We start from the raw sequence: 440,033 nt of genomic DNA, 5'->3' as shown, positions 1-440,033 counted from the left end.
GGCGACGCCGCGGCGCGGCTCGGGGACGAGCCGCTCGCCTCGCCCGACGACACGTGGACGCAGGACGGCGACGCGTGGACGACCACGGCGCCGGAGGCCGGCACGCTGCACGTCCTGCGGTGGACGCAGCCGGTCGAACTTACGCCGGGCGACGACGCGCGGCTGACGTTCCAGTCGCAGCTCTCGGCGATCGACGCCCGGGCGCACGTGCAGGTCAGCCTCGACGGCGAGACCTGGATGACGCTGGCGCTCGTCGGTGTCAGCGACGCCTGGCAGGACGTGGAGGTGGACCTGTCCGCGTTCCGCGGCCTCGTCGTTCACGTCCGGTTCGCGTTCGAAGGCGCGACGACGGCCACGGGGGCGACGACCGACGCGTGGAGTGTTCGGGAAGTGCGGATCCAGACCGGCACGGGACCCACGGCATCGGTTCGCCACGTCACCCTGCCGGTCAGGGGCGCGACGATGACGCTCCCAAGCAGGCGTTCGCCGGCGAGCGAGCACGTCACGAAGTAGGCCGTCGAAGCCGCCGCGGCCATCGGCGCGTCGGCGGCTTCAGGTCAGGCAGTGAGTCAGCACGTCGAGTTCCTGGATGTCGCGCTCGTGGGCGCCCATCGTCGCACTCGATGGAGACGACGCCGGCCTGTGCTGATGATTTGGTGCTGCAGGACCTTCAGGCCGGCTTCACGCCGATCGTGACCAGCAAGTACCCTTGGTTGTACGTACCGAGGGCCGCGTCGCTCTTGTCGGCCATCCATCTGGCCAGCTCGTTCCGCAGGGCGTGCCCCACGGGCAGGAAGTTCAGCGCGTGGTGCGCTCCGACCGAGAACTCGGGCAGCGGCTGCAAGCCCGCCGCGCGGAATTCATCACGTAGTGTGTGTACCGGCACTTCGATGCCGTAGATCCAGGTGCCGTCGGCCTCCTGCATGTCCTTGCCGATGCGGTACGCCAGCGAGGCCGCGTTCGGCACGAGCGACAACACGCGCCGGCGCGTCACACGCGCCTGGTCGGCGAGCATGGGATGCCGTTCGGGCTCGGTGAAGTGCTCGAGCAGGCCGGAGCTCCACACGGCGTCGAACGCGTTGCCGGCGAACGGCAGCGGCTGCATCGCGTCCGCCTGGATCACGTCGACATGGACGCCGAGATACTGCGCACAGCCGCGCGCGAACGCCAGGCTGTCGGCGCTGATGTCGAGCAGCGCGACCGATCGGCCCGCGAGCGCGAGCGCGAGCGAGATTTCGCCCGACCCGCTGCCGATCTCGAGCACGCGCTCTCCGGGTGCGGTCGCGTCGAGCACGGCTCGTCCCCACGACGAGAGCTCTCCGCGCTGAAGGCGGCCGAGCACGTCCTCGCGCAAACCTGGATACACGATGACGCGATGCCACTCGTCGCCGCTTAGACGCGAGTCGTGGTCACGCTGAGGCAACTGATCCACGGTGGTTGAAGCTTGGCGAGGCGTCCTGCTGGAGCCGTGCCGCCGTTGGCTGACGGTATGATAGCCCGTCGTCGATCCCGCCCCATGTTCGTCACCGACCGATTCGTCTACCTGCACCTGCCGAAGACCGGCGGCACGTTCGTGGCGTCGGTGCTTGCGCGCATTCACGCACGACGAGGCGACGCGGTCGAGACCATCTGGGTCGATCCGGCGCATCCGCCGGCGCTGCCGCCGATATCCCGGGGCCGGGCCGCGCGCATCATGCTCACCACGCGCAACCAGCACGGCACACGGCGCGATATTCCGCCGCTCTACGCCGACCGGCCCGTGCTCGCGACGATTCGCAATCCTTACGAGCGCTACGTGTCGCAATACGAGTTCGCCTGGTGGCGGCATCAGCCCGACATGTTCGGTCCGATCGACGATGTCCGCCGCCGCTATCCCAGCTTCCCCGCCCTGAGCTTCGAAGACTACCTCGACTTGGCGAACAGCGCGCTCTTGCCTTTCCGGGAATCCGTGGCGTCAGACGACTCTCCCGGGATGCACACGCAGCAGTTTCTCGAGTACTTCTTCCGCGACCCGCACTCGGCGTTCGCTCGTCTGCTCGCCGGGACGTTGTCGGCCGACGACGCCGCGCGAGAGCTGACGGGGCTGAGGCTGCTGAACCAGTGCCGCCTGAACGACGACCTCGCAGCCGCTCTCGATGAGATGGGATACGCCGCGGACGAAGTCGACACCGTACGGCGCGCCGCGCGAGTGTGGCCACCGGAAGGCGGGCGCGCGTTGGACGCACCGTGGGAGCGTTACTACTCCAAGGAAACGATGGCGATGGTCGCACGAAAGGAGCGGTGGCTGTTCGAGTGGATTCCGGAGTTCAGGACGCTGGCGCGCGCCCTGTCGAGCTGTGTCGAATGACGACGACACGCGAACCGGCCAGCACGCCAGGAGCGCCGGACGATCTCGAGCGCCGGCTGGCGCCGCTCATCGCGTGTCCCCTTCCGTTCCACCTCAATCGTGAATGGCAACCCTGCGCGGTGCTGGAGCAGGGCTCGGCGCCGCATCGGCTCATCGTCCTGTCACTGCCGAAGGCCGGCACGTACTATCTCGCCGAGTTGCTGCGCGCGTGGGGCTCGGCGCCGACGCATCTGCACGTGTCGCTCGGATCCACGTGGGACTACCGGCAGCGCACGCTCGACGAAATCCGGGCCGACAGCTTCCGTTACGAAGTCGCCGTGCCGCTCGAGCAGTCGCTGGCCCTTGTTCGCGAAGGCCAGTTCGCCGTCGGCCACATCGAGCACACGCCCGCCGTTGCCGACCTCCTGCGGCCGTTCCGGAAGATCTTCATCTACCGCGACCTGCGCGACGCGCTGATCTCGCAGATGCGATTCCTGGTGAACAACCCGTCCACGGCCGGGCGCATCGGCGCGTGGAAGGACCTGCCGGACGGCGCGGCCAGGATGGCGGGGTTCCTCGCCGACCCGAAGGAAACGGACTACATGTTCGGGCTGTTCCATCGAATGCGCCCCTGGATCGACCAGGACGACGTGTTCGCGCTCTCGTTCGAGGAGTTGCACGGCGACGTGTCCGATGGCGCGCGACAGGCCCGGCTCGGCGCGCTCCACGCGTTCGCCGGAGCCGCGCCTTCGGACGAGGCTCCCGCGGCCACGGCAGACCGGCTGCGCGGCTGCAAGGCCATCACCTGGTCCGGCGAACGCAGTGCTCGGCCACGTCACTGGAGCGACGAGGCGGAGCGGCTGTTCGTTTCCCTCGGGGGACATGAGTTGAACGCGAGCTATGGCTACCACGCCTCGCGGGAATGACGCTCCGGAGCACGGCCGCGTGCCCGACGCGGCGAGCGCCGAGCCGGTGCGAGACGCGGCGGAACCCGAGTCGCACGAAACGACCAGTCACCTGACCGCTACGATCGGTCACCAGCGCCGCGAGATCCAACGCCTCGCCGCCGAGCTTCAGGCGTCGGCTCACCTGCTCGATCAACGGACGCAGGACCTGTCTCTCTTGGGCGCCGAGGTCACGCGCCTCACGATGGACTTGCAGTGGAAGCCGCCGCACTCGCGCGAACGCGTGCTCCGATGGCTGCGGCACCTGATCCGGAGCGCGGGACGGCGGGTCCGCCAGTCGCTCGTGCCCGCCCTTCGCGTTCCGGTGCGTGCAACCCGAGGCGCCTACGCGTCGCTCGTGCCGGCGCGCGCCCGAGCAATGCTCGAGCAGGCGCTCTCGCGTCAACTCATGACGTGGCCCACCTACGCGTTCGATCGGTACAAGCGGACGCGCCAGGATCTCTACGGCACCGACGTCGGGTCGCTTCGCGTGCCCGTCACGCCTGGTCTCGTCTCCATCGTCCTGCCGGTGTACAACGGCGAGGCGACCGTCCACGAGACGATCGACAGTGTGCTCGCCCAGCGCTATGGCGCCTTCGAGCTCATCGTCGTCGACGACGGCTCGAGCGACGACACGCCCGCGATCGTGGAGGCGTACGCGCGCCGCGATCGTCGCATTCGCGTGGTGCGCCAGGACAACGCGCGGCTGCCGCGGGCGCTGTCCAGAGGATTCCGTCTCGCGACCGGGGAGTTCCTGACGTGGACCAGCGCCGACAATCGGCTGAAGCCGGCCTTTCTCGAGGAGATGGTCGCCTGCCTCGGCCGTCATCCCGAGTGGGACATGGCCTACGGCGACCTCGACCTGATCGGCGAGCACGGCCGGCTCCTCACGGGCACGACGATCTGGGATGGGTGCCAGCTCCCTCCTGGCAGCGGCCACGTGCACCTGCCGCACGTCCCGGCCGAGCTGAACGTCGTCGCCAACAACCACGTCGGCGCGACGTTTCTCTATCGGCGGCGCGTCCCCTATCTCGTCGGTGACTACAGCCCGCACCGGTTCATCACCGAGGACTACGACTACTGGATGCGGATCAATGCGCTGATGACGCTGCGTCATGCGGACGTGGACGAGCCGCTCACCGACTACCGCTTCCACGATCGCTCGTTGACGTCGCGGTGGCACGAGTTCGACATGTGGCGCCGGCGCGACCGGCTGATGGTCTTCGAAGACTTCCGGCGCGACTTCTATCTCGCGCCGATGCTCTGGATTCTGGACGGCGACGACGGCGCGCTGCGCCGCGCGCTCACGGCGGCCATCGCACGCGCCGGCCATCTGATCTACGACGAGACCTACGCGGTCGACGACCTGCCGCCGTTCGGCATCCCGATCGTGCATGCGTGCACGACGGCGGACCCGGCAGCCGCCGGGAATCCGCGGCCGTCACTTCCTCGATCCGCACACCGCGTCTTGCTCACGTCGGCTTCGGTCTTGCCGGATGTCGTGCCGGACGGCTGGACGTGCTGCATCGCGCTCGGCGCACCGAGCACGTTGCCGGACCTCCGCGACTATCGCGGCTGGATGGCGGCGAGCGACGTCGGCACGGTCTTCCAGGCGATCGATGCCCGCGTCAAGTCGGACTCGCTCGCAGAATGGGAACAGATCGCCGAGTCCGCTCCTCGCGGCGCACTCGACGCGTCCGTCGTGATTTGCACGGTCGAGCCGAGCGATCGTCTCCGCGAGTCGATCGCAGCCGTCGCCGCGCAGTCCTTCGATCACGCCCGCTACGAGGTCATCGTCGTCGCAAACACGCCTGCACCGCAGGCCGCGCTGCGCCAGACGATCGACGAGCTTCGCGCCGCCCACTTCTCCGCCCGCCCGGACCACCTGCGCTCCCTCGTGTGTCCCGTGCCCGGGCTTTCAGCCGCGCGGAACGCAGGGCTCGCCGCCGCCAGAGGCGACCTCGTCGTGTATCTCGACGACGACGCGGTGGCAGAGAACACGTGGCTGGCGGAACTGCAGGCGATCTTCGCCGCTCGCCCGCAGGTCGGCGTGGTCGGTGGACACATCCTGCTGCGAATCCCCACGCCGCGGCCGGCCGCGCTGCGCCCAGGCTGGGAGAAGTACTGGAGCCACTACGTCACCACCTTCACGGAGTACACGGAGGTCGAGGACTGGCGGCAGTTTCCCTGGGGCGCCAGTTGGGCGGCACGGCGTGAAGCGCTGCTGCGGATCGGGGGCTTTCGCAGACGATACGGACGCCGAGGCACGGACTACTGGGGGGGCGAGGAACTGGTGGCGGCGCTGCTCGTTCGCCGCCTGGGCTACGCGGTCGGCGTGCATCCGCGCGCGGTCGTCCACCATGCCGTGACGCCGGCGCGCATGTCGTTCGCGCACGTGCGGCGCACGATCGCCGCCGGCCTTCTGGTCGGGTATCACGCGCAGCGGGACCTGTATCTTCCGTGGAGGCCCGGCGGCCCACCGCGCGCGATCCCCGCCCTGCTCCTGAGCCATGTCGATCGGACGGTGGAACCGGGAGCGAGCCGCTGGCGAGATGCGCTCTATCGCAAGCTCGGCCAGCTCCGGCTCCTCGCGGCCGAGGCGTCGGATGTCGTCCGGCGCCTGCGGCGGCCTACCGTCGCTCGCCGATCATGAGCAGGAAGTCGCTCGCGATGAGCTCCGCATCGATCAGCGCGTCCTCCGCGAGCGCCACCAGATCGATCACCTGATCGGCCTCGCGGTCGTCGTCCACGAAGTTGTGCATGATGCCGTTGTAGAGCAGGTGCTGCAGCGTGCCGCCGAGCGGCCGGCGCGCCACCGACGCAAAGCGCTGATCGAAGAGCCGAACGATCTCTCCCGATCGGATCGCCGCCGAGAGCGATTGCGCCGTCACGGCCGCGGGATCCGGCCTGGCTTCGCTGAACTTCGTCGCGCCCCAGGGGAAGCGCCGCAATCGCTCAGGGACGCGCGTCAGGATCGCCCGCACCAACGACATCTGCGTGTCGGTCCACTGGAAGCGCGACGGGCCCGTGTAGCCTTCGATCACGAACACGCCGCCCGGGGCGAGCGCGGCGTACACCTGATCGAGCAACGCCTCGAGCGCCACGATCTGGTGGAGCTGGTGGCACACGAGCACCAGATCGTAGGCGCGGCGCGGGAGGCGCAGCGCGTTGAGATTCGCCGTGTCGAAGAGGCCGGCCGCGCCGCTGCGGAGGCGGTTGGCTTCGGCGCGTCGAATCGTCTCGGCGTCCGAGTCCACGCCGTCGACCCGCGCGGCGAACCGCTGTTCGAAGAGGAACGAGCTGCGAAGCCCCTCGCCGCACGCCAGCTCGAGCGTGCGATCGAGCGACCCGCCGCGGCGCGCCGCGACCCACGCCTCCCAGGGCAGGCCGTCGATGAGGCCGCGCTCGCGGTAGTGCCTGGCGACCGCCGGATGGTCCAGCCACGAGGCGCGGCTCACGGAGGGAGGTGCGGCGTCCGGCATCACCTGGTCTATTCTTTCGCGTGCGCACGCCCGCGCGCGACGATCGCGTCGCGCAGGCGCGAGGCCACTCGTGGCGTCACCGCGCGACACCACATGCCATGCCGGACATCTCGATCCTGATTCCGACCTACACCGCGGCGGATTTCATCGATCGCACGCTGCGGATCGCCCGCGGCCAGACGCATCCCCACGTGTCCATCCTCGTCTCCGTCGACGCCTGCGCGGACGGAACGCTCGACCGCGTCAGGGCACACGCTCGCGACGATGCGCGCATCGTCGTGTTCGCGCAGGAGCACCGGCTCGGCTGGGCCGCCAACGTCAACTTCCTGATCGACCAGGTCCGAACGCCGTACTTCTTCGTCTACTTCCACGACGATGTGATCGTGGCCGAGTACGCGGCGAGGCTCGTCGCCGCGCTCGAGGCAGCCCCGGACGCCGCGAGCGTCCACGCGGACGTACAGCACTTCGGCGCGTCCGACCAGCTCTCGCGAGGCCGCGAGTACGCGGGGCCGGCGCCGCGACGCCTGTTGTCGTTCATGCTGGCCCCCCATCGGGGGTCGCCGCTGCGAAGCCTCATCCGGCGCGATCGCGCCGGCCATCTTCGCCTGCCCGATCACGGCGCGCAGGGCTATCTCGCGAACGAGCCGTTCCTCCTCGACCTCATCGCCGCCGGACCGGCGCTCCACGTTCCCGCCCCGCTCTACTTCCGGCATCACTTCCGTCCTGGCGGCTTGACCGCGGCGTGGCGTCACATCGATGCCACATCGGCGATGACGGCGCTGCGCGCGCACGCCGCACGCGCGGTGACGACGCTCGAGCGCGTCGCGGGACCAGACGCCGCGCTCCGATCTCTCCTGCTCTCCGCGGCGTGGTTCTGGCTCGCTCCCCACGTCGAGGAACTGGAACGCCGCACAGGGCGCGCGACGATCGCCGGCCCGGCCGATCTGCACCCGGCGTTCGCACAGCTCGCGGATCCGGCCGCCTTCGAAGCCTGCGGCGCCGGGATCGCCGGCTGGTATGCGGAACGTTGGCATCGGTCAGGTGTCGGGCGGGCGTGTTGACGTGGAGGAGCGCGGGCGGCGCCCTTCGCGCACGCCAGACGCCATGCCGAAGGGCTCGGCCGTCAGCCGACCTCGCTCACCTTCACTGGCCGGCCGTCGCGGAGCGAACGCATCGCGGCGAGGGCGATGGCGACGGGTTTCCGCCCGTCGAGGCCGGTGACCGGTACCGGCGCGTCGCGCTGGATGGCGTCGACGAACGCGGCGATCTCGGCCGCGAAGCTCTCCGTGTACCGATCCATGAAGAAGTTCAGCGGCAGGTCCGTGCGCACGCTCGCGGCGTCGCTGATCGTCGCGGCGTTCGGGTAGTTGTTCGCCGTGCTGATCGCGCCTTTGCTGCCGAGCACCTCGACGCGCTGGTCGTAGCCGTAGCTCGCGCGGCGGCAGTTGTCGATGGTGCCGATCACGCCGTTCGAGAACGTCAGCGCGATCACCGCCGTGTCGACGTCGCCGGCCTCACCGATCGCCGGATCCACGGTGACGGCGGCCTTCGTGTAGACCTCCTCCACGTCGGCGCCGATGAGGAATCGCGCCATGTCGAAGTCGTGAATCGTCATGTCGAGGAACATGCCGCCCGACGTCCTGACGTACGACACCGGCGGCGGCGCCGGGTCGCGGCTGACGATGTGGAGGATTGCGGGCGTGCCGATCTCGCCGGTCTCGATCGCCTGCCGGACCCGCCGGTAGTTCGCGTCGAACCGCCGGTTGAACCCGACCTGGAGCTTCACCCCGGCCGAGGCGACGGCGGCGAGCACGCGATCGATCGCCGCGAGGTCCTGCGCAATCGGCTTCTCGCAGAAGACGTGCTTGCCGGCCTGCGCCGCGGCGATGCAGAGCGGCGCATGCGTGCTGGTCGACGAGCACACGAAGACCGCGTCGATGTCGCGATCGCCGAGCACGTCCTCGGCGCGGTCGGTCGCACGGGGAATCTGCAGCCGGCTGGCGAGCGCCTGAGCCGAGGCGAGATCGACGTCTGCGACCGCCGCGATGCGCGCGCCTGGCACGCGATACGCCACCGTCGAGGCGTGCACCTTGCCGATCCGCCCCGCCCCGATGACCCCGATCTTCACTGCCGTCGTCATGCGTCCTCACCTCCACACGATCGGATCGCGACCTGTCACGTCGTTGCTCACCGCTCAACCTGAGAGCGCTGGAATCCTCGTGCGTTGCGGTCCAGCTCGCGCCGAACGTCAGAGGCCAATCGTCCTCAGATACTGGCGATTGCGGCGCGCGCTCTCGGCCGGCGCGCCCATGCCGGGCAGCACGTCCTGTTCGACGACGATCCAGCCGCTGAAGGCGCGCCGACCCAGCCAGGCCTTCACTGCTGGGAAGTCGACGTTGCCCCGGCCGAGCTCGCAGAAGAGGCCGCGGCGCACGGCGGCGAAGTAGTCCCAGCCATCGCGCCGCGCCTGCCGGGCGATTTCCGGATCGCAGTCCTTGAAGTGCACGTGCCAGATTCGATCGCCGAGCCGATCGAGCCCGGCGTCCACCACGCCGGGATCGGTCCCGCCGCTGCCGTACAGGTAGTGGCCGGTGTCGAACACCAGCCCGAGGAGCGACGGATCGGTGCGCGCCATCAGCCGATCGACCTCGGCCGGCGTTTCCACGTAGCCGGCACAGTGGTGATGAAAGACGGTCCGCAGACCGGTCTCCGCCCTGACCGTGCGGGCGACGCGCTCGGCGCCGTCGGCGAAGACGGTCCACTCGGCGTCGCTCAGGCCCATGGCCTCGGTGACGCGGCCTGCGTTCGCCGTGCGGACCGGATCGCCGCCATTGTTGTCCGCAAGGACGACGACGGGCGACCACGCGCCCGGCCCGGTCTCCGCGACGCTCGCGAGCAGCATCGCATAGCGAAGCGCGTCGGCCACGCCCGCTTCGTGCTGCTCGCGGTGCTTCAGCGCGACCGGCACGAACGCCCCGACCATCGCGAGCCGCCGTTTCTCGAGCGCGTACCGGAGGGCGGAGGGCTCGGTGGGCATGAACCCCCAGTCGCCCAGCTCGGTGCCGACGTAGCCGGTGTCGGCCAGCTCGTCGAGCATCTGTTCGTATCCGTAGCGCTCGCCCTCGAGCCCCTCGAACTCGAGCGTGCCCCACGAACAGGGGGCGTTCGCGATCCGTGGCCGTGTCATAGGAAGTGCCGTTCCTTGCTGCGCATCGCCTCGTACGTCCGCCGCGCCTGCTGCACGGCGGCAATGCCGCTCACTTCGGCGACCGGCACGTCCCACCAGCTCTCGTAGTCGGGCACGCCCACCAGCCGATCGTTCTCGATCGTGATCACGGTCGTGCGGTCCGCGTCTCTGGCCGCCGCGAGCGCCGCGACGTACTCGTCGTACGTCCGGCATTCGATCACGTGGCAGCCGAGGCTCCGCGCGTTCATGGCGAAATCGATGGGGAGCGGCGCGACGTCAGCCGCGCCGTCGCCTGGCAGAACGCCGTCCTGCCTGCGCAGGAACCGCGTGCCGAACCCGCCCATGCCGAGCGATCGGCTCAGGCCGCCGATGCTCTTGAACCCGTGGTTGTCCCAGAGCACGACGATGAGCTTGATGCCTTCCTGGACGGCGGTCACCAGCTCCGACGAGAGCATCAGGTAGCTGCCGTCGCCCACGATCACGTACACGTCGCGTTCGGGCGCGGCCATCCTGGCGCCCAGGCCGCCGGCGATCTCGTAGCCCATGCAACTGTTGCCGTACTCGAGATGGAACTGCTTCGGGTGCGCGGCGCGCCAGAGCTTGTGCAGGTCCCCGGGCATGCTGCCGGCCGCGTTGAGCATGATCGCGTGCTCGCCCGCCGCGTCGTTCAAGGCACCGATGAGCTCGCCCTGGCTGGGCAGCGGCGCGTGGCGCACGTCGTAGAGGCGCTGCACTTCGCGATCCCACTCCTCGTGCAGGCGTTCGCAGGCGTCGCGATAGCTCCCGTCCACCGTGTAGCCGGCGAGCAGCGCCGCCAGCTCTTCGAGCGCGGCGCGCGCGTCGCCGACGAGCGCCACACCGTGGTGCTTGCCGGCGTCGAACTCGGTGACGTTGATGTTGATGAACCGGACGTCGGGGTGCTGCCAGATCGTCTTCGAACCGGTCGTGAAGTCGCTGTAGCGGGTGCCGATCCCGATCACCAGATCCGCCTCGCGGGCCACGCGGTTGGCCGCGAAGGTACCGGTGACGCCGATGGCGCCAAGGTTCAGCGGATGATCCCATCGCAGGCTCCCCTTGCCCGCCATCGTCTCGCCGACCGGGATGCCCGTGTCGCCGACGATGCGCGCGAGGAGGCCGGTCGCGTCCGAGTAGATCACCCCGCCGCCGGCGACGATCATCGGTCGCGCGCTCTGCCGGATCATGTCGGCCGCGCGCGCGATCAGATCGCGATCGGGCCGTGGCCGCCCCACGCGCCACACCCGCTTGCGGAAGAAGGCAGCCGGATAGTCGTACGCGTCCGTCTGCACGTCCTGCGGGAGCGCCAGCGTGACGGCGCCCGTTTCGGCCGGGCTCGTGAGCACGCGCAGCGCCTGAGGCAGCGCCGTGACCAACTGGTCGGGCCGGTTGATCCGATCCCAGTAACGGCTCACCGGCTTGAAGCAGTCGTTCGCCGATCCGTCCTGGCTGTGGGGCGACTCGATCTGCTGGAGCACGGGCGCGACGTTGCGGCGCGCGAAGATGTCGCCGGGCAGCAGCAGCACGGGCAGGCGGTTCACCGTCGCCGTCGCGGCGCCCGTGATCATGTTCGTCGCCCCTGGTCCGATCGACGAGAGGCACGCGAACGCCTGGAGGCGGTTCCGTACCTTCGCGAATGCCGTCGCGGCGTGCACCGCGCCTTGCTCGTTGCGCACCGGGTAGTAGGGGAACTCGGGATGTTCCAGGAGCGCCTGGCCGACGCCCGCCACGCAGCCATGGCCGAAGATGCCGAAGCATCCGGCGAAGAACGGCGCCTCGACGCCGTCGCGCTCGACGTGCTGCTGCGTCAGGAACCGCACGAGCGCCTGCGCCATCGTGAGTCGGATCGTCGTGCCGTCAGCCATGCCCTGCTCGCTTTCCATGAAATCGCGGCTCAGCGCCGGCCGACATCGTAGACCGGGACGCGCGGGTCGGCGGCGCGATACGTCGCCGTGACCCAGGCGTAATCGGGATCGTCGACGTTCGCGAGGCTCTGCGCCGAGCCGGCCAGCACGTTCAGGTAATACGCGGTGTAGCCCACGGGACAGGCCACCGGGTGGTACCCTTCCGGCACGATCACCACGTCGTCGCTTCTCACCGTCATCGTCGCGTCGATCGGCAGGCCGGCCTGCTGCAGCGGCGACGTCGCGTCCGTGTAGACGCGCTGGATGGCGAACCCCTCCGGGCGATCGATCTTGTAGTAGTAGATCTCGTCGAGATCCGCTTCGAGCAGCGTGCCGTCCGCCGCCGCGCGGTGCACGTCGTGCTTGTGTGGCGGGTAACTGGACCAGTTGCCGCCCGGCGTGTACACCTCGACCAGCACCAGCCGATCGCAGGGGAAGCCGGGCCAGATCAGCCGGTTGATGTGGCGCGTGGCCTGATCGCCGCCGCGGATCTCGACCACGACGTCGGCCGGCGTGACGAGCCGCGGGCCGTAGCGTTCTTCAGCCGGCACCCAGGCCACCGCGAACTCGCACGGGCTCGTCGCCGTCGCCGTGAAGGCGGTGCGGGGAGGCAAGTACAGCGCGTGCGGCAGCCCGGCGAACACGTGGGCCCGACCGCCGACGCCGGCCCACGCGCCTCGGTTGGACGCGATGTCGAGCATGCCGCCGAGCACGACGAGCACGAGCTCGTGCGGCCCGGTGTCGAACGTCCACCGCTCTCCGCTCGACAACCGCCGCGCCTGGAACGAGAACGTGTCCCAGCCGGCCACGGCCGGCGTCACCTCGACGATGATGTTCGGATCGCTCGCGCCGCCTGGCCGAACGACGAGATTCTCAGCCGTGTATTGCCGCAACGACGTAGTCCACGCGTCGCAGAAGATTGCGTGAAAGCGCGCTGGATGTAAAGCCCCTCGACGCCGATTCGAGCTATGCTCGGGCCCTCCCCTCTCGAGGAGACGACCATGCGCCCGCCTCTCTCGTTTCGACGGCTCGTGCGCAGGCTCCTGCGTGGAACGCTCGCCGCCGCGGCCATCGCGTCGCTGTCCGGTTGCGGGGACGGCAACTCGCCGACCTCACCCGGCGGTGGCAGCGCGACCATCACGGCCATCGTCGACGGCCAGGCGTGGGCGAGCGCGGCCGCCGCCCGCGCCGAAACGGACCAGGCCGGACGGCTCACGATCGTCGGCAGCCGGACGGCGGGCCTCGCCGGCGACACGCTCACGATCGTCGTCGGATACGTGACCGGGCCCGGCACGTACCCGCTCGGCGTGAATCACATCTCGACGTCCGGCGGTATCGCGACGTTCTCGCAGGGCACGACGTCCTGGAACACGCCGCTGAGCGGGGCGAGCGGCTCGATCACGATCTCGAGCCTCACGGCGGCGCGCGTCGCCGGAACGTTCCAGTTCACCGCGACGGCGACGGCACCGGCGACCGGCACGAAGACGATCAGCAGCGGGACGTTCGACGTGCCGTTCACGACCCCATTCACGGTGAGCCAGGAGCGCGGCGGCGCGGTCAGCGCGATGATCAACGGCTCCATCTGGAACGCCGCCACCGCCGCCGCGCTCGGCTCCGGTGGCACGTTCGGGTTCGCCGGGAGCAACCTGACCTACGACCTCACGCTCGGCGCGCAGGCGTTTCAGGCTGGCGTCACCTACGCGCTCGGCAACGGCACGGGCAAGGCGATGCTGACCGTGACGCTGCAGGCGCCGGGCGTCACCGGCGTGTGGGGCGGACACGCCACCGACGTCGGAACGGTCACGTTCACGAGCATCGACGGACGCCGGGCGACGGGCACGTTCGCCGGCGTGCTCTCGCCCCAAGGGCTGACGGGCGGCAGCACCATGTCGATCGCGAACGGCGTCTTCGACGTCCGAATCGTGCCGTAGCGCGGTCTCTCGCCCGGCCGCGCGGCCGCGCCGGCGCCTACGACCGCGGCGCCGCCTGACGGGCCGTGCCGGCTTCGGCGATCCGGCTCGCCAGGTCGCGCGCCAGGTACGGTGCGACCGAGTACTTGCCCGTGTCGACCGACGCGTACGTGCCGAACCACTTGATGCCCAGGTGATCGCGGCGGTGGAGCGTCGAACGCGGGTCGTCCAGCGTGCCGTGGCCCTGGGCGTACACCCAGCCCCCTTCGACCGCCAGCGACGTGGCCCGTTCGCGAATCTCACGCACGCCGGGCAGGATCCGGCCGAGCCCGTCGAAGACGTCCGACACGATCGCGCGCTGGCGATCGGCATCGATCTGCGGCGTGGGCGGAGGCACGATCCCGTCGCCGCTCGCGAGCAGGCCGGCCGGATACCACGACACGTAGAAGTCCCGGCCGGTGTAGTTCTTCACGTCGCCGTAGGGGCCGACGCAGACGATCGCGCTCGGCACGGTCACCGGGACGGCGGTACGAACGAACAGCGCGACCCGGTACCGGTGATGAACCGCGCGATCGACGCAGTCTCCGACGCGCCGATCGATCGCCGGACGTCCGTGCCAGAGCGCGTTGACGACGTGGCGGAACGGACCGAAGGCGACGCCGTTCGCGTGCACCCGCCATGGACCTTCGCGGTCACCCGTGACCGAGACGACGTCGGTGACTCGATGCTCCAGCGCCAGCGAGACGAGAGGGTCGGCGCCAAGCGCCGCCGCGAGCCGATCCGCCACCCATGCGGTGAATACCGATCGTTCGAGCACGCGGAATCCCGCCTCGACGATCGCGCCCTCCGCCAGCCGATCCAACTCACGCCCCGACAGGCGGACGACGCGCGAAGCGCGCGCGTCCGCAAGGTAAGCGGACGCGCCGGCGTGCGCTCGCACGATCGCCGCGGTGGACTCGTAGTGGCGTTCGGCGGCGTCGGCCCCGATCACGCTCTCGCGATGCACGAGGTAGAGGTCGTCCTCGCCCGTGGTCGCCGGCTCGAGATCGGCGCCGATGAGCTCCTGGACGAGCGGCTTGAACGCGAGGCCGCCTGGAATCAGCACGCGCGCGGTGTCGAGCGACGGCGCGGCGGCGTAGAGATATCCCAGATGGATCTTGCCTTCGTTCCAGCGGCTGGCACCCGAGAGCGGCGCGGCCGCTTCGTCGAACACCACCGCGGGCACGCCGCGGCGCGCCAGCCAAAGCGCCGTACAGGTGCCCATGATCCCGGCGCCCAGCACCGCCACCGGATCGTGCTGCGCCTTCACCGCGCCTCACGCCCGGTCATCTTCCGCTCGACATCGGTGAAGACGCATCGCCCAGACTGTCGGCGACCGCGGGACCGACTCAGTTTCCCGAGGCGGCCCCAGCGCCGGCCCAAGCGATTGCCCCGCTGATCTGGCGCTGGAACCGCGGGTCGCTCCACGTCGCGGCGAAGTGCCCGAGCGCGTTGTAGTACACGCGGCCTCTGCCGTACTCGCGCACCCAGGCGAGCGGATAGTCGCCGGTGGCGCCAACCGAGGCGGCGTCCAGGCTCAGCAGCGTCTGCACTCGCGGGCGTGGGTTCTCGCGGAACGTGTAGAACTCGTCGGTGATCGCGAACGACGCGCCCAGCCCGGCCGTCGCCGGATGCGTCGTGTTCTCGACGATGACGGTCGCCTGGCGGGTCCAGGGATGCTCCTTGAAGTACGCCCCGAGCATGTCGCCGTACTCGGGCCAGCCGTAAAGCGTATCGGTGGCGCTGTGCACGCCGATGAAGCCGCCGCCGCCGCGCACGAAGTCGAGCAGGGCCTGCTTCTGATCCGGCCGCAGCGCCAGATCGCCGCTCGTCAGCGCGAACATCAGCACGTCGTAGGTCGACAGCGTCGCCGCCTGCAGCACTTCCAGGTCCTCGGTCATCGTCACCGTGAACGCGCCCGTGGAGGCGACGAGGCCGGGCATCACGAGCCGCGCGGTGTCGATCGCCTCGTGCCGAAAGCCCGCGGTGGCGGTGAGCATCAGCACGCGCGGACGCCGCACGTCCTGCGCCGGCGTGGTCGGCGTCGTCGTCGAGGTCGAGCCGCAGGCGGCCGCGGCAGCGATGAGAAAGAGGGCGCGGACGACCCGTCGACGTCGTGCGTGGCAGCATCGCATGGGGAATTATCCCCCGCCGGACCCGCTGTCATCGGCGCGACCTGCCGTATGATGGGCGCTCCCCACACGCGGAGGGCGCATGGATCTCAGTCGACGGGAGCTGCTCATCCTGCCAGCCGCCGCGGCATTGTCGAGCGCGGCGCCGGCTGCGGTGCGCGCGCAGACCATCGCCACGGGCGCCGTGACGCCGTGGGCCCGAACGATCCGCCGGCTCGGCCAGCTCAACATGACCGAGCACGATCCGCTCGTGCTCGACGTCGAGGCGTGGGCCGACTACTGGGCGAGCCTGAAGGTGGACGCCGTGCTCGTCTCGGTCACGGGCATTCTCGCGTTCTACCAGACGAACGTCCCGTTCCATCGGAAGGGCAAGTACCTCGGCACGCGCGACTTCTTCGGCGACTGCTGCGCGGCGGCGAAGAAGCGCGGCATCCACGTGATCGCGCGCATGAGCCCGGACCTCAACTGGGAAGACGCGGTCGCGGCGCATCCCGAGTGGTTCCAGCGCAACGCCCAAGGCGCGGTCGTTCGCCACACGGAGGATCCCCGCCTCTTCCGCACGTGCATGTTCTCCACGTACATGACCGACTACATGGTCGCGATCATGAAGGAGATCAACGCGCGCTACGACGTCGACGGTCTCTTCACGAACGCCTGGCCGCCGCTCGGATCGCTCCCCACCTGCCGGTGCGACGTCTGCCGGACGCTGCCGCCGCCGGGCTCGCTCGCTTACTGGGAGGCGTTCAACGAGCGGACCGTCATGCTGTGGAAGCTGTACGACGGCATCGCGAAGGAGAAGCACCCGTCGAACTTCTACTTCGCGAACCTGGGCGGCGGCATCCGCTCCTCGGCCAACCTCGTCGAGCTCGGCAAGCTGTGCGAGTGGTTCCAATGCGACAACCAGGGACGGGGCGGCGACGATGCGCCGATTTGGGGCTGCGCGATGCAGGGGCGCGTCTGTCAGGCCGTGCAGTCCGGGAAGATGGCGACCAACGTGACGGGCGCCTGGTCCACCGGCAGCCCGCGCTGGCGCAACGTCCACAAGTCGCTTCCCGAAGCGCAGATGTGGATGAACGAGACGCTCGCGTCCGGGATGGTGCCGTATCACCACATCATCGGCGGCGAGACCGGCCTTGGCGAGGATCGCCGCGCGCTCGATCCGGCACGGCAGTACTTCAACTGGATGGCCCGGCACGACGAGCACTTCGTCAACACCCGCTCGGTCGCGTCAATCGGCGTCGTCATGGGGCAGCGCACGCACCTGTTCCATCAGCCGCCGCCCGGATCGACGATGGCGCAGCACATGAGCGGCCTCTACTACGCGCTGCTCGAGGGCCGCTTCCTCTTCGACTTCGTCCACGAGGACAAGCTGTCGGCGCCGGAGCTGGCGAAGTACTCGACGCTGATCCTGCCGAACGTCGCGGTGATCAGCGACGAGCAGTGCCGGCAGATCCGCGCGTTCGTCGATCGCGGCGGCTCGCTCCTCGCGACGTTCCAAACGAGCCTCTTCACCGAGCGGAACGAACGTCGAGCCGATTTCGGCCTCGCCGACGTCCTCGGCATTCGCAGAGCGGGCGACCTCGTCGGCACGACGGGCAACGCGTACATGGGCCGGATCGAGCGGCCGCACGCGCTCGTCGCGGGGTTCACCGGCACGTCGCTCGTGCCCGGCGCCGAGTACCGCATCCCGGTCGCCGTGACCGGATCGGCCGATCCACCGGTCCTCACCGTCGTGCCCGGCTACGTCGCGTATCCGCCCGAGCTGTCGTACCCGGATCCGGCGCGCACGACCGAGCCGGCCGTCGTGCTCCGCGAGAACGGACGCAGCCGCGCCGCCTACTTCCCGGGCGACGTGGAGCGGACGCTCTGGCGCACCGGCCACACGGACCTCACGCGGCTCGTGCAGAACGCCGTCCGATGGGTGTCGCACGATGACGCGCCCGCGACGATCGCGGGGCCGGGCGTGATCGAGACGTTCGTCTGGGAGACGCGGCCCGGTTTCAGCGTTCACGTGCTCAACTACACGAACCCGGCGATGCACAAAGGGACGATCCGCGAGTTCTTCCCCATCGGCGCGCAGGAAGTGCGCCTGCGGCTCTCGGCGGGCCGGCGCGTGACGCGCGTCGAGCTGCTCAAGGCCGAGATGGCCGTGCCGTTCCGGGCCGACGAGGCCTCGGTCACGTTCACGATCCCGCGGGTGGTGGATTACGAAGTCGCCGCCGTGCACGTGTCATGACGTCGCGTGCGGATCGGGACGCCGCGTGAGTACCGTGGCACGGATGTGTTCGGACAGGCCAGGGCGCGCGCGCACGTTGGGTCGTCGGATGCGTCGCGTGCCTGAAGGAGTCGAGAGATGAGACGTATCGCCATCGCCGTGGCCGCTGCGATCGCCGCGGCCGCGTCCCTGCGGGCCGGGTCGGCCCCTGACGGCCGCCAGTCGGCCGCGCCGGCGGTGAAGGCCAGTTGGCTCATGGACGGCGGCGATCCGCAGCGCACGTCATGGCAGCGGCACGAGACGATCATCAGCCCGGCCACCGTCCGCGACATGACGCTGCTCTGGACGCTGCAGACCGACAACGAGCCGCGGCAGATGCACAATCTCTTTCCGCCGCTGCTCGTGCCGGACGTGGCGACCGCCGGCGGGCCGCGAGACATCGGCGTGCTCGCCGGCGTCTCGGACAACATCTACGGCGTCGACCTCGCGACCGGCCGGCAGCTCTGGAAGCGCCGGTTCGACAGCACCTTCACGCCGCCGGCCAACGGCCAGGGCTACGGGCCGCTCTGCCCCGGCGGCCTGACCGCCACGCCGCTCGTCGTGCCGGCCGGACAGCCGGGCAAGTACCGGATCTACGCCATCTCCTGGGATGGCCGGCTCAGGCAGCTCGACGTCGCGACCGGCGAAGACCTCGCGCCCGCCGAACCCTTCCTGCCGCCGAACGGCAAGCCCTACGCGCTCAACATCCACGAGAACGTGCTCTACACGACGACGGCGCAGGGCTGCGGCGGCAACCCGAACCAGTTCTACTCGTACGACCTCGAGACGAAGAAGGTCGGCAGCTTCAATCCCGGCAGCGGCGGACTGTGGCCGAGGCTCGGTCCGTCGATCGGCAAGGACGGCCGCGTGTACGCGGGCAGCGGCGACGGCGACTACTACCCGGCCCAGCAGGTGTACGGCCAGGCGATCGTCGCGGCGAAACAGAATCCGCTGACGAAAGCCATGGAGCTCGCCGACTGGTACGCGCCATCGAACGCCTACTGGCTCCGCAAGCGCGATCTCGACATGAACGTCACCGGCCCGGTGTTCGACTACAAGGGCCGGGAGTACACGGTCCAGTCGAGCAAGGAGTGCCGTCTCTGGCTGCTCGACACGTCGGCGCTCGGCGGCGAAGACCATCGCACGCCGGTATATCGGACGCCCCTCGTCTGCAACGAGGAAGTGCAGTTCGCCTCGGCGGGCGTGTGGGGCGCGCTCGCCACGTGGGAGGAGCCGAACGGCACGCGCTGGATCCTGATGCCCTTCTGGGGACCGAAGCACTCGAAGTTCAGCGCGCCGATCGAGCATGGCGAGGTGGTGCACGGTGCGATCGCCGCGTTCCGGATGGAGACGGCCGGCACAGAGGTGCGGCTGGCGCCGGCCTGGCTGTCGCGCGACATGAACATGGCTGACCCCGCGCTCGTCGCCAACGGCGTCGTCTTCGGCTACGGCAGCGGCGAGGACGGCACGCAGGCGACCGCCGACATCGGGCTGGCCTACAACACGGCCGCCAATCGCATCGCCCGCTCGACGCACGCCGTCCTCTACGCGCTCGACGCGAAGACGGGCGAGACGCTGTGGTCGAGCGGCGACACGATCACGTCGTTCAACCACTTCACGAGCCTGTCGATGGCGAACGGCCGCGTGTACATCGGGACCTACGACGGGAAGTTGTACTGCTTCGGGATCAGGCCGTAACCGGCGCGCGCGGGTCGTCGCCGGCGCCATTGCCCGAGGCGCCGGCCGGCCCGACGTGCATGGGAGAACCGTTCGATGACGCGAATGCCGCTGACGCTGCCGTTGACCGCCGTCCTCACGCTCGCCTCCGCCATGGCCGTGCGCGGCCAGGGCGGCGAGTGGACGACGAGCCGGTTCGACGCGCAGCAGACCGCGTGGGTCCGGGCCGATGAGCGCCTCACGAAGGACGCCGTCACGAGCGGCAACTTCAAGTTCCTGTGGCGCGCCGAGCTCGACAACGAGACGCGCCAGCTCAACGCGCTCACGCCGCCGGTGATCCTCGACCGGCTGATCGGCTATCGCGGCTTCAAGGCGCTCGCGTTCGTCGGCGGCAGCGCCGACCGCGTGTTCGCGATCGACACCGACCTGAACCGGCCCTACTGGACGGCGCACCTCACCTACTCGGCCGCGACCGGCGGCCAGCCGCCGAGCACGTGGCTCTGCCCTGGCGGCCTGACGGCGACGCCGACGCGCCGCACGAACCTGGCGCCCTCGGCCTTCGGCCGGGGCGGGGGCGGCGGGCGCGGCGCGCGGAGCGGCAGCGCCGTCGGCGAGCCCGGACAGGGCGCGGCCGTGCTGGCGCAGCAGCGCGGGCGCGGCCCGGCCCCCGCCGCGCCGCCGCCGGCCGGGCCGGCGCGCGGCGCCCGCGCCGCCGTCCCGCCGGTGCCGTTCGGCGGCGTGGACCCCATCTACGCCGTCGGCAGCGACGGCCTGCTGCGCACGCTGCGCGCGAGCAACGGCAGCGAAGCCGCCGCGCCGATCCCGTTCCTGCCGCCGGACGTCCGTGCCTCCGCGCTGATCTGGATTGACGGCGTCGTCTACACGACGACCTCGCACGACTGCGGCGCCGTGCCGAACGCGATCTGGGCCCTCGACACGACGACGCCGGAACACAAGGTGACGAAGTGGGAGACGGGCGGCGCCGACTTCGTCGGCGGCGGCACGCCGGCGTTCGCCGCCGACGGCACGCTGTTCGTCACGCTCGGCGCCGAACCGGTGCGGCGCGCCACCGTGCTCTCCGCGTCCGCCGCGCCGGTCGCGCGCCATGCCCATGCCGTCGTCGCGCTCGACCGCGAGACGCTCACGGTGAAGAACTGGTTCTCGGTGCCGGGCCTCGAGCTCACGTCGCCGCCGATCGTTGTACGCCGCGGCAACCGCGACCTCGTCGCCGTCACGGCGAGCGACGGCAAGCTGTACCTGCTCGATGCCGCGGCGCTCGGCGGCGCCGACCATCGCACCGCCGTGGCCGTGAGCGACGCGTTCACCGCGCCCGGCGCCATGCCGGGACTGGCGACGTGGCAGGACGCCAGCACGCAGTGGATTCTCGCGACGTCGGGCGCGGCGCCTGCTGGCGGCGCCGCGTTCGCCGGCAACGGCGTCGCCGCGGCCGGCAGCGTCGTCGCCTTCAGGCTCGTCGAGAAGGGAGGCACGCTCGCCGTCGAACCGGCGTGGCGCTCGCGCAACGTCCCGGCGCCAACGCCGCCGACCGTCGTCAATGGCCTGGTGTTCGTGGCCGCGAGCGGCGAGCACCGGCCGGCTGGCGAGATGAGCGCGGCCGCGCGCGCGTCACGCTCGACGAACGGTGTGCTCTACGCGCTCGACGGTGCCAGCGGCAAGGAGCTCTGGAACAGCGGGCTCACGATCCGCTCGTTCGTGCGCGGCGGCATCGTCGCGGCCGCCGGCCAGGTGTACCTGGTGACGTACGACAACCGTCTCTACGCGTTCGGCGTGCCGATGGAGCACTGACGGCTACGGCGAGGACGGCGGGTTCGGCGGCAAGATGACGAAGACCAGCCGATCTTTCTTCGCCTCGATCTTCTTGAACGGCACGCCGGGGATGTTCTTGAGGTCGTCGATCGAGGTGAATCCCTTGCGCTTTTCGCGCTCGGCGATGAGCGCCGCCGCTTCCTTCCGCAGCAGCTCGAGCACGCTCTCGAGCTCGACGGCCGTGGCCAGGTTCATGTTCAGCGGCTTGTCGGCCTCGCCGAGGAAGTGGCGGCTGAGGTAATCGAGGATCGCGTTCAGATCCTCGTCGCTGGCCTTCGCCCCGCGCGAGACCATGTCGCCGATCGTCGTCTGCCAGCCGTCGCGCGTGAGCTTGATGGACGCCGCGATCGCCGGGTCGTGGCACACGCCGCACACCTTGACGACGGTCTCCTTGCCCGGCCCGTCCGGAAGCTGCGCGAGCACGGGCCGCGGGCCAACCAGCAGGAACGCCGCCACCAGCAAGCTCGATCCAGCCACCCGAACCCGGCGCTCACGCATTGGAGTCGATCCCATCGGCCACCGCACCGATCATGAACACCGCGGCGCGCCTGCGTCAAATGCCATCGTGCGAGGCGGCGGCCGATGTCGCGCGGCGAGTGCACGCCGGCTTCATCCCGCGTAGAATGCGCGGCCATGCCGTCATCACCGCACGCCAGTGGTCCGTCCCCGCCTGCCGTCCCGGAGAAGGAAACCGGCCGCATCGAGGCGTTCAGCGACGGCGTCTTCGCCATCGCGATCACGCTGCTCATCCTCGACATCCGGGTGCCACGGCCGCCGGCCGACGAGGCCGCCGCCTTCGATCTCGGCGGCGCGTTGCTCCACCTCTGGCCGTCGCTGCTCGCGTTCGTGATGAGCTTCGCGATCGTCCTCGTGATGTGGGTCAACCATCACCGCATCTTCACGGTCGTCCGGCGATCCGACGATGCGTTCCTGTTCTGGAACGGGCTCCTGCTGATGGCGGTCACGTTCGTGCCGTTCCCGACCGCGCTCCTCGCCGAGTACATGGGCGAGGGCACGCACGAGCAACTGCGGCTCGCCGCCATCGTCTACTCGGGGCACGGTCTGCTCAGCGCGCTGGCGTTCACCGGCGTGTGGCGCCACGCGATCCGGCGAGGCCGCCTGCTCACGCCCGGCCACATGGAGGCGGAGGTGCAGGCGATGTCGGCGCAGTACCGGTGGGGGCCGCTCGCCTATGCCACCGCGTTCGTCGTCTCGGTCGTCGCGCCGTGGGTCGGGATTCTGATCTGCTTCGGGATGGCCGCGGCCTTCTCCATCCGCGGGTTCATGTCGCGGCGTTGAGCGTCACGAGCGTCCGCCCGGACCGGCGCCGAGTGGCGCCCGTCGGTTTGCGGCTGCCGCCGCGCACGCCATGCTGCGGCCGCCGGTAGCGTCGCGGTTTGCAGGAGCACGGGATGAATCAGACGAAGTTCGAGCATGCGAGCCCGATTCTGCGCGTCGATGACATGGCGCGGAGCATCCGCTACTACGAGGAAGCTCTGGGCTTCACGAACGAGGAATGGAGCGGCGACGAGTTCGCCTGTGTGACACGCGACGGTGCGTCGATTTATCTGGCCCTCGGCGATCAAGGCCATCCGGGGACGTGGGTCTGGCTCGGAGTCGGGAACGTAGAGGCACTTCACCGTGAGTATCAGGCTCGCGGCGCGTTCATCGTCCAACCGCCTGAGCACTTCCCGTGGGCAGTCGAGATGCGAGTCACCGATCCTGATGGCCACGTGCTGCGATTTGGGTCAGACCCCAGCGACGGGACGGCAGACTCGAACTGAGGCGCCACGCGGCCGCTCGCGACCGTCTGGCGCCGAGGTATACTGATGTGCTCGCGCCCGCCGGTGCGCGACGAACGTCCAACCTCCCTGCGGAAGTGGCGGAACTGGCAGACGCACCAGCTTGAGGGGCTGGCGGTCGCAAGACCGTGAGAGTTCGAATCTCTCCTTCCGCACCAACCAAGACAAGAGCCAGGACACCCGAGCGATTTCGCGTTGTGGACGCGAAATTGCCGGCCGTCTGCCGACCAACGGGCTGACACGCCGACCGACGGGACGGCACCATTTCGGACGGATGATGACCTTCCCGAGTGGACTCCGCTCGGAGCGTCACCGTGGGACACGCGAGTCTGACGAACCGCGGCCCCTATCGATGTAGCAGCGTGGACGAGTCGGCTGCGCGCGGTGGACCAGAGTTCGCGCGCCGCGCGATCAGCGGAACAGCCGTGGGGCGAAGTCGGCGAGATACTGGCGCCAGACGAACCACGTGTGAGCGCCAGGCGTCTCGCGGTACATGGGCGTGAGCCCCACGCCTTTCATCCGCTGCAGCAACGCGCGCGAGTTCTCGAGCAGGAAGTCGTCCACGCCGACCGCCATGTAGACGAGACCAGGCGCTGCGGCACGGAGCGCTTCGAGCCGTGGGATGACGGCGTCATCGATGCGAGATGCGTGGCTGAAGATACCGATGTAGCGGAACGCGCCCGGATTGGCCGTCGAGATCGCCAACGTGTGCATGCCGCCCATCGAGAGGCCGGCGACCGCGCGATTGCCAGGCCCAGGCGCGACGCGGTAGCTGCGCTCCACGAACGGCACCACGTCCGTCATGAAGCTGTCCGGATACGTCCCGCCGAGCACCATGCCGCGCGTCGCGGCCGTCGCCGGCGCCGCGGCAGCAGGCGGAGCGGCGGCGGGCGGGCCGACCGCCGGCTGCGGACGAGGCGTCTGCCCTTCGACCGGGCCGGTCCCTGGAGCCATCCGCTCGGCGGCGTGGCCATTCGGCATCACGACGATCATCGGCAGCGCGCGACCGGCGGCGATCAGGTTGTCCATGATCTGCGCCGTCCGGCCGAGGCCGGTCCACTCGTTCTCGTCACCGCCGTAGCCGTGGAGCAGGTAGAGCACCGGGTACTGCGTCTGCGACGTCTCGTAGCCGGGCGGCGTGTACACCTGCATCCGCCGCCGGATCTTCAGCGTCGGCGACTCGTACCACACGCCCGCGAGGGTCCCATGGGGCACGTCGCGGTTCTGGTAGAGCGCGGATTCCGCACCCGGCACGAGGAGGATGTTCTCGACGCGAATGCCGTCGCGTGTGACGTTGCCGTTCTGCGGGTCGACGGCCGGCACGCCGTTCACCACGAAGCGATAGGACCAGAGCTCTGGCGTCAGCGGCCCGACGGTGACCGACCAGACGCCCTGCGCATCCTTGGTCATCGCCACGTTCGTGCCGCCAGGCCAGTTGCCCGCGAGGCGGACGTCCCCCGCGTCGGGAGCGTACAGGCGGAACGTGACGTGGTTGTCCGCCGAAACCTCGGCGGACGGCGCCGTGGTCTGGGCCAACGCCAGGCCCGCCGACAACAACGCGACGAGCGCGGCCGCTCGCCACTTGGACGACGTCATGATCATGCGGAGGCTCCTCATCGGTCGGTGGTCCGGGCGGATCATCGGCCGGCGGCCGCCCCACGTCCGCGCGCGCCGCTCCTCGGCGTGCCGAAGAAGACGAACGTGCCGCGATTCGTCGAGGTCAGCACGTCGACCGCGCCGTCCTTGTTGACATCGACCGCGCTGAGCGCCGAGCCGACGCCCGATCGGTTGTGAATCAGGTGCGGCACGAACTCCGCGCCGCCGGGGGCCTTCGGATTCCGCACGGTCTGGTACCAATAGAGCACTCCGGGCCCGTACGGATCGGGATCGTTGTAGCTCTCGTTGTGCGCGAACACGCGCTTGCCGACGATGAAATCGGGGATCCCGTCGCCGTTCATGTCGGCCGACGTCGACGCGTGGAGCTCGGAGAACGTGACGTTGCCCGCGTTCTTCGCCGAATAGTCGTCCATGATCATGTGCTGGACGAACGCGATCGCACCGGAAGCGTCCCGCTTCTGCTCGAACCACGCGAGGCCCCAGCCGTGCGCCTCGAGCGCGGCGACGACGTCCGTGAGACCGTCGCCGTTGACGTCGTAGACGCCCATTTCGCCGCCGCCCGGGCTGCCGCCGGCCCGCGGCCACCGGCCGAACGCGACCGGATGGTACGGCCACGGTCCCGTATCGCGTTGCGCCGGCTGCTCCCACCAGCCGTACGGCGAGACGATGTCGGCGCGCTTGTCGCCGTTGATGTCGCCGACACCGACCCCATGCTGCGCGACCACGGTGAAGCCGCCGCCCGAGACGGGATGGACGATCCAGGGCTTGGTCGCGTCGCTCGGATCGGGCGTCGCGTAGTTCACCATCCCGCCGCCGATGTAGACCGGATCCGGCCGGCCGTCGGCATCCACGTCCTTGAACACGACGGTCTCCGATGAGACCGACACGGCAGGAAACCGATCCCAGCGGCGGGGCTCGCCGCGCGGGTTCACGTACAGCACGAGCGGGCGGCTCTCGGTGACGAGCACGTCCGGCCAACCGTCGCCCGTGTAGTCGTACACGAAGTTGATCATCGCCGGCGTGTACTGATTGGACACGTTCGACGTCTGGCTCACGTAGATCTCGCGCGCCTGCTCGAAGCTCGGCCCGAGCCAGAAGAACGGCCCCGCGACGATGTCCATGACGCCGTCGTGGTTGACGTCGCCCGCCGACGCCGACCAGGCGTAGTACCAGTCGTTCAGCCGCTGCATGCGGAATCCAGCGCCGACCGCTTCCTTCGGCTCGGCGCGATTGCCGAGATCCTTCAGCTCGACGTCCTTGAACCGCACTTCGCCGCTGCCGCCGACGTAGAGCGCCACCGCCCCGTACCGCGCCGTCTCGTCGTCCACCCGGCCCGTGGTCACGCCGCCTTCGGGACCGTCGTTGAACCACACGCGCATGTTGTTCGCGTCGAGCAGGATCTCGAGGGGATTCCATTCGCCCGGCTTGTAGGTGTACGTCGGCCGCGTGTATGGGGCGTTCTCGGGAAGGCCGCCTCCGCCGACACCGCGTCCTCCGCCGGCGCGTCCGGCACCGCCCGGCGCGGCGCCCGCGCGGCCTGCAGTGGCCGGTCCTCCCGCATCCCCTCCGCCTCGAGCGCCAGCCGGCGGAGCCACGCCGCCTGGACCGCCGGCGCCACCGGCCCCGCCGAATCCGCCCGGACCGCCGGCACGGCCACCCGCGGCCGGAGCGGCGACGACGCGAACCATGCCGCCGGCTCTGCCGAGCGCTTCGCGCGTCAGCTCACGGCCGTCAGGGTCGACCGTGATCGCGAACGCGGCCGTTTCGGTCTTGCCGAAGGGCACGAACACGCCGCTCATCCCGCTCGCCGTCTGCTCGGCGCGGAGCATGACGCCGGCCGCGCAGTCCGTTGTGCAGCGTACGTTGGCGGCGAACTGAACGTCCTGCAGCTTCTTGTCGAGAACGAGCCACCCGCCCTCCGGCGAGGTCGGCGTGCCGACGATCTCGCCGTTGGCCGCTTTCCATGTCGCGTGCCCCACGGTGCGGAACGCCGTGAGGTTCGCCCCCGTGAACGTCCAGTCGGGAGCGAAGTTGCGATTGGCGATCACGAGCGAGGACGCGGCGCTCACGGTGATGGCGGCGATGAGTCCGACACGGAAATTCATGGGTACCTCAATGACGACGTCGCAGCGGCAGATCGAGATGCGCTGTCAGGCATTCATTGGGGAAAGAATCGTTGAAAACCGCACGCGACACAATGAACGCATTTCTATGCAGCGGCGGTGCATGTCCATGCAGCCGACCGCGGCGTCGATTGGCGCGCGTCCGAGCGCTCGTCCTCCAGCCGGATCGGCGCGCGTCGTCCTCGCACCGCGACGTTGCGGCAGACGGAGTGCCGCGTCGTGTCAGTCTCCGCGCAGCACCACCGCGGGATCCGTGCGGACGGCGTTCCTCGTGGGCAAGAGCACGGCGATGAGGCCGGTGATGGCCAGGCACACGGCCGCGATTGCGAGCGTTGCCGGATCGGTGGGCGACAGGCCGAACAGCAGGGACGTAGCGGAGCGCAGGACGAGGAGGCTGCCGCCGACGCCCAGGACGATGCCGATCACCATCAGGCGGCTCGCCTCGCCGAACACGAGCGCGAGGATGTCGACACGGCCGGCGCCGAGCGCCATGCGGACACCGATCTCGGAGCGGCGCCGCGCGATGATGTACGCCATCACGCCGTAGAGTCCCAGGGTCGCGAGCACGACGGCCAGCGCGCCGAACCCGCCTGACAGGCTCGCGACGAGCCGCTCGCGGGCCAGCGAGTCGGCGATCTGCACGTCGAGCGGCTTGAACTCGATCAGCGCCCGTGGATCGACCGATGCGACTTCGCGCTCGACGCCCGCCTGCGCGCTGCTCATCGCGCCGCGCGCCCGCAGCACGACGGTGAGCCGATCGGACATCGGCACGTCCTGCGCAACGGGAAGGAACGCGATGAGCCGCGTGCTCTCGCGGATCGCGCCGTACTTCGTGTTGCCGACGAGCCCGACGACGGTGAAGACCGGGTCCTGCTCGCCGGCCTGGGCTTCGTACTCGAAGCGGGCGCCGATCGGGTTCGCGTCGCCGAACACGGCGCGCGCGAAGGCCTGGTTGACGATGGCGACGTTCGGCGTGCCGGCGCGATCCTGCGCCGAGAAGTCGCGCCCGGCGACAATCGGCGTGCCCATCGTCTCGAAGTAGTGCGGGCTGACGCGGTTGAGCCACGCGAGCGCCGTCTTCGCCTTGTCCGATCCGACGTAGACCTCTTGGTTCCATCCGGCTGGCGAGAAGGGCGGATAGAGCACGATGGCGGCCGCCGCGACGTCGGGGAGGCGCCGAACCCGGTCTTCGATGTCGTTGAACAGGAGAGGCCGCCGCCCCTTGTCGGCCTCTGTCGTGACGGTGGCCGCGAGCACACCCTCCGTCACCATGCCGGTTTCGGCCGTCGTCAGATTCCGCAGGCTTCGGCCGAACAGCAGGGCGCCGGAGAGGAGCACGAACGACAGCGCGACCTGGAAGACCACGAGGCCTCGGCGAAACGTGTGGCGGTCGGCCAGCGACGTCGGGCCGCGGCCGCCGTGCATCACGCTCGCCGGGCTCACGAGCGTCGCCCGCAGGGCGGGCCCGAGGCCGAACAGCACGCACGTCCCGCCGGCGAGGGCGATCGTGAATCCCAACACGCGCCAGTCGAGATCGATCGGGAGGTAGAGGCCGCCCTCGGACCCGCTGAGGAACGCGACGAGCGCACGGCTCGAGGCGTGTGCGAACCAGGTGCCGATGAGAGCGCCGGCGACGGCGAGGATCAGGCTCTCGCACATCAATTGGCGGACGAGGCGGCCGCGAGAGGCGCCGAGCGCCTGGCGCAGCACGGCCTCGCGCTCGCGGGCGGCCGCGCGCGCGAGCAGCAGATTCGCCAGGTTCGCGCACGCAATGCACAGGACGAGCGCGGTCATGCCCAGCAGGATCCAGAGCGCGCCTTCGTACTGCTCGCGCAGCGACGACACGCCGGCCTGCGCCGACGCGGCGCCCAGGCGGTTCTCGAGATAGCGCGCCGCCACGTCGGGCCGGTACGTCTCGGGCACGGTTTCCGCGAAGACCGCCGGCGAGATCTCGTGGAGGTGACGCGCGGCGCGCTCCACCGTCCAGCCCGGCTCGAGCCGGCCCATCATCGTGAGCCACCAGGCCCACTTCAGGGAGAGGCGGCTCTCCCGGTCAGCGCCGGCGTCGGCGCAGAGCGGCACCGCGATGTCGAAGCGATAGGCGGGCTCGACGCCGTAGAATGCCGGCGGCGCGACCGCGAGCACGGGAAGCCGTCGTCCGTCGAGCGTCATCGTGCGGCCGATCACGCCAGGATCGGCGCCGAACTCCCGTCGCCAGAATCCATCGTTCAAGAGCACGCCCTCGCGCCCGCAGTCGCGCGGGTCGACGTCGGCCGGCCAGGCGCCGAGCTGGGGCCTCACGCCCAGGACCTCGAGGAAGTTCGGGCTCACGTACAGACCTTCCGCGTAGCGCACCTGGCCACCGCTGCTCAGGTTGAAGCGCCGCGTGCTGAACGCCAGCAGGCCCGAGAACGCCTGCTGGCGCCGCGAGATCTCCTGGTACTGGGCGAACGTGAACGACTCGTTGCGCCCCGTCGACCAGCCGGCGCCGTAGAACGAGCCCGAGCGCGTCACGACCGCCAGTTCCGCGGGCCGGGCGACCGGGAGCGGGCGCAGCCGAACCGCATTGAGCAACTGGAACATCGCCGAGTTGGCGCCGATTCCGAGCGCCAGCGACAGCAGGGCCACGATCGTGAAGCCGGGGCTGAGCCGAAGCTGCCGCAGGCCGTACCGCACGTCGCGCACGACGGACTCGATCGTCGGGATGCGGCGCTGGGCGCGCACCGCTTCCATGGCCTGCGTGATTCCGCCGGCGCGCAACCGAATCGCCCGCACGTCGCGCTCGGACGTCTGCCCGCGACGGCGGGCGTCCTCGGCCGCGAACTCGAGATGCTGCCGCAGCTCCTCTTCCAGCTCCCGATCCGGCCGGTCGGGCGACAGCACGCCCCAGAGCCGGCTGACCCACTCGCGCAGTGTGCCCATGGTGTCCATCCCCCAGGTGCTGCTCGCCGCTCAGCGTTCCGGCTCCAACAGGCTCCGCATGATGTCGGTCATGCGATGCCACTCGGCCTTCTCGGTGGCGAGCTGCCGGCGTCCGCTGGCGGTGATCTCGTAGAACCGTGCGCGCCGGTTGTTCTCGGTGACCGCCCAGCGCGCGCGCACGAGCCCGCGTTGCTGCAGCCGGACGAGACCCGGATAGAGCGAGCCCATGTTGAGACGAAGGGCGCCGGACGACACTTGCTCGAGCCGCGCGGCGATCGCGTACCCGTGAAGCGGCCCGAGCGTGGCCAACGTCTGCAGGACCATGAGATCGAGGGTCCCGTGCAGCACTTCCGTCTTGCTCCTCTCTTGCGGCGTCATCGCTCGTCCACCGCGCCGACTCTGCGAGCCACGAGTAAGGTCATGTCGTCCTCTTGATGTCCGTCTGCCATGAATCGCGTCACGTCCGACAACAGCCAGTCGGCGAGCGCATCGGCGGACGCCGTGCACCCGCGGCGGATGGCCGCAGCCAACCGCTCTTCTCCCCAGTCCGATCCGTTCGCGTCGCAAGCCTCCGTCACGCCGTCGGTGTAGGCAACCAGCACGCTTCCTGCGGCGAAGGGCGCGCTCCCCGTCTCGTACGTGCAGTTCGGCAGGAGCCCGAGCACGGGGCCGCCGCGATCGAGACGGAGGAGGCCTGCGCCGGCGGCCGGATCGAGCAGCAGCGGCGGGTGATGTCCGGCGTTCACGTACACGAGGTCGGCACCGGTCGACTCGTACACGGCGTAGAACAGGGTCGCGAATCGATCGCGCGGGCAGCTCTCGCGCAGCAGATGATTGAGCCGCGACATGAGCGCCCCGAGCTGCTCGGCGCCGCTCCGCTGACTGCGCACGAACGCCCTGAGCGTGGCCATCAGCAGCGCGGCGAACAGGCCCTTGCCCGCCACGTCGCCCAGGGTCAGCGCGACCGCCGTGTCCGACAGCCGAATGATGTCGTAGTAGTCGCCGCCGACGTGACGCGCCGGGCGATAGCGTCCGGCGACGTCGAGCCCGAGGCTCGCCGCCGGGGCGAGCGACGAGAAGAAATGGGTCTGGACCTCTCGAGCGAGCTCCAGCTCACGGCGCTGCCTCCGCTGCTCCTCGAGCAGGCCGCCGAGCAGCGATGCGCTTCGTTCCCATGCGATGCGCGCGCTCTTCAGGTATCGGCGCCCTCGCGCGGTGATGGCGTAGGTTTTGACCCTGCGGCCCTCGCACTCGGCGAACGTGGCGCTCAGCAGCCCTCGCTGCTTCTGCTGCAGGATCGCCGAGTACAGCGTGGGCAAATCGAACGTGGCATCCTCTGGTCCGACGACCCGCTCGAGCAGCGCCGCGATCCGATAGCCGTGCAGCGGCCCGGATCGCTCCAGCAGGTGCAGCACGAGGACGTCCAGCGCCTCGGCGACCCGGGGCTTCGTCCGCAGCCGCGCGGCTTCATTAGCCATCCGACTGCAGGCTACAGCACATTCCATTAGGAGATCAACTGAAGAGACGGCTGCCGTTCGCCACGAGGCGATCGCCGTGCCGCGCGCGCTCGGCGTCGACACCCCGGCACCGCGTTCGAGATCCATCGACGAGGGCGCCGACGGTACGTTCGATCTCGCCCTTGACGGGTGCGACGACGTGGCCCGCTGCCGTCGTCGACACGCGGATCGACGGCGACCTCCGCCCGTGCTCCTGGCGCGGCAGCCGTCCAGATGTGGACCAAGGCCACCGCACGCGTCCGCCGGGCGCCAAGTGGCACGACAACCCCGGTATCGGCGTCCGCTGGCCGCGCCGGTCGGCCGACGCGCCGACCGATCGCTGCAGTTTCCGCGCGCCCGTGGAGTATTCCGCGGGCGCCGGCGGCAGCTCGTCACCTGGGCCGCCGGACCGCTCAACGTCGACGCAGGCACGCCGCTTGCCTACTTCAAGGGCAGGACGTCGACATGCACGACACATCTGCTCGCCGCGCCATGGCCGGTCTCGAGTGCCTCCGCCTCACGGCCATCGGACGGCCGCTCCGCGTGCTGCGCTGCCGCAACTTGACGCCAGCGGGTTTCGACATCGAGACCGACGCCGCCGTGCTGCTGCAAATGCCGATGGCCTTCGAGTTCGTACACGGCGGGTCGTCCGTGATTCTCGGCGCTCGATGCGTGGGCTGCTTCGAGGCTGACGGCCCGCAGCTCGCGTACGTCAGCAGGTGGGTGTTCCTGGTCGAGAACGCCGAGTCAGAGGCGGCCATCGGCGAGCTGAACGCACGCGTTCACGGCGTCGCCACCGCGTCGTAGCCCGCCACGTCTCGTCCGTGGCTGGCGGCGATCCGCGCTCGCGGCCAGGGGCCGTCAGCCGTCGACACGACGTCGCGCTCGTGGCGCGCCGCGACAACGGCGGCCGCGCTCGGCCACGCGTGTGCGGTCAACCGTCGCGGACGCTGATCCAGCCGACAAGGGGATGATGGTCGGACCCGAAGCGATCGGCCAACGGCCGCACGCGGCCCTGCCATGACGCCGGCAAGCCAAAGAACACGAAGTCCAGTCGAGGTCCGCCGCGGAACATCGCGCCGCCAGCGGCAGGGTCGGTCTCGGGAAACCGCCGCTGCAGCTCGACGAACGCCGGCTCGCGAAACCCGCCGGCCCACGTGTTCAAGTCGGAGCCGACGACGGTGGGCGTGGCATCCTCGCCCAGCGCGTCGATCAGGTGCCGCGCCTGCCGTTCGCGCAGGCCGCTCGCGAAGATCCAGAGCCGATCGGGGCCTGCCGTCGCGTTCAGATGAGCGCTGACGAGACGCAGTCGCCACGGACGCGCATCAGCGTCGAATCCATGCACGACGGCGCTGATCGCGACGCGACGCTGACGCGCGTGCGGCAGCTCGACGCCGGCGAGCGCGTCGAACGGCAACGTCGACAGGATGGCGTTCCCCCGATCCTCGGCCGGCTTCTCGTCATCGCCGTTGCGCATCGACGGCACGTAGAACACGCCGAGCCCCAACGCGCGCGCCGTGCGGACGACGTCGAGCCGACGACCCGATGGCGGTCCAGGAGCGATGCGTCTCGGCACCGGCACGCCCGCCGGAAGATCGGCCGGAACGCCGGCCCCGCCGCGGAATGCCTCGTGAAGCAGCAGGACGAAGTCCGCCACCGGCTCACCGCCGGTCAACCGTCCTTCTCGCAGCCCGGCGACCAGCGCGGCAAGGTCGCCGCCACCCACGTGGACGTTCCAACTGACGATTGCCAGCCGGTCGATCGCGCGTCCGCCCGCGCTGGCGGCAGGCGCCTGGTACACGCTTGGACCAACGGTCGCGCACGCGGCCGCGAGTGCCGCACTCGCGCGTCCGGGTCGGGCCGTCTCGTGCCATTGCATCGATGCATCCGCAGGTCGTCCAGTCGCGTCGACGAGAGCGCGGCACACCGCGGCGCGAGGCGCGTGCCCGGCCTGGGCCGCGGGCGAGACGTGGGCGCACGCGGTCAGCCCAGCAAGAGCGACGACGAGCGGAAGGACTGGAGAGGCGGCCGAGCGGACGTGCATGCCTGCTGATCCAGCATAGCGTCCGGCGCCAAGGGCCGCCGGCGCGTCCGGCGGAGAAAGACCGCCGGGCGCGAGCCGCCCGGCGGTCGAGTGGATCGTCTGCGCGCGGCTACGGCTTGGCGGTGGACGCCGGCGCCGCAGGCTTGCCGAAGAACACGTACGTCCCGAACGTCGTCGCCACCGCGATGTCGGGCCGTCCGTCCTTGTTGAGATCGACGACGTCGAACGACGAGCCGATGCCCGACTTGTTGTGGACGAGCTCGGGCACGAAACGGGCGCCGCCGGGCGCTTTCGGATCGCGCACCGTCCGATAGATGTAGAGCACCGGCGCGCCGAACGGATCGGTGTGCGTCAGCGTGTTGTTGCCCGCCTCCGACCAGTACCGCTTGCCCGTGATCATGTCGGGGATCTTGTCGCCGTTCATGTCCACGAAGCGTGCCGCGTGCGATTCGGAGAACACCACGCCGCCGGCGTTCTCGGTCGCGAAGTTCTGCGCGATCGAGTGGCGCACGAACGTGCCGTCCTTCTTCTGCTCGAACCAGTTCATGCCCCAGTTGTGCGCCGAGCCGGCGACGACGTCGATCAGGCCGTCACCGTTGACGTCGTAGACGCCCATTTCGCCGCCGCCGCTCCCGAAGGTCGACGGGTCGCCCAGCTCCGCCTCGTGGAACGTCCACGGGCTGGCACCGATCCCCGCCGCCGGCTGCTCGTACCAGCCCGTCGGCACGACGATGTCGAGGCGGCCGTCGTGGTTGACGTCGCCGACGCCGAGGCCATGGCCGTTCACGGCCTGACCCGGGCTCGAGATCACGTGCGGCGTCCACACGGCGCTCGGGTTCACTGGATCGGGCTTGGCCCACGCGTAGCCGCCGGCCGCGCCCTGGCCGAACACGACTTCCGGCTTGCCGTCCTGGTCGAGATCCTTCATGAGGACGATCTCTGACGAGATCGTCGGCAGCACGCTGAACTTGTCCCAGCGGCGCGATTCGCCCTTCGGATTCACGTGGAGATCCATGTGGCGATTGCCGAGCGACGAGAGCACGTCGGGCCAGCCGTCGCCGGTGAAGTCGGCGGCCAGGTTCACCATGTCGGGCGCGAACTGGTTTTCGGGATTGAAGAGATTGCCGTCGCGATAGCGGCGGCGATCGGTGAAGCTGGGGCCGGCGTAGTAGAACGGCCCGGAGATGACGTCGAGGTTGCCGTCACGGTTGACGTCCGCCGTCGCCGCGCCCCAGCCGTAGTACATCGTCGTCAACCGCTGGATGGTGAAGCGCGGCGAGACCTGCTCCTTCGGCTCGACGACCGACAGCATGTCTTTCCACGCGAGGTCCTTGTAGTGCGCTTCGCCCGTGCCGCCGACGTAGAGGGCGATCGCACCGTAGCCGTACGCGTTCTTCTCGTCGACCGGCACCGTGCCGGTGTAGGTGGACACGACGCGCACCGGGCCCGTCTGGCTGCCGGCCGGCGGCCCGTCGGTCGCGATCGTGATGTAGGCCTCGTTCCAGTCACCGGCTTTCAGCGTGGGCCGGCCGCGCCCCGAACTGCCGACCTGGGTACCTCGCGCGGGTGCGGGAGGCGGTGCCGCAGGTGCGGGGGCTGCGCCGGGCGCGGGCGCCGCGCCACGGGCGGGCGCGGCACCTCCACGCGCGGCGCCGGCAGCACCGCCGCCGCGAGCCGGTGCGGCGAGCTGCTCACGGCCGGTCTCCTTACCGGTCGCATCGAGCGTCACCGCGTACGCGTTGGTGTCGTCGCCGCTGAGCGAGACGAACACGCCCGTCATGCCGCCGTCGGGCGTTTTGCGCGCGCGCAGCAGGACGCCGGACGTGCACTGGCCGATGCACTTGAAGTTCGTGTAGAGCTGCACGTCCTGAAAGTTCTTGTCCATGACGAGCCATCCGCCGTTCGTGCCGGGCTTGGCCCGGCCGATGAGCTCGCCGTTCTGCGCGCTCCAGTCGGCGCCGCCGACCACGTGCCAGCCGGCCAGCGTCGAGCCTTTGAACGAACCGTCGGGTTTGAAATTGGCGGGATCGGCGGCGCGGAGCCCCAGGGCCATCGCCACCAGAGCCGTCGTCGTAACCGCCAGCGAACGCAGGGGGCTTCTCATGACGTCCTCACTTCTTTGCCGGCACGCGTCGCGCCGGCGCGGGAAACAGATCTGCGGCACGTTAGCCCTTCCCCTCCGGGCAATCAAGTCCGGGCGCCGGCCGAATCAGGGCGCGCGGCGGTAGATCGTCTTCAGGTCGCCGGGCCGAGCGAAGAGCCGGTAGCCGAGCCAGCCGGCGGCGACCGGCACACCGACGACCGAGGCGCCGATGAGCACCCGTTCGTCCGAGCAGTCGCCGCCGCAGTCCTTGTAGCCGAGGTGGAGCGCCGCGACGAAGCCGGCGAACGCGCCGATGCCTGCGCCGGCAAGCGCGCCGATCTTCGAGCCGCGCGACGGTCCACGCGCGGCCACGACCGCGACGTCGTCGCGCAGGATTGTCCGTGCCGCGCCCTGGCCGCCGGGAACGAGGACGAGACCGGCTTGGTCTGCCGAGACGAACCGGCCGACAACGTCCTCGCCGGCCGTCAGCGTGACCCGCACCTCGTCGCCATGCTGGAGTCCCTGCACGTAATCCCAACCCGCCGGCCGCTGCGCGCGGTCCAGCTCCGCGACGGGCACGGCAGGGTTACGAAGCGCGCGTCGTGCCGCCAGCATCCGAGCCTCGGGCGACGGGCTGGCGCGCTCTGTTGCTGTCAGGGCCTGTGCCGCGGTCCAGACCGGCGCCGCGAAGAGCGAAGCCAACAGCAACGCGGCCTCCTTCGAGCCCTTCAGCCGACCCATGTCTTGGAGGCGCGTCAGCATGTCGTGACTTCGTCCGGCTGACCGTCGGGCGACGGCAAGCGCCACGTCTTCACCGCCGGCCGCATCTCCATCACCCAGAACCAACGATACCGCCGATCAGCAGGTGGGCGCCTCACGTTCGGCGTATCGAGGTCAGCACGCAACAAGGGCGCTTGGACGCGCTGTAGTCTGCCGCGAGGCAGACGTCTCGCCCCAAGTGCCCACGACATACCAGCCATTCCGGCACATCGCAGTTCCCGCCTTGGCTCGCTGGCCGCATTCGGCAACGACATCTCGAGTGGGCTGCGGCGACGTTCGGCGACGTCCGGCCGGTGGGCGCGGTCTCGCGTGATTCAGCGCCGCCGCGGCCCGCGGCCTTGGAGCGACGATCAGCGGTACGCGATCGCGAACAGCCGCCGGAACGGAAAGAGCACGCGGCCGTCAGCACGCGGCGGAAACTCGGGCGCGAGTCGTGCGCGATAGTCGCGCTCGAGCTTCCGGCGCGTCACCTCGTCCGGCAGGACGTCGAGCCACGGCCTGAGCCCGGTGCCGCGGTACCACTCGACGATCTCGTCGACCGACGCGAGCACGTGGACGTAGTCCGTGCACCAGATGTCGATGCGGCGCGCGTGCGGCGCGAGCACGTCGTAGTAGAAGTCGGCGAGTGCGAGTGCCACTGGCGGGGCGGCGTCGAGAAGCGGGAGCGCCAGGCGTCAGATCCGGCGAGCTCGCGCATGGCGCGGTGCGGCGCGGCGTCCTGGTTGGCCGGCACCTGCATGGCGAACGCTCCGCCGTCGGCCACGTATGACAGCAGCCGCGGGCACAGGTGCGCGTGATCGGGCACCCACTGCAGCGACGCGTTCGCGAACACCACGTCGAAGCGCTCGGCGGCGTCAGGCCGCCAGGCCGCGATGTCGGCCTGGATCCAGGCGGCGCCAGGCAGCTCATGGCTCGCCGCCGCCAGCATCTCTGCCGAGCTGTCCAGGCCCGTGACCGCGGCGGACGGCCATCGGCGCGCGAGCACGGCCGTGCTGTTCGCTGGCCCGCAGCCGAGATCGATGACGCGGCGCGGACTCGCCACCGTGATCGCGGCCGCGAGATCACGCGCCGGGCGCGTCCGCTCCTCGGCGAACTTCAAGTACTGCGCGCTGCTCCAGCTCGGCACGTGTGCCGCCAGATGTCAGCGGTACAGCAGGAACGGTGCGCGGCTCTCCGCGAAGGCCGCCGCCTCGCGGTCCCACTGCTCCAGGAGCGGTGCGAGCTGTCCGGCGTCGATCGCCAGCCGCACCTTGTCCGTGCCGGTGAGCCGATCGATCGACGGCCGCCAGGCGAAGTCCGCCGGATGCGCCTTGCGGATCTCGTCGATCAGCAGGAGCGAGGCGCGCACGGGCCGATACGCGCGCCGGTCCGTGATGACGTACCGGATCGCGGGAATCGTCTGCCCGGGGTACTTGCCCGCCGCGGGCTCGATCGACATCGTGATCGCCTCGAACCGGATTCCCGGCAGGTGCAGCTCGTTCATGCGGCGGACGATTCCCGGCGCGTCGAGCCAGGGCGCGCCCACCTGCTCGAACGGCCGCTCGGTGCCGCGCCCTTCCGCGACGTTGGTGCCCTCGAAGTACACGGCGCCTGGATAGTTCGTCACCGCCGCGAGCGACCGCAGGTTGGGCGACGGGTTCACCCACGGCAAGCCGGTCTCGTCCTGCCAGTCGGCACGCCGCCAGTTGGCCGCGCGGACGACGATGAGGTTGGCGCCGATGGCGTGGCGCTGGTTGAAGAGCGTGGCGAGCTCGCCCACCGTCATGCCGTGCCGCGCGGGAATCGGGTACATCCCGACGAACGACGCGAACGCCGGGTCGAGCTGCGCGCCCTCGACGATCTCGCCGCCGATCGGATTGGGCCGATCGAGCACGACGAACGGGATGCCCTTCTTCACCGCCGCCTGCATCGCCAGCGCCATCGTCGAGACGTACGTCCAGGTGCGGCCGCCGACCTCCTGCAGGTCGTAGACGAGCACGTCGACGTGCTCGAGCATCTTCGGCGTCGGGCCGCGATCGGCGCCGCCGTAGAGCGAGTAGATCGGCACGCCGGTCTTCTGGTCGACCTCGTCGGTGATCTTCGCGCCGGCCGGCGCCACGCCGCGGATGCCGTGCTCCGGCGCGAAGAGCGCGACGAGCTGAAGATCCTTGCGCGCCGCGATCAGGTCGATGTCGAGAGAGCGCGCGCGATCGATCGCCGAGTGGTTCGTGATCAAGCCGACGCGCTTGCCGCGCACGGCAGCGGGCAGATCGGCCAGGAACACCTCGATGCCCGGTTGCACGCCTTGCGCCGGCACCGCCGACGGAACGAGGCACGCCGCCACGAGCAGCACCGCGAGAATCGTCTTCATCGTCCTGTCTCCTGCATCACTCGGACGCGCGCGGCCTGGCGCCGTTCGCTGTCCTCGCGACCGAGCGCGGCCGCCGCGGCCCGCATCATAGCGGAACGGCGCATGCCGAACACCGTCGGCCTGCACCAGGCCTCCGCGAGGCCCGCGCACGATGAAGGCAGGCGATCGACGTGGCGCCGGACGGGGCCGCCCCGCGGTGGCGCGCAGACGACGCCCGTGATCACGCGCGTGGTGCCGAGCACCACGTGGGGCCGTCCGGCGACAGGACCCGCGCTCACCGAGTGTTGAAACACACTCTCACGGTTCATGGCGACGACCGTCACCGGCGGCCGTCGCTCCCGGGTAGAATCGGCGGACCATGACGATTGCTGTGCTTCGGCGGGTGCTGGCCTGTCTGTCGGTCGCCCTGTCTCTCTGCGGCTGCACCACCGTCGGCGCGCAGGGCGGCCACACCGCCGCGATCGGGGAGTTCGGCCTGGATCTGACGGCGCAGGATCCGTCCGTTGCGCCCGGCGACGACTTCTACCGCTACGCGAACGGCAAGTGGATCGACGCCAGCCAAGTGCCGCCCGATCGCACGCGATGGGGCGCGTTCGATCAACTGTCGGTGCGCGCCGAAGAACAGGTGCGCGCCATCATCGACGCGTTGCCGGCCGATGCCCCGGCCGGCTCGGCGCAGAGGAAAGTCGGCGATTACTACCGCGCCTACCTCGACGCGGCCGCGATCGACGCGGCCGGGCTGGCGCCGATCGCACCGACGCTCGCCGCGATCGACCGTGCCGCGACCCACGAGGCGCTCCTCGCGCTCCTGGGCGATCCTGGCCTCGATCTCGACGGCCCGGTCGCGTTCGGCATCGGCGTCGATCAAAAGAACCCCGATCGCTACGTCACCCTCGTCGGCCAAGGCGGCCTCGGCCTTCCAGACCGCGAGTACTACCTCAGGCCCGACGCCAGCTTCGCCGAGATCCGCGCGCAGTACCGCGCGCACGTCGCCCGGATGCTCGGCCTCGCCCACTCGCCGAATGCCGACGGCCAGGCCGACGCGATCCTGGCGCTCGAGACGCGCATCGCCGAGCTGCACTGGCCGATCGCCAAGCGCCGCGACCGCAGCCTGACGTACAACCTGCGGGATCGCGCGGCGCTCGACGCGCTCGCGCCGGCGTTCCCCTGGACGGCGCTCCTCGCGCCCGCCGGTCTCGACGATCGCCGCGAGTTCGTCGTCCTCGAGATCGACGCCGTGGCTGCGCTGGCGGCGATGTTCCGCGACGTCCCCGTCCCGACCTGGCAGAGCTATCTGCGCTACCACCTGCTCCACAATCGGGCCGCCGTCCTGCCGAAGCGCTTCGACGAGGAGAACTTCGCGTTTCACGGGCGCACGCTGAACGGCCAGCAGCAGTTGCGCGATCGCTGGAAGCGCGCCGTCACGGCGACGAGCGAGGCGCTCGGCGAAGCCGTCGGCGCGCTCTACGTCGCGCGCCATTTCCCGCCCGAGGCGAAGACCAAGATGCTCGCCCTCGTCGAGAACCTCCGCCGGGCGTACGGCGAGCGCATTCGGAACCTCTCCTGGATGTCGCCGGCGACGAAAACGGTCGCGCTCGAGAAGCTCGCCTCGTTCCGTCCGAAGATCGGCTATCCCGATCGATGGCGCGACTACGGCGCGCTCGACGTGCGCCCGGGCGACGCCTTCGGCAACCTCGTCCGCGCCGAGCGGTTCGACTGGCACCGGGTGCGCAGCCGGATCGACGCGCCGACCGATCGGGACGAATGGGCGATGACGCCCCACACCGTCAACGCCTACTACCGCTCGGTCTTCAACGAGATCGTGTTTCCCGCGGCGATCCTCCAGCCGCCGTTCTTCGATCCGTCCGCCGACGACGCGGTCAACTACGGCGGCATCGGCGGCGTCATCGGCCACGAGATGGGCCACGGCTTCGACGATCAGGGAGCGAAGTCGGACGCGAACGGCATCCTGCGCACGTGGTGGCAGCCCGAAGACGAGGTCGCCTTCCAGCAGCGCACGGGCGACCTGGCCGCGCAGTACGACGCCTACGAGCCGCTGGCCGGGCTGCGTGTGAACGGCCGGCTGACGCTCGGCGAGAACATCGGCGATCTCGGCGGGTTGTCCGTCGCCCGCGAGGCCTACCGCTTGTCGCTCGGCGGCCGCGAGGCACCGGTGCTGCGGACCCTCACGGGCGATCAGCGTTTCTTCCTCTCGTGGGCGCAGGTGTGGCGCGAGGTCATCCGCGACGAGCGGCTGCGCACGCAGGTCATGAGCGATCCGCACAGCCCGGCGCGCTACCGCGTGAACGGCGTGGTCCGCAACATGGACGCGTGGTACGCGGCCTTCGGCGCGACGCCGAGCCAGAAGCTGTTCCTGCCGCCCGAGGCGCGCGTGCGGATCTGGTGAGGCGGCCGTCGCGGCCATGCCTTTCCCGCGCCCGGACGGTTCCGACGTGCCGCCGGCAGCGTCGCCGCCTCGCCACACGGCCCTCGTCGCGGTGCTGGTCGCCGCGCTGGGCTACTTCGTCGACATCTACGACGTCCTCCTCTTCAGCGTCGTCAGAATCCGGAGCCTGAGCGCGATCGGCGTGCCGGCGGCGGACCTGCTGTCCACCGGCGTGCACCTGCTGAACATGCAGATGCTCGGGATGCTGATCGGCGGCGTCGCGTGGGGCGTGCTCGGCGATCGGCGCGGGCGGCTGTCGGTGCTCTTCGGATCGATCATCGTGTACTCGATCGCGAACCTGCTCAACGCGCTCGTCACATCGGTCGAACAGTACGCGGTGCTGCGGTTCATCGCGGGGATCGGCCTGGCGGGCGAGCTCGGAGCCGGCATCACGCTCGTGAGCGAGCTCGTGCCGCGTCACCAGCGAGGCTACGCCACCGGTGCCGTCGCCGGCATCGGCCTGTCTGGCGCCATCGCGGCCGTCGTGGTGGGCGACCTGTTCGACTGGCGCGCGGCGTACGCCGTGGGCGGCGTGATGGGCCTGCTGCTCCTCGTGCTCCGTCTCGGCGTCCGCGAGTCCGGCCTGTTCGAGGCGGTCACGAAGACCGCGCTCACCCGCGGGCGGTTCCTGCAGCTCTTCGCGACCCGCGAGCGCGCCACGCGCTATCTCGCCGTGATCGCCGTCGGCATTCCGATCTGGTACGTCGTCGCGATCCTGATCACGTTCTCCCCGGAGTTCGGACGCACGATGGGTATCGTGCCGGCGCCGACGTCGGCACGAGCGATCCTGTTCGCGTACATCGGCCTGTCGGTCGGCGACCTCGCGAGCGGCGCGCTGTCGCAGGTCGTCGCGAGCCGGAAGCGCGTGCTGCGGTGGTTTCTCTCGCTCACCACGCTCGGCGTCGCTGCGTACTTTCTGCCCTGGGACAAGTCGCCCGCGGTCTTCTACGCGCTCTGCGGCGCGCTCGGCGTCGCGACCGGATACTGGGCGGTGTTCGTGACCGTCGCGGCCGAGCAGTTCGGCACCAACCTCCGCGCGACGGCGACGACGACGGCGCCCAACTTCGTCCGCGGCGCGGTGGTGCCGATCACGTCAGGGTTCCAGGCGCTCGCGCCAACGCTGGGCCTTGCGGGCGCGGGCGCGCTCGTCGGCGCCGTCGTGCTCGCCGTGGCGTTCCTCGCCCTGGCTCGCCTGCCGGAAACCCACGGCCGCGACCTCGATTTCGTCGAGCATTGAGGCGGCCGTCCGGCCTCCGCACGTATCCCGCCGGGCTGCCGCGCAGGACGCCCCGCGATTCCCATGTCGGGCTCTCCGGTGCCACGGCCGGCAAGCCTCGTCTCCCTCCGGGGCGACCTCGTCATGGTTGCGGCCTGCCCCATCGGAGGGCCGCCTACGGCACGGCAGTTGCTCCGCGAAAGACCATACGAATGTCGGGGTCCACCATCGGCGTCGACCTGCAGCTCGTCGAGAAGGGTGTCCCCGACACGGTTTCCACTATCCCGTGAGCACCATCCTGATCGTCGACGACGAACCGGACACGCTCGTCGTGCTCGACTGGTTGCTGTGCGCCGAAGGGTTCGACGTGCAGACCGCCGCCGAGGGCGCGCAGGCCTGGGCGACGTTCCAGGATCGCCATCCCGATCTCGTGATCACGGACTACATGATGCCGCGCATGGATGGGCTCGAGCTCGCGCGGCGCATCCGCGCGTCCGCCGGCCCGCGCGTGCCGATCATCCTGGCCAGCGCGGCGGCGAAGCTGCCGCCGCCAGACGCCGGCGAGTACGACGTCGCGATCCGCAAGCCGATCGACTTCACGGCGCTCGTGGATGCGATCAAGCAGTTGCTCGCGTCGCCGCCGGCACGATAGCGTGTCGGTCGATGACCGACCGGCACGCGCCGCCCTGCCCTGACTGCGACGACCCGTTGACGTTCGCCTACGAAGACACGAGCGGTCAGGGCGCGCACAAGCGCGGCGATCACTTCAACACGACGCCCTACACACGGCATTACCTCTGTTTTCCGTGCGAGAAGGCGTGGAAGCAGCGGCTCGAGGGTCCGTTCACGCCAGATGTCGTCGCCGATCTCGCGTTCTTCTCGTGTCGCGAGGGCGGCTGCGGTGCCCGATTGCACGTGAGCGCGATATCGAACGACGAGGGCGCGATCGAGCTCACGTGCCCGCACGGCCACCGGCATGTCGTCCTGCGCGCGAACGGATCGAACGAGCTGACGGTGGCCGCCGTCCGCTGAGAACGCGTTTCGAACCTCGGCGAGCGCGGGCCCTGTCGCCGGACAGCCCGACGCGGGGCTCGGCCCACAGCGCGTGATCGCGCGCGTCGCCTGCGCGTCACGCGGGGCGGCCCCATCCGGCGCCAGCCCCGCCGCGGAAGTCTTGAAACGGACTCGAGGGCTCAGCGCAGCGCCGCTGCGATTTCTGTCGCCGCGAGCCGATTGCCGGCGATGTTCCAGTGCGTGTCCTGCGGCTTGTACAAGCGCGTGGTGCGGCCCGCCGCGGCAAAGGCCGGCAGCAGATCGATCACCTGGATCCCGTCAGCCCTGAGCCGATCCGAGAGCAGCCGATTCGGCTGCTCGAAGTCGAGGTCGCCCTCGGCGTGCCCGGACGCGCGCGCGACGTCGGCTCGCAGCCGCTCGTCGACCTGGACTTCGTCGGGAATCAGCGCGACCGCGAAGTCTGCCCCCGCACGCCGCGCGACGTCGCGCATGGCGCCGAGCTCTCCGGCGACGCGGCTGGCGGCTACCGGCAACACGCTGCCGCCGCGCACATAGAGCCACGACCGATCGACTTCGATCTCGAGAAATCGATCCGTCGGCAGGCTCGGCTCGTCGTCGTGATACTCGACAGCAGCGCCGCCTGCCGCCGCTGGCGCCGGCGGCACGCCGCCGCGCAGCCGCCACAACGCACGGACGAACGTGGCGGCGAACGAACGGTCGTACCAGCGACGGCCGGGCGTTTCGAAGTCGTTGCCGATGAACACGCACGTCAGCACCAGATCCGGCGCGTACGGCAGCGCCTCCCCGACGAGCATCGCCAGGTAGTCGGCAGGCTCGGTCGCCGGAATGCCGATGTTGATGACCTCGACCGACCCGCCGGCGTCCAGCTCGGTTTCGAGCCGCGTGAGGAAGTTGTCTCGGTGCGGCACGACGCCCAACGCGAACGAGTCGCCGATCGCGGCAATGCGCCGTCTCACGTTCGGAGGCCGCACGAGCGGATGCGCTCTGTCGTTGAAGCCGCCCGAGTTGAGGCGCGTGTCGAAGAACGGCGCGCCGGGACGGCCTCGATACCGTTCGTATCCGCTCGTGTAGAAGATGAAACTCGGCCGCACCGCGTTGAACACCCGCAGCGCGCCCTCGAGCACGAGGACGTTGACGAGCACGACCGCCGCCCATTTGAGGACCGCGCGCCGATGCGTGGTCACCGCGCGCAGCCCAAAGGCCAGCAGGCATCCGACGGCCGCGCAAGCGCCGGTCGCCTCGACCGACAGCCAGACGTGCAGCGGCGTCGCCATGCCGTAGATGAGAACCACCCACAGCAGCCACGCCGGCGACGTGAGCACGACCCACCGGCGGCGTCCGCGCGCGACGACGCGATCGAGGGCGGCGGCGAAGGCGAACCCCGCGACGAGGCAGATGGCCCAGCGTCGCGCCGTGACGGCGCCCGGCTCGAGCGCGTCACGCTGGCGCACGCTCTCGTCGGCGACGACGAACACGCGCGGGAAGTCGGGCGCGATGCCGTAGTAGTTCTGCACGCGCCCGCGCAGCTCGAAGGTGGCGCCGGGATCGCCCTGAAGCCGCACGCCGAGCGCGTTGCGGCCGGCACGTGCGGCCGTGACCGGCGCGAGCACCCTGCCGCCGATCGCCACGTAGAGCCGCTCGCCCGGCACGATCGCCACCGGCACGCCGTTCACATCGATCGTCGCCGTCGGCCGCCGCTCGCCGGACGAGCGGAGCGTCAGGCCGTACTCGACGTAGATGGGCTCCGCGCGATCGAGCGCGAAGTCGTGGATCGGATGCGCCGACGAGATCGCGACGCGCTCGTCGACCGGACGGAAGCGCTCGTTCGTCAGGAGCGCCGCCGGCAAGGCGAAGACGATGGCGGTGAGGAGCAGGCGCGCACGCGTCATGCAGGCGTCGCCCACGACTCTATACCGGCGGCCGAAGGCCATCGTGCTCTGGAGGCTCGACGGTCCGGCCGCAAGCGAGGACTCGACGCGTGCCACTGCAGGGCTCCAGCCCCGCGGACGAGCGCACACGCTGCGGCTAGCGTGCCGCGGCCGCCGACGCGGCGTCGCGATCCAGCCGCGCCTTGTCCACCTGGCCGGCGTAGACGGCCAGGCGCGCGCGTACGTGGATCGCGCCGCCCTTCGCCACCGTGGTGATCCGTTTGGGTTGGGACGGATCGTAGCCGTTGCGCGAGAAAGGATTCATCGCGAACAGCCCGTAGTCGCGCGCGTGCCAGTACGGCGGCGCGTTGATCGTCGACGGATGCGCGAAGATCGCGACGGTCACGTCGTGGCTGCCCGCCTGGTCCCGGACGGTGCCGCGGATCGCCACCCATCGGCTGGTCTTGCCCCAGACGTTCGCCGCCGTCTCCCGGCCTTCGGCGTCGATGTACCGGCCGGTGCCGCCCGCCTCCTTCAACGTGTCGTTCAGCCGCAGGCCGAATGCGCCTTCCTTCGTGTCGCCCATCGTCACGGCCACGTCGGGCGCGCGGAGCGTGATGTCGTGGTCCATCCAGAACACGTCGCGGGCGCCGCCGAAGGTCACGCGCTTCGTCTCCTCGAACACCAGGCCGCCGCCGTTGTCGCGCCACTCGAGCACCGCCGTGAGCGTGCTGCCCTCCACGCGCAGATCGCGATGGACGATGCGACGGCCGGTCGGCTCCGGATTCCAGAAGTTCGTGCCGTTCACCTCGTCGTACGTGAAGAACAGCGACTGATGGTGCGGGTGATCGTTCGATTCACCCGGCACGTCCTTCACCATCGGAAACTCGCGATTCACGCGCGCGCCGTTCGGGCCGAGCACGGGGTAGAACACCGGCTTGTCGGGAAACGCCGGCCCGTACCGATAGGTCGTGAACGGCTTGCCGTCGATGGCGATCGCCACCTGCTGGCGCGCGGCATCGGGTGAGATCTCGATCCCCGGCGGCGAGGACTGTGCCGCCACGGCGGCGATCCCGATCAGCGCGAACCCGGCGAACGGCGTCCAGCTCATCTCGTCGTCTCCACCGCGCGGTGGCATTGTCGCAAGTACTCGAGGCTCCGCCGCGCGATCGTTTCAGGATCGGGTGTGTAGTCGAAGACCTCGACCGAGATCCACCCGCGATAGTGCCGCTCGTCGAGCGCGCGGAGGATCGGCGCGAAGTCCTCGTCGCCGAATCCCGGCCCGCGCCGGTTGGGATCGTTCGCGTGAACGTGGCCGGCCCGTCCCGCGTGGCGTCGAATCAGCTCGGCGACCGGTACCGTCTCGCTCGCCATGGCCTTGACGTCGAGCTGCAGGACGAACTGCGGATGGTCCACGGCGTCGATCAAGTCGATCGCGTCCGCGCACGTGTTCACGAAGTTGGTCTCGTCGGGCGACAGCGGCTCCATGCAGATCCGCACGCCCAGATCGCCGATCGCCGGCATCGCGGCGCGAAACGTCTCCACCGCGTAGTCCATGGCCGCATCGTGCGACACGCCGGGAAGCCGCTGGCGTTGGGCCGGAGATCCGAAGACCATCACGGTCCCGCCAAGGTCGTGGCAGGCGTGCGCCAGATCGATCAGGTAAGCGCTCGTGCGAGCGCGCGCGTCGGGATCGGGTGACGTGAGGTGCAGTCCCTCCGTGCGCGCCAGCAGCCAGTGCAAGCCGACGACCTCGAGCCCGGCGTCCGAGGCGATCCGGCGTGCGGCGGCACGGGCGTCACGCGACCAGCCTCCGATCGCCGGCGCGAACGTGAACGGCGCCAGCTCGACACCGTCGTAGCCGAGGCCGGCGAGCGTCCGGCAGACGCGGCTGAACGGCCAGCCCTCGAACATCTCGTTGCAGGCCGCGAGCCTCACGTCACTCCACGACGAAGCGCACCTCGCGGCGCGCCGTCTCGTTCCCGTGCCGGACCGTGAACGTCAGAACGTGCGCGCCGGGCCGCAGCGACGACACGGGGACGTCCACCGCGAAGTCCATCGCCTGGTGCTGCGGGCCGGCCGGGACGATCCGCTCCTCGCGGTGATAGACGCGCGTATCCGTATCGTCGCGGATCTCCGTCGTCGCGTAGCCGGGCATGAACGTCCGCGCGGCGCTCTGGTACTCGTGCACGAACGCGCGCACGCGCTCGGTGCGCGAGAACTCGCGGCGCGTCGTCGGCACGAGCGGCGTGAGATCGACGAGCGGCGCCCCGGCAATCGCCCCGGCGTCGCCTCCCGCCTGGACGAACATGCCCGACAACGACACGAGCTGCCGGCCGAAGTCCGGCACGTCGACGTACGTGTAAGCGCTGCCGGTCCGCCCGGTCGCGGCGTCCTCGACGGCCGCGCGGATCTCGTAGCGCCCCGGCTTCAATTCCAGACGCGACGCCAGCTCGTACTCCACGAGGCCATCGCCGGTGCGCCTCGGCGTCACGGTCGCATCGCGGCGATCGAGGCCGAGCGTGTTGCCGTTGCTGTCGAGCGCGGTCGTGAGCAGGACGGCGTTCGCGCCCGAGCCAGCGTCCGGCGCCACGGCGATGCCGCTCTCGGCCGCGACGCGGTCCCGCCGCACGCGCACCAGCACGGCCACGACGCCGCCGCGCAGCCCCGGCCGCGCGACCGGCACGGCGCTCAGCGCCATCTGCAGATCGGTCTTCGGCCACAGGCCGGTGACGCTGGCGACCAGCGCCGGCGGCAGGCCCTCCGCCAGGCGCGCCGGCTTCGGCAGCGGGTGGCCGCCCGCGTAGTAGCCGCGCCGCGCCTGCAGCGTCACGTCCTTCCGGTTCACCTTCACCGTGATCCGCCGGAAGCGCCCGTCGGGCTTCACGGCGGCAGGCGGGAATCCCAGCACGTAGTACGCATCGCTCTCGCGGAACACTTCCGGCAGCACCGCCGATGGATCGTTGCGCGTGACCAGCCGGCCACCGGTCGGCGACGTGACGGCGAGCAGACCGGAGATCCGCCGCGCGTCCATGCCCGGCGGCGGCCGCGACACGATGCCGCGCGCCGAGGCCGGCGGCGCGAGCGTGTCGAGGCCGCGCGGGTCGATCACGTGGATCGTGAGATTGCCGGCTTCCGATGCACGGAGCGCCCGCCGCCGCGCCGCGTCGATCATCGACCCGCATCCGCCCTGTCCGCGCAGCGGCAGCCGCCGGCCGACGAACAGCAGGATCTTGCGCCGCCACCCGACGTCCTGGATCCCTTCGGCGGCCGACGCGATCGCCTCCATCGCGCACGCGCCGTTACCGCAGGGACAGAAGCCCGTGCCGGTGCGCTCGCCGCCCGGCACGTTGAACACCGGCTGCCGGATCACGTCCAACAGCCGCTGGCGGTCCGCCGTGAAGTTCTGCGGCACGCCCGGCATCGTCCAGGCGATCGCCGCCATGTCGCCGTGCCGCAGTTGCTGCACCGCCGCCTCGGCGATCCGCCGGCCCTCTACCGCATCGGCAGCGTCGATGAACGCGTCGAGCAGGATGACGACGAGCCGGCCCTCGCGCGGAAAGACGTTCGTGTGCACGTCCGGCGCGACGTCGTCCATCCAGGCGGCCGGCGGCAGCACGCGCCGCGGCAGATCGACCGGCGTGAACGCGACGATCGGCCGTGGCTGCCCCTCTTCGAGCACCGTGAAGTCGGCGGTCGTGAGATCGCGGACCGGCAGCCGATGACGGTCGAGGACCGAGACCTCGACGTCCACGAGATCGACCGCGCCGGTGAACACTTGCGCCGGGCCGGCCTGCGCGCGCGGCAGCGCCATCGTCGCGCCGATCGCCAGCGCCGCGGCGGCGAACGCGCGGAGCCGGATCATCGGGCCGCCCCGAACCGGCTGGCGAGAAACGGAATCCCGCGCCGGCCCCAGAACGAGTGTTCGCCGTCGAAGATCTCGTGGTCGAGCGCGGCGTCGGCCCCGAACACGCGGTAGACGTCGCGCACGCGCGCGACGCTCTCGGTGCTCGCGGCGATCGGAAAGATGTCGTCGCGCGTCCCCGATTCGACGAACAGCGGCCGCGGGGCGATGAGACCGGCGACGTCGTGCATCTCCGCCCAGTCGAGGATGCCGGGAACGTAGTTGTCAGCGCAGTGCACGAGGCTGCCGATGCTGTCGCGAAACGTGTTCAGGTATCCGCTCACCATCGCGGCCCCGAGCCGCGGCTCGAGCGCCGCCGAGAACAGCGTGACGGTGCCGCCGCCGGAGATCCCCATGCAGCCCACGCGGGACGCGTCCAGCTCTGGACGCTCGGCGATGAGGTCGAGCGTCCGCATCACGTCGCGCACGCGCCAGCCCAGGAGCGTCTGCCCCACGAGCAGCGCACCGCCGGCAGTCGGGTCGCAGGCCTTCTGCCCCAACCCGCGGCGCGCGTTGCGCTCGTCGCGCCGGGCGCCGAAGCCCATCGGCTCGATCGCCACCGCGGCCATCCCGGCCTCGACGACCTGGATCGCGAAATCGTGCTGATAGCCCGCCTTGTCGCTCCGATCCCGACCCGCCTCGTCGATGCCGACGATATCGTCGACGCCGCGGCCATGACCCGGCACGCAAATCATCGTCGCGAGCGGCCTCGGCCGGCCGACAGGCGCGAGCACGTAGGCGACGACGCTCACGCCAGGCGCCGAGTCGAACACGAGCTTCTCGCGGCGGTACCGCGGAAACTCGCGAACCTCGAGCGTCTCGGCACGCAACGGCACGGTGCCGGCCGGAATGCCCCCGAGCAGCTCGACGAGCTTCGTCCGGAGCGCCGCTTGCCACCGTTCGGCCTCCAGGCGTGTCGACGCCTGGAACCGCAACGCACGCGGCGCGGCCGCGAGCAGCCCTCGCGAATAGGCAACCGGATCGAACACCCGACCGGCGATCGCCGTCGCCGTCACACCCGTGAGCGGTCCGATGTAGCCATTCGTCGGGGACGGTGCGGCGGACGACGCCTGGGCGCCGGCCGGCTCGGCGATCGAGGGCAGTGCCGCGCCGGCAGCGAGCCCGGCGGCCACCCGCGCGAGATCCCGGCGGGACAGGTTGTCCATAGGGGCGATGCTCCGGTGAGCCGTCAGTATACGGGGTCGCACGGTTCCCGCACGCGAGCTCGCGGCTTTTTCGGTCCTACCAGGGCACCCCGGCTGAATCTCCCGCGAAGCGGCACTCGCGTTGCAGGGTCGGCCTCGCGTTGGAGGGGCGACCGAACGTGCAAACCGGAGCCGCAGCCGGGTGGCAGGCAGCACCGCCGATGCTCGTGGGCAGCCGGGTCGTGCTCCGCGAAGTACGCCCGGACGACCGGGCCGCCTTCGTCGAGCACCTGGCGACGCCCGAGGTCACGCGGTTCATCCCCGCGCCGCCTGCGGATCACGAAGGATTCGAGCGCTTCGCCCACTGGGCGGTGCGGCGGCGGTGCGAAGGGCTTGCGGTGTACTTCAGCGTCATCCCGGATGGGTATGACCGGGCCGCGGGCGTCATCTGCCTCCATACGCATGTGCCCGGCGATTCCCAATCGGGTTGGGACTGGGGCTTCGCGCTCGGGCCGGCGTGGTGGGGCACGGGGCTGTTCCAGCTCGCCGCGCGCCTGACCCTCGACTTCGCCTTCGCGACGATGGGGCTGCCGGCCGTGGATGCCTGGTCGCTCGTCAACAACGGCCGCGTCCACGGCGCCATGGCGAAGCTGGGCGCGGTCCCGGCCCTCGTGCGCGATACCCAAGGTCCGGACGGACGATTCGGCACTTACATCCGCTGGCGGATGGTCGCGTCCGAGGCCCGCGATCGGGCGACGTCACGGCCAGAGCCGGAGGCCGCCGCGCGACCGCTTGCGGCCGAGACGAAGGTCGACTCGTAGCCGGCGGGCCCACAGGCCCTGCAGCTCCGGACTTCTCTTTGGTCCGAAGCCGAGGCCCGTGGCGGAAGCGCGCCTGGCCGCCAGCACCGCGACGCCGCCGAACGCGCCACAACACGAGTCGCGAGGTCTTCGCCGTGCACACCGGGTAGGAACCAGCCCGTCGTCGTCGTAGACTACCCCCTGGATCATGGCCAGCCGCACGGCACCCGCTTTTCGGCTCGCCCGCGCGATCGCCTCCGGTGCCGCGCTCTCGGCGCTGGCCACGGGCGGAATCGCCGCGCGTCAGCAGCCGGACGATCTCGACAGGCTCCTCAGCACGGCCGCCGACTACGTCGAACGGTTCGACACCGCCTTCGCCAACGTCGTGGCCGAAGAGCGCTACGTGCAGACGCTCGGCAACAGCCGCGGCCTGCCCACTCGGCGCCGCGAGCTCGTCTCCGACTTCCTGATGGTCAAGCTGTCGAGCGGCGACGGCTGGCTGCCGTTCCGCGACGTCTACTCGGTGGACGGCCAGCGCGTGCGCGATCACGATCAGCGGCTCGTCCGCCTGCTGTCGGTGCCCGACCCGCTGGCCCTCTTCCAGGCGCAGGCGATCGTCGCGCAGAGCGCGAGCTACAACATCGGCGTGTCGCGGACGATGAACCTGCCGATCCTGGCGCTGCAGATTCTGCGCGGGGCGAACCACGCGCGCTTCGAGTTCTCCGGCGTGAAGGCGGAGCCGGTGGAGGAGACGCCGGTGTTTCGCATCGACTACAGGGAGCACGCGCACCCGACGATCATCACGGGCCCTGGCGGCCGCGACATGCCGATGTCGGGGCAGGTCTGGCTGCAAGCCGACGGCGTCGTCATGCGCACCGAGCTCTGGATCGACGACCCCGCATCCATTCGCGCGGTGATGACGACGCGCTACCGCCACGATTCGGAGTTCGGCGTGGCGATTCCGGTCGAGATGCGGGAGGAGTATCTCGAACGTGGCGGCCGGAAGACGTCCGGCCTCGCCACGTACGGGCGCTTCCGCCAGTTCGGCGTCGAGACGTCCGACGCCATGGGCGGCCTCAAGCGCTGATGCTCGACCTCGGCGCCGTGCGCGCGCAGTTTCCAGCCCTTCGCCGGCGCGACGCCGGCCGCGAGGCGGTGTTCTTCGACGGCCCCGCGGGCAGCCAGGTGCCGCGCACCGTGATCGACGCCGTGAGCCGTTATCTCGCCACGACGAACGCGAACCACGGCGGCGCCTTCGCCACCAGCCGCGAGAGCGACGCGATGCTCGCCGAGGCGCGCCGCGCGGCGGCGGACTTCGTGGGCGCGCCGGACCCCGACGGCTGTTGTTTCGGCGCCAACATGACGACGCTGACGTTCGCGCTGAGCCGCGCGCTCGCCCGCACCTGGACCGCCGGCGACAACATCGTCGTCACCCGGCTCGACCACGACGCGAACGTCACGCCGTGGACGCGCGCGGCCGAGGAGGCCGGCGTGGAGGTGCGACACGCGGCGATCCGCCCCGACTGCACGCTGGACGTCGGCGACCTCGCGTCGAAGCTGTCTTCGCGCACGCGGCTCGTGGCGGTGGGCGCCGCGTCGAACGCGGTCGGCACCGTCAATCCGATCGGCACGATCGCCGAGCTCGCGCACGCCGCCGGCGCACTGGTCTTCTGCGACGCCGTCCACTACGCGCCGCACCGGCGGATCGACGTCGCCGCGTGGGGCTGCGACCTGCTCGTGTGCTCGGCCTACAAGTTCTTCGGTCCGCACGTGGGGCTGATGTGGGGCCGGCGCGATCTGCTCGAGACGCTGCCGACGTACAAGGTACGGCCCGCGCCGGAGCTGATGCCGGGGCGATGGATGACCGGCACGCCGAACGCGGAAGGCATCGCCGGAACGCTCGCCGCGATCGACTACATCGCGAGCCTCGGCCGCGGCGAAGACGACGCCCGCACGCGCCCGGAGGCGCTCGACGCGGCGTTCGCCGCCATCGTCGCGCACGAACGCGCGCTCGGCGAGCGCCTCCAGCACGGCCTCGACGCGCTGCCGCAGATTCGATCGTGGGGCATCACCGACGTGGCCAGGTTCGACGAGCGCGTGCCGACGTTCGCGATCAGCCATCGCACGATGCGGCCCGGCGACGTGGCGCGGACGCTCGCCGAGGCCGGCGTCTACGTGTGGAGCGGCAACTTCTACGCGCTGCCGCTCACCGAGGTGCTCGGCGTCGAGCCCGACGGGCTCGTCCGCATCGGCCTGCTCCACTACAACACGGCCGACGAAGTGGACCACCTGCTGCGCGTGCTGCGCGATCTTCCGTGACGCGCGGCGCCGCGCTCGAAGCCGGCGTGCTCGATCGGCGGCGCATCCTCGAAACGGCCAGCCGGCTGGCGGGCACCGACGTGTCGGCGACGCCTCATGTCGCGGCGCTGGACGCCTTCGTGACATCGCTCAGAGACGACGCCCGGCTGCACGCGGCGGGCGAACGGCGAATCGCCGCGGAGCTCGTCCGCTGCGCGGTGGCTGGCTGGCGGTTCGTCCGGCCGCACGACGGCGAGGCGGATCGTGCGAGCTCGACCGCGAGCCCAATCCTCGTCACCGGCCTCCCGCGAAGCGGCACGACGCTTCTCCAGCACCTCATCGCGTGCAATCCCGAGGTGCGGGCCGTCCGTCGATGGGAGATGCTCCGGGCCGCCACGCCGCCGGAAGATGCCGCAGGGCGGGCGCGTCAGATTGCGGCCGTGCAGCAGGAGATCGACGCGGTTTACGCGCGGCTCCCGGCGCTGCGGTCGGCGCATTCGATGGCCGCGACCGATCCCGACGAGTGCAGCCTGCTGCTCGGACACACGTTCTCGGCGCCGTCCTGGTTCACGCGCTACCACGTGCCCTCGTACTTCGAGTGGCAGATGCACGCGGACCTCACGCCGGCCTACCGGCAGCTCGCCCGCACGCTCCAGGCGATCACTGGCGGCGACGCCCGGCCGCTCCTCCTCAAGGACCCGAGCCATTTCTGGCATCTCGAGACCGTCCTGGCGGTGTGGCCAGACGTGCGCGTGCTCCGTCTTCGGCGTGCGATGCCGGACACGATCGCGTCGTACGCCCGTCTGTGCCATCTGCTGAGATCGGGCGACAGCGACGCGGTCGATCCGCTCGCCGTGGGCCCCGAATGCGTCCGCATGGCGGGCGCGGCGCTTCGGCGAGCGAGCACGGCCGCGGTGCGGTTCGCGCCTGGCCACCTGATCGACGTGGACTACGACGATCTCGTCGCCGATCCGATCGGCGTTCTCCGGCGGCTGCACGCAACGCTGGCGCTGCCGTGGGCCGCCTCCGCCGAGCAGGCCGCACGGGCTTGGCTTTCCAGGCACCCCACGCCTGCCTACCGGCCCGCCTCTCTGGCCGCGTGCGGGCTGTCGGACGCCGACATCGCCACGATCGCCGGCGGATGACGCGCCGGGCCGGGGTATCCTAGGGCGCCCCGGCGCGATACACGACGCTTTGAGCCTCCGGACCGACCCTTCCCCGCCCTCCGCGCTGCCATTCGTCGAAGAGCTGGTGCGCACGCAGGGCGACATCGCGCGCTTCGACAACGCGCGCGGCCCCGTCCACTTCTTCAACCATCCCGATCACGTGCAGGCGGTGCTGCAGAACCCCGAGTTCATCCGGACGGCGCTCTTCCGGATGGTGCTGGGGAACGGTCTCTTGGCGAGCGACGGCGACGTGTGGCGGCGGCGCCGGCGGATCATCCAGCCGTCGTTCGGCGAGCACCGCGTCGCCAGCTACGGCGACGCGGTGGTGCGCCACACGCTGGCGCTCTTGGATCGGTGGGCGCGCGGGCCGATGCGTACGGGTGAGCCCTTCGACGTCGCGATCGAGATGCGGCGTCTCACGCTCGAGATCGTGGTGAGCGCGCTCTTCGGCGTGGACCTCGGCGAGGACGCCGCGCGCTTCGACGAGGCGTTCAGCCGCGTCATCGACGAGGTCAGCGCGATCGCGCGCGGCGCCTTCAACGTCGCGCCGCCCGTCTTCACGCCGCAGCGCCAGGCGGAGTTCCGGTCGGCGCTCGCCGCGCTGCACGCCTACGTCGATCGGCTGATCGCCGATCGACGACACGTCGAGTCGCGTCCCGCGGACTTGCTCACGGCCCTGATCGAGACGGCCGACGATGCGACCGGGCGGCCGCTCGACCACGCGGACATCCGGGACGAGATCCTCACCATGTTGATCGCCGGCCACGAGACGACCGCCGTGGCGCTCGCCTGGCTCTGGTGGGTGCTCACCCGGCATCCCGACGTCGAACGCCAGGTGATCGTGGAGCTCGACGAGCGGCTCGGCGCCCGCACGCCAACGGCCGCAGACATGCCGGCGCTCGACTACACACGCGGCGTGATCCAGGAAGTGCTGCGGCTCTATCCGCCGGTGACGTTCACGATGCGGCAGGCGGTTTCGCCGCAGCAGATCGCCGGCGTGCCGATCCCCCGCGGCGGTCTCGTGCTGCTCTGCGCCTGGACGACGCATCGGCACGCGGCGTTCTGGCCGGACCCGGACCGCTTCGACCCGGAGCGGTTCGTACGAGCGGCGTCGCGGCACCACTACGCGTACTTCCCGTTCGGCGGCGGACGCCACCTCTGCATCGGCCAGTCGTTCGCCCTGCTCGAGGCGCAGTTGATCCTCGCCATCGTCCTGCAGCGCGTGCGGATTCGGCCGGCCGGGGCGGTCGAGCCGGAGCCGGATCCGGCGATCACCCTGCGGCAGAAACACGGATTCCTCGTAACGGCCGTCGCGCGCGACGACTCGACGGCGGTGGGCTGATGCAGGCGCGAACGTTCGCGGACCTAGTCAGAGCCCGCGCCGACGAGCGCGGCGATGCGCGCGCCTTCGTCTTCCTCCCGGACGGCGAGCGCGAAGACGCCGCCAGCTTCGGGGCCATGGATGCCCGGGCCCGGCAGATCGCGGCAGCCCTGCACGGCCGCCGCGCGCGCGACGAGCGCGTCCTGCTCTTGTGCCCGCCGGGCCTGGACTTCGTCGCCGCGCTGTTCGGCTGCTTCTACGCGGGCGCGATCGCCGTGCCCGTGCCGGTACCGCGTGCGCCTCGCCACGTCGATCGGCTGCACGGCATCGCACGCGACGCGTCGCCGCGCTACGCGCTCTGCGTCACCTCCGTGCTGGATCGGTACCGCGCCGCGCTGGAAGCGGCGATGCCCGAGGTGACTTGGCTGCCGGTCGGGACGCTCGACGCGGATGGCGCCGCGTGGGTGCCGCCCTCGCTCGCCTCCGACGGTGTCGCGCTGCTGCAGTACACCTCGGGGTCGACGTCGCTGCCCAAGGGCGTGATGGTGACGCACGCCAGTCTCCTGGCCAACCTCCAGATGATGGAGCAGTTCATGCACCTGCCGGCAGCCAGCCCGCACGTGAGCTGGCTGCCGCCCTTTCACGACATGGGCCTCGTGGCCGGCGCTCTGCGCGGCGTGTACACCGGCAACCTGTCCGTGCTGATGCCGCCCGAAGCCTTCCTCATGAAGCCGGTGCGATGGCTGCGAGCGATCTCGCGCTATCGCGCCGCGGTGTCCGGAGGGCCCACGTTCGCGTACGACCTCTGCGCGGAGCGCGTGACGACCGAGCAGATGTCGGACCTCGACCTGAGCCATTGGCTGCGCGCGTACGTTGGAGCCGAGCCGGTGCGCGCGCGCACGCTCGAACGGTTCGCGACCTGCTTCGCGCCGGTAGGTTTCTCCCGCCAGGCGCTGCGCCCGTGCTACGGGCTGGCGGAGGCGACGCTCATGGCCGCGGGCTGCCGGCACGACGCCGCCGTCACCACCCGCGCATTCGACGCGGACGCGCTCGCGCACGGGTGCGTGCGCATCGCGGCCGGCGACGCGCCGGCCCGCACGCTCGTCGGCTGCGGCACGCCCTACGGCGACGGCCGCATCGCGATCGTCGATCCCGCCACCGCACAACCGTGCGGTCCCGATCGGGTGGGTGAAATCTGGGTCGCCGGCCCGCACGTCGCCGCGGGCTACTGGAGCCGTCCGCGCGAGTCCGGCGACACGTTCCGGGCATGCGCGGCCGGCGATGCCGGCGGCCACTTCCTGCGCACGGGCGATCTCGGGTTCGTGCACGACGGCGAGCTGTTCGTCGCGGGCCGCGTGAAGGACATCATCATCGTCTCGGGCCGCAACCATCATCCCGCCGACATCGAGCACACGGTCGAAGCGTGCGATCCGGCGATCCGGACGCACGGGTGCGCCGCCTTCCCGGTGGACGTCGACGACGTGGAGCGCGTGGTGATCGTGCTGGAGGTCGCGCGCAGTGCCGGGCGCGCCGGTACCGCCGCGCTCGAAGCCGTCGTCCGGCGCCGGGTCGCCGAGCACCACGACGTCCAGCCGCACCTCGTCCTGCCGATCAGGCCCGGCACGCTGCCGCGTACGTCGAGCGGCAAGATCCAGCGGCACGTCTGCCGCGATCAGTTCCTTTCGAGAACGCTGCAGACATGGACGACGGACTGAAGACCACCGACGTCATCGAGGCATGGCTCGTGCGGCACATCGCCGCCGCGCTCAGCATCGAGCCCGCGTCCCTCGACCGTACGCAGCCGCTGTTCTCGCTCGGGCTCGACTCGCTGGCGCTCTTCACGATCACTGGCGACCTGGCCGAGTGGCTGAATCGTGAGCTGCCGGCCATGCTCCTGTGGGACGCGCCGACCATCACGGACGCGGCGCGCGCGATCGCCCAAGAGACGTGCGGCCGCGACGATGTCGCGCCGGCTGCCATCGCCACGGGCGAGCAGCGCGAGGCGCCGCTGACCTACCAGCAGGCGCGCCTCTGGCGCCACGCGGAGCACGGCCCGATTGGCGACCGCAACGTCATCGTGCGCCGCTGGATCGTGACCGGCGATCTCGACGTCGCGGCCTTGGGTCGCGCGCTCCGCGATCTCATCGCCCGCCACGAGATCCTGCGAACGACGTTCCTCGATCGGCCCGGCGAGCCGGCGCAGGTCGTTCACGCGCCCGGCCGGCCCGACCTCGTGACGTACGACGTGCGTCCGGCGGCCGATCCGGCGGCAGACGCCGACCGCCTCATGCGCGAGGAACAGCAGCGGCCGATGCGCCTCGACAACGGGCCGCTCCTGCGCGCTGTCGTGATCCGGGTCGGCGAGCGCGACTGGCGCATCGTGCTCGCGCTGCACCATCTCGTCATCGACGCGTACGCCTTCCGGGTGTTCTACGAGGAGCTGGCCGAGTGCTACGCAGCGGCACTCGACGGGCGGGCCGCCGCGCTCCCGCCGCCGGCCGTGCAGGTCGGCGACGTCGCGCGGCTGCAGCGCGAGCAGCTTCGTCCTGGCGGACCGCGTGTCCGCGCGCTGCTCGACTGGTGGACGGCGCTGCTCGAACCGCCGCTGCCGCGCATGGTGCTGCCGTTCGAGCGGCGGCCCGATCTCGTCGAGCCCGATCCGCCGATCGACGCGTTCCGCTGGATCCTCGCCGATGACTCGCTGCTCCGCGCGCTCGCCCAGCGCGAGCAGACGACGCTGTTCTCGATCCATCTGGCGGCGCTGGCGGCGCTCGTGGCCGACGCCACCGGCGAGCCCGACGCCATCGTCGGCACCTACGTCTCGGAGCGCGGATCATCGGCGCTGTCGCGAGCCATCGGCTGCTACGTCAACCTGCTGCCGCTGCGCGTCCGCGTCGATCGGTCCGCCGCGTTCCTCGATCACTTGCGGGCGACGCACGGCGTCGTCCGGCTCGCTTCGGCCCATCAGGACATGCCGTTCGACGATCTCTCTGAAGCGCTGCAGGCTCGGGGACGCCCGGCGCCGGCGATCTCGGTCATCTACGAGCACTCGCGAAGCCTGCCGCGGGCGCTGGAGCTCAAGGACACGGCGATCGAGCTGGTTCGAGGCCGGGCGACCGCAGACGATGGCTGGGGTCTGTCGATCTCGACGCAGGATCTGCAGCCTCGCGTGATCGCGGTGATGAGCTTCGACGGCAAGAAGTACCGCCCGGCGGCGATCGCGGCGTTCATGGCCCGCTATCTCGCGCTGATCGAAGCCGCGGTCGCACGGCCCGACGCGGTCCTCGGCGATCTGCTCCGCCTCACCGAGGCGGACGCGTCTCTCCCAGGTAGCGCCTGAACCAGGCCGCGGCCTCGTCGGCGACGCGTTCGAGCGTCCCCGGCTCCTCGAAGAGGTGCGTCGCACCCGGCACGATGACGAGCGACACGACGCCCGCCATCTGCCGCCTGGCGTCCTTGTTCATCTCGATGACCGGCTCGTCGTCGCCACCGACGATGAGCAGCGTGGGCGCGCGCACGTGGGCCAGCGCGGCGCCGGCGAGGTCTGGCCTGCCGCCGCGGGACACGACCGCCGCGATGCGCTCGGGCCGCCGCGCGGCCGCGACCAGCGCCGCGCCGCCACCCGTGCTCGCGCCGAACAAGCCCACCGGCAGCGCGGCGTACTCGTGTTCGCCCGCCAGCCAGTCGCTGATCGCGACGACGCGCCGGGCCAGCCGGTCGATGTCGAATCGGAACTCGGCGGTGACGCGATCGATCCGCTCCTCGCCGGCCGTGAGCAGATCCGCGAGCAGCGTGGCGAAGCCGGCGTCCTCGAGCCGGCGCGCCACGAACCGGTTGCGCGAGCTGTGCCGGCTGCTGCCGCTCCCGTGCGCGAAGACGACGATGCCGGCCGGCGGGCCGGGCGGCATGCCGAGATCGGCGTCGAGGATCGCCTCGCCAGCGGCGAGCCTGATGGCCTTCGTCATGGTCGATCTCTACAGTCCCGACGGGTACGTTTCGGCCGCCTCGCCCGCCTCCCAGTGTGCAGTCCGCTCGAGCGGCTCGAGCGCGTGCGTCTCGTCGATGTGGATGACGTGGTCGAACTGCGCGGACAAGCGCGCGTGGAAGTAGTGGCTGCGCCGCTCCGTCTCCGGCCGATACAGCACGCCGATCGCGCGTTCGAGCTTCCGTACCTCGAGCGCCGAGGCCAGCTCCGGGTCGCCGGCGAACGACAGCAGGAACCGAGCGCGGTTCGTGTCGTGGAACACGCGCTCGACGCTGCCGGCGAGCGACGGCCGCACGCGGCGGCGACGCGCTGGTCCGTCCCAGTCCGCGGCGGCCGTGACGGTGCCGGCGTGGGTCGTGAAGCCCACGGATACGGCGTCGCGGCCGAAATGCTCTCGCACGAGCTGGCCGAGGTTCAGCTCGCCGCGCTCGCCCATCTCGGTCGCGCGGGCGTCGCCCAGGTGCGAGTTGTGCGCCCACACGACCACGCGCGAGGCGTGACCACCCGTCGACAGGTGCTGGATCAAGGCGAGCAACGTCTCGGTCATGTGACGGTCGCGCAGATTCCAGGACTCGACGTGGCCGCCCATCATCGTCCGGTAGTACGCCTCGGCGTTGCGCACGACGCGCGCGTTCTGCTCGGCGGCGAACAGATCGTCCGGACCGAGCCGGCCATCGAGGCGGGCGTACTCCGCCGCGCGCGCTCGCAGATCGAGGAGCTGCGACAGCACGTCGCGCTCGCACGACGGCTCGAGGCCCAGCCCGGCGCCGTGCGCGTACGCTTCGATCGCGTCGCCGAACCGGTCGAAGCAGGCGTAGCGCGAACGCGCCCGCGCCGCGGCCGCCGGGTCGATTGGCTCGAGGAACGCGATCACGGCGCGCATCGAGGCGTGCAGGCTGTAGAGATCGAGGCCGTAGAAGCCTGCGCGGCGCGCCGGCGGCAGGCTCTCGTTGCGCTGTCGCAGCCAGTCGAGGAAGGCGACGACGTCGGCGTTGCGCCACATCCAGGCAGCAAACCGCTCGAAGTCGCCGAGCGCGGCGGCCGCGCTCGCGTCGCCCCCATCGCCGCGCACGTAGCGGTTCACCCTGAACGCGTCGGGCCAGTCCGCCTCGACGGCGACGGCCGCGAACTGGTGCTCGGCGATCAGCCGCCGCGTCAGCAGCGCACGCTGCTCGTAGAACTCGTGCGTGCCATGCGTCGCTTCCCCGATCAGCACGACGCGCGCACGCGCCAACTCGGCGACGAGCGCGTCGTACTCGGCCGGCGCCCCTGTCAGCGGCTGCCCGCACTCGCGGACGAACGCGGGGAGATCTGCGGGCGACGCACGCCGCACCGGCCGTCCGGGAACAGCAGGCGCCGCGCCGACGAGCGCGCGCACTTCGTCGTCGGTCGTCTGCGAGAAGTCGCGATACCAGAGGCCGACCGCCCGAAGGTCGCGCGGCATCTCCGCGCAGACGACGGCCGTGACCAGCGAGGAGAGGCGACGGCACGTCTCGGGTGCGCCGACCGGTACGGCGACGACGATGGCGGCAGGCGTGAACGACTGCAGCGCCTTCACCGCTGCCTCCATCGTCGCGCCCGTGGCCAGGCCGTCGTCGACGACGATGAGCGTGCGGCCGGCGAGGTCGGGGCGCCGCCGATCGCCGCGATACAACCGATCGCGGCGCTCGAGCTCCAGCCGCTCGCGCACGGCGACCTGCTCGACGAGCGCGTCCGGCACGCCGGCCATATCGATCAACTGCCGATCGAGCACGCGAACGCCGCCCTCGGCGATCGCGCCCATCGCCAGCTCGGGCTGGCCCGGCACGCCGAGCTTGCGGACGAGGAACACGTCGAGCGGTGCGCCCAGCGCGCGTGCGACCTCGGCGGCGACGACGACGCCGCCGCGCGGCAGCCCGAGCACGAGGACATCGGACCGGTTCGCGTACTCGCGCAGGAACGTGGCCAGCTTGGCGCCGGCGTCGCGGCGATCGAGGAACATGGCGAGGTCTCCCTCCCATCTGGCCTGTCGGGCGGCGACGGGCTGAATCAGATGACCCGTCGTGTGGGCACCGATCTCGCTGGGCGTGACCGACGCGTCCAGCTCGCTTGAAGCAACGATCTTGCCGCGGCGGACGATCGGTGGCTTAGAGTGATCGAGAGCGTGATGATCACGTCATGGTCGTTCTCGCCCTGAACTGCGGTTCCTCGTCGCTGAAATTCTCGCTCTTCGACGTCGCCGGGCGCACGGACACCCTGCTCGCGGCCGGCGCCGCCGAGGATCTCGGCGGAAGCGGGACGACCACCTGGCTCGAGGATGGCCGCGGCAACGAGCTCGTGCGCCGATCGCGGCCGGTTGCGGATCACCGTGCCGCCGTCGAAGCTGCCGTGCGGGACCTCCGGGAGGCCAGGTTGCCGGCGCCGGCGGCGATCGGCCATCGCGTCGTGTTCGGCGGCGCGACGTACACCGGGCCGGCGCGCCTCGGTCGGGCGCTCGTGGCCACGCTCGAGACGCTCGTTCCCTTCGCGCCGCTGCACCTTCCCGCCGAGATCTCGGGCATCGCGGCCGCCAGCGCGCTCTTCCCTGCCCTCCCGCAAGTCGCCTGTTTCGACACGGCCTTCCATCACCGCATGCCCGAGCGGGCACGGCGGCTGGCGCTCCCGCGCACGCTGTGGGACCGCGGCATCCGCCGGTACGGGTTCCACGGTCTTTCGTATGAGTACGTGGTCGACACCATCGGCGCCGAGCGGCTCGGCCGCGCGGTCATTGCTCACCTGGGCCACGGCGCGAGTCTTGCGGCGGTCGCCGATGGCGTGTCGATCGACACGACGATGGGCCTGACGCCGACGGGCGGGATCATGATGAGCACGCGCTCGGGCGATCTCGATCCCGGCGTGCTGCTGCATCTCGCGACGGTGCACCGCTACGACGCGCCGGCGCTCGATGCGCTCGTGAACCGCGAGTCGGGGCTGGCCGGCGTGTCGGGTCTGGGCGGCGACATGAAGACGCTGCTCGACGAGCGCGCGACGCGCCCCGAGGCGGCGCTCGCCATCACGATGTTCTGCTACCACGTACGCAAGCAGATCGGCGCGTTCGCCGCTGCGCTCGGCGGGCTCGACACGCTCGTGTTCACGGCCGGCATCGGCGAACGATCGGCCGACGTCCGCCGGGAAGTCTGCGAGGGTCTCGAGCACCTCGGGGTTCGTCTCGACGCGCGGGCGAATGCCGCGTCGGCGGATCTCATCAGCCCGCCCGGCGGGCGGCCTGACGTCCGCGTCGTGCGTACGAACGAGAACCTGGTCGTCGCGCGGCAGACCTGCCGCGTGCTGGAGGAACGGGCATGACCCTGTCGGCTGACGAACGCGCGCGCCTCGATCGCTACTGGCGCGCGGCGAACTACCTCTCCGTCGGGCAGATCTACCTCCGCGACAACCCGCTCCTGAAAGAGCCGCTCCGGCTCGAGCACGTGAAGCCGCGCCTGCTCGGCCACTGGGGCACGACGCCGGGGCAGAACTTCGTGTACGTGCACCTGAACCGCGTCATCCGCGAGCGCGACCTGGACATGATCTACCTCTCCGGACCAGGGCATGGCGGGCCGGCGGTGGTCGCGAACACGTATCTCGAGGGGACCTACAGCGAGATCTATCCGGCCGTCTCACGCGACGACGCGGGCCTGAAGACGCTCTTCAGGCAGTTCTCGTTTCCCGGCGGCATTCCGAGCCACGCGGCGCCCGAGACGCCCGGGTCGATCCACGAAGGCGGCGAGCTGGGCTACTCGCTGAGCCACGCGTTCGGCGCCGTGTTCGACAACCCGAGCCTCATCGCCGCCTGCGTCGTCGGCGACGGCGAAGCCGAGACGGGCCCGCTCGCCACCGCGTGGCACGGCAACAAGTTCCTGAACCCGGCGCGCGACGGAGCCGTGCTGCCGATTCTCCATCTCAACGGCTACAAGATTGCCAACCCGACGATCTTCGCGCGCATCACGCGTGAGGAGCTCGACGCGCTGTTCCGCGGCTACGGCTACGTTCCCTACGTCGTCGAAGGCGAGGACCCCGAGCCGATGCACGAGGCGATGGCGGCGGCGCTCGACCGCGTGATGGACGAGATCGCGCGCATCCGGCACCGGGCGCGCGTCGAGGGCGATCGCAGCCGGCCACGCTGGCCGATGATCGTGCTGATCTCGCCGAAGGGCTGGACCGGCCCGCGCTTCGTCGACGGGCTCCAGGTCGAAGGGACCTGGCGATCGCACCAGGTGCCGGTCGCGCAGCCGGCCGATCATCCCGAGCACCTCGCCGTGCTCGACACGTGGATGCGGAGCTATCGGCCGGAAGAGCTGTTCGACGCCGGCGGCCGGCTCTTTCCCGATCTGCAGGCGCTCGCGCCGGCCGGCACGCGACGCATGGGTGCGAACCCTCACGCGAACGGCGGCCTGTTGCTCCGCGATCTCGCGCTGCCCGACTACCGGCGCTACGGCGTGAGCCTGCCAGCTCCCGGAGCGGCGACGGCGTCCGACACGGAGACGCTCGGCGGGTGGCTCCGCGACGTCGTCGCCGCCAACGCCGGCGCGCGCAACTTCAGGATCTTCGGTCCCGACGAGACCGCGTCCAACAAGCTCGGACGCGTGTTCGAGGTGACGGACCGCCAGTGGATGGCCGCGCGCGTGCCGGGCGACGATCACCTCGACGATGAAGGGCGCGTGATGGAGGTGCTGAGCGAGCACCAGTGCCAGGGCTGGCTGGAAGGCTACCTGCTGACGGGCCGCCACGGCCTGTTCAACTCGTACGAGGCGTTCATCCACATCGTCGACTCGATGTTCAACCAGCACGCGAAGTGGCTGCAGGTCACCCGCGAGCTGCCGTGGCGCGCGCCGATCGCCTCGCTCAACATCCTGCTGTCGTCGCACGTGTGGCGGCAGGATCACAACGGCTTCACCCATCAGGATCCCGGCTTCATCGATCTCGTCGTGAACAAGAAGGCCGAGATCATCCGGGTGTACCTGCCGCCCGACGCGAACTGCCTGCTCTCGGTGATGGATCACTGCCTCCGCAGCCGCCACTACGTGAACGTCGTCGTCGCCGGCAAGCATCCCGCGCCGCAGTGGCTGACCATGGCCGAGGCCGAAGCGCACTGCGCGGCGGGGATCGGCGCCTGGCACTGGGCCGGGAACGACGGCGAGCAGGCCCCCGACGTCGTGCTGGCGTGCGCCGGCGACGTGCCGACGCTCGAAACGCTCGCGGCCGCACAACTCTTGCGCGAGTGGCTTCCAGGCCTCAAGGTGCGCGTCGTGAACGTCGTCGACCTCATGCGGCTGCAGCCGCCGCGCGAACATCCCCACGGGCTGAGCGACGCCGAGTTCGACGCGTTGTTCACGACCGACCGGCCGATCGTCTTCGCGTATCACGGCTATCCGTGGCTCGTTCATCGGCTCGCGTACCGGCGCACCAACCACCAGAACCTGCACGTGCGCGGCTACAAGGAGGAAGGCACCATCACGACGCCGTTCGACATGACGGTGCTGAACGATCTCGACCGTTTCCACCTCGTGATGGACGTCTGCGATCGCGTGCCGATGCCCGCGGCCGACGCGGCCCGCGTGCGCGGCGCGATGCGCGCGAAGCGCGAGGCGCACCACGACTACATTCGCGCGCACGGCGAAGACATGCCCGAGATCCGCGACTGGCGGTGGTCGCCGTCGACCGCCGCTCCGGGCGGCGGACGGGCGCCGCAGGGTGAGTCCACGAGCGTCGCGTGGCGCGGGTCGCAGGAAGGGTCGCCGTAGCCGCGGAGCGCCGGAGAGCGGATCGACGGCATGCAGGAAGCGTCGCGGCGCACGCTGGGAGCCCTCGCAGGGCTCCTGCTGTTCGTGCTCGCGCTCGAGGTCCTTCGCCGCCAGCTCCACACCGCAACATGGACGTCGCTCCACGCGGACCTGCGCAGCATGCCGCGGTCGGCCGTGCTGCTGTCGCTGCTCTTCACCGCGTCGAACTACGCGGTGCTGACGAGCTACGACTTCCTCGCGCTGGCGTACGTCGGCCGGCGGCTGACCCGCTGGAAGGTGGCGCTCGCATCGTTCGTCGCCTACGCGATCGCCAACAACGTCGGCTTCGCGGTGCTCTCGGGCGCCTCCGTGCGCTATCGCTTCTACACGCGCTGGGGCATCACGGGCGAGGAGCTGTCGCGCATCGTCCTCGCGTACTCGGCCACCTTCTGGCTGGGCCTGCTCTTTCTCGGCGGGCTCAGCCTCGTCACGCGCCCCTGGCCCGACGATCTGCCGCACGCCGTGCGCACGCTCGCCGAGCCGGCCGGATGGCTGCTGCTCCTCGTCCCGATCGCGTACGTCGGTGCGGCCGCGGCCCGCGAGGCACCGATCGCCGTCGGGCAGTTCCGGGTGCCGCTGCCTCGGCTGCCGATCGCGATCGGCCAGCTCGCCGCCTCGGTGATCGATTGGACGCTCGCCGCCAGCGTGCTGCACGTCCTGCTGCCCGCCGGCTCGGTGCCGTTCGTGGTGACGACGTCCGCGTTCGTGAGCGCGCAGTTGATCGGGCTCGCCAGCCACGTGCCGGGCGGCCTTGGCGTGTTCGACGGCCTGATGGTGGTGCTGCTCGGGCCGTACGTGCCGTCCGATCGGCTCCTGCCCGCACTCGTCGTGTACCGGTTCGTCTACTACCTGCTGCCGCTCGGCGTCGCGCTCGTCGGCCTGGTCGCCGACGAAGTGCGGCAGCGCCGGTCGTCGCTGCCGCGGGCGCGCGCACTCTTCGGACGGCTCGAAGCCTGGCTCACGCCGAAGCTGCTCGCGACGTTCGTCTTCCTCGCCGGCGCCGTGCTGCTGTTCTCCGGCGCCACGCCCTCCGAGGCGGCGCGGCTTGCGCTGCTCACCCGGCTGCTGCCGCTCGGCGTCGTCGAGACGTCGCACTTTCTCGGCGGCGTCACCGGCATGGTGCTGATCCTGCTGTCGCAGCCGATTGCCCGTCGGCTCCACGCGGCCTACCGCCTCACGATCGCGAGCCTGGCGATCGGCATCGTCGTATCGATGCTCAAGGGGGTCGACGTCGAGGACGCGATCGTCCTCGGGGTGTTGCTCGCGCTGCTCGTGAGGTCGCGCGCGGACTTCGGCCGGCGTGCCGCGCTCTTCGCGACGCGCTTCTCCGCCGGCTGGATCGCGGCGGTGGCCGCGGCCTTCATCGCCTCGGTCTGGCTCGGGCTGTTCGCGTTCAAGCACGTCGAGTATTCGCACGCGCTGTGGTGGCAGTTCGCGTGGCCGGCGGACGCATCGCGCGCGCTGCGGGCGTCGGTCGGCGCCGGGATCGCCGTGCTGGTCTTCGCGGCGCTGCGCCTGGCCGCAACGGTGCCGCACGAGATCGCGCGTCCGGCGCCGTCGGATCTGGAGGACGCGGCGCGGATCATCGCCGCGGACACCGCCACGCATGCGTATCTCGTGTACCTCGGCGACAAGGGCGTCATCTTCAACCGCGCGCGCACCGGCTTCCTGATGTACGGCGCCCACGCACGCACCTGGGCGGCGATGGGCGATCCGATTGGACCGCCCGCGGCCGCGAGCGCGCTGATCCGCGAGTTCCTCGAGCGCTGTGACGACTACGGCTGCACGCCGGTGTTCTACGACGTCGGCCCGAGGTACCTCCATCGTTACGCCGACTTCGGGCTGACGTCCGTCCCTCTCGGCCACGAGGCGCGCGTCGACCTCGCGGCGTTCACGATGCAGGGCGGCCGGGCGCGCGGTCATCGGCTGGCGATCTCGCGCCTTGCGAGAGAGGGCGGGACGTTCCGTGTGGCGCCGCCCGGCGAGGTGGCGGCGCTGATGTCCCAACTTCGCGAAGTCTCCGACGCCTGGCTCGGCGCGAAGCACGCCGCGGAGAAGGGGTTTTCGCTCGGGGCGTTCGATCCGGCGTATCTCGCGCGGTTTCCGATCGCGATCGTCGAACGGCGAGGCCGGATCGAGGCGTTCGCCAACCTCTGGCCCGGAGCGGACGGCGTGGAGCTCGCGATCGATCTGATGCGCCGCCGGCCCGATGCGCCGAAGAACGTCATGGAGGCGCTCGTCGTGCACCTGCTGCGTTGGGCCCAAGCCAGCAACTACCGGTGGCTTGGCCTCGGCATGGCCCCGATGCCCGGCTTCGCGCCGTCCCCCGTGACGCCGCTGTGGACGCGGCTCGGCGGCGCCGTCTACCGGCACGGCGGCCGGCTCTACAACTTCCAGGGCCTGCGCGAGTTCAAGGAGAAGTTCCACCCGCAGTGGGAGCCGCGTTACTTCGTTTATCCAGGCGGGATACGTCTGCCACGGGCGCTCGCGGATGTCTCGTCGATCGTCGCCGGAGGCTATCGCATCAGACGCCGCGGCGACGAGCCTCCGCTCGCCGTCGAGCCGCACGGTGCAGAATGACCGCATGAATCGGGAGGCGAACCGCATGGCGGACACCGGATCCGGAGGGCTGACACGGCGCGAATGGCTGGCCCGCGGCGGACACGGCGCGGTGATCGCCGGCCTGCTCGGCAGGGTGCGGCCGCTCGACGCGCAGGCGCCCGCTCCGCTCGCGAGCGCGCCCGGCGGCGACGTCTACGCCGCGCTCGGCGTGCGGCCGATCATCAACGCGCGCGGCACCATCACGGTGCTCGGCGGCTCGCAAATGTCCGCCGACGTCCGGCGGGCGATGGACGCGGCGACCCGCGAGTACGTGCACATCGACGAGCTCGCCGAGGCCGTCGGCAGGCGGCTCGCCTCGCTGGCCGGCGCCGAGTGGGCGATCGTGACGTCGGGCTGCTCGGCGGCGCTCACGCTGGCGACGGCCGCCGCCGTCGCGGGCGCCGATCCGGACAAGCTCGCGCAGTTGCCGGATCTCAGCCGGATGAAGCAGGAGGTCATCGTGCCGGCCTCCTCGCGGTCCGCGTACGACGCGGCCGTCCGCGCGGTCGGCGTGCGCATCGTGGAGGTGCGGACGATGGCGGAGCTCACGTTCGCGCTCGGACCGCGCACCGCGATGGTCATGGTGCTCGCCGGCCCCGACGCCGACGATGGCCCGTTGCCGCTCGAGGCGATGTGCCGCGCGGCGCGCGACCACGGCGTGCCGGTGCTCGTGGACGCCGCCGCCGAGGAACTGCGCGTGCCGAACCCGCACCTCGCGCGTGGCGCCTCGCTCGTGGCCTACAGCGGCGGCAAGTGCCTCCGCGGTCCGCAGTGCGCCGGCCTGCTCCTCGGCGATGCCGGCCTCACGCGCGCCGCGTGGATGCACAGCGCGCCGCATCACGGGTTCGGCCGGGGCTTCAAGGTCGGCCGCGAGGAGATGATCGGCATGCTCGCCGCGGTGGAGGCCTGGGGGGCGCGGGATCACGCGCGCGAGCAGCAGCAGTGGCACGCGTGGCTCGCGCTCATCGCCGATCGGCTGAAGGACGTGCGCGGCGTGCACACGGAGATCCTGCAGCCCGGACCCGACGTGCTGTCGAACCGGACGCCCACGATGACGATCGCGTGGGACAGGGAGGCGATCCCGCTGTCGGGCGCCGACGTGGAGGACGCGCTCTACCACGGCACGCCGCGGATCGCGGTGAGCGGCGCCGGCAGCTTCCTGCCCTTCCCGCCGAACGCGGCGCCCAACATCACGATCGTGCCGTATCAGCTCCGCGAGGGCGACGCCGGCATCGTCGCCGACGCGCTGCACGCGTTCTTCGCGAGCCCGCCGGTGCGGCCGGCTGCACAGGCCGGCGGACCGCCGGCAGCCATCGCGGGAACGTGGCGCGTCACGATGACCTTCGCACGCGGCAGCGCGGAGCATCTCTTCGTCATCGAACAGCGCGGGACCGAGCTCGCCGGCCTGCACGTCGGCGAATTCGCCGAGCGCGAGCTCCGCGGCCAGGTCCGCGCGCAGGACGTGCTGATCTGGACGTGGTACACGGCGGACGGCCGGCGGCTGAACTTCGAGTTCAGGGGCGTCGCGGTCGGCGACGAGATGCGTGGCGACGTGTCGCTCGGCGAATACGGCCGCGCCACCTGGATCGCGAGGCGGTGACCTGCTCGCGCGAGGCGGCGCGCGGTCCGGTCAGAGCCAGCGAGCCTTGTAGAGCCGGGCGCCGGGCAGGCGGATCTGGCCGTCTGGCCGCTGGAAGTGCACGTGCTCGGCCCACCAATCCGTCCCTTCGGCCTGGATGTAGGCGACGCGGCCGGCGCGCACGTGCACCGAGTAGCTCTTGACGTTCACCATCGGCCCGAGGCTCTCGTGCGGGACGATCCCACGCGTCTCGCGGTCGAACAGGTAGCAGCCCGACTCCGTGCTGAAGAAGAGGTGCGGCGATCCCGGCAGCGGCACGAGGTCATGGCCTCCTCGCGTCGGCAGCGGCACCTCGTCGATGCGCGTGAGCGCCGTTGGCCCGCCGGCCACGCCGACGTCGTAGGCGCGCAGCACGTCGCCGCCCAGCGCCCAGAGCCGCCGGCCCGCGTCGTCCCATACGAGCCCGTGCGCCGATCGCAGCGCGTCGCTCGCCAGCTCCTGTCCGCTCGCGGCATCGAAGACGACGATGCGGTTGCCGCCTGGGGCGGTGGCCACCGACGCCGCCGCGGCGACGCGGCCGCCCGGCAGCCGCTCGATCGAGTGCGCGTTGACGACGGGCGCGTGGAACCGGGCGCGCCGCGTGGCGCGATCGACGAGCGCGATCGCGCCCGATGACGACGAGATCAGGATGGCGCGGCCGTCGTCGACCGGCTTGCAGTCGTCGGTCGTGCGAAAGGCGTCTTTCAACGCAGCCGGAATGGCGCTGTCGTCCGCGGCGCGCCACGACCAGACCTTGTCCGGCGGTTGCGACGAGCGGCCGATCCGCACGATGAACACCTCGTCCCAGCCGCAGAGCGCCAGCTCGGCCATGCCGTCGGTTTGCACCGCGGACGCAGACGTTGTCCGAACGAGCGGCGCACCGGCAGCGACGAGCATCGAGGCCAGCAGATCGCGTCGTGTCAGCACGTGTTCCTCCCGACTCATCACTCGCTCATCACGCCCGACCAACGACGCCCCACTCGCCGCTCATGGCCAGGCCATCGTTGGTATCAGCCTGCACCACAGGCATCAACTCTTCAATGCCCCCGCGGGATAATAAGCTCGCATGACGGCCGCCGCACGCCGAACCTGGATCGTGTGTCTGACCGTGGCCGTCGCGATCGTGCTCAGTGCGGGCCTGCTCGCCGGCGAGCGTTCGTCCGCCGCGGGCCAAGGCGGGCGCCGCCTTGCGGTCGACCTCGCCCCCGGCACGCTGCTCGTCGCCTCGCGCGGCCTTGGCGACCGCAACTTCTTCGAGACCGTCGTGGTCCTCATCGCTGCGACGAAGGATGGCACCGCGGGCCTCGTGCTCAACCGGCAGACGAAGGTGGCGATCGAGCGCATCCTGCCCGGGCTGCCGGTCGCGAAGCCGGCGCCCGGCCTCGTCTTCCTCGGCGGGCCGGTGGAGATGACGGCGGCGCGCGCGCTCGTGCGTTCCGTCACCGCGCGGCGAGATCTTCGGGTGCTCGACGGCGTGTACCTGCTCGACTCGCGCGAGAAGATCGCGGACGACCTCTCGGCCGGCGCGGGCCCGGATCGCTTCCGTCTCTACGTCGGCTTCGCCGGCTGGGGCGCCGGACAGCTCGAACGCGAGATCGCCGCCGGCGCCTGGCACCTGCTCGATGGCGACGCCAGCGCGATCTTCGACCCCGCGCCCGACACGCTGTGGCGCCGGCTCATCCGGCTCACCGAGGGCCTGGCGGCTTAGCCGGCAGGGCGGTGTCGCGGACGCGCCTTTCCAGGCCACCAGACGACCAAAGAGTCGCACCGACACCCAGAGAACAAATCGCGACATTTCCAGACTCCTCGCCGATAATTGGCCGTATGCGCACCATCTCCTTCACGCTCAACGGCAGGCCGACGGCGGTCACGACCGACGAGACGCGGCTGCTGCTCTGGGTCCTTCGCGACGACCTCAATCTCACCGGCACGAAGTACGGCTGCGGTCAGGCCACCTGCGGCTCGTGCGCCGTCGTCATCGACAAGGCGTCGGCGCGCGCGTGCGCGACGCGCATCGGCGACGTCGCCGGCAAGAGCGTCACGACGATCGAGGGGCTGGCGCAGAACGGCCGGCTGCATCCGGTGCAGCAGGCGTTCTTGGATCACGCCGGCTACCAGTGCGGCTTCTGCACGCCCGGCATGATCATGGACATCTACGCGAGCCTCGAGAAGAACCCGAGCGCCGCGCCAGAGCAGGTGATGCGGGAGGAGCTCGAGTCGCACCTCTGCCGGTGCGGCGCGCACCCGCGCATCCTCGACGCCGTGAAGAGCGCGTCGGCCGCGATGAAGGGAGGCGTGCGATGAACGCCATCGACCCGAACCTCGATCACGACATGGAAGTCCCGGACGGATGGGGCTTCATCCCGACGTTCGATCGCCGCGACTTCATCAAGCTGACGACCACCGGCCTGCTCGTGATGTTCAACCTGCGGCCGGCGGCGGCCTCGCCCGCCGCGCAGGGACGAGGGGGCGCCGCAGCGACGGACCTCAACGCGTTCCTCCACATCGGCGCGGACGGCCGGGTCACCTGCCTGGTCGGCAAGATCGAGATGGGCCAGGGCATCATGACGTCGCTGCCGCAGATGGCGGCCGACGAGCTCGACGTGCCGCTCTCGCAGGTCGACATCGTCATGGGCGACACGGATCTGTGTCCGTTCGACAACGGCACGTTCGGGTCGTTGAGCACGCGCCAGTTCGGGCCGGTGCTGCGGCGCGCGGCTGCCGAAGCGAAGGCGGTGCTCATCGAGATGGCGGCGGAACGGTGGCACGTCCCGGCGTCGGAGCTGAAGGTGGACGCCGGCACCGTCGTCCATCGCAGCGACCCCACGAAGCGCATCGGCTACGGGCAGCTCACCGAAGGCCGGCGCATCGAACGCAAGGTTTCGGTCCAGCCCACGCTCGAGCCGCCATCGGCCTTCGAGATCGTCGGCAAGACGACGCTGCGCCGTGATGGCCTGGACAAGGTCACCGGCAAGGCGAAGTACGCCGGAGACATCGTGCCGCCCGGCGCGCTGCACGCGCGAATCGTGCGTCCGCCGGCGCACGGCGCCACGCTGCAGTCGGTGGACACGTCGGCGGCCGAACGCGTCCCAGGCGTACGGGTGGTGCGCGACGGCAACATGGTGGCCGTGCTGCACGCGCATCGCGACGAGGCCGACAAGGCGCTGCGGCTCGTGAAGGCGACGTTTTCGCCGTCGCCGTCCACCGTGACCGACCAGACGATCTTCGAGCACATCGTCAAGGCGGCGCCGGCCGGCAACGTCACCGCGTCGAGCGGCGATCTGGCCGCCGGCCGCACGCTCGCGACGCAGGTCTTCGACGAGACGTACCGCAAGGGCTACGTGGCGCACGCGCCGATGGAGCCGCACGCGGCGGTTGCGGCGGTGGAGAACGGCAAGATCACCGTGTGGGCGAGCACCCAGACGCCCTTCCCGCTCAAGTCGCAGATCGCGAGCGCACTCGACGTCGCGCCCGACAAGGTCCGCGTGATCACCCCGTACGTCGGCGGCGGGTTCGGCGGCAAGAGCGCCGGCCAGCAGGCGATCGAAGCCGCCCGTCTCGCGGTGGCCGCCGGCGTGCCGGTGCGCGTGATGTGGAGCCGCGAGGAGGAGTTCTTCTTCGACACGTTCGACCCGGCGACCGTGCTCACGATCCGATCGGGTTTCGACGCGAACCACCGGATCACGTTCTGGGACTACACCGTGATCGGCGCCGGAAGCCGCGGCGCCGAGCATCTCTACGACGTCCCGCACCACCGCACGCTCGTCCGCGGCGGCTGGCAGGGCGCGACGCCCGGCATGAACCCGTTCGCCGTCGGCCCGTGGCGCGCGCCGGGCGCGAACGCCAACGCGTTCGGGCGCGAGTCGCAGATCGACGTCATGGCGGCGAAGGCCGGCAAGGATCCGGTCGAATTCCGCCTCAGGAACCTGACGGACGAACGTGCCCGCGGCGTGCTCCACGCCGCCGCGCAGGCGTTCGGCTGGACGCCGAAGGCCGCCCCGAGCGGCCGCGGCGTCGGCGTGGCAATCGGTGCAGATGCGGGCGCCTACGTGGCCAACATGGCGGAAGTGGAAGTAGACCGCACGACCGGCCGCGTCCAGGTCGTGCGCGTCGTGTGCGCGCAGGACAACGGCATCACGATCAATCCGGACGGCCTCGAGCAGCAGATCGTCGGCGGCATGATGCAGGGCCTCGGCTACGTCCTCACCGAGGAGGTCCACTTCAAGAACGGCGACGTCACCGACCGCAACTTCGGCACGTATCAGTTGCCGCGCTTCTCGTGGATGCCCAAGCTCCAGGCGGTGATCGTCAAGTCCGACCTGCCGGCGCAGGGCGGCGGCGAGCCATCGGTCGTCCCGATGGGCGCCGTCATCGCCAACGCCGTCTTCGACGCGATCGGCGTGCGCATGCGCCAGCTACCCATGACGCCCGCACGTGTGCTGGAGGCGCTGAAAGGCTCGGCCACCTGAGCGGCACGAGGGCAGCCCAGCCGCCAGCCGACTCGCGTGCGCCCAACGCGCCGAACGCACGCGAGGTGCAGCGCCTGTTACAGCATGCCGACGGGCTGAGCGTGCCTACCCGGAGCGCACGTCACGCCAAGTGACGTCGGCGATTCGTTCAGCCCGAGGTCGCACACTGCTGGACCACGTTCATGCGATTCGGGGCCCAGGGCCTCACAGTGCGTGAACGATCGCCGCGGAATCGACGATAGTCATCATCGTCCTTACAGCGCACGCCAGTTCGCGATGCTGCGAGCCGCGATGTCCCACTCCTCGTCCGGCGTGCTGTGGCCGTTCTCCACGAGGACGTCGCGCAGGTCGCTCGTGGCGCCGGCCGCGACGATGATCTCGCGCCACGGACAGTCTCCCTCGCCGAACGCCAGGTTCGGCCCGCGCGTCGCGCTCCAGTCGCGGCCGTGGAGGCTTCGCACCCGGCCGGGATGGGTCCGGATCCAGGCCGGCACGTCGATGCCGAACTCCACCGCCGGCGCGACGTCGATCTGCATGACGAAGTCCGAGGGCGTGCCGTCAGCGACGACGTCGATGGGGAGCTGCCCGTCGAGCAGCGTCCATTCGCGCTGATGGTTGTGGAATCCAGCGGCCAAGCCGGACGGCCGGAGCCGTTCGGCGACGTCCGCGAACCGCTCCGTCGCCTCCCGCCATCCTTCGATCGTCTCGATTTTCGGCACGCTCGCGACGACGGCGAACGGGCTGCCGAGGACGTGGTTGAGATCGATCGTCTTCCGCATCGCGTCGGGCGTGAACGCGCGCATGCCGTTGTGCGTGGAACTGCACGCGAGCCCCACGGCGTCGAGCCGCGCTCGGACCTCGCGCGCGAAGTCCAGCGTCCAGTCGAGGTACGTCGAGTAGAACTCGACGCTCTCATAGCCGAGCTCGGCGACGCGGGAGAGCGCGCCGAGCAGGTCGCGGTTGACGTCGGTGCGGACGGTCCACAGCTCCAGGCCGATGCGCGGTCGAGACATGCGCGTCTACCGTAGCACGAGGCGCGAACGCTCCGCGGCTGCTGTCCCGCGACGCGCACCGCGAAGTGCGACGTGCTGGAATGGCTGGTCTGTCGTGGAGCACTCGGTGCGAGACGTCTGCCTGACGGCAGAGTGCAGGGGCCGACGGGTCGCTACACCGAGCCGGCCTTGCCCAGCCGATCCAACGTGAACGCGCAGCGAGACAACCCCTCTTCCGCCGCAGCGCGGAGGATCACCTCCGCGTTCTCGTGAAGCGCCTGCGCGGCGTCGAGCGTCGCGAGCTCGCTCCGTGCGCGCGCAGGCCCGCGCGTCAGCTCGCCGAACAGCGTCATCGACGAGATGAGCTTGCGCACGTCGACGTCGGAGCCCATGAGCGCGTGCAGGGACATCCCTCGCCTCACCTGATCCGCGGCCGCGATGGTCGCCGCCAGCAGCCGCTCGCGCAGGAGCGGTTCCTCGAGGTAGGCGATTGCTTCGAGCACACCGCGCAGCCCGTAGCGCTCGGCCATCGGCGATGAGCCCAGTCCCGCCAGTTGCGGGAAGATGTACCAGATCCAGTGGCTGCGCTTGCCGTCTGCCCGAAGCTCGGCCAGCGCGGTCACGAAGCCGCCGATCGGGTCGTTCTGCGCGAGGATGAAGCGGTCGAGGTCGACGGCCACGTCGTCCACGACGGTACAACACGTCCGGTCGCTGACGTCGGCTCACGTCGGCCCAGAGAGAAGGGCGTCGTCCGCGCAAGCCGCGCTATCGGCGATCAGCGGACGTCGCCGCCACGTCAGATCAATAATCGGCGAGGAGCGTGTGCGTGGAAGATCGGGAGGACGAGGATTTCGCGGCGCTGTTCGCGGCGTCGGAGCGAACGAAGCGGTTCGAGACCGGACAGCCGGTCGAAGGCACGATCGTCGCGCTGGGTGCCGACGTGGCCTTCGTGGACGTCGGGGCCAAGAGCGAGGCGACGATCGCGCTGGCCGAGTTGAGGGACGAAGACGGCGCGCTCGAGGTCGCGGTCGGCGACCGCCTTCAGGCGACCATCATGTCCACGGCGGGCGGACTGACGCTGTCGCGCAAGCTGCAGCGGCGTGCCGCGACGGCGCGGCAGCTCGAGAGCGCGTTTCGTGCCGGCCTGCCGGTCGAGGGGAAGGTCGAGGGCCAGGTGAAAGGCGGCTACAACGTCACGATGGCACGCCAGCGCGCCTTCTGTCCTCAGTCGCAGATCGACATCCTCCGCGACACGGATCCCCAGACGCACGAGGGGCGCGTCTACGCCTTCAGGATCCTCGAGTACGCCGACGAGGGCCGGAAGTTCGTCGTCTCGCGCCGTGCACTCCTCGAGCAGGAGCAGCAGGCGCGCGCGGAGGACGTCCGCCGCGCGCTCGCGGTCGGCGCGGTCGTGACCGGGCGGGTGGTGTCGGTGCGCGACTTCGGCGCGTTCGTCGATCTCGGTGGCGGCGTACAGGCTCTGCTGCCCGTCTCGGAGATGGGATGGTCGCGCGTCGCGAATCCGGCGGCGGTGGCCGCTCAGGGGCAGGAGATCACGGCCGCGGTCCTGCGCATGGACGATGCGACGCGGCAGATCACGCTCAGCCTGAAGCCGCTGCTCGCGGATCCATGGTCGAGGGTGCCGGGCGCCTACGGCGTGGGACAAGTGCGCGAAGGCCGCGTCACACGCATCGCCGAGTTCGGCGCGTTCGTCGAACTGGAGCCCGGCATCGAGGGTCTCGCCCACGCGTCCACGTTTCCGCTCGCGGGCCGGGCCGGCGGCGGATGGTCGAAGTCCCTAGACGTCGGGATGACAGGCGCCTTCGAGGTCCTCGCGATCGATCTCGACAGGAAACGCATCAGCCTGTCGCCGGTGGACGACGCCTCTCCGCGGGCGCGCGCGGCCAGCACGGCGCACGAAGAACCCACGGACGCTGCGCCTGGGCCGGACGCTTCCCCTCAGCCGTTCGGGGACTCGCTCGCCGAGAAGCTCCGCGGCGCGCTGAAGAAGTGAACCTCGCGGCGCGTGCCGCGCGACCGGTCAGCGCAGCAACGTCCGCGCACCGTCCACGAACATCTGCACCGCGACCATGACGAGCAGCATCCCCATCAGCCGCTCCATCGCGACGAGGCCGCGCTCGCGCAGCACGCGATAGAAGAACGTGGACGAGAGCAGGATGATGCCGCTCACGGCCCAGGCGATCGTGACCGCCACGAAGAGCCACCAGGTGGCCAACGCGCCAGACTGCTCGAGCAGCAAGACGGTCGCGAGCGTCGACGGCCCGACGAGCAGCGGAATCGCGAGCGGCACGAGGAACGGCTCGCCCTCGAGCTGGTCGCCGATGAGCCCGCCTTCACGCGGAAAGACCATGCGCAGGGCGATCAGGAACAGCACGATGCCGCCCGCGATGCTGATCGTCTCCTGGCGGAGCTGCAAGTACTCGGCGATGTAGCGGCCCGTCGCCAGCATCGCGAGCAGCACGACGTAGGCCAGCAGGATCTCGCGCCGAAGCACCGGCGCCCGGCGCTCCGGCGGCACCTCGCGCAGCACCGAAAGGAACAGCGGCACGTTCCCGAGCGGGTCCATCACGAGCAGGAGCGTGACGATGGCGGACAGCATGGAGCATCGGGATATCGGATTGTCGGGCGATCGGGATATCGCATCGATCACCGGGGCATCGGACGACCGCATCGGATCATCAGCGTCTGGTATCCCGATGATCGATGCGATGTTTCGATGATCGATGATCCGATGCGATAGCCCGATGATCGATGATTTGATGTCCGCTATCTGAACAGCTTCGGCACCATGTCGGTGACGTTCTGGCGCCAGAGCGGCCAGACGTGCGCCATGTCGGGCACTTCCTCTTCGCTGAACTTCATGCCCTTGCCGCGCAACCACTCGCGGAACTGGCGGTTCTGCCCGATGAGCCCGTCGGCCGTGCCGCACGTGATCCACAGCATGCGGATGCGCGCGTTGTCCTTCGCGCTCAGGTTCGGGAACGCCTTGTCGAACACCGAGGGATCGAGCGGCGTGGGAGCGCCGCGGCCCGCGGCCGGTGCCGCCGCCGGCTGCGGCGCGGGCACCGAGGCGGCGGGAGGCAGCAGCAGGAGCGCCGAGCTGAACGCGCCGATCCAGGCGAAGCGATCGAGGTTGTTCAGGCCGACGTACAGCGACTCGGCACCGCCCATCGACAGCCCCGCGATCGCGCGATCCTCGCGACGCGTGCTCACGTTGTACGACCGGTCGACGACGGGCATCACCTCGTCGAGCAGGATCCGCGCGTAGCCCAGCACGTTCTGCGAACCGCGGCCGCCGGCCGGTCCGGTCGACGTGCCGTAGCCGAGCGGCGAGACGACAATCATCGGCACGGCGCGCTTGTCGGCAATCAGGTTGTCCAGGATGTTGGCCGCTCCTCCCCCACCCGCCAGCCATCGCTCGGCATCGTCGCCGAGCCCGTGCAGAAGATAGAGGACGGGATAGGGCTGCTTGCGCCGCGCGTCGTAGCCTGGCGGCGTGTAGACGAAGAAGTCGCGGTCGTCGTTCGCGACGACGGAGTGGAACGCCTGGCGCGTCACGGCGCCCCGAACGGCACCGGGCTTCGGTAGCCACGCCTTGTCGCCCGGCACGACGAACATGCTCTGGAAGCTGCCGAACGAGGTCTGCGCCTGGCGGTTCGCCGGGTCGTTGAGCGCAGCGCCGTCCACGTTGAACGAGTAGGTGTAGATGTCGGGCTCGAGCGCATCGGTCGTCGCCGTCCACACGCCGTCCGCGTTCTTCGCCATCTCGATCCGCTTGCCGGCGAGCGTCACGGCCACGGCCTGGGCGCTCGGCAGGCGCAGCCGGAACGTCACGCGCCGATCGGCGCCGACCTCCGGCGAGACGACGGGCCCGCCGCCCCGCCGGCCCTGCGCCGCCGCCGGTGGAGCTGCCGGCGTTGCCGGCGTGGGGGCTTGCGGCGCCGCGCGCAGCCAAATGGACGACGTCACGAGCGCGGCGAGCGACAACGCGACCAGACGCGAACGGCTCATGGGCACCTCGATGGGAAACACATTGTATCGGGGACGCGATGCCGCGACGGCACGGCGATCGGATCCCGACCTCAGGTCGTCGACGATCCGAGACGCTACGGCACCCAGATCTTGGGTCCGCTGCCTCCCGCCAGCGCCAGCGTGAGCTTGTTCAGGCGCCGGACGAATGCGGCCGGATCGTCGAGGTCGCCGCCTTCGGCGAGCAGCGCCTGGTCGAACAGGATCCGGCTCCAGTCGGCGAACACCACGTCGTCGCTCTCCTGCTTGAGCCGCTCGACGATCGGGTGATCCGGGTTGATCTCGAGAATCGGCATCGACGACGGCACGGGCTGGCCGGCCTCTCGCAACAGCCGTTCGAGATGCCGGCTGAGGCCGCGTTCGCTGGCGACCAGACAGGCGGGCGAATCGGTGAGCCGGTGCGTCAGCCGCACGCTCGAGACCTGCGCCTCGAGCGCCGCCTGCATGCGGGCGACGAGCGGCTTGAACTCGCTCTCCTTCATCTCGTCGGCGACCTTCGACGACGCTTCTCCGAGCGCGCTGACGTCGAGATCCCCGTCGGCGGCGGACTTCAGCGGCCTGCCGTCGAGCTCGGTCAACTGCGAGAGCATCCACTCGTCCACGCGGTCGGCGAGCAGCAGCACCTCGACGCCGTGTTTGCGGAACACTTCCAGATGCGGGCTCTGGCTCGCGGCGGCGAACGAGTCGGCCGTGACGTAGTAGATCGCGTCCTGTCCCGTTTTCATGCGGCCGACGTAGCCGGCGAACGAGACCGTCTGATCGGGCGTGCCGGCGTGCGTCGAGGCGAACCGCAGCAGCTTCGCGATCCGGTCCCGATTCGATCGGTCCTCGATGACGCCCTCCTTGAGCACCGTGCCGAACTCGGCCCAGAACGTCGCGTACTTCTCGGGTTGGCCGGCAGCGAGATCCTCGAGCAGACCGATCACGCGCTTGACCGACGCCGACCGGATCTGCGCGACGTCGGACGACTGCTGCAGGATCTCGCGCGAGACGTTCAGCGGCAGATCGCTGGAGTCGATGACGCCCCGCACGAAGCGCAGGTACGCCGGCAGCAGCTCGCCGGCGGCGTCCATGATGAAGACGCGGCGCACGTAGAGCTTCACGCCGTGCCGTTCGTCGCGGTTCCAGAGATCGAACGGCGCGCGGCGCGGCAGGTAGAACAACTGCGTGAACTCCTGCCGCCCCTCGACCTTCGCGTGCGTCCAGGCCAGCGGCGGCTCGAAGTCGTGGCTGACGTGCCGATAGAACTCCTCGTACTGCGAACCGGTGATCTCCGACTTCGGCCGCGTCCACAGCGCCGACGCCTGGTTCACCTGCTCGTCATCGTCGGTCACGACCATCGTGGTCTTCGACGAGTCCCAGTGCTCCTTCTTCATCAGCACCGGGAAGGTGATGTGATCGGAGTACTTCCGGAGAATCTCGCGCAGCTCGCCGCCCGAGAGCAGACCGTCCTCGCCCTCGCGGAGGTGCAAGGTCACGTCGGTGCCGCGCGACGGCTTCGTCACGGTTTCGACCGTGTACTCGCCTTCGCCGCGGCTCTCCCACCGCACGCCGTCGCCGGCCGGCGTGCCGGCGCGACGCGTCAGCAGCGTCACCCGGTCGGCCACGATGAAGGCCGAGTAGAAGCCGACACCGAACTGGCCGATGAGCTGCGCGTCCTTGGCCGCGTCGGCCGTCAGCCGGCTGAAGAACTCGCGCGTGCCCGACTTGGCGATCGTGCCGATGTGGTCGATCACTTCCTGCCGGGTCAGCCCGATGCCGTTGTCCGACACCGTGATGGTGCGCGCGGTCTTGTCGTACGCCACCCGGATCGCGAACTGGGCGTCGCCCTCGAGCAGCGCGCTGTCGCCGAGGCTTTCGAAACGCAGCTTGTCGCAGGCGTCCGACGCGTTCGAGACGAGCTCGCGCAGGAAGATCTCCTTGTTGCCGTACAAGGAGTGAATCATCAGGTGGAGCAGTTGCTTGACTTCGGCCTGGAAGCTCAGGGTGTCTTTGGCGATCGTGGACATACGGTGCGTCGCGTTGGCCTCGCGCTGAATGACGTCGGCTCGAGAAGACGGCCGACGCGTCCATCATTCTAGTAAAGGACGCGGCGCTGGACGGGCACGGCGCCCTCCGGCGGCCGGCCTCGGCCGCAATGCGCCGGTCCGTCGCCGCAGCCGCACGGACCTCCGGGACGCGATCCGCGCGCCGCCAACCACTCGCTGCCCTTCCACGTCGTAACTGTTGTTCTCGAGGAGGTCAGGCCATGCGTCCCATCGTGCATCTTCCGAGCGCCAGGCTGCTTGCGGCCGGCACGGCGCTCGTCTTCGTGCTGACCGGCGGGTTCCAGGCTGCGGCGTCGGCCCAGGCGGCGCGCTCGCCGCGAGCCGACCTGCGATCGCTCTTCGGCGGCGAGCCGGAGATCGGCGTCTCGATCCGCGACGTCACGCCGGCCGAGAGCGAGCGGGAGAAGCTCGCCAGGGTCGCCGGCGCTTACGTCGAAGACGTCAGGTCCGGCGGCCCCGCCGACAAAGCCGGCATCCGTTCCGGCGACGTCGTCGTCGCGTTCGACGGCGAGCGCGTGCGGAGCGCGCGGCAACTCGCGCGCGTGATCGAGGAGACGCCGGCGGGTCGCGAAGTCGACGCGACGATCTCGCGGGCTGGCCGGCAGGTCGCGCTGAAGGTTACGCCCGAGACCGGTGGGGTCTTCGTCGGCGGCGGCCGCGTCGTCGTGCCCGACGTCGAGATGCGCGGCGGCTGGCCGCAGGATCGTCCGTTCGGCGGCTTCGGGGCGAATGCCGGCCGACTCGGCGTAACGGTGCAGGAGCTGACCGATCAGCTCGGCGACTTCTTCGGCGCGCGTGCGGGCGTACTCGTCACGTCGGTCGCGACCGGCACGCCAGCCGAGGCCGCCGGCCTGAAGGCGGGCGACGTCATCACGCGGGTGAACGGCACGGCGATCAGCAGCGCGAGCGACCTGCGGCGGAGCATCGCCGGGGCGTCGAACGACGTCACGCTGACCATCGTCCGCGATCGCAAGGAGCAAACGTTGAAAGCGACGTTCACCACGCGGCGGCCTGGCGCCAGGACGACCATCTGAGAGGCGAGCGGCGAGACGACGTCGCTCCCGGCGCAGGTGTGATCACGCGTGAGCACAGCGGGACGGGTCCGGCGGCGCAGGCCGGTGCTAACATGAAGCCACGTCTCATCCCGGGAGGCTCCATGCCGCGCGCCCGACGCTTGTCGATGCTCGCCGCGTCCGCCGCACTGCTGCTCTCGTCCAGCACGACAGTGTCGGCGATCGGTCCGTCGCTGCTGATGTTCTACGGCGGCGACCTCTCGCACTCCGTCTTCTTCCGGCCCGGCAACCCGTCGTACAACCCGACCGGCTTCCTCTGGAATCCGGTCACCGGCGGCGCACGTTACGGCACGTGGCAGAACAGCACGATCCCACCGAACCTGGAAGGCCGGCCGTACGTGAGCTTCGCGGTGTTCTGGAAGTGGGTCGATGATCCGGCAACGCTCCTGCCGACGGACGCCAGCCAGCACGGCCGCGTGTACCTGCCCACGCCGTCAGCGGCTGCCGTCGTCGTGGTCACGGCGCCAAGGATGGTGAACGGCTCGGGCGGGCCGCCCGAGCCGTTGCCCGTCCCGGCATCGCTCCGGGACTTCCTCGCCGGCTGGGCGCTCTCGCCGGAGCAAACGGCGGTGCTCCGGAATCTGGCCGTGTTCTGAGCGACACACGCGCGCGAGATTGGACGCGCGCCCGTTCTACGTTCATGAGGCTTTCGGCAGCGTCGCGTCCGGTTGCGACTTCGAATCGGGAACGCTCGAGAGAGCGAGATCTCTCTCGAGAGCGGTGAAGCCATGAAGCCCTCGAGGGACTTCATGGCTTCCCTCGTTGAGGCTGTCTACTTCGGCGTCACACGGAAGAGTCCGCCGGGGTTCGCGTCTTCGGCCAGCCACAGCGCACCGTCCGGGCCGACCGCGACGTCGCGGATGCGATGGCCGACGTCCCAACGCTCTGCCGGCGTCGCACCGCCCTTGCCGTCGAAAACGATCCGGCTGAGCGTCTTGGTGGCCATGCCGCCGATGAGCGCGGAGCCGTTCCACTGCGAGAACATCGCACCCCGGTAGAAGGTGAGGTTGCCGGGAGCGATGACCGGCGTCCAGTAGATGACCGGCTTCGTCAGATCGGGCCGCGTGTCGGGGTGCGGGATCGGCGTGTCGTTGTAGTTGACCGCGTACGCAACGAGCGGCCAGCCGTAGTTCTTACCCGGCTCGATCAGGTTCAGCTCGTCGCCGCCCTTCGGGCCGTGTTCGAGCTCCCAGAGACGCCCGTCGGGCCCGAACGCCAGCCCGTACGGCGTGCGATGCCCCATCGTCCACGTCTCGGCCGGCGTGAGGTTCGGGCCGGGGAACGTGTAGCTGCGGACGACCGGTGCGGTCTTCGCGGCCTCCGTGTCGCGCGGCGGATCGATGACGCCGACGGTCGCTGTACCGGTCTTGCCCGCCATCGGGTTGCCGGGCGCGGGCTTGCCGTCGAGCGTCAACCGGAGAATCTTGCCGAGCGGCTGATTGGGATCCTGCGCGGGCGTGAAGCGCTGCCGCTCGCCGACGCTGAGGAACAGGTACTGGCCGTCGGGCGAGAAGGCGATCGCGGCGCCGAACTGGCCACCCCGGCCGCGCTCGCCGTCGCGCCAGATGACCTGCAGCCCATCGAGGCTCGCTCGGCCCTGGCCGGTTGAGAGCTGCGCGCGCGCCATCGCGAGGCTCGACCCGCCCTCACCGGGCTCCGAGTAGGTGAGGTAGATGCTGCGATCGGTCGCGTGCTTGGGCGACACGTACACGCCCAGCATCCCGCCCTGTCCTTGCCAGAGCACGGCCGGCACGTTGGCCACCTGGGTCTTTTCGCCCTGCTGCGTCACGAGCCAGAGCCCGCCGACCTTCTCCGTGACGAGCATGCGCCCATCCGGCAGAAAGGCGATGCGCCACGGCAGGCCGAACGTCGCGACCTGCGTCATGGTGAACGGCAGCGCCGGCTCGGGCGCCTTCGTGCCCGCGTTGATTTGGGCCCGTGCCGCAGACGACACCAGCATCAGCAAGAGCGCCGCACTCGATAGTGCCTTCATCGGTCCTCCAAGAGATGGGTCAGCAGAACAAAGGTATGCGATCCGGATGACCGGACGCCACCGGTACCTGCGCGCCCGCAGACGCCCGCCCCGCGGCCTCGCCGCCCCCAGGTAGCCGGGATCTCCTGGCGATCGCGCCGGCAGGTGATCGCGCCGGCGGTTGACATACATAGAAGCACAATGTATAAAAGCCCTACGCATGGAGCTGGGCAAAGACCTCGTCGCCGCCTCGGCCACGCCGCTCGTGCTCGCCATCCTCGCGGAAGGCGAGAGTTACGGCTACGCCATCATCAAACGCGTCGCCGAGCTCTCGGGCGGCCACCTCCAGTGGACCGACGGCATGCTCTATCCCGTGCTCCACCGGCTCGAACGACAGGGCCTGGTTGCGGCGAAATGGGGAGAGTCCGAGAGCGGACGCCGACGGAAGTACTACCGGATCACGAGAACGGGCAGGACCGAGCTCGCCGATCAGCAGAAGCAGTGGCAAGCCGTGGATCGGACGCTGCGCGGCATCTGGATGAAGACGGTGACGGCATGACGGCCTCCGCCTCGGCCGCGTCCCTCGAGTCTCAGATCGCGCACTGGCGGGAATACCTCCGGCGGCGGCGGGCCGTTCACGGCCCCGACGTCGAGGAGCTCGAAGGCCATCTGCGCGATCAGGTCTCGGCGCTCACCGGCGCCGGCCTGGCCGGCGACGAAGCGTTCCTCGTCGCCGTCAAGCGCATGGGCAACCTCGATGCGCTGTCTCGCGAGTTCGCGCGCGAGCACTCGGAGCGGCTCTGGAAGCAGCTCGTCATCGCGCCAGACGAGCAGGCCGGCACGACCACACGCGTCGAGGCGGCCGTCGTCCTGCTCCTGGCCGTCGTCGCGGCGCTCGCCATCAAGGTGCCGGCGCTCTTCGGCCGGGATCTCGCCGCCGATGCGAACGAGCTGTTCTACCTGCGCAACATCGGCCTGTTCGTGTTGCCGGTGCTCAGCGTCTACTTCGTCTGGAAGCGCGGGCTGTCGGCGGCCGGATGCGCGGGGCTGGCGCTCGCGTTCGGGGCTGCCGCCCTGTTCGCCAACGTCTACCCGCTGGCGGAGCGGAGCGATACGGGACAGCTCATCGTGCTCCATCTGCCGATCGCGTTGTGGCTCGTCATCGGCGTGGCGTACGTCGGCGGCCGCTGGTTTGCGGGCGGCGGGCGCATGGACTTCGTCAGGTTCTCCGGCGAGCTGTTCATTTACTACGTGCTCATCGCGCTCGGCGGCGGCGTGCTCACCGGCTTCACGCTGATGATGTTCGGCGCCATCGACATGAACGCCGAGTGGTTCGTGCAGCGCTGGCTGATTCCGTGCGGTGCGATGGGCGCGGTCATCGTCGCGTCTTGGCTGGTCGAGGCGAAGCAGAGCGTCATCGAGAACATGGCGCCCGTGCTGACGCGGCTGTTCACGCCGCTGTTCACGATCGTGCTGCTCGCGTTCATCGCCACGATGGCGTGGACCGGCCATCCCATCAACGTGAAACGGGAAGTGCTGATCGGCTTCGATCTCCTGCTCGTCGCGGTCGTCGGCCTCGTGCTGTACGCCGCCTCGGCGCGCGCGCCCGAGGCGCCGGCCAACTTCTTCGACAAGCTGCAACTGCTCCTCGTCGTGAGCGCGCTCACGGTCGATGTCGTCGCGCTCGCCGCCATCGCGGCCCGCATCTCCGAGTTCGGCTTCACGCCGAATCGCGTCGCGGCGCTCGGCGAGAACATCATCCTGCTCGTCAACCTTGCCGGATCCGCGTGGCTCTACGCACGGTTCGTGCTCGGGCGCGGCCAGTTCACGGCACTCGAGCGTTGGCAGATGGCCTATCTCCCCGTGTACTCGCTGTGGGCCGCGCTCGTCGTCATCGTGTTTCCGCCGGTGTTCGGGTACCGCTGACGCATCCGTCGTCGTGCCAGCGCCCGCGGCGCGCGCGTTGGCCTTGCAGATCCCGCAACGCCGTGTGCGCGGCACGCCTCGCAGTTTCGGCTGATCGAGCCGAGTCGCGGCCGTTTTCCGCACGTTTCTGACGTCCTCCGCGTGGCACGTCCTTCGCTCTTGGATGGTCTGCGATCTCGCTTGTCTTTGAGGTACGACGATGGCATCGTCGTCGTCGAGGTCGGGAAAGGGCGATGAGATGGACGCGATCGCGGTGTCCCCGGCGCTGGCCGATCGGCTCGGGCCCGAGGCCACGGCAGGACTGGCGCAGGCATTCGAAGCGCTCGAGGACCGGTGCGTCGTGATCGCTGAAGAGCGGGCGGTCGATCGATTCGAGCGACGCTTGATGGCCGAGACCTCTGCTCTACGCCTCGAGATGGTGCGAGGGCACGAGGCGCTGCGGCGAGAAATCAGCGAATCCCGCGCCGCGTTGCAGCAACAGATGACCACGCTCGGCGGGGAATTGCGGCTGGAGACGACGACGCTGGGTGGCGGGGTGCGGCAGGAGATCGCGACCCAGGGCAGCCACCTTCGATGGGAAATGGGCGAGCACGTTGGCGCGTTGCGGCAGGAGCTGAGCGTCCTTGGCAGCAGCCTGCGGCAGGAAATGAACGCCCTGGACGGCAGCCTGCGACAGGAGATGAGCACCCTCGCCAGCGACCTCCGCCAGGAAATGAGCGTCCTGGACGGCAGCCTGCGACAGGAGATGAGCGCTCTCGCCAGCGACCTCCGTCAGGAGATGGGCGTCCTGGATAGCAGCCTGAGGCAGGAGATCACGACGCAGGGCAGCGACCTTCGAGAGGAGATCGCGACCCTCGGCAGCGACCTGCGGAAAGAGATCACCGCTCAGGGCAGCGACCTTCGGGCAGAAATCGCGACTCTGGGAACCGACCTGCGGCAAGAGATTGCGAACCAGGGCAGCGATCTGCGAAAGGAGATCACGACGCAGGGCGGCGACCTGCGGAAAGAGATCGCGATGCTCGGCGGCGATTTGCGGCAAGAGATTGCGAACCAGGGCAGCGACCTTCGAAAGGAGATCGCCGTGCAGGGCAGCGATCTGCGGCAAGAGATCGGCGGTTTGCGTCAGGAGATGGCCCGGCAGCAGTTCGACTTGCTGAAATGGTCCTTCCTGTTCTGGATCGGACAGGTGGTGGCCATTGCGACGCTGCTACGGATGACCGGTCACTGATCGCGGCTAGTGCCCGGCGCCGGCGGCGCATCGGGATGCGCGGCACCGGTCAGCAACGCACATCCCAACGGATCTCCTGACTCTACGGCGCGCGGCGATCACGCGACTTCTCCCTCGACGCGGCTCTGAAGCATCCGTTCGCGCACGGCTGCGTGCCTGCGTGATGACGTCGTCCTCGACGCAGCGAGACATACGGCGGGCGTCGGGCGAGCGAGTCGTCCCCAGATCGGCGGACGAGATGTCGCAGCCAGGTTCATCAACCAGGCCGGGCGCGTCGCAAAATCTGCGTGCGAGCGAAGTTCCAAGCCCGCACGCGCGGCCGTCGCGCGCCGACTGAGAAGACTTTCGGACGCCCGTGGTGACGGCACAGGGCATCACCCCTGACCTGCGCTGTCACGCCCCGCCGATACCCTCGGCCTCATGGACGCGCGAGGATCCGTCGGGTGGTTCTGCGCACTGCTCGACGACGCGGACGACGTGTACTTCCGGTACACGCTCGTCCCCACGAGACGCTTCGCCTACATCAGCCCGTCTGTTGCAGCGCTCACCGGCAGCACGGCCGACCAGTTCTACCGCGATCCGGACTTCTGCCTGGCCTTGATTGAGGACGAGGATCGCCCCGTCCTCCGACGCATCCTGCGCTCCCGCCGAAGCCGTGTGTCGACAATCCGCATCCTGCGCCACGGGACGGCCATTCCCATCGCGGTACGCACGGTGGCGCTCACGCGGCGCGGAAAGGTCGTCGCGATCGAGGGTGTCGCGGCGCTGGCGGTCGTCGCGCGGCCGTCGAGCCTCGGCCGGGCGGAAGGAACGCCGCCGGCCGAGCCAATTCAACCGCGGCTGGCGGCGCTCATGTGCGAGGTTCACGAGTTGCTGCACCGGGCGATGCCGATGGTGGCGCCTGCCGCAGCGACCACGGCCTCCCCCGGCAATGCTGCGACGACGCTCCGCGCCGGTCCGCTCGCGCTCGATCTCGATCGGCTCATCGTCACCGAGTCTGGCCGAACCGTGCCGCTTCCGAGCCGCGAGCTCCTGTTGCTCCGCTATCTGCTCCAGCGTCCCGGCCGCGTCGTCACGCGCGCACAGGCCCTGGCGGACGTCTGGCACTACAGCTACACGGGCGACGACCGGACCGTGGACGTGCACATTTCGCGACTTCGCCGGCGGCTGCCGTCGCTGCGCCGGCGGCTCGTGGCGATTCGGAATGTCGGCTACCGTCTCGACATCGAGCTGGCGGCCGAGCCGCGGGTAGCCAACTCGTGAAGGGTTGCGTACGACGCGGCTCGTGCTGCCGACGCCGAGGTCGGCGGTCGCAGGTCCATGGCAATGGACGTCGCGACGCGCCGGCCCGATCGCCGGCACTCCAACGGCACCTGACCTACTGATTGCTGCTCGATGCGGATGCGACCAGCACGAAGAACGCGGCCGTGCCGAGCAGACCGCCGGCGAGGAACGCATGCCGCTTCTTGCTCCGCGTCTTCTTCTCCCAGCCCGTCTTGAGCCCGAGCTGGTAGTCGGGTCCCTTGCCGGCGCCGCGCTGCAACGCCTCGGGCGAGAGCGGCTCAGGACCAATCACGAAGTAGCCGATGCCCGTACCGATGAGGCCGGTCAGCACGCCAATGGCCAGCCCGGCGCCGAGCTTTCCGCCGGTGCGTTGCGCCTCGGCGAGCATCTCGCCGTCGACGAGACCGGCAGCCAGCGTGTCGTTCTGCGCGACAGGCTGAGGGTTGGGAGCCGTGGGCGGCGACACGGCCTGCGCGCTCACGATTCCGCTGGCCGACGCCGTGAAACAGATGAGCAGAGCAATGGTGGTGATACGTCGAACGAGAGACATAGCGGCCTCCTTGGTGGGCGAACGCCACTCTACGGATGGCCGATTGCCGCCAGATTGCTGCGAGTCGAACAGTTGGCAATGAGGTCGTCTCGCGGACACGCGAGAGGCCGTCGCCCGCGAGCGGCGTCGCGGAACGGCTCACCACGACCCCGCCTGATCCACGCCTGACGCACGGGACGGCATACGCGCGTGGAATCGCCCGGCGCTCTGGACCCGGCGAAGCTCGAGCGCATCTCGTCGAGAAGTCGCCCGATTCCCGTCATGACGCTCTCGCTGATGCTGAACCGTACGCGTACGGCAGGATGACGCAGGGCCGCGATACGGCGAGCGCATTCCAGTAGAATCGTTGCGACCCGCTTCCCCAGCGATCACCCGAATGCGCGAGGTTTCGATCATGACCATTCGGCCGCGAGTGCTCTGTACCGTGGTTCTCACGACGGCGGTCCTGCTGCTGTGCGGCTCTTCACCGGAGGCGCAGCCGGCCGGCCGTGGACGATGGGACGTGCTCGACGTCGTCGGGCAGCACGTCCCGCGCTTCGAGTCTGGGTTCATCGAGGTCGGCGCGCGTTTCTACCTCGTCGGCGGCCGCCAGGCGCCGCAACCGGTGGAGATCTTCGATCCCGCAACGCGGACGTGGAGCACCGGAGCCGTGTCTCCCGTGACGATGCATCACTTTCAGCCCGTGGTCTTCGACGGGAAGATCTACGTGCTCGGAGCGCTCACCGGATCGGGGCGCGGCGAGCCTCCGCTGCCCGACGTGTACGTCTACGATCCTGCGGCCGATCGATGGGCGAAAGGACCCGCCATTCCGGCCGATCGCCTCAGAGGCGGTGCTGGCGTGGCGGCGCACGACGGGCTGATCTACCTGGTGGCCGGACACCAGTTGGGCCACTCGAGCGGCCACGTTCCGTGGTTGGATACGTTCAATCCCCGGACGGGCGAGTGGCGCAGGCTCGCAGATGCTCCTCGCCCGCGGGATCATTTCCAAGCGGTCGTGCTCGACGGCAAGATGTACGCGATCGCGGGCCGACGAAGCGCCGCGGCATTCGGGCACGCGTTGGACCTCACGACTCCCGAAATCGACGTCTACGACTTCGCCTCGGGACGATGGAGCACGTTGCCGACTTCGGCCAATATCCCGACGCAGCGCGCGGGCGTCTCGACGGTCGTGCTCAACGGCACGATTGTCGTGATCGGCGGAGAGAGCGCGGCCGACTTCCGCATGCACGCCGAGGTCGAGGCCTTCAATCCCGTGACCACGCGATGGACGACGCTGGCGCCGCTCAATCACGGCCGCCACGGCACCGGGGCGATCGTGCATGACGGAAAGATCCACGTGGCGGCAGGATCCACGCGACAAGGCGCGGGCGACCGCGTCCAGGAAGTGTTCACGCCGGCGCCGTAGGAGACGCGGGCGGTGACGTCGCGTCGCATGGAGAAGCCGACCATCACGGTCCACGTCCTTGGTGCGCTGCGCGTGTACTGCGGGGGCGCAGCCGAGCTCCCCGTCGACGCTGCCACCGTACAGGCGGCGCTCGACGACCTCGAGCGGAACCGGCCGGCGCTGTACCGCAATCTCTGCGACGAGACGGGCAAGGTGCGCCGGCACTTGAACGTGTTCGTGAACGCCGAGAACGTGCGGGACCTCGACGGCCTCGCGACGGCGCTGAAGCCGGGGGACGTGCTCACGATTCTGCCGGCGGTCTCTGGAGGATGAATGGCGAGTCGGATCGTGTTGACGATTGGCACGAGAAAGGGCGCGTTCGTCGCCGAGTCGGCGGGCACGCGGGACCGCTTCGCGCTCCGCGGCCCCTTCGGTCCAGGCGTGCCGGTGTACGCGACGCTCACTGACACGCGCGGGACGCCCCGGCTGTACGCGTCGAGCTGCAGCCCCTTCTTCGGCATGAAGGTGCTGCGCTCGACGGACCTCGGCCAGAGCTTCCACGAGACGGCCTCCGCGCCCGCGTTTCCCAAAGACGACGGACGTGCGCTCGCGAACATCTGGTCGCTCGTGCCGGGGCCGGAGGACGGAGAGCTGTGGGCCGGCGTCGAGCCGGCCTCGCTGTTCAGGAGCGGCGACCACGGCGACTCGTGGGAGATGATGCCGGGCATCAGCACGCACGAGCACGCGCGCAAGTGGCAGCCCGGCGCCGGCGGCCTCTGCCTGCACACGATCGTGCGCGACGGCCCGCGCGTCCACCTCGGCATCTCCACGGGCGGCCACTATCTGAGCGAGGACGCCGGCGCGACGTTCGCGGCGTCGAATGCGGGCGTGGGCGCCGGCTTCCAGCCGGATCCCTATCCTGAGTTCGGCCAGTGCGTGCACAAAATCGCGCGGCACGACGCGGCGCCCGGGCGGCTCTACATGCAGAATCACGGCGGCTGGGCGGACTGGACCGGCCCCGGCGGTCCGCGCCCCGACATCGGCGTGCTGCGCAGCGACGACTACGGCCGCTCGTGGCGCTCGATCGCGAAGGGACTGCCCTCCGACTTCGGCTTCCCCATCGTCGTCCACCCGCACGACCCCGACACCGTGTACGTGGTGCCGCACGAGCCCATGACGCGCGCCTGCCCTGGCGGTGCGCCCGCCGTGTGGCGCAGCGAAGACGGTGGCGAGTCCTGGCGCCGCCTCTCCGAGGGGCTGCCCGCGTCCGACAGCTACTTCACCGTGCTGCGCGACGCGATGGACGCCGACTCGCTCCAGGCACCGGCACTGTACTTCGGCACGACGACGGGCCAGCTCTGGATCGGCCGCAACGGCGGCGACCGGTGGGAGTGCCTGTTCGATTCGCTGCCGGCGATCCACTGCGTGAAGGCCGCAGTGGTCTGAGCGGTCGTCTCGGACGCTCGCGCGGCTCGTCGGGCGAGCTCACGTCTCCGCGCACGAGCGACCTGCGGCCGACGACCTTCTCATCAATACGCCGCGCTGGGCTTCAACGTCGCGAACGAAACGGATGAGAATAGACGCGTTCCGGGACGCATGCAGCAGCCCTTGACGCTCGCCGACGTCGAGACGCGGCTTCGCGTCTCTATCGACCATCTCCTCGAGGGGGTGCAGGTCCTCACCCGCGGCTGGACGTACGCCTATCTGAACCAGACCGCCGCGCGCCACGCCCAGCGCACGCTGGACGATCTGCTGGGCCGCACGATCATGAGCTGCTATCCGGGCGTGGAGACGACGCCGATGTTCGGACGGCTGCAGGCGGTCATGGAGACGCGCCGGCCCGATCGGTTTCGCAACGAGTTCGTCTACCCGGACGGCACGCGCCGCTGGTTCGACCTCATCGTGGAGCCGGTGCCCGACGGCATCTGCGTGATCTCGCTCGACGTCACCGACGAGCTGCGCCTCGAGGAGGAGCTGCGGCACGCGCACAAGATGGAAGCGCTCGGCCAGCTCGCGGGCGGCGTCGCGCACGACTTCAACAACCAACTGATGGTGATCACGGGCCTCTGCGACCTGCTCCTCTCGGAGATGGATGCTGCGCACCCGCTCGCGCGCGACCTCACCGACATCCGGGACGCCGGCCGGCGCTCGGCGCAGCTCACGAAACATCTGCTGACGTTCAGCCGCCGGCAGATCCTCGACGTCGTCCCGCTCGACCTGAGCGAGGTCGCGGCGCGGACCGTGACGATGCTGGAGCGCCTGCTCGGCGAGCGCATTCACGTCGAGCTGATGCTCGAACCGTCGCCGGCGATTCTCGGCGACGCGATGCAGCTCGAGCACGTCATCACGAACCTTGCGGTCAACGCGCGCGATGCGATGCCCGGCGGCGGACGGCTGACGATCGGCACGAAGGACGTCACGCTGAGCGAAGAGGATGCGCGGCAGCACGCGCTGATGTCCGCCGGCCGCTACGCGGTGCTGAGCGTGGCCGACACCGGAGAAGGGATGACGGAGGAGACGAAGGCGCGGCTCTTCGAGCCGTTCTACACGACGAAGCCGGCCGGCAAGGGCACCGGTCTCGGCCTCTCGACCGTGTACGGCGTGACGCGGCAGATGGGCGGCTACATCTGGGTGTACAGCGAGCGCGGCCGCGGCACGACCTTCAAGCTGCACTTTCCGGCGGCCGATGGCTTCGCGCCCGTCGCATCGGACGAGGAGACGGCGCTCCCGGACCGGCCCGCGACGATCCTCGTCGTCGAAGACGAAGCCGGTCTGCGGGAGTTCGCGGTGCGCGCGCTGCGACGCTTCGGCTACACGGTGCACGAGGCCGCGTCGGCCGAGGACGCGTCGGCGGCGCTCGCGGGCGGCGGCATCGATCTCGTGCTCACCGACGTCGTCCTGCCCGACGGCACGGGCCCGGACGTCGTCGCGCGCGCGCCCGCCGGCGTGCGCGTGGTGTTCATGTCGGGCTACGCCGATCTCGACGACCGTCCGCGCGCCGCCACCGGCGATGCCCGCTTCCTCGAGAAACCGTTCACGATCCCGGCGTTGATGAAAGTGGTCAGGGAGATGCTGGACAACGCGGAGCGCTGAGGCGCCGATCCGGCTCGGCTGGATCACGCCGGGCGGCGGCCACGTCTGCCGCCCGGCCGGCTCGCGCCGGCGGCCGAGGCACGACCGCGCCTGCGACGGGTTGCGGCCGTGGCGCCGCGTGCCGATCTGCCCGCGGTGCGGACAAGGCTCACGCCGTCGGCACCGCCGCCGCCCCCGGCTCCGCGGAGAAGAACTCGGCCGGCTGAAACCCGAATGGGCCTGCGATCAACATCGTGGGCAACTGCTGCACCGTGTTGTTGTAGATCTCGACGGCTCCGTTGTAGTAGTTGCGCGCGAACGCGATCTGGTTTTCGGTGTCGGCGAGATCGGCCTGGAGCTGCGCGAAGCGCTCGTTCGCCTCGAGCTCGGGATACGCCTCCGCGACGGCGACGAGCGTACGGATCGCGTTGGCGAGATCCTCGCTCGCCCGCGCCGCCGCCCGAGGACCGGCCGCAACGCCCGCCGCCGTCCTCGCCTCGGTGACTTTCTGCAGCGTCTCGCGCTCGAATGACGCGTACCCCTTCACCGTCTCGACGAGATTCGGGATCAAAGCGGCTCGGCGCTGCAATTGAACGTCGATGGCGCTCCACGCTTCTCTGACGCGCTGCCGCGCCGAGACCAGCCGGTTGTACAGCAGCGCGACCGCAAGAAGGACGACGAGCGCGGTGGCGAGAATCAGCATCGGGGGGCTCGGCGTTGCGTCATCTGGCCGGCGACTCCATGATGGGCCGCCTCGCGGCGAGCCGATTGACGCCCAGTGTTCCGATCCAGGCAATCACCACATCGCCAATAGTCACCAACTCCCGCCTCCCCCACCGCCTCCGCCGCCGCCCGCCGAGCCTCCGCTGAAGCCGCTGCTGCCGCTGCCGCCAGGCGTGGACGAGATGCTGCTCGACAGCGACGACGAGAAGTTACCGAAGCTCGAGGAGAAGGTGCCAGGGTCGAACTGGGACGTCCCCGAGTACCACGACGTGGTGGCGCGCTGCAGGTCGACATCCCGGAACGCGCGTGCCCATCGATCCACGCAGCGGAAGGCGATCGCGTACGGCAGGTACTCGGTGAAGATGTGCGCGCGTTCGGCGAAAGCCTGCTGCGGCGCCTCGGCCGTTTTGATGTAGCGGAGGAAACCGAGCGTGCGGCGCGTCAGGTTCTGGCCGAGCGCGGTGCGCCGTGGCATCGCCCGCGACACCGCGCCGAGCAGCAGGCCGGCGACGACAACCGGGAGGCCGAGCAAGCCTGCACCCCACCAGCGGCCGAGCCAAACGGTCAGCGCGATGCCGCCGCCCGCGATCACCAGGCCGACGAACGTCCAGGCGGCGCGCACGGTGTTCGGGTTCTGCGGGAACCAACGGCGCTCGACCGCGTCCTTGTACAACGCGCTCCGCGCCCGGCGGAGATCGTCGTAGAACTTGTTCTTCAACGCGGAGAGCGTGGTCACGGATCCGCTCTCGAAGAGGCCGTCGAGCACGATGCGCTCGTACGGGAGCAGGTCCTTGCCGTCCGTCTTCAGCCGCTCGAGCTGCCAGTCCTTCCGGCTGAACCAGTGCGCCTTGTCGACTTCGGCGATCTTCAGATGGCCACGCACCGCGAGATCGACGATCGTCGCGGTGACGTCGAGCGTGTCGGCGCGCTCGTCGAGCAGCAGCCCCATCTGCGCCGGACGCAAGCCCTCAGGCGGCGTGAACTCGACGGCGATCGGCCGGCCGCCGAAAAGCGGAATCGGTTCCTCGGCGGGCGTTCCTTGCCCACCGGCCACGGCCGGCGCACGTTGCAGCGCGATGTACCGGCGATCGCGGCCGAGCCGCCACCACCCCACCGCGATGACGGCCGTCAGCATCGCGACCTCGGCGGTCGACCCCGCGATGAACACCGGCGTGCGGCCGAAGAACTCGAACACACTGCGCGGCATCTTCGACAGGTTCGGCACAGGCTCCCGCACGACGCCTTTGCGCAGGCCGACGACGACCGCCATCTCCTCCTGCTCGGCAAGCGGACGCGTCGCGGTGAAGACGGCCTCGCCCGGCGCGAACCGCGCGTCGCACCGGTCGGTCGATGAGCCGACGCCTTGGAAGCACTCGACACGCTGAATGCCGCTGTCGGGCGCCAGCACGCGGATCGTCGCGCGCTCGATCGTCACCGGCCAGCGCCCGGTGGCGTTCCAATAGTACTCGTCGTGGTCGGCGAAACCGTTGAGCACGCCGCCGAGCTGATACGCGATGCGGTACGTCTGCGGCCCCGAAACGGTCCGATCCGGATCGCCGATCCTGAAGCGCCGGGTGTCTCCCTCATCCAGCACCGCGACCTGGTGCCGCTCGCCTCGCGCGTCGAGCACCCCGACGAGGTCGATGTCGTAGTCGCGGTAGCGGCCGCGGTCGAAGATCTGGCGGCGGATGAGATCGCGGGCGATGCCGTGCTTCGACAAGCCGCGGAAATCGACGTCGATCGCCTCCGCAACGTTGATCCTTCCGTCGCGCTGGATGTCGTACTTGATGTCGAGCCGCTGGATCACCCAGCCCTCGTCGGCACGGAGCACGACACCGGCGGCGAGCAGGCCCGCGAGAACGGCGATCGCCCGCGTCCGCCGCAGGCGCGCGGCGAGGCGGAGAACACGAGACATCCGACTGCCGGCACGTCGATCGGCGCGCAGGATGGTGCCGCGGGCCGAGCCGAGTTCGACCGGATGCGCCGATGGTCCGACGTTCCGACGCGACGCGGCGATCATCCGACGATCCGATCCCCAGCCGCTTCGACGGCCTCCGCCCCGTGGACGATGCGATGTCCCGACGCCATGGCGATCTCCCGATAGCGGCAGAGCGCGTTCGCGAGACGCATCTGGCGCGGAGTGTCGCACGGAGGTTCGAAGAGCCGCGGGCACGCCACGAGGATGCTCGCGCACCGGGCGCGCGAGGACGCGACGTTGAGGCGGTTGGGGCTGAAGAGGAAATCCATTCCGCGGGGAGCATCCTCGGCGCGCGACGCGGCCATCGAGTAGATCACGACGGCAGCCTCCTGGCCCTGGAACCTGTCCACCGTGCCGATGCCGACCGGCGGCCGAATGCGATCCCGGAGGCACCGCACGTGGGCGTTGTACGGCGCGACGATGAGGATGTCGTTGGCAGTGAGGGGACGCCGCATCCCGAGCTCGGTGTACCAACCAACGTTGCCGTTCAGGAGCTCATCCACGATGCCGGCGACGACGTCGGCCTCCTCGGACGAGGCGTTGCGGCAGCCGTCGTGGTCGACCTCGATCACCCAGAGGCCGGCGCCGTCGAAGCGCCGGCTGCCGTCGATCCGCTGCCGCTCGAGCGTCGGCAGCGCCGCGAGCTTTCCCTCGTAGAAGACCTCCGAGGTGAACGCGGCAATCGCCGGCGCGAGCCGCCGCGTGATGGGCAAGAAGATGCCGCGATCGTCGGGGATCGTCTGGCGGCCGCCGAGCAGGTGATCGAGCGCGGAGACGTCGACCCCGTCCGGATGCGCACCGCGCTGCGGCTGCTGGAGCTGCCGCGGATCGCCGAGCAGCACCAGGTTGCCGCCGGCCTGCGCGACGCTGACGACCGTCGCGAGCGACATCTGCCCCGCCTCGTCGACCACCAGCACGTCGACCGTCCGCGCGAAGTCCTGGCGCGCCCACATCCAGGCCGTGCCGCCCAGCACGCCGGCTCCCTCGTCCCTGATCCAGTCGAGCGCCTCGTCGTTCGTCTTGAACTCGCGCACCTCGTCGTCGGTGCCGAACGACTCGTCGCCGATCTTGTGCGCGATGGCGAGCGACGTGTTGAGCCGCACGGCCTCGGCGGCGACGTCGCGAAGCAGCTTGCGGATCACCTTGTGGCTCGTCGCGACGACGCCGACGTTCTTGCGCTCGGCGAGCAGCGCCGCGATGACGCGCGCCGCCGTGAAGGTCTTGCCGGACCCGGGCGGCCCCTGGATCGCGAGCACGCTGTGATCGAGGTTGCGCACCGTGCGGATGGCGAAGTCGGTTGGCAGCTCGTCGGGCCGCGGCCGGAACGCGCCGAACCGCAGGCGCGGCGGCCGCGCCAGCAGCAGATCGTTGACGAGCGGATCGCCGTCGCGATCGTCGAGACCGTGCGCCGCGATGACGTTGGCGGCGCGGTACACCGACTGCTCCTGTTCGGGCGCGGTCACGACCGTGAGCGCGATGACCGAGGTGGGATGGACCTCGACCTGCGACATCGGCTTCTTGATGTCGATCGTGCCGGCGATGCGGTCGATCGCGTGAACCGTGCCGAACGGCTCGTCCTGCTTGAGCCTGAGCCGATCGCCGACGCTGAAGTCGCACTCCTGCGGCGGATACGCGTAGCGATCGATCCCGCTCCTGAGCCGGCCGCCGATCGGCGAGAACACACGCTGCCGGAACTCGAGCCCGGCCAGCGCCCACGGCTCGTCCTCCAGCTCGTCGTCCGGCTGCTCGCGCAGGCGGTGGTACTCGCCCCAGCCGACGCGCTCCTCGCGGCGGAACCAGTCGGCGAGGTGGGCGACGAGCCAGCGCGCGTGCTGCTCGGGCGTGCGCTCGTGCGCGGGCGGGAGCCCGTGGAGGAGCGCGGCGCGCAATGCGGCGGACCAGGCGTCGCGCGCCGCGATGTGCTCGGCCGGATCCCCGTTGCCCGGCACCGGCCTCGCGATGTCGGCGCCGGCGCGGATCGCGGCCGTGCGCAGCCGCTCGAGCCACTGGCGGAGCGCCCAGGTCGAACGGCAGTCGTCGCGGTTGTACGCTTCGACGATCGCCTTCGCATCCGCATCGATCGCCGCGGGATCGCCGGTCTCGATCGCGAACTCGACGGCGCGCCGCTCGGCGCCGGCACGATCGAGATCCATCTCTCGCACGAACTCGTAGCACGGCTCGAGCGCCTTGATCGAGTAGCGCTCCACGCCGGCGCGGACGGCCTGGCGGACCACGGCGTAGAGGTCGACGAACCGGCCGGCGCGCAGCAGCGCGTCGACGTCGGGCTCGCGCCAGGCATGACGTCCCATCAGGCGCCGGAACGCCGACGGCTCGTACGGCGCGTAGTGATAGACGTGTGCGCCGGCATGCTCGGCGATCGCGCGCGCGATCTCGGTCAGCACCGCATCGAACGCCGCGCGCTCTTCTTCGTCCGTGAACGCCCACCAGCTCTGGTACTGGAAGCGGCCGTCGGCGCCGACGCGGCCGAGGCCGAAGAGGTACTCGCGCGTCGACGGTTCCAGGAATCCAAGGTCCGACTGGTGGGCGCCGACCGCACGCGGCGCGAAAGGATCGCCCTCGAGATCGAGGAAGAGGTCGCCAGGGCTGGGTTCGGGCAGCAGCGCCAGACCGGCGCGCGGAACCGGAGGGAGCAACTCGTACGTGGGACGGCCGGACGTGCGCTGCTCGAGCTGCAGCCGGGCCTGCTCGCGCAGACGCGCGTAGGTGTCCTTTGCCCCTCGCCGCGGCGAGAACGGAATCGGCAGCGGCAGCCGGGCGAGGCTCGCCAGCGTCGCGACGTCGTGCGCCGCCAGTTCGATCCGGTGCGTACGGCCCAGACCGGCGACGAACGAGAGGTGATCCCGCGTTCGCCGTTGGGCGTCGCACTCGCTGCCCCACCGGCAGACGGTGCAATGCTCACGGACGTCAGGGCACACGGCATCGGACGAGCCGGAGTACGCGACATCGGACAGGCGCATTGCCGCACCCGATGATCCGGCGATCGGAGCCGCCGCGATTGCGGAGCTCGCCCACGGTCCAGTCGCTCCGTGTTCCTCGATTCCAATCTGCTCGAGCCGCCGCAGGAACTCGCGCTCGACCTGCCGATAGAAGGCCGCGAAGTCGGCGACGCGGTATCGCTCGACGGACGCCGGCGTGACGACCGCGAAGTACTCGGGCGTACCGTCCTGGAGCGCGGCGAGCAGCTCCGTGTAGACGCAGAGCTGGAGGATCGTGCCGCCGCGCGTCTCGCGCGCGAGCTTCGTGTCGTGTACTTCGTACGCCCACGATCCGAAGGCGCTCGTGCCCGCGGTGCGCACGAGCGCATCCGCGCAGCCGAACCGTCCCGCCCCACCGAGCGGGGCCTGGACGATGACGTCGACGCCGGCGCGCATCGCGGCGAGCAACCGCGCTTCGGCCTCGCCGCGCTCGAGGCCGTCGAGATCGGCAACCGACCGTCCCTCCCGCTGCAACATCGCGACGTACCGCCGCTCGTGATCGCGGCCGCGCAGGGCGAGCACGTCGGTCGCCGGATCGCGCCACCCCGGGGGCGTGCGGCGCCCCCGCGCCACGTCGGCATCGAGGGCCGTCTTGTGCGGGCAGACGAGGAAATTGGCGAGGTCGGTCGGCGACGTTCGCAGGCGGCCTGAGACGACGTACATGGACGCCTCATTATTGAACGAGAGCCCCCCGGTTCGGCGACCGCGTGCTCCGCATCTCGGCACCGGCGATCGCCGGCGCCGGAGGTCGTCTGAACGGTCGCGCTCGCTCCCCCGAACGTCCCACGGCGGCCCGTTCCGGTCGAGGATCCCGACGCTCCGGCTATCGTGCGCGCCGCCGGCGCAACGGCCCCACCGAGGAACGTCCTACGATCTTCATCGTTGACGTACGACAAACATCGTAGTACACCTTGGCCATGCCTTCGACCACGCCGACGCCGACCAATGCCGAGCTCGCCGTGCTCCGCGTGCTGTGGCAACGCGGGCCCAGCACGGTGCGCGAGGTGCACGACACGCTCGCGGACACCCGCTCGGTCGCCTACACCACCACCCTCAAGACGCTCCAGGTGATGACCGCGAAGGGGCTGACCGTTCGCGAGGAGCGGGGCCCTCAGCATCTCTACCGCGCGCGCCATCCGGAGAGCCGGATGCAGCGGCGCCTCGTGCGCGACCTGCTCGACCGCGCCTTCGGCGGCTCGACCGCCCAGCTCGTGCTGCAGGCGCTCGCCAGCCGCAAGGCGTCCCCGGAAGAACTGCAGGAGATCCGCCGTCTGATCGCCGCCGAAGAGGAGAAGCACCATGACTGACACGGTCGTCGCTGATCCCGTTACCTACGCGCTCGGTTACGCGCTCGTGCGCTTTCTCTGGCAAGGCGCGGTCATCGGCCTGGCGACCGCCGTGGCGCTGACGCTGGCGCGCCGCGGCTCCGCCTCCCTCCGCTACCTCATGGCTTGCGCCGGCCTTTTCGCAATGGCGGCTCTGCCGATCGTCACGTTCGCCCGGGCGTTGCCGTGGAGCGGCACCACGATCTCAGCGAACGCGGGCGTCCCGCGGGCCCTCTTCGCAACCCTGGTCGACGATGCCCCTCCCGTCGCAGGCAACCCGTTCGAGCTGTTCTCGATGCTCTCGGCTCTCGCCTGGTCGCCGGCCATCGTCATCGCCTGGAGCGCGGGGGTGCTGCTGCTGGCCGCGCGGCTGCTCGTGGGCTGGCGGACGGTCGCACACCTTCGGGCGGGAGCGCACGCCGTCGACGACGGCGATTGGATCGCGCGGACGACGGCGCGGGTGGCCGGGGCGCTCGGCGTCGAGCGTCGCGTCGCGGTCGTCCGGTCAGCGTCCGTGGACGTTCCGGCGGTCGTCGGCTGGATGCGGCCGCTCATCGTCGTGCCGATGAGCGCCATGGCGGGGCTCACGCCGGCGCAGCTCGAGGCGATCATCGCGCACGAGATCGCGCACATCCGCCGCTACGACCACGTCGTCAACGGCGTCCAGACGATCGTCGAGACGCTGCTCTTCTACCACCCGTCGGTCTGGTGGGTGTCGAGACAGATCCGGATCGAACGCGAGCACTGCTGCGACGACATCGCCCTGTCGCTCGGATCCACTCGCGTGGACTACGCACGTGCGCTGACGAGCCTCGAGGAGGCGCGAGTACCGCGGCCGCTTCTTGGGATCTCGGCGGCGGACGGGTCGCTCGTCGGACGCGTGCGCCGCGTGCTGGGCCAGTCGCCGCAGCCGGTCAGCCGCCCCCGCGTCGCGCTGCTGATCGCGTTGGCGGTGACGGCCGTGTCGGCGGCTATCGGGGCGAGCGGCGCGCAGATGCAGGCGCAGGGCCCGTCGGTCGTGATGGCGGCGCAGGTCGTTCCCGAGCCGCCGAGCGCGGCAGCGACGAACACTGCCCAGCAGGCCCTTGCATCAGCCGATGCGCAGATCGTCGCGCTCGAAGAGACCTATCGCCGCGCGCGTCTTGCGAACGACACGGCGACACTCACGCGACTGCTCGACCCGGCGTTCGTCGGCGTCGGCAGCCTGGACGACATCCCGCGGAACAAGGTCGAGTCGCTGGCGCAGTGGAGCGGCAGACGAGTCACCGCGCTCGCCACCACCTCGCGAGAACGGCAGATGGAAGACGGCGCCGCGATCGTGCGCGGCGTCGAGACGATGACGGTCGGCGGCGTGACCCAGCAGGTGCGGTACGCGCGCGTGTGGAAGGTGAGCCCGTCGGTCGGCTGGACCCTCGTCTCGAGTATCCAGGTGCCGGCTTCGGCCGGCACGGCGCGTCGAGCGGGGATGCCTCCGCCTCCTCCACCGCCTGCACCGTCGACCGGATTGGCCTCCGTCCGCGAGTCCATCACCATCACGGGCGAGCGGCCGGCCGGGACGGCGTCCGACCGGCCCGCGCCGCCTGGACCGGCGGTGCGCATCGGCGAACAGGGCGTCACGGCTCCGATGAAGATCAAAGACGTCAAGCCACAATACCCGTGGCTCGCCAGGGCCGCCGGCGTCCAAGGCATCGTGTTTCTCGAATCGATCATCGATACCGACGGGTCTGTCACGAACTTGAAGGTCATCCGGTCGAGCGGCTCGGACGAGCTCGACGGTGCCGCCATCGACGCCGTCTCGCAGTGGCGTTACACGCCGACACTGCTCAACGGCCAGCCGGTCTCGGTCATCTGCACCATGACCGTGAACTTCACGTTGAACTAGACAGCGGGCATCGGAACATCGGGATATCGGGATATCGGGACAGCGGGCATCGGGACAGCGGCTCATCGGGTCATCGATCATCGGAACATCGACTGAACGGTGGTCCGATCCGATGGCCGATGTCCCGATCGACCGATGGCCTATCGTCTAGGCCCGGTGAACAGCGCCTCGAGTCCTCGCCAGACCCACCGGATGAAGACGACGACGATCGCAAGCCAGACGATGACGATCGCGGCCGCGAGGAAAGGGTGCTGCGTGGCGAACCAGGTCACGCCGATCGCGAGCGTGTCTTCGCCCAGGCTGACGGCCGCGTTCGTGAACGGCTCGGGCGACAGCGTCACGCTCGTGCGCAGCGCTGCCTTGCCGCTGTGTGCGGCGAGCGCGATCACGGCCCCGAGCGCCGACGCGAGCAGTTGCTCGCCGGGCGAGAGCTGCGCCGTGGCGCCGTAGGCGAAGAGCGCGGCCGCCGGCACGCGCACGAACGTCTGCAGCGCGTTCCAGAACAGATCGACGATCGGGATCTTGTCGAAGACGAACTCGAACAGGAACAGCACCAGCGCGGCGCCGATCACCACGGGGTCCTCGACGAGCCCGAGCGCCGGCGGTAGATCGACGTACCCGTACCGCGCGAGCAGCCCGATCGTCGCGACCGTCGCGGAGAGATTCAGCCCCGCGGCAAAGCTCGTGGCGATCGCGAGAGCGACGAGGTTGGCCGAAGACATGGGCATCGGATCATCGGGTTATCGGATCATCGGGTCATCGGAACGGCACATCTGGTCATCGCGCAGCGATTCATCGGGCTATCGGGACGGATCATCGGATCATCGCGCAGCGGACCATCCGGCCATCTCACCAGCACATCGGGTCATCGGGATAACGATCATCGGACCATCGGCATGACACATTGGATCATCGGGGATGCTGCGTTGGATCACGGGATGCCGCATCGAGTATCCGGATCGTGCATCGCGTCATCGGAGCAAACACGTCGAGTCTCGGATGGTCGGGCGATGGAGTTCTCGCTGCCCGATGATCAGATGACCCGATGCGCTCCCGATGTGTCGATGACCGTATCCGATATCCCGATATCCGATATCCCGATATCCGATTCCCCGATATCTCGATGTCTGTTTCCGATGCCCCGATGCCCCTCACTCTGCCGTCTTCCAGTGCATGAGATCGAAGTCGACCGGGCTGACGCGCCCCTGCGCGATGTGCGCGGCAATCTGCTGCGCGTGGAAGCGGCCGTTCTCGATGAACCAGCGGTTCGTGCGGTACCCGCCGCAGACGGTGCCGGCCAGGTAGACGCCCGGCCGGTTCGATTCGAACGTGGCCTCGTCGAACGTCGGCGTGCGCCACCCGTCGTCGGCGAACGTGATGCCGATCTGCTCGAGGAAACCGAAGTCGGGATGGTAGCCGGTCATGGCCAGCACCCAGTCGTTTTCGATCTCCCGCGTACCGTCCGGCGTCGCCAGCACGAGGCTCCGCTCGCGGATCTCGGTGACGGACGTGCTGAAGAACGCGCGGATGCTCCCTTCCTTGATCCGGTTCTCGAGATCCGGCTTGATCCAGTACTTGATCGTGTCCGAGAGCGCCGGCGACCGCACGACGAGCGTCACGTCGGCGCCGCGGCGATAGCCGTCGAGGGCGGCCTTCGCGGCCGAGTTGCGCGCGCCGATCACCGCGACGCGTTGGCCGACGAACCGGTACGGCTCGCCGTAGTAGTGAAACACCTTGGGCAGCTCTTCGCCCGGCACGTTCAACAGGTTCGGCAGGTCGAAGAAGCCGATGGCGATGACGACAGCGCGGGCCGCGTGCTCGCCCGCCGTCGTGACGACGGTGAACGCGCCCCGCTCGCCGCGCACGTCGAGGACGCGCTCGTAGAGCCGGAGGTCGAGCCGTTCGCGGGCCGCCACCGACCGGTAGTATTCGAGCGCGTCCTCGCGCGACGGCTTGTACTGCGCGACCGGAAAGGGATGGCCGCCAATCTCGATCAGATCCGGCGTCGAAAAGAACTCCATCCGCGGCGGATAGCCGAGGATCGAATTCACGAGCGCGCCCTTGTCGATGACCCGGCACGTCAGGTGCTTCCGCTGAGCTTCGATCGCGCACGCCAGCCCGACCGGGCCGGCCCCGATGACGACAACGTCCTGCACGTGTCCGGTTGTATCACGCATGGGCATCGGGTTATCGAACATCGGGATATCGGGGCATCGGCATCGGGGCAGCGGGGCATCGCGCATCGGGACGTCGGACCACCGTGTGCCGGCGGTCGAATTGCGTGTTGCAGGTTTTGCGATCGGCGCTGGTGTGACGTTGGCGTTGCGGTGGACTGCGCCGTGGCACGAGACGTGCCCCCACTACGGCATGACACATTCCGAGCTGTGCCAACGGCACGAAGGCGTTTGCGGTGGCGACCGCGCGGCTCGGCATCTTGCTAGGCACCGGACCGCCGCTCAAGAACGCCGCCGCGCAGTTGACGAGTCCGTCGCTGCCAACCACCGCGCGGCCGGACTCGCGAGATTTCGACGTGAGTTCGTCGCGAAGCTAGGCGTCGTGATCGAAGAGGCCGACGAGTGCACATTCTGGCTCGAGTACATTCAGGACCTCCACACTCCGCGCGCGCTCCCTGGAATCGCGTCACTCATGGACGAGAGCCGACAGCTCGTCCGCATCTTCACCGCATCGCGCAACACCGCGAAGGCACGCTGTTGATGGCCGCTGGCCAGATGGCCGATGTCCCGATGCCCAACGTCCCGATGCTTTAGAATCTGCCCATGCTGACCGTCACCAAGGACCTGATGCTGCCGACGACGATCACGGGCTCGTGGCCGCGCCCGCGGTGGTTCGACGTGAGCATGTGGGGCAAGCCGCTCGACACGTGCATGATGGACGTGCACTACCGCGAGAAGTTCGGCGACGCGCTCACCGTCGTCATCGGCGACGAAGAGCGTGCCGGCCTCGACATCGTCACGCACGGCGACCTGCATTGCGACGATGACATGGCCGGGCGGTCGTGGCATCACTATCCGATTCAGCGCTGGGCAGGGTTCGAAGGCGATTACCTCCAGTCCGAGGAGACGCGATCGCCCTGGCTTCGGTATCCGCCGGGCACGCTGCTCAACGAGATCTACACGGGCTGGCGCTGGCCGCGCGTCGTCGACGAGATCCAGCACCGGCCGCTCGACTACCCGAAGATCTGGCGCATGGCGCAGGTCCGCGCCAGCCGGCCGGTGAAGTTCGGCACCTGCTGCTCGCAGGTGATGGGGCTGTTCCTCGACGTCCACACCGACAAGTACACGGACCATCGGCAGGTCATCTGGGACATGGCCGAAGCGATGAACAAGGAGCTGCTCGCGCTGCGCGACGCGGGCTGCCGGCTCATCCAGATCGAGGAGCCGACGCTGCACTTCTGGGCGAACACCTACGGCGCCGACAGCGACGAGGTGAAGTTCATGGTCGACGCCTACAACCGCGAGGTCCAGGGGCTCGACGACGTGGAGCTGTGGGTGCACACGTGCTGGGGCAACCCGAACATGCAGCGCGTGATCGAGAACGACAGCTACAAGGCGTCGTTCGACAAGTATCTCGGCGAGATGCGCGCGGACGTGTGGACCGTGGAGATGACGGACCGGAACTTCCGCGAGATCGAGCTGTTCGGGGCGATGAAGGGCCGGCTGCCGAAGAAGATCGCGGTCGGCGTCTGCAGCCACCGAACGCTGCAGGTGGATCGGCCGGAGGACATCGCCGCGCGCATCCGCAAGGCGCTCGAGCACATCGCCCCCGAGCAGCTCATCGTCTCGAGCGACTGCGGGTTCGGCCGCCAGGGCTGCAACCGCGACATCGCGTTCTTCAAGACGACGGCCATCGCCCAAGGGGCGAACATCGTCCGCCGCGAGCTGGGCCTGCCGGAGTCGCCGATTCCGGCGGCGAATCCGACGCTGCAGACGGACATCGTGCCCAAGAACGCCGACCGGTGAAACGGGATGACGGGAGCGGCCTCGCCCGACGTGCGCGACGGACGCCGCAGGAAGGTGATCATCTCCTGCGCGCTGACGGGCGGGATCCACACGCCGACGATGTCGCCGGCGCTTCCCTTCCATCCCGACGATCTGGCGCGCCAGGGCGTCGACGCGGCTGGAGCCGGCGCCGCGATCCTGCACGTGCACGCGCGCGATCCGCGCGACGGGCGACCGTCTCCCGACCCCGCGCACTTCCGCGCCTATCTCTCCCGCATCAAGGAACGCTCCGACGTGGTGATGAACGTCACGACGGGCGGCGGCCTGAACATGACGGTCGACGAGCGCCTGGCGGCTCCGGTGGCGCTGCGCCCGGAGATGTGCTCGCTCAACATGGGCAGCATCAACTTCGGCATCTTCCCGCTGGCCAACCGGTACAGCTCGTGGCGGTTCGACTGGGAGGAGCCGTACCTGCGCGCGACCGAAGACTTCGTGTTCAAGAACACGTTCCGCGACATCGCGAGGATCCTGACCGTGCTCGGCGACGAGCACGGGTGCCGCTTCGAACACGAGTGCTACGACGTCGGGCACCTCTACAACCTGGCGCACTTCGTCGAACGGCAGCGGGTGAAACCGCCCTTCTTCGTCCAGATGATCTTCGGCGTGCTGGGCGGCATCGCCCCTGACCCGGCCAACCTGATGTTCATGAAGGACACAGCCGACCGGTTGTTCGGCGCCGACTACCTCTGGTCCGTGCTGGCGGCCGGCCGCTTCCAGATGCCCTTCGCCACGCAGTCGGTGCTGCTGGGCGGATCGGTCCGCGTCGGGCTCGAGGACTCGCTGTACATCGCTCCCGGGAAACTGGCGGCGTCGAACGCGGAGCAGGTCGCGAAGATCCGGGGCATCGTGGAAGCGCTCGGGTACGAGATCGCGACGCCCGCCGACGTGCGCCGCTGGCTCGGCCTGAAAGGCGCCGACGCCGTCGCCTTCTGAGAGAACCTGCCCAGCCGTACACCGTCGCCGTCGTCGTGAATCGGTGACGGCTCAGCGCGTCTCGATCCATTTGACGCCTAGAACAGCTCCTGTCAGACGATGTCAGGCGATTCCGGCGCGATCGCAGCGTCCGTGTCTGAAGTAGTCAGACCGCGTGCTGAAGATTCGCCGGCCGGCGGGCGGACACTTGTGTGCAGCACGAGCGATGGCCGGCCCGCAGAACTCCTTCGATCGTCCGCACGTTTTCGCGCGAACGTCGAGCAACCGAACGTCGTCCCGGCCGGCCGCGTTCGTCGCCACCACCGCGTGGCTGCGGTCGAGGGTTTCCACGGCGCTGCCGGCACGCACGACCGCGGTGCCGTCTTGCCCGGCGCGCCGCACGCTGGCGAGCTTCGTGGCCATCGGCCCGGATGCTGAGCGCGCGCGTGGTCAGAGCGCGTGGTCAGAGGAAGACCACGGCGTCCTCCGCACGCAGCGCCGCCGCGCCATGCACACACTCCGTCTCCAGAGGTAGTCGCACATGAAGAGTCTCCCCATCTGTCTATTGCTCTGCGTCCTGTCCAGCGCCGTTGCACCGGCCCATCTGGCCGGCGCCTCACCGTCATCGGCGGCGTCGATGCAGCGGAAGACCTCGAAGCTGAAGGGCACGATCAAGAGCGTCGGCGCGGAATCCGCGGTGATCGTCCCGGCGGACAACAAGCAGACCGAGATCACGTTCCGTCTCACGTCGAGCACCGAGAAGACGGGATCGCTCTCGAGCGGCGACGCCGTCGAGGTCGAGTACTACTTCGAGCAGGGCCAACGGGTGGCGACCGCCCTGGCCGGCAAGGCGAGCGCACGATAGGACTGGCGGCCGGCGCAGCACCGTGCGCTCATGGAGCCGACGATTCGAGCATCCAGAGCTGGCCGGTCGATTCCGTGATGGGCAGCAGCAGCCGCGTGCTGGTCAGAGCGATGTCCATGTTCCGCGCGTCGCCCGAGATGGTTCGCTCGTCGCTCGTGAACGCGGTCACCGGGAAGGGATCGCCCGATGGCAGGCCCGCCGTGCCGTCGAAACGACGTCCCCAGAGGTTCCGGAAGCCGCCGTTGCGGTCCGACACGTAGTAGACCGTCCTGCCATCCGGCGACCAGCGAGGTTTGTCGTCGAAGCTGCCACCGGAGCTGATCGCTACCCAGGTGCCGCCGGACGCGGGCATGACGTACAACGACGACGTTCCCTGAGGGCGCCGATCCAGCGCCTGAAAGAGAATCCAGCGGTGATCGGGCGAGAAGTGCGCGTTGCGGAGCTCTCGCACGGGATCGGCGGCCAGCACCGTCACGGCGACCGCCTTGGCATCGGCCGAGAGGCGCGCGGCGCAGAGCTTGACGGGATCGCCGGCTTGCTGCTGGCACGCGCCGAGGATGGTACGGCCGTCCGCCGCCAGGTCGCTCGGCACGAAGTACTGCTGATCGTCGAGCGGCACGACGCGCACCGCCTTCGATGCCGGCGACACTTGGATCAGCTCCACCTTCGCCGAGCCGCCTTCCGGCGCGGTCCACCGCCGCGACAGGACCACGTGCCGATCGTCGGCAGACCACCTCGGCTTGCTGAACGTCCCTCCCGTCCCCTTGAAGAGCAACGTATCGGCGCCCTGGTCCAGCCGCCGCGTCCAGACTTCGTGCTGATCGCCCCGCACGATGCTGTAGGCGATCTCCTTCCCGTCGTTCGAAGCGTCCGCATTCAGCTCGCCGGGAACGCCGGACGTGAGCGGGGTGCCTCCGTCGAGCAGCCGGCCGACCGCCGGATCGAACCGGAACGCCCACATCCGAGATCGCGACGTGCGCGTGGTGAACATGAGGCGGCCGTCACGAGCCACGGCCATGTTCACGTCGGCGCCGACCCCGATGGTCACACGCTCGGGTCCGCCAGTCGCTTCGTTCGTCGCCGGGTCGATCGGGATCCGCCAGATGTTCGCGACCCCTCCGGTCGTGCCTTCGAGGTAGATGGCGTTGCCCGGCGGCGCCCATCGGAAGCGTCCGAACTCGACGCGCTGCCTGCGCAGCGCATCTTGGAACGCCTGCTGGTGGAGCGACATCACTGGCGTGCCCTCGAAGGGCGGTGCCGTCGCGAGCACGAATCCGACATCGTCGCGGCCCAGGATGGACAGCCGCCCGTCCGGATGCCATGCAGCGCCCACGGGTTCGACGAGCTTGGTGATGTCGGGCCGGGCGGGCCTCGGCGGCTGGCCATCGAGGCCCACGATGAAGAGGCTCACCGGCCCGACCGAAGGGCCGCCCGGCCGCGAGCTGAACAGGATGACGGCGCCGTCCGGCGACCACTGCGGCGCGTATCCGAACGTGGCGATCCGCCGCTCGGACGATCCGCCGACGTCGGTAACGTAGATCCCTCCGCCGTCCCGGCTCGAGCGATACGCGAGCTGCTTGCCGTCGGGTGACCACGAGGGCGTCGACTCGGCCCACGGAGTACTGGATGCCTGTACGAGGCTGCCGTCGTCGAGCCGCTTGATCCAGAGATCGGGATTCCCCGAGCGATCCGATACGAACACCACGGCCTGCCCGGTCGGCGACCAGGCCGGTTGCCTCGAGAACCCTGGATCGAACGTGATCTGCGTGAGCACGGGAGGCGACGCGGCGGCGCGCGAGGCAGTCGTGCGCGGGCCGAAGACGAGCAGGGCGAGGACGAGGCCGACGATCGCGAGCAGGCCGGCGGCCAATCCGTAGCGGCGGACCGGCGGCGGCGCCGACGCCGGAAGGCTCGCCGCGGCTGGCTCGCGCTGGTCCTCTACGACGTCTGGCGCGTCGGGTCGCGCTTCGGCGGCTGGTTCCGCCTGCAGCGCCTCGGACCACTCGCTGACGTCCGCCACGAACCGATAGCCCTCGTTCGGCAACGTGACGATGTAGCGGTGCTCGTCGGGCCGCTCGTCGAGCGCCTTCCGGACGCGAGAGATCTGCCGGAACAGGTTGTTCTCCTCGACGATCCGATCTCCCCACACCAGTTCCAGCAGCTCGTCCTTCGGCACGATCCGATCGCGGCGGGCGACGAGCACCAACAGCACGTCCAGCGTCTTCGACGTGACGGGCACGGGCTGGCCGTCGCGAAGCAGCCGGCGCTTCACCCGGTCGAGCACGAACGGGCCGAAGGCATAGCCGCGGGGTTCCGATGGGACGGCTGGAGGCACAGAGCGTCTTACGGACGTGCCGGCAGGAACATTTACAGAAGGCTCCCGCCTTCTCCGGAATACAGGGGGAGGCGTGTCAGAAGATGTCAAGGCGTTCCGGCGCGATCCGAGGCTGCGACGTCCCTTCAGGTCAGCCGGCGTGCTGAACGTGCAGTCATCCGCTCCCAGACAATCGGTCGAAGCGATGATGCCACCGAAGCGCCGGCAGCCGGCCAAGGCGGCGTTCGATGTCACGCCGATCGGCGCACGGTGCCCGAAGTGCGGCTCGCGACGGATTCAGTGGCTCGAGGACATGAGCACCGACTCGTCCATCGATTTCTACCGATGCCGGCGCTGCGACGAGCGCTGGTCGATCCGGCGTGACGGCAGCCAGAGCTGAGTGCCACGGCGATCCGCCTGACCGGCCGATCCAGGTCTCGCGAAACATCCTCGACCGCGCGACCACGTCACGCTCGACGCCACGCGCCACCGCCAGGCCTTTCCGAGACAGTCTCGCCGCCCTCGGCTCGGTGGCGGTCCAACGAGCATAGCCCAGATCGAGCGCCGGCCGGTACCGCTTCGCCAGGAAAGGATCCCGTGGAGGAAGACGCGCGAGTCCTCGAGCGTCTCGACCTAGCTGTGACGGTAGACGTCCCAGCCGAGGTACTGCTCGAACGCCTCGACGAGCACGCCGGCCGAATGCGAACCGTTCATGGCGGCGTGATGCTCGAAGCCGCGGCGGCAGATCACGCGCATGAGCTTCTGCAGATCCGGCACCTCGACCACGGCCCGGTTGCCGAACGTCTTCAGCTCGTCGTCGGTGAATCGACCCTCACCGACGTAGGCCATGATCCGGCCGTGGCGATCGTCGGTCGATATCCGTCCGAAGGTGACCGGGCCGCTCGGCGTCCGGCCGGCGAGCGCGCCGTACGTGTTGGCTTCGCCCAGGATGGACCCGAGGATCGGCGCCGTGCCGATCTCGATGTCCGGCAGGAATGCCTTCGCCCAGTTGCCGCAATGAAAGAAAACGCACTTGTTCGGGTCGTTCCCGTAGTTGTTGTTCCAGTCCACGAGCGCGCTCGGCCTGCCCGACGCCAGTTGCAGCGCGTACATCGCGACCGTGCCGGCCACGTCCACCTCGCACGCGCTCGGCATGAGCTTCTCGCTCATCATGCTCATGATCGTGCAGCAGTTCACGCCGTAGTTCTTCTGCAGGGAGCTCCAGCACTGGATGGCCGACGCGTCGAGGTCGAGCGCCGTCATCCAGTCGAGCACGACGATGCCGAACTTGGCCATGAGGACGAGGGAGGGATTGGGCACCCCGGGCGCGGCCGCGTAGCCCTGGATCTCCGCCAGCTTCTGGCGCACGCGCGGGTCGTCGTCGGCGATCCGGCGGGCGCCTTCGAGCACTTCGGAGAGGTCGAGCGTGCTGACGCTGACGCCGGTGGCCTCGAGCAGCTTCTCGCTGTAGCGGGTCGTGTTGAAGGCGTTGGGCCGGGCGCCGATCGCGCCGATCCGCGCACGTCGCAGGCCGCCGACGACGCGGCATACGCCGAGGAACTCGAGGAGCTCCCGCCGGAACTCGTCCGACGAGATGCCGACGGTGTGCGACGCGGTGAGGCTGTACGGTATGCCGTACTGCCGGAGGTTGTTGCAGACGGAGATCTTTCCGCAGAAGGCGTCGCGGCGGCGCGCCACGTGCAATTGCTGCAGATCGTCCGGATAGGCCTGGACGAGCACCGGAACGTCGAGCGCCGCGAGCTTCAGGGCATCCGCCACCCCTTTCTCGTCGCCGAAGTTCGGCAGGCAGACGAGCACGCCCTCGATGCGGCTGCGGTGGCGGCTGAAGAGATCGGCGCACGCCCTGGCGTGCTGCCAGGTCTCGACGGCGCCGAGCTTCGACGCCTGCTCGTCGAGCAGCACGGCGTCGACGTCGAGCGAGGCGAAGAGCGCGAGCAGGTCGCGGCGAGCCTCGCTCACGAGCTGGTCCGGAAAGAAGTCGCGGTTGCCGATGACGATGCCGAGCGTCGCGCGGGCCATGAGGCGTCCCCTACTTGCGGCCGAAGACGCCGAACGCGTCGGCGTTGGCGGGCGTCACGAGCTCGCAGTCGATCGACTGCTTCTCGGGCTGGCCGGTCGAACCGGTCGTGACGAGCTGATGCGCCTGCTCCACGGCGAGCCGCGCGATGAGCGCGGCCGGCTGGAGCACGGTCGCCTTGATCTTTCCAGCCTTGATCGACGCGATCGCGTCGGGGCTGCCGTCGAATCCGACCACGATCACGCGGCCGAGCCCGGCGGCCTCGAGGGCCGCCATCGCGCCGAGCGCCATCGTGTCGTTGCCGGCGATGACGCCCTTGAGCCCGCGGTTGCCCTGGATGAGCGTCTCCATCTTCTGGAACGCCTCGCGCTGGTCCCAGTTCGCGCTCTGCCGTCCAGCCAGCGTGAGCCCGGGGAACTTGTCGATGACGTCGTGGAAGCCGCGGCTCCGGATGCCGGCGTTCGTGTCGGACTCCTTTCCGACGAGCTCGACGTACGTGCCGGACTCGCCCATCAGCCGGACGAACTCTTCGGCGGCGAGCGTCGCGCCCTGATAGTTGTTGGAGACGATCTGCGCCGCCGCCACCCCCGTCGCGTTGATCTCGCGGTCGATCAGGATGCTCGGGATGTTGTGCTGCTTGGCCTTCGCGACGGCTGCGATCGAGGCGTCGGCGCCCGCGTTGTCGAGCACGATCGCCGAGACGCCGCGCGAGATCGCCACGTCGATGAGCTGATCCTGCTTGTTCGCGTCGTCGTCGTGCGAGTTGACGAGCACGTCGTAGCCGAGCTCACGCGCCCGGGCCGAGGCCGCGTCCGCCTCGGCCTTGAAGAAGGGGTTGTCGTGGGAGGGGGTGATGATCGCGATGCGTTTCGGTCCGGCGGACGTCCCACCGGGGCCGCCGTTCGCGGTGCAGGATGCCGTGAACATCAGCAAGGGGAGCGTGACGGCGAGCGCGTGTGCACTGTGTCTCATGACGTTGACCTCTTCTGGAATTGATCGAGGATCACGGCCAGCACGATCACCAGGCCCTTGATCACCATCTGCCAGAACTCCGACACGCCGAGCAGCACGAGGCCGTCGGCCAGGACCCCGATGACGAAGGCGCCGATGAGCGTGCCGGTAATCGTGCCGCGGCCGCCCATCAGCGACGTGCCGCCGAGCACGACGGCCGCGATCGCGTTCAGCTCGAACGTCTCGCCGGTCGCCGGATGCGACGCGCCGAGCTGGGCCGCGATGATCAACCCGACGAGCGCGGCCGTGAATCCGGAAATCACGTACACGCCGAGCTTGACTTGCGGCACGCGCACGCCGGCGAGCAGCGCGGCGCGCTCGTTGCCGCCGATCGCGTACACCTGCCGGCCGAACGGCGTCCGCACGGCGAGGACGGTGCCGGCCGCCGCGAGGATCGCCATGAGCCAGATGGGCACCGGCAGCCCGGCGACGATGCCGGTGCCGATGAGCGGGAAGCCCGTGTTGCCGAACGCCGCAACGCCCCCGAGGCTCGGAAACGTCGCGCCGCCCGACACGAGCATCGCGAGCCCTCGTGCGACGTACAACATGCCGAGCGTCGCGATGAACGGCGCGACGCGAAGACGCGCGACGAGCGCGCCGTTCACCGCGCCAAGCCCCATGCCGGCGGCGAGCGCGACCGCGACCACCAGCCAGGCGTGGAAGTAGACGGTCACGCCCGCGGTCTCGATCGTGAGCCCGCGGTTCAGCAGATAGCCGGCCACCATGCCGCACAGGCCCGCGATCGCGCCGACCGACAGGTCGATGCCGCCGCTGAGGATCACGAACGTCATGCCGATGGCGAGGATGGCGTTGATCGCAACGTGCTTGACGAGAATCGACAGGTTCCCGCTCGTCAGGAACTCCGGCGAGAGGGCGGAGAACACGACGACGAGCGCGATGAGGGCGACGAGGGCCCGCAGGCGAATCAGCAGGTCGGCGACGCGTCGCGCCGCGCGCGCCCGGCTAGACGACGGCATGCGCGCCTCCGTCGTCGCCAGGCATCGCCGAGGCGGCCGAGGCGAGCGCCTCGTCGGTGGCCGCCGCGGCCGCCACGTCGGCGGTGAGCCGGCCCCGCGCCATGACGAGGACCCGCGTGGCACCGGCGCGGACCTCGGCCAGGTCGGACGAGGCGAACACGATCGCGAGGCCGCCGGCGGCGAGCTGCCGCATCGACTCGAAGATCTCGGCCTTCGCGCCCACGTCGACACCGCGCGTCGGCTCGTCCATCAGCAGCACGCGCGGCCGGCTCATCGCAGCGCGCGCGATCACGACCTTCTGCTGGTTGCCGCCGCTCAGCGAGCCCATCGCCGCGGCGGGTCCGGCGGTCTTGATGCGCAGCGTGTCGATGAAGCGCGCGGCGGCGCTCCGCTCTCTGGCCGGCGAGAGGAAGCCGGCCGTTGACAACTGGTCGAGGCTGGACAACGTCATGTTCTGCTCGACCGACAGCGTCGCGACGAAGCCCGACGTCTTCCGGTCTTCCGGCACCATCGTCACGCCCGCCGCGACGCGCTCGCTGACCGAACGCGCATCCATCGACGTGTCGTTCAGCCGGATCTGTCCCGTGGCGTCCGCGTGCACGCCGAGCACGGCCTCGAACAGCTCGGTCCGGCCGGCGCCCATCAAGCCGTAGAGCCCGACGATTTCGCCGGCGGCGACGTCGAACGACACGCCCGCGACCGCGTTCCTGCCCGGCCGCGGCGGCACGCGCACGTCTCTCACCGACAGGAGCGCTTGCCCGGCCGGTTGCACCGGCCGCGCACCCGGCCCGGCCACGGCTCGGCCGGTCATGCGATCGACGAGCCATCTGACGTCGACCTCCTTCGCCGGAGCGTCGCCGACGACCTGGCCGTCGCGAAGCACGGTCACCGCATCGGCAATGCGCAGCAGCTCTTCGAGGCGGTGCGAGATGTAGACGATCGAGACGCCATGGGCGGCGAGATCGCGGATCACGCGAAACAGCACCGGGATCTCGGCGGCGGAGAGGGCCGAGGTCGGCTCGTCCATCATCAGCACACGGACGTCGCGGACGAGCGCGCGGGCGATCTCGACGATCTGCTGCTGCCCGAGCGGCAACGTGCCCAGTCGGGCACGAGGATCGATCGGGTGCGCCAGCGTCTCGAGCACCTGTCGCGTGGCCGCGATCTCGGCCCGCGTGTCGAGCGTCGCCCATCGGGTGCAGCGCTCGCGCCCGACGAACAGGTTCTCCGCCACCGTGAGATCCGGAAAGAGCTGCAGCTCCTGATGAATGATGCCGATGCCGCGATCGAGCGCGTCGCGCGCCGACGCGAAGCGCGTGACCACGCCATCCAGCCACAGTTCGCCCGACGTCGGCTGCTCCACGCCGGCAAGGATGTTGACGAGCGTGGACTTGCCGGCGCCGTTCTCGCCGATCAGGGCGCGCACGCGTCCCCGTTCGAGGCTGAGGCTGACTCGATCGAGCGCGGTCGTCCCTGGAAAGATCTTCGTGACGCTGCGCGCTTCGAGCACCGGCGGCGAAGCGGCCATCACCGGGCGCCTCCGGAAACGCGCAGCGCCACCGGCACGATCTCGATCGGCGCGTCATCGGACGCGGGCATCGCGCCGACGAATGCCACCTCGCGGCCCGCGAGATCGTCCACGTTCACCGCACCGAGCACTTCCGCGAGCACCCGCTGATTCAGCGCGTTGGCGACGCCGGCGAACTCGAGCTGGTTCACGAAATCCGTGAAGCGGACGAAGTCGAGCGCGTCGCGGAGCGCCGTCCCGCGCAGGACCGGCCCGATCTGAATCGCAGCCGTGCGTGCGTCCTGTGCCCACGCCAGTCGCAACCGCGCGAGGCCGATGCGCGACGTGCGGTCGATCTGTGCCACCGACGCGACCCCCTTCACGAAGACCGCGCGCCGCGCCTGGCCGCCCGCCGCGGCGGCGCCCGCCTGCCGCTGCACGAAGACCTGGAGATCGATCGCGGAACGCTCGGCGGACGGCAGCACGCGCGAGCTCCAGATTGACTTGACGTAGGCGTCGGCATCGAACGCCTGCGCCGGGATCGTCTGGATCGGCACGACCGTCCAGGGCCGCAGCAACGCGAGCACCGCGGCCACGAAAGCGACGGCGAGACCGATTCGAGCCGCCCGCTGCGCAACCGTGCGGCTCATGCCCTGGCCCGCCGGCGCGGCTTCGCCTCGACCGCGGTCCGCTGGAGCAGCCGCTCCGCCGTTCCTCGATCCGTGATGAGCACGTTGATCCAGCCGCCGGCCAGCGCGCCCCTGATCGCCGCGGTCTTCCGCTTGCCGCCTGCGATCCCGACGACGCGCCGCACCTGCTTGAGCTCGGTCAGCTCCATGCTGATGACGCGGTCGTTGAGCGGTGTCGGCACGGGCACGCCGGCCGCGTCGAAGAAGCGCAGGCAGATGTCGCCGACGGCGCCACGCGCGCTGAGCGACTTCAGCTCGTGCGGCGAGAACACGTTGCCGCTCGCGGCGAGCAGCTTCGACGGCTCGACGGCGCCGATGCCGACGAGCGCGAGCGTGACGGACTTGAAGAGCGCGGTCGCCTCCTGCACGTACCGGTCGCGAAGCATGACGCGCTTCGCCTCGGCCGACCCGACGGCGCCGGGCGCCGGAAGCAGTGTTGCCGTCCCCGAGACGAGATTCGCCAGCCGCCTGGTCAGATGCGTTGCGTGTACCTCCGCGCCGGGGTTTCCGATGCCGCCGAGGATCTGCACGACCCTGGCGCCGGCCGCGCGTGGATTGGGGTGCATCGCCTCGACCATCGCCAGCAGCGACGCGCTCCACGACGAGATGCCCACGACGTCCTTCGGCTTGAGCGTCGTCTCCAGATAGAAGGCGGCCGCGGCGCCGAGGTCGCGCGCGATCTGATCCTCGGCGTCGATCGCGTCCACGACGATCGCTTCGCGCAGCCCGAAAGCGGACTGCAGCTCATCCTCGAGCGCGGGGTGCAGCCCGGACGGCATGCTGAGCGTGACGCGGACGATGCCCTCTTTCTCGGCGCGCTGCAGCAGCCGCGACACGGTGGACTGGTGGACGTTCAGGCGCTCGGTGATCTCGGACTGCCGCAGGCCCGCGCCGTAGTAGAGGCGCGCGACCTTCGCGAGCAGGCGCAGTTCGTCGATGCGGGCCACCGTCACCCTCGTGTGCCGCCGCCGGCGCGGCTCCGCGCCCGCTCGACGGCGTCGACCCAGCCGGCGTACCGCGCCTCGCGCTCGCGCGTTCCCATGGCCGGCTCGAACCGATCGCGCTGGCGAGGCAGGCACGCCAGCGCATCGAGCGAGGGCCAGATCGCCTCGGCGAGCCCTGCCAGCCACGCAGCGCCGACCGCGGCCAGATCGGCCGACGCGTTCCGGACGACCGGGCAGCCGAGCACGTCGGCCTGCCACTGCATCAGCGCGTCGTTGCGGCTGGCGCCGCCGTCGGCCAGCAGCGCGATCGGCGCGAGCCCGGCGTCGGATCGCATCGCGTCGAAGACGTCGCGTACCTGGAAGGCGATGGATTCGAGCGTCGCCCGCGCGACGTGCGCCGCCGTGGTGCCGCGCGTGAGCCCAGCGATCAGGCCGCGCGCCCGATCGTCCCAGTACGGCGCCCCGAGGCCGGCGAACGCCGGCACGACGTACACGCCGCCGGCATCCTCGACGGTCGCAGCGAGATCGGCGACCGCTGATGCCGGATTCGGCAGGCCGAGAAACTGCCCGAGCCAGTCGATCGCGCCGCCCGTCATCGTGATGTTGCCCTCGAGCGCGTACGCCGTGCCGTCAGGGAGCGCCCAGGCAACGGTCGCCGACAGGCCGTGGCGCGACCGAACCGGCGCCGGCGTGACGGTCATCAACGACGTTCCGGTCCCGTACGTCGCTTTCACCAGGCCTGGCTCGAACGCTCCCTGGCCGAACAGCGCGGCGTGCGAATCGCCGATCAGGCTCGCAATCGGCAGCCCGTCCGGCAGGGACCGCATGCGTCGCGTGATGCCGAACCGGCCGCTCGACGGCCGCACGTCGGGCAGCGCCCGGCGCGGGATGCCGAACAGCGCGAGCAGGTCGTCGTCCCATTCGCCGCGCCGCACGTCGAGCAACTGCGTGCGCGAGGCGTTCGTCGCGTCGCACGCGTGCACGGTGCCGCCCGTCAGATTCCAGAGGACCCAACTGTCGATGGTGCCGGCGCACAGCTCGCCCGCCGCAGCGCGCGCGTGGCCGTTCGGGATGGCATCGAGCAGCCAGCGGATCTTCGACGCGGAGAACAGCGGGTCGATCGTCAGGCCGGTCTTCGCCTCGATCGCCTCCTGCAGACCGCGGCGTCGCAGCTCGTCGCAAAAGCCTGACGTCCGGCGACACTGCCAGACGATGCAAGGGCCGGCGGGCCGGCCGGTGTCGCGCGCCCAGACCAGCACGGACTCGCGCTGGTTGGCGACGCCGACGACATCGGGACGCGCCGGAGCATCGCCAAGACACGCCTCGATCGCGTCCTCGACGCTCTGCCAGATCGCCGCGCCGTCCTGCTCGACCCAGCCGGGCTGCGGAAACGAGATCGCCACCGGCCTCGACGCGCGCGCGACGACGCGCCCTTCGTCGTCGATCAGCAGGGCTTTCGTGTTCGTCGTGCCCTGGTCGATGGCGAGGACGTGCGCCGGCATCGGATCACGCCCTCACGCGCGCACGAGCGAGCGGGCCGCCTCGCGGATGCCGGCCGCGTCGAGCCCGAAATGCTGCAGGAGGAAAGCCGGCGAGCCGGTCGGCGCGAACACCCCTGGGACGCCGAGCATCCGCATGCGCGTCGGGTGCGACTCGACGACGACCTCCGCGACGGCGCTGCCAAGGCCACCGTGGACCGTGTGTTCTTCGACGGTCACGATCGGACCGCGCCGCGCCGCGTCCACGACGCGCTCGCGATCGATCGGCCGGATCGTCGACAGATTCAGGACCGCCGCGCTGATGCCTTCGCGATCCAGCAGCGCCGCGGCCTCGAGCGCCTCGGTCACGGTGACGCCGGCAGCGACGATCGTCAGATCCGTCCCGTCGCGAAGCAGGATCGATCGGCCGATCTCGAACGAATGGCGCTCGTCGCAGACCACCGGTACCGGCATCCGGCTGAGACGCAGGAACACCGGACCGTCGAACGCGGCCGCCGCCTGGACGGCAGCGGCGGTCTCGATCGGATCCGATGGCACGACGACCGTCATGTGGGCGATGGCTCGCGTCCAGGCGAGGTCTTCGATCGAATGATGCGTCGGACCGAGCTCGCCGTACGCCATGCCGCTCGAGAGGCCGCAGAGCTTCACGTTGTGCCGGCTGTAGGCGAGGTCGGCCTTGATCTGCTCGAGCGCCCGGCCGGTCAGGAAGCACGACGCGCCGCACGCGAACGGAATCCTGCCGGCGCTGGCCAGACCCGCGCTGACGCCCACGAGGTTCTGCTCGGCGATGCCGACGTTGATCAGGCGGTCGGGAAAGCGCGCTCTGAATGCCGTGAGGTTCGACGATCCGACGGAGTCGTTGCACACGGCGACGACCCGGCTGTCGCGCTCCGCCAACGCGACCAGCGTCTCGGCGAACGCGCGCCGGCAATCGTGGCGCGCCGTCACGGACGTCTCTCGGCCAGCTCGACCAAGGCCAGCGCGAGCTCTGCATCCGTGGGGACGCGATGATGCCACTCGGCGCGGTTCTCGATGAACGACACGCCGCGCCCCTTTCGCGTGCGCGCGATGACGGCGGTCGGCCGGCCGCGCTCGAGCGGTAGCCGCTCGAAGACGTCGATGAGGGCGGCGACGTCGTGGCCGTCGACCTCGGCGACCGCGAACCCGAAGGCGCGCCATCGATCGGCGAGCGGCTCCAGGCCGATCGTGCGCTCCGTGAAGTCCCCCTGCTGCAGGCCGTTCCGGTCGACGATGACGGTCAGCCGATCGAGCTCGAACTGAGCGGCGGCCATCGCGGCCTCCCAGTTGCTGCCCTCCTGCAGCTCGCCGTCGCCGGTGAGCACGAACGTCCTCCAGGTCTCACCGGCCAGCCGGGCGCCGAGGGCGGCGCCGACGGCGATTGGCAATCCGTGCCCGAGCGGTCCGGTGTTGGCTTCGACGCCCGGCACCTTGTTCCGGTCCGGGTGCCCGTTCAACCGGGAGAGCGGCTGCATGTAGGACGCGAGCCACTCGGCGGGAAAGAACGCGGCCTCGGCCAGCGTCGCGTAGAGCGCCGCCGACGCGTGCCCCTTGCTCAGGATGAACCGGTCGCGCGCCGGGTGCGACGGCTGAGCGGGATCGATGGACAGGACGCGGAAGTACAACGTGGCCAGGATGTCGGCCGCCGACAAGTCGCCGCCGGGATGGCCCATCTTGGCGGCGTGCACCATCTGCAGGCTCGTGGCCCTGATGCGCCGGGCCCGCTCGGCGATCGCGGCGGCCGTCGCGGGCCTCGTCATCGCGGCGCGGCCGCTCGCCGGCACGGCCGCGTGCCGTGTGGCTGCATAAACATGCAGCTCTTGTTTTCGATGCGCACGCGGACGATGCTAGCCAGACTCATGAGCCCGTGTCAACGTGGACTGCTCGCCGCTCTCCTCCTGCCGGTCGCCGCCGTCGCCTGTCTCGCCGCGGCCGGAGGTGACGCGGCCCAGGCCGGCGACACCCGTCTCCGCCCACGGACGATCGTCACGACCGACCCGGAACTGGACGACTCGAACTCCCTCGTCCGCTTCCTGCTCTACTCGTCGGAGGTCGAGACCGAAGGGCTCGTCTACGCGAGCAGCCAGTTCCACTGGCGCGGCGACGGCAAGGGCACGCGCTTCTCGGTGCCGAACCGCGAGTACTTCCGCGGTGGCCTGAAGCTGTGCCCCTGCACGTCCTGGCGATGGAAGCCGGGCGAGCGCTACATCGACGACGCCGTGGAGATCTACGCGACGGTCTACCCCAACCTGCGCGTCCACGATCCGCACTACCCGTCGCCGGAATACCTGCGGTCGCGCATCCGGGAAGGCAACGTCGAGTTCGAAGGCGACATCTCGAAGGACACGCCGGGCTCGGATCTGATCAAAGACGTGCTGCTCGACGACGAGCGCGGCCCGGTGTACCTCCTGGCATGGGGAGGCCAGAGCACGATTGCACGCGCGCTCGAGTCGATCGTGCTCCAGTACGAGGGCTCACCCGCGTGGCCGGCCGTTCGCGACAAAGTCTCCCGCAAGGCGATCATCCAGGCCTTCGGCGACCAGGACGGCACGAACGCCTCGTACATCAAAGCCAAATGGCCGAGCATCGAGTTCCGGCAGATGTCCACGGCGACCTGGGGTTACGGGGCGCGCGGCGTCGTGCGTCCGGAGTTCGCGCAGTACCTGAGCGCTGCCTGGACGCGCGAGCACGTGTCGAGCGTCGGACCGTTCGGCGCGTTCTACCGCGTGTGGCGCGACGGCAAGCAGATGGTGCCGGACGATGTGTTCGACTACTTCGGCCTCGATCTTCCCGTGGAGGAGTTGCGCGCGAAGGGCTATCAGGTGTGGACGCCGCCGCAGGAGAAGGGCGCGTGGATCTCCGAAGGCGACACGTCGACCTTCATGAACCTGGTCGACAACGGCCTGCGGGCGCACGAGGACGCCAGCTACGGCGGCTGGGGCGGACGGAACGCGCCCGACACGGACGCGAGCGGCGCCTCACCGCGCGACTACGCGGCGCGGTGGTTCGAGCTCGCGCAGCGCGACTTCGCCGCCCGGCTGAAATGGACCGTGACGCCGGCGTTCGCGGGCGCGAACCACGAACCCGTCGTGTCGGTGACGACCGGGCTGAGCGTCACGGCCGCGCCCGGCGCCACCGTGCGGCTCGTCGCAACCGCAAGCGACCCGGACAAGGACGCGCTCACGGTGTCGTGGTGGCAGTACACGGACGCGGATACCTATCCCGGCACGATCGCGTTCTCGAGCACGAATACGCTGACGACGTCCTTCCAGGTGCCGGCGAACGCCACGCCGGGCCAGACCATCCACGCGTTGATTCAAGTGACCGACGACGGCACGCCGGCGCTCACGAGCTTCCAGCGCGTGATCGTGACCGTCGGCGGGGCCTGACACTCGGCTCCGCCTCCGTCAACGTCTGGCCGGAAGCTTTGCGAGCTTGCGTTGCAGCGTCCGACGGTGCAGGCCGAGCATTCGCGCAGCTTCCGACACGTTGCCGCCGCACTCGGCCAGCACCCGGTTGATGTGCTCCCACTCCACGCGATCGAGCGACATGGGCTTCATGTCGTCGACGCGCGCGTCGACGGCCGGCTCGTCGAGGCGGAAGGCGGCGAGGATCTCGTCCACGTCCGCGGGCTTGGTCAAGTAGTGGTGCGCGCCAAGGCGCACGGCCTGGACCGCCGTCGCGACGCTGCCATAGCCGGTCAGCACCACGATGCGTGTGCCGGGATCGGCCGCCTTCAGCATCGGAATCAGCGACAAGCCGCTCTCGGCGCCGATCCGCAGGTCGAGCAGGACGAGCTCGGGGGGTTCTTCACGCGCCAGGCGTTCCGCCTCGCCGGCGGTCGATGCCGTACGGACGTCGAAGCCGCGCGCGGCCAACGCCCGCGCCAGCCGCTCCCGCAGCACGTCGTCGTCTTCGACCACGAGGAGCGAGGCGGATTCAAGCACGAGCGCCCGTCCTCGGCCCGATCACGTCGCGGGGCAGCTCGATTGTGGCCGTCGTGCCGCGCTCCGGTCTCGACGAGAGGATCAGTCGGCCGCCGAGCTGCTCGACGGAGGATCGCGTGACGAACAAGCCGAGGCCCGTGCCCTCGCCCGCCGGCTTGGTCGTGAAGAACGGCTCGCCGGCGCGTCCAAGCTGCTCGGGCGACATGCCGGTGCCGCGATCGATCACGGAAAGCCGAATCAGATCGCCGTCGGCCTTCACGTCGAGCCGAATGTGCTCGCGGTCGCCCGAGGCCTGCGCGGCGTTCCTCAGCAGATTGCCGACCGCGCGGGCGACGACGCGGAGCGGCCAGACGACGCGCACGTCGCCGGCGACGTCCACCATCACGCGCGCACGATCGGCGGCGTTCAGCCGGCCGGTCGCCGCCGCGATCACCTCCGACACGTTGACGGGCTGCGGCGCATCGCCCAGCACCTCACCGCTGCCGCCCGCCATCGAATCGAGGATGTCGCGGCAGCGGCTGGCCTCCAGGCGAATGAGGTTGGCATCGTGCTGCCATTCCGGTGTGCCGCCGCCGTCGACCACGCTCCGTTCGAGCTCGCCCGCCGCGACGACGATCGTCGCGAGCGGCGTGCTCAGCTCGTGGGCCGCGCCGGCCGCGAGCGTCGCCAGGCCGGCTACGCGTGTCGCGCGCGCCGTCTGATCGCGAAGCGCCGCCAGCGCCCGATCGCGGCGCTCGACCGCGATCGCCAGCCGAGCCACCAGGACGGCGACGATGAGCGCCGTGCCGGCGAACGCCACCCACATGCCCTGCATGTGCAGCCGGATCTCCGGGTGCATGGACTGCGCGGCGGCCAACTGCTCCGGCATCGCCACGAACAGCGCCGCGTACGTACCGACCGCCAGCGCCGTCACCGTCCACGTCCACACGGGACCGAGCACCAGCGCCGCGACGACGATCTGCACGAGATAGAAGATGCTCGCGGGATTCAGCACCCCACCGGATCGCCAGATCAGCCAGGACAGCAGCAGGACATCGGCGCAGATCAGCAGGCCTGCCATCGCCGGCAGCGACGGCGCAGGACGGGCCCGCACGCGCCACAGCAGCCAGCCGTTCGACGCCGCGCTCGCCAGCAGCAGCGCGACGGACGGTACGAGCGGCGCCGAGACCTCGAGCGCCCGATGGCCGGCCAGCATCGCGCCCGCGCCGGCGCCGAGCGTCGTCCACCGCACGGTCACGAGCCACGTCAGCGTGACCGGCGGCCTGCTTCCGTCACCCGCCACACCCGCGTCGTTCGCGCCCGCCACGTGTGCCATGCCGACTCTTGCCACAGAGCATACCGGCTTTGCCGCGGCGCCGCGGGCATGCGGCAATTTGCCGCACCACGTCGGCCGCGCGAGCGTGAAATGCTGATGCGGTTATGCGTCTCGTCCGTCCCCTTCTCGTCGCCATCATCCCCTTCCTCCTTTGCCTCGGCGCGGCGGCCACCGCGCGCGGCCAGGAAACGGTCAACTACGGCAGCATCAGTGGGCGCGTGCTCGACGCCTCCGAGGCGGGCATCGCCGGCGCGGACGTCCGCGTTCGCCAGCTCGACACGAACGTGACCTCGACGGCCGTCACGGACGACGTGGGCCGGTTCCGGTTTCCGTATTTGCGCGTCGGCCCCTACGAGATCGCGGTCCGCGCGCGTGGGTTCGCGACCGCGACGCGGCGGCTGGTCCTCAACGTGAGTGGGGCCTTCGACGTACCGTTCGTGCTCGCCGTGGGCGCCATCGAGGACGCCGTCACCGTCACGGCCGATGCGCCCATCATCGAGACGGCCCGCAGCCAGATCGCCGCCACCGTCCCGCGAACCGAGATCACGGCGATGCCGCTCAACGGGCGCAACTTCCTCGACCTGGCGCTGCTCGTGCCGGGCGTCGCACCGCCGAACGTCGGCGGCGGCACCCAGCTCTTCGCCGAGACGTCCGCGGTGCCGGGCGTGAGCCTGTCGGTCAGCGGCCAGCGGAATCTCTCGAACAGCTTCATCGTCGACGGGCTATCGGCCAACGACGATGCGGCCGCACTGAGCGGCATCTCGTTCGGCGTGGACGCGCTGGAGCAGGTGCAGGTGGTCACGTCGGGAGGGCAGGCCGAGCTCGGACGCGCGCTCGGCGGCTACGTCAACGTCGTCACGCGGAGCGGCACGAACGACCTGCGCGCCGAGATGTACACGTTCGTGCGCGACGACGGGCTGACCGCGAAGAACGCGCTCTCGGGCCGCACGCTGCCGATGCACCAGGACCAGGCCGGTGCGACGTTGGGCGGACCGATCGCCCGCAACCGCACGTTCTTCTTCGGCAACGTCGAGGTGCGCCGGCTCGATCAGTCCGGCATCGTGACGATCTCCGCCGCCGACGCCGCCGCCATCAACCGCCGGCTGGCGGACGTCGGATACGGTGGACCAGGAGCCGCGACCGGCGTGTACGCGAACCCGATCGACACGACGCACGGCGTGGCCAGGCTGGATCACCACTTCGCCGACGGCGATCACGTCTTCCTTCGCTACAGCCTCTACGATGCCGCCAGCCGGAATGCTCGCGGCGCCGGCGGCATCAACGCGCCGTCGGCGTCATCTGGCCTCGACAACCTCGACCAGACGATTGCCGCCGGCCACGTTCGATCCCTCTCGGACCGCACCGTGCTCGAAACGCGCGCCCAGTTCGCGCGCAGCGCACTGAGCGCCCCGCCGTCCGACCCGGTGGGACCGGCAGTGAGCATCGCCGGAATCGCCGCGTTCGGCACCTCCTCGGGAAGCCCGACCGGGAGGGTGTCGAACATGATCGAGGTCGTCACCAACCTCTCGCACCAGGCCGGCGCGCATGCGCTGCGCGTCGGGCTGGACCTGCTGCACAACGACGTCACGATCACGTATCCACGGGCGTTTCGCGGCAGCTACTCGTTCTCGTCGCTGGCCAACTTCCTGGCGGGCACCTACAACACGGCGGGATTCACACAGACGTTCGGGGAGACGACCGTTGCGCAGCGCAATCCGAACGTGGGCCTGTACGTGCAGGACGAGTGGCGCGTCCGCGACCGGCTGACGCTCAACGTGGGACTTCGCTACGACCTGCAGTTCCTCGAGACGATCCACGTCGACACCGACAACCTCTCGCCCAGGGTCGGCATCGTGTGGTCGCCGTCCGACTCCGGCCGGTCGGTCCTTCGCGCGAGCTACGGCCGCTTCTACGATCGGATCCCGCTGCGCGCGCTCGCGAACGCGCTGCTCTCGGCCGGCAACACCACGGATCTCACCGCGCTCCGGCAGATCAGCGTCAGCCTGTCGCCGGCGCAGGCTGGCGCGCCGTCGTTCCCGCGCGTGCTCGGCGACGTCGTGCCGACGACGACGCTGGTGAACTTGACGACGATGGACCGGCACATCCGGAACGCGCATGCCGACCAGGCGAGCGTCGAGTTCGAGCGGCAGATCGCCGCCCAGGGCAGCGTCAGCGTCGGCGTCGATTACGTGCGCGGCCGCGAGCTCATCATGCAGATCAACCAGAACGTGCCGGCCTGCACGGCATCGGGGAGCAACAACGGGTGCCGGCCGAATGCCGCCTATGCCAACAACAACCAGTACTCGTCGGCGGGCGCGTCGGACTACAAGGCGCTGCACGTCTCGATCGTCCAGCGGCCGGCCGGCTGGCTCAGCTACCGAGCCGCGTACACGCTGGCAAAGGCGATGAACAACGTCGGCGAGACGTTCTTCGCCTCGCCGATCGATCCGTTCGACCTGTCGAAGGACTGGGGGCGATCGGACAGCGACCGCCGACACACGCTCATGGTTCTTACGACCGCCGCCGTACCGGCGGCGGCGGCCTCGGGCCTCTGGCAGGCCGTCACGCGCGGGTTCCAGGTGAGCGGTGTCGTCCAAGCCTACTCGGCGCTGCCGTTCAACATCACGACCGGCGCCAACACGATCCAGGGCACTCCGGCGCGTCCCGTGGTCGACGGGCGCTTCATCGCGCGCAACGCCGGCACCGGCAGCCCGTTCTCCATGGTGAACATGCGCGTGAGCCGCGCGTTCACGTTCGGCCGGCGCACCACGATCGAAGGGCTGCTCGACATCTTCAACCTGCTCAACCAGCGCAACGACGTGGCACGCATCGGCGTCTTCGGCACGGGCTCCTATCCCTCGAGCCCGGCCGCGAATTTCGGCCAAGTGACCGTCGTGGGCGAACCTCGCTCGCTCCAAGTGGGCTTGCGGGTGCGGTATTGAGCATGTCCCATCGTTCACGGTCGTCTACCGGCGCCGGCATCGCGGCGGCCAGCATCGTCGTCGCGCTCGCGGCCTGTGCGCCGGCGCCGACGCCCGGTCGTTCCGATATCGTGCTCGGCACTCCGAACGCGTCCAACGCCGGCGCGTCGATTGCCGCGAACGGTGCGAGCGTCGTCGTCGTGTGGGCGGCGACGGCCGCCGGAAAGACGAACGCGTTCGCCGCCGCGAGCAGCGACGGCGGGACGACGTTCGCGACGCCGGTACGCGTGAACGACGTGAACGGCGACGTGCGCGTGAGCGGCGAACAGCCGCCGCGCGTCGCGTTCGCCGACGACACGATCGTCGTCGGATGGGCGTCGCGGGCCGATGGGCGAGCGCGCCTGCGGGCCGCGCGGTCCACCGACGGTGGCCGCACCTTCGGCCCGTCTGTGACGGTGCACGACGATGCGCTGTCAGGAGCGCGCGGGTGGCTGTCGCTGGCCGCCGGCACGCACGCCGTCCATGCGGTGTGGCTCGACGGGCGCAACGCGCACGAAGGCGCGGCGGCCGGCGGCGGCCATGCCGCGCACGCCGGCGGCTCGCGGCAGGATCTGTTTCACGCGCGTTGGCAGGATGGCGGCGAGCGCATCGAGACGCGCGTGGCGACGAACGTCTGTTTCTGCTGCAAGACGAGCGTCGCCGTCGCGCCGGACGGCGCGCTCTACGTGGCCTGGCGGCACGTCTATGACGGCAGCATCCGCGACATCGCGGTGGCGCGCTCGACAGACGGCGGCGGAACCTTCGGCGCGCCGGTGCGTGTCAGCCAGGATGGCTGGAAGATCGACGGCTGCCCGGAAGATGGTCCGTCGATCGGCGTCAGCGCCGACGGCGCCGTCCATATCGCCTGGCCGACGTTCGTTCACGACGCCGCCGGCGAGGAAGGGACGGGCCGCAAGGCGGTCTTCTACAGCGTCTCGACGGATCGGGGCGCGACCTTCGCCCCTCGCGTCCGAATCGACGCCGAACCTGGCGCCCGGCACGCTGCGCATCCGCAGATCGCCGTGGCGGGATCTCGCGTCGCGCTGGTCTGGGAAGCGCTCATCGACGACCGCCATGAGGTGCGGACCCGCGACATCGTGAAGCGCGAACGCGATGGGTGGGCTCCGGGCCCGCAGGCGCCGGTCACGCTAACGGAGGACGGCATCTATCCCGCGATCGCGGCGGTGGGAGATGGGTTCGTCGCGGCATGGGCCGCGAGCAGCGCCACCTCACCCGGCATCCACGCTCGTCGATTGCCCCCGCCAACCCGCTGACACGCGTCGCGAGCGACGCCGGCTCTGCAGCCGGCCGAGCGCGTGCGCTATCGGCGACGGCGAGGTGTCGCCGGTGTCCGCTTGGCGCGCCGCGTCTGGGCGGTGCCCGAAGTAACTGTCGTTCGGCGTCGTAGGTATCGCGAAGTTCGTCGCACGGATGTTCGGCGACCCGTGGCGACGGCGTTCCTCGGCTCAGCGTGCGACTCGCAGCGCCCACGCGGCCCTGAAGGCGGCGACGACCGCCCTCGCGAACTCGGGCGTGTTGAGGTGGGTGTCGACCTCGATCACCTCGATGTCCGGATCCAGAAGCTGCTTCAGCTCGTCGACGAAGGCGCGATCGGTGTCGGGCTCGTGGAGCGGTCCGCCCGCCGCACCCAGCGTCGAGAACCCACGCGTCGGCACGAGGAACTTGACGAGCGCGCGGTTCGGATACCGGTTCAGCCTCTCCGCGACGGTGCGCGCGACGAGCTTCATCTCGTCGGCGCTCGTGCGCACCTGCACTCTCGCGGAATCCTGAAGGAACATCTTCCGCTCCGCGAGCCGGCGCGACGTCCAGAGCGGGTCGTTGCCGTCCTTTCTGGAGATCGGCCCAGAGCTGAGGATGTCGAAGCCGCACGGCGCGAGCACGTACGGGATGCCCGCCGTGCCGGCGTTCTCCAGACGATCGGGCCCCGACGGGCGATTGCCGCCGAGGATGTACTCGCCGATGGCCGAGGGCACGAGATCGATCGCGCCGTCGAACAGGCGCTGCCCGACGAGGTGCTCGAAGGCCATGTCGCCGAGTCCTTGCGCATGGAACGACACCAGATCGAACTCGTGCTCGAGCTGCTCCCGCACGTAGTGCGCGCACTGCTCGGCGAACCCGTACTCGGTGATCGCCACGGCCGGTTTCGTCGCCTTGACGGGCCCTTCGTAGCTGTCCACCATGCCGCACACGGCGCCGGCCGCATTGCGCAGGATCGTCCGCAGCATCCCGTTCATGCCGACGGTGTCGACGACGCTGTGCATCACGGTGATGTCGTTGAGGCTGAAGAACTGCGCGTAGTAGTCGGCGTAGCGCGGCAGCGCCGCCGCGCTCGACACCAGCACTTTCGGCAGCCCGAAGGGCAGCGCCTTGAACGCCGGCAGCGAGATCAGCGTGCCGGTCATGCCGGCGACGGCGATGACGCCCTGCAGGCGTCCGGCGCGGTGGAGATCGTCGAGCCTCGCGGCCAGCCCGCGCGCCATCGCGGCCGTCACTTTGTCGCGTTCGCTCGAAAGCCCGGCCCTGATCTCGGCGCTCGTCGTGCCGCCCGCGATCGCCACGTCGTCGCACGTGATGTCGGCGCGCAGCGTCGGCGCGATACCGCCGGTCCCGATGCTGAAATCGACGACGACCGCCTCGTGCCCGCGTTGCTCGAGGTACGTTCGAATGAGCTGCAGCCCGACTTCTCGTTCGTCCAGCATTCCGCACACCGCAATCGCCACGCGTCACCTCGCCGTCGAACCGGTGGATAGCGTACAGCATGCGAGCCGGAGCATCGGTCGACCAGCGTCTGTACGGACGACGGCCGCGGGCCCATCCGGTGAGGAGGAGCTCGCGGCCGCATCGCGCGACGCCGCGCGCAGCTCACTTCGCAGGCTGCGAGACCTTCGCGGCGACGTCCTGCGCCATCTTCAGGTGATCTCGCAACGCCGGCAGCGTCTTCTGCGCCCACGCCTTGACCGCCGCATCGCTGCCCTGCTCGGCCTCGTGCTCGAACAGCCGGATGGCGTCCATGTGGGCCGCGACCTGACCCGACATGTACTCACGATCGAACGCGGCACCCGACAGGCCGCCCAGCTTCTCGGTGGCGCGGCTCTCCGCGGCACGGGCGGCCGGCGCCTCGAGGTTCTGCTGGGCGGCGACGCCCATGAGCGCGCTGTTGAGGCTGGCGTGATCCTGCGCCATGCGCGACGCGAATGCCTTGACGTCCGGATTCGACGCGCGCGTCATCGCGAGCTTGGCCTGGGCCACCTCGGCCGCACCCGCATCGGACGCTTTCGCGACGAACTCGGCGCTCGTCTGCGGCAGGCCGGCGGTCGCCTGCGTCGCGCGCGGCGGCTCTGCCGGCGCTGGCTGTGCTCCGCGCTGCTCGGCTGCGCCGACGGTGATAGCTGCGATGATCGCGCTGGCCGTGAGAAACGTGTGGCGTGCGAGTTTCATGTGTCCTCCATGCGTCCAATGCCGCCTGGGGAGTGGATGCGCGACATCAGTGCACAAGCCGTACCGCGCGGACGCTTATCGGCTCGCCGCCGCGAGGCACGCCACGACACAGTCCGCGGCCACGCAGACGCTCACGGTATCCATGTCTTACGTAGTCGAGTTGACCGCGGCGGTGACGAGGCCGCCTCTGCCGCTCGCCGCGTCTCGCCTTGGGCGCGTCGAGAGATACGCTCCTGGCGCGGTCGGCACCGCGGGAGCGGGAGATCGCGACTCGCGCGCCACTCGGGATGGAACGCTGGACGTTCCCGGCTGGCCGGGTTCGTCGATGCAGCCCGTTTGCGTGGCGGCTCGCGATTTCCACGCCGGAGGTGTGCTCGAGCGGTCCGGCGCTGCTATAGTGCCCGCACCACGTCCATCCGATGAGGCGCCCATGAGCCTGCACCGCCGAGACTTCCTGAAGCGCGGGTCGATCGTCCTGGCTACGCCGTTGTTCTCCGCCGCACCGGCGAGCGCCGCCCGCCAGGCCGACCCGCTCGCGCGGATCGGCATCGCGACCTGGAGCTTCCGGCACCTGCTCGCGGCGGGCCGCAGCCCGAACGCCCCGGCACCCGAACGCGCGGTGATGACGGCGATCGACGCGCCGAAGTTCGTGCGCGAGGAGCTCGGACTTCGCCAGCTCGAGATCATCATCAACCACCTGGACGAGCGGACGATTGCCTATGCCGAACGGGTCCGTTCCGCAGCCGACAAGGTGGGCGTCGCGTTCATCAACTTCCAGCTCGGCGGGCAGATGTCGGCGCCCGATCCGGCCGTGCGCGCGAAGTCGATCGCCGAGATCAAGGAGGGCATGCGGATCGCCGCGGCGCTCGGGGCGCCGACGGTGCGCGCCGACGTGGGCGGCCGGCAGGGCGAGCCGCTGGATCTGAAGATCACGGCCGAGTCCTATCGTGAGCTGGCCGACTTCGGCGCGACGATCGGCGTCATGCCGATGCCAGAGAACCACGGCGGCCATAGCAGCGATCCCGACACGCTCGTGTCGATCATGAAGGCGGTCGATCCGCGCGTCCGGGCCATCGTCGATTGGGGCAACTTCCGGGTCGAGAACCAGGCGCAGCGTCTCGAGTTCACGCGCAAGCTCCTCCCGCACGCTGGGCTGATTTCGGCCAAGGTCGATCGGTTCGACGCGGACTACGCGCCTGGCTACGACGTCGGCGAGCTGGTGCGCCTCGTGGAAGGCGGCGGCTACCGGGGCAAGTACTCGATCGAGATCACCAGCCCGCCGGCCGACATCGTGCGCGGCTCGCGGACTGCGACGGAGATCATCCAGACGAACCTCGCGAGCTAGACGACGCCGGCTGGCCGAGGTCCGCCGGCTGGAGGAATGGCTCCGGCCGCGCTCGCCGCCGCCGCTCGAAGAACTCCCGTTCGGCTCGTGGTCCGATGCAGGTGCGCTCGCCTGGGCGTTTCTCGCCGGGCGCCTTGCCGTACGGCGAGGCGTGCTCGATCTCCGCGTTCATCTCGGCGCCGATGACGACGACGAGCCCGGAGATGTAGAGCCAGAGCATCAGGACCATCACGCCGCCGATGGCCCCATACGTTTCGTTGTACGAGCCGAAGTTCACGACGTAGAACCGGAATCCCAGAGAGCCGACGAGCCAGAGCGCCGTGGCGAGCACCGAACCTGGCGTGAGGAACACCCAGTCCTGGTCGACGTCGGGTGCGAAGTAGTAGATGAGGCCGAACGCGAAGGCCACCAGCGCGAACACGATCGGCCACTGCAGGATCGTCCAGGTCCACTCGAAGGCGGTGCCCAGCCCGAACCGATCCGCCACGCTGCTGGCCAGCTCCGGCCCGGCGACGACCAGCGCAAAGGACAGGACGATGAAGGCCGCCACGCCGATGGTCAGCAGGATCGCCGTGAGGCGCTGTCTCCACCAGGGGCGTGCGTCCTCGACGTCGTAGGCGCGGTTGAGCGCGTCGATGAGGGCGACCATCGCGGCCGAGCTGCTCCAGAGCGCAGCCAGCGCGCCGAACGTCATGATGCCTCCCTGGTCGCTCTCGGCGAGCTTCAGCAACTGCTCGCGCACGATGGCGATCACGTCTGGCGGCGCGGCGCCGCCCATCATCGCGACGATCTGGTTGATCACGTCGGCGCTGGCGAAGAGGCCTGCCAGCGCGATCAGGAAGAGCAGCGCCGGAAACAGCGCCAGGAAGAAGTAGTACGCGAGCTGGGCCGCCAGGCCGAGCCCGTTGTCGGCCTGCGTTTCCCTCACCGTGCGCTTGAACAGCTCGCTCCAGCTCAGCGAGGTCTTGAAGTACGCGAGCACATCGCCCGAGTTGCAACCTTTCGGCCAAGCAGACAGGCGACGGCGGCGCAGCGCGGCACAATCGCGCGTCGCGCTCGCCGGCACCCGCACGCCCTGCATGGCCGCAGGGCGGTCATCTTCCGGATCGCGCGGGACAGCATGCGCTCCGGCGTTCGCCGGCCGCCTGTGATACGCTTCAAAGTGACCTCAGTGGGTTGCGCGGTCGTTCGGTCCTCCGCAACCACATCCCGCTGACCCAGCAGTGTCCTGGAGTCCCCATCGGGTGCTGCGGGGTCGCGCGCCGTGATGTTCATCGTCAACCCGAGTGTTGCCGAAGGCTGCGTGAGCCTTGCGCGCCGACTTCACCCACCACAGGTCCCATCACGTGCGGTGGCGGATTGCGCACGCCGAGGAAGGGAAACGATGAAGAAGATGGTGAACGTGGCAGGTGGAGTGCTCGTGGCCCTCGTGGCTGCGACGGCGATGGCAGGGCCGGTGAGCCCGATGGTGGCGACGCTGGAGGCGCGTGGGCAGGAAGCCCGCCGCACGTCGACGTTGCGCGGCACGATCAAGTCGGTCGACGATGCGACGGCAGTGATCGTGCCGGCCGAGAACAAGAAGACGGAGGTTCCGTTCAAGCTCACGCCGGGGACGGCCAAGACCGGTGCGTGCGGCGCCGGCGATACCGTGACGGTGAGCTACTACTTCGAACAGGGCCAGCGCGTCGCGACGGCGCTCGCCGGCAAGACCAGCAAGTAGTCAGCCCGCCCGGACTCTCGTCCGGGCGGATCCGACGTGTACCGGAGCGCCGGCTCCCTCTGGGCTGGCGCTCTAGCTTTTCATCGCCTTGAGCGCGGCCACGCTCGCCTTCGTCATCTCCATGTTCTGCTCGACGAAGAAGTTCTTCACGCCGCCGGTGCGCGCGGCCGCGAACGTCCCTGCCCAATCGAGCCCGCCCTGGCCCACCGCCGTCTGCGCGTAGCCGCCGCCGCGGCCGTTGACGACCGGCGTCCGGCCGGCCTTGATGTCGAGATCCTGCACGTGCATCGAGAAGAACCGGCCCGGGTGCTTCTTGAAGTACTCGGACGCGACCATCCCGACGCTGTAGGTCGACATCTGGAACTGGAAGCCGATGAGCTTCGGATCGGTCATCTGGATGACGTGATCGTAGACGAACGTGCCGTCGGGCAGCTTCACCAGGTCGAACGCCTCGTTGTGCGCGCCGGCGCGCATGCCGGCCCTGACGATCTGCTCGGCCATCTTGTGGAACTGATCGACGAGCTGCTTGGCCTCGTCGAGCGGATTCGGTCCACTGATCGGCTGCCCGGGAATCGCGCTCTTGATCGTCGGCACCATGATCTGCTCGAGGCCCATGTCCTTCGACCAGGCGATCGCCCGCTGCAGGTTGTCGCGGAGCTCAGTGAACATGAAGTGGCAACTGATCGCCTTGAGACCGTTGTCTTCGATCTGCTTGCGCACGGCCTTGGGATCGCTCATCAGGCTGTTGAACTCCTGATAGAACGTGCCACCCGGAAGGGAACCGCACAGTTCGATCTGATCGACGCCGATGCTCTTGAGCTGCTTGAGCAGGTCGACGAACTTGCCGTCGGCGATCAACTGCCGGTGCGGATACGTCTGACTCCCGATGGGCAAGCCGAGCGGGTTCGCGCCGACCCGCGCGCCGCCGGCGGCCAGCACGCCCGCCATCGCCGATCCGACCGCCGACTTCTCCAGGAACTCACGTCTCGAGATTGCAGCCATCCTTCTCTCCTCCGAATGGAGGATTGTAGTCCAGGATCCGCACCCCAGGGGGGCAACGGTCCGGCACGTCCCGCTCGAGACGGGGAGGAGCCGATTCGAACTACCGTCATGGCCGCCGCCGGCGACCGCCGAATGCCGATCTCGACACGGAAACCTCGCCGAACCGAACGACGGCGCGCTGCATGACCGGATGAGCGCCTCGTCGGCTATGCTGTTCCCCATTCAGATGACATTCGAGCCCTTCCGCAGCCCGGCGTTCGAGGTGACGGGGTCGAGCGGGATGGCCGATGGATCGATCCACGGACATCGGCAGGCCCGCGCATCGAGTTGCGCATGGGGGGAACGGCATCGGCGAGATTCGAATCCTCGCCGAGCAGCAGTTGGGGGACGCATGAGACGACGACTCGGGATCTTTGTTTTCGCACTGACGGCTGCGGCGGCAGGGGTGACGATGCCGCTGACGCTGCACGGGCAGATCGGCACGTTCGCTCCGGACTGGACGTTCACGGGCGCCGCGCTGACGGGCACGCGCCAGGTCGGCCAGGCGAACTGGACGGCAACGAACGGCGAGATCGTCGCGGTGCCGTCGTCGCCAGCGGGCGGATGGCTGCTCCTGCCGGGCGGCTTCCAGGACGTGCAAGTCGGCGGTGAGTTCAGGTGCAGCGGCGAGTGCAGGGTGGGCGTGATGCTCAGGTCAGAGACCGCGCCCGACGGCACGAAAGGGCTCTACGGCGTGCTCGCCGGCGGCGCGCGGGCCGCACAGGCGATCGTCGTCGGCGCCGACGGTGCGATCGGCGCGCCCGAGCCGCTCACCCGTCCGGCGCCCGGGCAGTACCGGCTCGCGCCGCCGGCGCCCCAGCCCGGTGCGGCCGGTGCACGCGCAGGCGGAGGTGGCGGCGGCCGCGGCGGCGCCGCACCAGCCCCGGCGATGCCGTTCACGTCGAAGTTCCCGCCGGCGCCCTCCGACGCGCTCAGGCCGAACGACTGGAACCAGTTCGAGCTGATCGTCGATGCCGACATCCTCCGCGTGGCCGTCAATTCCTACCGGCCCGCCGGCTACTTCGACGGCTCGAACGGCCTCGTCGTGGCGACCGACGGCAAGGGCGGCGGCTACGGCCCCGTGGCGCTCTACGTCGGCGGCACCGGCGAAGTCCGGTTCCGGCACCTGGCCCTGAAAGATCTGAACCGGCGGATCACGCCGGCGCCGAACGTGTCGGCCCGCTTCCGCGCGCAGCACATCGAGGACTTCTATTACGGCTGGTCGATGGCCGCCGGCGACTTCAATCACGACGGCGTGCTGGACGTGACGACCGGCAACCGCTACTACCTCGGACCGAAGTTCGAGGAGTCGCGCGAGCTGTACCTGGGCCAGCCGTACAACCCGGCGAAGGAGTACGGACCCGCCATGGTCAACTACGCCGCCGACTACACGGGCGACGGTTGGGACGACATCCTCGTTGTCGAATCGCGGCCGCCGGTGCTGTACGTCAACCCGCGCGGCGAGAGCCGCCGCTGGACGCGTTACGCGATTTCGCCAGCGGTGACCTCGGAGGCGATCGCCTTCAAGGACGTCGACGGCGACGGCAAAGCCAACCCGATCTTCGCCGGCGGCAACGTGGTGCAGTGGATCGCGCCCGACCCGGCGAATCCGACGGCGCCCTGGAAGGTTTACGTGGTGTCCACGCCTGGACCGCCAGGTGCCAGCATCCACGGCGTGGGCGGCGGCGACGTCAACGGCGACGGCCGGCTCGACATCGTCGTGCCGCACGGGTGGTACGAGCAGCCGGCGAGCGGCCCGACGACCGTGCCCTGGACGTTCCACCAGGAAGCCTTCGGCCGCGCCGGCAACGCCGGCGGCGAGTTCGAGATCTTCGACGTCAACGGCGACAAGCTGCCCGACATCGTGACGTCGCTCGCGGCGCACGGCTTCGGCCTCGCGTGGTACGAGCAGAAGAAGAGCGCGAGCGGCGGCGAGCGCACGTGGGTCGAGCACGTGATCATGGGAGACTTCGCCGCGAAGAACCCCGGCGGCGTCACCTTCACCGAGCTGCACGCGCTGACCGCGGCCGACATCGACGGCGACGGCATCAAAGACATCGTCACCGGCAAGCGCCGCTGGGCGCACGAGGAGAGCTACGTCGATCCCGATCCGATGGGGCCGGGCGTCGTCTACGTGTTCCGCACGATTCGCGATCCCAAGGCGCCGGGCGGCGCGCGCTTCCAGCCCGAGCTGATCCACAACCGCTCTGGCGTCGGATCGATGGTGCAGACGGCCGACCTCAACAAGGACGGCGCGCCCGACGTGATCGTGGGGACCAATACCGGCGGCTGGATCTTCTGGAATCAGCGGCCGGCCGCAAGAGGCCGATAGCCCGCTGGTCCGTTGGTGGTCGAGCCGGAGGCGTCAGCTCACCGGCTCGACCCCATCCATGCGTCCTGAAGGTTCACGTCTCGTGGTTCACCGGGCCGGGCGGATGTCGGGCGCGGCGGACGAAGCGCCGGCGGTCTTCTTCGTCGCCGTGCCGGCCATCTGCGCGGCGCCGTCTGCGAAGTCCAGGTAGGCGTCGACTTTGTCGTTTCCCGGCGTGAGCGTGATGACGGCGCCGACGGCTGTGCCCTGATAGTCGAAGGCATAGCGCAGCACGAGGCTCGGACCGGCTTTCGACAGATCGGTCACGGCCGACTTCCCCATCGCCGACGAGGCGACTTCGCCGACGACTTTGCCGTCGACGACCTTCAAGGTCACGTCGAAGGTCGCAGGCCCGTAGTTGCCGTTGGCCGAGACCGTCCACTCGCCCAGAAACGCCTCGACGTTGGTCGGCGTCGCGGGCACGGCCGCCGGTGCGCTCTGCGCGGCGACGTGACCCGCGCCGATACCGAAGACGAATGCCGCCATCAGCGCGAGCCGAATGCTGTTCACGATAGTCCTCACAAGACCTCCTGACCGTTCTGTGGCGCGCGCAAGGGACCCGGGCGGCCCGGCGCATGTCTGTTCGCGCAGCGGCCGGCGTCTGCGTCGCCACGACGCAGACCGGGCGTTCGAGCACAGCGAGAGTGTAGACGAGTCTCGGCGGCGGGAGGACGAACGTGGGACACGGACCCGGGGCTCCCAATCGGAAGCCCCGGGGTGAGTGGCTGCAGCCTGAGCGCCTAGCGCGCCGCGGGCGCGGCGGCCGGCTTCTTCCTCAGGTTCTCGAACACGTAGGTGCCGATGTTGACCGAGACGACGATGTCGTTCATGCCGTCTTTGTTCATGTCGGCGATGACCATGTGGGACCCGGCGCCCGAGCGGTTGTGCACGAGCTCGGGCACGAACTCCGCGCCGCCCGGTGCCTGCTTGTTCCGGACGAGCCGGTACGCGTAGATGACCGGTTCCCCCCACGGATCCGGATCCGTGTAGCCGAAGTGCGACATGTAGCGCTTGCCGGTCACGAGATCCGGCAGGCGGTCGCCGTCGACGTCGCCGCAGGCCGCGGCGTGCGGCTCGGTGAACGTCACGTCGCCGGCGTTCTTCGTGAGGAAGTTGTCCATGATGATGTGCTCGACGAACGAGATGTTGCGGTTCGCGTCGCGCTTCTGCTCCCACCACGCCAGGCCGAACCCGTGGCCTTCCATCGGGCCGAACGCGTCGAGCAGGCCGTCGCCGTTGACGTCGAACGTGCAGATCTCCGCGCCGCCGGCGCCGCCCTGCGAGGCGCCCCACCGGCCGAACGCCGTCGGATGGTGCGTCCACGGCCCTTCGGGCGTGCCCTTGGCGGGCTGTTCCCACCACCCGTAGGCGTTGAGGTAATCCGCGCGGCCGTCGCCGTTGACGTCGCCCACACCGAGCCCATGCCCGATGTTGACGCCCCACGGTCCCGGCTCCGAGATCGTGTGCGTCGTCCACATCGCGGTCGGGTTCGCCGGATCCCACTTGGCGGAATCGAACGTCGAGTACCGCAGCGTATTCATGCCGGCGTGGATCAGGTCGGGCCGGCCGTCGCCGTCGATGTCCTTGAAGAGCGTCTCTTCGTTGCCGACCGGCTGGATGGTGATGTAGTGCGGCCAGAGCCGCGACTGGTTCTGCGGGTTGACGTAGAGGTTGCCGATGCCGTTGCCGGCGTTGCCGCTCATCGACAGCACGTCGGGCCAACCGTCGCCGGTGAAGTCGTAGGCGAGGTTCACCATGGCCGGCTGCGGGTATTCGGCCGTCGGGTTGAACGAGTGCGGCGTGTAGACCTGCCGCTGGATCGCGAAGTTCGGGCCGAAGTAGGCGTAGGCGCCCGCGACGACGTCCTGATTGCCGTCCTTGTTGAAGTCGGCGACGGCCGCGCTCCAAGCGTAGTAGTGCGGGTCGAGACGGACGGCGCGCCAGTTCTGGCCCGTGCGATCGGGCCCCCACGCGCGCACGAGCGCGTCCTTGTACATGAAGTTCTTGAACCGCGCTTCGCCCGCGCCGCCGACGTAGAGGCCGATCTGGCCGAAGCCGTTCTTCTCGTTGTCGGGAATCGCGCGATTCGCGCCGCCGCCGCCACCGAGCGAGCCGCCGTTGAACTTCGGCGAGAGGGCGTTCTCGCTGACGAGCAGCTCGACCGTGTTGTAGTCGCCGGCGACGAACGCGCCGGTCGGTCGCTCGGCGAGGCTCTTCGGCAACCGCGCCGCGATCTCGGGCGCGAGCGCCGGCGCCGGCCCGGGCCCGCGTCCGCCGCCACCGCCGGCGCGTGCGCCTTGTCCCGCGCCGCCACCACCCGGGGCACCGCCGCCCGGCGCAGCCGCGCCACCCGCGCGCGCGCCCGCACCAGCGGCACCGCCGCCGCCACCACCACGGCCAGCCGCAGGCGTCGGGGCCGGCAGCGGCTCGCGGCCCACCTCCCGACCCTGCGCGTCGATCTTCACGAGGTAGGGCTGGAGATCGCCGTCGGTGAGGGACATGAGCACGCCCTTCATGCCGCCGTCGGGCGTCTTCTCGGCGCGCACGAGGTATCCTGCCTTGCAGCCGGCGACGCACTTGACCTCGGCGTACATCTGGAGGTCCTGCAGCGCCGCGCCGTTCACGAGCAGCCAGCCGCCGGTCGCATCTTTCGGCGTCCCGACGATCTCGCCGTTCTGCACTTTCCAGTCGGCCTGGCCGATCGGCGTGAACGCCGAGAGCGAGGTGCCGGTGAATCGATAGTCCGCCCGGAAGGTCGGCCCCGCGGCCTGCCCCGGAAGGATGGCCGCGACGGCCAGCGCGGCCGCTGCCGCCCACATCGCCCGCCGTCCGTGTCTCTGTCCGTACTTCGTTGCCATTCCGCTCTCCTTGGCAGCGGAGCCGGGCCGGTGCACCGGCCCCGCTGCTGCACACTCCGCTAGGCCAGCGCCGCCCGGCAGTACTGCAGGCACTTGGCGACTTCCTTCACCGCGTCCGATCCGGCTGGGACGTCGTACTCGAGCTCGATCGAGGCCGGGAACGTCCACTTGTTCTTTCTCACGAGCTGGAGGATCTCCTTGATCGGCGTCTCGCCGGTCCCCCACGCCAGGTTGAGCGCGCAGTGGCTGGGCGAGGTGCGATCCTTCAGGTGATAGCTCGCGATGCGGCCGTGGTACTTGTTCAGGAAGTCCATCGGCGTCCCGCCGCGGCTGCCGCCCGCGATGAAGTGGCCGAGGTCCACGTTCGCCATGTTGCCGGGCGAGATCGCGAACGCCTGGTCGAACGCGGTCATGCTCCCCTGCAGGTGCGTGTGGTAGGCGACGTAGATCTTCTTCTTCATCGCCCAGTCGCCGAGCCGCTTGAGCGTGGCGGCCGCGTTCGGGCCGCTCGGCAGCTCGAGCGTCACGTGATTGGCGCCGAGCGCTTCGGCCACCGCGAACGTGTACTCGAGATCCTCGTCGCTTCCCTGCCGCACGTCCTTGACGGCATAGATGCTGACGCCGGCGTCGTTGTACATCTTCCGCAGATCCTTGAAGATGCTCATCGACAGGCCCGAGCGCCACTTGCGTTCGGCTTCGGCCGCGGCGATCTGCTCGGGCGTCTGCTGCCCGCGGCCGCCGCCCCCACCGGCGCGTGCGCCCGCGGCCCCCCCTGCCGCGGGGCCGATAGCTGGGTCTTCACCCGGCTGAGCCGGCGCACAGCGCACGCCGTTCCACTCGGCGGTCAGCGTCGCCGGGTCCGGCCCTCCGCGGCCACGGCCGCCGGCGCCCGGCGCGCCGTCTCCGCGGCCACCCGCGTTGGGCGGCGTGAACCCGGTGCGTGCCATCGCGTACGCGTTGACGGGGCCTCCCATCAACTCGATCTGGCTGATCCCCGAGTCCACGACGTACTTCAGCGTGGCTTCCGCGCCCTGGTCGGGCAGGCTGCGGTAGCTGTACGTGATCGTGCCGATCCGCACGCCGTCGATCGTCGAATTGGGCTTCGCCTGCGCGAATGCCGACGCGGCCCATCCCAGGTCCGCCACGCCTGCCGCCGGCAGCGCGGCCAGTGCCAGCTTCGTGAACTCGCGCCGCGAGTACTGCGGTCTCTCTCGATGCTCCATCTCCGGCCTCCCTCGCCTCACCGTGATCCAACGAGTTGCTTCAGGATAGGTGCGAGGATACCCCTGATCCGGCCGGCGAACCCAGGTCCATCCTCATCGCCCTGCCTTCTTGTAGTTGTTGAAGAAGATGAACGTGCCGCTCGCCGCCGACACCACGATGTCGGGCGTGCCGTCCTTGTTCAGGTCGCCGGTGTCGGCATGCGATCCGATGCCCGCTCGGTTCGAGACGAGCTCGGGCACGAACTCCGCGCCGCCGGGCGCCTGCTTGTTGCGCACGACCTTGTAGACGTACAGCACCGGCATGCTGAAGTTGTCGGGATCGCCGTACTCGAAGTGCGAGTGGTGCCGCTTGCCGACGATGAAGTCCTTGATGCCGTCGCCGTTGATGTCGGCGAACGTGCTGCCGTGCGGCTGCGTGAACCACACGCCGCCCGCGTTCTTGTCGATGGCGGTATCGAAGATCATGTGCTCGACGAACGAGATCGCCCCGGTCGCGTTCCGCTTCTGTTCGTACCAGGCCGCGCCGAATCCGTGCGCCTCGAGGCCGGTCACCACGTCGTTCAAGCCGTCGCCGTTGACGTCGTAGACACCCATCTCCGCGCCGCCGGTCGCGTTGCGTCCCAGTTCCGCCGGGTGATACGTCCAGAGCTTCTGCGCGCTGCCCTTCGGCGGCTGCTCGAACCAGCCATACGGGTTCACCCAGTCCGCGCGGCCGTCCCCGTTGATGTCGCCCGCCCCGAGGCCGTGATTGAGGTTCGGGAACCCTGCGGACGTTCCGGCCCAGGGCCCGCGTTCCGAGATGGTGGTCGTGACCCAGACACCGGTCGGATTCGCCGGATCCGGCCTCGAGTACTGCAGGGTGTTCGCGCCGGTGTGCATGATCTCCGGCCTGCCGTCGCCGTCGAGATCTTCGAGCAGCGTCTCTTCGCCGCCCACCACGTGATCGGGCAGCGGCATGACCTCGAACTTGTCCCAGCGGCGGCTCTCGCCCTTGGGGTTGACGAACAGCGTCCCGAGGCCGTTGCCCGCGTTGCCGCTCATGTTCAACACGTCGGGCCAGCCGTCGCCGGTGAAGTCGTAGGCGAGCTGCACCATCGCCGGCAGCGCGTACTCGCTCGTCGGGTTGAACGACTCGGGAAGGTAGATCTGGTGCGCGCCGTTGAAGTCGGGCCCGAGGTAGTAGAACGGCCCGGCGACCACGTCGTTGTTGCCGTCGCGGTTGATGTCGGCGATGACGGCCGAGTAGGAGTAGTAGAACTCGCTCAGCCGCTGGACGCGGAAGTTCGAGGAGATCTTCTCCGCTTCGGTGGGCCGCACGTTGAAGTCCTGGTACGCGACGTCCTTGAAGCGCGCCGGCGCCGTGCCGCCGACGTAGAGCGCGATCGGCCCGTACTTGCCGACCTGATCGGTCAACTGTCCGGCTGCGCCGGCGGCCGCCGCGCCGTTCAGCCTCACGGTGTAGCCGTTGTAGGTGATGTTGATGTCGACCGCGTTCGCCTGATTGGGCAGATACGCCCCGCCCTGCCGAGCCAGCCGGGGCAAGCTCACGCCTGGCGGCAGCGTCACCGGTTCCGCCGCGCGTCCGGCCGGCATACCACCGCCCGTCGTCGCGCCAGCCTGCGGGCCGCCGCGGCCGCCGCCACGGCCGCCACCGCGCCCCGCGGGCGCCGGTAGCAGGTTACGGCCGGTCTCGGAGCCTTGCGCGTCGATCGTGACCGCGAACGACTTCAGCTCGCCGTTCTCGACCTGCAGCAGCACGCCGCGCATGCCGCCGTCCGGTGTCTTCTCGGCGCGCATGAGGATGCCGGCCTTGCAGCCCGCGTCACACGTGATGTTCGAGAACACGCCGACGTCCTGGAACGAACGCTTCAGCACGAGCCATCCGCCGGCCGGCGTCTTCGGTGTGCCGACGATCTCGCCGTTCTGTGCCTTCCAATCCGCCGCACCGAGCATCGTCCAGTCGGCGAGCGACGACCCCGTGAAGATCACGTCGGGCCGAAATGTCGGGCCGGTCGCGTAGGCGGTGACACCCATGACCAGGCTTGCGACGACAACGAACGACAAACGCTTCGACATCACGATGATGGCTCCCTCTTGACCGTTTCGACGAGCACCCGGAATCGGCGCCAGCCGATCGACGCCGACCGGTGAACGTCCGGCCAGGCGTGGGCTCGGGCCCCTGGCCGAGCGCTCGCGCGTTCCAGGCCGCGCCCGCTGGCGTTGAAGTTGTGAGTGAACTGCACAGCCCTCCCTACACCCGTCCGTTCTCCTGTCTCCAGTCGGCGGCCAGCGGGTTCAGTCGATCGGCGCCGAACTCGCCGTCGTACGCGACGAGGCGGTACTTCAGCGTCAGCGTCTGCCCGTTCGGAATCGCGTACTCGCCGTACGTCACGATGCTCGGCTGGATGTTGCCGGTGCTCGGCGGATTCCACCAGCGCGTTCTCGGATTCGACGCGTGGTTGATGACGGCGTAGCCGGCGGTCTTGCCGTCGAGGACGTGCGTGCGCGCATACCACGGCGCGTCGGGCCAGGACGTGCTGCCGTCGACCATCGACGGGTTGCCGAGATCCAGCTTGCCGTCGGGCGAGGCGTAGGACGACGACTGCGCGTCCGACCGGCCGCTCACGCAGAAACCTCCGAAGGACCACTCCGGCAGCACGACGTCGACGTTGTTCGGGGTGAAGCGATAGGTGAGGTCGAGCACGTAGGCGCTCGGCACGGCGTGCACGCCGGCCGTGAGCGTTTCGCGCATGAGCACCTGGTCGTGTACCGTCCAGTCGTTCTGGATCTCGAGCTGCGCGGCCGCCCGATCCGCCTTGACGAGCTCGATGCTGCGGTTCCTGATCACACGGCCGGCCATCAACGCGTAGCGTCCCCAGCCCCAGTAGTCGCCCACGAGCACGTTGCCGCGGGTTGGCTGGTTCTGTCGCGCCAGAACCTCCGGCGAGGGCGGCGGCGCGGCGGCACGTCCCCCGCCTGGCCCCTGCCCGGCGGCGCTCGCCAGGCCGTTACCACCGCCGCGGCGTCCGCCACCTGGACCGGGGCCGCCCTCGCCCCGGCTTCCCCCTCGTCCCGGCGGCCCGCCGCCCCGCGGTGCCGGCGCCGGAATCGGCTCGCGAAACTCCACGGTGTGCCACGCGAAGAAGACCCCGCGATAGTGGCGATGCCCGGCGCCGAATACCGTCAGGCGCTCGCCGGCCGGTGAGTTGAGCGGCGCGAAGCAGCAGACGCTGTTCGCGCTCATGTCCGTTTCGGCCGGCTTCGACGTCAGGTACTCGAACACGACGCGGCCGTCCGGCGTCTTGAGCGTCTTGCCGAGCGGTCCTGGAACGAGCGTGTAGGCGCCGGGCTGCGCCGGACGGCGCCCTTCGGCCGGCGTCACGGTGAATCCGCCGATCGCCGCGGCCGCCGTGGTCAACAGAAAATCTCGTCGCTGCATGTCTGCCTCGAACGACCGGCGCGCCGCGCCGCCGGCCGCCGGAAGAACGTGCGACACAGTCTGCGAGCAGCCGCCGAGGCCGTCTAGGCGGACGCGTGAATCGTCCTGAAAATTCCTGAATTCGGCCCGAGGCTCAGCGGTCGACGCCGTCGAGCACCCACAGGTGACCGGTGGCTTCGTACATCGGCAGGAACAGGTGGTTGGTGGAGATCACCATCCCGAGCTGACGGAGAAAGGTGGGCAGGATCCGCGGGCCGCGGTCGAACGACGTCACCCGGAAGACGCCACTTTCCGGCTCGCCGGTCTCCGGGTCGAAGCGGCGCCCCCAGACGTCCGGACGTCCGCCGCGATTCGACACGAAGTACAGCGTGCGGCCGTCCGGCGCCCACCGGGGCTTGTCGTCGTACGACTGGCCGTCGGTGAGGGGCGTCCAGCTCGCGCCGCTCCTGGCCGGCATCACGTAGACAGTCGACACGCTCCGATCGTTCAGCGGGATGGCCGCGAAGCTGATCCATCGCTGATCCGGTGAGAACCGGTGCTGCACGAGATCGGCGCGCGGATCGTAGGCGAGCTGGCGCGCCTCGCCGCCGTCGACCGGCATGACGCAGGTCCCCATCGCGGGTTGGGCCGGCAACCGGCAGCCGCCGAGCAGGGCGCGGCCATCCGCCTGCCAGTCGCCCGGCACCATCGTCGTATCCACGGGGACGTCGAGGAGCCGTTCTTCGCGGTTGTCGACCGCCAGGATGGAGATCACGCGCTCGGCACGGCTGCCGCCGCCGCTCCGGGTGCGTTGGTAGGCGACGCGTGTGCCGTCGGGCGACCAGCGCGGCAGCGAGTAGCGCCATTCGGTGGTCGCCGCGAGCAGCCGGGGATCCTCGGCAACCGACGATCGTTCCCACAGCTCGAAGCGATCGCTCCGCAGCGATCGATAGACGAGGCGCCGTCCATCAGCCGACGCGTCCATGTCCTGCTCGTCGGCCTGGCCGGGCGTCACGTCCTGGCCCGCGTCCACGATCCTCCCCGATGCCGCGTCGAACGCGTACGACCAGAAGCTCAGCCTCGGCGTGCTGACGCTGAACGCGAGCTGACGGCCGTCGGGCGACAGCGAGAGGCCGGCGTTCCTGCCCGGTCCGGTCGTCAACTGTTCCAGCGCGCCGGTCCAGGCCAGCGTGCGCGGGCGCACGGCAACGCGCCAGAGATTGCGCACGGCCTCGCTGCGCCCTTCGAGAAACAGAAACCGCCCCGTCGGCGCCCAGACGAACTGGAGAAGGCTCACGCCCGAGCTCGCCAACTGTTCCTGGACCGCGGCTGGGATGTCGGAGCGCGTGACCGGGGCGCCGCCGGGTCGAAACGTCGCGAGCGCCCAGGCGTTGGCTTGATCGCGTCCCAGGACCGAGAGCCGGCCGTCGGGATGCCAGGCCGCGTTCACGACTGTCAGGCGGCTGAGCGCCGGGCTGGCGACGCTCGCGAGCCCTGTTCCGTCCGGTCGGATCAGGCAAAGACGCGTCGCGCCGGCCGTTTCGGCGCCGGCCCGGGAAAAGAGGATGAGATCGCCGGATGGCGACCATCGCGGATGCGTGCCGAAGTCGGTCAAGCGCCGTTCGGCGCCGCCGTCGGCGGCGACGACGAAGAGGCCGCCGCCATCGCGTTCGGACCGGAACGCGATGAACCGGCCGTCAGGCGACCATGCAGGCTGCCAGTCGTTCGCCGCGGACGACGTGACGCGGACCGGCGGCGTCGCCTCGGCGACGGCCTGGATCCAGATGTCGGCGTTGCCGAGTCGATCGGACGCATACGCGATGCGCGTGCCGTCGGGAGACCACACCGGATCCTGCTGCAGGCCGCCTTCGTACGTCAGTTGCCTGAACGTGCGTTCCGCTGGCGGCGCGCCGCCGGAATCCCGCCAGACGAACCACCACCCGGCGGCCGCGCCCGCCACCAGTACCGTGGCCGCGACGGCAGCTCGCCAGCCGACGCGCCTGCGATCGATCGTTAACCCCGGCACTTGCGCCGGAACGGGCGGTGCGGCGGCCTGGTCTGAGACGATCGGCGATGACAGGTCGCGGCGAGGTGCGGCGACTGGCGCGCGGCACACCGCGGGGAGCTCCTCGAGCGTCGTGACCGATGCCACGAAGCGGTAGCCGACGCCCGGCACCGTCGCGATGTACTCGCGCTCTTCGGGCCGCTCGCCGAGGATCTTGCGGATGGTGCTGATGTGGCGGGCGAGGTTGTTCTCTTCGACGATGACCCCGGCCCAGACGCGGCGCATGAGGTCGTCTTTGCTCAGAAGCTCGCCCGGGCTCTCGACGAACGTCGACAGCAGGGCGGCGACGCGGGGAGTGAGGGCGACGGGCGTGCCATCGTGCCACAGGCGTCCGCGCAGCGTATCCAGCACGAACGGACCGAACGCGCGATATCGGTCGGGCTTCACGGCAGGACCTGGCAGCGCTGCCATCCTACTCCCCGGCCGAGTCGGGCGCAATCAGGAGGGTCGCGCCGCACGAAACACGGCCGGGCGAGGCATCGCCGCGCCGGAGCCGCGAATGCTGCGGGTGGAGACGGCGGGCCATCGCGTGGTGACGCACGAGGTCACGCGCCCGCATCGATGATCGCGCCGCGGCGGATACTGGCCGCTTCGCTCTCCGACACCCGGCAATCGAGGTGCCGCATCAGGCGCAGCAACAGATCCGTGTTGCGCTCGAGGTGAAGGAGCGTGGCCGTAATCTCCTTCTCCGCTTTCTGGTTGATCTCGAAGTCGAGCTCCGCGCGGGTTTCCGAGTGCCGGCCCTGCAGGTTCTGGCCCACCATGATCAGCGGCATGAGCAGGATCTGGATGACGTTGCTCATCAGGAGGTAGGCGACGAACGCCGGAAACGGATCGAACGCGTACCAGTTCAGACCGGGAAAGAGCGACGCGAGCATGTTGTAGCCGGTCCACACGAGGGTCCAGGTCGCGATGATGAGGAAGAAGCCCACCGACCCGATCTTGTCGGTGACGATCATCGCCACGCGATCGAGCACGCTCAAGCCTTGCTCGTGCACGACGTTGGCGTTGCGCGCGACCCGTTCGGAGACGAGCAGGTTCGTCTGGCGCAGGCGCGCGCCGACGCCGCGAATCACGTCCAGCGCGGCCTTCGGATGCGCAATCAGGAAGTCCTCGAAGACCTGCCGCCGCAGGCATCGGAGCGTGCTGTCATCGACCGTCGTGGCGTTGGCCGAGCGGGTGCCGCCGTCGATCACCGCCATTTCGCCGAAGAAGTCGCCTGGCCCCAGCTCCGACAGGGTGACGTCGTTGCCGTCGGCGTCGCGCACCCAGATCCGCACGCGCCCGGTCTCGATCACGTACAGCGCGTCGCCGGGTTCACGCACCAGGAACACGGTCTCACCTGCGCGGTACGCAACGGCGGCCATCAGCCCGGACATGTTCTCCAGGGCGTCCGGGGTCAGGTGCGCGAACAGCGGGACGGCGGCAAGGGTGCGGGAGTCGACGGCATCGGTCATGCCCGCCACTCTAGCAGCCGGACGCACGCCCGCGTCACGCCGTGAGCCGCGCGCGCGGATGCCGCGATCGACGCGGCCATCGGGCTCGTCGAGTCCCGACGAAGGTTGCGGAATCGCCGTCGAGAACTTGAGAGGGCGAGCGAATCCGCAACGCCGCGATGCCGATCAGCGCGTGGGACGGCTGTTCGCCGTGCCGACGATCTGCCATCCGTCCTCCGTTCCCCGGAGCAGATACACCTCGGCGAACTCCGTGATCGACGGAGCCGCGCCATCGCGCGGCTCCGTCTCCGTACGGATCGTGGCCCAGACCATCGCCAGCCGATCGTCGACTCGCGTGTCCATGCGCAGCACCGTGCGGTCGTAGCGCCGCACCGCGCTCGAGAGCACGCCGACGACGGTGCGCCACGTGGCTTCGAGATCCGACGTCAGCGCGGGCGCTGCGCCATTGCTCGGGCCCGTGAAGGCGTGCGCCGGCCTGATGGCGAACTGCACCGCGTCATCGGCCACCAGCTTGGCCGCGTCGTCAATACGCCGTTCGCTGATGGCGCGATTGAAGGCGACGACGACGCGTTCCACGCCGGCCGCCTCGTTCCCACCCCTGCCCTGGGCCGCGGCAACCACGGCGGCTGCCAGCACGCCCACACCGATCCAGAGACTGCGTGTCAGTCGTGACGACATGGCCTGCTCGTTGTCAGCGCGAGACCGACATGGTCAATCCGACGTACGCCCGCCGGCCGGCGGTCGGGTAGTAGCGCACGTCGCGCGCGTTCCCCACGTTCTCGGCGCCGGCGATCAGCTCCAACGACTGCGCGATGCGCTGCGAGACGCGCACGTCCCACGAGGCCAGCCGCGGCGCGTAGTCCTCGACGTGTCCGTCTCCGTCGGCGTCGGCGAACGCCCGCGTCCCGTTGATGCGGCCGAACACGCTGAGGCGCGGGCCGCGCTCGCCCACGTCCACCCGCACCCGCGCCTTGACGCTGTGCCGGGCACGTCCGGTCAACGGCTCGTCGGCTTCCAGATCGCGGGCGTCGAGATACGAGTAGCCCAGCGACCCACTCACCCGGCGCGAGGGGCGAAGCGTGACGTTCGTGTCGACACCGCTCGTGCCGGCGCGGCCGACGTTGGACGTGCGCAGCGTCGTCAGGCCGACAGACGGATCGAAGCCGAGGAACTCGTAGTCGATCAGGTCGTCGATGCGATGACGGAACACGGTGACGCCGAGGCTGACGCGGTCGGCGAGGGTGTCGACGTCGACGCCGGCGCTGAGGCTGCGCGACGTTTCCGATCGCAGGGTTTCGTTGCCGACGATGCGGTATCCGGCGGTGCGATTCGTGTAGAGGTAGTACAGATCCTTGAACGCCGGCGCCTTGAAGCCCTCGCCGTACGACACGCGCAGCCGGACGCCCTCGACGGGCGTCACCAGCATGGCCGCTTTCGGACTCCACGCCGATCCGAACGCGACGCTCCGGTCGTAGCGCAGTCCCGCCACGACGTTCACCCGTTCGTGCACGAACCACTGGTCCTGCACGAACCCGACCGCGCTGTCGAGGTGCCGGTCGTGCGGCTCGATGCGATCCGACGTCATGCCGATGCGCTCGTACTCGGCGCCGCCCGTGACCAGGTGTCGCGCGCCGATCGTCCGGTCGTACTGCAGCTCGATCTCGCCCAGCCGCTCGCGCGTCAGATCGGGTGTCACGGTGCTCGTCCGCCGATTGCGCTGGTCGTAGCTGTGCTCGTAGCGGCTCAGATGGCCGCGAACGGCGAGCGTGTCGCGCGCCGCTGGCCTCGTCCGGACTTCCACCACCGTTTGCCAACGGGTGTCTTCGACCAGGTCGTCGAAGAGCACGCCGCGGCTGGCGGTCACGTCGGCCGCCTCGTCGCCGTAGTACCGCGTCGCCACGGAAACCTCGGTCGCGCCGCGCTCGTACGCGACCTTGCCGCCCACCGCCCGTTTCGTGTACGCGCTGCCCGTGGTGCTCGGTTCTTCGGGCGTGAGATCGTAGCTGTCGCGCGAGACGCGGCTGGCCGATCCCGAGAGGTTCCATCTGCCCTGCCGCGTGCCCATCGACACCAGCGTCGTTCTGCCGTCGAGCGATTCGAACCGCTGCTCGGCCGAGAACGTCAATGGCTGCGACGCCCGGCGCGTGAGGATGTTGATGACGCCGCCGAGCGCGTCGGAGCCGTACAGCGCCGACGCCGCTCCCTTCACCACTTCGACCCGATCGATGTCGGCGACGAGCAGATTGGCGATGTCGATCGATCCGCCGACCTTGCCGAGCACTTCCTGCCCATCCACGAGCACCAGCACGCCGCGCGAGTCGATTCCCTGCAGTTGCACGCCGTCGCCCGCGAGCGTCGGCACCACCTCGATGCCGACCTCACGCGACAGCACGTCGGCGAGCGACCGCGCGCCGGTCGCCTCGATCGTGTCGCGTCCGATGACGGCCGTCTGCACTGGCACCGTGGATTCGGGCTGCTCGGTGCGCGTGGCGGTGACGACCACCTCTTCGTGGCGCCGCGGAATCGACGCCCCGCGATCGCCCTGCGCTCCGACCTTGGCGCGCACCTGTGCCAAGACCCACTCGGCGATCCGATCGTCCGGCAGAATCGGCTGGCCGGACCAGGCGACGGGCAGACCCTTCAGCAGATCGGGGATCTGGTTCGCCACGCGCCCGGCTCCCAGCAGGAGCGGCACCACGACGACACGGCCCTGCTGCGTGTGCGCCTCGACCGAGGCCCGCAATTCGGCCAGCGCCTTGTCCTTGACCGGCGCCGGCGCGTCGTCACGCAGCAGGCGGCTCTCGACGTGGCGGAACGGCACGCACGCGGCGATTTGGCGCGCCAGCGACTGCATGGCGTCGAGCCACTGCGACGCCTCGCGGTCTTCGTTGGGGCCGTGCGCGACGAGCACGAGCGTCTCGCTCGCCGGGTCCTTGCTGAGCGCCTGCGCCCGGTCCGCCAGAATCGCGCCGAGAATCGGGTCATCGTCGAGGGCCGACGCCACGCCGACGACGGGAACGTCGCCTTTGATCTGATGGAGTGTCATGTGATCAGCGTGCGGGTAGTCGTCACGCAGGCCGCCGATGAAGCGCACCTGCTCGGCGTGCGCGCTGTGCGACGAAACCAGCAGCGGCACGACGACAACGCGACGAACTCCGGCCTGAACCAGGCGGGCATAGGCCTCGCGCGCATCCCGGCCCTCTTCGCCCATCAGGAAGGTCACTTCAACCGGAAGCGTCGCGCGCAAGCGCGCCGCCAGTTGGTGAACTGGTGCATTCCACGCGCGATCGGCGCCATGCGCCACCAGCACGACGCCGACGTGATCCGGCATGCCGGCGCCGGTCTGAGCCCACCCGGGGGCGGAGGCGAACACGATGAGACCAGCCGCAACGGCGGCGTGGCGACAGGCGGAAATGAGTGGAAGGAAGACTCGCACGGAAGCGACCTTTCGAGGCGCGCTGCGGGGATAATCGGCCGGAATATCCGGCGGAAAGCCGACGCGTCTGAAAGGAGATATATTCGGTCGGAGTTCGAGCCGGTATGACGGTTGTCATATGCGGCGATGGCGAAGGTCTCGCGAACGGTCCTCGCGCGGCCGGACCAGGACCTCTCGACCACGCAGCGCTACATGCGCCTGAGCTCGACCGCGATCGATGTGGCGAGAACGTCGGCTTGCCAACCGTAGCTCGCAAGTGACTGAGTCAGCCCACCTTCGCCAAGGCTCCAGTGGGCAACCTTCGCCGTGAGGAGATCGAACAGCTTGGCGCGAGCGCCGGTCTCGTCGCCTTGCGTCATGAGCTGTTCGGTTTCCTGCTCAAGACCACCGGCGATCGGGATGGCGGGCTGCGAGGCGCCAGCGCCGATGATGAAGTTGATGTGCGCGGATTGGAAGGCTCGCGTGAGGTCCTTCTTGACGGCTTCCGCGTCGGTGTCCAGCTCGTGTGTCCGGGCCGTCGTGTGTGGAGGGTTCAGGCGGTCGGCGGAATCATTCAGTTCAGATTGGCGAGCGACCTGCGCGGAAGACGAGCTCAGAGGTGCACGCTATGCCGGCCGCTCCAATCCGGAGGAGAGGGCGAGTTCCCGATCGGGAATATTGATCCTCTTCCCGGTGAATCGAGCGTGCATATTCCCGTTCGGGAATTCATCTGGAAATCCACTGGGCGATCTGCCATGAATGTCCCGATCGGGAATGTGTCGTGACCATTGATGAGATCGCCATCGTCGTGCGGCACGTCCGCCTAGCGCAGGGCCTGCGCCAGGATCAGCTGGCTGCGGCTGCCGGTGTCGGTCTGCGCTTCCTGGTCGAACTGGAGCGCGGGAAGCCTACCGTGCGCCTCGACATTGGTGCTTGCCGTCCTGAGCGCGCTTGGCTGTCGTCTGGAGATCACGTCGCCGCCCGTACCGGCTGGACGTGACGTTTGATGCGGAGGCTATCCGTCTGGTGGGACGGCGTGGTCGTTGGCACGCTGCAGATGAACCAGCATGGTCAGATGCGGTTCACCTACGCGGCCGACTGGCTGGCTGACGCGTCGCGGCCTGCGATCTCGTTCTCGCTGCCCAAGCAGGAGCAGCCCTTCACGCAGCGCCAGTCCCGCCCGTTCTTCGCGGGCCTCCTACCGGAGGAGGCGCAGCGCGACGTGATCGCCGGAGCCCTCGGCATCTCCAAGGGCAACGACTTCGCGTTCCTCGAAGCGCTCGGAGGCGATGTCGCGGGCGCCCTGTCTCTCTGGCCCGAAGGCGAGGTGCCGCCAGCACCGGAACCGACGGGCACGCCGCGCCCACTCAGCGACGAGGAACTGGTCGACGTGCTGGACACGCTCCCGAAGCGCCCGCTGCTTGCCGGCCGCGAGGGGCTGCGGCTCTCCCTCGCTGGTGCTCAGACCAAGTTGCCCGTCGTGCTGGTCAACGACCGCGTGGCGCTACCCGCCCCGGGACAGCCGACGACGCACATTCTGAAGCCAGCCATCGAGCGGTTCCCGCACACCACGGAGAACGAGGCGCTGGCGATGACCCTGGCCGCAGCGGTAGGGTTGCCGACGCGCATGGCAAGAACTTCAGCCTGCTGTACCAGTCCGCCGGCGTGAGCCTTGCCCCGTTCTACGACCTCCTCTCGACTGTCGCCTACCCGGATCTGTCACCGAATCTCGCCATGAAGATCGCCAAGCGGGCGACGATTGAGGAGATCGGGCCTACCACGTGGACGGCGTTCGCGGAGGACATCGGCCTGGTGGCCTCATTCGTTCGTCGGCGAGTGAGGGAACTCTCCGACGCCGTGACGGCTCAGGTGCCTTCGACCGCCGACGGAACACCGCTGGCCGGCCTGGACGCGTCAGCCTTGAGGGCATACGCCGCGCTCATCGCTTCCCGGGCCGAACGGATCGCGAGGACGCTCACGACGTAGATGACCGATATCAACCTCTCCTCGTTCATCTGGTCTGTCGCCGACCTGCTCCGAGGCGACCACGAGCAGTCCGAGTACGGGCGCGTCATCCTGCCATTCACGGTGCTGAGACGACTGGACTGCGTGCTGGCGCCGACGAAGAAGGCCGTCATGGCAGGACTCGCGCTTCGGGAGAAGGCCGGCGTCAATCCCGAGCCGTTCCTACTGAAGAAGGCAGGACTGAAGTTCGTCAACACGTCGCGATCGATGCGGCGATCAGGTTGCTGGAGACAGGAACAGAAATGACGTCCGCCGCCGTGGAGAGATAGAGGAGGCGGCGGGACCGGAGGGCCCGAAGGCCCATCGTCATCGAAGAAAAGTGGTGGAGGCGGCGGGAGTCGAACCCGCGTCCGAAAGGCCTGTCGCCGCAGAACTCTACATGCGTAGCCGCTCTTGAAAGTTCGCGACCGGCAACAAAGAACGGCGAATGCGCCGGCCGCTAGCCCGGATGAGTCTCGTCCCGCGCGACGCCAGGCGCGTGCGGGGACCAGCCGACTAAATGGCGTTCGCTCTCAATCCGTCGGCTGAAAGAGGCGAACGTCGCGTACCTAGTTAGGCCGCGAGCGCAAGCTGCGTGTCCGCAGTTACGTTGGTTGCCCACCGGTTTAACGAGCGAGATGGACGAGCTCGGCATGCATCCCGCGGCCCCTTGCCCCCGTCGAAGCCTTTCGCCCCCGAAGAGATCAGACACCGCGACTACTCTTCGATTGTGACAGCTCCGGCCGGACACCGCAATGCCAGAACGCAACGTCGCCGCCGCGTCGGCATCGACCGCCATGCCGGCGCGTCACGCCGCCGTAGGCGCGACAGCACGCGGGTCACGACTCACCGCGGTTGTGGCGGCGCCTACCGGCCCAACCAACGATGCAGCATTCAGCGCGCGGTCACGACCGGGCTTCTCGCCGGCCCGAGCTGCGCCGGATAGGCGTGGTCGAAGACGCTCCACAGGAAATCGGTCGCGAGCCGAGCCCGGCTGTGGCAGTTCATGCAGCCCGTCTGCACGCTCTTCTGGTTGAACGTCTCCATCGTCACGTTCGCGAACGCCGAGAACGCGCCGAGACCAGGAAACGTGTTCGCCGGCGTCCCATCCAACGTCGCCGGAATCGGCGCGGCCTGGTTCCCTTCCAGCCGCGGCCACTGCGTGACGACGAGCTTGTAGTACTGGAACGGCGTGCCCGCGAGCCGGCGCTGGTACTCGAAGCTCGTCAGATCGGTCGGCGTCAGAATCGGCGCATCCCGGCTGCGCGTTACGTTGAACGGCCGCACGGGCTCCGGCGCGAGCGGCGTGAGCGCGAGCGGATTGGCGTCGGGCATCGGCGTCTGGCTGCCGTCGTGCAGCAGAAATGCGCCCGGCGAGTCGGGCCAGGCCGGCGGCACCGCGTCCTTCTGCTCGAACGACGACCAGATCCACTGCGGCCGGCTCGGTGTCTTCTGCGCGATGTGCACACCGATCAACCCCATCGTCTCGCGCGCGCACCCTTGGCCCGTCGCGCGCTTGACCGTCGCGGCGCGCGTATAGAGACGCTTCACCAATCCGGCGGGCAGCCCTTCGACGTTCACCCACGCGCTCTTGATGGCCACCGATCCGATGGGGAATTCGGTCACCGGCCGATCTGGTCTCGGGCGAGGGACTTCCGGCAGCGCGCTTCGAAGGTACAACCGGTGACGGACGATGTGATCGAAGGCGATCCGGTTGAAGGACGTGAGCGTCCGCACGTAGCGTCCGTTCTGCGCCACGAGCGGCCCGTCCAGCACGCCGCCGCCGGCCTGCCCGATGTCGTCGATGCCCGAGGCCGACCCGATCGTCATCGCATCGCCGGCGCCAGCCTCGCCGCACGGGTTGTACGTGGATCCCTCGTACTCGTTGAAGGGCGCCGGCGCCGATCCATCCGCGTGGAAGATCTCCCACAGCGGCTTGTAGGTGTCGAACACCCGCGGCCCGGGCGCCGTGACCGGCCGGTCGTCGGCTGGCAGCCCGCGCCGTCCGGCGGCAGCCGGCCAGACCAGCGCGGCGAACGCGCGCCAGGAGTAGTCGTCGAAGTAGTCGACGGCAATTCCGGCGAATCCGTCTGGAATGCACACGTCCGGAGGAATCTGCGCCGAGATGACCGCGGCCGGCCGCTCGGCACAGGCCGCCGCCGGCGGTTGCTGCCGCACGGCGCGCGGCTCGACGAGCATCGACAGCACCGCCAGGCCGGTCAGCCAGGCCGCCACGCCGGCGCGAATGGACACGACGCGGATTATAATCGCCGACATCCCCGCGGCGCCTGAAAGCACGGACCCTGAAAGGACCGATCATGACTGCGTGCTCGCGACGTGAGTTCGGCAAGGTCGTGCTGGCCGGCATCCCGCTGGCCGTCACCTCGGCGCGCCGGCTCGGCGCGGCCGGTGGCGTCGTGTTCGGCGCGACGACGTCCAGCTTCCGCGATCTGCCGCGCGTCACCGGCCGCGACAACGTCGAAGACGTGATTCGCGCGCTGAAAGCGGCGCGCGTCGCCGACGTCGAGCTCGGTTTGTCGACGATCGAACCCGCGCCGCCCAGCACGGCGCCCTTTCTCGGCGGCACACCGGCGTACCCGCGCCGTATCGTGCTCTCGGCGGAAGAGATCGCGTCGACCAACGCCGCCGCTCGTACGGCGTTGCGTGCCTGGCGGCTTTCGACGCCGACCGATCACTTCGAACGACTACGCGCGACGTTCGCGGGCGCCGGTCTCAGGATCCACGCGTGCGCGCTCGCGTTCGACGACTCGTTCACGGACGAAGAGTTGGACGCGACGCTGCGCCAGGTGAAGGCGCTCGGCGTGCGCGTGGTCGGGTCGCCGATGACCTTCGCAACGGCACGGCGCGTGGCGCCGGTCGCCGAGCACCATGGCGTCTCGGTCGCCATTCACAACGACGTCGAGGGAAGCGGGCGCATCGACACGATCGGCCTCGGCCCGGCGCTCGCGCTCTCGCCCGCGCTGACGCTGAAGCTCGACATCGGCAACGTCACCGCCGACGATGGAGACCCGGTTGCCGTCCTGCGCGCACATCTGCCGCGCGTCTCGTACGTGGTGGTAAGGGATCGCCGCCGGCATGGCGGCAGCAGCCAACCCTTCGGCGACGGCGACACACCGATCGCCGCCGTCCTCGACACGCTCGCAGCCGCCCCTTCGTCGCCGCCAGCGCTGGTCGACTACGACTTCCCGGGCCTGCGGCCGGCGGTGGACGAGGTGGCAGCGGCCGTCGGGTATTTGTCCGGCCTTCGCTCCTGATCGCGGAGGCCGCTCACGCGGTCTGATTTCCGCTCAAATGCGGCGGCCTGCCGTCGTGCGCGGTTGCCTCCACGCTGCGAAGGCGCGCCGCGCTCACAAACGACTGGCCGCACGCCGATGAACGAAACCAAGCGCATCGGTAACAGAAGCAGCGTCGACCTCAAAGCCGAGCGTCTCGAGCGTCATCCCCGGCCGCGCTCGAACACACAACCCACCACTGACAATCTCGCGCCACTGCGCCGCTCTCGGCGCGCAGGTCCTCGCTATCGAGGTTCCGTCCCGGGCTGATTCCGGCCGCTGCCGACCGGCGTCGTATGGCCGCGCCGCGAGGATCGATGGCCGTACCCGCCCTGGCTTGGCTGGGACGGAAGACCGGACGGCTGCGGACGATCGTCACGATCGTCGATCCCGTTGCCGCCGCTGTCCGTGCCGTCGCCGCGGTTCTCTTCGACAGCCGGCTGCTTCTTCGCGTCGTCGAGATCGGTTGGTGTGGCTCGGTGGCGCTCCGTCGGGATCTTCTGGGTGCGACGCTTCTCCATCGGCATGCTCCGACCAGAACGTGAGCAAGACCTGTACCCCATGAGCGATAATGTCCTGCTCCCGGGTTGCGTGCGGCAGTAGGTCGATGACGACAATTGATTCGTCCGCGGAGAACGGCACGCCAGCTCGGAGCGGCGACGCCCCCGCGACGCGCGCGCCTGAGGGCGCGGTGCCGCTGCGCCGCCGGCTGTTCCTGCTCACGGCCGCGGCAATCCTGCCGCTGGCCATCATGGCCGGGCTCGCGCTCTCGGCGCTCACGCGCTCACAGCGCCAGCAGGCCCAGCGTGCCGGCACTGAGATCGCCCGCGCCCTCGCCACCGCGGTGGACGGCGAGCTGATGCGCTCGGTATCGGTCCTCGAGGCACTCGGCACCTCTCCCCTACTCGAAGCCGGCGAGCTGCGCGGATTCCACGAGCTCGCACGGCGCGTCGCGGCAACGCGATCGCACTGGCAGAGCATCCTGCTGCAGGACGCGGCGGGACACGTGGTCCTCAGCACCCGGAGCGAGCTCGGCACCCGGGCGCCGGGCGTGTCGGAACCCGAAACGTTGGCGCTGGCAATCGCCACCGGCAAGCCACAGATCGGCTACCTGACCCGCGGGCCGGAAGGTGCGCTCGCCTTCCCTGTCAGCCTGCCGATCGTGCAGGAGGGCATCGTGCGCTACGTGCTCTCTGCGGTCCTGCTGCCATCGAGCATGCTGGACGTCATCGCGCGGCAGCGTCTGCCGAACGACTGGATCATCTCGGTGTTCGACGAACGGCTGCAGCGGGTGGCGCGGTCGCGGCAGCACGAAGCGTTTCTCGGCGCGGGTCCCGCTCCGACGCTCCGCGACCTCGTCGCCCGCTTCGATCACGAGGGATCGGGGCTCACCTCGACGCTCGAGGGCGAACAGGTCTACACCGCGTTCAGCCGTTCGCCGGTCACCGGGTGGACGGTCGCGATCGGCATGCCGCGGTCGGCGGCCGAAGCCGGCGCGTCCGCGTCGCTCGCGACGTACGGCACCGGCATCGTGCTCTCGATCGTGATCGGCGCCATCGTCGCGCTGCTGATCGCGCGGAGCGTCACGCGGCCGATCGCGCAGCTCCGGCGCGCCGCCGTCGCGCTCGGCCGGCGGGAGCCGTTCACCCCGCCGTCCACCGGCGTGCAGGAGCTGGACGAAGTCGCGGAGTCGCTGGCGAGCGCGGCGACGGAACGCGCGCAGGGCGATCGGCAGCGCGACGACCTGCTCGCGCGCGAGCAGCAGGCGCGCGAGATCGCGGAGGCCGCCAACCGCGCCAAGGACGAGTTCCTCGCGATGCTCGGCCACGAGCTCCGCAATCCGCTCGGCGCCATCTCGAACGCGAGCCGCCTGCTCGACGATCCGCGGGCGGCGCGGGAGACCTCGACTCGCGCCCGGGCGATCATCCGGCGGCAGGTCGATCATCTCGCGCGCATGACCGATGATCTGCTCGACGCGGCGCGGGCCATGACCGGCAAGATCATGTTGCAGCGCCAGCCGATCGACCTGGCCGCGGCGGCCGCCGACGTCGTCAGCTCCAGACAGTTCGCGCAGCACGTCGTCACCGTGCTGGAACCGGCGTGGGTGAATGCCGACGCGACCCGGTTGGCGCAGATGATCGAGAACCTGCTCAGCAACGCGGCGAAGTACACCCCCACTGACGGCACCATCACCGTGACGGTGAGCCGGGATGCCGACCGGGCGGTGCTCCGCGTGACCGACACGGGAGCAGGCATGCCATCGGATCTGGTCGACCGCGTCTTCGAGCCGTTCGTGCAAGGCGAGCGGAGCCTGGATCGCGCGCACGGGGGGCTCGGCATCGGTCTCACGCTCGTGCGCCGGCTCGCCGAGCTGCACGGCGGATCGGCGACGGCGGCCAGTGACGGGCCTGGCGCGGGCAGCACGTTCACCATCGACCTGCCGGCCATCGCCGCGTCTGGAGCCCGCGCGCCGGCGGCGGCACGCGGGACCTCGCCGCTCGAGCGCACCGTGCTCGTCGTCGAAGACAACGACGATGCGCGCGAGATGCTGGAGGATCTGCTGAGGCTCGACGGCCATCACGTGGTCGTCGCGCGCGACGGCGAGACGGCGCTGACGCGCCTGCACGAACAGCGGGTGGATCTCGCGTTGATCGATCTCGGGCTGCCGGGAATGACGGGCTATGACCTCGCGCGGCGCATCCGCGCCGCCGCGCCCGCAGGCCGATCGCGGCCGGTGCTCGTCGCGCTCACCGGCTATGGCCTGCCGTCCGATCGCGCCAGGTCTGCCGAGGCGGGCTTCGATCGACATCTCGTCAAGCCGGTCAGCCCCGAGGTGTTGACGGACCTGCTCAGGTCTGCAGGCTGACGCGCCGCCTCACGCCCCGTTGCCGTCAGCACGGACAACGCGCTCGTCATGGTGACGATTGCGTTGGGACCTGACGCGCGCGCGGCAAAGGCCGTGCGATACGGTCTGATCGGCGGTGTCGCGTTCAGCGATGGGCCGACGGGGTCAGGCTGGTGCTACTGTCCGCGCGCCGGCGGCACGGCGGCCGATCCGCGGCCGCCCGCTCCACGGCCGCGCTCCGGCGTCACGACGGGAGGCGCCGGCGGCGCGGCATCTTCCGGCACGGTGCCGCCGAGCTTGAACGCCCACAGGCTGTCGCCACGAGGGCTCGACATGAAGCTGTTCCCTCCCGCGACGATCGCGACGTACTGTTCGCCATCCACCTCGTAGGTCACGGCCGGCGCGTCCGCGCCTGCGCCCGTCTGGAACTGCCAGAGCACGTCTCCCGTGCGGATGTCGTACGCGCCCATCCGTCCATCGGGCTCGCCGTGGAAGAGCAGGCCGGTCGCGGTACTCAACAGGCCACTCCCGTTGCTGATCGGATACGTCGTGCGCTTCTGCCAGACGATGCGGTTGGTGGTGGGGTCGATCGCGGAGAGCGTGCCGGCACGCGGCACGCCGCCCGGCCGGAAGAAGCCGATCCCCTCACCGACGTTCTCCAGTCGCTGCGCCTGCTCGTTGAAGTCCTGCCGGCGCAGACCGTGCGCCGACGGCAGGATCGATCCGGCGACGTACACCAGACCGGTGAGCGGGCTGAACGACATCGGCGCCCAATTCGCGCCTCCCAGAGTGCCCGGCGCCATCACGACCGGCTGGTCCCAGTACGCACCGAAGATGCAGGCGCTCGCGTAGCCTGCCGGCACGCTGCCCGGTTCCGGACAGAGCGGCGTGACCGGATCGCCAACCGGAAACGGCTGGGTGCGCGCCGTCTTCATCCGCGGTTCCTGCGGCACGTCGCGTTCCTCGATCCCGACGAGCGGTTTGCCTGTTGCGCGATCGAGGATGTACAGCATGCCGGTCTTGCCGGTGTGAACGAGGATCTTGCGCGGCCCGCCCTGGTCGCGCACGTCAGCGAGCACCGGCGGCGTGGGGTTGTCGTAGTCCCAGATGTCGTGGTGCACCTCCTGGAAGTGCCACTTGTACGCGCCGGTCCTGACGTCGAGCGCGACGATCGACACCGTGAACAGGTTGTCGCCGCCGCGCTTCGTGCCGTCGTTGTCCGGTCCGGCGTTGCCGACGGCGATGTAGATCAGGCCGAGATCCGGATCGAGCGCCGGATGCGTCCACACCGGCCCGCCGCCGTACTTCCAGGAGTCGCCCTCCCAGGTTTCGTGTCCGAACGCGCCGGGGCCGGGCAGCGTGTAGAACTTCCAGACCTCTCGGCCGGTCGCCGCATCGTACGCACCGAACTGCCCGCGCACGCCGCTTTCGCCGCCGGCGATGCCCATGTAGACGAGGCCGTCGAAGTAGACGGGCGGCGCGGGCGTCGGTCCGCGCTCCGCCAGCGTCGTCGTCCAGGCGACGGTGCCGGTGCGCTGATCGAGCGCGACGAGCCGGCTGCCGGCTTGACCGGTGAACACCTTGCCGTCGCCGATCGCCACGCCGCGGTTGGTCTGTGCGCCGAACGTCGACTCGTATCTCCACCGTACGGCGCCGGTCGCGGCGTCGACCGCGACCACATCGCCGCTTCCCGACGCGACGTACATCACGCCATCGGCGACGACCGGTGCCGCCTGCATGGCGGCCGCGGCGCTGCCGCCTTCGAGGTGCAGCCGCCACGCTCCGCCGAGGCGACGAACGTTTTCGGGCGTGATGCCGGTCAGCGTCGAGAAGCGGCGGTTGCCGAGGTCGCCGCCGACGAGCGGGAAGTCGCGTCCCGGCGGCGCCTGCCCCGCGCGCTGACCGGCCAGCCGCACCGGCGGTGCGAGCGTCAAGAGCGCCGCCAGGACGCCGACGCTCATGAGGAGAGGCTGTCGGACGCCAGCAAGTCGAGGGCCTTGCATGTCGCCTCCTTCGGCGAACGCCGATGCGCCGCGACGCGACGCGTCAGAGCGTGGCCATCAGGACGTTGAAGATGTCGCGCGTCGCGTCGTGGCCGCGCGCTTCGATCGAGTAGAGTCCCGCGTAGCCGCTCTCGCGGATGAACCCGACGGCGGTCGCGACGTCCCAGTTCGCGCTCCGCTTGATGTGCATGCTGTCGTGGCTGCTCGGCAGCATCACGCGAAGCGCCGCGTGCAGTTCCTCCTGCGTCGCCGCACCGATCCCGCCGAGGTCGATGTTCCAGTGCGCGCCGGCGGCCTTGATGATCTCGTCGAGCAGCGTCCAAGCCGGCTGCGCGGGCGCAGGCGCGACGGCCGGCGCCGGCGGCATCGGCGCGGCGGAGGGGGCGGAAGGCGGCGCGCCGCCTCGTCCCGCGCCGCCACCGCGCGGCTCGAGCGAGACCCGCACGCCCCGCGAGGTGCCGTAGGCGACCATCGCACGCAGCGTGTCGACCGCGTACGAGCGATTCTCGGGCGACGGCTGTCCCTGGTTCACCATGACGCGCGGGCAGCCCAGCATCACGGCGCGATCGATCCAGACCTTCGTCAGATCGATGGCCTGGATCCTGGGCAGGAAGTTGTGATCGGGCGCCGAGATGTTCAGGCCGCCGAACTCCATCACCACCTGCGAGACTCGCGACCTCGCCTTGTCCACACGCGCCTTCACGTCGCGGTAGTACGACGGCTCGGTCGACGGGAAGTGGTAGTGCTGGAACTCGAGGTTGTGCACGCCGTAGGTGTCGGCGATCATCTCCGGCAGATCGAGCACCTCGAGCGTACGCTCCGGGCTCGGCGGCTGACCGGGCAGCTTCAGCAGCGCCATGAAGTTCAGCGTCATGATCGCGATGCGATCCTGCGCGGCACGGCGGGCGGCGGTGGAGGCCGCGGCGCGACGGGAGAGGCCGGCCGCGGCGACGGCCCCCACGAGGAACTCTCGACGCTGCATGACGCCTCCCGCAGACAGGGCAGATGAGACTGACGAGCGGCACCTTTATAGACCAGCGCGGAGCAAACCGCCAGCCGCGCCGGCGGCGGGGCGTGCGCGGGCCGGGGCTGGGCCGTCGAGGGCCGGTCGAGGCGACCCTGAGAAAGGCCGCCGCGGCGCCGGCCACGACGGCCGGAACCTACACCGCCGGTGCGATCGAATCGGTGCGATCTAATCCTTGACTCGTGGGGGCGATCGTGGACAATGGACCCGCCGCCGGAGCTCTCTGTCCCGCGGCCTGGATCGTCACCTCCACAGCCGAAAGTGCACGTTAGCCGGCGTCATTTGCCATGAGTCGCTCGTCCCTGTTCGGTCTCCAGCCCACCCGGGTGCCCGGCGGCCATGCAGAGGTCGCCAGTTGGTACACGCCCGGATGGTCGGACGCGTTCGGCGACCGGCTCCTCATGTTCGACAACACGACGGCCGGCGACCTGGAGCTGTTGCGATTCCGCAGCGGCTTCGATGCGCCCGCCTTCGAAACGGCCCTGCGCGACCGCGTCGAGGTGCTGCGGTCGCTGCATCACGAGCATCTTGCCGGCGCGCGGTCGGTGAGGCGGCTCGGCGACGACGACGGTCTGGCCCTCGTGTCGACGCACGTGATGGGCCGGCGGCTGTCGGAGATGCTCACCGAAGCCAGAGGTGCCGGCTTCGCGGCCGACTTGCTGGGCCAGCTCGCGCCGGCTCTCGCGGACCTGCACGCGCACGGGCCCGGGCTGGCGCATGGCACGCTCAGCGCCGGCCGTGTGCTCGTCACGCCGGCCGGACGGCTGGTGATCGCCGAGTGCGCGCTCGGCGGCGGTCTGTCGGCGCTCCAGTTCCCTGCCGAGCGTCTGCGCACGGAGTTCGGGCTGGCGGTCGGTGACGACGGCCGGCTGGATCAGCGGCTCGATCTCATGCAGCTCGGGTTGCTCGGATTGAGCCTGCTCGTCGGGCGGCCGGTCGCTGCAAACACGCCGGCCGCCGAGCTCGCCGCGCTGCTCGACGAGCAGTCGGCAATGCCGTGGGGCCCAGCCTATCCGCACCTGCGCTCCTGGCTCGACCGGGCGCTCCGGCTCGCCACCCCCTTCGAGACCGCCGCCGAAGCGGCCGAAGTCGTTCACTCCTGGCCCAGCGGCGAGCTGGCGGGCGGCTCTCGCCAGAAGCGCGTTCGGGCCGCTGACATCAAACCCCTCACGCTCATGTCTGCAGACGCGCCTCGTCCCACTGTCGTTCCGATCAACCCCGACGCGAACACCCAGCCGGACGATGCCGAGCCGCCGCCAGCGTCTCCGGATCCAGACGAGTTCGACTTCGGGAGCGTCGTCCCGGACCGCCGCGATCGCGATGCGCAGGCGTTCCCGCCAGAGCAGGTGGTCGCGACCGCGCCCGTCGCGCCTACGAGCCCGGCGCCGATCCGCACCGCGGCACCAGCGACGATCCCGGCCGCGCCGCCGGTGGCGCCTCGCGCGCGCCGGCAGCCGTTGCTCGCCGCCGTCGCCGTCGTCGAAGCGCTCGTGATCGTGGCGTTGAGCGCGCTGCTCGTGCGCGCCTGGCGGACACCGGCACCGCCGCAGACCGCCGAGACGCACGTGACGCCGGTCGTCCAGACGCCGGCGCCGCAGACGACGCCCGTCCCTGCGTCGCCCGCAGCATCCGCCGCGGTGACCGGCCCGGCCGCTGCGGCAACGACGGGGCGGCTCGAGATCACGTCCGACCCGTCGGGAGCACGCGTCGCGATCGATGGCAGCCCTCGGGGCACCACGCCGTTGACCCTGACGCTGCCGCCCGGCGAACACGGCATCGTCCTCACGTCAGGTCCCACGGTCACGCGACGCACCGTCAACGTGGCGTCAGGCTCGACGTCTACGTTGATGGTCTCGCTCGGCGCGCTCGGGTCGGCTGGCGGATGGGTGGCGTTCGACACGCCGCTGGATCTGCAGGTCTCGGAGGGAGGCAGCCTCCTCGGCACGACCAAGGCGAGCCGCCTGATGCTGCCGGCCGGCACGCACCGGCTCGAGCTCAGCAGCCCGCAGCTCGGCATCCAGGACACGCTGACCGTGGACGTCGAGGCCGGCAAGACGGTGTCGGCGCGCGTCCCGGTGCCGAACGGATCGCTGTCGTTGAACGCGCTGCCCTGGGCGAACGTCTGGCTCGACAATCAGCCGCTCGGCACGACGCCAGTGGCGAACGTGGCGGTGCCGGTCGGCCAGCACGACGTCATCTGGCGACATCCGCAGCTCGGCGAACGTCGCCAGGCCGTCGTCGTGCACGCGAGAACTCCCGTGAGAGTCGTGGTGGATCTCACGAAATGATCGCCGCATGGGGGCTGCTGATCTGGCTGGCGCTCGGCGCGGCGCCGCAGGAGCGTGCCGCATCCGGCGCGGACCTCACGGAGGCGAAGGCGCTGTACGCCGCGGGGTCGTATGAAGAAGCGCTCGCGAAGCTCTCGGCGATCGAGGATCTCGCCGCGGTCGACGAAGCCGATCAGTACCGCGCGTTGTGCCTGCTCGCGCTGGGCCGGACGACGGAGACCGAGCAGTCGCTCGAATCTCTCGTGAAGCGCCGCCCGCTCTTCAGGATGTCGGAAGCGGACGTCTCGCCGCGGCTCGTGACCATGTTCCACGCGGTGCGGAAGCGCGTGCTGCCCGAAACGGCGCGCACGACGTACGTCCGCGCGAAGCGCAGCTTCGATCAGAAGGACTTCGAGGCCGCCGCGGCGGACCTCAAGATCCTGCAGCGGCTGCTCACCGACGAGGACATGGATCAGGCCGCGAACGGCATGACGGACCTCGGGATGCTCGCCGACGGCTTCCTCAAGCTGGCCGAAGCCGAGCTCGCCACGAAGAAGCCGGCGCCGAGCGGCGCGTCGCCGCCGGCGGTCGCTGCCGCTGCGCCAACGCCGGCTCGGGCACCCGGCACGCCCGAGATCTACTCGATCGCGGACGCCGACGTGATCCCCGCCGTCGAGGTCAGCCGCCGTCTGCCGCCGTGGCGACCGCCGAACGCCGCGTTCGCGGCACGCGAACTGCGCGGCATCCTGCGGCTGACGATCAACGAGGGCGGCCAGGTGGAATCGGCGTCGCTCGCCGAGCCGATCGGCGGCGGCTACGATCCGCTGCTGTTGGACGCCGCGAAACAGTGGGTGTTCCGGCCTGCGACGAAGGCCGGCACGCCGGTCAGGTACTCAAAGGACGTCCCGATCATCCTCGCCCCGTCGCGTTGACGCGGCCGGCGCGTCGAGATCGCGCTCGCGAAGCCCGTTGCCCGGCCCGGTCCGGGCGCCTACCGTCGACGTCAGCATGAGATAGCTGTCGAACGAGATCGGCACGAGCATCGGCGCCGACCGGCCCACCGGCGTGGCGCGGCGCACACGCAGCACCGTCTCGGAATCGAGCGGCGCCGGCGTGGAGACGTGCAGGTCGATCTGCTCCAGCTCGACGACCTGCCGGAAGCGCCGATGGTCGCGCAACACGGCCGCGCCGACCTCCGACGTCACGGTGGCATGACCGACGACGCCCTTGGGCGGCACGAAGAAGCAGAGACCGTCGCCCGGGCTGACGCGCTGACCGTCAGAGCTCTCGCCGAGCCCGACCACCTGCCGCCCGGCCACCACGATCTTCAGGAACTCCTCGGACGTCATGCCGATGTCCGGGACCACGCCCGCAACCCAGTACCGCGGCGGCTTCACGCCGGCATCGACAGCCGGCTCGGCGCGGTCCGAGGCCGCGGCCTCGTGTCGATCCACTGAGCGGTCGAGCGCGTCGACGATCCGATTGAGCGGGACCCCAGCCTCGAGCACGGCCAGCACGTCAGCATGAGGTAGGGCGCCGCGCGCGACGAGGTCCGACAGCCGCAGCAGCGACTCGAGATCGATCACCGAGATCCCGTAGACGTCGGGACGCGCGCCAGGTGCCCGCTCGGCCGGAGGCGTCAACCGCACGAGCAACGGTGCCGCGATGTTCGCGAGCTCCCGGCCGGCCTCGAGCACGTGCTGCACCTCCACCGGCGTCGGCGATCCGCTCCAGGGAGACTGCACCACGACGGCGAGCTCGTGGGACGATGGGGATCGCCAGCGGCCCCATCGAAGCGCGCCCGACCGTCCGCTCGTGTCGGGGAACGTCACGTCGAACCCCAGCGCATGCCCCAGCCAACAGACGAGGTCCCGCAACACGCGCTCGTACTGTTCGCCGGGCACGTGCCGGGCTTGCGCGATCCACCCGCGCACCAGCTCGGCGTCACGTCCGTATTCCCGCAGAAATCGTCGCAGCCGCTCCGTGGCGCTGTCGAACGCCGGATCGTCGTCGAGCCGCCCGAGCAGCAGGAGCAACTGGCTGAGCGACAGAGTCATTCGCTGGCGGGAGCGGGCTGCGGCGCCCGCGCGAGCAGCAGCGGTCCGGCCGGGACGCGGCCGATGCTGTCGGCTCGCTCGAGCGTGACCTGCACGCCGGTCACCGGCCGAGGCAGCGACGCGGGGTTGCGGGTCACGAGCGATGCGCCGTTGGCATCCGGCACGAGCTGGCCCACGTGCACGGCGCCTTCGGGCGACGTCAACCAGACCTGATGGGTCGAGCCCGCGCCCGGAGACGCCAGCCCGAAGACGCTGACGGCGATTCCGCGGGACCGGCTCCAGATCACGTGGCCGGACGCGCCGGATGCCGCCTCGGTGCCGACGAGCGGGAATCGGAACAGGTCGGGTGCCGCGAGCACGTCACCGAGGAGCGTGGCGCGCTCCATCGCGCGAGCTGCGGCATCGCCCTGCCGCTGGAGCTCGGCGCGGGCCGCGGTCAACTGGGCGTCCATCGCGGCAGCCGTACGCTCGGCGTTGGCTGCGCGCTCCGCCGTCTCTCTCAGTTGTCGAACCAGTACGGTGCCGCCCCACGCGGCGATCGCAAGAACGAGCACGACGCCGCCGGCAGCGACGCGACGGCCGAAGAGACTGCGGACCGCATCGGCGGGCGGAGGCTCCGCGTGGGGCGATTCGGGCCGGGGGACTTCGCGCAAACGGAACGGCGCGACGGGCACGTCGATCGGCGGCAGTTCAGGCGGCGGTGCGGCCGGCTCGACGACCGCAGGCAGCGCCGCCTGAGGTCGAGGCACAGGCACGGGACCTCGCTGAACCTCGCGTTCCTCCTCGTGAATCTTCAGCACGCTGTCGAGCGGAAACGGCGCGGCGGGCGGCGCGAGCGCCTGGCCGCCCTGTACGAGGCCGAGCGCCGTGCGCACCTCGCGCGTGAGCGCGGAGACGTCGGCACGCAGGTCCGATTCGAGTGCGGCCAGCCGCGCCTCCGCGCGCTCGTAGCTCCGCAGGGACAGGTCGGCCGTGGCCCGGCAGGTTTCCGCGAGCGCGAGCGCCTGCGCCCGCACCTGCCGCAGCGGCTCCTCGTGCATGTCGCGCACGGCGGCCCACTCGTGCTGGATCGCGCGCTCGAATCCGCGCAGCCGGTCCAGCGCTTCGTGCTGGAGCCGGCTCTCGACGTCCCGAAACTCGCGCAGTCGCGCCTCGACGTCGGCGATGGCCTGGGCGTGACGCTGGTCGACGGCGGCCCACCGGTCCAGCAGCTCGGCACCACGCTCGGTGAGCAGCTTCAGCCTGGCCTCGAGCGGTTCCAACTGGAGCTGGGCCTGACGCCATTCGCGCAGCGCGGCGTTCATCTGGTCGATCTGGCCGTGAAGATCGATGGTGCCGGGCTCCACGCGCGCATGATACACAAAGCGGCCCGCCGCCGGTCTGGTGGTTTTACCTGCCGCCGGCACAAGTTACATGGACCCCTTACACGATGGCGGACCGGCCTGGCTGCGCCGTGTCCCTTCGAGGCGCGCCCTGTCTGGTACGCCGTTTGGTCTTCAACCCACCGTCGCACTCCCCAGGACTGTTCAGAACATGCTCCCCGGCTCGTGGTGTGTTCAAAAGGAGCAAGTCATGAAGCGGAACCTGTTTGGCGTGTTGGCCAGCGTGGCGATTGCCGGAACGCTCGTGGCCGCACAGGGGTCCCCCTCGTCCGGGTCGCCGTCAGCGCAGTCCCCGTCCTCGTCACCCTCTCAGCAGCCAGCGATGCCATCAGCGGCGGAGCGCGAGCAGAACGTGACGGTCACGGGCTGTCTCATCCAGGGCTCCAACCCTGATACGTTCCTGCTGGAGAACGCCAAGACGTCAAGTGGTGGCTCCATCTCATCGTCTGCCCGGCCGTCATCGGGATCGGCGAGCCAGCCTGGCGCGAGCTCGTCGAGCATGTCGTCGGTGGCGAGTGCGGGTCAGACGTACGTGATCGATGGAGCGACCTCGCTGAACCTGAAGACGCAGGTCAACCACCAGGTGACGATCATCGGAACCGTGGCATCGGCCGCGGGCAGCTCGATCGGATCGCCCAGCAGCTCCGGCGCCGGATACGGCAGCGCAGGGAGCAGCAGCGCGAATCCCGGGAGCAGCGCGGGCAGCATGAGCGCGCCGAGCTCGAGCAGCTCCAGCTCCGCGAGCGCGCATCACGACGAGAGCAAGCTCGCGCGCCTGACGGCGAAGAGCGTGACGAAGATCAGCGACACCTGCTCGTCGGCTGACTAGAACGGCTTCGAGGTGTGCGTGTTGGTGTGAGGTGAGTTCTGAGCGGCGGTTCGAGGCAATGCTTCGATACCCGCCGCTCAGAACGGCCGTACGATCGCACCGTTCCGAGCGGTCACGCCACGGCCGCCGACGAGCCAGACCTACTGCTTCTTCGCGACGACGGTCGGTTCGTAGAGCAGTTGGCGGACGCCCTTGAGAAGATCCTCGTAGCGGAGATCGACGAAGCGGATCACACCGCTGCCGTCGATAACGTAGACGGCTGGATAGCCGCCCACATTCCAGGTCGAGGCGATCGGCCCGCGGCCGTCGGGCCCCGGCGCGTCCCACCACGATCGATAGTTCAGCGACTCCGATGCCTTGGCTTGCCTCGCTGCGGCCGCCGTGGACCCCGTCTCCACGCCGAGCAGCGCGAACGGCCACTGCCTGTAGAGCTCGAGCATGAGGCGCTCGTACGGGAAAAGACTGCGACAGATCCCGCACCACTCGGCGGAGAAGACGAGCGCGACGATCCGGCCGCGGTAGTCGCTGAGCCTGAACTCCACGCCGTCGAGATCTTTGCCGGCGATGTCGGGCGCGGTCTTGCCGACCGTGAGCGAGCTGATCATGAACCGCGGACCGGCAACGAGCCTCGCATGCCCGGGGCGCGCCGCGGCCAGCGCGTCGAGCTTGCGCAGCACCCGCTGCTCCTGAGAGGCGCTGAGACGTCTAGTCTGGACGTATCGCGCGAACTGCCACAGCACGGTTTCGGCATGCGGCGCCCACTTCGCCGGATCGGTTTCGCCGGCCAGCATGGTGTCGAGCGCGACGAGGCTCTCGGCCACTTGCCGGTCGGTGAAGGCTTTGACGGTCATCGGGACGTCTCGCGGGACGTCGAACGAGAGCGCCGTTTGTGCGAGAGCCTGGGAACCAGCGAGGATCAGCAGTGCCGGAACCAGGAGGAGCGGGCGGAGAACGCGTTGAGCCAGTAGTGCCACGAACTTGCTTCCTTGCGGTCGAACGCTTGCCAACGTCATGACAATGATAAGACCCGTGGAAGCGGAGTGCAGCCCCAAAAGCACCGAGGCTGCACTTTTCTGGGAGGCGACGACCTACTGAGGGAACCGGCCGACGGCGACGAGCAGGTCGAGACGGGCTCGTCGAAGGGCATCTTCCGCGATGGCGGCCGTTGTCTCGGCGTCGCGGGCGGAACGCTGCGCGTCGATCACCTCGATGTTGGTGGTCGCGCCGACCTCGAAGGCGGCCGTGCTGATCCGCAGCACCTCGTTGGCCTGGTCGGCCGCCCGCCGTGCGCTTTCGAGCGCCCGCTCCTGGCTCGCGACGGCCTCCTCGGCCACGCGGATTTCCGCCCGGACCTCGATCTCGCGCGTCGTGCGCGCGAGCTGCGCGCGGTCGAGCGCGATGCGGCGCAGCGCCAGTTGGGCGCGAGGCGACGAGTCGAACACCGGCTGTGAGATCGAGAACGCGAGCCGCCACGTGCGCGCCGGCTGGAACAACCCCGCTGGAGCGACGAGCTGTGGCGTGAACGCCACCGAGGCCGTCGGCACCCAGACCTTCCAGGCGTCGCGGATCACGTGCTCGGCGGATTGGATGGCCGCGGTCTGCGCGCGCAGGTCGGGGCGCCTGGTCATCCACTCCTCCGCCGCGCCCGACGGCGGCGGTTCGAAGGCCGGCACGCCGGCCGCGTCGATCGGGCCGTCTTCAGCCAGCGCGACGCCGAGCGCCTCCTGCGCGCGCCGCAGGGCCAGGCGCGTGTTCTCGAGGCGGGATTCGTCGCCCGACACGGCTTGCGCCGCGCGCAACTGGTTGAGGCGGCTGCCGACGCCGCCGGCCAGGCGCTTCTCCGCGTAGTCGAGATGCGCGCGGGCGTTCTCGAGCGCGCGCTCGTCGACGTCGAGCTGCCGGCGCGCGGCGACGACGGCGAGGTAGGCCTGCGCGGCGGCGACGGCGACCTGCCGGCGCACGTCGGCCGCCGTCTCGGTCGCGACCGTGATCTCGTCGCGCGCCTGCGAGACCTGCGCCCAGGGCACGGCCGCCAGGAGCGGCATCGACGCGGTGGCACCGAAGGCGAACTGGTTCTGCGGCTGCGTGACGCCGCCGCTGAACCCGCGCGACCCGTCGAGCGTGGTGTTCGAGACGGACGCGCTGACGAGAGGACGCGTCGTGGCGCGAACCACCTGGAGGCGCGCGTCGGCCTCCGACACGGCCGTCGCCGCCGTCGCCACCGACGGGTTCCGTTCGATCGCGATCCGCACGGCCTCGTCGAACTCCACACGCCGAACCGCCGGCGGTGCCTGTGCGAAGGCCGTCGCGGCCCACGCGATCGCGAACATCGCGGACAACGTCAGCCGGCCGCTCCGCTTCGCTCGCCCGGCGAACCGGGCCCCACGGACCTCGAACGGCGGACCGTTCTTGCTACGCATGCGCGACTCCTGTGTCGGGCGCGTCGCCGCCGCGAACGGCACGGCCCGGCGCCACCGTCCGGATCAGCACGTAGAGCACGGGAATGAACACGATGGAGAGGAACGTGGACGCGAGCATGCCGCCGACCACGGTCGTGCCCACCGAGTTGCGGCCGGCCGATCCCGCGCCGCTCGCCAGCGCGAGCGGCAGCACGCCCAGGATGAACGCGAACGACGTCATCAGGATCGGCCGCAGCCGGATCCGCGCCGCCTCGACCGCGGCCTCGACGATGGACTGGCCCTGCTCGCGAAGCTGCTCGGCGAACTCGACGATCAGAATCGAGTTCTTCGCCGCGAGCCCGATGAGCATCACGAGGCCGACCTGGCAGAACACGTCGTTCGACAGCCCCCGCATCCATTGGGCGCCGAGCGCGCCGAACACGGCGAGCGGCACGCCGAGCAGGATGATGAACGGCAGCACCCAGCTCTCGTACTGCGCCGCGAGCACGAGGTAGACGACGAGCAGGCTGAGGCCGAAGATGTAGATCGCCTGCGCCCCGCCCTTGATCTCCTCGAGCGCCTGCCCCGCCCACTCGAAGCCGTAGCCGGCCGGCAGCGTCTCGGCGGCGAGCTGCTCCATGGCCGCGAGCGCCTCCCCCGAGCTGACGCCAGGAGCGGGCCCGCCGGTGATCTCCGTCGATCGGAACAGGTTGAAGTGGCTGACCACCGCGGGCGCCGTCGACTCCGTGAGCCGCACGACGGAGTCGAGCGCCACCATCTGGCCGTTCGCCGACCGCGCGTAGTACTGCCGCAGGTTCGACGGATCGGCTCGGAAGCGCTGGTCGGCCTGCACGTAGACGCGGTACGCGCGGTTGTTGAAGTCGAAGTCGTTGACGTACTGCGAGCCGAGCAGCACCTGGAGCGCGTCGGTGACCTCGCGGATCGGCACGTTGAGGCTGCGGATGCGATCGCGATCGATCTCGACGAGCAACTGCGGATCGTTCGCCGTGAAGCTGCTGAACATGTTCGTCAACTGCCGCGACTGCATGCCCTTCGCGATCATCTGGCCCGTCACGGCCGCGAGCGTGTTCGTGTCGCTCCCGGCCTGATCGAGCACCTCGAACTGGAAGCCGCCGAACGACGAGAGCCCCTGGATCGCCGGCGGCGCCGTCGGGATCACGAGCGCGCCCGGAATCGCGCCGAACAGCATGCCGCGCAGCCGGGCCAGCACGGCCCCGAGCGAGTGGTCGGCGCCGCGGCGCTCCTCGAAGTCCTTCAGCTTCACGAACATCAGGCCCTGGTTCGGGGCCGCGCCGCTGAAGCTGAACCCGCCGACCGAGAAGACGCTCGCGATCTCCGGCTGCTTGAGCAGAATGGCTTCCGCCTGCCGGGCGATGTTCGTCGTGTACTCCAGCGACGCCCCGGACGGCGCCTGCAGGATCGTGATGAAGTAGCCCTCGTCCTCGTCGGGCAAGAACGACGACGGCACGGCCCGGTAGACGAGCCACGTGGCGCCGAGCGCCAGCAGGAACAGCCCGAGCATCGCGGCCCGCGCCCCGACCAGCACGCGAATCAGGCGCACGTAGCCGGCCGTCGCGCCGTCGATCACGCGGTTGACGCCGGTGAAGAACCAGCCGTGCGTGTGGCTCTCCTTGTCGAGCAGCAGCGCCGACAGCGCCGGCGTGAACGTGACGGCGTTGAACACCGACAGCAGCACCGCGAACGCGATCGTCAGCGAGAACTGCTGGTACATCCGGCCGGTCGTGCCCGGAAAGAACGCGACCGGCACGAACACGGCGATCAGCACGAGGCCGATGACGATGACGGCCGAGAACACTTCCTGCATCGCGTCGATCGCGGCGCGGCGCGCGCTCTTGCCGTGCTCGCGCATGTGCCGCTCCACGTTCTCGATCACGACGATCGCGTCGTCGACGACGATGCCGGTCGCCAGGACGATGCCGAAGAGCGTCAGGGTGTTGATCGAGAAGTCGAAGAGCTTCACGAACGCGAACGTGCCGACGAGCGACACGGGGATCGTGATGGCGGGGATGATCGTGCTGCGCCAGTTCTGCAGGAACAGGAACATCACGAGGACGACGAGCACGATCGCCTCCGCGAGCGTCTCGAGCACCTCGCGGATCGACTCGCGGACGACCTGCACGTTGTCGAAGGCGACGACGGCCTGCAGGCCCGGCGGGAAGTTGCGCTGGAGCCGCGTCAGCTCCGCCTGGACGGCGTCGAAGACGGCAATCGCGTTCGCCGACGGCAGCGGCTGGATGCCGATGCCCGACGCCTCCAGCCCGCCGAAGCGCAGGCGCGACGAGTAGCTCTCGGCGCCCAGCTCGACCCGTCCCACGTCGCTCACGCGCACGAGCGCGCCGTCCTCCCCGGCCTTGACGACGATGCCCTCGAACTGCGGGATCTCGGAGAGCCGGCCCTGCGCGCGGACGCTGAGCTGGAACATCTGGTCGGACGAGGCCGGCGACTCGCCGATGCTGCCGGCCGCGACCTGCACGTTCTGCTCGCGAAGCGCCGCGACGACGTCGCTCGCCGTCAGCCGGCGGGCCGCGAGCTTCGCCGGATCCAACCACAGCCGCATCGCGAACTTGCGCTCGCCGAAGATGATGATGTTGCCGACGCCCGGAATGCGCTTGAGCGCATCCCGCACGTACACGTCGATGTAGTTGCTGATGAACAGCGAGTCGTAGCGGTTGTCGGGAGAGAAGAAGCCGACGGCCCCGAGGAACCCGGCCGACTGCTTCGTGACCGTCACGCCGTTCGTCCGTACCTCCGGGGGGAGCCGGCCGAGCGCCTGGTTGACGCGGTTCTGCACGTCGACGGCCGCGAGGTCGGGATTGCGGCCAATCTCGAACGTCACCGTGATGCTGCTGAACCCGGAGCTCGTGCTCGACGAGCGGATGTTCATCATGCCTTCGACGCCGTTGATCGCCTGCTCGAGCGGCGTCGTCACGGCCGTCTCGACCGCCTGCGCGTTCGCGCCGGTGTAGAACGACGAGACCGTGACGGTCGGCGGCGTCAGATCCGGGTAGCGCGCGATCGGCAGCGAGGGGATCGCGATCGCGCCGGCCAGGATGATCAGCAGCGAGCAGACCGTCGCGAGGATCGGACGGCGGACGAAGAAGGCCGAGAGCACTACTCGCCTCCCGTCTTCGCGCCCGCCGGACCGCCGGCCGCCGCAGGCGGCGGCGCGGCCGGCATCGCCGTGACCGGCGCGCCGTCGCCGATCTTCTGCGTGCCCGAGACGATCAGCCGATCGCCGGGCGCGAGCCCGGATCGCACGACGTACTCGCTGCCGACGACGTCGCCGAGCGAGACCGGGCGCTGGCGGGCGATGAGTCCGCTGCCGCTCGATTCGGCGACGAACACGAAGAACTGGCCGTTGATCCGCGTGACCGAGACGACCGGCACCGTGAGCCCCGGGTGCGTGTCGAAGATCACGGCGGCCTTCACGGTCTGGTCGGTGCGGAAGCGGCCGCCGCGCGCGTCGAGCGGCGTCTTGACCAGCACCGTCTGCGTCTCATCGTCGACGGTCGGCGAGACGAACGTCACGCGCTCGGTCGCGAGCACCTCGCCAGCGTCGCTGAGGATCCGAACCGGCAGGCCGATACGCAGGCGCGCGGCCTGCTGCACCGGCACGTTGATGTACACCTCGAGCGCGGAGTTGTCCTCGACCGTCGTGAGCGGCGTGGCCTTCGTCACGCGATCGCCCACGCGCACGGGGATGTCGCCGACGACACCGGCGGTCGGCGCGACGACGCGGTAGTAGGCCAGCTCCGCCTGCTGCTGGCGGATCTGATCCTGGATGGCCTCGAGCTGCGCCTCCGCGGTGCGCTGCTGCGTGACGGCCAGCTCGTACTCCTGCCGGCTCATCGCGCCGATGTCGAGCATCGCCTTGGCGCGCTCCGCTTGCTGGCGGGCGAACGACGCGTCCGCGTCGCGGGCGATCCGCATCGACTCGAGGCTGGCCACCGCCGCCTGCTGCACGTTCGCGTCGATCTCGAAGAGCGGCGTGCCGCTCGAGACGCGATCGCCCGCGGTGGCGAGGATCTTCGTGATGAAGCCCTCGGCCTGCGGCTGGATACGCGTGGAGCGGCGCGACTTCAGCACGCCGACGAAGAGACCGCTCTCCTCGATGGGCTTCTCGGCGAGCGCGACGACGCCAACCGGCATGCCGACACCGCCGCCTGCTGCGGCACCCGGCGGCGTACCCGCCTCCGGGCCGGAGGTGCACGAGGCCGCGATCGTACCGGCCGCAACGAGCAGCGCGGCCATCCAGACGGGCACGGCGCATCGGCCGAACGCCGGCAGCCAGGATCTCGATTGTGATGAAGGCATAGAGTCCACGACCAGACGAGCCAGGGGACAAGGCTCGCAAACCCTATACGTTATCAAACACGTTGGGTTCGGCCACTACACGACGGCGCGCACCGCGGCGGCGGGACTCTATAATCCGAGAGTGTCTCGCCAGTCGGTCGACGGCATGGTCGACGACGTCTACGTCGAGCTGCGGCGCGTCGCCGCGCGGTACATCAGGCGCGAACGCGCCGCCAGCGTGCAGGCGAGCGACCTCGTCCACGACGCGTACCTCCGCCTCGCGAAGGACGGCGGCACCCCCTGGACGGATCGCGCGCACTTCCTCGCCATCGCGGCGATCGCGATGCGACGGCTGCTCGTCGAACGCGCGCGAGCGCGCGGCGCGGCCAAGCGCGGCGGCCGCCGCGTCCAGGTGACGCTCGACGAGCGCCTGCTCGTCGGCGACGACCCGAGCCATGCCGTGGATCTCGTGGCGCTCGATCGCGCGCTCGCGGAGCTTGCCGCGCTCGATCCGGCGCAGGCGCGCATCGTCGAGCTGCGGTACTTCGGCGGCTTGTCGATCGAGGAAACGGCCGCCGCGCTCGCGATCTCGCCCGCGACCGTGAAGCGCCACTGGACGGTGGCGCGCGCCTGGTTGCTGCGCGCGCTCACGGCCGCCTCCTGAGATGGCCCGCCCGCTCGATCCCGCGACCTGGCAGCGCGTCACCGACGTCTTTCACGCCGCGCTCGAACATCCTGCCGATGAGCGCGCGGCGTTCCTGGACCGCGCCGCTGCCGGAGATGCACGCGTCCGTGACGAGGTGGAGGCACTGCTCTCGGCCCACGGTGCGGCGGGTGACTTCCTGGAGAAGCCGCCGGCGGAGGTCGCGGCGCTGGCTGGATCCACGGCGACCGAAGACTTGCCCGTCCCCGAACACATCGGGCCGTACGCGATCCGCGGAGTGCTGGGCCTGGGCGGCATGGGGGTCGTCTACCTCGCCACCGATACGCGGCTCGGCCGTACGGTCGCGCTCAAGACGGTCGCTCCGGCGCTGGCGCGCGACGACACGCGACGCGAGCGCCTTCGACGCGAAGCGCGCGCGGCCGCGTCGCTCGTGCATCCCGGCATCGCGACGGTCTTCGCGCTCGAGGAGATCGACGGGCAGGTGTACGTCGCGGCCGAGTACGTGCAGGGCGGCACCCTCCGCGAGGAGATCGCCCGCGGCGTCTTGCCGCTCGACCGCGCGCTCGACGCGATGATCGCCGTGTCGCGCGCGATCGCGGCCGCCCACGCGCGCGGCATCGTGCACCGCGATCTCAAGCCCGAGAACGTGATGCGCACGTCGGACGGCACGCTGAAGGTGCTGGACTTCGGCCTCGCCCACGATCCCGAGTGGCCGGCGCCGGGGCTCACCCTCGAGGGCCACCTCGTCGGCACGCCGGCCTACATGGCGCCGGAGCAGGCACGCGGGCAGCGCGCCGACGCGCGCGCCGACGTCTTCTCGCTCGGCGTGATGCTGTACGAGCTTCTCACCGGCACGAACCCGTTCGCCGCCGAGGACGCGGCGTCCACGCTCGCGCAGATCCTCGAGGTCGAGCCGCCGCCGTTGGCGACGCGCGTGCCGGCAGGAGCGCCACCCGAGACCGTGGCGATGCTCGAGCGCACGCTGCGGACGTGCCTGGCCAAGACGGCCAGCGATCGATTCCAGTCGGCGGCCGAGCTGGCGGGCGCGCTCGAGCAGATCCGCCGCCAGCCAGGGCTGGCGGCAAAGCCTCTCGACGTGTCCACCCATCCGTCGCCCGCGCGAGGACGCTGGTGGTGGCTGTTCCACCAGGTGACGGCAGCAACCGGATACCTCCTGCTGCTGCTCCCGCTGTGGGATCGGCGAACCGCGTTCGGCGACCCTCGAGCCGGCACGCTCGTCTTCGTCGCCGGCCTCGTCGCCGCCGTCGTCGCCAGCACGCTCCGGCTGCACCGCTGGTTCGCGATCCAGCTCGACCCTGCGGCCGGTCCCACGCCCGACGTGCGCGGAACGCGGTGGCTCCGCGCCGCCGATCTGACGTTCTCGGGTGCGCTCGCCGTCGAGGGCATCGGCGCCGTGCTCGCCGCGCCGGGTTGGGGCGTGCTGCTGCTCGGCGCCGCCGCGGCCGTGCTCGTCACCGCCGTCGTGATCGAACCGACGACGGCGCGGACGGCGTTCGGCCGGGAAGCGCCGGTGTGAGACGGACGAGCGCCGAGGTGCGCGCGGCACGGTTCAGCGCGCAAACCGCGTCCGCAACGCGACGAGCGCCATCGACATCGATTCACGGGCGGTCGACGCAACGATCGGCGCGAGCACGGTGCGCAACCCGAACGGCACGTCCCGGCTCAGGCTGATCGACTCGCACTCGGCGATGACGCCGCCGGGCACCGCCTCGTATCGCCAGTACGCGTTCAGCTTCCAGAGAAACCCCCGGTCTTCACCCGGGCCGAGCCGCCGCTCCTGCGGCGTGCCCGGCGCACGCAACTCGGCGATCGCGATGGCCCGGCTCTCGCTCGAGGCGCGCGTCGCGCCCAGGAGGCTGAACGTGACGTCGTGCTCGGTGTCGTAGACGACGGTGACGATCTTCTGGCGCCGCAGCCTCAGGAACACCCGCGCCGATCGGGGCCGTCGTTCGAGGATCGCCGATCGGAGGACGTCGTCCTGGATCACGGGCGGATCGGCGCGCTCGATCGACGCGATGAGATCCGGCACCGTGACGTTCGGCACGAGCACGGCGCCGCGCCAGTGGTGTACGAGCGCGTCCGGGACCTCGACCGGTCCATCGCCGTCCTCGGCGGTTTGCATGGCTCGCACGAGGATCTGCCCGGCGAGGACGTCGCGCCGATCGACCCGTCCGCCTGGCTCCGCGTCCATCACGAGGAACGACCCGGCGTGCGCGGTGTCCACGTGTCGCCGGTGCTCCGTCGCCGCCACGTATCGCTGCCATCCCGAGAGCGTCGCCGGGCCGGGGCCGGCCCCTGCGGCACGGAGCGAACTGGTTGGCGAGATGGCCAGCACGGCCAGCGCCAACACCACACGGACGGCTCGACGATTCACAGCGGAGCTCATGCCTGCGTAAGCGCGAAGCACGACCGAACCGGCTCGCAGCGCGGCGTGGGTCGCACGGTCGGACGATCGAATGAGCCGCCGGCGAATGAGCCGCCGACGCGCGTCCTCGCGCATACGTGGATGGAGGGCAACTGCCGATGGCCACCACGCCGCTGACTGCGTCCCAGTTCTCCAGGACCGAGCCCGCTCCTTCCGCCACGCGCGATCTCAGGAGCCTGACCGCCGCGTGGGAGAAGAAGGCGCTGATCTGGATGGCGCGCCGGATCCCGCGCGCGATCCACTCGGACCATCTCACCGCGCTGGCGCTCGTCGCGATGGCTGGGGCCGGAGCGTCGTACTGGTTGGCGAGCACGACGCCCGTAGGTCTCTGGCTCGCCTCGCTGTGCCTCGTCGTCAACTGGTTCGGCGACAGCCTCGACGGCACACTCGCCCGCGTGCGCGATCGTCAACGGCCGCGGTACGGCTTCTACGTGGATCACGTCGTGGACGAGTTCGGCGTCGCGTTCCTGCTCGGCGGGCTCGCGCTCTCTGGCTACATGAGCCCTCCGGTGGCCATCGCCCTGATGGTCGTGTACTTCATGCTGTGCATCGAGGTCTTCCTCGCCACGCACGTGCTCGGCCGGTTCCGGATGAGCTTTTTCAAAGTCGGACCGACCGAACTGCGGCTGCTGCTCATCGCAGGAAACGCCGTGGCTGTCTGGCATCCCACCGCGAACGTGCTCGGCTCCACGCTGCCCGTGTTCGACGTCGGCGGGGCGATTGGCGCGGCTGGCCTGCTCGTCACGCTGCTCTACTCTGCCGCGCGGAACACGCGCGCGTTGTATCGGCTCGAGCCGCTTCCCGGAGCTGAACGCTCGTGACGTCACGCCGGGGCGTGGCGTTCGTCGCGGTGGGCGCGCTGGGCTTCGCCGTGCAGATCGGGACGGTCTGGTCGTGCACGGTCCTGGCTGGCGTGCCGCATGCCGTCGCCACGGCGCTCGGCGTGGCGACGGCCATCGTCCACAAGTACGAATGGCACCGGCGCTGGACATGGCGCGATCGCACCGGCCGCTCGCCCGGCGCGGCGCCGTTCGTGCGCTTCGTCGTGGCGACGGGTGCGCTCTCGCTCGTCGGCAACGTCGCGATTGTCTCGCTGCTCGTGGCCAACCTGCCCATCGGCGTCGTGGCGGCCAACGCCGGCGCCGTCACGGCCTGCGCGTTCGCCAACTTCGTCGTCACCGATCGGCTCGTGTTCACACCGCGCTGACGATCGCGATCACGGGCCGTCGGCCTCAGCCCATTGCTATGATTGGTCGTTGTCTTCCCGGATCTCGCGCGTCGCGTCCTATCCGGCGGTGGCCTGCATTGCGGCCGCCGTCGTGCTGTCGCTCGTCGCGACCGCGTCGTCTCAGACGCCGGGAGCCTTCGTGCTCTACACGCCTGAGGCGCGCCATCAGCTCACCGTGCGCACGCTCGGCGGCGCGGAGTTCGTCTCGCTGGAGCAGCTCGCGTCGATCTTCAAGCTGCGCATCACGGAAGACACGCTCGTCGGCGGGCTCACGGTCCAGGGCAGCGGCCAGACCATCCTCCTGATCCCGGGGCAGTCGTTCGCCTCGATCGGACCCGGCAAAGTCGTCGCGCTGCCGGCGGCCCTCCAGCGCGATCGCAACACGTGGCTCGTGCCGATCGACTTCCTGCGGCTCGCGCTCGGACCTGCGCTCGGCCAACGCGTGGAGATCCGGCGGCCCGCCCGCACGGTCCTGTTCGGAGACGTGCGCCTGCCGCAAATCACCGCGCGCATCGACCGCGTGCCGCCCAACGCGCGCGTCACGCTCGAGCTGCAGTCGCCGGCGCCGCATCGCGTCACCCGCGAGGGCAACCGGCTGCTCGTGCGGTTCGACGCCGTGGACGTCGATCTCGCGCCGGTGCAAGGGGAAGCCGACGAGTTCGCGCCGGCCGTGCACGCCGACGGCACGACCGTCGTGGTCGATCTCGGTCCGTCCGCGGCCAACTATCGCGCGGACGACTCGGACCCGGCGCGCGTGACGATCGATCTGCTCGCGCCCGGGGCACCGCCGGCCGCGCCGCCGCCCGTGCCGGTCGCCCGCGCCGCTGCGCCCGACCCTGGCACGACCGGCCGTTCCACCGGCCTGGACACGATCGTGCTCGATCCCGGGCATGGCGGCGACGATGACGGCGTGCGTGGGCCGGGGGGCACGAAGGAAAAGGACTACGTCCTGCAGTTCGCGCGACGGCTCAAGGCGGCGATCGAAACGCGCATCGGGCTGCGGGTCGTGCTGACGCGCGATGCCGACGAGGCCGTGCCGCTGGATCGCCGGGCAGCCATCGCCAACAACGACAAAACGGATCTTCTGATCAGCCTGCACCTCAACGCCTCGGTGCGCCAGGAGACGCGCGGCGCGCAGGTGCTCGCGCTCAACGCGGCCGAGTACGCGAACCGCACCGGCACATCGGAAGTGAGCGAGCCGCCTGTCCCCGTGATTGGCGGAGGAACGCGCGCGATCGATCTCGTGCCGTGGGATCTCGCGCAGTTGCCGTTCGTCGATCGGTCCGTCGCGGTCGCCGCGACGCTGGCGCGCCAGCTCAAGGCGCATCAGGTGCCGCTCTTGAGCGACGACCCGGCGTATCTGCCGCTGCGTCCGCTCGTGTCGGCGAACATGCCCGCCGTCATGCTCGAGATGGGTTTCCTCTCCAACGGCGACGAGGAGGCGGCGTTGAATCGGGCCGACCGGCCCGGCGCGATCGTCGAGGCGGTGATCGCCACGGTGGAGGAACTTCGGCGGAGTGCGCCCCTTCCGCCGCCGCTGCCCGGGGCGCGGCCGTGACGGCAGTACGCCGCGGCGATCCGCCAGACGACGCGCGTGCCGGCACCGCCGCCGCGGAGAGCCAGAACGGTCAGGCTCGCGCCGTCGTGCGGATCTCGCGGACGCACCTGTGGGCGGCCGGCCTGGCCGGCGCGACGGTGCTCGCGCTCGGCGTCTGGCTCGTCACGGCCAAGCTGCCGGCCCTGCTCCATCGCTCGGCCGCCAGCGGCGCGCCTGCGGCCGAGGCGCCGGTCTCGAGCCACGACGGCCGGCGTATTCTCGCGACGCTGTACTACGTGGCCGACGACGGCTACGGCCTCGTGGCGACGCGGGGCACGGCGCTCTACGGTGCGACCCCCGAGGAACAGGCCAGACAGATCGTCGTCGCGCAGGTGCAGGCGCCGCCGAGCGGCCAACGGTCCGCCATTCCGGATGGCACGACCGTCCGCACCGTGTTCCTCACGCAGGACGGCCGCGCGTACGTGGATCTCGGCGGCGCGATCCGCACGGGCCACACCGGCGGATCGTTCGACGAAGCGCTGGCCGCCTACGCGATCGTCAACGCCCTCACGGTGAACCTGCCGAGCGTGACCGCCGTGCAGATCCTCATCGACGGCCAGCAGGTGGACACGCTGGCCGGCCACCTCGATCTGAGATACCCGCTGAGCAAGGCGCTCGAGTGGGTGCGGAAAGGACCATGAGCCCGATGCCCCGACTGGATGGCCGTCTTCCCGACATGGTGCGGCCGACGAAACTGACGACTGGCGTGTCGATTCACGCCGAAGGATCCGTGCTGATCGAGGTCGGCCTCACGCGCGTGCTGTGCACGGCGTCGACCGAGGAGCGCGTGCCCCCCTTTCTCCGGGGATCCGGCAAGGGCTGGGTCACGGCGGAGTACGGCATGCTGCCGCGCGCGACGTCCACTCGAACGACGCGCGAGGCGACGACGGGCAAGGTGGGCGGCCGCACGCAGGAGATCCAGCGGCTGATCGGCCGCTCGCTCCGCTCGGTCGTGAACCAGACCGAGCTCGGCGAGCGGACGATCTGGATCGACTGCGACGTGCTGCAGGCCGACGGCGGCACGCGCACGGCGTCGATCACGGGCGGCTTCGTCGCGCTCGTGCTCGCGCTCGAACGCCTGCGCGAGCAGGGGACGCTCGCCCGCGTGCCGGTGACTGACTACGTCGCGGCGACCAGCGTCGGCGTGGTCGACGGCACGCCGCTGCTCGATCTCGCCTACACCGAGGATTCGAAGGCCGAGGTGGACATGAACGTCATCAAGACCTCGGACGGCCGCTTCATCGAAGTGCAGGGCACGGCTGAGTCGAAGCCCTTCAGCCGCGCCGAACTCGACGCGCTGCTCGCCCTGGCCGACATGGGCATCCGCGCGTTGATCGAACAGCAGCGCGGCGCCGTCGGAAAGATCCTGAAGTACTGACCGTCGTTCTTCGGCCCGGCGTCAGTTGACGACGTAGTCCACGAAGCACGCCGCCGACGGTTCGAGGAACGGGTCGTGTTCGAAGTCGTAGCCGGCGCTCGACAGCGCGCGCGTCGCGCCCGCAGGCGCGGCGCCGGCGCCCCTCGCGCCGCCGAACAGGATGCCCAGGCCCGTGGTGCGCGTGCGCATCGCCCGCGGGTCGAGCACGGTCGCGATCGTGTCGCGCGCGTCCTGCAGGTGGCGCCGCGACGCGGTGTCGGTCACCCTCGGCAGCGCCGCGGCGATCTGCGCATCGAGCGCGCGCAGCTCGCCGCGCAGCATCGCGCGGATCTCGTCGACCGGCGGCGGGCCGATGTTCAGCCGGTTGTCGAACGTGTCGAGGTAGGCGCGCTGCACGTTGCGCCGGTAGATGTCGATCGGCTGCGCCGGGTTCTGCAGCTCGGACCAGAGGCCGTTGCGCAGATCGCTCAGGAACTGGAGCGGCGCGTACGCGCCCGGCGCGACGGTGGCCTGCTCGGCCATCCGGTCGAGGCGCGGTACTTGGAGCAGCGCGTTGAGCAGCGACGTCTGCGCCGTGCGAACGCGGGCGACCGTGCCGACCGGCTCGATCCGCGCGAGGATCTCGCGGCTGGTCAGGAAGGCGGGCGCGCGAAAGACGTTCTTCAGCAGAAACTGTAGCGCGTCGGCTTGCCGGGCGCGCGGCACGATGGTGTAGCGGGCGCCGGTCTGCCCCGGATAGACCTCGCGCGATTCCACCCCGCCGATCAGGTTCGCCACGTGGCCGACCTCGAGGCGCCACTGCGCGACGAGCCGCCCGTAAGTATCGCGCAGGTCGTCGTACGACTCGCCCGGCCGCGTCGTCGCCGGGATCAGCATGTCGGCGACGCGCTGCAGGTTCTTCAGGCCGAGCTCCGTGGCGTGCACCGGATCGGCGTCGCCGACCGATTCGCGCTGCTGGCCCGGATCGAACGGAAACGCGTCGAGCTCGGAGGTGCCGCCGGTCATGAATCGCAGGTACGGCGTCGTGTCCTGCTCGCGGGCCCACTGGTCGAGCGTCTTCCTCTCGTCGTCGGGCATCGACGCACCCGGCACCGGCTTGTAACCCCAGGCGATCGCCCACCGGTCGTACGGTCCGATCTTCGGGATCAGATCGTCGACGGCGATGCCGTCCTCCGGCTGCGCGACGTAGTTGAAGCGCGCGTAATCCATGATGCTGGGCGTGTGACCGTTCTCCTTCACCCAGTTCTTGTCGCGGACCTGCGCCAGCGAGTAGAGCGAGCTGGCCTTCATGTTGTGCCGCAGGCCGAGCGTGTGCCCCAGCTCGTGCGCGACGACGAACTCCACCAGCCGGCCCATCAGATCGTCGGGCAGCGGCAGCGACGTCGCGCGCGGGTCGAGCGGGCCGACCTGCGTGAAGTACCACATCGACGCGAGGTTCAGCACGTTGTGGTAGAGCTGGATGTCGGCTTCGAGGATCTCACCGCTGCGCGGATCGTGGATGTTCGGCCCCGACGCGTTCTCGATCGTCGACGGCAGCCAGCGGATCACCGAGTAGCGCACGTCCTCCGGATCCCAATCGGGGTCCTCCGTCTTCGACGGCGCCTCCTTCGCGACGACGGCGTGCTCGAAGCCCGCGGCCTCGAACGCCGGGTTCCAGTCCTCGATGGCCTTCTTGATCCACGGCACGAACCGCGCGGGCGTCGCCGGATCGACGTAGTAGACGATCGGCTTCACGGGCTCGGAGATCGCGGCCGTCGGGTCCTTCTTCTCAAGCCGGTAGCGCAACAGGAACTCGCGCTCCGCGACCTTGTTCTCTTCCCGTCCGAAGTCGAAGGTGCCCGTGGTGAAGTAGCCGATGCGCTGATCGAACAGCCGCGGCGTCATCGGCGTTTCCGGCAGCTTGACCATGCTGTGGAACAGCACGATCGTGCCGCTCGTGCCCGGCCCGCCGCGCCCGCCCCCGTCGGTGATGCCGGTGTAGGTCTGCGTGACCTGCACGTTGATGTTCTGCGGGAACGACACGACCTTCTCGATGTAGGTGCGGCTCGGATCCATGCCGCGTGCGCCGAGCGCCTGCCGCGGCGAGAACTCCATCAGCTCGGCGGTGAAGAGCGACGTGACGTCGATCACGAGGTTGCCGATCGGGCTGATCGCCGCGACGTTGAACGCGCGCAGGATCGCCGGGTTGTTCGCGTCGGCGACCGCCTGTGCGATCGGCTTCGCCGGATCGGCCACGACGTCGTAGTGCACGAGCTTGAGGAACACGCGGTTGCCGTGCTGTTCCCAGCGGACGACGTGGTCGTCGATGACCTGGCCGCCGTACCCCGCGCCGAGCGTCGTCTTCTTGATCTGCGTGACCCAGAGGAAGTCCTTGCCGAGCTCGCTCTTGGGAATCTCGTAGTAGACGGTGTCGCCCACGCGATGCACCTTGAAGATCCCGTCGTCGGTCCGCGCCTCGCTCGTGATGACCTGGTTGAAGGGACGCGGTCCGCCGCCGCGTCCTCCGCGGCCGCCTGGCGGCGTGGCTGGCGCTTGCGCGGACGAGTTGTCCTGGCCGGCCGGCGCCGGCTCGGCGGGCGCCGGTGACGGTGCCGGAGACGGATCCTGCACCGCGAAGATGGGATCGCTTGGCGTGACGACGCCCTGCGATCCGACGGTCGGGCCCTGCGCCGACGTGCCGACTACGAATGCTGCCGCCGAAACCGCGCCGAGCACCCAGCCCGGCATGGTGCGCTTCGCTGCCATGCCCCGCTCCCTGGAGAGACGAACCCGTAAAAAGTATACGGGATAGAATCGGCGCCGTGCTGCTCGTCGCCACCACCAATGCCGGCAAGATCAGGGAAATCCGTGAAGTTCTCGGCGACCTCCCGCTCGATCTCCGCACGCTCGAGGACATCCCGCCCATCCCGGCACCCGAGGAAACCGGCCGGACGTTCGCCGAAAACGCCGCGATCAAGGCCCTGGCGTATGCGGAAGCTTCGGGACTGCCCACCGTTGCGGAAGACTCAGGGCTCGTGGTCGACGCCCTGCTCGGACGCCCGGGCGTCGAGAGCGCGCGCTACCCGGGACGCGACTACCCTGAGCGGTTCGCCAACCTGTATCGCGAGCTGGCCCCACACCCGCGCCCGTGGATGGCGCGGTTCGTCTGCTCGCTCGCCTATGCCCAACCACGATCCGCCGCGTCGTCGGCGCGGATCGTCTTCACCGACGAGGCCACCGTGGAGGGCGAGATTGCGACTCGGCCGAGCGGAACGAACGGCTTCGGCTACGACCCCATCTTCTTCTATCCTCCCTACGGCCGCACGTTGGCCGACGTCGACGACGAGCAGAAGCTCACCGTTGCGCACCGCGGGAAGGCGTTCCGGGCGTTTCGGCGGTATCTGACGGGTACGACGGGTTCAAGGTAGGCACTGATACGACGGGCACGACGGGCGAGCGGAACGAGCTCGCGCGGGTCAGTTTTCTTGGTTCAGGTACGACGGGTGCGACCGGTACGACGGGCACGACGGGCGACAGGAACGAACTGGCGCGGGTCAGCTTTCTTGGTTCAGGTTACGACGGGTGCGACCGGTACGACGGGCACGACAGGCGATAGGAATGAGCGGGTGCTGGCCAGCTTCGTTCCGCATGGCGGCGAGACGTTTTCGAACGTCGAGTCGGATGGCCAACGTGATTCGTTCGCCACGATAACGGCACGCGCGGCTGCGGACACGCCGGTGCGCTACGAAGGCGCGTTCGATGACATCACCTCGTCGTGCGATCGACCCGGCCGGCCGGAGAGCACAGCGGATGCGGCGCTGGCTCGTCGGCCTGATGCTCGCGACAGGGCTGGGTATTGGCGCCGTGTTCTGGACGCTGGGCACGAGCGACCCGTCGTTCGACGGTGCGCCTGCCTGGTCGCCCGACGGCCGCCGCATCGTCTTCGCCGTGGAGCGCGGCGCGCAATCGGACGTGTGGATCATGAACGCGGACGGCAGCGGCCGGGCGCCGCTCCTCGAGACGTCGTCGCAGGAAACGTCGCCGGCCATCGCGCCCGACGGCAAGCGCATCGCGTTCGAGACCGACCTCGACGGCAACGTCGACATCGTCGTCATGAACCTGGACGGCAGCGGCATGCGGCGATTGACGTCGCATCCGGCCGGCGATCATGCGCCGGCCTGGTCGCCGGACGGCCGGATGCTCGCGTTCGTCTCGGAACGATCGGGAGGCGATGCCCGCGATGTGTACGTCATGAACGCTGACGGCAGCGGCGTGCGCCGTTTGACGGACGGGGGCCAGTACTGGGCGCCGCAATTCAGCCCGAACGGCACGGAGATCGCCGCGCAGGGCGGCCGGGACGTGTACCTCATCGCGGTCGCGACCGGTGCGCGGCGGCGGCTGACCTACGATCCGCAGAACGGCATGTCGCCGACTTGGTCGAACAGCGGCACGCGGCTCGCCTTCGCGAGCACCCGCCGGGCGCGGCTCGAGCTGTTCACGACGGACGTCGACGGCTCGAACCAAGACCTGCTGCTCTCGATGCCGGGCGGCAGCGCCATGGATCCCCGCTGGTCGCCGGACGGTACGCACATCGCCTTCGTCTACGTACCGCAAGTCGACAACGCGCCAAAGGGCGCGCCGCAACCATACGCCATCTACATGCTCGAGGTCGCGACGAAGAAGGTGACGCGGGTCAGTCGATGATTCATCGGGTGCGTCGGGTACGACTCGGTGGGTGTGGACATGCGCAAGGCTCCGAATCAGGTTACCTGTTCCCCGTGCCGGCGACTGTGGCCAACCGCCGCCGTCACAGCCGTTGCCATCGTGACTCTCGCGTTGCGCATCACTGGGACGGTTCCCTTAACCGCCGTCTTCGGCCAAGCACCTTCGGGCAGCGGCTACTCCGAACACTTCATCGAGTCGCGCGGCGTGAAGCTGCATTCCCTCGACTGGGGCGGCCAGGGCGAGCCGCTGGTGATTCTGACCGGCTTCGGCACGCCGGCCGATACCTTCGGCGATTTGGCCGTTGGCCTACGTGATCGCTTTCACGTTTACGCGCTGACACGTCGCGGCATGGCACCGTCGGCGGTGCCTGCCAGTGGATACGAACTCGAGATGCTGGTCGCCGATGTCATCGCGTTTCTCGATGCCAAGCAGCTTGCGCGAGTGCACCTTGTCGGGCACTCGATCGCGGGACTCGAGATGACGGAGATCGCATCGCGCTGGCCCGAGCGTGTCCGCTCACTCGTGTATCTGGACGCGATCGCAGATCCGGCCTCGGCACACGCCGTTCTTCAGAAGGATCCGCTCAACCAGACGCCGTCGACCGGCGCAGTCTGGGCTGAGATCAATCGCTGGTGGAGTGGCCACTCAGTGAACTTTCAAAGGGTCAAGTCACCCACGCTGGCGATCACTGCGCTCGAAGGGCGGCGTCCTGACATTCCACCGGATGCGAGCGCAGAACTTCGTAGCCGAGCCCAGGAGTACTGGCGAACGGCTATCGTTCCGTTGAAGGAGCGTTGGATCGCCACGTTTCAACAGCAAGTGCCGCAGGCGAAAATGGTCACCTTCGAAGGGGCTGATCACTACTTCTATCTGAGCAGAGGCGCAGAGACGCTCACGGAAATGAGGAGGTTCTACGACAGTGCACGGTGACAGTGCCTCCTAGGCGCCAGATTGCCGGATGTCGGAGCAAATCGGACGAGGGGGTTACTGGACCGCCTTCCCGATTGCATCCGCGGCGGCAACAGGAGAGATTCGTTCCTGCGCCAACATGAACGGTCCCTTCAGCATCTCGCCGAACGCGGCACGTTCTGCCGGAAACAGCTTGTCATGACGGGCCGAAGTGTGGCGCCTACCAGGCGTTGCCCAGTGCTTCCAACGCTGCCATGAGTCGAGGTCCATCAGTAAGCTCCGCAGTCGCGGGAAGCTGGCCCTGAGGTTGGACGGAATGCCATATCCAGCCTCGTCACAATCTCCCCGGTAGACTGCGTTCGCGGCGCCAATCCAGTTGTGAACAGTGGTCGCCATCGAAGCCGTCATGCTCACGTCGCACCCGAACCAACGAAGGTGACCCGCGTCAGTTCGTTCCTCTCGCCTGTCGTACCCGTCGTACCGGTCGTACCCGTCGTACCCGAACACACCACATCGCCTCTGGCGGCTTCCGGCATAAAGTTACGGGCGATGATCGCGGACTCTCCTTGCCCGAGCCGGCGCGATGTGCTCGCGGCCTTGCTGTTCGGTGCAGCTGGCGTGCGGCTCGATGCACGCGCCGGGACCACGCGAACGACGGATCTGACGGCGCTCGACGCGGTGGAGGCCGCGCGTCGCCTCGCGTCGGGCGCCGTCACGCCGCTCCAGCTCACCAATGCGTACCTCGAGCGCATCGCCGCGCGCGATCCGGTTCTCCACGCGTTCATCACCGTGACCGCCGACCGCGCGCGGCGCGACGCGCAGGCTCCGCTTCGAGGACCGCTGCGCGGTATTCCGATCGCGCACAAGGACTTGTTCGAGACGGCGGGCGTGCTGACGACCGGGGGCTCGCGCCTTTACCGCGCCCACGTTCCCGCGCGCGACGCCGCCATCGTCGCCGCCCTGGCGCGAACCGGCGCGGTGATGCTCGGCAAGACCAACACGCACGAGCTGGGCGGCGGCGTCACCACGCTCAACCCGTTCTACGGCACCACGCGTAACCCGGCGAATCCGCTGCGGATTCCCGGCGGCTCGAGCGGCGGATCCGCGGCTGCGGTCGCCGCGCACCTCGCCGCGGCCGCGACCGGCAGCGACACGGGCGGGAGCGTCAGGATCCCCGCGGCCTTGTGCGGCTGCGTCGGGTTCAAACCGAGCTATGGCCGGCTGAGCACGCAGGGCCTGCTCGGGGCGTGTCCGACATTCGACCACGTGGGCCTGCTGACCCGATCGGTAGCGGACGCGTCGTGGATCTTCCGCGCGGTCGTCGGCGGCGCAGCATCGCGCCCGGCGCCCCGCCGGCCGCGCATCGGCATCGCGCGGCGCTTCTTCTTCGAACGGCTGCAGCCCGACGTCGAATCCGCGATGACGCGCGTCGTCGAGCGGCTGCGCGAACGGGGCGCGCTGATGGTCGATCGCGATCTGCCGCTCGACGATCACACGATGGCGCGCGTGTTCGATCCGATCGTCGCGGAAGAGATCTGGTCGCGGTACGGATCGGCATGGAAAGTACGGCCGCAGGATTTCTCGCCCGCGTTCGCGGCGATCTTCGCGACGCCGCCGCCATCGCTCGTGGAGATCGCGCGCGCCCGGCGCGCGCGCGCCGTGTTTCAGGCCGCGGTGACCGACGTGTTCGACGAGGTGGACGTGATCCTGACGCCGACGGTGCCGATCACGGCGCCGCCAATCGCGGGCCCGATCGATGCCGCGCTGATCCTGCGCAACACGTGGCCGTTCAATGCCGCGCGCACGCCGGCGATCTCGATGCCGGCCGGCGCGGATCGCGACGGCTTGCCCATCGGCGTGCAGCTCGCCGCGGCCCCGGGCCGAGACGATGCGCTGCTCGCGGTTGCCGCGCTCCTCGACTAGAGCGTCTTCAATCCCTCGATTTCCCTGGCTGTCCGCCGTCCGCTCTCGATCGCGCCGTTCATGTAACCCTGCCAGCGGATGCTCGTGTGCTCGCCGCCGAACACCACGCGGCCGAACGGGCGCGACAGCCAGTCGCGCCAGGCTGGATCGAAGCCAGCGTCGAAGTACGCGTAGCCACCGCGCGACCAGGGATCGGTCTCCCAGGCGATCGCGAGCGACGCGAGCACACGCGACGGCCGGCCCAGCCAGGCGAGCTCGGCGGCGACGCCGTCAGGTCCGCGGCGCCGCAGAAGATCCTGCAGCGCGGCCGACGCGCCACCGCCAGCGAGCAGGCTGAGCACACCTTCCGGCCCGCGTTGCTGCTCGTTGCCGTCCCAGACCGCGCCGGTCGCCCGATCCGATCCGAAGGCCAGCGGCCGGCCCACGTGACGCCAGAACCGGCGGGCGAACTGCAGCAGCAGCCGCGTGGCCGCGCCGTACTTCAGATGCTCGAGCGCGTCGCGCTGCGGCTCGGGCAGCCCGGGCTCGAAGCGCACGTCGCGCAGCACGGACGCCGGCAGCGTGCTGACGAGATAGTCGGCGCGGCGCTCGACGACACCGTGCGCCGTCTCGACCGTCGTGACGACACCCGCCGCGTCCTGCCGCACGCGCCTGAGTGCGGCGTTCAGATCCGGCGGCGTGCGCAGACGACGCGCCAATTCGGTCGCGATTGCGTCGTTGCCGCCGGTGAGCCGCACCATCCGTTCGCTGCCCTGGGCGTTCGTCGCGAAGAAGTCGACGAGGGCGAGCAGCGACAGATCCTCCGGGTCGGCGAGGAAGAGGCCGCGCAGCGCGCGGAGCCGCTGCCGCATGCGCGCGTCCGCCCGCACCTGGTCGAGCCATGTCGAGACCGGCGTACGCGACAGACGCTGGACGATAGGGCTGTGCCAGCGCTGCTCCGTCAGCTCGTACGCCTCGATGTGGGGCCGCAGCAGACGGCCGAGCGCCTCGAAGAGATCGAGGTGCCGCTGGACGCCGACCCGGCCGCGCGCATCCGTGCCGTAGTAGCCGAACCCGCCGCGAAGGATCCGGCTCGTCCGGAGCCGCAGTTCCCGCGCGAGCTCGAGGACCGACGTCTGCGCGGACTCGATCAGATCCGCGCCGCCTTCGGCGTGCTGTCCCGCCGCGAGGCCACGGATCGTCCAGACGCGGCCACCGAGGCGATCGCGCGCTTCGACGATGCTCACCGTCGCGCCCGCGCGCTCGAGGTCGCGCGCAGCCACGAGCCCGGCGAGGCCGGCGCCTGCAACGAGCACGGTGGTGCCGGACAATGGACCGCGCGCAGAAGGCCGAGGCATCGCCACATGATGCCCTGGTTCCCGCGCCACGTCATCTCCGCCGGACGCCGCACGCTCCAATCAGATCGCGCGTTTGGGACGCAAGGCGCGCGGCCGCGCGAGCGCGTCGCGCCTCGCTATAATCCCCGCATGCCGTTCCGAGCGGCCGCCTCGCTTCTCGCCGTCTCGTGCCTCTTCGGCAGCGCGACGTTGCTGACCGCGCGACCGGCGGTACAGTCGAACCAGCAGCCGCCGGCGAGCGCGCCCTCGACGCAGTCGGCCGCCGACGAAGCGGGCGCCGCGCTGCTCGTGCGCATGTGCAACAAGTGCCACGACTCGGCCCGCATCGTCGAACGCCGGCGCACGAAGGGCGACTGGCAGGACATCATCTTGAAGATGATGGAGAAGGGCGCCGAAGGCGACGAGACGGAGTTCGAGACCGTCTTCACCTACCTGTGCCGCCGGCACGGCCTGATCCGCGTCAACGACGCCGGGACCGAGGAGATGATGACGACGATGGCGCTCACGCGGGCTGAAGCGGAGGCGATCGCCGCCTATCGCACGGCGCACGGCCCGTTCGCGGATTTCGCGGCGCTCGCGAAGGTTCCCGAGATCGACGCAGCGAAGCTCGAAAAGGCGAAGGACGGCCTCGTCTTCTGAATGGCGAAGTCGGTCCCGCGTCAGTTCAAGACGAACATGTAGAGCGAGCCGTTGCTCGTGAACAGCACGTGCTGCTTGCCGTCGAGCATGAACGTCTCGGGCGGGCTCTGCAGGCCGCCGATCTGCGAGTACCAGAGCCCCTTGCCCGTCGCCGCGTCCCACGCTTCCGCGTTCTGGCCGTTGCTCACGAACAGCACACCGCCGGCCGTGGTCAACAAGCCGGGACTTCCTCCCGTCATCTTCTTGCGCCACGCGATGTTCCCCGTCTTGTAGTCGATCGCGACGATGTAGGAGGGGAGCGACACGCCGCCGCCACCGCTCGTGCCGCCGAGGCCCATCGAGCCGCGCGGATCGGGCTCCATCAGGTAGCTGACCGACAGCGAGTTGTTCTCGTTGACGTAGAACAGGCCCGTGTCCGGTGAGAACGTCGGGGGCGGGTAGTTCAGCACGCTGCTGTTGACGAGCGTGCCGGCCACGAGCGCGTCCTTGTACGGGTTGCGCTTCGGCTGCCCTTTCGAATCGAGGCCCTGCGCCCACACGTTCGTCAGCCCGATCTTGCTCGTCACGAGGTGCTCGCCCGTCACGCGATCCAGCACGAAGAAGTAGCCGTTGCGGGTAGCGGTCATGATCAGCTTGCGCACTCGGCCGTTGAACGGCGCGTCCACGATGACGGGCGTCTGCGTCGAGTCCCAGTCGTGCGTGTCGTGCGGCGAGGTCTGGTACCACCACTGAATCTTGCCCGTGTCGACGTTCACGGCGAGCAGCGCCGACGTGAACAGGTTGTCGCCTTCGCCGCGCCCCTGCGTGTAGGCCGGCGTCGGGTTGCCGGTGCCGTAGTAGTAGAGGTTCAGCTCCGGATCGTACACGCCCGGGATCCAGGTGGCGCCGTTGCCATGCTTCGCGGCATCGAGGCTGGCCCATGTCTCGAGCCCGAAGTCGCCGGGCTGCTGCGGCGTCGAGTACCGGATCCACCGCATGGCGCCGGTCTTCGGATCGAGCGACTTCAGGAACGCGGGCGCGTCGAGGTCGTTGCCCGTGCCGACGAGCAGATGGCCCTTGATCGGCATCGGCGCGTTGGAGGTGAAGTACTGCTGGTCGAACGGCGCGACCTCGTGGCGCCACACTTCCTTGCCGTTGCGGGCGTCGAGCGCGACGACCCAATCGTCGTGCTGCGAGAAGTAGATGAGGTTGCCGAGCATGCCGGGCCCGCGCGTGCCGGTCGTCGTGCCACCGCGCGACTTCCAGTAGTTGTGCCAGAGCACCGCGCCGTCGCGTGCGTCCACGGCGAACACGTTGTTCGGCGAGGCGGCGTACAGCCGGCCGTCGACCATCAGGATGCCGCCGCCGATCCGCGCGGGCCCGCAACTGTTCGCTTCACCGGTGCCGAGCCCGCCGGCGACGATCGGATAGGTTGGACCGGCCGGACCGCCGCGGCCGCCGCCTCCGCCGCCGAATCCTGCCGGTGCCGCCGGCGGCGTACCGGTGGGGCCGCAGCCCTGGACGAGCGGCGTGATCCACTTCAGGCTGAGGTGCTTGACGTTGTCCTTCGTGACGAGCTTCAGCGCGCTGTAGCGCTTGCCCGTGAGGTCGCCCGAGTAGCTCGTCCACTCGTCGGAGAGCGGCTTGTAGATCCGGGCTTGATCGAGGCCGCCCACGTCGGGCGGCAACTGGCCGGTCTGCACGGTCTCCCCTGTCCAGCCTGGATCACCGGGCCCGAGCGGCGTCGGACCGCTGGGGGCGTAGTACGGAGTAGGGTTCTGTGCCTGCGCGGCGATGAGCGCCGACGCGGCGGCGAACGACAGCGTGAGGACGAGTCTCTTCATGATCGCGGCCTCTCTTGCGCTCTGTTCCCGGCGACTACTTGACCGACCAGAGATAGGCGGTGATGTCGTGCATGATCTTGCTCGTCGTGTCGTCGTGGGCGAGCTTCACGATCGCGTCGATGTGCCCCACCTTCGGATCCTTGGTCTCGACTTTCGGGATGCCGTCGGCGCGCGCCATGCTCCTGCGCGTGCCGTCGGGAAGCTGCAGCACGACGAGGAAGTCGTCTTCGCGGAGGAGCGTGCCGTCGAGCTTCGAGCCGTCGGCGAGCGTCACCGTGGCGGGCACGGGTCCGCCTCCGCCGCCGCGTCCACGTCCGAAGACGCTCATCGAACCGCTCACCCATCCGTTCTGCAGCGCGCGCGGGTCGGAGAATTTCGATCCGATACCGCGCAGGTTGCCGGTCACCGAGTGGCAGGCGGCGCAGCGTTGGGCGAAGGCGGCTTCGCCGCTCCTCGCATCGCCGACGAGCACGTTCAACGTCACGTCCGTGGGGTTTCGGCCCGGCGGGCTTCCCTGTCCGCCCATCGTCGCATGGACGCTGTGGATGTACTCGGCGACCGCCGCGATGTCGTCCTGCACGAGCGTGAGCGGCGGCGTGTGTGTCCTGGCGCGCGCGCCGATGAGCTCGCCGTGCTGGTCGCGGAGCGCGACGCCCGAGCGCAGCAGGTTCGGGTTCTTGCCGTCGGCGGTGCCGCGCAGGTCGGCGGCGTGACAGCTCGCGCAGTTGTTCTCGTAGAGCGCCTTGCCGCGGACGATCACGTCCTGCGTGGCGATCGGGCGGACGAACTGGGTGAAGCCGCCGCGCCGCGCGCCGGCCGGCGCGCCGACGCGGCCTCGACCAGCATCCGGAGGCGCCGGCGCCTGGCCTCGTCCCGCGTCGGGCGACGCGGGCGCCTGACCTCGTCCGGGAGCGGGTGCGGCAGGCTGGCCAGCCCCCTGGGCGAGGCCGTAGCCGGTCGTTGCCGCGATCGCGAGAACGACGGCGGTGGTCAGACGCGTCGCTGCTGTCATCTCGGGCCTCCGATTGTGTTTCTCGCACTTACGTCCGCACGGGCTTCGCCGTTTCCAGGGCCGGACGCGTCAGGGCAGCTCCTTGAGCCTGATGTTCCGGTATCGCACGGAGCGCTTCGTGAAGTCCGTCTCGCCGCCCTTCGAGCCGTCCACGCCGACCCAGTCCTTGCCTTGCACCCACTCGAGCCCGCCGTGCACCTGCAGAGCCAGAAAGCCGTCGGCGAGGCGCGGCATCGTGTCGGTCCAGTCCAGGAACTGCACACCGTTGATCCAGGTCGTGACGTGGGCCGGGTTGCCGACGATGCGCGCGCGGAACTCGTTCCATTGGCCGTGCCTCCAGAAGGACGGCCAGGCCGCGGGCAGGACAGGCATCGGCGCGTTGCCGGTGAGGAAGATCCGGTCGGGCGCATCGGTGAAGTTGAACGGCGCGACGTTGAAGCCCGGCTTCATGTTCTCGCCGTACACGCCGCCGAGCGCGCCCCACCGACGGTAGTCGATCATGATCTGGTAGGCCGTGCCGGTGTCGGTGCTGCGGAGATAGATGCCGCTGTCGATGCCGAAGTCGTTGCGCATCTCGAGCACGACCTCGAAGTCGCCGTACTTCCGGTCCGTGATGAACAGGCCGCCATTGCCGGGCACGTCCTGCGTGCCGAGGAGCACGCCGTCGCGTATCTGCCAGGCCCCACCGGTCTTGTTGCCGCTCACCGAGCTGTGACGTGACTTCGCGCTGACGCTCCAGCCGTTCATCGAGCGGCCGTCGAAGATCGTGACGAACCCGGTCTGCCCGGGCTGCACTTCGTCGGTCCTGCCTTTGTTCTGCTCGTCGTACGCGTGGCCCTGCCTGGGCGGTGCAGGCGTCTGGGCCGCCTGGGAGGCGAGGCCGGCGACGCCGGCGAACAGCGCCGCGCACGTGAGGCCGGCCTGAAGATCGCGCGTGATCATGAGACCCTCCAGGTGATGGGAGGCACGATCCTACGCCCGTCGGGGACGTCGTGTCGCCTGCTGATAGGATGGACGTTCCGGTCGGGGCGTAGCGCAGCCTGGTAGCGCACCTGCCTTGGGCGCAGGGGGTCGCTGGTTCGAATCCAGTCGCCCCGACCAATAGAACCGGCCTCATTTCGGTCGGCCATCTTCCGCGAAATCCTCGCGTGGGTTCAATGTGGGTCCACATCCGGCGCACGGGTCACCTGCGCCTCCCGGCCGAGGGTTCAGACGTTGAGGTTGCCCCTCCTTCGCCGACGCGATTCAGGCTGCCACCAGGTTTCGTTCGACCGACGGGCTCACGGCACGATCTCCCTGGTGATGCGAGCGCGCTCATCGAGAAACTGAACCTTTGCCGTGCCGTCCGGCGCTACGCTGAGCACGAGGCGTGGTCGCGATGAAGCATCGGACAGAACGATTGCAGCGTTTCCGTCGTGTGACCGACCGACGAAGGTCCGCTCGGAAGCGATACCCATCTTCGCCATCATCTCGCGCTCAATCTCCGCTCGTTCCGCAGGGCTCTGCGCCGCTTCTCGCTTGGCGCTGAGGTCGGCGACGGTGGCCAGCGAGGTGGCTGGCCTGTCGATAACCCGCAAGCCGGCTCGGTACTGGCTCCCGTGTTCGGAGTATTCCACCTGGACAGTCTGATCTTGGTTGTAGCGATCGAAAGTCAAACTACCGGCCGCTTCGGTGACGCCATCTTTCTTGCGTCCGGTGAAAACGAGCCCACCAACTTCACTACCTTCCTCGTTGAAGAAGATCATGCCGGCAGGTCGGTCTCGTCCCGCAGCGATGACCTTGCCATCGATCACCGTGTCGGCCTGGCGCGAACTGTTGGCCAACACCATGCGGATGCGCCCATCTGACTCGACGATATTCAGACGTTCGACGTCAACCTGTTCAAATGCGGCTCGAGTTACCTCTGCCGGACGACATGTGGCAACGCTGAGCGCGAAGAGTACACACGTGTTGCCAAGACTGAAGGCCTTGAAGAGACGCAGGTCACGGCGCAGGTTCTTGTGCACGGGAAAGAGCCCCCTTCCGAGAGAAACCGTAAATCGGAGACGAAATGCGGAGATGACCGGAATCGCATCGGCCACTTCTGACTGATGCTCAACTGCCGTCGTCGCCAAGCGCCTCAGCCAGCCGGACCGCTTGCCATATCTACGAGCCGAATTGGCTCTCGTTGCCCGGCAGGTGGCACTCCCGCTCGTCCGAACAGTTCCGGCGCTGGTCCAGAACGGCCTTGCGCTCCGGTCATAAGAGTAATATTGTTACCGTCACCATGACAAGGGTGACGCCACCGACCGTGGGTGAGTTCGAGCTTCTCGTTCTGCTCGCCGTACTCAAGCTGGCGGAGGACGCGTACCCCCTCGCGATCGCCGATGACATCGCGCAGACGACGGGCCGGAAGGCATCGCGGCCTGCCGTTCTCATCACACTGCAACGCCTTGAGGAAAAGGGACTGCTGACGTCGCGCTACGGCGATCCGACGCCCGTGCGCGGCGGCCGTTCGAAGCGCGTGTTCTCAGCCAAGCCGCTCGGGATCGCTGCCGCGAAACAGTCCCTCGGTCGGATCAAGGCCATGACGCGCGAGCTCGGTGCGTTGCTGGAGGCAAAGTGACGCCCACGCCGGCAAGACATAGGCGTTCAGAATTCGCTCCTCCTCATCGGGCCGGCGATAGTGAACCTGAACATGCTTCTTCAGGTATGCCTCGGCGAGCGCATCGACAGTGTCGGCGGGCAGAGCTTTCGCGGCGGCACGCTCGGCGACGGGATCGGTGCCTTCGCGGATCCGCGGTCGGTGCTTCTCGGCGGCCTCACGTGCTTTCGAGAGCGTGTGCTTCGGGAAGTCGCCGAACTCACCCAGAATCATGCGGCGACGCTTTCCCTGCGTTCGATAACGGAACGCCCACTGCTTCCGGCCGGAGGGCAGGATGGACAGCACGAGTCCGGAGACACGTCCATCAGGCACGTCGTAGCGATCAGCCTTGGGACGGCAGGCGCGCGCAGCGGCGTCGGTCAGCGGCTTGAGCTGCGGCATGTCTTCTCCATGGGCTCGGCTTCGCCAGGCGTACCGCGGCGCTTCCGACGTGGATGGCACCTGCGGCCTGAGCAGGGAGCCCCGGTGTGGCGGCGTCCGATGCCCGAACGTGGGTCCAATGCGGCGCCGATGCAAGCAGAATCCTGAAAACGGGTGACTGAATAGTTTCGACTGATTTGCTGAGTGATTTGGCCGAAATGAGACGTCAGGACGCGTCAGGCGATTGCAGGCGTAATCACCCTAAACCTGCCTTGGGCGCAGGGGGTCCCGAGTTCGAATCTCTGCGCCCCGACCACTACATAGATGGCTGGCGCAACGTTCCGGGCGCGTCGGCAAACCCGGTGAACGCATCCGCCACGATGCGTTCGATCCGCTGCACTTCGTCGTCCGTCAACCGCGCGAATTCGCCCTGTCGCGACTTCTTCGACAACGCTCCACCGTTCTGACGAATGAGCATGACCAGATTCTCGGCAACGCGATCGGGCATCTCCACGGTCTCCATCACGCGCTGAATAGCCTCGTCGTGCCGGCGCAGGTAGTCGATCTCGCGCGGCAGGTCCTCGTCCACCGTGCGTTGCACGCACGCGCACAGAAACTCGGCGGCCTCGGTGCAGTCGAAGTAGCGGTAGAAGTCCGCGGTGTCGTTCAGGCCCTCGACGTTCCGTTCGGGGGTCGGATGCCACTCGATGAACGGCATCAGCGGGCCGGAGTGCGCTGCAGTGTCCTCCGATAGTCATCGATCCGATCCAGCATCACCGACGAGACCGGGAACACCATTCCTGCCGGCGTGAAACGACGCTCGGCGAGCACGTGATGAATCAGACAGCGATGCAGGCGCCCGTTGCCGTCCTCGAACGGGTGCACGTACACGAACGCAAAGGCCGTCGAAGCTGCCTGCAACACCGGATCGAGCCCGTCGGCGCGCATGCGGTCATTGGCTTCGAGAAGGCCGACCATCAGGTCCGTGAGGTCGTTCGGACGTGCACCGATGAACTCGGGGAGCGGGTGACCGAAGTGATCGCGCTCGCCGAGGAAGACGCCTTCGGTGCGAAGCCCGAGACGAACGAAGCGCGTGTCCTCGATCAGCACGTTGTGCAGTCGGACGATCTCGTCGAGGATCAGCGCGTTCCTGCCGGCCTGCAGCACGGTGCGCCCCCAGCGTTCGAGGCGGTTGCGAGGCGGGCGCTCACCTTCGATCTGGAAGCTGGCCCGACTGTCGGCCAGGAGCAGGAAGCTGCCGGCACGTGCCACCAAATGTCCACCCGTGCGGCCCACCGTGTCGCTGGCGCGAGCGGCGAGATCGAGAGACAGGTATGTCGCCAGTGCTGGCGTGCGCCTGATGACCGGACTGAACCGGCCGACCACGCCCGTCGAACAGGTGCCGACGCCATTTGCGGTTGTTCGCGCTTCAGCGAACGATAGATCGCCTGGCTGACTGTCGGAAGAAGCCGTTCACGACGCCGATCCCGCCTCAGTGCTCGGCTTGAGAGTCGGCGGCCTGTACGCGGTCGGCATGCTGCTCCTGCGTTCGAGATGTCAGTGTCGCGTTCGTGGACGTTCGTCTCCCCAACGCCGGCGCCCGTTCGCATCTGCGGCGGACGATCCAAGGCTGCTTCAGAACGGACCCCGCCGCTGAGCGCTCAGGGTCCTCCGAGCCTAGCGTTCGCTCCCGCCGGCGTGCGCTCGGGTCGATGTGCAGCGCCCCCTCGGCGCTACTCCAGCCCCCGCGACCGCCTTGACCGCAACGGCATCCGCGTTGAGAAGCAGATAGACCGCGCACATCCACAGACTCCCGCCAACGCCCGTACCCAAGAGGAGCATCCGCGCAGGCTCGTCGAACAGCAGGGCAATCGCAGACACACAGGCGACCGCGATGCCCAGCACATAGTACGCGCGCAGCCGAAAGAGACTCGCGAGCGGCAGGAAGTGCAGACCGAGCACAATACCGATGAGCGGCCAGATGAAGTCCGGGCGGCCGAGGCTGACGCTGGCCGCGACGAGCGAGCCGGTTGCAACGAACTGGCCGGCGTTGACCAGAAGAAAGGCCCTGCGCATGGCACGCCGTGCTGAAGGGGTCTGCGTCCGGCGAAGCTCCGCGAGGTTGAAGCCAGTCGCCTTGATCCGAAGCTTGACGATCCCCTTCAGCAGGATCGCCAGCGTTCCAGCGACAATCACGGCGAATCCAATCGAGACCGGCGGATCCCGAATGGCCTGGGGCAGACCGCGCAGAACGCCGAGTATCAGCCAGAACGCGCCGGCCGTGGCCAGCACACCGATACCGGTCGAGAGTCCCCACACGAACTGCCGGTAGGTCACGCCTCATCTCGCAATCTGACGAGTCGCTCGAGCCTCCTGCGCTGCACGCACGTTCCAGCCGCGAGGTCATGAACGCTGCGCCGCCCGCCCGTCGCGACCGCAACCGCAAAGTAGACCAGCGCGGCGGCACCCCCAATCGCCAGGCCCGCGATCTGAATTGAGTTGAGAGCTCCGCCTGGATGGCCGAACGCGAACGCAGACGCGTGAACCAGTTCCCACGGAAGCAGTTTCACGCCGGTGCGAAGGATCGACGTTCCGATGCCGAGCCGCGCGCCGTGCGGCATGGTCACGCACAGCCCCAGCAACCACTTGCCCGCCGTGGCTCCCCCTGCCGATCGGTCGCTCGTCATGAAGTACATCCAGGTCGGGACGGAGAACGTCAGCACGGCGGCCAGCCACACGTGCTCGGCCGCCGCCTGCCGCAGGCCAAAAACTCGCTGTACGACTGCCCCTGTCGTGGCCAGCGCCGCGAAGAGCAGCATGATGTCCGTGAGATAGGCCAGCGTCCTACGCACGGACAGATGGATCGTCATGGCTACAGCCATCCCTTGTTGCGGGCCAAGCGAACGGCCTCGATCCGGTTTCGAGCACCGAGCTTGCTCAGCACCTCGGACAAGTAGTTGCGAACGGTGCCATCCGAGAGTCCGAGCGCCGAAGCGATCTCGGCTCCCGTCAACCCGTCCGCTGCCAGGCGAAGAACCTCGCGCTCACGATCTGTGAGCGGATCCGCTTCCTCCCATGCCGAGCTGGCCAGCTCAGGCGCAATGACGCGCCCGCCGTCGAACACGCGGCGGATCGCGCCGGCGAGTTCGGTGGACGGGGCATCCTTCAGCAGGTAGCCGGCCACGCGCGCGTCCAGGGCGCGCCGCAGGAATCCGGGGCGTGCGAACGTGGTCAACACGACGACACGCGTCGCGGCGCCCTGTCGCGCCAACTCCTTCGCCAGATCCAGTCCGCTCATCCCCGGCATCTCGATGTCGGTCAGCACGATGTCCGGCCGCAGGGCGAGCGCGGCCTCCAGCGCGGCCTGGCCATCGCGAACCTGTGCCACGACTTCGAAATCGGGCTCGATGGACAGAAGCGCGGCCAGCGCGCCCAGCACCATGCCCTGATCCTCGGCCACCAGGATGCGGATCACGTCAGCGCCTCCGGCACGCGCGCGACCGTGTGGATCGCCGGCAGCGTCACCTGGAGCCGTACGCCCGTCGAAGAGTCGTACTCGAACGTCCCGTCGCAGTCCGCCACCCGGGCCCGCATACTCCGGAAGCCAGTCCCCTCCCGAATCTCGCCCCCTCGCCCGTCGTCTGCAATCTCGAGCCGGACCGCGTCCGCATCCTGCCGCACACTGATGGTGCAGCGTCGCGCGCTGGCATGACGGATGATGTTGGTGGTCGCCTCTCGGACGATCCAGGCCAGCACACGCTCGTCGCTCACGCCAAGAGTGATGCTCGGAAGGTCTACGTCCAGCGCGATTCCGGCCGCGGTCAGCGCCGCCTCCGCTCCGGAAACCTGACGAGCGAGGCTCAGTGCTTGCGTCGGATAGACGGCCTCCCGGACCTGAGCGAGCGCCTCGCGCGAGATGCGCTGCACGTCGGTCAGTTCCGCAAGACAGCGGTCGGGATCGGCGCGTGCCAGCCTGGCCGCGAGGTCGGATTTCAACGCGATCACAGAGAGGGTATGGCCGAGCAAATCATGAAGATCGCGGCCGATCCGTTCACGCTCGGCAACGACCGCCATATGGCGTGCCTCGTCCTGCGCGGTCTTGAGCTTGCGGCCTACCTCGGTGAAGTACATCGCCAGTCCGCCGAACATCAGCGTGGCGCCCGTCGTCCACGCCCACGACGTCGTGGCGATCAACCCGGCCACCCGTTCAAGTGTGATGACGACCACGATGCCCGCAAGAATCACCACGCCGGCACGCGGGCGGTCAACGCGACATGTGAGCGTGCCGGCATACAAGAAGAAGACGCTTCCGCCAGGATTGAGCGGCATCAACCAGGCGCCGAGCGCGGTCATCCCACCGATCGGCACCCCGGCCATAAGGCCCGTCGTCCGATATCCCCAGAAATAGAGCGGCAGGAATGCCGCGATCGACAAGAGCGTCGGAACAACCGGCGAGGCACCGCCCGGATCAGCCGAGATCAGAAACGACAGTGGAGACGCGATGTAGACGAGCCACAAGTACTTCAGCTTCGGATGAGACTCGGACGGAAGCGGCCGAAGGTGCATCCCGTGCTCCGATCACCGCAACGACGTCTTGACGGCCGTGCCGCGCGCGAACGTCAGCCAGGGCCCATCGCCGTTCGCCACCGCGAACTGAAATCGGTACTCGACGTCCGATACAACCGTGATCTCGTGCCGGACCCTGAGTGCCGGCTGGCCGGCCGCGCTCTCGCAGATCCAGCGTGCACCATCGAAGACTCCGGTCGCCGCGGTCTCGATGCCACGGCTATTGAACGACCGGAAGGTGTACACGTGTCGGACCGGATCGTAGCCGAGGACCGACAGTTGAACCTGCACGCCGTTGAGCGACGATGAACGCGCTTCGACGACGACGAAGTGCTCGCCGTCGAACCACCGCCCATGGTCGACCGACGTGAACGCGGCAAACGGTGCACGCAGATCAGGTCGGATCTCACCGTCCGTTCGCCATTCACCGGTGAAATATCCGAGCCGCCGGCGTGCGGCGTCCGCGGAATCCTGCAGCCGGCCGCCGGCTGCGGCGACAGACGTCAGACCGACTGCTGCCGCGCCGACGAGCCACGCCGATAGCCGCATTCGCGTTCTCATGCTGTCGTCCTCCTGCCGTGCAAGCCGAACCTTGTCGGCTCCGGCGTCGAGGACGCCATGTTGTCGCGCGGCACACGTCGCCAACAGTGGGGATTGTCACGGACGGCGGGTGACAAGTGTCACGAGGTTCGGGGCAACTCCCCGCTGGATCGGCAGCGCAATCCGCGTCGTACGCGTGCCGCAGGGTCAACGCAGCGGGCTCGAGCCTGCAACGGATCTGGCAGGACCCCGTCGAGGAGTACGGCTACCCGTCCAGGCCGTCGACCGTTTCCAGAAGACGACGGGCGAAGTCCACCGTGGAGGCCTTGGGCTGACTCGTTCGATGCACTTCCAACGCCCACCGGGCTTCGTCGACCTGACGAACCTTGGCTCTCGTTTTCTCGAATGACGCCCGTGACGTCGCGAACGTCAGGTGCTGGACGTCCGCCCGGCCGTCCCGAACGGCGGCGGGAACCTGCCGGTGGCATCGGCACGGCGCCGCGTCAGAGGCCAGGCCGCAGTACGACCGCGTGAACGACACGACCGCGGCCCGTGCGTGCTGGAGCCGCTTGCGGAAGAGCTCGGGCGAGATCCCCAAGGCCTCTGCGGCTTCCGGACCGGACAGCTCCATGATCTCGCCGAGGACGTATGCCAACCGATGCGGCCGGTCGAGGCACTGCAGCATGGCGAGCGTGCAGCCGACCTTCACCTCTTCGATCAGCACGGACTGTTCGACATCTGAGCTGGTCACCTGGACGTCGAGATTGCTGGTCAAGTTGTCGGCAAATCGCTCGAAGCTCAGGTGCAGCCGTTCCACCGCGCTCTTCTTCACATCGAGGACGTAGTTGACGGCCACGCGGTAGGCCCAGGTGCGGAGTCGGCTGCGGAAGTCGAACTGCGACAGGCGCGTCACGAGCCGGACGAGAATCTCCTGCGTCGCATCCTCCGCATCCTCCTTGTTCCAGAGCATCCGCAGAGCAAGGCCGTAGACATCGGGCTGCAGCTCACGAAGCACGAGATCCAGGGCCCCCCTGTCTCCGTCAATGGCGAGCCGGGCGAGGTCTTCGAGAGCGGAACGGTCCGTCATGGTGTCCCCACCGGATTTGACGACATTCGCAGGGCATCTGTGAAACGGCCCGACGGTGACAGGACCGCTGCGTCTTTTCACACTTCGCGGAGCCCGGTCGTCCAAAGGTTCGACAAGGAGACTGGCAGATGAACAGACGACAAGCGATCACGACGGTCGGCGCCGTGGCGGCCGGTGTGCTCGGCGCGCGTCCGCCCGCTCGAGCGGAAGCGCGCGTTCAAGGAGGCGTCTCGGGGCAGACGCTGCACCTCAACCCGTCGACGGGCTCCGATACCAACACCGGAGCTGTGGAGAGGCCGCTGCGCTCGCTGGCCGAAGCCGCGCGCCGCGTGAACGAGAGCACGGGTGCCGGTCCCATGACGATCGTGCTCGCCGAAGGCGTGTACTCCGTCGCGGAACCGACGCTCCTCGAACCGTCGCGCCGAACGTTCAGCAGAAGGGACCGTCTGACGATTCGGGCAGAGGTCCTGCCCGACGATCCGTCCTGGCACATGGGCCGGATGCCGACGTTGATCCACACGATGCCCGTCCCGTCCACCTGGAACGGCCGGCCGGATCCGCTGGGTGGCGCCGCCAACGGCCTCCTGGTCGAGACCAGCCACGTCACGGTGCAGGGTCTCAAGATCCTCGGCCAGCCTGTCATGGAGACGCCGCAACCGGGCATGAAGAAGCGTCTCTATGCGATCGCGCGGTTCAATCGCTCGCTCGAAGATCTGGAGATCGCGCAGTGTCTGTTCGCGAGCGATGAGCTGATCGCTTCACTTCACGTCGGCGTGATCGCGCACGGCGACAGCGTCGTCGTCCGCAACTGCGTGTTCCGAGGCTACACGAAGGATGCGGTCGTGTACTGGACGCCAGGCAGCACCGGCCACGCGATGCGCCACTGTGTGTTCGATGGCATGTACAGTAGTACGGTCTGGACCGCGGGCATTGCCGGGGATTTCGACTATCGCAAGAACGTCGTCACCGGCGCCAACTACGTCTGGATCTACCAGAGCGGCGCGTCGGCCCAAGCCGATGCCGCCGGTGGGCGCGCCCAGCTCGGTGGCGGTACGCAGGAGCGGACGCCCTACGGGGTCATCGACAGCTACTTCGGCGGCAACAAGAAGCTGGCCGGTACCGGCACGGGCGCGCGCGTCGAGTTCGCCGACATCGATCCGTCGTTTCTACAGATGTCGGGCACGAGAATCGTCGACCAGCCGGTCGAACTCGAACGCGACTCGACGAAGCGCAACTACCTGCATCCGGCGGCCGGCTCGCCGGCGGCGACGATCGGCGCCGGCCTGTTCACGACATCGACGCCGTAGCCAACAAGGTCACAACAGGAGAGGGATTCATGACGAAGGGTCACGTTCGACACGCCGCCCGCGCGATGGCGATCATCGCCGGGCTCACCGTCACTGCGCTTCACGCTCAACAGAACACCGCGCCGGCACAGCCCGCGAAGATACAGGCGACGCTGGCTGCGGACATGACCACCCTGTCGGACAAGTTCACAGGGCTGGCTCGCGTGATGGCCGGCAAGTACGACTGGAAGCCCGGCCAGGGCGTCAGGTCCGTCACTGACGTCTTCAATCTGATCGTCAGCGAGAACCGGATGCTCAACAACGTCCTCACCGGCGCGGCAGGTCAGGGTCGTGGCGGCGGCATGAGCGGCAATACGCCCGTCACCGACCCGGCACAACTGCAGGCCGATCTGAAGAGCACCTACGACACGCTGCGACAGACGATCGCCGGGCTGTCGGACGCGGACTTGAACGCACCCGTCCGGCTGTTCGGCCGCGACACGACGAAGCTGGGTGCCAGCCTCATGCTGCTCTTCGATCAGCACGAGCACCTCGGCCAGTCGATTGCCTATGCGCGGTCCAACGCGGTGGTTCCGCCCTGGAGCAAGTAGGCACAGCGGGCAGCGGCGGCCTTGCGAAGACCGAGGCCGCCGCTGCTCACTGGTCCGTGCGACTCGATCACGGGGACGCGCTCGTCCTCTCTGTTCAACCATGCGGAGTGCTCAGCAGCACCGTGAACTTGGTCGAGCAAACGCCGCGAGCGTTTCGTGCGTCGCTACCGTGCCACCCGACAACAGGCGAGACTGGGCCTTCGGGCCGCGATCCAGGTCGTGCCCTTCGCATGGAGGAGCCGATGCCTGACATGGTGCAGGTTGTGTCGACGAGCATCGAGGCGATTGGCTACGACGCCGACTCGCAGGAGCTGTTCGTGCGATTCCTCTCCGGCAACACGTATCGCTACCACGGCGTGCCGCCCAGCGTGGCGGCCGCGTTCCTGGCCGCGCCCTCGAAGGGCAGCTACTTCAATCGAGAGATCAAGCCCGCCTACCCGTTCACCACAACCTAAGTGCAGCTCACGAACGCGCAGCCGTTCTCATCGTGCGACCGCTGCCGTCTGGCATCAGATGGCGGTGCAGCCAGCAATGCGGCCCCGCCTCAGCGAACAGGTGCGTCGCATTCGACTGTTCGTTCGGTTGCGCCGCGGAAACGCGACGACGCAGAGCGAACGACGCACGAATTCGATGCCCTCGGCCGAACGGCCGACTCAGTTGAGCAACGCCTTGACCGCGTCGATCCCCGCCTGCGCGCACGTCGCATCGTCTTCCTTCGACGCGCCGCTGACGCCGATGCCGCCGAGAATCTGTCCCTTGGCGTTCTTGATCGGAATCCCGCCGCCGAACTTGATGAGATTGGGCACGAGCTCGATGCCGGGCGTTTCGCCCTTGGAGACCTCACCGACTTCCGCGGTCGACTTCTCCATCGCCACCGCCGTGAACGCCTTCATCTGCGAGATCTTCTCCGCGACCAGCGGCGCGCCGTCTTGGCGCAGGTAGTACTTCAAGTTGCCGCCGTCGTCCACGATGGCGATGTGGACCTTGATGCCCATGGCGATGGCTTTCTTCTCGGCCGCCTCGGCCATCGCCTTCGCGGTCTTCAGCGTCAGGAACGGCTTCATCTCCTGCGCCGATACCGTTGCACACGCGAGCAGGACGGCCGCAGTGGCCGCGATCATCACGCCGTTCCATGTCTTCGACACGCGTTTCATCAGAGGAGCCTCCAGAAGGAGTTCAGCCGGACCGAGGATCTCCTCGACATGATATTCCCGCCGCGTGACGAGCCGCTGGGAGCCGCTCGACGTCTCCCGTTGCCCCGTGCCCTGCGGCGCCAGACATCTGCCCGCGCGCTGAGAGAGGCGGTCACGATGTCGAGCATCGCAGTGACCGCTGAAATGTGACGCGTCGAAGGGGGTGTGTCGTGATCCAGCGAACGATGGCGACCATCGCGCTCGACGACTGCTGAGATAGTGTCTAGTGACTCACCTGCGCCGTCCCGGTCAACACCGGCGACGAGGCTCGCCACACCCACGCGCGTCGCTGGGGCGTCACGTCGAGCGTGACCGCGAAGCCCGATGGAGGCGCTGGGCTGGTCAACCGCGCGATCATCCGTCCGGAGCCGTGCTCGTCAATCTCGATGGTCCCCAACGGGCTGCGTGCGCTGCCCGTACGCACCCAGAGATCGAAGCGTCGCCGGCGCGCGGCCTGATCCACGCGATCGACAGCGAGCCACATCCCCTGCGACGGGCTCCACCAGGCGAGACCCACCGCGTCGGTGCCGTTCGTGCTGAGAAGCCGAATCGCGACGCCGTCGGGCGCGCCGAGGATCGCTTCGAGCGCGTCCGGGCCGACCGACCGCCGCGGCGCGTCGCCCACGAGCTGCTGCCACCCGAGCGGCTGTTGATCGCTGGCGGCACCTCGCGCGGCCGCGCGGGAGGAGATCGCGACCACCACGACTGCGAGGACGACATGGATCACCATGCTCGCCAGGGCAGCGAGCGGTCGCCGGCTGCTGCGCACCATCAGCATGGGTTTCTCGATAGACACCGGATCCGAAGGCGACGTTCCCCGCCATGCCATCTCGATCCGTTCTCGGAGTCGCGAGACAACCGATGCTCGGCTCACGCGCCGCCCCCCCCCGATGGACAACCCGCGAGCCGAACGTGATGGCCCCACACCGGCATTCGATGCGTGCCGGTCACCGGCGGCCTCCGCGACCATTCGCCGACGCGCACGTTCGCGCAAGGCCCAACGGGCCTGCAGAGTGGCGCGCGAGTGGGTTTGCATTCAACGCCGGGGGGGACGATAATCCGCATCCAAGCAAAGCAGCGGGTTCGACCACACTCCCGGGGGAAGCCATGAATCGACGGAAGTTTCTCGCAGGCGCGGCGGGCATGGCGGCGCTCGGCGGCAGCGCATTTGGCCAAGGGGGCGCGCCGATCACTGCGCCGCCGCAGGGTCGAGGCGGCGCCGGCGGAGGGCGCGGCGGCGCGCCGGCCAACGTGCCCGCGGCCAAGCTCGCGCGCGTGGCGATCATGACGCTCGACTTCAGCAACATGCTGACGTTCCCGTGGACGACGACCCCGAACGAGAACCAGACGCTCGACGTGCTCGACCTGCCCCAGATGTACCGCGACGTCTACGGCATCAGCCACATCGAGTTCCAGCACGGCCACCTGGTGAACGGCGGCCAGACGCCGCCCGACGCGGCGTTCTTCCGCGACATGCGCGCTCGGCTCGACGCCGCCAAGGTCACGGCCTCGCAGGTCAACATCGAGATCGGCACGATACCGAACCTAGCGGGCGAGGCGCGCCAGACGTGGATGACGCTCGGCAAGCGATGGGTCGACGCGGCGCCGATCATCGGCTGCACCCGCCTGATGCTCAACCAGACCGGGCTCAACGAAGAGAACAAGGCGAACTGCATCTCGGTCTGGAAGGAGATCCAGGACTACGCGAGGCCGAAGGGGATCAAGATCTCGGCCGAGACGCGCGGCGCAGGCGGTGGACGCGGACGCGCCACCGGCCAGCCCGGCGAACAGCCGCAGGCGCCGACGCCGCCCCCCGATCCCCGCGTGACCGCGCGAACGGCGTTCACCCTGCTGGCCGACGTGATCAAGGCAGCGGGCGCCTACTCCAACGTGGACATCGGGAACGTCGGCGCGCCCGATCAGCAGACGCTGCACGAGGGCATCAAGGCGCTCTACCCGACGTCTTCAGGCAACATGCACATCAAGTCGAGCCCCAACTGGGACATCGGCGCGGCCGTGCGGTTCACCGAGTCGCTCGGCTATCGCGGGCTGTACTCGATCGAAGTCAACGGGCATCCTGCGGTGCGGCAGGTCTACGCCATCATCCTGGCCAACGTGAAGAACCCGCTCGCCTGAGCCGCCGCGATGCGCCGGCCGGACGGCAGGCCGCTCGATGAGGAGACACCATGAATCGACGTGAATTCCTGACAGGGACCGCGGCGGCGGCCGGCATGGGCGTGACGGGATTCGGCCAGGCGCCGGCACCGCCTCCAGCGGCCGGACGCCAGGGTGGGCGCGGCGGCGGCGGACGCGGCGGTCCGGCCAACGTGCCGGCGGAGAAGCTGGCCCGCGTCGAGATCATGACGCTGAACCACAGCAGCATCATCAAGCTGCCATGGCAGGACGCCACGCCACAGCGCACGCTCGACATCTTCGATCTGCCGCAGTACTACGTCGACGTGTACGGCGTCCGGAACGTCCAGTTCCAGAGCAACCACGTGGCGCAGAACTACGACGCCCCCGACATGTCGTACATCCGCGAGCTGAAGGCGAAGCTCGACGCGGCCGGCTGCAAGGCGCACCAGATCAACATCGAGATCGGGACGATGGCCCAGATCGGGCCGGACGGCAAGGCGGCGGCGCTCGCGGGCGAGGCGCGCGCCGCGTGGCTGGCGCGCGCGAAGAAGTGGGTGGACCTGTCGCCCGCGCTCGGCGTGACGATCCTCATGCACAACCAGGGCGCGCTCACCGACGACAGCAAGGCCGGCGTGACCGCGCTCTGGAAGGAGCTGCAGGACTACGCCACGCCCAAGGGCATCATGATCTCGGGCGAGACGCGTGGCAGCGGCATGCCGACGGCCGGCAATCGCGGCCAGGGTGCGCCGGCTCCGGCCCCGCCGGCGATGTCCGAGAAGGAACGCCTCCGATACGTGTGGGGCATCCTCTGGGAGTGCACCGTCGCGAGCGGCGGCTACACCAACCTCGATTTCGGCGGCGACACCCGCTTCCACGATCAGCAGGAGTTGCACGACGCGATCAAGGGCCTGCTCCCGCGCAACAGCGGCGGCATGCACACGCGCGTCAGCCCGACGTGGGACCTGGGCACGGCGATCAAGTACGCCGAGTCGATCGGCTACAAGGGCCGGTACACCATCGAGGTCAACGAGGATCCGGCCGTGCGGATCGTCTACAACACGGTCCTCACGAACCTGCCGTAGCGGCCGCGCCGCCCAGGCTCGGCGCGCTACCGGTCGGCGTGCTCGAGGACCCAGAGATTGCTGGCCGGTTCGGTGATCGGCAGAATCAGCCGGTCGCGCGTCACAGCGAACTCGATGCGCGAGATCTGCGAGGGCAGAATCCGCTCCGGTCCCGAGAAGTCCGTGACCCTGAACGGTTGGCCGGCGGGGCGGCCGGCCGCCGGATCGAAGCGACGCGCCCAGACGTTCAGCACGCCCTCGCGGCTCGAGATGAAGTAGATCGTCCTGCCGTCCGGCGACCAGCGCGGCTTGTCGTCGAACGACTGCCCATCGGTCACGGGAATCCACGCACCGCCGGTCACGCCGGTGACGAAGACCTGTGACGTTGGCGCGTCCACCACGCCCGCGGCGAGAAACGCGACCCACCGCTGATCGGGAGAGAGCCGCGGCACCCAGAGGTTCAGCCGCGGGTCGGTGGCGATCATCCGCATCGCCGAGCCGGACTCGCCGGCGGCGTCGACGCGGAGTCCACAGACGGACATCGGCTGATCCGCCGCGACGTGACACTCGCCGAGAATGGTGTGGCCGTCGGCGGACCAGTCGGTGGGCCTCATGTTCGCGCCGGGCGGCAGCGAGACCAGGCGCTCGCGTCCCTCCGCCGGCGAGAGCACCGAAATCGCGTCCGCCACCCGCGCATCGCGCTCCTGCAGCGTCCCGCGGTTGAAGGCCATGAGGCGCCCGTCCGGCGACCAGCGCGGCAGCGACGGGCGCCAGCCCGTCGAGGCGAGCAGCAGCCGCTCCTGCCGGCTCGCCGTATCGAGCTCCCAGACCTCGTTCCGTCCGGCGCGCGTCGCGCGGTAGGCGATCTTCGTCCCGTCCCGCGTCGCCTCCGCGTCGATCTCGCCGGCGTTGCCGGACGTCAGCACGTCGCCCTGACCCACGATCTGGCCGGTCCGGCCGTCGAAGTCGATCGCCCACAGCCGCGTGCGCGCCGACCCGATGCTGATCGCGAGCGATGTGCCGTCTGGCGCGATCGCCAGGTCGCGCTCTTCGCCGGCGCTCATCGTCAGACGTTCGGGAAGGTCGAGCCACGCCAGCGTGGCGGCGTTCACCGCGACGCGCCAGATGTTGGTGGCGGCCGCCGCTTCGCCTTCGAAGTAGAGGTGACGGCCGTCGGGACCCCAGACGAACCGGCTGAATGCCACTTCGCGCTGGAGCTTCTCCTGCGCCGGCGCGGGAATGTCCGACACGGTGGGCCTGCGGCCGGCCACGTCGGTCGTGACGAGCTCCCATCGGCCGTCGGCGGCCCGGCCCCAGAACGAGACACGGCGGCCATCCGGATGCCACGCGGCGGTCACCGAGTTGAGCCAGCCGACCTTCACCGTGCCCGCGTTCGTGAAGCGGGCCACGATGTCGACCGCGACCTCCCGCGGAATGCCGCCATCCGGCTCGACGACGAAGAACTTGCGAGGCCCGGTGCGAACGGTCGGACCCGAGAACAGGATCAGATCGCCGGCGCGAGACCACTGCGGGTGAAAGCCGAACGTCGCGACGCGCTCCTCGCGGGTCCCGTCCGCCGAGATCCGGAAGATGCCGCCGCCGTCCCGTTCCGATCGAAAGACGATCCAGCGACCATCCGGCGACCAGTCGGGCGTCGTATCCTGCGCCGAGTCCGTGGTGAGCTGCCGCGGGCCCGGCGCGTCGAGCGTCTGCACCCAGAGATCCGCGTTGCCGGACTTGTCGGACGTGAACGCGATCTGCCGGCCATCGGGCGACCAGGACGGCTCGCGTGGCGACCCTTCTTCGTAGGTCACCTGCCGAAGCACGCGCTCGGCTGACGACGCCTGCCGATCGAGTCCAGAGGTCCACCACAAGGCGCTCGCGCTGATCCCGGCGATCACCACGACGGCGGTCAGCATCGCGCCCACCCACACGGACCTGGATGCCGCGGCAACGGCGCCTTCGCCTCTCGGCGCGGCCGGCTCCCCGTGTCCTTCCTGCCTTTCCGGCCCGTCCTGCCCTTCCGGGCGCGGCCGCTGGGCCATCGCAGGGGGCGCCGCCTCGTCTTGGACGGCCGCTGGAGGCTCCGCCTCGAGCTCCTCGACGTCCGCAACGAACTCGTACCCCCGCCCGGGAATCGTGACGATGTAATCGTGGCTGTCGGAGCGCTGGCCCAGCGCTTTGCGCAGGAGGGACACCTGCCGCACCAGGTTCGCTTCGACGACCGTGGTATCGCGCCAGAGCACGGCGAAGAACTCCGCCTTCTCGATGACGCGGTTGGGGCGCCGGACCAGGAAAAGGAGCAGATCGAACGTCTTCGCCGTGAGCGGCACCGGCTCGCCGTCGCGCCAGAGCTGCCGGCGGCGGGCGTCGATCTGGCAGGATCCGACGCGGTAGAAGCGGGCTGGAGGCCTCGGCGTCATGACGGCCCGCGCCGCGGCCGAGAAATAGTTCGAAAAACTTCGAACATCCTCGGCCTGAGTGCGCCAGGGCGATGACGCCCATGCTACACCACGCATCGGGCGGTGCCATGGGCGTCGGCGGAAACGACGACCGCGCACGCCATTCATTTGGACCTCGATGTCGATCGACGGGACTGGGAGACAACGTATGAGGAACTGGCGCACGATGACGGTCGCGACCGCAGCAGCGTCTCTGCTGCTGGCGATGTCGGTCTTCACGGCGGGTCCGACCTTCAGGGCGGACTATCGGTTTACGGGCACGGCGCTGAGCGGGTTCAAGCCGATCGGCGCCGCGGACTGGACAATGCAGAACGGCGAGATCGTCGGCACGCCGAAAGAAGCGAGCGGCGGCTGGCTGCTGGTCGACGGCAAGGACTTCCAGGACACGCAGATCTACGCGAGCATGAAGTGCGCCGGCGGCTGCAGAGCCGGCATCCTCATGCGTGCCGAGAAGACCCCGGACGGCGGCATGAAGGGCGTGCTCATGTCGGTCACCGAGAACGACCTCGTGCCGTACCTCGTGAAGATCGATGCGAGCGGCAAGGAGATCGGCCGCGAGGCGCTGCCGGCGCCGGCCGGCCGCGGCGGTGGCGGCGGCCGTCAGGGTGCCGGCGCAGGTGCGGCGCCTGGCGGCGCGGCCGCAGCGGCGGGCGGCGGCCGCGCGGCGGGCGCCGGCGGCGGCGCGCCAGCCGGTGCAGGAGCGGCCGAGAGCGCGACGGCGCGCATGACGGCCCTGACCGCCCAGCTCGGCGGTGGCCGTGCGGTCAGCGCAGGGCCAGCGCCCCCGATGTCGCCCGAGCTGGCCGCCAAGTATCCGAAGGAGTCGCGGCTGGCCGATCGGCCCGCCGGTGCCTACGCCGCCGGCGGCTACAACGACGTCGAAGTGCTCTTGTCGGAGAACAGCGTGCAGCCGAAGTTCAACGGCGGCTCGCTCGGCGGCGGCGCCGGCCGCACGATTCCCGATGCCGACAAGGACGGCTTCGGGCAGATCGGCTTCTACGTCGGCGGCAGCGGCGAGGTTCGGATCAAGGACTTCATGTACAAGGACATCCTGAACCACACCTGGGCGCCGGTCGAGACCGGCAAGACCTTCAGGGAGATCCGCGTCGATCCGCACTACTACTCCTGGAGCGCCGCCGTCGCCGACTTCAACCACGACTCGGTGCCGGACATCGCCGCAGGCGCCTTCTACTACCTCGGGCCCGATTACAAGGTCGGCAAGCAGATCTACGCGCCCGTCTCGTTCAATCCGACGTCCGAATGGCCGATCCCGGCGATGGTGAACGTCGCCTACGACTTCACCGGCGACGGCTGGGCCGACGTGCTGCAGATGAGCGGCAACGCGGGCAACGGCACGGGCTGGCTGTTCGAGAATCCCAAGGGCCAGTCACGGCACTGGCGGAAGTACGCGACGATTCAGCCGGTCGGCAACGAAGAGACGCTCTTCAAGGACATCGACGGCGACAAGCGGCCCGACCTCATCCACGCGGGCATGAACCGCCTGCGCTACTCGACGTTCGATCCAGCCCGGTGGGATCCGAACAACCCGACGTCGCTGTGGGTGACGCGCGACGTGTCGGAGCCGGGACCGTGGGGCGTCAACATCGGTCACGGCCTGGGCGTCGCGGACATCAACGGCGACGGCCGCATGGACTTCCTGAACGCGTACGGATGGTGGGAGCAGCCGCCGACGGGCACGTCGGGCACCTGGACGCTGCATCCGACGCCCTTCGGCCGCTGGGGCGCCTCGCAGGGCGGCGCCGGCGGCGCGGAGATCTGCGGCTACGACGTCAACGGCGACGGGCTGATGGACGCCGTCGGGCCGATGGAAGGGCACGGGTTCGGCATCGCGTGGTGGGAGCAGAAGCGCGATGCCGCCAAGACCATCACCTTCGTCGAGCACATCGTCATGGACAACTTCCTGACGAAGAACGCCGGCAACGTCACGTTCACCGAGCCGCACGCCGCGGCGTGCGCGGACATGGACGGCGACCGGATCCCCGACCTCGTCACCGGCAAGCGGTACATGTCGCACTTCGGCTACTCCGATCCGGATCCGTGGAGCGAGCCGGTCCTGTACGTCTACCGGACGGTGCGGGACAAGGCGGCGCCGGGCGGCGCCCGCTTCGAGCCTGAGCTCGTCCACAACCGCTCAGGCGTCGGCTCGCACCTGGTGGTCGCCGACTTGAACGGCGACGGCATGAACGACATCATCACGTCGGCCAATCTCGGCACGTACGTGTTCCTGAACCTGCGGAAGCCGGGGACGAAGTAGTCCTGCCCGCGCGAAAGGCGGCCGATTCCCCGGCGTCCGGGGCGTCGGCCGCCGCGCCCGCCGTGTCGAAGCGCGAGAGGACGATCGCCCCGCAGGTTGCACGACCGACGCCCTGGTGCTAGAAGACTGTGTTCAAACGCACGCAGGCGATGGAGCCGGGTCGTGGCGAGGCGGTGATCGGTCCCGGCATGAGAGGAGCGCGGCATGCAACGGCGGGAGTTACTCAAGGGTGTGGCGGGGCTGGCGGTCGGCAGCGTGATGATGCCGCGGCGCGTGCGCGCGCAGAAGAGCACCAACCGGGCCAGGGTGGATCGCATCGCGATCATGAGCCTGGGCTTCGACAGGATCCTGAAGCGGCCGGATGCGGCGAGCTCGCCGGAGCGGACGCTCGACCTCATGGACATCGGCGAGCTCTATGCCGATCGTTGGGGCGTGCACAACGTCGAGCTGCAGCACGGCCACCTGCTCTCGACCGAGGACTCGTGGCTACGTGAGTTCAGGGCGAAGCTCGCGAAGAGCGGCTCGAAGGTCACGAACATCAACCTCGAGTTCGGCGCGCAGAACATGTCGGCCGCGGACCTGACGTCGCGGCTGCAGGCCGTCGACCTCACCAAGCGCTGGATCGACCACGCCGTCACGCTGGGCAGCCCGCGCGTGATGGTCAATCAAGGCGCGCCGACGCAGGAGAACAAGGCGATCGCCATCGCCGCGCTCAAGGCGATGGGCGACTACGGCCGGAGCAAGGGCGTGAAGGTCGGCATGGAGAACCGCGGCGCCTACCAGCCGGTGCCCGGTGCGGCGCCGGCCGCCGCCGGCCAGGGTGGCGCAGCCCCGTCCCCGTCGGCGACGCCGGTGCCGCAGGGGCCGCCAGCCTACCTGCTGCTCGTGGAGATCATCAAGGCGGCCGGCACGTACGCCAACTGCGACATGGGGAACTTCCCCGATCAGCAGATGCAGCACGCCGGCATGCGCGCGATGTTGCCGCTCACCGACGGCAACACGCACGTGAAGATCAACCCGCTGCGCTACGACTTGCCGGCGGGCCTCGCGCTCGCGCGCGAGCTCGGCTACACGGGGCTCTTTTCCATCGAGGCCAACACGCCGAATCCGAATTCGCCGCCGCAGCCCGGCAATCCGATGACGCAGGATCCGTACAAGAACCAGCAGATCATCTACGACGTGCTGGTGGAGCACATCTGAGCGGCAGGCACGCGGCGATCTGGCTGCCGTTGCGGCGAATCACCCAGTGCTGGCCACAAGGCCGGCAGCGATAGTAGTCGGCTGACGCGTCTGGGCTCGCGTCTTCGAGCCATTGAATGCTGGACGAGCCGCACGACGGGCACGTTGCGCCAATCGGCGCCTGGTCCCGTTCGCGCCGCCAGGACCGTGTTCGTGGCCTCCGTGTGCGGCTGGGGTCGCTACGGCGTTCCTCGAACGAATCGCAGACGAGCCTCGAGCCGCTCATGGGCACGTCCGCGTGCGGGCGGTGAAGGCGGCCGCGAGCCCGGCCGGCGTCGTGAACGGGCCGCTCACGGCGCTTCCGGCGAACGTCCCTTCGAGCGGCAGCCGCTCAGCCGACGTGAGGCTGAACGCATCGCCCGCGCGTCGGCCGATGAACGTCGCAGGAGCGGCGCTCGCATCCGCCGACACGGTCGCGGCAGCCACGGTCCCGTCCAACGCGGCGACCAGCCCGAGCGCGCCCGTCTGCTCGTCGGCGCCGCCGGCGGAGATGCCCTCCGTCGAGTACTCACCACAGAATGGGGTCACGGCGACGTGCGTGGACTCCAACGCCGAGAAGGCTCCTGCCGCACCGGCCGGATCCGTGAGCGTGCCGGCGAGCGTACCGCCCGTCGCGGTGCCGAGCAGCGTGAACCCGCCGCCCGAGACGTTGACGACGCGGCTCTGCTCGTCGAGGCGGCCGGCGAGCAGGAACGAGCCGGCGCTCGTGTACAGCGTGCCGGTGACGCGCGGCAACGTCTTGAACACGAGCGTCAGCGTCGCCACCTTGCCGGCGGTCAGCGCCGCGACGCCGGTGAACGTCCGGCTGCCGACGCTCTCCACGACGTCGACGACCGTGACGCCCGCGATGCCGTCGACGGAGACCGCCACGCCCGTGCTGCCGGACGACACGCCGGTGATGACGCCCGCGCTGTCCACTGAGACGATCGCGCCATCGGCCGACTGCCACGTCCCATTGGTCGTCACGAGCTCGGCGCCTCCGGCCTTCAATACGACGACGGCGCGGACCTGGAAGGTGTCGCCGACGGCGATGGTCAGCGACGGCGGGACGAGAACCGAAGCCACGGTGTCGGAAGTGGCCGTCGTCGTGTCGGTGGGGTCGGTCGGCGTCGCGGCATCGCTGCACGCGACGAGACCGACGAGACAGCCCAGGATCAGCAGGTGCCGCCGCGCCATGCGGCAACCGCACAGCAATGCGATTGCCAGAACGATCCTTGCAACGAGAGCGCCGCGACGACGACCTTTCGCGCGATGTCGTCCATGTCACGGTTTCACTGTCCCCTTCCGGCGTCGCCTGCGTGCGACACGGAGTACGCGAACGAGGACACGCGTCACAGCCATGTCACATCTCTCGAACATCTCCCGTGGTGCGCTCGTGCTGGCGGTGCTGATCGCCAGCGCGTGCGGGGACGCGGCGACCCCCTCCTCGCCGACCACGACGACCCGGCTTCCGCCGACCGTCACGGCGATCGCCCCCGCGTCGGGCAGCGTCGACGGCGGCATCGACGTCACCATCAGCGGCACGGGCTTCACCAACGTCCAGTCCGTGCTGTTCGGCACGACGCCAGCCACGACCTACGTGGTGAGCTTCGAGACCTCCATCACGGCGACGGCGCCCGGCGGGGCGGCACCGGGCGCGACGGACGTCGTGGTGGTCACCGAGGGCGGTTCGTCCGCGACGAGCGACGCCACGAAGTACACCTGGATTCCGAACCAGCTCGTCGATCTGACGTTGGCCGCCTCGTCCGTCACGGGCGGTGCGCCGATTCGCGGCACGGCGACGGTGACGCTGCCGGCCCCGTCCAACGGGATTCGACTGCCGATCGTTTGGAAGTCGACGCCCGCCGGTCTGTCGGCCGTGCGCGTTCCGGCGGCGGTCTACATCGCCAAGGGCGAGGTCACCGGCACCTTCCAGATCGACACGTTCTACGTGTCGACGCCGGAGTCGATCGAGATGTCACTCGAGCATTGGGGCGTCACGAAGACCGTGCGCTTCACGGTCGGTCCGTAACCGCGACAGCAACGAGCGTCCTGTCGCACGCCGCTCCGGGCGGTGAGCCGGCGTGTGGAATCACGGCATGTCCGCGACAGCGACGAGACGGTCGCCTCGCGAGACGACCAAAACCTGACGAGCACCGCACAGAACGCTCGCGCCGCGCCAGCACAGACGGTCGCGAGCCCGCTCGTGAGCACGAAGAGCAAAATCGGCACAGGGAGCGCCGGCGTGCACAACCAGGCCAGCTTCGGCCTAGCGGACCGACGTCTTGTCTTTCGTCGGGAAGTCAGCCGGCACTGGAATCGTCACGCTGCCGGACGCCGCCCATTCGGTCCCGCGCTGGAGCAGCGTGATGGAGTCGACGGAGCTCATCGAGGCGATCGGCTCCGTCTGCGTCGGACCGACGTGGCCCAGCGTGTCATGGAACACGCGTCCCTTGCCGTACGTCAGCGCCATGATCAGCGGCTCGTTCTCGCCGGTGCCGTTTGGCATCGTCGCCGGCGCGGTCGCGGTCACGAGCACCGTGAGGTTCCTGGCAGGGCCGCGGAGGTTGCTGTACAGCTCGTCCCTGGCGTGCAGCCACTCGCGAGGCAGCCCGTTGACGATGGGATGGTCGGGCGTCCGCACCGTCATCACGAAGTCGTGCGGGCTCGGATGCTGCGCCTCACCGGGCGTCTCGCGATCGAGCACCATCCGGCCGTCACGCCATCGGACCTTGGGTCCGGCCGCGGCCGTGCGGTTCGCGTAGCCTGGCGTGAACCCGCCCCAGCCGCCGACGCCGATCATCTCGTTGAACTCGGGCCACGCGGGGAAGGCGTTGTCTGCCGCGTGGGTCACGACGAGGCCGCCGCCGCTCGAGACGAAGTCGACGAGCGCACGTTTCGTCGCCGGCGCGAACTCGAAGCCTTCGTAGTCCAGCACCACCGCGCGGTACTTGCGGAAGTCCGGTGCGAAGCTCGACATGTCCTGTCCGGGCTCGGTGCCCTTCGGCGGGGTCGTCGCGACCGTCACGGCGAACCGCCGGCTCTCCTCCAGCTGCCGTTTGATGATGGCGCTGCTCACGCGCCAGTTGTGGAATTGATTGCTCTGGCCGGTGATGAGCAACACCTCGAGCGGCGCCTGCGCCGAGGCGCCGGCGGCGCCGGAGTAGGACAGGCAGGCCAGGGCGAGAACGCTCAGCGCGACAACGGTACGGCTCATGTGAGCTCCTGCGTCGATCGGATCCGCATCCTACTTCGATCTGACGATATCCGGCGCCCGCGTCAGGCAAGCCGCTCGAACGATAGGAGCGATGAGCGGGACATCGCCGCGCGCGTCCGCCTGCCGTTCGGCTACCCTTCCGACGTCCGCGTCTTCAACGTCGCGGTCGCTCCCTTTCGGCTCCAGGTGCGCTGAGCTTTCTTCAGCGACTCGAGCCTCGCCCAGTAGTCCTGGATGGCTTTGCGGCCGGCCGTCGTGAGCGACACGGTCGTCTGCGGATACTTGCCGGAGAATCCCTTGGCGATCGAGACGAACTTCGCCTCCTCGAGCCGGGCGAGATGCTGGGACAGGTTGCCGGACTGCAGGCCGGTCAACCGTTGCAGGAAGACGTAGTCGGCCGAGTCGCAGGCCGAGAGCGCGGTGAGCACGGCCATCCGTGCGGGTTCGTGGACGAGCTTGTCCACGGCGAGGAAGTCCTGGAACGCGGCGTCCGGCGCTTCAGGCACGCGCGGCCCCTCCTTCGGTGACCATGGCCGACAGCCGTGCGAACTGCCGGACGAGGGTCCGATGATCGCCGAACGCGCCGACCGCCATCGCGAGCCCAATGAGCGCCTGGTGCACGCCGCGCAGCCATGGCATGGCAGGCGTCCACGACTGTTCGACGAGCACGGCTCCAATCATGAGCAGCGAAGCGACGAACCAGTGGGATCCATCGTTGCCGCCGGACCACGCACGGTAGACACAGGCGATCAGCAGCAGCACGGTCATGACGCTGAGCCGCATGTCGGGCCACGCGCGAAGGATCCTGACCTGGACAATCAGCAGCACGACGAGGCCGAGAAACGCCGCGGCGCCTTTCGCCATGCGCACGGCCGGGTCCTGCCTGACGATGCCGAAGGTGCGGCGATAGTAGGCGCGGCCCAGGATGATGCCCACCAGGGCGACGGGCAGCGAGAGCAGGGTGACGGCCGGCAGATCCCGCGGGTCGATCCAGCCGGCGGCCTGCGCGACGCCGGATGCGAAGAAGACGACCCAGAACGGCAGAAAGGCCAGGCCCTGCATTCGTGGATAGGCGCGGACGAGACGAATGGCCTCGGCGCGCGGTTCGTCGGGGTTCACCATGCCGTGAGCCTACGGCAACAAGTAGCGCATGTCAAGATTTAGCTATTGACACACGCTAGATCCTGCTGCTGCGGATCGGAACCGACGAAACGGGCCGGGGCGCGGGGTCGGTAGGTCGAGCGCCGATGGGCGCCGTTCTATCCATGACCCGCGCAGCCGGCCCTGCTCGGGTCATGCTGGGTGGTCGGTCCGACGCGACGGTGCCGCTGGCCAGTCGCGTGCCGGCCCGCGCCGCTCGGGCCGGCTGACGCGACCGCGATCGCCGCGACTACTTCAGCGTCGACAGGAACTCGAGCAGGTCCGCGATCTGCTGCAGCGACAAGTTGCTCAGCAGCCCCTCCGGCATGGACGATACCTGCACGGGCCTCCGCGATGCGATCTCGCTCTTCGCGAGACGCTGCGACTCGGTGCCGACGGCGATCGTGACCTCGGTCGCCGTCTCGCCGGTGATGAGCCCCGACACCGAGCTGCCATTCTTCATCGTGAAGACCGTCGTGATGTACTCCGGTCCGATGGCGCCGTTCGGGTTCAGGATGTCGTCGAGCATGGCCTGCTTGCCGTACTTCTCGCCGATCTTCGACAGGTCGGGGCCGAGCGTTCGGCGCCCGTCGCCGAGGCTGTGACAGGCCGCGCAGGCGGCGTCCGTGTCGTACACCTTGCGCCCTTCGGCCGCGCGGCCGCCGTAGTTGAGGTCGAGCTGGAACGCGGTCGGAATGACGGTGCCGGGCATGGCCAGCACCTTCGCCGCCCGCGCACGGATCGCGACGTAGGCCGGATCGGTGGGCGCCGTCGGCGCGGCTCGCATCGCCACGGGCGACTGCCCCGCACCACGGCGGCCCGCGGCCGGCGGCGGCGCGGCGCTGTTCGTGATGCGACGCGCGACCGCCAGCAGCTCCGCCGGAATTCGGCCGGCTTCCGCGAGGTCGAGAATCGCGTTCAGGCCGGGCACCGATGTGCCCAAGAGCCGCAGCGCCTGCACGCGGACTTCGTTCGGGGCATCGCTCGACAGCAGCTCCTGCGCCCACGCCTCGACGCCCGGCTGCGCGAGGCCGCCGATAGCGCGGATCGCGGCCACGCGCACGGGCGTGGGCGCGTTGTCGGCGAGCGCCTGGAACTCGCGGAGGTACTGAACGTCCTTGGTGGTCGCGATGGAGTCGAGCGCGGCCGCGCGCGCCGCAGGCGTGGCGCCGCCCGACTTCGCGAGCGCGAGCAGGTCGGGCCGGTACTGCGGATCGGCAAGCGCATCGGCCACCCCGACGGCAGCCGCCTGCGCACCAGGCAGCGTGAGGGCTTTCCGCATCACGGCTGGAAGCGCGGCGCTCGTCCGCGACTCCATCCACTGGCTCATGAGCTGATGGCTGTAGAGGCCGAACGCGTGCTCGACCAGCGCCGGCGGCGTGGCCGGCGCCGTCATGAACGTCTCCATCACGCTGGCCGCCTCGGGCCACTCCATCCAGCCGACCGTATCGAGCGCGGCCTGCCGGGCCGCGACCGGCGACGTCGCGTCGTTCATCACCGCCAAGAGATCCGGGAGCGCGGTCTTCGGCCGGAGCCGCCAGACGATCTGGTTGAACGCCGCATCCGACATCGCCGCGCGCCGGCTCTCGAGCCGCGCGTAGAGCGCCTCCTCACGGCCTCGCGCCGCGATGCCGATGGCCTCGAGATACCAGCGGTCCTTTCCGTCGTGCTGACTGGAGAGCTGCGCAACCGCGTCGAGCCACGCCGGGGTGGGCTGCACCTGTGGCGGATAGCCGTACGCCGGAAGCATGCGCGACGAGTCCTGCAGCATCACCAGGATCTCGCGCCGCACCTGCGGCGAACGATCGGCGAGCAACGGCTTCGCGACGTCCAGGACGCTCGCGCCGGTCTCGCGCGCCACGCGCAGACCGAGGATCCGGAACCGCGGATCCGGATCGCGAAGCGCCTGCTGGATCGCCGCGTTGCCGGGCGCGCCGAGCGGCCCGAGCAGCCACAGCGCCCGTGCCTTCAGGATCGGATCCGTTCCCGACCACGCGGCCTGGAGCAGCGGCAGCGCGCCCTGTCCGCGCGCTTCGATGGCGGTGTAGGACAGGTACTTGATCGTGTCGTTCGGCGATCGCAGCGCCGCGGTGAGTCCTGCCGTCGAGTTCAGGTCGAGCTTCGGCACCTGCGGCCGGTGTCCGATCGGCGCCACGCGATAGACGCGGCCGCTCTTGCCTTCGGGATCCCCCATCTGATGGCCGCCGACACCCGGGTCGTACCAGTCCGCGACGTAGACGGATCCATCGGGCGCCACCGTCGCATCGCACGGCCGCGCCCACGTGTCGTCTCCCATGTTCACGAGATCGGCCTTCGTGCCCTTGAACCCCGCACCATCGTCGGTCAGCGGGTACATCTCGACGACGCGCCGGCCGGCCTCCGCGTGGAAGAACTGGCCACGGAACCGCTCCGGCAGGAGGGTGCCTTCGTAGAAGAACACGCCGCACGGCGAGCCGGCGCCGAGACGCTCGACCTGCGGCACGACGCCAGGCGCCTCCAGGTGCCAGTGCGTGCCGCCGTCCTCGAGGAACGTGCGGTGCCGCGGCCCTCGGTAGCCGTAGTTGCCGCCGGCCATGACGTAGTCGAGCCGCGTCCACGCGTTCCCGTCATCGTCGTTGTCGGTCTGGAACATGTTGCCGAACGAGTCGATGGCGAGCTCGTAGGGGTTGCGGAAGTTCTGCGCGATGACGTCGAGGCCGGTGCCGTCCTCGTTCATGCGGACAACGACGCCCTGGTAGTAACCGGCCCTGGTCTCCGCGCCGGTAATCTGGGAGACGAGACGTTTGCCGGATCGATCCGTCAGATCGAAGCCCGTGTTGCCCTGGTTGAAGTAGTAGCGGCCGTCCGGGCCGAAGACGATCGCGTGCACGCCGTGGTCGTGGTCCGCTCCGCCCCAGCCGGTGAGCAGCACGTCCTTCTTGACGATCCGATCCTCGGCGTCCTTGGTGTACACGATGATGTCCGGCGACTGCGAGACGACGACCTTGTCGCCGAACACGGCGATGCCGAGCGGCACGCGCAGCGACGGGCTCTGGTCGAAGACCTTGACCTTGTCCGCCTTGCCGTCGAGATCGGTGTCTTCCAGGATGATGATGCGGTCGCCTTCGGGGCGAAGGTCCGGGAGCTTGCGCGCCGCGCGCCGGTAGTTGACGCCTTCGAGCACCCAGACGCGGCCGCGTTCGTCCACGGCGAGGTTGGTCGGGTTCATGACCATCGGCTCGGCGGCGAAGAGCGTCGCCTCGAGCCCCGGCGCCGGCTTCAAGCCGGCCGCGGTCGCCTCCGGAGACTTCTGGCCGGAGAGCACCGCGCCGGCCGCAGTGGCTGCCAAGACCGAGAACAGAAGAACGGCACGCGCCCTCATGAGGCCCTCCCTCGAGCTGCAGTTACATTGAGCCGCCGCTGTCGGCTGCAAAGGAAGTGCCGCACGGTCATGACGAGGGCCTCACGAGCCGCGAAACCCGGGACGGAGACGCACGGGTTTTTGCGCGGGCGTCCGCTGTTTTTTCGGAGGGTCGAGACGATCGGAGCGGGAGCGCGAGATCGGCGGATGTGTTGGCGCGCTGACGGCGCAGGCGCCTCGCTGGTGCGCCGTCGACTTGCGCTCGAGATACGGCGACCGAGCCTCTTTCGCCCGCGAAGACGACGGCGGTGATCGACTAGCGCAGTTGCGCCACCATCCAACCCGCGAACGCGATCCATGGCGCCGTGCCGGAGATGAGCAGCCTCGCCGGCACCGACAACAACAGGACGAGACCGCCCCAGAGCGTGGCCGGGTGGATACGGCCGCGCGATCGGACGTCCCAGGCGATCAAGCTCACCCAGAACGACATGGTGACGGCGAACGGCACGAGCACCGGCATCGTGGCCAGGACGGGCCAGCGGGCAAAGCCCGCGGTGAGCAGGTTCATCGACGCGAGGAGCATCCATCGCTTGTGAGCCTGGAGATCGCGACGTTTCACGACCGCCAACGCGACGTACGCCGCGAAGAGCACCATGTCCATCATGGGGATCGCGAGAAACTGCAGCGGCGGTACCGGCACGCCGGTGAACCCGGTAGGCCGTGCGGCGGCGACGAGCGCGACATAGACTCCGACCAGCACCATCGCCGCGGCGAGCGCGACGCCCCAGACCCCCACGCGGCGGTGCAATGCCGTGCGGCCGGTCGCCACGAGCGACGGCTGCACGACGAGCAGCACGCACCAGATCGAGAACAGCGCCCCGTGCACGTAGAAGACCGGCTCGGACGGCGACGGCCACGCTGGAAACAGCGGGCGCAGGAAGAAGCTCCGCGCGAAGCCGACGAGGATGGCGACCAACATCGCGACGGTCATGCCGACGAAGAAACGGCGCTCGCTGGATCGGCTGGCGCGCGCCAGGCTCGCGGTAGCCATGGATGCCTCCTCGCTGTTGAGTAGGGCGCGACGGTATCACAGCCCGCGCATGGGCTGAAGTTCCCCGGCATCATGAGGGATACCACGCTCCCGGTCGCGGTGCGGTGATAGGCCTCGACTTCAGCGTGCCGGTATGATGTCTCTCGTGCGAGCCACCGAGGTCGATCGCAACAGGACAGCATGAACCGACGCCGATTCCTCACGAACGCGATGGCCGGTGTCGCGGCGGCCGCCACCGTCCGAGCCGATGGCGCGCAGGCGCCGATGGGCCCGCGCAGCGCCACGGCGAACCCCACCGGGCGCGGCGAAGGCCCCGCGCCCGTTCCTCTCGAGAAGCTCGCGCGCGTGGGCATCATGACGCTGAACCACGGTCCGATGCTCCGGCTGCCGTGGAACGCTACGCCCAGTCCGGCTCAGACGCTTGCGCTGTTCGATCTACCCCAGTACTACGTGGACCAGTACGGCGTGCGGAACATCGAGTTCCAGCACACGCATCTCGCGCAGGGGACGAGCGAGCCCGACGTCGCATTCTTCCGCGAGCTGAAATCGAGGATCGACGCGGCGGGCTCGCGCGCCAACCAGATCAACCTGGAGATCGGCGCCATCACGGAGCTCGGCGCGCCCGACGCGCGCGCGGCATGGATGGCGCACGCGAAGAAGTGGGTGGACGCGGCGCCCGTGCTCGGGGCGACGCGCCTGCTGCTGAATCAGAGCGGCTTGAACGATCAGAACATGGCGGTCGCGACCGCCGTGTGGAAGGAAATCCAGGACTACGCGCGGCCGAAGGGCATCAAGATCTCCGCGGAGAATCGCCCGTACAACAGCAAGGAGTACGGCCCGCCCGCGGATCTGCCGAATCGCTCGCGCTTCACGTGGGGCCTGCTCGAGGAGTGCGCGCGAGCCGCCGGCGGCTACACCAACGTCGATTTCGGCCGCACCGGCCGATTCCTCAGCCAGCGCGAGCTGCACGAGGCGATCGCCGGGATGTTCACGTCCAACGCCGGCAGCGTGCACGTCAAGACGAGCCCGTTGTGGGATCTCGGCACGGCCATCCGGTACACCGAGTCGCTCGGGTTCACGGGGCTGTACACCATCGAAGTGGACCTCGATCCCGCGGTGCGGATGGTCTACAACATCGTGCTCGCGAACATGGCCTGACGAGCTGGCGGCCGCAGGGGCCGGCGTGCCGCGGCGGACGAGGCGGCGGCACGAGAGACCACGCTCGAAGGGAGGTGCACGTGCTCTACCTGCTGATCAAGTGGCTCCACGTGCTGGCGGCCATCACGGCGCTCGGCACGAACATCACCTACGGACTCTGGATCGTGCGAGCCTCGCGCGATCCCGGCGTGCTGCCGTTCACGCTTCGCACCATCAAGGTGCTCGACGATCGGGTAGCGAACCCGGCCTACGGCGTGCTGCTCGTCACCGGCTTGGCGATGATGTGGGTCGCGGATCTTCCGTTCCACACGCCTTGGCTGGAGGGGTCGCTCGCACTGTACGCCGCGATGTTCCTGCTCGCCGTCTTCGGCTACACGCCGACGCTGAAGCGGCAGATCGCGGCGCTCGAACGCCACGGCATCGGCTCGTCTGAATATCGGGCGCTCGCCGCGCGCGGCCGCCTGCTGGGGGCACTCCTCGGCGTCATCGTCATCACCATCGTCTTGCTCATGGTGGTGAAGCCCGTGTTGTGGGGTGCGGCTTGAGCTCGAGCGATTCCCGCTCGTGATCCGCTGGCCTGAGGGCGCCGATCGGTGACAGCCGACCTGAGGCTCGCCGTCAGATGACCGCCCCGGCGCCACACCAAACGTGCTTCTCAGGTGTGCCGGAGCAACGCGTTCACCTCCGCACGTGACGCGCGGCGACCGGGAATGTAGGCGGCCAGCGCGGCGGCGCCAATCGTGAACGCCGTGACGCCACCGAACGTCGCCGGATCCGTCGCCGCCACGCCGTACAGCAGCGAGCGCAACGCGCGCGCGCCGAGCGCCGCGCCGAACATCCCCATCGCCACACCGAGACTTACGCGCCACGCCGTTCGCCTGAGCGCCGCGTGCAAGATCGCCGCGGCCGTCGCGCCGAGCGCGAGGCGAATCGCGAATTCGTGACGGCGGTGCGCGACGTCGAGCGCGACGACGCTGACGAGACCCGTCAACGCGAGGCCGAACGCCACCACGGCGAACAGGACGAACATCCACATCGACAAGCGCCATGGCGCCACCGCCCGCGCCACCACCGCGTCCATCGTCACGACGTCGTCGATGACGGCCGTCGGGTCGAGCGCGCGCGCCTGAGCCTGAATCGAGGGCAGCGCGCCGATCGGCGACGTTGCGGTGCGAACCACGATGGTCTGCGGCTGCCGGCCGACCTGCAGCGCGGGGTCGTAGATGTCGAGCTGCACTTCATCCAGACCGCGGTAGCGGACGTTCTTCACCACACCGACGACGGTGCGCCACGCGCGAGGCGGTTGCCCCGGCACGAAGCTGGACATCAGCACGCGCCGGCCGATCGGATCGCGGCCCGGCCAGAGCGCCTGAGCGGTCGCCTCGCTCACCAGCACCACGCGATCCGTGCCGGCGCGATCCGCATCCGTGAAGCCGCGGCCACGGATCATCGGAATCCGCATCGCCTCGAAGTAACCTGGCGTCGCGATCTGGTAGTTCAGCGTCGGATTGGCCGCTGCGGCGGCGTCGGTCTCTGGCTGGCCTTCCAGCCATACGCGAATCCCGTCGCCGATGGGTCCGAGTTGCAGCGGTCGCAGGTACACAACGCCGGCCGCCTCGACTCCCGGCACCTGAGCGATGCGCCCGATCAGCTCGTGGTACCACTCCGTCGGTGATCCCTGTATCGAACGCGGCTGCACGGTCATCGCCAGCACGTTCGCCGGCTGAAAGCCGAGATCGATGCGCCTGAGGTTCACGAAGCTCCTCACGACGAGGCCCGCGGCGACGAGGAGCGCCACGGACAACGCGACTTGCAGCACGAGTAGCACCGATCGGGCTCGGACGCTCTGCCGGCCAGTCGTCGATCGATCGCCGCCGCTGATGATTTCGGCCAGGCTGACGCGATACGACGTGCGCATCGGCAGGGCGGTCGTGGCCACGGCGACGACCGCAACGACCGCCAGCGTGAAGAGCGCGACGCCCGCATCTATCGAAATGCGTTCGACGCCGGGCACGTCATCGGGCGCCAAGGCGGCAATGGCTCTGGCGAGATAGCCGGCGGCGGCCAGGCCGATCGCCCCGCCCGCCGCTGAGAGCACGAAGACTTCGAGCACCCACAGGCGCCCGATGGCGACGCGCGTCGCGCCGATGGCGAGGCGAACGGCCTCTTCGCGCCGCCGCATCGCGGCGCGCGACAGCGTCAGGCCGGAGACGTTCGCGCAGGCGATCAGGAGCAGCACGGTGACGGCGGTCCACAACGCCCACAGCGTCGGCCGAACGGGACCGAAGACGTGCTCGACGAGCGGCGTCACGACCGCGCGATCGCCCCATGTCGGCCGGCCGGGCACGTCGCGCTGCAAGCGCATGTCGAGCGCGTCGACCAGGCGCGCGGCCTCAGCGGCCGTCACGCCGGACCGCACGCGGCCGACGAGATAGAAGACGCCGACGTTGTTGATCACGTTCTGGAGCGTCGTCGCACTCGATGCGGCGCCACCGCCGAGGATCGGCGTCACGGGCGTCCAGAACTCGGCGCCGCGCGGCACGTCGAAGCCTTCCGGCATGACACCCACGATCTCGACCGGCTGCCCGTCGAGTGACATCGTCCGGCCGACGATGTCGCGATCGCCGCCGAAGCGCCGGATCCAGGTGGCATGGCTCAGCACGAGCACGGCCGCCGCGTTGGGCAGGTCGTCCTCCGCGCGAAGGGTGCGGCCCAGCAACGGAACCGCGCCGAGCGTTTCGAAGAACCCGGCCGACACGCCACTGAAGAAGATCCGTACGGAATCGCCCGAGCCGCTGTCGTACACGGCGTTCCAGTTGTGCGAGCCCATGACGGCCGCCTGCAGGAACACCGATCGGTCGGCGGTCCACTCGCGGAGGTGCCGAAGGGTGAGCTCGATAACCGCCTTACCCGACGCGTTGTCGGTCTGCCACACCACCATCGTCTGATCCGGACGCGCGACCGAGAGCGGCCGCAGCAGCACGGACTTGACCGCGCTGAAGACGGCGCTGTTCGCGCCGATCGCCAGCGCGAGCGTCAACACGACCATCGCGACGTAACCTGGCGCGCGTCGCAACTGACGCAGGATCAGGCGAAGGTCGCGCAACAGGTGCATGCTCTGCCTCCGGGGATGAAACCCGAGCGCAATCCTAGCAAACGGGTCGACTGCAGCCTGCTGCGCCGTTCGCGGCTCACCGCTTCGTCTGAATCTCGGCGCGCAGGCGCTCCTCCCGCGCGCGCAGTTCGGGCGTGAGCTCCTTGCCGAAGTCGTCGGCTTCGAAGATCGGCCGGATCTCGACCTCGGCCCCGTCGTCGAAGGGCGCGCGCTTCAACCACGTCACGGCCTCGGCCATCGACGCGACGTCCCACAACCAGAAGCCGGCGACGAGCTCGTTCGTCGCGGCGAACGGGCCGTCGATGACGTCGCGCTTCGACCCTGAGAAACGAACGCGCTTGCCCTTCGAGGTCGGGTGCAACCCTTCGCCGGCCTTCATGATGCCGGCCTTGACGAGCTCCTCGTTGTACGCCCCCATGTCGCGGAGCAGCCGTTCGCTGGGCATCACGCCCGCTTCCGATTCCCTGCTCGCCTTGACGATCACCATCACGCGCATCGTGTGCCTCCCGTCCTGAACCGTCATCGTGACGTCGAATGCGCTGCGCCGAATCAACCACGTGACCGCGCAGCCAGTCGATCGCCAGAGGCCGGACTCGTCTGCGGATGCCGCCAACCGCCGGCCGATCGAACCCAGGCCGGAGCATGCCGTGGCCACGGCGTTCTAACGCCGCGGCCAGGCCGCCTCGGCCTGCCTGCAACCTGCCTTGTGGGGAACCACTCAATGATAGGAAACAACGGGGGGCGGAGGCGACTGCCGTGAGCAAGAGACACGCGGCAGATTCCGATCCGCTGTCGTGACGACCCGATGCTAGACTTCCGGTCCCAAGGAGGCTGTATGTCCAGGAGCAGGCCGGGACGTCTCGGGTGGTGGGTGGTCTTGTTGATCGTCGCCGGAACCGCGGCGCCCGCGTGGGCGCAACAGCCGGATCCGAACCGCAAGTACGGCATCGGATCGGAGGCCCGGCAGGGCATGTTGTTCCTGCTGTTCCTGGCGGACGTCCAACCGTATTCGGGCGTGGGCTTCGAGACGGTGTACAACCACCCGCTCGCGAAACTGGCGCGCGGCGCCTCGCGCTCGCCGATGGTGGACTTCCGCACGCTGCGACAGACCGCTGAGGACAACGCGACCTTGGTGAGCGTGGTCGGGCAGTTCGGCTACTCGCGCGTGAACGGCGCCAACATCACGACCATCATGGGCGGGCCCCGCGTGACCCGGCCCGTGAGCCCCAAGGCGAGCGTCTTCGGACAGGCCACGGCCGGCCTGGTCAGCAGCTACGGGTCGAGCGACTTCGGCCTGCAGCCTGGCGGCGGCGTCATCGTCGACACGGGCAAGTGGATCGTGTCCGCCCAGCTCGAGTTGCTCGTGACCTTCTTCGAGGGCGGCAGCGACACCAGCACGCGTATTAGCGCCGGCGTGGCGATTCCGTTCGGCCAGCGCTAGAAGTGCAGTGCGAACCGAGAGCTGAAGAGCGAACGAGACGAAACTGACGCCGGGCGCGCCGTCTCGAGCGACGACCGTGGACGTACGTCGCTCCGTTTCGGACGTTCGGCGTCGGACATCACGCCTCGTGCGCGCGGTCGGGCCGCGACACACCAGGGCGCGCCGTGCGGCTCAGCCCCCCCAGAGCATCCGGTACACGACCGCACCGGCGACGCCGCCGAGGATCGGGCCAAGGACCGGCACCCACGCGTAGCCCCAGTCCGACGATCCTTTGCCGGGGATGGGCAGCAGCGAGTGCGCGAGGCGCGGGCCGAGATCGCGGGCCGGGTTGATCGCGTAGCCCGTCGATCCGCCGAGCGACAGGCCGATGCCGAACACGATCACGCCGACGAGCAGCGGCGCCAGCGCGGTGTCGAACCCCAAGTTCGGGATCAGGTTCTTCGGCGTGAGCACGCTGAGCAGCCCGATGACGAGCGCCGCGGTCGCGATGGCCTCGCTGAGCAGGTTGGCGGCCGGCCGCCGGATGGCGGGACCGGTGGAGAACACGGCGAGCTTCGCGCCGGCATCCTCGGTCAGCGCCCAGTGCGGCAGATACGTCACCCACACCAGCACGCCGCCGATGAACGCGCCGATGGTCTGCGCGAGGACGTACGTGGGCACGTTCGCCCACTGGAACTTGCCGATTGCCGCGAGCGCGATCGTCACCGCGGGATTCAGGTGCGCGCCGCTCAGCGCGTTCACGGCATACACCGCGATCGTGACGCCGGCGGCCCAACCGGCCGCGATCACGATCCAGCCGCTGTTCTGTCCCTTGCTCTTCTGCAACACGACGTTGGCCACCACGCCGTCGCCGAAGACGACGAGCAGCATGGTACCGACGAGCTCCGCGAGGAATGGGGTCATGGCGACGGATTCTAATCCCGAACGCCCGAAGTTCGCTCGCCGGCCGCCGGCGCGACGGCATTCGGTGACGGCCGGCTAGCCCTTGACCAGCGCCTTCACCAGCTCACGGTTGAAGGCCGGGATGTCCGCCACGACCCGCCCCCACACCTGGTTCCCCTCGCGGAAGGCGGGTTCGTCCGTCCACACTCCGCCGACGTTCTCGAGGTCGTCCTTGATGCCGGTCGATCCGGTCACGCGCTGTCCCTCGGCGACGATGCCGGCGGAGACGGCGATCGAGCCGCCGTGGCAGATGATGCCGATCACCTTCCCGGCGCCGTGCATGTCCTTGACGAGCGTCTTGACGACGTCGTAGCGGCGCAGTTTGTCGGGCGCCCAGCCGCCGGGAAGGATCAGCGCGAAGAGCTCGCTCGATCTCAGATCGGCGATCTTCGCGTCGGGCACGATGACCAGCCCGTTCTTGCCGCGCACGGGCTCGAGCGTCAGCCCCGCGCTCAGCACCGTGGCGCCCTCCTCCTGCAGCCGCATCAGCGGGACGTAGTACTCCAGATCCTCGACTCCCTCGGCGACGAGGGTGGCGATGGTCGTGTTCTGCAATCGCACGGCGGCTCCTTTCCGATTCGTCGTCAGCGTCAGCTCGCCGGAGGCGAACCGTCCGTCTGCTGCCAGCACACCCCGGCCAGGCTGCGCGGATTCGCGCCCGCGTCGTGACGCGACCCTGCCGGCCCCCGCAGCGGTGCGGTGATATTATCTGCCGCCGTCATTGATGGAGCGCATATGAAGAAACTGATCAACGACCCGCAGAACGTGCTGCGGGAATCGCTGGAGGGGTTCGCCGCAGCCCACTCCGACATCCTCAAGGCTTCTTTCGATCCGACGTACGTCGTCCGCGTGGACGCGCCCGTCGCGGGCAAGGTCGGCGTCATTTCGGGCGGCGGCAGCGGTCACGAACCGCTGCACGGCGGATTCGTCGGCCGCGGGATGCTCGATGCCGCCTGTCCTGGCCAGGTCTTCACGTCGCCGAGCCCCGATCAGATGGAGGCGGCGACCGTCGCGGTCGACGGCGGCGCCGGCGTCCTCTACATCGTCAAGAACTACACCGGCGACGTCATGAACTTCGAGATGGCGGCGGAGCTGTGCCAGGCGCGTGGCATCCAGGTGGAGTCGGTCATCATCGATGACGACGTGGCGGTGCAAGACAGCCTGTACACGGCGGGCCGGCGCGGCGTGGGCGCGACGGTCGTCGCGGAGAAGATCTGCGGTGCGGCGGCCGCCCGCGGCTACGATCTCGCGCGGGTCGCGGCGCTCGGCCGTCAGGTGAACGCCAGCGGCCGATCCATGGGCATGGCCTTGACGTCCTGCACCGTGCCGGCCGCGGGCAAGCCGACGTTCGAGCTCGGCGAAGGCGACATCGAGATGGGCGTCGGCATCCACGGCGAACCTGGCCGCAGGCGCGTCCCGCACCGCCCGGCGAAGGAGCTCGTCGCGCACATGGCCGACGCGATCCTCGGCGACCTGGAGATTCGAGGCGGCGACCGCGTCATCGCCATGGTCAGCGGCATGGGCGGCACGCCGCTCATCGAGCTCTACCTCGTCTACGGGGAGCTGGCGCAGATTCTGCGCGCCCGGGACATCGAGGTCTCACGCCGGCTGGTCGGCAACTACATCACGAGCCTCGACATGGCCGGCTGCGCGCTCACGCTCGTGCAGGCCGACGACGCGCTGCTGTCGCTCTGGGACGATCCTGTGCTGACGCCGGCCCTGCGCTGGGGGAATTGAACATGGCCGTCAGCACTCAGGACGTGCTGCGCTGGCTCGCTGCGCTGCACCAGGTGTTCGCAGACAACCGCCAGTACCTCACCGATCTGGACTCAGCCGTCGGCGACGGCGACTTCGGCATCAGCCTGGACCGCGGCTTCACGGCCGTCCAGGCCGAGCTGACCGCGAACCCTCCCGCCGACATCCGCACGGCCTTTCAGAACGTGGCGACCGTCCTCATCAAGACGATGGGCGGCAGCTCGGGCCCGTTGCTGGGCACGTTCTTCTTGCGTGCCGGCGCGACGTGCGCCGGCAAGGCCGAGTTGGGGCCTGCCGACGTCGTCGCGCTCTTTCAGGCTGGCGTCGAAGGCCTCCAGCAGCGGGGCAAAGCCGCGCTCGGCGACAAGACGATGATGGACGCCTGGCTGCCGGCCGTGGATGCGATGCGCAGCGCCCTGGACGCTGGAGGCGGCCTGGCCGACGTGCTGGAACGGGGCGCGGCGGCGGCCGACGCAGGCATGCGCGCAACGGTCGACATGCAGGCGCGCAAAGGCCGCGGCAGCTATCTGGGAGAGCGCAGCATCGGGCATCAGGACGCTGGCGCGACGGCGACGGCGCTGCTGTTCAAGACGGCGGCGAACACCTGGCGCGCGTAGCCGATCTCTGCTCACGACGCGTCGCTCGCGCGCCGCGTCGTGTTGTCGTTTGCGACCTGCGGTGCTACATTTCGCAGTGATTCCGAGGTGACACATGAGAACACGTGGCTTTAGTCTGGTGGCCGCGGCGCTGGCCATGTCCGGCGTCGTCACAGTGGCCGCCCAGGGCCAGGCCCCTGCCGGCGGCGGTGCCCAGGCCCCAGCGACGGCCCCTGGCGGGATCGTCCTCACGCCAGCCGCGCAGAGGCTGCTTCCCAAGGCGATCAACGCGCCCGATATCAAGTACGAAGTCGTCCGCGACTTCATGAAGCTGCCGCCCAACGTGTTCATGGGCGAAGGCATCGGCGTCGCACGCAACTCGAAGGGGCGCATCTTCGTCAACACCTGCGCGCAGCAGACGCGCAATTTCGAGTTCGACCAGAACGGCAACTACGTGCGGGAGATCGGGAAAGACTCCTACGGCCACGTCTTCTGCCACGGCATCCGCGTCGATGCCCAGGACAACATCTGGGTGATCGACGAGGGCGCCAACATGCTCATCAAGTACAACCCCGAGGGGCGGGTGGTGATGACGATGGGGCGCCGGATCGGGTTCCCCTACAACGGGATGGAGCCCGCGGTGAAGGAGCTCAGCCCGGCGCCGCCCTATGTCTTCAATCGCCCGACGGACGTCGCGTTCGATGCGGCCGGCAACATCTTCGTCGCCGACGGCTACGTCAACTCGCGCATCGCCAAGTACGACAAGTACGGCAAGTTCATCAAGCAGGTCGGCACGCGCGGATCCGGGCCGGGTCAGTTCAACCTGCTGCACGCCATCGCCGTGGACGCGCAGGGCAACGTCTACGGCGGCAGCCGCAGCGACCAGCGGATCGTCGTGTTCGACAACGACCTGAACTACAAGACGACGTTCGATCACGTGGGCGCGCCGTGGTCGCTCTGCATCACGCCCGGTCCGGGCCACCAGTACCTCTACACGTCCAACTCCAACCCCGACTCGCAGGACACCGAGCTCCACAAGGCCAGCGGCCAGATCTTCAAGATGGAGCTCGACGGGACGGTGCTCGGCAAGTTCGGCGTGCCCGGCAAGGAGCAGGGGCAGTTCAGCACGGTCCACGGGATCGACTGCAGCGTGCCGAACGAGATTCTGACCACGGAAATCGTCGAATGGCGGATGCAGAAGTTCATCCTGCACCCCACCGCGGCTCAAGGGGGCAAGTAATGACATCCGCACGACTCGCAGCCACAGGCCTCGCGGCGACGCTAGCGTTCGCCGGCGCGCTCTTCTCGGACTCGCTGGTCTCGAGGGCGGTGTCCGCCCAGGCCCAGCCGCGCGAAATCGCGTTCGAGTCCGCCGGTGACTTCCTGAAGCTGCCGCCCGACGTCCACTTCGGCGAAGTGGCCGGCGTGGCCACCACGGCCGCGGGCAACATCTGGGTCTACTACCAGAGTGGAGGCCCGAACGCGATCGTGGGCGCGTCGCGCGTCTACATCGCCGGCGGCCCGCGCCTGCTCGAGTTCGATCGCACCGGGAAGTTCCTGCGCGAGGTCGGCACCGTCGAGAACGAGCGCCCCTACGCGTTCCTGTTCGCGCAGGGCGTCCGGGTGGATCCGCAGAACAACATCTGGATCGTGGACCGCGCCTCGAGGATGGTCGTGAAGTTCGATCAATCCGGCAAGGTCCTGCTGACGCTCGGCCGCAGGCTCGAGGCGATCGGTGAGCTCGGCAGCAGCGGCGTGTTCGGCCGCGCGTCCGGCCCTCCGGGATCCGGCGTGCCGGGCGACAACTTCAACCAGCCGCTGGACGTGGCCTGGGACGCGGCGGGCAACATCTTCATTCCCGACGGCTACGGGAACGCCCGCGTCGCGAAGTTCGACAAGAACGGGAAGTTCATCAAGTCGTGGGGCGCGACCGGTTCCGGCCCCGGCCAGTTCAACGTTCCCGCCTCCATCGCGGTCGATGCCCGGGGCATGGTCTACGTGGCGGACATGGGCAACAACCGCATCCAGGTGTTCGACAACGACGGCACGTACAAGACCGAGTTCAAGAACGTGGGCGCGCCGCGCGCCATCTGCATCTCGCCGGGCGCGCAGCCGTTCCTCTTCAGCTCCAACTCCAACCCGACCGAGGACCCGTTCCTCGACGGCGAGATCTACAAGATGCAGCTCGACGGCACGATCGTCGGCCGCTTCGGCAAGGCCGGCAAGCAGTTCAAGGAGTTCGGCATGGTCAACGCCATCGACTGCCGCGAACCGAACACCTTGTACGTCGCCGAGATGATGAACTGGCGCGTGCAGAAGCTCACCCTCAAGTAGAGGATCGCCGCACGTTGCCGCGCGAGACGCCGAGGGCCTGGAGTGCGCTCCAGGCCCTCGCCCTTTGACGCCGCCTCACAGCCTCGCCTTGGCATCGTGTTGTCGTTGACGGCGCACGGTGCTACATTTCGCACTATTCCGAGGTGCCCCATGAACACACGTCGCTCTAGCCTGGTGGCTGCGGCGTTGGCGCTCTCTGCCACCGCCGCCACCACCCTGTTCGCCCAGATACCGTTGGTTCGGACGCCGCCCGACCAACTGACGCCGCAGCAGTTGCAGCTCCGGCCCAAGGCCATCGATGCGCCCGACATCAAGTACGAGGTCGTGCGCGACTTCATGAAGATGGCGCCGAACGTGTACCTGGGCGAAGGCATCGGCGTCGCCCGCAATTCCAAGGGGCACATCTTCGTCAACACCTGCGCCCAGCAGACGAAGACCTTCGAGTTCGACCCGAAGGGCAACTACGTGCGCGAGATCGGGAAGGAGCTCTACGGCCACGTGTTCTGTCACGGCGTGCGCGTCGATGCCCAGGACAACATCTGGGTGATCGACGAGGGCGCCAACTCGATCATCAAGTTCAACCCGCAGGGGCGCGTGACGATGGTGCTGGGCCGCCGGGACGAGTGGCCGATGGGCGGGCTGGTGTCGTCGCTGGGCGCGCTCGATCCGGCCCCGCCCTACATCTACAATCGCCCGACCGACGTCGCGTTCGACGCGGCCGGCAACATCTTCGTCGCCGACGGCTACGTCAACTCGCGCATCGCCAAGTACGACAAGTACGGCAAGTTCATCAAGCAGGTCGGCACGCGCGGCTCGGGCCCCGGCCAGTTCACCCTGCTCCATGCCATTGCCGTCGACGCGCAGGGCAACGTGTACGGCGGCAGCCGCAGCGACCGGCGCATCGTGGTGTTCGACAACGATCTGAACTACAAGACGACGTTCGATCACGTCGGCGCGCCCTGGTCGTTGTGCATCAGCCCCGCCGGGTATCTCTACACCTCCAACTCCAACCCCGACAACCAGAACACGCCGATCCACGAGGTCACCGGTCAGATCTTCAAGATGCGGACCGACGGCACCGTGCTCGGCAAGTTCGGCATCCCGGGCAAGGAGCAGGGGCAGTTCGGCACGGTACACGGGCTCGACTGCAGCGCCGAGAACGAGATCCTGACCACCGAAATCACGCAGTGGCGCCTGCAGAAGTTCATCCTGTACCCCACCGCCGCTCAAGGGGGCAGGTAATGAAGTCCTCACGTATCGCAGTCACGCTGGCGCTGGCCGGCTCGTTGTTCGGCAGCCCGCTCTCCGCCCAGCAGAAGGAAATCTCGTTCGAGTCCGCGGGTGATTTCCTGAAGCTGCCGGACGACATCCACTTCGGCGAGGTGGCCGGCGTGGCCACCACTTCCACGGGCAACATCTGGGTCTACTACCGAGGGGGCGGCCCGAACGCCACCATCGGGGCCTCGCGCACGTACATCAACGGCGGCGCGCGCCTGCTGGAGTTCGACCGCTCCGGGAAGTTCCTGCGCGAGATCGGCACCGGCCCCACCGGGCGCCCCTACTCCTTCCTGTTCGCCCAGGGCGTCAGGGTCGACCCCCAGAACAATTTCTGGGTGGTGGACCGCGCGTCGAGGGTGGTCGCCAAGTTCGATCCGTCTGGCCGCGTCCTCATGACGCTGGGCCGCAGGCCAGAAGCGGTCGGCGAGGTCGGTAGCAGCGCTGGTGGCGGTGGCGGCCGTGGTGGCGGCGGTGGCGCCGCTCCCGGTGCCGGAGCTCCCGGTGCTGGGGCTCCAGGTGGCGGGGCTCCGGGTGCCGCCCGCGGCGGCGGCGGTGGCGGTCGCGGCGGCGGAACGCCCGGCGCTGGCACACCCGGAGACAACTTCAACCAGCCCACGGACGTGGCGTGGGACGCGGCCGGCAACATCTTCATCGCCGACGGCTACACCAACGCCCGCATCGCGAAGTTCGACAAGACGGGGCGGTTCGCCAAGTCCTGGGGCTCGACCGGTTCCGAACCCGGCCAGTTCAACATCCCCCACTCCATCGCCGTCGACGCGCAGGGCAACGTCTACGTCGCCGACATGGGCAACAAGCGCATCCAGGTGTTCGACAACGACGGCACGTTCAAGACGCAGTTCACGAACGTGGGCGCGCCGCGCGCCATCTGCATCTCGCCCGGCGCGCACCAGTACCTCTTCAGCTCCAACTCCAACCCGACCGAGGACCCGTTCCTCAACGGCGAGATCTACAAGATGGAGCTCGACGGCACGATCGTCGGCCGCTTCGGCAAGGCCGGCAAGCAGTTCAAGGAGTTCGGCATGGTCAACGCCATCGACTGCCGCGATCCGAACACCTTGTACGTCGCCGAGCTGATGAACTGGCGCGTGCAGAAGCTCACGCTCAAGTAGCCGTCGCCGATCCGAGCACCTCGCATCGCGAGGTCGCGACCCGAGGGCCTGGAGGCACCGCCTCCAGGCCCTTCTTCTTTCATCGCGACGGAGATACCATCTCAGCTTCGATGGCGACGGGGTCGCTCGTCCTCGTCTCGCTCCTGCTGCTGTCTCAGCCCTCGACGTCCGGCGTCGAGCGCCTGACGCTTCGCGTCGACGGCGCCGAGCCGCTGCGGTACGCGCTCTCGCTGCCGCCGAAAGGCGGCCCGCGCTCGGGGCGCCCGCTCGTGCTAGCGCTCCATCCCGGCGGACCTCGGTTTCCGTACTACGGCGCCGCGTTCGTCGAACAGGTCGTCGGTCCCGCCGTCGCTCCGCTCGATGCGGTCATCGTCGCGCCCGATTGCCCGGCCAACGCCTGGACCGACCCGGCGGCAGAACGTGCAGTGCTCGCACTCGTCGACCACGTGATGGGCGAGGTCGCGATCGATCGACGACGTGTGATCGTGGTGGGGTTCAGCATGGGCGCGCGAGGCGCGTGGTTCCTGTCGGCGCGCCACGCGGCGGTCGTCACGGGCGCGGTGATCGCCGCGGGCTCGCCGGGTGACCAGCCGATCGACACGCTCGCGCCGGTGCCGACCTACGTCGTCCACAGCCGCGACGACGAGGTGGTGCCGTTCGCGCCCACCGAGCGCGCCGTCCGCGACCTTCAGCGTCTGAAGCGGGAGATCCGCTTCGAGGCGCTCACGGGCCTGCGCCACTACGACACCGCGAAGTACATCGAGTCGATCGCCCGCGGCATCCGGTGGGTGCTCGGCCGCACGCGACGGTGACGGCAGCCGTCACCGGCCGAGCCAATACGTCATCTTCACGAGCACGACATCGTCTGCCGGCGCGGCGAAGAGCGTGCCCGCGTCGCGCCGGAAGGCGAAGCGGCCCGGACGGCTGGTGTCCTCGCGCTGCTGGGTCCAGACCAGGTAGATGGTCGACCCCGGACGGAACTCCCAGCGCAAGACGGCGTTCACTTTGAACGACTTGTAGTTGAAGTCGGGATCGCCGAAAGAGAACGGCAGGGCCGTCCCCGCGCCGTCGGGATCGGCCTCGTACTCGCGCGCGATCGGATCGAACGCCAGCGTCGAGGCACCCGTGCCGTACTCGAGGAAGTCGAACGTGCGCGGCCGCGCGAGCTCCTTGAACGGGCCGTACGCGCCGGCGGCGAGCAGCGGCTCCATGTAGAACTGGAGCGAGGCGCGCGGGCCGATGATGTAGCTCACCCGGGTGCCGACGCGGACTTGCGTCTGACGCAGGCGCGCGAACACGTCGCGGCGGCCGAACGTCGCCGCCGCCGCGGCATCCTCCGCGGTCTCGACGTACTGCGCAGCGGATCGCGACCGCACGAACGACGGGCCGATCGAGACCGTGAGCGACGGGCTGGGCTTGACGTTCGCGAACAGGTCCACGCTCTGGCCGCCGCCACCGAACTCGTCGTGCGACGTCTCGACCATGAGCCCCATGGAGACGGCCTTCCGCTCGTCGCTGAAGACGCGCCCGTTGACGAACCAGGCCTCCGGTCCGACGGCGAGCGCGCCGCCGCGGGTCAGCCGGTCGTCCAGCACGCGCGCGAACCGCGCGCCGCACCCACCGGTGCTCCAGTAGGTGACCCACTGGACGTCGCCGCAACTGAACCACAGGTTGCTGACGACGTCGCGGTTGAAGTTCCAGCCGCCGGCGCGCGCCACCCAGAACGAGCGCTCGCGCGCGAACCGGCCCGGCGTCGTGTCGCGCCACAACACCACGCCGTGGCCGCCGAAGCGATCGGCCACGTCCTGGAAGCCGAGATCGTTCGACTCGAACCCTGGGCTCACGCCCCAGAGCGACGCGTGAACGCGCCACGCGCCGTTGTTCCGCGTGAGGTTCACGCGGCCGGCGAACCCATCGAGCGACGTCCGCGTCGGGTCGAACGTCACGTGCGGGGCGTCCGGACGCTGGTAGTAGCGCTGCGGCGCCCGCTGCAGGCGCGCGATCGCCGCCTCGCTGCCGGAGACGTGGCTGCCCGACAGCTTGCCGTTGACGACCCAGTCGCGGCTGGCGTCCACGTACCAGAATCCGTCACCGCCGACGACGAACGCGTGCGCGGGCAGCGCATCGGCGAGGCGGGAATCGGAGAAACGGCGGACGACCGACGTGGCGAGCACGCCGGCGCCGCCGCGCGCGAAGTCGCGCTGCACGCGAGCGACCGCGTAGTTGGCCGCTGGCTCGACGTCGGTGCGCGCCGTGACGCCCGCCTCCATGACGCGCGCGCGCGACCGGCCGGTGACGGCTTCGACGAGGCCGATGCTCCAGCCGCCCGGCGTCTTGCCCGTGAGGCGGCCGGCGCCCAGGATGGTCGTGGCGCGCGGACGGTCCACGAAGTCCCCGTCGGCATCGCCGGTCGGCGCGCGGCCGATGCGCCGCGTGTAGAAGAGCCCCGGGTCGGCGGTGTTGAACCCGAACGACAGATCCGCGCCCCGGCGGCCGAAGTTGCCGAAGATCTCCGATCCCTCGATGAAGAAGCGGCGCTTCTCCTCGAAGAACGTCTCGAACGCCGTGAGGTTGACCACCGCAGGATCCACCTCGGCCTGGCCGAAGTCCGGGTTGACCGAGACGTCGAGCGTGAGGCCGCGCATCACGCTGGCCTTGAGATCGAAGCCGACGCGGCCGAATTGGCGCGAGCCGTCGTTGAAGGGATCGCCGGCGCGTTCGGGTTGCACGTACTCGGCGCTCGCCGCCGTGTAGGGCACGACCTCGACGTGCCGCGCCGGGCGGACGCGGTCGATGCCGGTGAGGTGCGCCATGCGCGACGCCTGGCCGTGCTCGTTCTTCGGCACGAGCTCGAGCCAGGCGGTCTCGTTCTTGCGGCGGATGAACCGCGCGGCGTTGACGCCCCACGTCTGATGATCGCCGGCCGCGAAGCGCAACTGCGAGAACGGGATCCTCAGCTCCGCCGTCCACCCCTCGTCGTCGATCGCCACCGACGAATGCCACACGGCGTCCCAGGATCGATCCTCTTCGCTGTCGTTGGACAGCGCGAAGTCGCGCTGCACGCCGGCGGCGCTCACGACGAACCCGGCGCCGGTGACGTGGTCGTGCCGCGGATCGAGCAGGATGCCGAACTGATCGGCGTCCGCCTCGTCGTCGCGCGCCGAGAGCCGTCGTCCGATCCCCGAGGGATCGCGGTCGTACATGCGCGCGCCGACGTACACGGCGGTGTCGTCGTAGACGATCCGCACCTCCGTCCGCTCGCTGGCCGGCTGCCCCTCGCTGGGATCGCGCTGGGTGAACGACGAGACCGGTGTGGCGGCCGCCCAGCAGTCGTCTGTGAGCCGGCCATCGAGCAGCGGCGGCCTCGACGCACGCGTGGCGCTGACGGCGATGCGCGGCGTGTGGCCCTGTGCCGCCACGGACGTCATGCGCACGGGCGCGACGACCGCCCAGGCGGCGGCCAGGCAGGTACACGCGCGGTTCGCTCGACGCGACACCGCGACAGTGTATGCGGCATCGCGCACCGGTTCCGGCCGGGGCCTGCGGCCACCGCTTCGCAACCCGCCGCCGCGGCGGCTCCTGCGCGAACGCGGAGGTAGCCGAAGACGCCGAGATGCCGAGATTGAACCGCCGTGTCGATTGGCGCAAAATGAACGATCTTCCAGGGGGAACGCCGATGACGCGAGGTCGCGCCGCTGCAGGTCTCTGCTTTGCTGCCTTGATCGCCGGAATGCCAGCGGCGCTGATCGCCGCGCAGGGAGCCGCGCCTGCTCCGGCCGCGCCGCCGTCAGCCGGCCGCGGTGCCTCGGCGCCTGCTCCGGTCGTGGTCTCGCCCGAAGTCCTGCCCGATCGGCGCGTCGTGTTCCGGCTGTACGCGCCGCAGGCGACCGACGTCGTGCTGCGTGGTCCGTCCGGCGCACCGCCGCAGATGACGAAGCAGGCGAACGGCGTGTGGGAGACGACGATCGGCCCGCTCGCGCCGGGTGTCTACCAGTACAGCTTCGGCGTGCACGGCGTTTCGGTCGTCGATCCGGCCAACATGGCGATCAACGAGACGACGGCCGGGCTCCGCAATACGGTGGTGGTCCCGGGCGGCGAGTGGACCGACATGAAGGACGTCCCGCACGGCGCGGTCGCCGAGGTGTTCTACCCGTCGGCCGTGCTGGGACGCACGCGCCGGCTGCACGTCTACACGCCGCCGGGCTACACCGCCGGCACGCAGCGGTACCCCGTCTTCTACCTGCTCCACGGATCCGGCGACAGCGATCAGTCCTGGAACGCGCTCGGGCGCGCCGGCGTCATCGTCGACAACCTCATCGCGGCGGGGCGCGCGCGGCCGATGATCGTCGTGATGCCCGACGGGCACACGCGCACGGGCGCGGAACGCGGCACGCCGCAGGCGCGCACGGAGTTCGTGCGCGAGTTCATGGCCGACATCCTCCCCTTCGTCGAGTCCCACTACCGCGTCCGCGCCGAGCGGAATGCGCGCGCGATCGCCGGCCTGTCCGATGGGCGGCGGCCACACGCTCAACATCGCGATCCCCAACCTGGAGAAGTTCGCGTACATCGGCGTGTTCAGCGCCGGCCTGTCGGGCGGCGGCGCGGGGCAGCCTTCGGCAGCCGAGACGTTCGACGCCGCCAATCGCGCCGTGCTCGACAACGCCTCGCTTCGAAAAGGCGTGAAGCTGCTCTGGTTCAGCACGGGCCGCGACGATTCGGCGATGGCGAACACGAAGAACGCGGTCGCGCTGCTCGAGAAGCACGGCTTCACGCCGGTGTTCAAGGAGAGCGCGGGCGGTCACACGTGGGAGAACTGGAGAGACTATCTCGTCATCTTCTCCAGCGAGATCTTCAAGGATTGACGCGGCCGATCGCGCCGCGTGGCGGTCCGGACGCCTGAAGTCCTCCGGTCACGACCGTCATGTGACGGCTGTCGCGCAGGCTCATCGAGAAAGCGCCGGCGGGTGAACCGCCGCCAGCGAGCTTCTCGCGTCCGCCCCCAACACAACAATAGCCCGACAGCATCCGCTTGTGGCAAGCCCCGTTCACGGCCGCAGAATGCACGGCCGTGAACTGGACGGGCGGCATTCGGCCCGCCCGGACATTACCCGCCACCGTGGCTCAACCGAAAGGAAGTGCGATGCGCGTGCTGCTGTCGACGATCGGGTCGCGAGGAGACGTTCAGCCCTTGGTCGCGTTGGCCCTGACGCTGAGGGTGCGGGGTCATCAGGTGCGCGTGTGCGTGCCGCCGGACTTCCGCGAGTGGATCGAAGGCTTCGGCCTCGACGTGAGGCCGATCGGCCCGCGCCTGCCGACGGCGATGGCCGCGGCCGAGGCGCCCGCGGGGCCGCCCTCGCGCGACCGGCGCCGCGAGATGGCGGAAGCCAGCGTCGCCACGCAGTTCGACACCATCGCCGCTGCCGCCGAGGGCTGCGACGCCATCGTCGCGGCCACGGCGCTGCAGATTGCCGCGCGATCGATCGCCGAGCGGATGGGCATCCGCTACGTGTTCGCCGCCTATACGCCGAACGTGCTGCCGTCGCCGCACCACGCGCCTCCGGTGCTGCCGCCCGTTCCCGGGGAGGCACCGCCGCCGGCAACGGCTGACACCCGCGAACTGTGGGCGCGCGACACCGAACGCTTCAACGATCTGTTCGGCCCCGCGCTCAACGCGCATCGGACCTCGATGGGTCTGTCGCCGGTGCACGACGTCCGCAGCTACATGTTCACGGACCGGCCGTGGCTTGCGGCCGATCCCGTGCTCGGCCCGTGGTCCGATCGCGAAGCTCAACCCGTGTTCCAGACTGGCGCCTGGATCCTGCCGGACGAACGCCCGCTTCCCCGCGACGTCGACGCGTTCCTCGACGCGGGCGAGCCACCGATCTACTTCGGCTTCGGCAGCGCCCGTCCGCCGCGAGATCTCGACCCGGTGACGATGCGTCTCGAGGCCGCTCGCGCCGTCGGGCGGCGAGCGATCGTCTCGCGTGGCTGGGCCGATCTCCCCTTCCTCGACAACCAGCCGGACTGCCTCGCCGTCGGCGACACGAACCTGCAGGCGCTTTTCCCGCGTGTCGCCGCCGTGGTCCATCACGGCGGCGCCGGCACCACGTGCCTCACGGCGCTGGCCGGCGCGCCGCACGTCGTCGTCCCGCAGGTGTACGACCAGCACTACTGGGCACGGCGCGTGGAGGAGCTCGGCATCGGCGCCGCGCACACGTCCGGAGAGCTCACCGTCGAGGCGCTGACGAGCGCCCTCGACCGCGCGCTCCAGCCTGCAGTCGCCTCGCACGCGCGATCCGTTGCCGCCGGCGTGCGGAGGGATGGCGTCCACGTCGCCGCGGAGGCGCTGGCCGCCTGACGCGGACGGCTGATGGTGCTCTATCATTCGTCCCGTGCTCTCGAGCAACGTGCTGTACGGCGTAGTCGTGGCCTTGGCGCTCGCGCAGGCCGGCATCCCGCGAGTGCTCGTCATCGCGCATCGCGGCGCGTCCGGATACCGGCCCGAGCACACGATCGAGAGCTACACGCTCGCGATCGACATGGGCGCCGAGGCGATCGAGCCGGACCTCGTGAGCACGAAGGACGGCATCCTCGTCGCGCGGCACGAGAACGAGATCGGATCGACGACGGACGCCGCCGCGAAGTTTCCCGATCGCCGAACGACGAAGACGATCGACGGCACGCAGGTGACCGGCTGGTTCGTCGAGGACTTCACGCTGGCCGAAGTCCGCACGCTGCGGGCGAACGAGCGGCTGCCGTTCCGGTCGCACGCCTACGACGGCCGGTTCCTCGTCCCGACGTTCGACGAGGTGCTCGACCTCGCCGCGCAGAAGAGCCGCGAGCTCGGGCGCGAGATCGCCGTCTACCCGGAAACCAAGCATCCGGCGTACTTCCGCGGCATCGGCCTGCCCCTCGAGGATCGGCTGCTCGACGCGCTCGCGCGCCGCGGCCTGACGGCCAAGACGTCGCCGGTGTTCGTCCAGTCGTTCGAGCCGTCGAGCCTGCAGTACCTGCGTCCGCGGACGCCGGTGCGGCTCGTCCAACTGCTCGACGAGCACGCCGACGCGTCGCCGGCGCGGCTCGAGGCGATCGCCGCCTGGGCCGACGTCGTCGGACTGCACAAGCGCCTCGTCGTGCCGGTCGCACCCGACGGGACGACGCGCGCGGCGACGACGGTCGTGCGCGACGCGCACGCCGCCGGCCTGCTGGTGCACGTGTGGACCATGCGGAGCGACGGCGACTTCCTGTCGCCGAGCTACGGCGGCGATCCGCGCCGCGAAGTGCGCCAGTTCGTCGAGCTGGGCGTGGACGGGTACTTCACCGATTTTCCAGACGTTCGATAGCGGGACCGGTCTCTCGGCGAGCCTCGTCCGCCGGTCACTGCGGCTGCCTGTCGATGTACGAGACGTAGGCGAACCGCCGCGAGTCCGGCGCCCAGGAGTTGACGTTGATCGTGCCCTGCCCGCCCGTGAGCGTGACGACCGTCACGGGCGACACGGTTCCCACGACGTCGCCCGGCATCGGGATCATCCGGATCCACACGGCCAGGTTGCGATCGTCGTGCGTCTTCGTGCCCGCGGGAAACGAGAGGAAGATCAGCGACGTGCCGTCGGGCGACGGGTGCGGAAACCAGTCCTCGAACTCGTCGTCGGTGACGCGCTCGGCGCGTTCGTCGTTCGGGCCCGCGCCGGTCGACGGCATCCGCCAGATGTTCCAGCCGCCGCCCCGCTGCGAGTTGAAGTAGATCCACTTCCCATCCGGCGAGTAGTCCGTCCCATCGTCATTCGCCGGATCCATCGTGAGGCGCTCTTCGGGCCCTCCCTCGAACGGCACGCGGTACACGTCGTACTGCTTCTTGTCGCGATTGGCGACGAACGACAGCCACTTCCCGTCGGGCGACCAGCCGTGGAAGTAGCTGGGCGGAGTGGTGACGACGGCGCGATGGTTGGTCGCGTCAGGGTGCGCGACGAAGATCTGGGAGCCGTTGACGCCGGGCGCCGTCGCCGAGATCGCGAGCCACTTGCCGTCGCGCGTGAAGTCGTGGTCGTTGTTCGCGCGCAGGCTCGGATCGAGCGGCAGCGGCTCGGGCGCGCGCGTGCCGTCCGCCAGAATCCGGTACAGGCGGCCGCCGGAGTTCGAGAGCAGGAACGCGCCGTCGCGCGACCAGTTGGGCGCTTCCCAGATGCCTTCGGCCTTGTACACCACCCGACTGATCTTCGTCGCGAGATCGAAGATGCGGATCTCGCTGGCGAACCGCGGCGGCTGCGCCGGCCGAGGCTGTCCCTGTGCCGCCTGACGCGCTATCGCCGGGCCCATCGACATCAACAGACCCACCGCGCCGATCGCCAGCGCCTTTCCGATCATGGTTCACCTCTCGGGAGGGCCCGATGGTAGCAGAATCGTGCGCCGGCGGCCTTCGCGCGACCGCCGCCGGCCAGGCCGCCGGAGCGCGGCGGGCCCGACGCATATAATTCCGCCGGAGCCCACCACGACGTTCACGCCAGGCACTCGCGTCGGCGCCTACGAGATCGAAGCCCTGGCGGGTGAAGGCGGCGCCGGGCAGGTGTTTCGCGCCCGCGATACGCGGCTGCGGCGGCCGGCGGCGATCAAAGTCCTTCGCGGCGACGTCGACCCCATGTCGCGCCAGCGGTTCGAGCGCGAAGCCGTCGCGGCCTCGGCCCTGAATCACCCCCACATCCTGACCGTGTACGAGGTCGGCGACATGGACGGGCATCCGTATCTCGCCACGGAGTTCGCCGACGGCGGCACGCTCGCCACGTGGATTCGCGCCGCCTCCCGCTCGAAACGCGAGATCCTCGAGCTGCTCTCGGGCGTCGCCGACGGCCTCGCGGCGGCGCACGACGCGGGCATCCTCCACCGCGACGTCAAACCGCAGAACATCCTCGTGACCCGGAGCGGATACGCCAAGCTCGCCGACTTCGGCCTCGCGGTGCTGACGGCCGATCCGCACGCCTCCGAGGAGTCGGTGACGACCACGCACCTGCGGACCGAGCCAGGGCTGATCGTCGGCACGATCGGCTACATGTCTCCGGAACAAGTCGGCGGACAGCGGCTCGACGCCCGCAGCGACATCTTCTCCTTCGGCATCGTGCTGTACGAGGCGCTCGCCGGTCATCGTCCCTTCCGAGCGCCCAGCACGGTCGCGGTGATGCACGCGATCGCGAGCGAGCCGGCGCCGGCATTGCCGGCCGACGTCCCCGCCGATCTCCGCGCCATCGTCGACAGGGCGCTCGAGAAGGATCCGGGCCGGCGGTATCAGACGATGCGCGACCTTGCGGCAGATCTGCGCCGTGCGATGCACCCGCGCGCGGACACGGGCGCCGCGGCGCCGGCGCCACGACGGTGGCGGCGCCACGCCGGCATCGCGGCCGTCGCCGTGGTGCTCCTCCCCCTTGTCGTCTGGGGCGTCGCGACGCGATGGCTGCCCGGCCGCCGCGGTGAGGCCATCGTGCAGTCGCTCGCGGTGCTGCCGCTCAAGCCGCTCCACGAGCAGCAGAGCGACGACCGGCAGCTCGGCCTCGGGCTCGCCGACACGATCATCATGCGGCTCGGACAGATCGAAGGCATCACGGTGCGGCCGACGAGCGCGGTGCGGCGATACGCGGCGCCCGACACGAACGCGCTCGATGCCGCCCGCGCCCTCACGGTCGACGCCGTGCTCGACGGCTCGATTCAGCGGTCGGCCGATCGGCTCCGCGTGAGCATGGCGCTCGTGCGCGTGAGCGACGGACGCACCCTGTGGACGCAGACGTTCGACACCGCGTTCGCCGACATCTTCGCGGTCGAGGACGAGATCGCCCGCGACGTCGTGGCTCAACTGCGACCGCGGCTGAACGAGGCCGATCGCCAGCGGCTGGCCAGGCACTTCACGGCCAGCCCGGAAGCCTACGAGTACTACCTGAAGGGCGTGGCGACGTTCAGCACCATCGGCTCCGCATCGGCCAACGTGGTCGGGAACGTTCAACCGGGCCTCGAGCTGCTCGAGCGCGCCGTGGCGATCGATCCGAGCTATGCCCTGGCCTACGCGCAGATCGCGCTGGGCTACGCCTGGCGCGCGGCGATCGAAGGAGACCGCGCAGCCGAGACCCGCGCCCGCGAAGCGTTGGCCCGGGCCGACGCGCTCGATCCGAACCTCGCCGAGTCTCACGTCGCGCGAGCCCGCCTGCTCAACAGCCCGTCAGGCGGCTACCAGCTCGTCGCCGCGTACAAGGCGCTGCGCGCGGCTCAGGCGCTCAACCCCAACGTCGGGCACTACGACATGGGGCAGCTTCTGAGCGAAGCGGGCCTCCCGGAAGCCGCCATCCGATTCCTTCGCCGTGCTCTCGAGATCGACCCCACGAACGAGGCCGCGCGGGCCGAGATCCCGAACGTGTACTGGATCAACGCGATGTACGACGAGGCCATCGCGGCCAACCGCGAGCTGACGAGGCCCGTGGCCTGGTCCTATCTCTACTACGCGGGCGCGGGCAGGCATGCCGACGCCCGGCGCCTCATCGACGAGGTGCTCGCGAGGGATCCGAACGATGCGGGCGCGAAGGGGGCTGAGGCGCTGCTGCTCGCCTGGGAAGGGCGCTACGCCGAAGCCCGGTCACGCCTCCCGGATCTCCCTCCGACGGAGCGGCAGGGACAGACGTACCATCACGCGACCTATCTTCGTGCGTGCGTCGCCGCGCTCGGCAAGGATGCCGACACCGCCGTCCGCTGGCTCCACGAAACCGTGGATACCGGGCTGAGGACCTATCCCGCCTTCGTGCGAGATCGCTGCTTCGATCGAATCCGCCAGACCGCGGCGTTCACGCGGTTCATGGCGGAGTTCAAGCCGGTCTGGAACACGTACGCACAGCAACTGCAGTAGAGCCTGTCGAGAGGCACGGCGCGCACGGGCGCGCGACGGCTTCGTGGTCGAAGCCATCGCGCGCGCCAGTGCCGCTTTGGAATCCGACGTCTCCGCGTCCTGCGCGTCGTTCCGCGACTCGTCCTATGCGGCTCGTCGTTCGCGACGCGCCCGCCACGGCGGATCAGTACATCGCGAACGCGTAGAGCGTGTCGCCCACGGCGACGAGCACGTGCTGCTTGCCGTCCACGAGGTACGTCTGCGCCGCGTTCGACGGGTTGCCGATGCGCGAGTGCCAGATCGGCTTGCCGTTGGTCGCGTCGAACGCCACGAAGTTGCCGCTGCCATCGCCTGAGAACAGCACGCGGCCGGCCGTGACGAGCAGTCCTCCGCCGCCGCCACCGGGGAACGCGTGGCGCCACGCGACCTTGCCGGTCTTCGGATCGAGGCCGACGAGGAAGTCACCCGCCGATCCCACCTGGCCCACCGCCTTGCCGCCCAGGCCCATCGAACCGCGGGGATCGGGCTCGGTGAGGTACAGCAGGTTGAAGCCGTTCTTCTCCTGCGAGTAGAGCAGGCCCGTGTCGGGCGAGTAGGCGGGCGGCGGCCAGTTGACGACGCCGCCTTCGACGGGCGAGACGAGCGAGCCGGGGATCGTCGCTTCCTTCGCAGGGTTCGGCTCCATCACGCCCGTGGGCCGCATCTCCTTCGCCCAGTTCGTGTAGGTGCCGAGCTTCTGCGTGACGAGATGCTGGCCGGTCACGCGATCGACCGTGTAGAAGTAGCCGTTGCGCGCGACGGTCGACGCGAGCTTCCGCGGCTTGCCGTCGATGACGCCGTCCCAGAGCACGGGCGTCTGCGCCGAGTCCCAGTCGTGCGTGTCGTGCGCCGACGTCTGGAAGTACCAGATCATCTTGCCCGTATCGACGTGGACGGCCATCAGGCAGCCGGTGAACAGGTTGTCGCCGGGGCGGCCCTGTCCGGTATAGCCGGGCGTCGGGTTGCCCGTCCCGAAGATGTAGTAGCGGGTCTCGGGATCGAACGAGCCCGGGATCCAGACCTGGCCACCGCCGTGACGCGCGGCGTCGAGATTCGGCCACGTGTCGAGACCCGGATCGCCCGCGCTCATCGGCACGGTGTAGAACTTCCACTGCAGCTTGCCGGTCTCCGGATCGAACGACTGCAGGAACCCCGGCATGTCGAGGTCGTTGCCGGTGCCGACGATCACGTGGTTGTCGATGACGTGCGGCGCGAACGTCGTGAAGTACTGCTCTTCGAAGTCGGACACCTCGACGTGCCAGCGCTCCTTGCCGGTCCGCGCGTCGACGGAGACGAGGTAGTTGTCCGGCGTCGTGAAGTACAGGTAGTCGTGCCAGAGCCCGGCGCCGCGCTGGCCGATGTGCGTGCCGCCGCGCGTCTTCCAGTAGTAGCGCCACAGCACTCGGCCGTCGCGCACGTCCATGGCCCAGGTGTTGTCGGGCGCCGTCACGTACATCACGTCGTCGTGGACGATGATGCTGCCCTTCACGGTGACGCCGCCGCCGGCCGCGAACTCGCCCGTGCCTTCGCCGCCGACGACGACGGGCGCCTGCGCGCCACCGCCGCCGCCGAATCCGCCGAAGCCGCCGCCGGCTGCGCCGCCCGGCGCGCCGCCGGTGATCCGCGCGGTCCACGCGAGCGTGAGGTTCTTCACGGTCTGCTGGTTGACCTGCGTGAGCGCGCTGTAGCGCTGGCCGGTGTAGTCACCCGAGTAGGTGAGCCACTGATCCGACAGCCGCTTGTAGATCTCCTTCGGATCGAGACCGCCTTGCGCACCGCTGGCCTGACCCGCCGGCGCGCCCTGTCCGAGGATCAGGACCGGCGCGGCCGCGAACGAGAGCGTGAGTACGAGTTTCTTCAAGGTCATTTGAGGGTCACCAGATACGCCGTTACGTCGTGGATGTCCTTGTCCGTGTAGGTCGGGAGCAGCTTGATGTGCGGCGCTTTCGGCTCCTTGATCTCGACCTTCGGCACGTCGCCGTTCCGGCGGAACGACCTCTCGATGCCGTCGGCGAGCCGCATCGACACGACGAAATCGTCGTAGCGGATGAGCGTGCCCTGGAACGTCTGGCCCGAGGCGAGCGTCACCGTTACGGTCGTCGGCGTGGGCGGCTTGACCTCGCCGCCGCCGCGACCGAAGCCGCCGCGGCCGCCGCCCGCCCCGCCCGCGACCCAGGCGGTCTGCAACTGCATCGGTTCCGGAATGCGCGAGGCGAGGCCGCGCAGATCGCCGGTCGCCGAGTGACACGAGCTGCACTTGGCCTGGAAGTAGGCCTGCCCGGCCTTCGGGTCGCCGACGACGATGTTCAGCTCCACCGGCTTCTCGGACGCCGGCGGATTCCCCTGCCCGCGCATCGTGGCCTGCACGCTGTGAAGGAAGCCGGCGAGCGCCTGGATGTCGGCGTCGGTGAGCTGGGCGAAGGGCGGCATGGCCGGCATGCCCGGGTTCGAGCGGCCGTTCTGCACGACCGGCTTGATGAGCTCGCCGTTCTGATCGTTGAAGACGAGCGCCGACCGCAGCAGGTTGACGCCGCCCATGTCGCCGCCGCGCAGATCGGCGCCGTGGCACAGCCGGCAATTCACGTCGTACAGCCCGCGCCCGCGCGCGATCACGTCAGCCGGAGGAAGCTGCCGCTGTTGCGCCGGAAAGGTGGCGGGCCCCTGCTGCCGCCCCCGGCCCTGCGCGCCGGCGGGTCCGGCCTGTCGGCCGGCGGCCGCGGCGCCGCCCGCGCCTTGCGGTGCCGGCGGCCCCTGGGCGGCGGGCGCCGCCGCGATGCTCATCGCCAGGAGACAGACTCCGGCGGTCAGACTGACGCTCGAACGCATAGGCACCTCGAAGGAGTGATCGGGACCAGAACAGACTACGCCAAGTCGCCACCGGACACTACTGATCGCGGCAGCAACGCGTTTACTCGCAGGCCGGTGCCGGCCGCCGAATCGCGCCAGATTCCGCATCGGGACGGGCACTGCTGCTCGACCCGGCCGTGCCAGCGCCACCCTGCCGCTGTTCTTCGCGAGCAACGCGATCTACCCGCTCTCGATCATGCCGGGATGGCTGCAGGCGATCGCCACGGTGAATCCGCTGAGCGACGAAGCGGACCTGCTGCGCGCGCTGATGGTGCCCGACGTGCCGAGCGCGTTCGGCGCGGCCGTCGACGTCGCCGTGCTCACGTCGGCGGCCGTCGGGCTCGTCGTCGTGGGATCGCGCGTGTACCCGCGCGTGGCACGCTAGCGGGAGCGCCAGGGCGACGCTCGCGCCGAGCCGTCGCGACCGGCGGCGTCGCGCTCACTCGAGCTCGACGCCGCCGAGGAACACGCGCCGCACGGCCAGCGCTTTGGTCAAGACGATCACGTCGGCCCGGCGGCCCGGCGACAGGCTCCCGACCTCGTCGTCGATGCCCACGCGCTCGGCGGGCGTGAGGCTGGCCATCCGCACGATCTCGGGCAGGCTCGCGGTCGTGACCTTCTTCATCTGCCGCACCATCGCGTCCATGCCGACGACCGTGCTGGCCAGCCCGCCGCCCGCCTCGAGGCCGACCTTGCCGTTGCTCCGGAAGGTCACGCCGCTCTTCAGCGGGCCGAATCGGTACTGGCCGCGCGGCATGTCGACCGCGCGGCTGGCGTCGGTGACGAGGCAGAGCCGCGCGGCGCCTTTCATCCGGTACGCGAACTCGAGCAGCTCGGGCGCCAGGTGCTGGCCGTCGGCGAGCACCTCGGTGCTCATCTCGGCGTTGGCCAGCACGAACTCGGCCATGCTCCCCTGCATCGGGTAGCCGAGCCGCTGGCGCACGCCCGGCACCGAGCTCATCGCGCACCAGAAGTGATCGACGTGTCGCACGCCCGCGGCGAACGCGCGGGCCATCTCGGCCCAGCTCGCATTCGAGTGGCCGCACGTGACGAGGTACCGCCGGCGGCGCGCGTCGCGGCAGAACCGCTCGGCGCCCGTGAGCTCGGCCGCGCACGTCGCGATGCGAACGATGCCGAGCGCGAAGTGCTTCTGGTATTCGCGCGGATCCGGATCGCGGCGGCCCGCCTTCGGATGGCAGCCGACCTTGTCGGCGGCGAAATACGGCCCGTAGAAGTGCACGCCGCCGACGCGCGCGCCGTCGGCCGGCGTCCACGCCTGCTTCACCGCCAGGCACGCCCGCAACATCGCGTCGATCTCCTGCGGCGTGCCGGTCGTGGTCGTCGGAAAGATCGTCGTCGTGCCGTGGCGCGCGTGGCAGCGGTTCGCCGTGACGACGGCCTCAGGGGTGCCGTCCATGTAGTCGGCGCCCGCGCCGCCGTGCACGTGGACGTCGACGAACCCCGGCGCGACGTAGCCGCCGCGCGCGTCCACGATCTCGGCGCGCTTCGGCACGTCGACCGCCTTGCGCCGTCCGACCTGGCGGATCCGCCCGTTGCTCGTCACCACCACGCCGTCGGGCAGGAGTCGATCGGAGAGGATGAGCGTGGCGTTGGTGAAGACGACCGGCATGGCGGAGACAGGATACCGCGCGCGTCGAGGCGATCAGATCACCTCAGCTTCGTTGTCCCTTGCGCCCCGTCATCTCGTCGATGCGGATGCGGTAGATCACCGCGGAAGCCGGCACGTCGGGCTCCGGCTTCTGCATGGCGGGAAACCACCAGTCCTCGCGCTGCTCGAACAGCGCGCGCGCGCGATGGCGCGCGGCCTCGTGCTGGGGTCGATCGGACAGCTCCTCGAACCGGCCGAACACCAGGACGGTCGTCCAGTTGAAGCGATCGGTGATCTCGCTGAGCTCGACGCAGACTTTCGGGTTCTCGCGCATCCACGCGATCTTCTGCCCTTCGGCGGCGATGCTGTAGAGACAGCCGCCTTCGGGATCGAAGTAGCAGAGGATCGGCACGAGGTAGGGTTGGCCGTCGCGCGCGCAGGCGAGCCGCGCGAGGCTCTTGCGGGCCAGCATCCGGCGGCACTCGACGTCGGACAGATCGCGAACGATCATCGCCTCAGCAGTGTAGCGCGAGGCGCGCCGGCGGAGAACGACGTCGCGCGAGGCACCGCACGGCGCCGGAACCCGACGCGAGCCGGCGACGGCCGCAGCGACCCAGCGCTCATTTCGCCCAGGCGATCAACGGGAGCTCGAGCGGCAACTCGGCGGCCGGGTGAAACGGCACGACGCGCGGCGTGAAGTCCCGCTCGGGGCGCGACGTGCGAACCGTGACGCTGTAATGCTGCGCCTCGTCGTCCGGCACGGCTCCCGCGACGCGCATCATCTCGCAGACGGCGCCGGGGGACTCGCCTGCCGGATCCGCGTACAGCTCCACCCGCACGTCGTCGGGCGCGATCGCGCCGAGGAAGATCGGCACCGACACGGTGAGCGCGCCGGCGTCCGTGTGGCTCGTCACCGGACCGAACCGGATGGCTGACCAGTGCTCGGCGAGGCGGCGCGCCCAGCGCGCCAGATCGATGCCGAGCCGCGTGCCGTCGGCCGTGCGTTCGGCGAGCTCGCGTGCGCCCGGCACGTAGGCGCCCGTCACGTACTCCTGCAGCATGCGCACGCTGCTGAACCGGGGCGTGAGCGTGGCCATGCTGGCACGCATCCGCGCGAGCCAGCGACGCGGCAGCCCGGCCGTGTCGCGATCGTAGAAACACGGCACGATGTCTGCCTCGAGCATCCGGTAGAGCGCGTCCGCATCGCGCCGATCCGCCTCCTCGTCGTTCGGTGCGGGACCAACGCCCACGGCCCATCCCACCTCCGGTGCGAAGGCTTCCGCCCACCAGCCGTCGAGCGACGAGAGATTCAAGCCGCCGTTGACCAGCACCTTCATGCCGCTCGTGCCGCACGCTTCCCACGGCCGCCGTGGCGTGTTCACCCAGACGTCGACGCCCTGGACGAGCTCCATCGCGAGCCGCATGTCGTAGTCCTCGAGGAAGACGACCGAGGCGCGCGCGGACGGCCTCGCGGCGAACCGCACCCACTGCTCCACGAGCGCCTTCGCCTGCACGTCCCGCGGATGCGCCTTGCCCGCGACGATCAACTGCACCGGCATGCCGGACCGCACGAGGAGCCGCAGCAGCCGATCGGGATCGTGCAGGAGCAGGTTGGGGCGCTTGTAGCTGGCGAACCGCCGGGCGAATCCGATCGTCAGCACGTCGGGCCGCAGCACGCGATCCGCGGCCTCGACGGCGGCGGCCGTCTCGTCGTGCCGCGCGAGCTTCCGCGCGAGACGCTCGCGCGCATAGCGCACGAGATCCTGACGCTCGGCGTTGCGCACCTTCCACAGATCCTCGTTGGGCATACGCGCCATGTCGGACGTGAGCGCCGACACGTCGCCCCGCCAGCGCGCCTTGCCCGAGGCCGACGTCCACAGCGCATCGGTCCACGGCGAATCCCACGACGGCATGTGCACGCCGTTGGTGATGTAGCCGATCGGCACTTCCGGCTCGGGTCGCCGCGGGAACAGGCCCGCGAACAGCCGGCGGCTCACCGCCCCGTGAAGGCGGCTCACCGCGTTGACCCACGCGCAGCCGCGCACGGCCAGCCACGCCATGTTGAACGGCTCGCGATCGTCGGCCGGATGCTGCCGCCCGAGCGACAGGACGTCGGCCCACGGCACGCCGAGCCGCCGCACGTACTGCTCAAAGTACAGCCGCTGCCGATCGAAGTCGGCGATCGAGAACGTGTCGAATCCCGCCGGCACCGCGGTATGCGTGGTGAAGACGTTGCCGGCGCGCGTCGCCCACAGCGCCTCGTGAAAACGGACGCCGTGCCGCTCCATGTAGCCACGCGCGCGCTCGACGACGACGAACGCGGCGTGGCCTTCGTTGAGATGGCAAATCTCCGGCAGCGCCCCGACCGCTTCGAGCAGCCGCCATCCGCCAATGCCCAGCACGATCTCCTGCATCAGGCGGATCTCGGGCCCGCCGCCGTACAGCGTCCCGGTCAACCCGCGATCCGGCGCGGCGTTGAGCGGATCGTTGCTGTCCAACAGGTACAGCATCGTCCGGCCGACGACGACCTGCCATGCGCGCAGCCGGAGCACGCGGCCGGGCAGGCTCAGCTCCACGCGGAGGCGCGCGCCGTCGGCGCCGATCACCGGCTGCACCGGCAGGCTCGCCGGATCGTTGAACGGATAGAGCTCGGTCTGGCTGCCGGCCGCATCGATGAGCTGCCTGAAGTAGCCCTGCTGCCAGAGGATGCCGACGCCGACGACCGGCAGGCCGAGATCGCTCGCCGTCTTCAGGAAGTCGCCGGCGAGCACGCCGAGCCCGCCGGCGTACAACGGCAGGGCCTCGTCGAGCCCGAACTCCATGCTGAAGTACGCGACGCGCGGCACCGACGCGGCGCCGGGCGGACGCCAGGGCGGCGCCGCGTGATAGCGCGCGTGCGATTCGTCGAGCGCCTCGAGCAACCCCAGGAACTCGTCGTCGTCGGCAAGGCGCTCGAGCCGCGCCTGCGAGACGTACTGGAGGAGCAGCCAGGGGTTGCGCGTCCGCTCCCACAAAACGCTGTCGAGTTGTTTCCAGAGCTCGTCACCGGCATGGTTCCAGGACCAGTGCAGGTCGAGCGCGTGCACGGCCAGACGCGCGAGCGGCTCCGGCAGCGGGCGGACCGCGGCGGGCGGGTACGCGGACACTTCACAATCCTACTGCGGGGAGTAGGAGGCTCACGGCTTGGGGCGCGTTGCGGCTCGGGGCTTACGGCTTGCGGGCTCACGGCACGCTCGTCGCGAATCGGGCCGACACCCATGATGGCTGCGGGACGCAGCCTTCATCAGATCGCGTGTCACCCGTGACGGATCTCACGGAGACCGATCTTAGACGGTGCGTACACCCATCTTGAACGCCCGCACAGCCATGTCGGGCGACGGGCGCACGCGACACGGGTCGCGCGCAGATCCAAGAGGGATCGCGGGCACACCCAAGACGGGTCGCGCGCGCACCCAAGACCGATCGCCGGCAGACCCGAGATGGATCGCACGCACACCCAAGACCGATCGCGGGCAGACCCGAGATGGATCGCACGCACACCCAAGACGGATCGCGGACACACTCGACATGGATCGCGTGATACCGACACGGATCGCGCGCATACCTAAGATCGATGGCGCGCATACCCAAGAGCGATCGCGAACACATCCAACACGGATCGCGCGCACACCCAAGATCGATCACGCGCACACCCAAGATGGATCGGGCGATCGGCGGCGGTGCGGCCCGCATCTCGCTGGCGCTCAGGGACTTGTCCTCGACCGGCCTCGGCGACGTTCACGCGAAGAAAAAGCGCACCACGGTGCCGGGATCACGAGATCACGTTCCAGATTCACGCCGCGACGAGAAGAAGGGCGCTGTTCAGCGCCCGAACAGGTCCGTTCGGGTTCCGAATCCGACTGCGCGGCCGGCGAGTTGGGCCGCGCGGTCCCCAGGATCGGGCTGTCAGCCAGCGAATGCGGACGGCAAAGGCCGCCGGCGTGGCGCTCGCGGGGCGGCGGGGACGAAGAGTCGCACCGGCGGTCGGCCCGCTGCCTCCTCTCAACAGGTGGCTCGACAGGTGAATCCCGTCGGCTGACGGCTCGAGGCGTACGGCGCAAGGCTCGAGCCGCACGGCTCAATGCCTGCGCCGTGCTAGATTGCCCGCATGAGACGCCATCGCTCGCTCCTGCTCGTCCTTCCCATCCTTCCCATCATCTCCATCGTCGGCGGTCTTGTCGGCGCCGCCGCGGCGACGATCCAGACGCCGGCCGGCGTGCAGTGGGTCGACGAGGCACAGGCGTCGAAGCTGCTCGCGAAGAATGCGGCGGTCCGCAAGCTCGGTGGCGGGCTGCAGTTCATCGAAGGACCGGTGTGGGTCGCCGAACCTGCCGGCGGGTACCTCGTGTTCAGCGACATCCCGGCGAACGAGCTGAAGCGCTGGGACGCGGCCGGCGGCGTCCGCACGTTCCGCGCGCCGAGCGGCAACACGAACGGCAACACGCTCGATCGCGAAGGCCGCCTGCTCCATGCCGAGCACAGCGGCCGCATCGCGCGCACGGAGAGGGACGGGCGGATCGTGACGGTGCTCGACGCCGTGGACGGCCGCAAGCTGAGCTCGCCCAACGACGTCGTCGTCAAGTCCGACGGCACGATCTGGTTCACGGATCCGACGTACGGCCTCGCGCCGCGCAAGCAGGAGACGGCGGGCAACTTCGTCTACCGGTTCGACCCGGCGACGTCGCGCGCGACGGCAGTCGTCAGGGACGCCGACCAGCCGAACGGGCTGGCGTTCTCGCCGAAGGAGGACGTCCTCTACGTCGCCGACTCCGGCAAGCCTCGGAGCATCCGCGCCTTCGCCGTGCGCCCTGACGGCACGCTCGATCAAGGCCGCGTGCTGGCGTCCATCACGCCGGGCAGTCCGGACGGCATCCGCTGCGATGAGCTGGGCAACGTCTGGACGAGCTCCGGCGACGGCGTGCAGGTCTTCTCACCGAACGGCGTCCTCATCGCGCGCGTGCTGCTGCCAGAAAGCGCGGCCAACCTCGCCTTCGGCGGCCCGGACGGGCGCACGCTCTTCATGACGGCGCGGACGTCGTTGTACGCGATCGACACGCTGGTGCGAGGCGCGGCACGGCCGAGGTAACGGGCGGTGCCGTCGCGGGCGCGCGACGTTCCCGCGGAACCGCTCGAGTCGCATGAGAGCGCGGCCCGCCACATCGGACGAACGCCTGAGAACGCTCATGCCCTCCGACGAGGGCAAGCTGACGCCGGCCGAGATCGCCGACGTCGTCAGCGACCTCAGCTCGCTGAACTGAACCTGACCGAGGGGATCGGCATCGGCATGGCGCGCCTGGATCCGGACGACTTCGACGATCGCGATTTGGCGCGCATCTTCATGACGCCGAAGCTCGGCGAAGCGCGGCGCGCCGAGGCAGCGCTCGCGGCCCGCGGCATCGACTTCGTCGTCGTCGCCGAGCCGTTCGGGCGCACGCTGTTCGGCCTGCCACGAACCGGCGCCTCCTTCTTCGTCGCGGCCGAGCAGGCGGATCTCTGCGCAGAGGTGCTCGCCGCCGCCGGTCTCAGCCGCGGCATCGTCGGGCCGGACACCGACCACGACGCCCCGCAGGGCTGACGTCTGCGGCGCCGCTGCCGCGCGCCGCCAGTCACCAGCCTTCGCCGCTCGGGCGCAGCCGCGCGACGATCATCGGCGCACGACCGTCATCCCGTCGGCAAGCGTGTCGGGCGGGTAGATGACGACGGTGTCGCCCTCGACGAGGCCATCCAGCACCTGCGCGTGATCGGCGTTGCGTTCGCCGATCTCGACGGTGCGTTCCCGCGCCACGCCGTCCTGCACGGCGAACACCGCCCACTCGGCGCCGCGGCGGAAGAGCGCGGCCGGAGGCACGCGCAGCACCGACTCGGATTGCCAGATGACGATGCGGACCTCGACGCGGTAGTTGTCGCCGATGAGCTTCGCCTGCTCGCTGCTCCGGTCGAAGTCGATGATCACGTTCACGCGCTGCTCCTCGACGCCGAGCGCCGACAGCTTCGTGAACCCCGACGGCTCGACGCGGTCGACGCGGCCGCCGAGCGTCCCCTGGCCGCCCCACTGATCGATGACGACTGCCGCACCGGGCCGCACTTTGATGGCATCCGCGGAGAGCAGGTCCGCCACGATCTCGAGACGGCCGACGTCGCCGATCTCCAGGATGGGCTCGCCGGCCGGAACGACGCTCTGGCTCTCGTGATGGCGCACGAGCACCGTGCCGCTGACAGGCGCGACCAGTACCCACTCGCGTGCGCTGCCACCCGGCGGCGGCACGGCCAGCCGCGCACGCGCCGCGTTCAGCTCCTGCTGCGCCTGCGCGACGGCGAACTCGGCGGCCTTCACGGCCTCCTCGGCGACGCGCAGCTCCGCTGCCTGCGCCTCGAGCACCTCGGACGCCAGCGCGCCGGCCGTGGCGAGCGCCAGGCTGCGGCGCACGCGATCGGCGAGCGGCACGACCGCTGCCTCGGCCCGCGCACGCTCCGCGGTCAGACGGGACACGGCTGCCTCGGCGGCGCGCACGGCTGCCTCCGCCTCGGCGCGCGTGCGCACGTCGAGCGGCACCGGCGCCGCCGCGCGCAGCACGGCGAGCGTGGTCTTCCCTCGCTCCACGCGATCGCCGGGACGCAGCGAGACGCGGAGCAGCTCGCCGGCCACCGGCGCGGTCAGCACGAAGCGATCGCGGACGCGCGTGCGGCCGTCCTCGTCGAGCGTGACGACGAGCGGCCCTTCGGTGGCCTGCGTCATCTCGACGGGAATCGCGCGCGGCCACATCGCCACGGCGAGCAGCCCGCCGACGAGCAACACGCCCAACCACACCCGTCCGTTCTTCAGCCAGCCGGCCATCGTCACTCCCGCAGCTTGAGGACGCCGATGAGATCGAGCCGGTCCAGCCGCCGCCGCACGAGCAACGCCGAGACGAGCGACGCCGCGATGACGGTCAGCGACGACCACGCGACGACCCTCGCGCTCAGCGTCACCGGAAACCGGTAAATCTCGCTCTCGAACGTCGAGACGAGCCAGGTGGTCAGCCCGTGGCCGATCAACGCGCCAGCCGGCAGGGCGGCCACGGTGAGGATCGCCAGCTCGCCGAGCAGGATCGCCGAGATCTCGGCACGGGTGAAGCCGAGCACGCGCAGGCTCGCCAGCTCGCGGCTGCGCTCGGACAGCGACACGCGCGCGGCGTTGTAGACGACGCCGAACGCGATCACGCACGCGAACCCGATGTTGAACGTGAGCATGACGCCCATGTTCTCGGCCATCGCCTTGCGGAAGTTGTCGAGCACGACGTGCTTCCAGGCCACGCCGGCCACGGCGGGCAGCGCCTTGAACGCGCCGGAGAGGTCGGCCTCCCTCGCAGTGTCGACGAGCATCGACGCGCCCGACAGCAGCGCGTCTTCGCCGATCAGCCGGTGCAGCTCGCCGATCTCCATGTAGGCGGAGATGCCGAAGATGTCGTCCACCAGACGCGCGACCGGCAGCTCGTAGGTCGGCTGCCGGCCCTCGAGCACCTCCACCGTCACGCGGTCGCCGGGCGTGACGTCGAGCACGCGCGCGAGCACCGCCGACAGCACCAGCCCGCCAGGCGCAGGCTCCACCACGTGCTCGTCCCGATCGAGCGGGCGCCGCAGGTCCGGCGCGGCCGGCAGACCGGTGATGGCGAGCGTTCGCACCCGCGGGCCGGATCGCAGGCGCGCCGGCACGATGCGCACCGGCTCGACGTCGAGGACGCCGGGCAGCCGCGTCAGCGCATGCACGGCCTCGGCCGACACCGGCTCGGTGAAGGTCACGGCCGTGTGCTGCCGCTCGGCCACGCTGAACTGCGTCGTCATCAGCGCGTCCATCGCGTCCGTCAAGCTGAACCCGACCTGCAGGATCGCGGCGGCGAATCCGATGCCGACGATCGTCGTCAGCGCGCGAGTGGGATGCCGCGTCAGGTTGCGCACGATCATGCGCATGGCCGTGCCGGCGCCGGCGAATCCCCAGAGGCGTTCGAGCTCGCTGTGACGGAACCGCGCCGGCTGCTCGGGCCGCATGGCCTCGGCTGGCGGGATGCGAACGGCCCGCCGCACGGCCGTGATGGCGCCGACGAGCGCCGAGGCGAGCGCGATGCCGACGGCGGTGAGCACGACGCTCGGCGAGAGCCCGAAGGCCAGCTCGGGGAACTTGAAGTAGAGGTTGTAGAGCCCGATCATCGCCGAGCCCATCCACGCGCCGAGCGCGACGCCGGCGGCCCCGCCGGCACCGGCGATCGCCATCGCCCACTTGAGGTAGTGCCAGGCCAGCTCGCGGTTCGTGAAGCCGAGCGCCTTGAGCGCCGCCAGCACCGGCCGCTGCAGCGACAGCGCGCGCGTGAGCGCGATGTCGAGGACGAACGCCGCGACGAGCAGGAACACGAACGGCACGAAGAACCCGAAGCTCCGCAGTTGGTTCAGCTCGTTCTCGAGCGCCCAGTTGGACATCTGCGTGGCGCGGAGCACCGCGCCGCGCGCCCCGTAGGGCTCGAGCAGCCGGTCGAGCCCGGCGACGACCTCCTGCGGCACGCTGTCCTTCGACAGCCTCAGCAGGACGTCGTTGAAGCTCGCTTCCATCTGGAATGCGGCGGCGAGCGCCTCTCGCGACATCCAGAACACGCCGAAGCGCCGCGCGTCGGGGACGATGTCGCCCGGCCTGATGCTGTAGACGTACTCCGGCGACAACGCGAGGCCGACGATCGTCAGCTCGCGCCGGCGGCCGTTGATCACGGCGCCGACCCGATCGCCGGGATGGAACCCGTGCGCGAGCACGAAAGCTTCGCTCGCGATCACCTCGTCGGCGTGCCCTGGCGAGATCCAGCGTCCGCCGCGCAGGTACAGCCGGTTGAGCGCGGGCTGCCCGGAGGTGGGGATCGAGATCAGACGGCCGGTCGCGGGCTCGTCGAGGCCCGGAACGTCGATGACGACGTCCGCGACGACGCGCGTCTCGATCTCCGTGACTCCCGGCAGCGCCTGCATCCGATCGCGCAGCCGATCCGGCGCGCGATGGACCGCGCCGAAGACGTCGGCGAACCGCTGCTCGGCGTAGTAGGAATCGCGCGTGCGCTCGAGCGACTCGAAGTTCGACAGGTACGCCACGTACATCGCAACGCCGGCCGCGACGACGAGGCCGATGGCGAGCGCCTGCCCCCACATCGCCCACAGATCGCGGAGCAGCTTGCGGTTGAGCGACGAGAGCCGCCAGCGCGCGCTCACCATGACAGATCGCTCGGCGCGCACTTGCGCGCGGGCCGCTCGACGGACGCGACGCGGCCGTCCGCCAGGCGGATCACCACGTCGGCCATGTTGGCGATCGACACGTTGTGCGTGATCAGCACCGTCGTCGTGCCGAGCTCGGCGTTGACGCGGGCAATGGCCTCCAGCACGACGATGCCGGTCGACAGGTCGAGCGCGCCGGTCGGCTCGTCGCAGAGCAGCGCGGCCGGACGCTTCGCGATGGCTCTGGCGATCGCCACCCGCTGCTGCTCACCGCCAGAGAGCTGCGCAGGAAAGTGATCGAGCCGGTTCTCCAGGTGCACGAGCGCGAGCGCCTCTTCCGGCCGCATCGGATGCGCGACGATCTCGGTGACGAGCGCCACGTTCTCGCGCGCGGTGAGGCTCGGGATGAGGTTGTAGAACTGGAACACGAAGCCGACGTGATCGCGGCGATACGCCGTCAGACGCGCTTCGTCGGCCGTCGTCAGATCCTGGCCCCGATAGCACACCGTGCCGGACGTGGCGGTGTCGAGCCCGCCGAGGATGTTGAGCAGCGTGGATTTGCCCGATCCGGAGGGGCCGAGCAGGACGACGAGCTGCCCCTCGTCGAGGCGGAGGTCGACGTCCCGGAGCGCCGGGACGTCGACCTCGCCCATCGTGTAGATCTTGGTGAGGTGACGGGTCTCGAAGACGGGAGTGGCGCCGGCCACCCCCTCAGCCTACTGCAAGACTTTCCCGACCCAGGCCGCGCCGCGCCGGATCAGCTCGGCCGTACCGGGAAACTGCAGCGCCTTCACGTCGTGGCCGAGGCTCGTGTTGAACACGCGGCCTTGGAGGTACTGCTGCGTGTGCGCCATCGTGAAGTCCTGGAAGTGGATGTTCGACGTCGAGACGACGAGCGTCACGCGCGTGCGGTTGCCCGCCGCGTGATCCCAGTACAGCTCATCATCGGTATCGAAGTCCTGCATGTCCTTCGTGATCGGATGGTTCGGATTGGCGATCTTCACTTTGAACGGGCCGCGCCGATCGTGCACGCTCTGCTGCGCGAGCCCGACGATGTTCAGGTACTCGGGCCAGTAGGGAAACGCGCCGTTCGCCCAGTGGATCGTGACGAGCCCCTTGCCCTGCCGCAGGAACTGCAGCAGGTTCGCTTCGGCCTTCTCTTCCTGCGGCAGCGGCTTGGCGTTCCGGAAGTCGAACACGGCGACGTCGTACGTGAGGAACGTGTCGCTGGCGATGAAGTTGGGATCGGCCTCGACGACGGCCGGCGCGAACTTCCCGCCGGCATCGAGAAGCCTCTTCAGCTCGGCGGACGTCTCCTTCCAGACGTGGCCGTTGAACGAGTTCTCGCCGGTGACGATGACGATCTTCTTGGGACCGGCGGGAGCCGCTGGCCCCTGTCCGCGCGCGGCACCGGCCGGAGCCTGCGCGGACAGCGTGAGCGGAACGCTCGCGCACACCAACAGCAGCGCCGCGCCGAGAATTCGGAATCGCATGAGTCTCGCCTCCAGATGACGTGAGGCGGCCAGTATACGTGGAAGCGGCGCGGGCTGCGCGCTCGTGTGTCCGGGCCCTGCCGCCGCCGGCCGGTGCCCCGGAATCGCCCAGATGGCCGGCCTGACCTCTCCTGTCACACCAGGCCGGGAGAATGACGGGGTGATGAGCCCCGAATCGCAAGATCGACGTCGTGCGGCCGCAGTCGTCGTGCTCGCCGAGTACCGGGCCCAGCGGATGGAGCGGCGGGCCGAGCGACGTCCCGTGGGGGTTGCGACGGAAGAGCTGACCGGCGCACCTCATACGCCAGGGTCGCGGCCGCCGCGCCTCACGCCGGTCGCGATCGCTCATCGCGAGCGCATGCTCCGCCATCTGGCTCGAACGAGCAGCTCTGGGAGCTGACCCGCACGCAGATCGCCCGGCATCGTTCGGCGACCGCGGCCTCGTCTCGAACGCAACATCTACCGGCCGAAGAGATCGCTTCGGGCCGGGCCACCGTTCCAGGCGCGCAAGTACTGCACGCCGTTGTTCACTCGCTGCGTCAGCGACATCAGCGTGTCCATCGTCTGCGCCGTGAACTGCGACGCGTGACAGCCGAGCGCCCTGCGCGCCACGGCCAGATCTTCGGCCGTGTACGGCACGCGCACGTTCAGGAAGCCATCGTCGACCGGCCTGAAGGGCGCGGGAAACCGCAGCGACGCCAGGAACTCCGGGTTCAGGCCGCTCTTCGGCAGCTCGGCGTAGTACAGATTCGGCGTCGCGGCGCCCGTCTGCACGATCTGCGTGACGAGGGCGCTGACGATCCGGTGATCGGCGTGACCGTACCCGCCGTCGGGCCCCCACGTCACGATGGCATCGGGTGCGAGGTCGCGGAGCGCCGTCTCGAGCTGGCCGGCGATCGTTGCGAGCGCCTGCGCCTGCGTGAGGCCGCCGTCCGGAAACCCGAGCAGCATCGGCCGATGCGCTCCCAGCGCCGACGCGGCGCACTCCGCCTCTTCGATGCGCACCTTGGCGAGCTCGTCGCCGGCCGGAATGCCCGCGTGCGGCATGACGCCCTTCTCGCCGTTCGTGACGATCACGAGGTGCACGGCCGTTCCGGCCTGCCGGCCGTAGTGCGCGAGCAGCGGGCCGGCCATCGTCTCGTCGTCTGGATGCGCGAAGACGGCCACGAGCGTCTGCGGACGGGAGGAGGCGGGCTGTTGCTGGGCGAGCGCGTTGAGACCAAGAGCTGTGGCGAGGCCGGCGGCGACAAGGACGGGCAGGTTCATGTGGGCTCCTGGAGCGTCGTCATGCGCTCCGCGCAGAAGAACCCGTCAGCCGTGCGGAAGTTTCAGCCGAGAGGCATGCCCCGACGGGGATCAGCTTCGATCACGAGGCGCATCGTGTGCTGACGACCCGGAGAGAGCTCGACGGGAAACGGCGCCACGTTGCACGTCTCGACGCAGACGAACTGCCGCCACTCCGCGTCGCCAAGGTCGGCCAGCCGTCGCGCCTTCTCGATCCACGGGTTCCAGACGACCGTCGTCCGCGAATCCGAGGCGCGGACACGAAGGTCACGGCCGAGCGCGTCGTCGACGATGTCGACGTCGCCGTGAGCGTCCAGGTAGATCCGATCCACCTCCGAGTCGAAGACGACGTCGCCAGGCTGCGGCTTGCGCCGGCCGGCATCGAGCGCATCGAGATACGTCAACCGATCGAGACCACGAACCCTGACCGCGTCAATCCGGCCCACGCGGTAGTAGGTGTGCAGCGCTTCCTCGAAGCGACACGGCGCCGCCCCCGTGTTGGTCACGGTGAGGTCCAGCGTGAAGATCGAGCCGAAGACCGCGCGTGCCACCAGCCGAAAATCAGCCGGCCACCGGCGCTTCGTCTCGGCCGTGCTCCCGGTGGCCATCGTCACCGTGACGCCGCCCGCGTCGCTGGCGATGTCTTCGAGCTGCCAGGCGCTCGTGCGAACGAAGCCGTGCGATGGCGCCGCCGCATCGGTCGCGTGCGCGCCGAACCAGGGGAAGCAGATCGGAATGCCCCCGCGAATTGCGCGCCCGTCTTCCCAACGGGCCTGTTCGCTCACGAAGAGCACCTCGCCGGAGGCCGCGGGCGCCCACGACGTCACCTGACCGCCATGCAGGTACATCTCGCCCGAGGCGACCGGCGAATCCACGACGACCCGGGGGAGGCCGCCGCGACCGGGCACGACCTTGGCGAAAGGGCTCGACGTCACGCGGTCACTCCAGAGATGCGCGCCGGAGCGGACGTTCAGTTCAGCACGAAGGTGAACACGGTGCCGCCCGATGCCGCCACGACGTATTGCAGGCCGTCGAGCTCGTACGTGATGGGCGCGTTCGTGATGGTGCCGATGCGCGAATGCCAGAGCGGCTCGCCGGTCGTCGCGTCGAGCGCCTCGAGCCCGCCGGATCCCGACGTGAAGACGAGATTGCCGGCGGTCGTGAGGATCCCGGACTGGCCACCGCTCTTCCATGCGTGCGTCCAGCGCGGCTTGCCGGTCCTGTAGTCGAGCGCGAGCAGCATCTGCTGCGACCAGCCGCCGCGATCGGTGCCGCCCCAGCCGGCCGGGTTGTCGCTCGGATCGTAGAGGTAGTAGACGCTGAAGGCTCGCGCTGCCGCGACGTAGAAGAGGCCGGTGATCGGATTGAACGCGGGAGACTGCCAGTTGGTGGCGCCGCCCTGGTTCGGCGTCACGAGCGTCCCGTCGATCTGCGGCATCTTCGCCGGGTCGGGAACGGGCTGTCCCTTGGCGTCGTAACCGGTGGACCAATTCGTCTTCACGAACTCGGTCGAGAGGATGGCCTGGCCGGTGGTGCGGTCGAGCAGGAAGAAGTGTCCGTTGCGGGCCGCCTGGGCGATGAGCTTGCGGGGCCGCCCGTCCACCGGCGCATCGAACACGACGGCCGTCTGCGTCGAATCCCAGTCGTGCGTGTCGTGCGGCGACGACTGGAAGTACCACGCCATCCTGCCGCTGTCGGCCTGGAGCGCGACGATCGATCCGGTGAAGAGATTCGACCCCGCGCGATTCGCGTGCGCGATCACCGGCTGCGGATTGCCCGTCGTCACGAAGATGAGGTTCAGATCGGGATCGTACGTCACCGGCTGCCACGTCATGCCGCCGCCGTGCTTCGCCGTCTCGATGTTGGGCCACGTGTCGGCGCCTGGATCGCCGGCGTTCTGCGGCACGGCGTACCACCGCCACTTCAGCTCGCCGCTGTCGGGATCGTGCGCCTGCAGATAGCCGGGGTTGTCCATGTCGTCGCCGCTCACGCCGACGATGACCTGGTTGCGGACGATGACCGGCGCCGCCGACGCGTAGTAGAAGCGGTTCATCTCGCAGATGACCCGATCCCACTTCTTCGCGCCCGTCCGCATGTCGATCGCGACGAGATGACAGTCGGGCGTCTCCATGTAGAGCGTCGTGCCGAGCGCGCCGAGCCCGCGATTGCCGAGGTGGTTCCCGCCCTGCGAGGGCCAGGCGTAGTGCCAGAGCGAACGGCCGGTGCGCGCGTCGACGGCGTAGGCATGGTCGGGCGTCGAGAAGTAGAGGACGCCGTCGATGAGCAGCGGCGTGGACTTGACCGGCGCGCCGCCGCCGGCCGGCAGCGCGTACAGCCAGGCCAGGCTCAACGCCTTGACGTTGCTCGTCGTCACCTTCGCGAGGGGGCTGAAGCGGCGGCCCGAGTAGTCGCCGTTGAACGTGGGCCAACTGTCGGAGGCGGGACGGAGAATCGCCGCCTGCGCGAGGCCGCCGTCCTGCGCCGCGGGTCTGGCGACGCCTGCCGCCACGCCGGCGCACGCCACGACGACGACGAGGCGGCGGAGGCTCCTCACTTCAGCGTCACCAGGTAGGCCACGAGATCGTGGACGTTCGCGTCGGTGATGCGATCGAGCAGATCGTGATGCGCCTGCAGCGGATCGTTCGTCACGACGCTGACGCCCGGGCCCTTGCGCGCGACGCGCACGAGCTGGCTCGCCTCGCGCCACGTGACGTAGAAATCGTCTTCCTGCACGAGCACGCCCGTGGCCGGCGCGCTGCCTGGCCGCGTGACCGTGACGGTCGTCTGGCCGCGCGCGGGCTGCCCGTCGCGCGCCGGGCGCGGCGTAGGAAACAGCATCCGCTGCTGGATGTCCACGGGCGTCCCGAGTCGCGACGCGAGGCCGGCGAGGTCGCCCGTCGGCGAGTGGCATCCCGCGCAGCCGCCGTTGCCATTGAAGTACGCGTGCCCCGCGCCGGCGCTGCCGGTCACGACGTTGGCCGGCACGAAGACGACCGAGCCGCGCAACGTGTCGTCGATGCGCTGACGGAGGAAGTGCATCAGATCGAGGACCTGCGACCCGGTCAGCGTCGCGCTCGAGCGGCCGCTCTGCATCGTATGACCCTGCTGGAAGAAGGGCCCGAGCGTGGTGCCGTACCGGTCCGCGAGGACGACGCCCGATCGGATCAGGCTCGGCGCCGCGACGGTGCCGCGCGCCGTCGATCCATGGCACGTGATGCACTCGGCGCCGTACAGCGCGCGCCCGCGGTCCGCGGCCGCCGGATCCACGTTCGGTCGATCGGGCGGCCCCGCGTTGGGCCGGGGCCCGGTGGGCACGGGCAGCTTCGGCACCTGCCCGGCGAGCACGGCGGTCGCCGCCATCGACAGCGCGACGACGAGAGCCGGGAGCAATCGCGCAGGTCGGGACATCGGCGTGCGGTCAGGCTAGCACGGGAGCTCGCTCCGTCAATGCGGCCGCGAGAAGAACCGCACGAGCAGCCAGATGTCGATCGCGATCACGGCGCCGAGCACCGCGAACGCCCGGTGGCCGGAAACGAGATCGAGCTGCTGGAGCAGCGTCGACACGCCGAACCCGACGATCCACGCGTCGAAGCTCATGCAGATGCGCCGAAACGTCTCGGACGACATCCGCGTGATGATCGCGGCGCCCACCGGCACGCCGAGCACGATGCTCGGGAGGATGAGCGGGATGAGCGAGAGGCTCTCGACGGAGTAGAGGCCCGCGATGAGATAGGCGACGCCGGTCATGGTCGACTCGGCGAGCCGCACGAAGCCCAGCGCGGCGCGGAACTCGCGCTTGGCCACGCCCTGGTTGTTGAGCAGAATCGCGAGCGGCGGGCCGGAGATCGTCGTCACGGCGTACAACACGCCGAGGCCGCCGCCGAACACGAGGCCGAGGCTCCCCTCGCGCCTGATGGGCCGGCGGATCCCGGCGGCCTGCGTGAGGATCAGCGGCAGCAGCACGACGAAGGTCCAGAACTTCAGCCAGCCCGGATTGACGGACGAGACGATCACGGTGCCGAGGGCCACGCCCGGCACGAGGCCGATCACGATCGGCGTGACCCGGCGCCACACGCCAGGCAGCGCGTCGCGGTTCACGAAGAGCACGTACGAGTTCAGCGCGATCTCGATGAGCACGAGCGCCGGGTTCAGGACGCGGTTGGTGAGGAACAGCAGCGCGACCGGAACGGTGATGGACGAGAAGCCGTAGCCGAGGGCGCCGTTGACGATCGCGGCGCCGAACGTCAGCAGCACGAGCGCGATGGACGTCGGTTCCAGGGTCATCGTGAAGCCGCTCAGCGTACTTCATCCGCCGGTCTGGCGGAACGGTGGCGCCGCGCGCACGCCGACGGCGCGAGCATGGGCATGGACGCGCGAACGGACGTCGCACGCCATCCTCGATCACCGCTGATCGTCGGGCGTCAGGGCCTCGTCAGCCACCCGTGCTGCCTGAGCCACTGCGACAGGAGCGGCGGCCAGCCGGCGAGCGTCGGGTCGCTCATCGCCAGGCCCACGCCGTGCGGACCGGGCTCGAAGACGTGCAGCTCGGCCGGAACGCCCGCCCTGCGCAGCGCGAGATAGAACAGCACGCTGTTCTCCGCCGGTACGGCGGCGTCGGCGTTCGTGTGGAACAGGAACGCCGGCGGCGTGTCCTTCGTCACCTGTCTGTCGTTCGACAGCAGATCGAGGAGCGCAGCCGGCGGCGATTCGCCGAGCAGATTGCGCATCGAGCCGGCGTGCACGTACGGACCGGACGAGGTGATCACCGGATAGGCGAGCACGAGGAAGTCCGGCCGGCTGCTGACGCGCTCGATCGGATCGGCCGACGCCGGATCGCCCGCGTCGAAGTGCGTGCCGGCCGTCGACGTGAGATGGCCGCCAGCCGAGAAGCCCATCATCCCGACGCGATCCGGCAGCACGTTGAGCTCCGCAGCGCGCGACCGCACCAGGCGGATCGCCCGCTGTGCGTCGCCGATCTCGACGGGATGACGATACGTCGGACCCAATCGGTACCTGAGCACGAACGCCGCCACGCCCTGCGCGTTGAGCCAGTTCGCGATCTGCCGCCCCTCGTGGTTCATCGCGAGCGCACCGTAGCCGCCGCCGGGCGCAACGACGACGGCGGTGCCGGCGCCGCGGCCTTGCGGCGCGTAGTACGTCAGCGTCGGCACGTCGGCCTCGTCCGTTCCCAGCGCGCCGGGCGCGCGTTGCTCCCACAGCCGAATCGTCACCGGCTCGACGGGCGAGCCAGCGCCACGCCCGCTGGCGGCGACCGGACCTCGCGGCGCCGGGTCGGACACCTGGGCGGCAACCAGTCCGGGGAGGCACAGCAGCGCAAACGTCAGGGTCGTGAGCGGTCGAGGCATCGGTGCGAGTCTAGATCCGATCTCGACAAGGTCGATGACAGACGCGGCGCGCCCATCTACGATAGGGGCCCGTCCAGGAGGAGTCGCCAATGGAACGACGTACGTTTCTGCGAGTGCTCGCGTCGGCTCCCGCGTGCGCGGTGGCGCGCGCCGTGCCGCTCCGCGCCGACCTGCCGAAGGCGAAGATCACGCGCGTGCGCCTCTACCGGCCGCCGAACCTGAACCCGCTCTTCAACCAGAGTGACATGTTCGTGGCGGTCGAGACCGACATCGGCATCACGGGCTACGGCGAGGGCGGATCGAAGGACACGCTCGAGCAGTGCGCCGGCACGCTCATCGGCAAGAACCCGTTCCAGATCGAAGCGATCTGGCAGGAGATGTACATCGCCTGGTTCTACCCGCCGGGCCGCGAGAAAGCGCACGCGATGGGCGCCATGGACCTCGCGCTGTGGGACATCAAAGGCAAGGCGCTGTCGCTGCCCGTGCACGAGCTGCTCGGCGGCCGGACGCGCAACCACTGCGACTGCTACGCCACGGTCAGCACCACCGTCACGGGCCAGACCACGCAGGGCGGCAAACCGCTGACGCTCACGGACCGCGCACGCTTGACGATGGAGGCCGGCTACCGCGCCTTTCGCATGGGCGCCGGTGACGTGCCGATCGGCTCGGTGTACGACACCCGCTCCATCGTCCGGCGCATCGCGCAGGAGTGCCGCGATGTGCGCGAAGGCGTGGGCCCGGACGGCAACTGGTGCATCGACTTCCACCAGCGCTTCGAGCTGAACGATGCGCTCCGGGCCTGCAAGGCGATCGAGGAGTACGAGCCGTTCTTCGTCGAGGATCCGGTGCGCGACGAGCACGCGCTCATGGACATCCCGAAGCTGCGGCAGATGACGTCGGTGCCGCTCACGCACGGCGAGGAGTGGGGCGTGCGCTGGGACTTCATCAAGCTCGTCGAGGCCCACGACATCGACTACATCCGCGCGACGCTGCCGAACGTCGGCGGCATCACCGAGATGATGAAGATCGCCGCCATCTGCGAGACGCACGGCGTCGGCATCGTCCCGCACTTCACGGGCCCGATCGCCACGGCCGCGCTCGTCAACTGCCTGTCGACGTTCTCCGGGGCGGTGATGCTCGAGTACAACTACGGCGGGCGCCCGATCGACTATCTGCCCGAGTGCCTCGACTTCCGGCAGGGCAAGGCCTACACGAACCAGCGGCCCGGCCTCGGCGTCACGCCAGACATGAGCAAGCTCACGCAGATTGGCGAGGTCACCGAGCCGGGCCGCCGCAACATCTTCACGAGGCCGGATGGATCGCTAGGGCATTGGTAATGCGGTCCGGGGTGCCGGGTCCGGGGTCCGGGGTTCGTTGCTTCGGTCCTTCGGTCCCGGGTCCCTAGTCCTACTTCTTCAGTGCGTAGGCGATCAGGCCCATCGGACCGGCCGCCGGTGCGGCGTTCGGGTTGCCGTTGCCGCTGCCCCGTCCGGCGGCGAGCAGCACGTACTGGCGGCCCTTCGACTCGTACGACGCGGGCACGCCCGGCGCGTTGCCGCCAAAGGTCCCGGTCCACAGCACCTTGCCGGTGTCCTGATCGTACGCGCGGAACTTGCCGTCGCCTCCCGCGTGGAAGACCAGGCCGCCCTTGGTGACGACCATGCCGTTGCGCGCCGCGAGCCCGCCGCTGTTCGTCGGCCCGCCGGCGGCGATCGTCGGCGCATGGTCGCCGTTCGGCACCTGCCAGATGATCTCGCCGGTGTTCAGGTCGTACGCGGTGAGCGTCGTGTACGGCGGCTTCGTCGCGGACGCGAGCACGCCGTACTCGCTCATGTACCGCGTGGGCGGCACCTCCACGTCGTCCGGGTACGGCGCGTTGCCGGCGTTGCCGCCGTTGCCCGGATAGACCGGGCCCGTCCCACGAGCCGGGACCGTCGGCCGCGGCGCGCCGCCGCTGGCGACCACCGGACCTGGCGGCAGCACCGGCGCCGGCCCGGCGCCGCGCGCCGCGCCACCGCCCGACGGGCTGGTGCTGCGCAGGTACACGATCACCGCCGCGATCTGCTCGGCCGTGAGGTCGACGGGCCGCATCAGCCCGCGGCCGCCCGTGATGATCGCACGAATCGCGTCGTCGGGCATCCGATCGGTCACGCCGACGAGCGACGGCGCGCCCGCGACGGCGCCCTGGAGATCGGCGCCGTGGCACACCTGGCAGGACTGCTGGAAGACCGCGGCGCCGGCCTGCGGCGTCGGACGCTCCGGCTCGTCTTCGCGCCCGCTGCGGCGCGTGCGCACGTCCTCGAGCTTCAGCAACGCGACCTGATTGACGCCGACGACGAACACGAGGCCGCGCGCCGGATTCGCCGCCGTCGTGCCGAAGTTCGAGCCCCCCTGGTTGCCGGGCATCGAGACGGACTCACGCCCGACCGATGGCGGGATGAACAGGCCGCCCTGCGGCCCGGTGCCGTTCTTCGCGGCTGCGACGCGCGCGCGCATCTTCTCGTACTCGTCCGGCTTCAGCAGCCACGGATTGACGTCGTCGACGGTGAACGACTGCCGCACGAACGGCGCGGGCTTCGAGGGGAACGGCTGCGTCGGATGCGAGTACTCGCCCGGCGCGTCGGTCTGCGGCACGGGACGCTCCTCGATCGGCCACAGCGGCTGGCCGGTGACGCGATCGAACACGTAGAGAAACCCCGTCTTGCCGGCGTGCGCCACCGCGTCGACGCGGCGGCCGTTGTGCCGCACGGTGACGAGCTGCGGCGCCGACACGTTGTCGAGATCCCAGAGATCGTGGTGGATGGTCTGGAAGTGCCAGAGGCGCTTGCCCGTGCGCGTGTCGAGCGCCAGGATGCAGTTGGCGAACAGGTTCGCGCCGTGCCGATCCCCGCCGTAGAAGTCGTAGGTCGCCGACCCGGTCGGCACGTACACGATGCCGCGCGCCTCGTCGATCGACATGTTGCCCCAGTTGTTCGCGGCGCCGACGTACTTCCACGCATCCTTCGGCCACGTCTCGTACCCGAACTCGCCGGGCTGCGGAATCGTGTGGAACTGCCAGACCTTCTGGCCGGTGACGACGTCGAACGCGCGGATGTCGCCGGGCGGCGACATGAACCCTTCGCCGGGCGTGGAGCCGAGGATCAACAGATTGCGCCAGACCTTGCCGGCGCTGTTGTTGTTCCAGCCCATGCGCTCGCCCCGCAGCAGCCCGTCCCGCAAATCGACCACGCCGTTCGTGCCGAACGTCAGAATCGACTTGCCGGTGCGGGCGTCAATCGCCTGGAGGAAGCTGTTGATGCCGAAGAGCAGGCGCCGGTCCTTGCCGTCCTCGCTCTGCCAGTAGTTGATGCCTCGTCCCGTCATGCCGGTGAGGCCGTCGTGGATCCAGATCTCCTTGCCGCTCGTCGCGTCGAGCGCGATGAGCGACCCATTTCGGCCCACCGTGTAAATCACGTCGTCGACGATGATGGGGTTGAAGCCGGGCGAGGCGTAGGGATAGACCCACGCGACATCGAGCTGGTTGACGTTCGACTTGTTGATCTGGTCGAGACCGGCGAACGCCGAGCTGTCGGGCCCGGCCAGATTGTCCCACCAGTACTTGCTGCTTCGGGCGGCGGCGAGCACGCCCACGGCCGACACGGCCGCGACACCTGACACGAGCGCGGCGGCGATGAATCGCCGCGACCTGAGTTCGAATGGCATGACGCTTCCTCTGTCTCAACGGATGGTGATGATCGTGATCGCGAGCTCGCCGATCTGCGCGTCCCGAAGCGCATCGACGTGGCGCGAACGACGCGCGACGTTCGGAGCGCTCTCGGCGGAGTCAGGCCGCACGAGGCCGGCGGGCTGGGCATGTCGCCGCACCAGCGGCCGGGCGAGGCTGGCCGCGCGGTGACGACCGGCGCCGGCCGAAAGACCGGCGCGCGCCGTCGGCCCGGCAGTCCTCGAAACCTCCCGCACGACTCCTCCCGGCGAGCCAGAGGGACGCACGAACGCGCATCCCGGCATGTTCGCGACCCGCCAATACTACTCGACCGGCACGGGACCTGCTTGCTCTAGGCTGGTGAGCGCCGCCTTCGCGTCTGCCGTGCGATCCCGGCCGCAGGCATCGGGGAGCAGCGTAAGCTCGTACCACGAACCGGCGTCGCCGCCGATCGGTCGGGCGACGCCGTGCAGGCCCACAGAGATCATGCGCTACACCGTGCTCGCCGCTGACTACGACGGCACTCTCGCGAGCCAGAGTGTCGTTGCGGAAGAAACCCTCGAGGCGCTTCGGAACTTGCGGGCGTCGGGACGAAAGCTCGTGATGGTCACCGGAAGGGAGCTGGCGGATCTCCAGAAGATCTTCCAGTCGCTCGACCTCTTCGACCGCGTCGTCGCGGAGAACGGCGCGGTGCTCTACTGCCCGGCGGACGGCACGACCGAAGTCCTCAGCGAGCCGCCGCCGCAGGCGTTCCTCGAGGCGCTGCGCGCGCGCGGCGTCTCGCCGCTGTCGGTCGGCCATGTGATTGCCGCGACGTTCGAGCCGCACGAGTCCACGGTCCTGCAGACGATTCGCGAGTTCGGCCTCGAGCACCAGGTGATCTTCAACAAGGGCGCCGTGATGGTGCTGCCGGCCGGCGTGAACAAGGCGACCGGCCTGAAGAAGGCGCTGGCCGAGCTGCACCTCTCGCCGCACAACGCGGTCGGAGTCGGCGACGCCGAGAACGACCACGCGTTCCTCACGGTCTGCGAGTGCGCGGTTGCGGTCGGCAACGCGCTGCCGACGTTGAAGGCCCGTGCGGACTGGGTCACGACGGCGCGCAACGGCGCGGGGGTGATCGAGCTCGTCCGCAGCCTCGTGCACTCGGACCTGCGCGAGCGCGTGCCGGAGATCGGCCGCCACCGGCTGCCGCTCGGACACACGTTCGCCGACGAACGGCTGACGGTCGGCGCCCAGGGAACGCGCTTGCTCGTGGCCGGGCCGTCGGGCGCCGGCAAGTCCACCATCGCCACGGCCTTCCTCGAGCAGCTCGTCCATCAGCGCTACCAGTTCTGCCTGGTCGATCCCGAAGGCGACTACACGGAGTTCCCGGACGCGATCGTCCTCGGCAATGCGGGCACGGCGCCGCGGCCCGAGGAGATCGCCGATGTGCTCCGCAAGCCGTCCTCGAACGTCATCGCCGTGCTGATTGGTCTGCCGAAGGACGAGCGGCCCGAGTTCCTGGCGAAACTGCTCGCCGCCCTCGAGCCCGTCCGCACCGAGACGGGGCGGCCGCACTGGCTCGTCATCGACGAGGTCCACCATTTCCTGCCGGCATCGGCGCACACGCCGGCCGAACGGGTGCCGTCGATGTACGAGAGCTCGATGATGATCACCGTCCATCCCGACCACGTCGCCCGCGAGGCGCTCGCGCTGGCCACGGTCGTTGTCGCGGCCGGCGCCAACCCGCTGGCCACGATCCGGGCGTTCGCCGATCGCGCGGGCGAGCACGTCCCGCCGGCGCCTCAGCCGCCGGCGCACGACGCTGCGGTCGCCTGGTTCCGAGGCGACCGCCAGGCGCCGGTGTCGTTCCGGCCCTGCGCGCCCCGCACGTCGCGCAGCCGCCACCAGCGCAAGTACGCCGAGGGCACGTTGGAACCGGATCGGAGCTTCTATTTCCGCGGCCCCGACCGCAAGCTCAGCCTTCGCGCGCAGAACTTCGAGCTGTTCCTTCAGCTCGCCGAAGGCGTGGACGACGAGACGTGGACGCACCACCTGGCGGCCGGCGACTACTCGACCTGGATCCGCCAAGCGATCAAAGACGAGTCGCTGGCCGACGAGGTGCACATGGTGGAACGGCGCGCGGCCGACCTCTCCCCACGCGACAGCCGGCTCATGATTGCCGAAGCGATCAACCGGCGCTACACCACGGCGGAATAACGAGAGAACGACGGGATCGGCTGGTCCGCGCCTTGCTAGCAATGCGAGGCAGGGGGAACCATGAAGATCGTCGGCATCCTGCTCGTAGTGCTCGGCATCGTCGGTCTCGTCTGGGGCGGCGTGCGTTGGACGACGCGCGATACGGTCGTCGATGCGGGGCCGCTGCAGATCACGAAGGACGAACACAAGGCCCTGCCGCTCTCACCCATCGCGAGCGGCATCATCCTCGCCGCCGGCGTCGCGCTCATCGTCGCGAACGGCAAACGTGTGACCTAGCGGAGGGCAAAGGGCAAAGGGCAGAGGGCAGAGGGCAGAGGGCAGAGGGCAGAGGGCAAAGGTAAAGGGGAAAAGGAAGGGCAAAGGGAAGAAGGGAAAAGGGGAAAAGGGATGCGCTGCCCTACCTCGTTCGGCCCATCCCTTCTCCTACGTCTTCCGCTCTCAGGCGGAGTGCGCGTCGGCGCGGAGTTCGGCTTCCGCCTGCAGCCAGTCGTTCAGCGCGTCGCCCTCCTCGCCGTTCCGAGAGAGATAGCGCAGATACGCGCGCTCAGCGATGCGCGCGTGGACGTCCTCGCCGTCGGCGCGTGAATCGGGCGTCATCTGGACGGCGGTGGCGACGTCTGCGGTCATCGCCTCGTCCGAGAGCGCGTCGGCGATGGGCGGCGGATCTGGATAGGTGCCGTTCGGAACGAGCGCGGCGGCCTCGGCGTTCGATTTCCCGAGCGAGGCCGGCAGTCGGCGGGAGGTGCGTTCGGCGATCGTGCTTTTCATGAGTGTACTCCGCGCCCGCATTGTTCAAAGCGTGTACCACGAGAGGCGCGGCCGGGTGTTCCGATCGGCTTCCGGGTGCTCTCTCTCGGGTCGACGCGTGCCCATCGGCTGAGAACGCCGTTACACCAACTGAACCCACCGCTGCTCAGGTGGCAACGAGCAGCGCGATCGACTGCGCCGCGTTCGCCAGCGCCCGCGAACGGCGGGTACCCGATGGCTGGCCTCTCGCGGGCGCTCCGGGGCGAGACGCCTGCCTTGCCGGAGACAGAGCCGGCAACCCCTTCCTGACGCCGACGGGTCCCGGCACGAACACCACCGCCGCGCATGCCGGGCGATCCGCAGAATCCGTGGCCGCGTCATTGAGTAGACGTTCTACGTCATGTACAGTAGACTCTCTACACAATGCCGCCGCGTTCCTCTCCCTCGTCCCGCGTCGATCTGCTGCAAGGCACCCTCGACCTGCTCATCCTCCGGACGCTCTCGAGCGGGCCGGCGCACGGGCTGGCAATCGCCAAGCACATCCAGCGCACCTCCGAGGACCTGCTCCAGGTCGAGACGGGATCGCTCTATCCCGCGCTCCACCGGCTCGAGGCCCGCGGCTGGATCGCGGCCGCGTGGGAACTGTCGGACAAGGGCAAGCGCGCGAGGTTCTACCGCCTGACGCCCCTTGGCCGCCGGCGGCTCTCGGCCGAGCGCTCGAAGTGGGAGGCGCTCGCGCGCGCGGTCACGCTGGTGCTGAATCCGGCCGACTGATCGAGTCCGGGCGCCGCTCGCGTCACGCGGATCCACGACGCGCGTCGCCGCCGGCGGGCCGCGCCGACTTACGCGTCCACGCAGGCGCATTCCGTCTAGGAGGCACGATGTCCTTCCTGCGCACCCTCGGATGGCTGACGCGCCGCTCGGCGAAGAACGCCGAACTGCGCGACGAGCTTCGGTTCCACCTCGAACAGGACGAAGACGATCTCCGCGAGCACGGCGCGCCCGGCGACGAGGCGAGGCGGACGGCGCGGCGGGGCCTGGGCAACCTGGCGCGCGTGGAGGAAGACACGCGCGCGGCGTGGGGCTGGGGCGGCCTCGAGCAGTTTGGCCGCGACGTCAAGTACGGGCTGCGGCAGATCCGCCGCCACGGCGCCCTCTCGGCCATCGCCATCGCCACGCTAGCGCTCGGCATCGGCGGCGTCGCGGCGATGTTCAGCGCGGTCGAAACGGTGCTGCTCCGGCCGCTGCCGTATGCCGACGCCGATCGCCTCGTGATGATCTGGCTCGACATGGCCAAGACCGACGTCACGACGAAGCACAACGCCACGCCGGCCGAGTGGCTCGAATGGCGGCGCCGGAACACGGTGTTCTCGGATCTGGCGACGAGCCAGCCAACCGACGGGGTGCTCTCAGGTGATGGCGGCCCGGAACAGGTGCCGGCCCGCAAGGTGAGCTGGACGTTCTGGAGCGTGCTGGGCACGTCGCCGATGATCGGCCGCGCATTCACCGAGGCGGAGGACCTCGAGAACGTTCGCGTCGCGGTCATCAGCCACGGGCTGTGGCAGCGCCGCTTCGGCGGGTCGCCCGACATCGTCGGCCGCACGATCGCGATCAATGACGAGCCCTATCAGGTGATCGGCGTGATGCCGCCGGGCTTCTACTTCCTGCCCGCGCGCGACATCGACCTCTGGATGCCGGCCTCGTTCCCGCCGTGGATGCGGACGAACTTCAGTTGGCACAACGCGCAGGTCGTCGCCCGGCTCGCGCCCGGCGTCACGCTCGAGCAGGCGCAACAATCCATGTCGGCGCTGAGCCTGGAGTTGACCGCCAAAGACGAGCGTGGGCCGCACTCGGTGACGATCGTCCCGCTGCGTGACGAGATTGCCGGCCGCACGCGGACGGCGCTCATCCTGCTGCTGTGCGCGTCGGCGGCGGTGCTGCTCATCGCGTGCGTCAACCTCGCGAACCTGCTGCTCTCGCGCGGCGCGACGCGCGGCCAGGAGGTGGCCGTGCGGACCGCGCTCGGCGCGAGCCGCGCGCGGCTCGTGGCGCAGTTGCTCACCGAGAGCCTGGTGCTGGCCGCGTGCGGCACGCTGGCCGGCCTCCTGCTGGCCCTGCCGGTGATGCGGTTTCTCGAACGGCTGATTCCCGAGGCGATGAGCCCGGCGCGGTTGGCGCTCAACTGGCGCGTGCTGGCCTTCGCCGCCTGCGCCGGCGGCGCCGCGGTGCTGGCGTTCGGCCTCGCGCCCGCGCTCGGCGCATCGCGGCGTCCGCCGCAGCTCGGCCTGCGGGATGGACGCCGCGCCATCGGCCCGCGGAGCCACTGGCTGCGCTACTCGCTCATCGTCGTCGAGACCGCGCTCGCCGTCGTCCTGCTGACGTGTGGCGGCCTGCTGCTGCAGACCTTCCAGCACCTGCGGCAGACCGACATCGGCTTCCAGAGCGAGCGGCTGCTGACGTTCGAGACGCCGCTCTTCCGCTACAAGGACTTCGATCGACGCGTGGCGTTCGTCGAGGCCGAGGTGGAGAAGGTGCGCACGATTCCCGGCGTGGTCGGCGCTGCCGCGATCAACCTGATCCCGTTCACGAACTTCGCCAGCGCCACGTTCTATCAGCTCGAGGGCCAGCCGCAGCACAGCGTGCCGACGCAGGTGGCGCTCGTCCGCAACGTCACGCGCGACTACTTCACGACGGTCGGCGCACGCATGGTCGAAGGCCGATTCTTCGAGACCACGGATCGCAGAGCGTCGATGCCCGTGGCCATCATCAACGAGCCGATGGCGCGCCGCCATTTCGGCGACCAATCTGCGCTGGGGCACCGGTTCAAGTTCGGGGAGCTTGGCGACGAAGGCTACCTCTACACCATCGTCGGCGTCGTGCGACAGATACCCGAGACCGGCGTGCTGGACGACGCGAAGCCGGTCGTCTATCGCGTGTTCGAGCAGTGCGACCAGATCGGCGATACGAAGGCGGCTCTCGTGGTTCGCACGGCCGTGGAGCCTGCCTCGATCGTGCCGGCGGTGCGTCAGGCGATCTGGTCGCTCGACAGCAACCAGCCCCTCGCGCGCATCCAGACGATGGAGGACATCATCGAGCGGCAACTGTCGACACCGTCGCAGAGCTCGGCGCTGCTCGGCGCGTTCGCGGTGCTGGCGCTGCTGCTCGCCTCGCTGGGCATCTACGGCGTGCTCTCGCATGCCGTCGCGCAGCGCACGAACGAGATCGGCGTGCGCATGGCGCTCGGCGCGACGTCGGGCCGGATCCTGCTCTTCTTCGGCTCGCGCGGTCTGATGTTGACGCTGGCCGGGCTTTCGATCGGCCTCGGGCTCGCCGCGATCGCGGCGCGGTGGATGACCACGCTGCTGTACGGCTTCGGACCGGACTACGCCGCGACGGCCGGCGTCGTGTCCGCCGTGCTCGTCACGGTGGCCGCGCTCGCGTGCTTGGTCCCCGCGCGGCGCGCCGCCCACATCAATCCGGTCGCGGCGCTGAGGAGCGACTGATCGGTCGATCCGCGCCACGAACGGCCGCCGGGGCGGCCGCGCTGCGATGGCGCGCGGTCAGGAACTGCCACCCGGCTGCGTGATGCCGCACGTCTTCATCTTGTTGAGCAGCGTCTTGTAGCTGACGCCGAGCAAGCGGGCGGCCTTGCGGCGGTTCCAGTGGAACTGGTCGAGCGCGCGCGTGATCGCGTCGCGCTCCGCGGAGATCGCGGCCGCGCGAGCCAGGTCGGGCAGCGAGCTGCTGTCTCCCGCGGCGGCCGCGGCCGGCGACGGGAACGGCAGGACCGCGCCGTCGCGCGGCGCCGGCATGGCGACGGGGGTGCTGCTCGGCGCGGAAACGCCACCCGCCGCGGCGGCAACGTCGCGCCCCGCCTGGACGGCGGCCGGCGGCAGCGGATCGGCGAGCGCCTGGCTCGACCGCTCGATCTCGGTCCGCACCAGCGTCTCGTCCTGCAGGATCACGAACCGCTTGATGACGTTCTCGAGCTCCCGCACGTTGCCTGGCCACGAGTACGACAGGAGGGCCGAGCGCAGACCCGCGGACATCCGGACGGCCGGGCGCCCGTAGCGCGTCGAGTACCGGCGGAGGAAGAACTCGATCAGCGCCGGAATCTCGTCCTGACGTTCCCGCAGCGGCGGCACGTGGATCTCGATGACCTGCAGCCGGTAGTACAGATCCTCGCGGAACGTGCCGGCCCTGATCATCGCCGTGAGGTCGCGGTTCGTCGCGCCGATCACGCGCGCGTCGACCTGCACGGTGCGATTGCTCCCGAGCTTCGTGAACTCGCCGTCCTGCAGCACGTGCAGCAGCTTGGCCTGCAGGCCGGCCGGCAGCTCGCCAATCTCGTCGAGCATGAGCGTACCGCCGCCGGCGAACTCGAACTTCCCGATCCGGGTGCCCTGGGCTCCGGTGAACGCGCCGCGCTCGTGGCCGACCAGCTCGCTTTCGAGCAGGTCCGCCGGCAGCGCGGCGCAATTGACCTTGACGAACGGTTTGTGACAACGGTCGGATCGGCGGTGCAGCTCGCGCGCGATCACTTCCTTGCCGACGCCGCTCTCGCCCGAGATCAGGACCGTGACGTCGCTGTTGGCGACGCGCTCGACCATCTTGAGCACCGCCTGCATCGCGGCGCCGGATCCCCAGCTCGGCTGCGAGCCGTCGGACGCCTCGACCTCGCTGGCGCTCAGCCGCGCCACCTCGGTCTCGAGCGCGATGCGGTCGAGCGCGCTGATGATCGCGTTCTCGATCGCCGCCTCGCCGAGATCGGGATCGTCGGGCTTGACGACGTAGTCGAAGGCGCCGCCGCGGACGGCATTGACGATCGTCGCCGGCACCTGCTGGCCGGAGAGCATGATGACCTGGACCTGCGGGTGCGCCGCCCGGATGGCGCGGAGCACCTCCAGCCCGTTCATCGCCGGCATGAGGACGTCGAGCAGCACCACCTGCGGCGCGCGCGACGTGGACAGCGCCTCCAGCAGCTCGTTTCCGGTGGCGTACGCGTGCGCGTCGTAGCCGCGCGAACGCAGCATCGCCGTCAGGTAGTCGCTGAACAGCGGGTCGTCATCGACGACCGCCACGCGCGGCGCGGTCACGCCCGCGCTCCTCGCCGGATTGTCATTCCGTGTACGGGTTGGCTGGTCGACTGCCAAAGCTGACCTCCATGGGCATCAACGACTGCGGCGGCGATGAGCAACGACAGGCCCAGACCGCCTTCCTCCAAGTCCGCGGGGCGCCGATCCTGCGCCCGGCGCATCACCGAACGATCGACCGGCAGCGCGGCGGGCGCCACCCACAGGTCGAGGTCACTCGCGTCGGCGGCGGGAGCCGCGGCGAGCGCCACCATTGCACCGCTCTTGCGGACAACGACCTCGACGAGCGCCGCGCCGGCCACGGCCAGTGCGGCCAGGTCGGACGTCCGCACGGAGAGGCCGGCGTACTCGGGAGTCGCGAGCCCGGCAATCCGCACCGTCTGCGACGACCGCGCGCCGATCTCCTCGAGCAGCTCGCCAATCGAGACGTCCTGGTTTCCCCGCGGCGCGTCCGACATCCAGTGCGACAGCTCCGACGCCTGCTGGCCAATGGCCGCGAGGCGGGCGGCCGCGCGCTGCATCTGCGCGACGACCCGCGGGCGCATGTTGTCTTCGATACGCCCGTCGCCCAGCATCCGCAGGTACCCCTGGATGACGCCCAGTGGGCTCCGGAGCTCGTGGGACATCAGCCGGAGCGTCGCTGGCAGATCGAGCACCATGCGAGGTCCGCTTCCTGCAAAGACCGTGACACCCGGTGGTTGGCCGTCACCCAATGTGCGCATGCCGCGGCCCGCCTGTTCCCCATCGACGCCAACGGCAGGCGCCGCCTGACCCTGCTGACCGGGTCCCGGTCTCGAAACGGCCGTCTCGTCGCTCACAACCCTCCGGCCGGCCGGCAGACGACGCGAGGGCCAACCCAACGGATGCGTTGGATTCGATTGGCGATCGACTGCATTTCTGACTCGCCCGCCGGATGAGACGCGCGGAGGCCGGCTACGGCCGGCGCCGAGCGTCAGGCGTGGGTGTGAGCAAATGATGACACAGAAACGGCAGGACGATACCGCCGGCCACGGCGGCTCGCGGCCGCAAGCCTCGAGTGGCTCTGACGAGGCTCAGGACGGTTGCATGTCAGGCTGAGCCATCGGCCGCGGAGTGCTGACGGCGCGGCCGCTGCGACCTTCGTCCACGGTGCCCTTCTCCAGGAGTTGCTTCATGCGACGGAGATCCTTGCGCAGCATCGCGGCCGGCCCCTGGCCGGCCAGCCACGCCAGCGACGCGCCGACCTTGCCTGCCGGCGGCTCGTATTGGAGCGTGATCGTGAGGGCGGTCGCTGCGGGCGAGAGGGCACGGAACCTCACCGACCCGGCGCTGACGACATCGGAACCGGGCAGCGACTTCCAGGCGAGCAACGTCGGACGGACTTCGTTGATCGTCTCCGCGTCCCACGCCAGCCGCACGCCCGCCGGTCCTCGTACGACCCAGTGCGACCGATCGTTGTCGAGGACGTCGACGTGCTCGACGTGCGAGAGCACGTGCGGGAGGTTTCTCAGGTCGCGCCAGAACTCGAAGAGCGGCTCGATCGGCTTCCTGATCACGATCCGCTCCCGAATCTTGACGCCGCCCGACCCGGACAGCGCGATTCTGGGCTCGTCGCTCGCGCCGCGGCCGATCAGGTAGTTCACGGGACACAGGCCCGTCGTGCCTCGCGTGATCAGGCCAGTGGCGAGCCAGCGCCACGGCTGCTTCGACGAGGACGTGCGGCGCGCGCACATGGCTGCCGCGGCCAGCCCTGCCGCAATGGACACGATGCGCTCAGTCCGTCCGACGTTTCTCCGCATTGCGAACCCCTCCTCGCCGCGATGCCCAGGCGACGATGCCCGGCGCGAGACGCTTCTGCTCGAATCGTGCCACTGGCCCGCAGTTCACGCCTATTCGATCGCCGCCGCGCGAACGCCGTGGCACATGTGTTGCGGCCGCCAGAAGGCAAGATGGACATTCCGATCATGGGTCCTTCCGCGGCGATGTACGGCAGCAGCCGAAGCGACGGGCGCCAGTCGGGCCGTCGCAAGGCTCGAAACGCCGGCGCCGCGGTGCTCATGAGATGGTCACGTTGACGTCGTCCGACCTGTAGCCATGGCTGGTCGCAAGAAGCCGCGCACCGCCGGCTCGCTCACCAGGCCCGCAGCGCGCGCGTCGCTCGTAGAGCTTCGCGAAGACGCCTCACGCTGCCATCGATGCGATCTCTGGAAACGAGGCACGCAGACCGTGTTCGGCGCCGGACCAACCGACGCGACGTGGATGCTCGTCGGCGAGCAGCCCGGCGATCAGGAGGATCTGCGTGGCGAACCGTTCGTCGGACCCGCGGGCCGCGTGTTGCGCGAGGCGCTCGCGGAGGCTGGCATCGCGCTCGAGGACGTCTACCTGACGAACGCCGTGAAGCACTTCAAGTGGCGCGCGCAGGGCAAACGGCGGATCCACGAGAAACCCAACCGCGAGGAGGTGCTGGCCTGCCGTGTGTGGCTCGAGGCGGAACTGGCCGCCGTGCGCCCGCGCGTGCTGGTGGCCCTGGGAGCGACCGCGGCCGCCGCACTCCTGGGGTCCGCGGTGCGCGTGCAGCGCGACCGCGCGACGCCGCAGGCGTCACCCCTCGCGCCGGTGGTGTCGCTCACGGTCCATCCCTCGTCGATCCTCAGGGCGCCGTCAACCGACGCGCGTCACGCGGCACGCTCGCAGTTCATCGACGACCTTCGCACGATCGCCGGCCTCCTGAAGCGCTGGCAGCGGACTGCGAAAACAGACAAGGGTGAGAAGACCGACACAGAGAACGACAAGAAGCACGAGCCTGGATGACGCTCGCTGCTCGGCGGCGAGGATGGCGGAAGCCGGGCTACGCCGGGTTGCTCTGGCTGGGCGGTTGCACGGATCGCAGCCGGCTCGCTCGACGCGACGGCGCGGCGAACCGTTCGCCGGCGTGCGGCTCTGCATCCACGTACCGCTTGCAGTAGGAGCCGTCGGGTTCGCGCTTGATGAAGCGCACGTCTTCGAGGGCGGCGAGGATGCTCTGGCAGACGTCGCTGTCGAGCCCGGCGATGCGCGAGGCTTCCGCGAGCGACAGCCGGGCATCGGGGACTTCGAGGAACAGGCCCTTCAACCGGCCCAGTGCGACCACGACCCTCGCTGTAGCTTCCATGTGTCGCCTCGCACTCCGAGCGCCGCGGTGTGCGGCGCTCCTGTTATTTCGCGTTCCCGACGAGGCCGCCCTCGCCTTGCGCGCAATGAGCAGCGGATGTCCGGGCCCTGCGAGGAGCAAGAGAAATGCCACGGGCGCTGGCCAAAGCGCCCAGAACTTCGTCGCTGGGATCGCACCGCGGGATGGTCGCGCGTTGCCACTCGTGACCCACGGATTGGCGTGCCGCTTGCCGTCGACCCTGCCCGACACGCACTGTCCATCGAGGCTCTGAATCCTGCTCTGGCTCGCTCTGGGTCCTGCTCTTGCACCGTGCCGCGGGCATGAGCCTCTCGCATTCGCTCCGCGCCGCCGCCCCACTCCGGCTCTGCCTGCTGACCGTGCTCGCGCTGCTCGCCGCGTCGCCCGCTCGGGCTCAGTCCTTCGGCCAGAACAAGGTGCAGTACGGGCACTTCGATTTCCAGGTCCTCGAGACGCCGCACTTCGACATCTACTTCTACACACGCGAGCGCGACGCCGCGCGTGAGGTCGCGCGCATGGCCGAGCGCTGGTACGGCCGCTTGTCGACCGTGCTGGGCGCACCGCTCATCGGCCGGCAGGTCGTCGTGCTCTACGCGTCGCATGCGGAGTTCGAGCAGACGAACGTGCTCGAGGGCATGATTCCCGAAGAGACTGGCGGCGTCACGGAGGGCCTGGCCCGGCGCATCGTGCTGCCGCTGGCGGCCAGCCTCGGCGAGTCCGACCACGTGCTCGGCCACGAGCTCGTGCATGCGTTCCAGTACTCGATCCTGGGCAACCGGGCGCAGGCCATGCCGCTGTGGTTCATGGAAGGCATGGCGGAGTACCTGTCGCTCGGCAACCGCTATCCCCAGACCGCGATGTGGCTGCGCGACGCGCTGATTCGCGAGGATCTGCCGACGCTCGAGAAGCTCGACGATCCGCGCTACTTCCCGTATCGCTTCGGGCACGCGTTCTGGAGCTACATCGGCGGGCGATGGGGCGATCGAATGATCGGCGAGATCCTCGCGGCGGTGAGCGGCGGCCGCGTGGTGAGCGGCGATCCGTTCGGGCCGCCCACGGGGGTCCAGGCCGCCGGAGGCGATCCGATCCGCGTCATCGAGCGATTGACCGGCCTCGAGCGCGATGCGCTCTCGACCGCCTGGCACGAGGCGATCGGCGCGCTCTACCGGCCCGCGCTCGCCGACGCCTCGTCGCGGCAAGCGGAAGGGGCGGTGACGTTCGCCGGCGAGGATCGCGGGTCGCTGCGGATCGGCCCGGCGCTCAGCCCGGACGGCTCACGCGTCGCGTTTCTCTCCGAGCGGGATCGGCTGTCGATCGAGCTTTTCGTCGCGAACGCCAGGACCGGACAGGTCGAACGGCCGCTGACCAAGACGGCTGCCGATCCGCACTTCGACAGCCTGCATTTCGTCGAGTCGTCGGGCGCGTGGTCGCCCGACGGCCGGCAGCTCGCCGTCGCCGCGGCCCAGGGCGGCCGGCCGGTGATCGCGATCCTCTCGGCCGACAACGGCGCACGCGACCGCGAGATCCCGTTCCCGGCCCTCGGGGCGGTGTTCCAGCCGAGCTGGTCGCCCGACGGCCGGAAGATCGCGTTCACGGCGCAGGCCGGCGGCGTGACCGATCTGTATCTCGTGGACCTGCAGACGAACGAGGTCCGCCAGCTCACGCACGATCTGTTCGCCGACCTGCAGCCCGCCTGGGCGCCGAACTCGCGCGATCTCGCGTTCGTGACGGATCGGTTCGGCGGCGATCTCGCGCGGCTGTCGTTCGATCGCTACACGCTCGCCCGGCTCGACACCGAGACCGGCGCGGTCAGCCAGATCGAGACCGGCGTCGACGGCAATGCCGTCAACCCGCAGTGGGCGTCCGATCGCGAGCTGTTCTTCATCTCGGACGCCACGGGCCGGCCGGACGTCTATCGCCGCGACCTGTCCGCGGCGCGAACGATCCTCGTCGCCACCGCACCGACCGGCATCTCGGGCATCACGGCCCTGAGCCCGGCGCTGTCGTATTCGCGCGCGAGCGGCACGCTGGCGTACTCGGTCTTCGGCGGCTCCGGATACGCCATCCAGGTGCTGCCGCACGCGCCGAGCGAGGCGCCGGTGGCGGCCGGCGCGGGTGATCTCGCTCGGTTGCCCGGCGCCGACCGCCCATCTCGAGTCGCCGCGCTGCTGCGCCAGCCGTCCGAGCACCTGCCGCCCGCGACCGTCGACTACCCGAGCCACCCGGCATCCGGCCGGCTCCAGTTGATGGACGTCGCGCAGTCGATCGGCGCGACGACGAGCACGGGCGCCTTCGGAACGTACGTGAGCGGCGGCGTCATGCTCTTCTTCAGCGACGTGCTCGGCAACCATCTCTTGTCGACCGGCATCAACGTCGCCGGCGACATCAAGGACACCGCCTTCCAAGCGTCGTACCTGAACCGCACGTCGCGCTGGAACTGGGGCCTCTTCGGCGAGCGCGTGCCGCTCATCAGCGGCTCGGTCACGAGCGGGTACATGTCGCTCGGCGGCCAACTGCTCTACGCCGAACAAGGCACGCTCCATCGTGAGATCTTCACGCAGGCAGGCGCGATGGTCGCGTATCCGTTCAGCCGGGCCACGCGCGTCGAGCTGGGCGCTTCGATGCGGCACGTGGGGTTCGACGACGAACTGCGGACGCAGTTCTACGACCCATCCACCGGCGACTTCCTCGGCGAGGACCGGACGGACCTCGGGGGCGACCCCGCCCTGACGTTCGCCGACGCGACCGTCGCGCTCGTCCGCGACACGGCCACGTTCGGCGCCGTGAGCCCGCTTCAAGGCGAGCGGTTCCGCTTCGACGTGTCGCCGACCTTCGGCGGCCTCCGGATGGTGGGCACGACGCTCGACTACCGCCGCTACGTGATGCCATTCCGGCCGCTGACGATCGCCGGACGGCTGATGCACATCGGCCGATACGGCATGAACGGCGAAGACCAGCGCCTGTTGCCGCTGTACCTCGGCTACAACACGCTCGTCCGCGGCTACGACTTCAACTCGTTCGGCATCAATGAGTGCACCGTGACCACGGACGGGTCCTGCCCGGAGATCGACCGCCTCATCGGCAGCCGCATCATCGTCGCGAACCTCGAGGCACGGGTGCCGATCGTGGGGCTGTTCACCGGACGCCTCGACTACGGCCCGGTGCCGGCCGAGATCTTCACCTTCTTCGACGCGGGCACCGCGTGGACGCGCGCGACGACGCCGACGTTTGCCGGCGGCGATCGGCCATGGGTGCGCAGCGTCGGGTTCGGCGCGCGCGTGAACCTGCTGGGCTTCGCGATCGGAGAGTTCAACGCCGCCCGCCCCATCGACCGCGCCGGCCGTGGGTGGGACTTCGTGTTCAATTTCCGGCCGGGGTTCTGAGCCGGCGCCGCGTCGGGCGGCGGCCGCTCAGTCAGAGCCGATGCGCGGCCACGCGGTGTCGGCCGGCGAACCTATCCCGAACGTCGCCATCACCGCATCGCCAAGAGGCCATCTCATGAGATGACCTCCGACGATCCGTCCTGCCTGTTGATCATGAACGTCGCGGTCTCTTCGAAGAACGTGCGGAGCTCCCGGTCCACGGCTGACGGGAACGCCGAGACGTCGAGCGCCCGGATCATCAACCGGATCCAGCGATTGCGCGCCGCGCGATCGATCGTGAACGGCACGTGCCGCGAGCGGAGGCGCGGGTGTCCGCGACGTTCGATGTACCGCGGCGGACCGCCGAATCGCCCGACCAGGAAGTCGCGAAGGCGCTCCTCGGCGCCGGGCAGGTCGTCGGCCGGATACATCGGGCCCAGCAGATCGTCGCCCGGTACCTGCGCGTAGAACGCGCGGACGAGGCGCGCGAAGCCGTCTTCGCCGATCGCGTCGAACACCGTCACGCGGCCGATCGTAGCCCCTTTGCCGGTGATCGCTCCAGCTCCCGGCATGGACTCTGCATTGTCTTCAGCGGAGGTACAGCGATGGAAACTCGAGCTCCCCACGTGGACGAAGTGCAGGAAGCATCCGAAGAGTCGTTTCCGGCGAGCGATCCGCCCTCGTACACGCCGATCTCGGCCTCGCATCCCGATGCGGTCGCGCCGCCGGAATGCTACGAGGCGCCGTTCGAACGCGCGCGTTGCCGCATCGCCCTCGTCGACCAGACTTCGCCAGACGTGCCGACGGTGACGGCCCACATGTTCTTCGTCGACGAAGAGCGCGGCCATCTGCGGCCGCTCATGCTGGCGTCCGGCGCACGAGCCGAGATCCGCGGCCGCACGACGAACGAGGCGCTCAACAAGGCAATCGCGATGCTCAGCCGGCACTTCGGGCCACGAACACTCTACGAACGTCGTTGTCTCGACGATGCGGCGCCGTTCACGGAAGGCGAGCCGCTCGTGATCGAGCGATGAGCGAGCGAGGACCAAAGGGGAGGAGTCGTCATGGCCAAGTACGGACGGAAAGCGCAACAGAAGGTCGAACGAGCGATGCACGAGCGAAAGCGAGGCACGCTACGAAGCGGCCGATCGGGCAAGAAGGTGACGAGCCGCAAGCAGGCGATTGCGATCGGCCTGTCGGAGGCACGCCGGGCAGGCGCCAAAGTCCCCAAGCGGCGCGCGAGCCGACGCCGGACGACGAGCCCGCGGCGGTGGACGCGGGCGCGCGCCTCTCACTGAGGGGCGCGTCAACCGCGGACCCCGCGCCTGCCCGTCCAGCGGTTCATCCCCACGCCGACGAGCGCGCATCCCGCCGCCAGCGAGAGACCGCCAACGACCGGCCACGCTCGTGACGGCGCGGCATCGGCGGCGACCTCTCCTGGCGCGCGCCCCCCGAAGAGCGTCGCCGACGACGCCGGCTGCGCGACGCCCCATACCATCAAGAGAAAGATCAAGGCGCCGGCCGCAATCGCGGCCAGCCCGGCGGCAATCAACCCGGAATGCATCTGAGTCTGTCGAATCGCCATGGCACGTGATGGTTCATGAGCCGTGCCATGGCCGACGCACGACAGCGATAGCGGACGGACCTCGGCAGTAGTTCGTGCTCGCTCGTCCAACACCTTCCTACGTGCTCAGCGGCCACACACCGGAGGGGCACGTCGTGTGGACGCACGCGCGCGCGGCGGCAGGAATCCTGCAAAGGGAGATTGCGAAACGAAAGAGAGATTGCGAAACGAAAGCAGGAGGTCGTCATGGACGCAATGCAGACGTCTCGCAAGAACCTCGGTGCGCCGGTGCACGGCGCGATGCACGCGGTGCGGTCGTGATGCCGCGCGTATGGCACGAGGCGGGCAGGATCGGCGTTCCGCGCTGGCCAGCCCAGGCAATACCGGACGAACCCGTGTCGCCCAAGTTGCCGGGCGAGCGTGCGATTGACGGACCTGATGGGTTCGAACCGAGCCTCCGCGGCTGTCGAATCCTGGTGGTCGACGACAACGAAGACGGCGCCGACAGCCTCGCGATGATGCTCGAGCTGATCGGCGGGACGACGTCGGTGGCGTACGACGGCGAAACGGCACTCGAGTTGCTCGAAACGTTCAAGCCGAATGTCGTCCTGCTCGATCTCAGCCTGCCGGGACTCAAGGGCGATGAGGTCGCGCGCCTGATTCGGCAACGTCAGCCCGAACGGCAGGTGCTGCTCGTCGCCGTCACGGGCTGGGGCCGCCGTGAAGATCGAATCCGCAGTCTCGAGTCGGGGTTCGACTATCACTTGGTGAAGCCCGTCGAGGTGCAGACGCTGCAAGCGCTCCTCTGGGGCGACCCGCGCGGGTGTCCCGAACAAACCTAACGACCGGCGCGCCGCCGCCGCAGAAGGTGAGCGCACGCGCTGAGCAACTGCTGCCGATCGACTGGCTTCTGCAGGTGAATCGCGAAGCCGGCGTCCAGCGCCCGCGTCGCATCGTCCGGCCCGGTCGATGCCGTCAGCGCAAGCGCGGGTGTCAGGCCGCCGCTGTCGGCGGGCAACGCACGCACTCGGCGGATCAGCTCGTAGCCGCTCTCGCCCGGCAGTCCGATGTCGCTCACGATGAGATCGGGCGGTTGGCGCAGCACGCTTTCGAGCGCCTCCTCGACCGAGGCGGCGAGGACGGTGTCGGCGCCGGCCTCGGCCAGCACGTGCCGCAGGAGCGTGCGTACGTCCGGCTCGTCGTCGACGACCAGGATCCTCGCTCCCTGGAGAGCGTCCGCTGGATCCTGGAGGCGTGCGGTGCGCGGCACGGGCAAGACGGCGAGCGGCGTGGCGGTCGTCACCATCGCCAGCGCGTCGAGCGCGTGCTTCTGGCGCCACGCGTTCCGCTGGATCGCGTCGAGCCCCTTCTTCGCGATCTCGGGCGCGGCGATGCCGTGGTCGAGCACCTGCGCCCAGCCGAGGATGGCGTTGAGCGGCGTACGAAGCTCGTGCGCCAGGCGGCCGAGCAACGCGGCGCGGCGGCCGTCGGCTTCGGCGACGGCCAGCATCGCCGCGCGGGCAGTCTCGCGATCGCGGGCGTGCCGCAGGGCCTGGCTCATCCTCGACGCGATGCCGTCGAGGAAGCGTCGCACGTCACCGTCGAACGGCCGCCGAGGGCTCAAGCCCATCACGAGACAGCCGTCGCCCTGCCCGTCATCCTCCTCGGAGCCAATGGTGCGCACGTAAGCCTGGCACGTTCCCACGCGGACCCCGGCACCGTCGACGGCTCGTGTGTCGAGATCCAGGACGACGCCGTCGGCGCGACGAAGCTCGTCGGCGCTCAGGGCCATCGACGCGCCGTCGGACGCGGCGAGGCCCGCCGGGGGTTGAATGCCCGCCACCGCGGCCAGACCGAGGGCGGAGGGGCTGGCGTCGCGCAGGTAGAACAGCGCGAACGGGATGTCGTTGGAGAACCCCGCAAGCACCTCCGCCGCGCGCTGGCACGCGGCGCTGGGCGTCTCGGCGGCAAGCGTGGCCTCGCACAGATGCTCGAGCAGTTGCAGCCGCCTGGCCATCACCACGACCGGCGTGACATCGGTGCCGAAGCCGAGCACGCCGCGCAGCGCCCCGCCTTCGTCGCGGATCGGCACGTAGGTGAACGTCAGGACGCGCTCGTCGGCGAGGCCGTCGGCCTGGCAGAGGACGTCGTGCTCCACCGTCCAGGAACCGCATGCGTCGGCGGCCCAGGCGGCGTCGAGGATCGGTTCCAGCGCGGGCCAGGCCGCCGGCCAGGCGGCCCGCCCGCGCTGCCCGAGCGCCGCGTGACGCGAGGCGGAGTCGAGCAGGGCGAGGTGCGCATCGTTGTGCAGCAGCACTCGCTCGCGTCCCCACCAGATCACAGCAGGCGTCCGAGCTTCGAGACACATCGACACGGCCTGGTGCAGGCAGACCGGCCACTCGGTGAAGGGCCCGAGCGGCGTGGCGCTCCAGTCCGTCCCGCGAATGCGCGCCGCTGTCCGACCACCTGTCCGAGATCCGAGGTCCACCATGGCCTACGCCGGCGCTCCCTGGCGGCAGTCGATCCAAAGGACGTGCCGCGCCGGCACGGTGCGTGGCGGGTGCCGGCCGTGGATGACGGCAAGGGCCGAGCGTTTCAGTGGAAGGTGGTGCCCGAGATCGCGGTCGTACGTCGCCGCGCAAGGGAACGCCAGGCGGGGTGATGCCCCGCCTGGCGTACGTGGCGGCTAACGCCGCTGGCGCGGCGACGCCGCCGCGCCGTTGCGCGCGTGCGTCCGAGCCGCGGGCCGGCGTTCCTCTTCTTCGTCGTCGGCTTCCATCGCTTCCGGATTGACGACCCGTTCCGCGATGTCGGTGAGCTTCTTGTCGGCGGCCTTCTCCTCCTGGAGACTGCGCTCGAGCAGGTCGACCACCGAGTCGAGACCGAGCAGCTTCGCGTGCGCGATCGCGGTGCCGTAGGCCGCGATCTCGTAGTGCTCGACGCGCTGTGCCGAGCCGATGATGGCCGCATCGCGCAGCATGTCGTCGCTGTAGTCTTCGCTCATGTGCTCGCTGCCTTCTTCGATGATCCCGCGCATCCCGGGACAGGGCTTCGCTTTGGCCGGCGCGCCGAGCGACTCGAAGGCCTCCTGAAGCCGCGTGACCTGTTCTTGCGTTTCCTCGAGGTGTGCCTGAAGCGCTTCGCTCAGCGTTTCGTCCGATGCGGCCTTGATCATCTTCGGAATCGCTTTCGTGAGGCGCTGCTCGGCGTCGTAGATGTCCTTGAGCTCTTCCATGAGCATGGTCTGCAGTGAGTCAATCTTGGGCATGGAGCCTCCGTATCGAACCAGGTGAACGTGTGACGGGGCCGTTGCTTCAAAGCACATGCCACGCCCGCGAACGACGATCGGTCTGTCGGCACGCTGCATCGCTCGTGCTCGACGACTCGCGCCGTGATGGTCTCGCCGCGACACAGCTTCGGCAACGCACCACTCACTGCTTCGAAACATCGTGTGATGCCGAGGCGATGCGCGTTCTGGCACACGCCTTGAACATCGGAGTGCACCGAGGGTGTCCATGCAACATCCAATCGTTTCCGCGTGGCTCGCGATGCTCGGCGTCGGCCTGATCGCCCTGTTCTCCCCTGCCGTCGTCGCAGGCGCTCTCGCGTTGACGGTGGTTGGCGTCGCTGCACTCTGGCATTTCGGGCGCTGCCGCCATGAGGGACGTCCGGGGCTGCTGCCACCTTCGACTCAACCGGACGGCACGCGCACGCCGGCACGGTGGTTCTGCGGCCAGTGCGGCAAGGTGTGGGACGCTGACTTCCGGCGCGAGAGCACGCCGGTGCAGCGATATGCCGGCTTCGATCAGTCCAAGCTGCCGGCGGCCGCGAAGCGCGCGGCCGCGCTCGAGCGTGAACGGCAGCACCTGGCGATGCGGCGGGCCGGCATCGCGGCCGGCAAGGCCACCACGGCCCGCACCGCAGCGCCGGCGCCCGTGTCCACGATCGTGTCGATCGAGCGGGGCCGGCGCACGGTCGTCTCGTCCTGAAATCCCGCTCCGATCTCGACTCGGCGTGCGCGAGCGCCAAGGCGCCGAGTCATGAATCAGATCCCACCCTGCTTCGCGGCCGTCACACCGCCACGTTCCGAGCCGGAGCAGTCCGGCCGTGCGTCGCCATGACGTCGAGCACGCGCGTCGGCTGGCCGAGATCGGTCCAGCCGGCGCCGTGGAGCCGTACGACGCCGAGGTGATCGACCTGCGGCGTCAGAACGTCTCGCGAGAAGTCCACCGGCCGGAGCGCGGCATACCATTGCTCGGCGAGCCTCCGCTCGTCGGCGACGCTCGGCTGCGTCGCCACGTGCGCGAACGGCCCGAAGAAGCCGGGCGCCGCGGCATCGAACAACGCGCGGAAGGCGCGCTGATGGCCGACGACGACGAACGTGTTCCAGAGACAGCCGGCGGCGAGCAGCCTGGCCGCTTCGGCATCCGACGGCTTCTCGATGAATCCCGCCACCGAACGCACGCGCCCGGCGTGGCGAGCGCCGAGCGGCATCGACAGCGGAGGCCCGGGTTCGATCCACCCGTAGTCGGTCTCGGCCCGGTCGGCGTGCGCGCCGATGAGGAACACGCGCGCGCGATCCGTCGCGGCCACGGCGTACGCGGCCGTCATCGCGCGATGGAACGCGACGGGATCCGCGTAGTGATGGTCTGACGGAAAGAACCCGACGATGAGATCGGGATCGCCCGCACCGGCGATCCGCGCGAGCGCGTAAGCAAATGCCGCGGCGGTTCCGCGATTCGCGGGCTGCACGATCAGCCGTGCGTCTCCGACGTCACACAGCTCTTCACGGTAGAACGGCTCGTGGTGCCGGGTGACGACACACAGTGTGTGTTCCGGTGCCACTAAGAGGGAGGCGCGTTCGAGCGTCGCCGAGAGCAGTGTCTTCGCGCCGAGCAGACGGCAGAATTGCTTCGGACGATCCTCGCCCGAGACGGCGCGCGTGAACGCGCGCAATCGGACGCCGTCGCCACCTGCCAGGATCACCGCCGCCTTACCTGGACGCCTCATGATGCGCCCTCCCGGGCGCCGGGCGCTCCAAGATTCGTACCTCTGACGGATCGAGAGATCCGATTGCCGACGCGCTCGAGGGCTCGCTCGATGGCCGCCGCCGGCGCGCTTGCGCGTCACGCCGCGGGGGACGTCGAGCGTCCGGTTCGTGTCCACGGCGCCCGCTCGGCTCGTTCGCGTCGCGGCTGGCTTGCCAGTCGCCGGCCGCGTCGTTGCCACTGCGCGGGCCCACTGCCTTGACTTGCTCGAGGTGCGGTATTACTTTCCTGCCTCCGAGGTACTTCTATGAGACGCAGACGTGGAACGTGGGCGGTTCTGGCAGCCGCACTCTCGACGATGACGGTCGCGGCGCAGCAGAACTACGTGTACGACACTCGATACGCGGCCACGTCGTTGGCCGGCTGGCACGTCCTGGGCGATGCCGCCTGGCGCGCGGAGAAGGGCGAGTACGTCGGCACGCCGAAGTCGCCCGCCGGCGGGTGGCTGATGCTCGATCGCGCGCTCCAAGACGTCGGCGTCTTCGGCCGCTTTCGCTGCACCGGCGGCTGCAAGACCGGTGTTCTCCTCCGAGCGGAGAAGACGGCCGACGGGATGAAGGGCATCTACGTCGCGCTCGCCGGCGAGGATGCCGGCGCGTACGCCGTCACGCTCGACGCCGCCGGAAAGGAGCTCTCGCGAAGCCGGCTCCGGACCGCCGGCGGTCAGATTCGCTTCGCGCCCCCGGCGCCGCCGACTCCGCCGGCGCCGACCGCGCCCCGCGCAGGCGGGGCCGGCCGGGCCAGCGCGCCGCCCAACCTGCCGTTGACGCCGCCGGTGGGCGGGTTGAGAGCCGAAGACTGGAACCTCGTGGAGATCGTGCTCGACGCGAGCATCATCCGGCCGTTCCTGAACGAGTCCTCCATCGGATCGGCCGCGGCTGAGGATGCCGTCGGCGCGTTCGGTCCGGTCGCGCTGTACGTCGGCGGCACCGGCGAGGTGCGCTACAAGGACGTGGCGACGTCGGACCTCGCGCTGAAGACGCTGCCGCTCGAGCGGGTCTCCGCGAACTTCCGCATGCAGCAGTTGCACGAGTTCTACTACAGTTGGGGCGGCGCGGTCGGCGACTTCAACCGCGACGGCGCCAACGACGTCGCTGCCGGTCCCTACTACCACCTCGGGCCGGATTTCACGAAGTTCCGCGAGATCTACCTGGCGCAGACCGTGAACCCGTCCACCGAGTACCCGAACGACTGCATGCAGAACTTCGCCGACGACGTGACGGGCGACGGGTGGACCGACGTGTTCTGCATGGGCGCGATCGGACAGGACCTCCACCTGTACGTCAACCCGCAGAACCAGGCCCGCCGCTGGACGAAGATCGACGTGGTGCCGCAGGTGCAGAAGGAAGTGTCGCTCTACAAGGACATCGACGGCGACGGCAAGGGCGAGTTCATCTACGGCGGCGGCGGCTTCCTGCGATACGCCGAGCCGGACCCGGCGAATCCGCTCGGCAAGTGGATCGTGCACGACATCTCCACGCAGGGCCCCTGGGGCGCCGGCCACGGTCTGGGCGTCGGCGACATCAGCGGCGACGGCAAGGTGGACGTGGTCGATCCGTACGGATGGTGGGAGCAGCCGGCGGGCGGCGCGGCCAGCGGCGTCTGGACTTACCACCCCGAGGCGTTCGGCAAGTGGACGGGCCACGCCTCACCGGGCGGCGGCGAGATCGGCGTCTACGACGTCAACGGCGACAAGCGCGCCGACGTGGTCGCCGTCCTCCAGGCGCACGGATGGGGGCTGAACTGGTACGAACAGAAGCGTGACGCCGCCGGGAAGATTTCCTTCGTGCCGCACGTGGTGATGGGCGATCTGTCGACGAAGAACGCCGGCGACGTCGCCATCTCCGAGATGCACGGCTCGACGGTCGCCGACGTCGATGGCGACAAGATCGAGGACTTCATCGTCGGCAAGCGCTTCTGGTCGCACCGCGACGACTACACCGACCCGGATCCGTACGGTCCGCCGGTGATCTACGTGTACCGCACCGTGCGGGATGCCAAGGCGCCAGGCGGTGCCAGGCTCGTTCCTGAGCTCGTCCACAACCGGTCTGGTGCGGGCAACGCCGTGACGGCTGCCGACGTGAACAAGGACGGGCTGACCGATCTGGTGTCGTCGACCGACCGCGGGTTGTTCGTCTTCTTCGGCAAACCACGCGGAACGGCGGCGGCCACACAGAAACCGTAGCGGGCAGCGGGCGCGGATCCGCGGGCTGACAGGACGAGACGTTCAGCCCGCGGGTCCGCTGCCGGCCGGCGACGCCGGTTCGAGCCTGATCGTCGTGACGGCCCCCGTGGTCACGGCCTGCTCGGAGAAGAGCATCGGCACGTACTCGCCGCGGGCCCACGGAGCCGCCAGGTCGGCATAGTGCGGCGATCGCGGGTCGCCCGACTGGCCGGGCGCGTTGATCCAGACGCTCCGGTCCCAGTCGCCGACGTCCATGACGAGGCGCACGGACGCGCCGAGCGTGACGCGGAAATCGGACGGCCGGTACGTTCCCTTCATCAAGGTCGATTCGCTGCCGCCGACCGCGAGTGGCCCCACGTCGAAGCGCGCGTCGTCCGGATCCAGCACCGACAGCGCGTGCTGCACGCGCCAGTGCTGGAGTCGTCCCCAGGCCCAGGCGGCGGCGTCCATGCCCATGAGCGCGCGGCAATCGCGATGAGCCTCCGCGAGCGTCGCGAGTAGCATCGCGGCGAAGCCGCTCGGCTCTGCGTCGAGACGCCCGGCCATACCGGCTTCGAGCACATCCAGCACGGCGCCGACGTCGCCGGCACCGAGCAGCGCTCGCGTGCGCGAGTCGGGCACGAGGCGCTCGAGCACGGCCGGCCGGAGACGCCGGGTCCACCACACCTCGAAGAGGGCCGCGGCCGGGCTGTCCGCCGTCAATCGATGGTCCCAACGATCGAGCAGGTCGAGCGCGGCGTGCGCATCCGGATCCGCCGGGCTCAGGGGAGCGACGAGCGCGCAGAGCCGTCTGGCCGGCAGCGAGACGACGTCGGTCTGGAGCGCGCACGAGGCCTCCACCGAGTGCCGGCGATCCGCCGACAGCACTTCGTCGATGCGATCGCGCCGTGACGGGTCGTCCCATTCGTACCCCATCGGCGCGGCATGTCGATCCCAGCTCGGCGGCAAGTTGAAAGCGTTGGCTGACGCGACGAAGCCGGCCGGTGGGTTCACGGCGGACGGCAGCAGGCCGGGATCGAGGAAGCCCTCCCATTCGTACCGCCCGTCGCCGGGAACCGGCAACAGCCCGTCCCACGACCGGCGCACCGGCGCGAGCCCTGCGGTGATCCACGCGATCGATCCGGTGCGATCCGCGTACACGTAGTTGACCGCCGGCGCCTTCCAGCGCCGAAGCGCCGTTCGAAATTCGTCGCACGTGCGGGCCCGCATGGCGAGCAGCGCCGCACCGTAGGGCGCCGTGCCGGGCTCGGTCCACACGGTTCGCAGGGCGTAGATCCGGCCGCGCGTCGGGTCTTCGTACACGACAGGTCCATGTCTCGTGAACGCGAGCGGCATCACGATCGGCGCCGCGCCCTTGATCTCGAACGTCTCCTCGACGAGCCGCAGCGGCTCCCACCCGCCGCCATACCGGTACGATCGCGCGCCGTCAGGACTCGCCTCGTAGACGTGGAGATCCTCCTGGTCCGGTCCGAGGAAGAGGGTCAGGCCGAACGCGGCGTCTTCGTTGTGGCCGATCGTGATGCCGGGAAAGTGCGGCTCGACCGCGCCGATGAGGTCGAGACCAGGCGCCGAAAGGTGGACGAGATGGCGCAGCGATGGCACCGCGTGCAGCCGATGCGGATCGCTCGCCAGCACCGGTCTGCCGGTCGTCGTCCTGTCGCCGTGCACGGCCCAGTTGTTCGAAGCGGGTGCGGCAGCGGCGAGGGAAACGTCTCCATCGGGCGTCACGGCCCGCCAGCGCCACGCGTCCGCCATGTCGGCGCCGAGGCGCGCGGCGCTGAAGGTCACCGGGGCCGTTGCCAGCCGATAGGCGTCGAGCACGTCGGGCGGCATCCCGGCAAGGTCAAGGCCAGGGGCCGGCTCCGGGACCACCGGTGGCTCCAGCGCGAGTCGCAGCCGATCGGCGGCCGCATCGGCCCGGGCCATCACGGCGGCACGCGTCGCTTCGGACAGCGCGTTCCGCAGCCATCCATGCGTGCGGATGCGGACGACGTCCGCCGCATTCCAGCGGGCGGGGCGCGTGCGCAGCCGAACGAACTCGAGGGGCAGCCGATCGGGGTGACGATCGACGACGTCGACGTACGCGTTGACGCCGGCGACGAACGCTTCGCAGATGCTCCGGGCGTCTCCGCCATAGGCGGCCCATTCCGCGTCCATGTCGCCGCGGTCGAGGAAGAGGCGCGCGGCGCGATCTTGAGCGAGATAGCCCGGTCCGAAATCCGCGGCCAGCAGGCCGAGGCCGCGCTTGCGCCAGAGATCGATCTGCCACAACCGGTCGCGCGCCGCGTTGAATCCCTGCGCGAAGAAGAGATCGGCCGTTCCTGATGCGCGGATGTGCGACACGCCCCAGCGGTCCACGAGGATGTCGACCGGCGCGGCGATCCCGCTCACCTCGATGTGCTCGCCGGCCACGGCGCGATCAGCGCGGCGAGGCCCGCGCCGGCCCCGCGTCCTTCGGCAACTGCGGCGCGCGGCCCGCGCGCCACTGACGAACGTAGCCGGCGAGCGTCGTGAACGACACGCCCGGGCGCGATCCGACGTACTCGATGAACCGCTCGAGGAAGAGCAAGCGGTGCCCGCGCCCGATCACCTGCGGGTGCATCGTGATGTTGAGGATGCCGCGGCCAACGCGTTCGTACAGATAGTCGAACTCCGCCGTCCAGATCTCCCAGCACATCGTCGGCGACCGCGCGGCGTTCAGAATGCCGGAGGGCGTGGCGACGAACTCGAACTGGATGAAGTCGTCGAGATGCCAGGCAACCGGGACCTCGACCAGATCGACGGGCGTGCCCCAGCGGAACTCCTCGCTCGTGGAGATCTCGTCGCCGACGCGGCACCAATAGGGCTCGAAGTCCGAGCCCATGAGGCTGCTCTCGTACTCGAACCCGTACTCGAGCAGCAGCGGCACGGTCGCCACGCTGTTGTCCCAGCCGGGCGACCGGTACCCCACGGGACGAATGCCGGCCACCCGCTGGAGCGCGTCGAGGCCGCGCTCGAGCACACGACGCTCCTCGTCGGGCGAGAGCGTCGCCGGGTTCTCGTGTACCCACCCGTGATGCCCGATCTCGTGGCCCATGGCCTGGATCGCCTTGACGGTGTCGGGGAACGCGAGCGCCGTGTGGCCGGGCACGAAGAAGGTCGTCGTGATCCCGCGGGACTCGAGCAGCGCGAGCACGCGCCGGAGGGCGATGGGACCGAACTCGCCCCTGGAGATCATGCCGGGCGACTTGCCGCCCGACGTGTTGATCCAGTTGCTCATGGCGTCGTAGTCGAACGTCAACGCGACGCGGACGTCTTTGGGCGTGGTCATCCGATCTCCAGTTCGATGCAGGCGAGCCGCTGCGGTTCCACGGTCGGCGCGAGCGGCCGGCCACGAACCTCTGTCAATGAGCGCGGCGTCGTTCGCCCACCGCGCGCCAGCTCAGAGATTCGCGACGACGGTGTCGAGCGCTGCCTTCGTGCCCTCGTGCCCGCGGACTTCGATCGAGTACAGCCCCTGATAGCCGAGCGTGACGGTGAATCGGATCGCGGTCGCCAGATCCCAGCGGGGGCTGGGTCGGACGTGCATGCTGCCGACGGTGATGGGGAGCAGCGTGCGAAGCGCGGCGTGCAGCTCGCCCTGGTCGGCCGCACCGACGCCGCCGAGGTCCACGTTGGCGCGCGCGCCGGAATCGCGCAGCAGCTCGGCCAGGAGCACCCAGTTCGGCACGGTCGTGAGGACGGGCAGCGGCGCGCCAGGCGCGGGAGGTGCGGCCGGCGACGGCGACGGCGTCTGCGCGGCCCCGCCCTGCGGTCCGGCACCGCCCGCGCGCCCGGCCTGGGCCGCGGGATTGACGACGCCGCGGTTGTTGCCGCTGGCGTTGCCGCGCGTCTCGACGCCGATCATCACGCCCTTCGACTTCCCGTACTCGACCATCGCCTTCAACGCGGCGATCCCGTCGTTCTTGTTCTCCTGCGTCGGCGCACCCTGGTTGATCATCACGCGCGGCGACCCGAGCAGCGCGGCGCGATCGATCCACTGCTTCGTCAGGTCGATCGCCTGCGCGCGAAGCACGGGGTTCGGCGAGGAGATCGTCATGGGCCCGAACTCGAGGTTGATGTTGCTGAAGCGCGATTGGACCTTCTCCGCTCGCGCGCGCAGCTCCCTGACGTACGCGTCCTCGACGGACTGGAAGTGCGTGTGCTGGATCTCGATGTTGTGGACCCCGTAGCGATCCGCGTACATCTGCGGGATGTCGAAGAGCGCGAGCGTGTCGGTCGGCTCCTCCCACTGCCCGGGGACGCGCAGCATGTTCTCGAAGTTCAGCGTCATGATGGCGATGCGCGCCAGCTTCGCGGGATCGGCGGTCGGACTCTGCGGGGTCATGGGCGGGCTCCTTCGCGGCGGATCATATCGTGGCGCGCCCGCCATCACGGCACGCGGCGGCCATCATCGCCAGGCGGCTTCGTGTGGCGGCCACGTCGCCCGTCATGCCGCCGGCGAGTGCCGGCCCTACCAGCGCCCGCCGAGCGCCATCGTGAGAAACCGCACGAGCGGCGCCACACGACCGCACGCCTCGACGTAGCGGTCGAGGAAGTCGTCCGCGCAGACGTCGCGCTGCGTGAACGGCACGAGCGCGTAGAAGTCCTTGAGGCGCAAGTACGCGATGAGCGGATGGGACGGGCTGAAGCCCGCCGGCGCGCGCGTGAGCGCGTCGCCTTCGATCTCGAGGCCCGAGGCGATGACCGCGCGCCAGCCCTTCGGGTTCTCGGCAATCGCGGTCCGGATGCTCGTGAGCGTCGCCATGTCGGGATGATAGATGCCGCCGCCTCCCAGGCTGTCGCCGGGCTCGAGGTGCAGGTAGAAGCCCGGCACCGACGGCCGCGCCTTGCGTTGCTCGTGCGCGAACGACGCCGCGACGTGCGTCTTGTAGGGCGATTTGTCCGCGGAGAAGCGGGTGTCGCGATGGATCCGGTACATCGAACCGCCCGTTCGCCGCGGATCGGCGACGAACGCCGGGCTGATCCGCGCGAGCCTCGGGACGAGGTCCGCAATGAACCGCAGCATGGGCGCCTCGACGTCCCGCGCGTACCGATCGCGGTTCGCCTGGAACCACTCGCGGGTGTTGCGAGCTTTCAGATCGCGGAGGAACGAGAAGAGCGCCGGCGTGAAGTAGGACATCAGGGCATCGGGTCATCGGAGCATCGGGCCATCGGGGTATCGGGTATCGGGCCGTTGGGGCCGCGAATCGGGCGAGCGCCGCATGGGGCTATCGACTGCGGATCACTACGTTGTTCGTGCGCGGCACGTCAGCGAGGGTCGTGAGCACGTCGGCGATGCCGGCGAGCCTGGCCGCGTCGCGCGATGGCGCCGTGCCCGCCTCGCGACGGAGCTCGCCCGCCAGCCTCGCGGCTGCCTGCCGCAGCGCTTCGTCCGGCCGGCGGCCGGTCGTCGCCGCGGACTCCAGCCGATCCAGCGTGGACGTCATCTCCTGCAACCGCGACGTCGACAGCCGGCCGCTCCTCCGGAGTTGATCGACATAGGCCCGCGCCACGACGGTCGTGCGCGGCCACTCGACGCGAGCCTGCTGCTGCGTGTTCAGCTCGTTCGTCTGCACGAGCGCCGCGGCGTCGATCTCGTGCCGGCTCAGGAAGTCGCTCGGCAGCAGCTCGAGGACGTCGAGGCCGCGGACCATCTCCGAGGCGTAGATCCGGCCGTTGTACCAGTACGCCGACCAGTGCCCGCCGACGACGACGCGCGTGGCATCGACGGGACCGCGATCGAAGTAGGCGATCTCGAACGGGTGCGCCGAGTCGGTGAAGTCGAACACGCTGACGCCGCCCTGGTACCAGCCCTGCACCATGATGTCGCGGCCGGGCACGGGGACGAGCGACCCGTTGTGCGCCACGCAGTTCTCGACGTCGGACTGCGGCGCCGGCAGCTTGTAGTAGCCCCCGAACCGCAGTGAACGGCCGACGATGTCGAACACCGCGTCGGCGCCCCAGGTGGGCCGATCCGTCAGCCGGCACCGCGGCTGCGTGCCGCCGCCCCACTCGTCGGTGAAGATCACCTTCGTGCCGTCGTTGTTGAACGTCGCGGAGTGCCAGTAGGCGAAGTTCGCGTCCGACACCTGATCGATCCGCACCGGATGGGCCGGGTCGGCGATGTCGAGCAGCACGCCGTTGCCGGCGCACGCGCCCGCCGCCAGTCCAATCGCGGGAAACGCCGTGATGTCGTGGCAGGCGGTCGTCGCCGACGTCGACTGCGTGCCGGCGCCGTGTGCGCCACCCGCCCACAGCCCGGCGATCGCTCCGGTCGCCGGATCGGAGAAGATCCTGGGCCGGTTGACGATGCGCGCGCGGTCCGGCGCGCGGAGCGGCACCTGAATCACGTCGATGCTGTACAGAGCGGTTTCGGCGTCCTCGTCGGGCTTGCCGCTCGAGCATCCCGCCAACTCGTCGCCCGAACGCACGGATGCCGCGCCGGATCCGTACACGTAGACGTTCTCCGGATCCTTCGGATCGACGATCAGCGTGTGGGTGTGGGATCCGCGGCACGTCTGCACGGCCGCGATCTGTCTCGGCGCGCGCACGTCGCTGATGTCGAAGATCCGGATGCCCCGAAAGCGCTCCGCGCTGACGGCGCCGGTGACGCCGCCCGTGCCGCAGTCCAGCCGCCCGCGTGTCTCTTCCACCGACATGAACAGCAGGCGCCCGTGCACCGAGACGTCCCCCTGCCCGCCGGGACAGACGACGGCCGCGCGCAGTTGAGGCCGCGCCGGGTCCTCGATGCTGTACGCCATGAACCCATTGAAGTTGCCGAGGAAGAGCGTCGATCCGAGGAACGCGAGATCGGAATTGGCGAAGGCGAGCGAGCTTCCACCGCGGCCACGCCCGCGGCCCGTCGGACCACCCGCGGCGTTGGGAGGTGCCGCTTCCCGCGCCCGGGCCGACGGCTCGATGAAACCTTCCGGCTTCGGAACGCTCGCGACGAGCTGCAGGTGGCGGGCCGCCACGCCCGCGTCACGGATGCCGGCGGCGAGGCCCACGCGCGCGTCCGGAACGACGCCGCCCTGCCCGGCCGCGATCGTCAGCGCGCCGGCCGCGACGAAGACGATCACCGCCACGTGCCACCGTGCGCGTCCGCCGCTCGCCCGCCGTTCGGTCCGTCGCGTCACGTCCTCGTCTCCTCGCCGCGCCTCAGCGGCGCGCCAGCATCGCGCGCAGGCGATCGATCTCCATGCGCTGATCGCCGTCCACGTCGGCGGCGAACGAGAACACGTCAGGCGCGGAGCCGCCGCCCGGCCGACCGAACAGCTCCTTCACCATCACGAGCGCGCCCAGGTGGTGCTTGATCATGAGCTCGAGGAACAGGCGCTCGAACTCGGCGCCGCGCGCCGCTGCCAGCCGGCCCATCTCCGCCGGCGTGAGCATCCCGGGCATGAGCGGCGGATCGGCGCCGTGGTGCGCGTGGGGATCGGACGCCGGCGCGCCGTTCGCGCGAAGCCACTCGTTCATCGTCCGGATCTCGTCGCGCTGCGACGTGTCGATCCTGGCGATCATCGACAGGAACGCGTCGTCGGCCGTGCGCGCCCGCGCCAGCGCCGTCATCTCGAGCGCCTGCGCATGGTGCGCGATCATCGTCTGCATGAACTGCACGTCGGCCGGGCTGGGCGCGATGGCAGCCGTCGCGGCGTCCGCCGACACCTGACGCGACGGCTCACCGGGCGCGCCGGGCTGGACGACCTGCGGCGCGGCGGCCAGACGGAGGGTCATCGCGACCGCCAACCCCGCCGCAGACGTCAGCGCGCGCATCAGGACACCCGCAGACGCGAAACCGGAATGCGCGAGCACGTTGGCATGGCTGCCTCGACCCTGGGGCACATTCTGCCCCAAGTCGCCTCGTTCCCGCCGCCCGACGGGCGAGGACCAACCGATGGCCGTCGCGATAACATCCGGGAACCTCGACGTGCCGGACGCGCTCAGCCAAGACGACCCACGCCACCCGATGGATCCCTCCACCCGCCGCGTGCTCCTTGGCCTTGTCGCCGTCGCCGCCGCGCTGCGGATCACGCTGGTCGTACGCTCGCCGACGACCTACGGCTACGTCTTCGATTTCTACCACCAGGCGATCCAGCGCGCCTACGCCATCGGATCGCTGCCCGCATCGACGGACTGCTGGGCGTGCTATCACCCGCCGCTGCTCACGTTGATCGGGTGGCCGGTGTACGCCCTGGCGAAGCGCTGGATGGATGGGCCGGGAGGCTTCGACGATCCCGCGCTTCGTGTGGTGGCGCTCATCGCGCTCGTTGCGGCGAGCGTCGCGACGTACTACTGCTACCGGATCTTCCGGTTCTTCCAACTCAGCGGACGCGAGCTCATCGTCGCCACGGCGCTCGTGCTCGCGCTGCCGTGCCTCTTCATCAGCGCCTACGGGATCGAAGCCGACATCGTGCTGACGGCCATCCTCATCGCGTTCCTCTACTACGCGCTCGTGTTCTTCGACCACGTGGACGGATCGAGCCGTTTCGAGGCGGTTCGGCTCGGAGCGCTCGCGGGTCTCGCCTGCGACACGAAGTACAGCGGGCTCGTCGCGCCCATCACCGTCATGGCGACCATGCTGCCGCACGTGGCGGTGACTCGCGATCGGCGGCGGCTCGTCTCACGCGCCGCACTGTTCCTGGCAGTCGCGCTGCTGGTGGGAGCCGGCCCGTACGTCCGCAACTACGTTCGGTACGGCGAGATCTTCAAGGCGAACGGCTCGGCCCAGCAGGGGTTCGCGCTCGAGGGACGGCCCACCTGGCGGCTCTATGACTTCGGATCGCTTCGGCTCCACGAGCTCTCGGATCTCGTCCACGGGAGGATTCCGCCGGGCCATCTGACGGACGTGAGCTTCTACCGGAGCGTCTGGACGACGCTCCACGCGATGGCGTGGGGCGACATGACGATGTTCAGCGATCCGAGCCGGCACGGCTTCTACCGCCAGCCCTATCCGCACAAGACACTGAACCCGTCGCTCGCACTGGCCGTCCTGCTGCTCGGACTCGTGCCTGGCGCGCTCGCCATCCCGGGCATGTTCCTCGTGCTGGCCCGGCGCGCCGCGTGGCCGCTCACCGCGCTGTGGTTCGCGACGTGGGCCGCGTACATCGCATGGTTCACCGCGCAGGAGACGTGGGCGCTGAAGACGAAGTACATCCTCTTCCTGCTGCCGGTCTACGTCGTCTATGCCGTGACGGGCTGGCGGTGGATCGCGCGCCACTCACGCCTGGCCGGTCAGGTCGTGTTCGCGCTGCTCGCGGCGCTGATCGTGCTCGCGCACGCGTACCTGCTCGACTTCGCCGTGAGCTGAGGACGGCCAGCCCGATGCTCACCGCCGGACGTACAGCCATTCGGGCCGCCAGAACGGCGACCGCCTGGACGTGAGCTCGGTGGCGGGCGCCCAGGCCGGCTCGATCCCGAGCCACTCGTCCATCGGCGTGCGCGAGTCGGTCTTCACCACCGACAGGAACCCGCCGCCCTCGAGCGCGCTGCGCAGTTCGGCCGCCAGCGAGGACTCCACGCCGGTCGTGCCGCCGCGCACCGTGTCACCGAGAACGACGGCATGTGCGAACGTCTTCTTGCCGGCCAGCGACGGAAGATAGCCATGAAACGGCACGAACACGGGCTCCGGCACCGCCGCGAGCCGCCGCACGAACTCCTGGCCCGCGGCGACGTCGGCGGCCGTGGGCACCAGCCGGCCGGGCGCGTAGATCACCATCGCGAGCTGCACGAGACAGGCGCCTTCGAGCGCGAGCAGCGACGCCATTCGCGCGCGCGGCGACGCGATCGTCGATGCACGGCGCGTGAGGTCGTGCTTCGCGAGCCCGAACAGGATGGCCGTCGCGACGTAGGCGGGCAGCACGACGTTCACGAAGCTCAACGAGTGCAACCGCGACGCCCAGGCCCCTCCGAAGAGGCCGGCGGCGGCGAACGCGTAGAAGAGACGATCGCGCGATCGCCACGCGCTCGCGAGATACGCCGCGGCGCCGAGGCACGCGAGCGGCAGCACGCCGAAGACGTCGTAGCGCCAGAAACCGACCAGCGCTTCGCGCGCGACCGGATGCTGCTTGGGCACGGCGTAGACGTAGTAGAGATACCAGCCGTCGAAGACGTGCTCGAACCAGATCGTGCTGCCGGCGACGATCACGACCACGGGCGCGACGAACGCCGCGAACACGCGCCAGCTCCGGAGCGCGCACCAGCAGGCCAACGGCACGGCGACGATCAGGCCGGTCTGCTTCGTGAGAAACGACAGCGAGATGAGCACGCCGGCGGAGAGCGCCGCCGCAAGCGAGGCGCGGCGCAGCAGGTACACGGCGAGCAGCGCCAGACACAGAAACAGCGCGTCGTTGCGCGCCAGATCGTACCAGCCCGACGTCCGGCCGTACATCGACGCCGCGAGCCCGGCCGAGAGCACGGCTGCATGCCGGTCGCCCGTGGCACGGCCGACGATCGCCCCGACCAGCACGAGCAGGCCAGCCGTCGAGGCGATCGAGATCAGCCGCAGCGGCAGAAACCCGACGCCCATCACCTTGCTCAGGAGCGCCGCGGCGTAGACGTAGCCCGGCGTGTACGTCAACGGGATGAACTCGATCGTCGGCCGGCCGTACAGCGGCCGGCCATCGAGGATCACGCGGACGTGATCGACCATCGCGCCCTCGAGCCATTCGAGCTCGAACGGATAGCGCACGCGCAGCGCAATCAGCACCGCCAGGAGCGCGAGATAGGCGAGGCCGCCTGCGAGGACCAGCAGGCGCGATACGGAGATCAGGCGCTGCCGTGCCGTGCCGAGCGCCGCGATCGGGCGCTCGCTGTCAGGAGTGATCATGCGGCGCGACGCTCGCGCCGGATTGTACGTCACCGGGCGTCGCAGCCGCGACGCCGGCCGCGTGTCAGGCGGCGCGCCCGCGCTTCGAGCGGATCTTGGCCATCGCGTTGGCCTCGATCTGCCGGACGCGCTCGCGGCTCAGGTCGAGCCGGCGGCCGATCTCGCCGAGCGTGTGCTCGTGGTCGGTGCCGAGACCGTAGCGCAGGCGCAGCACTTCCCGCTCGCGATCGTTCAGCGCGGACATGGCCTGCTCCACCTGCTCGGCAACCTCGCCGCTCATCGCGGAGTCCTCGGGCGACAGCACCGAGTGGTCGGGAATGATGTCGCCGAGCTCCGAGTCTTCGTCGCCGATCGGCGCGTGCAGCGACGACGGCGGGCGGGACGCCTCGAGGAGCAGGCGCACCTTCTCGATCGGCATCTTCATCTTCTCGGCCAGCTCCCACGGCTGCGGCTCGCGGCCGAGGTCCGCGCTGAGCGCGCGGCGCTCGCGATTGAGCTGGTTGAGCGACTCGGTGACGTGTACCGGAAGCCGAATCGTCCGCCCGTAGTCGGCGATCGCCCGGGTCATCGCCTGACGCACCCACCACGTCGCGTACGTCGAGAACTTGAACCCGCGCCGGTACTGAAACCGGTCGACGGCCTTCATCAGGCCCATGTTGCCTTCCTGAATCAGGTCGAGCATGGACAGCCCGCGGTTCGCGTGCTTGCGCGCCACCGAGACGACGAGCCGCAGGTTCGACTCGAGGAACTCGGCTTTCGTGTCGAGCAGCGTCTGCTGCCGCTGGCGCAGTGCGTGGGCAAGGGGCCGGAGCGCCGTTGACGGCAAGCCGGTTTCAGCTTCGACGGCCTTGAGCGCCCTCGTACGGTCCGGGCCGGCCGGCAGCCGCTCGGCGATCTCGGCGCGATGGCGGATCTCCTCGGCGCCGGCGACCAGCTCGTCGATCACCGACGGCCGAATCGGAAGGCTGCCGAGCAGAGCTGCCGCCTTCTGCGTCAGCCGCGCGATCGGATCCTGACGCTTCGCGCCGGCACGAGACGCGGGACGGCCAGGCTTCCGAGTGCCCGTCACACGCAGGGTGTCGATTCGGCGATGCAGCCGCTGGAGCTCGACGAAACGCTCGAGCATCGGGGAGATCCGGCGGCGCGTGAGCGGTGCGCCGTCGGGCAGCAACAGCAGATCTTCCGGACGAATGCGCCCTTCGCGCAGGTCCGCCGCGCGCTGCAGCAGCGAGGCACGCCCCCAGGGCAAGGCCGCCAGCACGTGCAGCAGGTCGAGACGGATGACTTCCATGCGCCGGCCGAGCTCCTGCTCCTGGTCTTTCGTCAGCAGGGGCCGGCGTCCGATCTGCTGGAGGTAGACGCGCACGAGGTCGGCGTCGGCCGCCGATACCGGCGTCGTCTCCTCGATCGCCGGCTCCTCGTCGGAGGCGTCGTCGTCGAAGTCGTGGCCGGCCTGCAGCTCACCGGCATCGTCCGGTGGCGCCGCGTGCTCGTCCAGCTCGTCGTCACCGTCGAACGGGTCGAGCGCGACCGCGGGCCGGGCTCGCCAGCCCAGCACCTGCGCGTTCGTGTCCGTGTCTTCCCAGGGCTGTTTCAGCGTCGCAGTTCGTTTCATGATGTCGTGCCTGAAGGTGGCAACCCCGTGCTTGTGCCCGTACGTTCTGACACCGGCGGGGCGTTCGGGGTTTCGGCCGTGCGAGATTCCGGTGCCAAAGCGGTGCCGCGTCGTCGCCCCACCACGTTCAGCGCTCCAGGACCCGCATAAGCCCCGCATAAGCATTGACGCCCGGCATGCGTCCCCGGCCGTGTCCGTTGCCGAGGGCGCGCCCGCGCCGGGATAATGCGGCATGCCAACCCGGGTGCTCTTCGTCTGCCTCGGCAACATCTGCCGGTCGCCTGCGGCAGAGGCGGCGTTCGCGCATGCCATCGAATTGGCCGGCCGCACGGCCGAATTCGAGATCGACTCGGCCGGCACCGGCCGGTGGCACGTCGGCGAGCCGGCCGACGAGCGCATGCGCCTGGCCGCCGCGCGGCGGGGCCTCGCCCTCGCGAGCGTCGCCCGTCAGATCGAGGCCGGCGACTTCGAGCGCTTCGACTACATCCTCGCGATGGACCAGCAGAACCTGCGCGTCCTCGCGGAGAGAGCTCCCGCTCGCCATCGCGCCCAGGTTCGCTTGTTCCGGGATTTCGATCCCGAGGACGCCGGCGCCGACGTGCCCGATCCCTATTACGGCGGACCTGACGGCTTCGACGAGGTGCTCGACATCGTCACGCGCACGAGCCGGGTACTGCTTGAGACGTTGGCCGGCCTGCCCGGGGTTCCGGACACTGGTCCAACTCGGGCCGAAACGGCAGCCGAATCGTCGCCCGAGACGGGCGCGCCTGACGCCGTGAGCCTCCCGGGCGGTGGCAGAGCGCGAGGCCCGCGCGGTCCCGGCTGATGAGGCTGCTCGGCGCGGCGCTGGCGGCCGCGCTCGCTCGCCATGCGGGCGGTCCGGTGACCATCACGCACCGGTCGCCGCTCTCCGGCGGTTCGATCAACCGTCTCGAACGGCTCGAAACGTCCGCCGGCAGCTTCGTGCTGAAGTCGCATCCCGAGCCGCCGCCGCGCTTCTTCCAGGCAGAGGCCGAAGGACTGCTGGCGCTGGCCGAGAGCGGCGCCTCTCTCCTCGTTCCACGCGTGATCGCCGTTGGCGACGAGGCGACGCCGTTCCTGCTGCTCGAGCACTTGCCGCCCGCCGAACGGGACCGCGACACAGACGTCCGCATCGGCCGCGGCCTCGCCGAGCTCCACCAGACCACGGCCGCTCGCTACGGCTTCGCCGCCGACAACTACTGCGGCAGCACGCTCCAGCCCAACGCGTGGAGGGACTCGTGGATCGACTTCTACCGAACCGCGCGCCTCGGCTATCAGGTACGACTGGCTCGCGATGCCGGCCTGCTGGATTCCGACACCGCGGCGCGCCTCGATCGCGTCGTCGCCCGCCTCGACGCGTGGTTGACCGAACCGGCCGAAGGCCCCTCGCTCGTCCACGGCGATCTCTGGGCCGGCAACCTGCACATCACGATCGGTGGGCAGCCGGCGCTGCTCGATCCGGCTGCCTACTTCGGCCATCGCGAAGCAGAGCTGGGGATGATGGGATGGTTCGGCGGGTTCTCCGCACGCGTCTACGACGCGTATGACGACGCCTTCCCGCTGGAGTCGGGCTGGCGCGAACGAAGCCCGCTCTACCGGCTGTATCACGTGCTCAACCACGTCAACCTGTTCGGCGGGAGCTATCTGAGCGACGCGCTGTCGATTGCCAGCCGCTTCTCGTAGGACGAGGCGGGATGCCGCCTACCTTCTCATCGCGAGGATGATCAACTTCCCGCTGCCCCACATGGCGAGGGCCAGCACGGTCGAAATCACGAACGTCGAATCGGGCATCGCCTTGACCTTCGCGAACCCAAAGGCAAGTTCCGCGCCGTGCGCTCTGCGCGACCTGCTTCATCGCGCTCGATGTTCAAGGGCCGTCCCGCCGGCAGTGACGCCAGCGTTTCCTACATGCACGACATGAAGAAACCTCACGGCGGCCTTGCTCGCACGTGCTCGTTGCAGGACTACCATTCGGCGATGGCCAGTTTCGACGACGCGGTGGACCAGCTCTATCAGGCGCCGTTGGCCGACTTCGTCGCCCGGCGGCGGGCCCTGGCTCAGCAGCAGCCGGCCAAGGCTTCTGTCGTCAACGGGCTGCAGAAACCGACGCTCTCGGCATGGACGGTGAACCGCTTGTTCTGGACGCGGCGGACGACGCTCGAACGGCTGACACGTGCAGCCGAGCGCGTGCGCGATGTGCAGCTCCGGCGGCTTTCTGGGAAACCGGCAGCGGATCTCGAGGCGGCCGAGCGCGCACATCGCGCGGCGATCGACCGTGCGGTCGCCGACGCGAGCGCCATCCTCGAAGAGAGCAACCAGCCGGCGTCGACCGCGACGCTGCAAGCCGTGCGCGAAACGCTCGAGACGGTGCCATGGACGACGCTCGACGGACGGCTGGTGCGGCCGATCAAGCCCACCGGACTCGAGGCGCTCTCGGCGCTCATGGCGGGTGGCCGTCTGCCACAGAGGTCGCCGGCCAAGGTGCTGCCGATGCGGCCAAGGACCTCACACGCGGACGCGGAGACGCCAGCAAGCGCGCGGGCGGCCCAGGCCAAGCGGCGGCACGAGATCGCGGCGCTCGAACGCCAGTGGCGTGAGGCCGGCCGGAAAGCCGCCCAGGCACTCGCGGCCGTGGAGAAGGCCAACCGTGCGGTGCGCCGCGCCGAAGACGACCGCGCCAGAGCCGAGGCCGTCCTCGAGCGCACGCGGACGACGCTCGAAGAGCAGCGGAAGCGCGCACGACAGGCTGAGCTCGTCGCCCAGGAAGCGGCGCGGACGCGCGATGCGCTGCAGGCCCAAGTCGCCGCGGCCAAGCAAGCGCTCGTCTGAGATCCTCAACGCGGCTCGACCGCCGACCGGCGGCGCGTCGTCCTCGCCCTCAGGATGTCGAGCAGCGCCACCGTCGCGGCGGCGACGACGGGGCCGAGGACGAGGCCCGGCGCGCCGAACACGAACAGCCCGCCGACGAGCGACAGGAACACCGCGAGCGCGTGCAGCTTCATCTCCTTGCCGACGAGCACGGGATAGAGCACGTTGTCGATCGTCCCGACCACGAGCACGCCCCAGCCGGCCAGAATCGCCGCCTTGAGCCATTCGTCCTGGAACGCGAGCACGACCGCCGCCGGCAGCCAGATCACGAACGCGCCGGCGGACGGAATCAGCGAGAGCAGCGCCATCGCGACGCCCCACAGAAGGGCGCCCTCGAGGCCGAGCACGGCGAACATGATCCCGCCGAGCGTGCCCTGCAAGAGCGACGTCAGGCCGTTGCCGTAGATCGTCGCGTGCGTCATGTTCCGGATCCGCGCGAGGAAGTAGTCCACCTCGCGATCCGACATCGGCAGGTAGCTGCGAACCGTGCCGAGCACTTGCGCCCGATCGCGGAACAGGAAGAAGAGCACGAACAGCGCCACGAGCCCCTGCACGGCGGCCCCGATGGCAGCCTGCAGCCATGCACCAGCCTGCTGCGGCACGCTCGCCGCGAGCGTGCCCTCGCCGTTCTGTTTGCCGCCCTGGCCGATCAAGGCGTCGTAGAAGCGCCCGCCGAACGGCACACGCGCCGCCTGGCTGCGGAGCGTGCCGCCCTCGAGCTGCTGCCGGATCTGGTCGAACCCTTCGCTCGCCTGCTCTCCCACGCGCCAGACCACGAATGCCGCGGGCAGGAACAGGATGAGCGTGACCAGCACGACGCTGATGCCGGCGGCGAGGTTCGGTGACGCGATGCGCCGGTGAATCCATTCGTGCAGCGGATGAGCGACAACGGCCAACGCGAAGGCCCACGTCAGCGCCGACAGGAATGGGCTGACGACGAGGAGCGACAGCGCCACGCCGATCACCGTCATGGTGAGCAGCGCGCCGAAGGTGAGCCGGTTCCGCGTCGCCGGTTTGTGGTGCGCCCGGGATACCGGGGCGCCGGAGGTGGTGGCCACGTGCCGGCACATCGCAAACGCAGTGCCAAGCCTGCGGGCGACCGGGCCGCTGCTGAACACGAATGGGGGCCGATCGCGGCTTCGCCTCGGAACGCTCAATCGATCGACACGGCCACCTTCCGCAGCTCGTCCGCCGTCTGTTCGGGGAGCGTGTCGGCCGTGAAGACGCCGGCGGCGATCTCGCTGCCCGCCAGGTGCTTGAGACGACCCGGCATCCGGTACGGCGGGTAGATCTCGAGGTGAACGTGCGCCTCCGGATGCGGCTCGCCGTCGGTGGGCGCCTGGTGGAACGCCATCACGTAAGGAAACGGCCGGTTCCACAAGCCATCGAACTTCAACAGCACGGTCTTGAGCGCCCGCGCGAGCTCGCGGCGCTCGCCGCGCGTGAGATCCGGCAGCGACGCCGCAGGGCGGCGCGGCGCAATCCAGACTTCGTACGCGTAGCGTGCACACACCGGAACGAACGCGACCGCCTCGTCGCTCACGTAAAGGATCCGGCGGCCGTCGTCGCACTCGCGGCGGATGTGATCGTCGAGCAACCCACGGTGGTGGACCGCATGGAAGCTCCGCTGCTCGGCCAGCTCTCTCGCGGGAACCGGCGGAACGAACGGGTACGCGTAGATCTGCCCGTGCGGGTGGTGCAGCGTCACACCAACCTCGACGCCCTTGTTCTCGAACGGCATCACGTACTGCACGCCCGGCACCGCGCCGAGCGCCGCCGTGCGATCGGCCCACACGTCGACGATGAGCTCGAGGTGCCAGAGCGGCAGCGTGCCGAGCGTCGCGTCGCGGTCCTGCGTGAAGACGACGACTTCACACACGCCGAAGCCCGGCGCGGTCGGTACGATGGTCTCCGGAGGCACGCCTGGATGGCGGGTGAGCGTGGCGAACAGATTCTCGAAGACGGCGACGTCATACGGCCCGGCCGGAAGCTCGGTCGGGTTTCGCGGATCCGTTGTCGGCGCCAGCGGATTGTATTCGGCAGGCGGAAGGAACGTCCGGTTCTGACGATGGGTGGCGTACGCCACCCATTCACCGCGAAGCGGATGCCAGCGCAGGTGCGATCCGCCGCCAGCGCCGGACGGCGCAGGCGCGGGCAGCTCGGGAATCGGATCGCGGCTGTAGAGCCACAGTGCGCGGCCGTCGGGCTTCCGAAGTTCGCGTCGAAACATCGATCGGCACGGTAGGCAGCAAGTCACGATCCACGAGGGAGGCGTGGCCCGCGCGCGCCGAGCGTCGAGGCACGCATGGCAGGCCGTGCCAGCCCTGTGCGTCGGGCGACCGACGTCAGGTTGGCTCGGAGCGTGCTGCTTCTCGCGCCGTGTTGCTCTTGGACTTGCGACGCCGGGCTGCGCTCGTGGACGCGTCGCGGCCGGCACGCTCGACGTCGCGCTCGCACGGGGACCGCGTTCCACGTTCCGCGCCGATTCACGACGCAGCGCTGCGGCTGGCGCGGCGTGTCAGGACACGCGGCGGCCGAGGCGCCTGACCTCGTCGTTCAGGCGCTGCTCGATCCAGCCTGCGGCATCGGTCGCGCGGAAGACGTGCTGCCAAGCCGACGCGCCGCCGCGCGTCCACATCGCGATCACCTGGAGCGACTCCGCGTCCCGCTTGAAGATCCACCAGTACTGTCCGCCGGTGGCGCCCGGCCAGAAGCACTCGCCGTAACCGTCGCGCACCGCATCGTCGAGCGCCCGCAACAGCGAGTCGGCGCCCGCCTGCGACGGGAACACCGCCACGGTCGTCTCCTCGCGACCCTCTGACAGGTGGACGACGAGCGTGTCGGGCGGCTCGATGGTCAGGTGCAGGGTCATCGTCGCGTGCCGGCGCGCCAGCCGCCGCCACTATGGCGCGCAGCGGCTGGGCGCCTTCGCTCTGCCGGCATCCGCGACGCGGGCGCCGAGGGTGGCGTGGCGTGCATCAGCTCGCGGCCGCCAGCCGTTCGACCGACGACTTCAGATCGGCGAGGTCGTTCGACAGCACGTCGCGCACCTTGCCGGCGATCGCCCATTCGACCGGCGCCAGCAGGCCAGGCGGCAGCCCTTCGTTGCGGAGCGCGAACTCCACGCTGACGCGGGTGCCCGTCGGGATCGGCTCGAACGTGAACACCGTATCGATCTTCACGCCGGCCTTCTGATGCGTGATCGTGTAGTGCCGGTTCTTCTCGAACGACGTCACTTCCATCTCCGCGTCGTCGAGCCTGCCGATCACCTCGCGCGATTCGCGCCAGCGCGTGTGCAGACCGAACGGCCCGGGCGTCAACACCTGCACGTTCTTGATGTTCGATACGTGCTCCGGACCACGCTGGATGTCGGTGAAGCGCTGGAACACCACGTCCACCGGCGCGCCGATCTCTTTGGAAACTTTCACGTTCGCCACGACGACGTCCTCCTGGCCTCCGTGCCGGGCTGGGTCGCCGGCCGGACGGCTGACGTCGAGTAAGGCAGGTTGAATGCCATCGGCACGCCGCGCGTCTGCTCACCCGGCGGCCGGCACGGCGGCGCCCGGCCCGACTTCGTCTGGGGAATTGCCGCCGCCGCGCGGGAATATCCCACGCCGGTGGTCCTCGCGGCGGTAGAACCAGGCCTTCTGGAGCTCGGCCGCCACGACGTACAGCATCGTGATCGCGGCGACCGTCAGGACGAGCGGCGCCGGGAGAGGCACGAAGCCGAAGGACGTGCTGTGGGGGAGGTATGGCAGGACGAGCGCCCCGACCATGAGCACCGCGGTGGACAGAAGGAGAAGGCGGCCGGGCCGGCTACGGAAGAACGGGCGCCGCGTCCGCATGACGAGCGCGACGGCGAGCTCGGTCAGCAGCGACTCGAGAAACCAGGTCGTCCGGAACGCCGCCGGCGTGGCCCGGAAGACGAACCACAGCAGCGCGAACGTGAGCGCATCGAAGATCGAGCTGAGGATCCCGAACTCGACCATGAAGCGGCCGATGAAGCGCATGTCCCAGCGCCGCGGCGCGTCGACGAGCTCCGGATCCACGCTGTCGCCGGCGATCCCGATCGCCGGCACGTCCGACAGGAAGTTGTTGAGCAGGATCTGCCCCGCCGTGAGCGGCAGGAACGGCAGCACGAGCGATGCCGCCGCCATGCTGATCATGTTGCCGAGGTTCGCGCTCGTGGTGATGAGCACGTACTTCAGCGTGTTGGCGAACGTGCGCCGGCCTTCCTCGATGCCACGGCGGATCACGTCGAGACCGCGCTCGAGCAGCACGAAGTCGGCGGCCTCGCGCGCGACGTCCACCGCCTGCTCGACCGACAGGCTGGTATCGGCCGCGTGCATGGCGGGCGCATCGTTGACGCCGTCGCCGAGGAACCCGACGACGTGTCCCATCTTCTTCAGCGAAAGGATGATCCGCTCCTTCTGGTTCGGATCCACTTCCACGAAGAGATCCGTGCGTTCGGCCTCGCGCCACAGCGCCTCGTCGTGCAGGTCGTCGAGCTCACGGCCGGTGAGCACGGCGTCGGCCGGCAGGCCGACGAGCGAGGCCACGTGCCGCGCGACCGCGCGGCTGTCGCCCGTGATCACCTTGACCGAGACGCCGAGCGTCTTCAGGTCGGTGAGCGCCTTCGCCACGCCGTCCTTCGGCCGATCCAGGAAAGTGAGGAAGCCCTCGAACACCATGTCCCGCTCGTCGTCCCGCCGATAGGACTCGCGCCGGTCGACGATGCGCGTGGCCACGCCGAGCACGCGGATCCCGCGCGTCGTCCAGTCGTCGCACTGGCGCTGCAATGAGGCGAGCTGCTCGTCGCCGAGCGCCGCGCCGTTTGCGTCACGGACGCACGCCTCGATCACCTGCGCGAAGGCCCCCTTGGTGACGAGCAGCGCCCCGGCGCCCTCGGCAACGATGACGGTCACGCGCTTGCGGACGAAATCGAAGGGCACCTCGCCGAGCTTCTCGAAGCCATCGGAATCGACCCGGTGCGCCGCGGTAATCGCATCGTCCAGCGGGCTGGCGATGCCGGTCTCCAGCGCGGCGTTCATCGCCGCGAGGTGCAGCACGCGATCGGAGGCACGGCCGATGGAATCGTACGCGCCGTCGAGCTGGACCACGCCTTCGGTCAGCGTGCCGGTCTTGTCCGTGCACAGCACGTCCATGCTGCCCAGGTTCTCGATGGCGTTGAGCCGCCGGACGAGCACGCCCTGCGCGGCCATCGTCGCGGCGCCGCGCGACAGGTTGACGCCGAGGATGGCGGGCAGCAACTCGGGGCTCAGCCCGACGGCGAGCGCGACGGCGAAGAGCAACGTCTCGATCGGCGGGCGGCCGGCGACGACGTGCGCGACGAAGACGAGCAGCACCATCACGAGCATCGCGCTCGTCAGCAGGTAGCCGAAGCGCCGGATGCCGCGATCGAACTCCGTGTCGGGAGGGCGGAGCGTCAGCCGGCGGGCGATGGCGCCGAACTCCGTCCGGGCGCCGGTGGCGACCACGAGACAGCGGGCCGTGCCGCTGCGGACGTTCGTGCCGAGGAACACGCAGTTGGTCCGCTCCGCGAGCGCCGTGTGCGCATCGAGCCGGCCGGGCCGCTTGGGCACGGGGAAGCTCTCGCCCGTGAGGACGGCTTCGCTCACGTAGAAGTCCGCCGCCTCGAGGATGACGGCGTCCGCCGGCACGAGGCTCCCGGCGGCGAGCAGGATGACGTCGCCCGGCACGATCTGCTGCGGCAGCAAGGTGACGGGACGACGATCGCGCACCACCGTCGCCTTCACTTGCAGGCGCGATTGCAGCGCCGCGGCCGCGGCGGCGGCGCTGTATTCGCGCGAGTAGCCGATGCCGACCGTGGCGAGCACGATCGTCAGCACGATGCCGGCATCGAACCACTCGCGCGTGACGAGCGAGGCGAGCGCCGCGAACACCAGGAGCAGCAGCAGCGGGCTCGCGCACTGGTGCGCGAGCACGCGGAGGCGGGTGAACGTTCGCCGGATTCGGAGCTCGTTGGGGCCGACCGCCTCGAGGCGATCCGCAGCCTCGGCGGCCGGCAGGCCGGCGTGGCCGGACTGGAAGCGGCCGAAGAGATCGGCGAGATCGAGCGACCAGTACGCCGCGGGACGCGGCCACGCGTCGACAGGCGCGCGCGCCGCGTCCTGCGTCACCTGGACTCTCCGGCTACAGCGCGACGGACTCGAGCCAGGCGACGCTGCGCGGAATGTGGGTCAGCGGGTCGGCACTCTCGTCTTCGAGATAGTAGAAGCGCGTCGCCGCCTTCATCGCGGCGCGCAGCACCGCAGACATGTCGAGCGCGCCGCTCCCGACCGGCACGTCGATGTCGGGCGTGCCCGTGCCGGTGCCGGCCACGACGGGCGTGCCCTTCTTCAAGTCCTTGAGGTGCAGGCTGGTCACCCTCGGGGCGTGCCGGCGGATGAGCGCGGCCGGATCGGCGCCACCGTAGAACGCGTGGAAGACGTCGATCTGGAACTCCACGAGCTTCTGATCGGTGTTGCGCGCCAGCGTGTCGAACAGCGTGCCTTCGTCGGCCGGCACGAACTCGTAACCGTGGCAGTGATAGGCGAAGCGGAGGCCCGACTGGCTGGCCGTTCGCGCGGCCCGCGTGAACAGATCGGCCGCGCGCAGGATCTGCTCGCGCGTGACGGCGTTCTCGTGCGGGATCCACGGGCAGACGACCCACGTTGCGCCCACCGCGCGCGCTTCGTTCAGCGCACCGGTGAGATCGTCGCGCAGCCGTTCGTACCCGAGATGCGCCGACTGGCACCGCAGGCCGGCCGTATCGAGCGCCTGCCGCAGTTCCGCAGCCGTCCTGCCCCACAGGCCAGCGCCCTCGACCTCGCGGAACCCCATGCGGCGGACGTTCGCGAGCGTGCCGGAGAGATCCTTCGGCAGATACGCGCGGAGGCTCCAGAGCTGCAGTCCGACCGGCGCGTTGAGCCGCGTCACGATCTCTTTCGTCTGCCACGCCAGCGCCGGCGTGGTGGCCGCGCCGAGCGCGGCAGCGGCAGTCGTGAGGAACTCGCGTCGGGTCGGCATGGGTACCTCGCCGGGGGAGTGTAGATCGAATGCGGCACGGCGTGCCGCCGGCCCTGGCCCGGCCGCGGATCGGACGCGCGCCAACCCGGGACGAACTCGAGCGACTCAGTCGCGGCGGCCCGTCGAGCGCCGGGCCGTGCCGACGCTAACGATGCCGTCGACACGTCGTTCCGCCCGCGTCGGGATGCCAAGGCTGCACGGGCGCAATGCGGCCGACGTCGCCGGCATGGCTCGGGCACGCCCGAAATCTTGCCTGATTCCGTCACGCGGGTCGCGACCCGCGGCCAGCGAGGCGTCCGGTGGCCCAAGCCCACGCGAAGTTGTGGCCGCCTATCGGGCCGAACGCGTCCAGCACCTCGCCGCAGAAGAACATCCCAGGACAGCGGCGGCTTTCCAGCGTTCGCGGATCCACCTCGTCGAGCGCGACGCCGCCGCCCGTGACTTCCGCTTTGCGATAGCCCTCGTCGCCGGTCCAGGGCAGCTCGTCGCGCACCAGCCTCGCGACGAGCGACGCACGTTGGTCGCGCCGCAGGCTGGCGGCGCGGGCATCGGGCGGCAACCCCGCGGCCGCGACCAGGTGCTCAGCCAAGCGTCGAGGCAGGCGCTCCGCCAGCACGTTGACGACGAAACCGCCGGATCCGACGAGCCGGTCGTGCCAGCCGGCCTCGTCGAGGCCGGTCCATCGGACGCGGATCGACGCGCGGTCGCCGGCCCGCACGCTGCGCACGGCCACGTGAGCCACGTCGAGCACCGCCGGGCCGCTGTAGCCGCGATGCGTGAAGAGGAATCCACCCCGCGTTCGCGCCGACTCGCGAGCCGATGCCGCCTCGATCGCGACCTCCAGCGACACGCCCGCGAGCCGCGCGTGGACCGCTGGATCCGCCACGAGCGGCGTCAGCGCGGGGTACGTCTCGTGGACGACGTGGCCGAGCGCGCCGGCGACGACCAGCCCCGTGCCGGTGCTTCCCGTCGACGGTACCGACAGCCCGCCGGTGGCGACGATCACCCGCCCCGCGTCGATCGAGCCGCGCGTCGTGTCGACGATCCACCCGCGTTCCGCACGGCGCAGGCCCGTGACCTCCGTCTCGAACTGAAGGCGCGCGCCGGACCGTTGCGCGAGCGCCACGAGCCCGTCGCGGACGTCGCTCGCCCGATTCGATGCGGGAAACCACTTTCCCGTTTCGGCGTCGCGCGCGAGCGGAAGCCCGACGTCCTCTTCGAAGAAGGCGCGCTGGCCCTTGATTGGCCACGACCGCAGCAGCCGCTGCACGAGCTGAGGCGGCGAGTCGGTGACGAAACGCTGCGGCTCGAGCGCGTCGGGCAGGACGTTGCAGCGTCCACCGCCGCTGATGAGGATCTTCCTCCCGCCGTCACGGGTGCGCTCGAGCACCAGCACCGGCTGACGGTCGCGCGCGGCGAAGATCGCGGCGACGAGGCCGGCCGCGCCGGCGCCGATCACGACCACGGGCGGCGGCGACGCGTTCGACGTGCTCACGCTGGCGATTGTCGCATCGCCGGCGCCGGGCGAGCGTGCGGTCGTTCAATCGATCGTGCCGCGCACGAGCGTCATCGGCCCGAAGAGCGGCGCGCCGAGACGCCCGGCGTCCACGCCAATGGTGCCGTCGAGCCGATAGCCGATCGGCTCGCGGGCGGCCGCGCGGCGGACGACGGCCGCGAGGTTGGGCAGGTCCGCGAAGCTGATCGCGAACTCGATCGGGATCACCGAATCGCCGCCGGCCGCGAGCGGCAGCCCCAGCGGAAAACCCGTCGTCGCCGCCCGCACGTCGTCGAGGAACAGCGTGCCGCTCAGCGACGACAGCGTGAAGCCGTACGGATTCGGATTGGTGATCCGCGTCCACAGTCGAATGGTCGCGCCGCCGAACACGCTCGATCTCGAGGGCGGCATGAGCCGCACTTCGACCGGCTGATCGCGGGCTTCCTCGATGCGCGGCGGCTGCACGATCGCGCCGAGCGGCCCCAAGGTCGCACATCCGGCGGCAAGCGCGGCGGCCAACAAGAGAAGCCGGAGACGTGTCATGACATCCTCCGCGTGGTCCTGCCGACGTGAGGTGCAAGAACGCCGCCGGTGCGTTTCTGTTGCCGACGCGTCGCGCAGGGCCGGCGCACGGAACGGCTCACGAGGAGCCGGGCCGATCGCGTAGCATGAGGCGAGGAGAGGCCATGACCGACCGCCATGAGCAGCTCGTGCGAGAACTGGCCAAGATGATGCGCGACGGCGCCGACGGCGCGGCGATCCACGGAATCCTGGCTCGCGTAGCTCCCGAAGATCGCGACGACGTGCTCAGGGAGGCGCAACGACAAGCCGGCCTCGAGCACGAGGGCGCGCTCGAAGACGACGTCAGCGACACGCGCGGCCCCGGCCCGGGATTCGACGACGAACCCGAGAAGGTCGATGACAAAGGCGGCGTCATCTCCTGACGCCACGCGAACGCAGACGCAGTGAGCGCGTCCGCGGCAGCGGCAGCGAAGCCCCCCGGATCAAAAGCGAGCGAAGCGAGCCCGCCCGACCGGCGCGGGGATCATGGGGTCTCCGCCAGTGAGCGCGTCGGGGGGCCCGCGGCAGCGAAGCCCCCCGGATCAAAAGCGAGCGAAGCGAGCCCGCCCGACCGGCGCGGGGATCATGGGGCCCCCGCGAGTGAGCGCGTCGGGGGGTCCGCGGGGGCAAAGCCCCCCGGATCAAAAGCGAGCGAAGCGAGCCCGCGACCGGCGCGGGGATCGTGGGGCCCCCGCCAGTGAGCGCGTCGGGGGGCCCGCGGGGGCGAAGCCCCCCGGATCAGAAGCGGCGAAGCGAGCCCGCGCGACCGGCGCGGGGATCGTGGGGCCCCCGCGAGTGAGCGCGTAGGGGGGTCCGCGGGGGCGAAGCCCCCCGGATCCAATTCAGAGAAACCGCGGATCGTCGGCGCTGGGCCCGTAGACGGAGGGGACCGTCCGGCCGAGCAGCCGCAGGTACACGGTCAACTGCCCGCGGTGGTGCGACAGGTGGCTGATCGTGTCGAGGAGCACGATGTGCCGCAGCTCCTCCATGACGATCTGTCCCATGGCGCGCAGCCGCCACGTGGTCGTCATCAGATGGTCGTCGTTCGTGGCCGCCAGCGCGCCGAGCGCCTTCTCGACGAGCGCGTCGTGCGTCGATGCCAGCGCGTCCGTCGGCGTCGGATGGTACTGTCCCTGCCCAGGTGGCGGCGTGAGATCGAGCTCGTCCTGCTCGAGCACGAGGTTGATCCACGACGGCATGGTCGCGACCGTTCCGGCCAGACGGCCGAGCGGCATGGACTTCTCGTGCGGACGCCAGTCGTCGCGTCCGACAGGCACCTGTTCCAACACGCGGCGTGTGCGGGGCGCCTCGCGCTCCACTGCCGCAATCAACAGCTCGGTCATTCGCATGGCGGCTCCTCTCGATCCACAAGCGTATGAAGGACGTCGCGATCGCGCAACGCGCGTCCGTGATCCACGGGGCCGACGCGCGCGGCGAGGCTGCCGCGCGCGCCGTACGGTCGCGGGCATCGCCTCGGGCTGCGGGAACGCGCGGCCATCGCAGCCGGCGCAGACCTGCTAGTCTGAGGCGCTATGGACAGCTTCGCCCAGAGCCCGTTCGCGGCGCTCACCATCATCGGCGCTCCCGCGATTCTGACCAACGCGTCGGCGCTGCTCTGCCTCGTGACCAGCAACCGGCTGGCCCGGATCGTCGATCGCACGCGGGTGCTCGCATCGGAGCTCGGCCGGATCGATCTCGCCAGCAGCATGGCGTCGACGTACGAGCAGCACCTCGGCAAGCTGAAGGTCCGCGCGCAACTGCTCATGCGCGCGCTGCGCCTCTTCACGATGTCGATCGGGTCGTTCGCGGCGGCGGCGCTGATCTCCGTCGTCGGCACGCTCCTGGCGGCGCGCGCGAACGACGTCATCTGGGAGAGCACGGCGGCGCTCAGCCTCGTGTCCGGCACGGCCGGCGTCGCCGGCCTCGTCTTCGGCAGCGGCATCGTCGTGCGCGAGACCCACTTGGCGGTCCAGTTCCTCGAACAGGAGATCGAGTTCCTGCAGGTGCGCGAGCGGCCGCACTGAGACGTCGATCAGCGGCCGGACGGCGCATCGATCCCATCAGCCCACCAAGCCCACCAGTTTCTACCGGCGTTTTCGGCGCATGTCGGCGCGACGCTTCGCCCTGATCGCCTGATCGTAGTCGTACGGAGCGTCGAGGCCGGGCCGATACCGCCAGCGCGGCCCTTCGTGCTCCTCGAGGAAGCGGCGTTCCGCGTCGCGGACCTGGCGGTTGACCTTCATCCAACGCATCAGAATGCCGGCCGCGGCTCCGAGCGCGGCGAGCAGGAAGAGCATGCGTGTCACGTCGGACTCCTCGCTGCGTGCTTGCGAGGCTCGTGCCGATAGGGCGCCTTCCTCAGGCGGTCACGCGTGAGGCCGCCCGGGCTGTGGCAGATTCGGCGATGTGAACGTTGGATACGGCTCGCCGTCAGAATCGTGCACGCCACGAGCGATCCGCTCGGCCGCGTCGCCACGCTGCCGCCGCAGCCGGCGCACGGCGTCTGAAGTCCGCGACACCTTCGTCCACAACGGCCTCGCCACTGGGAGCGACCGAGGGGATGACTTGCAGCAGCGTCTAGGCCGCGAAGCGAACGAAGGGCGCGCCGGCGTCGCGCTCGACGTGGAGGAGCATCGCCGCGTGGCAGCGTCGGCACCTGGCGCTCCGATCGGGCGAGCGCGGACCCGCGTCACACGACCGCGGCGTCGCAAGATCCGACGCCACCGCAACGGCCTGCCGCTCGACGATCAGGCGGTGGACGGTTTCGCGCCACCACGCGTTCGGATGCGACAGCATCTTCACCAGCTCCGAGGCCGACGCGTAGGAAGAACGACGCGCGGATTCGCCGTAGAGGTCGCCGACGGGACACTGCGACCAGCCAGCCGTTCTTCGACCGCGTCGTCGCACGCACGATGGGCCGCGCGTGACGGGACGCGGCGCACGCGGCAGCGATCGCGGCACGACGCCACGCGGCTGTGTCGATCGCCTGCAACCGGGCGCTGGAGATGCCCGCACGGGCGCGTGTAGAGTGTGCGCCATGCGCGCGGCGCGTCTCGTGCTGGTGCTGGCAACGCTCGTGGGGAGCGGATGTCGGGACGCGGTCGTGTACGACGAGCTCGCGTCGCGGATGGATCGCGCGCAGCAGCGCCCCGGGCCGGGCGCGTTCGAATTGATCCCGTCCGGTCCGGCGATTCGGGCGGCGAGTCCCAGCCGGCTGACGTTTCACGCGCGCGTGCGAGACCGGTCCTGGCTGCGGGTCGGCGTCCAGCCCGACGTCGTTGGCGACGACTCGCTCGCCGCGTCGATCGGCATCTCGGACGGGCGCGTGTTCCGCGAGATGACCGTGGTCTCGCTCCACCGCGAGCCCGCGGCCGCCACGCCGCTCTTCGTGGACCTCCGCCAGTACGCCGGCCTCACCGTCGACATCATCTTCAACGTGCGCGGCGGCGCTCCCGGTCGCAGTGCCGCGCTCTGGATCGCGCCCGCCCTGCTCCAGCGATGATCCGCGGCCCGCGAGCGCAGCCGCACGTGCTCCTCACGTCCCTCGTCGTCGCGGCCGCCGGCGTCTGCCTCGTCTACGCACCGCCGAGCGGCGGCTTCCACTACGACGACTATCACTTCGTCCGGCCGCCGATCGGCACCGAGCTCCATCGGATCTGGTTCGGTTCCTGGGACGTGACCGGCGCCGAGCGGGAGTTCTTCCGGCCCCTGACCGCGCTGCTGTTTCTCAGCCGGTTCTGGCTGTTCGGCGTCAACGCCACGCTGATGCACGGGGTCAGCCTCGCCGGACACGTGCTGTGCGCGGTGCTGGTCGCGTGTCTCGTGCATCGCGCCGGCGCATCGCGGCGTGCCGTGGTCATCGCCGCGCTGCTCTACTCGATCTATCCGGCACTTCCGATCTCGCAGACGAGTTGGCTGACCAACCAGATGCATCTCGCCGAGTCCCTGCTGGTGCTCGGCGGGTTGATCCTGTGGCAGGGCGTCGGAGGCCGGCGCCCGTGGCCGCTCGTTCCGATCGCCGTGCTCGCGTGCGCCGCGTTCCTCGTCAAGGAAGACGGCCTGATGTTGCTCGCCGTGATCGCGGTGCTCGCGGCCGCCGGCATCGGCGCGAGCGATCCGCTTCCGCGCGCCGTACGCAGGAGCGTGCCGGCGATCGCCGCAGCGCTCGCCGTGGCATTGGTCTGGCTCAGACAGGATCGACTGCAGGCGCTCGGCGGCTACGGCGTTCCCGATCTCGCGCAGGCCATCGCCAACTTCCAGCGAGGGATCGAGAGCGCCGTCCTGCTCTGGCCGACCCGCCGGCCATGGCAGGCCGTGGCCGCCTGCGGGGCGATCGTCGCGGTGACGACGATCGGCATCGACGCATGGCGCGCGCGTCGACAGACGACGGGCGCGCTGGCGATCGGCATCGCCGCCGCATTCGTGCCCGCGCTCGCATGGCTGTTCCAAGGCCGGCCCGGGTCGTATCCGCTGTTCAGCGCGCAGGCGCTCAGCGGAGCTCTGTGGCTCGCGACGCTGCTCGTCGGCGGCTGGGCCGCACGCCGGCTGAGGGACCGGACGCTCACGAGTCTCTTCGTGCTCGGCCTCACGGTCATCTTGTGCTTCAACCTGCCGTTCGTGCTCGTGACGAAACGGGAGCAGCTCCATCTCATCTCGATTGGCGCCGTGCTCTGGGGCGCCGCCGCACTGGACGCGACGCTGCGACGCCTGGACGCGCGATGGGTGACCGTCGCCGGACTGATCGTCCTCCTCGCCACGCCGCTGACGCTGCTCGCGCGATCGCAGACCAAGACGTTCGCTCCCTGTTCGGAGTCGGTGCGCCTCGGCGACGAGGCTGCGCTCGGCTCGTGGGTGGTCCCGGCAGAGATCAAACAGTACCTGCGCGACAAGACCGAGCAGTGCGCGTCCGGCGCCGCCATCCGGTCGCTGACCGATCTCGATCAGATCTGGTGGGGGACGTTCGACGCGACGGTTCCAGCCGGTGAAGACGCCTATCGCTGGACCGAGGATCGCGCCACGGCGCTCTTTCGGCGAGAGGCGCGACGTGTAACCCTCGAGCTTCGCGCCGTGAGAGCGGTCAGCGTGACGGCCGTCGTGGACGGCGCCGAAACGGTCCTCCCTCTGCAGATCGATGCCTGGACGTCGTTCACGTTCGATCTGACCGCCCGCGGCCCGCTGACGTGGCTGCGTGCCGCGCATCGCCTGGATCTGTTCATCGACGGATGGGTCGTGCCCGCCGACGACGATCCGGCGAGCACCGATCTGCGCCGGCACGGCGTGCAGCTCGGCTCCGTCCGCGTCGAGTGACTCAGGCTGCGCGAGGCAGCGCCTTCCGCGCGGACGGCCACACCGAGAGCGCCGCCACGCCGCAGAGCAAGCCCACGACGGCCAGCACCGACAGCCAGGGCCGGCGTGGATACACGAGCGCCACGCGGATGTCGCCGGATCCCGGCGAGATGAACGCGAGCTGGCCTCCACGCTCGTGGAGCGCGACGGCCGCCGTGCCGGCCCGTGCGGTCCACGCCGGGTAGTAGTTCGTGCGGACGACGACCTCGTCGCCGGCCTGGACGCCGTTGAGCTCCACCGTCGCGCCGTGCAGATCGAGATCGACGAGCCGGCCGGTGCCGTGCGGCACGACGACGGTCCGCAGATCGGGCTCGAGGAACTCGAAGTCGGTCCACCGGTCGTTGTGCCACCGCTCGGCGAAGAGCGGGCTCGCCGCGAGGTACGCGCGCGTGCGCGGCGTCCACACGAGCAGGTGCTTCACACCCCAGCGGCGCATCTCGGCGGTGAATGCTTCGATCGGCGTCCGGTCGATGGCGCGCCCCTGGTAGGTCCCCGCGCCGACGACCTGCCCGCGCCAGATGCTCCAGATCCAGCCGTCGTACATCTGGCTGTAGAACCGCTGGCCCGCCACCCCGGGCAGCATGCTCTCGAAGTGCGACACGAACGGCGTCTTGGGCGAGATGCTCACCGGATCGCTGTCCATGTCGCGATGCGGGCTGACCTCGACGAGCACGAGCGGACCGTCGAGCGACGCCAGTCGATCGATCAAGGCCGGATCGAACTCACGGATCGTGTCGACGTGCGGGATGGGCCGGTACACCGTCTGCGGGTAGATCGCGATCACCGCGGCGAGCGCGGTCGCGAGCGCGCGAGAGCCCGCGGACCTCAGCAGGAAGGCGGCGAGCGCCGGCGCGGCGAGCAACGGGAACATGTGCATGATTCGATCGAAGCCCGCGCCGAACTGGCCCGCGCTCAGCCGCAGCACCCCTTGCGTCAGCAGCGTCGCCCAGGCGAAGAACCCGGCCCGCGAGCGGGGCGAGCCGCAGGCGACGATCAGGATGGGCAGCATCCACACGTTCACGAGGCTGCGGTAGTCGTTGAGCCACCGGTGCGGCAGCGCAAGGATCTCGACGTTGTAGTAGAACTGCCGGAAGACGACCGGCCAGTCGATCGGCGCCCACGGATCGAACGCCACGTTGTTGAGGCTCACGTACTGTGGGTACCGCAGCGACTCCCAGTGCAGCGGCAGCGCGGCCGTCGCCGCGGCGGCGGCGGCCGCGATGAGGCGGAGGAGCGCCGCGCGATCACGGAAGTAGATCGCCTCGAGCGTGAGGTAGAGGCACGCGTACGCGAAGAAGCCGATGTGCGAGTACAGCCCGCCGGCGAGGCCGAGGATCATCACCGGTCCGCCCCAGCGGCGGCCGAGTCGTGCCGCGCGGCTGCCGACGAGCGCCAGCCCCGCCGAGAAGACGCCGGCCATCGAGTTGACGTCGCCGCTCTGCAGGAGCGTCCCCGAGTAGGCCGAGGCCGCGACGCACGCGATCCCGAATGCAAGCAGCGCGAGGCGTCGATCCTCGCGCGACAGGTCCCACCAGACGTAGAGCGGCAGGCTGAACAGCCAGATCACCTGCAGCAGATGGAACGCCACGCGAGCGCCGACGATCTGCATGGGCAGGAACAGGTGCGCGCCGAAGTTCTGCCCGAGATCCGCGGAGGTGGGGTATCCGCCGAGGAACGACCAGTTCCACCCCGCGGCCGTGCCCCGCTGCATCAGCTCGACGCCGATGACGGCTTCCTGGAACAAGACCGTCCAATCGTCGGCGAACGGGACGAGCCCCCAGGACGCGATCGGCAGCCGCGAGAAGAACATCACGCACAGGCTGGTGAACCCAACGACCGCGAAGACGCCAGGCAGCGGCCAGCGCCCCACGACCGGCGATCCCACGCGCGCCCGTTGCCGAATCGCGAGGATGGTCGCGGCGACGAGCGCCGCCGCGTACCATGGCCGCCGCCAGCCGTGCAGCGAGCCTTCGATGTACGCCCACTTCGACGTGAAGAGAAAGTTGCCCCAGGCCAGCAGGAGCGCAATCGCCAGCGCCGCGCGCGGTGCCCAACCGGGCAGGCGAAGGCGGCTCGTCGTCGCATCAGCCATCGCGCTGGATTGTAGTCTTCGCGCGCGTCTCGGGCGACGGTCGCGACATCCGGCAGACGTGCGATCGACGCGCTACGGTTCCAGCCCGGGAATACCCGGCGGCCGCGTGACCTTCGAGGCATCGTCCGGCGTGCACGGGCCGTCGCGCCGGTAGAGCGACTGCACGGGACGCGTGAAGCGACGGTACTCGACGAACGGCGGCGGCGGCGCCGGCTGCTTGGTGCCGGCCAACACGTAGTTCGCCGCCGCGAACAGCCGCGCTTCGTCCTCCGGGCGGGTCAGCTCGTAGATCGGGACGTCTCGGCCGAGCCCCGCCGTTCCGGGCGTGTGCCACCAGCGGACGCCGACGAGCGCCACGCCGCACGCGTGCGGGTCGCGTCCGATCGCTTCGAACGCCAAAACGTGATTCACGTCGCGGGTGACATACGGCCGGTAGTGATCGCCGAGGCTGAAGGCGAGCATGGCGATCAGCCATCCGCCGACGATCACGGGAAGCCGGCGAGCGACGCCGGCCCGATTCGCGACCCACCCGCCGGCGCCCAACCCCATGAGCAGCACCAGCAACGGCACCGCCGGCAGCATGAACCGGTATTCCTTGTGGCCGATGGCGTGGAACGGCAGGAGCACCGCGATCGCCACGAGCAGGAGCACCGGCGCGACGCGAGCGCCGCGCCAGACCAACCAGACCATCACGGGCAGCGCACCGCCGTAGTTGAGCACCGCCTCCTTCGCGAAGAACGTCACGGGCTCGCGCGCGAAGAACGCCGACGCGCGGTACCGAAGCTCCATCAGCAGGTAGCCGATCTGGCCCTGAAACGGCCGGCCCCACCAGCTCCACTCGATGACGCCGACGATGGCGGCGCCCACGACGAGGCCGAGCCCGAACGCAGGGCGCCGTGGTCCTCGCGCCGCGAGCGCGAGAGCGACCGTCGCAACGCCGATGGCCGGCGCGATCTGGATGCGCAGCCCGAGCGCCAACGCGAGGGCCATCCCGGCACAGAACACCTCGCGCCGGCTCGCGGACGGCCGCCCGAGGTAGAGCGCCGCAACGAGCGGGTAGCTGCTCACGGCGTCTGCCGTCGCCTTGGGCGCGAAGTACACCAGCTCGAACCAGGTGCCCATCATCATGGCCGCCAGCACCGCCGCGGGAACGCCGAAGAGCCGGCGGGTCCACGCGAACGCGACCCACACCGGCAGCAAGCTCAGCAGGCAGAACATCGTGGCCTGCAGCACCCGGTGCGTCGTCGCGGATCCGGGCAGGCGGTAGATCGGGCGAAGCAGGGTCGGCAGGATGGCGGTGCGCGACGCGGTGCGGAATTCCCACGGCACGATCCCGTAGCCATGCACCGCCTCGCTGGCGACTTCGCCGGCCTGGTAGATCTCGTCGGCGTGATGGATGCCTGGCCACGACAGCGCGAACGCCAGCCGGATCGCGAGGCAGGCGGCGAGCACGGCCACGAGCGCCCGTCTGCCGTCTCCGCCCGGCACGGGCGCCGATGCGATCGCCCCCCACAGCTTCCGGACCGCGATCATCGGCCCCGCCTCGGCGAGATCGGCAGCCACGCCAGGCGGCCGGATGACCCGCTATCGCTGAGCGCGCGCTCGTCGTGCACGCTGGGATGGTACAGCCACGCGCGCTCCTCGCCCGCGCGGTTCGTCGAGCGCCCGGCGGGCCGTCTTGCACGCCGAAGCGCGCGCCCGCCATAGAATCTCCTCACCCGCGCCCTCATGCCCGACATCGAACAATCACTGCGCCGGCTCACGCTCGCGCCGTACATCGTGAAGGCGATGGCCCTCATCGGCGTACGCCGCCGCGGCGGCAGCAACATGTTCCGCCATCAGCTCAGCACGATGGCGATTCTGCTCGACTACAAGATCCTCGACCCCGTGCTGCTCAAGGCGGCCGTCATCCACGACCTGTTCGAGGACGCACCCAACATGCCGGGGGTCACGCGCGAAGACATCGAGCGGCTCGATGCCGACGGCCCCGAGGTCTACGCGCTCGTCATGGAGGTCACGATCCGCACGGCCGACGGCGTGCGGGAGTCCAAGGCCGAGTACCTCACGAGGGTGATGGAGCGCGGCAGCCCGCGCGCCCGCGTGCTCAAGCTGGCCGATCGCATCAGCAACCTCACCGCGCTCGGGTTCGTGCACGACGTGGCGTTCGTCCGGAAGTACCTCCACGAGACGCGGATCTACGTGCTGCCGCACGCGCACGCGGTGAACCCCGACATGTTCCGCGAGCTGTCGGATCTCGTCCGGAACCGCGAGGAGGCCGTCTCCGGACGGGCCTAGCTCCACGGCGCCCCGGACGTGCTAGGATTTCGCCTCCCCCAGTCGCTCATGTGATCCGCTTCCTTCAGGAGGCCTGCCATGCGTGACGACGCCATCGCGGCATTCGAGAAGAGTCTGCGTGGAAGACTGATTCGCCCGGCCGATCCGGACTACGACGGCGCGCGCGCCGTGTACAACGCCATGATCGATCGGCGCCCGGCGCTCATCGCGAGGGCCGCGAACGTCGCCGACGTCATCGCGTCGGTGAACCTCGCGCGCGAGGAGGGGCTGCTGCTCGCCATCCGGGGCGGAGGGCACAACGGCCCGGGATTCGGCACGTGCGACGGCGGCCTCGTGATCGATCTGTCGATGCTGAAAGGCGTCCGCGTCGATCCGCAGAGCCGGACCGTGCGGGTCGACGCCGGCTGCACGTCGGGCGAGGTGGATCATGCGACGCACGCCTTCGGCCTCGCCGTGCCGTTCGGCATCGTCTCGAGCACCGGCGTGGCCGGCCTCACGCTCGGCGGCGGCACCGGCTACCTCACGCGGAAGCACGGCCTGACGATCGACAACCTGCTCGAAGCGGACGTCGTGCTCGCCGACGGCTCGTTCGTCACGGCCAGCGCCACGCAGCACCCGGACCTGTTCTGGGCGCTTCGCGGCGGCGGCGGCAACTTCGGCGTCGTCACGAGCTTTCTGTTCCAGGCCCATCCGGTGAGCACCGTGTACGGCGGTCCGATCTTCTGGGACGCCGCCGATGCACGCGCCGTGATGCGAGCCTATCGCGAGTTCCTGCCTGGAGCGCCCGAGGAGCTGGGCGTGTTCATCGGCTTGAAGACCGTGCCGCCGACCGATCCGTTTCCCAAGCCCCACTGGGGCAAGCGGGCCTGCGCGGTCATCGGCGCGTTCAACGGCACGCCGGCGGCCGGCGCGCGGGCGATGGAGCCGTTGCTCGACAGCGTGCCGGCGCCGCTGTTCAACTGGATGGGCCCGACGCCGTTCCCGGCGATGCAGTCGCTCTTCGACGGCTTCTTCCCGAAAGGGCTGCAGTGGTACTGGAAAGGCGACTTCGTCGCGTCGCTGCCCGACGAGGCGATCGACGTGCACATCGCGCAGGCCGCTCGCGCGCCGAGCGACTTCTCGCTGATGCACCTCTACCCGATCGACGGCGCCGTGCGTCGCGTCGCGAAGGACGCGACGGCGTGGCACGAGCGGCAGGCGACGTGGTCGATGGTGATCGCCGGGATCGACGCCGATCCCGGAAAGGCTGACCGCCTGCGGACCTGGGGGCGCGAGTACTGGAAGGCCGTCCACCCGTTCAACCGGGGCGGCGGGTACGTCAACTTCATGATGGACGACGAGTCGGCGGATCGGCTCGAGGCGACCTTCGGCGAGAACTACGTCCGGCTGGCCGCCGTGAAAGCCGTGTACGACCCGCACAACCTGTTTCGCGTGAACCAGAACATCACGCCGGCGCCGGCGAGCCAGAAAACGGCGTCCCGGCGTGCCGACACGCGCCGCGGCGACGCCGCGGCGGCGCCACCGCCCGAATAGCGCGGGGATTCGCCGCCCGCGACCGCTGCCGCCCGGCCTGCTCGACGTGCTGATGGCCGGATAGGTCGACGGCCGGCGCGGCGCGGTTGCGCTGGCGGCCGCCGGCGCCTGGCTGGCGGATTGGTAGATCGGTCCGGCCGGGGGGGGAGGTAGATAGGTAGACTGGGTGGGATGCGCCAACTCCCTCGGGTCCTGCCGATGCGGCCTGCGGCTGCCCGCGAGCCGTTCGACCATCCCGGCTGGGTGTTCGAGCCGAAGCTCGACGGCGTTCGCGCCATCGCGTACGTCGCGCACGGCGTGTGCGAGTTGGTTTCGCGCGAGGGCCGCGTCCTGCGCCGTTGGCCGGACCTCACGGCGGCGGTGGCCGGCCTGCCGGTCGACGACGCCATCCTCGACGGCGAGATCGCCTGCTTCGGAACGGATGGCCGCACCGACTTGAAGGCGCTGCTGCTCGGTCGTGACACGCCAGGCTTCGCGGCGTTCGACTTGATCTGGCTCGACGGCGAGGACTGGCGCCCGTATCCGCTGACCGAACGGAAGACGCGGCTCGCTGCGCTGCTGCAGCGCAGCGCCATTCGCTACGTGGATCACGTCCGAGGCTACGGCGTGGACTTCCATCGTGCCGCCTGCCGGCACGACCTGGAGGGCATCGTCGGGAAGTGGGCCGATGCCCGCTATGAGCCGGACGGCCGCGTGACGACCTGGGTGACGATCGGGAATCCGCAGTACACCGGGATGCCCGACCGCACGGCGTTCGTGGAGCGGAGCCTCAGCGGCCGTCCGAAGCCGGCGCGGGCCACGCTGCAGATCGAACCGCGGTCGATCGGCATTCCCCGCAAGCACGCCGTCAGCTTCGGCGGCTGAAGCCGAGATCCGGACAGCGCGAACGTCAGGCGGTCGAGCGTTGCGAACGCCGGCAGTCGATCGCAGCGCGCGTCGCCGACGATCACCGGCTCCCTCCGCGAGCTTCGATCGGTCGAAGCGACTTTCGGCTCACGACGGTCTTCGCATGGTGTCGCTCACCCAACCCAGCGGCGGCGCGTTCCGGTACTCGCGAAGCGGTGCGCCGCGTCCTGCGTGACGATCTCGCGGACACGTTCGAGAGCGTCGCGCCAGGTCGCTTGCGCAAACCGCGCTGCGTGGACGAGCGGGCGCGACGAGATCAGCGGCGGCGTGCAGCGTCGGTCGCTGAGTCACGCTGTTCGGCGGCGCGTGCGCCCGACGTCGGAACGGGAAGCCACCTCGGGACCCGCTCGCAGTACTCTTCATACGTCGAGCCGAAGCGCCGCCGCAGCTCAGGTTCCTCGACTCGAACCACGGCGACGTGAAAGTAGGCGAGCAGGAGCAGCGGCACGCCCACGTCCACGGCACGCAACGGGGCACAGAGCAAGCCCACGCCCAGCAACAGCACGATGCCTGCCAGGTAGATCGGATGCCTGATGTACCGAAATGGCCCATCCGTGACGGGCCTGCTCGCTCCGCGACGTTCGCCCCGCGCGAGCGCCGCGCTACCCCAGAAATGGAGAACCAAGCCGGCGAGGACGATGCCTCCGCCCAGCCAACCGATGGCATCCGTGCGCACCGTGACGACAGTCGCCCCGTCGGGCTTCTGGAGATACGCCCAGCCCGCGGCGGCTCCCAGCCAAATCACGGAGCGAAGCGCGGTGTTGATCCAGGACTGTGGGCTCACGCTATTCCCCACCGGCGAGAACGCGTCTCGTCGCCTGATTTTACGGCCTGTTTCGAGGGTGAGAGGCAACTCCTTCCCACCCCAGACGATTACGGCGTGTCACGCCGCGGCCGCTCAGGCTGCATCCGTCGTGTCCGCAGACGTTCTACACAGGCTTGGGGCGCGAACGGGAACTCGAAAACACGACCTTCAGGTCTATCGCGCGCACGAACAGGCCAAGGACCGTCTCATCGACATGAGCCGCGCGCCGCAGCGACACGAGCACGGGACAGCCGGTGCGTCGGCTCCATTTGGATGTTAGGCCTCGGAGTTCCCAAGCCCCGACCAACGGCGAACTGCGGCCTCGACAGTACTGAGTTGCTGCGAATTCAAGCTGCCGAGTGCTCGCAGCGATTTCGCATGCGGAATCGTGACGAGGTCCTGCACGTCGAACACGCCCGCCTTCAGGAACCCACGGACACGGCAGCCTCGAACTGAGTACCGCGCGCACTCGTCGTGTGGGGGACGAGCGTAGCGAGCGCCCGGTCCGCGTCGATGGCCTCAACGCTGATCACCAGAGCCGGCCGAACCTCGGCCGCCATGCCCAGATCGACGAGCCACACTTCACCCCGCCGCGGTCCCTTCACCGACCGTGCTCACGTGCGTCGAGATCTCGAAAGAGCCGATCCGCAGCCGCAGTCAGGTCCTCATCGGTCGGAAGATCGTGTGGCTCAGACCGGGCGCGGCGAAGCAGTTCCGCGAGCACTTCCTCGCGCTCCGCCGCCGGCAACGCCTCGAACCGATGGACCAACTCCTTCACAGCCTGAGTCATGACTTGAGGCTACTCCAAGACGATCTCGAATCACGCCTGCTGTTGTTTCCGAGGCCCAACTACTTGTTGTGGAGTAGACCGGCCACGCCTCCGGGCGTCCATTCACGAGGGCCGTCCTCGAGCAGGTGTGTCGCGAACGAGTGCCGGAACCTGTGTGGGCCGACACGCTTCGTGATGCTCGCCTTTCGTGCCGCATGGGACATTCACACCATCGGCATTCCTGGCCAGACAACCAAGGACAAGGACAACCGGCGCATTCCCTTCGATCCGAACGGCCGCCTCCGCGGCCGTCCTGAGTCGACGCGGAACACTTGGACCGAAACGCCACGAGACGAAGCGTGCGAAGCCTGGCGCCCGCGTCGATCGCACGAAGCTCCACGAGATCGATCTGCATGGGCACGATCGTCGGCACGAAGGCGCCTGCCCGTGGCCGACGGCGTCGATATCCGCGTCATCCAGTTGATGCTCCGACACGCCAGCGTTCAGCAGACACAGCGGCATCTGGACGTGACCGACGAGGAGCTGCGCAATGACCCGGAGGTCAACTGGAAGCGACGGACGCTCGAGGCGGTCGCGGGAGGTCAGAATGCGTGACGAAGTGTCACACCAGTGTCACACCTACATACGAACACTGGCGCGCCCGGCAGGACTCGAACCTGCGACCCCCGGCTTAGAAGGCCGGTGCTCTATCCGGCTGAGCTACGGGCGCACGGCGCCATTGTACGGGACGCCGTCGTGCCCCCATGCGACGTGGCGTCGCCCGCCCGCATGCGACGTGGCGTCGCCCGCCGACATGCGACGTGGCGCCGCCCGCTCCCATGCGACGTGCCGTTGCCCGCGCGCCACGGCGAGACGTGACCGCCGTCCGCGCGCCATACGGCGAAACGCGGCGTCGCCCAGTCCTCGCGCTCGGTGCTGCAGGTGAATCAGCGTCGCTGGCGGATGCGGCTGTGGGCGTCCGCGGCGAGCACCCGCGCCATCACGCTCGACACGACGGCGTCGCATCGCGCATGGCCGAACGTGAACGCGCTCGTCGCCGCGTCGCCCACGCGATCGGCGAGGGCCTCACGCAACTGGTGCCGTGCGCGAGAAAACCTCGTCCGCACCACCTCTTCGCTCACGCCGAGCACCTCGGCGGTCTCGGCCGTGTCGAGCCCTTGCACCTGCCGGAGCACGAACACTTCCCGGTAGCCATCGCCGAGCGCGTCCACGGCCGCCTCGATCAGCCGGCGCAGCTCGACGCTGAACGCATGTCGTTCGGGATCGGGCGTCGAGGTGACGGGCATGATCGTCCCCGCGGAGTCGTCGTCGAGCGACGTGTAGCGGCCGCGACGGCGCACGCGCGCGAGCGCGTCGTACACGGCGATCTTCGTGAGCCAGGTCGAGAACTTCGCGCGGCCGTCGAACTGCGCGAGGTGCGTGTAGGCGTTGACGTAGGCGGCCTGCATCACGTCCTCGGCCTCGCGCTCGTCGCGAAGAATGGCGCGCGCCGCGCGGTACACCTGCTCGTTGTGCCGGCGCATCAGCACTTCGAACAGCGCGACGTCGCCGCCGATCACCCTGGCGACGACGTCCTCGTCGGAGAGCGGGGTCGACGGATCGGAGAGGACGGCAGGCGCAGGCATCTCGGGCTCCTTCCCTACAGAGTCGGCACGAGGCAAAGCGTGACAACCGATCCCGGCTGTCACGTTCCGTCCGGCGAGATCTCGATTATGACGGAGGCTCACCACATGGATGCTCGACTCTCGGCTCGTTTCCGTGCCCTGCACATCGCGCTCGGCCTGACCGCCACGCTGGCGGGGCTGGACAAGTTCTTCAACCTGCTCGCCGACTGGGGCAGTTACGTGAGCCCCACGGCCGCGGCGCTCCTGCCGATCTCGATCCCGGCGTTCATGGCCGTGGTCGGCATCGTGGAAGTCGCGGTCGGCATCATGCTGCTCGGGCTCGCGCCGCGGATCGGCGCCTACGTCGCGAGCGCCTGGCTGCTCTTCGTGAGCGTCAACCTCGTCCTCGGCGGGCACTTCGACGTCGCGGTGCGCGACGTGGTCATCTCGATCAGCGCGCTGACGCTCGCGCGCGCCGTGGAGCTCGGCGCGTCGGCCACGTCGCTCGTGACCCACGGCCTCGCGCACACGCCGGCGAGACTGTCGCCGCGGTGAGCCGGGCCTGGCAGCCGAGGCGGTCCGGGACGCCGGACCGCCAGCGGGAGGCGCGCGCCATCGATGAATCGATGATCGCAGTCACGACTTCCCTGCCTGGCTGCCGTACTCCCAATCGTACGGCACGCCGGTCTCGCCCAGGACGAACGAGACGAGATCGGCGAAGCGGGACTCGGCACGGACGTCGTTCGCGAGGATGAGCACGCAGCGCTGGCGCCGTTCCACGCAGACGAGCGTGTTGGCGGTCTGCGCGTCGTGACCTCCCTTGAAGAACCCGGGGCCCTGCGGTCCATCGAACACGATCACGCCCAGCCCCGCCGCGAGATCGCGGCGGCGCTGCTCGATGGGCAGCTCCATGCCGAACGTCGGGAACTGGTGCGCGGTCGTGATCGCCACGCCGGGCTTCGTCAGTTCGGCCCGCGCTGCCGGCGACAGGCCGTCGCCGCGGACGAGCGCTGCCGCGAACTTCGACAGATCGTCGATGGTCGTGTCCATCGAGCCCGCGACGCGCACGTTGGATCGTTCATCGTGCTCGACCGCTTGGCCGTCGTCTCTCCAGCCATCGGCGAGGTTGGGCCGAAAGTCGGACCGCCACTGCAGGCTGGTGCGCGTCATGCCGAGCCGCGCGAAGATGCCGTCGGTGAGCGCCTTGACGTCCTCGCCGAGCCCCTTCGCCCGGCTCCCGTGCTCGATCACGAACTGCAGCAGACTGAAGCCCTCGCCGGAGTAGCTGAAGCGCGAGCCCGGATCGAAGTGAATCCGCAGCTTGCGGTCCGGCTCGACGAACCAGAAATTCTCGAAGCCGGTGGAATGGGTGAGCGCCATTCTCGCCGTGATCCGGCGCCAGCGATCGTCGCCCGCCAGGTCGCGATAGGGGCCGTACTTCGCGAGGTGCGCATCGCCGTCGCCGTACTCGGTGAGCGGCCGGTCGAGGTACGAAGCCAGGGGCGCGTCGAGACCGAGGACGCCGCGATCCACGAGCGTCAGCGTGGCGTACGCCATCACGGTCTTGGTCAACGACGCGCCGTACATCACGGTATCGGTCTGCAGCGGCTCGTTCTTCGCATTGCGAACGCCATGGGCCCACACGCCTGCGACCCGCCCCTCATCGATCACGGCCATGGCGATGCCGTTCGCGTGAGCCTCCGCCATCGCCGCGCGCATCCGCGCCTCGATCGCCTGAAGCGACGGCACGGGGTCAGGCGAGCCACACGCCGCGAAACATCCGAGCAGGGCCAAGACTCTCAGTCGCATCCCGCCTCCTCCGCGTCGTGTGCATCGTACTCCGCGACGACCTCGGGCACGCTGGTCATCACGGTCCGGCATCGTATCGAACGTGGAGGCCGATCGGCACGGAGCCGCGTCAGCGGCCACGTGCTCGCACCGCGTCCGCTGCGTCGACCTGCCGGGCCGTTCGGTGACGGACGAGTCTGATCCTCAACACCGCCACTGGCATCATCGACGACCGCAGCTCGCACTCCAACGAACGCCTCGCGCGATGGCGATGATGACGACGGGCAGGATCTCGCCGTCGCGGGTTGCCGCGTTGCCAACATTGCCCAGGCGCGGCCTCACTCCCGCGAGCGCACGGGGCGCTGGGCACGCGGCGACACGCTCTGGCTTCAGCAGGTGCGGCGGCCGGCACGTGGTTTGCTCAACCGCGATCACATGGACGTTCGTCGTGCCGTCGACAGCGCGCGAGCCGCCGGCCTGCACTACGCCACCGACAACGAACCAGGACTCGCGCGGGAACGGCGAGGCCAGCAGTTCGTCTACCGGCGGCCCGACGGACGGCTCGTGCGAGACGCCGCGACGCTCGAACGCATCCGCGGGCTCGTGGTCCCGCCCGCGTGGACCGGCGTCTGGATCGCCCTCGATCCGCAGGCGCACCTGCAGGCGACAGGCCGCGACGCCGCCGGACGAAAGCAGTATCGATATCACTCGTCGTGGACGGCCATCCGCGACTCGACCAAGTACGAGCGGCTGCTCGCATTCTCGCGTGCGCTGCCCGCGATCCGGCGCCGCATCGCGCGCGACATCCGCCGCACGCCGCTCTCGCGCGATCAGGTGCTCGCGACGGTCGTCAGCCTGCTGGAGCGCACCTCCATGCGAATCGGCAACGCGGAGTACGCGCGAGCCAACGGATCGCACGGCCTCACGACGCTGCGCGACGCGCACGTGCGCATCCGCGGCCGGCGGATGCGCTTCCGATTCCGCGCGAAGAGCGGGGTGCTCCAGACGATCGACGTCGAAGATGCGCGGCTCGCGGGCATCGTGCGCCGGTGTCAGGATCTGCCGGGCCAGACGCTGTTCCAGTACCTCGACGATCGGCACGCCATCCGGACGCTCTCGTCGTCGGATGTGAATGCGTACTTGCGGCACATCGCGGGCGACGGCTTCACGGCCAAGGACTTCCGGACGTGGACGGGGACGCTCGTTGCCGCCTCTGCTCTCGATGCGATCGGCGTGGCGCCGACCGCGGCCGCCGCCGCGCGCCACGTCGTGGCGGCCGTGGACAAGGTCGCGGGCGTGCTCGGCAACACGCGCGCCGTCTGTCGCAAGTGCTATGTCCACCCTGCCGTCTTCGACGCGTACGCGCGAGGCCTCACGATCGGCAGCGTCGCGGCCGTGGCCGCGAACGGCTCGGCCGGCAACCTGCACGCGGCCGAAGCGCGGCTCGTTGCCCTGCTCCGCCGCGCCGCGCGGTTGCCGTCGCTGAACGGCGCACGGAAGGCCGCACGGGCGGCCTGAAGACAGGCCGCCCGCACACGCGTAACGGCGGCGCGTCAGTCGCGTCTCCTGAGCGCGTCGACGATCGCCGCACCACCGCCACCAATCGCCGCGCCGATGAGCGCGCCCTTCTTGCCCCCGGCCAGAGCGCCGATGCCCGCGCCCGCGCCGGCCGAACCGCCGATCACGAGCGCCCGCTTCTGCCATGACGTCCGCTGAGGCGCCCGCACGGCCGTGCGGCGCTGCGAGATGGGGCGCGCGGAGGCGAGCTCGTGCGACGAGACGCGGCTCAGGCCTGACGGCGGATCGATGAGAGGTTCGGCCACGCGAACGGCGCGTGCCGCCGCAGCCGGCGCGCTCGCGGCGGCGTACACGGCAGGCGCGGCCGGCTCGGGCACGCACTCGAGCGCCACGCGCGGCGTACCGTCCGCAAGCGACTGCCGCACCTCGGCGCGATGCCCTGCGCCGCACGAGACCGCGACGTCCGCGGCGCGCGGCGTTGCAGAAAACGCGTGGCGCGACGACACGGAGACCCCACCCACGATTGCGGCCACGGCCGCGACAACGGCGAACGACAAACCCTGATTGATGCGTGTCATGACGAACCTCGGTGATCGGGAGGGACGCTTCACCGAGGATCAACGAGCGTGCCAGCGCTCGTACGAGGTCGCGACGCGATCGCGGGACGGCTGTCGCCGCCGGGCGGCACCGCCGGCGGATGCCGCGTCATCCGACGAGGACGGAAGATGGCGGCCGTGTCGAGCGGCGCGCGCACGGCGCCCGCTCTTGGCGGCGGCGCGCCGGTCTTTTCACTCCGAGCCGTCGCCGCGGCTCTCACTCGGAGCCGTCGCCGCGGCTCACGTCGACGTACCGGTACTCGGCGTCGCGCGTCACGTCCATCCGCCACGGCCGGCAACAGACCTCGCAGTCATGGACGAGCGTGCCCATCACGTCGGGCTCGAGATAGACGGTGACCCGCTCGCCGCAGTACGGACACTGGACGACGAACTCGGTCTCGTCAGGATCGAGCATCGGCACGGCGCGCCGGCTCCTGCTGCGTCAGACAGTGCAGCGTCCCCTGTCCCCAGACGAGATCCGACGCGTGGATCCCGACAACCTGCCGATCGGCGAACAGATCGGCGAGCGTCTGCAGCGCCACGCGATCGTTCGGATCGTTGAAGGTCGGCACCATCACGACGCCGTTGGCGACGTAGAAGTTCGCGTAGCTGGCCGGCAGGCGCTCGGTGTACATGAACATCGGCGCCGGATACGGCAGTTCGACGATGCGCAACGGGCCGACGAGCGGATCGCGGCCGGCGAGCTCGAGGCGGCGCAGGTTGTCGAGGGATCGGGCGTGATTGGGATCCGCGGCATCGCGCTCGACGGCGACCACCACCGTGTCGCGCGACACGAAGCGCGCCACGTCGTCGACGTGCCCGTGCGTGTCGTCGCCGAGGCAGCCCTCGCCGAGCCAGATCGTGCGCCGAATCCCGAGCCACTCGGCGAAGAGCCGCTCGTAGTCCTCGCGCGCGAGACCGGGATTGCGCACCTGGACGTCGCTCAGCAGCCACTCCTCGGTGACGAGCAGCAGGCCGTCGCCGTTCACCTCGATTCCGCCGCCTTCGAGCACGAGACGTTCGCCTCCGGATCGGCACGGCTCGACGCGCGGCAGGCCGGTGATCCGCTCGACCGCGGCGCCCACCTGCTGATCGAGCCGCCAGTTGTCGTACTTGGCCCAGCCGTTGAACGCCCAGTTCACGAGCACGACGTCGCCAGATGGCGTCAGCACGCCGGTCGGCGCGCTGTCGCGCAGCCACACGCGATCCGTCGGCACGACGTGCAGGCGGACGTGCGCGGGGTCGACCGCATGCGCGGCCAGACACGCGCGCGCATCGGCCGCGACGGCCTCCGCTGCGCAGAGGACCTCGACGATCTCGTGCCGTGAGAGCACGCGCACGATCTCGGTGTAGACCCAGGGAATGGCGGCCAGCTTGCCCGGCCAGTCGGGCTCGTGGTGCGGCCAGGCCACCCACGTGGCCCGGTGCGGTTCCCACTCCGCCGGCATGCGGAGCGGGGGAACGGGACGAGTCATGCGCCGAGGTATCTCCGGAGGATCGGTGCGTAGGCGTCGATGCGGCGATCGCGCAGGAAGGGCCAGTGGCGCCGCTGCCGCTCGGCGATCGCCGGATCGCAGGTCGCGATCAGCACCGCCTCGTCCTCGCCGGCCGACGCGACGATCCGTCCGGCCGGATCGGCCACGAACGAGTGGCCGAAGAACGTGATGCCGTCGGTGCCGGGCTCGCTCTCGTGTCCGACGCGGTTCGCCGCCGCGACGTAGACGCCGTTGGCGATGGCGTGCGATCGCTGGATGGTGCGCCAACTGTCGAGCTGCGCCGCCCCGGCCTCGTCCCTCTCCGCCGGATGCCAGCCGATCGCCGTCGGGTAGAAGAGCACGTCGGCGCCGAGCAGCGACGTGATGCGCGCGGCTTCCGGATACCACTGGTCCCAGCAGATCAGCACGCCGATCGTCGCGTAGCGTGTACGCCACACGCGGAACCCCGCGCCGGCGGCCTCGTCGGCCGGCGCGCCGGACGGCGGCGTATCGCCGGGCGTGAAGTAGAACTTCTCGTAGTAGAGCGGATCGTCCGGGATGTGCATCTTCCGGTACGTCCCGAGCAGCTGCCCGTCCGCATCGATCACGGCGGCCGAGTTGCGGTACACGCCCGCAGCCTCCCGTTCGAAGAGCGGCACGACGAGCACGATCGCCAGCTCCCGGGCGATCGCCTGCATCTTCGCGGTGGTGGGTCCAGGGATCGGCTCCGCGAGATCGAAGCGGTCTGTCTCTTCCGCCTTGCAGAAGTAGGGCGCGTTGAACAGCTCCTTGAGGCACACGACCTGCGCGCCCTGGGCCGCGGCCTGGCGGATCAGCCGCTCGGCGCGCGCCTCGTTGGCCGCGAGGTCGGCGGTGGCGTGATCCTGGATCACGCCGATCGTGAACGGCGGGCGCGCCATGGCTTCCCATTCTAGCGCGCGGGTCGCGATTGACCCCGGCGCCCGCGCGACGGACAATGTCGGCTCGTCCCACAGGAGCCGACCATGGATCGCGACGACAGCCGCAGAGTCGATCGACGTGATTTCTTCAAGACCGCCGGCGCAGGCCTCACTGCGGCCGGCGTGATGATGACGCCTCGAGAGCGCGCCCTCGCGCAGCGTTTCTCCGAACAGGCGCGGTTCGACCGCATGGCCGGCTGCACGTGGCCCATCCGCAGCCTGTTCAAGACGCGCGCGCAGGCTGGTCGCGGTGGGGCGGCGGGCGGTGCCGGCCGCGGCGGGGCGGCGGGAGCCGGGCGCGGCGCCGCAGGAGCCGCGGGCGCGCCGGCCGGAGGACGCGGCCGGGCCGCGGGTGCCGGCGCAGCGCCGCCGGCCGACTCGGCGAACCAGGCCGCCAACCCGATCCCGCCGATGCCGGCCAATCGCGATCAGACGCCGACCGCCGAGATGAAGCGGAAGTACGGCGAGATCACGATGCTCGACTTCCCGCAGTGGACGAAAGACAACTTCCCCGGCGTGACGAAGATGGACCTCTTCTCGGGCCTCTTCGGCGACGTCACCGACGACAGCCAGTTCATCACCGCGCAACAGGGCGGTGGCGGCGGCGCGGGCTTCGACCCGATGAGCCCGTCGGGGCGCAAGTGGCTCGACGAGCTCGCCAACGTCCTCGTGAAGACCGGCACGAAGGTGCAGCACGTCTCGAACAACGCGCCGTTCGCGCTGGCCGACTACGGTTCGCCCGAAGCCGACGCGCGCCGCAAGGCGGGCGTCGCGATGGCCAAGCGCTGGCTGGAAGGCTGCAAGGTGCTCGGCCCGGTGTCGATGCGGATGAACTCGCCGCAGGCCTTGGGGCCGTCCATCCGGCCCAACGCGATTCCCCGCGCCGGCGACGGCTACCCGCGCAACATCGACATCATCCCGCTGATGGAAGCGGCGATCGAGTCGTACAAGGAGATGGCCGACTTCGGAGGCAAGCTCGGCATCGCGGTGACGTTCGAGAACCACTGGGGACTGGCCGCCGACCCGATGAACCTGCGCATCATGGTCGACACGATCAACCACCCGTACTGCGCCGTCACGCCCGACTTCTGCAACTGGGAGCACGAGTACATGCTCTTCAACGGCCTCAAGGCTGTCCTGCCCTACACGATCTCGAACGTCCACGCGAAGTACTGGGATCGCTGGGGCGACAAGAACGACGTGCAGCGATCGGTGCGGATCATGCTCGCCGGCGGCTTCAAGGGAACGTTCGCGCTCGAGTACGAGGCGGGACCGATCGACAACGTGGCCGGCGCGAAGTACCTCTACAAGGAAGTCCTCGCCGCGCTCACGACCGCGGACGTGTAGAGCCCACTGGCGCTGACGCACTGACGGACGACGATTCCGGCGATCGTCACTCCGTCAGCGCGGCGACGACGTCTCGCGCCCCGGCCATGAAGGTGCAGCGTCCCGTCTCCGGCAGGATCGCCGCCGGAATCTCGGACCAGCTCTCGATGCTCCACATGTCGGGCGCGATCGCCTGGCCGGGTGGGACGGCGGCTGGGCCGTAGAGGTCGCGGAGCTGCCGCGCGATCCGCCGGCCGAAGGCGCAGTCGTCGCCGGTCGGCGGCCCGGCCGGCCAGAGAATGATCGAGAACGTCATGCCCCGGCCGCGCGTCGCTTCGCCGAGACGCACGATGTCCGCGGGCGTCCAGGCCGGGATGTTCCAGTCGTGGTCCAGCTCGAAACCGTCGAGCGGCCGCGCCCCGCTCGTCACCGCGGCGGCGTTGACATCGCCGATGAACGAGATCAGCGCATCGGCCGAGCGATACGGGTAGGCCTCCTGCAGAATCAGCCGGAGGCCGGGAAACGCCCGCTGCGCCAGCGACATCCACTCGGCGGTCTCGGCCACGACCTCCGCGTACGTCAGCGGCGACTCGCTGGTCGACGTCCAGGGCTCCTGCAGGAACACCACGCTCAACGGCGCGCCCAGGCGAATCAGGCGCCGAAACTGCGGCGCATCCTTCGCGAACAGCGCCGCGGCGTCCGTGACGCCATCGTTGATCACGCCGGCTTCGACCGTGAGCTGAAGCCGCTGCCTGCGCATCGCCCTGAAGCACGCGGTCAACTCGTCATCGCCGAGCGCGGCAATCCCGATCGTCGATCCGAAGTACAACGTGCGATTGCGGACGTCCGGCCACTCGTCACCCTGCAGGCACGCCTCCAGGAATCCCGATGGGTCGTTCTGGAACGTCGTCGGAACGACGTGCAGCGCGGGCGCGCCGCGACGAGGCAGGTCGATCACGAAGTGTCCCGTCGCGAGGCCGCTCACCGGCCGGCTGCCGGCGAACGCTCTGGCCCGCACGGTCGTGCTGCGAGCGATCAGGATCGGCACATCGAAGACGGCTGACGCGGCGGTGGGGATCGTGCCGTCGGTCGTCGCGCGGATCGTCGCGCCCGCCGTCGCGCTCGCCGAGAGCCAGAGGACGTTCGCATAGCGGCCCGAGACGTGATCGAACGCCGGCGCGGGCACGATTCGAGCGCCACCCTCCATCGCGGCCGACGCCAGCAGGATGGACCACACGCCGGCGAGGCGCCATCGCCGCCCGCTCATCGCCCGGGCGGCCCGTTCAGCAGGCTCATCACGCGCGCGTGCGCCACGACGACGTCGGGCGTCTCCTGGAGGGCGCGGTGATACTCGGCGACAAACGGCCCGTCGGCGTCGTGGAGCAGATGACGGACGCGCTCGAGGTACGTGTCCCCCTGGGCCGCGTCGAGCGGGGCGCTCTCGTCGGCGAGCCGCTCGTCGATCTGGACGATCGCCGTCGCGAGCGGGCTCAGCCATCGGAACCACAGATCCTCGAGCACGAGGCGCAGCGCCGCCTGTGCGCCTTCGATGCGGCCGTTCGCCCGCTCGTAGCGCTGGCGCTCGGCGTCGATCAGCGTCTTGTGCAGGGCGAGCAGGGCGTCACGCACGGCCCGGACGCGCGCCACGGCGAGCGCGCGCTCGATCAACACGGACTGGGGGAGGTCATCGGCCACGAACCATTATCGAACCGACGGGGCCATTCCGAGCTTTTCACGCGCGGGTATACTCGCGCGCGTGCGGTGCCCCGTGCGTCCGCTCGTGCTGCTGGCGCTGCTGGCCGTGGTGCACACGTGGCCGCTGTCGGTGGCGCCGGCGTCGCGATCGCTCAACCACCATGCGGACGCGCAACTGCTCGAGTGGACGTTGAGCTGGATTGCCCGCGCGATCGTGCAGCAGCCGGCGCATCTGTTCGACGGGAACATCTTCGCGCCGGAGCCGCACGTGCTCGCGCTGAGCGATCCGATGATCGTCCCGGGGTTGATGGGCGCGCCGGCCCGGTGGCTCGGCGCGTCGCCGGTGCTCACGTACAACCTCGTGCAGATCGCCGGGCTGACGCTCACGGCCTGGGCGGCGTGGTTCGTCGCCTGGCGGTGGACCGGCTCGAGTGGCGGGGCCCTCGTCTCCGGCGCGCTCGTGCCGTTCAACGTCCACGTGCTGGCGCGCGTCGCGCACGTGCAGGCGACGCACGCGTGGGGCCTGCCGCTCGCGCTGTACTTCGCGGATCAGTTGATCGAGCGGCCGACGTCGAGCGCCGCGATTCGGCTCGCCCTCGTGATCGCCGCGACGGCGGCGACGTCGCTCTACGGCCTCACGTTCGCGTGCGTGATCGTCGGCTTCACGGCGCTTGCCGGCAGCAGCCGATGGCGCCGCCTGCTCGCGATCGCAGCCGCAGGCCTCGCCGGCATCGTCCTGGCCCTGCCGGTGCTCTGGCCGTACGTCCAGCTCGGACGCGCCGGCGCGACGCGTCCCCTCGACGTCGTCGCCGCATTCTCGGCGAAGCCGGCCGCGTACGTGACCGGCAACAGCCGGTGGTACGTCTGGCTGACGGGATCGGCGGCCAGCGATGAGCTGCAGGTGCTGTTCGCAGGCGTGACCGCGCTCGCGCTGGCGGCCGTGGGCGTTTTCGCGTCGAGACGCGACGTGCGGGCGGGTGCCGGTTCCGAACCGATCGCGTCCGAAGCGCGGCGCACCGTGAGACGCCGGATCGTGACGCTGCTGCTCATCGGCAGCGCCGGAGTGCTGCTGTCGTTCGGCCCGGCGACGCCGATCTATCGCTGGCTGTACGACGTGGCGCTGCCGCTGCGCGGTCTGCGCGCCGTCTCGCGCTTCGCCATCCTGTACCTCATGGCCGTCGGGCTGCTCGCCGGCTTCGGCGTGGCGTGGCTGACACGCCTGGCCCGGCCGCGCTGGCTGCGCCTGTCGATCGCGCCGGTGGCGCTGGCGCTCGTCACGCTCGAGTCGTGGACCGGCCCCATCAAGACGGAGCCGTTCACCGGCGTGCCGCCGATCTACTCGGTGCTCGCGGATCGACCGGCGCCCGTGATGCTCGTCGAAGTCCCGTTCTTCCCCGCCGACGCCGTGTTCGAGAACGCCGAGTACGTGTTGAACGCCACCGCGCACTGGCGGCCGGTGATGAACGGCTACAGCGGCGCGACGCCGGCGTCCTATCGCCGCCGCGCGGAGGCGTTCTGGTACTTCCCGCGCGATTGGGCGATCGACGCCATGATCCAGGAAGGCGCCACGCACGTCATGGTGCACCTCGATCGGTTCGACGAACGAGACCGGCAGGACATCGCGCAGGCGCTTCCGAAGCGCGCGGACCTCCGGCTCGTCGCGTCAGACGCGCGGGGACACCGGCTGTACGAGATCGTCAGGCCGTGAGAGCAGAGGCCGAGGGCCCCGGCGTGCGAGAGCGTCGACGTGCGAAGGGGCGAGGAGTGGGGTGAGTGACGGGGATCGAACCCGCAACCACCGGAGCCACAGTCCGGTGCTCTACCATTGAGCTACACTCACCACGCGGGTGACCGAACGTTCAGTTTACGACACCCGCGACGCGTTCAACAACGCGTCGCGATGCGGCCGCCACCAGGCCGCTATGGCAGGCGCCTGAACGTCTGGCGGATCGCGGCCTGATTCTGCTGCGCATCCGCCGCCCAATCGCCGTGGCTCGAGAGATCGATCTCCTTCAGGAGCTCGTCCAGGGTCTTGCCGGCTTTCTTGCCTGCCGAGACCTTCGCCCACAAGTCCTTCAGGAACGCGCTCTGGCGGCGGAGCGTCTCCACGTCGCCGATCGCGCCATGTCCGGGGACGACGGTCTTCACGTTCCACTGCGCGATGTCGAGCAGCACGTCCGACCAGTGCGGCACGTCCGCATCGCGGTCGCCGACGTTGTTGCCGAACTTCCAGTTCACGACGAGATCGCCTGTGAAGACGATCGCCTCGGCGGGAAGGTAGCCGACGGCATCGCCGATCGTGTGCGCCGGGCCCACGCGCCTCATCTCCAGCCTTCGCGCTCCATCGTCGATCGCCATGAGCTCACCGAACGTGATCGATGGCGCCTGCAGGCGATAGGGCGCCAGGTTGTACTGCTGGTTCCGGCTCATGCTGGTCCACTCGCCCTGCCCCTTCGTCTTCAGCTCGTCCGCGCAGCCCTGCGAGCAGATGACGGTGACGCCCTGGTCGACGAGCAGGCTGTTCCCCTGCGTGTGGTCCCAGTGGTAATGCGTGTCGAACGCATACCGAATGGGCTTCGCCGTGGTCTTCTTGATCTCCGGCAGGGCCGCCTGGATGCCCCACGGCGTGTTGGCGTCGATGACGACGACGAAGTCCTTGAACTCGATCCAGCCGGTGTTCGCGGGCTGGCGGATGTCCTTGTCGCCCTGCCGCATCCAGACGCCGGGCGCGAGCTGGTGGACGGTGCCGACCTGCATCTCGACGCCGCGCAGGTGCGCGGCGGCGGCGAGGACGACGAGCGCGCCAAGGGCGATGAGCCTGTGCATGGCGCGGTTCTACGCCTGCCGGGGGTCACGAGTCAACTGCCCGGCGTCCGCGTGTCGGCGTGCCCGGCGTGGGCGACGCGGCGTTACGTCGTTACTGGAAGTTGAGCTGCGGCGGGCGAGCGGCGTCGCTGATCATGATGGCGACGAGCGCCGCGCTGACCCAGAGGGCGAGCTGCAGGAGGAACAGCGTGAGGGGGCCGACGCGATGGCGCCAGGGCTGCTGGAGGGCCACGACCCAGAGCCCGCTCGCGATGGCCCACCCCGTGACCCTCGCGACCTCGATCGACACCCAGCGGCTGAGCGTGTCGGGCACGAGCACGAGGACGGCCGTCATCACGAGCCACATGAGGACGTTGGCCGCGACGAACCGCCAGGCCGATCGCCGTCGAGTCATTTCGCCGCGAACCCCATGCAACACCGTATAATCGCCGCGTGCAACCGCCGGCCTCGCTCAAGGCCCTGGCCGATCCGATCTACGAGGCGTTCTACGGCCTCAGCGACCAGCCGTTCGCGATCACGACGGACCCGAAGTTCTTCTATCTGAGCACATCGCACCAGTTGGCGTTCAGCGAGCTCTTGAACGGGCTGCGCCGCCGCGAGGGCATGCTGCTGCTCACCGGCGAAACCGGCACGGGGAAGACGACGCTGTGCCGTGCGGTGCTGGAGTCGCTTGGACAGCGGACGTTCGGCGCGATGATCCTGAACCCGTACATGTCGGGCGCGGAGGTGTTCCGGCTCATCCTCCGCGACTTCGGTCTCGTCTCGCACGAGGAGCTGCGACGAGGCGTCCTCGCATCCGCCGACGTGTCGCAGTTGCTCGACACGCTCGAAGGCTTCCTCCGGTCGCTCGCGGCGCTCGATAGCCACGCGGTCATCGTGCTGGACGAAGCCCAGTCGGTCGCGCCGCAGGTGCTCGACCAGATTCGCATTCTCACCGCGCTCGAGCAGGACAACCGCCGGCTCGTGCAGGTCATCCTCTGCGGCCAGCCCGCGCTGCTCGAGACGCTCAAGAGCGAGCCGCTGCACGCGCTGAACGAGCGCATCACCCGGCGCGTGACGTTGAAGCCGCTGCAGCCGGGAGAGGTGCATGCCTACATCCAGCACCGGCTGGCGATCGCGGGCGGCTCGAAGGCGGTGAGCTTCGACGACACGGCGACGAAGATCATCGCGGAACTGTCGCACGGGCTGCCGCGGCGCATCAACGTGCTCTGCGATCGCGCGCTCCAGGAGGGCCGCGTCGAAGGCGCGGCGGTCATCACCGCGGATCTCGTGAAGCGCGGCGCGCGCGCCGTCGCCGGCGCGCACGAGCCGGTACACGTCAGCGTGCCGGAGACGTCGGCGCGACGGCCCGCGCGGGCCGAATCGGCCGAACGCGCCGCGCCGCCGGCTGTTGCGGCCCCGACGCCGACAGCCGCCAGCGTGCCGGCGCCGGCCGACGCCTCACCCGCAGCGTCCTCGGCCGCACCGACCCGGACACCGGACGCCGAGCCGGCCGCGGCACAGCCGCGTCCGGCCGCGACCACGCCTGGCGTGTTTCCGGCTGAGCTCGGCGACCAGCCTGGCCTCACCTTCGGCCAGGCGCCACCGCCACCGCGCGGGAAGGGCCGGCTCGTCGTCGGGGCCGTCGTGATCGCCGCGCTGGCGGCGCTGGCGGCCTACGGCTGGTACGCGTTCCGAGTGACGGAAGAGACCGCGCAGCCGCCGGCGCCGGCCGCACCGACGCTCGATCGAGGGACGCCCGCGGAGCCGAATCCTGTGCCGCCGCTCGACCAACCGGCCGCGCCCGTGCCCGGCACGGGTGGCGGCGCCGGTCAGAGCGGGAGCGGCGTGTCGGCCACGCCGCGCGCGCCGGCCGTTTCACCCGCTTCACCGACCACGCCGGCGACCCCGCCCGCCACTACGCCCGCGGTGCCCGCCTCAGGCGAGCTCCCAGGCAATCCCAACCAGGTCAACTGAGACGCCGCCGCGCTTCGGTCCGACGCTGACCTCCTCGGCGCCATCCGCCTTGGGCGTCACGACCAGGCGTTGCGTGCGCGCGAGCCAGCGATCGAAGCTCTTCGCCCATCGTGTGAAGGTCTTCAGCTCCATGGCGCCGGCCGGAAGCGGCAGGTAACTGCCTGGCCGCGGCGCCTCGTGGAGCAGATGATCGGGCATGACGCCCGTCGGCACAGCGGCATCCCAGTCGACGATGCGGCCGACGTTGTCCAACGGGAGCAGGAACGCGACCTGCCTCGATTCGTTGAACTTTCGTCTCGCGCCGCCGAAGTGGATGTGGGCCGCGCCGTAGAGCCTCGGGGTGTACACCCCGGTCTGGACGGTCACAGGAAGAAAGAACTGCGGAATCTCGGGCACGCCGAGCGGCCGAGCCGGCCCGGCCAGTGCCGCCTTCTCGTGTGTGGCCACCGCTCAAGATGCTAGTTCGAGCGGGTGGCCCCTGTCACGCGCGCGCCCGCTTCTTGGCCGGCGCGCGAGCGGCGGCTCTGGCCGGGGGCGCCTCGGCGATCTTCGCCGCGCGTTTCTTGTCCGAAGAGACGCGCTCGAGGCTCTCGCGCAACGCGTCCATGAGATTGACCACCTTCGGCGGGGTCTCGTCGGCGGGCGTGACGACCTCGCGGCCCTCCACCTTCGCGTCGATGATGCGCCGGAGCTCGTCCTGGTACTCGTCGCGATACTGCGTGAGATCGCCCTCGCTCTCGAAGCTGCCGATCACCTGCTTCGCGAGCTTCACTTCCTCGGGCTTGATCCGCGCCGGCACCGTCTTCAACTCGTCGATGGCCGACATCGACCGCACCTCGCTGGCGTGGCGCAGCGTGAGCATCACGAGCCCGTTCTCGCGCGGCTGGATCGCGACGAGGTACTCGCGCCCATAGAGCGCCAGCTTGCCGATCGCCGCCTTGCCCGCCATGCCTTCGCGGATGACGGCGAACGCCTCGGCCGCCACCTGCCCGTCCGGCGCGAGGTAGTACGGTCTCTCGACGTACACGGGATCGATCGTGGCGGCGTCGGCGAACTGCACGATGTTGATCACGCGCGTCGATTGCGGGCGGACCTTCGCGATGTCCTCGTCCTCGACCGTGACGTAGCGTCCCTTGTCGAACTCATAGCCCTTCACGAGATCCGTGTTCGGAACCTCTTTCTGGCACACCGGACACCACTTCTTCTGCTGAATGCGGCTCCCGCATTCCCGATGGAGCTGGTTGAAGCTGATGGTGGCCGCCGCGTCCGTGGCTGGGAACACACGGACGGGGATGTTGACCAGACTGATTTTCAGAAAGCCCTTCCACGTCGACCGTGCTGCCATGGGTGCTCCGGGGACATTATCGGCTGCGGCGTGCGGAAATGTATCCGTGCACGGAAGTGCACGCGCCGAGCACGCATCCGGCGTAGGCTGTCCGCATGCCCTCCCGCTGGCGCGCGGAACCGGCGGCCATCCGTCCGATGCTCGCCTCGCTCGCGGCGCCGCCCCTCGCGCAGCCCGGCCTCGTCTACGAGCCGAAGTACGACGGCATTCGCGCGCTCGTGGACGTGCGCCCGCCGGCGCGAAAGGGCGCCGATCCTGTGGTGGCGCTCTACTCGCGCAACGGCCGCGAGAAGCACGTCCAGTTCCCCGGCATCGTCCGCACGCTGGCCGCGATGGCACGGAGGCTTCCCGGTCCGGTACTGCTCGACGCGGAGATCGTCGCCGTCGACCGGACCGGCACGCCGCTCGGCTTCCAGCACATCCAGCAGCGGATTCACTTGACGTCGCCGGCCGAGATCGAACGCGCCGAACGTCTTCAGCCAACGGCGCTGATCGCGTTCGACCTGCTGCGCGACGGAGACGAAGACCTGCGATCCGATCCGCTGGCGGCCCGCCGGCTCCGGCTCCAGGCGAGGGTCCGGCCGGACGCGCGGCAGCGCCGCTGGGTGCGGCTGAGCGAGCTCGCGGCCGACGACGGCCACGCGCTCCTCGAGCGCGCCCGCCGCGACGGCTGGGAAGGCCTCATCGTCAAGGACGGCGACTCGATCTACCAGAGCGGCAAGCGCACGCCGGCCTGGCGCAAGCTCAAGCTGCTCGAGCAGCAGGAATTCGTCGTCGGCGGCTGGACCGAGCCGCGCGAGTCGCGGGCGCACTTCGGCGCGCTGCTGGTCGGCTACTACGACGATGCGCGCCTGCGCTGGGCGGGCAGCGTGGGCACGGGGTTCGATCAGGCCGAGCTCGTGCGCGTCGGCCGGCTGCTCCGCGATCGCGAGACTCGCGAGAGCCCGTTCGCCGATCGCGTCCGCACGGCGGAGCGCGCGCACTGGGTGCGTCCCGATCTCGTCGCCGAAGTCCGGTTCACGGAATGGACGTCGGACGGGCTGCTCCGGCAGCCGGTCTATCTCGGGATGCGCGAAGACAAAGAGGCGACGTCGGTGCGACGCGAACGAAGAAGGGCAAAGGGCAGAGGGCAAAGGGCAAAGGTAAAGGGGGAAGGGGAAAGGGAGGGGAAAGGGGAAAAGGCAAAGGGAAGCGGGCCACCGCGTCATCGGAACCGGCGCGAGGTCGGGACCGGCACAGGACCGGTGATCGATCAACTGACGGCGCTGGAGGCGTCAGGCAAAGACGGCGAGATCGCGCTGCCGAATGGCGACCTGCTCCGCGTCACGAACCTCCGCAAGGTGTTCTGGCCGAAGGCCGGCCTCACCAAGGGGGACCTGCTTCGTTACTACGCGGAGGTCGCGCCGATGCTGCTGCCGGCGGTCGACGATCGGCCGCTCGTGATGAGGCGGTTTCCGAACGGTGTCGACGGGCCGGCGTTCTATCAGCAACGCCATCCCGAAGACGTCCCGCAGGGCGTTCGGCGCGCGGTGCTGCCAGCCGGCGTCGATCCGATCACCGAAGAAGGGCCTCGCGATCGGTTGATCGGCGGGTCGCTCACGACGCTCCTCTACATGGCGCAAATCGCGGCGATCTCCCAGGACCCGTGGTTCTCCAGGGTCGCCGATCCGCTGCACATGGACTACGCCGCGATCGATCTCGACCCGGGCGACGGCGCGACGTTCGCGCGCGTGCTCGACGTCGCGCGCTGGGTCAAGGACGTCCTCGATCGCTTCCGTATTCCGGCCTGGCCGAAGACGTCGGGCGCGAGCGGGATGCACATCTACATCCCGCTGCCGGCCGCGACCACCTACGACACGGGCCAACTGCTGGGTCGCATGATCGCGACGATGGTGGCGGACGAACACCCGAAGGCCGCGACCGTCGTGCGCGCCGTGCGCAGCCGCCCGCACGGCACGGTCTACGTCGACTTCCTGCAGAACATCCTGGGCAAGACGCTCGCGACCGCCTACTCGGCCCGCGCGAGCGAGTACGCCGGCGTCTCGACGCCGCTCACCTGGAACGAGGTCGAGCGCGGCGTCGATCCGCGCGACTTCACGATCGAGACGGCGCCGGCCCGATTCCGCGCGGCCGGCGATCTCTGGACGGCCTTCCGCACGGCGAAACCGGTGGACCTCGCGGCGCTGACTAGTCGGTGACGGCCTTCACGGCCTCGGCCACGGCCCGCTTCCGGCGCTTCCACGCCGCACGCAGCTTCCGGCGGGTCGCGGCCGACACGCGGAATCCCTTCGGACGGCCGCCTCGTCTCGTCCGCGTCTTGACGAAGTCGACCGCCTCGCCGGCCGTCTCGCCGATTTCGCCGAGCATCGCGCTGGCCGACTGCAGCACGTGCTGCATCTCCTTGGCGAGCTCCGCGCGCTGCTGCTTCCACTGCTCGAACCGCACCGCAATGCGGCCGAGCGCCGCGCCGACGTTCTCGGCGGTCACCCCGAGCGAATCCCTCTTACGACGTGCTTTCTTGGCCATGTATGTCTCAGGTCCTCATGTCAATGGAAAGAACGGGCGCCTAGGCCGCACCGAGGCGCACCAGTTGCCCCGAGCGGCAGGAGCGGTACACGGCGTCCACGATCTCGAGCGCCGCGTAGCCGTCCTCGCCGGCGATGGCGGGACGCCGGCCGGTCCGGATCGCCTCCGCGAAGTCCAGGAACTGCCGTTCGAACGGCTCGAGCGAGATCGCCATCGGATCCGACGCGCCGGACGCCACGTTCTGCGCCAGCGGCGGCGGCTCGCCCTCGTCGTCTGCGACGTCCCACGCGGTGAGCCGATCGCCGGAGACGATGGCCGTGCCCTTCGTCCCGTGCAGCTCGAGCCGCTCCGTGTACCCCGGCGCGAAGGCCGTGGACGCCTGGATGACGCCGGTCGCCCCGGTCTCGAACCGGAGCAGCGCGTTGACCACGTCCTCCGATTCGATGCGATGGACGGCGCCGAGCTGCCACATCGCGGCGACCTCGCGCACCGGCCCGAAGAGCCAGCGCAGCATGTCCACCTGGTGGATGCCCTGGTTGATCAGCGCGCCGCCGCCTTCCCCTGCCCAGCTCCCCTTCACGGGCCGCGCGTAGTACGCGTCCGTGCGGTGCCATTTCACGTACGCATCGCCCTCGAGCAGCCGTCCCAGCCGGCCAGCGCGAATCGCGCTCGACAGGAACTGCATCGCATCGTCGAAGCGGTGCTGGCTGACGACGGCGAACGGCAGGTTGACGGACCGCGCGAGCTCGACCATCTCGCGCGCGACGTCGAGCGTGGTCGCGATCGGTTTCTGCACCTGCAGCGGCTTGCGAAACGCGACGCAGTCGCGCAGCACGTCGAGCCGCACGCCGGGCAGCGTGCAGAGATCGACGACGTCGACTTCAGGATGACGGCACACGGCGTGCGCGTCCTCCACGAGCTCCGTGTCGTGCGCCGTCGCGAACGCCCGCCCGGCCTGCTCGTTGATGTCGGTGCAGGCCCGCACCGTGAATCCGATGGCCCGATACGCGCGCGCGTGCAAGTTCGCGATCGCGCCGGTACCGATGATGCCCACTCTCAACGCTGGTTCTCCCTGATGGACGTCATGCCGTCGCCCGGCGCGTCCGGTCTGATGCTACCTGAGTTCCGCATCGGTCCACGGCCGGGCGCGGCCGGCCGTCGCGGCGCGCACACGCTCAATCGCGGCGGGATCGACCGCGGACGCCGTCAGGCCCCACGCTCGCCGGATGTACGTCAGCACGCTCGCGATCTGATCGTCGCCGAGCGTCGCGCCGAGCGGCGGCATGAGCCCGACGCTGCCCTCCTTGCCGTGCAGCAACACGCGCGCGAGCACCGGGACGTCGCCCGCGACGAGCGCCGAGTCGACGAGGCTCGGCGCGACACGGTCGAGCCCGCGACCGTTCGCCTGATGACAGCCCTGACAGACGGCCTCGTAGACGCGCTGGCCCTCGGCGAATCGCCGCGTTTCGTCGGCGGTGAGGGGCGCGACGGCCGCGCCCGACACGCCAGGCTTGCCCGGCCACGCGACGCGTTCGAGCACGCGCGCCGCACGCCGGCCCAATGCGCTGTCCGCGGAGGCCAGCGTCACCAGCACCGGCGGCGCGCCGAGCGTCATCGCCGGCCCTCCGGCACGGGCCGACGCGGCCGCCCCGCCCTCGCCGAGCACTTCGGGAAACGCGCGCGCACCGCCCGGGCCGCCGCGCCCGCCTGGGCACGTCGGGCACGGCGCCGCCGTCGCCGGTGCAGCCGCCGCCCGGCGCACGCTTCCCGGCGGGAGGGCGCCGGTCAACGCGATCTCGGTCCCCTCGAGCAGCGCCGCCCGCTGCCACTCGGCACGCGCGGCTGAGACGGTCTTCGTCCAAACCTCCTGCACCCGCGGCTCCTGCTTCGATCGGATCACGGTCGCGGCGATCATCGCGATCGCGGCGCGACGCTCCGGCGTCTCGACCGTGCCTTCGAGCAACCGATCGAGCACCGCGGTCTCGGCGCCGCGCATCCCGCTGAGCGCCGCGTCGACGACGATGGGATCGCCGGCGGCACGATCGAGGAGCGCGGCCAGCGCACGCTCGCGCAGTCCCGCCGGCAGCTCGCCCAGCGTGGCGGCGAGCTGCGCGCGCACGTTCCAGTCGCGCTCGTCGAGCCGCGCCAGGAGCGCCGCCTGCACCGTCGCGTCTCCGACGAACGCTTCCGCGAGACGAACGGCGGACGTGCGCACGTCGCGCGATCCGTCGGACAGCGCCCGAACGACGTCGGCCGGCGTCAGCGCGTCGAGTCCTTCCAGCGTCCAGAGCGCGTGCAGCCGCGTCCGCGCCGGTGCGGCGCTCGTGGCCAACGCGCGCAGCGCCGGCGCGACGCGGCGATCGCCGCGTTCCACCATCAGACGCTGGGCCGTGTCGCGCCACCAGCCGTTGAGATGCGACAGCGCGGCCACGAGCTGGGCGCCCGTGGCCCGGCCGAGCGCCGGCCGCGGGCCGGGCCGCGTGCTGTCGTGGACCACGCGGAAGATCCGGCCGAGCGACACCGGCTGTTCGACCTGGTGCGACACGATGTAGTCGCGCAGGTACTCGGTGATGTACGCCTTGTGCTGGATGATGCCGCGGTACATGTCGATCACGTACAGCGTGCCGTCGGGCGCGGACGACAGGTGGACGGGCCGAAAGCGCTCGTCGGTCGACGCGATGAACTCGGCGCCGTCGTACGCCTTGCGTGCGCTCAGCCCCCGCCCGTCGTCCTCGACGACGATCCGGCTCACGAGGTTGGCCGAGGGCTCGACGACGAAGACGTTGCCGTAGAGCTCGGCCGGAAGACGGTCGCCGCGATAGACGGTGGGCGCGGCGACGGCGGTGAAGCGGGCCAGCCGGCCGTCGTCACGGAGGATGCCGGCCTGGTAGCCGCGGTTCACGCCGGGCGTCGGACGCGCGGGCCAGACGATGTCGATCGCATCATCGGCGCCGCCGAGCGACTCGTAGCTGCCCCGCGTGCGCACGAGATCGGGGTTCCGCGCGTAGTACGGCGTCGGCACCACGTCGACGTGCAGCGCCGACTCGTTCGTGTTGCGATAGAGCCGGCCGGCGTCGTCCTGCGTCACGCCCCACTGCCCGCGCGGCAGCGTCGGCCGAACGTCGAAGGCGCCCTGTTTCAACCTCAGGACGATGTCGCCTTCGGACGTGTGAATCCAGTTGTCGAGCGTCCACGTGAGCGAGTTCAGGTTGTGCTCGACGACGGCGTCGCGCCGTCCGTAGCGGTCGGTGACGAGCAGCCGGCTGTCGGCCCTGAAGTCGCCGTTCTCGTCGCGCATCAGCCAGAGATACGGGGGCTCGCCCACCAGGACGCCGCGTTCGAGCACTTTGATCGCGCGCGGGAGCACCAGGCCATCGGCGAACACCGTCCGCCGATCCATCCGGCCGTCGGCATCGGCGTCCTCGAGGACGACGACACGACCCGTCGGCGCGTGCTCGTCGGAGGCGCGGATATCGGTCATGTATCCGGGCATCTCGACGACCCACAGCCGTCCGTCCGCGTCCCAGTCGATGGCGACCGGGTCCTGGACGAGCGGCTCGGCGGCAACGAGCTCCACGCGATATCCGACGGGCAAGGCGAAGGTTGCGATCTCGCCGGCCGGCGTGCGCACCGGCGGCGGCACCGTTTGTCGAGCCGACAACGTCACCGCCGCGGCGACGCACAAGACGGCCGCGGCCGGAATCCAGGACCTGGGCATGCGCAGAAAATAGTAGTCCGAAAAGCAGCGATATCATGCGTGGAGCCGTGATGCGCTGGACGAGCCGGGAGTGCCTGACGTGAGCGCCGTGATCGGGCGAGGCGTGCTCGATGGCTATCTCACGGCCGCGGACGTCGCCGCGCTGACGCGTGACGGCCTCGCGGCGCTGGATGTCGACGGACGCCGCGTGCTGATGATCGTGCCAGACGGCACGCGCACGATGCCGTTGCCCATGATGTTCGGCCTGCTGGAATCGGCGCTCGCGCCCCGCACCGCCGCTCTCGACGTCCTCGTCGCGCTCGGCACGCACGCACCGATGAGCGACGCGCAGCTCGGCGAGCTGATCGGCCGTCCGGTGGTGAACGGCCGGACCGGGCCGCATCGGATCTTCAATCACCAGTGGGACGACCCGTCGACGTTCCTCCAGATCGGCACGCTCCCGGCGCGCGAGGTCGAGCAGATCACCGGCGGCCGCCTGCGCGCGGACGTACCGGTGGCCCTCAACCGGCTCGTCGCGGAATACGACCATCTCATCGTCTGCGGCCCGGTGTTCCCGCACGAGGTCGTCGGGTTCTCGGGAGGGACGAAGTACCTCTTTCCTGGCATCGCGGCGCCGCCGATCATCCACTTCACGCACTGGCTCGGCGCGCTGATCACGAGCTACGACGTGATCGGCACCATCGACACGCCCGTGCGTGCGGTGATCGATCGGGCAGCGGCGCGGCTCGACACGCCGCTGTCGCTCGTGGCCCTGGTGGTGACGCACGAGGGCGTCGCGGGCGTCTTCTGCGGCGACGTGCACGAGGCGTGGCGCGAGGCGGCCCGTCTCTCCAGCCACCGGCACATCGTCTGGCTCGATCGGCCGGTCGATCGGGTGCTGGCGATGATGCCGCCGATGTACCAGGATCTGTGGACGGCCGCCAAGGGGATGTACAAGACGGAGCCGGCCGTTGCCGACGGCGGCGAAGTGGTGATCTACGCGCCGCACGTCGACGAGGTGAGCCACGTGCACGGCCGGCTGATCGAGGAGATCGGCTATCACTGCCGGGACTACTTCCTGGCGCAATGGGACCGGTTCGGCCGCTATCCGGGCGGCGTCCTCGCGCACTCGACGCACGTCAAAGGGTTGGGCGACTACGACGCGGCGACCGGCCGCGAGACGCCGCGCATCACCGTCACGCTCGCGACGGCGATTCCCGAGGCGCGGTGCGACCGCATCAACCTGGGCTACCTCGATCCGGCGACGGTCGTGCCCGACGAGTGGGCCGGCGACGACACGCTGGTCGTGCCGCGCGCGGGCGAGCTGCTGTTTCGGGTCGGCGCCCCCCCGCGCCTCTGAGGACGAGGATGAGCCAGCACATCGGCGTGGTGGGGCTCGGCGTCATGGGCGCCAACCTGGCCCGCAACATCGACGGCAAAGGGTTCGGGGTCGCGGGCTACGACGCGGACCCGGCGAAGACGAAGGCGTTTCTCGACGGCCCGGCGCGCGGCACCCGCATCGTCGGCGTCGGGTCGCCCGAAGAGCTCGCCCGCGTGCTCGAGCGCCCGCGGCGCATCCTGATCATGGTGCCGGCCGGCTCGGCCGTCGACGGCGTCATCGCGCGGCTCGCGCCGCACTGTGAGCCGGGCGACATCCTCATCGACGGCGGCAATTCCCTCTTCTCCGACACGGATCGGCGATCGGATGAGCTCGACGCCAAGCGGCTGCACTTCGTCGGCACCGGCGTGTCGGGCGGCGAAGAGGGCGCCTTGCACGGCCCGTCGATCATGCCGGGCGGATCCGAGGACGCGTGGCAGGCGCTGGCGCCGATCTTCCGCGCCATCGCCGCGAAGGCCGATGACGGCGACCCGTGCGTGGCCCACATGGGACCGCGCGGCGCGGGGCACTACGTGAAGATGGTGCACAACGGCATCGAGTACGGCGACATGCAGCTCATCGCCGAGGTGTACGACCTGCTCGGCCGCGGCGCCGGGATGCCGGCCGCGGACATCGGCGCGGTGTTCGCCGAGTGGAACGCGGGCGAGCTGCAGTCCTACCTCGTCGAGATCACGGCACGCGTGCTCGGCGTCACCGATCCGGACACGGGCCGGCCGATCGTGGACGTGATCCTCGACGAAGCCCAGCAGAAGGGCACCGGCAAGTGGATGAGCCAGAACGGCTTCGACGTCGGCGCGGCGATTCCGACCATCAACGCCGCCGTCGAGGCGCGCCTGATCTCGGCGCTGAAGTCCGAGCGCGTCGCGGCGAGCCGCGTGCTCGCCGGGCCGTCGTCCCGCCCGCGAATCGATCGCGCCGCGCTCGTCGCCGCGCTCCGCGATGCGCTGTACGCGAGCAAGATCGTCTCCTACGCCCAGGGCATGGCGATGCTGCGGCTCGCCTCCGTCGAGTACGGCTACGGCATCGATCCGGCCGCCGTCGCGCGGATCTGGCGCGCGGGCTGCATCATCCGCGCGACGCTGCTCGGCGACATCCGCGACGCATTCCGGCGAGACGCGGCGCTCGCGAACCTGATGCGCGACGACGCGTTCCGTGACGCCCTCGCGGTGCGCCAGGACGGCTGGCGCCACGCCGTCCAGACGGCGGTCGCGCTCGGCATCCCGGCGCCGGCGATGAGCGCCTCGCTCGCGTACTACGACGCGTACCGCAGCGAGCGGCTGCCCGCCAATCTGACGCAGGCACAGCGCGACTTCTTCGGCGCTCACACGTACCGCCGCCTCGATCGCGACGGCACCTTTCACACACAGTGGTCATGACGCCAGCGCTTCCCATTCCACCGGCCGGCACATTCGACTTCCTCGCGCTCGGCGCGCTCGTGCATCGCCTCGATCCGGGCCTGCTGCCGTTCCACAAGGCGCACCGGTGCACGATCCACGTGAGCGGCGGCGAGTTCAACACCGCCGCCAACCTCGCGGACTGCTTCAAGCTCCGCACGGCCGTCGCGAGCGCGATGGTCGAGTACCCCATCGGCGCGCTCGTGGCGGAACGCGTGCGCGCGATGGGCGTGACGCCCTTCTACAGGCACTTCGCGCACGACGGCGCCCGCGGCCCCAACATCGCGACGGTGTACAGCGATCTCGGCTACGGCGTGCGGCCGCCGGTCGTCTTCTACAATCGCGCGAACGAGGCCGCCGCGCGGCTGCAGCCGGGCGACTTCGACTGGGACGCGATCTTCGCGGAAGGCGTCCGCTGGTTCCACAGCGGCGGCATCTTCGCCGCGCTCTCGGACACGACGCCCGAGCTCATCATCGAGGGCATGACGGCCGCGCGGCGCCACGGCGCGATCGTGTCGTTCGATCTGAACTACCGCGAGAAGCTCTGGAACGCGAGCGGCGGCCCGGCGCGCGCGCGCGACGTGCTCGGCCGGATCGTCCAGCTCGTCGACGTGCTCGTCGGCAACGAGGAGGATCTGCAGAAGGGCCTCGGCGTGGCCGGCCCGGACGTGACGACGACGTCGAAGCTGGATCCGAGCGTCTTCTTCCACCTGATCGACGCGGTGATCGACCGGCACCCGCAGATCAAAGTGGTCGCGACGACCTTGCGCGACGTGCATTCGACGAACCGCCACCAGTGGGGCGCGGTGGCCTGGATTCAGGGCCGCCAGCACCGGTCGCCGACCTGCGATCTCGACGTGCACGATCGGGTGGGCGGCGGCGACGGGTTCGCCGCAGGCTTCTTCTATGGCCTGCTGACGGGCGAATCTCCGGAGGAGGCGGTGCGCCTCGGCTGGGCCCACGGCGCCCTGATCACGACGTTCCCGGGCGACACCACGATGGCGACGTTGGATCAGGTGCGGGCCTTCGCCAGAGGCGGCAGCGCGCGCATCCAGCGATAGCGCCGGGTCGGGCTACAGCGCCAGCGCCTTCCTGCAGTACTCCACGCACTTCGCCATCTCGAGCATCCGGAAGCCCGGCGCCACCGGATACTCGAATTCGATCGTCGCCTGGATGTGGCGCCACTTCCGGTCGCGGATGAGCTGCAGCGCGGCGACGATGGGCGTGTCGCCCTCGCCGAAGGGAACGTTCACCCCGTTGTCCTTCTTCCGATCCTTGACGTGGACGTGCGTGATGCGCGCGTGGTGCTCGGCGAGGAAGTCGAGCACGGGCGGCGTGTGCCCGCCGGCGACGTAGTGGCCGAGATCCAGGTTCGCCCCGTTGTACTTCGAGGAGCCGAAGGCCTCGGCCCACTGCGCCGGCCCGGTCTCGGCATGCCCGTGGTAGCCGACCATCAGCTCGTGCTTCTCGGCGAACTGCCCGAGGCGGTCCGCCTGCGCGACGTCGATCTCGCACGAGAGGGCGCGCGCGCCCAGCGTCTTCGCGAGCACGAAGCCGTAGTCGATCTCGTCGTCGGTGCGGGCGTAGATGCCGTCGAACTTGACGATCTCGATGGCGACGCCGGCCTGTTCGTACATCCGCCGGAACTCGCGCACGCGGCTCATCGGCAAGGCGAGCCGCGCCGTGCGGAGCTGGGCGGCTGCACGCCGTTGCTCGGCGATCTGCTCCGGCGAGGCATTACGGCCGCTCGCTGACGCGGCCTTGATGAGCGATGACGGGATGCCGAGGAACAGCTCCACGGGCTGCGATCGCAGCTCGACGGCGCTCACGCCGAGATGGAGGCAGCGCTCGAGCACCTCGCCGGCGCTCATGAAGTTGTTGCCGAAGTTGTAGGGAACGTTCAATCCGATCTGGACGCCCGACACCCTGGAATTCGGCTTGCGCTGTCCGGCCGCGGCGGCCGGCGCCGCCAGCCCGGCCGCGATCGGCCAGATGCCGGCCATTGCTCGACCGAATTCCCGTCTGCTGTATGCCATCAGGGCGCTCCCGTGCTGCACGAGTGAGAGGGACCACGTGCCGGCGACGCCATTCCCCACCGACGATCGGTGCGCCGCTCCGCGTGCCGGAGCGGAGCTCGACGAGAGCCTGGTCGGCCAAGGGTCAGGAGGGCCGCATCTTACCAGACTGGCCGCTACTCTGATGCAGTACGGTCCCGGTCACTCGGGCAGGCTGCCGGCGATGTCGTCGAGGCCGACGCCGAGCACCTTGCGAGCGATGATGTCCAACTCGGACGGCGGGCCTTGAAGGTGCAGCGTGCGGTGCCGGTGGGACATCGAGGCGCCGGGCCGCAGCGCGGCCGCCGGCGACGAGGACTCGATCTCGTAGAACGGGCCGAGCGGCGGCTGCCCTGGCCCGAGCGGGCCGTCGTTGTAGCTGTTGATGACGTCGCCACCGTACGGATCCTGCTGCAACGCCCACATCGAGTTGACGTAGCCGGCCGGAGCGTCGGGCAGCGAGAACTGGATCAGGGTCAGCAGCCGTCCGTCCGGATCGTAGCTGCCCGCCACGTTGCGCGCGCGTGGCCGCGGCACGCCGATCTTGCCGCGCGCCCGTCCGTCGCCGCGGAAAAGGATCGCCCGTTCGCCGATCTTCAGGCGTGAGGCCGGAGGCGCTCCGAAGTACTTGTCGTTGACCACGGGTCCGCGCTCCTCGACGGAACCCGGCTCGTACGGGATCACGACCGTGGTGCGCGGCGCCGGCCGGAGCATGCCGAGAATCCAGATCGACATGAGACCGGTCTCCTTCCGCCACGCTGCGCTGCCGGTGTTCGTGATCCGGTTGTCGGACTCGTACGCGACGACGCTCGTGCCTGGACCGGGCTCGACGCCGAGCGCCTCGACGAGCGCCGGGCGATCCAGCAGTCGCACCAGCCGATCGACGCGCACGTCGAATGACGTCCCCGCGTAGTTGCGCAGGGTCATCGTCTTCGTGAACGACACGTCACGCGGGCCTTGCGAGGCGACCGGCCACGCGCCCCAGTCGATCGCGGCCGGCACCTGCCAGTGCTCCGTATCGAAGGCGGCGCCGGGCGGGAAATACAGCGCGTACTGGCCGCCTTCGGGGCCGACCCAGAAGCGATCCTCGCCACCGACGACGCTCATGTGGGGCTGCGGCCGCCCGGCCTCGATGCCGGCGCGATGGACGTAGCCGAAGCTCGCACCGTCGGGCCCGGCCGCCGTGCTCGTCATCACGCGCCCCTGGTACTCGGGCGACACCGCCACCTGCGCGCGCCCATCCTCGCTCGCGAGCACGACGACCGCGCCATGGGCACGGATGAAGGCCAGGTCGTCGCCGAACGATCCAGCACGTGTCGCAGCCACGGACGCCTCCTCGGACCGCGGCGCCTCGCTGCGCCCGCAGCCCGCGCTCCCGATCGCGATCCCCACCAGAATGACGAGCGAGCCGAGCGATCTCTCAGTCACGTTGTTTGGCCTTTCCCTTTTCCCTTTTCCCTTTCCCCTTTCCCCTTCCTTTTCCCTTTCCCCTTCACCTTTGCCCTCTGCCCTTTGCCCTTTGCCCTTTCAAATCCCCGCTCCCGCGTCGAAGACGTCGCTTCTCGCCAGCGCCTGCGTGATCTGGCTGCCGGGCGGTACGCTGCGCGTGAGCCAGACGTTGCCGCCGATCGTCGAGCCTTTCCCGATCGTCACGCGTCCGAGGATCGTCGCCCCCGCGTAGATCACCACGTCGTCCTCGACCACGGGATGGCGCGGGACGCCCTTGACGAGCGCGCCGTGCGCGTCCACTTCGAAGCGCTTGGCGCCGAGGGTCACGGCTTGGTACAGCCGCACCCGCTCGCCGACGACCGCGGTTTCGCCGATGACCACGCCCGTGCCGTGGTCGATGAAGAAGCTGGCGCCGATCGTCGCGCCGGGATGGATGTCCACGGCGGTCTCCGAGTGCGCGATGTCCGAGATCATGCGGGCGATGAGCGGCGCGCCGAGCCGATCGAGCACGTGTGCGAGACGGTAGTGCACGACGGCCGTGACGCCCGGATAGCACAGCAGGATCTCGTCGATGTGCTTGGCCGCGGGGTCGCCGCGGTAGGCCGCCACGAGATCGCTTTCGAGCAGCGCCCGCACGACCGGCAGCTCGCCGGCGAACGCGCGCACGATGTCGCTGGCGCGCGCGTCGTGATCGGCGGCATCGGCGCCCGCGCGGCGCGCCGCGCCGCGCAGTTCGCGGCACACCTGATCGCGCAGCGCGGCGAGCGTCGTGTCGAGCGTCCGGCTCACGAACCGGTCCAGCCCGGCCTCCGTGAGATCCGCGTCGCCGAAGTGCATCGGAAAGAGCGCGGCGCGCAGCCCGTCGAGGACGTGGGTCACGGCCGCCCGCGAGGGCAGCGGCTCGTCGACGCCGCGCAGCTCGGGCGCGGCGCCCACGCCGGATCGTCCCGGACGCAGTGCGGCGACGAGGCGATCGATGTCCCAGGCCGGCCGATCGCGGCGCTCGCCGCCGGCCGGCGACGTCATATCGCGACCCCCGACGCGTCGAACATGCCCTCGAAGAGCACGGTGCTGAGATAGCGCTCGCCGGAGTCCGGCAGCACGACGACGATCGTCTTGTCGCGAAGCTCGGGACGTTTGGCCACACGCGCCGCCACCGCCACCGCCGCGCCGCACGAGATGCCCGAGAGGATGCCCTCCTCACGCGTCAGCCGCCGGGCGTACTCGATTGCCTCCTCGTTCGTGACCTGTTCGATCTCGTCCACGAGCGACATGTCGAGCACGTCGGGCACGAAGCCGGCGCCGATGCCCTGAATCTTGTGCGGCGACGGCTTGAGCGGTTCGCCGGCGCGCGCCTGCGTGAGCACCGGGCTGGCGGTCGGCTCGACGGCGATCGAGAGGATGGGCTTCCGCTTCGTGTGCTTGATGAAGCGCGACACGCCGGTGATCGTCCCGCCCGTCCCGATGCCCGACACGAACACGTCGACGGACCCGCCGGTGTCGTCCCAGATCTCCGGGCCGGTCGTCGACTCGTGCACGGCAGGGTTCGCGGGGTTCTTGAACTGCTGCAGCAGCACGTAGCGGTTCGGATCGGACGCGGCGATCTCCTCGGCCTTCGCGATGGCGCCGGCCATGCCCTTGGGACCCTCCGTCAGCACGAGCTTCGCGCCGTAGGCCACGAGCAGCTTCCGCCGCTCCACGCTCATCGTCTCCGGCATCGTGAGCGTGATGGGAATCCGGCGGGCCGCGGCGACGAACGCGAGCGCGATACCGGTATTGCCGCTCGTCGGCTCGATCAGTTCCTTGCCGGGGCCGAGCAGCCCGCGCAGCTCCGCGTCCCAGACCATGGCGGCGCCGATCCGGCACTTGACGGAGTAGGCGGGATTGCGCCCCTCGATCTTCGCCAGCACGGTGGCGGGCGCACCGTCGAGGACCCGGTGCAGTCGCACGAGCGGCGTGCGTCCGATCGAACGTGAGTTGTCTTCGTACCAGTTGGGCATGAGCGGCTCCGATCGCGGGCTGAAGACGCTATTGTAGCGGCGTGCGGACGCGCTGGGTGCTCGCGGGAGCGGCGGCGGCCCCGGCAGCGGCGCTGCTGGTGCTGGCCGCGGGCGCGAGGCTGTCGATCGCGATCGGTCCACTGGCCCTGACGGTGAACGACTACCGCAAGCCGCTTGCCGCCGGTGCAGTGGCCGCCGCGCTGCTGCTCGCGTACGGCTGGCCGATGCCGCGCTGGCGCCGATCGGCGATCGCGCTCCTCGCGGGTATCGGGCTCGCTGGCGCCGTCGCCTACGCGCGCGGCGCGGCACCCGTGATCACGAATGCCGACTTCGCCGTCGGCGAGCTCTACGTGCAACTGGCCACCGAGGGCCGACTGCTCGCCGGTCCCTACTCGCGCTACGGCTGGCACCACCCCGGGCCGGTGTACTTCTATCTCGCGGCACCGTTCTACGCGCTGGCCGGACGGCACGCGCTCGTGCTCTTCGCGATGGCGCTCGCGATCAACGTCGTGGCGGTCGCAGTCGTTTTCTGGACGATCGCGCGCGAGCCCGGCCAGCGGATGGCCGGCGTGCTCGTCACGCTGGCATGCGTCGGTCTCGCGTGGCGGGCGCCGGCGCTGATGGCCAGCCCCTGGACCGCGCACGTGCCGGTGCTGCTCAGCCTCGCCGTTCTCGCGATGGCGGCCGCGATCGCGAGCGGCCGAGTGCGGCTGTTGCCTGCCCTGGCGATCGCCGGCAGCGTCGTCACACACACTCACGTGGGATTCGTCCCTGTCGTCGTGGCGACCGCGGCGACGGCGCTCGCGATGCACGCCGTGCGATCGCGCGCACGCGATCGTTCCGTGCGGACGTGGCTCAATCGCGCCGCGTGGTGCGCGGCGCTGCTCTGGTTGCCGGTGACGAGCGACGCCGTGGCACACGACGGCGGCAACGCCCTGTCACTCTGGCGATTCTTCGTCAGCGACGCCGCGGTGCCGCACCCGTTTCGCGACGCCGTGCTGACCTGGGCGTACGGGCTGACGGGTCTCCTGAGGCCCGACTTCAGCCTGGCGTGGGGTGCGCATTTCGAACGCACCGGCCTCGCCTGGGCACTGCCGTGCGCCATCGGGCAGGTGCTGCTGCTCGGCGCAATCGCGATGCGCGGCGATCGATCGGGCCGGCCGTTCGAGACGTCCTTGGCGACCGTGGCGCTCGTCGCGTCGGTGACGAGCCTGTGGGCGGTCACGCGGATTCGCGGCGACGTCCTGGACCACGACGTCTTCAGGCTGGCCGCGCTCGGGGCGTTCAATCTCGGCGTGATCGCCGCCTGCGCGCTGCGCATCGTCGCCGAGCGCGTTCGAATGCCGGCCGTCCCGCGCGGCGCGTGGATCGCCGTCGTGCTGCTGACGCTCGGCGGCACGGCCCTCCTCGCGATGCGGCAGCTCGAGGAGCTGACAGGATTCGAGCGGCGCCATCCCAACGTCGCGATGACGAACGCCTACACCGCCATCCGCCGATACATCGACGCCGAGGGGATCGGCCGGCCGCTCATCCGGATTGGCGAGGATCGCTGGGGCGACGCAGCGGGTATCCTGCTGCGGCTGACCAAGGACGGCACGAGCGTCGCGGTCGAGGAGCGGTGGACGTGGATGTTCACCGACGCGTTCGGCCCGACCGGCGCCGAAGATGCCGTGATCAGCTTGGCCGATCTCGAGTTGCACCGAAGGCTGCGCGGCGAGCCGGGAACGACGGTGCTCTTCGAATCGCATCCGCTGTTCGTGGACGCAGTGAAGATCCGCTGACGCGCGGCCGTTCGCAGAAGAAGACGTTGCGCACGCGGCGAACGATGCGCCAGCCCTGCTGCGGCGCCGGCTCGTCGCCTGGCGCGAGCCGGACGACGACCGCGACGGCGCGATCGCCGGCCGTCATGGCGAAGGTCCCGAGCGCGCGTCCCTCACGGTGCAGGACCGGACAGTCGGCCGACCCGCCGCTGACGAACCGGCCGGTGCTCGCGAGATCGGGATCGATGCCCGCCGCCCAGACTTCCGCCACCGCGCGCGCCACGCGGTCTCCCGCCGAACCGGGCGGCGGCGCCACGCAGTTCTGCAGGTCCGTCGTCGTCGCCGGATCGAAGCTCGAGAACCCGCCGTGTAGGCACGCACCCGCGGCGGCGAGCTCGGCGAGCGCCACGTAGTCCGCGTAGTCCTCGGGGGTGGCCTCGTCCATGCGGATGGGCTCGCCGGCGATGGCGGGCAGAAGCGTCGCGGCGTGGCCGGGGAACCCCAATCGCGCGACGTCGATGAGCTGCATCGCGTGCCGCGGCCACTCGCCGTCTCGCGCCGTGTGGTGCGTCGTGAACTGCAGATAGCGGCCCGGCGCCGACGGCGGCTCGTTCTGCGCGGCGGCGGAGCGCGTCCACGGCGCGCCGGTCAGCCACCCGGCTGGGAAGCGCTCGGCGAGGCGGCCGTTCTTCCAGTCCTCGTTCACCAGCTCGCCGAGCGCGCCCTTGCCGCGCAGCGCGGCGGCTACCCGGCGCACGTGCGCGTCTTGCTCGTCCCGCGAGAGCCGCACCGCCGATCCGTCGATCTGATCGCACAGCGCCACGAGGTGGAGCACGAGACCGCGACGGTTGAGCCACTCGACGAGGCTTGCCAGCGTCTCGTCATAGCCCGGCGTTCGCCGCGGCGAGAAGTTCAGGTTGCCCCACATGGCGAAGACGCGCCAGGCATTCGCACCGAGCCCCAGCGTCCAGGAAGCGTAGCGGTCGAGCTTGTCCCACCGGCCGCCGACGACGTCGTGAAGCGCGGTGAATGCCGTCACGCCCCGGTACTTCCAGATCGATCCGTCCGGCTGCCGGAAGGCTCCGTCACGGACGTGAAGCGGCGCGGCGGCGACGTTCATCCTTCTTCCATCGTAGACGCGCGCGGTGTCGTGTGTTCGGCAGAGCGAACTGACATGACGAGACGAGGCGAGCGCGTCGGCGGGCGCGACAGCGCAGAGCGCAGCGCCGCTACTTCAAGCCCAACGTCTTGCCGGCAGAGAGCCGCGCGATCGATTCGCGAATGCGCCGCTCGCGCGTCTCGGGCCGCTTGGCGGTGTGGATCCACGCGACGAAATGGCGCCGGTGTGTCGGGGAGAGGGTCTGGAAGTGCTGCCACGCCCTCACGTTTCGCCTGAACGCGTTGGCGATGTAGCACGGCAGCGTCGGGACCGCAGGTTTGGGCGCGTAGCGGTTCGCCGAAGGCGCCGCCGCGAGGCCGGGCGCGGCGAGCAGGCCCTCCGTTTCGAGCTCGGTCCAACGCCGGCGGTTGATCTCGGACCAGTTGCTCGCCGGCCTGCGCGGCGTGATTTTGAGGACGTAGCGGTCAGCGTCCAGACGTCTGACGAGGCTGTCGATCCAACCGAAGCAGAGCGCCTCGCGAACGATCTCCTCGTAGGACATCGACTCGACGCCCGTGTGCTGTTTGTGCCGAACGAGCCAGATGCCGGGGCTCGACGCGTGGTTCTTCGCCAGCCACGCCCGCCACTGCTGCCGCGTTCGCACGTCGACCGTGATGAGAGCCGTCATCTCCGACACACCTCGGGTTTCGGCGGCGCGCGCAGCCGTCGTGGCATTGGGCGACACCGGGGCGCAATCCCGCGTCGGCAGTCGTCCTACCAGCGTCGCGCCGGAAGGGCGGCGATCCACGTCGCGATGTCGAGCACGACGGTCTCGCTGACGTGACCCGGCGTGTTGTATTCGGCCGGCACGCTCTTACCGGTCCCAGCCACGAACAGGTGGTTGAGACCGGCGTAGGATCGGAAGACCACGTCGGTGCGAGCCGCAAGCGCCGACTTCCACCGGGAGAACTCCTCCATCGTCACTTGGTAGTCCCGCTCTCCTTGGAGCAGGAGCATCGGTTGCGTCACCTGCACGGCGGCGACCGGCGGATCGTAGCCGCGCAGATCGAGCCAATACGACGCGGTGGCGCCGAAGATGCGTTCCGGCTTCGACACGTCTTCCGGACGCAAGGCGTCGACACGGGCCATCACCTGTTCGATCTCACTGATCTGGGCTCGTTCCTCCGCGCTGACGACGCCATCGACTTGGGCCAGATACCGCGCCTGCTCGACCACGGCCCGCGGCATCGGCCGGGCCGCGCCAGCCATCACGACGAACCCGGCAACTGGCGGTGCCACCGCGGCGATCCGGGGCACGAGCATTCCGCCGAGGCTGTGGCCGAGCACGACGATCCGATTCGGATCCACGCCCGGAGTGCTCCTGAGCAACTGAACCGCCGCGACCGCGTCGTCAATCGTTTCCTCCTTGACGGTGAGGCCGGGCAGGTCACGCATCAGGTCGACATGCACCCGCGTGCGTTTGTCGTACCGCAGCACGGCAATCCCCCGAGACGCGAGTCCAAGCGCCAGATCCTTGAACTGCTTGATTTGCCCGACCGTGGCATCCCGATCGCCAGGGCCTGATCCGTGCACGAGCACCACGGCTGGCACCGGGCCCGGGCCGGACGGCATCGTCAGCGTCGCTGGCAACGCCCATTGGCCCATGCCGACGGTGACGGCCGACTCCTTGTAGGCGCTGGGACTCGCATAGGCCGGGGGCGCATACGTCACGGCCTGCACCGCCGGGCGGACGGCCAGCCCTCCGACCAGGTTCGCCGGGTTCACGGTGACGTGCACGTCGAACGTCGCACGCTCGAACGCGCACGTGACGGCGACGACGGAGAGCACGCCGCGTGGCACGACTGCCGCGGAGATTTGCCGCTGGAACGGGCCTGCCTGCGCCGTAAGGCTGTTCCACGTCGCACGCAGCCGATCGACGGACATCGCGGCCTTCATCTGAGGCGTGAACGACTCGAAGGCGTCCGCGTACTGACCGCCAGCCAGCAGGGTGACGAACGCGCGGGCACGCGCCTCTGGACTCTCTGCCACTCCCTGCGCCTGCGAGGACTGCGGACCGGCAGCGAAGGCCACGACGCCCGTGACGAGGACACCCCGCACCAGAAACGCGATAGCTTGGCGAATCGACATCGGGGACGTTTTTCGTCGCAGCACGGATGGTTGCGGCCCGTCGAAGCTGCCGAGTGTAGCGTGACGGACCTGTCCACGACAGAATAGCCGTGATTCATGCGCGAGTATCTCGAGCAGCTCCTGATCGTGCTGGCCATCGGGTCGGGCATTGCCATTCTGGCCAAGCGCCTCAACGCGCCGTACAACGTGGCGCTCGTCGTCGTCGGCCTGCTGCTCGTCCTGATGGACGTCCTGCCGCGCACGACGATGGATCCGAACGTCGTGCTGCTGCTCTTCCTTCCGATCCTCGTCTTTCAAGGGGCGTTGTCGGCCGACGACGTCAACATGAAGCGGGCGGCGCGTCCGATTCTCGCGCTGGCCGTGCCCGGCGTCGCCATTTCGCTCCTGGCCACGGCGACCCTTGCGGCGTGGGAGATCGGCCTGCCCTTCGCGGTGGCGCTCCTGCTCGGCGCGGTGCTCGCCATCACCGACACGGTGAGCGTGCTGCTGGCGTTCCGCAGCGTTCGCGTGCCGCACAAGCTGGCGGCCATCATGGAGGGCGAGAGCCTCTTCAACGACGGCACGGCGCTCGTGCTCGTCACCGTCTGTGCCACCGTCGTCATGCAGGGGTACGCCGAGCCGGCGGCGATCGCCCGGATGCTGCTCGTCGCGATCGTCGCGGGCGTGCTGCTCGGTGCGGTGGGCGGGACGGTCGGCGCGTTCGTCCTTCGTCACGCCCCGGACGATCTGACCGCGATCCTGGCGTCGCTCGTCGCCGTCTTCGCGACATCACTGCTCACCGAGCACCTTCACGGTTCGGCGGTGATCGCCGTCGTCGTGGCCGGCGTGCTGGTGGGCCACGAGATGCGCCTGCACCTCGAGCCGTCGCGGGTCCTGGCGCTGCAGGGATTCTGGGAAGTGGCGGCCTTCGTCATCAACGTCTGGCTGTTCCTTCTCGTCGGTATTCAGTTGAGCGGCGACATGCTCGTCCGTGAAGCCTGGCCCATCCTGCTCGCCGTGGTGGCGCTGCACGCGGGCCGTGCCGTCGCCGTCTACGTCTGCTTCGGCACGCTGCATCTGTCCGGGCAGAGCGTGCCGTGGCGGTGGCAACACGTGATGGTGTTCGGCAACGTCAAGGGCGCGCTCTCGATGGCGGCGGTGCTGGCGTTGCCGCAGGACATCGTCTATCGCGATCGGCTCATCGCGATCGTGTTCGGCGTCACGCTGGTGACGCTCTTGACGCAGGCCTTGCCGTTCCGCCGGTTCCTGACGTGGCTGGGCGTCGCCGGAGAGGTCGAGTCGCGTCAGGTCGACGACGCGCGGGCGGTGCTGATCAGCGCCCGGCGCGCGCAGCTCGAGCTCGACCAACTGCTCGCCTCCGGGCTGATCTCCCGGCGCGACCATGCCGAACGTCGCGCGGCGTTCCAGCGCGACATCATCGAGGCCGAGCGCACGCTGCGTACCGCACGCCTGCACCCGCATCGTGACGTCGTGTTGCCCGCGGTGGTGATCGCGCAGAAGGCCGCCATCCTCGACGCCGCTCGGCGGGGTTTGATCACGGAACGCACCGCGAGCGAGCACGTCGCCTCGCTCGACGAGCGGTTTCTCGACGTGACCACGGGTGAACACTCGACGGAGGGCGAACGATGAAGATTCTCATGGTCGGCGCGGGCCGGGCCGGCCTCGAGGTCGCGGTCCAGTTGTCGCGCATGGGACACGCGGTCACCATCGTGGACACCGACGCGATGGTCGCCCGCCGCGCCTCCGAGCAGTTCGGGCTCGTGGCCATCGCCGGGGATGCCACGACGGCCGAGGTGCTCGACGATGCCGCGATCGGGCAGATGGACATCGTCGTCGCGATGCTGCGGCGCGACGCCGACAACCTCGCGGTCGCGCTCCTCGCCCGCTCCGCCGGCGTCGAACGGGTGATGGTGCGGATGCGGGACAACGCCTACCGGTCGATCTACGCGAAGGCCGGGATCGATCGCGTGCTGTCGGAGACCGATCTCATCACCGGCGCGATCGCGATGGCCGTCGAGCACGATGCCATCCGTCACGCGATGCTCATCGGCGACGGCACGGCCATCGCGTTCGAGCTGACGATTCCCGCCGGCAGCGTCGCGGCTGGCCGCAGCGTGATGGAGCTGGCGGCTCGGCCGGACTTCCCGAAGTCCGGCGTCTTCGCCGCGCTCTATCGTGAGGGTGGCGGCGTCGAAGCGCCGCGCGGATCGTCGGTCATCGACGCCGGCACGACCGTGTTGCTCGTCGCACAACGCGATGAAGTGAGCCATGCGATCACCGCCCTCACGGCTCCGGCCGCGGCGGAGGCGACCTCTCGGCGTTCGTAGCGTTCTTCGACAAGGACGTGAAGCGGTGACGAAGATCAGCGACCTCCATCGCCGATGGAGCAAGGACGCCGACTACGAGGACGCCTATGATGCGCTAGGGGAGAAGTTCGACCTCGCCCGTGCGTTGATCGAGGCCCGCACTGCGGCCGGTCTGTCGCAGGCGCAGTTGGCCAAGCGCATGAAGACCTCGCAGTCCTACATCGCGCGCATCGAAGGAGGACGGGTGCGTCCGTCAACGGACGCACTGGAGCGCTTCGCGCATGCGACGCACACGCGGCTGCGGATCGTGTTCGAGCCGCAGCCCGTTGGATGATTCCCTGTACGCGTTCGCGGCGTGAGCGACCAATCTTGCGTCGCTTCTGTCTCCGCCAGCCCGAGAAGACGAACACCGAGCGATGAGCGCCTTCAGTTCGTCCGGGCTCAACGTTCCGACACGCGTCCCGACGCGTGTCCGCCCCGAGAAGCTCGAGACGTCCGTGGTATATTCGTGTGGTATATCTCAAACGGAGCTGACAATGGAAACGGCCAAGGTCTTCTGGTCGGGACGATCGCAGGCCGTGAGGCTGCCGCGTGCCTTCCGCGTCGAAGCCGGCGAAGTCCGGATCCGACGACGTGGCCGGGCGATCGTGCTCGAACCGATTCCCGAATCATGGGAGTGGCTCGATGCCCTCGCAGGCGACGTCGACGAAGACTTCGCGTCGGCTGTCCGCGAACAGCCCGAGGGGACGGAGCGGCCCGGGCTCGGCACGGTGTTCCGCTAATGAGGTATCTCCTGGACGCGAACGCCATCATTGCCCTACTGAACGACACGACGTCGCCGATCGCCAGACGCGTTCGTCGCCACGCGCCCCGCGATTTCGGTGTGCCGGCGGTCGTCATGCACGAGCTGTACTACGGAGCGTTCAAGAGTCAACGGGTAGAACAGAATGTCGCCCGTGTGGACGCGCTGCAGTTCCCGGTGTTGGAGTTCGATGAGGAGGATGCCCGGCAGGCCGGGCAAGTCCGAGCACAGCTCGCGTCGAAGGGAACGCCGATTGGTCCGTACGACGTCTTGATTGCAGGCCAGGCCAAGGCTCGCGAGCTGACGCTCGTCACCCACAACACCAGCGAATTCCAGCGAGTGCCTGGTTTGAAAGTCGAGGACTGGAAGGGACCAGCGGCGGATCGGCGGCAGCGCAGGAACAATCCGTGACGAGATCGATGATCTCCACCGTGGGTAGCGCGACGACGCCGACGGCAAGGGAGCTCATGACACTCTGGCAGACGCTGAAGTTTCGCGGGCTGGGATCGGCGCCGGAGCTGGTTACGGCAGGTCGAAGGGCAGAGCGCGCGGCGTGAGCAGCCAATCTCGCGTGGCTGCCTCAGCGCGAGGCTTTCGTCCGCGTGGCCGCGTTCTTCGCAGGACGACCTCCGAACCGGCCGTTGGCCCTCGACGCGCGCGCTTTCGCCGCGGTGCGCTTTCCGCCCACCAGGGCGGCAACGCCAACGATGTCGACCGTCTTCTTTCCGCGGTTGGTGACGCGTGCCACCCGCACCCGCGCGTCTGGTCGACTGGCCGGATGGGCGTGCAGGTACGCCGTCAGCAGGGAGCGAATGGCGCGCTCTGCTTTCGCATCGGTATCGGCCGCCGCATACACAGGCAGTCCTGGCACGTAGGCGCTGACCGCTCCGCTCTCTTCGGTTTCCAGGACAATCGGATAGAGCATCGTCATTCGACACCTGCCTCACGCAGGATGCGATTCCCGAGCCGCCCTGCATCTTTCTCGGTGTGCACAGTGACCCACACTTCCTTGCCGCTCGTGGGGTGCTTCATCAGCAGATGGCTGCCTTTCCCTGACCGGACCTCCACGAAACCCGCGGCCTTCAGCTTTCGGATTACCTCGGCCCAGGTCACCTGACGATCGTGAACCTACCGCTAGGTTTCGTCAACGCCATGGCCGACGTGGCCGTGATCTTGATTTCGGACGTCTATCCGCTCAACGAAATCGCCATCTTTGCCTTCGAGCGCAGTCCTCGATCGAAGCTTGTGTGACCGAGTCGAACGCTAGGCGCGGATGGACGGCAGGAACGCTAGAATCGAGAAAGCCTGATGTCCATCGTTCCAGGAACGCGGCTCGGCCCCTATGAAATCCTCGCGCCCATCGGTGCCGGCGGCATGGGAGAGGTGTGGAAGGCACGCGACAGCCGGCTGAATCGCAGTGTCGCGATCAAGTGCCTGAAACCGGAAAGCGCCGACCGGTTCCAGAACGAAGCGCGCGCGATTGCCGCGCTCGGCCACCCCCACATCTGCCAGATCTTCGACGTCGGTCCAGACTACCTGGTACTCGAGTTCGTCGACGGCGCGCCGCTCCAGGGGCCGCTCTCGGCGGAGGCGGCCCGGCCCCTGGCCCTGCAGATTGCCGGCGCGCTCGAGGCCGCGCACAAACGCGGCATCCTGCACCGCGATTTGAAGCCGGCCAACGTGCTGGTCACCAACAGCGGCGCGAAGCTGCTCGATTTCGGCCTGGCGAAGATGACCGGGGAGTCCGATCTCGACGCGACGCAGACCGCGACAGGCATGGTGGTCGGCACGGCGGCGTACATGTCACCCGAGCAGGCCCGCGGCCGACCGGTCGACGCGCGCTCGGACTTCTTCAGCTTCGGAGCACTGCTCTATGAGGTGCTGAGTGGGCGCCGTGCGTTCGCCGGCGCCACCCTGCTGGACACCCTGAACGCCGTCGTCAGCAGTGATCCGCCGCCGATCGACTCGACGCTGTATCCCGTCGTCTGCAAGTGTCTGGCGAAGGACCCCGGCGAGCGCTATCAGAGTGCCGCGGAGTTGAAGGCGGCGCTCCTGACGCCCCCGGCGATGCGCGAGCGTCCGCCCGCGTCCATCGCGGTGCTGCCGTTCGTCAACATGAGCGACGATCCCGAGCAGGAGTACTTCAGCGACGGTCTCGCGGAAGACGTCATGAACAGTCTCGTGAAGGTGCCGGGATTGAAAGTGACGGCCCGCACGTCCGCGTTCGCGTTCAAGGGGCAGAATGCGGACGTTCGCAGGATCGCCGACGTTCTGGGCGTCACCAACATCCTGGAAGGGAGCGTGCGACGGTCGGGCAATCGGCTGCGCGTCACCGCCCAGTTGATTCACGCCGCCGACGGCATGCATCTGTGGTCGGAACGCTATGACCGCCACATGGAGGATCTCTTTGCCATCCAGGACGAGATCGCGGCGGCCATCGTTGGGGAGCTGAAGCTGCGGTTCGCGCCTGGCGACCGGCCGCGTCCCCAACTCAACCTGAAAGCGCACGAAGCCTATCTGCGCCACCGCCAGTTCCTCTGGGGATTCACGCCGGAGTCTCTGCGAAGGAGCCGGGAATGTCTGGAGCAAGCCATCGCGCTGGATCCCCGGTACGCGCTGGCGTACGTGGGGCTGGCGGATCATCATCTGTCCCAGTTCTGGTCCGGCGAGCCATCGGATGACGGTTTTGCACGCGCACACGATTTCGCGGTGCGTGCGCTGGAACTCGACCCTGAGTCGGCCCACGCACACGCGGTCATGGGAATCGTCGCGGGCTTGCATGAACGCAATTGGGAGGAGGCCAGGCGCAGGTTTCGCAGTGCGATGTCCACCGACGCTGTCCACTGGCACGTCCGGTCTTTGTACGCCTGCTTCCATCTGCAGCCTTTGGGTCTGCTCGGAGAAGCACGGCGGCAGATGCAGCGCGTCTTGCAGGACGATCCGCTTTGCCAGATTAGCTACCACGCGCTTGGCGTGGCCTTGGACGGCTTGGGCCTCGAGGCGGAGGCGGAGGCCGCGTGGAAACGCTCGGTCGAACTGGATCCGCAGTTCGCGATCGGCTGGATGCATCTGGCCATGCATCAATCGGCTTACGGCAAACACGCCGAAGCCTGCGAAAGCGCTGAGAAAGCCTACGCGTTGTTCCCCATCTCGCCATACGTGACCGGGACTCTGGCCGGCACGCTCGACGCGACGGGCGAAAAGGCGCGAGCCCGCGAGCTGCTCGCCTCTCAACCGCCGGCGGCCTCTCGAACAGCCGTCACCCAAGTTTGTTATCACCTGACGAGCGGGAGATTCGACGAGGCCGTCAGTTGGATCGCCAGGGCTGCCGAGACGAACTTCGCGCCAACCGCGAGCTTTCTCGTCCGTCCGTACGAAAGGTTTCTCTCGAAGTCGCACGCGTGGCCGGCGCTGCTCACCGAGCTCGGCCTGCAGCCGGCGGTGAGGGACTGAGCTCATCGCCACTTCGCGACACCTCGGAGGGTGAAAGACTGCCTTCAGCGGCTGCGCAGGTCCAGCGTTGATGACACCAAGAACACGCTCTGGCGAATCGCTACGCCCTGGACCGTACCGCCGGACGCCTTCCGAAACCGCGCTGAGCTAGTCACCGAACCACGCGAAGAACCAGCCGGGATCGTACCGGGCAAACGCAATGGTGGCGGCGTACGTGGCGACAGCAACGCTGGTCGCGAACAAGGGTCGGGCGCCGGCCGCCCTCATCGCTCGCCAGGACGAGCCAGCAACGACCAGGAGCGTGATGATCGAGGCCGGCACCCACGCGAACCCCAGCACGAGGAAGTAGTAGTGGATGGAGAAGCCAAGATCCTCGGGATCGGGATCGTAGGGGAATGGCCAGCGGCCGAGTGTCAGCCTCGCGCGCAGCACGAACAACCAGAACGCCACGAACCAAAGGGTTGGCGAGAACGCGAGCGCCAAGACCGCGACACGCCCCGCTCGAGGAAAGAGCCCCGCGGCCATACGGCTCATCATTGTCCAACCCACGTGACAGAGTCACCGCCAAAGTCAACCCTGATGGACAAGAACTCAGGCCGCCCGAGCAAGTCCGGTGTGGAACGCGAGGCCGGTCTTCAGCTGCGCGATCGTCTTCTCGTGGTTGGCGCGGCTGGCCATGAAGTACCAGAGTTGGGCGACGGTCGACGCCGTTCGGCTGCTCGAGACGCCCGCGGTGGCTTCACCGCGTGGAGACATCGTGGAGACGGCTGGGGGCCTCTCGGCAACCAATTGATTCCAGAAGGTTGGTGAGCCCGGAAGGAATCGTGCACGTTGGCGAGCCCGAAGGGCGGAGCCGCGTGCCTGAGGCCTTCCGGAGCGAAACCAGCGAACGAAGTGAATGGTGAGCCCGGAAGGAATCGAACCTTCAACCAACAGATTAAGAGTGCGCCTATGAATCAGGCTTAAGTATCGCGAAGTCTATCAGTTGCTGTTCGGACGGCAGGGCGGGGCAGTGGAGTGCCTGAACCGCGGTTTTGCTGATCATTCCCTGCCTGTCGGAACATCAGTCCCGCCAAAGTCCCGCCGGCTGGTCCGAGCCGGTTACACTTCCGCCACCATGCTGCCTACGGATTGTGGACGACCAGACCGGCCGACATCGTCAGGTCGGCTAGACACAGGAGCCCTCCCATGATGAATCGCGTCGCCATCGTTCTGATCGGCCTGTCGCTCGCACCCCACCTTTACGCTCAGACGCTTCCCCAGGCTGAGATCGATAAAGCGATCGCGCTTGGGCGCGCCGGACAAGTGCGAAAGGCGGGTTACCTGTGCACCGCGAAACGCACCTCCGGCCTCGGCGCGTTGGGTCTCGCTGGCTATGCTGTGCAAGGCGCCATGAACGCTGGCAGGGCCAGCTACGATATCCTGTTTCTCGGGGCGCGTGGCCGGATAGCCCTGGCAGCGTGGGATGCCGCACGCTCCGGCAAACCGTTCACCGCCACCGACGTCGATTCAGCATGGCTAACGCCGGACCTATCGGTGGTTGTAACACCTCGCCTGCCGGATGAGGACTCCGACCTCGCGCCAAATCTCCCGTCCGATGTGTCGAAGGTGATGTTTCGCTCGATCATCGGCAAGAAGGTGCTGCTCGAGCAGCGCGGCGAACCGAGCCTCGAAGCAAGGCAGTGGAAGAATGCCGCCGGAGCCGAGGTCAATTACAGCCGGGCAACGGTGACATTCGACGGGGCCCGTGCCGGCGATCTCTACGACGACAGCGGCATCAATCTCGTCGTCGTCACGGCAGATGGCGAGCGGCAGTGTGATGCCATCTCCATTCGGTCTGTACGCAACGCGGCGCGCCTGAAGTAGCACGGGGCCCCTTACGCCATGAAACTACTTCCCGCACTGCTCGCCGTCTCGCTCGCGTTGAGCGGTTGCAGCAAGAGTTCTCCGACTGGCCCCAGCCCGACGCCAACACCTTCGACGACGCGCGTCCTTGGCGTCGCCGGCAGTCTCACCTTCAGCGCCACAACCGTGGGCACGAAGGTGCAGCGAGAGTATCGCGTCACGAACTCAGGGAACGCGACGCTCACGATCTCCAACGTCATCGCGCCGAGTGGGTTCTACTCGACGCTGAGAACAGCGACGCTGGTTCCCGGCGAGACACAGACCGTGCACCTGGTCTTCGCGCCAGAGGCTGCCACGACCTACTCGGGCTCGCTCCGCATCATTGGTAATCAGACCAGCGGAGAAACATCGGTTCCGGTATTGGGCACCGGGATCGTGGGGTCGAATGTTCGCGCAGAGACGTTCACTGGAGAGATCAGTGGTGGCGATACTCGTTGCACCTCAGGACTGAGCTTCTCGTTCGACGTCGGCCCATGCAAGGTCTTCGAGTTCACCACCACTCAACCAGGTCGCGTCGACGCGCTGCTGATTTACAACGGGGACGACGCGTTGCTCAGCCTGGAAATCTACAACCCATCCACAGGCGATCAGGTCTCGCGCGGCGACCTTGTGTTCGATCCGTACCCTGGCAACGGCGAGTACCGCGAGATGAGCACGAACCTGGCGACGCCTGGACGGTACCAGTTCCGCGTCACGGTAATCAGCAGCTCGCGCGTGACGACCTTCAGGCTCATCACGACAAGGCCCAACTGACTCGGTGAGCCGGCGCACCCGGCGACCTGCGCGTAATGAGTGTCTACTTCAAGAACGGCGGCTGGCACTTCGACTTCTGGTTCCAGGGCGAGCGGCAGACCAGCAAGAAGAAACTGCGCACGAAGGACGAGGCTAGCCAGGCATGAAGGCCGCGCTTGAACTCGGACGCTGGACATTCCCGGCACCGCTCGGCTACTTGAACGCGCCGAAGTGGTCGAACACGAGCCTCGTGCACGACCCTGAGCGGGGCGCACTCGTGCGGCAGGCCTTCGAGGATCTCGCGACGGGCCATTACACCAAGCAGGAAGTGATTGCCCGTGCGACCGAAGCCGGCCTGCGCAGCCGGAAGGGACTGAAGCTGTCACCACAGAGCTTCGGCCAGATGATGCGGAACCCGATCTACGCCGGCAAAGTCGAGAGCCCGGACTACGGCGTGTCGACCAAGGGCAACTTCGATCCGCTCGTGGACGAGGCCACGTTCTACCGCGCCCAGGCCGTCCTCGACGGTCGGATCGTCGTCGCCGGTCCGCGTCAACGGAACCATCCGGACTTCCCGCTGCGCGGTTTCGTGCGGTGCGAGGCGTGCGGTCGGCCGCTCACCGGCAGTTGGTCGAGAGGGCGCAACGGCCACTACGCGTACTACCACTGCCAGAAGCAGTGTCGCGCCGTGAACGTCAGCAAGGCCGTGCTCGAAGGCGCGTTCGCCGACGAACTGGCGCTCCTGCAGCCGACGGCCGGCTACATGCGGATGGTCAAGGACCGCATCCTCTACGTGTGGGAACAGCAACGAGCCGAGGCGCACGAACGGACGGGGGAGCAGGAGCGTCGGGTGAAGGCCATCCAGCAGAAGCTCGATCGCCTGGACGAGGCGTTCCTCTACGCGGAGTCGATCGACGTCACCAGCTACGGCCGCCAGCGCGACAAGCTGCGCGAGGAGCTGACGCTCGCCCAGATCGACCACCACGCCGAGGCCGTGGACGAACTTGACGTACAGGGCATCCTGGCGTTCGCAGAACGCATTCTGCCGCGCGCCTCCGACCTCTGGGTCCAGGCGTCGCTCGACTACAGGAGCGGCTGCAACTGCTGTTCTTCCCTGAAGGCATCGCGTACGACGGGATTCGATTCAATCGAACCCGCCGTAACCGCACCACTTTTCAGCTACTTGGAGCCTGGCGAGGCCGTGGATGAAGTGAGTTGGTGAGCCCGGAAGGAATCGTGCACGTTGGCGAGCCCGAAGGGTGGAGCCGCGTGCCTGAGGCCTTCCGGAGCGAAACCAGCGAACGAAGTGAGTTGGTGAGCCCGGAAGGAATCGAACCTTCAACCAACAGATTAAGAGTCTGCTGCTCTGCCAATTGAGCTACGGGCCCACGAAGGGATCTGGCTGACCGACCGCCGCGCGTCGCACGCATGACGCGACATCGCGCCGAACCACATGCACAGCGGCGGATGGCGCGCCCGGCAGGATTCGAACCTGCGACCTTTGGCTCCGGAGGCCAACGCTCTATCCAGCTGAGCTACGGGCGCACGGGTGGGGTCGTCGCCACCGCGATCTTCACGACGCATGGCGCCTCCGGCCGGCCGTCGACGGCCGCCGCGCCAGTCGCACCGGAGAGCGAAAACTGGCGCGCCCGGAGGGATTTGAACCCCCGACCTACGGGTTCGAAGCCCGGCGCTCTATCCAGCTGAGCTACGGGCGCACAGCCAACGAATCTATCACACGGGATTGAATCACGTCAGCGCCGAGTTCCGAGAAGCAGAGCGCCGTCCCTCAGCTCCGCACCACGTCGCCCACGGCCGGAAGCGCGGTCTCGCGGTCGCGCGGCCCTCGCCGCGCCTTCCGCACCGCCGCGCCCACCGCGACCGAGGCGTCGAACACGGTCTTCACGGGCAACAGGCCGGCCAGCCGATGCTCGCCCACGGCCACGAACCCCGCCGAGGCCAGACACCCGCACTCGCTGCACTCGGGATCGCCACCGAACTGGCACGGCGTGATCATCTTCTGCATGTCAGCCGACACGCAGGTCGTCGTCTTCGCGAAGATGCACTCGCCCGGTGCCGCCGGCGGGTTGAGCAGCCCGCGCAGCACCTTGGCCCCCATGTCGCTGAGCTTCGGCTCGGCGCCCGCCAGCGCGGCGATGTCGGCCACGACGCGCCGGCGATCCTCGGCGGTGAGCCGCTCAGCCGACTGCTCGCCGCGCTGCGGCGTGTAGAGGCTGAACCAGATCCGCCGCACGTCCGGCAGCGCAGCCCAGAACTTCGTGAACTCCGCGAGATACCCGGGCCGGCTCTGCTGCCGGGTGACCGTGCAGTGGACCGTCACCTGCTGTCCGCGAATGTGCTTGAGGATGCGATCGTAGGTCGCCGGCGCGCGCCGCGCGTCGTGCTCCGGCTGCAGCCCGTCGACCGACACGCAGATCTGCAGCCGAGGGATCGACGCCCAGGCCTCCGGGATCGGCCGCACCGCGCTCGTCACGATCTGCGTGTGGATGCCGAGCGCGGCGATCTGCGGCAGCAGCACGTCGAGCTCGCGGAACCGCACGAGCGGCTCGCCGCCGACGATGGAGAGATGGAGCGGACGATGCTCGCGCACGAGCCGCAGCGTGCGATCGACGAGCTCCTGTCCCTTGAAGTCCGACAACTGCCGCAGGAGGACGTCGCCGCCGAGGTGCTGGTCGCCGTAGGCATAGCAGCCGGGACACCGCAGCGGACACTCTCGCGTGATCTCGATCGACAGGTTCGGCCGGTACCCGCGCACGATCAGGCCCCAGGCCGTGATCACGTGTCGCGCATTCATGCTTCGCTCCTCCCCGGCTCCGCCGGCGATCCGAGCGGGTTCACCGCGAAGCACAGCGACCGCACGATCCGGCCACCGATGACGTGTTCCTGGATGATCTGCTCGGCGTGCTGGGGGGTAACGTCACGATACCACGCGCCTTCGGGGTACACGACGGCGATTGGCCCCTGCGTGCAGATGCGCAGGCAGTGCACCTTCGTGCGGTACGCCGGGCCGCGGGAGCCCGCGATGTCGAGCTCCTTCATGCGGCGCTTGACGTACTCCCACGTCGCCTCGCCCGCCGCCGGATCGCAGCAGTCGGGTCCGGCGCAGACGAAGAGATGACGGGTCAGGCGGCCGACGCCGAAACTGGCGGCCGCGGCTTCTGGAGTCGTGCGTTCTTTGGGCATGGAGACATGAGGGACAATGTCTGTCGATTCTACCCTTCGACGCGCCGTGGCCCGTTACAAGCTCACGCTCGAGTACGCCGGCACTCGCTACAGCGGCTGGCAAATCCAGCGCAACGCCCGCACCGTCCAGGGCGAACTGCACGCGGCGCTCGCCGACGTCGTCCGCGGCCGGCGCGTGGAAACGTACGGCGCGGGCCGTACCGACGCTGGAGTCCACGCATCGGGCCAGGTCGCGCACGTCGATCTGCCCGTCGATCTGCCGGCCACGACGCTCGCATCGCGCGTCAACGAGCGGCTGCCGCACGACGTCCACGTGCTCGCCGCCGAACGCGTGCCGGCGCGATTCCACGCGCGCCACAGCGCGGTGGCGCGCAGCTACGTGTACCAGATCGCGCGCCGCCGCTCGGCGTTCGCCAAACCCTATGTCTGGTGGGTGAAGGACGATCTCGATGTCGCGGCGATGCGCACCGCCGCGTCGAGCTTCCTCGGCCTCGTGGACTTCCGGCACTTCACCGACGACGATCCGGAAGAGAAGTCGACGCGGGTGCTGCTCGAGCAGATCACGATCGGCACCGACGGCGCGCTCCTGCTGATCCGCGTGGTCGGCTCGCACTTTCTCTGGCGCATGGTGCGCCGGCTCACGGGGCTGCTGGCCGAGGTCGGCCGCGGAGGGCTCGCCGCCGACGACGTCCCGCGGCTCCTCACCACCGAATCCGACATCGTCGCGCGGTTGACCGCGCCCGCGTCGGGCCTCTTCCTCGAGCGCGTGTTCTACGAGCCGCCGCCAGCCGACTGGCCGCTCGTCTCCCCCGTGCTTCGGGTCTCCAGCGGGCCGGCGTGACGCGCCGCCAGCCCGCGGCCGTTGCCATCCCGCATCCCGCGCACCGCGATTACGAAACCCGCCGGCGGATGCCAGGAATGCTGGGGCCCAGCACCAGCACACGAACGCTGCCGCCGAAAACAGGCGTCACCAGCTCGGGCACGCCCCTTGCCACTTGCGTTGCCGTGCCCCCAGCTCCGGCTCGCTCCCCACGTCTCCGTTGTCGCATGTCGCAGATCGGCGGTTACTCGGGCCGGCCGGGCCGGCCGTGGACGCCGGTCTGGATTTGCGAGTACCCGTACCCGACGATGCGCCTGCACGGCCCGTCGGCTGAATGCGGCGACTGCCCGGTCTGGAAGGAGATCGAGCAGGAACGGCTGGAACGCCTGACGCGCGACAAGGCGTCCTGACTACTTGCCGCGCGCCGCGCGCGCGATCCCGAACTCGCCCAGCCACCACCGCGGCCGTTCCAGCGGCCGTCGTCTCAGGCCGAACGCCGCCACCGCGTGCTGCTCGATGTGCGCGATCGCATCGTCGAGGTCGTCGGTGATCTTCAGCAGGTTCAGATCGTCGGAGCTGATCGCCCCCTCCTCGCTCATCTCGCGCAGCAGGGCGAGAAACGGCTGCCAGTACGCGGCGCCGATCAGCACCACGGGGTACTCGCGGATCTTGCCGGTCTGGATGAGCGTCAGCGCCTCGCACAGCTCGTCGAGCGTGCCGAGGCCGCCGGGCAGCGCGATGAACGCGTACGAGTACTTGAAGAGCAGGACCTTCCTGACGAAGAAGTAGTGACAACTGATCCAGCGATCGAGGTACGCGTTCGGCACCTGCTCCATCGGCAGCTCGATGTTGCAGCCGATCGATCGGCCGCCGACGTCGCGCGCGCCGCGGTTGGCGGCTTCCATCAGGCCGGGGCCGCCGCCCGTCAGCACGGTGAAGCCCAGCAGGCTCACGCGGCGTCCCATCTCGCGGCCGATGGCGTAGTAGGGATGCGCCTCGCCGAACCGGGCCGATCCGAAGATCACGACGCACGGCCCGACGAAGTGCAGCACGCGGAAGCCGCGGATGAAGTCGCGGACGGACCGGAGCACGAGCAGTGCCTCGGTGAAGCGCGGGTTCGGACCGGCCAGCAGGACCCGATCCGCGTTGCTCGGCGGCACGGCCGCGGCCGTCGGCGTGCTTCCGGGCCCGCCCAGCTCCTTGCCGGCCTTGCCGGCGGGATTCGGCAGGGCCTCGGGCGCCGGCCGGTCGGTGTGATCGACCGGCTCCTCAGCCGGCACGACCGCCGGCCGCTGGGGATCGAGCGGGCTCATGGATACAGGAACTGGCGCCGCCAGCCGTCGCCCTCGCGCTCGAACAGCTCGCGATGATGGAGCCGCGCCGGGCGCGCGGACCAGAATTCCATCCGCTCGGGCACGACGACGAATCCCGACCAGTTCGGCGGACGCGGCACGGGCAGGCCGTCGAACCGTGCCGCCACCTCCGCCACGCGCGCGTCGAGCTCGTGCCGGGCGGCGAGCGGCTGGCTCTGCAGCGACGCCCACGCGCCGAGCTGGCTGTCGCGCGGCCGCGTTGCGAAGTACCGATCCGATTCCTCGGCCGGCACCGGCATCGCGGCGCCCTCGATGCGCACCTGCCGCTCGGTCAGCGGCCAGTGCACACAGAGCGCGACGGCCGGCGCCTGGTGCATGTCGGCGGCTTTCCGGCTGTCGAGGTTGGTGAAGAAGACGAAGCCGCGCACGTCGACGTACTGGATCAGCACCACGCGGCTCGACGGCCGCCCGTCGCGGCCGACCGTCGAGAGCGTCGCCGCCTTCGCATCCAGCGTGGACGAGGCGGCGGCTTCGGCGAACCAATGCTGGTACTGGGCGATCGGATCCGTCACGGACATCGAAGGTGCGCGCGCGCGCAGGACCCGCCTATTCTAGCGCGCCGGCCGAGCCCTATAATCCGGCCGCGCCGGCATTACCAACTTCTATGCGCGCTTCGCCGAGACCGCGGCGCGGTTCCCGTCGCGCGTCGCCGTGGAGTGGGCGGGCGCCGCGCGCACCGACACGACGACGTACGGCGCGCTCGTCGGCGCATCGGCGCGCATCGCCGGCTGGCTGCAGCACGCCGGTATCGCGCCGGGCGATCGCGTCGCCATCTTCGCCGACAACGACGCCCGCTGGATCGAGATCTACCTGGGCGTGCTGCGGCGGGCGGCGGTCGTCGTGCCGCTCGACACGGCCTACAGCGCGGAGCAGGTCCGCACGATCCTCGCCGACTGCGGCGCACGGGTCCTCTTCACGTCGGCGCGCCGGCTCGACACCGCGCGCGCGGCGGTCGCGTCCATGGGCGCCGGCGCGCCGCGGCTCGTCGCGTCGGGCGTCCAGGCCAGCGACGCGCCGGAATCCGCAGGCCTCGTGGATCTCGTACGCGACGACGAGATCGCCGCCGCGCCGCCGGCGGGCGATCCCGTCGAGGTCAGCGCCGACGAAGCCGCCGCCATCCTCTACACGTCCGGGACGACGGCCGATCCGAAGGGCGTCGTGCTCACGCACGGAAACCTCGACGGCGAGCGCGCCGGCGTGCTCGCCGTCGTGCCGGCCGACGAGCGCGACGTCGTGCTCGGCGTGCTGCCGCTGTTCCACGCGCTGGCGCAGATGGCGAACCTGCTCCTGCCGCTCACGATCGGCGCGCGCGTCGTGTTCCTCGAACAGGTCGGCTCCGCCACGCTCCTCGAGGCGCTCCAGGCGCGCGGGATCACGATCCTCGCGTGCGTGCCGCAGTTCTACTACCTCATCTACCAGCGCGTCCTCTCGACGTTCGACGCACACGGCGTCGTCGCGCGGCGGCTGCTGCGGCTGCTGATCCGGCTGAACACGACGGCTCGCGATCGGCTTGGATGGAATCTCGGGCCCGTCCTGTTCGCGCGCGTGCACGAGGCGCTGGGCCCGTCGATGCGCCTGCTGATCACCGGAGGGTCACGGTTCGATCCGGCGGTCGCGCGCGGCCTCTACGGGCTGGGCGTGACCGTCTACAACGGGTACGGCCTCACGGAAACGTCGGGCGCCGCCACCATCGTGCGCGTGGGCGACCGCTTCACGACGTCGGTCGGACCGCCGCTGCCTGGCGTCGAGGTGCGCATCGGCGCGCACGGGGACGCCGGCGACGGCGAGGTGATGATTCGAGGACCGATCGTGATGCGCGAGTACTGGCAGCGGCCCGACGCCACCGCCGAGGTGCTGCAGGACGGCTGGCTCCTCACCGGCGATCTCGGCACCATCGACGAGGCCGGCCGCGTCTCCATCACGGGACGCAAGAAGGACGTCATCGTCCTGAGCTCCGGCAAGAACATCTATCCCGAGGAGATCGAGGCGCACTATCGGCAGTCGAAGTTCGTCAGGGAGCTGTGCGTGCTCGGACGATCGCGTCCCGGCGAGCCGGCCTCCGAGCGGCTTCACGCGGTGGTGGTCCCGGACGAGCCGGCGATGCACGAGCGGGGCGTCGTGAACGTCCGCGAGCTGATCCGGTTCGAGCTCGAGGGACTCTCGGCGGCGCTGCCGGCGCACAAGCGCATCCTGAGCTACGACGTGGTGCTGCAACCGCTGCCGCGCACCAGCACCGGCAAGCTCCGCCGGAACGAGATCGAGCGGCAACTGCGTGAGCACGCCGCCGCGGCTTCGACGGAGCGGGCCGCGACGGGCGAGGAACACGCCTGGCTGACCGACGAGACGCGCCGGACGCTCGCCGGCGCGGTGGCGTCGACGCTCGGCCGGCACGACGTGCTGCCGGAAGCGAACCTCGAGCTCGACCTCGGGCTCGATTCGATGGAACGTGTCGAGCTGCTGACGAGCCTGGAGACGCGCGTGGGCCGCCGGGTCTCGCCGGAGATCCGGGCGCAGATCTTCACGGTCCGGCAGCTCGTCGAGGCGGTGCTCGCCGGCGGCGAGTCCGCCCCGCCAGCGGCTGCCTCCGATGCCACGGGCGCCGCGCGTCCGTGGGACGCCGTGCTGCGCGAGGCGCCGGACCCGGCCGTCGTCGCGGAGCTGCGGCGGCCGAAAGCGATCCGCGCGCTCGCGATCGCCGGGCTGCTGCGCGTGGCGCTGGCGGTCGCGCGGCTCGTGGTGCGCCTCGACGTGCGCGGCCAGTCGAATCTGCCGCGGCGCGGCGCCTACATCCTCTGTCCCAACCACCAGTCGTACCTGGATGGCTTCTTCATCGCCGCGATCGTGCCGTTCCGATCGTTCCGGCAGATCTTCTTCGTCGGCGCCACCGAGTACTTCGAGACGCCGCTCGCCGCCTGGGGCGCGCGCGCCATCAACATCGTGCCGGTCGATCCGGATGCGCAGCTCGTGAACGCGATGCGCGCCGCCGCGGCCGGGCTCGCGCTCGGCAAGGTGCTGATGCTGTTTCCCGAAGGCGAACGCAGCATCGACGGCGCGCTGAAGCCGTTCAGGAAGGGCGCGGCGATTCTCGCGGCGCACCTCGACGTGCCGATCGTGCCGGTGGCGGTCGACGGCTTCTTCGATCTGTGGCCGCGCGGCCGCCGGTTCCAGTGGCGCGCGCTGCTCCGGCGCCCGCGGATCTCGGTGCGCTTCGGCGAGCCGATGGCCGTTCGGCCCGGTGAGCACGCCGCCGGCACCGAAGAGCTCCAGCAGCGTGTGGCGGCCCTGCGGCCGGACGTGCGCCGGCCGCCTGCGCCTTCTGGGAGAGAATGACCGGCGGACGCTCGAACCGGAGGACTCGCATGCCGACTGGCAGCATGTTCGACTTCGTCAACCAGTACTTCGATCGCGCCGCCGCCACGACCGCGTACCCGCCGGGCCTGCTCGACAACATCAAGGCCTGCAAGAGCGTCTACCGCATCAGCTTCCCGTTCCGCCGCGCCGACGGCGGGCTCGAGACGATCAACGCCTGGCGCGTCGAGCACAGCCATCACAAGACGCCGACGAAGGGCGGCATCCGGTACGCCCCGTTCGTCGACGAGGAAGAAGTGAAGGCGCTCGCGGCGTTGATGACCTACAAGTGCGCGATCGTCGATCTCCCGTACGGCGGCGCCAAGGGCGCCGTGCAGATCGATCCCAAACGCTTCACGGCCGAGGAACTGGAGCGCATCACGCGGCGCTACACGCACGAGCTGATCAAGAAGAACTTCATCGGGCCGGGGACGGACGTGCCCGCGCCCGACTACGGCACGGGCGAGCGCGAGATGGCCTGGATCGTCGACACCTATCAGGCGCTCAACCCCGGCGCGCTCGACGGCCTCGCGTGCGTGACGGGCAAGCCGATCGCGGAAGGCGGCGTGCGCGGACGCCGCGAGGCGACCGGCCGCGGGCTCTTCTTCGCGCTCCGCGAAGCGTGCTCGGTCGCCGAAGACATGCGCGCGCTCGGCCTCACGCCCGGCATCGAGGGCAAGCGCGTCATCGTCCAGGGGCTCGGCAACGTCGGCCTGCACGCGGCGCGGTTCTGCCGCGAGGCCGGCGCCGTCATCGTCGCCATCGCCGAGTACGAGGGCGCGATCGTCAACGCCGCCGGGCTCGATCCCGATGCCGTGGCCGCGCACCGCCGCGAGACGACGTCCGTGCTCGGCTACCCCGGCGCCACGAACGTCACGCCGTCGGCCGCCGCGCTCGAGCTCGACTGCGACGTGCTGCTGCCGGCCGCGCTCGAGAACGTGCTCACGAAAGACAACGCGCCCCGCATCAAGGCGCGCATCGTCCTCGAAGGCGCCAACGGCCCGACGACGCCCGAAGCGGAAGCGATCTTCCGTGAGCGCGGCCTGCTCGTCGTGCCCGATGTGTACGCGAACGCCGGCGGGGTGACGGTGTCGTACTTCGAGTGGCTGAAGAACCTCTCGCACGTCCGGTTCGGACGGCTGCACAAGCGGCTCGAGGAAAACGACGAAGCCCGGTTCGTGCGCGCCGTCGAGCAGTTGACCGGCAAGACGCTGTCGGACGACGACCGGCGCCTCTTGATCCATGGCGCCGACGAAGCCGACATCGTCAACTCCGGCCTGGAGGAGACGATGATCGTGGCGTATCACGCCATCCGCGATGCGTGGAAGCAGGACCCGCGGCTCGGCGACCTGCGGGCCGCGGCGTTCAGGACCGCGATCGACAAGATCGCGCGGTCCTACATGGATCTGGGCGTCTTCCCGTAGGACGCCGGCGCTGACGCCGGCCGCGCTCGAGCCAGCGGTCAGCGCTCGTCGTCGCGATCCACGAGATGCCGGGCGGCCCGCTGGGCGCGGCGCCGGCGGCGTTCGAGCTCCGCGTAGATGTCACGCGGGACGAGGCGCATGCGCGCCGGCCGGACGCCCCGCTGCCGGGGAACGAGCGGCGTGCCGCGATCATCGATGAGGTCGAGCTGCCGGGCTGACGTGCCATCCACGCGGGTCATGAGGGCCTCCTGCTGGATTCACGATACCGACCCCGTGTGACAGCGGAGGTCATACGGGTACACTCTTGCCGCGCTATGCGTAACGCCGAGGTCATTCGGCAGTGGCAGGTGCTCCGCGAGATCGAAACGCGCCGCACCGGCGTCACCATCCACGAGCTGGCCGCGCTCGTTCGCGTGTCCACCCGCACCATCCGGCGCGACCTGCAGGCGCTGCAGGAAGCGGGGTTCTCGATCTACGACGAGGGCGAGGAGAACGAGACGAAGCGGTGGAAGCTCGGCGCGTCGCCGTTCCACGCGGTGCAGGAAGGCCTGTCGGTGGCCGACGTCGCCGCGCTGTACCTGAGCCGCGCCGTCGTCGAGAGCCTGCCGGGCTGGCCGCTCGCCGACGAACTGCGCCAGGCGTTCTCGAAAGTCGAACGCGCGTTGAATCCGAGGATGCGCGAGTTTCTCTCGACACTGCCACAGGTCCTGTCAGCAAAAGCCGGACCACGCGCCGGCCGGGCTTCGGACCAGACCATCGACGTCGCGCGGCGGCTGTTCGACGCCACGCGCGACCGCCGGATTGTCGAGATGCGGTATTTTTCCGCCACGAGCAACCGCGCCAAGTCGTATCGCGTCGAGCCCTACAGGCTGGCGCTGGCCCAGGGCGGCTTGTATCTGGTCGCATGGGTCCCGCAGTACGACGCGTTCCGTACGTTCGCCAGCGAGCGCATCGAGCGGCTGAGCGTCACCGAGGACACGTTCAAGCGGACGCGCGAGCTGCCGGCCGACCTCTTCGGCGCGTCGATGGGCGTGTTCTGGGCCGAACCGGTGTCCGTGGAGATCGAGTTCGAGCCCCGGTTGGCCGCGTTCGTTCGCGGGCGCGTCTGGCACGAGTCGCAGCAGCTCGAGGATCTGCCGGACGGCGCGCTGCGCATGAGGCTCGCGGTGTCGGACGACTGGGCGCTGCGGAGCTGGATTCTCGGATTCGGCGCCGGCGTGCGCGTGCGCCAGCCGCAGGCGCTGGCCTCGGCCATCGCGGGCGAACTGCGACGCGCGGCGGCGAATTATCCGGGGTGATCGATCGGCGCCGCCAACCTCGGGCGCGCCGTTGTCGTCCAACGCCATGATGGCCCGCCGCCGTTCGCCCATCCTTCGATCCGTCGTCTCGGCCGTGCTCGCCGGCGCAGCCGCCGTGCCCGTGACCGCGCGCGTGCCGTCCGAGGGCGCCCGCGCGAGGATCCCGGGGGTCATCGAGGCCATGCCGGTGGCCCTGCCGGCCGACACGATCCACATCGACGGCGTCCTGTCGGAACGCGGGTGGAACGCGGCCGTGCCGGTGAGCGACTTCGTCCAGCGCGAGCCGAGCGAAGGCGCCGCGCCGACCTACGTCACCGACGTGAAGGTGCTCTTCGACCGCACATCGCTCTACGTCGGCGTCCACGCGCAAGACCCCGATCCGCAGCGCCTCGTCGGCATCCTCACGCGGCGCGACGAGGCGTCCCCGTCCGACTGGGTGTCGGTGCTGGTCGACTCGTACCACGATCGGCGCACCGCCTACGAGTTCGGCGTCAACCCGACCGGCGTGAAGTTCGACGCCTACTGGTTCAACGATACGAACAGCGACCGCGGATGGGACGCCGTCTGGGACGTCGCGGTCAGCCGCGAGGCCGACGGCTGGCGCGCGGAGTTCCGGATCCCGTTCTCCCAGTTGCGCTTCAACGGCGATCCGGCGCGCGGCCTCGGGTTCGCGGTCGTGCGCCGCATGCCGAAGACGAACGAGACGGTCACCTGGCCGCTGCTCGCGAAGAGCGCGAGCGGGTACGTCTCGTCGTTCGGCGAGCTGCGCGGCGTCGCGATCTCCGACGAGCCGAAGCGGCTGGAACTGATGCCCTACGTCCTCGCGGAGACGACGACGGCCCCGGTGGCAGCCGACAACCCGCTCACCCGCTCGCCGGCCAGCACGGGCGCGCTCGGCGTGGACCTCAAGTACCGCATCACCAGCGGCCTCACGCTGACGGCGGCCGTGAACCCGGATTTCGGCCAGGTCGAAGCAGACCCGGCCGTGGTCAACCTGGGCGCGTTCGAGACCTACTTCGAGGAACGGCGCCCGTTCTTCGTCGAAGGCTCGGGCAATTTCTCGTTCAACAACGTGTTCTATTCGCGCCGGATCGGCCGGGCGCCCCAGCGGTCCGTGAGCGCGCCGGACGGCGGCTTCGCAGCGCAGCCGGCCAACTCGACGGTGCTCGGCGCCGCCAAGGTCACCGGCCGCGTCGGCAAGTTCGCCGTCGGGGCGATGCACGCGGTGACCGCGGCCGAGCGGGCCGAGATCGTGTCCGGCACGCCGTCCGTGCGCTCGACCTCCGCGGTCGAGCCGCTCAGCCAGTACACCGTCGCGCGCGTGAGCCGGGAGTTCGACGACAACTCGCGCGTGAGCGTGATGGCGACGAGCACGCTCCGCCAGCTCGACCAGGACCTGAGCTTCCTGCCCGACTCGGCCGTCGTCGGCGTGGTCGACGGCGACTGGCGGCTCGCCGACGGCCGGTACAGCCTCCAAGGCTACTGGTCCGGCAGCACCGTGCGCGGCTCGGCCGAGGCGATCGATCGGCTGCAGATCAGCAACGTCCACAGCTTTCAGCGCCCCGATGCCCGCACGCTGTCCTACGACCCGCTCCGCACGCAGCTCGACGGACAGAGCGCCGGCGTCTCGTTCAGCAAGATCAGCGGCCAGCGCACGCGGGGCAACGTCAACGCCGGGTTCCGGTCGCCCGGCTACGACGTCAACGATCTCGGCTTCCAGCGTCGCGCCGACGAGATCTGGAGCAATGCCTGGTTCCAGATCCGCAGCGACAAGCAGGGCAAGCACGTCCGCAACAAGAACATCAACTTCAACAACTGGTGGGCCTTCAACCACGACGGCGACCGCCGCGACCTCGGCGTCAACGTCAACTCGCACTGGGCGTACAACAGCGGCTGGGCCTGGGGCACCGGCGTCAACGTCTTCGCCGAGCGCTTCGAGGACCGGCTGACGCGCGGCGGGCCCGGCGGCTACATCCCGGGCGGCATGAGCCAGTGGGGCTATCTCGACACCGACAACCGCCGGCTCGCCACCGGCAACCTCTTCCTCTTCTGGGGCTACAACCGCCAGTCGTCGAAGCAGCGCGAGGTCACGTTCGGCGTGACGCTCCGGCCGAGCGCCGCGCTGTCGGTCAACCCGCGGGTCGAGTGGAGCCGGAACCAGGCCAACGCGCAGTGGGTCGAAGCGATCACCGACGATGGCGGCGCGACGCGCTACGTCTTCGGCCAGATCGACCAGACGAGCGTGGGCGTGAGCGTGCGCGCGAGCTACACGATCCGCCCGACGCTCACGTTGCAGGTCTACGCGCGGCCGTTCGTGTCGAGCGGCGCCTACTCGTCGTTCCGGGAGCTCGTCGACGGGCGGGCACCGACCGAAGCGGAGCGATACGCGCCCTTCGCCTACTCGGGCTCGCCGGACTTCAACTACCTCTCGTTCCGGACGACCAACGTGCTGCGCTGGGAATACCGCCCGGGCTCCACGCTGTTCGTCGTGTGGCAGCAGGGGCGCGAGACGGTCCTCGACGATGGGGCGTTCCGGTTCGGCCGGAACTTCGGCGAGACATTCGACGCGCCCTCCACGAACGTCTTCCTGATCAAGCTCAGCCGGTGGATCAATTTCTGACGCGGGCGAGGGTCGGGAACCTCTCCGCGGCGTAAGCCGCCGGGCCCGCATCGCCGGCCGTCCAGCGCCGCCGGGTGTTCGCTCACGCGTGCCCGGCCGGCCTCGAACCTGCTATCGTGTGAGCGGCCCTCCACGCGAAAGTGGCGGAACTGGCAGACGCGCCGGACTTAGGATCCGGTGGCCGGAAGGCCGTGGGGGTTCGACTCCCCCCTTTCGCATTCCTTGCCCCTGGAGATTGCGCGTCTGGCCTGTCGGAATTCGAGCGCCTGTTTCGTGATTTGATGGATTCGGGCATTGCCGAGCTGAGCGACTGATGAAGACAGAGTTCACCGAGGTCTCCGAAACCCGCAAGCATCTTTCGTTCGAGATCGAACCCGGCGTCGTGAGCGCGGAGATCGATCGCGTGGCGCGCGCGTACAGCCGATCGGCGCGGGTGCCGGGGTTCCGGCCCGGCAAGGTGCCGGCCGGCGTCGTCAAACAGCGGTACAAGGACCAGATTCTCCACGACGTCGCCCACGATCTGATTCCGCGCGTGCTGGGCGAGGCGCTGCGGGAGCGCGGCCTCTCACCCGTCGCCTCGCCGGACATCAAGGACGTGGTGCTCGAGGAGGGCCAGCCGCTCACCTTCGTCGCGGACTTCGAGACGCTGCCGCCGATCGATCCGGGCGAGTACGCCGGGATCTCGCTCAGCAAGCCGCCGGCGGTGCTGGAAGTCGGCGCCGTCGATCACGCGCTCGAGCACCTGCAGGAGCGGCACGCGCGCTGGGAGCCGGTCGAGGATCGCGCGGCCGCCGCCGGCGACACGCTGCTCGTGGACCTCACGCGGACGCGGCGCGCGCGGCGCATCGCGCTCGCCGGCGAAGCGGCGCCGGCGCCCGGCGAGCAGGACGGCGAGCCGGAGCCGATGACGAACGTCACGGTCGAGCTGGGCCACACCGCCAACCCGCCCGGCTTCGACGAGCCGCTCCTCGGCGTCGTGGCGGGCGATACGCGCGAGTTCACCGTCACCTACCCCGCCGACCACGACCCGGCCGACCTCGCGGGCGCGACCGTCGACTACCACGTGACGGTCAAAGGGATCCGGCGGAAGCACGTGCTGCCGCTCGACGACGGCTTCGCGAAGGAAGTGAGCGACCTCGCGACGCTCGAGGAGCTGCGCACGCGCGTGCGCGAGGACCTGCAGCGCGGCGCCGAGCAGGAGGCCGAGCACACCATGCGCCACCAGCTCCTGCAGGAGCTGGGGAGCCGCCTGACGATCGTGCCGGACGTGCTCGTCGAGCAGGAGATCGATCGCCGGCTCGAGGACTTCGTGCGGCGGCTGATGGAACAGGGCATCGATCCGATGTCGGCGAACGTCGACTGGCGCGACTTCCGGGACCGGCAGCGGGAGACCGCGTCGGCCACGGTGCGCAGCACGCTCGTGCTGGACGAGATCGCGCGCCGCGAAGGCATCGAGGCGACCGGCGAGGACGTCGCGGCGGAGATCGAGCGCTACGCCGAGCGCGCGGGGCACACGCCGACGGCCGTGCGGGCGCGGCTCGAGAAGGACGGCGCGCTGGATCGGATCCGGGCCGGCATCCAGCGCGAGAAGACCATGACCTGGCTGATCGAGCGGGCGCAGGTCGTCACCGGGTGACGGCCGCCGCGGGCAGGGTCACCCCTGGCCCCATCGTGCCGATATACGGAAGGACTATGACGGACTACCGATCGCAACTCATCCCCATGGTCGTCGAGCAGACGAACCGGGGCGAGCGCGCGTACGACATCTTCTCGCGGCTGCTCAAGGACAGCATCATCTTCATCGGCACGCCGATCGACGACGCGGTGGCCAATCTGGTGATCGCGCAGATGCTCTTCCTCGAGGCGGAGGACCCCGAGCGCGACATCACGCTCTACGTCAACTCACCGGGCGGATCGATCACGGCGGGGCTGGCGATCTACGACACCATGCAGTTCATCAAGCCGGACGTCGCGACGTACTGCATCGGCCAGGCGGCGTCGATGGCCGCGGTGCTGCTCACGGCCGGCGCCAAGGGCAAGCGGTACGCGCTGCCGAACTCCCGGATCCTGATTCATCAGCCGTGGCTGTCGGGCCTGGCGGGCCAGGCGACCGACATCGACATCCATGCGAAGGAAATCCTGCGCATGCGCGAGCGCCTCAACGAAATCCTGTCGCACCACACCGGCCAGCCGCTCTCCCGCATCCAGGAGGACACCGATCGCGACTACATCATGGGGGCGGGTCAGGCGAAGGAATACGGTATCATTGACGATATCTTGAGTCGTCGCGCATAGCGCGGCCGTCCGGCTACAGGCGGCTGCGGACGATACCGATAACCAGAGGCGCGGGCAGGGCGATGACCACGAAGAAGACCGGCGACAACGAAGTCCTTCGTTGTTCCTTCTGCAACAAGGACCAGAACGACGTCCGCAAGCTGATTGCGGGCCCGACGGTCTTCATCTGCGACGAGTGCGTCGAGGTCTGCAACGACATCATCGCCGACGACAACAAGTTCGATCGCGGCACGCGCACGTCGCTGCCGATGCCGGTCGAGATCAAGAAGTTCCTCGACGAGTACGTCATCGGCCAGGAGACGACCAAGAAGAAGCTGGCCGTCGCCGTCTACAACCACTACAAGCGGCTCGAGATCCAGAAGCAGTCGCGCGGCCGGCACGACGTCGAGCTGATCAAGTCGAACATCCTGCTGATCGGGCCGACCGGCACGGGCAAGACGCTGCTCGCGCAGACGCTCGCCCGGCTGCTGTCGGTGCCGTTCACGATCGTCGACGCGACGACGCTGACCGAGGCGGGCTACGTCGGCGAGGACGTCGAGAACATCATCCTCAAGCTGCTGCAGGCGGCCGGCGGCGACATCGAGAAGGCCCAGCAGGGCATCATCTACATCGACGAGGTCGACAAGATCTGCCGCAAGGACGAGAACCCGTCCATCACGCGCGACGTCTCGGGCGAGGGCGTGCAGCAGGCGCTCCTGAAGATCCTCGAGGGCACGGTCGCCAACGTGCCGCCGCAGGGCGGCCGCAAGCACCCGCACCAGGAGTTCTTCCAGGTCGACACGACCAACATCCTCTTCATCTGCGGCGGCGCGTTCGTCGGGCTCGACAAGCAGATCGCGCGCCGGCTCGGCAAGAAGACGATGGGCTACAAGGCGGACGTGAAGGCCGCCGTGAGGGACGCGTCGGCGCTGCTCGAGCAGATCGAGCCCGAGGATCTGATCAAGTACGGGCTCATTCCGGAGTTCGTGGGCCGGCTGCCGGTCGTCGGCACGCTCCACGAGCTCGACCGCGCGGCGCTCATGCAGATCCTCACGCAGCCGCGCAACGCCATCACCCGCCAGTACCAGCGGCTGTTCGAGTACGAGAACGTCAAGCTGCGCTTCACCGACGACGCCCTCGAGGCGATCGCCGAGGCGGCGCTCCGCCGGAAGATCGGCGCGCGCGGCCTGCGGATGATCATCGAGGACATCATGCTCGACCTGATGTACACGCTGCCCGGCCAGAAGAAGATTCGGGAGTGCGTCATCACGCGCGAGGTGGTAGAGTCGAAAGAGAAGCCCATCACCGTCATCGAGAAGGCGGGATAGGCCAGCGCGCCCGTCGGCGTGCCTGCGTGCCGCTGATCCGATCGCGTCTGCCGGCGCCGCGCCGGCCGCACCGGCCGCATCAGCCCGATAGCTCGTCCATGGATCAATACGAAACGCTCCCCATCGTTCCGCTGCGGGACGTCGTGGTGTTCCCGCACATGATGATGCCGTTCGTCATCGGACGGCCGTCGTCGACGCGCGCGCTCGAGCACGCGCTGGCCACCGACAAGAAGATCTTCCTCGCCGCGCAGCACGACGCCGCCATCGACGATCCGCAGCCCGCCGACATCTACACGATGGGCTGCGTGGCGAACATCGTCCAGTCGCTGAAGCTGCCCGACGGCAACATCAAGGTGCTCGTCGAGGGCGTCGAGCGCGCCCGCGCCGTCGAGTGGAAGGAAGACAAGGGCTTCTTCCGCGTCACGGTGAAGCTCATCCCGAAGAAGGCCGAGCCGCAGGCCGACGCCGAGGGCGTCATGAGCCGCGTCGTCGGGCTGTTCGAGCAGTACATCAAGCTCTCCAACAGCCTGCAGTACGACGCGATGGTGGCGGCCGTCCGGGTCGACGACCCGTCGCGCCTCGCCGACACGATCGCCGCGCACCTGCAGGTGGGCGTCGAGGAGAAGCAGAACCTGCTCGAGATCGTCGCGCCGATCGAGCGCCTGTCGCGGATCATCACGGTGCTCGAAACCGAGGTGGACAAGCTCCAGGTGGACCGCCGGATCCAGTCTCGCGTCAAGAAGCAGATGGAGAAGGCGCAGAAGGAGTACTACCTCAACGAGAAGATGAAGGCGATCCAGCGCGAGCTGGGCCGCAAGGACGAGAAGGGCAGCGAGGTCGAGGACCTCAAGAAGAAGATCGAGCAGGCGCGCATGCCCAAGGAGGTCGCGCGCAAGGCGATGGACGAGCTGAAGCGGCTCGAGGCCATGCCGCCGATGTCGGCCGAGGCCACCGTCTCGCGCAACTACCTCGACTGGCTCGTGGCCGTGCCGTGGCAGAAGAAGAGCAAGGAGAGCCGCGACCTCCAGCTCGCCGAGAAGATCCTCAACGAGGACCACTTCGGGCTCGAGAAGATCAAGGAGCGCATCCTCGAGTTCCTCGCGGTGCGCACGCTCGTCAAGAAGCCGAAGGCGACGATCCTCACGCTCGCCGGCCCCCCGGGCGTGGGCAAGACGTCGCTCGCCAAGTCGATCGCCCGCGCGATGAACCGCAAGTTCGTGCGCCTGTCGCTCGGCGGCGTCCGCGACGAAGCCGAGATCCGCGGCCACCGCCGGACGTACATCGGCGCGTTTCCCGGCCAGATCATCCAGATGATGAAGAAGGCCGGCACGATGAACCCGGTCTTCCTGCTCGACGAGGTCGACAAGATGTCGATGGACTTCCGCGGCGACCCGTCCGCGGCGCTCCTCGAGGTGCTCGACCCCGAGCAGAACCATTCGTTCCTCGACCACTACCTCGACGTCGAGTACGACCTCTCCAACGTCATGTTCGTCTGCACGGCCAACGTGCTCCACACGATCCCGCAGGCGCTGCGCGATCGCATGGAGGTCCTGCAGCTCGCCGGCTACACGGAGTTCGAGAAGGTCGAGATCTCGCGCCGGTTCCTCGCGCCGAAGGCGATCGAGGGCGCGGGGCTGACCGAGAAGAACCTGACCTTCACCGACGACGCGTTCCGGACGATCATCCAGCGCTACACCCGTGAAGCCGGCGTGCGCAACCTCGAGCGCGAGATCTCGTCGATCTGCCGCAAGGTCGCCCGCAAGGTCGTCGTCGAGGGCGCCGACTTCCGCGAGGAGATCGCCGCCGCCAAGGTCACCGAGTACCTGGGCGTGCCGCGCTTCCGGCCGTCGGTGGCCGAAGAGAAGAACGAGATCGGCATCGCCACCGGGCTCGCCTGGACCGAGGTCGGCGGCGAGATCCTCGTGACCGAGGCCACGCTGATGCCCGGGCGCGGACGGCTGACGCTCACCGGCAAGCTCGGCGACGTGATGCAGGAATCCGCGCAGGCCGCGATGAGCTGGGTCCGGTCGAAGACCGCCGAGCTCGGCATCCCGAACGACTTCAACCGCCGGACGGACGTGCACGTGCACATCCCCGAGGGCGCGATCCCGAAGGACGGGCCGTCGGCCGGCATCACGCTCGCGACCGCCCTCGTCTCCACGCTCACGCGCGTCCCGACGCGGCGCGACGTCGCGATGACCGGCGAGATCACCCTGCGCGGCAAGGTCCTCCCGATCGGCGGCGTCAAGGAGAAGATCCTCGCGGCCCACCGCGCGGGCCTGATGAACCTGATCGTGCCCAAGGACAACGAGAAAGACCTGGCCGACGTGCCGAAAGACGTCCTCGACGCGATGAGCGTGAACCTCGTCGAGACGATGGACGAGGTGCTGAAGATCGCGCTCGCCGGCCCGCTGCCCGCCGTCCCCCCGCCCGCACCCGAAGAGGGCCTCGGCTCGGACCTCGGCATCCGACACTGATCCTTACGGTTTAGGACTGACGGCTCACGGGAAAGTGAACGCCGAGCTCCTGCGAGCTCGGCGTTTTCGTTTGTCGTCGCCGCGGTCCTCCTCAGCATCCACACAGAGCCACAGGGCCGGGCGGCCCGTTCACACCCTGGCGCATGTCACAAATCGGCTTCCCCGGACGTCTATGAGCATGTGAAAGCCCACGATGATGTGCTGCCGGCGTCGGTTACCGGCAGTACGCCGGCCGATCTCGAGTCGCTGTTTCTAGCGCATTACGAGTCGGTCCTACGTCTGGTCGCGCGCGTCATTCGGGACCGCGCCCGGGCGGAAGAGCTTGCCGTGGATGTGTTCCTCAAGTGGGCCCACCGCCGATCCCCAGGCTCTGAGATCGGGCCAGGCTGGCTGTATCGGGTGGCCGCGCGGCTCGCGATCGACGAGTTGCGCCGCTCTATGCGCGGGTCACGGTACGACCGCATGATCGCGGCGCTGTCCCGCCGTCCTCGGACGCCAGAGGAAGTTCACACCACGGCCGAAGCTCAGCAGGCGGTGAGGACAGTGCTCGCAGCGCTCCGGCGTCGAGATGCGGAGATGCTCGTCTTGCGGAGCCATGGGTTGGCTTACGGCGAAATGGCGTTGGCGCTGAACATCAATCCCGCGTCGATCGGCACGCTGCTCGGGCGAGCTCAGCGGGCCTTTCGCGCGGAGTGCGTGAGGCGATATGGCGACAGATGAGAATCCACTGAACCGTTGGATCGACGTGAAGCTCGGTGTATTGGATGCGGAGGCATGGGCTCACGTGCACAGCACGGCGCCGGAGCACCTGACACGACTCCGGTCGAAGCTGGCTGACTGGCGACGACGCCGAGGTCGGCGCGCTGTACTCGGCACGGCGCTGGCTTTGGTCGCGTTGTCGGTCCTCTCAACCGGCACCGCGCGTGTGTTCGCCACTCGCTGCGTGGAGGCCTGTGTCAGTGCGGCGACGCGCCTGACCGGGGCCCTCACACAGCCCGCCCAAGGTATCGCTACGGGCAGCGTCGCACCCGATTTCACCGCGTTGGATCAGGCGGGGCGTGTCCTGCAGTTGGGCAGTCTTCGAGGGCAGGTGGTCCTGCTCAACTTCTGGGCAACGTGGTGCGTGCCGTGCCGCCAGGAGATTCCCTGGTTCGCAGAGTTTCAGCAGCGCTACAGCGCCCGAGGCTTCACCGTTGTGGGCCTCTCGCTCGACGAGGATGGCTGGGCCGCCGTGCGACCGTTCGCCGAAACACACCGGATTGACTATCGGCTCGGCGTCGCCGACCAGAGCACCGTGTCGTCCTATGGCGTGCAGGTCCTGCCAACGACCGTCCTGATTGGTCGCGATGGCCGGATCGCCATGTATGGCGTCGGGGTCCCCGAGAGATCCCTATACGAGCGAGCCATCGTCGGACTACTCGACTGAGGCGCGGCGTCAGCGGCGAAGGCGATCGGCCAGCCGATAGCACACGCCGCAGACGGCGGTCGCCGCCGCCGTGACGGAGAACGTCACGGAACCGCCGGCGTGCTCGAGCAGCACGCCGCCGACGAGCGGCCCGAGGCCGAACCCCATCGCGCTCAGTCCCGCGGCGCCGTAGTAGCTGCCCTTGAGGTGCGAGGGCGCGATCCGATCCACGTGCAGTTGCAGCGTCGGGAACAGGATGGCCTCGCCGACGCTGAGCACCCACGTGGCCACGATCCAGGGCACGACGCCGCGCACGGGCAGGAGCGCATACGCGATGAACCCTGCCACGAAGAGCGCGAGGCCGACGTGGATCCGCGCCTCGACGCGATACGGGCTGAGCAGCCGAAGCAGCGGAAACTGGAACAGGACGATCGTGATGGTGTTCGTCATGAGCAGCGCCGTCACGAGCCGCGCGCCGACCGCGCCGTCGTGCCCGCTGACGTACTGAATCAGCGTCGACTCGAGCTGCGCGTACGCGGCCATCGTCAGGAACATCGCGAGCACGAGGAGCTGGAACGGCCGGTCGCCGCGCAGCACGCGCGCGGCCGCGCGGAACGTCCGGCTCTCGCGTGCTCCAGGCGCGGCGGCCGCGTGAGCCGGCACGGCGACGGCCGCGACGACGGCAGCGAACGTGGCGTGCGTCGCCGCGGTCACCCAGAACGTCGTCTGCCTGGCCGTGAGCCCGAAGACGATGCCCAGCAGCGGACCGATGGCGCCGCCGAGGTTGATGGCGAAGTAGCGCAGGTGGAACGCGAGATCACGCTGCGCGCGATCCGCGAGGCAGTCGGCGATGATCGCCTTGCCCGGCGCTTCGAGCGCCGCGCGGGAGAGGCCGACCAGCAACGCGCCCGCGGCGATCGCCGCGACGTCTGCGCCGGTCGCGAGCAACCCGTATCCGGCAGCGGCCAGGCCGCAGCCGGCGAGCATCAAGCGCACCGGTCCGAACTGGTCGCCGAGGTTGCCGGCCCAGAGCCCCGCGAGCGCGCTGACGAGGAAGGCGCCGCCGAGCAGCGCGCCGATCCCGGACGGGCTCATCCCGAAGTCGCGGCTCAGGATGATCGCGAGAAAGGGCCAGGCCATGAAGAACGCCGTCCGCATGACGAACATGCCGCCGATGACGACCCACACCACCGGCGGCCAGCGACAGTGCAGGGACACGAAGGTGACGGCGCGACGCATGACGATCCCTCTCCTTCCGCAAAAGAAAAGGGCCATCATCCGAACTGGATGATGGCCCTCGAAATCAGGTCCGTGATGTTGGGCTCAGATCATCCAGTGCTCGCGGTCGGATCGTCGCGGCGAGTCAGCGCGCACGAATGCACGGCCTGCGGCGTACCGGCGCCTGCGAGACGCCGGGAGGCACGCCAGAAGGACACGCGCGAAGTGATCGAGAGGACGGACATCGAGTCGGCAATCATACGGCGGGCGTCCAGGTCGTTGTCAAATCCGGCCGCCTCCGCGGGCGCTCGCGCGGCGGTCCGGCGGCCGCGCCTCGGTGATGGCTCGACGTCACGAGCGCCGGGCATTCCGGAGTGAATGGCGTAAGATCCCGCCCCATGACAGGGGGATCGATGCCCGCCCGCGGTCCGTCCGATCGCGTCCACCTGGAGCTCATCGCGAGTGCACGCCGGCACTGGTCCAGCCTTGCCGTGGCGGACTCGACCGGCCAGCGGCTGACCTACGGCCGCATGCTCGTCGTCGGCTTCGCGCTGGCCCGTGCGCTGGCACGTCTCACCGCGGGACAGACCAACGTGGCCACGCTGCTGCCAGCCTCGGTCGGCGCGGCGGTCGCCAACCTCGCCTTGCTCTTGGCCGGCAAGGTGCCAGTGAACTTGAACTTCACGGCCGGGCCGGACGCGCTGGAGACGTGCATCCGACAAGCGGACATCCGCACGATCCTCACCTCGCGGCGCTTCCTCGAGAAGGCCGGGCTGCCCGCGCATCCGTCGATGGTCTACCTCGAGGACGTGCGCGAAAGGATCGGGCTGTCCGACAAGCTCGCGGCGCTCGCGCAAGCCCGCCTGGCGCCGCTCGGCTGGCTGCGGCGCCGCCTGTCGGGTCCGCCCTCGGCCTCGTCGCCGCTCTTCACGATCATGTTCTCCAGCGGCAGCACCGGCGTGCCGAAGGGCGTGATGCTGAGCCACGCCAACGTCCTCGCGAACGTCGACTCGCTCTCGACGATCTTCCCGATGACGACGCGCGACGTCTTCGTCGGCATCCTGCCGCTCTTCCACTCGTTCGGCTTCACCGGCACGTTCTGGTTCCCGCTCCTCCAGGGCGCCGGTGTCGTCTACCACCCGAACCCCGTGGACGCGAAGACGATCGGCGAGCTCGCCGAGACGTACAAGGCGACGATGCTGATCAGCACGCCGACGTTCTGCGGCACGTACCTGCGCCGGTGTACGCCGGAGCAGTTCGCGACGCTCCGGCACGCCATCGTCGGCGCCGAGAAGCTGCGGGAGCCGCTCGCGACGGAGTTCCGCGAGAAGTTCGGCATCGGCCTGCTCGAAGGCTACGGCATGACGGAGATGTCGCCGGTCGTGGCCGTCAACCTGCCCGACGAAGACACGCCGGCCGGCCGCCGCGTGCGGACCCGGCCGGGTTCGGTCGGCAGGCCGATTCCAGGCGTGGACGCGAAGGTCGTCGACCGCGAGACCGGCGAGGATCTGCCCGTCGGCCGCGAAGGCCTCCTGCTCGTGCGCGGCGCCAGCCTGATGATGGGGTATCTCGGCGAGCCCGATCGCACTGCCGAGGTGCTTCGCGACGGGTGGTACGCCACGGGAGACATCGGCCGGCTCGACGAGGACGGCTTCCTCTTCATCACCGATCGCGTCTCGCGGTTCAGCAAGATCGGCGGCGAGATGGTGCCGCACGTGAGCGTCGAGGATGCGATCAACCGCATCCTCGGCGACGCATCGGCGGTCGTCACCGCCGTTCCGGACGCGACGCGTGGCGAACGGCTCGTGGCGTTCTACGCCAAGCCGGACGTCCCGCCCGACGTGCTGTGGCATCGGCTCGCCGAGACGGACCTGCCGAAGCTCTGGGTTCCCAAACGGGAGAACCTGGTCCCGATCGACGCGATCCCCACGCTGGGCACCGGCAAGGCCGACCTCCGGCGGATCAAACAGCTCGCGATGGCGCGAGGCTAGGACGGGAACCGGCTCGGCGCGGCCCTCGCCGCATCATTCAGGCGGCGAGACGGCGGCCATGCCGTAGCAGAGCGCGACGGTCGAGAGGAACATCGACGGAATCAGCGAGAAGTAGATCAGCGAGAGCACGAGCAGCATCGCGCCGCCGATCGCGAACGTGCGCGCGAGCGCGCGCATCAGCGGCCCGTCGTCGCCGGCCCGCTTCGCGACGACGAGGCCCGCGGCGCCCATCGTCGCGAGCTGCAGCGCGAACATCAGGCCGAAGCCGTTCATGAAGTCCATCAGCGAGCGCATCGATCCGCCCGGCAGCGCGTAGCGGTAGTTGGTGGCCAGGTCCAGGATCTGCCGTTCGGTGTCGTTGGCCGGCGCGGCGGGGCCCGCGACGTGGCCGGCGAGGTGCGCGACCGCCGACACGATCGCGGCCCAGCAGGCGAACTTGAAGAGGAAGAGCTGGCGCGGCGGCACTAGCGTGCCGCTCCCGCCGCCGCGCGGCGCGGCAACACGTCATCGCGCGTGGCTGCGTGCCAGGCGAACACGGCCGCGACGGTCGCGACCTGCTTCAGATCGTCGGGCTGCAGGCGATCGTAGACGTCCATGCTGGAGTGGTGCGTGCGCGAGTTGTACTCGTAGCGCTCCTGGACGAACTGGAACGCCGGCAGCCCGAGCACGTCGAACGACACGTGGTCGGTCTGGCTGACCCCGCGCGGGCTGATCATCGTCACGCCGAGATCCATCAGCGGCGCCGCCCAGGCCTGGAAGATCGGCTGCACGGCCGCGTTGCCCTGTGTCCACACGCCGCGGATCGGCCCCGTGCCGTTGTCGAGGTTGAAGTACGCGGCGAGCCGCGCGGCGTCGGGCGCCGGACGATCCGCCGTGCCGAAGTGCGCCGCGGCGTACGCCCGCGATCCCACGAGGCCCAGCTCCTCGCCGCCCCAGAGACCGATGCGCACGGTGCGGCGCGGCACGAGCCCGGTGGCCTTCAGGATCCGCAGCACTTCCATCATCGCGGCGACGCCGGCCGCGTTGTCGGTGGCGCCCGTGGCGCCGTGCCACGAGTCGAAGTGCGCGCCGAGCAGCACGACCTCGCTCGCGCGGTCGCTGCCGGGGATCTCGCCGACGATGTTGAAGCTGGAGGGACGGGTGGCCTCGTCGAACCGCGCGCTCACGTTCAGCTCGACGCGGACCGGCACGCCGTGCTCGAGCAGCCGCACCATGCGGTTGTAGTGCTCGACCGCGAGCGTGACCTGCGGCAGGCCGACCCTGCCGTTCACGAGACCCACGGCCTCGTCCTGCAGCAAGACGGTGCCGCCGTCGGGACGCTGCTGCAGCCAGGACAGGTCGCTGCCGCCGGCCGACAGGTCGCTCGTGGGCCCTCGATCGAACAGCGCGATCGCGCCCTCGTCTCGGTAGAACTGCACCAGGTCGAGCCTCACGGGCCCGCTCGATCCGCCAGGCCGGTAGCCGCGAGGCACGGGCGGCGACATCGCTTCCTGCTCCCACTTGCCGTCATGGTCGGCGTAGCGCAGCACGGTGCCGTCGCCGTGTTCGAGCATCCGCACCGGCCGCGCGGGCTGCAGCAGCACGATCTTGCCGCGCAGCGCGCCGCGATACTTCGCCAGGTCGGCATCGCTCTCGATGATGGGACGGACGACGTCGGCGGTGACGGTGCCGCGCGTGGCCGGCGACCACGCCTTGGGCATGCCGACGATCGGCATCACGCGCGGCGCGGTCATCGTCGCGTGGAAGCCGAGGAGCGACCATCCCGGCGGCGACGGGAAGCGCTCCTTCGCGACCGCTGCCACGCCCCAGGAGCGCAGGCGATCCATCACCCAGTCGGCCGCCTCCTCGAACTCGGGCGATCCGTCGAGCCGTGGACCGTACCGATCCGTCAGCCAGAACGCCGTGTCCATCACCTGCGATCGCTCGAGCCCCTCGGCCCTGATGCGTGCGATCGCGGGGACGTCGACGGGCTCGGCGGCCTGGCGCGATTCGGGACGCGCGGCGGATCCGGCGACGACCCCGGCGACGAACAGGAAGACGAACATCCGGCGCATGGCACATCCACTCATGAGCAGACGGCAGCCGGCCGCGAGCGGCGCCTACCGTCGCCGGTAGAATACCGCCATGCAGACGCGACCGTTCGGGCGGCTCGGCTGGCCCGTCTCCGAAGTCGGCTACGGGCTCTGGGGCATGGGCGGCTGGTCGGGATCGGACGATGCCGCGTCGGTGGCGGCGCTCGAGGGAGCGATCGCCCTCGGGTGCACGTTCTTCGACACCGCGCTCGCCTACGGCGACGGCCGCAGCGAGCGCCTGCTGGGCCAGGTCCTGCGCGGCCACCGCGGCGCACCACTCGTCGTGGCGACGAAGGTGCCGCCGATGAACCGCAAGTGGCCCGGCGAGGCGAGCGATCCCGTGGGCGCCGTGTTCCCGCCCGATCACATCCGCCGATCGACCGAGACCAGCCTCGAGAACCTCGGCCTCTCGACGATCGACGTGCAGCAACTGCACGTCTGGGACGACAGTTGGGCCGCCGACGAGGGCTGGCAGCGCGCGGTCGACGACCTCAAGCGCGAAGGGCTGATCCGCGCGTTCGGGATCAGCCTCAACCGGTGGCAGCCGGCGAACGGCCTCCGGGCGATCGAGACGGGCCTCGTCGACGCGGTGCAGGTCGTCTACAACGTGTTCGACCAGAATCCCGAGGACGAGCTGTTCCCGCTGTGCCGCGAGCGCGGCGTCGCGATCGTCGCGCGCGTGCCGTTCGACGAGGGCAGCCTGACCGGCACGCTCACGCGCGAGAGCCGGTGGCCGGCGGGCGACTGGCGGAACCTGTACTTCACGCCGGCGAACCTGGCCGAGACGCTCGACCGGGTCGACGCGCTCGCGCCGGACGTGCCGGCCGGAATGTCGTTGCCGGAGCTGGCGCTGCGGTTCATCCTGGCCAACCCCGACGTCGGCACCGTCATCCCCGGCATGCGCCGGCCGCGCCACGTGGAGGCCAACATGGCCGTGTCGGACGGCCGGCCGCTGCCGGCGGCGGTCATGTCCAGGCTGCGCCGGCATCGCTGGGTCAGGACGCACGTCATCCCGTAGCGGTCCGGCCTCGGCTATACTTGGGGTTTGGGTTCGCCACTCAGGAGTTCGCTGTGAAGACCGGCATTCATCCGAAGTACGACGAAGTCGAGGCGCGGTGCGCCTGCGGGAACACCTTCAGGACGCGTTCGACGAAGGGCGAGCTGCACCTGGAAATCTGCAACATGTGCCACCCCTTCTTCACGGGCCGGCAGAAGCTGATCGACACCGAGGGCCGGGTCGAGCGCTTCACGAAGCGGTTCGGCACGCAGTCGGCCGAGACGCGCCGGACCGCCGACAAGGCGGCCAAGGCCGCGAAGGCCACCAAGGCCGGAGCGAAGAAGACCCAAGCCAACGCGTGAGCCGGCTCACCGGGTGTCGCGCTCGACACCCGGCCGCTCGGCCCGCTCGTCCGCTCAGATCTGCAGTCGACCTCCGAGCTTGCGTTCCAGCCGCCTGAGCCGGTGCTCGGTCTCGCGCCGGAGCGTACCTGACGCGCGCTGCCGGAGCGTCTCGGCGTAGCGGCGGGCGGCCTCGGGATCCTTCCGGCGATGCTCGTGATGGATCGCCAGGGCCTCGGCCGCGCGGCGATCGAGCGGCGACACCGCGTGTCCGTACCGCGGCGACATGTCGAGCACCTGCTGCCACGCCTCGGCGGATTCCTCGAAGCGCGCCTCGCGCCTGAACATCTCCGCCAGCGCCGCCAACGCCGCGCGCCTCACCTCATCGTCCATCGCCTCGGCGGCGCGCTCATAGGCCGTGCGCGCGCGCGCATCCTCGCCCGCGCGTTCGTAGATTCGCCCGAGCGCGAGCTGTTCACCTGGCTCACGGCATGCGTCCGGCCCCTCGTGCGCGAGCCACAGCGCGTGAGAGAGCATGACGGCGAGCGACACGAGGTCGTCGCGGTTGTGATCGAGGACGCCCGCGATCGCGGCGGCCTCGCCGGTGCGCAGGAAGTGGAAGTAGCGCGCCGGGATCTCGAAGCCCGGCACGTCGCCGGCGCGGTGCACGCCGAGCACCGCCCGCTCGAGCGCCGACAGGCTGCACCCGCCGTCGCCCACCTGCGACTCGCGGCGGCTCCACAGGCGCCGCGCCGCCGGCAGCATGTCGAAGTGCGCCAGGTCGTCGAGCGGGCTCGACTGCCGATGGAACGCCCACCGGGTTTCCATGAACGGGACGTCGAACGTGCGCCCGTTGTACGTCACGAGCAGCGACGCATCGCCGACGAGGGCGGCGAGCGCGGCGAGCATGGCCGGCTCCCCCGCCGGCGCCGCGAGCAGGAACTGGCGGACGCGGAACCCCTCGTCCTCGAACCAGGCGCATCCCACGAGGAACGCGAGCGTGCCGGCGCCCCCGCTGAGCCCCGTGGTCTCGATGTCGAAGAAGACCACCTTGCGCCACCAGCCGCCGGCCTCGGCCATGCGTCGATCCAGCAGGTGCAGCGGCCATGCGGGCAGCGGCACGCAGGCCTCGAGACGCCGGCGCCCGTGCGAGCGATCCGCCTCGATCAGCCGGTCCATCACGACGCACGCGCCCCGATCGTCGAGCGCCGCCCCGCCGAGCGCCGACTCGAGCCCGGCCATCGGCGACGAGCCGTCCGGCTCCGGCACGTACGTCAGCTCGCGCGGCGTGGATGCCGGCCGGGCGGGCGCGATCTGCTGCTTGACGATGTCGCGCAGCCGATGAATCAGGTCGGGGCGCATCGCAGTCAGGCGGCGCGCCGGGCCTCCGCCAGCATCTGCAGCAGGTGCGTGGCGACCACCTTGGCGAGCGGACCGGTCGCGCCTTCGGGACCGACGCAGGACGGGCACCCCGACTCGCACGGGCAGCCCTCGATCAGCTCGCGGGTTCTCGCGATGAGCGCCGCGTGCATCCCGAACAGCGACGCGCTGAAGCCGATGCCGCCGGGGTAGTTGTCGTACAGGAATATCGTCGGGTTCGGCGACAGCTCCGGCGTCTCGCCCGCGCGCGAGGCGCCGCCGACCCGCGACGCGCCGGCCACGCTGACGCCGTCGATCGACACGCCGAGATCGTGCACGTCGCACATGAGGAGCAGCGGCGCGACGTTGTGCATGGCGTAGGCCAGGCCGAGCACGCCGTCGCGCCGATCCGCCGCGCTGAACGGCAGCGTCGCCATCACGCGCTGCGGCACCGTCAGCCAGTACGACGTCGTGTGCATCTGCTGTTCCGGCAGATCGAGCTCGCCCGAGCCGACGTTCTCGTTCGTGTAGAACTTGATCTTCTTGAATCCCACCACGCGGGAGGCGACGTGCACCTCGCCGTGCGCATGGACCGCCGCCGGGCCGGGCGCCTCCAGCGCCTCCGCGGAGGGCGAGGCCTCGGCACCGCCCGATGCGACGAACGTATCGAGGACCGTGACCTTCGTGTACGTGATCGCGTCGGTGTAGTAGTCGCACTCCACCTGCCGCACGAAGGCCTTGCGCCCTTCGACGTCGAGCCGCTCGACCTGGTACTGCCGCCCTTCCACGAGGTAGATGGCCTTCTCGTGCAGCGTGGACGGCCCGCTCGTGAAGTCCGTCTCGCCGATCACGCGCTCGTCGCCCGTGACGTCGACGACCACGAAGTTGTCGGAGGTCACCGACCGCAGGCTCACGGCGTCGGCGGGATAGGAGTCCTGCGTCCACTGCCATTCACCGCCGGCCTCGTGCACGAACCCTTCCTCGCCGAGCACCGACAGGATCTCCTGCACGTTCAGCGCGCCGAACGCGTCGCCGGTCCGGAACGGCAGCTCGAAGGCGGCGCACTTCACGTGGTCGAGCAGGATGTGAAGGTTGTCGGGGTCGATCAGCGCGTGCTCGGGCGACGCGCCGAAGAAGAACTCCGGGTTCCTGGCGATGAACTGATCGAGCGGCGCGCTCGACGCGACGAGCACGGCCGCCGATCGGCCGCTGCGCCGGCCGGCGCGGCCCGCGCGCTGCCAGGTCGCCGCGATCGTGCCGGGATAGCCCGCCATGATCGCGACGTCGAGCGCGCCGATGTCGATGCCCAGCTCGAGCGCGTTGGTCGACACGACGCACCGCACGTCGCCGCTGCGCAGCCCGCGCTCGATCTCCCGGCGCCGCAACGGCAGGTAGCCGCCCCGGTACCCGCGGATGACGTCGGCGCTGCCCGGCGGCCCCTGGAACGCGTCCTTCAGGTACGTCGTGAGGATCTCGGTCGACAGCCGGCTCTGCGCGAAGACGATCACCTGCAGGCCGCGCTTCAGGAACTCGATCGCGGCCCGCCGCGTTTCCGCCAGGTACGACCGCCGGATGCCGAGCTGGCGGTTGACGACCGGCGGGTTGACGAAGAGGAAGAACTTCTCGCCGCGGGGCGCGCCGCTGCGATCGACCAGGGCGAACTCGCGGCCGATCAACCGCTCGGCCAGCTCGCGCGGGTTGGCGATCGTCGCCGACGAGCAGATGAACACCGGCCGCGACCCGTAGTGCGCCGCGACCCGCAGCAGGCGGCGCACGACGTTCGCCAGGTGGCTGCCGAACACGCCGCGGTACGCGTGCAGCTCGTCGATGACGACGAACCTCAGGTTCTCGAAGAGCTTCGCCCACCGCGGGTGATGCGGCAGGATCCCCGAGTGCAGCATGTCCGGATTGCTCAGCACGACGTGCGCGCTCGTGCGGATCGCCCGGCGCGCGTCCTGCGGCGTGTCGCCGTCGTACGTGAACACGCCGATCTCGGCGCCCTCGTCCTGCCCGACGAGCTCGGCCATCTGGTGCAGCTCGGCGAGCTGGTCCTGCGCGAGCGCTTTCGTCGGAAACAGGTACAGCGCGCGCGACGCCGGGTCGGTCAGCACGGCGTTGAGCACGGGCGCGTTGTAGCAGAGCGTCTTGCCCGAGGCGGTCGGCGTGACGATGACGACGTCGCGGCCGGCGAGGGCGTGGTCGAGGGCGGCCGCCTGGTGCGTGTAGAGCTGGTCGATGCCGCGCGCCGCCAGCGCGCGCTGCAGCCGCTCGTCGATCCGCTCGGGAAACGGCGCGTACTCCGCAGGCGCCGCCGGCAGCCGCCGCACGACGGTCACGTGCGGATCGTCGCCGCCGGAACCGCGAACGGCCGCGGGCCGATCGGGACGGGCGAGGTCGCCGGGCCGCCCCGCGGCCTCGTACTCGGCCAGCCACTGCGACAGCGCCGCCGCGAGCGAATGGTCTTTGTCGCCGGTCAGCGCGGGAAGACTCGACAAGGCGGCCGCATCGTACCAGCGCCGGTCGCGGGCGATCAAGAGGCGAAGACATCGGGACATTGGGACATCGGCCCGCGTCGACATCGAGACGCCGAAAGATCGCGATGTCGAACCATCGGACGACCACCGTGGCACCGGAACGAGAGGACTCGAGGTCGATGGTCGATGACCGGATGTCCCGATGCGATATCCCGATAGCCCGATGTTCCGATGTAGCGCTGTCCCGATGTCCGATATCCCGATGCGATGCCCCGATGTTCAGATGTTCAGATGTTGGACCGGCTCTGGCCGCCGTCGACGTTGAGGCACGCGCCGGTGATCCAGCTCGCCCGCGGCGACGAGAGGAACGCGACGACATCGCCGATCTCCTCGGCGCGTCCGAATCGCCCGGACGGAATCTCGCGCCGGACGAACTCGGCCATGCCGGCGGGATCCTCCTGCTGGCGCTTCCACCACGTGCCGCCCTCGAACGCGATCGATCCCGGCGCCACGCTGTTGACGCGGATCTGGTCGGGCGCGAGCTGCAGCGCCATGGCTTTGGCCAGGCTGATCTCGGCGGCCTTCACGACGTTGTACGTGAGGCGGCCGCCCGACTCGCGTCCCCAGATCGACGCGATCATGACGATCGCGCCGCCGCCGGCCGCGTGCATGTGCGGCACGACCAGCCGCGACATCCGGATCGCCGGGTACAGCGTCTGATCGAACGCCGCCGTCCATTCCTCGTCGGTCGTCGCCACGATGTCGGCGCCGCCAGCCTTGCCGACGTTGTTGACGAGGATGTCGATCCGGCCGAAGCGCTCGAGCGTCTGCGACACGACCAGCTCGGCACCCGCCGCCGTCGACACGTCGGCCGGCACGCCGAGCAGCCGGTCGCCCGCGCCGGGGCCACCGGAATAGCGGACGGTGCGAACGGCCGCCTCGAGCGTCGCGGCGCCCCGCGCGCACAGCGTCACGCGCGCGCCTTCGGCCGCCAGCGCCCGCGCCGCCGCGAGCCCGAGGCCCCGGCTCGAGCCGGTGACGATGGCGACTTTGTCGGTCAGTTCGAGGTCCATGTGGCCCGCCTGCGGATCGAGGAGTACAACACGTCGTTGAAGGCGACCGGCGCCTCGAGATTCGACAGATGGCCGGCGGCCGGGAGCACGACGAGGCGCGCGCCCTGAATCGCGCCGCGCATCGCGTCGGCCTCTGCCGGCGGCACGACCGCGTCCTCCGCGCCCGCGACGATGGTCGTCGGGCAACTGATCGACGCGAGCAGCTCGGTGGAGTCCGGCCGATCGCGCATCGCGCGCATCGCGGCCTGCAGGCCGCGCCCCTCGTTCGCGCGAATCATCTGCTCGACGGCGTCGCCGAGATCCGGCTGCTCGCGCCGCGTCGTCTCGCCGAGCAGCCGCGGCAGGAGCGCGACGGCGAGACCGGGCGCGCCCTCGGTCTCGACGAGCTGGATCAGCCGATCGCGGCCGGCGCGGGCCTCTGCGGTGTCGGCCGACGCCCGCGTGTTCGCGAGCACGAGGCCGGCGACCCGGTTCGGCGCCCGCCGCCAGAGCGCCAGCGCGACGTACCCCCCCATCGACGAGCCGGCGATGACCGCCCGCGGCACGTCGAGATGGCTCATCAGCTCGAGCACGTCGCGGGCGTACGTGTCCATCGTGATGTCGGGACTCTCGCCGCCGACGAACGGCTCGGTGCCTCGGAAGCCGCGCAGGTCCGGCGCGATCGCCCGAACGCGCGGCGGCAGCCGGCTCAACTGCGGCAGCCACTGCTCGGCGTTGAGCGGGAACGCGTGGAGCAGGATGATGGGCGCGCCGCTGCCGGCCTCGACGTACCGCACGGACCGGGCCAGCAGGTTCGCGACCTTGATGTGCACGCCACCATTGTAGTGAGATGACGACCATGCGCCGTGCCGTTCCGCTGCTGCTCCTGCTCGTCGCCGTGCTCGCCGGATGCCGCCTGAAGGAAGAGGACGCCGCGCTCCCGGCCCCGCCGGACGTGTCGGCGCCGCCGGCCGACGCGATCCGTACGCCGTCGGGGCTCGCATCGAAGGTGCTGCAGGTCGGGATGAGCAACGTCCGCCCGTCGCTGCGCTCGACGGTGCGCGTGCACTACACCGGCTGGACGACCGACGGCCGGATGTTCGACAGCTCGGTCGCGCGCGGCGAGCCGATCGAGTTTCCCGTCACCGGCGTCATCCCGGGCTGGACCGAAGGCCTCCAGTTGATGGTGGTCGGCGAGAAGCGGCGCTTCTGGATTCCCGGCGCGCTCGCCTACGACACGCCCGCCGCCCCGCCCGACGCGCCAAAGGGCATGCTCGTCTTCGACGTCGAGCTGATTGCGGTCAGGTAGGGCTTGCGGCTTACAAGGTCGATGACAAAGGCGGCGTCATCTCCTGACGCCACGCGAACGCAGACGCAGTGAGCGCGTCCGCGGCAGCGGAGCCCCCGGGATCGGATCAAGGAGCGAGCGAAGCGAGCCCGCGCGAACGGCGCGGGGATCATGGGCCCCCGCGAGTGAGCGCGTAGGGGGATCCGCGGGGGCAAAGCCCCCCGGATCGACGTAAGTCTCGCCTACGGCTCCTTGATCGCGCCGAGCGCCTTCATCAGCGGCGCGGCGGCGGGCGGAGCGGCGATGTCGCTCTGCACGATCTCCTTGTTGGAGATGTCCCTCCCGTACAGCTCGCGGTTCTCGCCGTCGTCGTCGCGCAGCGTGGAGCCCTGCAGCGAGATGCCGGCATACGCGCCCTTTGCGCGCGACCAGGCGAGGATCTCCGCCGTGATCGTGGCATCGGTCTGCGCGGATGCCTGACGGCCCACGGGCCCGGCGGCGACGGCCGAGTCCACGCCGACGGTGAACTGGTTCGAGAGCAGGCGATCGATCCCGCGATCGCGCATCACCGCCATGATGACGTCCGTGCCAGAGACGCCGATCTGCAGTCCGATGCTGCCGCCCTCGACGCGAACGGCCGCCGGCGCGCTCCACCCTCCGCCCTTGCGGCAGGCGATGTAGCCCCGGCCGTACTGGCCGCCGAAGCCCAGGGCCGCCTTCTTCACGCTCGGGATGATCACCAGACACTGCGCTTTCGAGAGCAGCGCGGCCGGAATGCCCTTGTCGCTCGTCGCCGTCATCTCGGTGAGGACGGCCGCGGCGTCTTTCAGCCGCTCGTCGTTCGCCCACGCCGGCGCAGCCACCGCTGCGGCCATCACGACGGCTGACGCGATCCTTCGTAGTGCGGTCATGTCTCTGCCCTTCCCAGCGGCCAGACTGGGGCCGCCCCGATTCACACCCAGCGCCGGACGCGCCGGCAGTACGCCTCGTATTGCAATCCGAACACCGAGCCGAGATAGCGCTCCTCACGGCGGATCACGAAGACGACGAGCACCGCGACGACCGCGGGGAGCACGACGAGCGGCCACGCCTGGTTCAACAGCACGGCGAGGCCGACATAGGCGCCTGTCAGGCCAACGTACATCGGATTGCGGGAGAACCGGAAGGGGCCGTGCGTGACGAGCGTCCGGGCCGGCTTGATCGGCACGATGGCCGTTCGGGCGCTCAGGAACGTCCCCATCGCCCAGCCGGCGAGCGCCAGCCCGGCCGCGGCGATCGCCACGCCGAGCCCCTCCTGGACGCCCGACGCCCCACCACCGTCGATCGCGAACGGCAACCGCTGCGCCAGTATCCACGCGGCGACCCAGCCCGCCAGGAACACGAATGGCGGCGGCACGGCGATGCGCGGCCCCTGGAGCCGTGGCGGCATGTTTGCGTATTGTGAACCAGGACCGCCGTTCCGGCTGGAACTGTTTCATAGACTGAAGACGTGAGCACGCGATCCCTCACGGCGCATCGCCCCGTCGGAACCGCCGAGGCCGAGCACGCCGACGCGATGGACGACCTCCGGTCGTTCGTCACGATCAGCCGCAATCACCCCGACGACGTGCGGGAGCGGCAGGTGTACGCGCGGCTGGACGGCCACGTGTCGATCCTGCTCTTCGGCGACGGCATCACCGCGGAGATCGCGCCGGGCGCGCACCACCTTCGCGTGCACAACACCCTGTTCTGGAAGAACATCCGCTTCACCGTCGAACCTGGCGAGCACCTCGAGTTCATCGTCGCCAACACCGCGCGCTGGTGGACGTGGGGCGTCGCCGGCGTGCTGGGCGCGGCGCCGCTGTTCCTCGAGGTCGAGCGGCGGAGCGTCAGGTAGGCGGAGCTCGAGGCGCACGGCGTGAGGTCATGGGCCGAGTCGCCTTCCCCCTTGACCTCCGAGGGGTGATGGCCGCACACTTCTCTCGATGGTTGAGAGGAAGCGGCCCAAGACCGACCTGTTGCAGGGGACGCTCGATCTCCTGATCCTGAAGATCCTCGCGCTCGGCCCGAATCATGGCTGGGGCATCGCGAATCGCATCAAGCAGATCTCGCTGGAGAGCCTCCAGGCGAGCGATGGCTCGCTCTATCCCGCGCTCCACCGCCTCGAACTGCGGGGCGATGTGAGGTCCGAGATGGTGCCCTCGGAGAACAACCGCCGCGCGAGAGTCTATCGGCTCACGCCGGCCGGACGGCGCCGGCTCGAGCAGGAAAAGACGAGCTGGGAACAGTTCGCGCTGTCCATTCGGCGAATCCTCGCCGCTGAGTAGCCAATGCTGAACCGGCTCCTCGCGTACGTGCGTGGCGTCCGGCATCGACGGACGATCGACGCCGAGGCGCGAGAGGAGCTGGAGTTCCATCTCGCGGCACAGGTTGAGGCGAACCTCGCGCTAGGAATCGCTCGGGCAGAGGCGGAACGTCGAGCGCGCCGGGATCTTGGAGGGCTGAGCTCCACCGCGGACGCGGTCCAGCACGTCAGGACCACGCCGTTCGACGCACTCATCCGCGATGTCCGCTACGCGTGTCGCTGCGTCCGCCGCGAACGTGGATTCACGACCACGGTTGTCCTGACCGTCGCCCTGGGCATCGGCGCGTCGACGGCGACCGTCAGCGTCGTTCACGCCGTTCTGCTGCGGCCACTGCCGTACCCCACGTCCGAGCGCCTGTTCGCCGTGATCGAGCGCGCCGCCAACGATCCCCCGGCGTCGTCGGGATTTGCGAGCGTCGATACCTATGAGCTGCTACAGCAGGACCAGGACGCGGTCGACGGCGTCGTCGCGTATGGCACGCCGCTCCGCACGCTGCGGCTGAATCGCGATGTCGTGCGGCTGCGAACTGCGACCGTGTCGTCGAGCGTGTTTCCGATGCTCGGCGTTCGGCCACTCAGAGGCCGATTCTTCTCGAACGAGGAGGACACGCCCGGCGCCGCCCCCGTGGTCGTCATCAGCGAGGCTCTCTGGCGAGACCGTCTCTCGGCGGAGGACGGAGCCATCGGCCGATCGCTGCTGCTCGACGGTGTGGCGTTCACCATCGTCGGGATCGCGCCGGCAACGTTCACCTTCCCCGATCCGGAGGTGGCGCTCTGGACGTCGCATGCAAGGCATATCAGCCAGTTGAAACGGTGGAACGACTCCGTGCTGGTGCGCTTAGGACCCGGGATCGCGCCCGCGACCATATCCGCCCGGGTTACCGACCTTCTTCACCAGCGACAGGCGCCATCGGGCCCAGGTGCGCGGCCGGCAGACGCTCACCGTGTTCAGCTCGTTCCGCTGTTGGACAGCCTCACGGCACCGGTCCGGCAGGGTGTAATCCTGCTCGTGGTCGCGGGCGTCGCCGTCCTGATCGTGGCCGGTGCGAACATCTTGAACCTGTTCGTGGTGCGCGGACTCGGGCGCCGGCGTGAACTGGCAATGCGCGTCGCGCTGGGCGCCGCGAAATCACGGATTGCGGCCGGCCTGCTCGCCCACAGTCTGCTCATCGGCGCGGCAGGCGGAGCCTTGGGGCTGGCGCTCGCACTGGCGATCCTGCGGCTGTTGGTCTGGCTCGCTCCCAGCGGCTTTCCGCGCGTCGAGAACGTCTCCATCACGCCGGCGGTGCTGGCATTCGTTGGCGTCAGCACGCTCGTGCTGGCGGTGCTCAGCGGGATGGTGACGTTGTGGCGCCCCCTCGAGACGGAGTTGATATTGCCGCTCCGAGAATCTCCGGTCTCGATGGGATCGAGCTCGTCCGGTGTCCGCGGCACGACGCGTGCGCTGGTGACCGGACAGATCGCATTGTCCTGCGCATTGCTGATCGTGTCAGGACTGGTCGTACGGAGCTTCCTCGAGCTCACGGCGGTGGATCCGGGATACCGTCCCGCTGGCGTCCTGACCGCGCAGGTCAGCTTTCCACCAGGGACGCCGAGTGCTCGCCAGAGGGCGCTCGCGCAGGAGCTCGTCCAGCGCCTCTCCCAAGTGCCAGCGGCGCACGGCGTTGGGCTGACCAATGCGCTGCCGCTCGAAAAGGTGCGAACGGTCTTCGTGCTCGATCCGCCCGCGGAATCGCCAATGGCCGTGAGTGGACGGCTTCAGCCCGACTTCCGGGTGGTCACGCCAGGGTACTTCGGCGCCGTCGGAATGCGTCTGCTCCAAGGGCGGTTCTTCAGCGATGCCGACGACCTGAACCGCCCGCTGGCTGCTGTGGTGAACGAAAGCTTCGCACGCCGGTTCTTGCCGGACACGAAGTGGATTGGCGCCGCGATCGTGCCCGGCCCTGACCGGCCCTCATGGACCGTCGTCGGCGTCGTCCAGGACGTCCACTACACCGGGCTCGATCAGGCCGCTCGACCTACCTTGTACGCCTCGATGTGGCAGCGGGATCAGGTCGCCTTCTTCAATCGCTTCGATGTCGTGATTCGGGCGGACGTGATCCCGGCAGCGTTTGCTCCGGCACTCCGAGCACTCGTCCGGGAGGTGGATCCCGAACTGGCGATCTATCAGGTCACGACGATGGCCGAGCAGCTCCAGGAGTCGGTGGCACGCCCTCGGCTCTACTCCTGGGTGGTGACGGTATTCGCGATGGTGGCCGTTGTCGTGGCTGCGATTGGCCTCTACGGCGCGCTCGCGTACGCCGTCTCGCTGCGAGCGCGCGAGCTTGCCGTCCGCATGGCGCTCGGTGCCTCCACAACGGCGATTCTCAGGATGCTCAGTCGGGAGGCTGCCGTGAATGCTCTTCTCGCGATTTCGATCGGATGTGCTTTGGGGTACGGTGCCGCTCGGTTGCTTCGAGGACAGCTCTTCGGCATCGAGGCGTTCGACGTGGCCACATTCGTGCTCGTGAGCCTCATCGTGGCCATCGCCTGTCTGGTGGCGTCGGCCACGCCCATCGCCCGCGCGATTCGAGTCCAGCCCGCGCGCTTGCTCCGGGGTGAGTAACCCGTTGGGTCTTGCGGCGCAAGCCGCAAGCCGTACGCCCTTCAGAACGCCATGTTCAGCCCGACGTCCACCTTGCGAGGATTCGCGACGCTCGTCGGCTGCATGAAGAACGGCGACGTCATGATGCCGCTGTGCCCGATCAGGTTCGCGTGGTTCGTGAGGTTGTTGACCGCGACGTACACGCTCGTGCGGTATCGCGGCGGCGCGCCGCCCTCGCCCGCGGCGGCGCGCACCGGCAGCGTGTAGGTGAACCGGCCGTTCACCGTCCACTGCTTCGCCGTGCGCAGCGACCAGAGGCCGACGCCGTCCGGCCGATCGTTCAGCAGACCGTCGCCGTTGTCGTCGGATCCCGTCCTCAGCGTGTAGGGGTACCCGTCCACCGCGTTGATCAACAGATTGACGGACAAGTTCTTCACCTGGGTGCTCGTGATGCCGACGCTCACGCGATACGGCGTGTCGCCAGGTCCAGGCCCCCACTCGGTGTCGAGCGTCCCGCTGGCCGGCACGTCGAACGGCCCTATCGCGTTGCGGCGCGCCCGGATGAAGGCGTAGCTGCCGTTCATCGCGACGCGCCGCCAGTTGAAGCCGGCCCGGTTCGTCGCCGGCGACGGCGTGGCCAGGCTGTAGTTGGCGTTCACGTACACCTCGTGACGCCGGAGCTCGGCATCCGTGACCGTCAGGATGATGTTCCCCGCCGAAGGGTCCACGCGCGCGCCGCCGACGACGGGATTGAGATTCAGCCCGCGCGGGAACTGGCCCTGGTTGTAGTAGTTGTAGAGGACGTTGACGCCGAACCTCGGCGAGAACCGCTGATCCACGCCGACGCTGTAGCGATAGTTCCTGTTCAGCTTGTAGTCGCCGAGCCGGTACGTGGTCGAAACGGGCGACGCGTCGGCAGGCCCGGGATCCGGGTAGGCGGGATCGCGGATGATCACGTCGCGCTGGTGCTGAGGATCGGATCGCACGGTCTGCCACCAGATCTCCGGATCGAGCCAGCCGTGGAAGATCCCCGCGCTCGCGCGGATCGTGGTCGCCCCCTTCGCGAACGGCGCCCACGTCACGCCGACGCGCGGCTCGAACGCGGCCCGATCGCCGACGCGCGTCTGGTAGCTGTAGCGGACGCCTGGGCTGAGCGTCAGCCCCTTGCGCACGCGGATGTCGTCCTGCACGTAGACGCCGATCCGCGCGTGGAAGAAGCTGAGCAGCGGGTCGCCGATGCTCCGCGTGTAGAGGAACGGCGTGCCGGCCGCGTACGCCTCCAGGCTGTCGAAGTAGTACGTGCCGAGGTAGTTGTTGTTCAGCGTCGCGCGATACCAGTCGCCGTAGATCTGCACGCCCGTGCGCCACGAGTGGATGCCTCTGACGTAGTCCACGTCGGACGCGACGTTCAGGTTCCTGCCGTCCACGCGGCCCGCGCGCTGTGCGCCGCCGCTCGTGAACGCGTCCTGGACGACGATGGTCGGCGCCTCGAGGCTGGAGTCGATGCCGAAGCTCGGCCACGAGAACGACAGCCGCGAGTTGAGGAACGTCCGGCGGCCGATCGGCCCGGCCTGCAGGGCGCGGAACGTGTAGCTGTGGTTGTACCTGGAGAAGGCCCGCTCCGGCAGGTCGTAGGCGCCGATGCCCTGGTTGCGCTGCTCGTTCTGGTTCTGCGAGTAGGCGAACTTCAGCGTCTGGTCGCGCGTGAGCGCGTAGTCCACCGTCGCGCTGATGGTGAGCGCCTCGAACGGCTGGCGCGTCTTCAGCACGTCGAAGCTCTTGCCCGTCGGCAGGGCGACGTTGAGGTTCGGCGTCGAGTAGTTGCTCTGGCCGCCGATGTTCAGCGAGAAGCCGGCCTTCTGGTCCACGATCGTGCCGGCGAGGTTGATGCCGAAGCCGCGCATCTGCTCCGGCCCCTTGCTCGCCGTGAACGGGCTCTTCGCGCTCATCGAGTCGTCGCGGAACGAGACGTTCACCTGGCCGCGGATCGGGCCGACGCCAGGCTGGGTGATGACGTCCACGAACGTCGAGCCGGGCTGCTCGGTCTCGGCCGCGAACTGATCGCGCGTCACGTGGATCGACTTGATCTGCGCCTTCGGCGGCAACTGCTGCCCCTCGAAGCTGTCCACCCGGATGATCGCGTCCGTTCCGGCGAGCTCGGCGATCTGCCTCGCCATCTCGGCCGGGTCGTCCGACAGCGCCTGGATCTGCTCGTCGGTGACGGTCAGCCCGAACGCCCGCGAGGCACGGTCCGCGCCCTGCGACTGGCCGTCCATGCCGACCGTGACGGACTCCGACATGTTCTTCAGCGCGAGCACGACGACCTGCTTGTTGTCGCCGCGATTGACCTTGAAGTCTCGGAGCAGCCCGATCTCGAAGCCGGGGAACTCGGCACGCGCGGCATAGCGGCCGGGGGCGAGGTTCTCGAAGACGGCCGTGCCGCGGTCGGTCGTGGTCACGGGCGCGATGCGCGCCGCCTTCGTGGCCTCGTCGAGACCGGCGAGCGTGACCGAAGCGCCCGGAATGACGCCGCCGGTGGGATCGGCGACCGTCAGCGTCAGCCGGCCGCGTGGAGCCGGGGCCTGTGCGCCGGCGAACGCCGGCGAGAGACACAGGAGGAGTACGAAGATCCGAACAAGGCTCACGCCGGGAAAATGCACAAATCCTCCGCATCGCAACGCAGGGCGGCCATCGGCTCTCCCGCCCCGCGGGATGCCGATCGACGACGCTCGGTGAGGACGCATGGGCCACGCGCAAGTGAACGCGCGGGCCGCGTCGTCCTGACGAACACCGATTGCGACGAAGAGTTTCAGAAGGGAACCGCCCGCACGCGGGGTCGCGCCGGTTGACGTCGCTCGGGCCGCCACCGAACAATTGGGCGGCTCGACGCGCCGCCGCTGCACGCCGGCGGTGTCCGATGCGACCGGGAACGCTCACATGCCTCGCGCCAGCCGGCTCGTTCCGGCGCTCTACGTTCTTGGCCTCGTCGTGGTCGTCGCCGCGACGCCGCCGCGGCTGGTCGGCGACGGCGGCGAGTATCTGGGCATGGCCGCGGAGCTCGCGGCGGGATCGATGCCGCGGGCCGGCGCGACGTCGCACTTCTGGATGTACTCGGCCCTCGCCGTGCCGGGCCTGTGGATCGCGCAGGCGCTCGGCGTCAACGCGCTCTACGCGTTCGCGTCGCTGAACGTGGCGCTCGTGGGGCTGGCGGCCTGGATCGCCGCGCGCCGGCTGCACTGGGCGAGCGTGCTGCTGCTCTTCGTCAGCCCGATCCTCTGGTGGATCGACAAGGCGCACACCGAGCCGTTCACGTTCGCGCTGCTCGCGATCACCTGTCTCCTGCGGTGGACCGGCCATGGTGGGCGCTCGTGGCCGCGGCGCTCGCCGCCACGCAGAACCCGCCGCTCGCGCTCGTGGTCCCGATCGTGGCCGCGGCGGCGCTCGCATGGCGGCCGTCGTTGTCACGCGACGCGCGTCTCGTCGCCGCCCTGCCCTTCGCGTTCGCGCTGGCCGCGCTCCATCCGGCGTACTACCTGGTTCGCCTCGGGCGGCTGACGAACCTGTCGGGCAACGTCGGGTGGCACTGGCCGATGCCTCGGGAGTTCTCGACCGTCCTCTTCGATCCCAACCTCGGGCTGGCGCCGGCGTTTCCGGCGCTCGCGCTCGTCGCGGCCGCGGCGCTCGTCGTCCTCCTCCTGCGCCATCCCGCCAAGCTGTGGGCACCGGACGTGCTCGTGGCGTGCGGCGCCTTCGTCGTGTTCTCCTGGAGCCTCACGCAGGTCGCCAACGTGAACCACGGCGGGACGCCCGGCATGAGCCGGTACGGGATCTGGTTCGTCCCGCTGGCGATCCCGCTCCTCGCCGCGCTCGAGCGGGCCTCGCCCAGGAGCCCGCGGTGGATCGCGCCGATCGCGATCGCCTCCGCCTGCTGGTGCGCGGTGGTCTATCGGCCCGCCCTTCCGGAAGCCGGCGCCACGCCGACGCGGCTCGCGATGTGGCTGTGGACGCGACATCCCGCGTTGACGACGCCGCTGCCCGAAGTGTTCACCGAGCGGCTGCTCGGCGCGGAGGACGACTGGCTGCCGATTTCGACGCCGGGCTGCGAGAAGATCCTCATCGTCGGCCGCGGCCCCCGTCTCGGTCTCTGGCCCGTGTGGTGCGCGCCGGCCGAGCCGCCGGCTGCGTGCGTCGATGTCGGCCGGCTGTGCTACGCCAATCGGCGCGCGGACGGAGGCTACGACTTCGTCGTGTGGCGAAGCGCCGGAGGCGAGGTCTTCCGCCTGCGCCGCGAGCTCGTCTGGCAGCCGCGCGCGTTGCCGCACGTGCGGTCGCTCGTGGAGCGGCTGGGCGCGACCGGCCTCTCGCCCACGGAGGTCGGCACGCCCGGCGCGGCCGTGGCGGCCGCCGGCGGCATCGCGCGCGCGTTCCTCCTGCAGTCGCGCGGCATCGCGCTGCTGTACGTCGACGGGATCGACGCCTCCTCGCGCGTCACCTTTCCGCCGAACCGCCGCGTGACCGGGTTCGTCGTCGATCCCGAGGACGGACACGCGCTGCAGACGTTCGACGTGGGCGCCGGCGACTCGACGCCGCTGCGGCTGCCCTCGTCTCCGAGCCCCGTGCTCGTCGTGCTCACGGACCGGTGAGCCGCTTCGGACGCGCGGTCGTTCTCAGATCAGCGTGACGGACGTTCGAAGACGCCGCCGGCCGGGGTTCAGCGCACGCCCTGGCTCGCGCGGCGGGCCGCGTCCTGACGATCAGGGCCCGTCACCGCAGGCCGAAGGCGAAGACCGCGTGGTAGGCGGAGATCGCGACGTACTGCTTGCCGTCGACCTCGTAGCTGATCGGGCCGGACGAGATCTGGCCGCTCGTCAGCGCCTTCCAGAGCACGGCGCCGGTGCGCGCGTCGAGCGCCATGAAGTAGCCTTCGCGGCTGCCCGAGAACAGCACGTCGCTCGCCGTCGTCAGGATGCCGGCGTCGGTGACGTCGTGCATCACGAACGCCCACTTCTCTTTCCCGGTGCGAGGATCGAGCGCGAGGATCTCGCCGTGGCCGGCCTGCTCGGTCCAGGTGTTGATCGTCGGCCGCCGGATGTTGGGCATCTTCGTCGACGGCGATCCGCCGGTGTACCCGCGGCCCGGGACGAACTCCACCGGCACCGACGAGGCGAGCGCCGACGCCTCCTTCCACGCGCCGACGTAGAAGAGCCCGGTGCGCGGGCTCCACGACGGCGAGAACCAGTTGGTGCCGCCCTGCGCGTTCGGGTACGTCAGGACGCCTTCGGCCGAGACCCTGGTGTTGATGAGACGGATGGGCCGGCCGTTCTCGTCGAGCCCCGCGGCCCAGTTCTGCCGCACGAACGGCGCCCCGCGCACGAAGCGGCCGGTGACGCGATCGAGCACGTAGAAGAAGCCGTTGCGGTTGGCCCAGAGCATCAGCTTGCGCGGCGCGCCGTCCCACGTCATGTCCACGAGCACGGGCACCTGCGCCGAGTCCCAGTCCATGCCGTCGTTCGGCGTGAACTGGAAATGCCACTTCAGCTCGCCGGTGTCGGGATCGAGCGCGAGCGCCGAGCAGGTGTAGAGGTTGTCGCCTTTGCGGACGTCGGGATTCCAGTCGGGTCCGGGATTGCCCACGCCCCAGTACGTGAGGTTGAGATCGGGATCGTACGTGCCGGTCACCCAGAGCGAGCCCGCGCCGTGCTCCCAGGTGTCGCCCGGCCACGTCTCGTGCCCCGGCTCACCCGGACCCGGGATCGTGTTGAAGCGCCAGGCTTCCTTGCCGGTCTTCGCGTCGAACGCCGCGACGAAGCCGATGATGCCCTGCTCGCCGCCGGCCGTCCCGACGATGACCTTGTCCTTGACGACGAGCGGCGCCATGGCGATGGCGTAGCCGTCCGCGGCGGTCGCGATCTTCGTGTTCCAGAGGAGGCGGCCGTTCTTCGCGTCGACCGCCACGAGATGCGCATCGATCGTGCCCATGAACAGCGTGTTGCCGAGGATCGCCAGGCCGCGGTTGATGCGGCCGCAGCACACGCGCGCGTCGGGCGCGACCTGGTACTGGTAGATCCAGAACACGCGCCCGGTCTTGGCGTCGAGCGCGATGATGTCGTTCGGCGGCTGCGTCACGTACATCACGCCGTCGACGACGAGCGGCGAGGACTCGAGCTTCTCGGTGGAGTCGGCCTGGAAGACCCACTTCATCTCGAGGTCCTTGGCGTTGGCCGGCGTGATCTGCGTGAGCGAGCTGTGCCGCCAGCCGTCGAGGGTGCCCGAGTAGGTCATCCAGTTCTGCGGCTCGCGCCGCGCGTTCCTCAGCCGATCCCAGCCCACTTGCGCGTCGAGGGCCGCGCCGGCCAGGGCCAGCACGCCGAGCAGGATCACCAGTGTCCGTCGCCTCATCGCGCCGCTCCTCGTCCGCGTCCCTGCGCGGCCGGCGGCGGCGTCAGGGTCACCAGATACGCAATCAGATCCGACCGCTCCTCGGCCGACAGCGAGTCCTTGTAGGACGGCATCGGCGAGCCGAGGATCGCGTACTCCTTCAGGTCCGGCTTCCAGAGCGACACGAGCCGTTCGCGGCTGTCCATGATCTGCACGCTCCAGGTGTCCTCGTTCAGCCGGCGGCCGGTGACGACCTCGCCGGTCTTCGTCACCGCGCGGATCGTCCGGTTGCCCGGCTTCGCGGTCGAGCTCGGATCCAGGAGCGTGTCCTGGAACATCGCGGCCGAGAACGAGGCGCCGGCGGTGGTCAGGTCCGGGCCGAGATACGCCCCCTGCTGGTTCACCCGATGGCACGACAGGCACTGGGCCTTGCCCTCGAAGATCGCGCGGCCGCGTCCCGCATCGCCGAGCACGACGCGCCGCGCGCCGTAGTCCTTCATGACGTGCAGGTACGCGATCAGCGCGAAGAGCTCGTTGTTGCTGAGGTTGTTGGCCGGCATCGCCGTGCCGGGCACGCCCTTCGAGATGACGGTCATCAAGTCGAGGTCGGTGAGCTCGCGCTTGTACTGGCCGGTCTTCAGGTTGACGGCAGGGATGGCATCGCCGTCGGGCCCGTGACAGGTGGTACACAACGATCCGTAGATCCGCGCCCCGGTGTCGAGCTTGGCGGGATCCACCGTTTGCGGCGCGGCGCCGGTGCCGCGGCCGGTGACCGCCGCGAGGCCGACCAGCAGGGCCGCGAGGCCCGGCAGCCCATGTCTTGTCATGCCGTCACTTTACATCGTCGTCCGCCGACGGGGCGGGCTCATGCGGGCTTGCGGCTCAGAGCTTACGGGTGCGGCGCGGGTGGCGCCGGACGGGGCCGCCCCTCGTGGCGCGCAGGCGACGCCCGCGATCACGCGCATCGTGCCGAGCACCACGTGGAGCTGTCCGGCGACAGGCCCCGCGCTCGCCGACCGTCAGCGCGCGCGGCGTCGCACGATCGTGACCAGCTCGTTGCCGCTCATGGCGGTCTTGCCGATCGTCATGCCGACGATTTCGAACCCGTCGGCGCCGGCCGCCTGCAGCTCCTTCTGCATGGTCGACGTCTTGGTCGTGGCCAGCAGCTTGTACTGGTACGCGGGCATGCCCCGACGATCGACGTTGCGCTCGAGGATGCACGTGACTTCCTTGCCGCCGAACATCGACTCGAAGACCGTCTGGCCGCGATACTCGAACCCGAGCTCGGCCGCCTGCTGCAGCTCCTTCTGCATCGTGGACGTCTTGTTCGTCGCGAGCAGCCGGTACTCGTAGCGATCGTGCGGCGCGGCGGCGCGGCTCATGATCGCGACGACTTCCTTGCCGCCGATCCCGGTCTCGCCGCCCATCACGGCTTCGAAGCGGAAGCCCGCCTGCGCCGCGTCGTTCATCTCCTTCTCCAGCGTGGACGTCTTCGACGTGGAGAGCACGCGGTAGTCGATCCCTTCCGAACGCTGCGCGGCCAGCGAGCCGACGCTGGCGATCGCGAACAGCCCGGCCAGAACGAGGGCGTGACGATGGGAGCGGCGAGCGAACATGGGAAATGTGGACACGGGTCCTCCGTGTGGCGAACGGTAATGCGAACACCGCGCGCAGCGCAAGAATCCTCGACGACGCCGTACGCCGTGAGCCGTGAGCGCCGTAGCACAATCGTGCTACCGCACGCTCCATGGCCAAGGAAGTCACGCTGCGTCAGGCCGGCGGTTCGGTGAGCGCGACGCTGCCCAAGGACATGGCCGACCGGTTGCGGCTCGAGGCCGGGGACCGGGTGCTGGCCGTCGAGACCAACCGAGGCATTCTGCTCACCCCGTACGACCCGGACGCTGAACGCGCCATGCGCATCGCGGCCAGCGCCGCGAAGACGTAGCGCAACGCGCTGCGCGAGCTGGCCAGATAGCGGATGGCGAAACACGGCCGCGAGCCCGAATGGCTCAAGGTTCGCTGATCGCCCACGCCGCCCCGCATCCTCGATGGCGCCGTATGCGTCAAGCCATAAGCCGCAAGCCGCACGCCCTCCGCGCGCGCCAGTCTCAGGCCGCCGCGCTCATCGTCGTGAGCGAGCAGGGCGCCAGCGCTTCACGAGCCGGGACGCGAGAATGCGCCGATCGTGCGTGAGCACGGGGAGCGCGTGCGCGCGGGCCGTCGCGACGATCAGCCGGTCGGCCGGATCCCGCTGGAACGGGGCGGGCAGCGCCGCGACACCAGCCGCGATGGCGGGCGTGATCGGCATCAGGCGCACCGAGCGCGGATGCGCCGCAGCGGCCAGCCAGTCCGCGAGCGGCACATCGAGGCCGAGGCGCCCGGCGGCGACGAGCATGCCGACTTCCCACAGGCTGATGTCGCACAGGCAGGGGCGCTCGGTTCGCGGGAGCCCGTCCAGCGCGGCGATGGCCGCAGTGCCCAGTCGTCTGTCCTGATCCACCCACCAAATCCACGCGTGCGTGTCGAGCAGCACGCTCATCGGATGGCATCGATCTCATCGTCCGGGACGACCGGCGCGAACGGGTCGCCGTGCCACCGCGCTTTGCCGCGCAGACGCTCCCACGGCCGCTCCTCGACGGCCCCGGCGGGCACGAGGGCGGCGACGACGCGCCCGCGTTTGGTGATGGTGATCGGCTCGCCCCGTTCGTGTACCTGATCGATGAGCGCGAGACAGCGGGCCTTGAACTCGGCGGCAGGGACCGACATGTGACCAGTCTAGGTGACCAGTCATCGGCCGGCAAGCATCTGCCGCCGGGCTGTCCGGCGACAGGGCCCGCGCTCGCCGGCGCTCGAAACGCACCGGGAGGGTCTCGCGACAGCCGCGGTCGCGCCGTCACACCGTCGTGTCGTCGGGCCGAGTGAAGCGATAGACCAGCAGGGCCGATCCGAGCCGGACCTCGTCGCCGCTGACGAGCGGCACGGCGCCCTGCACCCGCGTCACGCCGCGCCAGGTGCCGTGCGTGCTCTCGAGGTCTCGCACCGTGGCGTCGAGCCCCCGCACGTCGATCTGCGCGTGCCGGCGCGACACGGACGGCAACAGCAACTGCACGTCCACGTCGTCTGCCCGACCGACGACCGTCGATCCCTCCGGCAGCAGGAACGCGCGGCCGTCCCACAGGAGCGCGTGCTGGGTGATGCCCGCGTGTCGTGGGCTCTCCGAGCACTCCGTGACCTCGGCCGCGAACCGGTAGCCGTGCTTCGGAACGGTGACGACGCATTCGCCGGCATCGGCGAGGGCGCGTCGCAGCAGATGGATCTGCTGAGCGATGTTGCCCTCCTCGACCTCGCGCCCCGGCCAGACCACGGCGAGCATCTCGTCCTTCGTGATGACGCGTGCGCGATGCCGCACGAGCATCACGAGCAGGTCGAGGGCCCGCGGCGTGAGCGCAATCGGCATCCCGGCACGCTCGAGGAGGCGCTGGTCGGGGACCAGACGAAACTGTCCGAACCGGTAGCTCGTCACCGGTTGTCCGTGTGTTCGCTGGCCGGCCTGTTCGACCAGTGCTGGAACACGCGAAGGTAGTGCGCGTCGGGCCGCCGGCGCCGCTCCACGAGCAGCCGGCCGTCGGGATGGACGTCGTAATCGGCATCCTCGAGGGGGAACAACCGGCGCGGCGCGCCGTCCGGGCCGCCGTCCCGGCCGGTCATCGCGATGACGGACAGCACGCCGCCAGCCTCGAAGAAGAGCTCGCGTCCGTCCTGCGACCACCTCGGGAGGCTGCCCCCACCCGTCGAGATCTGCCACGGCGCGGGGCGCGGGTGAGGAAACGTGTCCACGTAGACCTCGAACGTGCCGGACTCGTTCGAGGTGAAGGCCAGCGCGCTCCCGCCCGGGCGGAGCACGACGCTGCGCACGTCCGCGCCCATGCGAATCAGCCGGTACGGTCTGTCGACGTCGCCCTGGCGCACGAAGATGCCGTTGAGCTTCCCTGTCGGATCGCCGGCCCACCACACGAGCTCGCCGTGCACGCTCCATCCCGCGGGGCGCGCGGAGGCAAGGACCTCGACGAGCGGGACGCGGGTGCGCCCGTCGAGGCTCTGCTCCTGGACGGCGCCGCTGCCGCCGGGCCCGAGGGATGCTCGAAACGCCACGCGGTCCTGCCCGGGATGCCACACCGGCAGCGACGCGCCGACCTCGGTGGCCACGCGGCGCGACGCGCCGCTCTGCAAGTCCAGGAGCCAGATGGCCGCCGTATCGATCCCCGGCGCGGCGCGCTCGACGAGGAGCCGCCGCCCGTCGGGCGACAGCGCCATCGTGCGGTACGGCGCTACCTCACCGACGGTCGCGAGTGCCTGGCCCGATCGGTTCACCCACGTCAGCTCGCGCGCCTCGCGCCGCACGGACTCGGCGCCGGCGACCTCACCGCCGGCCGTGAGAAAGGGCGCACCGAGGTTGCCTCCCAGGCCGGTCTCCACCGGCACGAGCTCCGCGTCCCCGCGCAGGGTCCACGTCTCGGCGTCGATCGGCTGCGCGACGATCCTGTTGTCTTGGACGTAGAAGAGATGTCCGTCGGCGTATGCGCCCGCTTTGGCGGATTGCACGATCGTGACGCTCGCACCCGACAGGCTCGGCGAGGTCACCCGGATCTCGCTCGCCGCCAGCCGCGAGCGCTGGGCCCAGTAGAGGAATCGCCTTCCCTCCAGCGCCATCGGATACTTCACGCCGAGGTCGTCCGGCTGACGCCGGAGCACCACGGACGGTGTGCCGCCCTTCGCCGCGATCTGCCAGATATCGCCTTGGGCCTCGGGCGCGAAGAGGATCGTCTCGTTGTCGAGCCACGTCGTGCCTCGCCCGTCGGGCGCGTCGGCCAGCGTGACGGGCACCGGCGAGGCGAGCGAAGACCGCACGAGCTCGTGATCGCGGAAGTAGGCGAGCGATCGACCGTCAGGCGACCAGGACGGATAGGTGACGAACTCGGGTCCGGCGCCGTCGATCAACTGCCACGGGCGGGCCCCGCCGATCTCGCGGATCCAGATCTTCGTCTCGACCGCGCTGCCCGCGAGCGGCTGCGTCACCACGGCCACCCGGCGGCCGTCCCTGGACCACGAGCTCTGGCCTGGAAGGAATCGCTCGCCGTCCGGCAGCGCCACGTCGTCCATGTAGAACTCCACGCGCGGCGCCGGCCCAGGGGCTCGAACCCACCAGGCTGCCGCCGCGATCGCGAAGGCCGCCATGGCTACGCCAACGGACGCTCGACCGGTGATCCCTTGGCGTCGCTGCGCCTGCGGAAGGGCCGTGAGCATGACCGGATCGCGTGCCCACCGCAGCGCCTCGGCGAGATCGGCCGCGGCCTGCCAGCGTTCGTCGGGATCCTTCCGGAGGCATCGCTCGACGATCCTGATCACCCACGGCGGCAGCGCCGGCCGAATCTCCGCCAGCGGCTGCGGCGAGCATCGAACGACGCCGCCCAGGATCTCGGACGAAGACGCGCCGGGGAAGGCGCGCCGGGCGGTCAGCATTTCGTAGAGCACGGCACCAACGGCGAACAGATCCGAGCGCTGGTCCGCACGCCCGTCGATCTGTTCCGGCGCCATGTACGCAGGCGTGCCCATGAACGCCTGAGGCACGGTCGCGGCCTGCGAATCGGGGACCACGTCGGCCGCGAGGAGTTGGGCGACGCCGAAGTCCAGCAGCTTCACGCCGTCGGGGGTCAGCATCACGTTGGACGGCTTGACGTCCCGGTGGACCACGCCGTGCCGGTGGGCGAAGGCGAGCGCGTCGCAGAGGCCCGCCGCGATCTCGAGCGCTTCGTGGAGCGGAATGCCCTGGCCGGCCGACCGGTCGAGGCGCGTCGCCAGCGTCTGGCCGTGCACCAGCTCCATCACGAAGTAGGGCCGGTCGTCCTCGACCCCCGCGTCGAGGAGCGTGCAGACCCGGGGATGGCTCAGCCGGGCCGCGATCGCCATCTCGCGCTGGAATCTCGACCGCGCGGCCGGATCGGCGAGCCGACCCGGCGCGGCCAGTTTGATCGCGACCTCCCGATCGAGCCGGGTGTCGCGCGCGCGGCAGACCACGCCCATGCCGCCGGCACCGAGCGGTGACAGGATCTCGTACGGGCCCAGGCGAGTCCCGGTCTCGATGTCCATTTCCGAGGCAGCGAGGATACACCCTGAGGCCGGACCAGACGGCCCCGAACATCAACCGTCATTGATAGGTCTTTGACCGCACGCGAAGGACGGGGACGCATGGCGCGAACTACGCTCCGCCGGCCCGCGCCTCCCCGGACGTCGCGTCCGCTACGTGGGAAATCGAGGATGAGCCGTGTCGGGGCCCCTTAGCACGACCTGGTCAGCGATCCGCAACGCGCTCTTGACGCTGGTCGTGTGTGCGGCGCCGGCCTGGGCTCAGAACGGCGCAATCGCCGGCACGGTCACGCGTGCGCTCGATGGCTCGCCGGTCGCGCTCGCGCCGGTCCGGGTGTACAGCTCGTCGGGCGCCCTGGTTCAAAACACACAGGCGGGCGCGGACGGCACCTACAGCGTCTCACTCGGTGCGGGCTCCTACTTCGTTCGGACGGCCGCGTACGGCATAGGGCTGAATCTCGTCGATGAGGTCTACGACAACATCCCCTGCGGGCCCGCCTGCTCGGTGACGGCGGGCACGCCGGTGAGCGTCACGGCAGGGGTCACGCACGGCGGCATCGACTTCGCCCTGGACGCCGGCGCCAGCATCTCGGGCACGGTGGTCGACGCCGCCACCAGCAGCCCTCTCGGTGCCGTCCCCGTCAGAATCGTCACGCCCGCCGGCACGACCGTCACGACCGTCAACACCAACGGCAGCGGGGCATACGCCGCCGTCGGACTCCGCGCCGGCTCGTACTACGCCCGCACCGCCGTGACGTCGTCTCAGAACTACCAGGACGAGCTGTACAACAACGTCGACTGCCCGTTCACCTGCTCGCTGGCGAGCGGCACCGCCATCGCCGTCGGCTCGGCCGCGGCCGTCACGGGGATCGATTTCAGCCTGGCCGGCGGCGGCACGTTGAGCGGAACCGTGCGGGCTGCGGCCACGAGCTCGCCGATCTCGGGGATCAGCGTCCGCATCTACGACGCCACCGGCGCGCAAGTGAAATCCGCGTCGAGCAACGGCGCCGGCGTCTTCACGGTGCTCGGCCTGCCGTCGGGCACCTACTACGCGGCGACCGTCGTCACGGCGGCCCAGCTCTACGTCAACGAGCTGTACAACGAGATCGCCTGCTTTCCGTCCTGCACGGTGACGACGGGGACGCCCATCGCGGTCACGACGGGCGCGATCACCAGCAACGTCGACTTCACGCTCTCGTCCTCCGGCAGCATCACGGGAACCATCACGGACGCGGTGACCGCAACGCCCATCAGCGGCGTGCCCGTTCAGATCTACACCTCCGACAATGCCTTCGTTGCAGCCGTCTCCAGCAATGCGTCCGGCGTGTTCACCGCGTCGGGCTTACCCGAGGGCACCTACTTCGCCCGGGCGCTACCGGGCAGCTCGCTGAACTACCTCAGCGAGCTCTACGACGAGCTGCCCTGCCCGGCCAACTGCTCTTTGCAGGGCGCGACGCCGATCGCGGTCACGGCCGGTGCGGCGACCACCGGGGTCAACTTCACGTTGACGCCCGGCGGGAGCATTACCGGCCAGGTGACGGACGGCGTCACCCACGCGCCGCTGGCCAACGTGTTCGTCGGCGTCTACACGACGGCGGGCCAGTCCGCGGGAAGCGCGACGACGAACAGCGGCGGGGTGTTCACGGTGCTGGGCCTCGCCAGCGGCTCGTACGTGGCGCGCACCAATGTTTCGGCGTCGCTCAACTACATCGACGAGGCTTACGACGGCATCTCGTGCCCGTCACACGAAGTGTGCGACCTGTCGACCTTCACGCCGATTCCGGTGACCGCTGGAGCCGTCACGAGCGGCATCGACTTCGCCTTGTCGGCTGGCGGCACCATCGCGGGGACGGTGACGAGCGCGAACGGCGGCGCGCCGCTCGCCGGCGTGGAGATGTCCGTCATCTCCGCCAGTACACAGGCCACGTACTCCGCCATCACGAACGGTGCCGGCAGTTGGAGCGTCATCCAGCTTCCGGTGGGGACGTACTTCGCGACGGCGTCAGTGCCTCCGGGCATGAACTACATCGGCGAGCTGTACGACGACAAGCCGTGCGTCCCCTGCGACCCGAAGACCGGCACGCCGATCCAGATCGCCGGGCCGGGCGTGACGATGTCGGGCGTCAACTTCGCGCTCGGCACCGGCGGCACGATCACCGGCACCGTGACGGCGACGGGCACCGGCAGCGGCATCAGCGGTGTGACTGTTCAGGCGTACGCCGCCGACGGCACACACGTGCGATGGGCCTCGACCGACGGCACGGGCGCCTACGTGCTGTCCGGTTTGCCGACCGGGTCCTTCTACATCCGGACCGCGGCCTCCTACCAGAACTTCGTGGACGAGGTCTTCGACAACGTCACGTGCGTGCCGTGCTCGGTCACGAGCGGCGCGCCCGTGAGCGTCACGGCCGGGGGCACGACCTCCGGGATCGACTTCTCGCTCGCCCAGGGCGGTCAGATCTCGGGCGTCGTCACGGACGCGGTCAGCCACGCGCCGCTTTCATCCGTTGAAGTGGACGTGTTCAGCGCGGATGGCACGTTTCTCGAGGATCAGTACACCTACACCGGCAGCAACGGGACGTTCACGATCCGCGGCCTGGCGACGGGCGTCTACTTCGTCAGCGCGTTCTGCGACGGCTGCTCGAGCTCCGTCTACTACGTGCCCGAGCTCTACGCTGACAAGAGCTTCCCTGAACCCCTCGAGTTTCCAACGCCGCCGGTTGGCGACGCGGTTCCGCCGCTCCTCAACGTGACCGCGGGCGATCCCGTCAACGTGGTCGCCGGCGCCATCACCTCGGGCGTCGACTTCGCGCTCGGCCGCGGCGGCCGCGTGACCGGCACCGTCACGGATGCGAGCACCGGCTCACCGATCTCGGCCGTGCTGGTCAAGGTGTATCGCACGGACGGCGGGTTCGTGTCGTCGGGCTATACCGACAACTTCGGCAACTACGAAGTCCTCGGCGTGCCGACCGGCTCGTACGTCGTCCGGGCCGGCGCGATCGGATCGCTGAACTACGTGCCCGAGCTGTACGACGGCCTGGCGTGCGCCGCGTGCGACGTCACGACCGGCACGCCCGTGAACGTCACCACCGGCGCCACCACGGCCGGCATCGACTTCAGCCTCGCGCCGAACCTCGTGCAGAACGGCTCGTTCGGCGCCGGCACAACCGGCTGGAAGCTGTACGGCGCGCCGAACGACAGCTACATGACGTGGAACACGACCGGCGGGTCGTTCAACTTGCGCCGCACGCCGCAGCCGGCCGGCACGCCGGTCAGCCAGGCGCTGCTGTTCCAGGACACCGGCATCGCCGTCCCGACCGACACGCCGGTGGTCGCGCAGTTCGATCTGGCCAACACGGCCAGCAAGGTCATGGTCATGCGCGTGCTGCTCGTCGGCAACTCGGCCAACTTCGGCCTCGACTTCGCCGCCTGCACGTTCGCGCTGCCCAACGACGGCGTCTTTCGCACCTATCAGATGAAGGCCCACGCGACGACGGCCTGGCCGAACGCCGCCGTGTACTTCTACGCCGGGCAGATCGATCCGAACGGCGGCGACTACTACTACAAGGTCGACAACGTGTCGCTGGCCCTGGCGCCCGGCCAGTCGATCGAACGCACCGAGTGCGTCGACCCGCTCGCGCCCGCCGCGGCCGGCGGCGCCGACAGCGCGAACCTGCTCGTCAACGGCGACTTCTCGGCCGGGATGGCCAACTGGGGCGAGGACGGCGCGATCGTCCGCCGCGATCCGATGGTGGGCGGCGTCTACGAGGCCTATCGCACGGCCGTGTTCCGTCCGCCCGTCGTGCTGCAGAAGACCAATCCGGCGCTGCAGCCCGGCGGCATGCTGCCGGCCGGGCAGCGGCTGACGTTGACGCTGCGGCTGGGCAACACGCT

Annotated in this window: 359 protein-coding genes, 8 tRNA genes, 1 other RNA gene and 8 pseudogenes; 169 read left to right on the top strand and 207 right to left on the bottom strand. The window is 69.7% G+C overall.

Annotated features, from left to right (window positions below):
- Positions 1-513, top strand: a 513-nt coding sequence (locus IT184_13150; protein MCC7009749.1) for a hypothetical protein, incomplete at its 5' end; no start/stop codon positions are given.
- 157 nt (positions 514-670) lie between these two features.
- Here the strand turns inward: IT184_13150 and IT184_13145 are convergent.
- Complete coding sequence (locus IT184_13145) at positions 671-1,432, bottom strand: class I SAM-dependent methyltransferase (GenBank protein MCC7009748.1); 762 nt, start codon at positions 1,430-1,432, stop codon at positions 671-673.
- An 84-nt stretch (positions 1,433-1,516) separates the two neighbouring features.
- Here IT184_13145 and IT184_13140 point away from each other — a divergent pair, with 84 nt between their 5' ends.
- The 3 genes from IT184_13140 to IT184_13130 are packed head-to-tail and all read left to right on the top strand — an operon-like array spanning position 1,517 to position 5,923.
- A complete protein-coding gene (locus IT184_13140; GenBank protein ID MCC7009747.1) occupies positions 1,517-2,347 on the top strand; it encodes a hypothetical protein in 831 nt (276 codons plus the stop codon).
- Positions 2,344-3,252, top strand: a complete 909-nt coding sequence (locus IT184_13135; protein MCC7009746.1) for a hypothetical protein — start codon at positions 2,344-2,346, stop codon at positions 3,250-3,252. Before IT184_13140 ends, IT184_13135 begins: the two co-directional genes overlap by 4 nt.
- 19 nt (positions 3,253-3,271) lie before the next feature.
- Positions 3,272-5,923, top strand: a complete 2,652-nt coding sequence (locus tag IT184_13130) for a glycosyltransferase (GenBank protein ID MCC7009745.1) — start codon at positions 3,272-3,274, stop codon at positions 5,921-5,923.
- On the opposite strand, the gene IT184_13125 is transcribed toward IT184_13130, so the two are convergent.
- The gene (locus IT184_13125) at positions 5,901-6,728 is read right to left on the bottom strand and encodes a class I SAM-dependent methyltransferase (protein ID MCC7009744.1); all 828 of its coding nucleotides are present in this window, start codon (positions 6,726-6,728) and stop codon (positions 5,901-5,903) included. The two genes, IT184_13130 and IT184_13125, sit on opposite strands and share 23 nt — an antisense overlap.
- A 122-nt stretch (positions 6,729-6,850) precedes the next feature.
- Here IT184_13125 and IT184_13120 point away from each other — a divergent pair, with 122 nt between their 5' ends.
- Positions 6,851-7,813 carry a glycosyltransferase gene (locus IT184_13120; GenBank protein MCC7009743.1) on the top strand — a complete coding sequence of 321 codons (963 nt, stop codon included), beginning with the start codon at positions 6,851-6,853 and terminating at the stop codon, positions 7,811-7,813.
- 62 nt (positions 7,814-7,875) lie between these two features.
- On the opposite strand, the gene iolG is transcribed toward IT184_13120, so the two are convergent.
- From iolG to iolB, 4 genes are all read right to left on the bottom strand, one after another.
- Positions 7,876-8,892, bottom strand: a complete 1,017-nt coding sequence (iolG, locus tag IT184_13115; protein MCC7009742.1) for an inositol 2-dehydrogenase — start codon at positions 8,890-8,892, stop codon at positions 7,876-7,878.
- Positions 8,893-9,000: 108 nt separating this feature from the next.
- A complete protein-coding gene (locus IT184_13110; protein MCC7009741.1) occupies positions 9,001-9,939 on the bottom strand; it encodes a TIM barrel protein in 939 nt (312 codons plus the stop codon).
- A complete protein-coding gene (gene iolD / locus IT184_13105; protein ID MCC7009740.1) occupies positions 9,936-11,819 on the bottom strand; it encodes a 3D-(3,5/4)-trihydroxycyclohexane-1,2-dione acylhydrolase (decyclizing) in 1,884 nt (627 codons plus the stop codon). The genes IT184_13110 and iolD overlap by 4 nt, the downstream gene beginning before the upstream one ends.
- A gap of 29 nt (positions 11,820-11,848) precedes the next feature.
- Entirely contained in the window at positions 11,849-12,751 is a 903-nt protein-coding gene (iolB, locus tag IT184_13100) for a 5-deoxy-glucuronate isomerase (protein ID MCC7009739.1), read from the bottom strand.
- 108 nt (positions 12,752-12,859) lie between these two features.
- Between iolB and IT184_13095 the strand changes: the two genes are divergently transcribed.
- Positions 12,860-13,789: a hypothetical protein gene (locus tag IT184_13095; protein ID MCC7009738.1), complete on the top strand. Its 930-nt coding sequence runs from the start codon at positions 12,860-12,862 to the stop codon at positions 13,787-13,789.
- A 37-nt stretch (positions 13,790-13,826) separates the two neighbouring features.
- On the opposite strand, the gene IT184_13090 is transcribed toward IT184_13095, so the two are convergent.
- Together IT184_13090 and IT184_13085 are read right to left on the bottom strand one after the other, a co-directional pair.
- Positions 13,827-15,077, bottom strand: a complete 1,251-nt coding sequence (locus tag IT184_13090; GenBank protein ID MCC7009737.1) for an FAD-binding oxidoreductase — start codon at positions 15,075-15,077, stop codon at positions 13,827-13,829.
- A gap of 79 nt (positions 15,078-15,156) precedes the next feature.
- Positions 15,157-15,942 carry a ThuA domain-containing protein gene (locus tag IT184_13085; protein ID MCC7009736.1) on the bottom strand — a complete coding sequence of 262 codons (786 nt, stop codon included), beginning with the start codon at positions 15,940-15,942 and terminating at the stop codon, positions 15,157-15,159.
- Between the two features lie 79 nt (positions 15,943-16,021).
- Here IT184_13085 and IT184_13080 point away from each other — a divergent pair, with 79 nt between their 5' ends.
- From IT184_13080 to IT184_13070, 3 genes are all read left to right on the top strand, one after another.
- Entirely contained in the window at positions 16,022-18,175 is a 2,154-nt protein-coding gene (locus IT184_13080) for a beta-galactosidase trimerization domain-containing protein (GenBank protein MCC7009735.1), read from the top strand.
- Between the two features lie 117 nt (positions 18,176-18,292).
- Positions 18,293-19,891: a PQQ-binding-like beta-propeller repeat protein gene (locus IT184_13075; GenBank protein ID MCC7009734.1), complete on the top strand. Its 1,599-nt coding sequence runs from the start codon at positions 18,293-18,295 to the stop codon at positions 19,889-19,891.
- Between the two features lie 75 nt (positions 19,892-19,966).
- Positions 19,967-21,676 (top strand): PQQ-binding-like beta-propeller repeat protein, encoded by a 1,710-nt coding sequence (locus IT184_13070; GenBank protein ID MCC7009733.1) that lies wholly within the window; start codon positions 19,967-19,969, stop codon positions 21,674-21,676.
- A gap of 3 nt (positions 21,677-21,679) precedes the next feature.
- Here IT184_13070 and IT184_13065 read toward each other — a convergent pair whose 3' ends face one another.
- Positions 21,680-22,195 (bottom strand): helix-hairpin-helix domain-containing protein, encoded by a 516-nt coding sequence (locus IT184_13065; protein ID MCC7009732.1) that lies wholly within the window; start codon positions 22,193-22,195, stop codon positions 21,680-21,682.
- A gap of 135 nt (positions 22,196-22,330) precedes the next feature.
- On the opposite strand from IT184_13065, the gene IT184_13060 reads away from it, so the two are divergent.
- From IT184_13060 to IT184_13050, 3 genes are all read left to right on the top strand, one after another.
- The gene (locus IT184_13060) at positions 22,331-22,996 is read left to right on the top strand and encodes a DUF1211 domain-containing protein (GenBank protein MCC7009731.1); all 666 of its coding nucleotides are present in this window, start codon (positions 22,331-22,333) and stop codon (positions 22,994-22,996) included.
- A 113-nt stretch (positions 22,997-23,109) separates the two neighbouring features.
- On the top strand, positions 23,110-23,481 hold the full coding sequence (locus tag IT184_13055; GenBank protein MCC7009730.1) for a VOC family protein: 372 nt from the start codon (positions 23,110-23,112) through the stop codon (positions 23,479-23,481).
- Between the two features lie 89 nt (positions 23,482-23,570).
- A tRNA-Leu gene (locus IT184_13050) sits at positions 23,571-23,657 on the top strand.
- Between the two features lie 253 nt (positions 23,658-23,910).
- On the opposite strand, the gene IT184_13045 is transcribed toward IT184_13050, so the two are convergent.
- From IT184_13045 to IT184_13025, 5 genes are all read right to left on the bottom strand, one after another.
- Complete coding sequence (locus IT184_13045) at positions 23,911-25,101, bottom strand: esterase (GenBank protein MCC7009729.1); 1,191 nt, start codon at positions 25,099-25,101, stop codon at positions 23,911-23,913.
- A gap of 35 nt (positions 25,102-25,136) precedes the next feature.
- Positions 25,137-27,221, bottom strand: coding sequence for a VCBS repeat-containing protein (locus IT184_13040; GenBank protein MCC7009728.1), 2,085 nt, complete (start codon positions 27,219-27,221; stop codon positions 25,137-25,139).
- 240 nt (positions 27,222-27,461) lie between these two features.
- Entirely contained in the window at positions 27,462-30,161 is a 2,700-nt protein-coding gene (locus IT184_13035; GenBank protein MCC7009727.1) for an ABC transporter permease, read from the bottom strand.
- A 30-nt stretch (positions 30,162-30,191) separates the two neighbouring features.
- On the bottom strand, positions 30,192-30,539 hold the full coding sequence (locus tag IT184_13030; protein ID MCC7009726.1) for a PadR family transcriptional regulator: 348 nt from the start codon (positions 30,537-30,539) through the stop codon (positions 30,192-30,194).
- Positions 30,536-31,639: a SpoIIE family protein phosphatase gene (locus tag IT184_13025; GenBank protein ID MCC7009725.1), complete on the bottom strand. Its 1,104-nt coding sequence runs from the start codon at positions 31,637-31,639 to the stop codon at positions 30,536-30,538. Before IT184_13025 ends, IT184_13030 begins: the two co-directional genes overlap by 4 nt.
- Before the next feature lie 483 nt (positions 31,640-32,122).
- Here IT184_13025 and IT184_13020 point away from each other — a divergent pair, with 483 nt between their 5' ends.
- Positions 32,123-32,464, top strand: coding sequence for a hypothetical protein (locus IT184_13020; GenBank protein MCC7009724.1), 342 nt, complete (start codon positions 32,123-32,125; stop codon positions 32,462-32,464).
- Positions 32,465-32,591: 127 nt separating this feature from the next.
- Here the strand turns inward: IT184_13020 and IT184_13015 are convergent, their stop codons facing one another.
- The 5 genes and pseudogenes from IT184_13015 to IT184_12995 form a co-directional block, all read right to left on the bottom strand.
- Positions 32,592-33,458: a hypothetical protein gene (locus IT184_13015; protein MCC7009723.1), complete on the bottom strand. Its 867-nt coding sequence runs from the start codon at positions 33,456-33,458 to the stop codon at positions 32,592-32,594.
- A 352-nt stretch (positions 33,459-33,810) separates the two neighbouring features.
- Positions 33,811-35,805, bottom strand: a complete 1,995-nt coding sequence (locus IT184_13010; protein MCC7009722.1) for a VCBS repeat-containing protein — start codon at positions 35,803-35,805, stop codon at positions 33,811-33,813.
- A 105-nt stretch (positions 35,806-35,910) separates the two neighbouring features.
- Positions 35,911-36,546 (bottom strand): hypothetical protein, encoded by a 636-nt coding sequence (locus IT184_13005; protein MCC7009721.1) that lies wholly within the window; start codon positions 36,544-36,546, stop codon positions 35,911-35,913.
- A gap of 368 nt (positions 36,547-36,914) precedes the next feature.
- Positions 36,915-37,690: pseudogene (gene tam, locus IT184_13000) on the bottom strand (trans-aconitate 2-methyltransferase).
- Between the two features lie 15 nt (positions 37,691-37,705).
- Positions 37,706-38,914 (bottom strand): DUF1343 domain-containing protein, encoded by a 1,209-nt coding sequence (locus tag IT184_12995; GenBank protein MCC7009720.1) that lies wholly within the window; start codon positions 38,912-38,914, stop codon positions 37,706-37,708.
- Between the two features lie 358 nt (positions 38,915-39,272).
- Between IT184_12995 and IT184_12990 the strand changes: the two genes are divergently transcribed.
- The 4 genes from IT184_12990 (at position 39,273) to IT184_12975 (ending at position 43,608) form a co-directional block, all read left to right on the top strand.
- A complete protein-coding gene (locus IT184_12990; protein MCC7009719.1) occupies positions 39,273-41,321 on the top strand; it encodes a M13 family metallopeptidase in 2,049 nt (682 codons plus the stop codon).
- Between the two features lie 16 nt (positions 41,322-41,337).
- Positions 41,338-42,597, top strand: coding sequence for an MFS transporter (locus tag IT184_12985; GenBank protein MCC7009718.1), 1,260 nt, complete (start codon positions 41,338-41,340; stop codon positions 42,595-42,597).
- Positions 42,598-42,862: 265 nt separating this feature from the next.
- A complete protein-coding gene (locus IT184_12980; protein MCC7009717.1) occupies positions 42,863-43,228 on the top strand; it encodes a response regulator in 366 nt (121 codons plus the stop codon).
- A gap of 11 nt (positions 43,229-43,239) precedes the next feature.
- Complete coding sequence (locus IT184_12975; GenBank protein ID MCC7009716.1) at positions 43,240-43,608, top strand: hypothetical protein; 369 nt, start codon at positions 43,240-43,242, stop codon at positions 43,606-43,608.
- Positions 43,609-43,769: 161 nt separating this feature from the next.
- On the opposite strand, the gene IT184_12970 is transcribed toward IT184_12975, so the two are convergent.
- The 5 genes from IT184_12970 to IT184_12950 are packed head-to-tail and all read right to left on the bottom strand — an operon-like array spanning position 43,770 to position 50,549.
- Complete coding sequence (locus IT184_12970) at positions 43,770-45,596, bottom strand: hypothetical protein (protein MCC7009715.1); 1,827 nt, start codon at positions 45,594-45,596, stop codon at positions 43,770-43,772.
- A 40-nt stretch (positions 45,597-45,636) separates the two neighbouring features.
- Positions 45,637-46,590, bottom strand: a complete 954-nt coding sequence (locus tag IT184_12965) for a PmoA family protein (GenBank protein MCC7009714.1) — start codon at positions 46,588-46,590, stop codon at positions 45,637-45,639.
- Positions 46,587-47,417, bottom strand: coding sequence for a sugar phosphate isomerase/epimerase (locus IT184_12960; protein MCC7009713.1), 831 nt, complete (start codon positions 47,415-47,417; stop codon positions 46,587-46,589). The genes IT184_12965 and IT184_12960 overlap by 4 nt, the downstream gene beginning before the upstream one ends.
- Before the next feature lies 1 nt (position 47,418).
- Positions 47,419-49,344 (bottom strand): VWA domain-containing protein, encoded by a 1,926-nt coding sequence (locus tag IT184_12955; GenBank protein ID MCC7009712.1) that lies wholly within the window; start codon positions 49,342-49,344, stop codon positions 47,419-47,421.
- The gene (locus IT184_12950; GenBank protein ID MCC7009711.1) at positions 49,341-50,549 is read right to left on the bottom strand and encodes an acetylxylan esterase; all 1,209 of its coding nucleotides are present in this window, start codon (positions 50,547-50,549) and stop codon (positions 49,341-49,343) included. Before IT184_12950 ends, IT184_12955 begins: the two co-directional genes overlap by 4 nt.
- Positions 50,550-50,707: 158 nt before the next feature.
- Here IT184_12950 and IT184_12945 point away from each other — a divergent pair, with 158 nt between their 5' ends.
- The 7 genes from IT184_12945 (at position 50,708) to IT184_12915 (ending at position 59,453) form a co-directional block, all read left to right on the top strand.
- Positions 50,708-51,349, top strand: coding sequence for a GNAT family N-acetyltransferase (locus tag IT184_12945; GenBank protein ID MCC7009710.1), 642 nt, complete (start codon positions 50,708-50,710; stop codon positions 51,347-51,349).
- 187 nt (positions 51,350-51,536) lie between these two features.
- Complete coding sequence (locus tag IT184_12940) at positions 51,537-52,415, top strand: hypothetical protein (protein MCC7009709.1); 879 nt, start codon at positions 51,537-51,539, stop codon at positions 52,413-52,415.
- Positions 52,415-53,647, top strand: a complete 1,233-nt coding sequence (locus IT184_12935; GenBank protein ID MCC7009708.1) for a cysteine desulfurase-like protein — start codon at positions 52,415-52,417, stop codon at positions 53,645-53,647. The genes IT184_12940 and IT184_12935 overlap by 1 nt, the downstream gene beginning before the upstream one ends.
- A complete protein-coding gene (locus tag IT184_12930; protein ID MCC7009707.1) occupies positions 53,644-54,771 on the top strand; it encodes a sulfotransferase in 1,128 nt (375 codons plus the stop codon). Before IT184_12935 ends, IT184_12930 begins: the two co-directional genes overlap by 4 nt.
- Positions 54,772-54,820: 49 nt before the next feature.
- Complete coding sequence (locus IT184_12925) at positions 54,821-56,134, top strand: cytochrome P450 (GenBank protein ID MCC7009706.1); 1,314 nt, start codon at positions 54,821-54,823, stop codon at positions 56,132-56,134.
- Complete coding sequence (locus tag IT184_12920) at positions 56,134-57,828, top strand: fatty acyl-AMP ligase (GenBank protein MCC7009705.1); 1,695 nt, start codon at positions 56,134-56,136, stop codon at positions 57,826-57,828. The genes IT184_12925 and IT184_12920 overlap by 1 nt, the downstream gene beginning before the upstream one ends.
- A complete protein-coding gene (locus IT184_12915; protein MCC7009704.1) occupies positions 57,813-59,453 on the top strand; it encodes a hypothetical protein in 1,641 nt (546 codons plus the stop codon). The genes IT184_12920 and IT184_12915 overlap by 16 nt, the downstream gene beginning before the upstream one ends.
- Here the strand turns inward: IT184_12915 and IT184_12910 are convergent.
- Both IT184_12910 and IT184_12905 read right to left on the bottom strand, forming a co-directional pair.
- A complete protein-coding gene (locus IT184_12910) occupies positions 59,416-60,078 on the bottom strand; it encodes an alpha/beta fold hydrolase (protein ID MCC7009703.1) in 663 nt (220 codons plus the stop codon). The two genes, IT184_12915 and IT184_12910, sit on opposite strands and share 38 nt — an antisense overlap.
- A gap of 9 nt (positions 60,079-60,087) precedes the next feature.
- Positions 60,088-62,079 (bottom strand): erythromycin esterase family protein, encoded by a 1,992-nt coding sequence (locus IT184_12905; protein ID MCC7009702.1) that lies wholly within the window; start codon positions 62,077-62,079, stop codon positions 60,088-60,090.
- 176 nt (positions 62,080-62,255) lie between these two features.
- On the opposite strand from IT184_12905, the gene IT184_12900 reads away from it, so the two are divergent.
- The 4 genes from IT184_12900 to IT184_12885 are packed head-to-tail and all read left to right on the top strand — an operon-like array spanning position 62,256 to position 70,097.
- Complete coding sequence (locus IT184_12900; protein MCC7009701.1) at positions 62,256-63,422, top strand: acetate/propionate family kinase; 1,167 nt, start codon at positions 62,256-62,258, stop codon at positions 63,420-63,422.
- A complete protein-coding gene (locus tag IT184_12895) occupies positions 63,419-65,857 on the top strand; it encodes a phosphoketolase family protein (protein ID MCC7009700.1) in 2,439 nt (812 codons plus the stop codon). The genes IT184_12900 and IT184_12895 overlap by 4 nt, the downstream gene beginning before the upstream one ends.
- Positions 65,858-65,887: 30 nt before the next feature.
- Positions 65,888-68,476 carry a bifunctional lysylphosphatidylglycerol flippase/synthetase MprF gene (gene mprF, locus IT184_12890; GenBank protein MCC7009699.1) on the top strand — a complete coding sequence of 863 codons (2,589 nt, stop codon included), beginning with the start codon at positions 65,888-65,890 and terminating at the stop codon, positions 68,474-68,476.
- 4 nt (positions 68,477-68,480) lie between these two features.
- Positions 68,481-70,097, top strand: coding sequence for a hypothetical protein (locus IT184_12885; protein ID MCC7009698.1), 1,617 nt, complete (start codon positions 68,481-68,483; stop codon positions 70,095-70,097).
- Between the two features lie 30 nt (positions 70,098-70,127).
- On the opposite strand, the gene IT184_12880 is transcribed toward IT184_12885, so the two are convergent.
- The gene (locus tag IT184_12880) at positions 70,128-71,042 is read right to left on the bottom strand and encodes a hypothetical protein (protein MCC7009697.1); all 915 of its coding nucleotides are present in this window, start codon (positions 71,040-71,042) and stop codon (positions 70,128-70,130) included.
- A gap of 139 nt (positions 71,043-71,181) precedes the next feature.
- Between IT184_12880 and IT184_12875 the strand changes: the two genes are divergently transcribed.
- The 3 genes from IT184_12875 (at position 71,182) to IT184_12865 (ending at position 74,584) form a co-directional block, all read left to right on the top strand.
- Positions 71,182-71,823 (top strand): YqgE/AlgH family protein, encoded by a 642-nt coding sequence (locus IT184_12875; GenBank protein MCC7009696.1) that lies wholly within the window; start codon positions 71,182-71,184, stop codon positions 71,821-71,823.
- A 116-nt stretch (positions 71,824-71,939) separates the two neighbouring features.
- The gene (locus IT184_12870) at positions 71,940-72,419 is read left to right on the top strand and encodes a (2Fe-2S)-binding protein (protein MCC7009695.1); all 480 of its coding nucleotides are present in this window, start codon (positions 71,940-71,942) and stop codon (positions 72,417-72,419) included.
- Positions 72,416-74,584, top strand: a complete 2,169-nt coding sequence (locus IT184_12865; GenBank protein MCC7009694.1) for a xanthine dehydrogenase family protein molybdopterin-binding subunit — start codon at positions 72,416-72,418, stop codon at positions 74,582-74,584. The genes IT184_12870 and IT184_12865 overlap by 4 nt, the downstream gene beginning before the upstream one ends.
- 254 nt (positions 74,585-74,838) lie before the next feature.
- On the opposite strand, the gene IT184_12860 is transcribed toward IT184_12865, so the two are convergent.
- On the bottom strand, positions 74,839-75,597 hold the full coding sequence (locus IT184_12860; GenBank protein MCC7009693.1) for a sugar phosphate isomerase/epimerase: 759 nt from the start codon (positions 75,595-75,597) through the stop codon (positions 74,839-74,841).
- 152 nt (positions 75,598-75,749) lie between these two features.
- The gene (locus IT184_12855; GenBank protein ID MCC7009692.1) at positions 75,750-76,265 is read right to left on the bottom strand and encodes a DUF1810 family protein; all 516 of its coding nucleotides are present in this window, start codon (positions 76,263-76,265) and stop codon (positions 75,750-75,752) included.
- A gap of 137 nt (positions 76,266-76,402) precedes the next feature.
- Between IT184_12855 and IT184_12850 the strand changes: the two genes are divergently transcribed.
- The gene (locus IT184_12850) at positions 76,403-77,590 is read left to right on the top strand and encodes a S1 RNA-binding domain-containing protein (protein ID MCC7009691.1); all 1,188 of its coding nucleotides are present in this window, start codon (positions 76,403-76,405) and stop codon (positions 77,588-77,590) included.
- 27 nt (positions 77,591-77,617) lie between these two features.
- Here the strand turns inward: IT184_12850 and IT184_12845 are convergent, their stop codons facing one another.
- The 3 genes from IT184_12845 to htpG all read right to left on the bottom strand — a co-directional run bounded on the left by IT184_12845 (position 77,618) and on the right by htpG (position 81,635).
- Entirely contained in the window at positions 77,618-78,196 is a 579-nt protein-coding gene (locus IT184_12845; protein ID MCC7009690.1) for an NAAT family transporter, read from the bottom strand.
- Positions 78,197-78,363: 167 nt separating this feature from the next.
- Complete coding sequence (locus IT184_12840; protein ID MCC7009689.1) at positions 78,364-79,608, bottom strand: alpha/beta fold hydrolase; 1,245 nt, start codon at positions 79,606-79,608, stop codon at positions 78,364-78,366.
- 95 nt (positions 79,609-79,703) lie between these two features.
- The gene (gene htpG / locus IT184_12835) at positions 79,704-81,635 is read right to left on the bottom strand and encodes a molecular chaperone HtpG (protein MCC7009688.1); all 1,932 of its coding nucleotides are present in this window, start codon (positions 81,633-81,635) and stop codon (positions 79,704-79,706) included.
- Between the two features lie 239 nt (positions 81,636-81,874).
- Here htpG and IT184_12830 point away from each other — a divergent pair, with 239 nt between their 5' ends.
- Both IT184_12830 and IT184_12825 read left to right on the top strand, forming a co-directional pair.
- Positions 81,875-82,708 (top strand): PDZ domain-containing protein, encoded by an 834-nt coding sequence (locus IT184_12830; protein ID MCC7009687.1) that lies wholly within the window; start codon positions 81,875-81,877, stop codon positions 82,706-82,708.
- Positions 82,709-82,830: 122 nt separating this feature from the next.
- Positions 82,831-83,343 carry a hypothetical protein gene (locus IT184_12825; GenBank protein ID MCC7009686.1) on the top strand — a complete coding sequence of 171 codons (513 nt, stop codon included), beginning with the start codon at positions 82,831-82,833 and terminating at the stop codon, positions 83,341-83,343.
- Positions 83,344-83,519: 176 nt separating this feature from the next.
- Here the strand turns inward: IT184_12825 and IT184_12820 are convergent, their stop codons facing one another.
- Positions 83,520-84,740, bottom strand: a complete 1,221-nt coding sequence (locus tag IT184_12820) for a PQQ-dependent sugar dehydrogenase (GenBank protein MCC7009685.1) — start codon at positions 84,738-84,740, stop codon at positions 83,520-83,522.
- Between the two features lie 199 nt (positions 84,741-84,939).
- On the opposite strand from IT184_12820, the gene IT184_12815 reads away from it, so the two are divergent.
- The 4 genes from IT184_12815 to IT184_12800 all read left to right on the top strand — a co-directional run bounded on the left by IT184_12815 (position 84,940) and on the right by IT184_12800 (position 89,136).
- Positions 84,940-85,278, top strand: coding sequence for a helix-turn-helix transcriptional regulator (locus IT184_12815; protein ID MCC7009684.1), 339 nt, complete (start codon positions 84,940-84,942; stop codon positions 85,276-85,278).
- Positions 85,275-86,645: a hypothetical protein gene (locus IT184_12810; GenBank protein MCC7009683.1), complete on the top strand. Its 1,371-nt coding sequence runs from the start codon at positions 85,275-85,277 to the stop codon at positions 86,643-86,645. Before IT184_12815 ends, IT184_12810 begins: the two co-directional genes overlap by 4 nt.
- A 238-nt stretch (positions 86,646-86,883) precedes the next feature.
- On the top strand, positions 86,884-87,873 hold the full coding sequence (locus tag IT184_12805; protein MCC7009682.1) for an apolipoprotein A1/A4/E family protein: 990 nt from the start codon (positions 86,884-86,886) through the stop codon (positions 87,871-87,873).
- 420 nt (positions 87,874-88,293) lie between these two features.
- Positions 88,294-89,136 (top strand): response regulator transcription factor, encoded by an 843-nt coding sequence (locus tag IT184_12800; GenBank protein ID MCC7009681.1) that lies wholly within the window; start codon positions 88,294-88,296, stop codon positions 89,134-89,136.
- A 115-nt stretch (positions 89,137-89,251) separates the two neighbouring features.
- Here IT184_12800 and IT184_12795 read toward each other — a convergent pair whose 3' ends face one another.
- Positions 89,252-89,707: a hypothetical protein gene (locus IT184_12795; protein MCC7009680.1), complete on the bottom strand. Its 456-nt coding sequence runs from the start codon at positions 89,705-89,707 to the stop codon at positions 89,252-89,254.
- Between the two features lie 394 nt (positions 89,708-90,101).
- Between IT184_12795 and IT184_12790 the strand changes: the two genes are divergently transcribed.
- From IT184_12790 to IT184_12775, 4 genes are all read left to right on the top strand, one after another.
- Positions 90,102-91,112 (top strand): kelch repeat-containing protein, encoded by a 1,011-nt coding sequence (locus IT184_12790; GenBank protein MCC7009679.1) that lies wholly within the window; start codon positions 90,102-90,104, stop codon positions 91,110-91,112.
- A gap of 27 nt (positions 91,113-91,139) precedes the next feature.
- On the top strand, positions 91,140-91,424 hold the full coding sequence (locus tag IT184_12785; GenBank protein ID MCC7009678.1) for a MoaD/ThiS family protein: 285 nt from the start codon (positions 91,140-91,142) through the stop codon (positions 91,422-91,424).
- The gene (locus IT184_12780) at positions 91,425-92,537 is read left to right on the top strand and encodes an exo-alpha-sialidase (protein MCC7009677.1); all 1,113 of its coding nucleotides are present in this window, start codon (positions 91,425-91,427) and stop codon (positions 92,535-92,537) included.
- A gap of 150 nt (positions 92,538-92,687) precedes the next feature.
- Entirely contained in the window at positions 92,688-94,184 is a 1,497-nt protein-coding gene (locus IT184_12775) for a response regulator (protein ID MCC7009676.1), read from the top strand.
- A 148-nt stretch (positions 94,185-94,332) separates the two neighbouring features.
- Here IT184_12775 and IT184_12770 read toward each other — a convergent pair whose 3' ends face one another.
- The 3 genes from IT184_12770 to IT184_12760 form a co-directional block, all read right to left on the bottom strand.
- The gene (locus IT184_12770) at positions 94,333-94,866 is read right to left on the bottom strand and encodes a LemA family protein (protein ID MCC7009675.1); all 534 of its coding nucleotides are present in this window, start codon (positions 94,864-94,866) and stop codon (positions 94,333-94,335) included.
- Positions 94,867-94,977: 111 nt separating this feature from the next.
- A complete protein-coding gene (locus tag IT184_12765; protein ID MCC7009674.1) occupies positions 94,978-96,801 on the bottom strand; it encodes a DUF2207 domain-containing protein in 1,824 nt (607 codons plus the stop codon).
- Between the two features lie 101 nt (positions 96,802-96,902).
- Positions 96,903-100,523 (bottom strand): TM0106 family RecB-like putative nuclease, encoded by a 3,621-nt coding sequence (locus IT184_12760; protein MCC7009673.1) that lies wholly within the window; start codon positions 100,521-100,523, stop codon positions 96,903-96,905.
- A gap of 254 nt (positions 100,524-100,777) precedes the next feature.
- On the opposite strand from IT184_12760, the gene IT184_12755 reads away from it, so the two are divergent.
- On the top strand, positions 100,778-101,167 hold the full coding sequence (locus IT184_12755) for a BlaI/MecI/CopY family transcriptional regulator (protein MCC7009672.1): 390 nt from the start codon (positions 100,778-100,780) through the stop codon (positions 101,165-101,167).
- Positions 101,160-103,067, top strand: a complete 1,908-nt coding sequence (locus IT184_12750; protein ID MCC7009671.1) for a TonB family protein — start codon at positions 101,160-101,162, stop codon at positions 103,065-103,067. The genes IT184_12755 and IT184_12750 overlap by 8 nt, the downstream gene beginning before the upstream one ends.
- Before the next feature lie 140 nt (positions 103,068-103,207).
- On the opposite strand, the gene IT184_12745 is transcribed toward IT184_12750, so the two are convergent.
- Both IT184_12745 and IT184_12740 read right to left on the bottom strand, forming a co-directional pair.
- The gene (locus tag IT184_12745) at positions 103,208-103,795 is read right to left on the bottom strand and encodes a DUF4126 domain-containing protein (protein ID MCC7009670.1); all 588 of its coding nucleotides are present in this window, start codon (positions 103,793-103,795) and stop codon (positions 103,208-103,210) included.
- Positions 103,796-104,218: 423 nt separating this feature from the next.
- The gene (locus IT184_12740; GenBank protein ID MCC7009669.1) at positions 104,219-105,223 is read right to left on the bottom strand and encodes a YpdA family putative bacillithiol disulfide reductase; all 1,005 of its coding nucleotides are present in this window, start codon (positions 105,221-105,223) and stop codon (positions 104,219-104,221) included.
- Positions 105,224-105,242: 19 nt separating this feature from the next.
- Between IT184_12740 and IT184_12735 the strand changes: the two genes are divergently transcribed.
- The 4 genes from IT184_12735 to IT184_12720 all read left to right on the top strand — a co-directional run bounded on the left by IT184_12735 (position 105,243) and on the right by IT184_12720 (position 108,863).
- On the top strand, positions 105,243-105,782 hold the full coding sequence (locus tag IT184_12735) for a four helix bundle protein (protein MCC7009668.1): 540 nt from the start codon (positions 105,243-105,245) through the stop codon (positions 105,780-105,782).
- A 62-nt stretch (positions 105,783-105,844) separates the two neighbouring features.
- Positions 105,845-107,047 carry a cobalamin-independent methionine synthase II family protein gene (locus tag IT184_12730; GenBank protein MCC7009667.1) on the top strand — a complete coding sequence of 401 codons (1,203 nt, stop codon included), beginning with the start codon at positions 105,845-105,847 and terminating at the stop codon, positions 107,045-107,047.
- Positions 107,048-107,053: 6 nt separating this feature from the next.
- Positions 107,054-108,019, top strand: a complete 966-nt coding sequence (locus IT184_12725) for a 3-keto-5-aminohexanoate cleavage protein (protein MCC7009666.1) — start codon at positions 107,054-107,056, stop codon at positions 108,017-108,019.
- Between the two features lie 520 nt (positions 108,020-108,539).
- Complete coding sequence (locus tag IT184_12720) at positions 108,540-108,863, top strand: hypothetical protein (GenBank protein MCC7009665.1); 324 nt, start codon at positions 108,540-108,542, stop codon at positions 108,861-108,863.
- 28 nt (positions 108,864-108,891) lie between these two features.
- Here the strand turns inward: IT184_12720 and IT184_12715 are convergent, their stop codons facing one another.
- Positions 108,892-111,198: a PD40 domain-containing protein gene (locus tag IT184_12715; GenBank protein MCC7009664.1), complete on the bottom strand. Its 2,307-nt coding sequence runs from the start codon at positions 111,196-111,198 to the stop codon at positions 108,892-108,894.
- A 184-nt stretch (positions 111,199-111,382) separates the two neighbouring features.
- Here IT184_12715 and IT184_12710 point away from each other — a divergent pair, with 184 nt between their 5' ends.
- Positions 111,383-111,577, top strand: coding sequence for a hypothetical protein (locus IT184_12710; GenBank protein ID MCC7009663.1), 195 nt, complete (start codon positions 111,383-111,385; stop codon positions 111,575-111,577).
- Positions 111,578-111,810: 233 nt separating this feature from the next.
- Here IT184_12710 and IT184_12705 read toward each other — a convergent pair whose 3' ends face one another.
- The 9 genes from IT184_12705 to IT184_12665 are packed head-to-tail and all read right to left on the bottom strand — an operon-like array spanning position 111,811 to position 121,620.
- Positions 111,811-113,217, bottom strand: coding sequence for an L-fucose/L-arabinose isomerase family protein (locus tag IT184_12705; protein MCC7009662.1), 1,407 nt, complete (start codon positions 113,215-113,217; stop codon positions 111,811-111,813).
- A 10-nt stretch (positions 113,218-113,227) separates the two neighbouring features.
- Entirely contained in the window at positions 113,228-114,187 is a 960-nt protein-coding gene (locus IT184_12700; protein MCC7009661.1) for a D-ribose ABC transporter substrate-binding protein, read from the bottom strand.
- Positions 114,184-115,203, bottom strand: coding sequence for an ABC transporter permease (locus IT184_12695; protein ID MCC7009660.1), 1,020 nt, complete (start codon positions 115,201-115,203; stop codon positions 114,184-114,186). The genes IT184_12700 and IT184_12695 overlap by 4 nt, the downstream gene beginning before the upstream one ends.
- Entirely contained in the window at positions 115,190-116,731 is a 1,542-nt protein-coding gene (locus tag IT184_12690; protein ID MCC7009659.1) for a sugar ABC transporter ATP-binding protein, read from the bottom strand. The genes IT184_12695 and IT184_12690 overlap by 14 nt, the downstream gene beginning before the upstream one ends.
- Positions 116,731-117,360 carry a DUF2291 family protein gene (locus IT184_12685; protein ID MCC7009658.1) on the bottom strand — a complete coding sequence of 210 codons (630 nt, stop codon included), beginning with the start codon at positions 117,358-117,360 and terminating at the stop codon, positions 116,731-116,733. Before IT184_12685 ends, IT184_12690 begins: the two co-directional genes overlap by 1 nt.
- Entirely contained in the window at positions 117,357-118,346 is a 990-nt protein-coding gene (locus IT184_12680; protein MCC7009657.1) for a sugar-binding transcriptional regulator, read from the bottom strand. Before IT184_12680 ends, IT184_12685 begins: the two co-directional genes overlap by 4 nt.
- A 2-nt stretch (positions 118,347-118,348) precedes the next feature.
- The gene (glpK, locus tag IT184_12675) at positions 118,349-119,845 is read right to left on the bottom strand and encodes a glycerol kinase GlpK (GenBank protein MCC7009656.1); all 1,497 of its coding nucleotides are present in this window, start codon (positions 119,843-119,845) and stop codon (positions 118,349-118,351) included.
- 12 nt (positions 119,846-119,857) lie between these two features.
- Positions 119,858-120,790 (bottom strand): transketolase family protein, encoded by a 933-nt coding sequence (locus IT184_12670; protein ID MCC7009655.1) that lies wholly within the window; start codon positions 120,788-120,790, stop codon positions 119,858-119,860.
- Complete coding sequence (locus IT184_12665; GenBank protein ID MCC7009654.1) at positions 120,787-121,620, bottom strand: transketolase; 834 nt, start codon at positions 121,618-121,620, stop codon at positions 120,787-120,789. The genes IT184_12670 and IT184_12665 overlap by 4 nt, the downstream gene beginning before the upstream one ends.
- A gap of 99 nt (positions 121,621-121,719) precedes the next feature.
- On the opposite strand from IT184_12665, the gene IT184_12660 reads away from it, so the two are divergent.
- Positions 121,720-123,249, top strand: coding sequence for a DUF1593 domain-containing protein (locus IT184_12660; protein ID MCC7009653.1), 1,530 nt, complete (start codon positions 121,720-121,722; stop codon positions 123,247-123,249).
- Positions 123,250-123,267: 18 nt separating this feature from the next.
- On the opposite strand, the gene IT184_12655 is transcribed toward IT184_12660, so the two are convergent.
- Positions 123,268-123,807, bottom strand: a complete 540-nt coding sequence (locus IT184_12655) for a response regulator (protein ID MCC7009652.1) — start codon at positions 123,805-123,807, stop codon at positions 123,268-123,270.
- Positions 123,800-125,122, bottom strand: a complete 1,323-nt coding sequence (locus IT184_12650) for a HAMP domain-containing histidine kinase (GenBank protein MCC7009651.1) — start codon at positions 125,120-125,122, stop codon at positions 123,800-123,802. Before IT184_12650 ends, IT184_12655 begins: the two co-directional genes overlap by 8 nt.
- Positions 125,123-125,226: 104 nt before the next feature.
- Here IT184_12650 and IT184_12645 point away from each other — a divergent pair, with 104 nt between their 5' ends.
- Together IT184_12645 and IT184_12640 are read left to right on the top strand one after the other, a co-directional pair.
- Complete coding sequence (locus IT184_12645) at positions 125,227-128,064, top strand: TonB-dependent receptor (GenBank protein ID MCC7009650.1); 2,838 nt, start codon at positions 125,227-125,229, stop codon at positions 128,062-128,064.
- 2 nt (positions 128,065-128,066) lie between these two features.
- Positions 128,067-129,356, top strand: coding sequence for an exo-alpha-sialidase (locus IT184_12640; GenBank protein ID MCC7009649.1), 1,290 nt, complete (start codon positions 128,067-128,069; stop codon positions 129,354-129,356).
- Between the two features lie 192 nt (positions 129,357-129,548).
- Here the strand turns inward: IT184_12640 and IT184_12635 are convergent, their stop codons facing one another.
- Both IT184_12635 and IT184_12630 read right to left on the bottom strand, forming a co-directional pair.
- Positions 129,549-130,823: a Tm-1-like ATP-binding domain-containing protein gene (locus IT184_12635; GenBank protein ID MCC7009648.1), complete on the bottom strand. Its 1,275-nt coding sequence runs from the start codon at positions 130,821-130,823 to the stop codon at positions 129,549-129,551.
- A gap of 142 nt (positions 130,824-130,965) precedes the next feature.
- Positions 130,966-131,541 carry a DUF4142 domain-containing protein gene (locus IT184_12630; GenBank protein MCC7009647.1) on the bottom strand — a complete coding sequence of 192 codons (576 nt, stop codon included), beginning with the start codon at positions 131,539-131,541 and terminating at the stop codon, positions 130,966-130,968.
- A gap of 430 nt (positions 131,542-131,971) precedes the next feature.
- Between IT184_12630 and IT184_12625 the strand changes: the two genes are divergently transcribed.
- A complete protein-coding gene (locus IT184_12625) occupies positions 131,972-132,886 on the top strand; it encodes a sugar phosphate isomerase/epimerase (protein ID MCC7009646.1) in 915 nt (304 codons plus the stop codon).
- On the opposite strand, the gene IT184_12620 is transcribed toward IT184_12625, so the two are convergent.
- Positions 132,861-133,967, bottom strand: coding sequence for a YihY/virulence factor BrkB family protein (locus tag IT184_12620; GenBank protein ID MCC7009645.1), 1,107 nt, complete (start codon positions 133,965-133,967; stop codon positions 132,861-132,863). The two genes, IT184_12625 and IT184_12620, sit on opposite strands and share 26 nt — an antisense overlap.
- A gap of 303 nt (positions 133,968-134,270) precedes the next feature.
- Between IT184_12620 and IT184_12615 the strand changes: the two genes are divergently transcribed.
- Positions 134,271-134,606, top strand: coding sequence for a hypothetical protein (locus tag IT184_12615; protein ID MCC7009644.1), 336 nt, complete (start codon positions 134,271-134,273; stop codon positions 134,604-134,606).
- A 72-nt stretch (positions 134,607-134,678) separates the two neighbouring features.
- Here the strand turns inward: IT184_12615 and IT184_12610 are convergent, their stop codons facing one another.
- A complete protein-coding gene (locus IT184_12610) occupies positions 134,679-135,608 on the bottom strand; it encodes a sugar phosphate isomerase/epimerase (protein MCC7009643.1) in 930 nt (309 codons plus the stop codon).
- Positions 135,609-135,999: 391 nt separating this feature from the next.
- Here IT184_12610 and IT184_12605 point away from each other — a divergent pair, with 391 nt between their 5' ends.
- Positions 136,000-137,979 carry a VCBS repeat-containing protein gene (locus tag IT184_12605; GenBank protein ID MCC7009642.1) on the top strand — a complete coding sequence of 660 codons (1,980 nt, stop codon included), beginning with the start codon at positions 136,000-136,002 and terminating at the stop codon, positions 137,977-137,979.
- Positions 137,980-138,066: 87 nt separating this feature from the next.
- Here IT184_12605 and IT184_12600 read toward each other — a convergent pair whose 3' ends face one another.
- The 9 genes and pseudogenes from IT184_12600 to IT184_12560 form a co-directional block, all read right to left on the bottom strand.
- Positions 138,067-138,528 (bottom strand): hypothetical protein, encoded by a 462-nt coding sequence (locus IT184_12600; protein ID MCC7009641.1) that lies wholly within the window; start codon positions 138,526-138,528, stop codon positions 138,067-138,069.
- A 230-nt stretch (positions 138,529-138,758) separates the two neighbouring features.
- Positions 138,759-140,876, bottom strand: a complete 2,118-nt coding sequence (locus tag IT184_12595; GenBank protein ID MCC7009640.1) for a VCBS repeat-containing protein — start codon at positions 140,874-140,876, stop codon at positions 138,759-138,761.
- A 947-nt stretch (positions 140,877-141,823) separates the two neighbouring features.
- Positions 141,824-141,979 (bottom strand): annotated as a pseudogene (locus IT184_12590) (sugar phosphate isomerase/epimerase).
- Between the two features lie 213 nt (positions 141,980-142,192).
- Positions 142,193-144,175: a VCBS repeat-containing protein gene (locus tag IT184_12585; GenBank protein MCC7009639.1), complete on the bottom strand. Its 1,983-nt coding sequence runs from the start codon at positions 144,173-144,175 to the stop codon at positions 142,193-142,195.
- Positions 144,176-144,350: 175 nt separating this feature from the next.
- Positions 144,351-145,538, bottom strand: coding sequence for a PmoA family protein (locus tag IT184_12580; protein MCC7009638.1), 1,188 nt, complete (start codon positions 145,536-145,538; stop codon positions 144,351-144,353).
- A gap of 133 nt (positions 145,539-145,671) precedes the next feature.
- The gene (locus IT184_12575) at positions 145,672-147,969 is read right to left on the bottom strand and encodes a PD40 domain-containing protein (GenBank protein ID MCC7009637.1); all 2,298 of its coding nucleotides are present in this window, start codon (positions 147,967-147,969) and stop codon (positions 145,672-145,674) included.
- 158 nt (positions 147,970-148,127) lie between these two features.
- Positions 148,128-149,039: a cyclic nucleotide-binding domain-containing protein gene (locus IT184_12570; GenBank protein ID MCC7009636.1), complete on the bottom strand. Its 912-nt coding sequence runs from the start codon at positions 149,037-149,039 to the stop codon at positions 148,128-148,130.
- Between the two features lie 165 nt (positions 149,040-149,204).
- On the bottom strand, positions 149,205-149,717 hold the full coding sequence (locus IT184_12565; protein ID MCC7009635.1) for a hypothetical protein: 513 nt from the start codon (positions 149,715-149,717) through the stop codon (positions 149,205-149,207).
- Positions 149,718-149,730: 13 nt separating this feature from the next.
- Entirely contained in the window at positions 149,731-152,412 is a 2,682-nt protein-coding gene (locus tag IT184_12560; protein ID MCC7009634.1) for a TonB-dependent receptor, read from the bottom strand.
- Between the two features lie 353 nt (positions 152,413-152,765).
- Between IT184_12560 and IT184_12555 the strand changes: the two genes are divergently transcribed.
- The 4 genes and pseudogenes from IT184_12555 (at position 152,766) to IT184_12540 (ending at position 154,680) form a co-directional block, all read left to right on the top strand.
- Entirely contained in the window at positions 152,766-153,239 is a 474-nt protein-coding gene (locus IT184_12555; protein MCC7009633.1) for a hypothetical protein, read from the top strand.
- Positions 153,236-153,461, top strand: a pseudogene (locus IT184_12550) (helix-turn-helix transcriptional regulator). Before IT184_12555 ends, IT184_12550 begins: the two are co-directional and overlap by 4 nt.
- Positions 153,458-154,440 (top strand): annotated as a pseudogene (locus IT184_12545) (HipA N-terminal domain-containing protein). Before IT184_12550 ends, IT184_12545 begins: the two co-directional pseudogenes overlap by 4 nt.
- A pseudogene (locus IT184_12540) lies at positions 154,441-154,680 on the top strand (type I restriction-modification system subunit M N-terminal domain-containing protein).
- 119 nt (positions 154,681-154,799) lie between these two features.
- Here IT184_12540 and ssrA read toward each other — a convergent pair.
- Both ssrA and IT184_12530 read right to left on the bottom strand, forming a co-directional pair.
- Positions 154,800-155,155: a transfer-messenger RNA gene (ssrA, locus tag IT184_12535) on the bottom strand.
- A 197-nt stretch (positions 155,156-155,352) separates the two neighbouring features.
- A complete protein-coding gene (locus IT184_12530) occupies positions 155,353-156,711 on the bottom strand; it encodes a hypothetical protein (protein ID MCC7009632.1) in 1,359 nt (452 codons plus the stop codon).
- Positions 156,712-156,776: 65 nt separating this feature from the next.
- On the opposite strand from IT184_12530, the gene IT184_12525 reads away from it, so the two are divergent.
- Positions 156,777-157,733: a hypothetical protein gene (locus tag IT184_12525; protein ID MCC7009631.1), complete on the top strand. Its 957-nt coding sequence runs from the start codon at positions 156,777-156,779 to the stop codon at positions 157,731-157,733.
- A 263-nt stretch (positions 157,734-157,996) separates the two neighbouring features.
- On the opposite strand, the gene IT184_12520 is transcribed toward IT184_12525, so the two are convergent.
- Positions 157,997-158,272: a hypothetical protein gene (locus IT184_12520; protein ID MCC7009630.1), complete on the bottom strand. Its 276-nt coding sequence runs from the start codon at positions 158,270-158,272 to the stop codon at positions 157,997-157,999.
- 86 nt (positions 158,273-158,358) lie between these two features.
- On the opposite strand from IT184_12520, the gene IT184_12515 reads away from it, so the two are divergent.
- The gene (locus tag IT184_12515; protein ID MCC7009629.1) at positions 158,359-160,617 is read left to right on the top strand and encodes a response regulator; all 2,259 of its coding nucleotides are present in this window, start codon (positions 158,359-158,361) and stop codon (positions 160,615-160,617) included.
- Positions 160,618-160,772: 155 nt separating this feature from the next.
- On the opposite strand, the gene IT184_12510 is transcribed toward IT184_12515, so the two are convergent.
- Positions 160,773-162,557 (bottom strand): PQQ-binding-like beta-propeller repeat protein, encoded by a 1,785-nt coding sequence (locus IT184_12510; protein ID MCC7009628.1) that lies wholly within the window; start codon positions 162,555-162,557, stop codon positions 160,773-160,775.
- Positions 162,558-162,642: 85 nt separating this feature from the next.
- Positions 162,643-163,581, bottom strand: coding sequence for a hypothetical protein (locus IT184_12505; GenBank protein MCC7009627.1), 939 nt, complete (start codon positions 163,579-163,581; stop codon positions 162,643-162,645).
- Positions 163,582-163,910: 329 nt separating this feature from the next.
- On the opposite strand from IT184_12505, the gene IT184_12500 reads away from it, so the two are divergent.
- Together IT184_12500 and IT184_12495 are read left to right on the top strand one after the other, a co-directional pair.
- Positions 163,911-165,911 (top strand): PEGA domain-containing protein, encoded by a 2,001-nt coding sequence (locus IT184_12500; GenBank protein MCC7009626.1) that lies wholly within the window; start codon positions 163,911-163,913, stop codon positions 165,909-165,911.
- Complete coding sequence (locus tag IT184_12495; GenBank protein MCC7009625.1) at positions 165,908-166,822, top strand: hypothetical protein; 915 nt, start codon at positions 165,908-165,910, stop codon at positions 166,820-166,822. Before IT184_12500 ends, IT184_12495 begins: the two co-directional genes overlap by 4 nt.
- Here IT184_12495 and IT184_12490 read toward each other — a convergent pair.
- The gene (locus tag IT184_12490; protein ID MCC7009624.1) at positions 166,784-167,947 is read right to left on the bottom strand and encodes a hypothetical protein; all 1,164 of its coding nucleotides are present in this window, start codon (positions 167,945-167,947) and stop codon (positions 166,784-166,786) included. The two genes, IT184_12495 and IT184_12490, sit on opposite strands and share 39 nt — an antisense overlap.
- Positions 167,944-169,293, bottom strand: coding sequence for a hypothetical protein (locus IT184_12485; protein MCC7009623.1), 1,350 nt, complete (start codon positions 169,291-169,293; stop codon positions 167,944-167,946). Before IT184_12485 ends, IT184_12490 begins: the two co-directional genes overlap by 4 nt.
- Before the next feature lie 358 nt (positions 169,294-169,651).
- Between IT184_12485 and IT184_12480 the strand changes: the two genes are divergently transcribed.
- A complete protein-coding gene (locus IT184_12480) occupies positions 169,652-170,158 on the top strand; it encodes a hypothetical protein (GenBank protein ID MCC7009622.1) in 507 nt (168 codons plus the stop codon).
- A 140-nt stretch (positions 170,159-170,298) separates the two neighbouring features.
- Here IT184_12480 and IT184_12475 read toward each other — a convergent pair whose 3' ends face one another.
- The 4 genes from IT184_12475 to IT184_12460 form a co-directional block, all read right to left on the bottom strand.
- Positions 170,299-171,009 (bottom strand): TlpA family protein disulfide reductase, encoded by a 711-nt coding sequence (locus IT184_12475; GenBank protein MCC7009621.1) that lies wholly within the window; start codon positions 171,007-171,009, stop codon positions 170,299-170,301.
- Between the two features lie 237 nt (positions 171,010-171,246).
- The gene (locus tag IT184_12470; protein MCC7009620.1) at positions 171,247-172,578 is read right to left on the bottom strand and encodes a TolC family protein; all 1,332 of its coding nucleotides are present in this window, start codon (positions 172,576-172,578) and stop codon (positions 171,247-171,249) included.
- On the bottom strand, positions 172,571-175,711 hold the full coding sequence (locus IT184_12465) for a multidrug efflux RND transporter permease subunit (GenBank protein MCC7009619.1): 3,141 nt from the start codon (positions 175,709-175,711) through the stop codon (positions 172,571-172,573). Before IT184_12465 ends, IT184_12470 begins: the two co-directional genes overlap by 8 nt.
- Complete coding sequence (locus IT184_12460) at positions 175,711-176,862, bottom strand: efflux RND transporter periplasmic adaptor subunit (GenBank protein ID MCC7009618.1); 1,152 nt, start codon at positions 176,860-176,862, stop codon at positions 175,711-175,713. Before IT184_12460 ends, IT184_12465 begins: the two co-directional genes overlap by 1 nt.
- Positions 176,863-177,058: 196 nt before the next feature.
- On the opposite strand from IT184_12460, the gene IT184_12455 reads away from it, so the two are divergent.
- The gene (locus IT184_12455; protein MCC7009617.1) at positions 177,059-177,556 is read left to right on the top strand and encodes a sigma-70 family RNA polymerase sigma factor; all 498 of its coding nucleotides are present in this window, start codon (positions 177,059-177,061) and stop codon (positions 177,554-177,556) included.
- 1 nt (position 177,557) lies between these two features.
- The gene (locus IT184_12450) at positions 177,558-179,093 is read left to right on the top strand and encodes a serine/threonine protein kinase (protein ID MCC7009616.1); all 1,536 of its coding nucleotides are present in this window, start codon (positions 177,558-177,560) and stop codon (positions 179,091-179,093) included.
- Positions 179,094-179,126: 33 nt separating this feature from the next.
- On the opposite strand, the gene IT184_12445 is transcribed toward IT184_12450, so the two are convergent.
- Positions 179,127-179,951: a hypothetical protein gene (locus IT184_12445; protein ID MCC7009615.1), complete on the bottom strand. Its 825-nt coding sequence runs from the start codon at positions 179,949-179,951 to the stop codon at positions 179,127-179,129.
- A 149-nt stretch (positions 179,952-180,100) separates the two neighbouring features.
- On the opposite strand from IT184_12445, the gene IT184_12440 reads away from it, so the two are divergent.
- The 5 genes from IT184_12440 to rph are packed head-to-tail and all read left to right on the top strand — an operon-like array spanning position 180,101 to position 184,205.
- The gene (locus IT184_12440) at positions 180,101-180,823 is read left to right on the top strand and encodes a CDP-alcohol phosphatidyltransferase family protein (protein ID MCC7009614.1); all 723 of its coding nucleotides are present in this window, start codon (positions 180,101-180,103) and stop codon (positions 180,821-180,823) included.
- Positions 180,820-181,209 carry a GtrA family protein gene (locus tag IT184_12435; GenBank protein ID MCC7009613.1) on the top strand — a complete coding sequence of 130 codons (390 nt, stop codon included), beginning with the start codon at positions 180,820-180,822 and terminating at the stop codon, positions 181,207-181,209. The genes IT184_12440 and IT184_12435 overlap by 4 nt, the downstream gene beginning before the upstream one ends.
- Positions 181,210-181,258: 49 nt before the next feature.
- Entirely contained in the window at positions 181,259-182,788 is a 1,530-nt protein-coding gene (locus IT184_12430; GenBank protein ID MCC7009612.1) for an N-acetylmuramoyl-L-alanine amidase, read from the top strand.
- A complete protein-coding gene (locus IT184_12425; protein MCC7009611.1) occupies positions 182,785-183,468 on the top strand; it encodes a GerMN domain-containing protein in 684 nt (227 codons plus the stop codon). The genes IT184_12430 and IT184_12425 overlap by 4 nt, the downstream gene beginning before the upstream one ends.
- Positions 183,469-183,473: 5 nt before the next feature.
- Complete coding sequence (gene rph / locus IT184_12420) at positions 183,474-184,205, top strand: ribonuclease PH (GenBank protein MCC7009610.1); 732 nt, start codon at positions 183,474-183,476, stop codon at positions 184,203-184,205.
- Between the two features lie 21 nt (positions 184,206-184,226).
- Here the strand turns inward: rph and IT184_12415 are convergent, their stop codons facing one another.
- Entirely contained in the window at positions 184,227-186,950 is a 2,724-nt protein-coding gene (locus IT184_12415) for a zinc-dependent metalloprotease (GenBank protein ID MCC7009609.1), read from the bottom strand.
- A gap of 47 nt (positions 186,951-186,997) precedes the next feature.
- On the opposite strand from IT184_12415, the gene IT184_12410 reads away from it, so the two are divergent.
- The 3 genes from IT184_12410 to IT184_12400 all read left to right on the top strand — a co-directional run bounded on the left by IT184_12410 (position 186,998) and on the right by IT184_12400 (position 189,839).
- Entirely contained in the window at positions 186,998-187,612 is a 615-nt protein-coding gene (locus IT184_12410; protein ID MCC7009608.1) for a non-canonical purine NTP pyrophosphatase, read from the top strand.
- A 331-nt stretch (positions 187,613-187,943) separates the two neighbouring features.
- Positions 187,944-188,888 carry a PD40 domain-containing protein gene (locus IT184_12405; protein MCC7009607.1) on the top strand — a complete coding sequence of 315 codons (945 nt, stop codon included), beginning with the start codon at positions 187,944-187,946 and terminating at the stop codon, positions 188,886-188,888.
- A 120-nt stretch (positions 188,889-189,008) separates the two neighbouring features.
- Positions 189,009-189,839: an alpha/beta hydrolase gene (locus IT184_12400; GenBank protein ID MCC7009606.1), complete on the top strand. Its 831-nt coding sequence runs from the start codon at positions 189,009-189,011 to the stop codon at positions 189,837-189,839.
- 54 nt (positions 189,840-189,893) lie between these two features.
- On the opposite strand, the gene IT184_12395 is transcribed toward IT184_12400, so the two are convergent.
- Complete coding sequence (locus tag IT184_12395; protein ID MCC7009605.1) at positions 189,894-190,232, bottom strand: hypothetical protein; 339 nt, start codon at positions 190,230-190,232, stop codon at positions 189,894-189,896.
- Positions 190,233-190,436: 204 nt separating this feature from the next.
- Here IT184_12395 and IT184_12390 point away from each other — a divergent pair, with 204 nt between their 5' ends.
- Positions 190,437-191,741, top strand: a complete 1,305-nt coding sequence (locus tag IT184_12390) for an amidase (GenBank protein MCC7009604.1) — start codon at positions 190,437-190,439, stop codon at positions 191,739-191,741.
- On the opposite strand, the gene IT184_12385 is transcribed toward IT184_12390, so the two are convergent.
- The gene (locus IT184_12385; GenBank protein ID MCC7009603.1) at positions 191,738-193,078 is read right to left on the bottom strand and encodes an FAD-dependent oxidoreductase; all 1,341 of its coding nucleotides are present in this window, start codon (positions 193,076-193,078) and stop codon (positions 191,738-191,740) included. The genes IT184_12390 and IT184_12385 overlap by 4 nt on opposite strands.
- 129 nt (positions 193,079-193,207) lie before the next feature.
- Between IT184_12385 and IT184_12380 the strand changes: the two genes are divergently transcribed.
- On the top strand, positions 193,208-193,717 hold the full coding sequence (locus IT184_12380) for a helix-hairpin-helix domain-containing protein (GenBank protein MCC7009602.1): 510 nt from the start codon (positions 193,208-193,210) through the stop codon (positions 193,715-193,717).
- A 20-nt stretch (positions 193,718-193,737) separates the two neighbouring features.
- On the opposite strand, the gene IT184_12375 is transcribed toward IT184_12380, so the two are convergent.
- The 3 genes from IT184_12375 to IT184_12365 form a co-directional block, all read right to left on the bottom strand.
- Entirely contained in the window at positions 193,738-195,540 is a 1,803-nt protein-coding gene (locus tag IT184_12375; protein ID MCC7009601.1) for a PQQ-binding-like beta-propeller repeat protein, read from the bottom strand.
- Between the two features lie 34 nt (positions 195,541-195,574).
- Positions 195,575-196,552 (bottom strand): c-type cytochrome, encoded by a 978-nt coding sequence (locus IT184_12370; protein MCC7009600.1) that lies wholly within the window; start codon positions 196,550-196,552, stop codon positions 195,575-195,577.
- 69 nt (positions 196,553-196,621) lie between these two features.
- Positions 196,622-197,494: a DUF1080 domain-containing protein gene (locus IT184_12365; protein MCC7009599.1), complete on the bottom strand. Its 873-nt coding sequence runs from the start codon at positions 197,492-197,494 to the stop codon at positions 196,622-196,624.
- A gap of 82 nt (positions 197,495-197,576) precedes the next feature.
- On the opposite strand from IT184_12365, the gene IT184_12360 reads away from it, so the two are divergent.
- Positions 197,577-197,653: transfer RNA gene (locus IT184_12360), tRNA-Pro, on the top strand.
- Positions 197,654-197,832: 179 nt separating this feature from the next.
- Here IT184_12360 and IT184_12355 read toward each other — a convergent pair.
- Complete coding sequence (locus IT184_12355) at positions 197,833-198,666, bottom strand: hypothetical protein (protein ID MCC7009598.1); 834 nt, start codon at positions 198,664-198,666, stop codon at positions 197,833-197,835.
- A 161-nt stretch (positions 198,667-198,827) separates the two neighbouring features.
- Here IT184_12355 and IT184_12350 point away from each other — a divergent pair, with 161 nt between their 5' ends.
- On the top strand, positions 198,828-199,157 hold the full coding sequence (locus tag IT184_12350; protein ID MCC7009597.1) for a PadR family transcriptional regulator: 330 nt from the start codon (positions 198,828-198,830) through the stop codon (positions 199,155-199,157).
- On the opposite strand, the gene IT184_12345 is transcribed toward IT184_12350, so the two are convergent.
- The 8 genes and pseudogenes from IT184_12345 to IT184_12310 all read right to left on the bottom strand — a co-directional run bounded on the left by IT184_12345 (position 199,062) and on the right by IT184_12310 (position 205,854).
- The gene (locus IT184_12345) at positions 199,062-199,577 is read right to left on the bottom strand and encodes a DUF4102 domain-containing protein (protein MCC7009596.1); all 516 of its coding nucleotides are present in this window, start codon (positions 199,575-199,577) and stop codon (positions 199,062-199,064) included. The two genes, IT184_12350 and IT184_12345, sit on opposite strands and share 96 nt — an antisense overlap.
- Positions 199,578-199,872: 295 nt before the next feature.
- Positions 199,873-200,942, bottom strand: a pseudogene (locus IT184_12340) (Fic family protein).
- Between the two features lie 291 nt (positions 200,943-201,233).
- Complete coding sequence (locus IT184_12335) at positions 201,234-201,893, bottom strand: hypothetical protein (GenBank protein MCC7009595.1); 660 nt, start codon at positions 201,891-201,893, stop codon at positions 201,234-201,236.
- Positions 201,890-202,426 (bottom strand): RDD family protein, encoded by a 537-nt coding sequence (locus IT184_12330; protein MCC7009594.1) that lies wholly within the window; start codon positions 202,424-202,426, stop codon positions 201,890-201,892. The genes IT184_12335 and IT184_12330 overlap by 4 nt, the downstream gene beginning before the upstream one ends.
- Positions 202,427-202,428: 2 nt before the next feature.
- The gene (locus tag IT184_12325) at positions 202,429-203,031 is read right to left on the bottom strand and encodes a response regulator transcription factor (GenBank protein MCC7009593.1); all 603 of its coding nucleotides are present in this window, start codon (positions 203,029-203,031) and stop codon (positions 202,429-202,431) included.
- Positions 203,028-204,122: a sensor histidine kinase gene (locus IT184_12320; protein ID MCC7009592.1), complete on the bottom strand. Its 1,095-nt coding sequence runs from the start codon at positions 204,120-204,122 to the stop codon at positions 203,028-203,030. Before IT184_12320 ends, IT184_12325 begins: the two co-directional genes overlap by 4 nt.
- Positions 204,123-204,134: 12 nt before the next feature.
- Complete coding sequence (locus tag IT184_12315) at positions 204,135-204,683, bottom strand: hypothetical protein (protein MCC7009591.1); 549 nt, start codon at positions 204,681-204,683, stop codon at positions 204,135-204,137.
- Between the two features lie 244 nt (positions 204,684-204,927).
- Positions 204,928-205,854, bottom strand: a complete 927-nt coding sequence (locus tag IT184_12310; GenBank protein MCC7009590.1) for a sigma-70 family RNA polymerase sigma factor — start codon at positions 205,852-205,854, stop codon at positions 204,928-204,930.
- A gap of 23 nt (positions 205,855-205,877) precedes the next feature.
- On the opposite strand from IT184_12310, the gene IT184_12305 reads away from it, so the two are divergent.
- The 3 genes from IT184_12305 (at position 205,878) to IT184_12295 (ending at position 208,101) form a co-directional block, all read left to right on the top strand.
- Positions 205,878-207,056 carry a hypothetical protein gene (locus IT184_12305; GenBank protein ID MCC7009589.1) on the top strand — a complete coding sequence of 393 codons (1,179 nt, stop codon included), beginning with the start codon at positions 205,878-205,880 and terminating at the stop codon, positions 207,054-207,056.
- 29 nt (positions 207,057-207,085) lie between these two features.
- A complete protein-coding gene (locus IT184_12300; protein ID MCC7009588.1) occupies positions 207,086-207,646 on the top strand; it encodes a DinB family protein in 561 nt (186 codons plus the stop codon).
- Between the two features lie 242 nt (positions 207,647-207,888).
- Positions 207,889-208,101: a KTSC domain-containing protein gene (locus tag IT184_12295; protein ID MCC7009587.1), complete on the top strand. Its 213-nt coding sequence runs from the start codon at positions 207,889-207,891 to the stop codon at positions 208,099-208,101.
- A 198-nt stretch (positions 208,102-208,299) separates the two neighbouring features.
- Here the strand turns inward: IT184_12295 and IT184_12290 are convergent, their stop codons facing one another.
- On the bottom strand, positions 208,300-208,800 hold the full coding sequence (locus IT184_12290; protein ID MCC7009586.1) for a heme-binding protein: 501 nt from the start codon (positions 208,798-208,800) through the stop codon (positions 208,300-208,302).
- 262 nt (positions 208,801-209,062) lie between these two features.
- Positions 209,063-209,635, bottom strand: a complete 573-nt coding sequence (locus tag IT184_12285) for a hypothetical protein (protein ID MCC7009585.1) — start codon at positions 209,633-209,635, stop codon at positions 209,063-209,065.
- Positions 209,636-209,946: 311 nt separating this feature from the next.
- On the opposite strand from IT184_12285, the gene IT184_12280 reads away from it, so the two are divergent.
- Both IT184_12280 and IT184_12275 read left to right on the top strand, forming a co-directional pair.
- Complete coding sequence (locus IT184_12280) at positions 209,947-210,975, top strand: hypothetical protein (protein ID MCC7009584.1); 1,029 nt, start codon at positions 209,947-209,949, stop codon at positions 210,973-210,975.
- 50 nt (positions 210,976-211,025) lie between these two features.
- Complete coding sequence (locus IT184_12275; protein MCC7009583.1) at positions 211,026-212,057, top strand: twin-arginine translocation signal domain-containing protein; 1,032 nt, start codon at positions 211,026-211,028, stop codon at positions 212,055-212,057.
- Positions 212,058-212,083: 26 nt separating this feature from the next.
- Here the strand turns inward: IT184_12275 and IT184_12270 are convergent, their stop codons facing one another.
- Positions 212,084-214,459: a PD40 domain-containing protein gene (locus tag IT184_12270; protein ID MCC7009582.1), complete on the bottom strand. Its 2,376-nt coding sequence runs from the start codon at positions 214,457-214,459 to the stop codon at positions 212,084-212,086.
- 187 nt (positions 214,460-214,646) lie between these two features.
- Between IT184_12270 and IT184_12265 the strand changes: the two genes are divergently transcribed.
- Both IT184_12265 and IT184_12260 read left to right on the top strand, forming a co-directional pair.
- Positions 214,647-216,773, top strand: a complete 2,127-nt coding sequence (locus IT184_12265; protein MCC7009581.1) for a VCBS repeat-containing protein — start codon at positions 214,647-214,649, stop codon at positions 216,771-216,773.
- A 204-nt stretch (positions 216,774-216,977) separates the two neighbouring features.
- Complete coding sequence (locus tag IT184_12260; GenBank protein MCC7009580.1) at positions 216,978-217,973, top strand: TIM barrel protein; 996 nt, start codon at positions 216,978-216,980, stop codon at positions 217,971-217,973.
- A gap of 261 nt (positions 217,974-218,234) precedes the next feature.
- Here the strand turns inward: IT184_12260 and IT184_12255 are convergent, their stop codons facing one another.
- Positions 218,235-219,188, bottom strand: coding sequence for a hypothetical protein (locus IT184_12255; GenBank protein MCC7009579.1), 954 nt, complete (start codon positions 219,186-219,188; stop codon positions 218,235-218,237).
- Between the two features lie 163 nt (positions 219,189-219,351).
- Here IT184_12255 and IT184_12250 point away from each other — a divergent pair, with 163 nt between their 5' ends.
- A complete protein-coding gene (locus IT184_12250; GenBank protein MCC7009578.1) occupies positions 219,352-220,023 on the top strand; it encodes an IPT/TIG domain-containing protein in 672 nt (223 codons plus the stop codon).
- A 237-nt stretch (positions 220,024-220,260) separates the two neighbouring features.
- On the opposite strand, the gene IT184_12245 is transcribed toward IT184_12250, so the two are convergent.
- The 5 genes from IT184_12245 to IT184_12225 form a co-directional block, all read right to left on the bottom strand.
- Positions 220,261-221,208 (bottom strand): ThuA domain-containing protein, encoded by a 948-nt coding sequence (locus tag IT184_12245; protein ID MCC7009577.1) that lies wholly within the window; start codon positions 221,206-221,208, stop codon positions 220,261-220,263.
- Between the two features lie 131 nt (positions 221,209-221,339).
- Positions 221,340-221,642, bottom strand: a complete 303-nt coding sequence (locus tag IT184_12240) for a transcriptional regulator (protein ID MCC7009576.1) — start codon at positions 221,640-221,642, stop codon at positions 221,340-221,342.
- Positions 221,643-221,706: 64 nt separating this feature from the next.
- On the bottom strand, positions 221,707-222,330 hold the full coding sequence (locus IT184_12235) for a hypothetical protein (protein ID MCC7009575.1): 624 nt from the start codon (positions 222,328-222,330) through the stop codon (positions 221,707-221,709).
- Between the two features lie 268 nt (positions 222,331-222,598).
- Positions 222,599-225,709, bottom strand: coding sequence for a c-type cytochrome (locus tag IT184_12230; protein ID MCC7009574.1), 3,111 nt, complete (start codon positions 225,707-225,709; stop codon positions 222,599-222,601).
- Positions 225,710-226,004: 295 nt separating this feature from the next.
- Complete coding sequence (locus tag IT184_12225) at positions 226,005-226,739, bottom strand: hypothetical protein (protein ID MCC7009573.1); 735 nt, start codon at positions 226,737-226,739, stop codon at positions 226,005-226,007.
- Positions 226,740-226,919: 180 nt separating this feature from the next.
- Between IT184_12225 and IT184_12220 the strand changes: the two genes are divergently transcribed.
- Complete coding sequence (locus tag IT184_12220; protein MCC7009572.1) at positions 226,920-227,897, top strand: hypothetical protein; 978 nt, start codon at positions 226,920-226,922, stop codon at positions 227,895-227,897.
- Between the two features lie 80 nt (positions 227,898-227,977).
- Complete coding sequence (locus IT184_12215) at positions 227,978-228,442, top strand: DUF2269 family protein (GenBank protein ID MCC7009571.1); 465 nt, start codon at positions 227,978-227,980, stop codon at positions 228,440-228,442.
- A gap of 110 nt (positions 228,443-228,552) precedes the next feature.
- Here the strand turns inward: IT184_12215 and IT184_12210 are convergent, their stop codons facing one another.
- Entirely contained in the window at positions 228,553-231,012 is a 2,460-nt protein-coding gene (locus tag IT184_12210; GenBank protein ID MCC7009570.1) for an ABC transporter permease, read from the bottom strand.
- A gap of 76 nt (positions 231,013-231,088) precedes the next feature.
- Positions 231,089-231,508: a YciI family protein gene (locus IT184_12205; GenBank protein MCC7009569.1), complete on the bottom strand. Its 420-nt coding sequence runs from the start codon at positions 231,506-231,508 to the stop codon at positions 231,089-231,091.
- A gap of 339 nt (positions 231,509-231,847) precedes the next feature.
- Between IT184_12205 and IT184_12200 the strand changes: the two genes are divergently transcribed.
- A complete protein-coding gene (locus IT184_12200; GenBank protein ID MCC7009568.1) occupies positions 231,848-232,453 on the top strand; it encodes a hypothetical protein in 606 nt (201 codons plus the stop codon).
- 171 nt (positions 232,454-232,624) lie between these two features.
- Here IT184_12200 and IT184_12195 read toward each other — a convergent pair whose 3' ends face one another.
- Together IT184_12195 and IT184_12190 are read right to left on the bottom strand one after the other, a co-directional pair.
- Positions 232,625-233,356, bottom strand: coding sequence for an aquaporin family protein (locus IT184_12195; protein ID MCC7009567.1), 732 nt, complete (start codon positions 233,354-233,356; stop codon positions 232,625-232,627).
- 75 nt (positions 233,357-233,431) lie between these two features.
- The gene (locus IT184_12190) at positions 233,432-233,956 is read right to left on the bottom strand and encodes a type 1 glutamine amidotransferase (protein MCC7009566.1); all 525 of its coding nucleotides are present in this window, start codon (positions 233,954-233,956) and stop codon (positions 233,432-233,434) included.
- Positions 233,957-234,130: 174 nt separating this feature from the next.
- On the opposite strand from IT184_12190, the gene dhaK reads away from it, so the two are divergent.
- The 7 genes from dhaK (at position 234,131) to IT184_12155 (ending at position 241,300) form a co-directional block, all read left to right on the top strand.
- Positions 234,131-235,132 carry a dihydroxyacetone kinase subunit DhaK gene (gene dhaK / locus IT184_12185; GenBank protein ID MCC7009565.1) on the top strand — a complete coding sequence of 334 codons (1,002 nt, stop codon included), beginning with the start codon at positions 234,131-234,133 and terminating at the stop codon, positions 235,130-235,132.
- Positions 235,133-235,134: 2 nt separating this feature from the next.
- The gene (gene dhaL, locus IT184_12180) at positions 235,135-235,767 is read left to right on the top strand and encodes a dihydroxyacetone kinase subunit L (protein MCC7009564.1); all 633 of its coding nucleotides are present in this window, start codon (positions 235,135-235,137) and stop codon (positions 235,765-235,767) included.
- Between the two features lie 136 nt (positions 235,768-235,903).
- On the top strand, positions 235,904-236,986 hold the full coding sequence (locus IT184_12175; GenBank protein MCC7009563.1) for a 6-bladed beta-propeller: 1,083 nt from the start codon (positions 235,904-235,906) through the stop codon (positions 236,984-236,986).
- Complete coding sequence (locus tag IT184_12170; GenBank protein MCC7009562.1) at positions 236,986-238,080, top strand: 6-bladed beta-propeller; 1,095 nt, start codon at positions 236,986-236,988, stop codon at positions 238,078-238,080. The genes IT184_12175 and IT184_12170 overlap by 1 nt, the downstream gene beginning before the upstream one ends.
- A gap of 150 nt (positions 238,081-238,230) precedes the next feature.
- On the top strand, positions 238,231-239,322 hold the full coding sequence (locus tag IT184_12165) for a 6-bladed beta-propeller (protein ID MCC7009561.1): 1,092 nt from the start codon (positions 238,231-238,233) through the stop codon (positions 239,320-239,322).
- Positions 239,322-240,488 (top strand): 6-bladed beta-propeller, encoded by a 1,167-nt coding sequence (locus IT184_12160; protein ID MCC7009560.1) that lies wholly within the window; start codon positions 239,322-239,324, stop codon positions 240,486-240,488. Before IT184_12165 ends, IT184_12160 begins: the two co-directional genes overlap by 1 nt.
- A gap of 110 nt (positions 240,489-240,598) precedes the next feature.
- On the top strand, positions 240,599-241,300 hold the full coding sequence (locus tag IT184_12155; GenBank protein MCC7009559.1) for an alpha/beta fold hydrolase: 702 nt from the start codon (positions 240,599-240,601) through the stop codon (positions 241,298-241,300).
- 9 nt (positions 241,301-241,309) lie between these two features.
- On the opposite strand, the gene IT184_12150 is transcribed toward IT184_12155, so the two are convergent.
- Positions 241,310-243,985, bottom strand: coding sequence for a carbohydrate binding family 9 domain-containing protein (locus IT184_12150; protein MCC7009558.1), 2,676 nt, complete (start codon positions 243,983-243,985; stop codon positions 241,310-241,312).
- Positions 243,986-244,218: 233 nt separating this feature from the next.
- On the opposite strand from IT184_12150, the gene IT184_12145 reads away from it, so the two are divergent.
- From IT184_12145 to IT184_12135, 3 genes are all read left to right on the top strand, one after another.
- Complete coding sequence (locus IT184_12145) at positions 244,219-245,388, top strand: hypothetical protein (GenBank protein ID MCC7009557.1); 1,170 nt, start codon at positions 244,219-244,221, stop codon at positions 245,386-245,388.
- Between the two features lie 240 nt (positions 245,389-245,628).
- Positions 245,629-246,846, top strand: a complete 1,218-nt coding sequence (locus tag IT184_12140; GenBank protein MCC7009556.1) for a glycosyltransferase family 1 protein — start codon at positions 245,629-245,631, stop codon at positions 246,844-246,846.
- 25 nt (positions 246,847-246,871) lie between these two features.
- On the top strand, positions 246,872-247,831 hold the full coding sequence (locus IT184_12135; GenBank protein MCC7009555.1) for a glycerophosphodiester phosphodiesterase: 960 nt from the start codon (positions 246,872-246,874) through the stop codon (positions 247,829-247,831).
- Between the two features lie 34 nt (positions 247,832-247,865).
- On the opposite strand, the gene IT184_12130 is transcribed toward IT184_12135, so the two are convergent.
- A complete protein-coding gene (locus IT184_12130; GenBank protein ID MCC7009554.1) occupies positions 247,866-248,852 on the bottom strand; it encodes a PD40 domain-containing protein in 987 nt (328 codons plus the stop codon).
- A gap of 37 nt (positions 248,853-248,889) precedes the next feature.
- Between IT184_12130 and IT184_12125 the strand changes: the two genes are divergently transcribed.
- On the top strand, positions 248,890-251,364 hold the full coding sequence (locus IT184_12125) for a protein kinase (protein ID MCC7009553.1): 2,475 nt from the start codon (positions 248,890-248,892) through the stop codon (positions 251,362-251,364).
- A gap of 163 nt (positions 251,365-251,527) precedes the next feature.
- Here IT184_12125 and IT184_12120 read toward each other — a convergent pair whose 3' ends face one another.
- Positions 251,528-253,249, bottom strand: coding sequence for an acido-empty-quinoprotein group A (locus IT184_12120; GenBank protein MCC7009552.1), 1,722 nt, complete (start codon positions 253,247-253,249; stop codon positions 251,528-251,530).
- The gene (locus tag IT184_12115; protein ID MCC7009551.1) at positions 253,246-254,208 is read right to left on the bottom strand and encodes a c-type cytochrome; all 963 of its coding nucleotides are present in this window, start codon (positions 254,206-254,208) and stop codon (positions 253,246-253,248) included. The genes IT184_12120 and IT184_12115 overlap by 4 nt, the downstream gene beginning before the upstream one ends.
- Before the next feature lie 61 nt (positions 254,209-254,269).
- Here IT184_12115 and IT184_12110 point away from each other — a divergent pair, with 61 nt between their 5' ends.
- The gene (locus IT184_12110) at positions 254,270-254,614 is read left to right on the top strand and encodes an ABC transporter permease (GenBank protein MCC7009550.1); all 345 of its coding nucleotides are present in this window, start codon (positions 254,270-254,272) and stop codon (positions 254,612-254,614) included.
- A 54-nt stretch (positions 254,615-254,668) separates the two neighbouring features.
- Here IT184_12110 and IT184_12105 read toward each other — a convergent pair whose 3' ends face one another.
- The 3 genes from IT184_12105 to glgP all read right to left on the bottom strand — a co-directional run bounded on the left by IT184_12105 (position 254,669) and on the right by glgP (position 258,984).
- Positions 254,669-255,859, bottom strand: a complete 1,191-nt coding sequence (locus IT184_12105; GenBank protein MCC7009549.1) for an amidohydrolase family protein — start codon at positions 255,857-255,859, stop codon at positions 254,669-254,671.
- A 43-nt stretch (positions 255,860-255,902) separates the two neighbouring features.
- The gene (locus IT184_12100) at positions 255,903-256,349 is read right to left on the bottom strand and encodes a pyridoxamine 5'-phosphate oxidase family protein (GenBank protein ID MCC7009548.1); all 447 of its coding nucleotides are present in this window, start codon (positions 256,347-256,349) and stop codon (positions 255,903-255,905) included.
- A gap of 109 nt (positions 256,350-256,458) precedes the next feature.
- Positions 256,459-258,984, bottom strand: coding sequence for an alpha-glucan family phosphorylase (glgP, locus tag IT184_12095; protein MCC7009547.1), 2,526 nt, complete (start codon positions 258,982-258,984; stop codon positions 256,459-256,461).
- Positions 258,985-259,985: 1,001 nt separating this feature from the next.
- Between glgP and IT184_12090 the strand changes: the two genes are divergently transcribed.
- Positions 259,986-260,963, top strand: a complete 978-nt coding sequence (locus tag IT184_12090) for an SMP-30/gluconolactonase/LRE family protein (protein ID MCC7009546.1) — start codon at positions 259,986-259,988, stop codon at positions 260,961-260,963.
- Positions 260,964-261,161: 198 nt separating this feature from the next.
- Positions 261,162-261,452 carry a hypothetical protein gene (locus IT184_12085; protein MCC7009545.1) on the top strand — a complete coding sequence of 97 codons (291 nt, stop codon included), beginning with the start codon at positions 261,162-261,164 and terminating at the stop codon, positions 261,450-261,452.
- A gap of 69 nt (positions 261,453-261,521) precedes the next feature.
- Here the strand turns inward: IT184_12085 and IT184_12080 are convergent, their stop codons facing one another.
- The 9 genes from IT184_12080 to IT184_12040 all read right to left on the bottom strand — a co-directional run bounded on the left by IT184_12080 (position 261,522) and on the right by IT184_12040 (position 273,242).
- Complete coding sequence (locus tag IT184_12080) at positions 261,522-262,712, bottom strand: HlyD family efflux transporter periplasmic adaptor subunit (protein ID MCC7009544.1); 1,191 nt, start codon at positions 262,710-262,712, stop codon at positions 261,522-261,524.
- 2 nt (positions 262,713-262,714) lie between these two features.
- Positions 262,715-265,099 (bottom strand): ABC transporter permease, encoded by a 2,385-nt coding sequence (locus IT184_12075; protein ID MCC7009543.1) that lies wholly within the window; start codon positions 265,097-265,099, stop codon positions 262,715-262,717.
- Entirely contained in the window at positions 265,093-265,752 is a 660-nt protein-coding gene (locus IT184_12070) for an ABC transporter ATP-binding protein (GenBank protein MCC7009542.1), read from the bottom strand. The genes IT184_12075 and IT184_12070 overlap by 7 nt, the downstream gene beginning before the upstream one ends.
- A 63-nt stretch (positions 265,753-265,815) precedes the next feature.
- The gene (locus IT184_12065) at positions 265,816-266,592 is read right to left on the bottom strand and encodes a ThuA domain-containing protein (protein MCC7009541.1); all 777 of its coding nucleotides are present in this window, start codon (positions 266,590-266,592) and stop codon (positions 265,816-265,818) included.
- A 459-nt stretch (positions 266,593-267,051) separates the two neighbouring features.
- Positions 267,052-267,858 carry a PIG-L family deacetylase gene (locus IT184_12060; GenBank protein ID MCC7009540.1) on the bottom strand — a complete coding sequence of 269 codons (807 nt, stop codon included), beginning with the start codon at positions 267,856-267,858 and terminating at the stop codon, positions 267,052-267,054.
- 62 nt (positions 267,859-267,920) lie between these two features.
- A complete protein-coding gene (locus IT184_12055) occupies positions 267,921-268,811 on the bottom strand; it encodes a D-hexose-6-phosphate mutarotase (GenBank protein ID MCC7009539.1) in 891 nt (296 codons plus the stop codon).
- A 35-nt stretch (positions 268,812-268,846) separates the two neighbouring features.
- Positions 268,847-270,787, bottom strand: a complete 1,941-nt coding sequence (locus IT184_12050) for an acido-empty-quinoprotein group A (GenBank protein ID MCC7009538.1) — start codon at positions 270,785-270,787, stop codon at positions 268,847-268,849.
- Positions 270,788-271,320: 533 nt separating this feature from the next.
- Entirely contained in the window at positions 271,321-272,160 is an 840-nt protein-coding gene (locus tag IT184_12045; protein MCC7009537.1) for a sulfite exporter TauE/SafE family protein, read from the bottom strand.
- 137 nt (positions 272,161-272,297) lie between these two features.
- Entirely contained in the window at positions 272,298-273,242 is a 945-nt protein-coding gene (locus tag IT184_12040; protein ID MCC7009536.1) for an alpha/beta hydrolase, read from the bottom strand.
- Positions 273,243-273,331: 89 nt separating this feature from the next.
- Between IT184_12040 and IT184_12035 the strand changes: the two genes are divergently transcribed.
- A complete protein-coding gene (locus IT184_12035; GenBank protein MCC7009535.1) occupies positions 273,332-274,579 on the top strand; it encodes a mandelate racemase/muconate lactonizing enzyme family protein in 1,248 nt (415 codons plus the stop codon).
- Positions 274,580-274,649: 70 nt separating this feature from the next.
- Here IT184_12035 and IT184_12030 read toward each other — a convergent pair whose 3' ends face one another.
- Entirely contained in the window at positions 274,650-276,944 is a 2,295-nt protein-coding gene (locus IT184_12030; protein ID MCC7009534.1) for a PQQ-binding-like beta-propeller repeat protein, read from the bottom strand.
- A gap of 487 nt (positions 276,945-277,431) precedes the next feature.
- Here IT184_12030 and IT184_12025 point away from each other — a divergent pair, with 487 nt between their 5' ends.
- Complete coding sequence (locus tag IT184_12025; protein MCC7009533.1) at positions 277,432-279,144, top strand: HAD-IIB family hydrolase; 1,713 nt, start codon at positions 277,432-277,434, stop codon at positions 279,142-279,144.
- Positions 279,145-279,204: 60 nt separating this feature from the next.
- Positions 279,205-279,420: a DUF3185 domain-containing protein gene (locus IT184_12020; GenBank protein MCC7009532.1), complete on the top strand. Its 216-nt coding sequence runs from the start codon at positions 279,205-279,207 to the stop codon at positions 279,418-279,420.
- A gap of 162 nt (positions 279,421-279,582) precedes the next feature.
- Here the strand turns inward: IT184_12020 and IT184_12015 are convergent, their stop codons facing one another.
- Positions 279,583-279,912, bottom strand: coding sequence for a DUF2934 domain-containing protein (locus IT184_12015; protein ID MCC7009531.1), 330 nt, complete (start codon positions 279,910-279,912; stop codon positions 279,583-279,585).
- Positions 279,913-280,314: 402 nt separating this feature from the next.
- Between IT184_12015 and IT184_12010 the strand changes: the two genes are divergently transcribed.
- Together IT184_12010 and IT184_12005 are read left to right on the top strand one after the other, a co-directional pair.
- Positions 280,315-280,665, top strand: coding sequence for a PadR family transcriptional regulator (locus IT184_12010; GenBank protein MCC7009530.1), 351 nt, complete (start codon positions 280,315-280,317; stop codon positions 280,663-280,665).
- Positions 280,666-280,772: 107 nt separating this feature from the next.
- Entirely contained in the window at positions 280,773-283,394 is a 2,622-nt protein-coding gene (locus IT184_12005) for an ABC transporter permease (GenBank protein ID MCC7009529.1), read from the top strand.
- 57 nt (positions 283,395-283,451) lie between these two features.
- Here IT184_12005 and IT184_12000 read toward each other — a convergent pair whose 3' ends face one another.
- The 3 genes from IT184_12000 to IT184_11990 form a co-directional block, all read right to left on the bottom strand.
- Positions 283,452-284,987, bottom strand: coding sequence for a sigma-54-dependent Fis family transcriptional regulator (locus IT184_12000; GenBank protein ID MCC7009528.1), 1,536 nt, complete (start codon positions 284,985-284,987; stop codon positions 283,452-283,454).
- Positions 284,984-285,643, bottom strand: coding sequence for a hypothetical protein (locus tag IT184_11995; GenBank protein MCC7009527.1), 660 nt, complete (start codon positions 285,641-285,643; stop codon positions 284,984-284,986). The genes IT184_12000 and IT184_11995 overlap by 4 nt, the downstream gene beginning before the upstream one ends.
- 393 nt (positions 285,644-286,036) lie before the next feature.
- The gene (locus tag IT184_11990; protein ID MCC7009526.1) at positions 286,037-286,729 is read right to left on the bottom strand and encodes an SRPBCC family protein; all 693 of its coding nucleotides are present in this window, start codon (positions 286,727-286,729) and stop codon (positions 286,037-286,039) included.
- 328 nt (positions 286,730-287,057) lie between these two features.
- On the opposite strand from IT184_11990, the gene IT184_11985 reads away from it, so the two are divergent.
- Positions 287,058-287,774 carry a UdgX family uracil-DNA binding protein gene (locus tag IT184_11985; protein ID MCC7009525.1) on the top strand — a complete coding sequence of 239 codons (717 nt, stop codon included), beginning with the start codon at positions 287,058-287,060 and terminating at the stop codon, positions 287,772-287,774.
- A 37-nt stretch (positions 287,775-287,811) separates the two neighbouring features.
- On the opposite strand, the gene IT184_11980 is transcribed toward IT184_11985, so the two are convergent.
- Positions 287,812-288,114 carry a hypothetical protein gene (locus tag IT184_11980; GenBank protein ID MCC7009524.1) on the bottom strand — a complete coding sequence of 101 codons (303 nt, stop codon included), beginning with the start codon at positions 288,112-288,114 and terminating at the stop codon, positions 287,812-287,814.
- Between the two features lie 320 nt (positions 288,115-288,434).
- Between IT184_11980 and IT184_11975 the strand changes: the two genes are divergently transcribed.
- The gene (locus IT184_11975; protein ID MCC7009523.1) at positions 288,435-291,515 is read left to right on the top strand and encodes a PD40 domain-containing protein; all 3,081 of its coding nucleotides are present in this window, start codon (positions 288,435-288,437) and stop codon (positions 291,513-291,515) included.
- Positions 291,516-291,628: 113 nt separating this feature from the next.
- Here the strand turns inward: IT184_11975 and IT184_11970 are convergent, their stop codons facing one another.
- Positions 291,629-292,066, bottom strand: coding sequence for a globin (locus tag IT184_11970; protein MCC7009522.1), 438 nt, complete (start codon positions 292,064-292,066; stop codon positions 291,629-291,631).
- Between the two features lie 33 nt (positions 292,067-292,099).
- On the opposite strand from IT184_11970, the gene IT184_11965 reads away from it, so the two are divergent.
- Together IT184_11965 and IT184_11960 are read left to right on the top strand one after the other, a co-directional pair.
- Positions 292,100-292,528 (top strand): hypothetical protein, encoded by a 429-nt coding sequence (locus tag IT184_11965; GenBank protein ID MCC7009521.1) that lies wholly within the window; start codon positions 292,100-292,102, stop codon positions 292,526-292,528.
- A 30-nt stretch (positions 292,529-292,558) separates the two neighbouring features.
- Positions 292,559-292,792: a hypothetical protein gene (locus tag IT184_11960; protein ID MCC7009520.1), complete on the top strand. Its 234-nt coding sequence runs from the start codon at positions 292,559-292,561 to the stop codon at positions 292,790-292,792.
- A gap of 8 nt (positions 292,793-292,800) precedes the next feature.
- Here the strand turns inward: IT184_11960 and IT184_11955 are convergent, their stop codons facing one another.
- Positions 292,801-293,058, bottom strand: coding sequence for a hypothetical protein (locus tag IT184_11955; protein MCC7009519.1), 258 nt, complete (start codon positions 293,056-293,058; stop codon positions 292,801-292,803).
- A gap of 155 nt (positions 293,059-293,213) precedes the next feature.
- On the opposite strand from IT184_11955, the gene IT184_11950 reads away from it, so the two are divergent.
- On the top strand, positions 293,214-293,900 hold the full coding sequence (locus IT184_11950; GenBank protein MCC7009518.1) for a response regulator: 687 nt from the start codon (positions 293,214-293,216) through the stop codon (positions 293,898-293,900).
- Here IT184_11950 and IT184_11945 read toward each other — a convergent pair.
- Positions 293,897-295,399 (bottom strand): response regulator, encoded by a 1,503-nt coding sequence (locus IT184_11945; GenBank protein ID MCC7009517.1) that lies wholly within the window; start codon positions 295,397-295,399, stop codon positions 293,897-293,899. The genes IT184_11950 and IT184_11945 overlap by 4 nt on opposite strands.
- 345 nt (positions 295,400-295,744) lie before the next feature.
- Entirely contained in the window at positions 295,745-296,326 is a 582-nt protein-coding gene (locus IT184_11940) for a ferritin-like domain-containing protein (GenBank protein MCC7009516.1), read from the bottom strand.
- Positions 296,327-296,573: 247 nt separating this feature from the next.
- On the opposite strand from IT184_11940, the gene IT184_11935 reads away from it, so the two are divergent.
- A complete protein-coding gene (locus IT184_11935; protein ID MCC7009515.1) occupies positions 296,574-297,047 on the top strand; it encodes a hypothetical protein in 474 nt (157 codons plus the stop codon).
- Positions 297,048-297,129: 82 nt separating this feature from the next.
- Here the strand turns inward: IT184_11935 and IT184_11930 are convergent, their stop codons facing one another.
- Complete coding sequence (locus IT184_11930) at positions 297,130-298,068, bottom strand: NTP transferase domain-containing protein (protein MCC7009514.1); 939 nt, start codon at positions 298,066-298,068, stop codon at positions 297,130-297,132.
- 285 nt (positions 298,069-298,353) lie between these two features.
- On the opposite strand from IT184_11930, the gene IT184_11925 reads away from it, so the two are divergent.
- A complete protein-coding gene (locus IT184_11925; protein MCC7009513.1) occupies positions 298,354-300,291 on the top strand; it encodes a VCBS repeat-containing protein in 1,938 nt (645 codons plus the stop codon).
- A gap of 42 nt (positions 300,292-300,333) precedes the next feature.
- On the opposite strand, the gene IT184_11920 is transcribed toward IT184_11925, so the two are convergent.
- The 6 genes from IT184_11920 to IT184_11895 all read right to left on the bottom strand — a co-directional run bounded on the left by IT184_11920 (position 300,334) and on the right by IT184_11895 (position 308,085).
- Complete coding sequence (locus IT184_11920; protein ID MCC7009512.1) at positions 300,334-302,703, bottom strand: penicillin acylase family protein; 2,370 nt, start codon at positions 302,701-302,703, stop codon at positions 300,334-300,336.
- Between the two features lie 7 nt (positions 302,704-302,710).
- Positions 302,711-303,601: a polysaccharide deacetylase gene (locus IT184_11915; GenBank protein MCC7009511.1), complete on the bottom strand. Its 891-nt coding sequence runs from the start codon at positions 303,599-303,601 to the stop codon at positions 302,711-302,713.
- 111 nt (positions 303,602-303,712) lie between these two features.
- Positions 303,713-304,657: a TIM barrel protein gene (locus IT184_11910; protein ID MCC7009510.1), complete on the bottom strand. Its 945-nt coding sequence runs from the start codon at positions 304,655-304,657 to the stop codon at positions 303,713-303,715.
- 126 nt (positions 304,658-304,783) lie between these two features.
- Positions 304,784-305,452: a DUF2461 domain-containing protein gene (locus IT184_11905; GenBank protein MCC7009509.1), complete on the bottom strand. Its 669-nt coding sequence runs from the start codon at positions 305,450-305,452 to the stop codon at positions 304,784-304,786.
- Positions 305,453-305,540: 88 nt separating this feature from the next.
- A complete protein-coding gene (locus IT184_11900; protein MCC7009508.1) occupies positions 305,541-307,448 on the bottom strand; it encodes a hypothetical protein in 1,908 nt (635 codons plus the stop codon).
- Between the two features lie 22 nt (positions 307,449-307,470).
- Positions 307,471-308,085 carry a DUF305 domain-containing protein gene (locus tag IT184_11895; protein ID MCC7009507.1) on the bottom strand — a complete coding sequence of 205 codons (615 nt, stop codon included), beginning with the start codon at positions 308,083-308,085 and terminating at the stop codon, positions 307,471-307,473.
- A gap of 121 nt (positions 308,086-308,206) precedes the next feature.
- On the opposite strand from IT184_11895, the gene IT184_11890 reads away from it, so the two are divergent.
- Positions 308,207-309,619 (top strand): hypothetical protein, encoded by a 1,413-nt coding sequence (locus IT184_11890; GenBank protein MCC7009506.1) that lies wholly within the window; start codon positions 308,207-308,209, stop codon positions 309,617-309,619.
- A gap of 18 nt (positions 309,620-309,637) precedes the next feature.
- On the opposite strand, the gene IT184_11885 is transcribed toward IT184_11890, so the two are convergent.
- On the bottom strand, positions 309,638-311,137 hold the full coding sequence (locus IT184_11885; protein ID MCC7009505.1) for a glycosyltransferase family 39 protein: 1,500 nt from the start codon (positions 311,135-311,137) through the stop codon (positions 309,638-309,640).
- 64 nt (positions 311,138-311,201) lie between these two features.
- The gene (locus IT184_11880; protein ID MCC7009504.1) at positions 311,202-312,752 is read right to left on the bottom strand and encodes a sigma-70 family RNA polymerase sigma factor; all 1,551 of its coding nucleotides are present in this window, start codon (positions 312,750-312,752) and stop codon (positions 311,202-311,204) included.
- Between the two features lie 232 nt (positions 312,753-312,984).
- Between IT184_11880 and IT184_11875 the strand changes: the two genes are divergently transcribed.
- From IT184_11875 to IT184_11865, 3 genes are all read left to right on the top strand, one after another.
- On the top strand, positions 312,985-313,578 hold the full coding sequence (locus IT184_11875; protein ID MCC7009503.1) for a low molecular weight phosphotyrosine protein phosphatase: 594 nt from the start codon (positions 312,985-312,987) through the stop codon (positions 313,576-313,578).
- Entirely contained in the window at positions 313,578-314,456 is an 879-nt protein-coding gene (locus tag IT184_11870) for a fructosamine kinase family protein (protein MCC7009502.1), read from the top strand. The genes IT184_11875 and IT184_11870 overlap by 1 nt, the downstream gene beginning before the upstream one ends.
- 234 nt (positions 314,457-314,690) lie before the next feature.
- On the top strand, positions 314,691-315,602 hold the full coding sequence (locus IT184_11865) for a hypothetical protein (GenBank protein MCC7009501.1): 912 nt from the start codon (positions 314,691-314,693) through the stop codon (positions 315,600-315,602).
- A gap of 5 nt (positions 315,603-315,607) precedes the next feature.
- Here the strand turns inward: IT184_11865 and IT184_11860 are convergent, their stop codons facing one another.
- The 8 genes from IT184_11860 to IT184_11825 form a co-directional block, all read right to left on the bottom strand.
- On the bottom strand, positions 315,608-316,699 hold the full coding sequence (locus IT184_11860; GenBank protein MCC7009500.1) for an AI-2E family transporter: 1,092 nt from the start codon (positions 316,697-316,699) through the stop codon (positions 315,608-315,610).
- 95 nt (positions 316,700-316,794) lie between these two features.
- Positions 316,795-317,871, bottom strand: coding sequence for a galactose-1-phosphate uridylyltransferase (galT, locus tag IT184_11855; GenBank protein ID MCC7009499.1), 1,077 nt, complete (start codon positions 317,869-317,871; stop codon positions 316,795-316,797).
- A 288-nt stretch (positions 317,872-318,159) separates the two neighbouring features.
- Complete coding sequence (locus IT184_11850) at positions 318,160-318,513, bottom strand: hypothetical protein (GenBank protein ID MCC7009498.1); 354 nt, start codon at positions 318,511-318,513, stop codon at positions 318,160-318,162.
- A gap of 106 nt (positions 318,514-318,619) precedes the next feature.
- Positions 318,620-319,069 carry an SRPBCC family protein gene (locus tag IT184_11845; protein ID MCC7009497.1) on the bottom strand — a complete coding sequence of 150 codons (450 nt, stop codon included), beginning with the start codon at positions 319,067-319,069 and terminating at the stop codon, positions 318,620-318,622.
- Between the two features lie 108 nt (positions 319,070-319,177).
- Positions 319,178-321,802: a magnesium-translocating P-type ATPase gene (gene mgtA / locus IT184_11840; protein MCC7009496.1), complete on the bottom strand. Its 2,625-nt coding sequence runs from the start codon at positions 321,800-321,802 to the stop codon at positions 319,178-319,180.
- Between the two features lie 13 nt (positions 321,803-321,815).
- Positions 321,816-322,691 (bottom strand): sugar phosphate isomerase/epimerase, encoded by an 876-nt coding sequence (locus IT184_11835; GenBank protein MCC7009495.1) that lies wholly within the window; start codon positions 322,689-322,691, stop codon positions 321,816-321,818.
- A 262-nt stretch (positions 322,692-322,953) separates the two neighbouring features.
- Positions 322,954-324,156, bottom strand: a complete 1,203-nt coding sequence (locus IT184_11830) for an aminoacetone oxidase family FAD-binding enzyme (GenBank protein MCC7009494.1) — start codon at positions 324,154-324,156, stop codon at positions 322,954-322,956.
- A gap of 75 nt (positions 324,157-324,231) precedes the next feature.
- The gene (locus IT184_11825) at positions 324,232-324,729 is read right to left on the bottom strand and encodes an LEA type 2 family protein (GenBank protein ID MCC7009493.1); all 498 of its coding nucleotides are present in this window, start codon (positions 324,727-324,729) and stop codon (positions 324,232-324,234) included.
- A 143-nt stretch (positions 324,730-324,872) separates the two neighbouring features.
- Between IT184_11825 and IT184_11820 the strand changes: the two genes are divergently transcribed.
- A complete protein-coding gene (locus tag IT184_11820) occupies positions 324,873-325,130 on the top strand; it encodes a hypothetical protein (protein MCC7009492.1) in 258 nt (85 codons plus the stop codon).
- A 459-nt stretch (positions 325,131-325,589) separates the two neighbouring features.
- Here IT184_11820 and IT184_11815 read toward each other — a convergent pair whose 3' ends face one another.
- Positions 325,590-326,096 carry a damage-inducible protein DinB gene (locus IT184_11815; GenBank protein MCC7009491.1) on the bottom strand — a complete coding sequence of 169 codons (507 nt, stop codon included), beginning with the start codon at positions 326,094-326,096 and terminating at the stop codon, positions 325,590-325,592.
- Positions 326,097-326,279: 183 nt separating this feature from the next.
- Between IT184_11815 and IT184_11810 the strand changes: the two genes are divergently transcribed.
- On the top strand, positions 326,280-326,771 hold the full coding sequence (locus IT184_11810; protein MCC7009490.1) for a DUF2721 domain-containing protein: 492 nt from the start codon (positions 326,280-326,282) through the stop codon (positions 326,769-326,771).
- A 60-nt stretch (positions 326,772-326,831) separates the two neighbouring features.
- Here IT184_11810 and IT184_11805 read toward each other — a convergent pair whose 3' ends face one another.
- The gene (locus IT184_11805; GenBank protein MCC7009489.1) at positions 326,832-327,053 is read right to left on the bottom strand and encodes a hypothetical protein; all 222 of its coding nucleotides are present in this window, start codon (positions 327,051-327,053) and stop codon (positions 326,832-326,834) included.
- 731 nt (positions 327,054-327,784) lie between these two features.
- On the opposite strand from IT184_11805, the gene IT184_11800 reads away from it, so the two are divergent.
- Together IT184_11800 and IT184_11795 are read left to right on the top strand one after the other, a co-directional pair.
- Positions 327,785-328,249 (top strand): hypothetical protein, encoded by a 465-nt coding sequence (locus IT184_11800; protein ID MCC7009488.1) that lies wholly within the window; start codon positions 327,785-327,787, stop codon positions 328,247-328,249.
- On the top strand, positions 328,246-330,054 hold the full coding sequence (locus IT184_11795) for a hypothetical protein (GenBank protein MCC7009487.1): 1,809 nt from the start codon (positions 328,246-328,248) through the stop codon (positions 330,052-330,054). The genes IT184_11800 and IT184_11795 overlap by 4 nt, the downstream gene beginning before the upstream one ends.
- Before the next feature lies 1 nt (position 330,055).
- Here the strand turns inward: IT184_11795 and IT184_11790 are convergent, their stop codons facing one another.
- Both IT184_11790 and IT184_11785 read right to left on the bottom strand, forming a co-directional pair.
- Positions 330,056-332,185 carry a hypothetical protein gene (locus IT184_11790; protein MCC7009486.1) on the bottom strand — a complete coding sequence of 710 codons (2,130 nt, stop codon included), beginning with the start codon at positions 332,183-332,185 and terminating at the stop codon, positions 330,056-330,058.
- A 72-nt stretch (positions 332,186-332,257) separates the two neighbouring features.
- Positions 332,258-333,718 (bottom strand): hypothetical protein, encoded by a 1,461-nt coding sequence (locus IT184_11785; GenBank protein MCC7009485.1) that lies wholly within the window; start codon positions 333,716-333,718, stop codon positions 332,258-332,260.
- Positions 333,719-333,913: 195 nt separating this feature from the next.
- On the opposite strand from IT184_11785, the gene IT184_11780 reads away from it, so the two are divergent.
- The 3 genes from IT184_11780 to IT184_11770 all read left to right on the top strand — a co-directional run bounded on the left by IT184_11780 (position 333,914) and on the right by IT184_11770 (position 336,877).
- Positions 333,914-334,480, top strand: a complete 567-nt coding sequence (locus IT184_11780) for a bifunctional (p)ppGpp synthetase/guanosine-3',5'-bis(diphosphate) 3'-pyrophosphohydrolase (GenBank protein ID MCC7009484.1) — start codon at positions 333,914-333,916, stop codon at positions 334,478-334,480.
- A gap of 78 nt (positions 334,481-334,558) precedes the next feature.
- On the top strand, positions 334,559-336,013 hold the full coding sequence (locus IT184_11775; GenBank protein MCC7009483.1) for an FAD-binding oxidoreductase: 1,455 nt from the start codon (positions 334,559-334,561) through the stop codon (positions 336,011-336,013).
- 171 nt (positions 336,014-336,184) lie between these two features.
- Complete coding sequence (locus tag IT184_11770; protein ID MCC7009482.1) at positions 336,185-336,877, top strand: hypothetical protein; 693 nt, start codon at positions 336,185-336,187, stop codon at positions 336,875-336,877.
- Between the two features lie 298 nt (positions 336,878-337,175).
- On the opposite strand, the gene IT184_11765 is transcribed toward IT184_11770, so the two are convergent.
- From IT184_11765 to IT184_11755, 3 genes and pseudogenes are all read right to left on the bottom strand, one after another.
- Positions 337,176-337,703: an isoprenylcysteine carboxylmethyltransferase family protein gene (locus IT184_11765; GenBank protein MCC7009481.1), complete on the bottom strand. Its 528-nt coding sequence runs from the start codon at positions 337,701-337,703 to the stop codon at positions 337,176-337,178.
- A gap of 297 nt (positions 337,704-338,000) precedes the next feature.
- Positions 338,001-338,329 (bottom strand): annotated as a pseudogene (locus IT184_11760) (type II toxin-antitoxin system PemK/MazF family toxin).
- Positions 338,330-338,573: 244 nt separating this feature from the next.
- Positions 338,574-338,708, bottom strand: a pseudogene (locus tag IT184_11755) (tyrosine-type recombinase/integrase).
- Between the two features lie 232 nt (positions 338,709-338,940).
- Here IT184_11755 and IT184_11750 point away from each other — a divergent pair.
- Positions 338,941-339,108, top strand: coding sequence for a hypothetical protein (locus IT184_11750; protein ID MCC7009480.1), 168 nt, complete (start codon positions 338,941-338,943; stop codon positions 339,106-339,108).
- A gap of 38 nt (positions 339,109-339,146) precedes the next feature.
- Here IT184_11750 and IT184_11745 read toward each other — a convergent pair.
- A tRNA-Arg gene (locus IT184_11745) sits at positions 339,147-339,223 on the bottom strand.
- 217 nt (positions 339,224-339,440) lie between these two features.
- A complete protein-coding gene (locus IT184_11740; GenBank protein ID MCC7009479.1) occupies positions 339,441-340,139 on the bottom strand; it encodes an RNA polymerase sigma factor in 699 nt (232 codons plus the stop codon).
- 87 nt (positions 340,140-340,226) lie between these two features.
- Between IT184_11740 and IT184_11735 the strand changes: the two genes are divergently transcribed.
- Positions 340,227-340,673 (top strand): hypothetical protein, encoded by a 447-nt coding sequence (locus tag IT184_11735; protein MCC7009478.1) that lies wholly within the window; start codon positions 340,227-340,229, stop codon positions 340,671-340,673.
- A gap of 81 nt (positions 340,674-340,754) precedes the next feature.
- Here the strand turns inward: IT184_11735 and IT184_11730 are convergent, their stop codons facing one another.
- Positions 340,755-341,927, bottom strand: a complete 1,173-nt coding sequence (locus IT184_11730) for a beta-lactamase family protein (protein MCC7009477.1) — start codon at positions 341,925-341,927, stop codon at positions 340,755-340,757.
- Positions 341,928-342,341: 414 nt separating this feature from the next.
- Between IT184_11730 and IT184_11725 the strand changes: the two genes are divergently transcribed.
- Positions 342,342-343,424 carry a DNA topoisomerase IB gene (locus tag IT184_11725; protein MCC7009476.1) on the top strand — a complete coding sequence of 361 codons (1,083 nt, stop codon included), beginning with the start codon at positions 342,342-342,344 and terminating at the stop codon, positions 343,422-343,424.
- Positions 343,425-343,459: 35 nt separating this feature from the next.
- Here IT184_11725 and IT184_11720 read toward each other — a convergent pair whose 3' ends face one another.
- From IT184_11720 to IT184_11705, 4 genes are all read right to left on the bottom strand, one after another.
- A complete protein-coding gene (locus IT184_11720) occupies positions 343,460-344,002 on the bottom strand; it encodes a hypothetical protein (GenBank protein MCC7009475.1) in 543 nt (180 codons plus the stop codon).
- Between the two features lie 235 nt (positions 344,003-344,237).
- Entirely contained in the window at positions 344,238-344,435 is a 198-nt protein-coding gene (locus tag IT184_11715; protein MCC7009474.1) for a CPXCG motif-containing cysteine-rich protein, read from the bottom strand.
- On the bottom strand, positions 344,422-345,495 hold the full coding sequence (locus IT184_11710; GenBank protein ID MCC7009473.1) for an agmatine deiminase family protein: 1,074 nt from the start codon (positions 345,493-345,495) through the stop codon (positions 344,422-344,424). The genes IT184_11715 and IT184_11710 overlap by 14 nt, the downstream gene beginning before the upstream one ends.
- Positions 345,492-346,415 carry a carbon-nitrogen hydrolase gene (locus IT184_11705; protein MCC7009472.1) on the bottom strand — a complete coding sequence of 308 codons (924 nt, stop codon included), beginning with the start codon at positions 346,413-346,415 and terminating at the stop codon, positions 345,492-345,494. The genes IT184_11710 and IT184_11705 overlap by 4 nt, the downstream gene beginning before the upstream one ends.
- Positions 346,416-346,643: 228 nt before the next feature.
- Between IT184_11705 and IT184_11700 the strand changes: the two genes are divergently transcribed.
- Entirely contained in the window at positions 346,644-347,801 is a 1,158-nt protein-coding gene (locus IT184_11700; protein ID MCC7009471.1) for a TIM barrel protein, read from the top strand.
- A gap of 46 nt (positions 347,802-347,847) precedes the next feature.
- Here the strand turns inward: IT184_11700 and IT184_11695 are convergent, their stop codons facing one another.
- Entirely contained in the window at positions 347,848-349,047 is a 1,200-nt protein-coding gene (locus IT184_11695) for a chitobiase/beta-hexosaminidase C-terminal domain-containing protein (protein MCC7009470.1), read from the bottom strand.
- Entirely contained in the window at positions 349,044-349,475 is a 432-nt protein-coding gene (locus tag IT184_11690) for a hypothetical protein (protein ID MCC7009469.1), read from the bottom strand. The genes IT184_11695 and IT184_11690 overlap by 4 nt, the downstream gene beginning before the upstream one ends.
- Positions 349,476-349,536: 61 nt before the next feature.
- Between IT184_11690 and IT184_11685 the strand changes: the two genes are divergently transcribed.
- The gene (locus IT184_11685) at positions 349,537-351,183 is read left to right on the top strand and encodes a hypothetical protein (protein ID MCC7009468.1); all 1,647 of its coding nucleotides are present in this window, start codon (positions 349,537-349,539) and stop codon (positions 351,181-351,183) included.
- A gap of 57 nt (positions 351,184-351,240) precedes the next feature.
- On the opposite strand, the gene IT184_11680 is transcribed toward IT184_11685, so the two are convergent.
- The 3 genes from IT184_11680 to IT184_11670 all read right to left on the bottom strand — a co-directional run bounded on the left by IT184_11680 (position 351,241) and on the right by IT184_11670 (position 352,695).
- Positions 351,241-351,315: transfer RNA gene (locus IT184_11680), tRNA-His, on the bottom strand.
- Positions 351,316-351,395: 80 nt separating this feature from the next.
- The gene (locus IT184_11675; protein ID MCC7009467.1) at positions 351,396-352,301 is read right to left on the bottom strand and encodes an MBL fold metallo-hydrolase; all 906 of its coding nucleotides are present in this window, start codon (positions 352,299-352,301) and stop codon (positions 351,396-351,398) included.
- A gap of 91 nt (positions 352,302-352,392) precedes the next feature.
- Entirely contained in the window at positions 352,393-352,695 is a 303-nt protein-coding gene (locus IT184_11670) for a hypothetical protein (protein MCC7009466.1), read from the bottom strand.
- Between the two features lie 38 nt (positions 352,696-352,733).
- On the opposite strand from IT184_11670, the gene IT184_11665 reads away from it, so the two are divergent.
- On the top strand, positions 352,734-354,257 hold the full coding sequence (locus tag IT184_11665) for an AAA family ATPase (protein ID MCC7009465.1): 1,524 nt from the start codon (positions 352,734-352,736) through the stop codon (positions 354,255-354,257).
- Here the strand turns inward: IT184_11665 and IT184_11660 are convergent.
- Positions 354,219-354,704, bottom strand: coding sequence for a hypothetical protein (locus IT184_11660; protein ID MCC7009464.1), 486 nt, complete (start codon positions 354,702-354,704; stop codon positions 354,219-354,221). The two genes, IT184_11665 and IT184_11660, sit on opposite strands and share 39 nt — an antisense overlap.
- 34 nt (positions 354,705-354,738) lie before the next feature.
- Positions 354,739-355,602, bottom strand: a complete 864-nt coding sequence (locus tag IT184_11655; GenBank protein ID MCC7009463.1) for a Ku protein — start codon at positions 355,600-355,602, stop codon at positions 354,739-354,741.
- 95 nt (positions 355,603-355,697) lie between these two features.
- On the opposite strand from IT184_11655, the gene ligD reads away from it, so the two are divergent.
- On the top strand, positions 355,698-357,800 hold the full coding sequence (gene ligD, locus IT184_11650) for a DNA ligase D (protein ID MCC7009462.1): 2,103 nt from the start codon (positions 355,698-355,700) through the stop codon (positions 357,798-357,800).
- Here ligD and IT184_11645 read toward each other — a convergent pair.
- From IT184_11645 to IT184_11635, 3 genes are all read right to left on the bottom strand, one after another.
- Entirely contained in the window at positions 357,790-358,089 is a 300-nt protein-coding gene (locus tag IT184_11645; GenBank protein ID MCC7009461.1) for a hypothetical protein, read from the bottom strand. The two genes, ligD and IT184_11645, sit on opposite strands and share 11 nt — an antisense overlap.
- A gap of 79 nt (positions 358,090-358,168) precedes the next feature.
- Positions 358,169-359,188 (bottom strand): Gfo/Idh/MocA family oxidoreductase, encoded by a 1,020-nt coding sequence (locus IT184_11640; GenBank protein ID MCC7009460.1) that lies wholly within the window; start codon positions 359,186-359,188, stop codon positions 358,169-358,171.
- Positions 359,189-359,242: 54 nt separating this feature from the next.
- On the bottom strand, positions 359,243-361,846 hold the full coding sequence (locus tag IT184_11635; protein MCC7009459.1) for a c-type cytochrome: 2,604 nt from the start codon (positions 361,844-361,846) through the stop codon (positions 359,243-359,245).
- Between the two features lie 193 nt (positions 361,847-362,039).
- Between IT184_11635 and IT184_11630 the strand changes: the two genes are divergently transcribed.
- From IT184_11630 to IT184_11620, 3 genes are read left to right on the top strand one after another with little or no spacing between them, the layout of a single operon-like run.
- Positions 362,040-363,185: a DUF2088 domain-containing protein gene (locus IT184_11630; protein MCC7009458.1), complete on the top strand. Its 1,146-nt coding sequence runs from the start codon at positions 362,040-362,042 to the stop codon at positions 363,183-363,185.
- Between the two features lie 8 nt (positions 363,186-363,193).
- Complete coding sequence (gndA, locus tag IT184_11625) at positions 363,194-364,600, top strand: NADP-dependent phosphogluconate dehydrogenase (protein ID MCC7009457.1); 1,407 nt, start codon at positions 363,194-363,196, stop codon at positions 364,598-364,600.
- Positions 364,597-365,679, top strand: coding sequence for a sugar kinase (locus IT184_11620; protein ID MCC7009456.1), 1,083 nt, complete (start codon positions 364,597-364,599; stop codon positions 365,677-365,679). The genes gndA and IT184_11620 overlap by 4 nt, the downstream gene beginning before the upstream one ends.
- Before the next feature lie 12 nt (positions 365,680-365,691).
- Here IT184_11620 and IT184_11615 read toward each other — a convergent pair whose 3' ends face one another.
- The 4 genes from IT184_11615 to cysK form a co-directional block, all read right to left on the bottom strand.
- On the bottom strand, positions 365,692-366,621 hold the full coding sequence (locus IT184_11615; GenBank protein ID MCC7009455.1) for a TIM barrel protein: 930 nt from the start codon (positions 366,619-366,621) through the stop codon (positions 365,692-365,694).
- 213 nt (positions 366,622-366,834) lie between these two features.
- Positions 366,835-367,998 (bottom strand): hypothetical protein, encoded by a 1,164-nt coding sequence (locus IT184_11610; GenBank protein MCC7009454.1) that lies wholly within the window; start codon positions 367,996-367,998, stop codon positions 366,835-366,837.
- A 201-nt stretch (positions 367,999-368,199) separates the two neighbouring features.
- Positions 368,200-369,147 carry a serine acetyltransferase gene (locus IT184_11605; GenBank protein ID MCC7009453.1) on the bottom strand — a complete coding sequence of 316 codons (948 nt, stop codon included), beginning with the start codon at positions 369,145-369,147 and terminating at the stop codon, positions 368,200-368,202.
- On the bottom strand, positions 369,144-370,121 hold the full coding sequence (gene cysK, locus IT184_11600; GenBank protein ID MCC7009452.1) for a cysteine synthase A: 978 nt from the start codon (positions 370,119-370,121) through the stop codon (positions 369,144-369,146). Before cysK ends, IT184_11605 begins: the two co-directional genes overlap by 4 nt.
- 41 nt (positions 370,122-370,162) lie before the next feature.
- Between cysK and IT184_11595 the strand changes: the two genes are divergently transcribed.
- Positions 370,163-371,902 carry a hypothetical protein gene (locus IT184_11595; protein ID MCC7009451.1) on the top strand — a complete coding sequence of 580 codons (1,740 nt, stop codon included), beginning with the start codon at positions 370,163-370,165 and terminating at the stop codon, positions 371,900-371,902.
- Here IT184_11595 and IT184_11590 read toward each other — a convergent pair.
- From IT184_11590 to IT184_11580, 3 genes are all read right to left on the bottom strand, one after another.
- Complete coding sequence (locus IT184_11590) at positions 371,796-373,001, bottom strand: hypothetical protein (GenBank protein MCC7009450.1); 1,206 nt, start codon at positions 372,999-373,001, stop codon at positions 371,796-371,798. The genes IT184_11595 and IT184_11590 overlap by 107 nt on opposite strands.
- Positions 373,002-373,110: 109 nt before the next feature.
- Complete coding sequence (locus tag IT184_11585; protein ID MCC7009449.1) at positions 373,111-373,668, bottom strand: YdeI/OmpD-associated family protein; 558 nt, start codon at positions 373,666-373,668, stop codon at positions 373,111-373,113.
- Positions 373,669-373,754: 86 nt separating this feature from the next.
- A complete protein-coding gene (locus tag IT184_11580) occupies positions 373,755-375,128 on the bottom strand; it encodes an alpha/beta fold hydrolase (GenBank protein ID MCC7009448.1) in 1,374 nt (457 codons plus the stop codon).
- A 96-nt stretch (positions 375,129-375,224) separates the two neighbouring features.
- Between IT184_11580 and IT184_11575 the strand changes: the two genes are divergently transcribed.
- The 5 genes from IT184_11575 (at position 375,225) to IT184_11555 (ending at position 378,647) form a co-directional block, all read left to right on the top strand.
- Positions 375,225-376,757, top strand: coding sequence for a sodium:proton antiporter (locus IT184_11575; protein MCC7009447.1), 1,533 nt, complete (start codon positions 375,225-375,227; stop codon positions 376,755-376,757).
- Entirely contained in the window at positions 376,754-377,455 is a 702-nt protein-coding gene (locus IT184_11570; protein ID MCC7009446.1) for a TrkA family potassium uptake protein, read from the top strand. The genes IT184_11575 and IT184_11570 overlap by 4 nt, the downstream gene beginning before the upstream one ends.
- A 25-nt stretch (positions 377,456-377,480) precedes the next feature.
- The gene (locus IT184_11565; protein MCC7009445.1) at positions 377,481-377,768 is read left to right on the top strand and encodes a helix-turn-helix transcriptional regulator; all 288 of its coding nucleotides are present in this window, start codon (positions 377,481-377,483) and stop codon (positions 377,766-377,768) included.
- Between the two features lie 202 nt (positions 377,769-377,970).
- A complete protein-coding gene (locus tag IT184_11560; GenBank protein ID MCC7009444.1) occupies positions 377,971-378,216 on the top strand; it encodes an antitoxin in 246 nt (81 codons plus the stop codon).
- Complete coding sequence (locus tag IT184_11555) at positions 378,216-378,647, top strand: type II toxin-antitoxin system VapC family toxin (GenBank protein MCC7009443.1); 432 nt, start codon at positions 378,216-378,218, stop codon at positions 378,645-378,647. Before IT184_11560 ends, IT184_11555 begins: the two co-directional genes overlap by 1 nt.
- A 169-nt stretch (positions 378,648-378,816) precedes the next feature.
- On the opposite strand, the gene IT184_11550 is transcribed toward IT184_11555, so the two are convergent.
- Together IT184_11550 and IT184_11545 are read right to left on the bottom strand one after the other, a co-directional pair.
- Positions 378,817-379,167: a type II toxin-antitoxin system HicB family antitoxin gene (locus tag IT184_11550; protein ID MCC7009442.1), complete on the bottom strand. Its 351-nt coding sequence runs from the start codon at positions 379,165-379,167 to the stop codon at positions 378,817-378,819.
- Positions 379,164-379,349 carry a type II toxin-antitoxin system HicA family toxin gene (locus IT184_11545; GenBank protein MCC7009441.1) on the bottom strand — a complete coding sequence of 62 codons (186 nt, stop codon included), beginning with the start codon at positions 379,347-379,349 and terminating at the stop codon, positions 379,164-379,166. Before IT184_11545 ends, IT184_11550 begins: the two co-directional genes overlap by 4 nt.
- 195 nt (positions 379,350-379,544) lie before the next feature.
- Between IT184_11545 and IT184_11540 the strand changes: the two genes are divergently transcribed.
- On the top strand, positions 379,545-381,689 hold the full coding sequence (locus IT184_11540) for a protein kinase (protein ID MCC7009440.1): 2,145 nt from the start codon (positions 379,545-379,547) through the stop codon (positions 381,687-381,689).
- A 147-nt stretch (positions 381,690-381,836) separates the two neighbouring features.
- Here the strand turns inward: IT184_11540 and IT184_11535 are convergent, their stop codons facing one another.
- Both IT184_11535 and IT184_11530 read right to left on the bottom strand, forming a co-directional pair.
- Positions 381,837-382,214 carry a hypothetical protein gene (locus tag IT184_11535; GenBank protein MCC7009439.1) on the bottom strand — a complete coding sequence of 126 codons (378 nt, stop codon included), beginning with the start codon at positions 382,212-382,214 and terminating at the stop codon, positions 381,837-381,839.
- Between the two features lie 66 nt (positions 382,215-382,280).
- Complete coding sequence (locus IT184_11530) at positions 382,281-382,445, bottom strand: hypothetical protein (GenBank protein MCC7009438.1); 165 nt, start codon at positions 382,443-382,445, stop codon at positions 382,281-382,283.
- Positions 382,446-382,877: 432 nt separating this feature from the next.
- On the opposite strand from IT184_11530, the gene IT184_11525 reads away from it, so the two are divergent.
- The 3 genes from IT184_11525 (at position 382,878) to IT184_11515 (ending at position 385,548) form a co-directional block, all read left to right on the top strand.
- Positions 382,878-383,555 carry a hypothetical protein gene (locus IT184_11525; GenBank protein ID MCC7009437.1) on the top strand — a complete coding sequence of 226 codons (678 nt, stop codon included), beginning with the start codon at positions 382,878-382,880 and terminating at the stop codon, positions 383,553-383,555.
- Positions 383,556-383,573: 18 nt separating this feature from the next.
- Positions 383,574-384,347 (top strand): DUF1573 domain-containing protein, encoded by a 774-nt coding sequence (locus tag IT184_11520; GenBank protein MCC7009436.1) that lies wholly within the window; start codon positions 383,574-383,576, stop codon positions 384,345-384,347.
- 142 nt (positions 384,348-384,489) lie between these two features.
- On the top strand, positions 384,490-385,548 hold the full coding sequence (locus IT184_11515) for a recombinase zinc beta ribbon domain-containing protein (protein ID MCC7009435.1): 1,059 nt from the start codon (positions 384,490-384,492) through the stop codon (positions 385,546-385,548).
- A gap of 90 nt (positions 385,549-385,638) precedes the next feature.
- Here IT184_11515 and IT184_11510 read toward each other — a convergent pair.
- The 5 genes from IT184_11510 to IT184_11490 form a co-directional block, all read right to left on the bottom strand.
- Positions 385,639-385,714: transfer RNA gene (locus IT184_11510), tRNA-Lys, on the bottom strand.
- A gap of 80 nt (positions 385,715-385,794) precedes the next feature.
- Positions 385,795-385,871: transfer RNA gene (locus IT184_11505), tRNA-Arg, on the bottom strand.
- Between the two features lie 96 nt (positions 385,872-385,967).
- Positions 385,968-386,044, bottom strand: a tRNA-Arg gene (locus tag IT184_11500).
- 71 nt (positions 386,045-386,115) lie between these two features.
- Positions 386,116-387,141, bottom strand: a complete 1,026-nt coding sequence (locus IT184_11495; GenBank protein ID MCC7009434.1) for a radical SAM protein — start codon at positions 387,139-387,141, stop codon at positions 386,116-386,118.
- Positions 387,138-387,530 carry a hypothetical protein gene (locus IT184_11490; GenBank protein MCC7009433.1) on the bottom strand — a complete coding sequence of 131 codons (393 nt, stop codon included), beginning with the start codon at positions 387,528-387,530 and terminating at the stop codon, positions 387,138-387,140. The genes IT184_11495 and IT184_11490 overlap by 4 nt, the downstream gene beginning before the upstream one ends.
- Before the next feature lie 16 nt (positions 387,531-387,546).
- On the opposite strand from IT184_11490, the gene truA reads away from it, so the two are divergent.
- Both truA and IT184_11480 read left to right on the top strand, forming a co-directional pair.
- Positions 387,547-388,371: a tRNA pseudouridine(38-40) synthase TruA gene (truA, locus tag IT184_11485; GenBank protein ID MCC7009432.1), complete on the top strand. Its 825-nt coding sequence runs from the start codon at positions 387,547-387,549 to the stop codon at positions 388,369-388,371.
- A 206-nt stretch (positions 388,372-388,577) separates the two neighbouring features.
- Positions 388,578-388,760, top strand: a complete 183-nt coding sequence (locus IT184_11480) for a hypothetical protein (protein MCC7009431.1) — start codon at positions 388,578-388,580, stop codon at positions 388,758-388,760.
- On the opposite strand, the gene IT184_11475 is transcribed toward IT184_11480, so the two are convergent.
- Together IT184_11475 and pdxH are read right to left on the bottom strand one after the other, a co-directional pair.
- Positions 388,761-389,663: a TIGR00730 family Rossman fold protein gene (locus IT184_11475; GenBank protein MCC7009430.1), complete on the bottom strand. Its 903-nt coding sequence runs from the start codon at positions 389,661-389,663 to the stop codon at positions 388,761-388,763.
- A complete protein-coding gene (gene pdxH / locus IT184_11470) occupies positions 389,660-390,241 on the bottom strand; it encodes a pyridoxamine 5'-phosphate oxidase (protein ID MCC7009429.1) in 582 nt (193 codons plus the stop codon). The genes IT184_11475 and pdxH overlap by 4 nt, the downstream gene beginning before the upstream one ends.
- Positions 390,242-390,374: 133 nt before the next feature.
- Here pdxH and IT184_11465 point away from each other — a divergent pair, with 133 nt between their 5' ends.
- Positions 390,375-393,053, top strand: a complete 2,679-nt coding sequence (locus IT184_11465) for an AMP-binding protein (protein MCC7009428.1) — start codon at positions 390,375-390,377, stop codon at positions 393,051-393,053.
- A 29-nt stretch (positions 393,054-393,082) separates the two neighbouring features.
- Positions 393,083-394,495 carry a Glu/Leu/Phe/Val dehydrogenase gene (locus tag IT184_11460; protein MCC7009427.1) on the top strand — a complete coding sequence of 471 codons (1,413 nt, stop codon included), beginning with the start codon at positions 393,083-393,085 and terminating at the stop codon, positions 394,493-394,495.
- Positions 394,496-394,533: 38 nt separating this feature from the next.
- Here IT184_11460 and IT184_11455 read toward each other — a convergent pair whose 3' ends face one another.
- Complete coding sequence (locus tag IT184_11455) at positions 394,534-394,734, bottom strand: hypothetical protein (GenBank protein ID MCC7009426.1); 201 nt, start codon at positions 394,732-394,734, stop codon at positions 394,534-394,536.
- Positions 394,735-394,809: 75 nt separating this feature from the next.
- Here IT184_11455 and IT184_11450 point away from each other — a divergent pair, with 75 nt between their 5' ends.
- From IT184_11450 to IT184_11410, 9 genes are all read left to right on the top strand, one after another.
- Complete coding sequence (locus tag IT184_11450; GenBank protein MCC7009425.1) at positions 394,810-395,793, top strand: WYL domain-containing protein; 984 nt, start codon at positions 394,810-394,812, stop codon at positions 395,791-395,793.
- A gap of 31 nt (positions 395,794-395,824) precedes the next feature.
- Entirely contained in the window at positions 395,825-398,413 is a 2,589-nt protein-coding gene (locus tag IT184_11445) for a carbohydrate binding family 9 domain-containing protein (GenBank protein MCC7009424.1), read from the top strand.
- 134 nt (positions 398,414-398,547) lie between these two features.
- A tRNA-Leu gene (locus IT184_11440) sits at positions 398,548-398,631 on the top strand.
- A gap of 95 nt (positions 398,632-398,726) precedes the next feature.
- Positions 398,727-400,049 carry a trigger factor gene (tig, locus tag IT184_11435; protein MCC7009423.1) on the top strand — a complete coding sequence of 441 codons (1,323 nt, stop codon included), beginning with the start codon at positions 398,727-398,729 and terminating at the stop codon, positions 400,047-400,049.
- Between the two features lie 56 nt (positions 400,050-400,105).
- Positions 400,106-400,708: an ATP-dependent Clp endopeptidase proteolytic subunit ClpP gene (clpP, locus tag IT184_11430; GenBank protein MCC7009422.1), complete on the top strand. Its 603-nt coding sequence runs from the start codon at positions 400,106-400,108 to the stop codon at positions 400,706-400,708.
- Positions 400,709-400,770: 62 nt separating this feature from the next.
- Positions 400,771-402,015: an ATP-dependent Clp protease ATP-binding subunit ClpX gene (clpX, locus tag IT184_11425; GenBank protein MCC7009421.1), complete on the top strand. Its 1,245-nt coding sequence runs from the start codon at positions 400,771-400,773 to the stop codon at positions 402,013-402,015.
- A gap of 98 nt (positions 402,016-402,113) precedes the next feature.
- Positions 402,114-404,492, top strand: coding sequence for an endopeptidase La (gene lon / locus IT184_11420; protein MCC7009420.1), 2,379 nt, complete (start codon positions 402,114-402,116; stop codon positions 404,490-404,492).
- Between the two features lie 180 nt (positions 404,493-404,672).
- Positions 404,673-405,212, top strand: a complete 540-nt coding sequence (locus tag IT184_11415; protein MCC7009419.1) for a sigma-70 family RNA polymerase sigma factor — start codon at positions 404,673-404,675, stop codon at positions 405,210-405,212.
- Positions 405,199-405,918 (top strand): TlpA family protein disulfide reductase, encoded by a 720-nt coding sequence (locus IT184_11410; protein ID MCC7009418.1) that lies wholly within the window; start codon positions 405,199-405,201, stop codon positions 405,916-405,918. Before IT184_11415 ends, IT184_11410 begins: the two co-directional genes overlap by 14 nt.
- A 9-nt stretch (positions 405,919-405,927) precedes the next feature.
- On the opposite strand, the gene IT184_11405 is transcribed toward IT184_11410, so the two are convergent.
- On the bottom strand, positions 405,928-407,136 hold the full coding sequence (locus IT184_11405; protein ID MCC7009417.1) for an MFS transporter: 1,209 nt from the start codon (positions 407,134-407,136) through the stop codon (positions 405,928-405,930).
- Between the two features lie 377 nt (positions 407,137-407,513).
- Here IT184_11405 and IT184_11400 point away from each other — a divergent pair, with 377 nt between their 5' ends.
- Complete coding sequence (locus IT184_11400) at positions 407,514-409,106, top strand: AMP-binding protein (GenBank protein MCC7009416.1); 1,593 nt, start codon at positions 407,514-407,516, stop codon at positions 409,104-409,106.
- Positions 409,107-409,139: 33 nt separating this feature from the next.
- Here the strand turns inward: IT184_11400 and IT184_11395 are convergent, their stop codons facing one another.
- Together IT184_11395 and IT184_11390 are read right to left on the bottom strand one after the other, a co-directional pair.
- Positions 409,140-409,571 carry a hypothetical protein gene (locus IT184_11395; GenBank protein MCC7009415.1) on the bottom strand — a complete coding sequence of 144 codons (432 nt, stop codon included), beginning with the start codon at positions 409,569-409,571 and terminating at the stop codon, positions 409,140-409,142.
- Positions 409,571-411,160, bottom strand: coding sequence for a M20/M25/M40 family metallo-hydrolase (locus tag IT184_11390; protein MCC7009414.1), 1,590 nt, complete (start codon positions 411,158-411,160; stop codon positions 409,571-409,573). Before IT184_11390 ends, IT184_11395 begins: the two co-directional genes overlap by 1 nt.
- A 70-nt stretch (positions 411,161-411,230) precedes the next feature.
- On the opposite strand from IT184_11390, the gene IT184_11385 reads away from it, so the two are divergent.
- Positions 411,231-412,196, top strand: coding sequence for an aldo/keto reductase (locus tag IT184_11385; GenBank protein MCC7009413.1), 966 nt, complete (start codon positions 411,231-411,233; stop codon positions 412,194-412,196).
- 53 nt (positions 412,197-412,249) lie between these two features.
- The gene (gene rpmE / locus IT184_11380) at positions 412,250-412,537 is read left to right on the top strand and encodes a 50S ribosomal protein L31 (protein MCC7009412.1); all 288 of its coding nucleotides are present in this window, start codon (positions 412,250-412,252) and stop codon (positions 412,535-412,537) included.
- A gap of 54 nt (positions 412,538-412,591) precedes the next feature.
- Here the strand turns inward: rpmE and IT184_11375 are convergent, their stop codons facing one another.
- From IT184_11375 to IT184_11360, 4 genes are all read right to left on the bottom strand, one after another.
- A complete protein-coding gene (locus IT184_11375) occupies positions 412,592-413,878 on the bottom strand; it encodes a ribonuclease H-like domain-containing protein (protein MCC7009411.1) in 1,287 nt (428 codons plus the stop codon).
- 5 nt (positions 413,879-413,883) lie between these two features.
- Complete coding sequence (locus IT184_11370) at positions 413,884-416,430, bottom strand: DEAD/DEAH box helicase (GenBank protein MCC7009410.1); 2,547 nt, start codon at positions 416,428-416,430, stop codon at positions 413,884-413,886.
- Positions 416,431-416,636: 206 nt separating this feature from the next.
- Positions 416,637-417,422, bottom strand: coding sequence for an SDR family oxidoreductase (locus tag IT184_11365; GenBank protein MCC7009409.1), 786 nt, complete (start codon positions 417,420-417,422; stop codon positions 416,637-416,639).
- Positions 417,407-418,234 (bottom strand): alpha/beta fold hydrolase, encoded by an 828-nt coding sequence (locus IT184_11360; GenBank protein ID MCC7009408.1) that lies wholly within the window; start codon positions 418,232-418,234, stop codon positions 417,407-417,409. The genes IT184_11365 and IT184_11360 overlap by 16 nt, the downstream gene beginning before the upstream one ends.
- 17 nt (positions 418,235-418,251) lie before the next feature.
- On the opposite strand from IT184_11360, the gene IT184_11355 reads away from it, so the two are divergent.
- A complete protein-coding gene (locus tag IT184_11355) occupies positions 418,252-418,710 on the top strand; it encodes an FKBP-type peptidyl-prolyl cis-trans isomerase (GenBank protein MCC7009407.1) in 459 nt (152 codons plus the stop codon).
- 221 nt (positions 418,711-418,931) lie between these two features.
- On the opposite strand, the gene IT184_11350 is transcribed toward IT184_11355, so the two are convergent.
- Positions 418,932-419,600 carry a lipid-binding SYLF domain-containing protein gene (locus tag IT184_11350; GenBank protein ID MCC7009406.1) on the bottom strand — a complete coding sequence of 223 codons (669 nt, stop codon included), beginning with the start codon at positions 419,598-419,600 and terminating at the stop codon, positions 418,932-418,934.
- A gap of 41 nt (positions 419,601-419,641) precedes the next feature.
- Positions 419,642-420,118 carry an isoprenylcysteine carboxylmethyltransferase family protein gene (locus tag IT184_11345; GenBank protein ID MCC7009405.1) on the bottom strand — a complete coding sequence of 159 codons (477 nt, stop codon included), beginning with the start codon at positions 420,116-420,118 and terminating at the stop codon, positions 419,642-419,644.
- A gap of 60 nt (positions 420,119-420,178) precedes the next feature.
- Between IT184_11345 and IT184_11340 the strand changes: the two genes are divergently transcribed.
- The 3 genes from IT184_11340 (at position 420,179) to IT184_11330 (ending at position 423,638) form a co-directional block, all read left to right on the top strand.
- Entirely contained in the window at positions 420,179-420,565 is a 387-nt protein-coding gene (locus IT184_11340) for a hypothetical protein (protein ID MCC7009404.1), read from the top strand.
- A gap of 88 nt (positions 420,566-420,653) precedes the next feature.
- On the top strand, positions 420,654-420,995 hold the full coding sequence (locus IT184_11335) for a PadR family transcriptional regulator (GenBank protein MCC7009403.1): 342 nt from the start codon (positions 420,654-420,656) through the stop codon (positions 420,993-420,995).
- Between the two features lie 3 nt (positions 420,996-420,998).
- Positions 420,999-423,638 (top strand): ABC transporter permease, encoded by a 2,640-nt coding sequence (locus IT184_11330; protein ID MCC7009402.1) that lies wholly within the window; start codon positions 420,999-421,001, stop codon positions 423,636-423,638.
- 41 nt (positions 423,639-423,679) lie between these two features.
- Here the strand turns inward: IT184_11330 and IT184_11325 are convergent, their stop codons facing one another.
- Positions 423,680-426,262: a TonB-dependent receptor gene (locus tag IT184_11325; GenBank protein ID MCC7009401.1), complete on the bottom strand. Its 2,583-nt coding sequence runs from the start codon at positions 426,260-426,262 to the stop codon at positions 423,680-423,682.
- 723 nt (positions 426,263-426,985) lie between these two features.
- Between IT184_11325 and IT184_11320 the strand changes: the two genes are divergently transcribed.
- Positions 426,986-428,260 (top strand): hypothetical protein, encoded by a 1,275-nt coding sequence (locus IT184_11320; protein ID MCC7009400.1) that lies wholly within the window; start codon positions 426,986-426,988, stop codon positions 428,258-428,260.
- A gap of 121 nt (positions 428,261-428,381) precedes the next feature.
- Here the strand turns inward: IT184_11320 and IT184_11315 are convergent, their stop codons facing one another.
- From IT184_11315 to IT184_11305, 3 genes are all read right to left on the bottom strand, one after another.
- The gene (locus IT184_11315; protein MCC7009399.1) at positions 428,382-430,016 is read right to left on the bottom strand and encodes a PQQ-dependent dehydrogenase, methanol/ethanol family; all 1,635 of its coding nucleotides are present in this window, start codon (positions 430,014-430,016) and stop codon (positions 428,382-428,384) included.
- Entirely contained in the window at positions 430,013-430,822 is an 810-nt protein-coding gene (locus IT184_11310) for a c-type cytochrome (GenBank protein ID MCC7009398.1), read from the bottom strand. Before IT184_11310 ends, IT184_11315 begins: the two co-directional genes overlap by 4 nt.
- Before the next feature lie 192 nt (positions 430,823-431,014).
- Complete coding sequence (locus IT184_11305) at positions 431,015-431,626, bottom strand: hypothetical protein (protein MCC7009397.1); 612 nt, start codon at positions 431,624-431,626, stop codon at positions 431,015-431,017.
- Positions 431,627-431,742: 116 nt separating this feature from the next.
- Here IT184_11305 and IT184_11300 point away from each other — a divergent pair, with 116 nt between their 5' ends.
- Entirely contained in the window at positions 431,743-431,940 is a 198-nt protein-coding gene (locus IT184_11300; GenBank protein MCC7009396.1) for an AbrB/MazE/SpoVT family DNA-binding domain-containing protein, read from the top strand.
- 177 nt (positions 431,941-432,117) lie between these two features.
- Here IT184_11300 and IT184_11295 read toward each other — a convergent pair whose 3' ends face one another.
- From IT184_11295 to IT184_11280, 4 genes are all read right to left on the bottom strand, one after another.
- Entirely contained in the window at positions 432,118-432,534 is a 417-nt protein-coding gene (locus tag IT184_11295; protein ID MCC7009395.1) for a type II toxin-antitoxin system VapC family toxin, read from the bottom strand.
- Entirely contained in the window at positions 432,531-432,761 is a 231-nt protein-coding gene (locus IT184_11290; protein ID MCC7009394.1) for a type II toxin-antitoxin system prevent-host-death family antitoxin, read from the bottom strand. Before IT184_11290 ends, IT184_11295 begins: the two co-directional genes overlap by 4 nt.
- Before the next feature lie 127 nt (positions 432,762-432,888).
- Positions 432,889-433,518, bottom strand: a complete 630-nt coding sequence (locus IT184_11285) for a winged helix-turn-helix domain-containing protein (GenBank protein MCC7009393.1) — start codon at positions 433,516-433,518, stop codon at positions 432,889-432,891.
- Entirely contained in the window at positions 433,515-436,142 is a 2,628-nt protein-coding gene (locus tag IT184_11280) for a serine/threonine-protein kinase (GenBank protein ID MCC7009392.1), read from the bottom strand. The genes IT184_11285 and IT184_11280 overlap by 4 nt, the downstream gene beginning before the upstream one ends.
- Before the next feature lie 175 nt (positions 436,143-436,317).
- Between IT184_11280 and IT184_11275 the strand changes: the two genes are divergently transcribed.
- Positions 436,318-440,033: carboxypeptidase regulatory-like domain-containing protein (locus IT184_11275; GenBank protein ID MCC7009391.1), on the top strand; the 3,716-nt coding region annotated here is incomplete at its 3' end.

The sequence above is a fragment of the Acidobacteriota bacterium genome (genome assembly GCA_020853395.1).
Lineage (GTDB): Bacteria > Acidobacteriota > Vicinamibacteria > Vicinamibacterales > SCN-69-37 > JADYYY01.
The sequence above is the reverse complement of the archived record's forward strand: the minus strand, read 5'-3'. Positions and strand labels throughout refer to the sequence as shown.

Bases quoted from the DNA above. Each gene is read 5' to 3' on its own strand.
- IT184_12280 (MCC7009584.1), top strand. From the start codon at position 209,947: ATGAATCGACGGAAGTTTCTCGCAGGCGCGGCGGGCATGGCGGCGCTC.
- IT184_11555 (MCC7009443.1), top strand. From the start codon at position 378,216: ATGAGGTATCTCCTGGACGCGAACGCCATCATTGCCCTACTGAACGAC.
- IT184_11280 (MCC7009392.1), bottom strand. From the start codon at position 436,142: ATGGACATCGAGACCGGGACTCGCCTGGGCCCGTACGAGATCCTGTCA.
- IT184_12745 (MCC7009670.1), bottom strand. From the start codon at position 103,795: ATGCCCATGTCTTCGGCCAACCTCGTCGCTCTCGCGATCGCCACGAGC.
- IT184_12035 (MCC7009535.1), top strand. From the start codon at position 273,332: ATGGAACGACGTACGTTTCTGCGAGTGCTCGCGTCGGCTCCCGCGTGC.
- IT184_12300 (MCC7009588.1), top strand. From the start codon at position 207,086: ATGACGAAGGGTCACGTTCGACACGCCGCCCGCGCGATGGCGATCATC.
- IT184_12920 (MCC7009705.1), top strand. From the start codon at position 56,134: ATGCAGGCGCGAACGTTCGCGGACCTAGTCAGAGCCCGCGCCGACGAG.
- IT184_11540 (MCC7009440.1), top strand. From the start codon at position 379,545: ATGTCCATCGTTCCAGGAACGCGGCTCGGCCCCTATGAAATCCTCGCG.
- IT184_12275 (MCC7009583.1), top strand. From the start codon at position 211,026: ATGAATCGACGTGAATTCCTGACAGGGACCGCGGCGGCGGCCGGCATG.
- IT184_11390 (MCC7009414.1), bottom strand. From the start codon at position 411,160: ATGCGCCGGATGTTCGTCTTCCTGTTCGTCGCCGGGGTCGTCGCCGGA.
- IT184_12075 (MCC7009543.1), bottom strand. From the start codon at position 265,099: ATGGTGAGCGCGCGCTGGCGGCTCTCGTCGCTCAACCGCAAGCTGCTC.
- IT184_12510 (MCC7009628.1), bottom strand. From the start codon at position 162,557: ATGAGCGTCGGCGTCCTGGCGGCGCTCTTGACGCTCGCACCGCCGGTG.
- IT184_12050 (MCC7009538.1), bottom strand. From the start codon at position 270,787: ATGCCACTCGCCGACGGGCGACCTCGCCGGCCTCGCGTCGCGACTCGG.
- IT184_12500 (MCC7009626.1), top strand. From the start codon at position 163,911: ATGAGTCGCTCGTCCCTGTTCGGTCTCCAGCCCACCCGGGTGCCCGGC.
- IT184_12015 (MCC7009531.1), bottom strand. From the start codon at position 279,912: ATGAAAAGCACGATCGCCGAACGCACCTCCCGCCGACTGCCGGCCTCG.
- IT184_13045 (MCC7009729.1), bottom strand. From the start codon at position 25,101: ATGATCATGACGTCGTCCAAGTGGCGAGCGGCCGCGCTCGTCGCGTTG.
- IT184_11800 (MCC7009488.1), top strand. From the start codon at position 327,785: ATGCGCGCGGCGCGTCTCGTGCTGGTGCTGGCAACGCTCGTGGGGAGC.
- IT184_11345 (MCC7009405.1), bottom strand. From the start codon at position 420,118: ATGCCGCCACGGCTCCAGGGGCCGCGCATCGCCGTGCCGCCGCCATTC.
- IT184_13055 (MCC7009730.1), top strand. From the start codon at position 23,110: ATGAATCAGACGAAGTTCGAGCATGCGAGCCCGATTCTGCGCGTCGAT.
- IT184_11795 (MCC7009487.1), top strand. From the start codon at position 328,246: ATGATCCGCGGCCCGCGAGCGCAGCCGCACGTGCTCCTCACGTCCCTC.
- IT184_11925 (MCC7009513.1), top strand. From the start codon at position 298,354: ATGAGACGCAGACGTGGAACGTGGGCGGTTCTGGCAGCCGCACTCTCG.
- IT184_12505 (MCC7009627.1), bottom strand. From the start codon at position 163,581: ATGCAGCGTCGAGAGTTCCTCGTGGGGGCCGTCGCCGCGGCCGGCCTC.
- IT184_12065 (MCC7009541.1), bottom strand. From the start codon at position 266,592: ATGCGATTCCGAATTCTCGGCGCGGCGCTGCTGTTGGTGTGCGCGAGC.
- IT184_12060 (MCC7009540.1), bottom strand. From the start codon at position 267,858: ATGAACCTGCCCGTCCTTGTCGCCGCCGGCCTCGCCACAGCTCTTGGT.
- htpG (MCC7009688.1), bottom strand. From the start codon at position 81,635: ATGTCCACGATCGCCAAAGACACCCTGAGCTTCCAGGCCGAAGTCAAG.
- IT184_12625 (MCC7009646.1), top strand. From the start codon at position 131,972: ATGAGCCTGCACCGCCGAGACTTCCTGAAGCGCGGGTCGATCGTCCTG.
- IT184_12610 (MCC7009643.1), bottom strand. From the start codon at position 135,608: ATGGCTGCAATCTCGAGACGTGAGTTCCTGGAGAAGTCGGCGGTCGGA.
- IT184_11310 (MCC7009398.1), bottom strand. From the start codon at position 430,822: ATGACAAGACATGGGCTGCCGGGCCTCGCGGCCCTGCTGGTCGGCCTC.
- IT184_12755 (MCC7009672.1), top strand. From the start codon at position 100,778: ATGCCTTCGACCACGCCGACGCCGACCAATGCCGAGCTCGCCGTGCTC.
- IT184_11970 (MCC7009522.1), bottom strand. From the start codon at position 292,066: ATGCCGGGAGCTGGAGCGATCACCGGCAAAGGGGCTACGATCGGCCGC.
- pdxH (MCC7009429.1), bottom strand. From the start codon at position 390,241: ATGTCCGTGACGGATCCGATCGCCCAGTACCAGCATTGGTTCGCCGAA.
- IT184_12660 (MCC7009653.1), top strand. From the start codon at position 121,720: ATGAGCCCGTGTCAACGTGGACTGCTCGCCGCTCTCCTCCTGCCGGTC.
- IT184_11905 (MCC7009509.1), bottom strand. From the start codon at position 305,452: ATGTCCTACTTCACGCCGGCGCTCTTCTCGTTCCTCCGCGATCTGAAA.
- IT184_12615 (MCC7009644.1), top strand. From the start codon at position 134,271: ATGAAGAAGATGGTGAACGTGGCAGGTGGAGTGCTCGTGGCCCTCGTG.
- IT184_12765 (MCC7009674.1), bottom strand. From the start codon at position 96,801: ATGTCTCGTGTTCTCCGCCTCGCCGCGCGCCTGCGGCGGACGCGGGCG.
- gndA (MCC7009457.1), top strand. From the start codon at position 363,194: ATGAGCCAGCACATCGGCGTGGTGGGGCTCGGCGTCATGGGCGCCAAC.
- IT184_12995 (MCC7009720.1), bottom strand. From the start codon at position 38,914: ATGAAGACGATTCTCGCGGTGCTGCTCGTGGCGGCGTGCCTCGTTCCG.
- IT184_12780 (MCC7009677.1), top strand. From the start codon at position 91,425: ATGGCGAGTCGGATCGTGTTGACGATTGGCACGAGAAAGGGCGCGTTC.
- IT184_13010 (MCC7009722.1), bottom strand. From the start codon at position 35,805: ATGAGAAGCCCCCTGCGTTCGCTGGCGGTTACGACGACGGCTCTGGTG.
- IT184_13070 (MCC7009733.1), top strand. From the start codon at position 19,967: ATGACGCGAATGCCGCTGACGCTGCCGTTGACCGCCGTCCTCACGCTC.
- IT184_11870 (MCC7009502.1), top strand. From the start codon at position 313,578: ATGAGGCTGCTCGGCGCGGCGCTGGCGGCCGCGCTCGCTCGCCATGCG.
- IT184_12725 (MCC7009666.1), top strand. From the start codon at position 107,054: ATGACGGGAGCGGCCTCGCCCGACGTGCGCGACGGACGCCGCAGGAAG.
- IT184_11315 (MCC7009399.1), bottom strand. From the start codon at position 430,016: ATGAGGCGACGGACACTGGTGATCCTGCTCGGCGTGCTGGCCCTGGCC.
- IT184_12170 (MCC7009562.1), top strand. From the start codon at position 236,986: ATGACATCCGCACGACTCGCAGCCACAGGCCTCGCGGCGACGCTAGCG.
- IT184_11875 (MCC7009503.1), top strand. From the start codon at position 312,985: ATGCCAACCCGGGTGCTCTTCGTCTGCCTCGGCAACATCTGCCGGTCG.
- IT184_11720 (MCC7009475.1), bottom strand. From the start codon at position 344,002: ATGACACGCATCAATCAGGGTTTGTCGTTCGCCGTTGTCGCGGCCGTG.
- IT184_12840 (MCC7009689.1), bottom strand. From the start codon at position 79,608: ATGAGCCGTTCGCGTCTGGTCGCGTTGTCGCTCGCCGCGCTCGTGACG.
- IT184_11525 (MCC7009437.1), top strand. From the start codon at position 382,878: ATGATGAATCGCGTCGCCATCGTTCTGATCGGCCTGTCGCTCGCACCC.
- IT184_11775 (MCC7009483.1), top strand. From the start codon at position 334,559: ATGCGTGACGACGCCATCGCGGCATTCGAGAAGAGTCTGCGTGGAAGA.
- IT184_12375 (MCC7009601.1), bottom strand. From the start codon at position 195,540: ATGAAGAGACTCGTCCTCACGCTGTCGTTCGCCGCCGCGTCGGCGCTC.
- truA (MCC7009432.1), top strand. From the start codon at position 387,547: ATGTCTGTCGATTCTACCCTTCGACGCGCCGTGGCCCGTTACAAGCTC.
- IT184_12045 (MCC7009537.1), bottom strand. From the start codon at position 272,160: ATGACCCTGGAACCGACGTCCATCGCGCTCGTGCTGCTGACGTTCGGC.
- IT184_12775 (MCC7009676.1), top strand. From the start codon at position 92,688: ATGCAGCAGCCCTTGACGCTCGCCGACGTCGAGACGCGGCTTCGCGTC.
- IT184_12195 (MCC7009567.1), bottom strand. From the start codon at position 233,356: ATGACCCCATTCCTCGCGGAGCTCGTCGGTACCATGCTGCTCGTCGTC.
- IT184_12825 (MCC7009686.1), top strand. From the start codon at position 82,831: ATGCCGCGCGCCCGACGCTTGTCGATGCTCGCCGCGTCCGCCGCACTG.
- IT184_12295 (MCC7009587.1), top strand. From the start codon at position 207,889: ATGCCTGACATGGTGCAGGTTGTGTCGACGAGCATCGAGGCGATTGGC.
- IT184_12085 (MCC7009545.1), top strand. From the start codon at position 261,162: ATGGCGCGCCTGGATCCGGACGACTTCGACGATCGCGATTTGGCGCGC.
- IT184_11725 (MCC7009476.1), top strand. From the start codon at position 342,342: ATGGACGTTCGTCGTGCCGTCGACAGCGCGCGAGCCGCCGGCCTGCAC.
- IT184_11405 (MCC7009417.1), bottom strand. From the start codon at position 407,136: ATGCGTCGCGCCGTCACCTTCGTGTCCCTGCACTGTCGCTGGCCGCCG.
- IT184_11915 (MCC7009511.1), bottom strand. From the start codon at position 303,601: ATGACCACGCCCAAAGACGTCCGCGTCGCGTTGACGTTCGACTACGAC.
- IT184_11700 (MCC7009471.1), top strand. From the start codon at position 346,644: ATGGCCGGCTGCACGTGGCCCATCCGCAGCCTGTTCAAGACGCGCGCG.
- IT184_12225 (MCC7009573.1), bottom strand. From the start codon at position 226,739: ATGGCTACCGCGAGCCTGGCGCGCGCCAGCCGATCCAGCGAGCGCCGT.
- IT184_11995 (MCC7009527.1), bottom strand. From the start codon at position 285,643: ATGGTGCTCGATCTGCCAGCGACGCTCCGGCTGATGTCCCACGAGCTC.
- IT184_11570 (MCC7009446.1), top strand. From the start codon at position 376,754: ATGAAGATTCTCATGGTCGGCGCGGGCCGGGCCGGCCTCGAGGTCGCG.
- IT184_11985 (MCC7009525.1), top strand. From the start codon at position 287,058: ATGGCTGGTCGCAAGAAGCCGCGCACCGCCGGCTCGCTCACCAGGCCC.
- IT184_13120 (MCC7009743.1), top strand. From the start codon at position 6,851: ATGCCGGACATCTCGATCCTGATTCCGACCTACACCGCGGCGGATTTC.
- IT184_12345 (MCC7009596.1), bottom strand. From the start codon at position 199,577: ATGCCGCAGCTCAAGCCGCTGACCGACGCCGCTGCGCGCGCCTGCCGT.
- IT184_12975 (MCC7009716.1), top strand. From the start codon at position 43,240: ATGACCGACCGGCACGCGCCGCCCTGCCCTGACTGCGACGACCCGTTG.
- dhaK (MCC7009565.1), top strand. From the start codon at position 234,131: ATGAAGAAACTGATCAACGACCCGCAGAACGTGCTGCGGGAATCGCTG.
- IT184_13095 (MCC7009738.1), top strand. From the start codon at position 12,860: ATGCGCCCGCCTCTCTCGTTTCGACGGCTCGTGCGCAGGCTCCTGCGT.
- IT184_12865 (MCC7009694.1), top strand. From the start codon at position 72,416: ATGAACGCCATCGACCCGAACCTCGATCACGACATGGAAGTCCCGGAC.
- IT184_12245 (MCC7009577.1), bottom strand. From the start codon at position 221,208: ATGAGCCGTACCGTTGTCGCGCTGAGCGTTCTCGCCCTGGCCTGCCTG.
- IT184_12800 (MCC7009681.1), top strand. From the start codon at position 88,294: ATGGACGCGCGAGGATCCGTCGGGTGGTTCTGCGCACTGCTCGACGAC.
- IT184_12790 (MCC7009679.1), top strand. From the start codon at position 90,102: ATGACCATTCGGCCGCGAGTGCTCTGTACCGTGGTTCTCACGACGGCG.
- IT184_12250 (MCC7009578.1), top strand. From the start codon at position 219,352: ATGTCACATCTCTCGAACATCTCCCGTGGTGCGCTCGTGCTGGCGGTG.
- IT184_12165 (MCC7009561.1), top strand. From the start codon at position 238,231: ATGAACACACGTCGCTCTAGCCTGGTGGCTGCGGCGTTGGCGCTCTCT.
- IT184_11480 (MCC7009431.1), top strand. From the start codon at position 388,578: ATGTCGCAGATCGGCGGTTACTCGGGCCGGCCGGGCCGGCCGTGGACG.
- clpP (MCC7009422.1), top strand. From the start codon at position 400,106: ATGACGGACTACCGATCGCAACTCATCCCCATGGTCGTCGAGCAGACG.
- iolG (MCC7009742.1), bottom strand. From the start codon at position 8,892: ATGACGACGGCAGTGAAGATCGGGGTCATCGGGGCGGGGCGGATCGGC.
- IT184_12950 (MCC7009711.1), bottom strand. From the start codon at position 50,549: ATGGACAACCTGTCCCGCCGGGATCTCGCGCGGGTGGCCGCCGGGCTC.
- IT184_12415 (MCC7009609.1), bottom strand. From the start codon at position 186,950: ATGGCAGCGAAGCGCACCATGCCGGGCTGGGTGCTCGGCGCGGTTTCG.
- IT184_11825 (MCC7009493.1), bottom strand. From the start codon at position 324,729: ATGACACGTCTCCGGCTTCTCTTGTTGGCCGCCGCGCTTGCCGCCGGA.
- IT184_13085 (MCC7009736.1), bottom strand. From the start codon at position 15,942: ATGCGATGCTGCCACGCACGACGTCGACGGGTCGTCCGCGCCCTCTTT.
- IT184_12585 (MCC7009639.1), bottom strand. From the start codon at position 144,175: ATGTCGAAGCGTTTGTCGTTCGTTGTCGTCGCAAGCCTGGTCATGGGT.
- IT184_11880 (MCC7009504.1), bottom strand. From the start codon at position 312,752: ATGAAACGAACTGCGACGCTGAAACAGCCCTGGGAAGACACGGACACG.
- IT184_11955 (MCC7009519.1), bottom strand. From the start codon at position 293,058: ATGCATTCCGGGTTGATTGCCGCCGGGCTGGCCGCGATTGCGGCCGGC.
- IT184_11885 (MCC7009505.1), bottom strand. From the start codon at position 311,137: ATGATCACTCCTGACAGCGAGCGCCCGATCGCGGCGCTCGGCACGGCA.
- IT184_11400 (MCC7009416.1), top strand. From the start codon at position 407,514: ATGACAGGGGGATCGATGCCCGCCCGCGGTCCGTCCGATCGCGTCCAC.
- IT184_12620 (MCC7009645.1), bottom strand. From the start codon at position 133,967: ATGCAGGGCGTGCGGGTGCCGGCGAGCGCGACGCGCGATTGTGCCGCG.
- IT184_11895 (MCC7009507.1), bottom strand. From the start codon at position 308,085: ATGCGCGCGCTGACGTCTGCGGCGGGGTTGGCGGTCGCGATGACCCTC.
- IT184_11635 (MCC7009459.1), bottom strand. From the start codon at position 361,846: ATGCCCAGGTCCTGGATTCCGGCCGCGGCCGTCTTGTGCGTCGCCGCG.
- IT184_13025 (MCC7009725.1), bottom strand. From the start codon at position 31,639: ATGGCTAATGAAGCCGCGCGGCTGCGGACGAAGCCCCGGGTCGCCGAG.
- rph (MCC7009610.1), top strand. From the start codon at position 183,474: ATGCCCCGACTGGATGGCCGTCTTCCCGACATGGTGCGGCCGACGAAA.
- IT184_13140 (MCC7009747.1), top strand. From the start codon at position 1,517: ATGTTCGTCACCGACCGATTCGTCTACCTGCACCTGCCGAAGACCGGC.
- IT184_13060 (MCC7009731.1), top strand. From the start codon at position 22,331: ATGCCGTCATCACCGCACGCCAGTGGTCCGTCCCCGCCTGCCGTCCCG.
- IT184_12090 (MCC7009546.1), top strand. From the start codon at position 259,986: ATGAGACGCCATCGCTCGCTCCTGCTCGTCCTTCCCATCCTTCCCATC.
- IT184_13020 (MCC7009724.1), top strand. From the start codon at position 32,123: ATGCACGACACATCTGCTCGCCGCGCCATGGCCGGTCTCGAGTGCCTC.
- IT184_12490 (MCC7009624.1), bottom strand. From the start codon at position 167,947: ATGACTCTGTCGCTCAGCCAGTTGCTCCTGCTGCTCGGGCGGCTCGAC.
- IT184_11850 (MCC7009498.1), bottom strand. From the start codon at position 318,513: ATGACCCTGCACCTGACCATCGAGCCGCCCGACACGCTCGTCGTCCAC.
- IT184_11975 (MCC7009523.1), top strand. From the start codon at position 288,435: ATGAGCCTCTCGCATTCGCTCCGCGCCGCCGCCCCACTCCGGCTCTGC.
- IT184_11615 (MCC7009455.1), bottom strand. From the start codon at position 366,621: ATGGCCGGCATCTGGCCGATCGCGGCCGGGCTGGCGGCGCCGGCCGCC.
- IT184_13110 (MCC7009741.1), bottom strand. From the start codon at position 9,939: ATGACACGGCCACGGATCGCGAACGCCCCCTGTTCGTGGGGCACGCTC.
- cysK (MCC7009452.1), bottom strand. From the start codon at position 370,121: ATGCCCAACTGGTACGAAGACAACTCACGTTCGATCGGACGCACGCCG.
- IT184_12895 (MCC7009700.1), top strand. From the start codon at position 63,419: ATGACCCTGTCGGCTGACGAACGCGCGCGCCTCGATCGCTACTGGCGC.
- IT184_12815 (MCC7009684.1), top strand. From the start codon at position 84,940: ATGGAGCTGGGCAAAGACCTCGTCGCCGCCTCGGCCACGCCGCTCGTG.
- IT184_12005 (MCC7009529.1), top strand. From the start codon at position 280,773: ATGTCCTTCCTGCGCACCCTCGGATGGCTGACGCGCCGCTCGGCGAAG.
- IT184_11520 (MCC7009436.1), top strand. From the start codon at position 383,574: ATGAAACTACTTCCCGCACTGCTCGCCGTCTCGCTCGCGTTGAGCGGT.
- IT184_12735 (MCC7009668.1), top strand. From the start codon at position 105,243: ATGGGCATCGGGTTATCGAACATCGGGATATCGGGGCATCGGCATCGG.
- IT184_12120 (MCC7009552.1), bottom strand. From the start codon at position 253,249: ATGACCTTGAAGAAACTCGTACTCACGCTCTCGTTCGCGGCCGCGCCG.
- IT184_11290 (MCC7009394.1), bottom strand. From the start codon at position 432,761: ATGTCGGTCCCTGCCGCCGAGTTCAAGGCCCGCTGTCTCGCGCTCATC.
- IT184_13075 (MCC7009734.1), top strand. From the start codon at position 18,293: ATGAGACGTATCGCCATCGCCGTGGCCGCTGCGATCGCCGCGGCCGCG.
- IT184_12480 (MCC7009622.1), top strand. From the start codon at position 169,652: ATGCCATCAGCGGCGGAGCGCGAGCAGAACGTGACGGTCACGGGCTGT.
- dhaL (MCC7009564.1), top strand. From the start codon at position 235,135: ATGGCCGTCAGCACTCAGGACGTGCTGCGCTGGCTCGCTGCGCTGCAC.
- IT184_11670 (MCC7009466.1), bottom strand. From the start codon at position 352,695: ATGACTCGACGGCGATCGGCCTGGCGGTTCGTCGCGGCCAACGTCCTC.
- IT184_12265 (MCC7009581.1), top strand. From the start codon at position 214,647: ATGAGGAACTGGCGCACGATGACGGTCGCGACCGCAGCAGCGTCTCTG.
- IT184_12870 (MCC7009695.1), top strand. From the start codon at position 71,940: ATGCGCACCATCTCCTTCACGCTCAACGGCAGGCCGACGGCGGTCACG.
- IT184_13040 (MCC7009728.1), bottom strand. From the start codon at position 27,221: ATGAATTTCCGTGTCGGACTCATCGCCGCCATCACCGTGAGCGCCGCG.
- IT184_12475 (MCC7009621.1), bottom strand. From the start codon at position 171,009: ATGACCGTCAAAGCCTTCACCGACCGGCAAGTGGCCGAGAGCCTCGTC.
- IT184_12105 (MCC7009549.1), bottom strand. From the start codon at position 255,859: ATGCCGGTCGTCTTCACCAACGCCACGCTCATCCTCTCCGATCGACTC.
- IT184_13035 (MCC7009727.1), bottom strand. From the start codon at position 30,161: ATGGGCACACTGCGCGAGTGGGTCAGCCGGCTCTGGGGCGTGCTGTCG.
- IT184_12595 (MCC7009640.1), bottom strand. From the start codon at position 140,876: ATGGCAACGAAGTACGGACAGAGACACGGACGGCGGGCGATGTGGGCG.
- IT184_11620 (MCC7009456.1), top strand. From the start codon at position 364,597: ATGACGCCAGCGCTTCCCATTCCACCGGCCGGCACATTCGACTTCCTC.
- IT184_11385 (MCC7009413.1), top strand. From the start codon at position 411,231: ATGCAGACGCGACCGTTCGGGCGGCTCGGCTGGCCCGTCTCCGAAGTC.
- IT184_11330 (MCC7009402.1), top strand. From the start codon at position 420,999: ATGCTGAACCGGCTCCTCGCGTACGTGCGTGGCGTCCGGCATCGACGG.
- IT184_12915 (MCC7009704.1), top strand. From the start codon at position 57,813: ATGGACGACGGACTGAAGACCACCGACGTCATCGAGGCATGGCTCGTG.
- IT184_11355 (MCC7009407.1), top strand. From the start codon at position 418,252: ATGACGACCATGCGCCGTGCCGTTCCGCTGCTGCTCCTGCTCGTCGCC.
- IT184_12520 (MCC7009630.1), bottom strand. From the start codon at position 158,272: ATGGAGAAGCGTCGCACCCAGAAGATCCCGACGGAGCGCCACCGAGCC.
- IT184_11790 (MCC7009486.1), bottom strand. From the start codon at position 332,185: ATGGCTGATGCGACGACGAGCCGCCTTCGCCTGCCCGGTTGGGCACCG.
- IT184_12900 (MCC7009701.1), top strand. From the start codon at position 62,256: ATGGTCGTTCTCGCCCTGAACTGCGGTTCCTCGTCGCTGAAATTCTCG.
- IT184_12810 (MCC7009683.1), top strand. From the start codon at position 85,275: ATGACGGCCTCCGCCTCGGCCGCGTCCCTCGAGTCTCAGATCGCGCAC.
- IT184_12515 (MCC7009629.1), top strand. From the start codon at position 158,359: ATGACGACAATTGATTCGTCCGCGGAGAACGGCACGCCAGCTCGGAGC.
- IT184_12020 (MCC7009532.1), top strand. From the start codon at position 279,205: ATGAAGATCGTCGGCATCCTGCTCGTAGTGCTCGGCATCGTCGGTCTC.
- IT184_11590 (MCC7009450.1), bottom strand. From the start codon at position 373,001: ATGAACGTCGCCGCCGCGCCGCTTCACGTCCGTGACGGAGCCTTCCGG.
- IT184_11350 (MCC7009406.1), bottom strand. From the start codon at position 419,600: ATGACCGCACTACGAAGGATCGCGTCAGCCGTCGTGATGGCCGCAGCG.
- IT184_11730 (MCC7009477.1), bottom strand. From the start codon at position 341,927: ATGCGACTGAGAGTCTTGGCCCTGCTCGGATGTTTCGCGGCGTGTGGC.
- IT184_11300 (MCC7009396.1), top strand. From the start codon at position 431,743: ATGGCCAAGGAAGTCACGCTGCGTCAGGCCGGCGGTTCGGTGAGCGCG.
- IT184_12605 (MCC7009642.1), top strand. From the start codon at position 136,000: ATGAGACGACGACTCGGGATCTTTGTTTTCGCACTGACGGCTGCGGCG.
- IT184_12450 (MCC7009616.1), top strand. From the start codon at position 177,558: ATGGCCCGCCCGCTCGATCCCGCGACCTGGCAGCGCGTCACCGACGTC.
- IT184_13135 (MCC7009746.1), top strand. From the start codon at position 2,344: ATGACGACGACACGCGAACCGGCCAGCACGCCAGGAGCGCCGGACGAT.
- IT184_11370 (MCC7009410.1), bottom strand. From the start codon at position 416,430: ATGTCCCGATGTCTTCGCCTCTTGATCGCCCGCGACCGGCGCTGGTAC.
- IT184_11935 (MCC7009515.1), top strand. From the start codon at position 296,574: ATGCAACATCCAATCGTTTCCGCGTGGCTCGCGATGCTCGGCGTCGGC.
- IT184_12385 (MCC7009603.1), bottom strand. From the start codon at position 193,078: ATGCCTCGGCCTTCTGCGCGCGGTCCATTGTCCGGCACCACCGTGCTC.
- IT184_11910 (MCC7009510.1), bottom strand. From the start codon at position 304,657: ATGACCCCGCAGAGTCCGACCGCCGATCCCGCGAAGCTGGCGCGCATC.
- IT184_11740 (MCC7009479.1), bottom strand. From the start codon at position 340,139: ATGCCTGCGCCTGCCGTCCTCTCCGATCCGTCGACCCCGCTCTCCGAC.
- IT184_12140 (MCC7009556.1), top strand. From the start codon at position 245,629: ATGCGCGTGCTGCTGTCGACGATCGGGTCGCGAGGAGACGTTCAGCCC.
- IT184_11295 (MCC7009395.1), bottom strand. From the start codon at position 432,534: ATGAGCGTGCTGCTCGACACGCACGCGTGGATTTGGTGGGTGGATCAG.
- IT184_11655 (MCC7009463.1), bottom strand. From the start codon at position 355,602: ATGGCAGCACGGTCGACGTGGAAGGGCTTTCTGAAAATCAGTCTGGTC.
- IT184_11980 (MCC7009524.1), bottom strand. From the start codon at position 288,114: ATGGAAGCTACAGCGAGGGTCGTGGTCGCACTGGGCCGGTTGAAGGGC.
- IT184_11770 (MCC7009482.1), top strand. From the start codon at position 336,185: ATGCGCCAACTCCCTCGGGTCCTGCCGATGCGGCCTGCGGCTGCCCGC.
- IT184_11495 (MCC7009434.1), bottom strand. From the start codon at position 387,141: ATGAATGCGCGACACGTGATCACGGCCTGGGGCCTGATCGTGCGCGGG.
- IT184_12220 (MCC7009572.1), top strand. From the start codon at position 226,920: ATGAACCGACGCCGATTCCTCACGAACGCGATGGCCGGTGTCGCGGCG.
- IT184_12010 (MCC7009530.1), top strand. From the start codon at position 280,315: ATGCCGCCGCGTTCCTCTCCCTCGTCCCGCGTCGATCTGCTGCAAGGC.
- IT184_12240 (MCC7009576.1), bottom strand. From the start codon at position 221,642: ATGGCCGTGCTCACCGCGCTCTCGGCCTGCGACTCGGCCGACTACGTC.
- IT184_12750 (MCC7009671.1), top strand. From the start codon at position 101,160: ATGACTGACACGGTCGTCGCTGATCCCGTTACCTACGCGCTCGGTTAC.
- IT184_12025 (MCC7009533.1), top strand. From the start codon at position 277,432: ATGCGCTACACCGTGCTCGCCGCTGACTACGACGGCACTCTCGCGAGC.
- IT184_12255 (MCC7009579.1), bottom strand. From the start codon at position 219,188: ATGGCGCGGCGGCACCTGCTGATCCTGGGCTGTCTCGTCGGTCTCGTC.
- IT184_11515 (MCC7009435.1), top strand. From the start codon at position 384,490: ATGAAGGCCGCGCTTGAACTCGGACGCTGGACATTCCCGGCACCGCTC.
- IT184_11780 (MCC7009484.1), top strand. From the start codon at position 333,914: ATGCCCGACATCGAACAATCACTGCGCCGGCTCACGCTCGCGCCGTAC.
- IT184_11375 (MCC7009411.1), bottom strand. From the start codon at position 413,878: ATGCGCCCCGACCTGATTCATCGGCTGCGCGACATCGTCAAGCAGCAG.
- IT184_11575 (MCC7009447.1), top strand. From the start codon at position 375,225: ATGCGCGAGTATCTCGAGCAGCTCCTGATCGTGCTGGCCATCGGGTCG.
- IT184_12380 (MCC7009602.1), top strand. From the start codon at position 193,208: ATGCCGTTCCGAGCGGCCGCCTCGCTTCTCGCCGTCTCGTGCCTCTTC.
- IT184_11530 (MCC7009438.1), bottom strand. From the start codon at position 382,445: ATGTCTCCACGCGGTGAAGCCACCGCGGGCGTCTCGAGCAGCCGAACG.
- IT184_12370 (MCC7009600.1), bottom strand. From the start codon at position 196,552: ATGACAGCAGCGACGCGTCTGACCACCGCCGTCGTTCTCGCGATCGCG.
- IT184_12230 (MCC7009574.1), bottom strand. From the start codon at position 225,709: ATGAGGGCGCGTGCCGTTCTTCTGTTCTCGGTCTTGGCAGCCACTGCG.
- lon (MCC7009420.1), top strand. From the start codon at position 402,114: ATGGATCAATACGAAACGCTCCCCATCGTTCCGCTGCGGGACGTCGTG.
- IT184_12455 (MCC7009617.1), top strand. From the start codon at position 177,059: ATGGTCGACGACGTCTACGTCGAGCTGCGGCGCGTCGCCGCGCGGTAC.
- IT184_11335 (MCC7009403.1), top strand. From the start codon at position 420,654: ATGGTTGAGAGGAAGCGGCCCAAGACCGACCTGTTGCAGGGGACGCTC.
- IT184_12145 (MCC7009557.1), top strand. From the start codon at position 244,219: ATGCCAGCGGCGCTGATCGCCGCGCAGGGAGCCGCGCCTGCTCCGGCC.
- IT184_11820 (MCC7009492.1), top strand. From the start codon at position 324,873: ATGACCGACCGCCATGAGCAGCTCGTGCGAGAACTGGCCAAGATGATG.
- IT184_12885 (MCC7009698.1), top strand. From the start codon at position 68,481: ATGAATCGGGAGGCGAACCGCATGGCGGACACCGGATCCGGAGGGCTG.
- IT184_11890 (MCC7009506.1), top strand. From the start codon at position 308,207: ATGGCCGTCGCGATAACATCCGGGAACCTCGACGTGCCGGACGCGCTC.
- IT184_12935 (MCC7009708.1), top strand. From the start codon at position 52,415: ATGCTCGACCTCGGCGCCGTGCGCGCGCAGTTTCCAGCCCTTCGCCGG.
- IT184_11940 (MCC7009516.1), bottom strand. From the start codon at position 296,326: ATGCCCAAGATTGACTCACTGCAGACCATGCTCATGGAAGAGCTCAAG.
- IT184_12645 (MCC7009650.1), top strand. From the start codon at position 125,227: ATGCGTCTCGTCCGTCCCCTTCTCGTCGCCATCATCCCCTTCCTCCTT.
- IT184_11460 (MCC7009427.1), top strand. From the start codon at position 393,083: ATGCCGACTGGCAGCATGTTCGACTTCGTCAACCAGTACTTCGATCGC.
- IT184_12440 (MCC7009614.1), top strand. From the start codon at position 180,101: ATGGCCACCACGCCGCTGACTGCGTCCCAGTTCTCCAGGACCGAGCCC.
- galT (MCC7009499.1), bottom strand. From the start codon at position 317,871: ATGTTTCGACGCGAACTTCGGAAGCCCGACGGCCGCGCACTGTGGCTC.
- IT184_11410 (MCC7009418.1), top strand. From the start codon at position 405,199: ATGGCGACAGATGAGAATCCACTGAACCGTTGGATCGACGTGAAGCTC.
- IT184_11710 (MCC7009473.1), bottom strand. From the start codon at position 345,495: ATGACTCGTCCCGTTCCCCCGCTCCGCATGCCGGCGGAGTGGGAACCG.
- IT184_12155 (MCC7009559.1), top strand. From the start codon at position 240,599: ATGGCGACGGGGTCGCTCGTCCTCGTCTCGCTCCTGCTGCTGTCTCAG.
- IT184_11960 (MCC7009520.1), top strand. From the start codon at position 292,559: ATGGCCAAGTACGGACGGAAAGCGCAACAGAAGGTCGAACGAGCGATG.
- IT184_11865 (MCC7009501.1), top strand. From the start codon at position 314,691: ATGAAGAAACCTCACGGCGGCCTTGCTCGCACGTGCTCGTTGCAGGAC.
- clpX (MCC7009421.1), top strand. From the start codon at position 400,771: ATGACCACGAAGAAGACCGGCGACAACGAAGTCCTTCGTTGTTCCTTC.
- IT184_12820 (MCC7009685.1), bottom strand. From the start codon at position 84,740: ATGAAGGCACTATCGAGTGCGGCGCTCTTGCTGATGCTGGTGTCGTCT.
- IT184_11675 (MCC7009467.1), bottom strand. From the start codon at position 352,301: ATGCACAGGCTCATCGCCCTTGGCGCGCTCGTCGTCCTCGCCGCCGCC.
- IT184_13005 (MCC7009721.1), bottom strand. From the start codon at position 36,546: ATGCTGACGCGCCTCCAAGACATGGGTCGGCTGAAGGGCTCGAAGGAG.
- IT184_12640 (MCC7009649.1), top strand. From the start codon at position 128,067: ATGTCCCATCGTTCACGGTCGTCTACCGGCGCCGGCATCGCGGCGGCC.
- IT184_11735 (MCC7009478.1), top strand. From the start codon at position 340,227: ATGACGGAGGCTCACCACATGGATGCTCGACTCTCGGCTCGTTTCCGT.
- IT184_11815 (MCC7009491.1), bottom strand. From the start codon at position 326,096: ATGCGAATGACCGAGCTGTTGATTGCGGCAGTGGAGCGCGAGGCGCCC.
- IT184_12080 (MCC7009544.1), bottom strand. From the start codon at position 262,712: ATGGCCGGCTGGCTGAAGAACGGACGGGTGTGGTTGGGCGTGTTGCTC.
- IT184_12720 (MCC7009665.1), top strand. From the start codon at position 108,540: ATGAAGAGTCTCCCCATCTGTCTATTGCTCTGCGTCCTGTCCAGCGCC.
- IT184_12860 (MCC7009693.1), bottom strand. From the start codon at position 75,597: ATGTCTCGACCGCGCATCGGCCTGGAGCTGTGGACCGTCCGCACCGAC.
- IT184_11695 (MCC7009470.1), bottom strand. From the start codon at position 349,047: ATGAGCGGGCGGCGATGGCGCCTCGCCGGCGTGTGGTCCATCCTGCTG.
- IT184_12580 (MCC7009638.1), bottom strand. From the start codon at position 145,538: ATGCAGCGACGAGATTTTCTGTTGACCACGGCGGCCGCGGCGATCGGC.
- IT184_11535 (MCC7009439.1), bottom strand. From the start codon at position 382,214: ATGGCCGCGGGGCTCTTTCCTCGAGCGGGGCGTGTCGCGGTCTTGGCG.
- IT184_11560 (MCC7009444.1), top strand. From the start codon at position 377,971: ATGGAAACGGCCAAGGTCTTCTGGTCGGGACGATCGCAGGCCGTGAGG.
- IT184_11705 (MCC7009472.1), bottom strand. From the start codon at position 346,415: ATGGCGCGCCCGCCGTTCACGATCGGCGTGATCCAGGATCACGCCACC.
- IT184_12320 (MCC7009592.1), bottom strand. From the start codon at position 204,122: ATGCACCTTCGGCCGCTTCCGTCCGAGTCTCATCCGAAGCTGAAGTAC.
- IT184_12630 (MCC7009647.1), bottom strand. From the start codon at position 131,541: ATGAAACTCGCACGCCACACGTTTCTCACGGCCAGCGCGATCATCGCA.
- IT184_13065 (MCC7009732.1), bottom strand. From the start codon at position 22,195: ATGCGTGAGCGCCGGGTTCGGGTGGCTGGATCGAGCTTGCTGGTGGCG.
- IT184_12665 (MCC7009654.1), bottom strand. From the start codon at position 121,620: ATGACGAGGCCCGCGACGGCCGCCGCGATCGCCGAGCGGGCCCGGCGC.
- IT184_12845 (MCC7009690.1), bottom strand. From the start codon at position 78,196: ATGCTGTCCGCCATCGTCACGCTCCTGCTCGTGATGGACCCGCTCGGG.
- tig (MCC7009423.1), top strand. From the start codon at position 398,727: ATGAAGACAGAGTTCACCGAGGTCTCCGAAACCCGCAAGCATCTTTCG.
- IT184_11835 (MCC7009495.1), bottom strand. From the start codon at position 322,691: ATGCCGACCCGACGCGAGTTCCTCACGACTGCCGCTGCCGCGCTCGGC.
- IT184_11455 (MCC7009426.1), bottom strand. From the start codon at position 394,734: ATGACCCGCGTGGATGGCACGTCAGCCCGGCAGCTCGACCTCATCGAT.
- IT184_11580 (MCC7009448.1), bottom strand. From the start codon at position 375,128: ATGTCGATTCGCCAAGCTATCGCGTTTCTGGTGCGGGGTGTCCTCGTC.
- IT184_11785 (MCC7009485.1), bottom strand. From the start codon at position 333,718: ATGATCGCGGTCCGGAAGCTGTGGGGGGCGATCGCATCGGCGCCCGTG.
- IT184_12965 (MCC7009714.1), bottom strand. From the start codon at position 46,590: ATGAGCTGGACGCCGTTCGCCGGGTTCGCGCTGATCGGGATCGCCGCC.
- IT184_12290 (MCC7009586.1), bottom strand. From the start codon at position 208,800: ATGAAACGCGTGTCGAAGACATGGAACGGCGTGATGATCGCGGCCACT.
- IT184_11475 (MCC7009430.1), bottom strand. From the start codon at position 389,663: ATGAGCCCGCTCGATCCCCAGCGGCCGGCGGTCGTGCCGGCTGAGGAG.
- IT184_12940 (MCC7009709.1), top strand. From the start codon at position 51,537: ATGGCCAGCCGCACGGCACCCGCTTTTCGGCTCGCCCGCGCGATCGCC.
- IT184_11630 (MCC7009458.1), top strand. From the start codon at position 362,040: ATGATCGTGCCAGACGGCACGCGCACGATGCCGTTGCCCATGATGTTC.
- IT184_12990 (MCC7009719.1), top strand. From the start codon at position 39,273: ATGACGATTGCTGTGCTTCGGCGGGTGCTGGCCTGTCTGTCGGTCGCC.
- IT184_12830 (MCC7009687.1), top strand. From the start codon at position 81,875: ATGCGTCCCATCGTGCATCTTCCGAGCGCCAGGCTGCTTGCGGCCGGC.
- iolD (MCC7009740.1), bottom strand. From the start codon at position 11,819: ATGGCTGACGGCACGACGATCCGACTCACGATGGCGCAGGCGCTCGTG.
- IT184_12570 (MCC7009636.1), bottom strand. From the start codon at position 149,039: ATGACCGATGCCGTCGACTCCCGCACCCTTGCCGCCGTCCCGCTGTTC.
- IT184_12315 (MCC7009591.1), bottom strand. From the start codon at position 204,683: ATGAGAACGCGAATGCGGCTATCGGCGTGGCTCGTCGGCGCGGCAGCA.
- IT184_12730 (MCC7009667.1), top strand. From the start codon at position 105,845: ATGCTGACCGTCACCAAGGACCTGATGCTGCCGACGACGATCACGGGC.
- IT184_12685 (MCC7009658.1), bottom strand. From the start codon at position 117,360: ATGAGCCGCACGGTTGCGCAGCGGGCGGCTCGAATCGGTCTCGCCGTC.
- IT184_12235 (MCC7009575.1), bottom strand. From the start codon at position 222,330: ATGGTGAACCCCGACGAACCGCGCGCCGAGGCCATTCGTCTCGTCCGC.
- IT184_11605 (MCC7009453.1), bottom strand. From the start codon at position 369,147: ATGACGTCGCCGGCCGGCGGCGAGCGCCGCGATCGGCCGGCCTGGGAC.
- IT184_12565 (MCC7009635.1), bottom strand. From the start codon at position 149,717: ATGTCGTCACGACTGACACGCAGTCTCTGGATCGGTGTGGGCGTGCTG.
- IT184_12690 (MCC7009659.1), bottom strand. From the start codon at position 116,731: ATGGCCGCTTCGCCGCCGGTGCTCGAAGCGCGCAGCGTCACGAAGATC.
- IT184_12365 (MCC7009599.1), bottom strand. From the start codon at position 197,494: ATGATCACGCGCGATCTTCAGGCCGGCCTCACGTGCGCGGCGCTGTTC.
- IT184_11550 (MCC7009442.1), bottom strand. From the start codon at position 379,167: ATGACGATGCTCTATCCGATTGTCCTGGAAACCGAAGAGAGCGGAGCG.
- IT184_12700 (MCC7009661.1), bottom strand. From the start codon at position 114,187: ATGAGACACAGTGCACACGCGCTCGCCGTCACGCTCCCCTTGCTGATG.
- IT184_12040 (MCC7009536.1), bottom strand. From the start codon at position 273,242: ATGCCTCGACCGCTCACGACCCTGACGTTTGCGCTGCTGTGCCTCCCC.
- IT184_12525 (MCC7009631.1), top strand. From the start codon at position 156,777: ATGACTGCGTGCTCGCGACGTGAGTTCGGCAAGGTCGTGCTGGCCGGC.
- IT184_12160 (MCC7009560.1), top strand. From the start codon at position 239,322: ATGAAGTCCTCACGTATCGCAGTCACGCTGGCGCTGGCCGGCTCGTTG.
- IT184_12710 (MCC7009663.1), top strand. From the start codon at position 111,383: ATGATGCCACCGAAGCGCCGGCAGCCGGCCAAGGCGGCGTTCGATGTC.
- IT184_11930 (MCC7009514.1), bottom strand. From the start codon at position 298,068: ATGAGGCGTCCAGGTAAGGCGGCGGTGATCCTGGCAGGTGGCGACGGC.
- IT184_12910 (MCC7009703.1), bottom strand. From the start codon at position 60,078: ATGACGAAGGCCATCAGGCTCGCCGCTGGCGAGGCGATCCTCGACGCC.
- IT184_12905 (MCC7009702.1), bottom strand. From the start codon at position 62,079: ATGTTCCTCGATCGCCGCGACGCCGGCGCCAAGCTGGCCACGTTCCTG.
- IT184_12805 (MCC7009682.1), top strand. From the start codon at position 86,884: ATGGACGCGATCGCGGTGTCCCCGGCGCTGGCCGATCGGCTCGGGCCC.
- IT184_11965 (MCC7009521.1), top strand. From the start codon at position 292,100: ATGGAAACTCGAGCTCCCCACGTGGACGAAGTGCAGGAAGCATCCGAA.
- IT184_12760 (MCC7009673.1), bottom strand. From the start codon at position 100,523: ATGTACGTCGTCTCAGGCCGCCTGCGAACGTCGCCGACCGACCTCGCC.
- IT184_12470 (MCC7009620.1), bottom strand. From the start codon at position 172,578: ATGCGTAGCAAGAACGGTCCGCCGTTCGAGGTCCGTGGGGCCCGGTTC.
- mprF (MCC7009699.1), top strand. From the start codon at position 65,888: ATGCAGGAAGCGTCGCGGCGCACGCTGGGAGCCCTCGCAGGGCTCCTG.
- IT184_12100 (MCC7009548.1), bottom strand. From the start codon at position 256,349: ATGATCGTTCGCGATCTGTCCGACGTCGAGTGCCGCCGGATGCTGGCC.
- IT184_12260 (MCC7009580.1), top strand. From the start codon at position 216,978: ATGCAACGGCGGGAGTTACTCAAGGGTGTGGCGGGGCTGGCGGTCGGC.
- IT184_11450 (MCC7009425.1), top strand. From the start codon at position 394,810: ATGCGTAACGCCGAGGTCATTCGGCAGTGGCAGGTGCTCCGCGAGATC.
- IT184_12695 (MCC7009660.1), bottom strand. From the start codon at position 115,203: ATGCCGTCGTCTAGCCGGGCGCGCGCGGCGCGACGCGTCGCCGACCTG.
- IT184_11365 (MCC7009409.1), bottom strand. From the start codon at position 417,422: ATGGACCTCGAACTGACCGACAAAGTCGCCATCGTCACCGGCTCGAGC.
- IT184_12495 (MCC7009625.1), top strand. From the start codon at position 165,908: ATGATCGCCGCATGGGGGCTGCTGATCTGGCTGGCGCTCGGCGCGGCG.
- IT184_12200 (MCC7009568.1), top strand. From the start codon at position 231,848: ATGTCCAGGAGCAGGCCGGGACGTCTCGGGTGGTGGGTGGTCTTGTTG.
- IT184_12270 (MCC7009582.1), bottom strand. From the start codon at position 214,459: ATGACGCCGAGGCCTCCAGCCCGCTTCTACCGCGTCGGATCCTGCCAG.
- IT184_12070 (MCC7009542.1), bottom strand. From the start codon at position 265,752: ATGGGCGAGGTCGACGTCCCGGCGCTCCGGGACGTCGACCTCCGCCTC.
- IT184_12175 (MCC7009563.1), top strand. From the start codon at position 235,904: ATGTCCGGCGTCGTCACAGTGGCCGCCCAGGGCCAGGCCCCTGCCGGC.
- IT184_12955 (MCC7009712.1), bottom strand. From the start codon at position 49,344: ATGATCCGGCTCCGCGCGTTCGCCGCCGCGGCGCTGGCGATCGGCGCG.
- IT184_11490 (MCC7009433.1), bottom strand. From the start codon at position 387,530: ATGCCCAAAGAACGCACGACTCCAGAAGCCGCGGCCGCCAGTTTCGGC.
- IT184_12705 (MCC7009662.1), bottom strand. From the start codon at position 113,217: ATGGCCCGCGCGACGCTCGGCATCGTCATCGGCAACCGCGACTTCTTT.
- IT184_12030 (MCC7009534.1), bottom strand. From the start codon at position 276,944: ATGCCATTCGAACTCAGGTCGCGGCGATTCATCGCCGCCGCGCTCGTG.
- glpK (MCC7009656.1), bottom strand. From the start codon at position 119,845: ATGCCGGCGCACGTCCTCGCCATCGACCAGGGCACGACGAACACGAAA.
- IT184_11585 (MCC7009449.1), bottom strand. From the start codon at position 373,668: ATGACGGCTCTCATCACGGTCGACGTGCGAACGCGGCAGCAGTGGCGG.
- IT184_13030 (MCC7009726.1), bottom strand. From the start codon at position 30,539: ATGACGCCGCAAGAGAGGAGCAAGACGGAAGTGCTGCACGGGACCCTC.
- IT184_11810 (MCC7009490.1), top strand. From the start codon at position 326,280: ATGGACAGCTTCGCCCAGAGCCCGTTCGCGGCGCTCACCATCATCGGC.
- IT184_12130 (MCC7009554.1), bottom strand. From the start codon at position 248,852: ATGATCGGAAAGGCGCTGGCGATCGGCGCGGTGGGTCTGTTGATGTCG.
- IT184_12650 (MCC7009651.1), bottom strand. From the start codon at position 125,122: ATGGCACACGTGGCGGGCGCGAACGACGCGGGTGTGGCGGGTGACGGA.
- IT184_13080 (MCC7009735.1), top strand. From the start codon at position 16,022: ATGGATCTCAGTCGACGGGAGCTGCTCATCCTGCCAGCCGCCGCGGCA.
- ligD (MCC7009462.1), top strand. From the start codon at position 355,698: ATGCCCTCCCGCTGGCGCGCGGAACCGGCGGCCATCCGTCCGATGCTC.
- IT184_11715 (MCC7009474.1), bottom strand. From the start codon at position 344,435: ATGCTCGATCCTGACGAGACCGAGTTCGTCGTCCAGTGTCCGTACTGC.
- IT184_12770 (MCC7009675.1), bottom strand. From the start codon at position 94,866: ATGCTGATTCTCGCCACCGCGCTCGTCGTCCTTCTTGCGGTCGCGCTG.
- IT184_12875 (MCC7009696.1), top strand. From the start codon at position 71,182: ATGACGGCCGCCGCACGCCGAACCTGGATCGTGTGTCTGACCGTGGCC.
- IT184_12785 (MCC7009678.1), top strand. From the start codon at position 91,140: ATGGAGAAGCCGACCATCACGGTCCACGTCCTTGGTGCGCTGCGCGTG.
- IT184_12330 (MCC7009594.1), bottom strand. From the start codon at position 202,426: ATGACGATCCATCTGTCCGTGCGTAGGACGCTGGCCTATCTCACGGAC.
- IT184_12115 (MCC7009551.1), bottom strand. From the start codon at position 254,208: ATGCGTTCGAGCGTCAGTCTGACCGCCGGAGTCTGTCTCCTGGCGATG.
- IT184_12795 (MCC7009680.1), bottom strand. From the start codon at position 89,707: ATGTCTCTCGTTCGACGTATCACCACCATTGCTCTGCTCATCTGTTTC.
- IT184_12405 (MCC7009607.1), top strand. From the start codon at position 187,944: ATGACATCACCTCGTCGTGCGATCGACCCGGCCGGCCGGAGAGCACAG.
- IT184_12305 (MCC7009589.1), top strand. From the start codon at position 205,878: ATGAACAGACGACAAGCGATCACGACGGTCGGCGCCGTGGCGGCCGGT.
- IT184_12205 (MCC7009569.1), bottom strand. From the start codon at position 231,508: ATGCGCGTGATGGTGATCGTCAAGGCGAGCAGGGAATCGGAAGCGGGC.
- IT184_12985 (MCC7009718.1), top strand. From the start codon at position 41,338: ATGCCTTTCCCGCGCCCGGACGGTTCCGACGTGCCGCCGGCAGCGTCG.
- IT184_12210 (MCC7009570.1), bottom strand. From the start codon at position 231,012: ATGCACCTGTTGCGCGACCTTCGCCTGATCCTGCGTCAGTTGCGACGC.